Origin of the sequence: Metallibacterium scheffleri, from assembly GCF_002077135.1 — a bacterium.
Lineage (GTDB): Bacteria > Pseudomonadota > Gammaproteobacteria > Xanthomonadales > Rhodanobacteraceae > Metallibacterium > Metallibacterium scheffleri.
In genome coordinates this window covers 1,144,034-1,597,578 of record NZ_LDOS01000002.1, presented here as the reverse complement: position 1 = coordinate 1,597,578, position 453,545 = coordinate 1,144,034, and the positions used below count along the sequence as shown (strand labels likewise).

The window sequence follows — 453,545 nt, the reverse complement described above, 5'->3', positions numbered from 1 at the left end:
CGATCATCGAACTGGGTGCCGGTACCGGGGTGTTCACCGAGGCGCTGCTGGCGGCAGGCGTGGCGCCTGAGCGCCTGCTCGTGGTCGAGTTGAATCGCGGCCTGCATGGCCTGCTGCGCCAGCGTTTCCCGCAGGTGCGCGTGGAGTGCGCGGATGCCTGTTGCGTGCTGGATCTGGCCGCGCGCTGCGGCATCGCTTGCGGATCAGCCGATGCCGTCGTCAGTGGTCTGGGCTTGCTGTCGATGCCACGGCTGGCGGTGACGCAGGTGATCGAGGCCAGCAGCCGCCTGCTCGGCAGCCAGGGACGTCTGGTCCAATTCACCTACGGTCCGCTCAGCCCGGTGCCGCGCGCGTTGGCGGCACGGCTGGGATTGCGCGCGCGCCGCGCCGGTTTTGCCTGGCGCAACATGCCACCGGCCAGTGTGTACACCTACAGCAAGGATGCCGTACGCGCACCCAGCGCCTGAGAGCGCTCGTGCTTGGACGGGTCGGGTGGCGCGCTCAGTGCTTGCGCTTGGCCAACCGCAGCCAGGTATCGACCACGGTATCCGGGTTCAGTGACATCGATTCGATGCCTTGATCCATCAACCAGTCGGCCAGGTCGGGGTGATCGGACGGCCCCTGGCCGCAGATGCCGACGTACTTGCCCTTGGCGCGCGCGGTGCCGATCGCCATCGCCAGCAGCTTTTTTACCGCCGCATTGCGCTCGTCGAACAGGTGGGCAACGACGGCCGAGTCGCGATCCAGTCCCAGCGTGAGCTGGGTGAGGTCGTTGGAGCCGATCGAGAAACCATCGAAGATCTCCAGGAACTCGTCGGCGAGCAGCGCGTTCGAGGGCAGTTCGCACATCATGATGATCTTCAGCTCGTGCTTGCCGCGCTCCAGGCCGTTCTCGGCCAGCACCTCGATCACCTTGCGGCCTTCCTCCAGGGTGCGCACGAACGGGATCATCACCCAGGCGTTTTCCAGTCCCATCTCCTCGCGCACCTTGCGCATGGCGCGACATTCGAGCGCGAACGACGCGCGGAAGCTCGGATCAACGTAGCGGCTGGCACCGCGGAAGCCGATCATCGGGTTTTCCTCGTGCGGCTCGTAGGCGCTGCCACCGATCAGGTTGGCGTATTCGTTGGACTTGAAATCGCTCAGGCGCACGATCACCGGATGCGGCGCGAACGCGGCGGTGATGCTGGCGATGCCCTCGGCCAGGCGATCGACGTAGAAATCCACCGGGCTGGCGTAGCCGGCCATGCGCGCGTCGATCCTGGCCTTGGTCTCGGCATTCTGGCGCTCGTACTCGAGCAGTGCCCTGGGATGCACGCCAATGTGGCTGGCGATGATCATCTCCAGCCGCGCCAGGCCGACGCCGGCATTGGGCAGCATGGCGAAATCGAAGGCGCGCTCCGGGTTGGCCACGTTCATCATGATCTTCAGTGGCGCTGGCGGCATCGCGCCGAGGTCGGTCTCGCTGCGCTCGTAGGGCAGGATACCGGCGTAGATGAAACCGGTGTCGCCTTCGGCGCAGGACACCGTGGTCGCGGCTCCATCCTGCACGCGAAGGGTGGCATCGCCGCAGCCGACCACGGCGGGAATGCCCAGTTCGCGCGCGATGATCGCGGCGTGGCAGGTGCGGCCGCCGCGATTGGTGACGATGGCCGCGGCCTTTTTCATGATCGGTTCCCAGTCGGGATCGGTCATGTCGGTGACCAGCACATCGCCCGGCTGCACCTTGTGGATGTCGGCCACCGAGGCGACGATGCGCGCGGTGCCGGCGCCGATCCGGTGGCCGATGGCGCGTCCTTCGACCAGTACTGCGCCGCGTTGGCCGAGGTGGAAGCGCTCGATCGTGGTGTTGCGCGAGCGCACTGTTTCCGGGCGCGCCTGCAGGATATAGATGCGGCCGGTGTGGCCGTCCTTGCCCCACTCGATGTCCATCGGGCGGCCGTAGTGCGCCTCGATGGCCAGCGCCAGGCGGCCCAGTTCGGCCAGGTCCTCGCGGCTCAGGCAAAAGCGTTGACGGTCGGCCTCGGGTGTTTCCTCGATGCGCACGCGCTCGCCGGGCGTCGATGAGAACACCATGCGCTGCTGTTTGCTGCCCAACTGGCGCCGCAGCAGGGCAGGGCGCCCGGCGCGCAGGTTGGGTTTGTACAGGTAGTACTCATCGGGATTGACCGCGCCTTGCACGACCATCTCGCCCAAGCCATAACTGGCGGTGATCAGCACCACTTCGCGAAACCCGGATTCGGTATCGAGGGTGAACATCACGCCCGAGGTGGCCAGGTCCGAGCGCACCATCAATTGCACGCCGGCTGACAGGTACACCTTGTTGTGGTCGAAGCCGTGGTGCGTGCGGTAGGAAATGGCGCGGTCGTTGAACAGGGACGCGAAGACCTCATGCACTTTCTCGACCACGGTGTCTGCGCCGACAACGTTGAGGAAGGTTTCCTGCTGTCCGGCAAACGAGGCATCCGGCAGATCCTCGGCGGTAGCCGAAGAGCGCACTGCCACCGCAGCGGCCTGCTGTCCGTTGTCGAGCGAGAGCTTGCGGTAGGCATCGCGGATCGCGCCTTCCAGCGGCGCGGTCAGGGGCGTAGCCATGATCCAGGCGCGAATCTCGGCGCCGGCAGCGGCCAATGACTGGCTATCCTCGACATTCAAACCATGCAAGCGCGAGGCGATGCGCTGGTCGAGCGCATCCTGCGCCAGATACTGCGCGAACGCGGCGGCGCTGGTGGCGTAGCCCCCTGGCACCGAAACATGCGCCGCGGACAGCTCGCGGATCATCTCGCCCAGCGATGAGTTCTTGCCGCCGACCCGGTCGTGGTCGCTCATGCCGATCTCGTGCAGCCACACTACGGGTGCGTTCAAGGATGAAATTCCACAAGGATCAGCCTGCTATTTTCGGCACTCTCGGGCTATGAAACAACCGTTTGAGATGTTTCAGTATGCATGCGGGCCGCATGCAAACGGTTACGGTGCGGCATCAAGGACATTCGACCCGCGTCGCCCGTGGCATGGCTCCGGGCTGGCTACACTGCGCGCAATGCATTCACGGGCAGGGACCATGCAGCGCACGGTATTTTTCGTCTCTGATTCGACCGGCATTACCGCCGAGACCATCGGCCACAGCATCCTCACCCAGTTCGAGGGCGTGGACTTTGACACCCACCGCATGCCCTTCGTCAATGATGCCGACAAGGCGCACGCGGCGGTCACGCGCATCAAGTCGGCGTGGGCACGCACCGGGTTGCGCCCGATCGTGATCAACACCGCCGTCGATGCCACGCTCAGCGAGATTCTTGGCGGCAGTGGCGCGCTGATGCTGGATGTGTTCGCGCCCTTCATTGGTCCACTCGAGCACGAACTGGGCGTACGCCGGCACAAGCTGGTCAACCGCGCCCACGGACTGTTCGATGCCGCCAAGTACGAGGCGCGCATCGATGCCACCAATTACGCGCTGGCGCACGATGATGGACTCGATCCCAGCTACAAGGATGCCGATCTGATCCTGATCGGCGTGTCGCGTTCGGGCAAGACGCCTACTTGCCTGTACATGGCGTTGCACTTCGGCTTGCGTGCGGCCAATTATCCGCTCACGCCCGAGGATCTGGAGCTCGCCGAGCTGCCGAAACGATTGCAAGGGCAGCGCCAGCGCCTGTTCGGGCTGACCATCACTGCGGAACGTCTGGCGCAGATCCGCGCCGAGCGCCGTCCCGACAGCCGCTACGCGTCCGTCGAGCAATGCCGCTGGGAGCTGGCGCAAGCCGACAACCTGTTCCGCCGTGAAGGCATCGCAGTGCTCAACAGCACACATACCTCGATCGAGGAAATCGGCAGCAAGATCCTTGCGCAACTGGGCATCGAACGGCACCTGCTGTGACCACGTATGGCGCGTTCTGCTGCAACTGAACTTCGCTGGCACGATGCTAAGCTCGCCCCATGTACCTCACTGCACGCGAAATCTCCGCTTTGCTGCCGGGCCGCTTCAGCATGCTGATGGGCCTGCAGGCCGAGAGCTTTCACCGCCTTGAACGCCTGTTCGCGCTGCGCATGCGCGCGCCGGGTATTTACATGTCCGATGTGGGCGACGGCATGAACGTGCATCTCGATCTGCGCGAGCGACATGCGTACACGCTGGAGCTGGAACTCACCTATGCGTTCCATGATCCGGATACCGGGCGCCGTGCGCCGGAGGCGCAGATTCGCATGTATACCGACGCGCACCTGGCCGAGGCGCTGCACTGTCATCCGGGTCGCGGCCGTTGGGACGTGCTGAATCTGCGCGCGCCGCCGCCGCTGATTTTGCGGCATCGCCTGCGCATGGCCAGCTTTCTCAGCCGCTGGTTGGAGTTTCTGGACGCGCACGGCCATGCGCCACAGACCCTGGTCGCGGTGCCCGCGCACGACCCCGAGCCGCTGCGCGCCTGAGCCCAGGCCGCAATGCAAAAACCCGGATCGCTCCGGGTTTTGACGTGACCCACATATTGCTAAATGGCGCGCGTCGCGCTGCAGCGGGATCAATGCCCATGCGTGCTTGTGTGCGAAGGATACCGCGCTCCGCAAGAGCTTCAGCCATCGACACCGCGGGGAAGGGACCCAGCGATAGCGTGGTGTTGATGCCATTGCGTCGCACGTTGTAGCGCCACCATTTCGCGCCGTTTGGCAGCACGATCAGATACAGCCCGTTGCCTGGATACACCCTGTAGGGCTTGTCCCGTGGCTCGGCGGCCGACAGAGTTGCTTCGTCGATCATCTGGCGGTATCTACAGCTGCGCAGAGAGCGGACCCGCCAAAAGTACCGCCAACCTTGGCCCAAACAAGGGAAATCCAGGATGCCTTCGGGGAAGTAGGGGCAAGAAAAAGCCCGCCGGAATGCGGGCTTCAGGGTATTTCATGGATGTTGTAGTTAGTTGAAATGGCGGAGCGGACGGGACTCGAACCCGCGACCTCCGGCGTGACAGGCCAGCATTCTAACCAGCTGAACTACCGCTCCGCGCAACAGCAAACAGCAACAACACAAACGCACAATCCGCTAACAACCCGTGCCGCCACAGCGTGGCCGAATTGGCGTCCCCACGGGGATTCGAACCCCGGTCGCCACCGTGAAAGGGTGATGTCCTAGGCCTCTAGACGATGGGGACAACGGAGTTGGTGGAGCCAGACGGGATCGAACCGTCGACCTCTACAATGCCATTGTAGCGCTCTCCCAGCTGAGCTATGGCCCCACACTGGAACCCGAAATGGTACGGAGGCCATTGCAAGGCGTCAACAGTTTTCGCATCGAGTCGCGCGCGCGGCGCGCATGCATCGACAATGCCGCCGACGTCAGCGTCGCGGGTGGCCTTCAGCAGCCGGCAACCGCCGTGCATGAATCGCGGCTGCATCAGTGCTTGGGCAAGCGCGGGCACGGTTTGCCAAGGGCTTGCGGTAGCCTCACAATGCGTTCTCGCCTCGGCGCCGCAGTGGCCTGAGGTCTTGCCCATCCACTGAGGAAACCCGAATGTCCAAGATTCTGCGCCCCGCGCTGCTCGCGGCGGCACTGACAGCCACGCTGGGTGTCAGCCTGGCCCACGCGGCTCCGGCCCTGACCACCGAGAAGGCCAAGAACAGCTATCTCGTCGGCATGGACCTGGCCAGTGGCATCCCGCCGCTGGTGCGCCAGGAACTTGATCCGGCGATCGTCGCCGACGCTCTGCGCACCGTGCTTTCCGGGCAGAAGCCGGCGATAAGCGAGGCCGAAGCCAAGACCGTGCGTGCAGCTTTCATGAAGAAGCTGCAGGCCAAAGCCGAGGCCGCACGTGCCCAGGAAAGCAAGACCAACGAAATCCAGGGTGCCGCATTCCTCGCCAAGAACAAGACCGCGCCCGGCGTGAAGACGCTGCCGGACGGCTTGCAGTACGAAGTGATCAAGATGGGCACGGGCCCCAAGCCGACCGCCAGTGACACGGTGCAGATCAATTACACCGGCACCTTCATCAACGGACAGAAGTTCGACGCTTCGGCCGATCACGGTGGTCCAGCTTCGATCCCGCTGGCCAACGTGATCCCTGGCTTCCGCGAAGGCCTGACCATGTTCCCGGTGGGCAGCCACTTCAAGCTGTTCATCCCGGCCAACCTGGCTTACGGCGCCAATCCGCCCGGCCCGATGCCGCCCAATGCCACGCTGATCTTCGATATCCAGACACTGAAGATCATGCCGCCGCAGGCCGCTGACCAGGCACCGCCAGCCGCGGGTGGCAACAAGTAATTGCATGACCACTGCGTTCGCAGTGGCGATGAGGGGCGCGCCAGTCGCGCCCCGTTTTTTTTAGCGCCGCGACGGCCACGCCACGCTTCGCGCAGCGGCTAGAATCCGGCTTTTGACGACGCGAGCCCGCGCATGCGCATCACCCTGTTCGGCACCGGTTATGTAGGTCTGGTCACCGGTGCTTGCCTGGCCGAGATGGGCAACCATGTGCTGTGCGTGGACATCGACGCCGACAAGATCGCCGCGCTGAAGCAGGGTGTGGTGCCGATCTTCGAGCCCGGCCTGGCGCCGATGGTGCAGCGCAATCACGCCGCGGGCCTGCTGGATTTCACCACGGATGCCGCCGCAGGCGTCGCGCATGGAGAGGTGCTGTTCATCGCGGTCGGCACGCCTCCGGACGAGGACGGCAGCGCCGATCTGCGCCACGTTCTGGCGGTGGCCGCGAGCATCGGCGAGCACCTGCGCGATTACGCCGTTGTGGTGAACAAGTCCACGGTGCCGGTGGGCACCGCCGAGCGTGTGTGCGCGCGCATCGATCAGGCGCTTGCCGCGCGCGGTGTGCAGGTGCCGTTCGATGTCGTTTCCAACCCGGAATTTCTCAAGGAAGGCGATGCGGTCGATGACTGCATGCGCCCCGATCGCATCATCATCGGCAGCGACAGCGCGCGTGCCCTGGCCCTGCTCAAGCGCTTGTATGCGCCGTTCAACCGCAATCACGAGCGCATCGTGGCCATGGACACACGCTCGGCCGAGCTGACCAAGTACGCCGCCAACGCCATGCTGGCGACCAAGATCAGCTTCATGAACGAAATCGCCAATCTCGCCGAGCGTGTCGGTGCCGACGTGGAGCTGGTGCGCCAGGGCATTGGCGCCGATCCGCGCATCGGCTACCACTTCATCTATCCCGGCGCGGGTTACGGTGGTTCGTGTTTTCCCAAGGATGTGCAGGCACTGGTGCACACCGCCGAGACACACGGTTACGCGCCACGGTTGCTGCAGGCGGTGGAAGCGGTCAACCAGGCGCAGAAACAGCACCTGTTCGCACTGATCCAGCGCCACTTCGGCGGCGATCTGCGCGGCAAGACCATTGCCCTGTGGGGGCTGGCGTTCAAACCCAATACCGATGACATGCGCGCGGCGCCCAGCCGCACGCTGATGGAGGCGCTGTGGGGCGCCGGTGCGCACGTGCGTGCCTACGATCCGGAAGCACAGCGCGAAACCCGGCGCTTTTATGGCGAACGCGCGGATCTGACGCTGTGCGTGCAGCCCTACGAGGCGCTGCAAGGCGCGGATGCCTTGGTGCTGGTGACCGAGTGGAAAGTATTTCGCAGCCCGGACTTCGCGCGCATCCGTGCCGCGCTGGCCACGCCCGTTCTGTTTGATGGCCGCAACCTGTACGATCCCGCCGCGGTCGAGAGCGCCGGCCTGGCCTATTACGGCATCGGCCGCGGCCGCTCGGTGGATTCCCACGCATGAGCACGCCATGAGCACACTTGAAAATCGCCTGACCGAACTGGAAATCCGGCTGAGTTTTCTCGACGAAGCGCTGCACGGTCTGCTCGCCACCGATGCCGAGCGCGCCCTGCGCCTTGACCGCCTCGAGCGCATCGTCACCGAGCTGCGTCTGGAACTGGCGGGCGTGCGTACCGCGCTGGCACCGGATGTGCGCAGCGAGCCGCCACCGCCGCATTACTGATGGTCCCACGGCGTGTCTGCGCCGCGAATCACACTGCCGAGTGCCTCATGGTCGATTCCCTGCGTGATCAACTGCTGAAAGCGGGTTTGAAGCCCAGTCCGAAACCCGTCGCGCCGGCGCATGGCGAGCGCGTGGCGCAGGCACCTGCAAGCCGCGGCACGCATGACAAGTCAGGCCGGCGCGATGCAAGCCCGTCGCGCGGACCTGATGCCGCGCGTGTCGCGCAGCGCGGGCGCGGCGGCAGCCCGATACATGCCGCCGGCAAACCTTCGCCGCGTCGTGCTGATGCGAGCCAGGAAGAAATCGATCTCGCGCGCGCCTATGCCTTGCGCCATGCGCAGGAGCAACGCGAGAAGGCCGCCGCCGAGCGCATCGCCGTCGAGCGTGCGCGGCTGCGCAAGGAACAGCGTGAAAAGGCGCACGCGCTGGTGCAGGGCAAGACGCTCAATCGCGCCGATGCCGAACTGATGCGCCATTTCGAATACGGCGGCAAGATTCGTCGCGTGCACGTGGATGCTGCACAGTTGCATGCGCTCAACGCTGGCGAGCTGGGTGTGATCCAGCTCGACGGGCGCTATTGGCTGGTCGAGCGCGCGCTGGCCGAAGCGGTGCGCGAGTGCGCACCGCAACACCTGGCGTTGCTGCCTGATCCGGGCGCGGCCGATGATGCGGACGAGTTTGGCGCCATGCCCGATCCGGCTTGAGCCGCGCATTGCGTGGAGTCGGGCTAGGCAGTGTGTCGGGTGTCGCTGCGTCAGCGAATGATGCCCACCCCCAAGCCGAAGCTGACGTGTGGCTTGTCACTGCGCAACTCGGCCGCGGTCCATACGTGCGATGCATCCACGCGCACCAGCGGGAAGGTGTACGACGCGTCGCCCACGGTGCCCACGCGCACGCCCTCGATGTGGCCCGTGAGCGTGACCAGCGCGCCGGCCGGATAGTTCAGCGGCTCGACGTAGCCCCGCATGATGGCGATGAAGCGCCCGCCCACCGGGCTGTTGGGCAGCGGCCGCTGCGAGCTGTCCAGCGGATAGCCGAGGATCTGGATCTCGGTGCTGTCGGGCATGTTCTGCACCGCCACCACCTGGCCACCCCAGATCACCGCGCGCCCGGTGTAGCGCTCGGGCGCCTGCGCCACGGTCTCCGGCGGCACATTGGCGACATTCGCGCTGGGTTTGAAAATGGGCGCCGGCGCGCAGGCGGCAAGCAGCAGTGCGGCGGACAGGGATAACAATGTCAGTGACAACGATCGCGGCAGGCGGCGCATGGAAACTCCCCGTGTATTGGTGTTCGCAGCATAGCCATAGCCGGGTGCGGTAGCGTGAGCACCACCGGACTCATTCACGCTTCAGCCAGAGCAGGCGCGAATCGCCCTGGCCGTCCTCGCCCAGCAGTCGCGCCAGTGCAGGCAGGGCCGCGAACAAGGCCTGATCCAGCTTCCACGGCGGATTGAGCAGAGCCACGCCGCAGCCGTTCAAGCGCAGCGGCGAATTTTCCGCGCGCACCGCCAGTTCGGCCACCAGCACCGACTGCGCCGCGCTGCCGCGCAACCAGCGCAGCAACGGCTCGCGCGTGCGTTGCAGCTTGATCGGATACCACACCGCAAACATGCCCCCGGGCCAGCGCGACAGCGCCGTGGCCAGTGCGCGCTGGATCAGCTTGAACTCGGCTTCCTGCGCCTCGAACGGGGGGTCGATCAGCACCAGGCCGCGCTTTTCCGCCGGCGGCAGCAGCGCGGACAAGGCTTCGTAACCGTCGCGCTGGTGCACTTGCATGCGTGCATCGCCGTGGAACTGGCCGCGCAATGCGGTGGCTTCATCCGGCAGCAGTTCGCACAGCACGGCGCGATCCTGCGCGCGCAGCGCGTGCTGTGCCAGCCATGGCGAACCGGGGTAGCGCGCCAGCGGCGTGCCCGCATCACAGGCGCGCACGGCCTCGACGTAGCTGCGCAGCAACGGCGGCAGATCGCTGGCATCGAGTACGCGCAGCACGCCGGCGCGGAACTCGCCGGTCTTGCGCGCGGCCTCCGAGTCAAGCGCGTAGACGCCGCTGCCGGCGTGCGTGTCCAGATACGCGAACGGCGCCGGCTTGCGCTTGAGCGCATCGAGCACGCCCAGCAGGATCGTGTGCTTGAGGACATCGGCAAAGTTGCCGGCATGGAAGCGGTGGCGATAATTCATTGCAAGGCTCGACAGGCGGCACGGCAAGTGTACGTGGCACGGAGCGCACGGATGCCGACCGCGGAGCGCCTTCTGGGTTGCGTTGACATTACGGAGAAATTACGCTGCGGCCCATGCATCTTTCTGCCGTCCCGTTCCGCCGTCTGTTCGTGCTGGCCCTGCTGGCATGGGCGGGCATGGTGCTCACGCTGCCGCTGCCTGCCATGCAGACTGCACTGGCGATGGCGACGACCATGAAGCATGCCGCGCCGATGTCGCACGCTGGCCAGCCGGTAGCCGCGCACTGCGCCGATGCATCCGCGGCCGGGTACGATTGCTGCAGCCACGCGCAGCCTGCCTGCAGTGGTGGATATTGCTGCGGTTGTGTCAGCGTGTGTGGTGCCGCGGCTCTGCCGGTGGCTGCGCTGTCGATGCGGACGTCGCGTGCGGGGCGCGATCTGTTGCGGCTGCGCCGCCCCGCCCTCGCACCCATGATCACCGCTCCGCCGCTGCGACCGCCAGCCGCCTGAACGCGCCGCGTCGCTGCGCGCGACGCTCCTGCCTTGCCCGATTGACGCCGTGCCGTGCCGAGCGCGGCCTGTTCTCGCGTTCCGGAGTTGCCATGTCCCGCATTCTTGTTCAATCCAAGGGTCCCGCCGTGCCCGATCCGTCCCGTCGCCGCTTCATGCAGGGGCTCGCGCTGGGTGGCGCCGCGCTCGGCGTCGGCCTGCTGCCGCGCTTCGCGCTGGCCGCGCCGGCAGCCACGGCGTATCCCGCCGTGCTCAGCGGCACCGAGTTCGATCTGACCATCGGCACCATGGCGGTCGATTTCACCGGCCACGCGCGTAGCGCGATCGTGGTCAACCGCCAGTTGCCGGCGCCGATCCTGCGCTGGCGCGAGGGCGACACCGTCACCCTGCGCGTGCGCAACACGCTGCCGGTGACCAGCTCGATCCACTGGCACGGCATCCTGCTGCCGTTCCGGATGGACGGCGTGCCGGGCCTGAGCTTTCCCGGTATCGCGCCGGGCGAGACGTTCACCTACCGCTTCCCGGTGCGCCAGACCGGCACCTATTGGTACCACTCGCATTCGGGTTTCCAGGAGCAGCAGGGCCTGTACGGACCGATCGTGGTCGAGGCGCGCGACGGCGCCGGGGTCCGCGCCGATCGCGACTACGTGGTGATGCTCAGCGACTGGACCGACCAGAACCCCGACACCATCCTCGCCACGCTCAAGCGCCAGAGCGACTACTACAACTTCGGCCAGCCGACCGCGCTCGATTTCATGCGCGATGTCGAGCGCATCGGCATCCGCGCGGCGCTGGCCAGGCGGCGCATGTGGAACCGGATGCGCATGAACCCGACCGACCTCAGCGACGTGTCGGCCTACACCTATACCTACCTGCTCAACGGCACCGCGCCGGCCGGCAACTGGACCGCGTTGTTCAAGCCCGGCGAGCGCGTGCGTCTGCGCGTCATCAACGGCTCGGCGATGACCTACTTCGACCTGCGTATCCCGGGCTTGAAGATGACCGTGGTCAGCAGCGATGGCCAGGACGTCGAGCCGGTGACGGTGGACGAGTTGCGCATCGGCGTCGCCGAAACCTATGACGTGATCGTCGAGCCCGGCGACGCGGCCTACACGATCTTCGCCCAATCGATGGATCGCAGCGGCTACGCGCGCGGCACGCTGGCGCCGCGTGCCGGCATGGAAGCGCCGGTACCGCCGCTGGATCCGGTGCCGTGGCTGGGCATGACCGACATGATGGGGGCGATGGGCGGCATGGCTGGGATGGCCCACGGCGCGCACGGCGGCGGCATGCAGGGCATGAAAGACAAGAATGGCATGGCCGGGATGTCGGACATGGCGCACGCCGGCCACGCGGCGGCGTCCGCGCAGGAAGGCGCTGCGCCGTTCGCCTTCCCGCCGCCCTGGCACTGTCGCACCGGCCCCAGTGTGGACATGTGCGTGGCCGACCCGCGCACCAACCTCGAAGATCCCGGCGTCGGTCTGCGCGACAACGGCCGCCGCGTGCTGAGCTACGCCGACCTGCACACGATCGGCGGGTCGCTCGATCCGCGCGAGCCGGGGCGCACGCTGACCCTGCACCTCACCGGCAACATGCAGCGCTACGTGTGGGGCTTCGACGGCGTGAAGTTCTCCGACGCCAGGCCGATCGTGTTCCGCTACGGCGAGCGCCTGCGCATCACCCTGATCAACGACACCATGATGACCCACCCGATCCATCTGCACGGCATGTGGAGCGAGGTCGAGGCGCCGGACGGCGGCTTCCAGGTGCGCAAGCACACCGTCAGCGTGCAGCCGGCGCAGCAGATCAGCTACCTGGTCAGCGCCGACGCACCGGGGCGCTGGGCCTACCACTGCCACCTGCTCTACCACATGGAAGCGGGCATGTTCCGCGAGGTGATCGTGGCATGAGCACGCATGCGATCATTCGCCGCCGCACACGCTTGACCTCGCTGTGGGTGCTGTGCGCAACCGCGCTGACGGCGCCGGCGTTCGCGCAGCAGGTGCCCGCATCGTCGGCATCGACGGCGATGCCGGAGATGGACATGGGCTCGATGCCGGGCATGGACATCTCGCACGGTAAGCACGGCGCCCCACCCGCAAAGCCGGCGGCTCCGGCGCGTGCAACCTCGGCGCAACCGGCTGCCACTTCGTCCTCGATGGGCAGCATGTCCGGCATGGACATGGGTGCGATGTCCGGGATGGACACAGGCAGCACGTCAGGCATGCCAGGGATGAAAACATCGCACGGCCAGCGCGGCGCGCCAACTGCATCCTCCACCTCGACGCCTGCGGCGCCCGCGCTGCCACCCGGTCCGGCCGATCCCGCGGCCTATCTGGCGAAGCTCGAAGCGATGCCGATGACCGGCATGGACATGGCCGATGACCAGAGGTTCGGCAAGGTGCTGATCAACCAGCTCGAGGCGACCCGCGCCGACGGCATCACCGGCCAGGCCTGGGATGCACAGGCCTGGTACGGCGGCGACCGCAACCGTCTGTTGCTGCGCAGCGAGGGCGCGCGCAGTGCCGGGCATGTGCAAGAGGGGGACATCGAAGCGCTGTGGAGCCATGCCATCGCCACGTTCTGGGACAGCACGCTGGGCGTGCGCCACGACTTCGGCAACGGGCCGGGCCGCAACTGGGCGGCTTTCGGCGTACAAGGTCTGGCGCCCTACTGGTTCGACATCGAGGTCACCGGCTATGCGGGTTCGGGCGGGCGCACGGCGGCGCGCTTCAAGGCCGAGTACGAGTTGCTGATCACCCAGCGTCTGATCCTGCAACCGGAGTTCGAGGCCAATCTCTACGGCAAACCCGATCCGGTCTGGCGATTGGGCTCGGGTCTGTCAGACGCCAGCCTGGGCCTGCGCCTGCGCTACGAGATCCGCCGCGAGTTCGCACCGTATATCGGCCTGGTCTGGCAGCGCGTGTTCGGCGGCACCGCGGACTTGCGCCGCGCCGAGGGCAAATCCGTGTTCGACCGGCAGATCGTGGCCGGCGTGCGCATCTGGTTCTGAGGAGGGGATATGAAAAACACGCTGATTGTTCTTCTCGCGGCCGCGTTGGCGGTGGCGCTCGGCATCTTTGGCTACATGTGGCTGGGCATGTACAACATGGGCGCCGACAGCCCGCACTGGAAGGCGACGGTGGCGATGCTGACGATGATGCGCGAACGCTCGATCGAGAAGCATGCGGCTCCCATCGAGGTGCCAAACGACATCAACGATCCTGCGATCATCCTCAAGGGTGCCGGCCAGTACGCGGCAATGTGTGCTGGCTGCCATCTGGCGCCCGGCGTCACCGATTCCGAGATACGCCCCGGCCTGTATCCGCAGCCGCCCAACCTCAGTCAGGTGCGTGTCGATCCGCGCCAGGCGTTCTGGGTGATCAAGCACGGCATCAAGATGAGCGCGATGCCGGCGTGGGGCTTCAGCCATGACGACGCCACCATCTGGAGCACGGTCGCCTTCCTTCAGAGGCTGCCTGGCATGACGCCCGCCGAGTACCGGGCCATCGTCGCCAAGGCGCCGCCCGACGAGGACATGGGTCCGATGGATTCCGGCGCGATGATGCAGAGCCACGCCCACGCCGACCGGGCAAGCAGTCACACGCATGATCATTGAATTCAATGATGTTGCTTTGGCGTTGTCCGGCGAGTTTGCACTGCGTTCGCCGCACGCGTCTGCGTATCAACGGTAGTGCATAACTTGACCTTCTATGATCAAGTATTCATACTAATAATTAATTACTTGATCGGATGTTGGCATGGCCTTGGTCTACCTCGACTGCAACGCCACCACCCCGATCGCGCCGGAAGTGGTGGCGGCCATGCTGCCGTTCCTGCGCGAGCATTTCGGCAATCCGTCGTCCGCTCACGCCTACGCGGATGCGCCGCGCCGCGCCATGGCCGCGGCGCGCGAGGACACTGCCCGCCTGATCGGTGCGCGTGCGGCCGAAATCGTCTTTACCGGCAGCGCTACCGAGGCGAACAACCTCGCCATCCTCGGCGTGGCGCGGGTGTTGGGGCCTGCGCGTCGCCACGCCGTGATCTCCGCCGTCGAACACCCGGCGGTGAGCGAGCCCGCGCGTCGACTGCAGGAGCTGGGCTGGTCGGTGACGGTCGTGCCGGTGGATGAATACGGCCGAGTCGCTCCCGGCGACGTCGCCGCCGCGCTGCGATCCGATACGGGGCTGGTGTCGGTGATGCACGCCAACAACGAGGTCGGCACGATCCAGCCCATCGCCGAGATCGCCGCGATCGTTCGCGCCCATGGGGTACCGATGCACACCGATGCCGCGCAGTCCGCCGGCAAGGTCGCGCTCGATGTCGAAGCGCTGGGCGTCGACCTGCTGACCCTCGCCGGACACAAGTTCCATGCGCCCAAGGGCGTCGGCGCGTTGTACGTGCGCACCGGCACACCGATCACTGCCGTGCTCGCCGGAGCCGGCCAGGAGCAGGGCCTGCGTCCGGGCACCGAGAACATCGCGCAGATCGTCGCCCTGGGTGCCGCGGCACGCCTGGCGCGCGAACGCCTGCCGGAAGCTCACGCGCACCTGCGCGCGCTGCGCGACCGACTGCATGCCCGCCTGTCGCAGGAGGTTCCGGGGCTCGCCTTGAACGGCCACCCCGAGCAGCGCCTGTCAAACACCCTCAACGTGTCCTTTCCCGGCGTATCCGGCGTGATGCTGCTGCAGCGGGTGGCGGACCAAGTCGCCGCCGCCACCGGTTCCGCCTGCCATGCCGGGGACGCTGCGCCCAGCGGGGTGCTGGGAGCGATGGGCCTTCCCGGCGCGCGGATCGCCGGCGCCGTGCGCCTGTCCGTTGGGCGTTATACCCGTGAGGACGAAATCGACGCGGCCGCCGCGGCGTTGATCACGGCATGGCGCGAACTGACGGTCGCGGAGCACGGCTGATGGACAACCGCGCATTCAAGGATCAGATCTACGAACAGTTCGGGCGCTTGGGCAAGTCCCTGGCAAGCCCCAAGCGACTGGAAATGCTCGATGTGCTCTGCCAGGGGCCACGCACGGTGGAGTCGCTTGCCGCGGCCACCGGCCAGACCCTCGCCAACGCCTCGCAGCATCTCAAGGTGCTGCGCACGGGTCGCTTGGTGGAGGCGGAAAAACAGGGTTTGTACGTCACCTACCGGCTGGCCGGAACCGAGGTCTGCGATTTCTTTCTGGCCTTCCGCCATCTGGCCGAGTCGAGACTGGCCGAAATCGAGCGCATCACCCGGCTCTTCCTCGACGGCAAGAACGTTCTGGAAGCGGTGGATCAGGCCACCCTGCTCAAGCGCGTTCGCAGTGGCGAGGCACTGGTTCTCGACGTGCGTCCCGAGCAGGAGTACCGCAACGGACACATCCCCGGCGCGCTGTCGGTGCCGCTGGCCGAGCTGGAGCAGCGGCTCGCCGAATTGCCGCGCGACCGGCAGGTGGTGGCCTATTGCCGCGGTCCATATTGCGTGATGTCGGTCGAGGCGGTGGAGATCCTGCGCCGCCACGGCCGCAAGGCCGCGCGGCTCGAAATCGGCGTGCCCGACTGGCGGGCGCTGGGGCTGCCGCTGGAATCGCAACCGTGAATTCCATTTCATCAACGCAAGGGAGACTCCCATGAAACATCTATTCGTGCTCAACGATGCACCCTACGGCAGCGAGCGTAGCTACAACGCCCTGCGGCTCGCCCGGCAGATGCTCAAGACCGGCGGCGAGGAGGTGAAGCTGTTCCTGATCGGCGATGCGGTGGCCTGTGCCAAGGCCGGGCAGAAAGTGGCGCCGGGCTACTACAACATCGGCGACATGCTGGGCATGATCGTTCGCCACGGCGGCGAAGTCGGCGTCTGCGGCACCTGCATCGACGCCCGCGGCATCGCCGCCACGGAGCTGATCGAAGGCGCGCCGCGCAGCACGATGGAGCAGCTCGCCGCGTGGACGCAGTGGGCTGACAAAACGCTGGTGTTCTGAATGCTTGTTGCAGAAATCCACCGTCATGTCGCGATCGCTGCAACAGCCTGTGCTATTTTGCAGAAGTGATGCGTCGCCTGCACATCAATCGCCGCACGCGCCTGCGCATTGCGCTGCTGGCGCTGTGCGCGCTGCTGTTCCAGCAGTTGGCGCTGACGGCGTACGCCTGCTCGCTGCCGCAGGCCGCGGTACCCGCGCAGGCGGCGATGCAGTCGATGGCGAGCATGCCTTGCTGCGATGGCATGACGAGCATGATTCAGCATGCGCGCGCGTTGTGCGTGCAGCATTGCGCGCAGCCGGCACCGGCGCCGCAGGACGCGCGCGCGCCCATGGTGCCCGCGCTGGCGTTGCCGCCGCAGCCGCCGGTGCTGGCGATCACTCCAGCCCCGCCGTCGCCGCGTCTCGACGAGCGCGCGGCCGCTGATCTTGGCGCATCGCCACCGCCGCGCTGCTGCGTCCTGCTGATCTAGACCCTCCCTCGTGTGTCGTGACCGGCCGCGCCGAGCGCGTGCCGGATGCGTTCCGCCCGATGGAGACTTGCCATGTTCGTGTTTGATCGCCGGCGCCGCCGTGACGTCGTGCTTCACCTGCAATGTGCGACCGCGCTGCTGGCGCTGACAGCATTTCCGGCAGTAGCCACATCGCCACTGACCCTGCAACAGACGGTGACACTGGCTGTCGAGCGCGCGCCGCTGGTGCAGGCGGGCCGTGCTCGCGAGGATGCCGCCCGCGCTGACCGCAATCGCGCCGGTCGCTGGCCCGATCCGCGCCTTACCTTCGGGGTGCAGAACCTGACGGTGCAAGGGCCTGGCGCCTTCAGCACCGCCGCCGATTCCATGACCATGCGCACGGTGGGGCTCAGTCAGGAGATCCCCTCCGACACCCAGTTGGCCGCGGAACGTGTCGGTGCGCGTGCGGGCGAGGCCGCGGCCAATGCGGAAACCGAGCAGGCACGCCTGAATGCCCGACAAGCGGCGGCGGCGGCCTGGGTTTCCCTGTGGGCCGCCGAGCAGGCGCGCGACCAGATCGAGGGACTTGAGCGGCAGAACGCCCTGGCCATCGTCGCGGCGAAGGCGCGCCTGGCCGGTGGCACTGGCTCCGCGGCGGAGGCCCTGGCGACCAGGGCGGCACAGGCCGAACTGGCCAATCGGCTGGACCTCGCCAATGCCGATATCGCGTCCGCGCGCGCCGCGCTGGCGCGCTGGATTGGAAGCGAAGCGGCAAGCGCGGATCTGGCCGCGTCCCCCGACTTTGCGCGGCTCCCGGTCACCGACGCGCACCTGCTGCAGACTCCCGACCAGCAGGCACCGCTGCTCGACTGGGAATCGCGCGAAGACCGCGCGGAGGCCGCACTGCAGAGCGCCCGCGCCAGCAAGCATCCAGGCTGGAGCGTGGGCTTGGACTATGGCGCGCGAGCACCCGGCCTGCCGAATATGATTACGTTGCTGGTGGGCGTGCGTCTGCCGTTGTTCCCCGCCCATCGCGAGGACCAGGACGTCCTGGCCCGCCGCGCCGACCTCGATGCGGTACGCGCCGAGCGCGAGAACGCGCGCCGCGCGCAGGTCGAGGCGGTGCAGCGCCTGCTGGCGACATGGCAGGGCTACGGCCGCCAGGTGCGACGCGACCGCGACACGCTGCTGTCCCTGGCGGCCGATCGCAGTGCGGCGGCACTGGCCGCCTACCGCGGCGGCGCCTCGCTGCAACCCTGGTTGGAAGCGCGGCGAGACGAGATCACGACCCGTCTTGACTATGTCGATGCGTTGAAGGCCTGGGGTGACACCTGGGCCCAACTCGCTTACCTGCTACCGGAGTATGCGCAATGAGCCGTACGCCCCTTTTTGTCCTTCTGGCTACGGTTATGGGCGTTGCCGCGGCCGCCGGGTATGTCCTGGGAACGCGCGATCACGGCAGTGCCGCGCCAACGTCTGGCGCCCAGCCAGCGCGCAAAGTGCTGTACTGGTATGACCCGATGCAGCCCGGCACACACTTCAACCATCCCGGGCCATCGCCGCTGATGCCGGGTATGCAACTGGTGCCGAAGTATGCGGGCGGGTCAGGTACGAGTATGGGCTTGGTGCGCATCAGTCCGGTTGTCGAGCAGAACCTCGGCATGCGCACCAGCGTCATCCGTGTCGGCGTGTTGCACCGGGAGTTGCGTGTGCCGGGCGTTCTGGCCTGGGATCGTCGTCGCTCGGTGGTCGTCAGCGCGCGTACCGATGGCGTGCTGTCGCGGCTGTTCGTGCGCGCGCCGTTCGATCACGTGCGTGCCGGCCAACCGCTGGCGGAGCTGCTGGCGCCAGCCTGGATGTCGGCTGTCGCCGAATACCGCGCGCTCGAGCATGCGCAGTCGGCTGATGCGCGCGCGTTGCGTTCCGCCGCGCTGCAGCGTCTGTACGTACTGGGCATGAGCGCGCAAGAGATCCGCTCCGCGGATATCAGTGCCGGCGGCGGCATCATGCTGCGCGCACCTGCTTCCGGCGTGGTCAGCGCGCTGGACGTGCGCCAAGGCCAGCAGGTGGCCGCCGGCACGACGTTGTTGCGCATCGACGATCTCGCCCGGCTGTGGCTGGATGCCGCGATCCCGCAAGCCGAGGTCGCCGGTATCGGCCCGGGCACGCCGGTCGCCATCGAAGTCGACGCGTTTCCCGGGCGCATCTTCGCCGGTAACGTCGAGGCTTTGCTGCCCGAGGTGGATGCGCGCACGCGCACCGAAACCGCGCGTATCGCGCTGGACAATCCGCACGGCACGCTGGCGCCGGGCATGTACGCGACGGTGCGCCTGGCGACCGCAGGCACCACGCCGCATCCGCTGGTACCCGATGAGGCCTTGATCAGCACCGGCGTGCAGAACCGCGTGCTCCTCGATCTTGGCGATGGCCGCATGCAGCCACGCGCGGTGCGCATCGGCCGCTCGGCGGATGGCTATACCGAGGTGCTGGCAGGCCTCAAGAGTGGCGAGCGCGTGGTCACCTCGGGCCAATTCCTGATCGACTCCGAGGCCAATCTCAATGGCGCGCTGCAGCGGTTGACCACGCCGCCCGCGCCGCGCTCGTCGGTCGCGCCTGATGTGCCCGCCGTGCCTGTCATGCCTGCGTCGTCGGCGCCGACGGTGCCCGCACGCCCGAGCGTGAAGCCACCGGCACAGGACGCCATGCCCGGCATGGCCATGCCAGCGTCCACGAAAGGCCACACGCCATGATCGTCGCCATCATCCGCGCCGCCATCCGCAACCGCTTGCTGGTACTGATGGGCGCATTGCTGCTCGCCGGCTGGGGGGTATGGGCTGCGCTGCACATCCCGCTCGATGCCTTGCCCGACCTCTCCGATACGCAAGTCATCCTGAAGACGAGTTGGACCGGGCAGCCGCCACAGGTGGTCGAGGACCAGCTCACCTATCCATTGGCGACGACGATGCTCTCCGTGCCCGATGTCAAGGCCGTACGCGCGTATTCCTCGTTCGGCTATTCGCTGGTGTATGTGATTTTTCACAGCGGCACCAATCTGTATTGGGCGCGATCGCGGGTGCTGGAATATCTGAGCCAGGCGCGTGCACGGCTGCCGCAGGGCGTCGATCCGGAACTCGGGCCTGACGCCACCGGCCTGGGCTGGGTCTACGAGTACGCACTGGTCGACCGCGATGGCACGATGGATCTCGGCCAGTTGCGCGCGCTGCAGGACTGGTATCTGCGTTATCAACTCAAAACCGTGCCGGGCGTGGCCGAGGTGGCCAGCATCGGCGGCATGCGGCGCGCCTGGCAGATCGTGGTCGATCCGGTCAAGCTGGCCGCCTACGGCTTGACGTTGGCACAGGTGGAACAGGCCGTGCGCGTAGCCAATGGGGCCACCGGTGGCTCCGTGATTTCGCAGGGCGAAGCCGATCTGATGGTGCAGAGCATCGGTTATCTGCATACCCGCGAAGACTTCGACCGGATTCCGCTGACGACCGGACCGGGCGGTGTGCCGGTGCGGCTCGGTGAGGTCGCCGTGGTGCGCCGTGGGCCGACGCTGCGCAACGGCATTGCCGATCTCGATGGTCAGGGCGAGGTCGTCGGCGGCGTGGTCATCGAGCGCGAGGGCGCCAACGCGCTGAAAACGATCGAGGCGGTCAAGACACGTATCGCACAGTTGCAGCGCAGCCTGCCCAAGGGCGTCGCGATCGTGCCCACTTACGATCGCTCGCAGTTGATCCTGGAGGCCGCGCACAACCTGCGCGAGAAACTGCTGGAGGAATTCCTGGTGGTGGCGTTGGTGTGTGGACTGTTCCTCTGGCACCTGCGCTCCTCGCTGGTGGCGGTGGTCACCCTGCCGCTGGGGGTGTTGGCGGCTTTTCTGGTCATGTACTACCAGGGCGTCAGCGCCAACCTGATGTCGCTGGGCGGCATCGCCATCGCCATCGGCGCGATGGTCGATGCCGCGGTGGTGATGATCGAGAACGCGCACAAACATTTGGAGCACTGGCGTGAGGCGCAAGGTCGCGACCCCGATGGCGCCGAACGCTGGGAGGTCATCGCCGAAGCGGCCGCCGAGGTGGGGCCGGCGCTGTTCGTCAGCCTGCTGGTGATCGCACTGTCCTTCGTGCCGGTATTCGCGCTGCAGGGGCAGGAAGGCCGGCTGTTCTCGCCGCTGGCCTTCACCAAGACCTACGCGATGGCCGCGGCGGCGGCGCTGGCGGTGACGCTGGTCCCGGTACTGATGGGCTATCTGATTCGCGGCCGTATCCGCCCCGAGAACAGGAATCCGCTCAACCGCGCACTGATCCGCGGCTATCGGCCGCTGCTGCATGGTGCCTTGCGGCGCTCCTGGGCGGTACTGCTGGGTGTGGCGCTGGTGCTGGCGGCCAGCACATGGCCGCTGCTGCATCTCGGCAGCGAGTTCATGCCGCCATTGAACGAAGGCACGTTGCTGTACATGCCGACCGCGTTGCCGGGCTTGTCTTACGGCAAGGCCGCGCAACTGCTGCAGCAGACTGATCGTCTGCTCAAGACCGTGCCCGAAGTGGCGACCGTGTTCGGCAAGGCCGGCCGCGCCCACACCGCGACCGATCCCGCGCCGATCAACATGTTCGAGACCACGATCACCTTCAAGCCGCGCAGCCAATGGCCGTCGGGCATGACCATGGCCAAGGTCCAGGAGCAACTGCAGCGTGCCGTCAGCGGCATTCCTGGGCTGACACCGCTGTTCGTGCCGCCGATCGCTAACCGCGTGTCGATGCAGTCGACCGGCATCAAGAGCCCGATCGGCATCAAGGTGCTGGGTCCGGATCCCGCCGTGCTGCAGCATCTCGCGAACGCGATCGTGCGCGTCGCGCAGCGCGTGCGCGGGGTCGGCTCGGCCGCCGCCGACCAGAGCAATGGCGGGCGCTACCTCGACGTGCGCATCCGGCCCGATGCGGCCGCGCGCTATGGCCTGACCCAGGCTGACCTGCAGACCATCATCGCCACCGCGGTGGGCGGCGATCCCATTGGCGAGACGGTGCAGGGCCGCGAGCGCTTTCCGATCGTGCTGCGCTATCCGCGCGTGCAGCGACAGAGCGCCTCGGCGCTGCGCCACCTGCTGATCGTCGCGCCTGATGGCACGCAACTGCCGCTGGATGCGGTGGCGACGGTGTCCGTGATCGGCGGCCCGGCGATGCTGACTAGCGAGGATGGACAACTGGCCAACTACGTGTATATCGATAACTCGAGCAGCAATTTAGGCGGCGTGGTGGCGCGCTTGCAGGATGCGATCCACCGGCAGGTCGTGTTGCCACCGGGCTACACGCTGGAGTGGGCCGGCCAGTACGCTTTCCTCGAGCGCGCCGTGCAGCGGCTGAAGACCATCGTGCCGCTGACGCTGCTGATCATTTTCGTGCTGATCTGGAGCGTGTTCCGGCGCATTCCCGAAGCCCTGTTGATCATGTTGACACTGCCGTTCGCGCTGGTCGGCGGCGTCTGGCTGGTGTGGCTGCTGGGGCACCCGGTGTCGGTGGCGACCATGGTCGGCTTCATCGCGTTGGCGGGTGTGACCTCCGAACTGGGGGTGGTGATGCTGCTGTATCTGCGCAACGCGTGGCGGCAACGGGTGGAGGCCGGCGGCGCCGATGAGTTGGCGCTGGATGAAGCGATCGACGCCGGCGCGGTGCTGCGGGTGCGGCCGATCGCCATGACCGCGGTGGTGATCCTGGCTGGCCTGATGCCGATCATGTTTGGCCACGGCGCCGGCTCGGAGGTGATGCGCAGCATCGCCGCGCCGATGGTCGGCGGCATGATCACCGCGCCGCTGCTGTCGATGCTGGTGATCCCGGTAGGCTATCGCCTGCTCGAGCGTCGTCGCCTGCGTGTCGGCCGGCCGTTGGGCGCGGACCGCGCCGCGACCGTCGCGACGCGCCATGCAGAGCGGGCCACGTCTTGAGCACGCGCTGGTGGCCGGGCACCAGATCGCGGCTGGCGTGCGCATGTGGTATTGCGCTGGCGCTTGCTGCGCCTGCGCATGCGCGTGCCGGAAGCAACGGGCACAATGGCGGCTTACGATCTTCTCACCCTCAGGAGTGTCGCATGTCGCATCAACGGATCTCTGCCCACCTTGGACTGGCCCTGGCTGCGGTCATGATCGCCATGCCCGCGCTTGCCGCCGCGCCGCTGCGCTACCCCGTGGCGCAGCGCGACAACATCGTCAACAACTACTTTGGCGACAAGGTGCCGGCGCCGTATCAGTGGATGGAGAACCTCAATGCGCCGGGTCTGAAAAAGTGGGTCGGCGAGGAAAACGCGCTCACCCACGCCTACCTGGCCAAGGTGCCGACGCGGCCGTGGATCGAGCAGCGCCTGACGCAGTTGTGGAACTACGCCAAAGAAAGCGTTCCGGTGCAGGCCGGCAAGTATCTGTTCTTCAGCCGCAACACCGGTTTGCAGAACCAGTCGCCGGTCTACGTGCAGGACGGCGCCAGCGGCAAGCCGCGCGAGTTGATCGACCCGAACACGCTCTCGCCCAACGGCGACATCGCGCTGTTGGACTGGCAGCCGTCCGAGGATGGCCACTACCTGGCCTACGGCCTGTCGCAGGGCGGCTCCGACTGGCAGACGCTGCACGTGATGGACGTGGCCACCGGCAAGACACTCAGCGACGACGTGCAGTGGGTGAAGTTTTCCGGCATCGCATGGACGCACGACGGCAAGGGCTTTTTCTACTCGCGCTATCCGGCACCGCCCCAGGGCGAGGCGATCAGCGACCGCGTCGTCAACCAGGCGCTGTACTACCACCGCCTCGGCACGCCGCAGGCCGATGACGTGCTGGTCTACAAGCGCCCGGACTTGCCCGAGTGGATCGTCGGCGGCGCGGTAAGCCACGACGGCAAATACCTGTTCATCAGCCTGGTCAATGGCACCGCCAACCGCAACGAGCTGTTCGTCAAGGAAATTGGTGCCGGTGCGGCGCCTAGGCTGGTCGCGCCCATCAAGCCGTTGTTCACCCAAAACGATGCCGTGTATCAGCCGATCGGCACGATCGGCGACACCGTATACCTGCGGACGACGCTGGGTGCGCCGCGCGGGCGCATCGTCGCCTTCAACATCGCGCATCCCGCGCCGGCCGACTGGCGCGTGGTGGTGCCGCAGACCGCGGCGGTGATCCAGTCCGCCAGCCTCGCCGATGGCCGCGTGCTGGTGAACAAGCTCAAGGACGTGAAGAGCGAGGTCGAGTTGTACGCCAGCGATGGCAAGCACCTCGCCACGCTGCCGCTGCCTACGCTGGGCTCGGTCGGTGGCATCAGCAGCCACGTCGACAGCAGGCAGGTGTACTACGCGTTCACTTCGTTCCTGTATCCGACCACGATCTTCAACTACGACGTGAGCGACGGCAAAACCCGCATGGTATTCAAGCCTGACGTGCCGTTCGACCCCAGCCACTACGAAACGGTACAGGTGTTCTACCACTCCAAGGATGGCACGCGCGTGCCAATGTTCCTGACCTACCGCAAGGGCCTGCAGCGCAATGGCATGAACCCGACGCTGCTGTATGCCTATGGCGGCTTCAACATCAGCATCACGCCGAGCTTCTCTCCGACCCTGCCGGTATGGCTGGAGCTGGGCGGCATCTACGCCGTGGCCAACATCCGCGGCGGCGGCGAATACGGCGAGGCGTGGCACAAGGCCGGCATGCTCGGCAACAAGCAGAATGTCTTTGATGATTTCGCCTGGGCCGCCAAGTGGCTGGTCAAGAACCGCTATACCGAGGTCAGGCGCCTGGGTATCCAGGGTTACTCCAATGGCGGGCTACTGGTCGGCGCCAGCATCACCGAGAACCCGCGCCTGTTCGGTGCCGCCTATGCCGGCGCGGGCGTGATGGACATGCTGCGCTACCAGAAGTTCTCCGGCGGCGCGCTGTGGGCGCCGGAGTACGGAACCTCGGATGTGAAAAAAGACTTCGCGTGGCTGATCAAGTACTCGCCGGTGGAAAACGTGCGCAAGGGCAGCTGTTACCCGCCGACGCTGATCACCACCGCCGACCACGACGACCGCGTGGTGCCGAGCCATTCGTACAAGTTCGCCGCCGCCCTGCAGCACGACCAGGCCTGCGCCAACCCCATCTTGCTGCGCGTGGAAACCGACACCAGCCACAATTACATGCCCACCGACAAGCGCATCCGCCAGTCGGCCGACATCCTCGCGTTCATGGCCAACAACCTCGGCGTGAGCGCAGCGCCCAAGAGCAACCCGGACGCGCCGGGCGGCAAGTAGGCTGGGTTTCACGCGGGGTCGTCCATGAGGATGGCTCCGCGCTTGTTCCGTGCGCGTTGGCATGATTTTTCTGGCAAAGCTGTCGGAGCCATGACACGCGCAAGCGCCGCCGGGCACATGCCTCTGGCAAGCGTCATCGCGCGATGCTAAAACGCAAGGGCGAATCCATCGGGGACACGATCATGGCAGGCAAATTTGCAACCAGTTGGGCACTGGTCAAGGCGAGCGCTGCGGTGCTCAGGAGCGACCGCGAGTTGCTCGTGTTCCCGCTGTTGTCGGGTGTGGCCACGCTGCTGGTGGTCGCCAGTTTCGCGCTGCCATTGCTGGCCACGGGCGGACTGGCGCATCTGCACGATGTCACTGCCCGATCCGGCGGCGGGTTTGGCGTCGCCGGATATGCGCTTCTGTTCCTGTTCTACCTGTGCCAGTACACGGTGATCTTCTTTTTCAACACGGCCCTGGTGGGAGCAGCGATGATGCGTCTGGATGGTGATAACCCGACCCTCGCCGATGGCCTGCGCCTGGCGTGGAGCCGGTTGCCCGCCATACTCGGCTATGCGCTGATCGCCGCCACGGTGGGCATGCTGTTGCGCGCGCTGGAGCAACGCGCCGGATTGATCGGCCGCTGGGTCATCGGCCTGCTCGGCGTTGCCTGGACCGTGGCCACTTTTCTGGTCGTGCCGATCCTGGCAGCGACTGATCTCGGACCTGCCCAAGCGGTCAAGGAAAGCGCCAAGCTGCTACGCCGCACCTGGGGCGAAAACCTGATCGGCAATGCCGGGATCAGCATGGCCTTCGGCGTGCTGTTTGTGGCCATCGCGTTGTTGGGCGGCGCGATGTTTCTGGCGAGCGGCTCGCATTCACTCGCAGTGAACGGGGTCGTGGCGGCGGTGTTCGTGCTGGCCTTCATCCTGCTTGGACTGATCCAGAGCGCGCTGCAGGGCATCTATTCCGCCGCGCTGTACCGCTATGCCACCGTCGGCAGCGCCGGCGACGGTTTCGAGGCCACGACGCTGGCGCAGGCGTTTCGCGTCAAGGCTTGATCGCGATGCCGCCCCGCTTGCAGAGCGGGTGGTGTGACCCGCGCCTCGACGCGGCGATGGTCTGGCCCGGTTGCATCGTGTGAAATATGAACCGGGGCCGGACTGCGAGTCCAGCCCTTGGGTTGTTGATTTTTCATGAATGGTCTCGGCTGCATGGACGTCATGCATGCGCTGCGGCTGCGCAACGTGGCGTGCGTATCCCGATCGTGATGGCCATGGCGTCAACGCGCAGTGCGCGGGGTCTCGAGAACGGTTGAACTCTGCGCGTTTCATCCGGTCACATGCCACGCCCGTCGCAGACCGGCGCGGACATCGCGCCAGCGGACGGGCGCTATCGGGGCCGTTGCCGGCCTCCCACGCCGCGCACTGCGCGGCCCGCAACCAAGGACCGAGCATGGCACTGACGCGGCAAGTGATTTCCACATTGAAGGACGATGGCACCGACATCATGGGGCCGGACATCCTCGGCTTTCATTATCCCGATGCAAGCATCGTTTCCGGCAGTCTGCTGACGGTCGAAGCCAACCATTTCGCGGTGCTGAAATCGCGCGGCGCGGTGCTGGCCGTCTATGACACCGGGCAGTATCCGGTGCAGACCCCGGACAAGCCGCTACTCGGTGGTTTCGTCACCGGTTTCTTCGGCGGCAATTCACCTTGGCAGTACGAAGTTCTGTACGTCAATCGCGCCAAGTTGCTGGTACGCAATACCGGCGTGGCGACCTCGGCCGAGATGGCCGAGATGACCTACACCGTGGATTACTACATCCACGTGGACAGCAAGGATGATGCGCTCAAGCTGACCACGCACATGCCTTTCGGCGGGCACTACATCAAGGCCGAGGAAGTGGCGAGCTACGCCGGTCCGGTGGTGGAACAGGCGATCAACCAGGTGATCCAGGTGACGCCGATGGAGCACATCAACGAGCACATCCACGAGATCGTGGAACTGGTGAAGGAGCACATGAGCGCCTTTCTGGCGGTGTACGGAATCACCCTGAACGACGCCAAGGTGCTGGTGCTGCCCAAGGACGAGCGCATGCGCGAGCTGATTTCGCTGCGCGCGTTTGGTCTCAGCGAGATCGAGGCGGTGCGCTACTACACGGCCCTGAAGATGGCCGAGAAGGGCCTGGTGTCGGCGCCGAATGCGGCCTGCGGCACGCCGTTCCAGATCGGTGGCGCCACCATGGGCACCTACCCGATCCCATCGGGCGATGCTTCCGCGCCGCTGACCGGCAAACCCTGAGTTGGACGATGCGGACCGCCACATGCGCGGCGGTCCGCGCGCGGCTTCCATGGAGAGCACACCGTGACCGAGTTCAAGGCCGTCGCCAATCCCATCGACAGCGCGGGTTCGACCAAGCAGTTTCTGTCGAACCTGTTCTACGGCTGGGGCTACAACTTCTACCGCAAGGAAAACCAGCTGCGCGCAGACGATTTGCTGGTGCGCGCCAAGATCAGCGAGATGCTGGTTGCCGCGCGCGCGCATCTGGCCGACCTGGAGCGTGCATGGCGCCGCGAGCACCTGCCGGAACCGACGCGCGAGCACCCCTACGCGGATGCCGCGGCGGTGGCCAGTGTGCAGCAGATGCAACGGGCCCAGCAGTTGATCGAGGCGCTGGAACTGCGCGTGCGCACCGTCGGCGTGCCCGAGATGGATCGCATCAACCAGCGTCACCGCAACGAGCGCGACACGCTCGAGCAATTGGTCAGTGTCGATGGCGAGCTGGTGCTGGCCGCCAAGGGTTTCAGCGATGCCGCGCTGGCGCAGGGCGATGCCGCCGCGCTGGCGATGCAGATGCCGGACTTGCTCGCGCAGTCGGGCCTGGAAAGCGGCCTGGCGCAGCGTCAGCAGGTGCTCTCGGCGCTGGCCGGCTGATTTCGCCATGACTTTCTCCAGTGCTGACCGGAACATCCGCATGGCTATCTCAGGAATCGGTAGCCGCTAGTCGGCAGTTTGGTGGGCGTGGCCGGGCTCCTCGATCCGACTGCGTCGCTCCGGTGCACAGCGGGCATCCAGCGCAAATATCGAAAACGATCAGGCTGTCATCTCCGCGCAGAGCCTGCCTCCGTGAAGACTGGCGCGGAAATCCACGCTCCCCGAAGTCACTGGATCCCCGCCTGCGCGGGGATGAGTGCGCCCGTGAGGGCATCGTATCAGCGCGGTGCAAATCCGCGTCGGGGCAAGCCACAGGCCCTGTAGTTGAAGGTAACTGCGTCGCTGAGAGGCGGGGTGGAGAGCAACCGGAAGCGAACTGATGGTCCGTAGTAAAGCGAACCCGTTTCGGCGGGGTGTTGCGGCGAGCCTGCTCATTCATGGCGAAGCCTGGAACTCACCGATCACGCTGAGGTGGCTGTCAAAGCGATGATCGGGCACACCGTGTGGTTGGGGACGGAACATTGGGAAGGTGCGATGCAGTAAGCGGGGAGACCCGCGCCCGATGTGAACGGGTGCGGGAGTCAGAGCCTTCGTAGTACCGCAGGATCTTGAGTTGAGGTCCGCGAAGCGCGGCTAGCAAAACCGCGTGGAGGGAAGGGAGGCAGGAAGGTGGATTCGGGAGGTTGAGAACGATGCACGCAAACTCATCGCAAGTGCCGGTAACGGCTAAGCACGATGAAGATACCCAGACTCGCGATTGGAGTTGGGTGGAAGCCTCGGTATGGACGGACCGAATGTTGGCAGCGCTGGACAACGGCGTGAAGGGAGGAAAATGGTTCAGCCTGATGGACAAGGTGATGCGTCCGGCGACGCTGCAAGCGGCGTGGGGACGGGTGGTGCGCAATTGCGGAGCGGCCGGGGTGGATCGTCAAAGTGTGGACGCGTTCGCGGCCCATGCCGAGCGCTACCTCGACGAGCTGGCGAGGGCGCTGCGCAGTGACACGTACCGGCCCCAAGCGATCAGGCGGGTCGAGATTCCCAAAGGGCGGGGCCAAACCCGTCCACTGGGGATACCGACGGTGAAGGATCGCGTGGTGCAAACGGCGGTACGGCTGGTGATTGAGCCGATCTTCGAGTCGCTCTTTTGCGCACACAGCTACGGGTTTCGGCCCGGCCGCGGTGCCAAGCGTGCGCTGCGGGAGGTGGATGCACTGCTGCGGGCGGGGTATTGCCATGTGGTGGATGCCGACCTTGCCGGCTACTTTGACAGCATTCCGCACGCCGGTCTGATGGCGCGGGTGCGCGAGCAGATCGCGGATGGCCGCGTACTGCGCTTGCTGGAATCGTGGCTCAAGCAGGAAGTGATGGCGGGACTGGAACGCTGGATCCCCACGGGCGGTACGCCGCAGGGTGCGGTGATCAGTCCGCTGTTGTCCAATATCTACCTGCATGGGCTCGACGAGACGATGGCCGCAGGCGGCTATCGGATGGTGCGTTATGCCGATGACTTCGTGGTGCTGTGTCAGACCGCGGATGAGGCGCAACGTGCGCTGGCCGAGATTGGCACGTGGGTGGACGCCCACGAGCTGACCTTGCACCCGGACAAGACCCACGTCGGCGACTGCCGACAGGTAGGCCGCGGGTTCGAGTTTCTGGGCTATCGGTTCGAGGCCGGTCAACGCCGGGTACGCACGAAGAGCTGGAACGCGATGCTGGACAAAATTCGACAGCACACGCCGCGTACCAAGGGGCGTTCGCTGGCGAGCATCATCAGCCAGATCAACCCGATGCTGCGGGGCTGGTACCAGTACTTCAGGCATGCCCACCGGATCACTTTCAGCAAGCTCGACGGGTTTATCCGCCGGCGTCTGCGCTCTATCCTTCGTGCATACGAGGGTCGGCGTGGGCACGGTCACACCCGCGAGGACCATCAGCGCTGGCCCAATAGCTACTTCGCTCAGCAGGGGCTTTTCACGTTAACCCAAGCCCATGCCTTGGCGTGCCGATCTCGATGAAGCAACCACCCACTGGAGAGCCGTGTGCGGGAGAACCGCACGCACGGTTCGGAGGGCGGGGAGGTGATGAGCCTTCCCGACCCCTATCGAGCGAAGGGATGACGAGCCTGTAAGGATCATTCAAACTTCGAGCCGCCTGCTACTGAATCTGTTCCCGTGATTGCTGACTCCGGAGTGATTCAGCCTGCCGGGTGGTCGGCGAGCTCGAAGTCGGTGTACTGGAAGCGCTGCTCGCGCAGCAGCGTAGTGCCGCGCCGGATCGGCAAGGCTTGGGCGAACAGTGGGCCCTCGTGGCAAAGCGTGTGGAACTCGCCGTGCTCGCCACAAGGGTCGACGTTGGCGGGCAGGGCATCCAGCAGATCGGCATCGAAGGCGCGGCCACTGAAGTCGGCGTCGAGCTGGGTGGTGTCCACGCAGGTGAGCACTGCCTGGTGCCCGGCAGCAATGAAGCTGCGCGCCAGCGCCGCGGTATCCGACCCCCACAGCGGGAAGACACCCTTCCAGCCCAGGTCGGCCAGCAGTTCTTCGCGCCACGCGCGCACGTCGGCCAGAAACAGATCGCCGAAGGCGATGTGCGCCAAATCGGGCGTGGCAACGCGCGCCTGTTCGAGGCTGGCGGCGAAGGTTTGTGCGTAGCTGGTGTTGCTGGCCGGCCAGTCCAGTACCGATTCGAGCAGTGGCAGAGCCAGCGCGGCAGCCTGCGCGTGCAGCACGCTGCGGCGGATGCCATGCATGGCGACGCGATCAAACGCGCCGGTCACCGTGGTCAGCAGGCCGCACACGCGCCAGGCGGGATCGGCGCGCAGGCGCTGCAGTGCCATCAGGCAATCCTTGCCGCCGCTCCACGCCAGCAGGACAGGACGCGGCGCGCTCATCGCAAGCCGCTTGGTGCGCAACCGCATTGACGCGCGCGCATGGCGTGCCGCAGCATGTCTACCGGATTGATCCTTGGAGGACATGGCATGCGCGGCATTGGCTGGATCGTGTTGTGGCTGGCGATGATCATCGTCGGTGTATTGGCCTTCGCGCTGCCGCTGGCGGCCGGATTCATTTCCGCGCTGGTGATTGCGTGGCTGCTGGTCATCGGCGGTATGTTCCATGTCGCCGCCGCCTTCCACGCGCATCGCGCCAAGAGCCGTGCAGTGCACGTGGCGCTGGGATTGTTGTACGTGGCTGCAGGACTGTATCTGGTGTATGTGCCGGGCTTGGCGCTGGTGAGCATGACCCTGGTGCTGGCAGTCGTTTTTTTCACCGGTGGCGTGCTGCGCCTGCTGGCTTGGTATCGGCATCGGCCGGCGCAGGGCGCGCGCTGGTTGTTGATCGATGGTGTCGTCAGCATCGTGTTGGGATTGATGATCGGCCTGGGCTGGCCGGCCAGCAGCGCGTGGGCGCTGGGTACGCTGCTGGGCGCGGTGTTGATCGTCAATGGCATCAGCGGCCTGATGTTCACCCTGGCATTGCGGCGTTCGGCGCAGCGCCTGATGTAGGCGGCATCCGGGACTCTGCCAGAAGCGCCGCGATGGCATCCGGCAGCAGCGGGCGTGCGAACAGGTAGCCCTGGCCTTCTAGACAGCCTGCCGCGAGCAGGAAAGCAAGCTGCGGTTCGGTCTCGATGCCCTCGGCGATGGCTTCCAGGCCGAGACTTTGCGCCAGCGCCAGAATGGCACGCGTGATCGCGGCGTCGTTGGCGTCGTCGGGCAGACCATTGACGAAGGACTGGTCGACCTTGATGGTGCGGATCGCCGGCAGTTTGAGATAGGCCAGCGACGAGTAACCCGTGCCGAAATCGTCCACGGCCACGCCGATGCCGAGCTCGTGCAACGCCGCCAGCGTGTGCCGTGAGCGCTCGCCGATGTGCAGAATCGCGCTTTCGGTCAACTCGATCATCAGCGCCTCGGGCGGGCAGCGGTGCTGCTGCAGCGTGGTGCGCAGATCCTCGACGAACTGTAGATGACGCAGGTGGCTGGCCGAAATATTCACCGCCACGCGCAGCATCGGCAGGCCGGCATCCAGCCAGGCGCGGATCTGTCGGCAGGCCGCGTCGATCACCCATGCGCCCACCGCACGTACCATGCCCAGGCTTTCGGCGAGCGGGATGAACTCGGCCGGTGAGATTTCGCCGCGCTCGGGGTGCTGCCAGCGCAGCAATGCTTCCACCGCGATCAGCTTGCGCGTACGCAAATCGAGGCTGGGCTGGTAGACGAGATGAAACTCGCCGCGCGCGATGGCTTGACGCAATTCCCCGGCCAGAGTCAGGCGCGTGCGCGTCGACGCCTGCATGACCTTGGTATAGACGCGATAGCTGTTGCGCTCGTCGGCCTTGACCGAATACATCGCCGCATCGGCATTGGCGATCAGCGTGGCGGGATCGTCGCCATCCTCGGGGAAGCTGGAGACGCCAATGCTGGCGGACAGGAAAATCTCGTGTTCGAGCACATGAAAAGGTTCGCTGAGTAACAGCAGCAGCTTGCGCACGACGGGCAGGGCCTCGTCGCGCGAGCCGGGATCGAAGAGCAGCAAAGTGAACTCGTCGCCGCCGATGCGACCGGCGCGGTTCTGCCCGGCGATCTGGTTTTGCAGACGCTGTCCGACCTGCTGCAACAACTGATCGCCGAAGGCGTGCCCGTAGCTGTCGTTGACCGCCTTGAAGCCATCCAGATCAAGGAACAGCATAACTGCGCCACGTCCGTGGCGGCGCATATCGATCAGCAGGCGCGCGGCCTCCTGCTCGAATGCGGCGCGATTCAGCAACCCGGTCAGGGGATCGTGCAGGGCGAGGTGTTCAAGCTGGCGCTGATAGGCTTCGGATTCGGAAATGTCGTCGAACACCGCGACATAACGGTGCGGCGTGCCGTCGCTGGCACGGATCGCGCTCAGACTGAGTCGTTCCGGATACGTGCGCCCGTCCTTGCGCCGGCTCTGCACGCGGCCTTGCCAGTGACCGACATAGGCGACTTCCTGCCACAACGCGACATCCAGCGCAGCACCAGTCGACTGGCTGCGCAGCGCGTCCAGCGGCGTGCCGATCAGTTCGCTGACGCTGTATCCGGTCAGCGCCTCGGCGGCGGCGTTGCCACTGATGATGCGGCGCTCGGCATCGGCAATCAGCACGCCTTCGGCGATGTTGGCCAGCGCTTCTGCGGCGACGCGACGGTCTTCCTCCATGCGCAGGCGCTCGGTCATGTCGCGCATGATGGCCAGTTGCACGGCGCGCTCTCCCCACTGGTTGCGGCTGAGGCTGATGGCGACATGGCGCACGCGATCGCCGTTGCCGGCCAGCGCCACGTCGGCATGCGCGCTGGGTGCGGCCGCGTCGTCAAGCCTGGGCAGGCCCTCCGGGAACAGGCTGGCGAAGAGGCGGCCACTGATTTGCTGGCGGCTGCCGCCGATCATGTGCTCGGCGGCCTGGTTGATTTCGAGAATGCGGCCGCTGCCGGCATCGACCACGGCGATGGCGTCGTGCGCGCCGTCCAGCAGGGTGCGATAGCGCGATTCGGAGCCGCGTAATGCGCGCAGGGTGCGCCGCGCGAAGTACAACCAGATCGCCAGCATCAGCAGCGTGGCGCTGCACATCGACCAGAACAGGACGCGCGCCAACCAGGCTGCGCCGAGGGCGATGCTTCTAGAAAATGTATCGGCCAGCGGCGCCACGGTGGCATTGATCCGCAGGATGCGCGCGGCCTCGACGCTGGTTTCGATGGGCGAGGGATGCGGCTGCGCGTACAGCGCCTGCAGGTGCTGCGCGATGCCCGGCAATTCATCCATGGCGGGGTCGCTGGCGCGCCAGCTGCGCAACGCCGTGCTGATATACGGCGCTGCAGCGAGATGCTGCATGGCAAAGACCAGCAGCGGGATGGATTGCGGCAGGGCACCGGTACTGGCGAATGCACGTCGGGCCAGCGCGGGTTGCGGGTGCGCGCCGGCCACGGCATCGCGCCCGGCGCGATCAGCCATGACGACCCGCATGTTGTCCTGATACCCGCGCAAATTCCGAGCATCGCCATGCGTGGCGTAGGCATACAACTCGATGATGGCCTGCTTCTGCGCCTTCGACCAGATGCTCTCGCCATTGAGGAACCCGGCGACGGCAACCTGCACCTGCAGGGCAAACCAGGTCAACAGCAGCACCAGCATCACGATCGCGATCATGCTGACCAGCAACGGACGCAACTGCTGCTCCAACGGCAGCGGTCGCGGGTCCGGGTCGATCTTGCGCATGCCCATCATTCTCCACCAACGCCGCCACGGTACCCGATTGCGCCGCGGCGGAGATGATGGCAAAGCGGGAACTTAGGCCGCAACCGCCTGCACGCTGGTGTTGCGCTGCTGTGCCTGCATGCAATGTTCCAGGGCAATGCGTTTGTAGACATAGGTATTGAGTACGCAGCGTCGCAGGTGATTGGTCGTTTCCGGGCTGGGGTGCGGGCCGACCAGCGTGCTGACGATTTCCAATGCTTCCCAAGGATGGGTATCGTCATACTCGGCGTGCAACTTGAGCCAGCGCATCGCCTTGGCGCGAATGCGCGCCTCGAATCCATAGGCATAAATGTCGTCCTGGGTGACCAGCTGCGCCCATTCACCCGTGATGCCTTCCACCGCATAGTTGGTTGCGAGCATGCCGGCAGCCAGGGTGTCGCTGGCGCTGACCTGCCAGCACCAGTGGCTGAGGATGCCGGCCTCGGGCGCGGCGGCATTGTCGCCGAGCACCACTTCGCGTGGCGCACCAACGGCATCGGACCAGTCCAGCCAGTAATCGGCGTGGTTTTGCTCTACACGGATATTGCGCACCAGCCAGCGCCGCGCCATGTTTTCGCCACGGCTGCGGCCATAGCGCGCCTTGAGCAGATTCATGGCCATGTACTGCGGGAATTGCTCGATCACCGGCCAGGCGCTGAGGATGAAACGCTGCATCGCAGCGTCGGACAGGCTGCCCTCGCGCATCATGGCCCAGATCGGATGCTCGAGTACCGCACGCTTGGCCGGTTCGCAGCTTTCCATGACCTCCTGTGCCCACAGCGGATAACTGCGCAGATCCTTCAGTGCACCGGTACGCACAAATTCGTTGTTCATTGCTCGCTCCTCAGGGGTGGATGCAAGCAAGCTATAGCATGATTGTGAACGATTGTGTCAAACGCACACGCTACGATTTCATCCAGCGTGATGCACGCAACAGCGCGGGCGAGACATGAGCATGACGTACACGCCCGGCCCGTGCCGGGCATGGACGCGTGGTGCATGCGCGGTGCACAACGGCATGGCGCAATGCGATACGGTAATCGCTCAGCCCGTGCGCGAAGCGCGCTTGCGGTCATTCTCGGTGAGGTTTTTCTTGCGCAGGCGGATGCCCTTGGGCGTGACCTCGACCAGCTCATCCTCCTCGATGAATTCCAGCGCCTGTTCCAGCGACATCTTCACTGGCGGCGTGAGCGAGACATTTTCGTCCTTGCCGGCAGCGCGGATATTGGTCATCTGCTTCTCGCGCAGCGCGTTCACGGTGAGGTCGTTGTCCTTGGCGTGGATGCCCACCAGCTGGCCTTCGTAGATTTCCTCGCCGCCGCCCACCAGCAGGCGCCCGCGTTCCTGCAGCGCCATCAGCGCATAGGGCGGGGCGCGGCCGGTGCCGTTGGAGATCATCACGCCGTTGGGGCGCTTGGCGATGGCGCCATCGCCGCGCGGGCCGTAGTGATCGAACACGTGGAACAGCAGTCCAGTGCCCGCGGTGAGGGTGCGAAACTCGGTCTGGAAGCCGATCAGTCCACGCGCCGGGATGACGTAATCGATGCGCACACGGCCCTTGCCGTCCGGCACCATGTTCTTCAACTGGCCGCGACGCATGCCCAAGCGCTCCATCACGCCGCCCTGGTAGGACTCTTCGAGATCCACCACCAGTTGCTCGTAAGGTTCCATCATCTGGCCGTCGATTTCCTTGATGATGACCTCGGGACGCGATACCGCCAGCTCGTAACTTTCGCGCCGCATGTTCTCGATCAGCACCGATAGGTGCAGCTCGCCGCGGCCGGATACCTTGAACTTGTCGGCGTCCTCGGTTTCCTCCACGCGCAGCGCGACGTTGTGCAGTGTTTCGCGCGCCAGGCGCTCGCGCAACTGGCGGCTGGTGAGGTACTTGCCGCCACCGTGTTCCTTGTTGCCGGCGAACGGCGAGGTATTGACCTGGAACGTCATGCTGATGGTCGGCTCGTCCACGGTCAGCGCTGGCAGCGCCTCGGGTGCGGACGGGTCGCACACCGTATCGGAAATGCTCAGGCCCTCGAGGCCCGAGATCGCGACAATGTCACCGGCCGTGGCTTCCGGCACCTCGCGCCGATCCAGGCCGAGAAAGCCCAGTACCTGCAGCACGCGTCCGTTGCGGCGCTTGCCTTCGCGGTCGACCACCGTCACCGCGGTGTTGGTGCGTATGCGCCCGCGCTGGATGCGGCCGATGCCGATCAGGCCTACATAGCTCGAATAATCGAGCTGGCTGATGCGCATCTGGAACGGGCCTTCCGGGTCCACCTGCGGCGGCGCCACATGACGCATGATCGCTTCAAACAGCGGGGTCATGTCGCCGTCGCGCGCCTCCGGGTCATCGCTGGCGTAGCCGTGCAGCGCCGAGGCGTAGACCACCGGAAAGTCGAGTTGCTCGTTGCTCGCGCCGAGGCGGTCGAACAGATCGAACGTGGCGTTCAGTACCCAATCCGGGCGCGCGCCGGGGCGGTCGATCTTGTTGATCACCACGATCGGCTTGAAGCCCATGTTGAAGGCTTTCTGCGTGACGAAGCGCGTCTGCGGCATCGGGCCATCCATGGCATCGACCAGGATCAGTACCGAGTCGACCATCGACAGCACGCGCTCGACCTCGCCGCCGAAATCGGCATGGCCCGGGGTATCGACGATGTTGATGCGGTTTTCACGCCAGTTGATCGCGGTGTTCTTGGCCAGGATGGTGATGCCGCGCTCGCGTTCCTGATCGTTCGAGTCCATCACGCGGTCCGGCACCACGGCGCGCTCGCTGAGCGTGCCGGACTGCTTCAGCAGCTGGTCGACCAGCGTGGTCTTGCCATGATCGACGTGGGCGACGATGGCGATGTTGCGCAGATTTTCGATGGACATGCGAGAACGCCCGCGGATACGCCGCAGACCCTGCCGGTGGTGGAATAGCCGCCTAGTGTAGCCGTTCGCATCGCCATTGGGTGCGCTGCAGCATCGGCGCGCGCTTGACCGCAGTGTCCGCGGCGATCTCGGGTATCGTGTGCGCCCCGTGCCGAGCCTGGCGCGAACATCATTTCCACTTGCGAGGCCACCCATGTCACTGATCGCCACCTTCCACACCGCTCGCGGGCCGATCCGCGTCGAACTGTTCGCCGACAAGGCGCCGCTGACCGTGGCCAACTTCGTCAATCTGGTAAGGCGTGGCTATTACGACGGCTTGAATTTCCACCGCGTCATCGCTGATTTCATGATCCAGGGCGGTTGCCCCAACGGCGACGGGCGTGGTGGTCCGGGTTACCGCTTCGAGGACGAGTGCCGCAGTGACCTGCGCCATGACAGACCCGGCATCCTGTCGATGGCCAATGCGGGTCCCGGCACCAACGGCAGCCAGTTCTTCATTACCCATGTGGCCACGCCGTGGCTGGATGGCAAGCACACCGTCTTCGGCGCGGTGCTTGGTGCCGACGATCAGAAAATGGTTGATGCCATCCGCGCCGATGACAAGCTGGAACGCATCACCCTGGAAGGCGATGCCGACGCGGTGCTCGCCGCGCAGGCCGCGCGCGTGGCCGAGTGGAACAAGGTGCTCGACGCGCGTTGAGCGCGTCCGCACGCTCAGGATTGCCGCGTCAGCATCCGGTGCAGCAACAGCAGCAGCATCGCGCCGACCACCGAGGCGATGAAGCCGGCAGGCTGGCCGGGCGCGTACCAGCCCAGCGTCTGACCGGCCCAGGTGCCGACGATGGATCCGGCGATGCCGAGCAGCGCGGTGAGGATGATGCCGTGCGGGCCGCGGCCGGGCGTGAGCGCACGCGCCAGCAGGCCGATGATCAAGCCGATGATGAAGACCGCGATCCAGTGCATGGTGCCTCCACCCGATACTGGCGTCATGATGCGACAGGCAGCGGCGCGACGCACGCGGCGCGCCGTCGTGGCGGCAACGCGTGGCCGGGCGCTGCAACACGCGTGGTAGAATTGCGGCTTTGACGCGCGAGGAATTCCGATGTTGCAGCTCGCCCAGCGCATGGGTCGCGCCAAGCCCAGCGCGATCATGGTCATCGCCGAAAAGGCCAAGGCGCTCAAGGCCTCGGGCCGTGATGTGATCAGTTTTTCCATCGGCGTACCCAATTTCCTGCCGGGTCCGCACGTCTACGAGGCGGTGCGCAAGGCGCTGGAGCACGACAGCGGGCAATACGGCTCCAACCGCGGCAGCAACGAACTGCTGGATGCCTTCCTGAAGCATCTGCAGCAGGCCGGATTCAGTGGCTATGCGCGCGAGAATCTGTCCACCGGCGTGGGCGCCAAGCACGTGCTGTACAACCTGGCCGAAGCGCTGCTCGACGAAGGTGACGAGATCGCCTTTCCGACGCCCTACTGGACCAGCTACATGGACATCGCCGAGATCGTCGGCGCCAGGGTCAAGCTGCTGCCATGTCCGCCCACGCAGGGTTACAAGCTGACGCCGCAGCAGCTCGATGCCGCACTGACGCCATCCACGCGCGTGTTCCTGTTCAACAACCCGTCCAATCCCACCGGCATGGTCTACACGCGCGCCGAGATCGCCGCACTGGCCGAGGTGCTGGTGCGCAAGCCGGACACATGGATCATCACCGACGACATCTACCACCGCATGGTGTTCGACGGCCTTGGTTATCACAATTTCGTGCACCTCAGACCAGAGCTGACCGAGCGCACGATCTTCGTCGATTCACTGTCCAAAACTTACGGCATGCCGGGCTGGCGCGTGGGCTTCATGGCTGGACCCAAGGCCGTGGCCACGGCGGTGACCACGCTCAATTCCAACCACATCACCAATCTGCCGGAAATCGTCACCGCTGCCGCAGTGGCGGCGCTCACGGGTCCGCAGGACGTGACCGCGCGCGAATGCGCCGATTTCACCCGGCGTCGCGACCGCGTGCACGCTGCGCTCAGCGCGATTCCCGGTGTGTCCTGCCCGCGTCCGCAGGGCGCGTTCTATGCGTTCCCCGATATCTCGGCGTTCTTCGGCAAACGCTGCGGTGACCAGGTCATCGCCGATGACGTCGCGTTTTGCGCCGCGCTGCTCGAGCACCAGGGCGTGGCGTGCGTGCCCGGCTCGGCCTTCGGCGAACCGCGCGCGCTGCGCATCTCCTACACCTGCCCGGCGGCACAGCTTGAGCCTGGCCTCCAGCGCATCGCCGCGTTTTGCGCGGCGCTGGTCTGAGTCGGATAGCCGGTCGCTGGCCATGTCGTGTGCCGCCGTCGGTGGCCGGCACCCAAGCTTTCACAATCCCCAAGCGGAGTCTCCCTCATGAAAACCCCCGTACGTGTTGCCGTCACCGGCGCCGCCGGCCAGATCGGCTACGCCCTGTTGTTTCGCATCGCCGCTGGCGACATGCTGGGCAAGGATCAGCCCGTCATCCTGCATCTGCTCGAGATCACGCCCGCGCTGCCGGCGCTGCAGGGCGTGGTGATGGAACTCAACGACTGCGCGTTTCCGCTGCTGCACGGCATCGTCGCCACCGATGACGCCAACGTCGCTTTCAAGGACGTCGATTTCGCGCTGCTGGTCGGTTCGCGCCCGCGTGGCCCCGGCATGGAGCGCAAGGATCTGCTTGAGATCAACGGCGGCATCTTCGCGCCGCAGGGCAAGGCGCTGAACGCGCATGCCAAGCGTCACGTCAAGGTGTTGGTGGTGGGCAACCCGGCCAATACCAACGCGCTGATTGCACAGGCCAACGCGCCGGATCTCGACCCGAAGTGCTTCACCGCGATGGTGCGGCTCGACCACAACCGCGCGCTGTCACTGCTGGCCGAAAAAACCGGCACGCACACCACCGGCATCCGCAAAGTGACGGTATGGGGCAACCACAGTTCCACGCAGTATCCCGATCTGCACCACGCCAGCGTCGACGGCAAGCCGGCGCTGGCGCTGGTCGATCAGGCCTGGTACGAGAAGGACTTCATTCCCGTCGTGCAGCAGCGCGGCGCGGCCATCATCAAGGCCCGCGGCGCATCCTCTGCCGCCAGTGCCGCCAGTGCCGCGATCGACCACATGCGCACCTGGGTGATGGGCACGGCGGAAGGCGACTGGGTGTCCATGTCGATTCCTTCCGAGGGCAGCTATGGCATCGCGCCCGGCCTGATCTTCGGCTATCCAGTCACCTGCAAGGATGGCAAGTACACCATCGTGCAGGGGCTGGCGATCAACGAGTTCTCGCGTGCGCGCATCGCCGCCACCGAGAAGGAACTGCGCGAGGAGCGCGCCGGCGTCGAGCATCTGCTCGGGCGCTGAGCAGCCACGGCACGGGTCCGAGTTCAAGCGGCGGCCTGCGGGTCGCCGCTGCGTTTCAGGCATCGCCAAGATGGCTTTGCAGCATCGCCAGCGCGGCCAGTCCGGCGGTCTCGGTGCGCAGCACGCGCGGACCCAGCGCCAGACCCCTGGCGCCTGCTGCGCGCAACATCAGTAGATCGGCGGCATCGAGGCCACCCTCGGGCCCGATCACCAGTTGCGCCGCGGACAGCGCCGGCAGATCGCGTATTCGCAGCGTTGCCTGCGGATCGAGCGTGAACAGTGCCGCGTCGGGTTCGCGCGTGCGCAGCCACGCCGCCAGCGATTGCGGCAACAGCAGGTGCGGCAGGCGCGCGCGCCCGCACTGCTCGCAGGCGCTGGCGATCACACCGCGCCAGTGCGCGATGCGTTTCTCGCCGCGCTGTGCATCAAGGCGCACTTCGGTGCGCACGGTCAGCACCGGGGCGATTCCGGCCACGCCCAGCTCGGTGGCCTTCTGCAGAATCCAGTCCATCTTTTCGGCGCGCGCGATGCCCTGGACCAAGGTGAGACGCAGCGGCGATTCCGCAGCCGCGGGGGTCATGCGTTCGAGGATGCGCACGCGCGCGCCGCCGCGCGCGGCGTCGAGCAATCGTGCGGCATAGTCGTGGCCATCGCCGTTGAACAACGTCAGTGCATCGCCAGGACGCAGGCGCAGCACGCGCGTAGCGTGCTCGCTGGCGGCGATGGGCAGCGCCAGTTCGACGCCCGGCGTGAGCACTGCGTCGACATGGAGACGGATGCAGCGCATATGGATCAGCGGCACGCGACATCGATGCCGCTGGCGATGGCGTCGACGATCCGGTCGATCTCCCCGGGCGTGATGCAGTACGGTGGCATGGTGTAGATGACTTCGCCCAGCGGACGCAGCACCACGCCGTGCGTCAAGGCGTCCAGGCGCGCGCGCAGACCGCGGCGCTCGTGCGCGGGAAAGGGCGTGCGGGTGCGCTTGTCGGCGACTAGCTCGACCGCGGCGATCAGCCCGGTCTGGCGCACCTCGGCCACGTGTGGATGATCGACCAGCGGGGCCAGGCGCGCGGCCACATAGGCGGCCAGGGTACGGTTGCGCTGCAGTACCGGTTCGTCGCGGAAGATATCCAGCGTGGCCAGCGCCGCGCGGCAGGCCAGTGGATTGCCGGTGTAGCTGTGCGAATGCAGGAACGCCTTGCCGGCGCTGTATTCGGCGTAGAAGGCGTCGTACACGCGCTGCGTGGTCAACACCGCGGCCAGCGGCATGAAGCCTCCGGTCAGCCCCTTGGACAGACACATGAAATCGGGCGTGATGCCGGGGGCCGCGCCCGCATGCGGTGGCGGTGCCTGTTCGCAGGCGAACAGCGTGCCGGTGCGACCGAAGCCCACCGCGATTTCATCCGCGATCAGGTGCACGTCGAACCGATCGCACAGCGCGCGCAGTCCGCTGAGATAGCGCGGGTGGTACATGCGCATGCCGCCCGCGCACTGCACCAGCGGCTCGACGATGAGCGCGCATACCTCGTGCGCGTGGCGTTCGAGCAGCACGTGCAGATCGTCGAGTCGACGCAGCGCCACCTGCTCGGCGCTTTCACCTGGTGCGGCCTCGTAGGCATCCGGCGATGGCGCGACGATGCGCTGCATCAGCAGCGGCGCATAGGCTTCGCGATACAGACCGGTATCGCTGACCGCCAGCGCGCCCAGCGTCTCGCCGTGGTAGCCGCCGCTGAGTGCGATGAAACGCCGGCGCTCGCCATGGCCCTGATTGCGCCAGTAGTGGAAGCTCATCTTCAGCGCCACTTCCACCGCGCTGGAGCCGTTGTCGGCGTAGAACACGCGTGCCAGTCCCGGCGGCGCCAGCGCGAGCAGGCGTTCGGCCAGTTCGACGGCGGGTGCATGCGTGAAGCCGGCGAAGATCACCTGTTCCAGTGTTTGCGCCTGCGCGGCGATGGCGGCTGCGATGCGCGGCTCGGCGTGACCGAACAGATTGGTCCACCACGAGCTGATCGCGTCCAGATAGCGCTGGCCATCCATGCCGATCAACCAGGCGCCTTCGCCGCGCGCGATCGCCAGCATGGGCACGGTTTCGTGATCGTGCATTTGCGTGCAGGGATGCCAGATCGCGGCGAGATCGCGGCGGATGAAATCGTCAACAGAGTTCATCCAGGCATGATCGCGGCTGCGCGTGCGCGGCTCAAGTGCGGCGTGCGGCTCAGGCCCGGTTGCCGCGGGTACAATCACGCATCATGCCCAAGCCGCCGCGCATTCTCGCCACCCGACCCGCGCCCGCCACGTCATTCCTGCGCATCGAACAGGTCGATCTGGAATTCTCCAACGGCGTGCGCTGCACCTTCGAGCGCATGCTGCCATCCGGTCTGGGCGCGGTGATGATCGTGCCGATGCTGGATGCCGAAACCGTATTGCTGGTGCGCGAATATGCGGTGGGCGTGGAACGTTACGAGCTGGGCCTGCCCAAGGGACGCATCGAGCCGGGCGAGAGCATCGAGGCCGGTGCCGGGCGCGAGATGCAGGAAGAAGTCGGCTACGGCGCGCGGCGCCTGCTGCGGCTGACCACGCTGACCCTCTCGCCGGCCTACATGACGCATCGCACGCACGTGGTATTGGCGCAGGATCTGTACCCGCGACGCTTGCCAGGCGATGAGCCGGAGCCGCTCGAAGTGGTGCCGTGGAAGCTCGCCGAGCTGCATACCCTCCTTGGCCATGCCGAGGTCAGCGAAGGTCGTTCCATCGCGGCGCTGTTCATGGCACGCGAGCATCTGGCCGGACGCTATTCACCATGACCGATCTGGACCTGGCGCGTGCGGTTGGCGCCTGCGCGCGCGACGCGGGCAAGGCGATCCTCGAGATTTATGCCGGCAGTTTCAGCGTGCAGCACAAGGCCGACACCTCGCCGCTGACCGCCGCCGATCTGGCCGCGCAACGCATCCTTCTGCACGGCCTGGCACGGCTGGCGCCCGGTGTGCCGGTGCTCAGCGAAGAAGCGGCCGCGGCGCCATGGTCGCAGCGGCAAGCATGGTCGCGTTACTGGCTGGTCGATCCGCTGGATGGCACGCGCGAATTCGTCAAGCGCAACGGCGAATTCACCGTCAACGTGGCGCTGATCGAGGACCACCGCAGCGTGCTCGGCGTGGTGCATGCGCCGGTCAGCGGCGAGCTGGCCTGGGCGGTGGCAGGCGAGGGCGCGTGGCTGCAGGACACGCCGACGCAGATGCCGCGGCCGTTGCGCGTGCGCACCGCACCGGTGCGCCCGCTGCTGGCCTGCAGCCGCTCGCATGGCAGTGCCGAGGAACAACAGATGCTGGCGCGACTGGGGCCGCACCAGCGTCTGGAGCTGGGTTCGTCGCTGAAGTTTCTGCGCCTGGCCGACGGCAGCGCCGATGTGTACCTGCGCATCGGGCCGACCTCGGAATGGGACACCGCCGCCGCGCAATGCATACTCGAACAGGCCGGTGGCGCGGTGCTTGACCTGCGCGGGAACGCACTCGGCTACAACCGCAAGGACTCGCTGCTCAACCCCAGTTTCATCGCCGTTGCCGATCCCGCGCGCGATTGGCTGGGTCAACTTGGCCTCACGCCGGAGCGCACTGACCATGACCGATGAATCGCGCTACGACACCGATGCCCTGCTGGCGATCATGGCGCGCCTGCGCGATCCGCAGCGCGGCTGCCCATGGGACGTGCGGCAGGACTTCGATTCCATCGCGCGCTACACGCTGGAAGAGGCCCATGAGGTCGTCGATGCCATCGAGCGCCGTGACTTCGATGATATCCGCGACGAGCTTGGCGATCTGCTGTTCCAGGTGGTGTTCCACGCACGCATGGCCGAGGAGGCCGGGCATTTCGCCTACGCCGATGTGGTGCAGGCCATCGCTGGCAAGCTGGTGCGTCGCCATCCGCATGTGTTCGGTGATACACGTTATCGCGATGCCGCCGAACAGACGCGCGCCTGGGAGGCAATCAAGGCCGAGGAGCGTCGTGCGCGCGGCGATGTGCTGTCGGACAGCGTGCTCGATGGCGCCTCGCGCGGACATTCCGAATGGCAGCGTGCGCTCAAGCTGCAGGAACTCGCCGCAACGGTCGGCTTCGACTGGCCCGGACCCGGGCCGGTGCTGGACAAGCTCGACGAGGAAATGGCCGAGCTGCGCGCCGAGTTCGGCCGTGCTGTGGCGGTCCCAGCCGACGTCGCGCGCATCGAGGATGAGCTGGGCGACCTGTTGTTCGTCGCGGTCAATCTGGCACGCCACGCGCGCATCGATCCGGCGCGCGCCCTGCGCCACGCCAACGCCAAGTTCGAGCGCCGTTTCCGCGCCATGGAACGTCGCGCGCGCGAGCGTGGCCTGGACATGGCGCAGCTTGATCTTGCCGCGCAGGACGTACTGTGGGATGCGGTCAAGGCCGCGGAGCGCGGCGCGCACTGATCGCGAGCCCGGACGTGGTGGCGTTGCGGCCGCTCAGTCCGGCATGCGCAGCGCGCCCGGCGTTCACCCGTGCTCGATCCTGTCGCGCGCGAATACATGGCCTGCGCGCGCGCCGCCAGTCATTCCTGACGCAGGATGCGCAAGGGCGAACTGGACAGCAGCTTGCGCGTTCCGGCCAGGCCGAGCAGCGTGACCGCGATGACCGTGACCAGCATGGCCAGCAGCAGCGGGCGCAAGGGCACGACGAAATGCGGCAAATCCAGCACGCTGCTGGCCAGCCACTGACCGGTGGCCAGCGCGCCCAGGGCGCCGGTGAACGCGGCGATCGCGCCGAGCATGGCGAACTCGGCGACGCTGGCCAGCAGCAACTGGCGGCGATCGGCGCCGAGGGTGCGTAGCAGGGCGGCCTCGTGGCGGCGCTCACGCGCGCTGGCGGTCAGCGCGGCGACCAGTACCAGTGCGCCCGCCAACAGGCTGAAACCCAGTACCCAGCGCAGCGCAGCGCCGACCTGGGCAATGATCCCGCGTACCCGCGCCAGCAGGCTGTCGACATCGATCAGGCTGACGTTGGGCAGTGCGCGCGATGCAGCCTGCAGACGTGTCGCCTGGCCTGCTGGCAGGTAGAAGCTGGCCAGCCAGTTGTGCGGCAGGCTGTGCCCATGCAGCGGATCGAGCAACAGGAAGAAATTCACCCGGAATGAATCCCAGCGCACCTCACGCAGGCTGGTGACGCGCGCATCAAGGCGGTGCTCGCCGACCTGAAAACCCAGCGTATCGCCCAGCTTGATGCCGAAGCGTTGCGCCCAGCCGCGATCCACCGACACCTCGGCCACGCGCGGTTGCGCGCTGAACCAGTGCCCGGCCACCACGCGGTTGCCAGGCGGCGGCAGCGCCGACCAGGACAGACGCAACGTCTGCTCGGCCCAGCGGCGCGTGGCCGCATCGGCGAAGTGGCGCTGCGCGATCGGTATACCGTTGATGGTGCTCAAGTTGCCGACTATCAGCGGCAGCATGTTCAGCTCGGTGCCGCCTGCTTGCGCGACCTGCCGCGCGAAGCTTGCGCGCTGCGCGCCCTGCACATTCAACGCGAACCAGTTGGGTGTGTCAGGCGGCAGCTCGCGCTGCCACTGACCCAGCAGTGCGGGTGTGACCACGGCCAGCAGCAGCAGCGCGCTGAGCCCCAGCGATAAAGCCACGGACTGCAGCAGGCTCAGGCCACGGCGCCGCGCCAGCGAGGCCAGGCCGATGCGCAGCGCCGGATGCGCATGCGCGGCGGAATGCCGCGCCAGCGTCAGCAGCGCGGCGCTGATCAGCGCCGCGGCCGTACCGACGCCGACCAGACCCAGCCCCAGTCCGAGGCTGAGGTTGAGGCCACCGCCCTGCGCCAGGATCAGGCCCAGCGCGACCGGCAGCGGCAGCAGATACAGCAGCCGGTCGCGCCAGCGCAGCGCGCCGGAGCTGCGCCGGAACACCGCTTGCGGCGGCACCGAGGCAAGGCGCGCCAGCGGCGGCAGCGCGAAGCCCAGCAGCACCGCCACTCCGGCCAGCGCCGCGCCCAGTGCCGGCGCGATCGACAGCGGCGGCGCTGGCTGCGGCAGCAAGGCTTGCGCCAGATGCCAGGCCAGCGCCGCCAGTGCCAGCGCCAGCAATACGCCCAGCGCCAGCGCCACCAGCGCGATGCTGCCGAGGCGCGTGGCCAGCAGTCCCAGTACCTGGCGGCGCGGCGCGCCGAGGGCGCGCAGCAGTGCCACCTCGTCGATCTTGCGCAGCGCATAGCGTCGCGCCGCCAATGCGATTGCGATGCCGGACAGCAGCGCCGACAACAGCGCGATCAGTCGCAGCAACGTGCTGGCGCGATCAAATGCGAAACGCAGCCGTTGTTGAACGTCGCTCGGCGTGATCAGACGCGCGCCGCTGGGCAGGTGCGCCTTGGCCCAGCGCGCATACACGGCGATTTGCGCTGGCGTGCCGGCCAGCAACAGGCGATGGGTGGCGCGACTGCCCGCGCCCAGCAATCCGGCCGCATCGGCGTCGGCCAGATTGACCACGGCGCGCGGCGCCAGCGCGAACAGCGCGCCGCCGTCGGGCATCTGCACCAGGCGCGCGGCGATGCGCAGTTGCATGCCGCCCAATTGCAGCGTGTCGCCGACGCGCAAATGCAGCGCATCCAGCGCGCGCTGGTCCAGATACACCGCGCCGCGCGCCGGACCGTGGCCGTCGTACACGCGCCCGTTGTCCGCGGCCAGTTGCGCATGGCCGCGCAGGGGCCAGGCAGGGTCGGTGGCGAGTACATCCAGCAGCTGGCTGGAATCACCGTGGAACGCCATGCTCGGGAAACTGGCGCTGCGGTTCTGCTGCAGTCCGAGACGTGCCGCCTCGCTGCTGAAGTCGGCTGGCAGCTTGCGATAGTCGGTGGACACGCCCAGGTCGCCACCGATCATCTCGGCGGCGCGCGCCAGCAGCGCCTGCTCGACGCGCGCACCGAGACTGGCGACCGCGCCCAGCGCCGCGACCGCCAGCACCAGCGCCGCCGCCAGCGTGCGCAGCTCGGGCAGGCGCCATTCGCGGCGCAGGCCACGCCAGGCCAGCGGCAACGCTTTCATGCCTGCGTGGCGCGAATGCGCCCGTCGACCAGTTCCAGCAACGCATCGCAACGCGCCGCCAGATTGGTGTCGTGGGTCACCAGCACCAGCGTCGTGTCCTGTGCGCGATTCAACTCGAACAGCAGGTCGATGATGGCCGCGCCCGTGCGTCGGTCGAGATTGCCGGTGGGCTCATCGGCGAACAGCACGCGCGGCTGGTGCACGAAGGCGCGTGCGATCGCCACGCGCTGCTGTTCGCCGCCGGAAAGCTGCGCCGGGTAATGCCCGAGACGCTGCGCCAGACCCACCGCGCGCAGCGCATCCGTGGCCCGTGTGACCGCGTCGCGGCTACCCTCCAGTTCCAGCGGCAGCAGCACGTTTTCCAATGCGCTCAGCGCCGGCAGCAGCTGGAACGACTGGAACACGAAGCCCACCAGCCGGCGCCGCAATCGTGCGCGGCGCTCCTCATCCAGATCGGTGAGCACATGGCCATCGAGCACGATGCGTCCGCTGCTGGGCTGATCCAGCCCGGCCAGCAACCCCAGCAACGTGGTCTTGCCCGAGCCCGAAGCGCCGACAATCGCGGCGCTGGCAGCACGCGGCACGCACAAGTCCACCGCATCGAGGATTTCCAGTGCCTCGCCGTCGGGACTGCGCACGTGCTTGCTAACATCGCGGGCTTCAAGCATGCAGGAGTCGGAATCCATGGTGCGGTGGTCCTCGTGGTGCTGGCTGTTGCTGATCGGATTGTTGGCGCTGCCGACGCAGGGGGTGGCAGCGCTTGCCACCAATCGGGCTGTGACGTCGCGCCCCGTTCTGGTGCTGGGCGATTCGCTTTCGGCTGCTTACAACATCCCGCGCGCGCAAGGTTGGGTGCATCTGCTGGGCGCGCGTCTGGCCGAGATGCGGCCACCGCGCGAGGTTATCAACGCCAGCATCAGCGGCGCGACCACCGCCGATGGCCTGGCGCGCCTGCCGCGGTTGCTTGCGCGCGACAAACCCGCGTTGGTGATCATCGAACTGGGCGCCAACGACGGCCTGCGCGGGCTGCCGTTGATCGAGATCGAACGCAACCTGCAGCGCATGATCGTGCGCAGCCGTGAGGCGGGCGCGAAGGTGCTGTTGCTGGGTATCGAATTGCCGGTGAATTACGGTCCGCGCTATCGCGCCGGGTTGCAGGCGATTTATGCGCGCTTGGCGCGACGCTATAGGCTGCCGCTGGTGCCGTTCCTGCTGGCCAAAGTCGCATTACAACCGGCGCTGATGCAGGACGACGGCCTGCATCCGCGCGCGGCCGGTGAGCCGCTGGTGCTGGATACGGTGTGGCCGGCGCTGCAGCCGATGCTCAGCGGATTGCCGCGATGAACCTCAGCACCGCGTGATCTTCACGCCGGGATCACTCTTGGCAGGTGCACTCTTCACATGAGTGAAGAGTGCCGAGCCCTCCCGGAGCAAGCCCATGAATACACGTGACGAACCCGCTGGATTGATCCTGTTGATCGAGGACAACCGCGCCATCGCGGAAATGGTGGGCGAGTTTCTCGAGCGTCGCGGCTACGTCGTGGATTACGCCAGCGATGGCGTCACGGGTCTGCATCTTGCGGTCAGTCAGAGCTTCGACGTGATCGTGCTGGATCTGATGCTGCCCGGCATGGACGGCCTCGACCTGTGCCGCAAGCTGCGCCAGGACGCCAAAAAATCCACGCCGGTGCTGATGCTGACCGCGCGCGACACGCTGCAGGACAAGCTCACCGGGCTGGATGCGGGCGCGGATGATTACCTGGTCAAGCCGTTCGAGATCCGCGAGCTGGAGGCACGCGTGCGCGCGCTGATCCGCCGCGATCGGCGTCAGGTGTCCACCGAGGTGCTGCGCGTTGGCGATCTGGTGCTGGACACCGCCACGTTGCGCCTGATGCGCGCCGGACAGGATCTGCAGATCTCGCCGATCGGCCTCAAGCTGCTCGGTATCCTCATGCGTGAATCGCCGCGGGTGGTCAGCCGCCAGGACATCGAGCGCGAAATCTGGGGCGATGCACTGCCCGATTCGGATACGCTGCGCAGCCACCTCTACAATCTGCGCAAGATCATCGACAAACCCTTCCAGCGGCCGCTGCTGCACACCATTCACAGCGCGGGCTACCGGCTGGCCGATCTGGACCATGAAGTGGCTGGCGGCGCGCAGCAGATCGGCTGAGATCAACCAAGCCTCCACCGGGATACCACGCATGCGTCGTATCGATGGCATACGCCGCAAGATCTGGGCGATGTTCGTCCTGCAATTGGCGGCGATCACTTTCGCCACCATTCTGGGGGTCTACGGTGCCGCCGCGGTGCTCGAGGATGTGCTGATCAAGCGTGCCCTGGTCGAGGAAGCCGCGCACTACTGGCAGCGCATCGAGCACAATCCGGTGGCCAAGCCTCCGAACACGGCCAACCTGCGCGGGTTTCTGCAGCCATCGGGGCAGGGGGTCGCTGTACTGCCTGATTACCTGCGCAGTTTCACGCTGGGCTATCACCGGCTCAACCGGCCCAATGGGCACGACCTCGTTTATGTCAGCGACTGGCCCAATGGCCGACTGTTCCTGGTGTTCAAGCAGGAGCAGGTTGACAAGCTGGCGTTCTTCTTTGGCTTCGTGCCGCTGACCGTGGTGCTGCTGATCATCTACATCACCCTGTATTTCACCTACCGTGCATCGCGCCGTGCGCTGTCGCCGGTGATCGCGCTGGCCAGCGTGGTCCGCGAACTCGATCCACTGCATCCTGACCTCGGTCTTCTGGCGCCGGATCACCTGCCTTCCGATGCCGATGGCGATGTGCTGGTGCTGGCGGGCGCCCTGCATCGTTTCGCCAGCCGCAACGAGCAATTCATCGAGCGTGAGCGCAATTTCACGCGTGACGCCAGCCACGAGTTGCGCAGTCCGCTGACTGTGATCAAGGTCGCCGCCGATGTGCTTGAGGAGGAGGCCAGTCTGACCGCCTTCGGGCAGCGTTCGGTGCAGCGCATTCGCCGCGCGGTCCGCGATATGGAATCCCTGATCCAGGCGTTCCTGATTCTGGCGCGCGAGGGCGATGTGGGGCTTCCCGACGAAGACTTCGTGGTCAACGACGTACTGCGCGAGGAAATCGACAAAGCCCAGGATCTGGTAGCCGGCAAGCCGGTCAAGCTGGAGCTGGTGGAACAGGCCCGCCTCGGTTTGTACGCACCTGCGCGTGCTTTCGCGGTGCTGATGGCCAATCTGATCCGCAATGCCTGCCTGTATACCGAGCACGGCAGCATCCGTGTAGTGATCGCCGAAAACGGCGTGCGCGTAGTAGATACCGGCATCGGCATGAGCGCAGATGAATTGGCGCAGCTGACGACGCCGTTTTTTCGTGCGCAACGTGGGCACAGCGATGGCCATGGCATCGGACTCAATATCGTACGACGTCTGGCCGAGCGCTTCGGTTGGGAAATCGGCTTTGCCAGCAAGTTGAATGCAGGTACCACGGTCAGCGTGCGCTTTCCCAACGCGCATTTGATCAAGGATTGAGCGGCGGCTTGCCTTCCCGGTTCCCGCGTCGCGATGCGACATGTCGCGCGGCGCTGTTGTTGGCATCATGCACAGCATCGCAATTGCGCGTCGGGAGATATTGATGAACGCAAGCCTCAAGCCAACGCTGCTGATCCACGGTGGCGCTGGCGCCATTCCCGAAGCGCTGGATGACGAGGACGCGCGTGCCATCCGCGCGGCGCTGACGGATGCGCTGCGTTCGGGTCATGCGCTGCTCGAAGCGGGCGCGGCTGCGCTGGAGGCGGTGGTCGCAGCGGTCACTGTTCTCGAGGATGCGCCCTGGTTCAACGCCGGCCATGGCGCGGTGTATACGCACGACGGTCGGCACGAACTCGATGCCGCGGCAATGGACGGCGCCACGTTGCGCGCCGGCAGCGTGGCAGGGTTGCGCCATGTGCGCAATCCGGTGCAGCTGGCACGCGCGGTAATGGAACGGTCTCCCCACGTGATGCTGGCCGGCGCGGGCGCCGAGGATTTCGCCCGCGTGGTGGGCGTGGCAATGGTCGAGCCGGCCTATTTCGATACGCCGAAGCGATACCAGGAATGGCGTGATTATCTGCACGCGGCGCAGGGCCCCGGGACTGCATCCTCCACGAATTATTTTGGTACGGTCGGCGCGGTTGCGCTGGATGCCCGTGGCCAACTGGCTGCGGCGACTTCGACCGGCGGCATGACCGGCAAGCGCTGGGGACGCATCGGCGATACGCCGGTGATCGGCGCTGGTACTTATGCCGATTCATGCGCTGCGGTGTCGTGCACTGGCTGGGGCGAGTTTTATCTGCGCACCTGCGCGGCGCATGGAATATGCACGCGGATCGCGGCCGGCGCAGCGCCTGATGTCGCGGCCGATGCCGTGATCATGCAGCAGATTCCTGCGCTGGGTGGCAGTGGGGGCGCCATCGTGCTCGCGGCGGACGGTCGCTTCGCGTTGCCGTTCAATACCGCGGGCATGTATCGCGGCAGCATGGATGCCGCAGGCGTGGCGCGGATCGCGATCGGGCGCGAGGCGCCGCGGGTTTGCAATCCGCGCTGAGCGCGGCTCATCAGGCGGTGGTTTTTCCGCCACGCGCGCGGGGGGCTGGCGCGGTACTCGCGCGCGTCACCGGCTTGCCGCTGGTGGTCATGCTGCCTGCCGCTGGTTTTCTGGTTGCCGTCGCGCGTGGCGCAGGCTGGTTCGCCGCGCGCGCGCGCGCGGCGCTTTTGCCGTGGCGCAGATCGAGCCGGTGTTGGTCGTGAAATGCGGTCATGTAGTCGGCCAGTTCCTGGCGAAACGCCTTGCTGGCCATGCTGCGCGGCGTGCTGCTGCGCGTCAGTGCGCGGTCCATGCGCTGCAGCAAGTCATAGTCGTGGTAATCACGATAGGGCTTGAGGTCGAGATCATCGGGGATTTTCTTCAGGCGTTCATCGCCGATCGACTTGACGTATTTCTGCATGAAACGGTCGTAGGCGCGCCACGCGACCCGGTCCGCATGCACGGCGGCTTCTTCGGCGCGCGTCGCGATCTGGTGCGCATGCAGATAGTGCAGGTCGAGCTGGTCGATCAGGGTTTTCTCGACCTCTTCGTGCAAGATCAGATAACGATCCACTTCGATGTCACGACCGCGGTAGCGAAAACTCTTCGGCAAGTGGCGGTCGATGTAGATGGTCTTGCCATCCAGGCTGTAGCCGGCGAGATAGGGAATGTCATGGCTGCGGTCGAGCTTTTTCACGCGGCGCAGGATCGCATCCAGCGCGCGCTCCATCATGAGGCTCGACACGAACCAGTCGGGCGCATGCAGCTTGCGGTGCGGAGCGGATGGATGGCAGCTGGAAGTGGGCATCGCGATTCCCGAGGCGTGGCAGGATCCCGCGAACGATACTCGCGAAAGCCACGGATCGTGTCAGTCGATTCGTGTTGTGGCGATGACCATTGGGTGAGGCGACCAGCCGCTGCCTTGATGAATGCCGCGGCTGGTCGTGCCCATCAGCGCTGGCTGACCACGGTGATATTGCCCTTGTTGTCAACACGCACGATGTCGCCGTCGCGAATGCCGCGCGCGTCCTGCACCTGGACACGCTGGATGTTGCCATCGGCCATGCGGATGCGGATCACGTAGGCCGTGTTCTGGCCGCCTTGGCCGAGGCGGTTGCCGGCATAGCCGCCGCCGACTGCTCCTGCGACCGTGGCCAGTGTGCGGCCACGGCCACCACCGACCTGGTTGCCGAGCAGGCCGCCCACGACGCCGCCGAGTATGGTTCCAGCGACCTGATGGTTGTCACCCTGGGTGATATTGGTTTCGACCTGGATGACACGCCCGCAGTCATAGCAGCGCACGTAATAAGCGCCGTTGCGGGTAATCACGCTTTGCGCCTGCGCGGGCACCGCCATTGCCATGGCGCTGGAGATCAGGGCGATTCCGGTGAGTGCGATCAATGCCTTGTTCATGGGATTTCCCTCGGGTTGAATGACGTGGAGACAAAAAAGAATCATCGGATATGCGGTGAAGTGGATGTTGCGACCAGGAGGCTGCGATCCGAGCGACTGGACCGCCCGGATCGTCTTCGCCCTGATTCTAGTGACTCCTGCGTAATATTTCGGTGTGCCGGGCGACGACGACATTATCGTTGTGTTCAGATCGTGCGGCGATTCGGTCTGAATTCTGCTATCGTTGTCGATACTGTGTTTGCAAGGTCCTCAAGCGCGGGCCCGATGCTGGTTGATCCAAAGGTTTGTACCAACGATCCGCTCCATCGCTACGCTCCTGTTCCATGCACAACCCAGTAAGCCGGCGTTGCAGTGCGCCTCGCCTCATTTTTGTTTACCAGGAGTGTTTCAATGTCAGATCGTCAGGTCGGCACCGTCAAGTGGTTCAACGACGCCAAGGGTTTCGGCTTCATCAGCCGTGACGATGGTCCGGATGTGTTCGTGCATTTCCGCGCTATTCAGGGCAATGGTTTCAAGTCGCTCAAGGAAGGCCAGCAGGTCAGCTTCAAGGTTGTGCAGGGCCAGAAAGGCTTGCAGGCCGACGAGGTTCAGGCCGTCTGAGGCCTTTGTGCCCGGCCCGGCCGGGTTGGGTGCAACAAGGGCCGGCGCAAGCCGGCCTTTTGCATTTCAAGAGCGATTTGCACAACCGCTCCGGCACATGGACGTGCCGCCGCGACGAGCACGCAAGTGCTTGTTGCAACAAAAGTGGCGCGGCTCTGCCGCGCCCGTTTGTTTGCAAACCGCGGCAAGGATGCCCGGGTGTGCAAACTGATCTCAGGGGGCCGATGCAAGCCTGACCTTTGCATTTCAGCCTGCGGGTGCGCGTGCGGGCAAGCGCGGATCGGCTTGAACCTGATCGCGACCATTGTGTTTGGCCGCGTACATGGCCTGATCGGCGCGCTTGAGCAATTGCGGCATGGATTCACCCATCTGCGCCTCGGCTGCGCCGATGCTGATGGTCAGGCCGGGCAGATCGGCACTGATCGCCAGACGCCGGTTGCGCACTGCTTCCAGCAGGCGCTCGGCCACGCCCAATGCCTGCGAAAGGCTCTGTCCCGGCAGCAGCACCATGAATTCCTCGCCGCCGTAGCGGCCCAGCACATCGTGCTCGCGCAGTTCCAAACGCAACGTGCGCACCAAGGCCACCAATGCCTGATCACCCGCCTGATGCCCGGCGTGATCGTTGAGGCGCTTGAAGTGGTCGAGATCGACGAACAGCACGCTGAGCGGCCCGGTTTCCGTTTCCAGCATGTTCTGCAGGCGCCTCAGCAGCGCGCCGCGGTTGTAAGTGCCGGTCAGGGCATCGACCTCGGCCCGGTGCAGCGCCTGGCGATGGTCGCGACGCGCAGCCAGCGTGCGATCGGCAAGGCCGGCGATGAGCACCAGTGCTTCGAATGCCGCGGCGGCCAGACTGGCGCGCTGCAGCCAGGTCCAGGATTGCAGCAGGTTGAACGACTGCAGGCTGTCACACACCGTCAATATCACCAGCGGCGACCAGCCGAGCAGAAAGAACCCGGCGTAGCGACTACCGCGCAGCCAGGCCAGCACCAGAAGGGTCAATACGCTGGGCCCGGCCAGCACCACCACCGGGTTCTGCAGCCAGCCACCGAGTGCGCGCGCCGCCGTCCACGGCACCAGACTGAGCAGCACGATGCCGAGGAAGAGTCCCGCCAATCCTTGTGGAATATGCCGCGACCACGGCAGATAGCGTGGCAGGTCGGCAAAACGTGTAGCAAACAGGATGCTCGCCGCACCCGCCATGCCACCGGCCACGCGCGCGACCATGGCCGGGTCATCCGCCACCCAGCCCAGTTCCAATGGATGAAACGCATAACCTGTGCTGACTGCGCTCAGTAACGCATAGGCCAGCACGTACACGGCGTAGAACAGGTAGGCGCGATCGCGCAGCAGCAGTCCAAACCACAGGCCCATCAAGCTCATCACCGACAGCACGGTGAGCACGCTGGTGACAAATGCCAGCCAGCCATTGGCTTGCACTGCCCACGCTTGCGGCGAGCGCAGGGCGAAATGCATGGAGCTGCCCAGCCAGGCGTTGGCTTGGAAAAACAGCCATAGCGGCGCGTCGCCGCGCAGGTTTTCGAGGCGAAAAACCAGCTGTCCTGGCGGATGCAACACACCGCGATCGAGGTTCTCCAGAGCTTGTTGCTGTGGTGCCTGATCCGCAGCGTACAGCCTGACCACGCCCAGTCCAGGTTGATCGATGGCCAGCATCCACACCCCCGCAGGCCATGTGCCTGCGGCCGGTTGCAGGCGTACCCAGGTGCCGTTGACGCCGCGCGGCAGGTGCACGAGGCCACCCGTGTTGAATGTCTGCAACGCATGCGCCGTGGCCACGGCAGGTGGCTGTGCCGGAGTTGTCCGCTGCGCGGGTGCCATCATCCAGGCGCCACGCAGAGCCACTTGCGCCGCTCGTGCGGGCAGGGCCAGCGCGCACGACAACCCCAGTGTCATGAGCACGCCCAGCAAAATCCGGCTTGAATTGGAGTGCGGCATCAACAAAATGGAGGCTCGTTGCGCGGTGATTGGCAGCTCACCAAGCAAGTCGCATGCCGCGCGCGCCTGCTGGAAGTGCTTGCAATCAATGGATCAGGAAATCATGACGACGATCACGCTGTCCAGCGTCTCCAGGACGATCCCGGTTCAGGCTGCGGATGGCGCAACGGCGGAAATCAGCCTGGTACTGCCGGAAGGTGCGCAGTACGGCCTGCTGTGGCTTCCGGCCATGGGTGTCGCGGCGCGGCACTATGCACCCCTGGCTGCGCATTGCGCGGAGCAGGGCATTGCCTGCGCCGTGCATGAATGGCGCGGCATCGGCAGCAGTTCGTTGCGTGCCGGTCGCGGTCGGGCGCGGGATTGGGGTTACGGCGAGCTGCTGCGCGATATCGGTGCCAGCTTTGCGGCCGCACGCGCGGCCGCGCCGGGGCTGATCTGGCTGCTGGGGGGTCACAGCCTCGGCGGACAATTGGCGCTGTTGTATGTCAGCCAGGTCCGCGCGCCCATCGATGGTCTGGCGCTGATCGGCAGCGGCACGCCGTACTGGCGCAATTTTCGCTGGCCGCAGCGGTGGCCGTTGCGTGCTGCATTCGCACTGGCGCCGCTGGTCGCGGGTACATGGGGTTATTACCCCGGGCGCCGTCTCGGTTTCGGTGGCAACGAATCGCGTGGCGTGATCCGCGACTGGACGCGCAGCGCGCGCAGCGGGTGCTATCTGATCACAGGTCAGGACATGGATGCCGACGCTGCGCTGGCGGAGGTGCGTCAGCCGGTGCTGGTGTTGCATGCGCGCGATGATCGGTTGGTGCCGCAAGCGGCAGTCGACCACTTGCTGGCCAAACTGCCCAATGCATCGTGCGAGCAAATCCAGCTCGATGCTGCGGATTTTGGCACGGCCACGGTGGGTCACTTTGGCTGGATGCAGGCACCGCAACCGGTTGCGCGTGCCATCGCGGCGTGGGCCGTACGAAGGGCGTGAACGGTTCGTTTCGGCCGCGGCAATGATCGCCGCGCACGCGGCCGGACCTGGCTGCGATACTTGTCACGTGACGCGTCGGCAGACCGCTCGCACCAGCCCTTGACCAAGGAACCCGCATGCTTTTGTTCTCCACGTTCCAACAGCGCGAACTGAAACTGCGCAATCGCATCGTGGTTTCGCCGATGTGCCAGTACTCGGCGCGCGATGGTGTGCCAGACGACTGGCATTTCGTGCATCTGAGCACGCGCGCGGTAGGTGGCGCCGCGGTCGTGTTCACCGAGGCCACGGCGGTGGCGCCGCAAGGCCGCATTTCGCCAGCCGACACCGGGATCTGGAATGACACGCAGCAGCACGCATGGGCACGCATCGCGGCGTTCATCAGCGCGCAGGGCGCGATCCCGGCGATGCAACTGGCGCATGCCGGGCGCAAGGCCAGCACCGCCGCGCCATGGGACGGCGGCAAGGGTGTGGACGATGCCGCTGGCGGCTGGCAGCCGCTGGCGCCCAGTGCGCGGGCATTTCGCGCTGATTATCGTCAGCCGCGCGCACTCGATGACACCGACATCGCCGCGCTGGTGCAGCAGTTCGTGGCCGCGGCGCGACGCGCGGATGCCGCGGGCTTTGGCCTGATCGAGCTGCACGCCGCGCACGGCTACTTGCTGCACCAGTTCCTATCGCCGCTGAGCAACCAGCGCACCGACCGTTATGGCGGCAGCTTCGACAATCGCATCCGCCTGCTGCTGGAAGTGACCGCTGCGGCGCGTGCCGCGTGGCCAGCGCACAAGCCGCTGTGGGTGCGCATTTCGGCCAGCGATTGGGTTGAAGGTGGCTGGGACATCGAGCAAAGCATCGCGCTGTGCCGGCAGTTGCGTGAGCTCGGCGTGGATCTGATCGATGTGTCTTCCGGCGGGCTGGATATGCGGCAGCAGATCGAGCCGGGGCCGGGGTATCAGGTTGAATTCGCCGCGCGCATACGCAACGAGGCCGGCATCGCGACTGGCGCGGTGGGCATGATCACCGACGCGCAGCAGGCCGAAACCATCCTCGCCACGCGGCAGGCAGATGTGATCCTGCTGGCGCGCGAGTTGCTGCGCGATCCGTACTTTCCGCGCCGTGCCGCGCAGGCGCTGGGAGTCACGCTCGCTCCACCACCGCAATACGCCCGCGCCTGGTGAGTGCGCAAGCACCGTGATTGCCGGAGGAGCGCGCCGATGCAAACCACGCAACGCTGGCTGTTGAGCGGTCGCCAGCACGATCTGGGCGATGGCTTCATGGTGCGGCGCCTACTGCCGCAGGTGCAGCGGCGCATGGTCGGCCCGTTCGTGTTTTTCGATCACCTCGGACCGGTCGATTGCGCGCCGGGTCGGGGTCTCGATGTGCGCCCGCATCCGCATATCGGCCTGGCCACGGTGACCTACCTGTTCGAGGGTGTGTTGCGTCATCGCGACAGCGTGGGCAGCGTGCAGGATATCGAGCCCGGCGCGGTCAACTGGATGACCGCGGGGCGCGGCATCGTGCATTCCGAGCGCACGCCGCCGACGCAGCGCGCGGCAGGACAGCGCGTGCATGGCATCCAGACCTGGGTGGCGCTGCCTCCGGGTGCGGCCGAGTGCGAGCCTTCGTTCCAGCATCACGCTGCCGTGGCGCTGCCATCCTGGCAGCAGGATGGCGCGCAGTTGCGCCTGATCGCGGGCAGTGCCTATGGCCGCCATGCGCCGGTGCGGGTTTTCGGGGCGTTGTTCGATCTGGCCTGCGTGGCGCAGACGGGCGCCGAACTGCTGCTGCCCGCCGAACATGCCGAACGCGCGGTGTATGTGCTCGATGGGGTCGCGGAACTGGATGGCCGCCCCATCCTCGCCGGCGAGTTGGCGGTCGAGATCGGCGGCACGCCCGGGCACCTGTGTGCCCGCACGCCGCTGCTCGCGATGCTGTTCGGTGGCGCGCCTTACGGCACGCCGCCGCACCTATGGTGGAACTTCGTTGCCGGTGAGCGTGCGCGCATCGAGCAAGCCAGGCGCGACTGGTCCGCGGGACGCATGGGTAGTGTGCCCGGCGAGCACGAATTCATTCCGTTGCCGCCGAGCTGATGGCTCCCTGCGCGCGCGCCGCGCCCACGACCGATGTCGATCATGTGTTGATCGGCGCCTGGCTCAGCGTGCCCGGTAGCTGCGTGAAGGCATGGTTGAGCGCGGCGTGCACGACCTCGCCTGGGTTCACGCGCAGCGCCTTGAGGATGCCATTGGTGCAATCGTTGCTGCGTGTGGGCTTGCAGTTGGACCACTGGTGCGCGTGCGCTGGATGCCAGCGGTCGTTGCTGGCGTAGCCGATGGCGAAATAGCTGCCTGCATGCAGTCCATCGATGCGGTAGTGGTTGCTGCCGATCGGCACGCGCACGCAGCGACTCGGGCCGCTTTCGGCATTGACCGCGCAGACGCGCAGTGGATCATGTCCGCGCGCACGGATCGTGCCTTCGAGCACGCCGGTGTCGATGCTGGCGCCGGCCTTGCGTGCGCCAGGGGCCACGGGCCTCCAGTTCACGAAGGCAAGTTCACCGGCCAGGTCATTGCGCTGGCTGACCTGCAACTCGTGTTTGCCGCCGAGGTCCGCCTTCCACTGCAGGACGCCGGTGGATACCAACCCGGCATGCGGAAAGTGGGCTTGCGCGGCTCGGCGCACCGCCGCCACGCCGCTCGGCGAAACCAGCTTGAGCATGCGCTCGCCGTTGGCGTTGTGCAGCAGGTAAAACTCCTCCACATCCAGGCCGAGGACGTGCATCGGCTGGCGCGCCACGCAGTCCAGCGTGCTGCCGCCGGCGTAGTGCTCGAGTCGGCAATCCAGATTGCGGTCACCGCGCAGCGCGAGCATCAGCCGCGCGGGCGCTTGGTTGATGGCTGCCCAGTCGTGGCCGGACAGGATGGCGGGAAGACTGGCGGCGCTCGCGGTGGCGGCGGCGGCAGCCAGCGCTACGAACATCAAAGTACGTTGCATGATGGGTTCCTCGACGGCCAACGAATGCCGCTATGGACCCGTGTGTGGCGATGCGGTTCCAGTCGAGCTAGGGTGTGTTTCGCACCGATTCACACCGCCGAGGCCGCGTATGGCGCGTTTCCGCAGCTTTGCCGAGTTCTATCCGTTCTATCTGGGCGAGCATCGCCACCGCGTGTGCCGGCAACTGCATTTCGCCGGTAGTTGCATCGTGCTGTTGCTGCTGCTGACGGCGTTGTTGACACGTGATGCGTGGTGGCTGCTGCTGGTTCCATTGGTGGGCTATGGCTTTGCCTGGGTCGGGCATTTCGTGTTCGAGAAAAATCGCCCGGCGACGTTCCAGCACCCGTGGTACAGCCTGCTCGGCGACTGGCGCATGTTCGCCGATGTGTTGCGCGGCAAGGTGCGGCTGTAACCTCAACGATAAACCTCGTGGCAGGCGCTGCAGGCGGCGCCGATGCGCTGCGCCGCTAGGCGCAGCGCCGGGCAGTCGGCTGGCGCGACCGCCTGCGCGGCGGCGATGCGCGCGTCGAGCTTGCTCACGTAGGTGTCGAAGCGCAGATCGGCGGCATGCGGATTCAGCGCCGGGTTGATCTGCATGCTCATGCGCGCCACCCAGGCCAGGTTGTTCTGGTTATCTGCGGCATTGCATGTGCCCGTGTCGAGGCCGTGGCGCAGAGCGCCGTAGTGCTGCTGCATCACCGCCATCACGCCGCGCGGGTAGGCATCGCGCGCGGCCAGGATCTTGCCGACCTGGCTCATCGCCAGGGCGCCGATGGCGATGCCGAGGATCAGGACCAACGCGTAGCGCATGCAATCTTCCTTGTGTCGTGGAACCGATGCGCAAGCATAACCATCCGCACCTTGCGCCGGGCTTGCGCCGGCTGCACGGCTTTGCATGGTGCCGCGACGCTGTTAGCCTCGCCCGCCCATGCTTGCATCCGATCCACGCTTTGCCGGTGTCGTGCGCCTGTATGGCGCAGCGGCCTTGCAGCGCCTTGCCGCTGCGCGTGTCGGCGTGGTCGGCGTCGGCGGCGTCGGCTCGTGGGCGGCCGAGGCGCTGGCGCGCAGCGGCGTTGGCACGTTGCGTCTGATCGACGCCGACGAGGTGTGCATCAGCAACACGAACCGTCAGTCGCACGCGCTGGACGGCAACTACGGCAAGCCCAAGGTGGCGGTGCTGGGCGAGCGGCTGCACGCGATCAATCCCGCGCTGCACCTGCAACCTGTGGAACGGTTTCTCACCACCGAGCGTATGGATCTGCTCGCCGATTGCGATGTGGTCCTGGATGCCTGCGATGCCCTGGCGGTGAAAGTGGCGTTGATCGCGCACTGCCGCCGCAACAAACAGCCGGTGGTTACGGTGGGCTCGGCCGGTGGGCGCAGCGACGCGGTGCGCGTGCAAGTGCGTGATCTTTCGCGCACCGAGCACGATGCCTTGCTGGCGCTGGTGCGCAAACGCCTGCGCCAGCAGCATGGGTTCGCGCGCAACCCCGAGCGCTATTTCGGCATCGCCGCCGTGTACTCGATGGAAAACGTGCGGCGCGCGCCGGATGTCGATGCGGCTTGTGAACCTGGCAGCCTCGATTGCGGCGGCGGTCTGGGCTCGGTGATGCACGTCACCGCAAGTTTCGGCATGGCCGCCGCGGGCAAGACGCTGGAACTGCTGCTGCGCTAGCACAGCAGTAGGTTGCAACATACATTCACGCGCTGCGTTGATGCGGCACCGATCAGTTTTCCGCTTTGGTATCCGTTAGTGCATGCCCGCGCCAGCCGCGGCGTTGAATGGCGGTCGCGCCAGCCACACCAGCGGGATGATGACGATGAACAGCCAGCCGAACAGCCAGAACACATCGTTCACCGCCAGCGTATAGGCCTCCTTACTGACGATCAGATCGATCAGGCCGAAAGTTGGTGGTCCATGCAGTCCCAGTGCATGCACCTTGTCGATGTAAGCCACCGCGCCGGGATTGCCCAGGCTGACCTGTTCGGCGAGCACGGCGTGGTGATATTCGGCGCGGTGCTGCCATAGCGTCACTGTCACCGCCGTGGACACGCTGGAAGCCAGTGTGCGGAAAAAATTGGCCAGTCCGGAGGCCGAGGCGATCTGGTCCGGGCGCAGGCCGGCGATGATGATCTGATTCAGCGGGATGAAGAAGAATGCGATGGCGATGCCCTGCACGATGCGTGGCTCGACCAGTTGCCAGAATGTGGAGTCCGTGCTGAATCCGGCAAACCAGAACGATGTCCAGGCGAACACGATGAAGGCGAAACTTACCGCCATGCGCAAGTCCATGCGGTGCAGGTTTTTGCCTACCAGCGGCGACAGCACCACGGCCAGCAGGCCCACCGGCGCGGTGGCCAGTCCGGCCCATTCGGCGGTGTAGCCCAGTGTGGTCTGCAGCCACAGCGGATACACCACGTTGATGCCGAAAAAGCAGAACATGCCGACTGTCAGCGACAGCACGCCGATGCTGAAATTGCGCGATTTGAACAGGCGCAGATCGACCACCGGGTGTCGGTCGGTGAGTTCCCACACGATCAGGAAACTCAAGCACACCAGCGCGGTCAGGCCCAGGGTCAGGATCAGCGGCGAGGCGAACCAGTCCATGTTGTTGCCGTTGTCGAGCATGAACTGCAGCGAGCCCACGCCCGCAGCCAGCAGCACCAGTCCGACGATGTCGATCGGCACCTTGAAGGTCTTCGATTCGCGCCCGCGCATCAAGGTCAGGGTGAGCAGACCGGCGGCGAGTCCGACTGGGATATTGATCAGGAAGATCCACGACCAATGCATGTTATCGGTGATGTAGCCACCCAGCACCGGTCCGAAAATCGGCGCGATCACCACGGTCATGGCCCACAGGCCCAGCGCCACGCCCTGTTTCTCGCGCGGGTAGATGCTGAACAGCAGGGTCAGCGACAGCGGCACCATCGGCCCGGAAACCATACCCTGCATCAGGCGGAAGAACACCAGCATGGGCATGCTGGTGGACAGTCCGCATAGCCCCGAGAACACCACGAACAGCAGCACCGAGGTGGTGAAGGTGCGCACCTCGCCGAAGCGCCGCGCGATCCAGCCGGTGAGCGGCTGCATGATGGCGCTGGCCAGCGCGTAGGAGCTGATCGCCCAGGTGCCTTCCTCGGGGCTGACGCCCAGGCTGCCGGCGATGGTCGGCACCGACACGTTGACGATGGTCAGGTCGAGCACTTCCATGAACGTGGCGAAGGCGATCGCCGCCGTCATGATCACCAGTGGCGTGCCCTTCAGCGGCGTGCCGTAGGCGTTGGGCGCCGCCTCCTGCGTTGGGCTCATGGCTCGCGCGTGTTCCCGGTGGCGGCTGCGGCGGCAGCCTGGATGATGCCTGTGGCGGCGGCGTCGGCGCCCGTCAACTCATGCGCGTACACCGTGGTGATTGCTGCCGGCTGCGAGCTCGGCTGCTGCGCCAGTACCTGGCCCTTGCGGTCGCGGATATCCACATCGACATCCATCGACAGGCCCAGGCGCAGCGGATGCTTCGCCAGATCGCTCGCGTCGATCGAGATGCGCACCGGCAGACGCTGCACCACCTTGATCCAGTTGCCGGATGCATTCTGCGGTGGCAGCAGCGCGAACACCGAGCCGGTGCCGGCGCCCAGGCCCACGACCGCGCCATGGAACACCACGCCGCTGCCATAGAGGTCACTGGTCAGTGTGACCGGCTGGCCGATGCGCATGTCGGCGAGCTGGGTTTCCTTGAAGTTGGCATCCACCCACAGATGCGAGAGCGGAATCACCTGCATCAGCGGTTGGCCGGGCTGGATGCGCTGCCCGAGCTGCGCCGTGCGTTGCGCGACATAGCCTGTCACCGGCGCCAGCACCACGTGGCGTTGCAGGTTGATCCACGCTGCGCGGAAGGCGTCGCGCGCGCGCAGCACGCCGGGATTGCGCGCGATGTCGGCGCCCTGCACGGCGGCGCGCGCGGCGCGTTCCTGTTGCACGGCGGCGTGCAGCGCGGCGCGCGCGGCGATGACGGCGTTGCGCAAGCGGGTCACCTGTTCGGCGGCAACGGCACGCTGCTTGAGCAGCGGCGCACTGCGGCGCAGGGTGTCCTCGGCCTGCGCCAGCTGTGCCTGACGCGCGGCGATTTCAGCCTGCGCCTGGGCGACCTGGGCGAATTGCGCGGCCACACCACGCACGGCCTGCTGCAGCGCATGGCGGGCGCTGGCCAGGTTGAGCTCGGCATCGGTCGGATCGAGCTTGAACAGCGGCTGCCCGGCGCGCACCAGTTGGGTGTCGTCGGCCAGCACTGCGACGATGGTGCCTGGCACCGCGGCGGCCACATTGACCTGATTGCCGTGCACGTAGGCGTCGTCGGTGGTCACGCGCAGCGAGAACACGAAATACCACAACACCAGCCAGATCAGTCCAGCCAGCATGAACGCGCTGGCCAGAATCAACAGCATGGCGCGGCGTCTGGATGGCGGCGTATCTGCGCCCCGCGCGGTGGGTGCAGTCGTGGTTTGTGCGTCGCTCATGGCGTGGTGTCCGGTGCGTGGGCGGGTGCGGGTGTGGTGGCTGCGGCGGCAGGGGTCGCGGTAGCGGCGCCGTCCATGTAGCCGCCGCCCAGCGCCTGGATCAACGCGACCTCGGCGGCAAGCTGCTGGCCGTGCAGTGCAGTTAGCGTGGCGCGCAGGGTGATCAGCGAGGTCTCGCTGGCGATGGCGGGCGCGGCATCGGTGAGGCCTTGACGCAGGCGTGCGGCGGCCTGGCGCGACAACTCGACGCTGGCCGTAAGCGCCTGCTGCTGGCTGGCGCGCTGCGCATCAAGACGCTGCAAGTCCAGCACCGCCGTGCCGACTTCGCGCGCGGCATCGAGCACCGCCTGGTTGTAGCGCGCGGTGGCGCCATCGAGTTGTGCCACGCTGTAGCCGTAGCGCGCCTTGAGTGCACCGCCATCGAACAGCGGCAGGCTCAGTGCGGGGCCGACATCGAACACGCGGCTGCCCAGGGCCAGTGCCTTGCTGGTATCGATGCTGGAAAATCCGGCCATGGCGCCGAGACTGAGATTGGGCAGGAAGCTGGCGCGTGCGGCACGAACCTGTTCGCCCATGGCCTCGACCTGCCAGCGCAGCGCGACCAGGTCGGGGCGCCGCGCCAGTAATTGCAGGCGCGCATCGTCCGGCAATGCCGCGCTGACCGCCGGCAACGGGCGCGGCTGCAGCGGTGGCAATTGCGCCGGCGCCACACCGACCAGTGCCGCGAGCACGGCGCGCTGCGTCTGCGCGATGCCGGCAAGTTCTGCGCGCTGGGTATTGGCCTGCGCCCAACGCAGCCGCGCGCCGGCGTCGAGATCCTCCGGATCAAGACCCTGGCGGACGCGCGCGGCGCTGAGTTCGCGCAGTTGTCGTTGCAGCCGCACCAGCGCATTGGCGTCGCGCAGTTGCGCCTGATCGGTTTGCCAGGCGAAGTAGGCGCTTGCGATGGCCGTGGTCAAGCCCAGGCGCACAGCCTGGGCCTCGGCGCGCGCGGCACGCACGTCATCGATGCGGCTGGCGAGTTGTGCGTGTTGCTTGCCCCAGAAATCGAAGCTGTAATCGAGTTGCGCACCGAGGTCGCTTTGTGTGTACCAGGTGAAACCGAGAAAGCGCGGTGGAATCAGCCCGTTTTCGCTCAAGCGCTGGCGCGTCAGGTCGGCGCTGGCGCCGATGCGTGGGCGTTGCGCGGCGGCATCGAGTCCGGCCAGCGCCACGGCAGCACGCACGCGCGCACGCGCCGCGGCAAGACCGGGAGAACTGCTCAGCGCTTGCTGCATCAGCGCGTCGAGTTGCGCATCGTCGAAATCGCGCCACCAGTCAGCCGTCGGCCATGCCGCTTGCGTGGTGCTCGGCAAGCCGCGCAGCGGTGCATCGCCGCGCAATGCCGACGGTGGTGGCAGCGCAGGCGGTAGCCCGGCGCAGCCAGTGAGCAAGGAGAGCAATGCGATCAGGCTGACGGCGCGGATTCGGTTCATGGACGGGATTTCCCGCTGTGGGCGTCGAGCGATGTGGCCAGCCGTTGCAGCAAACGATCGAGTTGTCGTTTGTCGCTCGCACTCATGGCGGCGAGCGCGCCATGGACTTCGGCACTCAATTGCGGCAACAGGATGCGCGCCAGACGTTCGCCGCGTGCGGTGATGCGCAGGATCACGCGGCGCCGGTCGTCCGCGTCGGTCGTGCGCGTTGCCAGTCGCTTGCGCACCAGTGCATCCGCGATGCGCGTCATGTTGGTCGGGTGCTGCGCGGTCAGATTGCACAGCTCGCCGGGCGAGGCGCTCTTGCCGGGGCTGCCGAACAGTTGCATCAATGCGCTGAAGTCGGCTTCGACCAGACCATGAGGCTGCAGCAGGCGCTGCAGGCGCGCCGTCATCGCCATGCCCAGATGCTTGACTTTGCGTGCCAGCATCACGTCATCGACGGGTAGACCAACGCCACGCCCGCTGACGCGCTCGACACCTGCGCGGATCAAGGAGAATTCAGCGACCAAAGCCATTGATTCACCGGCCTAAATTTCACTGGTGAAATAATTCTCGATGTTGCATTGGCGTATCGTCAAGCGCCCATGCTCAAGGTGGGTCGCCGGACAAGCCGAACAGGCGGCAGGCATTGTCACGCGTGGCGGCTGCAACTTCATCGGGAGCCTGCCCGCGCAGCGCGGCGATTTCATCGAGGATGTGCGGCAGGCGTGCTGGCTCATTGCGTTGTCCGCGCCAAGCGCTGTCGGGTTGATCGGGGCTGTCGGTTTCCAGCAACAGGTATTGCAGCGGCATGCGCGCGACGATGCCGCGCAGGCGTTGCGCACGCGCATAAGTCACCGGGCCGCCGATTCCCAGCATGAAACCGCGATCCCACAATTGCGCCGCTTGCTGCGCGCTGCCGGAGAAACTGTGCACCACCCCGCGTAGGCCGGGGTGGCGTCGCAAGCTGGCGATCACGGCATCCAGCGCGCGGCGTGCGTGCACGATCACCGGCAGATGTCGCTGCGTGGCAATGGCGAGTTGCGCATCGAAAAAGAACTGTTGTCGCGCGCGATCGATATCCGGCATGAAATGGTCCAGTCCGCATTCTCCGATCGCCACGCAAGGCGTAGCGTGATCAAGCAGTGTCTCGAGCGCTTGCAGATGGCGTTGCTCGTGCGCGCCGAGAAACATGGGATGCAAGCCATAGGCTGCGTGCAACGATGCCTGGCTGGCGCAGAGTGAGCCGAGCGCCGGCCAGCTTGCTGCGGTGGTTGCGGGCACGATCTGCGCGATCACGCCAGCGGCGTCTGCGCGCGCCAGCACCTGCGCGCGATCAGCATCGAATGCATGGGCGTCCAGATGGCTGTGGCTGTCGATCAGCTGCTGCATGCAGTAACGATAAGGCACTTTGCGGCACCCTACTTGCCGCAACGCAGTGGATCGACGTGACAGCGACCGTCACGTGCCAGCGGGTCATCCTCTAAGCTCGGGTTCAGTCTGGCATTGCTGCAATCCGCTGCGGGAACGGCAGGCGCGCATGGCGCGCGCATGCTGTGATACCCGGGCCTGGTTCAAGGAGTCGATCATGCGTGTGCGTATGCAAACGATGGGAAGTCTGTTGCTGGTCGCCGCATTGGGGGTGGGTCTGGCTGGCTGCGCCCAGCAGCCTTACCGCAATGGGTATGGTCCGCAGCAAGGTTACGCGCGCGGGCAGGTGTGCGCGGATTGCGGCGTGGTTCAGCATGTCGAAGAGGTCTACGTCGAAAAGAATGACAGCACGCTGGGCACCGTACTGGGCGCAGTCATCGGCGGCGCGCTGGGCAACCAGTTGGGGCATGGCGGGGGGCGTGCTGCGACGACGATCGTCGGTGCCGTAGCGGGCGGCGCGGTGGGCAACGCGGTGGCCGGGCAGAACGGCAATCAGGTGCCAGCGTGGCGCATCTGGATGCGCATGAGCGACGGCCGCGACGTGAGTCTGATCCAGCATCAATACCCGGATGTGCGCCCAGGCGATGCGGTGGTCATTCGCGACGGGCGCGTGTATCCGCGCTGGCGTGGCGAGCACTGAACCACATGCAGGCGTGTCACGTACTGTGTGATCCGCTCATGTGGCAACGCTTCCGTGGCAACGCTGCGCCGGGCGCGGCGTTTCTCCAAGCGGCTCAGTTCACCGCGTAGAAGCGGTGATCGCCGATCACCGCCAGCGGTGAGCCTGTGGCCCACGACGGCGCGGGAATGTCGGCGGCATAGAAGCTCATCGCGTGCGGCACGACGTAGCGGCGGCGGTCGCGTGGCAGCGACCATTCGTGCAGCGCTCGGCCGGCGATGGTCCAGGCCAGTTGCCACGACTGCAGATTGTCCAGCTGCGTGCCCGGCGGCACCAGGCTTGGTGCGAATTGTTTTGGCGCGGTGACGACTTCGCACACGTGCTTGCCCCACAGGCCCATCTCGCGACGGCGTAGCGCAACCTCAGCTACCGCGGCCTGCCCGATTTGCGGTTCGCCACGGGCTTCCAGATAGACCGTGGTCGCCAGACAAGTCTGGCTGGCCAGATGCGGCGCAACGGGCGCCATCCAGGATGCCATCCACAACAACCAGGCGAGTTTCATCGCACGACTCCTTGGTGGGCGCCCGTGATTGCGGCGCACGCATGGGGAGAAAGCCCGCTCGTCCTGGGCTTCCGGCAACGACACCGCGTTCAGTCGCGGTGTCGCACATGGGGTACAGGCCAGCACCGGCGGGTGCGGCCGAGTGTCAGGGGCGCCTTGGGCGCCGCGCCTGACTGCCTGCATGACGCAGGCGGCTTGTCGGTGGCCTTGTGCAGGCCATGCACGCTGCGATGCGGAGCTTCCGGATCGCCGCGCGCAGGACCGCGGCGATGATGCCGCTGTCCCGGAAAGGCCGGCGCACGGTACGCATCGCGCAGGACTTGCGCAAGTGCCCGGGTGATCTCGTTCAGTTTCGAGGAATGTGCCAGACGCGCATGCCGTGCTTGTGCGCGCGGCGTGCGTCAAGCCGGATAGCGCGCGACGATCAATGCTGTCCAGGCGCTTGCGGCCGCGCTGGCGGTGTTCAAGACACCGAGCATTTCGACGCTGTCGTTGCTGCCATCGCGGTGCATGAGCAAAACCTGCAACGCCGCGGGCGTGTTACGCAGCAGGTCTTCGATGATTTGCGCGGCGCCGCGCAGGCGTACCAGTTCGCGTTTGTTGCCGCCGCGGAAATGCAGGCGCGCGGCGATTTCCTGCCCGGGGTAGCAGCCCTTGTCGAAGCGCACGGCGCCCAGATGTTCCAGTCCCAGCGCCGGCGGCAACAGCGCATCCAGCGCGGCATCGGGCAGCCACGGCCAACCGGCGCGCAGCTCGTGCAGCCAGGCCGTTGCGCGCGACGCATCCTCGATGACGTTGGATGGCTGCGCGGGGTCGGCCTGCGCATCGCTGAGCATCCAGCTGTGCGTGTCCATGCCGAGGGCAATCGCGTGGTCCTGCAACTGGACCTGGTTCATGGCGAGCACCGCGCCAGGCAACAAGCGCATCTTCTGTGCCGTCAGTTGCAGCTTGTCGCGCAGCAGGAAACGGCCGAGTGCGGCGGCCAGTGTGTGTGCGTCACCGCCGCGCAGCAGCGCAAGGAAGCGCGTGTCCGCGATGCGTGCCAGTTGCAGCAGGACGCGCACGCGGCCCTGCACATCCAGCCATGCGCTCCACTGCCAGCGCTGCAGTGGCAACGCACGCACGTCCGAGGCGAATTGCGCGTGCGCGAAACGCTCGGCATCGGCGCCGTGCAAATGCACAACCGCTGCTTCGTGAGGTGCTTCGGACAACACGTTCTGCATGCGCGGTTGGCGCGTAAATCCGCGCCTGAGCTTGAGCCATGGTGGAGTAAGGTTATATCCTTGCGAGTGAAGCATATGTCTGACCCATACCTGCCACGTCCTGCAACCGCGCCAAAGCCCGATCACCACGGCACGCCATCGCTTTCGCCGCCGCAGGTTCCATCGTCCGCCCCTCCGGCGTCGCACGCGCCGCTTGATCCCACGCGCTACGGCGATTGGGAAAAGAACGGCCGTTGCATCGATTTTTGAATCGTTCCTCAGTCAGCACCGACTCCGATCCCTCGCCAGGAACCCGCCATGGATCACACGCGACGCCCGCTTTCCCCGCACCTCGGCATTTATCGCTGGCAGGTGCAGATGGTCTCCTCGATCCTGCACCGCGCGACCGGCATCGCACTGGCCGTAGGTACGCTGCTGCTGCTGGGCGGGTTGTTGACGCTGGCGGACGGGAGCGCGGCTTTCGCGGTCTATCGATCATTTCTGGCGACGCCCCCGCTGTTGGTACTGCTGATTGGCTGGACCTGGGCTTTTGCCTATCACTTGTGCAACGGCGTGAGGCATCTGCTGCAGGACGCCGGCTTCGGCTTCGCCAAGCCGACGTTCGTGCGCAATGGCTGGGTTGTGGTGGTGCTGTCGCTGCTGCTGACGATTCTGGTCTGGGCGTGGATCGTGCTGGCCGGGGGTGCGCGATGAACGACTTGCGCAATCCGCTGCAGCGCGCGCTCGGACTGGGTTCGGCCAAGGAGGGCGTGAACCACTGGTGGCGGCAGCGCATCACCGCGGTGGCGCTGGTTTTCCTTGGGCTGTGGTTCATGGCGCTGGTGCTGATGCTGTTGCATGGCGATTACGCGTCAGCGCGCACGACGCTGGCCGATCCACTCAATGCCGTGCTGATGCTGGTGTTCATTACCGCGTTGTTCTGGCACATGCAGCTGGGGCTGCAGGTGGTGATCGAGGATTACGTGCACTCGCGCTGGCTTGGGGTCGTGCTGCAGATCGCGGTGCGCTTCTACGCCGTACTGGCCGCGGTGCTGGCGGCGCTCGCCGTGCTGCGCATTGCTTTGGGACGTTGAGACCATGGAAAGCTACAAGATCCAGCAACACAAGTTCGATGTCATCGTGGTGGGCGCGGGTGGATCGGGTCTGCGCGCCACGTTTGGCATGGCCGCCAAGGGTTTGAACACGGCCTGCATCAGCAAGGTGTTTCCCACGCGCTCGCATACCGTGGCGGCGCAGGGCGGTATCGCTTCGGCGCTGGGCAACATGGGCGAGGATGACTGGCGCTTTCATTTCTACGACACCATCAAGGGTTCGGACTGGCTGGCCGATCAGGACGCGGTGGAATACATGTGCCGCGAGGCCATTCCCGCGGTGATCGAGCTGGAACATTACGGTGTTCCGTTCTCGCGCACCGAGGACGGCAAGATCTACCAGCGCCCGTTCGGCGGCATGACCACGCATTACGGCAAGGGCACCGCGCAACGCACCTGCGCCGCCGCCGACCGCACCGGACATGCCATGCTGCATACGCTGTACCAGCAGGCGCTGAGCCATCAGGCGCAGTTTTTCGTCGAGTATTTCGCGCTGGATCTGGTATTCGACAGCGCAGGTGTATGCCGCGGCGTGCTGGCCTGGGATCTGAACGAAGGCACGCTGCATCTGTTCCGTGGCCATGCCGTGGTGCTGGCCACCGGCGGCTATGGTCGCGCCTATTTTTCCTGCACCTCGGCCCACACTTGCACCGGCGATGGTGGTGGCATGGTGCTGCGCGCGGGCCTCGCGCTGCAGGACATGGAGTTCGTGCAATTCCATCCCACCGGGATCTATGGCGCGGGCTGCCTGATCACCGAGGGCGTGCGCGGCGAGGGCGGCTATCTGACCAACAGCAAGGGCGAGCGCTTCATGGAGCGCTACGCGCCAGGCGCCAAGGATCTGGCCTCGCGTGACGTGGTCAGCCGTGCCATGACCGTGGAAATCCGCGAGGGCCGCGGCGTCGGCGATGAGCACGATCACATGTTGCTCAACCTGATGCACCTGGGCCAGGACGTGATCCACGAGCGCCTGCCGGGCATTGCCGAAACCGCGCGCATTTTCTCCGGTGTCGATGTGACCAAGCAGCCGATTCCGGTACTGCCGACGGTGCACTACAACATGGGCGGCATCCCCACCAACTTCCACGGCGAAGTCGTGCAGCGCAAGGGTGAGGACAACGACGCCGTGGTGCCGGGTCTGTTCGCCATCGGCGAGGCGGCCTGCGTGTCGGTGCATGGCGCCAACCGCCTAGGCTCGAACTCGCTGCTGGATCTGGTCGTGTTCGGCCGCGCCGCTGCCAATCGTTGCGCCGAAGAGGTCAAACCGCATACGCCACATCCCGATTTGCCGGCCAGCGTGCTGGATGCCGCGCTGGCGCGTTTCGATGGCCTGCGCCACGCCAAGGGCGGCACGCCCACGGCCAGGCTGCGCGGCGACATGCAGCGCACCATGCAACGTGACGCGGCGGTGTTCCGCACGGGCGAGACGCTCAAGGAAGGCTGCGCCAACATCAGCCGCGTGCGCGACCAGTTTGCCGATATCGGCGTCAGCGACCGCTCGCTGGTGTGGAATTCGGATCTGGTGGAGACGCTGGAGCTTGCCAATTTGCTCGGTCAGGCGGTGGCCACCATGCACTCGGCCGAGCAGCGCACCGAAAGCCGCGGCGCGCATGCGCGCGAGGATTTTCCCGATCGCGATGATGTCAATTGGCTGAAACACACTCTGGTGTGGGTGGATGACGCCGGCAAGTCGCGTTTCGACCATCGCCCGGTGCACATGGCCACGATGAGCAAAGACGTGGACGTGGTGCCGCCGAAAAAGCGCGTGTATTGAGGAATCGCAGTCATGGCTGAATTCTCGTTGCCCAGGAACTCCAAGGTGCAAAAGGGCAAGCACCACGCGGCGCCGGCCGGCGCCAAGCAGGTGCGTACATTCCGCATCTACCGCTGGACGCCGGACGATGGCGAGAACCCGCGCCTGGACACGTTCGAAGTCGACGTCTCCAGCTCGCCGATGGTTCTGGACGCGCTGCTGAAGATCAAAAACGAGATCGACGCCACGCTGACCCTGCGCCGTTCCTGCCGCGAGGGTATTTGCGGTTCGTGCGCGATGAACATCAACGGTGTCAACACGCTGGCCTGCACCACGGGTCTGGATGAGTGCAAGGGCGACATCAGCATCTACCCGCTGCCGCACATGCCGGTGGTCAAGGATCTGGTGCCCGACCTCACCCACTTCTACGCCCAGCACGCCGCAGTGCGTCCCTGGTTGCGCACCGAGAGCGCCGCGCCGGACCGCGAGCGCCTGCAATCACCGGAGGATCGCAGGAAACTCGACGGCCTGTACGAGTGCATCCTGTGCGCATGCTGCAGCACCTCATGCCCGAGCTACTGGTGGAACGGCGACCGTTACCTCGGCCCGGCGATTCTGCTGCAGGCCTATCGCTGGATCGTGGACAGCCGCGACGAGGACACGGGCACGCGTCTGGACGAACTGGAAGACCCGTTCCGCCTGTACCGCTGTCACACCATCATGAATTGCACGCGGACCTGCCCCAAGGGTCTCAACCCGGCGCTGGCCATCGCCGAGATCAAGAAACTCATCGTCGCGCGGCGCGGCTGAAATGGGCGCGGCCGCGGCGCCTGCGGATGCAGCGCAACTGGGCCGTCTGCGCTGGCGCTGCCGGCGCGGCATGCAGGAGCTCGACGTGCTGCTGGGCGGCTGGCTGGATGCGCACTGGCGCAGCGCGAGTGCGGCGCAACGCGCGGCGTTCGCCGAACTGCTCGAGCAGCAGGACCCGGATTTGTGGGCGTGGTGCACGGGCCGCAGCGCGGCACCGCGCAGCGACTGGCAGGCGCTGATCGATGACTTCCGCGCCCGCGCTGCGCATTGAACTGCGCGCATCGCCCAGCCTGCTGCTGGCGCTGATGCTGATTGCGGCACTGGCCGTGCTGTCGTTGCTGCTGGCGGATATTCCCTGGCCGCTGCGCGGCACCGGCATCGGGCTGATCGTGGTGCTGGCTGCGCTTGCCGCGAGGCATTTGCTGAGGCCGCCAATCAGCAGCTTCGAGCTGGGTCGCGAGGATGCGCGCATCTGGCGTGGCGCCGATGTCATGCCGGCGCAGTGGCGCGCCGCGCGCGTGTTCGGCCCGCTGCTGGTGCTGCGTCTCGTCTGGAGCGATGGCCCGCGCCCACATGCCGCGACGCTGTGGTTGCTGCCGGACAGCCTTGACGCCGACCAGCATCGAGCGCTGCGCATGCGACTGTCGGCGCAAGCCCACACGCGCTGAGGCCGCGCCGCGCTTGTCGGCGCCGCGGGCTTGGTGCACGCTGCGCGCCCCGCTGGCGCAATTTCCGCACCCCCCGAGATAACCCGATGAGCCGTCCATGTTCCGTCCACTGAGCCTGTTCATCGGCCTGCGCTATACGCGTGCCAAGCGCCGCAACCGTTTCATCTCGTTCATTTCCATGGTGTCGATGCTGGGCATCGCCGTGGGCGTGACCGCGTTGATCGCGGTGATCTCGGTGATGAACGGCTTCGACCACGAGCTGCGCGACCGCATCCTCGGCATGGTCGCCGAAACCACGATTTCCGGCGTCGATGGCCCGGTGCGCGACTGGCCGCACGCGGTGCGCGTGGCCGACGCGCTGCCACACGTGCTGGCCGCCGCGCCGTATGTCGAGCACGGGGCTTACGTGCAGGGCCAGCGCGCGCAAGGCGCGATCATCCGCGGCGTTGTGCCCGCCTATGAAACCAGGGTCACCAGCATTGGCCAGCACATGGTGCAGGGCAGCCTGTCCAGCCTCACGCCGGGAAGTTGGAACATCGTGCTGGAGCGCAATCTGGCCTTGAGCCTGGGCGTGACCATGGGCGATCACGTGGTGGTGTTCGTGCCCAATTTCACCGCCTCGCCGATCGGTGCGATTCCGCGCTTGCGCAGCTTCACCGTCAGCGGCTTGTTCGAAGCAGGAAATGCGGATTTTGCCAATCGCGCCGAAATCAACATGCAGGATGCAGAAAAGCTTTATCAGCAATCCGGGCCGACCGGCATCCGCCTCAAACTCGATCACCCGTTTCTCGCCTATCAGGTCGGCCGCGAATTGGTGCAGAAACTCGGCGGGCTGTACGCGGTATCGACGTGGATGGACACCCAATCCAATTTCTTCAAGGCCATTGCCATGGAGAAGAAGGTCATGTTCATCATCCTCTCGCTGATCGTCGCGGTGGCGGCGTTCAATCTGGTGTCGACGCTGGTCATGCTGGTCACCGACAAGCAGGCCGACATCGCCATCCTGCGCACCATGGGCGCCACGCCGCGCACGGTGATGGGCGTATTCGTGGTGCAGGGCATGATCAGCGGCCTGATCGGCATCGCTCTGGGCGTGCTTGGCGGCGTGCTGCTGTCGATCAATCTGCCGGCGATCGTGGATGGCATCCAGTCCCTGTTCCACGTGCAGTTTCTGTCGCCGGACGTTTACTACATCAGCAATCTGCCCTCGCGCCTGGAGTGGCGTGACGTCGGCTGGATCGCGCTGCTGGCGTTCGTGTTCTCGATGCTGGCCACGTTGTATCCGGCGTGGCGCGCCTCGCGCACGCAGCCGGCGGAGGCGCTGCGCTATGAATGAGCTCGCGCGTGACGCGGCAGCTGCCGCCAGCGTCGTCGCCACTGTGCCCGTGGTGGATGCCGTGCTGCGCGCCGAAGGTCTGACCAAGACCTACGCGGAAGGCAAGCTGCGCACCGAGGTGCTGCTGGGCATCGATCTGGCCGTGTGCCGCGGCGAGAGTGTCGCCGTGATCGGCGCCTCGGGCGCGGGCAAGAGCACGCTGCTGCACTTGCTCGGCGGACTGGACACGCCCACTGCAGGTGAGGTGGTGCTGGCCGGGCGCAGGTTTTCCGCGCTCGGCGATGCCGCGCGCGGGCGCCTGCGCAACGAAGCGCTGGGATTCATCTATCAGTTTCATCACCTGTTGCCCGAGTTCAGCGCGGTCGAGAACGTTGCGTTTCCGCTGTTGATTCGCGGCGATGCGGTCAGCGACGCGCACGATCAGGCGGCGGCGCTGCTGCAGCGCGTGGGGTTGGGGCATCGCCTGCAGCACAAGCCGGGCGAGCTGTCCGGCGGCGAGCGTCAGCGCTGCGCGGTGGCGCGCGCGCTGGTCACCAAGCCGCTGTGCGTGCTGGGCGACGAGCCCACCGGCAATCTCGACGAGCGCACCGCGCGCGGCGTGTACGAGCTGATGCTGGAGCTGAATCGCGAATCGGGCACGGCGTTGTTGCTGGCCACGCACGACAGTCGCCTCGCTGCGCGCATGGACCGCGTGCTGGAAATGACCGGCGGACGCCTCGCCGAGATGCGCGCGGGATAGCCGCCGTGCCGCAGGGAAGCGCTCGCGTCGCAGGGATCACGACGATGGTCGCCATCCGCGCGCTCGGGCGCGATGCCGGCGCGGCCTGGGCGCGCTGGGCACGGGCGCAGCGCAGCACCGGCCTTGGCGCCACGCACGCATTGGCGGCACTGGCCGGTGTGGTCGGCGCGGCGCTGTTGCCGCACCTGCCGCCGCCATGGATGGTGCTGGCCTGCGCGTTGTCGGGCTTGATCCTGTCATTGCTTTTGCGCATGTCGCGCCTGCGCCTGCTCGGCGTGCTGTTGCTGGCTTTCGCATGGACTGCCGGCATGGCCACGCTGGTCTTGCATGCGCGCCTGCCGCCGCAACTGCAAGGCCAGGACCTGCACATCGAAGGTCGCGTGGTCGGCTTGCCCGAAGCCGCTGCCGACGCGCAGCGTTTCGACCTGGCAATCGAGCATGCCAGCCGCGCTGGCCGCGCCCTGCCGTTGCATGGTCGCGTGCGGCTGAGCTGGTTTGGTGCCGCGCAGGCAGTGACGCCCTGTCAGCGCTGGCAGTTGACGGTGCGACTCAAGCGTCCGCACGGGCAGGTCAATCCCGGTGGCTACGACAGCGAGCGCCAGGCGGCCTTGAATGGGCTGATCGCCACCGGTTATGTACGCGATGCGCGCAGGGCACGCCAACTGGGCGGCGCGCCGGTGTGCGTGGACGCGATGCGCGCACGCATCGCCGCGGCCATTGCCGCCGCGCTGCCCGCGGGCGACCGCGCCACGCCGCTGCTGCAGGCGCTGGCCGTGGGCGATCAGCGTGGACTCGGCGAGGCACACTGGCGCGTGCTGCGCGCCACCGGCGTCGGTCATCTGATCGCGATCTCGGGTCTGCACGTGGGTCTGGCCGGCATCGCCGGCGCGCTGTTGGTCTATGCATTCACCTGGCTATGGCCGCGCGTATTGCTGCACTGGCCGCGGCGCGTGCTGGCCGCACCGGTGGCACTGGCCGCCGCGTGGGCCTATGGCGCGCTCGCCGGCTATGGCCTGCCCACGGTACGTACGCTGCTGATGATCGCGGTGGTGGCCTGGGCGAGCACGCGTCGGCGCGGCGTGGGCGGCATGCAGACACTGGCGCTGGCGCTGCTGGCCGTGTTGGTGTTCGATCCCCTGGCGGTGCTGGGCGCGGGCTTCTGGCTGTCCTTCGCCGGGGTGGCGCTGCTGGTGTACGCGCTGCAGCCGGGACGCGGCTGGCGCGCGTGGCTGGCCGAGTTGGGGCTGGCACAGGGGGTGATGGCGCTGGCGCTGCTGCCCTTGACCGTGCTGCTGTTCGGACAGGCCTCGCGCGTTGGCCCGCTGGCCAATCTGGTCGCGGTGCCGCTGATGGGCTTCATCATTGTGCCCATCACGCTTGTGGCCAGTCTGCTGCTGGTCAGCGGAGCGCCCGGCGGGGTCGCGCTGACGCGCTTCGCGGCTTGGCTGATGCGCGCGCAGTGGGATCTGCTGCAGCACATGGCGGCGTGGCCGTGGGCTCTGGCGTGGCTGCCATGGGCGGGCGCCGGCGCGTTCGTGCTGGCGTGCATCGGCGTGCTGTGGATGCTGGCGCCGCGTGGAGTGCCCGCGCGCGTGCTCGGATTGCCGCTGCTGCTGCCATTGTTGTGGCCATCGCTGGAGAGGCCCGCGCGCGGAGATTTCCAGGCTTGGGTGCTGGACGTGGGACAGGGCTCGGCGGTGCTGCTGCGAACACCACGGCACGCGCTGCTGTATGACGCCGGACCCCGTTATCGCTCGGGCTTCGATCTGGGTGAAGCCGCGGTGGTGCCCAGCCTGCGGGCGCTGGGTGTGCAGCGACTCGATCGACTGCTGATCGGTCATGGCGATGCCGATCATGCTGGCGGCGCACGCGCGGTGCTGGCGGCCTACCCGCACGCACTGTTGCAAGGCAGCGAGCCGGAACGCGTCGGCCTGCCGCTGCTGCCCTGTGTGCGTGGGCAACGCTGGATATGGGACGAAGTCGAGTTTAGCGTGCTGCATCCGCGCCGCGGCGGCGCGGTCAGTGGCAACGAATCCTCTTGCGTGCTGGCTGTGCGCGGGCGTGGCGGCACGCTGCTGCTGAGTGGCGACATCGGCGCGCGCAGCGAGCGCGCACTGGCGCAGGATGGGCCGATGACCGGCCACGCGTCGCAGCCGCTGGTGTTACTGCTGGCGCACCACGGCAGTCGCTTCAGCAGCACCGATGCGCTGCTGGATGCGCTGCGTCCGCGCCTGGCGCTGGTCTCGGCGGGTTACCGCAGCAGCTACGGACATCCGCATCCAGACGTGCTGGCGCGCCTGCGCGTGCGTGGCGTACCGCTGTTCAACACCGCGGATCACGGCGCCCTGCGCGTGGACATGCGCGCGGATGGGCCGCACCTCATGCTCAGCCGGGAGGATGCCCCGCGTTGGTGGCGCGAGTGAGGCGCCGGCCACGGAAGCACGCCGCGGCGCTGTTATCATCCGGCCCGCCTGTTGTCGCACGAGAATCACGCGCGTGTTCGATATCCTGATTGCCGGTGGCTGGCCGATGCTGCCGATCCTGCTGACCTCGGCGCTGGCCCTGGCCATCATCCTCGAGCGGTTCTGGACGCTGCGCCGCGGCGCCGTGCTGCCGCCGGACCTGGGCGTGCAGGTGCGCGTCTGGGCGCGCGCGGCCAAGCTCGACCCTGCGCACATCGACGCGCTGGCCGCTGGTTCGCCGCTGGGCCAGTTGCTGGCCGCCGCGGTGCGCGTGCGCGGCAGGCCGCGCGAGCTGATCAAGGAACGCCTGGAGGACACCGGGCGTCACGTCGTGCACCGCATGGGGCGTTATCTCAATACCCTCGGCACGATCGCGCTGATCGCGCCGCTGCTGGGCTTGCTGGGCACGGTCATCGGCTTGATCAGGATGTTCCTGGCGGTGATGGTCCACGGCGCCGGCGATCCGACCAAGATGGCCGGCGGTATCGGCGAGGCATTGATCTGCACCGCGACCGGCCTCGTCGTGGCGATCCCGGCGTACGTGTTTCACCGCTATTTCCGCAGTCGCATCGACGGCTACGCGGTGAGCATGGAGCAGGAGGCCGCGCGCCTGCTCGATGAGCTCGACGCGCCCGGCGCGCCGCCCGCGACCACGCCGGCATCTGCCGCCAGCAGCGCGCGCGCGCCCGCCAAGTCCGCCACGCGCGCGCGCGTTGCGCCGGCGCCGGCGGAGCGTTGAGCGATGCGCATCACCACGGCACAGCGTCACGACGACTTCGAGATCAACGTGATCTCGCTGATCGACGTGCTGCTGACCCTGCTGATGTTCTTCGTGCTGACCACGACCTTCGTGCAGCAGACGCACATGAAGGTCAGCCTGCCCACATCCAGCGCCACGCCGAGCGCGCCCAGCGCGGATGCGCTGGTGATCGTCATCGACCGCGCCGGTCGTTACGCCATCGGCAACACGCCGGTGCAGGGCGACGGCGAACGCGCGCTGCAGCAGGCCATCGTCGGGGCCGTGGGCAGCGATCGCACACGCAGCGTGATCCTGCGCGCCGACGCCGAGTCGCCCAACCAGTCGGTGGTGACCGCGATGGACGCGCTGGGTCGCCTCGGCTTCACCCATCTGGCGCTGGCCACGACGCCGCGTCAGGGCGCGCATTGATGGATGCGCATGCGGCGCGGGAAGCCAGCGCCTGGCCGACGTATCGGCGCCTGCTCGGTTACCTGCGGCCGTATCGGCCGGTGGCGGTTGCCGTGGTCATCGGCATGGCGGTCGATGCCGCGGCGCTGGGCGCATTCGCCGGACTGGTGCGGCCACTGATCGACAAGGTATTCATCACCCGCGATGCGGAAGCGATTTTCTGGCTGCCGCTCATCATCATCGCGATTTTTCTGCTGCGCGCGGTGGCCACCTTCATCACCAGCTACGGCATGGCCTATATCGGGCGTGGCGTCGTGCAGACCATGCGCGAGCAGGTATTCGGTCGCTATCTGGACTTGCCTGGCGGATTTTTCGGCCGCGAGGCCTCCGGGCATCAGGTCGCGCGCATCACCTACACCGCCGATCAGTTGGCACAGGCCACCACCGAGGCGGTGCGCGTGTCGATCATCGACAGCCTCACCATCCTGGCCATGATCGGCGTGATGCTGTGGAACAGCTGGCGCCTGACCCTGGTGCTGCTGGTCATGGTGCCGACCATCGCGGTGGTGGTGTACCTGGTCAGCCGCCGTTACCGCGCGATCAGCCGCGGCTTGCAGAACTCGATGGGCGACATCACCGGCGTGGTCGACGAGATCGTCAGTGCTTGGCGCGAGGTGCGCATCTACGCGGGGCAGAAGTATGAGGCCGCGCGCTTTCATGCGGTCGCCGATCACAATCGCGCGCTCAACGTGAAAATCAGCGCGACCAACGCGATTTCGACCGCGCTGGTGCAGTTCTTCGCCGCATCGGCGCTGGCCGGCATCGTGTTTTTTGCCACGCGTCCGGGTATCGCGGAGCACATGACGGCGGGCCGGTTCATGTCGATGATCATGGCCATGGCCGCAATCCTGCCGCCACTGAAGCGCATGACCAACGTGCAATCCATGTTGCAGCGGGGCATCACCGCGGCGCAGGATGTCTTCGTGGTGCTCGACGAGCCGCGCGAGCCGGATGCGCACGCGCGCCCGCTGCAGGAGTTGCGGCAGGGCATCGAGTTTCGCGAGGTCACCATGCGCTATGCGCCCGGCACGCCGCCGGCACTGCGCGCGGCCAGTTTCCGTTGCGCGGCCGGCAAGGTGACCGCCGTGGTGGGGCGCTCGGGCAGTGGCAAAACCACAGTGGCGCATCTGATCCCGCGCTTTTACGAGCCCGAATCCGGCAGCATTCTCGTGGATGGACATGCGCTGGGTGAATACCAGCTGGCCAGCCTGCGCGGGCAGATCAGCTGGGTCGGTCAGGACGTGGTGATCTTCAATGGCAGCGTGGCTGAGAACATCGCCTATGGCGAGATGGCCGGTGCGCGCGAGGCAGACATCATCGCCGCGGCGCGCGCGGCCAACGCCTGGGACTTCATCGCGCAGATGCCGCGGGGCTTGCACAGCCCGATCGGGCAGCGTGGCTTCATGGTCTCCGGCGGCCAGCGCCAGCGCATCGCCATCGCGCGCGCGATCTTGAAGAACGCGCCGATCCTGATCCTGGATGAAGCCACCAGCGCGCTGGATACCGAGTCCGAGCGACTGATCCATGAAGCGCTGCAACGCCTGATGCAAGACCGCACCACGCTGGTGATCGCACACCGCCTGTCCACGGTCGAGCACGCGCACCGCATCATCGTGCTCGATCAGGGGTGCGTGCTGGAGCAGGGCAGCCACGACGAACTGCTGGCGCGTCCCGACGGCGCCTACGCGCACTTGCATCGCATGCAATTCAGTGCGCCGCGCGGCGACTGAGCCATGCCGCGCGGGCAAGCCCCGGCATTCTGGTATGGCGCGCAGCCGGTGCCGCGCTGGGCGCGGTCGCTGGTGCCGCTGTATCGGCTGTTGCGGCTGATCGATCATGCGCGTTACGCGCTGGGTTTGCGCCGGATACAGCGCCTGCCGGTACCGGTGATCGTGATCGGCAATCTCGGCGTCGGCGGCAGCGGCAAGACCCCGCTGACGCTGGCGCTGATCGAGTCCTTGCACGCGGCCGGCTGGCATCCGGGTGTGGTCAGCCGCGGCTATGGCGGCATGCAGCGCACGCCGCACCTGCTTGCCGCCGCCGATACGGCAGCGCGTGTGGGTGACGAGCCGCTGCTGCTGCAGCGGCGCGGCCAGGTGCCGGTGGCGGTGGGTGCGCGGCGCGCGGACGCGGCGCGACTGCTGCTGGCGCGGGGCGTGGACGTGATCCTCAGTGACGATGGACTGCAGCACCGCGCGCTGGGGCGCGACATCGAGGTGTGCGTGATCGACGGCGTGCGCCGTTTCGGCAATGGGCGGCTGCTGCCCGCGGGCCCGCTGCGCGAACCGGCGACGCGCCTGGCCGGCGTGGATTTCGTGGTGTGCAACGGCGGCGCAGCGCAGCCGGGCGAAGTGCCGATGTCGTTGCAAGCCGGGACGCCGTATGCGCTAGCGGCCGGCGCGGCTGCGCCGCCGCCGGGCGCCGAGGTCCACGCCATTGCCGGCATCGGTGATCCGGCGCGGTTCTTTGCCACCCTGCGTGCACTGGGCTACCGCGTGCACGAGCATGCCTTCGCCGATCATCACGCTTACGTAGCGGCGGATTTTGCTTTTGATGACGGCGCCTTGCCGCTGCTGATGACCGAGAAGGACGCGGTCAAGTGCGTTGCTTTCGCGCGCCGGCACTGGTGGGCGCTGCCGGTGCGCGCGCAGTTGCCGCCCGGTTTCGTCATCGCGCTGCTGCAGCGGCTCGCGGCTGTCACCGTTCTGTCGTTGCCTCGCGTCAGCCAGCCTCGCTAGACTCCACGCGGCATGGTGGCAGAGCGCGCATTCGCGTGGAACCGGGCAGTTGCTTGAATCTCCTGTTGTTGCTCCCGCGCGCTTGAGCCGGCATCCGCCAGCCTTCCCGCGTGGGGTTGGTCTTGGCGGAGTCTGACTCCTGATGACTCCGTGGTGCGGCTGTCTTGCAGCCGGACGTTGATTGTTGCGGAGGCGGCATGGCGGCACGGTGGTCCCTGATCGGCCTGACTCCCGAGCGTGCCGGCGCGCGCAGCAAGTCCACCTCCGCGCAAAGTCAGGCGCAGGCGCGGCGCCTGCTGGGCCTGGCGCGGTTGGACGTCGATGCAGCGCTGGCCGCGGGCGACAGCAGCATCGCAGGCCTGGACGCCGGGCAGGTCGAGGCGCGTCTGCAGACTTTCGGCCGCAACGTGGTCGGTAGCGAATCCCGCGCGCCGTGGTTCGTCGAGATCGCGCGGCGCGTGGTCAATCCGCTCAACCTGCTGCTGCTGGCGCTGGCGGTGGTATCGATCCTGACCTCCGATCCGGTGGGCGCCGGCATCATGACGGTGATGGTCAGCGTGGCGGTGATCGTCGGCTATGTGCAGGAAAGCAAATCCTCGCGCGCGGTCGCGGCGCTGCGCAGCATGGTCAGCAATACCGCGCTGGTACGCCGTCCGGATCTGCCCAATGGTCGCGGCGAGCTGCCGATCGAGGATCTGGTGCCGGGCGATGTCGTGCACCTGACCGCGGGTGACATGATCCCCGCGGACTTGCGCCTGCTCGCGGCCAAGGACTTGTTCGTCAATCAGTCCAGCCTCACCGGCGAATCGATGCCGGTGGAGAAATTCGCCGCCCCCGACACGCGCTGCAGCGCGCCGCTGGAGGCACACAACCTGTGCTTCATGGGTTCGAACGTGATCAGCGGGAGTGCGTTGGGTCTGGTGGCGGCGACCGGACGCGACACCACGTTTGGTGCCCTGGCCAGCGCGCTGGCCACGCCACGCGCGCCGTCCACCAGCTTCGATCGCGGCCTGCGCCGTTTCGTCGGCCTGATGCTGCGCTTCATCGCGGTGATGGTGCCGCTGGTGTTCCTGATCAACGGCGTGCTCAAGGACGACTGGCTGGAGGCTCTGATGTTCTCGATCGCGGTCGCGGTCGGGTTGACGCCGGAGATGCTGCCGGCCATCGTCACCTTCAATCTGGCCAAGGGCGCGCTGGCGATGGCGCGCAAGGACGTCATCGTCAAGCGTCTGCCGGCGATCCAGAATTTCGGCGCCATCGACGTGCTGTGCACCGACAAGACCGGCACGCTGACCCAGGACAAGGTCATCCTGGAGCGGCATGTCGATGCCGCGGGCGGTGACGATGCGCGCGTGCTGGAACTGGCCTTCCTCAACAGCCATTACCAGACCGGCCTGCGCAACCTGCTGGACAAGGCCGTGCTGACCGCGGTGGATCCTGAGCAGACGCAGCGTCTTGCCGCCGAGTTCGCCCTGGTCGATGAGATGCCGTTCGATTTCGAGCGCCGGCGCATGTCGGTGGTGGTGCGCGACACGGCGGGCCGCCACATGCTGATCAGCAAGGGCGCGGTCGCCGAGACCTTGGCCATCTGCACGCAGGTGCAGACCGCGCAAGGTCCCGTCGCATTCGACGCCGACCGCCAGGCCGAGGTGCGCCAGGTGGCGCACGATCTCAACGCCGACGGCTTCCGCGTGATTGCCGTGGGCATGCGCGAGATGGCGCCGCCGCGCATGCAATACGCGCGCGAGGACGAGCGCGAGCTGACCCTGTTCGGCTTCATGGCATTTCTGGATCCACCCAAGGAGAGCGCCGCCGAAGCCATCGCCGCGCTGACCCGCCACGGCATCGTGGTGAAGATCCTCACCGGCGACAACGACGTGGTCGCACGCCATGTCTGCCGGCATGTAGGCATCGACCTCGAGCACGTGCTCACCGGCCCCGAGCTGGATGCCCTGGACGACGCGCAGCTCGTGGCCGCGCTGCCCGAAACGCAATTGTTCGCGCGGCTCAATCCCCAGCAGAAGGTGCGCGTGATCGAGGCGTTGCGCGCGCAGGGCCACGTGGTGGGCTTCCTCGGCGACGGCATCAATGACGGCCCGGCGCTGCGTGCCGCCGATGTCGGCATCTCGGTGGACAGCGCCGTGGACATCGCCAAGGAATCGGCCGACATCATCCTGCTGGAGAAAAGCCTGGCCGTGCTCGAGGAGGGCGTGCAGGAGGGCCGCCGCGTGTTCGGCAACATCCTCAAGTACATCAAGATGACGGCCAGTTCCAACTTCGGCAATGTGTTCAGCGTGATCGGCGCCAGCGCGCTGCTGCCGTTCCTGCCGATGGCGCCGATCCAGTTGCTGATCAACAATCTGATGTACGACTTGTCGATGACCACCATCGCCACCGACAACGTGGACGATGATTTCGTCGCCACGCCGCGGCGCTGGGAGATGGGCAACATCGCGCGCTACATGTTCGTGTTCGGGCCGGTGAGTTCCCTGTTCGACTACGTGACCTTCGGCGTGATGTGGTTCCTGCTCGGACTCTCGCATCACCCGGTGCTGTTTCAGACCGGATGGTTCGTCGAGTCGCTGCTGTCGCAGACACTGATCGTGTACGTGATCCGCACCGCGCGCGTGCCGTTCCTGCAGTCCAATCCCAGCCTGCCGTTGCTGGTCAGCACGCTGGGTTTTTGCCTGCTCGGCATTCTCTTGCCGGTTTCGCCGCTGGCTGGATTGTTCGGATTCGCGGCGCTGCCCCATCTTTATTGGCTGTATCTGATCGCCATCCTGGTGGTTTACATGCTGCTGGCGCAGGGCGTGAAAATGCTGCTGATCCGTCGCATCGGATTGAACTGAGCCGGCGCGCACCGGTTCACGCCGCTTGTACGCTGTTGCCGGCAACCTGCCGGCAATAGCCGCGAGGACAGCGCAATGGAAACGACCGCATCGATCCAGGGAGCCAGCGCGACGTGCCCCTGCGTGCGCGCATGAGCACGGCCATCGTCTGGCTGCGACGTGATTTGCGCCTCGCCGACAATCCCGCGCTGCATGCGGCTCTGGCGGCGCATGCACGGGTGCTGCCGGTCTATATCCATGCGCCCGAGGAAGAAGCGCCCTGGCAACCCGGTGCGGCCAGTCGCTGGTGGCTGCACCACAGCTTGTCTGCGCTCGATGAGTCCCTGCGTGCGTGCGGCGCGCGACTGCATATCGTGCGCGGCCCCAGTCTGCAGACGCTGCAGCGCCTGATCGAGTCCTGTGGCGCCGCGGCGGTGTACTGGAATCGCCTGTATGAACCTGCCGCGCTGGCGCGCGATCGTGATATCAAGCAAAGCCTGCGTGCGCGGGGCATCACGGCGCACAGCTGCAACGCGGCGCTGCTGTTCGAGCCATGGCAACTGGCCACGGGCGAGGGCAGTCCCTACCGCGTGTTCACGCCGTTCTGGCGTAGTGCACTGACGAGCATGGACGCGGTGGCGTGCACGCCGGCGGCGCAGCGCATCGACATGCCGCCCATGCCGACATGCACGCCGCTGGCTGCGCTGGATCTGCTGCCGCGGCTACGTTGGGATCGTGGGCTGGCCGCGCACTGGCAACCTGGCGAGAGCGGCGCGCAGGCGCTGTTGCATGCGTTCATCGAGCAGGCCGTGCACGGCTATAAAGCGCAGCGCGACTACCCCGCCGTCACCGGCACGTCGCGCTTGTCAGCGCATCTGCATTTCGGCGAGATTGGCCCGCGCCAGATCCTGGCGGCACTGCGCGAGCACGCCGGCAACGATCGCGTGGGCGCCGCCAGCAGCATCGCGCCCTACGTACGCGAACTGGGCTGGCGCGAGTTTTCGCATCACCTGCTGTACCACTTTCCGCACACCCCGACGCGCAACTTCAACCCGCGGTTCGATGTGTTTGCGTGGGCGGATGACGGCGTCCATGCCGAGGCACTGGCGCGCTGGCAGCAGGGTCGCAGCGGCATCCCCATCGTCGATGCCGGCATGCGCGAGCTATGGCACACCGGCTGGATGCACAACCGCGTGCGCATGATCGTGGCCAGCCTGCTGACCAAGAACCTGCGGCTGCACTGGCTGCACGGCGCGCGCTGGTTCTGGGACACCCTGGTCGATGCCGATCTGGCCAACAATACCCAGGGCTGGCAGTGGAGCGCCGGCACTGGCGCCGACGCCGCGCCGTACTTCCGCATCTTCAGCCCGGTCGCGCAGAGCGCGAAATTCGATGCCGCAGGAGACTACATTCGCCGCTGGCTGCCCGAACTGGCCGCCGTGCCGGCACCGCTGCTGTTTCAACCCTGGCGCGATGCCGCACTCTTGCAGCGCACGGGTTATCCGCCGCCGCTGCTGGATCTGGCTGCCTCGCGCGCGCAGGCGCTGGCGGCCTATCAGCAGCTGCGCGCGCAGGCGGCGCGTTGAGCGCGATGGCTCATGCGCGCGGCTTGCGCGGTGAACCAAAGCCGCTCTTGCGTGGCGCGGCATCGGTGCGTGCGCCGAATGGTTTGCGCGGGCGTGCGCTGTGCGCGGCCTCGTTGTCGTCGGCGCGGCGCAACTGCAGGCGCTCGCCGCCGACACGCGCCTTGGCCAGTGCGTGCAGTGTGGTCGCGGGCAAGTCAGCGGGCAGATCGACAAAGCTGTGGTCGCCCTGCAGCGCGATGGCGCCGATCTGGCTGTTGTCCAGACCGCCCTCGTTGGCGATGGCACCCACCAGATTGCCGACCTTGACGCCGTGCCGGCGGCCCACTTCGACGCGATACGTGACCAGTGATCCCGCGGCGCCACCACCGCTCGCCCGCGGGCCACGCGTGGCGCCGCCATGCGCAGTGCGTTCGTTGCGTTCCCCGCGGTCATTGCGCGCAATGTGGGCATCGGGCGCGAATTCGCGCGCGCGTGCGCTGGGCGCATCGCTGAGCAGGAGTGGCTTGTCGCCCTGCAACATGCGCGCGAGCGCGGCGGCGATCTCGATCGCGGGCACGTTCTGCTCCTGTTCGTAGCGTTCCAGCAGGCGCTGGAATTCATCATTGCCCTCGCGCGTGCGCGCCTCGGTGATGCGTTCCATGAAGCGCGCGATGCGGCGATCGTTGACCGCCTCGGCGGCGGGCAACTGCATCGGCGTGATCGGTTGCCGCGTGGCGCGCTCGATGGCGCGCAGCAGGTGACGTTCGCGCGGCGTCACGAACAGGATCGCGTCGCCGCTGCGCCCGGCGCGGCCGGTGCGACCGATGCGATGCACATAGCTCTCGGTATCGGTGGGGATGTCGTAATTGAGCACGTGGCTGACGCGCTCCACATCCAGACCGCGCGCGGCCACGTCGGTGGCCACCAGGATGTCGATCTGCGCATCCTTGAAGCGTTGCACGATGCGTTCACGCAATGCCTGGGGCACATCGCCATTGAGCGCGGCGGCGGAGAACCCGCGCGCGGAGAGCTTCTCTGCCAATTCCTCGGTGGCCTGCTTGGTACGGGCGAACACGATCATGCCATCGAAGGTTTCCACTTCGAGGATGCGCGTCAGCGCGTCGAGCTTGTGCATGCCGCTAACCAGCCAGTAGCGTTGCTGAACTTGTGCGACCGTCGTGGTCTTGCCTTTGATGGTGATCTCGACCGGCTCACGCAGATAGGTCTGCGCGATGCGCCGGATCGCCTGCGGCATGGTTGCCGAGAACAGCGCCACCTGGCGCTGCGGCGGGGTCTTCTTGAGGATGGTTTCGACATCGTCGATGAAACCCATGCGCAGCATTTCATCGGCTTCATCGAGTACCAGATGCGCCAGCGCGTCGAGTTTCAGCGTGCCGCGTTCGAGATGGTCGATCACGCGTCCTGGCGTGCCGACGATGACGTGCGCACCGCGCTTGAGCGCCTGCAACTGCGGGGCATACCCCTGGCCGCCATAGATCGGCAGCACGTGGAAGCCCGGCATCTGCGCGGCGTAGCGCGCGAACGCCTCGGCGACCTGGATGGCCAGTTCGCGCGTCGGCGCCAGCACCAGCGCCTGCGGCGCGGCGCGACTCAGGTCGATGCGCGCCAGGATCGGCAGCGCGAACGCGGCGGTCTTGCCGGTGCCGGTCTGCGCCTGACCGAGCAAATCCTTGCCGGCCAGCAGTGGCGGAATCGTGGCAGCCTGGATCGGCGACGGCGTTTCATAGCCGACCGTCTGCAGCGCGCGCAGTAGTGGCTCGGGCAAGCCCAGCGTCGAGAAGTTGGCCAGGGCCGGCTCGGCAGTTGTCAATTGGGGATCATCGTGGGACATGGAAAACCTCGGCTCGCATCAGGCTGCGGATTCCGCGGCCTGAAAAATGGAATGCGCGTGAATGCACAGGACGCACTGCTTCATGCGGCGCGCGGGGATGCAGTGGCGGCGTGAATGAGCGCCGGCGTGTCGCAAGTGCAGGGCGCATCAGGCGATAGTGTAGCCGCAGTGCAGCATCGGCGTGACCGTAGCCTCCTTCGGCGTTCAGACCGCCGTCCATGCCGCACGCCGAATGGGCCTGGGGCATGGCAGTGCGATACACCGCTGCCGAAGCGGATGCGGACGTCGGGATCAGGCCTCAGTCCGGGCTGGTCTTGCCGGGCGCGGCGGCCACGACGCGCAGGCCGATATCACCGTCCGCAAGTCGTGCATGCAAGGACTGCCCCGGCTGCACGGCGCGCACGCTGCGCACGATGTGGCCTTCGGCATCGAACACGATGGCGTAACCGCGCTCCAGCGTGGCCAACGGGCTGATCGCATGCAGCGCGCGGCGCAGCGCATCGAGCCGCGTCTGCTGTTGCAACAGCAGCGTGCGCAGCGTCTGTTGCTGGCGCGCCTGCGCTGCAGCCAGACGCATGCGTGCCGCGGCAAGCCGGTTACGCAGTGCGCTGATTTGCAGATGGCCGCGCAATTGCTGCACATGGGCGCGTAGCCGGGTCAGTTGCGTCGGCAGCAGCGAGTACATGTGCGCGCGCAGGGTTTGCAGGCGTTCGCGGGCGCGGGCCAGGCGTTGCGCCGGGTGCTGGTTGTGCAGACGTGCCTGCCAGGCATCCAGGCGCTGCGCCAGTTGCTGCAACGCCTGCGCGGCGCGGCGTTGCAACTGCGCGTGCAGGCGTGTCAGGCGGGTGTGCAACAGGATGGCGTCGGGCACCAGTAGTTCGGCCGCGGCCGATGGCGTCGGCGCGCGCAGATCGGCCGCGAAATCCACCAGGGTGAAGTCGATTTCGTGGCCGACCGCGGCGACCACCGGCACGCTGCATGCGGCGACCGCGCGCACCACGGTCTCATCGTTGAACGCGGCCAGATCTTCGTTGGCGCCACCGCCACGGGTCAGCAGCACGACGTCGTAGCGGCCGCTGCGGCAGGCGCGCTGCAGCATCGCCGCGATCGCCGCGGGCGCCTCCTTGCCCTGCACCGGCACGGGCAGCAGGTCCGCCTCGACCAGGGCAAAACGCCGGCGCAGCACACTGAGCACGTCGCGGATGGCGGCACCGCTGGCTGAAGTGATCACGCCGATGCGCCGCGGATACGCCGGCAGCGCGCGCTTGCGCGCGGCATCGAACAGGCCCTCGGCGGCCAGTCGCGCCTTGAGTTCCTCCAGCGCGCGCGCCAGCGCGCCGGCGCCGGCATCCTCCATCGACTCGACGATGAGCTGGTAGTCGCCGCGCGGCTCGTACAACGTCGCGCGCGCGCGCAGCAACACGCGCTGGCCCTCGGCGGGCGCGAAGCGCAGCGTCTGACTGCGCGGGCGAAACATGGCGCAGCGCACCTGCGCCTGCGCATCCTTGAGGGTGAAATACACGTGCCCCGAGGCCGGCCGCGCGAGGTTGGACAGCTCGCCCTCGATCCACAGCAGCGCCATGGCATCCTCCAGCAGCCCGCGCACCAGGCGGTTGAGACTGCTGGGGGTGAGCACGTTGCGTGCGCCTGCTGGCGGGGAATCCATGATCATGGTCGTTCAGACTAACAGAGCGGCACGCTGCATCCCCGGCGCGCCCAGCATGAACCGTGGCGAACCCGGCAGGCGCGCAGGCATGCGTTCTCCTGACGGCGGCGTTAGGGTTCGTCCACAGCGCCACCCCTGAGAGTCGATGCCCGATGCGCGCGCTGGCGCCCGGGCGCACCAGGCACAGAAGGAGGCTCGTCATGTTGCAACGATCATCCCGCGCCACATGGTTCATCGCCGGTCTGGCCACGCTCGCGCTGGGCGGTTGCGCCAATTACGTCACCAAGTCGGACTTCGACAGCACCGTCGCGCAGTTGCGCGCCGCTGACCAGAAGCAACAGCAGCAACTGGATCAGCAGCAACAGCAGATCGACCAGATCTCGCAGCAGATGAAATCCGCATTCAGCAAGTACGACGCGCAGATCACCGCGCTGCAGGGGCGCATTCGCGTGGATACCGTCTCGCACTTCGCCTTCAACAGCGCCACGCTGAGCGACCAGGACAAACAAATGCTGGACGGTTTTGCCCGGGTGATCCGCGAGCACCACCCGGATGTGCTGATCACGGTCGAGGGTTTCGCTGATCCAGCCGGCACGGCAGCCTACAACCAGCGCCTCGGCATGCGCCGGGCCCAAGCGGTGCGCGATTACCTGATCGCCCAAGGCATGAGCGCCGGCGAGCTGCGTGCGGTGAGCTATGGCGATGCGCGCAACCGCCTGGTCAAGCCGGGCGCATGGGGTGCGCACGGTGAAGTCAACCGTCGCGTCGCGCTGGTGGTGGATTTCGCCGCGCCCGGCACGCCGCCGGATGCACCATCCGCCAACGCTGCGGGCTGAGCGCGATCGCGGCAAGCCACGGATGGCTTGCCGTGCCGCGGGCAGGCATGCCGTGAAACCGGTACCGGATCAGGTGGACCGACTGGGCGTGTCGACATTCGCCCAGCGGCTGTCGCTTTCGAACTTGTATGCGAGGTGGCGCAGCCCGAAGCGCAGCAGCGGATTGCGCAAGTACACGGCGTGGCGGGTCATGGTGAATTGCGCGCCCAGATAGGCCTTGACCTCGGCATCGGTCCAGCCGCTGATGTAGTGCTGCAGACCGTGACGCAATGCATAGTCGATGCATTCGGCCCAACTGACGAAGAACAGGCCGTAGCGCCGCGCCTCGGGATAGGCGAAGCCCACGTATTTGTCGATCAGCTTGTCGCCGTGCACGTAACACAGTTTCCAGCCGACGATGCGTTGCTGCGCGCGGAACACGAACAGGAACCCGGGCTGCGTGGCATCGCAGAACAGCGCATCGAAAAAGCGCGCGCGGTGCTGGTCGAAGTGGATCTCGCTTTGCGCATAAACCTGCTGGTACAGCGCGTACAGCTCGGCGCGACGCGCGGGGTCCTGCAGCGGCGGCGAGCCCAGCGGCCAGTGCTCCACGCTCAGTGCGCTGCGCTGCTTGAGCTTGCGCCGGATGTCGTAGCGATGTTTGGCGGTAAACCTCTCCAGCCAGGCATCGATGCTGCTGAAATCGATCGGCAGATGCGCCAATGCCTGGCCTTGCAGCAGCACGTAGCCGGCGTCGCGCGCATTCGCGGCCAGTGTGTCGGCCGCGCGGTTGTCGGCGGCATCCAGCAGCGGCGAGTGCGAGGGAATGTCCTTGATGATGATCAGTGCGAATTCACGCCCGTACTGCGCGCGCAATTGCCGCGGCAGCGTGGCGGCCGCGGCACGGCTGGAAAGTGGCAGATATTCGCTGACCGTGCTGCCGGCGAACAGCGTGCGCGGCATCAGCAGGCGTTGCCACAGACGAAAACCGGGCACGGCGCGCACGCGTCGCTGCAGCGCAGCCTCGGTGGTGGTCAACAGATCGAAGCGCGTGGCGAACAGTGGCGTGCCGTCGGCGTGTTCCCAGGCGCTGAAGTCCAGTGGCGGATGCTGGCGAAACGCATCGACCAGCGCGGCCGGCTCCAGTGCGAAGGCGTAGCGCGACGACGGCATGCGCATGTCTGCGCCTGCCAGCAGTGCCGCATTGCCATCGCAGTCGTTCGCGCGCGTGATTGTCGACATCGCCAGCATGCATGGGGGCCGGACGCCAGCGTATCAAGCGCAATCCGGCGTGGCGCATGCCGGAAGCACCAGCGACTGCTTATTCCGGGTCGTAATCCAGCCACGATGCCAGCCAGCGTTCGGCGTCGGCCTGGGTCCAGCCCTTGCGTCGCGCATAGTCGGCGATCTGATCGCGCGCCAGGCGTCCGACCACGAAGTACTGACTGTCCGGGTGCGCGAAATACCAGCCAGAAACGGCTGCGGTCGGAACCATGGCGAAACTTTCGGTCAGCTCGATGCCGGTGTTGGCCGTGGCGTCGAGCAGGCGGAACAGCGTGGCTTTCTCGGTATGGTCGGGGCAGGCCGGGTAACCCGGCGCGGGGCGGATGCCGCGATAGCCCTCGGCGATCAGTGCGTCGTTGTCCAGTGTCTCGTTCGCCGCGTAGCCCCAGAACTCGCGGCGCACGCGCTGGTGCAGGCGCTCGGCGAAGGCCTCGGCAAGGCGGTCGGCCAGGGCTTTGAGCAGGATCGACGCATAGTCGTCGTGCTCGGCCTGAAAGCGCGCCAGGTGCGGCTCGATGCCCAGCCCGCTGGTGACCGCGAAGCCACCGATCCAATCCTGCAGGCCGCTGTCCGCGGGGGCGATGAAGTCGGCGAGACACCAATCCGGGCGTTCGGCGGGTTTCTCGGCCTGCTGGCGCAGGTGGTGCAGCGTGGCGATGGTTTCCCTTGTTCCATCGGCAGCAGGTGCCTGCTGTGCGTACACCGCAATATCGTCACCCACGCGCGCCGCGGGCCAGAACCCGATCACGCCGCGCGCGCGCAGCCAGCGCTCGCGGATCAGCGTGTCGAGCATGGTTTGCGCATCCTTGAACAGCGCACTGGCCTGCTCCCCGACGACCGCATCATCGAGAATCTGCGGGTAGTGGCCGGACAGCTCCCAGGCCTGGAAAAACGGTGTCCAGTCGATGGCAGCGCGCAGCTCGGCCAGATCGTAATCATCGAACACGGTGATGCCGGGCCGGCGCGGCTGCGGCGGCGCATAGCGGCTCCAGTCGGGTCTGAACGCCTGGCCGCGTGCATGCTCCAGCGTGACCAGCGGCTTGTTGCCGCCGCGCTGGCGATGGCGCGCACGCACCTCGGCGTAGTCGGCGCGGATCCTGGCCATGAAGGCATCGGTCAGTTCCTTGCTGACCAGTGACTGCGCCACGCCGACCGCGCGCGAGGCATCCTTCACCCACACCGTGGGCGACTGGTAGTGCGGCTCGATCTTCAGCGCGGTGTGCGCGCGCGAGGTGGTGGCGCCGCCAATCAGCAGCGGGATGTGGAAATCCTGGCGCTGCATTTCGCGCGCGACGTGGCTCATCTCCTCCAGCGACGGCGTGATCAGTCCGGATAGCCCGATGATGTCGGCGTTTTCCGCGCGCGCGGTGTCGAGGATCTTTTGCGCCGGCACCATCACGCCCAGGTCGATCACCTCGAAGTTGTTGCAGCGGAGCACGACGCCGACGATGTTCTTGCCGATATCGTGCACGTCGCCCTTGACCGTGGCCATCACGATCTTGCCGTTGGACCTGGCGGTATCGCCGCTGCGCGCCTTCTCGGCCTCGATGTAGGGCAGCAGGTGCGCCACCGCTTTTTTCATCACCCGCGCCGACTTCACCACCTGCGGCAGGAACATCTTGCCGGCACCGAACAGGTCGCCGACCACGTTCATGCCGTCCATCAGCGGGCCTTCGATCACATCCAGCGGGCGCGTGCTGAGCAGGCGCGCCTCCTCGGTGTCCGTGACCACGTACTGGTCGATGCCATGCACCAGCGCGTGGCTGAGGCGGGCGCGCACCGGTTGCTCGCGCCAGGCCAGCACATCGGCGACGATCTCGCCTTTTTTCGACTTGTAACGCTCGGCGATGTCCAGCAGACGCTCGGTGGAATCGCTGCGGCGATTGAGCACGACGTCTTCGACGCGTTCGCGCAACTCGGCGTCGAGGTCGTCGTACAGCGCCAGTGCACCGGCGTTGACGATGCCCATGTCCATGCCCGCGGCGATGGCGTGGTACAGGAACACGGCGTGGATCGCCTCGCGCATCGCGTTGTTGCCGCGGAACGAGAACGACACGTTGGATACACCGCCGGAAATGTGGCTGAGCGGGAACGCGCGCTTGAGTCCGCGCGCGGCTTCGATGAAATCCACCGCGTAGTTGGCGTGTTCCTCGATGCCGGTGGCGATGGCGAAGATGTTGGGATCGAAGATGATGTCCTCGGGTGCGTAACCGGCCTTGCGCGTGAGCAGTTCGAACGCGCGCGCGCTGATCGCCAGCTTGCGCGCCAGTGTGTCGGCCTGGCCCTGCTCGTCGAAAGCCATCACCACCACCGCGGCGCCGTAGCGGCGCACGCGCGCGGCGTGTTCGAGGAAGGTCTGCTCGCCTTCCTTGAGCGAGATCGAATTGACGATGCCCTTGCCCTGCACGCACTTGAGCCCGGCCTCGATCACGCTGAACCTCGACGAGTCGATCATCACCGGCACGCGCGCAATGTCCGGCTCGGCGGCGATCAGGTCGAGAAAGCGCGCCATCGCCGCTTCGGCGTCGAGCAGGCCCTCGTCCATGTTGATGTCGATGACCTGCGCGCCGTTCTCCACCTGCTGCCGCGCCACGATCAGCGCCTCGTCGTAGCGATCCTCCTTGATCAGCTTCTTGAACTGCGCCGAGCCGGTGACGTTGGTGCGCTCGCCGACGTTGACGAAGTTGCTCTCGGGGGTGATGACGAACGGCTCCAACCCGGCCAGACGCGTATACGGCGCCGGTTGCGCCGGCGTACGCGGGGCGAACGGCGTCACCGCCTCGCGGATCGCGCGGATGTGCGCGGGCGTGGTGCCGCAGCAGCCGCCGACGATGTTGAGCAGGCCCGCTTCGGCGAAGCCGCGCAGTGTCGCCGCCATCATCGCCGGGCTCTCGTCGTACTCGCCGAAGGCGTTGGGCAGGCCGGCGTTGGGGTGGGCGCTGACGAACACATCGGCGACCTGCGCCAGTACATCGACATGCTGGCGCATCTCGCCCGCGCCGAGCGCGCAATTGAGCCCGATCGACAGCGGCTGCGCATGCCGCAGCGAATACCAGAACGCTTCCGCCGTTTGCCCGGACAGGGTGCGTCCGGAGCGATCGGTGATGGTGCCGGAGATCATCAGCGGCAGGCGCGCGCCGCGCTGCATGAACAGATCCTCCAGCGCGTACAGCGCGGCCTTGGCGTTGAGCGTGTCGAACACGGTCTCGACCATGATGATCTCGGCGCCGCCGTCGAGGAGTCCGCGCGCGGCTTCCAGATAGGCCGCGGCCAGCGCATCGAAGCGCAGCGCGCGGTAGGCGGGGTTGTTCACGTCCGGGCTGATCGACAGGGTGCGGCTGGTCGGGCCGAGCACGCCGACGGCGAAGCGCGGCTGGTCGGGCGTGTCGTGTTCCATCACCGTGCAGGCTTCGCGCGCCAGACGCGCGCCTTCGCGGTTGAGTTCGTACGCCAGATGCTCGAGCCGGTAGTCGGCCTGCGACACCGCGGTCGCGTTGAAGGTGTTGGTTTCGATCAGGTCGGCGCCGGCCTCGAGGTAGGCGCGGTGCACGCCGCGGATGATCCGCGGCTGGGTCAGCGTGAGCAGGTCGTTGTTGCCCTTGAGATCGCAGCCGCAGCCGGCGCCGTGCGCGTGCTGCTGCGCGGTGTCGCAACCGGCGGCGAAGCGTGCGCCGCGGAACGCGTTTTCATCGAGCGCGTGCTGCTGCAGCATGGTGCCCATGGCGCCATCGAGAATGAGGATGCGCCGCGCCAGCGCATCGTGCAGGCGCTCGACGCGCGCGGGGTCGAGCCAGGGCAGGGTCGTGGTCATGCGGGTTTGCGGGCGAGCAGGCTGAGGACTTCGAAATGCGGCGCGCGGCGCTCGCGGCTGATGATCTGGCAGGATTGCACGGCCAGTCCGGCGCGGCGCGCGTAGCCGAGCAGATCCTCGCGGCGGAAGCCGAGGTTGCAGTGTCCGAATGGCGCCACGGCGGCCCGGTGTTCATGTCGCGCCAGCGTGGTCAGCAGCAGGCGGCCGCCGGGACGCAGCAAGCGTGCGGCCTCGGCCACGGCGCGCGCGGGATGCGCGCTGTAGGTCAACGCATGCAGCATCGACACCAGGTCGAAGCTGGCCGCGGGCAAATCCAGCGCGTGCATGTCGCCCTGACGCACCTCGACGTTGGCGTGGGGCTGTAACCGCGCCTGCGCGGCCGCGACCACGCGCGGGCTGACATCCACGCAGACGATGCGTTGCGCGTGCGGCGCGAGCAATTCGGCCAGCACGCCGTCGCCGGAGGCGATGTCGAGTACCGCACCGGTATCCAGCAGTTGCAGCAGTGCGCGCGCCAGGGTTTCCCAGGTGCGCCCAGGTGAGTAATGGCGCTCCATGTCGCCGGCCACGCTGTCGGCCCAGCCGCTGGTGCCGGTGCGTTCGGCCAGTACCCGCGGCAGGCGCTCGCGATCACCGGCCAGCAGGCTGTCGTCGAGCCCTTCGCGCAGGCCGGCCAGCAGCGCATCACGTTGCGGCGCGTGGCCGCTGTCGGCACGGTAATACACCGACACCCCGGCGCGACGGTCGCGCACCAGCCCGGCTTCGCGCAATTTGGCCAGGTGCGTGGATACGCGCGGTTGCGCCAGACGCAGCGCCGCGGCGATCTCGGCGACGGTCAATTCCTCTTGTTCCAGCAGCGCCAGCAGGCGCATGCGGGTGGGATCGGCGAGCAGGCGCAGCAGCAGCGAAGCGTGTTGAAGGTCCACAAATAATCCATGTATCGCGATGAAAGGATATTTCAGCATGAACGCTGGCCGCAAGCGCGACCATTGCAGGCACACCCGGCAGCATGGCTCCGGTCCGCATCACGCAGCTAGAATCGTGACTTTTGGGTGACCCCATGCGCGCTTGCTGCTGCTTGCTGCTGTGCCTGCTTGCCGTCCTGGGCACAGCGCGTGCGGCGGGCGTGACGCCGGCGGATTTCCTTGCCGCGCGCGCGCCCGGTGTATCGGGTTTGCCGTATCGCATCTATGTGCCCATGCCACTGCCGGCGCACACGCGCCTGCCGCTGATCGTGTTTCTGCACGGCTCGGATCAGGCCGGCGCTGACAACCTGGCGCAGATCAAATACGACGCCAATGGCGCGCTGGAGCTGCTCGACAACGCCATCGCCGCGCATATCCCGGTCCTGTTCGCGGCACCGCAATCGCCGACGGAAACTTGGAATCCGCGCCAGGTGATGGGTGTGATCCGCGCGATCGAGGCGCGCTGGCCGGTGGACCGCGGGCGCGTGTATCTGACCGGGTTGTCGTCCGGCGCCAGCGGCGCATGGGCCACGGCCAAGGCCTATCCGCACGCATTCGCGGCGCTGGTGCCGATGACCGGCGCCACCGAATTGAAAGGCCTGGCACGCATCGCGCGGATCCCCGAATGGATATTCGCCGCGGCCGATGACAACGACACCAATGTGGTCACCGGCTACGGCGGGGCCATGCTCGGCTCGCGCCCAGTGGTGGCGGCGTTGCGCGCGGCCGGCGGCAGGCCGTGCTACACCGAGTACCGTCACGGCCCGTGGCCGGCGCCGCACGTGATCTGGCCCGAGGCTTACGACACGCCGGCCTTGCTCGATTGGCTGCTGGCGCAGCGCCGTGGCAAGCCGTCGCCGCAGCCGTGCCCGCCTGACGCGCACTCGCGTTGAGTGGCGGCGCGGGCGCGGGGAAGCGGGCCGCCGCGCTACAATCGTGCTTTTTCAAACGCGCGTTTGCCACGCGCGGCAGCGTTTTCCGGAGGCTCCCATGGATTTCAGCTTCACCGACGACCAGCTCTCGATCCAGTCAATGGCGCGCGATTTCGCCCGCAAGCGCATCGCGCCGGTGGCCGCGGAACTGGACCAGAAAGGCGAGTTCCCGCTGGACAACATCCGCGAGATGGGCCAGCTTGGCCTGATGGGCATCGAGGTGCCCGAGCAGTATGGCGGTGCCGGCATGGATTCGATTTCCTACGTGCTGGCAATGATCGAGATCGCCGCCGCCGACTGCGCGCACTCCACCATCATGTCGGTGAACAACACGCTGTACTGCAACGGCCTGCTGAAATTCGCCAGCGAGGAACAGAAGCAGAAGTACGTGCGTCCCATCGCCAGCGGCCAAGCCATTGGCGCGTTCGCGCTGACCGAGCCGCAGTCCGGCTCCGACGCGACGGCCATGCGCTGTCGCGCGGTCAAGCAAGGCGATGGCAGCTATGTCGTCAACGGCAAGAAGAGCTGGATCACCTCGGGTCCCGTGGCCAGGTACATCCTGCTGTTCGCGATGACCGATCCCGACAAACACGCGCGCGGCATCAGCGCGTTCATGATCGACACCGCGCGCGCGGGTTTTCACCGCGGCAAGACCGAGCCCAAGCTGGGTATCCGCGCCTCGGCCACCTGCGAGATCGAGTTCGAGGATTACCACGTGCCGGCCGCTGACGTGATCGGCGAGGAAGGCCACGGTTTCAGGATCGCCATGGGCGTGCTCGACGCCGGGCGCATCGGCATCGCCTCGCAGGCGGTGGGCCTGGCGCGTGCCGCCTACGAGGCCACGCTGGATTACGCACGCGAACGCAAGGCTTTCGGCCAGGCCATCGGCAGCTTCCAGATGATCCAGGCCAAAATCGCCGACATGAAGTGCAAACTCGAGGCCGCCTACTGGCTGACGCTGCGCGCGGCTTTCGCCAAGCAGCAGGCGGAGCAGGGCGCCGCGGGCGGGCGCTTCAGCACCGAGGCCGCGGTGGCCAAGTTGACCGCATCGGAGGCGGCGATGTGGATCACCCACCAGGCCGTGCAAGTGCACGGCGGCATGGGCTACTCGAAGGAGATGCCGCTGGAGCGCTATTTCCGCGACGCCAAGATCACCGAGATCTACGAGGGCACCAGCGAGATCCAGCGCCTGGTGATCGCGCGCAACGAGACCGGACTGCGCTGAATTCGGCCGCGGCCACGCGCAGCGGACTGCCGCGCCGGCGCGTGGCGCAAGCGCAGCGGATGCTATTAGATTTGCCCCAGCGCGTGCTGCACCAGGAGGCTGCTGATCGCCACCGCGGCCCACACGCCGGTGCCCAGCAGGATGGGCCTGGCGCCGGTGGCGGCCATGCGGCGCAGATCGGCGGACAGGCCGATCGAGGTCAGCGCCATGACGATCATGAAGGTCGCCAGTTCGGCCACATAGGGCTGCCAGTCGTTGGGGATCAGCCCCGCCGTGCGCACGCCGGATGCCACCAGAAACCACACGATGAACCACGGGAAGATGCGCGCCAGGCTGAAACCCTGCGCGCCGCTCTGCTTCTGCCGCCAGGCCTCGATCACGGCCAGGACCAGGCACACCGGAATGATCAGCGTCGAGCGCGTCAGCTTGACGATGGTCGCGTAGTCCCCTGCCGCGTGCGAGTAGCTGTACGCCGCCGCGACCACCGAGGAGGTGTCGTTGATCGCCGTGCCGGCCCACATGCCGAAGCCGAAATCGGACAGATGCATCAGGTGGCCGAGGAACGGGAACAGCAGCACCGCGACCAGGTTGAACAGGAAGATCGTGGAGATGGCGAACGCGGTTTCGTGTTCGTCGGCACGCACGATCGGGGTGACCGCGGCGATCGCCGAGCCGCCGCAAATCGCGGTGCCGACACCGATCAGCGTCTTCAGATTGCCCGACACGCCCAACAGTTTGCCGAGGCCCCACGCGGTCAGAAATGCCGCGGTCATGGTGACCAGCGTGACCGACAGCGAGGCCATCCCGGTGTGCGCCACCGTGCCCAGGCTGAGGCCGAAGCCCAGCACCACCACCGACCACTGCAACACCTGGCGCGCGGCGAAGCGTATGCCGGTGTGGAACACCGCGCCCGGCGCGCGCAGGTTGCGCACGATGATGCCCAGCACGATGCCGATCACCGGGCCGCCGACCAGCGGCGCCAGATGTCCCAGCCACCAGGCGATCAGCGCCATCACCAACACCAGACCGAGGCCTGGCGCCAGCGCGACCAGCGGATGCGGCGCCAATGGCTCGGGCGCGGTGAGCTCGATGTCGTCGGCCGGGAGAATGTGCTCGATCACGTCCTCGACCGGATCGATATGCTCGGGCTGGGGGTTTGACATTACGCGGACTCCACGAATAGGGGCCACGACTGTATATAAGCAAATATCGAGCAGGCACAGTCCGGTTTGTTAATGGGTTCGATCAGCGCGAATGATCGACCGCGCCCTGATCACGCCGCTCCAGCAGAAGAACAAACGCAGTGCAGGCGCGGATCCTGGGACCGAAAGCATGCCGGAGGGCACGCTGAGCGCGTGATTGTCATGCCCGGTTTGCTGCCGATGCGAAGACGGGAGCGGCGGTGAAGCTGGTGCGTTCTGCCGCGATCGCGGGTGATCCGCGCCGCGTTGTCCGGTGCCGTGTGCAGTACAGGATGCCGCGCCTGCACTGCCCGGTGGCGGGGATCTCGAACGCCGGAATGATCGCGGTGAAATACGGGCAGACCACGGATGCCAATGCCTTGCTGCCAGTGAATCCGGGCAGGCCGCGACCCTGCCCGGAACATCACGCGCGGCTCAGTCGAATGGCCGGATCACGTCGTCGCCGGTGGATTCGGTGCCATCACTCTTGTCGCCGGTGAGGCGGCGCACGACCACGTAGAACACTGGAATCAGCAGCAGGCCGATGATGGTGGCGCCGAGCATGCCGCCGATGACGCCGGTGCCGATCGAGTGGCGGCTGTTGGCGCCGGCGCCACTGCTGATCGCCAGCGGCAGCACGCCGAGGATGAAGGCGATCGAGGTCATCAGGATCGGGCGCAAGCGCAGGCGCGCGGCCTCCTGGGTGGCTGCGATCAGGCCCATGCCCTTTTGCTGAAGCTCGTGCGCGAACTGGATGATCAGGATCGCGTTCTTGGCCGACAGGCCGATGATCGCGATCAGTCCCACCTTGAAGTAGATGTCATCGGGCAGGCCGCGCAGCCAAGTCAGCAGCAGGGATCCGAGCACGCCCATGGGCACTACCAGCAACACCGCGATGGGAATCGTCCAGCTTTCGTACAAGGCTGCCAGTGCGAGGAACACCACGATCATCGACAGGGTGTAGAGGACGGGTGCCTGTTGTCCGGACAAGACTTCCTGGTAGGACTGCCCGGTCCATTCATACCCGATGCCCTTGGGCAAATCATGGTCGACGATGTTCTGCATCGCCGTCATGGCCTGGCCCGAGCTGTAGCCGGGCGCGGCATTGCCGACGATTTCCACCGAGCCGTAGCCGTTGTAACGGGTCAGCGCAGGCGAGCCCAATTCCCACTTGGTGTGCACCACGGTGGACAGGGGCACCATGCTGCCGTTGCTGCTGGCGGTGTAGAAGTCGTTGAGGTCCTGCGGGCCCATGCGGAATGGCGCGTCGGCTTCCAGCAACACGCGCAACACGCGGCCCTGGTAGTTGAAATCGTTGACGTAAACCGGCGCCAGCATCAACTGCAGCGCGGTATAAACATCGCTGACCGAAAGTCCCATCGAGGCCGCCTGCACGCGATCCACGGTCAGCTTCAATTGCGGCGCGGGGGGCAGACCATTGGGGCGCACGCCCATCAGCGATGGCGTCTTGGCCGCCCTGGCCAGCAGCATGCCTTGCGCCTGCATCAGCTTGTCATGGCCGAGTCCGGCGCGATCTTCCAGCTCCATGTCGAAGCCGCCGAACTGGCTGAGTCCGCGGATGGTGGGCAGATTCACCACGAAGATCTGCGCGCCCTTGATACCGCTCAACGCGCGATTGGCCCAGGCCATGAAGGGGCCGATCTGTTCGTCCGCCTTGGTGCGCTCGCCCCACGGCTTGAGGCGGATGAAGCCCATGCCGGTGTTCTCGCCCGAGCCGACGAAGCTGAACCCGGCAATTTCCATCATGCCGGTTACCGCCGGACTCTTGACCACGATGTTCTTGATCTGGTTCATCACGCCGATGGTGCGATCGATGGTGGCGCCCGGCGGCAACTGCACGATGGCCAGTGCGTAGCCCTGATCCTCCTCGGGCAGGAAGCTCGATGGCAGCCGCGTGAACAGCCACGCAGCGCCGAGGATCAGCACCAGATACAGCAGCATCCAGCGCGGGGTATGCCGAATGGACTGGTGCACACGCGTGATGTAGGCGCGCTGGGTACGATCGAACAAACGGTTGAACCAGCCCAGCAAACGGTTCTCGTGCTGGTTGGGTTTGATGATGCTGGCGCACAGCGCCGGCGTGAAGCTCAGCGCCATGGTGGCGGACAGCAGCATGGCGATGGCGATGGTCAGCGAGAACTGCCGGTAGATCACGCCCACGCTGCCGCTGAGCAGGGCGGCGGGGATGAATACCGCGAACAGCACCAGGGTGATGGCGATGATCGCGCCGGTGATCTGCTCCATGGCCACGATCGTGGCCTCGCGCGGGGCAAGACCTTCCTCGGTGATATGCCGCTCGACGTTTTCCACCACCACGATGGCATCGTCCACCACCAGTCCGATGGCCAGCACCATCGCGAACAGGGTGAGGATGTTGATCGAGAAACCGGCGACATACAGCCCGGCGAAGGTGCCCAGCAGCGCCACCGGCACGACCAGCGAGGGAATCAGCGTGGCGCGCAGGTTCTGCAAAAACAGATAGATCACCAGGAACACCAGCACCATCGCCTCGAACAGCGTTTGCACCACTTCGTCGATCGAAACATTGACGAAGGTCGTGCTGTCGTAGGGCTTGAACCAGGTGACGCCGTGCGGGAAGGTCTGCTGCAGCTGCGCCATCTTGGCATCGACGGCCTTGGCCACCTGCAGCGCGTTGGCGCCGGGCAACAGCTGCAGGCCGATGCCGGCCACCGGCTTGCCGTTGTACAGGCTCAGGAAGCCGTAGCTGTAGGGCGCCAACTGCACTTTCGCGACATCCTTGAGCCGCACCGTGGTGCCGTTGCTGTTGGTGCGCAGGATGATGTTCTCGAACTGCTGTGGCGTGCTGAAGCGGCTCTCGCCGTTCACCGTCACCGTCAGCGCCTGCCCCTTCACCGCGGGAGCCGCGCCCAGCGAACCGGCGGCGGTCTGGATGTTCTGGCTGGCGACGGCATTTTGCACATCCGTCGCGGACAGGTCGTAACCCTGCAGCTTGAGCGGGTTCAGCCAGATGCGCATCGCGTATTCCGAGCCAAACTGGTTGGCGCTGCCGATGCCGGGGATGCGCTCCAGCGGATCGAGCACCTGCGAAGCCACCAGGTTGTTCAGCGCATAGGTGTCGATGTTGGGGTTGCTTGAACGCAACGCCACCACTTCGAGGAAACCGGCATTGGCCTTGTTCACCTGCACGCCCAGCGCCTGCACCTGCGTGGGCAGCTGCGGCAAGGCCACGGCCACGCGGTTTTGCACCTGCACCGCGGCGATATCGAGGTTGGTGCCGTTCTCGAACGTGACGGTGATGCTGGCACTGCCGTTGGCGCTGGAACTGGAACTGAAATACAGCAGATTGTCCAGGCCGGTGAGCTGCTGCTCGATGACCTGGGTCACCGCCTGCTGCACGACCTGCGCGCTGGCGCCCGGATAGCTGGCGCTGATCACCACGCTGGGCGGCGCGATGTCGGGGTACGCCTCGACCGGCAGGCGGTAGATCGACGCGATGCCGGCGAGGCAGATCAGGATGGCGATCACCCAGGCGAAGATCGGGCGATCGATGAAGAACTTGGGCATGGCGCAGGCTCCTCAGCGCGCCGTGCCGGGTGCAGCCCCGGCTTGCGGCGCTGCCACGATGGCGATGCCGCCCGGATGCACCTTCTGGATGCCGTTGACGATCACGCGCTCCCCGGTGGCCAAGCCGTGGGTCACCACCCAGTCGGTACCGTGCATCTCGCCCAGGGTGACCGGGCGCTGCGCGACCTTGTCGCCGGCACCCACCACGAACACGTAAGCGCCCTGCGGGTCACGCTGCACCGCCGCCTGCGGAATCAGAAACACGTTGTGCATGACCCCGGCGCTGAGCTTGACGGTCACGAACAGACCTGGCAGCAGCAGGCGTTGCGGGTTGGGGAAAATCGCGCGCAACTGCACCGCGCCGGTCTGCGGGTCGACCGCCATGTCGGTGAAATCGAGCCGACCCGTCTCGGCATAGGTACTGCCATCCGGCAGGATGATATGCACGCTGGGCGCGTCGCCAGGTGTCTTGAACGCACCGGAGGCTTCGGCCTGCTGCAAGGGCGCGACCTGCGCATAGGGGGCGCTGAACAAGGCATAGATCGGATCGAGGCGCTCGATCGTGGTCATCGGCGTGGCCGAGGTGGCGCTGACCAGCGCGCCGACGGTGACGTTGGCGATGCCGGCGCGGCCGCTGATGGGCGCGGTGACGCGGGCGTAGGACAGATTCAGTCGCGCGGCCTCGACGTTGGCTTCGGCCTGCCGCACCGCGGCGGCCGTGGTGCGTGCCGTGGCCGCGTCGGTGTCATAGGTCTGTCTGGCGATCAGGCCGCGGCCCACCAGGGTCTTGTCGCGCGCGGCGATCAACTCCGCGTTGGTGGCGCTGGCGCGCGCCTGAGCCAGCGCGGCGAGTTGCGCATCAAGCGCGGCCTTGAGCGGCGCCGGATCGATCTGGAACAGCAACTGGCCGGCCTTGACCTCGCCGCCTTCCTGGTAATCCTTGCTCAGCACATTGCCGGTCACGCGCGCGTTGACCTGGGCGGTGAGCGTGGGTGCGAGGCGCCCGACCATGGTCTGCACGACAGGCAGATCGACCGCCTTGGCGGTGATCACATCCACTTGCGGTGGCGGTGGGGTCGGGGCAGGGCCCTTGCTGCAGGCAGCAAGCAGAACGATGGCGGCCAGTGGCGCGGCAAGGCGCGCAGTGGTGAGCTTCATGCATGAACTCCTGGGCCGCGTCGGGGCAGTCGCGGCAATTGCACTGGTGAGTTTAGTTATTCGACGTGGCCGCGGTCAATCGCCACGTGTGCACTGACGCATCGGAGCAACTGTCATGCCGCGACGAAGTGCGTTGGCGGCCGTCGCTGCTGCTGTTGAGGGCGAGTCAGCGCGGCACGCGGTAACCGCCCGGCACGCCGTTGGGCGACAGCGTGAGTTGCCACAACTGGTCGCGGCGCGTGCGGAATACCGCCGCCGAAGTGCACAGATAGAAGTGCCACATGCGCTTGAAGCGCCCGTCGTAGTGCGCGGCGAGACGCGGCCACGCCGCATCGAAGTTCTGCTTCCAAGCGCACAGGGTGCGGTCGTAATCGGTGCCGAAGTTGTGCCAGTCCTCGACCACGAACAGTCCCTCCAGCGCCGTCGCCACCTGGCTCGCCGCGGGAATCATCGAATTGGGAAAGATGTATTTCTCGATCCATGGATCGGGCGTGCTGGGCGAGTCGTTGTTGCCGATGGTATGCAGCACGGACAAACCGTCGGGCTTGAGACACTCGCGCACGCTTTTGAAATAGGTGCGGTAGTTGCGCCCGCCGACATGCTCGAACATGCCGATGGAATACACCGCGTCGAAGGTCTCGCGGACTTCACGATAATCCTGCAGCCGGATCTCGATCGGCAGTCCACGACACAGGTTTTGCGCCCACTCGGCCTGTGCCTTGGACACGGTGACGCCCACGCCGCTGACGCCGTAGCGCTCGGCGGCGAACTTCAGTGCTTCGCCCCAGCCGCAGCCGATGTCGAGCACGTGCATGCCGGGTTTGAGTTGCAGCTTGCGGCAAACCAGGTCGAGCTTGGCTTCCTGCGCAGCGTCCAGATTGTCGGCTGCGGCCCAGTAGCCGCAGCTGTAGACCAGGCGCTTGCCGAGCATGGCCTCGAACAGATCGTTGCCGGTGTCGTAGTGGCGCTTGCCGATTTCCCAGGCATGGCGTCCGCGCTGCAGGTTGAGCCAGCGCGCGCGCAGGTGCGAAAGCACCGTGTCGAGGTTGTGCAGCCGGTCATCGATGTGCGCGCCAATGACGCGCGCGAGCATGCCGGTCAGATCGGCGACATCCCACCAGCCGTCCATGTAGGCCTCGCCGAAACCCAGCGAGCCATGCGCGAACACGCGCGCGTACAGGCGCTCGTCATGCACCTGCGGGTCGCAGGTGTCAGGACCGTTCAAGCGCAGTCCGGCGGATTGCAGCAAGGTTTCAGCTCGAGTCTTGAGCACGTTTGCCGAGGACACGGGGGGCTCCTTGCAGAATGGCTAGGACGGATGGTAATCGCTGAATGCACAGACGCTGAACACGATTGACAAGTTCCCCACGGCGGCATGTAATCGAAGCACAACGCAATCGCGGGCGATGGAGTTCGCCTGAAATGCCCGCAACGGGCTGATGACTCCTACGAGACCCACCACCGGGAGTGATGGCATGCCTCGCAGAAGTACGCTGCAAGCGGCGCACAAGGAACATGTTCGCCAAACCTCCGCTCCGGCATGGGGCCGTCTGGATGCGTGACGCACTGCTGCAGATCGGTCAGGTGCTCACGGTGCTGCTGGCAGCGCCGCTGTTGCAGGGTTTCATCCTGCGCTACGAGGAGCGCGTGCAGCGCGCGACCGGTCCCGGCCTGCTGCAACCCTGGCGCGATCTGATCAAGCTGTTCGGCAAGCAGACGGTGCTGCCGGATTCGGCGAGCTGGGTGTTCGTGGCGGCGCCGTTCGTGGCGTTCACCGCAATGCTCACGGTGCCGATCCTGATCCCGGTGCTCACCAACTATCCGCTGCCGCTGTCGGACATGGGCGACATCCTCGGCGGCGGCCTGATCCTCACCCTGGGTTCGTTCTTCATCAACCTGGCGGGCATGGACTCGGGCAGCAGCTACGGCGGCATGGGGTCGGCGCGCACGGTGCTGATCGGCATCCTCGCCGAACCCATCCTGATCCTGGTGTTCGTCGGCATCACGCTGATGGCGCAGGCGATGCTGCCGTTCGTGGTCAACCACGAGCTGGTGCGGCATCCCGAGGTGTACTGGAGCCCGGCGCATCTGTTCCTGGTGGCGGCGTTCTTCGTGCTGCTGCTGGTCGAGACCGATCGCCTGCCGATCCACTCCAGCACGCATATCGAGGTGTACATGATCGAGGAGGCGCGGGTGCTGGAGTATTCCGGCCCGCTGCTGGCGCTGCTGAAGTGGGCGGGGATGATGAAGCAGTTCATCCTCTACACGATTTTCGCCAACGTGTTCATCCTGCCCTGGGGCCTGTCGGCGCAAGGCAGCGCGATCGGCGTGCTGGGCACGCTGGGCGCGATCGCGCTCAAGTTCGCCATCATCGCTGGTGCGGTGATCGGCGTGGAAACCGTGCAGTCGCGCCTGCGCTTCTATCGCTACCAGGAGCCACTGGCGGCGGCCTTCGTGTTTGCCGTGTTGGCGATGGTCGCCAACCAGATCCGGTGATGCCCATGGTTGCCTTGCATCTGAGCCCGCTGTTGGCCTCGATCTTCAGTCTGATCGCGATCGGTGCGCTGGTGTTGTCGTTCGTGATGCTGGGCTCGCGCTGGCTCAAGGACTACATGCTGGCCTTCGCCGTGCAGTCGTGGCTGATCGCGATCCTCTCGGCGCTGATGGCCTGGGCCGGTGGCTATACCGAGTTGTACTTCGTCGCCGCGCTGACCGCGCTGTTCCGCGGCCTGGTGCTGCCGCTGATGCTGCTGTGGGTGCTCAAGCGCCTGCACGTCAACCGCGAACTGCACGAGATCGTGCAGCCGTCCACCGCGCTGGTACTGGGTGCCGTGCTGGTGATCTTCGGCGTGGTGGTGGCGTATCGCATCGGCCACGCGCTGGACATCGAGACGCGCGTGGTGCTGCTGGCGCTGACGGTGATGTTGTCGATCAAGCTGATCGGCTTCCTGATGCTGGCGATCCGGCGCGAGGCGGTGAGCTCGATCCTCGGCATCCTCATGCTGGAGAACGGCATTTTCCTCGGCTCGCAGATCCTGGTGCCGGGCATGCCGCTGATGATCGAGCTGGTGCTGCTGTTCGATTTGCTCGTCGCGGTGACTTGTTTCGCGGTGCTGGTGAGGTATCTGATGGCCTCGGTCGGTGCCACCGGCAGCCAGGCGCTGCAGAAGCTGGTGGGTTGAGATGAGCGCCTCCACGCTGATCATCGTGCTGCTGACGGCGCCCTTGGTGTCGGTGCTGTGGTCGCTGCTGGTGCGGCGGCTGATGCAATGGGTCAACCTGCTGGCTGCGCTGGTGTGTTTTCCGGTCAGCATCCTGTTGCTGATCGGCGCGGCCGCGCCGCGCATCTACTTCGAGCAGATGCTGTACGTGGATCGCATCGGCGCCTGGGTGCTGATGTGCGTGGCGCTGGTGTACCTGCTGGCTTCGTTCTTCGCCGTGGACTACATGCGCCAAGGCGAGGATGCCAAACGGTTGCCCAATTTCTACGCGCTGTTCGCGTTGTTCGCCTGGACCATGTTCGCCGCGTCCATGGCCAACATGATCGGCGTGTACTGGATCGGCATCGAGATGACCACCCTGGTGAGCACGTTCCTGGTCGGATACGAGCGCCGCGCCGAAAGCATGGAAGCGGCATGGAAGTACATCATCATTGTTTCCGGCGGCATCAGCATCGCGCTGCTGGGCACGGTGCTGCTGTACTGGGGCGGCACGTTCGTGCTGGGGCCGACCTATACGCTGGACTGGTCGACGCTGGATGCGATCGCGCCGAAGATGCCGGCGGTGCTGCTGCAGTTGGGTTTTCTTCTGGCGCTGGTTGGTTACGGCGTCAAGGCCGGACTCGCGCCCATGCACACTTGGCTGCCCGATGCGCACAGCGAGGGTCCGGCGCCGGTGTCGGCGATGCTCTCCGGGGCGCTGCTGAATTGCGCGATGCTGGGCATCGTGCGCTTTCTCGCGGCCACCGACATCGCCGGACACGGGATGTGGCCGCATCGCATCCTGATCGCGCTGGGCGTGGCCTCGCTGGTCGTCGGCGCGCTGTTCATCATGCGCCAGCGCGGGCTCAAACGCATGCTGGCTTATTCCAGCGTCGAGCACATGGGCGTGATCGCGCTGGGTTTCGGTTTCGGCGGTCTGCTGGGCGTGTTCGGCGCGCTATACCACATGCTCAATCACAGCATCAACAAGACGCTGATGTTCATCGGCGCGGGCAGCGCGGTGCATCGTTACGGCACGCATGACATGCAGCAGATGCGCAACCTGCCGATGGCGATGCCGGGTCTCGCCTGGCTGTGGCTGGCCGGCGCGGTGGCCATCACCGGCGCGCCGCCGTTCGGTTTGTTCCGCAGCGAACTGAGCGTGTTGATGGCGGGCTGGATGCACGGCGGCACGCGCTGGGTGGCGGTCCTGTTCCTGTTGCTGCTGATCGTGATCTTTATCGGTTTCCTCAACCACTTCCGGCAGATGTACGTGCCGACCGAGGCACCTGCGCCGAGCGGCCCGCTGCCCGGCGTGATGACCTGGATCCCGATGCTGCTGGCGGTCGCCGCACTGCTGCTATTGGGTTTGTGGTGGCCGCCGCTGTTCGCGCAGTGGTTCGCGCAGATCGCGCATCAGCTGGGGGCCACGTCGTGAGCACTGCCATGCTGACTTTGCATCTGCATGCCAGCGACATTCCCGGCAGCATCGAGCATCTGCTGGCGCAGGGCGGACGCATGCAGATGGTGTACGCGACACAGATCGATGGTCGCGACGAGGCTTGCTATCTCGCCGCGCCCGGTGCCGGCAAAGCATTCGAGCTGTGGCGCGTGGATGTGCCGCCCGGCGGTTTGCCGAGCATGGCGGCGCACGTGCCTCTGCTGGGCTGGTACGAGCGCGAAATGCAGGACCTGTCCGGCGTCGGCGTGCTCAATCACCCCGAACCATTCCCGCTGGTGATCGAACGCGGGGACGCGCCGGCGCCATTCACGCTGACGCACGGCGCCGCGCGTTTTCCGGCGCCGCACGTGCTGCCGGAAGTCACTGGCGACGACGTGCAGGAACTGGACTTCGGACCGATCCGCGCCGACGTGTTCGAGTCGGCGCAGTTCCGCTTCTTCTACATCGGCGAGCGCATCCTGCGTTATCAGCCGCGTTTGTTTCTCAAGCATCGCGGCATGGAGCAGCGCTTCCAGGGTCTCGCGCCGGACGCCGCGGTCATCCTCGCCGAGCGCGTTTCCGGCGTTGGCGCGTTGGCGCACGCGCTGGCTTTCTGCCAAGCCATCGAGGACGCCGCCGGCGTGCAGGCGCCACCGCGCGCGCGCGCGTGGCGCAGCGTGTTGGGTGAACTGGAGCGCGTGTACAACCACCTGCATTACCTCGGCGCGCTGGCGGATGCGACCACGCTCAAGGTGGGTCAGGCGGAGGGCCGTCTGCTCGAGGAACAGGCCAAGCAACTGGCCGCGCGCGCGTGCGGCCAGCGCCTGCTGATGAACGTGCTGCGCCCGGGCGGCCTGCGCCGCGATCTGGCCATGGAATCGGATTTCCTGCCGCGCCTCGACAGGCTCGAAGCGGCGAGTCTGCGCTACCTCGACCAGCTCGAACGCACGTCGACCTTTCTCGATCGCCTGCACACTACCGGACCGTTGCCGCGCGCGGCGGCCTTCGATCAGGGTGCCACCGGTCCGGTTGAACGGGCCTCCGGGCTGGACCGTGATCTGCGCCGCGACCATCCCTATGCGGCCTACGCCGAGCATCCCCCCGTCGTGACGCTGCATCAGGACGGCGATGCCTATGCGCGCTATCGCGTGCGCTGCGGCGAGTTGCGCGCAGCGTTCGTGTTGTTGCGGCGTCTGCTGCGCGATCTGCCTGCCGGCGCGGTGCATGCGCCGTGCGCCGCGCCGGCTGACGGCATCGGGCTGGGCTGGGCCGAGTCGCCGCGCGGCTCGTTGTACTACGTGGTGCATCTGGACCAGCACGCGCGCCTGGCCCGGGTGAAGATCAAATCGCCCTCGTATTCGAACTGGCGCGTGTTTCCGTACACCGTGCATGGCAGCAACATGATGGATTACGCCATCAATGAAGCCAGCTTCGGCAGCACCATCGCCGGCTGCGACCGCTGAGGACCGGATCATGGCGTTATGGACTTTCTTCGGACTCGCGCGCGGCCGCGCCACCAGCGACTGGCCCGAGGGCGATGCGCAAGCCGCCGGCCAGCACGGCGTGCAGGGCATGCCGCGCGTCACTGCGCAGGCTTGCGCCGAATCCTGCGCGGCCTGCGTGGCGGCGTGTCCCACCGACGCGCTGCATCAGGTCGAGGTGCCCGGTGGCGCCGACGCTGCGCCGCGCCATGGCATCGCGCTGGACTATGGCCGCTGCATCGCCTGCCAACGCTGCGTCGAGGTGTGTCCCGTGGGCACGCTGCAGGCGAGCCATGACTGGGCGCTGGCCGTGCGTGCGCGCGCCGACCTGCGGTTCGACCCGCAACAGGGGACGCCCGCGCGCGACACCTTGGCATTGGAACTGCAAAACGTCATCGCGCGGCGTTTCAGGCACAGCCTGCACATCCGTCATGTCGATGCCGGTTCCTGCAACGGCTGCGAGTCGGAGCTGCAGGCGCTGATGAATCCGTTCTACAACCTGCATCGGCTCGGCATTTTCTTCACTGCCTCGCCGCGCGCGGCCGACCTGCTGCTGGTCACCGGCACCGTCACCGAACCGATGCGCGAGCCGTTGCGTGCCGCCTGGGAGGCGATGCCCGAGCCGAAGTGGGTGATGGCGATGGGTGCCTGCGCGATCAGCGGCGGCATGGCGCGCGAGGGCTACGCCGGCGGCAGCGGATTGCAGGGGCTGATTCCGGTGGATGTGTATCTGCCGGGTTGCGCGCCCAATCCGGCCGCGATCATGCACGCCTTGCTGCTGCTGCTCGGGCGCAGCGAACAGCATCTGCACGGAGGACGCCGCGATGGCTGAGCTGTTCACCCTGGCAGTGCTGACGCTGCTGCTGGCGGCCACGGTCGCCATCGTGCTGCCATGGCCGGGCCTGACCCGCGTGCTGGCGGTGCTCGGTGGCATCGCCCTGATCATCGCCTGCGCGGGTGCGCTGGTCGGCGCCGAGCATCTGCGTCTGGCTGGCGTCTCCGCGACGCACTTCGCGCTCGATGGCGCGGGCTTGTGGCTGAGCCTGTTCGGCGCGATCCCGGCGACATTGGCGCTGGCATTGGGCAGTCCGGCGGCACGCCTGCGCGTGTGGTACGTGGGCGCGATCGCGGCCATCCTCGGGGCGCTGGGCGTGATGGGTGTGCACGGTGGCGTGGCGTTTCTGATCGCCTGGGAGTTGATGAGCCTGGGCGGCGCGCTGATGCTGCTGTCCGAGCGCCTGGGCATCAGCGACGACGGCGGTCATGCCACGCTGCTGATGCTGGGCTTGCTGGAAGTCGGCGCGGTTGCGCTGCTCGCGGGCTGGCTGACTTTCGCGCTGCTCGGCGGCGGCATGGCCATGGATGGATTCGCGGCGGGGCTGATCGCTCTCCCGGGCGCGGCTGTGATCGGTCTTGGCTTGCTGATGCTGATCGGTTTCGGCGCCAAGCTGGGCTTGCTGCCGTTCTACGAGTGGTTCGCCGGCGCCTATGCCAGTGGCAGCGGCGCCAGCGCCAGCCTGCTGTCGGGCATCGTGCTCAACGCCGCGTGGTTCGCGCTGGCGCGCGCGCTGCTGGTGTGGCTGCCGCCGGAGGAAATGCTCGGCATCATCACCGTGGCGGTGGCTGCGTTCAGCGCGATTTTGGCGGTGCTGTATGCGCTGCAGACCGACGACTGGCGCCAGTTGCTGGGTTTGTCATCGGCCGAGAATGCCGCCATCGCCACGCTGCTGCTCGGCGCCGCGCTGATTTTCCGCAGTGCCGGCCTGGGCGATCTGAGCATGCTGGCCTGGATCGTGGGCCTGCTGCATCTGGCTGGACACAGCCTGTCCAAGGGCGCCCTGTTGCTCGGTGCCGATGGCGCCTATCGCGCGCGTGGCACGTATCGGCTGCAGCAGTCGGGTTTGCTGCGCGCCAGCTTGTGGACCTACGGCGTCGGCATCGTTTTCGCCGGCATGAGTCTGGCCGGCATGCCGCCGCAGGCGGGCTTCGTCAGCGAGTGGTTCGCCTTCCAGACCTTGTTCCAGAACTTCCAGGTGCCGGATCTGGCCGGGCGTCTGACCTTGTCGCTGGGCGGCGTCGGTCTGGCGCTGACCGCGGCGCTGGCCTACGCCACGTTCGTCAAGATCATCGGCCTGGGCACGCAGGGCGCGCCCGCTGCGCACACCGGGCCAGTACCGCGTGGTCATGCCCTGGCCGTGGGCTTGCTGGGCGCACTGGTGTTGGCGCTGGCGGTGGGCATGCCGTGGTGGCTGTACGCGCTGGATCCGGTGGCGCAGCACTGGTTCGCGCAGTCGTCGATGCAACTGCGCAGCGGCTTGTTGCTGGTGCCGTTGAGCGCGCACTTCGCCTTCATCTCGCCGACGTTGCTGGTCATCGTGATGCCGCTGCTGGCGCTGCTGCCGATCGCGCTGGCGTTGTGGTCCAGGCGCCGCCACGGCGTGCGCCGCGCGCCGGTGTGGTTTGGCGGCAATCCGCCGTCGCCGCGCGCGGCCACCACGGCGCTGACGTTCTCGCACGCGGTGCAGGTGTTCTACAGCTTCATCTACCGGCCGCGCCTGGACATGGAGCACGAGCACGTCGAGCGCGAATATTTCGTGCGCCGGCTCAGCTTCGAGCAGCGCATCGCGCCCTTGTTCGAGTCGCGCCTGTTCCGTCCGCTCACGCGCATGGTGTGGTGGCTGTCGGATCGCATCGTCGTGCTGCAGTCGGGCGACATGAATCTCTATCTCGCACTGATCGGTATATTGCTGATCATCGTGCTCGGTGTGGGCGTGATTTGATGCGCGCGCGTGATCACCTGCCGTGCGCTCAGGCCGCGCGCGACAGATGCGCGGTGCTGTTGAGCAGGGCGATGCGATAGCCTCCGTCGGCGCGCACCTCGATCCGGTTCACCGCGGTCGGGTCCTGGCGCAGGCTGGCGTAATGGCTCAGCGGTGCCTGCAACAGATTCAGGACCAGCACGCGGATCACCGCGTCGTGGGTGACCAGCACCACGCTGCCGCCGGCGTGGCGACGCAGGATGGCGTGCACGGCGCCCGTCACGCGCACTTCGACCTGACGCAGGGTTTCGCCATCCGGCGGCGGGTTGATGCCGGGGTCGCGCTGCCACGCGCGAAACGGCTCCGGATCACGCGCCGCAGCCTCGCGATGGGTCAGGCCGGTCCAGCGGCCGTAATCGCAGTCGGTCAAGTCCATGCTGGCGCGCACCGGTTGTGCCAGCGGGCCGGCGATGGCGTTGGCGGTGTCGATGCAGCGCGACAGCGGGCTGGCATGGATCGCGGTCACCGTGAAGTGTTCACGCACCCATTCGCCCATCGCCAGCGCCTGCGCCTTGCCCAGATCGGTCAGCGCCAGATCCGTGCGGCCGCGGAAGCGCGGCGGATCGATGCCGGGCACTGCGCCGTGGCGGATCAGGATCAGTTCGAGACTCATGGCGGACTCCTTGCGACTTTGCCGCAATGCGGTCAAGCGGGTGACTGCGGTGGTGGCCGCTGGGCATGCGGCACGGTATTGCCGAATTCGACCGGCGCGCGGCTCCAGAACAACGGCGCCTTGTCCTCCTCGGCCAGCGCGATGAGCGCATCGGCCTCGTCCTTGCTCACCACGAATTCGACCAGCACGGTGAGGTTGGCCGCCATCTCGAAAAACGCCTGCTCGTGCAGTTGTCCATGACGCCCGAAGCCGGCGATGGCGCGGAACGCCGAGCCGCCATGGATGCCGCGGCGTTTGGCCTGCTCCAGCAGCCATTCGTAGACCAGCTTGCCTTGGTGCTTCTGGTTTTCATGCATGTAAAAGCGCAACGCACATCCGATCATGGAGTTTGTCTCCTCTCAGTGACGTGTCAGCAAACGGCCCAGCCCGATACCGGCCAGGCAGAACCCGATGCCGCCCAGCACATGCACGCCCATATGCGCCATGGCCCAGCCCCATTGTCCGCGCATCCACAGCGTCACCGACTCAGCGTCGAACGTGGAAAACGTGGTCAGGCCGCCAAGGAAGCCGGTAGCGAAGGCCAGGCGCAGTTCCACCGGCAGGCCCATGTAAGGCGGGAAATTGCTGATCGCGATGCCCATCAGGAAACCGCCCAGCAGATTGGCGGCGACGGTGCCCAGTGGCAGCGTGGGGAACAGCGGGTTGAGCATCAAGGCGAAGCCATAGCGCAGCCAGGCTCCGAGTACGGCGCCGATACCGATACCGGCAAGTACAGACGGGTTCATCACGCTCCTCGGCAAGGTGTTTGCTTGTTTCGACACGCCCACAACAAAACCTGCCGCGCCGAGGCGATCGGCGCAGCAGGCATCATCAACCGGAATAAGGTGGTTCGGCCGCGAGGCCGGGAGGAATGCCTTCTCCCCTGGGCATCGGATTAGTGCCGCGTGCGCGGCGAAAGTTCACGCGCCGCCGTTGCCCGTGGAACCCATCAGTGCCTTCAGCAGCGCGCTCATCTCCTCGCGCGTGCCGTTGACGCTGAGCTGGTGCTCGCGCTGGAAGTCCAGGCCGAGGTTGAAGGTCACCGCGGGGCCGAGGTCGTTGCCTTCCTCGTCCAGGCGCTGATAAGTCTCGGGCTTGCCGATCAACGCCACGCGCGCGGCATCCACGAAACGTCCATCCGGAAGCTTGATCCAGCGCTGCATTGATAGTTCTCCCCAGTGCGGACCGCTGCCCGCTGCGCGCCTTCATCATAGGCGGGCGCAGGCGACGCGCCAACTGCGCACGCGCGCAGGGCTCGCGAGACGCGTGATGAGGCCGCTGCGCGCGTTGACCGTCGCCAGCCTGCTGCGTAAACTGCGCGGCTCGCGGGCGGTTAGCTCAGCGGTAGAGCACTGCCTTCACACGGCAGGAGTCATAGGTTCGATCCCTATACCGCCCACCAGATTCGAGTGCAGTGCAGACAGCCCGGTGCCGCGGCTTGCCTGTTGCCGGGGGCCGGACTTGCACGTAACGCCCGCAATGCAGACCCCCAGCCCCCAGCCTGTCGAACGCATCGCCGCGCGCTTCGCCGGGCGCTGGCGGCAGGGTTACGTGCGCGGCAAGCTGCGCCATGATCCCGCGTTCGCGACCATCGCCGCCTTGCTGCTCCAGGCCGATGCGCGGCCGGTGCTGGATCTGGGCTGCGGCATGGGCCTGCTGGGTCAATGGCTGCGCGAATGCGGCCATCATGGCGCGTACCTCGGCATCGACAACGATCCGCGCAAACTGCGCGCCGGCCGCGCCGCTGCCGCGGCACTGCGACCGGCACTCGAATTGCGCTTCGGTGACTTGCAGGCGCTGCCCGAATTCAGCGGGCACGTGGTACTGCTGGATGCGTTGCATTATCTGGCGCGCGCGCCGCAACAGGCGCTGCTGGCGGCCTGCGCGCAACGTCTGGGCGCGGGTGATCGGCTATTGATACGCAGCGTGTTGCGTGATGCCTCGTGGCGCTACCGCATCACCCAGGCCGAGGAATTGCTGGCGGCCGCGAGCGGCTGGATGCGCACCGGGGCGCACCATATCCCGACCGGTGCCGAGTTGAGCGAGCATTGCGCCGCGCTCGGGCTGCGTGTTTCGCGCCAGCCCCTGTGGGGGCGCACGCCATTCAATAGCTGGCTGATCGTGGCGTGGCGCGCGCCGGCCTGAGAGGCTGTGAATTTTTCAGCCTCTCAGCCCGGCCATGGATGGCCGGACGCGAAGCGGTCAGGCACGTGGCTGCTTCGCGCAGGCGCGCACGGAACTGTGCCGGACGCGCCGATGAAAAATTCCGCACGACGCGGAATTTTTCACAGACTCTGAGCGCCCGGGGCGATCGCCTCCGGGCCGATCGCATGCGCTTCAGTGACCGCCGAGGATGACCTCGGCCTGACGCTTGAAATCCGCGGCCTTGTTCTCGTCGATGGTCAGGCGGATCAGGCGCACGCAGGCATCCACCGCGGGCTGCAGCGCGGCGCGGTCGTCGCTCGCGTGTTGCAGTTTGTTGAATACCGCGCCGGCGCCCGTGCCGAGCAGGGTTTCGGCCATGTGCATCAGTGCCTGACGCGGACTGCCGGGAACCTGCGCGGCTTCGGCGGCCATATCGGCGTCGCGCGTTCCCGCCGGCGCCGCGATCAGGCCGAGGGCGAGCAATTGGTCGAGCGTGGCCACCACGTCGATGGACGCGGCGTTGGCGTGCATCAGATCGGCCACGCTGCGATGGCCGTCGACCATGATCAGCAGGCGGCGCATGGCCATGCTCAGACCCAGCGCGCGTTTCTCGAGCTCCGCGACGCCGGCGGCAGTCTTGCCGAGAACCAGTTCCGGCCGCATCGGATCAGCCGGCCAGTTCGCTGATGACGCGATGGATCAGGCGTACCGTGATCAGCACGTACACCGCGCCAAACAGGAAAATCAGCGACACCAGCGGGTTGACGATCGCTTGCGGCAGCAGCGGGAAAAACGGCGTCAGCAGATAGCCGATGGTGAATAACACCACCAATCCGGTGAGCTGTTTCCAGGTGCGCCCGACGATGCCGCCGGGCACCGATTTGCCGAGGCGCAGAACCTGCGCCAGACAGACGAGCATGACCACGATCGCGGCCAGACTGATGACGGTGCTGGGCTCGAAAAAACTCATGATGACTCCCCTGTTGTCTGGTTTGCGTGGGCGGGCAGCACTCGGGATGGCGGGTGATGGCACCGGGTTGCGCAGTGCCGCGGCGGGCCGTGGCTGCGCCTGCGATGCTATGCCGCAGGCAGGGGGATTTCATGTGCGGGTGCACCATGGCCGTCTGCCGATGCCTCCATATGGCGTGTTCGCGGTCGCCACGCGCGGCGTGCTGCGGCACACTCTCGATCTTCAGTCATGGAGTCGTGCGTTGGCGAACGAGTTGTGGCGTGGCTCGCTGGAGGATCTGGCGCAGGCGATCCGCACGCGCGCGGTATCCAGCACCGAGGTGGTGCAGGCGCACTTGCAGCGCATCGACGCGGTCGACCCACGCGTCAACGCGCTGTCCGAGGTCTTGCGCGATGCGGCGCTGCAAGCGGCGGCGCAGGCTGACCGCGCGCTGGCGCAGGGCGCCCCCGTCGGGCCGCTGCATGGCGTTCCATTTACCGTGAAGCCCAATATCGATCTGGCCGGATCGGCCACCACATCCGGCGTGCCGGCGCTGCGCGAGGCCGTGCCGCTCCGCGACGCGCCGCACGTCGCGCAGCTGCGCGGCGCAGGCGCCATTCCACTGGCGCGCGGCAACATGCCCGACTTCGGTTTCCGCTGGCACACCGACAGTTCCCTGCACGGCGCCAGCATCAATCCATGGGACGCGCGGGTGACGCCGGGTGGTTCCAGCGGCGGTGAGGCCATCGCGCTGGCCACCGGCATGACACCACTGGGGCTGGGCAATGATTTCGGCGGCTCGTTGCGCTATCCGGCGCTGTGCTGCGGGGTGGCCGCGCTGCGTCCGACGCTGGGACGCGTCGCGCGCGCGGCGCCGCCGACGCCGGTGGAGCCGCCGCTGAGTTTTCAGATGTTCTCGGTGCACGGCCCCATGGCACGGCACGTGCGTGATCTGCGCCTGGCGTTCACGCTGATGAGCGCCGCGGACGCGCGCGATCCGTGGTGGGTGCCGGCGCCGCTGGCGGGGCCGCCGCCGCGCGCGCCGATCAAGGTCGCGGTGTGCGTCGATCCTGGCGCCAGCGGCGTGCATGTGCAGGTGGCCGAGGGTGTGCGCAAGGCCGCACGGTGCTTGCAGCAGGCGGGCTATGACGTCGAGGAGATCGCACCGCCGCAGGTGCAGGACATGCTCGAGACTTATATGCGCATCATCGCCGCCGATGTGCGCAGCACGCTGCTGCCGGCGGTCCACGCATTGACCTCGCCGGATACGCAGCGCTTCGTCGATGACTTCATGCAACTGGTGCCGGCGTCGACGTTGCCCGGCTACATCGAGGCGTTGGCGCGGCGCAACCAGATCGCGCGGGCCTGGGCCTTGTTCCAGCAGGATTGTCCTTTGCTGCTGGCGCCGGTGAGCACGCAGCCGCCGTTCGCGGTGGGTTTCGATCTGGCCGGCGTCGATGCCGTGCGCGCGCTGATGCAATCGATGGCGCTCAGTGTCGGTGTCAACCTGCTCGGGCTGCCCGCGGTGGCGGTGCCGGTGGGCGTGGCGCAGGGTTTGCCGCAAGGTGTGCAGTTGATCGGCGCGCGCTACCGCGAGGATTTGTGCCTGGATGCCGCCGAATGCATCGAGCGCGCCGCGGCGATGCCCACGCCCATCGATCCGCGATGTTGAGCGCGGCCATGTCCGGCGAAGAATCCGTGCCTCCCGACGACCCGCGTCCGCAGCCGCCGGCCGCGCCGGAGCCCGGCGATTGCTGTGGCGGTGGTTGCACCCTGTGCGTTTTCGATCTGCATGAACAGGCGCTCGCGCGCTACCGGCTGCAGCTCGCGGCGTGGCTGGCACGACATCCGCAGGCGCATGCGCCGGATTGAGCGGGCCCGTGCTGCGGTGTCGCACGCGGGGGCAGGCGCATTGTCACTCTGCGCATCGCGAAGGATCTCGCTCTGACTCTGGCTCGGCAAGGTTCCCTTGTTCCGTGCGGCTGCCGCCGCGCGGGTTCCTTTCTTTGGGTCGGCAAAGAAAGGAACCAAAGAAAGCCGACCCCGACCGCAGCGCCCGCTGCGCGGGTCCGCGTGCCTGCGCGGGGCGCGCCGATGGCCATCCATGGCCTGCGGCGCGTGAGCGCGTCCACGCGCTCACACTTCGTGCTCGTCCCGCGCAGTCCCGCCGCTGCCGAAGGGGGATGAAGATCAAGAACCCCAAGCCAGCGCATGCTCGCGCTGTTGCCGTTGCCGTTGCCGTTGCCGTTGCCGTTGCCGTTGCCGTTGCCGTTGCCGTTGCTGTTGCCGTTGACTTTGACTTTGACTTTGACTTTGCCAGCGTTGGCCAGCGCCGAGCAGCGCAGTCGGGCGCGAGAGCAAGGCGCGCCTGTTCGAGCCCAGGGATGGGCGAGTTCGCGCCGGCTCGCGCCCGGCGAGCAGCGCAGGGCACCCCGCGCAGCGGGGCGCAGGCCGTCGCGTGGACGGCTTTGGTTACTTTCCCCAAGAGGAAAGTAACCCGCGCGGCGGCAGCCGCACGGAACAGGACAGGCTTGCGAGGCCACGCGCAAGAACCATCGTTCACGCGCCAGCGCCAGCACCACAGCGAGATCCTTCGCGATGCTCGGGATGACAAGAGTCGGATGACAACATCCGGCTCAGGCGGTTGCGGCGCGAACCCCGGCTCAGAACTTGTAGCGCGCGCTGGCCGTGATCATGCGCGGCGGGCCGTAATAGCCGGTGATCATGCCCAGCGCGATGATGTTGTAGCCCGAGGTGCGATAGCGCTTGTTGGCCAGGTTGCTGCCTTCGAGGCTGTAGGTCCACGGCCCGCCGGTGCGCCAGATCACCCCGGCGTTGACCAGGCCATAGGCGCCCTGGGCGAGGACCGGGCTGTAGTTCTGATCGAAATACGCCAGCGTCTGATAGGTGACATTCAGGCGCGCGGCGACGTCGCCGCCAGCGCGCAGCGGGAAGTGCTTCCACAGCGTCAGCCCGCCGTTCCACTTGGGCGCGAAAGTGAACTTGCTGGTGGACGCGATGTTGACGCCGCCGCTGAGGTACTGCGTGTAGCGCGGATGCAGATACGACAGGTTGCCGCTCAGCGTCCAGCGATCGCCCATGCGCCAGGCGAATTCGTTCTCGAGGCCGTCGATGGTGGCCTTGCCGGCGTTGGTGAAATCGCCGAAGAAGCCGCGCTGGCCGTTGGGCTGCACATACGAGGTGTACACCGATAGCTGGATATCGTGGTACAGCGCATGGAACAGGGCGCTGTTGAGCATCAGGCGGCCGCCGAAAAAGCTCATCTTGGCGCCCAGCTCGTAGTTGAGCAGGGTTTCGTTCTTGATCGGCCGGCACGATGCGGGGATCGCCGTGCAATTGGCCTGGATGTTGTAACCGCCGGAATGGAAGCCGGTGCTGGCGGTGGCGTACAGGTTCACCGCAGCGCTGGCCTTCCAGCCCAGGGTGAGCTTGGGCGACAGATTGTTGGCCGCGGTGCTGCCCGCGAAGTCGGCTTGCACGCCGTTGGGCGTGGCGAAGTTCGCGTTCGGATAGGTGTCGTTCTGGATGATCGCGGTCTTGGATTCGTGCGTGTAGCGCGCGCCGGCCTCCAGGCTCCAGCGCGGCGCGAAGCGCCAGGTCGTGTCCGCGTAGGCGGCCAGGCTGCGCGTGTCCACGCTGCCGCCGCTGCCCACGTACAGCGAGTAGCCCAGTTGCTGATACGGTGGCAGCGCCAGCAGCGCGTACTTGTTGATGCCCTCGGCGTAACCGTCGAACCAGTACACGCCGACCACGCCGTGCAAGTCGCTGCCGTTGTCGTACAAGGCCTGCAGTTCCTGGCTGAACTGGTGGCTGTGGTAGACGAGGTTGTTGTCCGCGATCGATACCGGCAGCGTGTCCACGTCGATGTTCATGTTGCTGTTGCTGCTGCGATAGGCGCTGATCGACTTCAGCGTCCAGTCCTCGCCCAGCAGCCAGCGCAGGGTCAGCGCGCCGCCGCCGCTGTCGGTGGTGTTCACCGGCGCCTGGTCGGAGCGCGTGTCATAGCGGCTGGGCAGGCCCTGGGTCTGCGCCGGGTCGAACGGGATCACCGCGAGCTGCGCGCCGCCGGGCGGGGCGCTGCGATCGAACTCGCCATCCAGCGCCAATTGCGCATCGAAGCGCGCCGACGGGAAATAGCCCAGCGTCACGCGCGCGGCGTTCACATCCTGATTGCTGGTCGGGCCACCGAGATACAGATTGTGGCCGTAACCGCCGTGATGCAGGCTGGCGGCGGCGACGCGGAAGCGCCACACACCATCCTTGCTGGCGTTGCCGTAATCGACTTTCAGGTCCTTTGTGGCGTGCATGCCCAACGTCGCGGTGACCGATCCGGTCGCGTGCGTGGGCAGCGGCTTGGAGATGTAGTTGATCGCGCCGCCGACCGTGTTCTTGCCGTACAGCGTGCCCTGCGGGCCGCGCAGCACCTCGATGCGGTCCACGTCGAACACATCCAGCAGCGCGCCTTGCGGGCGCGCGATGTACACGCCATCGAAGTACAGGCCCACCTCGGGATCGAAGCCCCACAGCGGATTGTTCTGGCCGATGCCGCGCAGATACACGGTCAGCGTCGAGCTGGTGCCTTGGGTCGGGCCGATCTGCAGATTGGGCACGAGTCCCTGCAAGTCCGACAGGTTTTGCACGTTGTCGTCGGTGAGCGCGCGCGCGGTCAGGGCGGTCACCGCGATGGGCACGTCCTGCAGGGTTTCCTCGTAACGGCGCGCGGTGACCTTGACCGTTTCCAGATTGGTGACCGAGGTGGTTGCGCTCTTGCGCGCAGGATCGCGGGCGCTGGCCGCCGCGTCACCGGCGCGTGCATTCGATGCGGGCGCCGGCGCCGCGTGCGCCGTGTGCGTGGCCGCGGACAGCGCGACCGCGATGGCCATGGCGAGGTGCCGATGCGACATGCGATTCCCCTGGGTGGTGGGCAAAGGCGCGCAGCGTAATATTAGATACTGTTAAATTGTTAATGCGCCGCAGCATGACAAAACCTGCGGCAATGTGCCGCGCTGACGGGTCCAGCGTCGCGCCGACGCGTGGCGCGCGCAACATACGATCCAAGCACGGGTAAACTGTGGCGTTTGTCTGCCGTGCGCCGCGACCGCGCCCGGCTCGATGCCCCTCATCCTGCGGTGCCGCGCGCGAGCCTGCACCGCAAAACTCCGGAACCCATGAAGACTCCCCAAGGACTGCAGGCGCTGATCGACGACGGCATCATCGACGCGGTGATCCGGCCGCTGAAGAGCGGCAAGGAAGCATCGGTGTACGTGGTGCGCAGCGGTGACATGGTGCGCTGCGCGAAGGTCTACAAGGACCTGGCGCAACGCAGTTTTCAGGCGCGCGTGCAGTATCAGGAAGGGCGCAAGGTGCGCGGCAGCCGCGAGGCGCGCGCGATCGGCAAGGCCACCCGGTTCGGCCGCAAGCAGCAGGAAAACGACTGGAAAAACACCGAGGTCGATGCGCTGTACCAACTGGCCGCGGCCGGCGTGCGCGTGCCGCAACCGTACGGATTTTTCAACGGCGTGCTGGTGATGGAGCTGGTCACCGATGCCGAGGGCCGCGCGGCGCCGCGTCTGGGCGAGGTCGATCTCGAGCCGGCGCAGGCGCGCGCTTTCCACCGGTTCCTGCTGCAGCAGGTGGTACGCATGCTGTGCCTGGGCCTGATCCATGGCGACCTGTCGGAATACAACGTGCTGGTCGCGGCGGATGGCCCGGTGATCATCGATCTGCCGCAGGTAGTCAGCGCCGCCGGCAACAACGCCGCGCGCGCCATGCTGCTGCGCGATGTCGGCAACCTTGCCAACACGCTCGGACAATTCGCGCCCGAGCTGCTGCGTACGCGCTACGGCGAGGAGATGTGGGCGCTGTTCGAACAGGGGCGATTGCGCCCCGACAGCGAGTTGTCCGGCGCGTTTGCCGACGACACGCACCGCGCCGATGTCGATGACATCATGGCCGCGATCAACGATGCGCGGCAGGAAGCCATCATCCGCCAGCAAGGCCGCGAGGCGGCCAACGCCAGCGATTGATACACGGTCCGCGGCACATCCCGGGGCTGGGCAAGTGATGACGTCGGGGTGCGCGCCCAACCCATGTCGTGCGGGGCCGGTCGGCGTGGCTTGCACCGGATTGCGGGGCCTGCCTGCCCGGCGCGACACGAGCACGCGTCGTGATGCGTGCCGCGCTGCCCCGCGTGGCGGGTGGATCGTGACGCGTGCGGCGCCGCGACATTACCGCGAATTGATGCGATCGCGGGTTGTGGCGCCCGCCCGGCGGTGCCTACAGTCGGCGTGCGCGGTTCTCCAGCGCCGCGCCAATCCCTCGCCGGGAGATGCATCATGCGCTTGCAGGCCAGCCTCGCGTTCGTGTTGATCGCAATGACCGCCGCGGTCGCGCAGGCCGCGCCAGCGTGGTCGGATCGCACTCCATGGGCGCACTGGTTTTCCTACCGGTACGACACCCGGCCCAAGAACGTCGCCCTGTTGAACGACATGCCGTGCAGCGTGTTGTCGCATCCGGATGCATGGGGCGGCCTGTACATCACCAATGCGAGAGCGGGCGCGCACGGGTTCTTTATCGATGTTCCCGATTGCACTGCGCCCGCGGGCAGCGGCTGGACGATTCCCATCTTCTACCGTTCGCGGCGACGACTGCCGGACGTCCAGGTTACGCTCGGTGGGCTGTTTGCGACGCCTTTCCGGGTCGCTCCGCGGCCGGCGGCAACGACGACGACGCGTGCGTTCGCGCTCAATGGCAAGGTCGCTGGCGCCGTGGCCTGGCAGCCGCCCAGCCCACTGGCGCACTGGCGCGAGCACACGCCATCGCGGCCGGATTCCCGGCCTCGGTTCGATAGGCCGCTGGCCGCCATGCCGCGCTTCGGCGCGGCGCCGACCATGCGGCCATCGAGCATGCGCGCAGCGCCGCGACGGGATCCGTTCGCAGCGGCGACACCCGCAACGCCCCAGGCCCGGTCCGTGGCGCCGCCGCGCGCTTGCTGCGCTGTCGCGCGGCCACGCGCGCAGCCGGCGCGGCTGCACCACGGCATCCACCGCTGACACGCCGCGGCTGAGCGGGCGGCGGGATGCCGCTGCCCGCTGCGATGTGTTCGCGGGTCATGCCTATCGCTTCCGCGCGTCGCGCGAACAACGGGGCAGAAGTCCTGCATGTGGGCAATCCGCGCTCGCCGCGAGCCCGCGCGCATTTACACTTCCAGCCTGTCTGCCGGATTGACCACCACTCGTGCCACGCATGCTGATCGACGATCCCGCCGCCGCCGTGCTGGGTCTTGCCTGGGCGCAGTTACCGCCATTGCCCACGCCGGCGCCGGTGCTGTTTCTGGGCGCGCGCAGCAGTGCGTGGCTGCCGGCGGCCGCGCAACCGGCATGGCAGTACGCGCAGGACTTCAAGCCGCACGCGGATGCGCTGCAGGCACAGGGTTGCGGCGTCGCGCCGGTACCCGATGGCGCGCGCCATGCGCGCGTGCTGCTGCTGCCGCCGCGCCAGCGCCAGGCCGCGCGCGCGCTGTTGGCACGAGCCGTCGCGCACTGCGCCGAGGATGCGCAGGTGCTGCTGGCCGCGAACAACGACGAGGGCGCGCGCAGCCTGCAAAACGACCTCGCCGCGCTGGCCGGGCCGGTGTCCACGCTGAGCAAGCACCATTGCCGCGCGGTGTGGACGGCGCCGCTGCGCGCCGCGCACATCGACCATGCGCTGTGCGCCGAGTGGCGCGCGCTGGATGCGCCGCGCGACAACCCGGCGGGCTACTGCAGCCGTCCCGGCCTGTTCGCCTGGGACCGCATCGACCCCGGATCGCAACTGCTGGCGGCGCAACTGCCGGCCACGCTGCGCGGTGCCGTGGCCGATCTGGGCGCCGGCTGGGGCTATCTGTCCAGCGCCTTGCTGCGGCGCTGCGCGGGGATCGCCGAACTGGATCTGTACGAGGCCGACGCGCGCGCGCTCGAGCCGGCGCGCGTCAACCTTGCGCGCAGCGGCCATCCGGCGCACATCGCGCTGCACTGGCACGACGTCACCCATGGCCTGCCGCGCCGCTACGACGCGATCATCAGCAATCCGCCGTTTCACATCGACCGCGCCGATCGCCCGGAGCTGGGGCGGGCGTTCATCGCCGCGGCGGCCGCTGCGCTGCACGCGCCAGGACAGTTCTGGCTGGTGGCCAATCGGCATTTGCCCTACGAAGCGACGCTGACGGCGCACTTCACGCAGGTCGAGGTTGTCGCCCAAGCGCAGGGCTACAAGGTGTTGCGCGCCAGCGGACCGCGCGCATGAGCCTGCTGCGCACGTTGGCCAACCTCGGTTATGGCAGCCGCCGCGAGGTGCAGGCGCTGATCGCGGCAGGGCGTGTCACCGATGCACACGGCGCGCCGCTGGTTGCGGATACCGTCAGCGTCCACGCCGAGGTGCGCATCGATGGCCAGCCGCTCGATCCCGCGCATGGGCTGGTGCTGATGCTGCACAAACCGCGCGGCGTCACCTGCTCGCATGACGACGCCGGGCCGCTGGTCTACACGCTGTTGCCGCCGCGCTACCGCATGCGCAAGCCGCCGCTGTCGAGCGTCGGGCGGCTGGATCGCGACACCAGCGGTCTGCTGTTGCTGACCGATGATGGCGCGCTGCTGCAGCGGATCATCAGCCCGCGCCGACACGTGCCGAAGACCTATCGGGTCGAACTGGCCGAGGATCTGCGCGCGGACGCGGCGGCGCTGTTCGCCAGCGGCACGCTGCTGCTCAAGGGCGAGCGCACGCCGCTGCTGCCCGCCGCGCTGCGGGTGGCGGACCCGCGCCACGCCGTGCTGACCTTGCGCGAAGGCCGCTACCACCAGGCGCGGCGCATGTTCGCGGCGGTCGGCAACCATGTGCTGGGCCTGCATCGCGAGGGCATTGGCGCCTTGCAGTTGGGCGATCTGGCGGCCGGCGCGTGGCGGCCACTGGCAGCCGACGAGATCGCGCGCATCTTCGCTGCCGACGCGGCGCCGGATGGCGTCGCGCGCGCGTCCGTGCAGAGCCGCGCATGAACACCGCGTGGCCGCAGGACACCCACGCATGGCTGCGCAGCGCGCGTCTGGCGTTGCGGCGTTTCACGCCCGCCGACTTCGGATTTCTGCACGGCCTGTACGCCGATCCCGCCGTGGCGCGGTATCTCGGCGGGGTGAAATCGCGCGACGAATGCGAAATCATGCTGCGCGAGCGTGTCCTCGCGTATTACGACGAATATCCGGGTCTCGGCATCTGGCTGACCTGCATGCGCGACGGCGGCGCGGCGGTGGGGCTGCACCTGCTCAACCATATCCGTGGCGAGGCGCACATCCAGGTGGGCTACGCGCTGGCCAGGCCGTATTGGGGTCATGGCTATGCCACCGAGATGAGTCGGGCGCTGCTGCACTACGGTTTCAGCGTGCGCGGCCTGCGGCAGATCACCGCGATCACCGATCCCGACAACAGCGCCTCGCAGCAGGTGCTGCTGAAGTGCGGCCTGCATCGACGCGGCGAGCGCGTGCTCGCGCACCCGTCCTATGCCGGGAAGCCGCTGGCCTGGTTCGAGCTGGATGCCGCGGACTGGGCGCGCGCCGCGCCGCCGCTACGCGCCGAGATGCGCAGCGAGCTCGCCTGATGCGAATCCGCGACCAACGATCGAAAAAGATCGGTCGTCATCCCCGCGCAGGCGGGGATCCAGCATTTGCTGAAGTCACTGGATCCCCGCCTGCGCGGGGATGAGTGCGCCCGTGAGGGCATCGTATCAGCGCGGTGCAAATCCGCGTCGGGGCAAGCCACAGGCCCTGTAGTTGAAGGTAACTGCGTCGCTGAGAGGCGGGGTGGAGAGCAACCGGAAGCGAACTGATGGTCCGTAGTAAAGCGAACCCGTTTCGGCGGGGTGTTGCGGCGAGCCTGCTCATTCATGGCGAAGCCTGGAACTCACCGATCACGCTGAGGTGGCTGTCAAAGCGATGATCGGGCACACCGTGTGGTTGGGGACGGAACATTGGGAAGGTGCGATGCAGTAAGCGGGGAGACCCGCGCCCGATGTGAACGGGTGCGGGAGTCAGAGCCTTCGTAGTACCGCAGGATCTTGAGTTGAGGTCCGCGAAGCGCGGCTAGCAAAACCGCGTGGAGGGAAGGGAGGCAGGAAGGTGGATTCGGGAGGTTGAGAACGATGCACGCAAACTCATCGCAAGTGCCGGTAACGGCTAAGCACGATGAAGATACCCAGACTCGCGATTGGAGTTGGGTGGAAGCCTCGGTATGGACGGACCGAATGTTGGCAGCGCTGGACAACGGCGTGAAGGGAGGAAAATGGTTCAGCCTGATGGACAAGGTGATGCGTCCGGCGACGCTGCAAGCGGCGTGGGGACGGGTGGTGCGCAATTGCGGAGCGGCCGGGGTGGATCGTCAAAGTGTGGACGCGTTCGCGGCCCATGCCGAGCGCTACCTCGACGAGCTGGCGAGGGCGCTGCGCAGTGACACGTACCGGCCCCAAGCGATCAGGCGGGTCGAGATTCCCAAAGGGCGGGGCCAAACCCGTCCACTGGGGATACCGACGGTGAAGGATCGCGTGGTGCAAACGGCGGTACGGCTGGTGATTGAGCCGATCTTCGAGTCGATCTTTTGCGCACACAGCTACGGGTTTCGGCCCGGCCGCGGTGCCAAGCGTGCGCTGCGGGAGGTGGATGCACTGCTGCGGGCGGGGTATTGCCATGTGGTGGATGCCGACCTTGCCGGCTACTTTGACAGCATTCCGCACGCCGGTCTGATGGCGCGGGTGCGCGAGCAGATCGCGGATGGCCGCGTACTGCGCTTGCTGGAATCGTGGCTCAAGCAGGAAGTGATGGCGGGACTGGAACGCTGGATCCCCACGGGCGGTACGCCGCAGGGTGCGGTGATCAGTCCGCTGTTGTCCAATATCTACCTGCATGGGCTCGACGAGACGATGGCCGCAGGCGGCTATCGGATGGTGCGTTATGCCGATGACTTCGTGGTGCTGTGTCAGACCGCGGATGAGGCGCAACGTGCGCTGGCCGAGATTGGCACGTGGGTGGACGCCCACGAGCTGACCTTGCACCCGGACAAGACCCACGTCGGCGACTGCCGACAGGTAGGCCGCGGGTTCGAGTTTCTGGGCTATCGGTTCGAGGCCGGTCAACGCCGGGTACGCACGAAGAGCTGGAACGCGATGCTGGACAAAATTCGACAGCACACGCCGCGTACCAAGGGGCGTTCGCTGGCGAGCATCATCAGCCAGATCAACCCGATGCTGCGGGGCTGGTACCAGTACTTCAGGCATGCCCACCGGATCACTTTCAGCAAGCTCGACGGGTTTATCCGCCGGCGTCTGCGCTCTATCCTTCGTGCATACGAGGGTCGGCGTGGGCACGGTCACACCCGCGAGGACCATCAGCGCTGGCCCAATAGCTACTTCGCTCAGCAGGGGCTTTTCACGTTAACCCAAGCCCATGCCTTGGCGTGCCGATCTCGATGAAGCAACCACCCACTGGAGAGCCGTGTGCGGGAGAACCGCACGCACGGTTCGGAGGGCGGGGAGGTGATGAGCCTTCCCGACCCCTATCGAGCCGTGGGTGCGCGGGGATGACGAGCGCGGGGACGAGCGCGGGGATGACGAGCACAGGGATGCGCATGCCGGTCTGGCCGCGCACTCCGCGCGAATCGTAAACCGCGCAGCACGCGCGCTTGACGGCGGCGGTCTATGCTGGCGGCACTGCGGCCACGCGCCGCGATCCCGATGCCGAGGTGTGACATGACGTGCAAACTTTCACAGCGCATTTCCACCGTATTGCTGGTACTGGCCTTGCCCATCGCGGCGCAGGCCGCGGGCCTGGGCGGCGCGACACTGAAGCAGACCGATACCGCCATCGCCCACGCCGGCATGGCGCTGGGTGCGAAGGAACTGAAGATCGCGCACATGCATTTGCACCACGTCATCAATTGCCTGGTGGGGCCCAAGGGCAAGGGCTTCAACGCGCATTATCTCGACCCGTGCAAGGGCATGGGGCAGGGCGCCATCGTTGACGCCATGGGCAACGCGCAGGCCGAGACCGATTTGCATGGCGCGCTGCAGCAGGCCGAGATGGGCCTGAAGACCACCACGCTCGCGGCCGCCCACGCCGACGCGCAGCAGGTGATGAAAACCCTGCAGAGCGCCGCCGCCCAGTAATCCGCATTGCCACGCGATGCCGACCGCAAAACCCCGGGGTCAGGCCCCGGGGCGTTTTCGTGCGCATGCCCTGCATGACCCATGACGCCTGGCGCATGACGCGGTGCCGGCTTCGCGCCACAATCGCGGCCTTATCCACGGGAGGACGGCTCATGTTGCGTTGGCGTGTGATGGTTGCGTTGGGACTGCTGGCCGCGGTGCCGGCGGCGTGGGCGGGCGAGGGGATGTGGACGCTGGACAATCTGCCGGTGAAGACCTTGCAGGAGAAATACGGATTCACGCCCGGCGCGGCCTGGGTGCGGCATGTGCAGGGCGCGGCGCTGCGCCTGGCCGGCGGCTGTTCGGGTTCGTTCGTGTCGGCCGATGGCCTGGTGATGACCAACCACCACTGCGCCAACGAGTGCCTGGCGCAGATTTCCACGCCGCAGAAAAACTACATGGCGCAGGCGTTCATCGCGCGCAGCGAGAAGGACGAGGTGCGCTGCCCCGAAATCGAGCTGAACCAGTTGCTCGCCATCACCGACGTCACCGCGCAGGTCAACGCCGCGACGGCGGGCAAGAGCGGCGCCGATTTCATCAAGGCGCAGCGCGCGGTGATCGGCAACATCGAGAACGCCTGCGCCGGCAAGGACGCCAGGAACCTGCGCTGCGAGGTGGTCTCGCTGTACCACGGCGGCCGCTATGACCTGTACAAGTACAAGCGCTATCAGGACGTGCGCCTGGTGTTCGCCCCGCAGCAGGCCATCGCTTTCTTCGGCGGTGACCCGGATAACTTCAACTTTCCGCGCTACGACCTGGACGTCACCTTCCTGCGCGCCTACGAACACGGCCAGCCGGCGCACACGCCTGATTTCTTCAAGTTCAATCCGGCCGGCCCCAAGGCCGGCGAGCTGACCTTCGTGGTCGGCAATCCGGGCTCGACCATGCGCAACTACACCGTTGCGCAGCTCAAGTCCCTGCGTGATGACCGCCTGCTGCCGCTGTACGGGTATCTGTCGGAGATGCGCGGCGTGCTGTGGGAGTACAGCCGGCGTGGACCCGAGCAGGCGCAGCAGGCCGGGGATGAGTTGTTCGGCGTCGACAACAGCATCAAGGCCTTCACCGGGCAGTTGCAGACGCTCAACGATCCTGCGTTCTGGGCCTACAAGCAGAAGCAGGAGGACGCGCTCAAGGCCTGGGTGGATGCCGATGCCAAGCGTCGCGCCGAATACGGCGACCCGTGGGCGAGCATCGCCCGGGCCGAGCAGGTGTACGCCGGCCTGGCCACGCCCTACCGCATGCTCGAGCGCGGCCAGGGTTTCGACGCGCGCCTGTTCCAGATCGCGCGTGCACTGGTGCGCGGCGCCATCGAGCGCGCCAAGCCCAATGCCGAGCGCCTGCCGCCGTACCGCGATTCCAACCTGCCGGCGCTGGAGCAGTTCCTGTTCTCGACCGCGCCGGTGCACCCGCAGTTCGAGCGCACCACGCTGGCCTGGTCGCTGGAAAAGTTGCGCCAAGCGCTGGGCGTGGATACGCCGATCGTGCAGCAGGTGCTGGGCAAGCAGGCGCCGTCCGCGCTGGCCGCGCAACTGGTCGATGGCAGCAAGCTGGCCTCGATCGCCGAGCGCCGCAAGCTCTGGGCCGGCGGGTTGAAGGCCGTCGAGGCCTCGCACGATCCGATGATCCGGCTGGCGCTGAAGGTGGACCCGGCGGCGCGGGCGGTGCGCAAGCAGGTCGAGGACGAAGTGGACGCGCCGCTGCGCAAGGCCAGCGAGCTGATCGCCAGGGCGCAGTTCGCGCGGCTGGGCACCAGCATCTATCCCGATGCCACGTTCACGCTGCGTCTGAGCTATGGCCAGGTCAAGGGCTGGGATGAGCACGGCAAGCCCGTGCCGCCGTTCACGCATTTCTCCGGCCTGTACCAGCGTGCCACCGGCAGCGATCCGTTCAAGCTGCCCGCGGACTGGATCAACGCCAGGGGCAAGCTCGACCTGCGCACGCCGTTCGATTTCGTCACCACCAACGACATCATCGGCGGCAACTCGGGCAGCCCGGTGATCAATCGTCAGGGCGAAGTGGTGGGCCTGATCTTCGACGGCAACATCCATTCGCTGGGCGGTGCGTTCTGGTACGACGCGCGCCTCAACCGCGCCGTGGCGGTGGACAGCGCGGCGCTGATCGAGGCCATCCGCACGGTCTATGGCGACCAGAAACTGGCCGCGGAACTGGTCAACGGCAAGCGCTGACCGCGACGGGATGCCAGGCGGCGCGGCCTGCGGGCCGCGCCGCCTGGCTGACGTTGCGCGGCTGCAAGCATCGGTAAACCGGCGGACGCCTGCCGCGCACGGCCTGCGGCTATGCTTGCGCGTCATGCCGGTGTCATGGAGTCCTTCGTGCTGGTCACCCTCGTCATCATCCTGATCACCGCCGGCGTGTCGATCGCCGCGTTCAAGAACGTGCGCCTGCTGGAAAAACTCATCCTGTGGCCGCCGCCGATCCAGAAAAAAGGCGAGTGGTGGCGTTTGCTGAGTTACGGGCTGGTGCACGCCGATGGCCAGCACCTGCTGTTCAACATGATCACGCTGTTTTTCTTCGGCAGCGCCATCGCGCAGATCTTCACCGCGCGTCTGGGCCTGCTCGGCTTTCCGCTGTTCTATGCCAGCGCGCTGCTGGTCTCGATCCTGCCGAGTTACCTCAACAACCGCAACAATCCGCGCTACCGCAGTCTGGGCGCATCCGGCGCGGTCTCGGCGGTGATGTTCGCCTACATCCTGCTGGCGCCGTGGAGTTTGATCCTGGTGTTCTTCATCCCGGTGCCGGCGATCATTTACGCCATCGTCTACACGGCCTACGCGGTGATGGCGCAGCGCCAGGGCGGCAGCAACATCAACCACAACGCGCACCTCACCGGCGGCGCCTATGGCGTGCTGGTGACCATGATCCTGCTGCCGCGCGCGTTCCCGCAGTTCCTCGAGCAGCTCGCGCACCCGCATTTCCTGGGTTTGTAGCGCACGCGCGGGCGGCTGCGCCATGCCGCCGCGGGAACCCCGGCGGCATCCCGCGGTCTGCGATGGATGGCTGGTGCCATGTGGCGCCGCATCCGCGAGGCATGACATGAGTGAAACCGGCAGCAGTGTCGTCCGTGCGCCACACGCGACGCTCGGACATCGCAGCCCGATCCTGCGCGCCATCGGCATCGCCATCAGCGCGTGGCTGCTGCTGGCGGTGGTCGCCGGCGTGTGGGCCGGATTGACCGCGCCCGCATCGGGCACGGCGGCGCTGGTGCAGGGCCTGACCGTGGCCGAGGTGCTGTTCGCCGTGGCGCTGATCCTGCTGGGCAGCATCGTCGAGGGTTTCGGCTGGGGTCTGTCGCTGGGCACGCGCTGGCCGTACACGCGCAACATCCTCGTGCTGATGCTGCGTGGCGATCCCGAGGCCGCGCACCGCATGCTGGCGACCACGGTCGGGCTGATCGCGCTGGCGCTGGCGATCCTGCATCCGGGCGAGTCCAGCTTCGTCGGGCTGGGCCTGGTGATCGTCACCGCGCTGTTCGGCATGGGCACGCTGTACGTGCTGGCCGGGCGCGCGCCGGCGGTGGTGCACGGCACCCACGGGCTGCTGGCCTACCTGGTGTTCCTCGATTACCTGGTCGCGCTGCATCTGCCGGGGGTGTCGTTCCCGATCTATCTCGAAGCCACCGGCGCGCTGCACGCGGTGCTGCTGGCGCTGTTCCTGGGCGGCATGGTCACCGGCCAGCGCGGCTTCGGCAAAGCCATCGAGGCGTTCGTGCAGCCGCGGCGTCCGGCGCAGTGGATTTTCATCCTGCACGGTCTTGCCGCGTTGCTGGTGATCGGCACGCTGGGCTGGATGGAGGCGCTGTATCCGGTGGCCTTCGTGCTGGCGCTGGTGCAGGCGGCGGTGGGCTTCTTCGTGTTCCACGCGGTCAACCTGAAGCCGCGGCATCCGGGCGCGCTGGTGGTGTTCCACCAGGCCATGGTGCTGCTGATCACCTCGGCCATCGTCTTGCAGTGGCATTGATCGAGGCGCTGCATCTATGGACGCGCGCGCGCGGCGTGGGTTAGCGTGCGTGCTGACCGCAACGGCGGTCGCCAGTCGCGAGAATGCCGATGAATCCTGTTGTCCGTCTGCCTGTCCGCAGGGCCGCGCCGCGCTGGGCGCGCGGCTTCACCCTGATCGAGATCATGGTGGTGGTGGTGATCATCGCCGTGCTGGCGGCGCTGATCGTGCCCAACGTGATCGGCCGCGCCGAGGACGCGCGCGTGGCCAAGGCGCAGGCCGACATCCGCACGCTGGAGTCGGCGCTGGCCATGTACCGCCTGGATAATGGCCATTACCCGTCCACCGACCAGGGCCTCGAGGCGCTGGTGAAAAAGCCCTCGGGCGATCCGCCCGCGCCCAACTGGAAGGAGGGCGGCTACATCGCCGCGCTGCCCAACGATCCGTGGGGCAATCCCTACCAATACATGTGCCCAGGCCAGCATGGTCCGTTCGATATCTGGTCCAAGGGTCCCAGCGGGGTGACCGGCGCCAAGGACAACATCACCAGCTGGCAGCAGCCGAAGAAGCCGTAGCCGGGCCATGCGGCTCCATGTCCGCCAGGGTGGTCGTATCGCGGCGCGCGGTTTCTCGCTGGTCGAGATGCTGGTGGTGGTGCTGATCATCGGTCTGATGACCGGCGTGGCCGTGCTCAGCCTGTCGCTGGGTCAATCGCACCCGCTGCGCGACAACGCCGAGCGCCTCGCCGAGCTGGTGCGCGAGGCCGGCGAGAACGCCAGCATGCAGGGGCAGAACCTGGCACTGGGTTTCTGGCGCCACGGCTGGCGCTTTTACGTGTTGCGCGGCGGTGGCGCGTGGCAGCCGCTGACCGACGACACGCTGCTGCGCGCGCGCACGCTGCCGCGCGGGCTGTCGTTCGCGCTGGACCTGCAGGGCGAGTCGGTGACGCTGGAAAACCACGACAAGACCAAGCCGCAGGTGTTCCTGCTGTCCAGCGGCGAGATGCAGCCGTTCGTGGTCGAGATCAGCGCCCCCGGCCATGTCGCCATGCGCGTGCGCGGCAACGCCATCGGCGAGGTCAGGGTGCAGCGCGCGGGCGACGCGGAGGCGGCGCCATGAGCGCGCGCCACGCGGCTAGCCGCGCGCACGGTTTCACCCTGCTGGAAGTGGTCGTGGCGCTGCTGATCGTGGCGCTGGGCCTGGCCGCGGCGGTGGAGCTGACCACGCTGGCCGCCGGCAACGCGCTGACCCTGCAGCAGAAAACCCTGGCCGACTGGGTGGCGATGAATCGCCTGGCCACGCTGCGCACGGCCAGCGCCTTGCCCGCGGCGGGCTCGGCCACGGGCCACGCGCCGATGGGCGGCAGCACCTTTTACTGGCGCGAGGAGATCAGCGGCGGCGCGCTGCCGCAGGTGCGCAACGTGAGCATCAGCGTCAGCGCGAAGGCCGACGGTCCGGCTCTGGTCACGTTGCGCAGCAGTCTGGCCGCGGCGCTGGTGCCCGCGGCCGCCAATGCCGCCATGGGGGTGCCATGAGCGGCTGGCGCCATCCACCACGCCGCGCGCGCGGCTTCACCCTGATCGAGATGATGGTCGCGGTGGCGATCTTCGCGGTGCTGGCGGTGCTGGCCTATGCGGGTCTGGACGCGGTGCTGCGCCAGCGCAGCGAGCTGGACCAACACTACCAGCACCTGCACGTGCTGCAGCGCGCCTACGAAGTGATGCAGCGCGATTTCAGCCAGGCCGCGCCGCGCGGCGTGCGCGACGAACTGGGCGGGCCGCTGCCGGCGCTGCGCGGCGATCCCTCCGGACAGGTCGTGGCGCTGACCCGCGCCGGCTACCCCAACCCCGCCGGGGCGCGCCGCAGCCAGTTGCTGCGCGTGCGCTACGTGCTGCGTGATCACCAGTTGCTGCGTCTGCAGTTTCCGGTGCTGGATCGCGCGCCGGTCGGCCTGCCCGAGCCGGTCGTGCTGTTGCGTGGCGTGCGCAGTCTGCACCTGCGTTATCTGGATGCGTCCGGCAACTGGCAACTGAGCTGGCCGCCGGCTGGCGTCACCGCGACCACGTTGCCGCGCGCGGTGGAGGTGACCGTGCAACCCGATCGCCTGGCGGGGCCGGTGCAATGGCTGTTCGCGCTGCCATGACGCGGCCGCGTCGCCCGCATGGCCCGGCCGCGCGCCACGCGCGCGGCGTGGCGCTGCTGATCGCGCTGCTGATCGTCGCCATTCTGGCCAGCGCCAGCACCGCGCTGGCGTGGCAGCAGACCCTGGCGATCCGGCGCACCGAGGACCTGCTGCTCTCCGATCGGGCCTGGGCGCTGGCGCTGGGCGGCGAGGCGGTGGCCGCGCAAGGCCTGGCCACTAGCCTGCAGGGGGTCGGCAACGTCAACCTCACCCAGCCGTGGGCGCGGCCGCAGCAGGGCCAGGTCGGCGCCGACGCCGTCATCATCGGCTCGATCAGCGACCTGCAAGGCTTGTTCAACCTCAACGATCTGGCCCCCACCGCGACCGACAACGCGATCCAGCGCCTGCGCTTCCAGCGCCTGCTCAGCCAGGCCGGCATCGATCCCGGTCTGGTCGATGCGGTCGCCGACTGGAGCAACCCGATCGCCGTCGCCACCGGCAGCGAAGGCGCCGGCGATGCCTATTATCTGGGCCTGCAGCCGCCGTACCGCACCGGTGCCGCGCCGTTCGTCAGCGCCAGCAGCCTGCGTCTGGTGCGCGGGTTCACGCAGCCGGTGTACGCGCTCATCGCGCCGTCCGTGAGCGCACTGCCGCAGGTCACCACGATCAACGTCAACACCGCGCCGGCGCCGGTGCTGGAGGCGCTCGGGCTCAGCCCCGGGCAGGCGCAGGCGATCCTCACGCTGCGCGCGAAGACGCCGTTCACCACTTTGTCGCAGTTTCTCGGCAGCGCGCCGTTGGCCGGGCTGCAGCTCGATGGCGCCGGGCTCGACGTCGGCAGCGCCTATTTCCAGTCCGCGATCGCGGTGCACATCGGCCGCGTGCGCAGCGATCTGGACAGCGTGCTGGCGCTGGGCAACAACGGTAAAGTGACCGTGCTGCTGCGCGCGCGCAACGCCACGCCCTAGGATCATCGACGCATGGACTCCCTGCTCATCCAACTCGATGCCGATGGCCGCGCCGCCTGGCGCGCGGGCGGCCAGACCCAACGCGGCACGCTGGCCGAGGCCGCTGCCGCGGCGCATGCGCAGCGCGTGATCCTGCTGGTGCCGGGCGAGAGCGTGCTGCTGGCGCGCGTGCGCATTCCCAGCCGCAGCCGCAGCGAAATCCAGCGCGCGCTGCCGTTCGCGCTGGAGGACTGGCTGCTGCAGCCACCGGAAACCCAGCACTTCGCGTGGACGCGCGGCGACGGCGACATCGCCGCCGCGGTGGTCTCCGCGGCCCTGCTGCAAGGCTGGATCGACGCCTGTGCCGCGGCCGGCATCGAGGCCGAGGCGATCGTGCCGGACGTGCTCGCGCTGCCGTGGCAGGCCGGACAGTGGACGCTGCTGCTGAGTGGCGCACGCGCGCTGCTGCGCACGGGTCCGCTGGATGGTTTCGCCTGCACGCGCGCGCTGTTGCCGACGCTGCTCGCCGCCGCCTGGCAGCGCTGCGCGGAAGACGCGCGCCCGCGCAGCGTGCAGGTGCTGCGCGGCGATGGCGAGCTGCCGCCGCTGCCGGCCGAACTGCCACTGCACGAATCCGCGCCCGGCGTCGATGCGCTGGCGCTGCTGCAAGCCCCCGGCCTCGCGCTGAACCTGCGCAGCGGTCGCCACGCCGCGCGGCGCACGCGCGGCAGCGAGCCGTGGCGCTGGCTGGGCGCGGCCGCGGCGCTGGCGCTGCTCACCGCGCTGGCCTATTCGGGCACGCGCTACGTCATCCTCGGCCGCGAGCAGGCCTTGCTGCAGCAGGGCGTGGATACCCTGTTCCACCACGTGCTGCCCGCGCAGACGCGCATCGTCGATGCGCGCGCGCAACTGGCCGAAGCCTTGCTCGCCGCGCAACACAAGGCCGGCGGTGGTGGCGGGCTCAGTCTGCTGGCGCAGGCCGCGCTGCCGTTGACCGCGCTGCCCGGCGCGCGCGTGCAGCACCTCGACTACGCCCATGGCCAGTTGGTGCTGGCGTTCACCCTGCCGCGGCGCGCCGATTACGCCGCGCTGCGCACGCAACTGGCCCGGCAGGATCTGCGCGTGCGGTTGACCGCGCCGCCCGCGCAGCCGGCCGGCGCCTCCGCGCTGCTGCGCGTCAGCAGCGCGGGCGCGCCATGAACGCGTGGTGGCAGGCACTGGCCGAACGCGAGCGGCGCATGCTGCTGGCCGCGCTCGCGGTGGTGCTCATCGGTGTGTTCTACGCCGGCGTCTGGGCGCCGCTGCAGCGCGGCGTCGCCGCGCGCAGCGAGCGCGTCGCGGTGTTGCGCAGCGATCTGCTGTGGATGCGCGGCGCCGCGGTGCGCCTGCTCGCGTTGCGCGCGCAGGCCGCGTTGCAGCCGGCCGCCGGCGCGCCCGCCGCCGGCGCATCGACGGCCGCGACCTTGGCCGCCAGCGTCACCGCCAGCGCCCGCGCGCAAGGCTTGTACGGAGTGCTCGAGGTGCGCGCCGGCGGCGATCGGTCCACCACGCTGCAACTGAATCTCAAGCCGCTGCCCTTCGCCAGCCTGCTGCCATGGCTGGCCGCGCTGCAGGCGCAGGGCATCCACATCAGCGCCCTGCACCTGCAGGCCGCCGGCGCCGGACAGGTGCAGGGCAGCGTGAGCTTGCAGCGCCGCGATTCCGGCAGCGCGGGTTGACGCGGTGGCGACGGCCGCATGCGACGCACACCCGTGCGCGGCCGTGATCGATTAGTCTCGCGCGCAGCTCCGCAATCGGTCGGCCGCATGGACACCTGCACAAGCCTTGACGATCTTTCGACGCAGGATCGCGATCTGGTGCAGGCCGCGCTGGGCGCCGCCGCGCATGCCTATGCGCCTTACTCGGGCTATGCCGTCGGCGCGGCGTTGCGCACGCGCGGCGGCGTCGTGTACCGCGGCTGCAACGTGGAAAACGCCGCCTACGGCGTGGTGCTGTGCGCCGAGGTGGGCGCGCTGGCCGCGGCCAATGTCGATGGCGCGGGCGATGCCGTGCAGGTGATCGCGGTGACCGGGCGCCTGCTGACGACGGCTGCGCAACAGAGCGGCGTGGTGGTCACGCCCTGCGGGCGCTGCCGGCAGTTGATCTTCGAGGCATCCCAGCGTGCGCGCCACGACATCCGCGTGCTGTGCTGCAACCACGATCTGAGCCGCATCGAGATCACCAGCATCGCGGCGCTGCTGCCCTCGGGTTTCGGCCCGGCCAGCCTGGGCATGGGCTGAGCGATCGGCCGCTGCGCGCGCGATCAGGCGTCGGCGTAACCGCGCGGATTGGCCTGCTGCCAGCGCCAGGCATCGGCGCACAGCGCGGACAGGTCGCGCTGCGTGCGCCAGCCCAGGACTGCAGCCGCGCGGGTCGGATCGGCCCAGTACGCGGCGATGTCACCGGGGCGGCGCGCGACGATCTCGTGCGGCAGCGCGCGGCCGATCACGTGCTCGAACGCATGCAGCAGTTGCAGCACCGAGGTGCCGCGACCGCTGCCCAGGTTCAGCGTCAGCCGTTGCGGCGCGTGCTCGAGCAGGTGGCGCAGCGCGGCCACGTGGCCCTCGGCCAGATCCATCACGTGGATGTAGTCGCGCACGCCGCTGCCATCCGCGGTGGGCCAGTCGCCGCCGAACACGCGCAGCGCGGGCAGGCGCCCCACGGCGACCTGGGTGATGTATGGCATCAGGTTGTCGGGCACGCCGCGCGGGTCCTCGCCGATCAGTCCGCTCGGGTGCGCGCCGACCGGGTTGAAATAGCGCAGCGCGGCGATGCGCCAGCCCGGCTCGCTGGCGGCGAGATCGCCCAGCATCTGCTCGATCATCCACTTGCCGCGACCGTAGGGGTTCACCGGGTCGCAGCGCATGTCCTCGCGGAACTGCGCCACGCTCGGCTCGCCATACACCGTGGCCGATGAGGAGAAGATCAGCGTGCGCACGCCGGCGCGCTGCATGGCTTGCAGCAGCGCGACACTGCCGCCGACGTTGTTGTCGTGGTAGCGCAGCGGCGCGGCCGTGGATTCACCCACCGCCTTGAGCCCGGCGAAGTGCATCACCGCGGCGACCGGCTGCGCGGCGAACAGCGCATCCAGCGCCTGCGCATCGCGGATATCGGCCACGATCAGGCGCGGCTCGACGCCGCTGATGCGCCGCACGCGGCGCAGCGATTCGGCGCTGCTGTTGCACAGGTTGTCCAGCACCAGCGGCGTGTAGCCGGCCGCGATCAGCGCCACGCAGGCGTGCGCGCCGATATAGCCGGCGCCGCCGGTGACGAGGATGGTCGGGCTCATCGGGCGCGTTTCACGGTTCGACTCATCTCAATGCTCCGGCGCGAGCGCAGGATCGAAGGCAAGACGCAACCCAAGGCGCAGCGCAGCGGCATTCATGCGTTGGTCCAAGCCTGCGATCATTTTGGCGCCGACGTCCACCGCCACGGCCAGGTGCAGCGCATCACCCGAGCGCAAGCCATCGCGCCACGGCCGACACAAATCGGCGGCGCGCTGAAACGCATCGCGGCCGATCGGCAGCAATTGCAGGCCGCCAGCACAGAGCTCCTTGAATGCCGCGTGCGCATGCTTGGCGTGCGCCGGTCGCAGGCTGCCCATGCGCTGCTTGATGGCGATGGCGCTGGCGAATTCCACCGCGCACCAATCCGCTGACACCAGCGGCAACGATGTCGCGGCGAACCACGTGGTCACGGCGGCGGTGGCCGGTTCGTGTGTCAGCAAGGCAACAACGGTGCTGGTATCAAGGTAGATCATGCGCGCGCGCGATCAATAGCGTGCCGCATCGCGTAGCGCGTCGAGCACAGGCGCGGTCTCCGGCATGCGTGCCTGCGCCGCTCGCAGGCGATTGACGAAAGCCGACTTGTCGAACGGTCGCAGCGGCGCGATGCGGATCTCGCCGGCCGCGGTCAGACTGACCTCGACGGCGGTTCCCTCGCGCAGGCCGAGCGTGCGCACTTGCACCGCGGGCAGGCGCACGGCCAGGCTGTTGCCCCAGCGGGAAATATTCGAATGCATCATGTTCTCCTGTACGCGCCATAGTATAGACCTGTAGATACGCCACGTCGATTCGGCTGGACGGGTCCGTTTCGCGTGGTGGCACAACGTCGGTAGCGAAGGATCTCGACGCGTCGATGCGCTGACTGGCGCGCGTCCGATGCGGCATCATGCGCGATTCGCGGACGAGGACGCGCATGGACCTGCACGCATGGTGGTGGCGCATCACGGCGCTGGGCGACAGCGCGGTGCTGCTGCCGATCGCGCTGCTGCTGGCGGCGTGGCTGCTGCTGCGCGGCGGCACGCGCGCGGTGGGCTGGTGGTGGCTGGGCGTGCTGTGCGTGGATGTCGGCGTGGTGGCGCTGAGCAAGCTGCTGTACATGGGCTGGGGACTGCATCCGCACGAAGCGCCCGGCGTGCTCACCCAGGCGGCGCACGACGATCCGCGCCTGACCCGCCTCGGCGCGTTTCTGCGCCGCAGCAGCCTCGACGAGCTGCCGCAGTTCTTCAACGTGCTCAAGGGCGCCATGTCCATCGTCGGCCCGCGTCCGCACGCGGTCGAGCACAACGCGCAATACATGAACCTGATCGATCACTACGCGCTGCGCCACACGGTCAAGCCGGGCATCACCGGCTGGGCGCAGATCAATGGCTGGCGCGGCGAGACCGAGACCGTGAACAAGATGCAGGGCCGCATCGAGCACGACCTGTACTACATCGAGCACTGGTCGCTGGCCTTCGACCTGCGCATCATCGCGCTCACCTTGCTGCGCGGTTTCGTGAACAAGAATGCCTACTGAACGCGCCCAAGGTCGCGACGGAATGAGGCGCGGCACGCGCCCGATCGTGCGCCGGCCTCGTGTCCGGGGCTGTCGGTCCTTCGCGAGGCCAACCCGCGGCGATTTCCCGACACGGTCATCGCAATGATCGATCTGCACTGCCACATGCTGCCCGCGATCGACGATGGCGCGCCGGATCTGGCGGTGGCGCTGGCGATGGCGCGCATGGCCGCGCAGGACGGCATCAGCACCGTCGCCTGCACGCCGCATATCTATCCGGGGCTTTACGACAACGATCGCGCGCGCATCCTCGTCGCCGTGGAGGCATTCCGACAGGAGCTGGCGCGCGCGGCATCGACCTGACTATGTGTTGACAATGTCATATATATGTCAGTACGCTCTGAGCCGCCCCGAGCAAACGCTTGGTGGATTAGAGAAACACGAAAAGCTATTCAACATACTGATGTAATTTAATATTCTCGATGGAGACAATGAACATGACCACCACCATCCAAGTAAGAACCGAGGCCGAACTCAAGAGCAAGTCTGAACAGGTGCTCAACGAACTCGGGATGGATCTCTCGGGCGCAATCCGGGTGTTTCTCAACCAGGTTGTCCTGCGCGGTGGTTTGCCGTTTGAAGTTGTCCTGCCGCAGCCTAATGCCGCGACGCTCAAGGCAATCAGCGATTCCTACAATCGCAAGAACATCGGCCGCGCAAGCAGCGTCGCGTCGATGCTCGACGAGTTCGAGAGGAGCGCCGATTGATGGTTGAGTTTGTCGCGGGCACAAGTCGCGCTCACTCATGAGGAAATCGTATGTCAACGAAAAACAAGAGCAGTGGACTTGTGCCCCGTTCGGTGTCATGGGTCAAGCAGTTCAAGAAAGACTACAAAGCCGCCGCTAAGAAAGCGAAGGCAGATCTTGCTGCGCTACAGAAGGTGATGCAGATGATCGAACGCCGCGAAACGCTGCCACCTGAATTCCGCGACCATCCACTCACCGGGCGCTACCCACGCCGCGATGGTGACACCAACTGCCGCGAGTGCCATGTCGGCAACGACTGGTTACTCATCTACCGCTTTCCGGACGACGGCACCGTCGAATTCGTCAGGACTGGCACACATTCCGATCTGTTCGGGTGAGTGAGCACGAGCAGTCTGTTCGAGGTTCAGACTGGGCGGCTTGATCGAATTGGTTGATGGGGGTGTTGGCCAACTGGATGGAGTTCGCCGCCAACGCAGACCTGACCAAGAAGATCATGCGCGCGCGATCAATAGCGTGCCGCATCGCGTAGCGCGTCGAGCACAGGCGCGGTCTCCGGCATGCGTGCCTGCGCCGCTCGCAGGCGCTTGACGAAAGCCGACTTGTCGAACGGTCGCAGCGGCGCGATGCGGATCTCGCCGGCCGCGGTCAGACTGACCTCGACGGCGGTTCCCTCGCGCAGGCCGAGCGTGCGCACTTGCACCGCGGGCAGGCGCACGGCCAGGCTGTTGCCCCAGCGGGAAATATTCGAATGCATCATGTTCTCCTGTACGCGCCATAGTATAGACCTGTAGATACGCCACGTCGATTCGGCTGGACGGGTCCGTTTCGCGTGGTGGCACAACGTCGGTAGCGAAGGATCTCGGCGCGTCGATGCGCTGACTGGCGCGCGTCCGATGCGGCATCATGCGCGATTCGCGGACGAGGACGCGCATGGACCTGCACGCATGGTGGTGGCGCATCACGGCGCTGGGCGACAGCGCGGTGCTGCTGCCGATCGCGCTGCTGCTGGCGGCGTGGCTGCTGCTGCGCGGCGGCACGCGCGCGGTGGGCTGGTGGTGGCTGGGCGTGCTGTGCGTGGATGTCGGCGTGGTGGCGCTGAGCAAGCTGCTGTACATGGGCTGGGGACTGCATCCGCCGGGGCTGGATTTCGTCGGCCTATGCGGACACTGCGCGCTGTCGTTCCTGATCTGGCCGGTGCTGGCGGCCTTGCTGGCGGCGCGGCGATCACCGCGCGGGCGGATGCTGGCGCTGTCCGTGGGCGCGTTGCTGGCGCTGGGCGTCACCGTGTCACGCCTCACCCTGGACGCGCATTCGCCGTCCGAAGCCGTGCTCGGCACGCTGTGGGGCGCGCTACTGGCGGGCGTGTTCCTGTGGCACGAGCGCCGCCCCGGGCGCCTGCAACAGGCCGGTGGCTGGATGGCGCTGGTGCTGCTGCTGCCGCTGCTGCTCACCTACGGGCGCGTGATGCCGTCCAACCGCATCCTCGCGGTGATCGCGCGCGATGTCAGCGGGCACGCACGCATCTACACGCGCTGCGATTTGCCGCGCGCCGTACTCGGCCATGCCTGCGGCGCGTCGCCGCGGGCGCGCAAGCCGCGGCAAGAAGCTTCGCGGCGCTGAGCAGACAAGCACCGTGCTGTCGCGCGAGGCCCCTGCGGACCACGCGCGCATCGTGTCGAAAGCGTAATGAAGTGCCCTTTACAGCGCGCGCGGCCAGGCAGCAAACTCGATCGTACGGAGTGGCCGATGCGCGGCGGGACAGTCGGGTCGCGCGGTTACCGGGGCAGCACGGGATGCTCAGGAGCAACACGGCGATGGAGGAGACATGAAACGAGGGATGTTGCGAGCCTATTCGGCGGGTTTCACCGCGCTCAGTCGCGTCGCCGACGTGGTGCTGGTGATCGGCGGTGGCTTGCTGGCGTACACGCTGCGGTTTCGTCGGGTGCCGGATGCGCTGCCGCTGAGCTATGTCGCGGTGATCGTCATCGCGGCGCTGCTGGCGGCGCTGCTGTTTCCGCTGCTGGGCGTGTATCGCTCGTGGCGCGCGCGCGGTCTGCGCGCGCCGGTGGGGCAGGTGCTGCTGAGCTGGGCCGCGGTGTTCGCGCTGATCCTGCTGATGCTGGTATTGGTCAAGAAAAACGATCTGCTGTCGCGCGCCTGGATGGCGCTGTGGTTCCTGTCCACGGCCGCCGCGCTGCTGCTGCTGCGGGTCGGCTTGTACATGCTGCTGCATGCGCTGCGCGCGCGCGGCTACAACCTGCGCAAGGCGGTCATCGTCGGTTGCGGCGCGCAGGCGCAGGCGCTGCTGCAGCGCGCGCGCGATCCGCAGTGGGCCGGCTTCGAGGTGGCCGCCGTGTTCGATCCGGGCATGGATGCCTGCGAGGTCGGCGGCGTCGCGGCGCAGCCGCTCGATGGACTCGGCGCCTACGTCGCCGACAACGCCATCGACGAGGTCTGGGTCAGCCTGCCGCTGGCGCAGAGCGCCTTGCTGGAGCCGGTGCTGGCGCAACTGCGCAACAGCACCGCCAACGTGCGCTACGTGCCGGACATGCTCGGCCTGTTCCTGCTCAACCACGGCGTCACCGAGGTCCTCGACACGCCGATGCTGGACCTCACCGCCACGCCGATGCAGGGCTTCAACCGCGCGCTCAAGCGCGCCGAGGATGTGCTGCTCTCGCTGCTGATCCTGCTGCTGGTCAGCCCGCTGCTGCTGACGATCGCGCTGGCGGTCAAGCTGACTTCGCGCGGGCCGGTGCTGTTCCGGCAGAAGCGCCACGGCTGGGACGGACGCGAGATCGAGGTGTGGAAGTTCCGCAGCATGCGCCTGCATCACGAAGCGCCCGGCGTGCTCACCCAGGCGGCGCACGACGATCCGCGCCTGACCCGCCTCGGCGCGTTTCTGCGCCGCAGCAGCCTCGACGAGCTGCCGCAGTTCTTCAACGTGCTCAAGGGCGCCATGTCCATCGTCGGCCCGCGTCCGCACGCGGTCGAGCACAACGCGCAATACATGAACCTGATCGATCACTACGCGCTGCGCCACACGGTCAAGCCGGGCATCACCGGCTGGGCGCAGATCAATGGCTGGCGCGGCGAGACCGAGACCGTGAACAAGATGCAGGGCCGCATCGAGCACGACCTGTACTACATCGAGCACTGGTCGCTGGCCTTCGACCTGCGCATCATCGCGCTCACCTTGCTGCGCGGCTTCGTGAACAAGAATGCCTACTGAACGCGCCCAGGGTCGCGACGGAATGAGGCGCGGCACGCGCCCGATCGTGCGCCGGCCTCGTGTCCGGGGCTGTCGGTTCTCCGCGAGGCCAACCCGCGGCGATTTCCCGACACGGTCATCGCAATGATCGACCTGCACTGCCACATGCTGCCCGCGATCGACGATGGCGCGCCGGATCTGGCGGTGGCGCTGGCGATGGCGCGCATGGCCGCGCAGGACGGCATCAGCATCGTCGCCTGCACGCCGCACATCTATCCGGGGCTTTACGACAACGATCGCGCGCGCATCCTCGTCGCCGTGGAGGCGTTTCGACAGGAGCTGGCGCGCGCCAGCATCGACCTGACGTTGACCACGGGCGCTGATATCCACCTCGCCCCGGATCTGCTCGAGGGTCTGCGCGGCGGTCGCATTCCGACGTTGGCCGACAGCCGCTACTTCCTGTTCGAGCCACCGCACCATGTCGCGCCTCCGCGGCTCGAGGAGTCAGTGTTTCAGGTGCTGGCGGCCGGCTATGTGCCGGTGCTGACGCATCCCGAACGGCTGACCTGGATCGAGGAGCACTATCCGGTCTTCGCAAAGCTGGTGCGCGGGGGCGCCTGGATGCAGGTCACCGCCGGCAGTCTCACCGGTCGTTACGGGCGGCGTCCGCGCTATTGGGCCGAGCGCATGCTGGACGAGGGGCTGGTGCATCTGCTGGCGACCGATGCCCATCACAGCGAGCGCCGCGTGCCGTTGCTGGCCGAGGCGCGCGACGCCGCCGCCGTGCGCGTGGGCGCGGATGAAGCGCTGCATCTCGTGCTGACGCGACCGCAATGCATCCTCTACAATCGCCCGGCCCACGAGGCGCCAGCGTTGCCCGCCATGTCCGCGCGGACGCCCAAGGCAAGCTGGTGGTCGCGCTGGCGGCGCCGCGCATGAATGGTCGCGCCGTCACGCGCATGCCGGCGCGGCGCCGGTGATGGCCGCCACGTGGTGATGGTTCGCCGAATCGAACACGCGCTGCGCGGGTCGTGACCCGCATCCACTCAGGGAGTCGTAATGGGCAAGCCGATACTGAAATTCGTACTGCTTGTCTGCGGCTTGCTGCTGCTGGCCGCCTGCGCCTCCAATCCCCCCGCCGACACCGTGGTGCCGATGGTGTCGCCCGGTGCCCGCGCGTTCAATCCAGCCGCGCTGCTGGGGCCTGAGAGGGTGAGAGTTTTTCTCTGAGCCACCCAAACGGTTGTGCGGCAGGCATGATAGCGAGCATGACGACATCCACTGAGCATGACCCGGCGGCGACGCAGACAGGCCTGTTTCTGGACCTGCCCGAGCCCAGCGAAGCCCAGGTACGGGAGGCGCAGGCCAAGGCGGCGATGCAGCGAGAGCAAGGCGCGCCGCGATTGCTCGAACCCAACCGTTTGCAGGTGGAGCTGCGCGCCTCGGACCTGGAATCGTTGTTGCCCGAGGACCACCGGGCGCGACTGGTGTGGGGTTACGTCGAGCGTCAGGACCTGAGTCGGTTGATCGAGGCGGTCAAGGCGCGCGGCAGCAACGCCGGTCGTGCGGCGATCGACCCGCGCATTCTGTTCGCACTGTGGCTGTACGCCACGCTGGACGGTGTGGGCAGCGGCCGCGAAGTGGCGCGGCTGAGCCTGGAGCACGATGCGTACCGGTGGATTTGCGGCGGCGTGTCGGTGAACTATCACGCGCTCAATGATTTTCGTGCGGGCAACGAAGCGCTGATGGACGAGCTGCTCACGGATAACGTAGCCGCCCTGGCCGCGGTGGGTGCGATCACCTTGCAGCGCGTGGCGCAGGACGGCATGCGCGTTCGCGCCGCTGCGGGTGCCGCCTCGTTCCGCCGCCAAGCCAGCCTGGACGACCACCTGAGCCAGGCCCGCGAGCTGGTGCAGACGATCAAGACGCAGGCCCAGGCCGATCCGGGTCAAGCCCGGCGGCAAGCGCAGGCGGCCAAGCTGCGCGCGGCCCGGGAGCGCGAAGCGCGCATCCAGGCGGCGCTGGAGCAACTGCCTGAAGTGGCCGCTGCCAAGAAGCGCAACGGCTCCAGGGCCGAAGACGCCAGAGCGAGCACCACCGACGCCGACGCGCGGGTCATGAAGATGGGCGACGGCGGTTTCCGTCCGGCGTTCAACGTGCAGTTTGCCACCACCTGCGAAGAACAGGTCATCGTCGGCATGGACGTGGTCACCGCCGGCAGCGACATGGCGCAACTGGCGCCGATGGTCGAGCAGGTCGCGCAGCGCCTGGGGCGCAGCCCGGAGCAGTGGCTGGTCGATGGCGGCTTCCCCGCGCACGAGCAGATCGATGCGGTGGCCGGCAGGACCAAGGTCTACGCGCCGGTGCCAGAACCCAGGACGAAGCAGGACGCGCAGGGCAAGGAGGTCGCGCAGGACAAGCACCAACCCAAGCCCGATGACTCCGAGGCGGTGGCCCAGTGGCGCGTGCGCATGGCCGGCAGCGAGGCCAGGGACATCTACAAGCAGCGCGCGGCAACCGCCGAATGCGTCAACGCCCAGGCGCGTAACCGAGGCCTGCTGCGCATGCCCGTGCGTGGCTTGGCCAAGGTCCGCTCGGTGGTGGGCCTGTTCGTGCTGGCGCACAACCTGTTGCGCACCGCCGCGCTGGCACCGCAACTCATCGGTTGGGGGACAGATCCGTCCGCCATGGCGGCGCAGGCCGCATGAGAGGGCAAGAAATGGCCCCAAAGCGCTCAGCCAGCGCGAAGTTCGGGAGACCGACACCCATCACGGGCACCGTCTGCGCCATTCGACCGCACGCGCAGGCGACCACGTCCAGCATCAGCAGCCGTCGCGCCCACGCCGACAACCGAAAAACTCACAGCCTCTGAGGCGTTGCAATACCGCCTCGGCCCCGGCGATCTGCTCGAGGTCAGCGTGTTCCAGGTGAAGGACTTCAACAAGGTCAAGGTGCGCGTGGACAGCGTCGGCGACGTCGCCCTGCCGCTGGCCGGCGTGGTCAAGGTCGGCGGCCTCACCGTCAACGAGGCGCGGCAGGCGATCACGCGACAACTCGCGGCGACCTACCTGCAGGATCCGCAAGTCTCGCTGTTCGTGGACAAGTCCGCCAACGAACGCTTCACCGTGGACGGCGCCGTGCACAAGCCCGGGGTGTATCCGATGGTCGGGCAGATGAATCTGCTGCAGGCCATCGCCATGGCCGAGGGACCCACCACGCTGGCCAACGATAGTCGGGTGGTGATCTTCCGCGCCATCGATGGCAAGCCGATGGCCGCGCGTTTCGACATCGACCGGATCCGCGCCGGCACGATGATCGATCCGCCGCTGTACCCCAACGACATCATCGTGGTCGACGAGTCGGGCCTGAAGTCCACGCTGAAGGGAATCGTCGACAACCTGCGCGGGTTCCTCTACTTCCAGGCCTACAAGCTCTGACCGCAGGATCGACTCCGCGATGCCACGAATCGACATGGACCTTGCATGACCCCCAATACCCTCGACACGGAAACCGTCCCGGAATCGGGCACGCGCATGCCCGATGGCGGCATGCCGGGCGATGACGACATCGACCTGCAAGCCTATTGGCGCGCGCTGGTGGGTCGGCGCTGGCTGATCCTCGGCGCGACCGGACTGTGCGTGCTGATCGCGTTGATCCTGACCCTGCTGGCCACGCCCATCTTCCGCGCCGATACCACGCTGCAGATCAACCGCGACACGGTCAACGTCGTGCAGGTGCAAGGCTTCCAGCCGGTCGAATCGCTGAATGACCAAACCTTCTACCAGACCCAGTACGACCTGCTGAAGAGCCACTCGCTGGCGCGGCGCGTGGTGGTGGCGATGGATCTGCAGCACGACGCGGCATTCCAGAAGCTGCTGCGGCCCTCGCCGCTGGCACGCCTGCTGGGCTTTCTGCATGGCGCATCGACGCGCAAGCCCAGCCCGACCGATCAATTGCGCGCCGATGCCGATGCGCTGCTGAACATGGTCTCGGTGCAGCCGGTGCTCAACTCCAAGCTGGTGGATGTGTCCGTCGACACGCCCGATCCGCGGCTGTCCGCGCGGATCGCAAACGTCTACGCCGACCAGTTCATCCGCTCCAACCTCGACCGGCGCATGGCCGCATCGGGTTACGCCAAGCAGTACCTCGAGGATCGCCTGCAGGAGCTCAAGCTGCGCCTCGAGGATTCCGACACGGATCTGGTGGCGTTCGCGCAAAAGCACCAGATCGTCAACATCAGCGATCGACAAAGCCTGGTCGGACAGCAGCTCGAGCAGCTCAACGTCGCGCTGGCGCAGGCCGAGCAGGACCGCTACAAGGCCGAGGCCAAGTGGCGCCAACTGCAGGGCGCGCCCGCCGACCAGATCGCGCAGGTGCTGGGCGATCCGGTCATCGAGAAGCTGCAGCAGGCCTACGCCGAGGACCAGGCCAAGTACCAGGACCAGTTGCGCATCTACAAGCCGGCGTTCCCGGCCATGCTGCAATTGCACGCCAAACTGGATGAAATCCACCGCCAGATCACCGCGCGCACCGCGCTGGTGCGTGGCTCCGTGCAGAGCGCCTACGCGGCGGCCAAGGCGCGCGAGACGCTGCTGCGCCAGCGCGTGGCCGACCTGCGCCAGCAGGTGCTGAATCTCGAACAGCGCAGCATCCGTTACAACATCCTCAAGCGCGAGGTGGACACCAACCGTCAGCTCTACGACGCCATCCTGCAGCGCTACAAGGAGATCGGCGTCGCCGGCGGCGTCGGCATCAACAACATCTCGGTGGTGGACCGCGCGGAGCCGCCCATGGTGCGTTACCGGCCGCGGCTGAAGTTGAATCTGACCATCGGCCTGCTGCTGGGCCTGTTCGCCGGTATCGCAGCGGCCCTGGTGCTGGACCACCTCGACGACACCGTGCATGTGGCGACGGATGCCGAGCAGAAACTCGGCCTGGCCGTGCTCGGCATCATCCCGCTGGCGCGCACGGGCACGCCGGAGCAGGCGATGCAAGATCCGCGCTCGGCGCTGGCCGAGGCCTATCGCTCGGCGCGCACCGCGCTGCAGTTCGCCACCGCCGACGGCGTGCCGCGCTCGCTGCTGATCACCAGCACGCGCCCAGGCGAGGGCAAGAGCACCACCGCCCTGGCGCTGGCGCAGAGCTTCGCGCAGATGGGGCGGCGCGTGCTGCTGGTCGACGCCGACATGCGCAATCCGGCGCAGCACAATCTCGGCGCGGTCGACAACAGCCGTGGCCTGAGCAACGTACTGGCCGGCGCGCTCACCTGGCGCGAAGCGATCGTCAGCAGCGAACACGGCGCGGCCGTGCTCGCCTGCGGGCCGCTGCCACCCAATCCCGCCGAACTGCTGGCCGGGCCGCGCCTGGCCACCTTGCTCGCCGAGGCCCAGGCCGAGTACGACCTGGTGATCCTCGACAGCCCGCCCGTGCTGGGTCTGGCCGATGCCCCCGTGCTGGCGCACAGCGTCGCCGCCACCCTGCTGGTCATCGAGGCCGGCGGCGCGCGCATCGACGACATCCGCGACGCGCTCAAGCGTCTGCGCGCGGCGCGCGCGCGCGTGGTCGGCGCGGCACTGACCAAGCTTGACGCGCGGCACGGCGCCTACGGCTATGGCTACAGCTACGACTATGGTGGCGCCTATGGCGGCAAGACGAGTCGCCGCGACGCCTGAGTCGCGGCGCACGGCGTTCGCGCATCGAGTTACTGCGGGCGCCGGCGGCGGCGTGAGCGTGGACCGCAGCGGATGCACGGTATGCGTGGCGCGCACGCGCGTGGCGCCGTGATGACTGCGCCGCGGTGAGCCGTGCGGCCGCCATCGCCGCGCGCAGCGCCGCCGCGCTGCTGATCGCCGCGCTGCTCGGCTGGCGGCTGCTGGGTCTGACACTCTCCATGCAACGACTGCACGCCGATCCGGCCGCGGCGCATGCGTGGGCCGCGCAGTCCGCGGCCGCCGCCGCCGACTGGGCGCAGCAACGCTTCGATGCGGGCGACACGGCCGCGGCCTCGCGGCTGGCGCGCGCCGCCCTGATCGCTTCGCCGCTGAGCGCCGACGCCTATCGCGTGCTGGCCGAGGTCGCCTTGCGGCGCGGCGCCAGCGCCAGCGCCGAAGCGCGCCTGCACATCGCCGCGCGTCTCGATCCGCGCGACGCCGCCACCCAGGCCTGGCTGGCGGCGGCGGCGCTGCGCGACGGGCATCTCGAGGCCGCGCTGTGGCATCTGGACGCCATCCTGCGCGTGCACCCCACACTCGCCGCGCGCTTGTATCCGCAACTGCTGACGCTGGCCCGCGTGCCGGGCGCCGCGCTGGCCTACCGCGCGGTGTTCGCGGCGCATCCGCCCTGGGGCGGCGACTTCTTTCGCTGGGCCTGCGTACAGCCGGCCACCGCTGACGCGCCGGTGCGGGTGTTGTTCGCGGCCTTGCGCGCGGTGCCCGACGCGCTGCACGCGGCCGACTGGTCGGCCTACCTCGATCGCCTGATCGGCCAGCGGCGCTGGCTGCCCGCCTACATGGCCTGGGTCGAAAGTCTGCCGCCCGCGCAGCAACAGCACCTGGACAACATCTTCGATGGCGATTTCCAGTATCCGCCCAGCGGGCGCGGCTTCGACTGGCGCATCAGCTATGTGCCCGGCGCGGAGATCGCGGTGGTGCCGCGTGCCACGGCGAGCGGCAACGCCCTGCAAGTGCGCTTCCTCGATCAGCGCGCGCCGTTGGCGGGGCAGGTGGCGCAACTGCTGGTGCTGGCGCCCGGGCGCTACCGCGTCAGCGGACAGGCGCGGCTGCACGGCCTGCAGAACGACCGCGGCCTGCAGTGGGTGCTGAGCTGTGCCGACAACGGCGGCCAACTGGGCGCCAGCGCGCGGATGCGCGGCAGCCTGCCGTGGCACGATTTTGCTTTCGACGTGGAGGTACCGGCGCAGGGTTGCGGCGCGCAGTGGCTCAGCCTGCGTCTGGCCTGGCGCATCCCCGCCGAGCAATGGGCGGATGGCCGCGCCGAGTTCACCGATCTGCGCGCCATGCGCCTGGCTCCCGGGCGTTAGAACGAAGTTGCCGACAGCGTGTGGTCACTGCGGCTGATCCGACCTCGGCGCACGCGGACCACTCCGGGCGGTTCGCTGGGCGGCGCGCGCAGGTCGGACGATGCGCGCCGAAACGCGACCGGTCCCGGCTCGAGGCCAGTCGCAGCGGCGGTTGCACCGCCCAAGCAAGCGGCAGTAAGCTGCGCGCGAGAGCTTGGGCTGCGCCCATGCTCCACCTTCATGCAGGGAGATCGCCATGAAAGTCCACCGCATCTTGTTGGCAACCGCGCTCGCACTCGGCGTGGTCGGCGTCGCGCAGGCCAACCCCGTGGCCATGATCTACAAGGTCGAAGGCAAGGTCATGGTCAACCAGGGCCAGAAGTTCCTTCCGGCCAAGACCGGCATGCCGCTCAGCGTCGGCGATCGCGTGATGGTGATGCCGGGCTCGCAAGTCATGCTCGATTACGGCAGCGGCTGCAGCATGACGCTCGCGCCCAACAGTACCTTCACCGTGACTCCCGATTGCCAGCCCATCCTGGCGGCGGCCGGCGGATCGGACGCAGCGTCCTCCGGCACCAACTACACCCCATTGATCGCCGTCGGTGGCGTGGTGGTGCTCGCGGCCCTGGTCGCGGGCGGCGGTGGCAGCAGCAGCAATAGCAACCCCATCAGCCCCTGAGTCGGGCGCATGGTCACGATCCCCGGCCCGGCCTTGCGCCGGGCCGCGTTCGTTTCAACCACCGCGCACTCCGATCACGCCCGATCCTGGCCGCAGCGGCTGATCGCAGCCTGCGCCATGCTGGTGCTGGCCGCGGCCCTGCTGCTCGGCGGCGGCACCATGCAAGGCCTGCCCGGCGACGCCATCGTCATCGCGCTGGGTCTGTTGCTGGCGGTGCTGCTGGTGGCGGCGTGGCCCGCGCACCTGCTGCGTGACCATCGCGCCGAATGCATCCTGCTGCTGGCGGTGCTGCTGTTGCCCCTGCTGCAGTTGCTGCCGTTGCCGCCCGCTCTGTGGACCGCGTTGCCCGGTCGCGCCGCGCTGGCCGCGGACCAGGCCAGCGTCGGCATCGCGCCGCACTGGGCGCCGCTCAGCCTCGATCCGGCCGGCACCTGGCGTGCGTGGCTGGCCATGCTGCCGGCGGCGGCCCTGTTCCTGGCCGCGCTCACGCTCTCGCGGCGCGAATTGCTGCGCCTCACCCTGCTGATCCCGCTGCTGGCGCTGGCCGGCGCGCTGCTGGGTTTCGCGCAGGTGGCGGGTGGGCCGGACAGCCCGTTGCGGCTGTTCGCCTACACCCAGCGCACCAGCGCCGAGGGCTTCTTCGCCAATCGCGATCATTTCGCCGACCTGCTCAACATCGGCATGCTGCTGAGCGCCGCCTGGCTGATCGCGCTGTGGCTGCAGCCGGGTGCGCGCGCGGCGCGTCGCATGCTGGTCATGGCGGCGTGGTGGGTCACGCTGGCGACCCTGCTGGTGGCGCTGCTGCTGACGCAATCGCGCGCCGGCGTGGCGCTGGGCGCGTTGACCCTGGTCGCCATCGTGGTGCTGGCCTGGCGCGCCGGCCAGGTCAAGCCGCGGCTGGTACGGCGCATGGCGCTGGCGTTGCTGGTCATCGCCATGCTGGCGCTGCAGTGGGGCCTGTACGCGGTGCTGGCGCGCTTGCATCAGGACCCGTTCGAGGATGCGCGCTGGTGGATCATGCGCACCACCTGGATCGCCGCCCAACACTATGGCTTTCTGGGTAGCGGCATCGGCAGCTTCGTGCATGTGCTGCCGCAGTTCCAGGCGCGCGCCACGCTGATCCCGCCCTACGTCAACCACGCCCACGACGACTACCTCGAGCTGTGGCTGGAAGGTGGCATCCCCGCGCTGCTGCTGATGCTGGCCTTCGTGGGTGGATGGGCGTGGCGCAGCCTGCGTGCGTGGCGCGCGCCGATCGCTGACGATCCATCCGCTGGCAACGCCACGCTGTCCGCGCTGATCGCGCGCGCCGCGGCCGCGGGCGTGCTGGTGCTGCTGCTGCACGCCACGGTCGATTACGCGCTGCGCACGCTGGCGCTGGAGGCCACGCTGGCGATACTGTGCGCCTGGTTGGCGCGCGGCGGCAAGGTCGATCTAAGCTCCAGAGGACGGGAATCGAGGCATCGCCTGGAAACGATTGTGGGTGCCGGGCGCGGCGCAGGATCCTGGCCTCATTCCGCAGCCCATTGAACAGACCCATGCGCCTGACTCCCGAACAAGCCGCCATCATCCGCAGCGCCGCCGCCGAGGTGTTCGGCAGCGATGCGCGCGTGTGGCTGTTCGGCTCGCGCGTGGACGACGCCAAGCGCGGCGGCGACATCGACCTGCTGATCGAATGCGACCAGCCCATTGCCAACCCTGCGTTCAGCGCCGCGCGCATGGCTGCACGCGTGCAACGCGGCCTGCATGGACGCAAAGTGGATGTGTTGCTGTTAGCGCCGGATCTGCTGCGCCTGCCCATTCACGATATCGCCAGAAGCCAGGGGGTGAGCTTGTGAATACACCCGCGGATTTGCGGCAACGTTTGCAATTCCTCGCGCGTGTCGTGGCGCGCGAGGTCGCGCACGCCGAGGCCACCGATCAGCGACTGTTCGCCGTGCCCTTCACGCCCGTGCAAGCACTTGCACTACGCCAGGATGCCGACTTGGCCGAGCGCGTGGATGCCTTCGTCAGCCGTTTCGGCCGCCTGCAGGATACGGTTGGCGACAAGCTGCTGCCGGCATGGCTCGCCGCGCTCGGTGAGCCTGTCGGGCCGATGACGGACAACCTCGATCGTGCCGAACGCTGGCGCATCATCGAGTCTGCCGAGCACTGGATGGCGCTGCGCCAATTGCGCAATCGCATGGTGCACGACTACATCGAAGACCCGGCCATACTGGCCGATGCACTGCAGACGGCGCACGCGCATCTGCACATACTTGCCAGGGCCGCGCGCGCCCTGCTGGCCGATCTCACGCGTCGCGGCCTGATCGAGGAGCACTGACCCCATGCGCCTGACCCCCGAACAAGCCGCCATCATCCGCAGCGCCGCCGCCGAGGTCTTCGGCACGGACGCGCGCGTGTGGCTGTTCGGCTCGCGCGTGGACGACGCCAGGCGCGGCGGCGACATCGATCTGCTGATCGAAACCCGTGATCGGCTCGCGCCTGCCGAGCTGGTGCGGCGTCGCACACGTTATGCCGCACGCCTGTATCGCAGCCTTGGCGAGCAGCGCATCGATATGGTGATCACCGCGCAGGGCGAGCCCGATCCACGCCCCGTGGTGGCCGAGGCCCAGCGCCACGGCATCCTGATGGTGGACGCATGATCGCGCACAACCGACTTGCTGCCGCTGCCTGGGAAGCCGACCAGCACGCCCGCGTACTCACCGAGTCAGTTGCGGACTGGCGTCGCCAGCCGGCGCCCGATTTGCCGGCCCTGGAGAGTGACCGCAGCGAAGGATCTCGCTTTTCGCGTCATCGCCACGCCCCAAGGCGAGATGCTTCGGCCGTCGGCCTCAGCATGACAACTGAAAACTGCCATCCCGCGCTTTCGCCTCGTCATCCCCGCGCAGGCGGGAGGCGCTTCACCAACAGCGAAGCTGGTCATCCAGTCCGCAAGTGTCACTGGATTCCCGCCTTCGCGGGAATGAGTGCGCCCGTGAGGGCATCGTATCAGCGCGGTGCAAATCCGCGTCGGGGCAAGCCACAGGCCCTGTAGTTGAAGGTAACTGCGTCGCTGAGAGGCGGGGTGGAGAGCAACCGGAAGCGAACTGATGGTCCGTAGTAAAGCGAACCCGTTTCGGCGGGGTGTTGCGGCGAGCCTGCTCATTCATGGCGAAGCCTGGAACTCACCGATCACGCTGAGGTGGCTGTCAAAGCGATGATCGGGCACACCGTGTGGTTGGGGACGGAACATTGGGAAGGTGCGATGCAGTAAGCGGGGAGACCCGCGCCCGATGTGAACGGGTGCGGGAGTCAGAGCCTTCGTAGTACCGCAGGATCTTGAGTTGAGGTCCGCGAAGCGCGGCTAGCAAAACCGCGTGGAGGGAAGGGAGGCAGGAAGGTGGATTCGGGAGGTTGAGAACGATGCACGCAAACTCATCGCAAGTGCCGGTAACGGCTAAGCACGATGAAGATACCCAGACTCGCGATTGGAGTTGGGTGGAAGCCTCGGTATGGACGGACCGAATGTTGGCAGCGCTGGACAACGGCGTGAAGGGAGGAAAATGGTTCAGCCTGATGGACAAGGTGATGCGTCCGGCGACGCTGCAAGCGGCGTGGGGACGGGTGGTGCGCAATTGCGGAGCGGCCGGGGTGGATCGTCAAAGTGTGGACGCGTTCGCGGCCCATGCCGAGCGCTACCTCGACGAGCTGGCGAGGGCGCTGCGCAGTGACACGTACCGGCCCCAAGCGATCAGGCGGGTCGAGATTCCCAAAGGGCGGGGCCAAACCCGTCCACTGGGGATACCGACGGTGAAGGATCGCGTGGTGCAAACGGCGGTACGGCTGGTGATTGAGCCGATCTTCGAGTCGATCTTTTGCGCACACAGCTACGGGTTTCGGCCCGGCCGCGGTGCCAAGCGTGCGCTGCGGGAGGTGGATGCACTGCTGCGGGCGGGGTATTGCCATGTGGTGGATGCCGACCTTGCCGGCTACTTTGACAGCATTCCGCACGCCGGTCTGATGGCGCGGGTGCGCGAGCAGATCGCGGATGGCCGCGTACTGCGCTTGCTGGAATCGTGGCTCAAGCAGGAAGTGATGGCGGGACTGGAACGCTGGATCCCCACGGGCGGTACGCCGCAGGGTGCGGTGATCAGTCCGCTGTTGTCCAATATCTACCTGCATGGGCTCGACGAGACGATGGCCGCAGGCGGCTATCGGATGGTGCGTTATGCCGATGACTTCGTGGTGCTGTGTCAGACCGCGGATGAGGCGCAACGTGCGCTGGCCGAGATTGGCACGTGGGTGGACGCCCACGAGCTGACCTTGCACCCGGACAAGACCCACGTCGGCGACTGCCGACAGGTAGGCCGCGGGTTCGAGTTTCTGGGCTATCGGTTCGAGGCCGGTCAACGCCGGGTACGCACGAAGAGCTGGAACGCGATGCTGGACAAAATTCGACAGCACACGCCGCGTACCAAGGGGCGTTCGCTGGCGAGCATCATCAGCCAGATCAACCCGATGCTGCGGGGCTGGTACCAGTACTTCAGGCATGCCCACCGGATCACTTTCAGCAAGCTCGACGGGTTTATCCGCCGGCGTCTGCGCTCTATCCTTCGTGCATACGAGGGTCGGCGTGGGCACGGTCACACCCGCGAGGACCATCAGCGCTGGCCCAATAGCTACTTCGCTCAGCAGGGGCTTTTCACGTTAACCCAAGCCCATGCCTTGGCGTGCCGATCTCGATGAAGCAACCACCCACTGGAGAGCCGTGTGCGGGAGAACCGCACGCACGGTTCGGAGGGCGGGGAGGTGATGAGCCTTCCCGACCCCTATCGGATTCGAGTTGACATGCAGCCGCATCGCACCTCAGGTTCCCTGTCATCCTGAGCGCAACGAAGGATCCCGGTTACACGCCGCCGCCCATTGAACCAGCCCATGCGCCTGACCCCCGAACAAGCCGCCATCATCCGCAGCGCCGCCGCCGAGGTCTTCGGCAGCGACGCGCGCGTGTGGCTGTTCGGCTCGCGCGTGGACGACGCCAAGCGCGGCGGCGACATCGACCTGCTGATCGAAGCCGCGCAACTGCCCGCCGTCGAGACTTTCATGCGCAAGGTGCGCTTTCTCGGCAAGCTCGAGGAAAGCCTCGGCGAGCGCAAGATCGATGTCGTCATCCAGCACCCCGGCGACACCCGCGCCAGCGTGCGTATCGCCCATGAAACCGGGATCGAGCCGTGAACATGACCGCGCAGCCCACCCCCATCGCGCCCGAGCCGCTGGCCAGCCAACTGCGCGCCGTGCTGGCGCGGCACCCGCAGGTGAACTTCGCGATGTTGTTCGGATCGCTGGCGCGCGGCACGGCGCGGCCCGACAGCGACCTCGATCTGGCCGTGGGCGCCGATCGACCGCTGCACGCCGACGAGATCATCGCCCTGATCAGCGATCTGGCCATGGCCACCGGCCGCCCGGTGGATCTGATCGACCTGGCCGCTGCCGGCGAGCCGTTGCTCGGGCAAATCCTCAGCCACGGCGTGCGCGTGCTGGGCGACAGCACCCGGCATGGCGCGCTGCTCAGCCGCCACCTGACCGATGTGGCCGACTTCGTGCCGCTGCAGCGGCGCATCCTCGACGCGCGGAGGCGGCGATGGATCGGGCGCTGATCGAGCAGAAAGTCGAATCGCTGCGGCTATGCACGCAGCGCATCCACGACAAGTGCCCGCCACGTGCCGAGGACCTCGCGCGTGACATCGACGCGCAAGACATCGTCGCCGTGAATCTGACGCGCGCCGTGCAATTGTGCGTAGACATCGCAGCGCACTGGATTGCCGCCAGCGGACTGCCCGCGCCGCAAACCATGGGCGAAGCCTTCGCGCGCCTCGCCGACGCGGGCGTGCTCGACGCCGGGCTTGCGCAACGCCTGCGCGGCGCGGTCGGCTTCCGCAACGTGGCCGTGCACAGCTACCGCGCCATCGATTGGCAGATCGTGCACACCATCGTGCATCGGCACCTGCATGATTTCGGCGCGTTCGCGCTGGAGGCCATGCGTCATGCCCAATGACAACCTGCAAATGGTCAGTCATCCTGAGCGCAGCGAAAGACACCTGCGCTTCTCCGCGCTTCCGCCGTGTCATCCTGAGCGCAGCGCAGGATCTCAGTCTCACTCCGCAGCCCATTGAACAGCCCCATGCGCCTGACCCCCGAACAAGCCGCCATCATCCGCAGCGCCGCCGCCGAGGTCTTCGGCGCGGACGCGCGCGTGTGGCTGTTCGGCTCGCGCGTGGACGACGCCAAGCGCGGTGGTGACATCGACCTGTATTTGGAAACCGCGCAAACCAGTGCTTCGGTGGTGCAGCGGCAAGCACGGCTGTGGAGCCTGCTGCAGCAACGGCTGGGCGAGCAGCGCATCGACATCGTGGTGCGCGCGGTGGGCACCCGTCCGCAACCCATCCACGAAATCGCGCGCCTCACCGGAGTGCCGCTGGCATGAGCGCCCTGTTCGCCCAGCAGCAGGCCCTGCTGCAACAGCAACTGCAGGTGCTGACGCGCATCGAGTCGGGTTTGCGTTATTCGCTGGAGCGCCTGCCCAAGGCGCTCGCGCCCGGCGATCTCGACAATGCCGAGGTGCTCGAGCGCCTGGCATCCATCAACGACCGCTACACCAAGCTGCAGGACCAGCTCTCCGCCGCGCTGCGGCACGCCCACGCGATGATCGGCGAGCGCTATCGCGGCTTCGCGGACGTGATCGACTGGGCGGTGCGTCAGGACTTGATCGAGCAGGCCGAGGTGTGGATGGAACTGCGCGCCCTGCGCAATCGCCTCACCCACGATTACGACCTCGAAGCCGCTGCCATGCCCGAGGTGCTGCAGGCCATCCGCGAGGCCACCGAGATCCTGGCCGGTGTGATTCTGCGCCTGCGCAGTCTCGGCCGGCGGTTGGGCCTGTTGCCCGCGAATCCGCACGCGCCTTGAATCCAATCCCACCCATGCGTCTGACCCCCGAACAAGCCGCCATCATCCGCAGCACCGCCGCCGAGGTATTCGGCAGCGACGCGCGCGTGTGGCTGTTCGGCTCGCGCGTGGACGATAGCAAGCGCGGTGGTGACATCGACCTGCTGGTGCAAACCGCGCAAACCCAGCCCGACGCACTGGCCCGGGCCAGCATCGCGATGCTGGCCCGGCTGCATCGCGCACTGGGCGAACAAAAGATCGATCTGATCCTCGACGCACCGGTCCTGGGCGCCACGCGCGACATCATCACGACCGCCAAGGCCACGGGGGTGCTGCTGTGAGCGGCGACTCCCATCAACAGCGCTTGCAGGACGTGTGGCGGCAAGCCATGCGCCACCGCCACCACATGCGCCATGCGCTGGCCTCCATCGCGCCGCGCAGGCCGCTCAGCGCCGCCACGCTGGCGGATCTCGACGATGACGCCGTGCAGGACATCGATCAATTCGTGCTGCGCTTCGGCAAGCTGCAAGACGTGCTGGGCACGCGCCTGTTTCCGGCCTTGCTCGATGTGCTGCAAGAGCCCTATGAAGACCGGCCCATGCTGGACAAGCTCAACCGGCTGGAGAAACTCGGCCTGCTCGAAAGCACCGAATCATGGGAAAAACTGCGCGCCCTGCGCAACCACTTTGCCCACGAGTATCCGGACGAACCCGCATTGCGCGCCGCCTACCTCAATCAAGGCTTCGACGCGGCCGCCAGCATCGAGACGATCCTGCAACGCATCGGCCAGCGTTTCGGCCTCGGCTTGGAATAACCCATGCGCCTGACCACCGAACAAGCCGCCATCATCCGCAGCGCCGCCGCCGAGGTATTCGGCAGCGACGCGCGCGTGTGGCTGTTCGGCTCGCGCGTGGACGACAGCAAGCGCGGCGGCGATATCGATCTGCTGATCGAAGCCGCGCAACTGCCCGCAGTCGAGTCTTTCATGCGCAAGGTGCGCTTTCTCGGCAAGCTCGAGGAAAGCCTCGGCGAGCGCAAGATCGATGTCGTCATCCAGCACCCCGATGACACCCGCGCCATCGTGCGTATCGCTCATGAAACCGGGATCGAGCTGTGAACATGACCGCGCAGCCCAACCCCATCGCGCCCGAGCCGCTGGCCAGCCAACTGCGCGCCGTGCTGGCGCGGCACCCGCAGGTGAACTTCGCGATGTTGTTCGGATCGCTGGCGCGCGGCACGGCGCGGCCCGACAGCGACCTCGATCTGGCCGTGGGCGCCGATCGACCGCTGCACGCCGACGAGATCATCGCCCTGATCAGCGATCTGGCGATGGCCACCGGCCGCCCGGTGGACCTGATCGACCTGGCCGCTGCCGGCGAGCTGTTGCTCGGGCAAATCCTCAGCCACGGTGTGCGCGTGCTGGGCGACAGCACCCGGCATGGCGCGCTGCTCAGCCGTCACCTGACCGATGTGGCCGACTTCGTGCCGCTGCAGAGGCGCATCCTCGACGCGCGGAGGCAGCGATGGATCGGGCGCTGATCGAGCAGAAAGTCGAATCGCCGCGGCTATGCACGCGGCGCCCCCACGACAAGTGCCCGCCACTTGCCGAGGACCTCGCGCGTGACATCGATGCGCAAGACCATCGTCGCCGTGAATCTGACGCGCGCCGTGCAATTGTGCGTGGACATCGCAGCGCACTGGATTGCCGCCAGCGGACTGCCCGCGCCGCAAACCATGGGTGAAGCCTTCGCGCGCCTCGCCGACGCGGGCGTGCTCGACGCCGGGTTTGCGCAACGCCTGCGCGGCGCGGTCGGCTTCCGCAACGTGGCCGTGCACAGCTACCGTGCCATCGACTGGCAGATCGTGCATCGCATCGTGCATCGACATCTGGACGATTTCGGCGCGTTCGCGCTGTAGGCCATGCGTCATGCCCAATGACAACCTGCAAACCCGCTGACCCCATGCGACTGACTCCCGAACAAGCCGCCATCATCCGCAGCGCCGCCGCCGAGGTCTTCGGCAGCGATGCGCGCGTGTGGCTGTTCGGCTCGCGCGTGGATGATGCCAAGCGCGGCGGCGACATCGACTTGCTGGTGCAAACCACGCAAACCCAGCCCGACGCATTGGCCCGCGACAGCATCGCGATGCTGGCACGACTGCAACGCGCGCTTGGCGAACAAAAGATCGATCTGATCCTCGACGCACCGGTCCTGGGCGCCGCGCGCGACATCATCACGACCGCCAAGGTCACGGGGGTGCTGCTGTGAGCGGCGACTCCCATCAACAGCGCTTGCAGGACGTGTGGCGGCAAGCCCTGCGCCACCGCCACCACATGCGCCATGCGCTGGCCTCCATCGCGCCGCGCAGGCCGCTCAGCGCCGCCACGCTGGCGGATCTCGACGATGACGCCGTGCAGGACATCGATCAATTCGTGCTGCGCTTCGGCAAGCTGCAAGACGTGCTGGACACGCGTCTGTTTCCGGCGGTGCTCGATGTGCTGCAGGAGCCCTACGAAGACCGGCCCATGCTGGACAAGCTCAACCGGCTGGAGAAGCTCGGCCTGCTCGAAAGCACCGAATCATGGGAAAAACTGCGCGCCCTGCGCAACCACGTTGCCCACGAATACCCGGACGAACCCGCATTGCGCGCCGCCTACCTCAATCAAGGCTTCGACGCTGCCGCCCGCATCGAGACGATCCTGCAACACATCGGCCAGCGTTTCGGCCTCGGCTTGGAATAACCCATGTGCCTGACCCGCGAACAAGCCACCATGCTCACGCCGCGTCATCCCGTGCTTTTGTCATGTTGCTGAGCGCAGCGAAGGATCTCGCTCTTCGCGTTTCCCTCGGCGTGCGCGTGCCGGGCGACAGCGCCAGCCACGGCGCGCCTCTCAGCCGTCACCTGACCGATGCCGCCGGTTTCGTGCCGTTGCAGCCGTGCATCCTCGCGCGCGTCGTGGCGCGCGAAATCACGCGCACCGAAGCGCGATGAGCCCGCGTAATGGCATCCTGTCGTAATCGTAAGATTGCCTTGAGCCGGCACGGCTGCTTTCGCTGCGATCGGGCTTCTATACTCACGGCGCCACGGCGCGGACCTTGACGCCGAAGCACATGGCGCGCACCCGCGGCGTGCGCAGCGCTGACATGGATCGGGGGGCGGATGCCTTTTGCACATACCAGGGCCGTCGGACTGGCGCTGACGGAATTGCGCAACGCCTTGCGTGCCGTAGACGGCCAGGCAACACGAGGGCCAGCGCCTGCCTGCGGCGCAGCCACCGAGGGCCAAGCCTGACCATGGATCGCCACGTCACCCGCCGCATCCTGCATGGCCTGGGCGCCAACGCCTACGGGCAACTGGTGGCCGTCGTCATCCAGTTGGCGGGCGTGCCGATCCTGCTGCACGCCTGGGGCACGCAGCTCTATGGCGAATGGCTGATCTTGGCGGCCATCCCCACCTATCTGTTGATGGCTGATCTGGGCTTCTCGCAGTCGGCCGGCAACGACATGACCGCGCGCTCAGTACGCGAAGCCGCGCGGTGCCGCGCACGCACGATGATCGGAGAGCGCCGTCGTGGCTTCGCGGACTTAGCCCGCCAAGCGGCGCATGTTCCATTTTTGCCTCCATCATGAGGCGGGCAATTTTCTACACCAGCGGTGCCCAGATCGCGATCCAGCTCATCGGTTTGGTTACTGGGATCTTGGTCGCTCGATGGCTTGGGCCAGACGGGCGCGGCCAGTTGGCTGCGGTGATCAGTTGGGCAGCACTTTTTGCCTATCTAGGTAATGTGGGTATTCCGGTTGCATATACCTATGCATCCGCCAAAGAGCCTGCGCGGCGCCATCAATTGCTTGGCAATGGCTTAGTTGCAGCGGGTCTGCAATGGTTGGTACTGGCGGCACTCGGAATTTGGCTGTTGCCCGTGGTGCTAGCGAGTCACGGCACCGTCCTGGCACATCTGGCAGTTCTCTATCTACTGGCTTATGTGCCGCTCAATCTGCTCACGCTTTACATCAATGCCATCCAACAGGGCTCCGGGCAGTACGCAAGATTCAATGTAGTCAGGTTGAGTGTATCTGCTGGCTATGTTCTTCTGCTCGTGCTCTTTTGGGCATTTGGCCACATGAATGTGGAAAGCGTGGTATCAGCTAATCTGCTGAGCAATGTGCTGACGTTGGCCCTGGCATTGAGTTTGACCTTGCCGATGCTGGTCCGCCGAGGTCAAGAGTCCCCCCTTGGCTGGTTCGATGTGAAGACGCTCTGGGGCGACTTGCGCTACGGCTTGTCGGCGCATATCGGTACGTTACAGCCGTTCAGTGGGCTGCAAATCGACGTGCTGGCGCTGACGATGCTGGTTGGAGTACATGATCTTGGGCTGTACATGGCAGCACTGGCCGGGGCCAGTTTATTGCGGGCGCAAGGCTTCGCACTTGGTCAAGTCGTGTTGCCCGAGGTGGCAAAGTGCAGCCAGCGCCAGGAACAGATGAAGATTATCTTAAAGTTTGCAGGCATTGCAGGACTAGGTGGAACATTGGCCTTGCTCGTGGTCCTGCTCTGGGCATCTCCCTTGCTGCGTTTGGTTTACGGGAGCGCATTCTTGCCCGCATCGCCGATCCTGAAAGCCCTGACGTTCGCCGGATTACTTGGTGCGGTCTACAGAGTGTTGGCCGACGGACTTCGCGGAATGGGGCGACCTTTCGCTTCGACTATCGCCGAGTTGGTCGGTCTAGGTGTTGGCATTCCAGCGTTGGCCGTGGGCATTCCGGTCTGGGGTGTACTTGGTGCAGCGCAGGCGGTGGTAGCTGCATCTGCGGGTTCTCTGGCCGTCGCGGTTTGGTTCACATGGCGATCGTCACTGTCAAGCGGCACTTCAATTCCGGAGCGGGATATGGATTCAGCCACACTCGACGGGGCATCGCAGCCATGAGATTTCCAGATTTCATGAGACATGGGCAATGAGCCGATCTAAACGAAATTTTCTTGTGCTGGGGGAACTCGCGCTCATCGGCAGCTTGATGGCGACAGCGATCTGGCTGGCGGGAATTGGACTTCGCAGCTTGCTTCTCAACGCTGTCATTCTTGCTCTGCTCGGCCCAGTGCTGCTGCGCACCCTGCTTGGTACGCTTGATTTATTTGAGCCACTTGTGCTCGGCGTGATTGCGATGGCAATGATGTTTATTGGCCGTCCGTTGGCGGATCTTGCGACGGAGCGAACGATGCATCTTGGTTATCCCATCATGCCGACATTCAATTTGGCATTAATGGTGGTCTTGGTAGGTATTTTGGCGTTCCAATTGGGCTACCACAGCAATTTTTCGTCTCGATGGGCAAAGTATCTCCCGCACGCTTCTGCTTTTCAGCCTCGGAGAGCTGCGTCAGCAGCATGGATGTTCTTCTTACTCGGAGGGGCATTGTTCAGCATCTTTCTTGCAAAAGGCGGTGGCTTGAGCCTGTTGCTTTTTTTGCTCAAGGGGAGATCCGGTCAGGACAATGCAATCTATTTGGGTTCGACTGGATACTTTTATAATGGCATTTCGATGTGGGCGGCATCGGCGCTCATATTTTTTGCTCTGGCCATTACGGTGAAGCGCAGGAGATATTATATTGCCTTCATGGCCACGGCCTTGCCGTTGATCATTTTCTATGGGGCAAGTGGTACACGTAGCCAGTTGTTGCCTCTGGTGCTCTCGGTCCCAACCTTCTGGTATCTCTGGAAGCAGCGGCGTCCCGCCGCGCGTATACTGATCATTGGTGCGATTGTCGGGATTTCCCTCATGGGATGGCAGCGTGAAGTTAGAACCGTTGCTACCTCGGCGAATCGCGACAAGACCGAAATATTGTTCAGTGCATTGGCTGCGCCCGGCCAACAATTCAAGGAAATATTGACCGGGTCGGACAATGAAATGTTCGATTCAATAACGAATGAATTGATCGTGGTACCAAGCAAGCTGGCTTACCAGCCTGCTGGTGTGTTCACCGATTTGTTTGTTACTGCTGTACCGCGTCCACTATGGCCCAATAAGCCGCTGGTCATGAACAGTGCTGTAGTGAATGCGCTGTGGCCGGCACATTACGCTGCCTCGCGCGCATCGGCTGCGTTTTCCATCATTGGGCCGTTTTATGCTGATAGCGGTTTTATCGGTGTCGCACTCGGAATGTTTTTTACCGGCGTCGTTCTAGCTATGTCGTGGCGGTGGTTTCTGCGCTATCAGGGCCATATCAATGCACTGCTGATCTACAGCATGGGTTTGCCGTTCGTGGTAATTCTGATGCGCGGAACCCTGCCCGACACCCTGTCGCGCATGCTGTTCATGGTAGTGCCTTTGGTACTTGCGATGTGGATCACCCGTTTTCGTTGGGGCAAATCTCCCGCGTTTTCGCGCAGCCGCAGCACCATCGAATCATCGAGTCACAAATGATCCTGGTCATTAATAGTTCATTCCCGGAATTGAACCAATTGGCTGCGGGCTTGGCCGAGCAGGGAATGCTATCCCGCTATGTGCGCCCATACGCCAATATGGGGCGCGCAGGAGAGCGTATTCTTGCGAGTATCCCGGGGCTGCGTTCGGCCTATGCGCAAACCTTCGGGCGACGCGTGATGCCAGCTCGCTTGATCAGTGAACACATCCAACAAGCAGCTCTGGGCTGGGATATCGTGATGGCGGCACATTCACGGCTTACACACAGCACTATGCGGAACAGGCAAACGCGAATCCGTTTGATGCATCGCTGGGCAAAGGCGATCGCCAACGCAGGCGCACGAGCATTCCGCGATGAAAGCATGGTCGTTGCCAGTTGGGGTTGCGCAGAACCAGCGTTTCTGGCTGCCAAAACGCGTGGTGCGGTTTGTGTACTGAATTATTCGCTCGCCCATCATGCCTACACCCGTCGCTATTTGCAGGAGGAGGCCGAGCTTGAACCCAACTTTGCCGCGACACTCAACGGCCATGACCTTCCAACATGGCAGATCGCGCAGCTGGATCGCGAGATCGAGTTGGCCGATCACGTCTTGGTCGGTTCCAGCTTCGTCCGCGACACCTTCATCGCCGAGGGCGTGCCTGCTGAAAAGCTTGAAGTCATCCCTTACGGGGTGGACACGTCCCTGTTTCGCCCGGGCGAACCCAAGCCTGCGTGGGACGACAGCTTCAACATCGTCTTCGTAGGACAGCTCAGCCAGCGCAAGGGCCTTTCTTACCTGCTCAAGGCCTACGAGCAGATCCAAGACGCCAAAACCACGTTGACCCTAGTAGGGCAGATGCAGGACAACGGCACCGCGCTGAAGCCCTGGCGCCATCTGTTCCGGCATGTGCCGCATGTGCCACGCGCGCAATTGGCTGATTTGTTCCGGCAGGCGGACGTATTCGCGTTTCCGACTCTCATCGAGGGCATGGGCCTGGTGGTAATCGAGGCGATGGCCTGCGGCCTACCGGTGCTCACGACCTCGAACGGCCACGGCGATATCGTCCGCGATGGTGTGGATGGCTACCTCGTGCCGCCGCGGGATGTGGGCGTGCTCGCCAAGCGGATGCAGGAACTGAAGCAGGCGCCGGCTCTACGCAAGACGATGGCGCTGAATGCGACGACACGGGCAGGCGAGTTCACATGGGTCAACTACCGAGTGGCAGTGGCAAGGCGGTTGTCATGCTGGATGAGCGCGTCTCGATGACGGCAAAGTCATTCCTGGTCTACTGGAACAACATCCCATCGCCCTACATGGTCGAGCGCTTCAATGTGCTCGCTGATCGCGGCGCGTTCGAGTTCGAGGCATGGTTCAACGACCGCATCGAGCCGGGCCGAAGTTGGGATGTGGATGAATCCACTTGGCGCTTCAAGTTCCGGTATCTGCCGACGACTCGCATCGGCAAGCGCGTGCTGCACTGGCCTTTGCCGTCGTTTGGGCGTCGGCCTGATGTACTGGTCAGCCTCTATGCCGAGCCGGTGTTCATCCTGGGCTGGCTGGTCGCGAAGCTGCGCGGCGCGAAGACGGGCTTTTGGGCCGAAGTCACGTTCGATCGCTGGATCAAACGCCGCGCCTACAAGACCTGGATCAAGCGCTGGCTCTTCAGGAGGGTCGATGCGATCGTGACGGTCGGCGATGATGGCAGGGGCTTCGCCGAGCGCGCGGGCGCAAGTGTCGAAAAGATCTTCTATGCGCCACACGTCATCGATGTGTCGCATTACGCGAATGGCGCGCGGTTGGCCCGGCAAAATCGTGAGCAGCTGCGTACTGACCTTGGACTGCACGGCACGACCTTCATTTACGTGGGCCGCCTCTGGTGGGGGAAGGGGCTCGACTATCTGCTGGAGGCATACGAGATTGTCCAGGCACGCTTCAGTAACGAGATCAGTCTTTTACTGGTAGGCGATGGTGCGGACGAGGCCAAGCTCAGGCAGCTTTGCATCGAACGCGGCCTGCGCCATGTGGTGTTCGCGGGCTTCAAGCAAAAGCCCGAGGTGCCGCGCTACTACGCCTCAAGCGATGTCTTCGTGTTCCCTACACTTGGCGACCCCTATGGCTTGGTGGTAGACGAGGCGATGGCATGCGGTCTGCCGGTCATCAGCACCACTGCCGCCGGTGAAATTCGCGACCGCATCGAAGAAGGCGTCAACGGCTACATCGTGCCGCCGGAAGACAGTGCGGCGCTAGCCGAGCGCATGTTGACCTTGGCCCAGGATGGTGCGTTGCGCGAGCGCATGGGGAAAACCTCATCCGATAAGATCAAGGGACATACGCCAGAGCGGTGGGCCGAGGATTTCGAACGCATTGTGCATACAGTTTTCGAAAAGCCACCCACATGAAACTCACCGCCCCGTGGCGCACCTTGAATTACTACCTCAACCACCCGCTGGGGCGCCGCGATCGATTGGGAACCCTGACCCGGATCTTTCGCTGGCAGCTGGGAAGCCGTCTGCTGAAGGCGCCAGTCGCCATGCCCTTCGTTGACGGCACGCGCTTGCTGGTCCGCACGGGGATGCATGGAGCCACCGGTAACCTCTATGTTGGTCTGATGGAATTCGAGGACATGGCTTTCGCGGCCCATCTATTGCGGGATGGTGATTTGCTCGTGGATGTCGGCGCCAATGTCGGTGCTTATAGCCTGATCGCCGCCGGGCGTGGGGCGAAGGCACTGGCGCTGGAGCCAGTGCCCGATACTTATCATCAGTTATTGGACAACATCGCTGTCAACCGTTACGGCGCCATGATCCAAGCAAGAAATATCGGCGTTAGTAGCCAGCAAGGCGAACTGTCGTTCTCCACGCAGGAGGGCTCGACGAATCATGTGCTTCTTGAAGAGGGGGCTACTGGTAATGCGGTGCGCATTGCCGCCGATACCCTGGACCGTATCGCCGATGGCACCGCGCCGCTCATGATAAAGATCGATGTGGAAGGTTTCGAAACTGAGGTTTTGTCTGGTGCGCAAAAATTGCTGGCTCAAGACACATTGTGGGCCGTGCTGATCGAGCTCAACGGACTTGGCGGCCGTTATGGCTTCAACGATGCCGACATTCATTCGCAACTCCTAGGCTTCGGATTCCAGCCAATGCGTTACGAGCCCTTTGCGCGTCAACTCGCTTCACTGGAAACATACTCGAAAACAGGCAACACGTTGTACGTGCGCCCTTCCTCAGCGATACAACAGCGGCTCCAGACCGCGCGGCCGATCATGTGGAGTGGAGGGGACATCTGAGCCCTGTCCGACAGGGTAGAACGTAGGGGTACTAGGTTATTCCTTCAACGCGGGCATATCGGAAGACGGATATGTGATTCACGAGCGGTCGTGAATGATTAATGCGACGGATTTATGAGGCACAGCCTGTTATTCCACAAAAAAATTAGGGGTGCCAGAAATGCAATTACTCATCAGTACGCCATACCGCGAGAACGCTATCGTTTCTATTGCGCAGGCGGCCACTGCCCATGCGCAGCTTGAGCGCTTCTACACGACACTTTATTTGGCTCGATGGCAGCCGGGTGTGCAGCGGCTGCCATTGATCGGGCCAAAACTTGCCAAGGTGTTTTCCAGGCGCGCTTACGCTGGCATTCCCGCTGCGCAGGCGACCAACCTTGCGATACTTTCAGAACTTGCGTATATCAGTACGAGACGGCTGTTTGGTTCGCGCTTCCCGGCTTTAGCCACTAGCAGGATGTACCGGGTTAAAGCGCAATTTGATCAAGCAGTAGCGCGGCGTTTGGATATGCATCCCGCGGACGCCTTGGTGGGCATGTACGGCGCTAGTCTCGAGAGCTTTCGGATCATGCGGCAGCAGGGTGGCTTGACCGTGTTGAATTTCGTCAACAGTCATCCGGACGAGCACAATCGCTTTCTTGTGGCATTGGCAGGCTTGAAGGCTTCGCACCACGAGATGATTCCGGGCTGGATGAGTCGGCGTGTCGAGGCTGAGTTGTCCCTGGCCGATTTGGTGTTGGTGCCATCGCGCTTTGTCGCCGGACAATTGCTGGCACATGGTGTCCCGTCCGACAAGATCGCCTTGCTGCCCTATGGCGTCGACCTGCGTGCATTCCACCCAGGGCTGCAGCAAGTATCGGCGCCGGACAAGCGTCCACTGGAGTGCCTGTACGTCGGGCAGATTTCGCACCGCAAGGGCGTCCGTGTGCTGCTCGACGCTGCGCGGCGCTGCCGCGACCTGCCCGTGCGTTTTCGCCTGATTGGCCCAATGGTCAGTGCCGAGGTATTCGATGGCGGACTGCCCTCAAACGTGGTTTACGAAGGCACGATTTTGCCGGGCGGTGTGGCTGAGGCGATGCGGAGCTCAGATCTGTTTGTACTTCCAACTCTTGAGGATGCTTGTGCGCTAGTCGTGCTTGAGGCCATGGCTTCGGGCTTGCCGGTTGTGACTACCACCAACAACGGTTCGGGTGAGCTGATCGAAGATGACTGCGACGGCTTGATCGTTCCTGCAGGCGATGCGACTGTCCTGACGGAGTCCATTCGTCGATTGACGGAACAGCCGGAGTTGCGTCAGCAGTTGGGCGATGCGGCACGCAAGAAGGTGCAAGGCGCGCATTCGTGGGACGCATATGGTGCTTCGGTTCTGCAGGCGATCGATGCACGCCGCTTGCAGCTAGCGCAGCGTGGTGCGCAACTCTCATGACGCTGCCTTTATCGCAAGTCACGATGGTCGGCACCTTCCCACCGCCCATGCACGGCATGGCGACGGTGAACGCTGCGGTGCGTGGACGCCTGTTGGCCTCGGCAGCAAGTGTGGTCGTGATCAACACGGCTCCGGCCAGCCTCGATAGGGCGATGCTGGCACGGCTGGGTCGGTTGCCTCGCGTCATGCGCGGGCTGGCACGGCTGGCTGGTACCCGACATTTGCGAGGCACAGCGCTGTACATCGGTGTTTCGGGCGGGGCCGGCCAGACCTATGACCTTGCCTTTCTGCTCCTCGCGCGACTGCGAAAGATGCGGGTGTTCGTGCACCACCACAGCTTTGCCTATCTGCACGAGCGTCGGCGCCTGACCGCGATGCTGGTGCGGGCGGCGGGCCGCCGGGCCACGCACATCACGCAGTCGGCGGGGATGGCGGGGCAGTTGCGCACGCTCTATGGCGCGGCCAACGTCGCCGCGGTATCCAATGCGGTGTTTCTTGTGTCTTCATCCGAGCAGGCTCAGGTGCGGTCGCGTCACGAGCTGCGCGTGCTGGGGTTCCTGGGCAACATCGCGGCTGAAAAAGGCATCTTCGAGTTCCTGGACCTGATGGCCGCGCTGCGGCAACCCGGGGCGTCGTTGCAAGGCCGGATCGCAGGGCCGTTCCAGGACGTCGCGACCGAGACGCGCGTACGTCAACGCCTGCAGGATTTGCCGAATGTGGAGTATGTGGGTGCCAAGTACGGCGCCGAGAAAGATGCGTTTTTCGACGGGATCGATACCCTGATCTTCCCGACCCTGTATGCCAATGAGGCCGAGCCGCTGGTGGTCCACGAAGCAACGCAACATGGCGTGCCGGTGATCGCTTATGGACGTGGCTGCATCCCCGAGGTGGTGACCCCAGAGTGCGGCTGCGTGATCCCGCCCGAGGCACCTTTCGTGCCTGCGGCCTTGGTGCAGGTCGAGGCGTGGATGCGGGCGCCGGAGAGGCTCCAGGCGGCTTCGGTGGCCGCAGCGGCGAGCTTCGCGAGCTTGCAGCGGACCAGCGCGCAGCGTTGGAGGCTGCTGCAAGCGCAGATCATTGGCGGCGCGCCATGACCGCCAAGGCTGCAAAGTTGTTGCGCATTCTGCGGGTGGCCGATTGGCGCGCAGCGCTGCGACGCCATCGCGTGGTGGCGGGCGTGGAGCATGCGGTGGTTCTGCGGCAATTTAATGGTTGCCGCGCGGTGGTGGACATCGGGGCCAACCGCGGCCAGTTTGCGCTGGCGGCGCGCCACGTTTTTCCGGATGCGCGCATCGACTCGTTCGAGCCATTGCCGGCGCCGGCGGCGATTTTTAGCAAGGTGTTTGCCGGCGATGGCCGGGTGCGGTTGCATCCTTATGCGGTCGCGAGCACGTCGGGCAAGGCGCCGATCCACGTATCGGCGCGTGATGATTCCTCCTCGCTGCTGCCGATCGGTAGCGAGCAGGACCGGATTTTCCCGGGCACGGCGGAGGTCGCGATCGCCCACATCGAGATGCGCAGGCTGGAGGATGTGTTGCAGCGCGCGGATATCGCCGCGCCGGCGCTGCTCAAGCTCGACGTGCAGGGCTACGAGCTGCAAGCGCTGCGCGGCTGCGAAACCCTGCTGGATGCGTTCGCATGGGTGTACTGCGAATGCTCGTTTGTCGAGCTTTACGAAGGGCAGGCACTGGCGGATGAAGTGATCGCCTGGCTGCGCGAACGCGGGTTCGGGTTGCTGGGCGCGTACAACATGGCCTTCGACCATGCCGGCCGCGCGGTGCAGGCGGATTTCTTGTTCGGGAGGCGGGAGCAAGAGCAAGAGCGAGATTCTTTGCTTCGCTCGGAATGACAAAGGTTTTCGTTGTCACTTTTCTATTGTCATCCTGAGGGCATGGCCCGAAGGATCTCGGCGTGGTGGGTTGCCGCAGCGCGAGAATCTTCGCTGCGCTCATGACAAGGGTGGCGCGCGCGGCGACTCGTTACGCCAAGCTACAAGACGCTGTCTGACATCGAGCGCGGCTGCCGCGTGCTCAAGAGCGACATGGGAAGCCGCCTTGACGCACCATCGTGCCTGGCGGACGATCTTGTGCAACACCCCGGATGCAGCGTCTACTTCTTGTTAGTCAACTGGTTCAACGTGGTCGCAACTTTGTTGACAGCATCATTTTCTGTAGCTACAATTAGTCCATGCGGATCACCTGCCGCCCTGCAAAACGCGAATGGACGCTGCAGGAGCGCGGCTTGGACATGCGCAGAGCCAAGGAGGCCTTTGCCGGGCCGCACTTCACACGTGCAGATGATCGCCAAGACTACGGCGAGCCTCGCTTCATCACTGCGGGTTGGCTCGATTCTCGGCTTGTCGTGTTCGCATGGACGCCGCGCGGCGTCGCAAGACGCATCATCAGTATGAGGCATTGTCATGAGCGCGAAGCGAAAAAACTCCAACCCTATCTCACATGATGCGGAGATCCCGCCCGAGATCACGGACGCTTGGATTTCCGAGGCCGACTTGTATCAGGGTGAAAAGCTGGTGCGGCGCGGGCGTCCGAAGCTCGCAAATCCACGTCAGCTACTGTCCTTGCGGTTGCCTCCCAAGGTTATTGCACGCTGGAGGTCCACAGGGCCTGGCTGGCAAACTCGCATGGTCGAGGTTCTTGAAAGGTCAGCGCCCAAGTCAAGGCGGGCTGTTGGTTAACAACTCGGTCAAGCGGACGCAAGCCCGCTGCGCGGGTTGCGCCGCTTACTTCGGGCGTGTGCGACTGAACCGTGAAGGGTGACTGAGTGCCGCCGAAAATAAGAGAGCTTGTGGGCGACCTTGAGCGAGCGGGCTTCGTCGACCGCAGCAGCAAGGGAAGTCACCGAAACTTTGTCCACCCGAAGGTTGCCAAACCCATCGCAATATCTGGTGCGCTTGGCGACGACGCGAAGCACTATCAGGTACGCGCAGTGAAGCGCGCCGTTGAGGAGTCAAAATCATGAAAGATACCGCGCGATACGCGAAGATCGTCGAGTGGTCCGAGGAGGACCAGTGCTTTGTCGGGAGTTCTCCGGGGCTGATTTACGGCGGGTGCCACGGTACGGACGAAAAGGCCGTCTTTGAGCAGCTTTGTCAAGTTGTCGAGGAAGCCGTTGCGCTCTACCGCCAGGACGGGAAGGCTCTTCCACCACCGACGTCGGGCCGTGACTTTGCGAACAAGATGCAGAACGTCGCATAACCGCGCAGTGCACTCGACGCGCGCAAGAGCGCCGCGCGCGGGCGACTGAAGACCTTCTCCTTGATTTGAACAAGTGGTGGACGCGGCTTTGGGCGCGGAACTGCTGGCGTGAATCCTGGTGGAATGACAAAGGGAGTGCGCGCGACGACTCGTTCTCGCTGCTGCCGATCGGGAGCGAGCAGACGCGGATCTCCCCCGACACGCAGGAAGCCGGCCGCGCCGAGGTCGAGGTGCGTCGGTTGGAGGATGTGCTGCGGCGCGAGATTCTTCGCTGCGCTCAGAATGACAAAGGTTTTCGTTGTCACTTTTCTGTTGTCATCCTGAGGGCATTGCCCGAAGGATCTCGGCGTGGTGGTTTGCCGAAGCGCGGGATTCTTCGCTGCGCTCAGGATGACACGAAGGGATGGGGGAAGATTCTTCCGAGTCACCCGAATGCAGAGCCGCCAGGCGCCGTTGTCTAGGCCGCCAGTCGCACTTCGGGCCGCAGTCCCGCACGCCCGGCGAGTCGCACCAGCAGATCGAGGCTGAAGCGCTCGATCCTGCCGCGCTTGATGTCACTGATGCGTGCCTGGGTGGTCCCCAGCGTGGCCGCGGCCCGGGTCTGGGTGATGCCGCTTGCCGCGAGCCAAGCTTGCAGGCCGCGCAGCAGGGTGGCACGCATGGCAAGCTCCGCGGCCTGCTCCGCGGAGAACAGGTCGTAGAACACGCCGCGCGCATCGCCCTTGGTCAACCCGGCTTGCCCGGGCCGGTTCCTGGACTTGGCCTCGCCTTGCGGGCTTCGGCAGGTCGTCCCTTGGGGACTTCTCCTCTGAACTTCCTTCGGTCGTCCCGAAAAGGGACTCCCTTTGGTCGCGTTGGTCGTCCCTTGGGGACTTCCGTTGGTCGTCTTCATGGCATCACCTCTCTGAGCCGTTGCCGTGCCAGTTGCAGATCCTTGAGCGAAGTCCGCTCGGTCTTTTTCCGGAAGCAGTGGAGTACATGCAGCGCTTGGCCGATCTGTGCGACGTAGATGACGCGGAAGGCTCCGGCCACCTCACGGATGCGGATTTCCCGCACTCCAGGTCCGATGGTCGGCATCGGCTTCCAGTCGTCCGGATCTTCGCCCCGCTGCACCTTATCGAGTTGGAAACCCGACTGGCTGCGCGCGGACGCAGGAAAGCGCCGGAGATCATCCTTGCTGCTACCCACCCACACGATCGGCTTCATGGCCGAATTATGCACTTCCTGGCATAGGTTTGTGCAACGAGCGCGGCCTGGATGCAGCAGAGCGCAGTCCGGGGTCATTGCAGATGCAGGCCGGGAACCTGATTGACTGGTCGGAATGCTCGTTCGTGGCGCTGTACGCGGGCCAGGCGCTGGCGGATGAGGTGATTGCCTGGCTGCGCGAGCGTGGTCTGCGGCTGATCGGCGTGTACAACATGGCGAACGATCGCGATGGCCGCGCGGTGCAGGCGGATTTTTTGTTTGGAAGGTGAGGTGGTCGGGTGGAAGATCCTTCGCTGCGCTCAGAATGACAAAGGTTTCCGTTGCCATCCTGAGGGTGCAGCCCGAAGGATCTGTCGATCGCGGAGCCAGGATCCTCGCTGCGCTCAGCCGGATGTGCTGCGCTCGGGATCTCACGCTCGACGAACGGCGCCGATCCTGCACGCAGCAGGTCCATGGCCTTGCCGGCGCGTGATGGCCATGTCGCGACGCCCTTGGCGCCCTCAGCGCCCCAGCACGCGTTGCCGATAGGCAGCGGGTGATTCGATGTCGAAAGCCGTTTGTCCGGCCAAGCTCGACAGATCGGCATCGCCGCTGACCAGGACCGTCGCGCCGCTGCTATGCGCCAGGTCCAGAAAGGGCTGGTCGGCTGGGTCACGGCAGATGACCGGGCAGCGCCGCGGGCGGGCCACGATCTCGGCAAAGGGCAGGTAGTCGCCCAGTAGTTCGTGCTGCTCGTCCGCGCTGAGCTTGAATTTGGGGTAAGCCAGCACCCGCGTCAGTTCCGCGGCCGTGGCGGCGCTCAGCAGCGGCGTGCAGTCGCCGCTCGCCCAATGCGTGCGCAGCCACGCCAGTTGTCCATGGGTAAACAGCAGCGCCGAGACCACCGTGCCGGTGTCGAACACGACGCGCACGTCAGCGCGCCTTGCGCGCCCACTTCACCGCGGCGGGCACATCGGCCGTGCGCACGCCCAGCCTGGACAGCTTGGCGCGTACTTCGTCGGCGCGGCTGCGCCGCAGCGGCTTGAGCACGATGGCGGTGCCGTCGGTGGAGACCTCGAAGTAATCCACGCCCGCAAAGCGGCCGACGACCGCCTTGGGCAGCGTGATCTGGTTCTTGACCGTCTTCTTGGCAAGCATGGCTCGCCCTCACCAGGTAAGGAAACAAGGAGAGCTTACTGCAAGGCGCTCAGCCGTTCCGCGAAGCGGGTCAGAGCCCGTATTTAGCGCAGCGCCGCGGGCGGATCGCGATGCCCTGATCGCCGCCACCGCCCTGGTGCACGGGCTGACCGTCGTCACCCGTGAAAGCGGGTCAGCGCCCGTACTTCCTGGCCACGCCGCGCTTCTCGGCGCTCATCGGTAGACTTCACGTCAGTTGCCGATATCGATGACCAGGATGCGCAGCGCGTCGTCTTGAATGTCGCAGAGGATTCGATAATGGAATCAGGCCGATCAGACCCCGCTCGACCTGCCAGAGCCGGCCGAACAACAAACCAAGTGGTAAACTGCGACCATGAACACACGCCTTGACCCGCTGATTTCCGAGTTCGAGACCGATGAGCAAGCGACCAGCTATGACCGCTGGTTGCGTGCCCAGGTGCAAGCCGCGCTCGATGACCCGCGGCCTAGCGTGCCGCACGATGAAGCGATGGCGCGCGTCCGAGCGACCATCGAGGCGGCGAGGCGCAAGCAACAGAAGCCGGCGTAATGCTGCCCCTTCGCTGGAGTGCCAAGGCGCTCGATGAACTGGACGCGATCGCGGCCTACATTGCGCTGTTCAATCCGGCTGCCGCCGAAGAACTGCAAGCCCTCATCGAGGCGTCCGTGTTGCCGCTGTCGGAGCACCCCTATCTGTACCGCGCCGGCCGAGTCGCCGGCACGCGTGAGCTGGTCGTGCACCCGAATTACATCGTGATCTACCGGGTTCTGGCCGACCAAATCGAGATCATCGGCGTTCTGCACGCGCACCGCGAGTACCCGTGAAGCGCAAGCCGCAGCCAGCACCTGGCCCGAGCGCCGCCGCAGCCGGTCTGATTCGCGCAAGACATCCACCTTCAGCCACTTCCGTATAACCGCATTCGCGCTCGGACAATGGGCGCGAGAACACGTGCGGGATGCTTCGCTGCGCTCGGAACCCTTTGGCGCGGCGGGACTGATGCGGATGCGGTTGTCTGCGGTTGCCAGACATGGCGAATGACCGCGATGGCCGCGCGGTGCAGGCGGATTCCTTGTTTGGGAGGTGAGGTGGTCGGGTGGAAGATCCTTCGCTGCGCTCAGGATGACAAGAAGGGGCGGGGAGGTGGTCGCGGGGAAGATTCTTCGCTGCGCTCAGAATGACAAAGAGCGGGAAGGTGTGTGCGGGGAAGATGCTTCGCTGCCGCCGCCCGGTGACGACCGCAGGCCGGCAATGTGTCCGCAAGCCGGGGTGTGACAGCGAGCCGGGGCGTATCCCCCTCTACAGCACGCTGGCCCTTGCTAGAAGTAACCTACTAGGTTAAATTTCGCCATGGAGAAAGGCACACCTCACTGCAAGCTGGCCGTCGTGAAGGCCTTGGCCCGTGCAGGCCAGGTGCGCACGACAAGGGCTGCCCGCGAAGGTGGCGCGGCGTTGGGGTTCGATTTCGACGGCATGCTTGCCGTGGTTCTGGCGCTGACCACCGCCGACTTCCACAAGAGCATGACAACCCACGCGGATCATCGGGTGTGGCAGGACGTTTACCGCCCAACGACGTCGGCCGGCGAGATGTATCTCAAGCTGATGGTGATTGATGACGTGCTCATCGTGTCTTTCAAGGAGCTATGACCATGAAGTGCCCGATTTGCGGAGCGGAAAAGCTGGTGCACGACACCCGCGATGTGCCCTACACCTACAAGGGCGAGTCGACCGTGCTTACCCAAGTGACGGGCGACTTTTGTCCTGCCTGTGATGAGTCGATTCTGGATGTGGCTGAATCTCGCCGCACGATGAGCCTGATGTTGGCATTCAACAAACAGGTGAACGCCGCGATGGTCAATCCGGACTTCATCGCCAGCGTGCGCAAGAAGCTGCGCCTCGACCAGCAAGAGGCGGCCGAGATTTTCGGCGGCGGTGTCAATGCCTTCTCCCGTTATGAAAACGGCAAGACCAAGCCACCTCTGGCACTGGTGAAACTCTTGAAAGTGCTTGAGCGTCATCCGGACTTACTGGCCGAAGTGCGGGCTGCCTGAGTTGCCGCGGTGTTTCGCCGCGTGTTTGCACGTAATGCCCGCGTGACCCTGCATGCCTGCGCGGTGGGCGAGCGCGCCGGCATGGCGTCGATGCATGTGTCGGCGCGCGACGACTCGTCGTCGCTGCTGCCGATCGGCAGCGAGCAGACGCGGATCTTCCCAGGTACGCAGGAGGCCGGCCACGCCGCGGTCGAGGTGATCGCCTGGCTGCGCGAGCGCGGGTTCGGGTTGCTGGGCGCGTACAACATGGCCTTCGACCATGCCGGCCGCGCGGTGCAGGCGGATTTTTTGTTTGGGCGGTGAAGTGGTCGTGGGGAAGATTCTTCGCTGCGCCCGGAATGACAAAGAGCGGGAAGGTGTGTGCGGGGAAGATTCTTCGCTGCGCTCAGAATGACAAAGGTTTTCGTTGTCACTTTTCCGTTGTCATCCTGAGGGCATTGCCCGAAGGATCTCGGCGTTGCGGGTTGCCGCAGCGCGCACGGGCCGGTGCTTGTCCGCGCAAGCGCCGCTGGAGCACACAGCACGGATCAGTCGTGCAGCCTTGATCAGGAGCATTGCCATGAGTGAGCTACATCGGATCACCGTGAATTCCGAACAGCTCGGGGGCCGTCCGTGCATTCGTGGCTTGCGGCTGCGGGTGAAAGACGTGCTTGATCTGCTGGCCAGCGGCGCCAGCCGCGAAGAGATCCTGGCTGATTACCCCTACCTGGAGCCGGCTGACATCACGGCAGCGCTTGAGTTTGCCGCCATGCAGAGCGACCACCCCGTGCTGCGGGCTGCTTGATGCGCTTTCTGCTGGATGCACAGCTTCCGCCAGCGTTGGCGCGCCTGCTGGCGGATCGTGGCCATGTCGCGGAACATGTCGCCGATTGTGGTCTCGAACACGCATCTGATCGTGCGGTGCGGGCGCATGCAGGATGCGCACCATCGCCAGCGTGTGCTTGATCGGCGCCGCCTATGGCGCGCAGGCGAACAACCGCAGCATGTGCATGCGCACAGCATCCGCGTCGGCGGTGGCCAGCGTACCCAAGACGCCACGGACAAGCCGATGATCCAGCGTGAACAGCTTGAACCGCACCAGCGAAACCGACGGCAGGCCCGCGGCGGCCATATCGGTGATCGGGCAGTCCAGTGGCCAGGGTGGATTTGCGGCGGTGGTGATCATCGCCATCACCGAATGGCCCGCAGGGGTATTGAACGCAGCGTCATCCGAGAGCACCAGCGCCGGGCGGTTCTTGCTGGCATTGCGATCGGTGAACGGAAAGGGCACGCGCACGACGGCGTAGCGCTCAAAGCCCACGGTAGGCCTCTTCGTCCGCAGGGCTGTGCCATTCGGAGAGCGTGCCCTCGACGGCGCGCAGATAATCGATGTCCAGCGGCTGCACCCGGCGCACCGTCGCGGTGCCATCGGCGCGGACTTCCCACGCGATCAGATCGCCAGGGGCGACGTGCAGTGCGGCGCGAACGTCTTGCGGGATCGTGGTTTGACCTTTGGCGGTGATTTTGGCGATGGCGCGCATGGCGAGAGCCTCCGGTAAGGCAATCCTTACTTTCTTACTTTAAAAGTGCATCCGGGTGGGGTCAAATCCGCGCTAGCAGCCTGTCGGACTTTGATGAGATGCGCCTCGTACGTCGATGATTCTGTTGCAACACGAACACTCGAACTCAATTTGAGGCGACCCACGCCGACCATTTTGATCAATTCCTGGCCACAATTTGGCGGTTTTCTGAAAGTCCGACAGGCTCCTAGGCCAACACACCAACTCCCCAAGCAATTCGGGGTGCCGGTGTGGCCACGCCGCGTTTCTCGGCGCTCATCGGTAGACTTTACGTCGGTTGCCGATATCGATGACCAGGATGCGCGGCGCGTCGTCTTGACGACGCGCGCAGACTGGATGCAGCACGGCGCAGGTGGTGCGGGCACGAGAGCAATACCGAGATTCTTCGCCGCGCTCAGCAAGGTAGGGCTTGACCCGGTTCGAGCCATCGTTTGCACCGGTTGCTGGTCAATACAATATTTTGTATATTTGCCGCATGCCCGGCCCCAAACCTGTCGATTTCCGCGGCAGCTCCCTCGACGACTTGCGCGCCTTTCCATTGGCGGCCCGGCGCGAGGCAGGCCATCAGCTCGACCAGGTGCAACACGGTCAGGAGCCTGACGACTGGAAGCCGATGGCGAGCATTGGCAAGGGTGTGAAAGAGATTCGGATACGGGACGCCGCCGGCGCGTTCCGCATCATTTACGTGGCGAAGTGGGTCGATGTCGTCTATGTGCTGCATTGCTTCCAGAAGAAGACAGAAAAGACCCGCAAGATGGATCTGGACTTGGTCGCCAAGCGCTACCGTGAATTGCAGAAGGAGTTGGGACCATGAGCAAGCAACGACATGCCAGCGTGTGGGATGCGATCGAGGATACGCCGGCCGAGGTCGAGAATATGAAGCTGCGTTCCGCGCTGATGATGGCGCTCAAGAAGCACATCACCCGCACCGAAATGAGCCAGGCGCAGGCCGCCAGGCTGTTCGGCGTGACGCAGCCGCGCGTCTCCGACCTGATGCGCGGCAAGATCAACCTGTTCGGCCTCGATGCGCTGGTCAACATGGCGGCGGCGGCCGGTCTGCGCGTGGAAATGCGCGTACGGGAAGCAGCCTGAGCACGCCGCGCCGCGATCGAGGTGCGCCGGCTGGACGACGTGCTCAGCGCGCGGACATTGCCGCGCCGGCGCCGCTCAAGCTGGACGTGCAGAGCTACGAACTGCAGGCGCTGCGCGGTTGCGAAACCTTGCTGGACGCGTTCGCGTGGGTGTACGGCGAATGCTCGTTTGTCGAGCTGTACGCGGGCCAGGCGCTGGCGAATGAGGTGATCGCCGGGCTGCGCGCGCGCGGGTTGCGGCTGATCCGTGTGTACAACATGGCGAACGATCGCGACGGCCGCGCGGTGCAGGCGGATTTTTTGTTCGGGAGGTGAGGTGGTCGCGGGGAAGATCCTTCGCTGTGCTCAGGATGACAAGTAGGAGCGCGGGAAGGTTTGCGTGGGGAAGTTGCTTCGCTGCGTCTGGCATGCCAGGGCGGGTCAGATGGCAACGGGGCGTGCCTGGCAATCACGCCAAGCCTTGTGCTTGCGCGGTTATGCTTGCGGCTCATTGCACAGCGGAGAGTGGAATGCACGTGCTGGTTCATGACTACGGCGGTCACGCCTTCATCGCGCAACTGGCGCGTTCGCTGGCGCGGCGCGGGCACCGCGTGACGCTGCTCTACAACGCCTCCAATCCGACCACGCCCAAGGGCGGTCTGGCGCGGCGCGGCGATGATCCGGATGAGTTGCTGATCGAGGGCATCGCGCTGCCGCGGCCGGTGGACAAGCGCGCGTTCGTGCGGCGCTGGCGGCTGGAGCGCTTGTATGGGCGCTTGCTGGCACGGCGCATCGTCGCGCTGAAACCGGACGTGGTGATGTGCGCCAACGCGCCGCTGGATGCGGTGCGCGCGCTGGATGCGGCGTGCCATGCGCAGGGTATTCCCTGGGTGTTCTGGCTGCAGGATCTGGTGGCCGAGGCCACCGATCGCGTGTTGCGCAAACGCCTGCCGGTGCTGGGCGCGCTGGTGGGCGCGCACTACAAGCGCGTGGAAGCGGGACTGCTGGCGCGCAGCGCGGCGGTGGTGGGCATCACCGAGGATTTCCGCGCGCCGGTGCTGGCGGCCGGCGTGGCTGCGGCGCGCTACACCACCATCCCCAACTGGGCGCCGCTGGATGAGGTGCGTCCGCGCGCCAAGGACAACCTGTGGGCGCAGGCGGCGGGGCTGGAGCGCAAGCTGGTGTTTCTGTATTCGGGCACGCTGGGCTTCAAGCACAATCCCGATCTGCTGCTGGCGCTGGCCAAGGCCTTTGCCGATGACCACGATGTGGAAGTGGTGGTCAATTCGCAGGGCGCGCCGGCCGATTGGCTGCGCGCGCAGGCCGCGGCGGCGGGGCTGCGCAACCTGCGCGTGAATCCGTTTCAGCCCTACGAGGCGATGTCCGATGTGCTGGCCAGCGCCGATGTGCTGGTGAGCATCCTCGAACCCGATGCCGGCGTGTATTCGGTGCCGTCCAAGGTGCTGAGCTATCACTGCGCCGGGCGCGCGATGCTGCTGGCGGTGCCGGCCGATAACCTCGCCGCGCGCATCGTCCGCGACCAGGGGACCGGCCTGGTGGCCGAGCCGCGCGACGCGGCGGCCTTCATCGCCGCCGCGCGCACGCTGCGTACCGACCACGCCGCGCGCCAGGCCATGGCCGCGCGCGCGCGCGCCTACGCCGAGCGCACCTTCGATCTGGCCGCGATCACCGATCGCTTCGAAGCGGTGTTGAGCGGCTGCGTGGGGTGATGCCGGGAGACGGAGGCCGCCCGGATGACGTCGTTTTTTGCTGTCATCCCCGCGGAGGCGGGGATCCAGTGGTTGCGGCCGCGTCTCCGGCGCTGTCGAGGATGTCGGGATACAGGTTGCGCCAAGATTGTGGCGTAGATCGGGGTGGCTGCGGCTTCGCGCATTCTTCGGGGCGTGTATCTGGATCCCGGCTCGGCGCTGCGCGCCGTCCGGGATGACGTCAGGGAAGAATGGTCCGGGATAACGTCACTTTCTGCTGATAGGGGTCGGGAAGGCTCATCACCTCCCCGCCCTCCGAACCGTGCGTGCGGTTCTCCCGCACACGGCTCTCCAGTGGGTGGTTGCTTCATCGAGATCGGCACGCCAAGGCATGGGCTTGGGTTAACGTGAAAAGCCCCTGCTGAGCGAAGTAGCTATTGGGCCAGCGCTGATGGTCCTCGCGGGTGTGACCGTGCCCACGCCGACCCTCGTATGCACGAAGGATAGAGCGCAGACGCCGGCGGATAAACCCGTCGAGCTTGCTGAAAGTGATCCGGTGGGCATGCCTGAAGTACTGGTACCAGCCCCGCAGCATCGGGTTGATCTGGCTGATGATGCTCGCCAGCGAACGCCCCTTGGTACGCGGCGTGTGCTGTCGAATTTTGTCCAGCATCGCGTTCCAGCTCTTCGTGCGTACCCGGCGTTGACCGGCCTCGAACCGATAGCCCAGAAACTCGAACCCGCGGCCTACCTGTCGGCAGTCGCCGACGTGGGTCTTGTCCGGGTGCAAGGTCAGCTCGTGGGCGTCCACCCACGTGCCAATCTCGGCCAGCGCACGTTGCGCCTCATCCGCGGTCTGACACAGCACCACGAAGTCATCGGCATAACGCACCATCCGATAGCCGCCTGCGGCCATCGTCTCGTCGAGCCCATGCAGGTAGATATTGGACAACAGCGGACTGATCACCGCACCCTGCGGCGTACCGCCCGTGGGGATCCAGCGTTCCAGTCCCGCCATCACTTCCTGCTTGAGCCACGATTCCAGCAAGCGCAGTACGCGGCCATCCGCGATCTGCTCGCGCACCCGCGCCATCAGACCGGCGTGCGGAATGCTGTCAAAGTAGCCGGCAAGGTCGGCATCCACCACATGGCAATACCCCGCCCGCAGCAGTGCATCCACCTCCCGCAGCGCACGCTTGGCACCGCGGCCGGGCCGAAACCCGTAGCTGTGTGCGCAAAAGAGCGACTCGAAGATCGGCTCAATCACCAGCCGTACCGCCGTTTGCACCACGCGATCCTTCACCGTCGGTATCCCCAGTGGACGGGTTTGGCCCCGCCCTTTGGGAATCTCGACCCGCCTGATCGCTTGGGGCCGGTACGTGTCACTGCGCAGCGCCCTCGCCAGCTCGTCGAGGTAGCGCTCGGCATGGGCCGCGAAGAGCCTGTCAAAAATTTTGTGTGTGAGGCATACCATGACGAACCGGAGCATGTATGCCAAGCAAGACGAAGAAGGCGGGGAAGGCCGCAGCGGTGCTGCCGCGCATTCCCAAGGAACTGATTGACCAGTTTGTGACCGGCCCGATGAGCGCCGAGGCGGTCAACACGGCATCGATGGCGTTCAAGAAGGCGCTGATCGAGCGCGCACTGGGCGCGGAGCTCAGCCATCACTTGGGCTACGCGCGCGGGGTGGCAAAGCCGGAGCGCGCGCAGAACCATCGTAATGGTGCCAGTGGCAAGACGGTGTTGACCGGCGAGGGTCCGCTGCGCCTGGACATGCCGCGCGACCGTGAAGGCAGCTTCGAGCCGCTGCTCATTCCCAAGCACGCGCGGCGCTTCACGGGTTTCGACGACAAGGTCGTGGCTCTGTATGCGCGTGGCATGACGATGCGCGAGATCCAGGGTTTTCTGGCGGAGCAGTACGGCGTCGAGGTCTCGCCGGAGTTCATCAGCGGCGTCACCGATGCGGTCATGGCCGAGGTGAGCGCCTGGCAGTCGCGGCCGCTGGAGCCGCTGTACCCGGTGGTGTTTTTCGATGCGCTGCGGGTCAAGATCCGCGAGGATGCGGTGGTCCGCAACAAGGCCATCTATCTGGCGCTCGGGGTGCTGCCCGACGGCACGCGCGACATCCTGGGCCTGTGGATCGAGGGCACCGAGGGTGCCAAGTTCTGGATGCGGGTGTTCAACGACCTGAAGACGCGCGGGGTCAACGACATCCTGATCGCGGTGACCGATGGCCTGAAGGGCATGCCCGAGGCACTGGGCGCGGTGTTTCCGGCGACGACGCTGCAGACCTGCATCGTGCACCTGATCCGCAACAGCCTCGATTACGCCAGCTGGAAGGAGCGCAAGGCCTTGGCGGCTGCGCTCCGGCCGATCTATACGGCCGCCAGCGCAGAAGCCGCCCAGGCCGTGCTGGACGCCTTCGAGGTCGGGCCGTGGGGCCAGAAGTTTCCCACGGTGGTGGCGGCCTGGCGCCGCGCTTGGGACCGGGTCATCCCGTTCTTCGCGTTCCCGCCGGCCGTACGCAAGGTGATCTACACCACCAATGCCATCGAGAGCGTCAATGCACGGCTGCGCAAGATCATCAAGACCCGCGGCCATTTCCCCAGCGACGACGCGGCCAGCAAGCTGATCTGGCTGGCGCTACGCAACATCACCGCCGACTGGGGCCGCGCAGCCAAAGACTGGAAGGAGGCGATGAATCAGTTCGCGATACTCTACGAAGACCGCTTCACGCTGGCACGGCCCTGACCACGGCCCTGTCAGCGCAGAAGCAAAACCGCCTCACACACAAAAAACCTGACACGCCCGCCGCGAACGCGTCCACACTTTGACGATCCACCCCGGCCGCTCCGCAATTGCGCACCACCCGTCCCCACGCCGCTTGCAGCGTCGCCGGACGCATCACCTTGTCCATCAGGCTGAACCATTTTCCTCCCTTCACGCCGTTGTCCAGCGCTGCCAACATTCGGTCCGTCCATACCGAGGCTTCCACCCAACTCCAATCGCGAGTCTGGGTATCTTCATCGTGCTTAGCCGTTACCGGCACTTGCGATGAGTTTGCGTGCATCGTTCTCAACCTCCCGAATCCACCTTCCTGCCTCCCTTCCCTCCACGCGGTTTTGCTAGCCGCGCTTCGCGGACCTCAACTCAAGATCCTGCGGTACTACGAAGGCTCTGACTCCCGCACCCGTTCACATCGGGCGCGGGTCTCCCCGCTTACTGCATCGCACCTTCCCAATGTTCCGTCCCCAACCACACGGTGTGCCCGATCATCGCTTTGACAGCCACCTCAGCGTGATCGGTGAGTTCCAGGCTTCGCCATGAATGAGCAGGCTCGCCGCAACACCCCGCCGAAACGGGTTCGCTTTACTACGGACCATCAGTTCGCTTCCGGTTGCTCTCCACCCCGCCTCTCAGCGACGCAGTTACCTTCAACTACAGGGCCTGTGGCTTGCCCCGACGCGGATTTGCACCGCGCTGATACGATGCCCTCACGGGCGCACTCATCCCCGCGGAGGCGGGGATCCAGTGGTTGCGGCCGCGTCTCCGGCGCTGTCGAGGATGTCGGGATACAGGTCGCGCCAAGTGGGATTGGCGGATTCGATGAGTCGCAGTTTCCACTGCCGGCGCCAGTGCTTGATGGATTTCTCGCGTGCGATGGCGGCCGCCATGGACGTGTGCTGCTCGAACCACACCAGTGTGTGCACGCCGTGGCACTGGGTGAAACCGGTGACGAGATCGTGCTGGTGCTGCCAGATGCGTCCGGCGAGGTTGCTGGTGACGCCGACGTAGAGTGTGCCGTTGCGGCGGCTGGCGAGGATGTAGACGCAGGGGCGTTTCATGCCGGCGGCGTGTAGCGAGCGATGCGATATTGTGGGGTAGATCGGGGTGGCTGCGGCTTCGCGCATTCTTCGGGGCGTGTATCTGGATCCCGGCTCGGCGCTGCGCGCCGTCCGGGATGACGTCAGGGAAGAATGGTCCGGGATGACGTCAGGGAAGAATGGTCCGGGATGACGTCAGGGGAGAATGGTTCGGGATGACGTCAGGGAAGAATGGTTCGGGATGGCGTCAGGGGAGAATGGTTCGGGATGACGTCAGGGAAGAATGGTCCGGAATGACGTCAAAAAGAAGCATGTCGGTGGAGCGACGGCGAATAGAGGGGTGCGCCGTCCGTGATGACTTCAAGAGAAAGAGTGGTGAGTCGTCGCGGCGCGGCTGAACCCGCACGTGCTGCTGCGCGTCGGCGTGGACAGCGGTGCGGAATCGGAATCACAATGCTGGCTCGCGGATCGGAACGGGGACGCCTCATGCAAAGCAGAGACCGGATTTTCGTGGCGGGCCATCGTGGTCTGGTGGGCTCGGCGGTGGTGCGCGCGCTGCGTGCGCAGGGGTTCGACAACTTGCTGCTGCGCACCCGCGCCGAGTTGGACCTGACCGATCAGGCGGCGGTGTACCGCTTCTTCGCGACCGAGCGCCCGAATTACGTGTTTCTGGTCGCGGGCAAGGTCGGCGGCATCCTCGCCAACAGCAGCTATCCGGCGGATTTCATCCGCGACAACCTGATGATCCAGTCCAACGTGATCGATGCCGCGCACCGTCATGGCGCGCGCAAGCTGCTGGATCTGGGCTCCTCGTGCATTTATCCCAAGCACGCGCCGCAGCCGATGACCGAGGATTGCCTGTTGTCCGGTGCGCTGGAGCCGAGCAACGAGTGGTATGCGGTGGCCAAGATCGCCGGGCTGAAGATGTGCCAGGCGTATCGCCGCCAGCACGGCTTCGATGCGATCAGCTTGATGCCGACCAATCTGTATGGGCCGGGCGACAATTTCGACCTCGACAGTTCGCACGTGCTGCCGGCCATGCTGCGCAAGTTCCACGACGCCAAGGTTCGCGGCGACGATCACGTGACGCTGTGGGGCACCGGCACGCCGCGACGCGAGTTTCTGCACGTGGACGATCTGGCCCGCGCCTGCCTGTACGTGATGGAGCACTACGAGGGCGAGGCGTTTCTCAACGCCGGCGTGGGCGAGGATGTGAGCATCCGCGAACTGGCCAAGCTGGTGCAGGAGATCGTGGGCTTCGAGGGCCGCATCGACTGGGACGCCAGCAAGCCCGACGGCACGCCGCGCAAGTTGCTGGACGTGGGCAAGCTGCACGCGCTGGGCTGGCAGGCCAGCATCCCGTTGCGCGCGGGCGTGGCGGCCACGTACCAGTGGTACCTGCAGCATCTCGCCAGCGCCAAGGCGGTGGCGTAGCGCGCAGCGCGCGGCGCGGCGCGGCAAAGGTTGCGTTGTCATCCTGAGGGCATTGCCCGAAGGATCTCGGCGTGGTGGTTTGCCGAAGGGCGAGATCCTTCACTGCGCTCAGGATGACAAAGATTTTCGTTGTCACTTTTCCGTTGTCATCCTGAGGGCGTGGCCCGAAGGATCTCGGCGTTGCGGTTTGCCGCAGGGCGAGATCCTTCGCTGCGCTCAGAATGACAAAGTGGGCGTGGATGACAAGGTGGGTGCGCGCTGGCCTTGCCGCGCCTGCTGGATTGCTGCCGAGCGCACTCGACGGCGCCGATCAAGGCCCGATCAGGCTTTCCGCTGGAATGCCGAGGTTTCGGTGCAAGTTGCGGATCATGTCGATGGTGAGGCCGCGCTTGCGGTTCAGCACCTCGTAAACGCGATTGGGTCGGCCGATGGAGGACACCAGATCCTTCACGGTCAGACCGCCTTGCTCCATGCGGAACCGGATCGCTTCGATGGGGTCAGGCGCCTCGATGGGGAAGTGTTTGGCCTCGTAAGCCTCGACCAGCGTGGCAAGGATCTCGAAACGGTCGCCGTCCGCGGTACCCGGCTCCGGCTCGTGATCGAAATACACGGACAGCTCGCGCAGCGCGGCCTTGTAGTCGCTCTTGCTGCGGACAGGATGAATATTCATGGATCCTCCACGGTGGCGGCCTCGACCCGGTCGTACTGGGCGTGGGTGCCGACGAACTTGATGTAGACGGCGCCGTAGCGATAGGCAATGGCCACGATGAGCCGATAGTCGTTGCCTTTGATGTTGAAGACCACGCGGTTGTTGCCGATGAAGCTGGCGCTTGCGTAGTGCTGCTTGATGTCCTGCGGTGTGGTCCAGGAGGCGTGCTTTGCCTCGTCGTGCCAGGCCTTGAGAGGTTGCTCGGAATCCGGATGACGTTCCCAGAAGCGTCTCAGGGTGCTCACGGCGATGACCTTCATGTACACAGGGTAGTCCCATAATGGGACTCATGCAACCCGTCGACCTTGGCACGCCGCGGCGCGAGTTTCTGCGCGTGGGCAAGCTGCATGTGCTGGGCTGGCAAGTGCGTACCCTCGCCCTCGATCCCTCTCTCGGGGACTTCCGTTGGTCGGGTCGTCTCGCGGCGGGAGAGGGACGCAACGCGCTGGCCATTCGACGCCACCGTCAGGCGCGGCGGCGGCGTTGCGCCAGCAGCCACGGCAGATTCAGGCCGGCCAGTAGCAGCAGGCTGAACATGTCCAGGCCGCCGCCACCTCCGCCGGAAGCGGGCGCGGTGGGCGGGGCCGACACGGCAAAAGTGATCGCCGACGAGCTGCCGCCGCCGGGCGCCGGGGTCGACACGGTCACCGCGAAGCTGCCGCCGAGGGCGAGATCGCTGGCTGGCACGCTCGCGCTCAACTGCGTGGCCGACACATAGCTGGTGCTCAGCGCTTTGCCATTCCAGTCGATGGTCGAGGCCGGCACGAAGTTGCTGCCGGTGGCAATGATCGTCGCGCCACTGGCGCCGCCTTGCGCCGAAGTCGGCGAGATCGCGCCGAGGGCCGGTGCCGGGTAATCCACCGCGAAGCTGGCGCTGGCACTGCCGCCGCCCGGCGCCGGCGTCACCACCGACACGGTGGCGTTGCCGCCGCTGGCGAGGTCGCTGGCCGGCACGCTGGCGGTCAGCGTGTTCCCCGACACATAGCTCGTGCTCAGCGCACTGCCGTTCCACTGTACCCCGGAGACCGGCTGGAAGCCGCTGCCGTTGATGGTGAGGGTGAATGCTGTGCCGCTCATGGCAGCGGCGGCCGGTGACAGCGAGCTCACCGCGGGCGGCGGATAGGCCACGGTGAGATTGGCGCCTGCCGAGGTGCCGCCGCCGGGGATCGGGTTGCTCACCACCAGCGTGTGCGTGCCGGACACCGCCAGCGTCGCCGCCGGAATGGTCACTTGCAGTTGCGTCGCGGACTGGTAGGTGTCGGCCAGCGGCGCGCCACCCAGGCTCACGCGGCTGTTGCCGACAAAGCCGTTGCCATTGAGCGTGACCACGCTGGCGCTCGCGTCCAGGGTGAGCTGATTCGGACTGAGCGAGGTCAGCGTCGGCGTCGGGTTGTAGGCCGGCGAGCCCAGCCAGGCGCCGCGCCCGTCGGTGGCGGCCTGCAGCACGGGTTGGTCGGGGTTCGAGGTATCGAACCACGCCAGTTGATTGACCGAGATGTTGGCCGGCCCCTGGCTGCTGGCGCTCCAGCTCTGGCCGCCGTCGAGGCTAGCGTAAACTCCGGTCAGCGTGCCGACATAGAGGATTTGCGGGTAGGCCGGGTGCGTGACCAGCGAATACACCGGACCGGGCGGCAGGCCCGCGCCGATGCCGGTCCAGGTGTTGCCGCCATCGGTGCTGACGAAGACATCGTCATCGGTGCTGAGAAATCCGGCGTAGGTGACATACACCGTGTTCGGCTGCCCCGGTTGCACCCAGAAACTGTTGACCATCAAGCTGTGCGCCGAGGTATCCGGCAGCGTGCTGCTGCCGGATTGCGTCCAGATCGGGGTGGCCGCGGTGGCATTGGTGGTATGCCAGACCTGACCGTTGTCGTAGCCCACCCACAGGTTGTTGTTGCTGGAGGGGTCCACGCCGATGGCGCTGATGTAGTTGCCGCCGCTGCCCACCGGCAGGGTGACGCCGTTGAGCGCGGTCCAGGACGGGTTGGCATTCTGGATGTTGCTGCCCAGCCACAGCGAGGCGCCGCCGCCCAATATCTGCGTGGCCGCCGCGCTGCCGTTGGGTACCAGCGCCATCGGCGCGATGAAGTTGGCGTTCTGGTTGGCGGTGTCCGGCGGCTCGGTGCTGTACTGCTGCGCGCTGCCGCCGGTGCTCGTGTAAAACAGGCTCAGGTTGGTGTATTCGCCGTACAGGAAATTGCCGTTGGCCGGGTCCACCGCGGTGTGCCCGCCATCGCCGCCGAAGATCTGCTGCCAACTGTCCGGTTGCGGCGCGGCGCCGCTGACGTAGCCGGTATAAAGCTGCGTGCCGTTGTCCTGCGCGCCGGCGACGATCGGCGTGATCGGCGCGCCGTTGCTGCCGAGATGGCTGGACGCCGTCGCGCCGGCGTGCCCGGCGATGGCGTAGAACTGGGTCACGGCGAGGCCGCTGTTCTGTGCGATCCAACTGTTGGCGATGTGGCTATAAAACCCGCCATCGTTGCCGACATAGAGCGTGCTGGTGGACGGGTTCCAGGCGAAGGCGTGCTGGTCGGCGTGCAGATGGTTGCTGTTGCTGTATGCCTCGCCGGACATGGTCCAGGTGCTGCCGCCATCGGTGGAACTGAAGATGTCGATGCCGCCGACGTAGATCGTCGGCGCGGTGCCGGAGTTGTGCGGCAGCACGTCGATGACATTATCGTAGTTGCCCTGACACTCGACCGGGTTGCCGCTGAACGAGTTGTCGCACAGCGCGCCAACGGCACTGCCGCTGACCGCGTTGACGAAGGCGCTGGTGCCGGCCAGCAGGGCCCAGGTCTGGCCGCCGTTGGTCGAGTGGTAGACCTCGCCGCTGGGACTGCTGCCGTTGTTGTTGTCCACCGAGGCGTACACCGATCCGGCGACGCTGGGGTCGAAGGCCAGCGCGCTGCGCCCGCCGCCCGGCATGCCGCTGGCCGCGCTCCAGGTGGCGCCGGCGTTGGTGGAATAGACCACCGAGCCGTTGTAGCTGTCGGCCACGGCGTCATTGGGGTTGTTCGGGTCGAACACCACGTCGAAACTGGTGCCGCTGCTGCTGCCGGCGGCGGGCCACACCTGCGTCCAGGTGTTGCCGCCATCGGTGCTGCGCGCGATGCCTTGCAGGGTCGCGGCCAGCGCCACGCCGTTGCTGTTGGTGGCGATCGAGTTGATCACCGCCCAGAAGGCGTTGGCCGATGCCGGCGCGGTGCTGGAGATCGGCGTCCACGTGTTGCCGCCGTCCGTGGACATGAGCATGCCGCTGCCGGGCTGGAACTCGTTGAACGGGTCGCCGGTGCCGGCCAGCAGCGTGCCGCTGGGCAACTGCGCGATGGCGTCGACCGCGAGCGAGCCGGGAAATTCGCTGACCGCGCTCCACGAGCCGCCGCCATCGCTGCTCTGCCACAAGCCGCCGCCGGCAGCGCCGACGATCAGATGCTGGGCGTTGGACGGATCGATCCAGATGGTGTTGATGCGTCCGCCGACGTTGCCGGGGCCGATCTCGGTCCAGTTGATCTGGCCGGGCGCAGCGCTCGCCGCCGGGTTGGCGCCGGTGGGCTTGAGCGCGCTGGTCTGCATGCTGGTCCATGCACGCTGTTGCGCCAGCATCTGCGCACGCGCGCGCAGCGCATTCTGGTACAGCGCACCGTTGTAGCCGCCGTTTGGCGCGGACAGCTCGCGTCGTTGCCAGGCGGCCACGGCGCGATCGCGCGCGGAACGATTGAGTACGCCAGGCGCGGTGGCAGCGGCGGCGGTCAGGCTGGCAAGGGCAAGCATGGCCCACCATGGGATGCGTTTCATGCGGATCCTCCTGGAATGGTGATGACGGCATGCACTGGTGCGATCAAATCGGTGCCGGCGGCATCGCGCACGCGCACGCTCAGCGCATAGCGCGCCGGCGTGGCGGCGCGCAGCACGAAGCTGCACAGCGGGATGGCGGGGAGTGGAAAGCGCGCGCCCTGGGGCGGGTGCACGACGGGGGGCGCGAGCGCCTGCAACGCGCAGACCGCCGGGCTGATGGCGAGGCGCGGGTCAGCCGCGATCACGCTGACGCGCACCGCGCCCAGTGGCGCGCGCGCGAACAGATGCACGACCAGGTTGAGACTGTGCGGCGTCATCACGCGCGTGGCGATGCGCAGCGACAGCGCGGCGGCGGGCGTGGTTGCCGCCGGCGTGGCGTGGGCGGAATGGCTTGTGTCCGGCGCGGCCGTCGCGCAGCCCGCCAGCAGCAGCGTGCCGGCGGCGGCTGACAGCCCGCGTGCGATCCGTGCGCAGCAACGTTCCAAGCTCACCCCCCGGCTAGCCATATGCAGGCAGTGGAGCACGCGCACGCCGCAATGCTCCACATACGAAATCGTAATCAGGCGCTGCTGCCCGCTGCGCGCGCACCGCGCGCGGTACCCGCATCCGCGCCATGTGATCATGTCGCGCAGGCGACGATATTGCAGTTATCTGGCCATGTTGGCTATTACAGGCTATAGTGTGTCAACGCAGGATACATTCAGGGCATTTTCCATGAAAATCAACATTCTGGAATCGAAGAATCAGTTGTCGCGGTTGTTGCGGCGCGCGCAGGCGGGTGAGGACGTCATCATCGCCAATCGCGGCGTGCCGGTGGCGCGTCTGGTGCCGATCAGCGCGCAGGATGCCGCCGCAGGTGGCGACGTGCTGGTTTGGTTGCAACAGCATCCGCTGCCTGCGGCGCTGCGGCGCAGTCATGCCGAGATCGAGGCGGAGATCGGCCACGAGCGCGCGGCATGGGATTGATTTACCTCGACAGTTGTCTGGTGATATACGCGTTCGAGGACGACGCGCGGTGGGGGCAACCGGTCAAGGCCGCGATGGCTGCCGCCACGCCCTGTGAGTTCGCCATTTCGCCCCTGGTTCGCTTCGAATGTCTGCTCGGGCCGATGCGCAGCGGCAACCTGCAGTTGCAACGCCATTACGAGGAAGGCCTGCGCCAGTTCCGTCAGTTGGCGATGCCGGATGAGGTCTACGTGCTGGGCGCGACGCTGCGCGCGCGCCATGGCTTGAAGCCGCCGGATGCGCTGCATCTGGCCACCGCGCAGTGGCATCGCTGCGATGCGCTATGGACGCACGACACGCGCCTGGGCCGGGCAGCCCACGGACTGGCCACGGACATTCTCCACGCAGCCGCGTGATCGCAGGCGCCGCGCTGCGGCGGCGCACGCCTCACTGCACCAGTTGGTCGAGGCGGAAGATCGGCAGCAGGATGGCCAGCACGATGGTGAACACGATCAGGCCCATGAACACGATGGTCATCGGCTCGAACAGCGCCAGCGCGGTCGCGATCAGGCCCTGGGCCTCGCGCTCCTGCTGTTGCGCGGCGCGCTCGAGCATGGCCTCGAGCTGGCCGCCGCCTTCGCCGCTGGCGATCAGGTACACCGCCATCGGCGGGAAGTAGCCGCTGCGTTCCAGCGCGGCGGCGATGCCGGAGCCTTCGCGCACGCGCACCGTGGCCTCGGCCAGCGCGGCGCGCATGGGCAGGTTGTGCACCACCTGCTGGGCGATGCCGAGGCCCTCGAGGATGGGCACGCCGCTGGCGGTGAGGATGCTCAGGGTGCGCGCGAAGCGCGCGGTTTCCAGGCCGCGCACCAGGCGCCCGAAGAACGGCAGGCGCAGCAGGAAGCGCTGCCACGCCTGCAGCGGGCCGGGCCGGCGCAGCAGCGCGCGCACGCCCAGCACCAGCGCGATCAACGCCAGCAGCAGCAGCGGCCACCAGCCGCGCAGGAAGCCGCTGATGCCGATCAGCACGCGCGTCAGCAGCGGCAGTTGCGCGTGCATGGTGGTGAACACCTGCACGATCTTGGGCACCACGTAGCCGAGCAGGCCGGCGAGGATGCCGAAGGCCATGATCACCAGGAAGCTGGGGTAGATCAGCGCCTGCTGCACGCGCTGCTGCAGCGCCTGGCGCGATTCGGTGTAGTCGGCCAGCCGCGCCAGCACGGCATCGAGTTTGCCGGATTGCTCGCCGGCGGCCACGGTGGCGCGGAACACGTCGTCGAACACGGCGGGGAAATCGGCCATGCCCGCGGCCATGCCGCGGCCTTCGACGACGCGCGCGCGCACGCCGCTGAGCACGCGCTGCACGCGCGGCTTGCGCGCTTGGCGCAGCGCGGTGCCCAGCGCCTCGGCCAGCGGCGCGCCGGTGATCAGCAGGGTGGCGAGCTGGCGCGTGAACAGGGCCAGTTCGTCGGCCGGCAGGCGCGTGCGCCGACGCCCGCGGCGCGGAGCGCCGGCGCCCTCGGCCACGGCCTCGACGCTGAGCGGGCTGAGGCCGCTTTCGCGCAGGCTCTGCCGCACCTGGCGCGCGGTGTCGCCCTCGAGCATGCCGCGCTGGCGTTTGCCGGCGGCATCGAGGGCGACGAATTCGAAGGCGGGCATGCGCGCTAGCTGCCGGCGCGGGTGACGCGCAGCAGTTCTTCCAGCGAGGTGTCGCCGGCCAGCACGCGCTGCAGGCCGTCGCTGCGGATGCCGGGGCTGAGGCTGCGCGCGTAGCGCTCCATGTCGGCATCGGCGGCGCCGTCGTGGATCATGCGCGCCAGCGTCGCGTCGATCGGGCTGACCTCGTAGATGCCGCTGCGGCCGATGTAGCCATTGCCGTGGCAACGCTCGCAGCCGACCGGATGGCACAGCGCGGGCGGCGCCGTCGGTGCCAGGCCGAGCTGCGCGCATTCGCCGGGGGTGGCGGTGGCGCGGCGCTTGCAGTGCGGGCACAGCAGGCGCACCAGGCGCTGCGCGGCGACGCCGATCAGGCTGGTGGCCAGCAGGTAGGGTTCGACGCCCATGTCGCGCAGGCGCGTGATCGCGCCGATCGCGGTGTTGGTGTGCAACGTGGACAGCACCAGATGGCCGGTGAGGCTGGCCTGCACGGCGATCTCGGCGGTTTCCAGATCGCGGATCTCGCCGACCATCACCACGTCCGGATCCTGGCGCAGGATGGCGCGCAGGCCGCGCGCGAAGTCGAGGTCGATCTTCGGGTTGACCTGGGTCTGGCCGATGCCGTCGAGAAAATATTCGATCGGATCCTCGACGGTGAGGATGTTGCGCTTGCGGTCGTTGAGCTCGGTCAGCAGCGCGTACAGCGAGGTGGTCTTGCCCGAGCCGGTGGGGCCGGTGATCAGCAGGATGCCGTGCGGCTCGCGGATCAGCGCGGCGAAGCGTTCGCGCGTGGCCGGCGCCACGCCGAGGCCGCCCAGGTCCAGGCGTCCGGCCTGGCGGTCGAGCAGGCGCAGCACCACGCGCTCGCCGTAGCCCGAGGGCAGCGTGGACACGCGCACGTCCACCGGGCGCCCGGCGATGCGCAGGCTGATGCGGCCGTCCTGCGGCAGGCGTTTCTCGGCGATGTCGAGCCGCGCCATCACCTTGATGCGCGACACCAGCGTGCCGGCCAGCGCGCGCGGCGGCTCGAGGATCTCGCGCAGCATGCCGTCCACGCGCAGGCGCACCGACAGGCGCGTCTCGAAGGATTCCAGGTGCACGTCGGAGGCGCCCTCGCGCACCGCCTGCGCGAGGATGGCGTTGATCAGGCGGATGATCGGCGCGTCGTCCTGGCTTTCCAGCAGGTCTTCCGGTTCGGGCAGCGACGAGGCGATGGCGGCGAGGTCGAGGCCGTCGCCGAGGTCTTCCATGGTGGCCTGCGCGCCGCCGCCGGCGTTGTCGCCATAGGCCGCCGCCAGCGCGCGCGCGAACTCGGCATCGGACAGCGCTTCGAGGTGCAGCGCGCAGCCGAGCACGCGCGCCAGTTCGCTCAGCGCCTGCGGCTCGGGCGTGCCGCGATGGCGCACCAGTGCGTGCGCGCCGTCCATGCTCACCAGCATGCCGTGGCGCTTGGCCCAGGCGTAGCCGGGCAGCGCGGGTGGCGCGACCGGCAGCGCCGCCGCGGGCTGGGCGCTGGGTGTGCCGGCGCGCATGGCTCAGCCGCCGTGCGTGCTGCGCGCGCGGGTCGGGGCGCTGCTGGCGGGCGCGGGTGTGATCGCGGGCGTGTTGCGCGCGTCGACGCTGGCGGCCGGCGCAGGCGCCACGCTCGCGGCCACGGCGGGTGCCGCGCCGCTGCTGGCCGGGGCCGGCACGAACTGGCTCAGGTGCGTCGGCAGCGGTTGCTGCTGCAATGACTCACGCGAGTTTTTGGTGCGCGCCGACTGCTCGCGCAGGATGCGGTATTTCTCCGCGGTCCAGGCGTCGGCCTGGTTCTGCGTGTCCACGATCACCGGGTGCAGGAAGATCATCAGGTTCTGCTTTTGCAACTGGCGCGAGGTCGAGGTGAACAGGCGCCCGAGGATCGGGATGCTGCCCAGCAGCGGCACCTTCTGCACCGAGTCGGTGTAGCTGTCCTGGATCAGCCCGCCCAGCACCACGATCGCGCCGTTGTCGGTGATCACCACGGTCTTGACCTGGCGCGTGTTGGTGATCAGATCGACCGCGCCGGTGATCGAGGGCGCGATGCTGGACACGGTGAGGTCCAGCTTGAGGCGCACGCTGTCGCCCTCGTTGATCTGCGGCGTGACCTTGAGGGTGATGCCGACTTTCTTGCGCTCGATGGTCTGGAACGGACTGCTGACCGTGCCGCCGCCGCCCTGGTTGAGCGTGGTGCTGTAGCTGCCGGTGACGAAGGGCACGTCCTGGCCGACCACGATCTCGGCCTGCTTGTTGTCCAGCGTCATCAGGCTGGGCGTGGACAGGATGTTGGTGGCCGAGTTGGACTGCAGCGCGTTGAGCAGCAGGCCGTAGCGCGTCTGTCCGCTGCTGCTGCCGAAGCCGAGGAAAACCCCGGGCGCTGCGGCCAGCGCCTGACCGACGGCGCTGGGCCCGCCGGCGATGGTCGCCAGCGGCAGCGCGCCGTTGGTGAAATTGCTCACGGCGACCGGATAGTTCGTCGAGCCCGTGGTGGGCAGCACGGCGATCTGCGCGCCGAGTTGCCGGGACAGGTCGCCGGAGACCTCGGCGATGATCGCGTCGATGAGTACTTCCTTGGGCCGCACATCGAGCTGGCGCACGAGTTTCTGCAGGTCGCGCACGCGGTCCGGCGGGCCGGTGATGATGAGCGCGTTGTTGGTGACATCGGCCTGGATGTTGACCGGCGATTCCGGCACGGACTTGGCCTTTTCCGTGGTCTTCTCCTGGGTCTGCACGACTTGTTGCAGCAGCTTGGCCATGTCCTCGGCCTTGGCGTAGCGCAGGAAGATCACCTGCGAATTGCCGGCAGCGGGCAGCGCCACGTCGAGCTGCTGGATCAGCGCGCGCATGCGCGCCTGCGCCGCCGGATCGCCGGCGATCAGGATGCTGTTGCTGCGCGCATCGGCGACCACGCGCACCGGCGGCATGCCGCCTTCGCCGGCGGTGCCGCCCTGCAGCGCGTCCAGCGTGCGTGCCACCTGTTCGGCCGAGGCGTGCCGGAGCTGCACGATGCTGACGCCGCCGTTGGCCGGGTTGTCCAGTTGCCGCACCAATTGGACGATGCGATCGACGTTGGCGGCGCGGTCGGTGACGATCAGCACGTTGCCCGGCGGGTAGGCCGAGAGGATCGCCTGCGGCGGCAGCAGCGGGCGCAGCAGCGGCAGCAACTGCATCACCGGCACGGTGCTGACGCGGATCACGCGGGTGATCAGCGCCTCGCCGTGGCCGTGCAGTTGCAGGGTCTGGCGCGCGTTGATCGAGGGCACGATCTTGACCACCGGGCCGGACGGCACCGCGGCATAGCCGTAGACCTCCAGCACCGACAGGAACACCTGGTACAGCGCGTCGCGGTCCATTGGCGTGGACGACACCACGGTGACATCGCCGCGCACGCGCGGATCGACCACGAAGTTGATGCCGGTGGCCTTGGATACGGTGTCGATCAGGGTGCGGATATCGACGTTGCGCAGGTTGAGCGTGACCTCCTGCGCCGCGGCGGACGCGGGCATGGCAGGCATGGCGGGCATGGCGGGCGCCGCATCCTGGTGCGCGCACGCGTAGCCCGACAGCAGCAGGCCGAGCGCGCACAGCAGCAGGCGCGGCATCAGGGGCGGGGTGTGCTTCATGTCCACTCGCGATCGCAACGTGGCTGGAGCGTAGCAGGCCGGCGCGCGCCGGTCGGTGCGGCGCGCGGTTGGGTGATCGGTGTTGCGCGGGCGTTGCGCTTCATCATGGCGGGGTCAGCGTGGCCGGGTCAGCGCAGCTTGGGCTGCGGGCTGAGGTTGATCGTCTGGCCATTGCGCTCGACGACGATCTGCGCGTTGCCGCGCAGCAGCGCCTCGCGCCATTGCGCGCTGCTCAGCGCGGCATCGCCCAGCGGCTGGCCGTTGATGCTCACCAGCACGTCGCCGGGGCGCAGGCCGAGCCTGGCGAACATCGACGCGTTCGTGCCCGGGCTGAGCACGTAACCGGCGAGATGACCATCGCGCTCGATGGGCGTGCCGCGCGCGATGTCACCGATCTGCAGCGGCGCGCCACTGGCCTCCGGCAGGGGTGCGCGCGGGCCAGGTCGTTGCGGCGCGTTGGCCAGGGTGGCGGGCTCCGCGGCGGGCGCCAGCTCCGCGTCGCCCTGCGCGGCGGCGCCGGCGTGCTTGATCAGCGCCAGGCTTTGCAGGCCGGCCTCGGTGTTCAGCAGCACGCCGGTGGCCAGCACGCGCCGCAGGCTGGCGCCGTAGGGCAGCGCCGCGCCTTGCGCGTAGACCTTGGCCGGGCTGGTGTCGGCGGCGATGATGGCGTAACCGCGTCCGCTGGCGTCGGCCCACACGCCTTCCAGCTTCAGCGGCAGCGTGGTGGGCGGCGCGCTGCCGAGCACCGGCTTGCCGAACAGGTGGGCGCTCAGCAGGCGCTGCCAGGCCTGCTGCGGGCTCAGTGCCGGCATCGCGCTGAATTCGCTCATGGCCTGCGCGGCGGCGGCGCGCGTGGCGCGGATCAGCATGCCCAGACGCCACACATTCCAGCCGGCCAGCAACAGCAACAGCACGGCCAGCGCGGCAATCAGGCGCGGTTTTTGCGCGGCGAAGCGCTCGTGGTTCATCGTGCTCCCGCATGCGGCGCGGTGCGCCGGCTGTTGCAGCTCCAGCGGGCTAGCATAAAGAGTGCGGCCCCGGTTGCGCCATACAGATGCGCGATCGGCAATACCGGGCCATCCATGCCCCAGTCCTCGGCGGCCAGCGGGCCGTGCAGGTTGCTCCACGCGATCAGCGCCAGCATCCCGGCCAGCAGCAGGCCGGCGTACCACGGCCTCGCGCGCACGTTGGCCAGGCAGCCGACGGTGAACATGCCGTACAGGATCGCCGAGATGCCCACGTACCAGTGCACCGCCGGGCTGCACGCGAGCAGGCCGAGGCCGATGGCCAGGCCGTCCCACAGCAGCAGCGCGACCCAGCCGCGGGCGGACAGCGCATGGCCGAACAAGGCCCAGATCAGCCACAGCCCGACCAGGTCGTGCGCCAGGTGGCCCCAGCCCAGGTGCACGAAATTGCCGCTGAGCAGGCGCCAGTACTGGCCGTGCAGGATGGCGCCGCGCTGGTACTGCAGCAGCGGCGTCGCGTGCAGCGCCTGCAGCAGCGCGCACAGCAGGCTCAGCAGCAGCGGCAGCGCGCAGAAGCGCAGCAGGGCCGTCGCGCGTGCGTTCATGCCGCGCGCTCGAGCAGGCACAACAGCTCGTAATGCGCGGTGTGCGGAAACAGGTCCAGCACCTGCGCGCGGCGCGCGCGGAAGCCGGGCAGGGCGGCCAGATCGCGCGCCAGCGTGGCGGCGTTGCAGCTCGAATAGATCAGCCAGCGCGCGGCCGAGGCCTGCAGCGTGGCGCACAGTTCCGCGCCGAGTCCGCGCCGCGGCGGATTGACGATGACCAGCGGCGGCAACGCCGTCAGCGCCGCGGCGCCCTGCGCGGCGTCCAGCGCCGCGAACTCGATGCGCGGCAAGGCGTTGTCATGCGCCGCGCGCCGCGCCAGCGCCACCGCCGCGGCGCTGTGCTCGATGCCCAGCACGTCGCGCCGGCCATCGGCGCAGTGCAGGGCGAAGCCGCCCGCGCCGCAGTACAGATCCAGCAGTGCCGGCGGATCGAGCTCCTGCACCCAGGCGCGCGCCTGCCGGTACAGCGCAGCGGCCAGCGGCGTGTTGGTTTGCGCGAAGGCCTGCGGGCCCACCCACAGGGTCAGCCCGTTGCTGCGCAGCGGCAGCGCGGTGGCGTCGCCGAGCAGGATTTCCTCGGCGCCTTCCAGCAGCGCCTGGTGCACGGGTTGCAGATTGGCGCTGAGCACGCGCGCCTGCGGCAATTCGGCCTGCAATTGCGGCAGGTGCTGGCGCAGACGCCCCAGCGCCTCGCGCGAGCGCAGCACGAAGCGGATCATCAGCGCGCCCGAATCCTCGGCCAGCGTGACCAGCACGAATTTCAGCTCGCCGCGGCGCGCGGGCACGTCGTAGGGCGCGATGCGCGCGGCGCTGATCAGCCGCCGCAGCGGCGCGAAGGCGGCGCGCAATGCATCCGGATACAACGCGCAATCCTCGAGATCGACGCCGGCGCCGTGGGCATCCAGCAGGCCCAGCAGCGGCGCCTCGATGCTGCCGCCGACCACCATCTTGGCGCGGTTGCGGAAGCCCGCCTCGGCACTGGCCTCTGGCGCCAGCCACTGCACGCCGGGGTCATCGCCCAAGGCGTGCCGCGCGGCCTGCTGCTTGGCCGCGAGCTGTTGCGCATAGGGCAGCGGCAGCCACGTGCACGAGCGGCAGCGCGCGGTGTCGAAGTAGGCGCAGTGCATGCCGGGCGTGGCGTGTGGCGAGGGCAGGTGCGGCGCGCGGCGCCGCTCAGGCAGCGGATGCCGCGCTCGCGCTGCGCTGCGCCAGGCGCGCGCCGAGGCGATCGAGATTGACCAGTGACAGCAGGTGCGCGTAGATCCAGCCCAGCGCGCCGTTTTTCAGCAGCGCCTGCGCCTGATCGGCCGGCAGGGCCTTGAGCTTGTCCTCGTTGATCATCCACAGCCCGGTCAGCACCGGCGCCGGCTCGTCCGCGCTGGTGGCGCGCTGCAGTTGCCTGGATTCGAGCAGGCCGAGACGATTGAGCTCGCCCACGAACGCCTGCGTGGTGCGGATATGGCTCTGGTATTCCTCGAGGAATCCCAGCGTGCGCTTGAGCGATTCGCTCTCGTTGCCCTCGCTGTCGAACAGCGGATCGCCTTCCTCGGTGTTGAAACCCGGCCAAGCCTCGTCGAGCACGACCTGGAAGCGCTCGCCGTCGGCGGCCAGCGCGTAGGGATAACGGCGCACGAAGGCGGGGATGTAGCACTCGCTCCAGCGGCCTTCGGCATCGACGTGCAGGTTCTCGTCGGCGCGCAATCCGACCAGCGCCACCGGCAGCGCCTGCGCGGCGCTCGCGCCGGCGAACACGACCGGGTAATCGCGCGCGGCCAGGGCGAACTCGAAGCCGACCAGCGGCAGCGCATTCAGCGTGGCGACGTAGGTGAAATGCGCGTTGGCGCGCAGGCGCCAATGACGGTGCAGCTCGCGGTTGAGCGGTACCGGGCGGTCATAGATCAGCAGGGTTTTCATGCGCGGGCCGAGGTGGGCTTGGTGAGCGGCGATTGTAGGCGGATTTGCGCGCGCGCTGGACGCCGCGGCGAGTCTTGCGGGTACACTCGCGGGCCGCAATGTGTCCCTTGTCGACGGGGTCGGCTGACATGAAACTGGTTCCCGTATTGCTTTCCGGTGGCTCCGGCACGCGCCTGTGGCCGCTGTCGCGCGAGGCCTATCCCAAGCAGTTCCTGGCGCTGACCGGCGCGCACTCGCTGCTGCAGGAAACCTGGCTGCGGCTGGCCGGGCTGGACGTGGCGCCGGCGCTGGCGGTGGCCAACGAGGAACACCGCTTCATGGTCGCCGAGCAGTTGCGCGAGGTCGGCTGCACGCCGGCCGCGCTGCTGCTCGAGCCGGTCGGACGCAACACCGCGCCGGCGATCGCCGTGGCCGCGCTGGAGGCGCTGCGCCAGCACGGCGGCGATGCCCTGCTGCTGGTGCTGCCCACCGATCACGTCGTTGCCGACGCGGCCGGCTTCCGCGCCGCGGTGCGCAGCGCCGTGCCCGCCGCGCAGGCCGGCAAGCTGGTGACCTTCGGCGTGCTGCCGCAAACGCCGGAAACCGGCTACGGCTACATCAAGGCGGCGCCGGGCGAGGGTGTGCGCGCGGTGGCGCGTTTCGTCGAGAAACCCGACGCCGCGCGTGCCGCCGAGTATCTGGCAGCGGGTGATCATTACTGGAACAGCGGCATGTTCCTGTTCGGCGCGCAGCGCTATCTGGACGAACTGGCGCGCCAGCAGCCGGCCATGCTCGCCGCCTGTCGCGCGGCGCTGGATGCGGGCCGGCGCGACAGCGATTTCCTGCGTCTGGACGCGGCCGCGTTCCAGGCCTGCCCGGCCGATTCGATCGACTACGCGGTGATGGAAAAAACCGCCGATGCCGCGGTGCTGCCGGTGGACATCGGCTGGAGCGACGTCGGTTCGTGGTCGGCGTTGTGGCAGGTTGCCGAGCGCGACGCGCAAGGCAACGCGCGGCGCGGCGACGTGCTGGCGCTGGACTGCCGCGACACCTATGCGTGGAGCGACAAACGCCTGATCGCGCTGGTCGGGCTGGATGACGTGGTGGTGGTGGATACCGACGACGCCGTGCTGGTGGCGCGCAAGGAGCGCGTGCAGGAGGTCAAGGCGCTGGCGCAGCGGCTCAAGCAGGATGCGCGCAGCGAGGCCACCTGGCACCGCAAGGTGTACCGCCCGTGGGGTGCGTATGACTCGATCGACGCCGAGGCGCGCTTCCAGGTCAAGCGCATCACCGTCAAGCCCGGCGCCACGCTGTCGCTGCAGATGCACCACCACCGCGCCGAGCACTGGATCGTGGTCAGCGGCACCGCGCGCGTGACGCGCGGCGAGGAGGTGTTCCTGCTCGGCGAGAATCAGAGCACGTTCATTCCGCTGGGCACCGTGCACCGTCTGGAAAACCCCGGCAAGCTGCCGCTGGAATTGATCGAGGTGCAGTCCGGCGGTTATCTGGGCGAGGACGACATCGTGCGTTTCGAAGACAAGTACGGGCGCTCCGGCTGATGGATCTGCTCGATCGGCTCGAAGCCGAGTCCATCCACATCCTGCGCGAGACCGTGGCGTGTTCGCGCCAGCCGGTGCTGATGTATTCGATCGGCAAGGATTCCTCGGTGTTGCTGCACCTGGCGCGCAAGGCCTTCGCGCCGGCGCCGCTGCCCATGCCGCTGCTGCATGTGGATACCGGCTGGAAATTCCGCGAGATGATCGCGTTTCGCGACCGTGTCGCCGCCGCGCCGGATGTGCGCATGCTCGTGCACACCAACGAAGACGGCGTGCGCCAGGGCATCGGCCCGATCAGCCACGGCGCCAGCGTGCACGTGGACGTGATGAAGGTGCAGGCGCTGAAGCAGGCGCTGGAGCAGCACGGCTTCGACGCCGCGATCGGCGGCGCGCGCCGCGACGAGGAGAAATCGCGCGCCAAGGAGCGCATCTTCTCGCTGCGCAACGCGCAGCAGCGCTGGGATCCGCGCCAGCAGCGCCCGGAATTGTGGAACCTGTACAACACGCGCATCGCGCCCGGCGAGAGCCTGCGCGTGTTTCCGCTGTCCAACTGGACCGAGCTGGACGTGTGGCGCTACATCCGCCGCGAGGGCATCGAGGTGGTGCCGCTGTACTTCGCCGCGCTGCGCCCGGTGGTCGAGCGCGACGGCGCGCTGATCATGGTCGACGACGCGCGCCTGCCGCTGGCGCCGGGCGAGCAGCCCATGCGCAAGCGCGTGCGTTTTCGCTCGCTGGGCTGCTATCCGCTGACGGTCGCCAGCGAATCCGCGGCCGACACGCTCGATGCGATCATCGCCGAGATGCTGCACAGCCGCCGCTCCGAGCGCGCCGGGCGCGTGCTGGATGCGACCGCCGGCACCTCGCTGGAGCAGAAGAAACGCGAGGGGCATTTCTGATGGCCGCGGATGCATCCCCGGACCTGCTGCGCCTGATCACCTGCGGCAGCGTGGACGACGGCAAGAGCACGCTGATCGGGCGCCTGATGGCCGACACCGGCGCGGTGCCCGAGGACGTGCTCGAGCAACTGGCGCGCGACAGCCGGCGTTTCGGCACGCAGGGCGCGGCGCTGGATTACGCGCTGCTGCTCGATGGCCTCGAGGCCGAGCGCGAACAGGGCATCACCATCGACGTGGCCTACCGCTACTTCGCCACGCCGGCGCGCGCGTTCATCGTGGCGGATTGTCCCGGGCACGAGCAGTACACACGCAACATGGCCACCGGCGCGTCCACCGCCGATTTGGCCGTGGTGCTGGTGGATGCCGGCAAGGGCCTGCTGCGGCAGACGCGCCGGCACAGCTACATCTGCGCGCTGCTGGGCATCCGCCAGGTGATCCTGGCGGTCAACAAGATGGACCGCGTGGACTACGCCGCAGCACGCTTCGAGGCGATCGCGCGCGAATACGCCACGCTGGCCGTGCGCCTCGGCATCACCCGGGTCACGGCGATTCCGCTGGCGGCGGTGCACGGCGACAACCTCGTGCAGGGCAGCGCGCGCATGCCGTGGTACCACGGTCCCAGCCTGCTCGCAGCGCTGCACGCGGCGCAGCCGCAGGTCGAGGCCACCGCTGCCGCCGCGCCGCTGTGCCTGCCGGTGCAGTGGGTCAACCGCCCGCACGCGGAGTTCCGCGGCTATTGCGGCACCCTGGCCGCGGGGCGCATCGGTGTGGGCGATGCCGTCGGCGTGTGGCCGGCGGGACTGCGCGCCACGGTGGCGCGCGTGCTCGACGCCGGGCGCGACGTGGCGCAGGCCGAAGCCGGCGCCGCCGTCACCGTGACCCTGGCCGAGGACTTCGACATCGCACGCGGCGACGTGATCGCCGCCGCCGCGGCACCGCCGGAGATCGCCGACCAGTTCGCCTGCCACCTGCTGTGGATGGGCGAGGCGCCGCTGCTGCCCGGGCGTCCCTACGCGTTGCGCCTGGGCAGCGCCAGCGCGCTGGCGCAGGTCACCGAGATCCGCCACAAGATCGATGTCGACACGCAGGAGGCCGTGCCGGCGCGCACCCTGCGGCTCAACGAGGTCGGCTACTGCCAGCTCAGTCTGGATCACGCGCTGGCGTTCGCGCCGTATGCGCGCAATCGTACGCTGGGCGGTTTCGTGCTCATCGACCGCATCAGCAACGCCAGCGTCGGTGCCGGCATGATCGATTTCGCCCTGCGCCGCGCCGGCAACATCCACTGGCAGCACGTGGATGTGGACCGCGCCGCGCGCGCCGCGCAAAACGGCCAGCGACCACGCTGCCTGTGGTTCACCGGTCTGTCCGGCTCCGGCAAGTCGACGCTGGCCAATGCCGTGGAAAAACGCCTGTTCGCACTCGGCCATCGCACCTATCTGCTGGACGGCGACAACGTGCGCCACGGGCTCAACCGCGATCTGGGCTTCACCGCCGAGGATCGCGTCGAAAACATCCGCCGCGTGGCCGAGGTGGCGCGGCTGATGGTCGATGCCGGGCTGATCGTGCTGGTCGCCTTCATCTCGCCGTTCCGCGCCGAGCGGCGCATGGCGCGCGAACGTTTCGGCGCGGACGAGTTCGTCGAGGTCTTCGTCGATGCGCCGCTGGCGGTGTGCGAGGCGCGCGACGTGAAAGGCCTGTATGCCAAGGCGCGCGCCGGCGAGCTGCGCAATTTCACCGGTGTCGATTCGCCGTACGAGCCACCGGAAGCCCCCGAGCTGCACCTGCTCAGCGCCGAGGGCGTGCTGGATGTCATGGTCGAGCAGGTCGTGCGCCGCGCGCTGGCCGACTAGACGTGGCGCATTCGGTCAAACTGGCGAAATCGGATCACTCCTGGGCGCTGGCGAAGGCCCTGCTGCCCTATCTCTGGCCCAAGGGCGAACCCCGGCTGCGCGCCCAGTTCGTGTTCGCCGCCGTGTGCCTGGTCGCGGCCAAGGTGGCGACCGTCATCGTGCCGATCTACTACGCGCGCGCGGTCAATGTGCTGTCCGCGCGCAACGCGGTGTTGCTGGTGCCGGTGGCGCTGATCATCGCCTATGCCGGGTTGCGCATTCTCTCGGCGTTGTTCGAGGCGCTGCGCGATGCGCTGTTCGCCGCCACCCAGCAGCGCGCCGCGCGCGTGGTCGGGCGCGAGACGTTCGAGCACCTGCACGCGCTGTCGCTGCGTTTTCATCTGGACCGGCAGACCGGCAGCCTGTCGCGCCTGATACTGCGCGGCACCACCGGCATCCAGACCGTATTGCGCCTGGCCACCTTCAACGTGCTGCCGACGCTGCTGCAATTGCTGCTGACGGTCGGCATCCTCTGGCACCTGTTCAACTGGCGCTATGCGCTGGTCACGCTGCTGGCGGTGGCCGGCTACATGGCCTTCACCTTCGCCTTCACCGCCTGGCGGCTCAAGTTCCGGCGGCGCATGAACGAGACCGACAATACCGCGCAGACGCATGCCATCGACAGCCTGCTCAACTACGAGACGGTCAAGTATTTCGGCAACGAGGCGCACGAAAGCCGGCGCTTCGATGGCTCGCTGGCCGCTTACGAGCACGCCGCGGTGCGCTCGCAAGTGACGCTGAACATGCTCAACCTGGGCCAGGCCACGATCATCGCGGTGGGCCTGGGCGTGATCATGCTGATGGCCGCCCGCGGCGTGGCGGCCGGCAAGCTGGACGTGGGCCAGTTCGTGCTGGTCAACACCTATCTGATCCAGCTCTACCAGCCGCTGAATTTTCTCGGTTTCGTGTATCGCGAGTTCAAGCAGGCACTGGTGGACATGGAGCAGATGTTCGCGCTGCTGCGCCGGCCGCAGGAAATCGAGGACCGCCCCGGCGCGCGCGTGCTGGCGGCGCAGGGCGCGCCGCTGGCGCTGGAGTTCGCCGACGTGCATTTCGGCTACGACGCCGCGCGCGAGATCCTGCACGGGGTTTCGTTCCGCGTGGCGCCGGGGCGCAAGGTGGCGCTGGTCGGGCCGACCGGGTCGGGCAAGTCGACGATCTCGCGGCTGCTGTTCCGTTTCTACGATGTGACCTCCGGCGCGGTGCGCGTGGATGGCAGCGACGTGCGCGAGCTGACCCAGGCATCCTTGCGCGCGGCGATCGGCGTGGTGCCGCAGGACACCGTGCTGTTCAACGACAGCATTCGCTACAACATCGGCTACGGCCGCCCCGGCGCCAGCGACGCCGAGATCGAACAGGCGGCGCGGCTGGCGCAGATCCACGACTTCGTCGTGCGCCTGCCCGAGGGCTATGCCACGCGCGTGGGCGAGCGCGGGCTCAAGCTCTCCGGCGGCGAAAAGCAGCGCGTGGCCATCGCGCGCACCATCCTCAAGAATCCGCGCCTGCTGATCCTCGACGAGGCGACCAGCGCACTGGACAGCGCCACCGAGCAGGAGATCGGCATCGCCTTGCGTCTGGCGGCGCGCGATCGCACCACGCTGGTGATCGCGCACCGGCTGTCCACGGTCACCGATGCCGACGAGATCCTGGTGTTGCGCGAGGGCGTCATCGTCGAGCGCGGCACGCATGCGATGCTGCTGGCGCACGGCGGCGTCTATGCCGAGATGTGGGCGGCGCAGTCGGAAGCGGCTGCGCATGGCGCGGATTTGCACATGGCCTGAGCGGCTGTGAAAAAACGCCCGCCTGCTGCGACCGCCGCCAGACGCCCGTGCCGGCGGCGCACCTTGTCCCGAACGCCTGGCGACGCTCTCGCCACGGCGCTCGAATTTTTCACAGCCTCTGAGCGGTCCGCGGCGCCACCGCCGCGGACCGGGTGCGCACGGGCGGCACCGCTTGCGCCAACGCGGGTGCGTGGCCGCAGGTGCCCGGCGCAGCGGAGACGACCTACACTGCGGCCTTTGCAAGGGGGATCCGCACATGAAATCCTGGCGCAGTGCATGGTCGTTGCTTGGTCTGGCGTTGGCTGCAGGCGTGCCCGCGCACGCGACCGGGACGGCGACCAGGCTGGCCTTCCAGCTTGCCGACGTGCGTGACCTGGTGCGCCTGAGCCAGCCGCGGATCGCGCCGGATGGCAGGCACATCGCGCTGATCGTCACGCGCGCCGACTGGAAGACCGACAAAAACGAGCCGCGCATCGAGCTGGTCGACGTGGCCAGCGGCAAGACGCGGGTGCTGACCTGGCAGCGCAAGGGCATCGCGGCGCTGCAGTGGTCGCACGCTGGCACGCGGCTGGCCTTCCTCGCCGAAGCGCCGGCGCCGGCCGCGTCATCGGTGTCAGGCACAGCAGCGGATGCGCCGGCGGCCGGCAAGGACGCCAAGCCGATGCCGCAGATCTTCGTGATGTCCATGGAGGGTGGTGACCCGCAACAGATCACGCAGGCGCCGCGCGGCGTGGAGGGATTTGCCTGGAGCCCGCACGACGCGCGCATCGCTTACATCACCGCGGACGCCCCTGCCAACGCCAAGGCGCTGGCGCAACATGACGGCGCCTTCGAGGTGACCGACGGCAACTTTGAATTGCGCAATGCCCTGGCGCCATCGCACCTGTGGGTGGTGGCCAGCAGCGGCGGCACGGCCACGCGCCTGACCGAAGGCCGCTACAGCCTGCAGACCGACCGGCAAGGCACGCCGTATCCGGCGTGGAGCGCGGACGGCAAGCAGATCGCCTTCATCCGCTATCCCGGCCCGTACTGGGGGCCATCGTTCCATTCCGTCGTCGATGTGGTCGACGCCAGCGGCGGTGGGCCGCACACGTTGTCTGACCAGCAGGGCGCGATGACGGTGCGGTACGCGCCGGGCAGCTCCGCGCGCTATGCCTATCTGCGTCCGCGCAATGGCGACGAGAACAACGGCAACGCGGTGTACGTGGGCGAGGCCGGCCACGACCGCGACGTCAGCGCGGACCTCGCGCGCAACATCGACACCTACGCCTGGATGCCGGATGGCCGCAGCCTGCTGTTGAGCGGCGAGCTGGGCACGCGCTCGGTGCTGTGGCTGCAGCCGCTGCACGGCCAGGCGCGCGTGCTGGACCTGGGCGAAGTCAACGTCGAGGACCAGCCCAGCGTGGCGCGTGACGGCGCCATCGCCTTCATCGGCAGCACGTCCACGCATCCCGACGAGCTGTACGTGCTGCGCCACGCCGGCGCGCCGCCGCGGCGCCTGACCGACCTCAACGCCTTCGTCGGTCAGCGCCTGCTGGGCCGTACGCAAAGCATCGCCTGGAACGGCCCGGATGGCTTCCACGAGGACGGCGTGCTGGTGTATCCGGTGCACTACGCGGCGGGCCAGCGCTATCCGCTGGTGCTGGTGATCCACGGTGGGCCGGAGGGTGCCAGCACGGTGGTGTTCTCGCCGTTGACGCAGTTGCTGTCGGCCGCGGGCTTTCTGGTGTTCGAGCCCAACTACCGCGGCAGCACCAACCTGGGCGATGCCTACCAGCATGCGATCTTCCGCGACACCGGCGCGGGCCCGGGCCGGGACGTGATGGCGGGCCTGGCGGCGGTGGAAAAGCTGGGCATCGTCGACACGAACCGCATCGGCGTCAGCGGCTGGAGCTACGGCGGCTACATGACCGCCTGGCTCAGCGGCCACTACGACGTGTGGAAGGCGGCGGTGGCTGGCGCCGCGCTCACCGACTGGGTCATGGACTACACCATCTCGTACTACCAGACGGGCGATACCTATTTCTTCGGCGGCTCACCCTGGGTGGCGAAGTACCACGACATCTGGCGCGCGCAATCGCCGATCGCATATGCGCAGAACGTCAAGGCGCCGACCCTGATCATGGGCGATGTCGGCGATGGCAACGTGCCGCTGGTCAACAGCTACGAGTGGTATCACGCGCTGCGCGACAACGGCGTCAGCGTGCGCTTCTACGCCTACCCGGTGGACACCCATTTCCCCGAGGACATCGTGCAGGCCACCGACGTGTACCGGCGCTGGGTGGACTGGATGACGCAGTACCTGCACTGATCGCGCCGGGCGCGCGCTGGCTGGTATCGCCGCCAGGCGCGCTTCGCGGCGCACACCCAAGACGTGGTCGCCACCTGCCGCGTAGCTGCGCACTCAACCAGCCAACACCCATGGCGTCGCTTTGGGTGGAGGGCAGCCCCCGCATCAAACGACTATTGGAAGTACCGGGGATGCCGAGCCGTGGGAGCGCGCAGATGACGGGCCGACTCGCGCGGTGAGGATGCGCCGGAACGTCCCGACGGCTCGATCGATGAATCTCATTGCGTTGCATGCGCAGGGACAGCGGGCCTCGCGGCGGCAGCGGCTGCAAGCGTCGCACGCAGATGCCCGAGTTCGCGTGGCCAGTAGTCCTGCTCGCGCAGCACCCAGGCGTGGATCATGCCCATGCCGAGGCCTGGCGCCGGCTGCTGCGCGGCGATCCGCTGGTAGCGATCGAGCAGCGCCAGCGCGTGGCGTGGATGGCCCGCCGAGCCCAGTTGCGCGGCGACTTCGGCGGCGAAGCCGGGACGCACATCGAGGCTCAGCGCGTGCTCGAAATCGGCTTGCGCCGTGGCGACGTCAGCGCGTGCCAGCGCGATCTGCCCGTCCACGTAATAAAGGTCCTGCTGGCGCCCCGCGTTGCTGCGCAGCCGCGCATTGCCCAGGCCCGCATCGACCAGGCTTTGCAGCAAGGGCAGATCGAATCCCGGGCAGTGCCCGGCTCGCGCCACGCCCAGCGCGCGACCGAACCAGCTGGTCAGCAGCGTGCCGGGGTTGCGCATGGTGGCCATCGCGGTGCGCGCGCTGGCGGCGGCGGCCGGCGTCACGCCGCCCAGTTGACACTGCACGTTGAGCAGGTTGAAGGCGAGTTGCACCTGGTCGGGATGCGCCGCCAGCAGCGGCTGCAGGCGGCGCTCGGCATCCAGCGGCTGGCCATTGCCGGCCTCGAACTGCGCGGCGTAGGCCTGCGCGCGCGCCGAGTGCGGGTTGATCTGCGCCCACAGCATGGCCTGCTGGTCGGCGTGGCCCCACAGCGTGGCGCGCTGCAGGGTCATCAACGCCAGCAGTATCGGCAGCGCCAGGCTGAGCGTGGCCTTGAAGCCGCGCAGGCGGCGCAGATCGCTGAGCCACCACGCCAGCGGCCAGAACATCGGCAGTGCCGGCAGGTAATTGCGGTGCTCGAAGTACAGCTCCAGCGGAATCGTGGTCGATTCCATGGCCATGCCGGTGAAGTAGAACAGGATCGCCAGCGCCAGCAACGGATGCGCGATGCGCCAGCGCCAGCCGAGCACGATCAGCGCGATGATGCCGAGCAGCGCCGGCAGCGTGTCGGCCGGATGCCACAGGCTGCGCGAGACCACGAACGCGTCGTTGAACAGCCCGCTGGTGAACGGCCGCGGCAGCCACAGCAGCTTGAGGTAATCCCACAGCACGCGCGGCTCGGTGAGCAGGCGCTGCGGCTCGGTCCAGCGGCGCACCTCGGGGTGGTGGAGCGTGCCCTGCACGCCGGTCCACAGAAAATATGCCAGCAGCAGCAGTGCCGGCAGCGCGGCGAAAATCCACAGCATCACGCGCCAGTTGCGCCGCTGCGCGGTGGCCAGCGGCGCGCGCGTGTAGATCGTGGCTTCCAGCACCAGCGCCAGTGCCGGCAGCAATGCGCCGTTGGCCTTGGAGAACGTCGCCAGGAACGTGCAGCCGACCAGCCCGAGCAGCGCCCAGGCGATGCCGCGCCTGCTGTGCCCGGCCAGCATCAGGCGCCGCCCGCGCGTGTAGGCGAGCAGGCCCAGCAGCACGAAAAACGCCGCCAGCATGGCTTCGCGCTGCACCACGTACAGCGTCGCCGATACGAACAGCGGCGACAGCAGCCATAGCGCCGCGCCCAGCACCGCGGCGCGTGCCGCGCGCGTGCCCTGCGGCTCGAGCACGCGGCCGAGACGCCACAGCAGCGCCGCCAGCAGCGTGCCGTTGATCAGTTGCAGCAGCAGGTTGGTGAACTTGAATGGCCACGGCGCGGCCGGCCAGTTGCGCGCGTCGATCAGGAAACTCAGCAGGGCGAGCGGCCGTCCGGTGGGATCGCCGCCACCGGAGGTGAGGTAGCGCCAGAAGATCGGCCAGGTATGCACCGGGCCGAATTCGCCGAGCGCGGGCAGGGTGCCGAAATCATCGAACAGGAACGGCCCCTTGAGGCCAGGCCAGTAGGCCCACAGCGTGACCAGCAATACCGCGAGCAGGCCCAGCGGCGCCCACCAGCGTTCGGGCAGCAGCGGCTTTTCTGGCGGCGGGCTGGACATGGGCGCTCCTCGATGCAGGCGGTGCATGATGGCATGCGTGCGCAGGTTGCTGCTTTGCGATTCCGTCAGCACGCCGTGAGCGTTCCCCGCCTGCGCGGGGATGAGTGCGCCCGTGAGGGCATCGTATCAGCGCGGTGCAAATCCGCGTCGGGGCAAGCCACAGGCCCTGTAGTTGAAGGTAACTGCGTCGCTGAGAGGCGGGGTGGAGAGCAACCGGAAGCGAACTGATGGTCCGTAGTAAAGCGAACCCGTTTCGGCGGGGTGTTGCGGCGAGCCTGCTCATTCATGGCGAAGCCTGGAACTCACCGATCACGCTGAGGTGGCTGTCAAAGCGATGATCGGGCACACCGTGTGGTTGGGGACGGAACATTGGGAAGGTGCGATGCAGTAAGCGGGGAGACCCGCGCCCGATGTGAACGGGTGCGGGAGTCAGAGCCTTCGTAGTACCGCAGGATCTTGAGTTGAGGTCCGCGAAGCGCGGCTAGCAAAACCGCGTGGAGGGAAGGGAGGCAGGAAGGTGGATTCGGGAGGTTGAGAACGATGCACGCAAACTCATCGCAAGTGCCGGTAACGGCTAAGCACGATGAAGATACCCAGACTCGCGATTGGAGTTGGGTGGAAGCCTCGGTATGGACGGACCGAATGTTGGCAGCGCTGGACAACGGCGTGAAGGGAGGAAAATGGTTCAGCCTGATGGACAAGGTGATGCGTCCGGCGACGCTGCAAGCGGCGTGGGGACGGGTGGTGCGCAATTGCGGAGCGGCCGGGGTGGATCGTCAAAGTGTGGACGCGTTCGCGGCCCATGCCGAGCGCTACCTCGACGAGCTGGCGAGGGCGCTGCGCAGTGACACGTACCGGCCCCAAGCGATCAGGCGGGTCGAGATTCCCAAAGGGCGGGGCCAAACCCGTCCACTGGGGATACCGACGGTGAAGGATCGCGTGGTGCAAACGGCGGTACGGCTGGTGATTGAGCCGATCTTCGAGTCGCTCTTTTGCGCACACAGCTACGGGTTTCGGCCCGGCCGCGGTGCCAAGCGTGCGCTGCGGGAGGTGGATGCACTGCTGCGGGCGGGGTATTGCCATGTGGTGGATGCCGACCTTGCCGGCTACTTTGACAGCATTCCGCACGCCGGTCTGATGGCGCGGGTGCGCGAGCAGATCGCGGATGGCCGCGTACTGCGCTTGCTGGAATCGTGGCTCAAGCAGGAAGTGATGGCGGGACTGGAACGCTGGATCCCCACGGGCGGTACGCCGCAGGGTGCGGTGATCAGTCCGCTGTTGTCCAATATCTACCTGCATGGGCTCGACGAGACGATGGCCGCAGGCGGCTATCGGATGGTGCGTTATGCCGATGACTTCGTGGTGCTGTGTCAGACCGCGGATGAGGCGCAACGTGCGCTGGCCGAGATTGGCACGTGGGTGGACGCCCACGAGCTGACCTTGCACCCGGACAAGACCCACGTCGGCGACTGCCGACAGGTAGGCCGCGGGTTCGAGTTTCTGGGCTATCGGTTCGAGGCCGGTCAACGCCGGGTACGCACGAAGAGCTGGAACGCGATGCTGGACAAAATTCGACAGCACACGCCGCGTACCAAGGGGCGTTCGCTGGCGAGCATCATCAGCCAGATCAACCCGATGCTGCGGGGCTGGTACCAGTACTTCAGGCATGCCCACCGGATCACTTTCAGCAAGCTCGACGGGTTTATCCGCCGGCGTCTGCGCTCTATCCTTCGTGCATACGAGGGTCGGCGTGGGCACGGTCACACCCGCGAGGACCATCAGCGCTGGCCCAATAGCTACTTCGCTCAGCAGGGGCTTTTCACGTTAACCCAAGCCCATGCCTTGGCGTGCCGATCTCGATGAAGCAACCACCCACTGGAGAGCCGTGTGCGGGAGAACCGCACGCACGGTTCGGAGGGCGGGGAGGTGATGAGCCTTCCCGACCCCTATCGGGCCAACTCGCGCGGGGATGACGGGCCGCCCGGGGCACGGGACCGGCGTGAGTTGCGCTCAGAGCCGATGAAAAATTCCGCACGACGCGGAATTTTTCATCGGCGCGTCCGGCACAGGTCCGTACGCGCCTGCGCGAATCAGCCACGTGCGTGACCGCTTCGCGTCCGGCCATCCATGGCCGGGCTGAGAGGCTGAAAAATTCACAGCCTCTCAGTGCGTCTGCAATTGCGCGGCGGCGTTTTCGCGGATGCGCGCGAGCATCGCCGCCAGACCGTTGGCGCGGGTCGGCGACAGCGCCTTGGCCAGGCCGATGTCGCGGATGAAGCTGGGCTCGGTGTCGATGATCTCGCGTGCGCTGCGCCCGGAATACACGCGCAGCAGCAGTGCGATCAGGCCGGAGACGATGGCCGAATCGCTGATCGCGCGAATGTCCAGCTGCGCCGCGTCGCCTTCGCTCAGCATCCAGACCAGCGACTGGCAGCCGTGCACGCGGTGTTCCTCGGTCTTCAGCGCGTTTGGCAGATCCGGCAGTTTCTTGCCCAGGTCGATCAGATACTGGTAACGCTCGGACCAGTCGCTGAACAGGGCGAACTCCTCGACGATGGCCTGCGCGGCGGCAGCGGCGCTGGGTTCTTGCGGGGTGGCTTGTGGCCATGCGTTCATGGTGTGGCGACCTTCCAGCGCGTGCCGTGCGGGCCATCCTCGATGGCGATGCCGAGCGCGGCCAGCTCGCCGCGCACGGCGTCGGCACGGGCGAAGTCGCGCGTGGCGCGCGCGGCGTCGCGTTGCGCGATCAGCGCCTCGATGCGCGTCGTATCCAGCGCGTTGCCCGGCGCGGATTGCTTGAACCAGGCTTCCGGATCCTGCTGCAGGAAGCCCAGCAGACGGCCGGCAGCGAGCAGCGGAGCTTTCGCCGCGCGTCGGTGTTCGGTCGTGGCGGAGACGGCCCAACGTGCGTTGCTGACGAGGTTCGCCATGGCGACGAATGCCTCGGGCGTGTTGAGGTCGTCGCACAGCGCGGCGTAGAGGCGGGCAAGCCCGTCGTGATCCGTCCACAGCGCGTCGGCATCGCCGATCTCGGCTGCGTCCACATCTCCAAGATCGCGCAGCACGCCATACCAGCCATCCAGCGTGGCGCGCGCCTGCTGCACGGCGGCGTCGGACCAGTCCAGCGGCTGCCGGTAATGCGCCTTGAGCAGCACGAAGCGCAGGACCTCGGGTGGATGCTTTTCCAGCAGTTCGTGCAGCACCAGCACGTTGCCCAGGGACTTGGACATCTTGCGCCCGTCGAGGGTGAGCATGCCGTTGTGCAGCCAGTAGCGCGCCAAGGGCTTGCCTTTGCCGGGATGCTCCGGGTCGGGATGCGCGCAGGTGCTTTGCGCGATCTCGTTCTCGTGGTGCGGAAACTGCAGGTCGATGCCGCCGGCATGGATGTCGATGGTCTCGCCCAGGTGCGCCTCGGCCATCGCCGAGCATTCGATGTGCCAGCCCGGACGGCCACGGCCCCAGGGGCTTTCCCAGCCCGGCAGTTCGGGCGTGGACGGCTTCCACAGCACGAAATCGGCGGGGTTGCGCTTGTACGGCGCCACCTCGACGCGCGCGCCGGCGATCATCTCGTCGATGCTGCGGCCGGACAGCTTGCCGTAGTCGGCGAAGCTGTCCACGTTGAACAATACATGGCCCGCGGCGGCGTAGGCGTGGCCGCTGTCGATCAGGCGCTGGCACATGGCGAGGATCGGTGCGATATGCGCCGTGGCACAGGGCTCCACATCCGGCGCCGCCACGCCGAGGCGCGCGATGTCCTCGCGCCAGGCATCGGCGTAGCGCGCGCTGATGGTGGCGATGGGCACGCCGGCGGCCTGCGCGGCGGCGTTGATCTTGTCGTCGACATCGGTGATGTTGCGCGCGTAGATCACGTGTCCGCGCCCGTACTCGCGGCGCAGCAGTCGCGCCAGCAGGTCGAACACCACCGCCGGGCGCGCATTGCCGATGTGCACGTAGCTGTAAACGGTGGGCCCGCACAGGTACATCGTCACCCGGCCCGGATCGAGCGGAGTGAACGGTTCGCTGCGCCGGGTGAGGCTGTTGTGCAGATGCAAGGCCATGGAACAGGTAAAAGTCCGGGGTCTTCGAGTCTATCAGCCGCATTCCTTTAGGCTGCGATTCAGCCGCGTTTTGCTTAAATCCGCGTATAGAGGCCGCAGCAGTGGCCCGATGCCCCGAGCGAGGTTGTCATGCGCAAATCAATGCTTCCGGTTCTTCTGGTCAGTCTGTTGGCGACCACGGCTTTCGCCCAGGATGGTGGCTATTACCGCGACACACCGCCGCCCGAGCGTGGCAATGTGCACTACGCCTGGGCCGACGTGTTGCGCGTCGATCCGGTTTACGACGTGGTGCAAAGCAGCTACCCGCAACAGCGCTGCTACCAGCAGCAAGTGGTGGAGCGGGGCGGCGGCAGCACGGCCGGCACCTTGCTGGGTGCCGTCATCGGCGGCGCGCTGGGCCATCAGGTCGGGCAGGGACGCGGCAATACCGCGGCCACCATCGGTGGCGCGGTGGTCGGCGGTCTGGTCGGCAACAACGCCAGTTCGGGCAACCGTGTGGTCGATCAGACCCAGTGCGAGCAGGTCGGCGAGCGCGTGTCCGAGCAGCGCCGCATCGCCGGCTACAACGTCGAGTACCGCTACCACGGCGATGTGTACGTCTCGCGTCTGAACTACGATCCGGGCGATCGCCTGCGTATCCGCGTCAGCATCAATCCTGCCGAGTGAGTGCGGGCAACACGCGCGCCGCACGCGCGTGTTGCGGGGCACAATCGCGCCGTGCCATGATCCGCCGGGTCGCCACCACAAACCGCATCCCATGTCCCTGCACGCACGTACCGCCGATGTCCTGAGCAGCGCCCGCATGGCGGCTGGCATGACCTCGCGTGCGCGTCGACCGGAATCCCCACCTCCGGCCGGCTAGTGCCCGCGTTGCCCCACGACGCAAGCAGCATCAAGCCCGGCCCCGCGCCGGGCTTTTGCGTTTCAGTCTGCAGAATCCGGCACGATGCCGCATCCGCAATCCACACCGCCCGACTGCCTGCCGATCGCATCGGCACCCATGAGAGATCACCATGAGCCTGCGCCATTTTCTGAGCACCCAGGACTGGAGCCGCGAGGAACTCGATGACCTGCTGGTGCAGGCCGCGGCCTTCAAGCGCGAACGCCTGGGCCACGCGCTGCGCGGCAAGTCGATCGCGCTGCTGTTTTTCAACAACTCGATGCGTACCCGCACCAGCTTCGAGCTGGGCGCGCAGCAACTGGGCGGGCTCGCCATCGTGCTCAGTCCCGGGCGCGACGCCTGGCCGATCGAGTTCGACGTCGGCACGGTGATGGACGGCGAGGCCGAGGAGCACATCGCCGAGGTCGCGCGCGTGCTCAGCCGCTACGTGGACCTGATCGGCGTGCGCGCGTTCCCGAAGTTTCAGGATTGGAACCTGGATCGTCAGGATCGCGTGCTGCAGGGCTTCGCCAGGTACGCCACGGTGCCGGTGATCAACCTCGAGACGATCACGCATCCCTGCCAGGAACTGGCGCATGCCATGGCCATGCGCGAGCGCCTGGGCGAACTGCGCGGGCGCAAGTACGTGCTCACCTGGACTTATCACCCCAGGGCGCTGAACACCGCCGTGGCCAACTCGGCGCTGTTGATCGCCACGCGCATGGGCATGGACGTGACCCTGCTGTGCCCCACGCCCGAGTACGTGCTGGATGAACGTTACATGGAGGCCGCGCGCCAGAATGCCGCCGCGAACGGCGGTGCGCTGCAGGTGTCGCACGACATCGAATCCGCCTACCGCGGCGCGCAGGTGGTGTATGCCAAGAGCTGGGGCGCGCTGCCGTATTTCGGCCGCTGGGAGCAGGAAAAGCCGATCCGCGAAGCCAGCAAGCACTTCATCGTCGATGAGGCCAAGATGGCGCTCACCGACCACGGCCTGTTCAGCCACTGCCTGCCGCTGCGGCGCAACGTCAAGGCCACCGACGCGGTCATGGACGCGCCGTATTGCATGGCCATCGACGAAGCCGAGAACCGCCTGCACGTACAGAAAGCGGTGATGGCGACGTTGGTCGCGCAGCACTGAACGGAGCGCCGTGATGTATCTGCCGAAAGCATTTGCCGAGAATCGACGCGACGTGCTCGATGCCTTGCTGCGCGCCTACCCGTTGGCGACGGTGTTGCTGGGTGGCGCGGGCGGGATCGTGGCCAACTGGGTGCCGTTCGAGCTGGATGGCACGCAACGATTGTCGGGCCATGTCGCGCGCGGCAACGAACTGGCGCAAGCCGACGGTGCCGAGGTGCTGCTGCTGTTCCAAGGCCCGCAAGGCTACGTGAGCCCCAACTGGTACCCGAGCAAGCACGTCAGTGGGCGTGAGGTGCCGACCTGGAATTACGCCGTGGTCGAGGTGCGCGGCCGCCTGCGCGTGATCGATGACGCGACCTGGCTGCGTCGCCTGCTGGAAACCTTGACCGATCGCCATGAAGCGGGCCAGCCGCGGCCGTGGAAGATCGGCGATGCGCCGGACGACCACATCGAGAAGTCGTTGCGCGCGATCGTCGGCCTCGAAGTCTCGATCGAGCGCATCGAAGGCAAGTTCAAGCTGAGCCAGAACCATCCTGAAGCCAATCGCCTGGGCGTGATTCACGGGCTGCGCCAGCGCAATGCCGCCGGCGACGCGGAACTGGCCGCCTGGATGACCCGGCACGAGGCAGCGAACGCGTGAACCAGCGGCATCACTATCGCGTCGAGGTGGAATGGACCGGCAATCCCGGCGGCGGTACGGACGGCTATCGCAACTACAGCCGCGACCACGTGATCCGCGTTCCCGGCAAGCCGGCGCTGGCCGGTTCCGCCGATCCCGTCTTTCGCGGCGACGCCACCCGGCACAATCCCGAGGACCTGCTGGTGGCCGCGCTGTCCGCCTGCCACATGCTGTCATATCTGCACATGGCCGCCGTGGCGGGCGTCGTGGTGATGGCATACACCGATGCCGCCGAAGGCACGATGGTCACCGAAGGCGACGGCGGCCATTTCACCGAGGTGGTGCTGCGCCCCGTGGTGACGATCAGCGCCAGCAGTGATCCGGTGAAGGCTGAAACTGCGCACGAGACCGCGCACCACGCCTGCTTCATCGCCAACTCCGTGAATTTTCCGGTGCGCTGCGAGCCGCGCATCGTCGTTTCCTCCGACTGACATCTTTCCCGATCAGGATTTGCAAGCCATGAGCCAAGACATCGTCCTCGCTTTTTCCGGTGGCCTCGACACCAGTTTCTGCGTGCCCTACCTGCGCGAGCAGGGTTGGGCCGTGCATACCGTGTTCGCCGACACCGGCGGTGTCGATGCCGCCGAGCGCGCCACCATCGAGGCGCGCGCGCACGAGTTGGGCGTGGCCAGCCACGTCACCGTGGATGGTGGGCCGGCGCTCTGGGAAGGCTTCGTCAAGCCCTTCGTGTGGGCCGGCGAGGCGTACCAGGGCCAGTACCCGCTGCTGGTATCCGATCGTTACCTGATCGTCGCCGCCAGCATCCGCCGCGCGCGCGAATTGAATGCGCGCGCCATCGCCCACGGCTGCACCGGCATGGGCAACGACCAGGTGCGGTTTGATCTCACCGCCAAGGCGCTGTCCGATCTGGCCATCGTCGCGCCGATCCGCGAGATCCAGAAAGAGCACACGCAGACGCGCGCGTACGAGCAGGCCTATCTCGAACAGCGCGGTTTCGGCGTGCGCGCCAAACAAAAGCAGTACACCATCAACGAGAACCTGCTCGGCCTGACCATGTCCGGCGCCGAGATCGACCGCTGGGAAGCACCGGGCGCCGAGGCGCGCGGCTGGTGCGCGCCGCGCGCCGAATGGCCGGCCACGCCGCTGCGCGCGACGCTGCGCTTCGCGCACGGCGAGGCCCTGGCGCTGGACGGCGAGGCCATGCCGGGCCAGCAGCTGCTGGCGCGGCTCAACACACTGTTCGCGGCCTATGGCGTGGGCCGTGGCGTGTACACCGGCGACACCACCATCGGCCTCAAGGGCCGCATCGTGTTCGAGGCGCCGGGCCTGATCGCGCTGCTCGCCGCGCACCGCGCGCTGGAGGAAGCCGTGCTGAGCAAGGCGCAGAACCGCTTCAAGCCGGAGCTGGCACGCAAATGGGTGGAACTGGTGTACGAGGGCTTCTTCCACGATCCGCTGAAAACCGACCTGGAGGCGTTCCTGGCCAGCAGCCAGCGCATGGTCAACGGCGAGGTCGTGCTGGAAACCCACGGCGGCGGCGTGCAGGCGGTGGCGGTGCGCTCGCCGCACATCCTCAACGCCAAGGGCGCCACCTACGCGCAGTCGGCCGACTGGGGCGTGGCCGAAGCCGAGGGCTTCATCAAGCTGTTCGGCATGAGCTCCACGCTGTGGGCCGAGGTGAATCGTTGATGAGGTGCGACCCTGCACTGCTCGACGAAGTGCTCGCGCATCTGCGCGCGCTGGTCGCTTGCGACACGCGCAATCCGCCGCGCGCCATCGACGGCGGCGGCATCTTCGCGTATCTGCAGCAGCAACTGCCCGGCTTCGCCTGCACGCTGACCGATCACGGCGCCGGCGCCGTGAGTCTGTTGGCGGTGCGCGGCACGCCGCGGCTGTTGTTCAACGTGCATCTGGACACGGTGCCCGATGCGCCGCAGTGGAGCGCCAGTCCCTTCGCGCTGCGTGTGACCGCAGACCGCGCCATCGGCCTGGGTGCCTGCGACATCAAGGGCGCGGCGGCGGCGCTGGTGGCCGCGGCGACACACAGCGACGGCGCCTGCGCGTTCCTGTTCACCAGCGACGAAGAAGCCAACGATGCGCGCTGCGTGCCGGCGTTCCTGCGTGCGCATTCGCCTGCCCGAGTCCAGGGTCTAGTGTCCCGAATTCCTACTTTCAATGCCGTGATCGTCGCCGAGCCCACGCACGGCGAGGTGGTGCTGGCGCATCGCGGCATCAGTTCGGTGCTGCTGCGTTTCGCCGGCGTGGCGGGTCATGCGTCGGCCGTGCAGCAGGCCTCCAGCAGCGCCGTGCACCAAGCCTTGCGCTGGGGCGCGCGCGCGCTGGACTGGGTGGACACGCAAGCGCACCAGCGTTTCGCCGGGCTCACCGGGCTGCGCTTCAACATCGGCCGCATCGAAGGCGGCATCAAGGCCAACGTGATCGCACCCGGTTGCGAGCTGCGCTGCGGGTTGCGCCCGCTGCCTTCGATGGATACCGATGCCGTCCTCGCGCAGTTGCAGGCGCTGGCCGATCCCGCGCCCGCGCACTTCGAGGAAACCTTCCGTGGCCCATCACTGCCCGCGGGTGACATCGCCGAGGCCGAGGCGCGGCGCCTGGCCGCGCGCGATCTGGCCGACGAACTGGGTCTGCCGGTGGGCAACGCGGTGGACTTCTGGACCGAGGCCGCGCTGTTCTCGCAGGCGGGCTGCACCAGCTTCGTGTTCGGCCCCGGCGACATCGCCCAGGCGCACAGCGCCGATGAATGGGTGGCGCTGGATCAGCTTGCGGGTTACGCCGCGCGCGTGCATGCCATCATCGATCGGGGGCTCGCCTGAGTGGACGCCCACAAGAACCTGCGCCAGACCATCGTGCGCCTGCTCTCGAGCATGGCCAGCGCGCGCGAGATCCAGCAATACCTCAAGCGCTTCTCGGAGCTGGATGCCAAGCGCTTTGCCGTGGTCAAGGTCGGCGGTGCGATCCTGCGCGACGAGTTGCCCGAGCTGGCGTCCTCGCTGGGTTTCCTGCAGCAGGTCGGACTGACGCCGATCGTGCTGCACGGCGCCGGTCCGCAGCTCGATGAGGAACTCGCCGCCGCCGGCATCGAGAAGCAGACGATCGATGGCCTGCGCGTGACCAGCGCGCCGGCGCTGGGCATCGTGCGGCGCGTGTTCCAGCAGCAGAACCTGCGCCTGGTCGAGGCGTTGCAAGCGATGGATACGCGCGCCACCTCGGTGCTGTCCGGCGTATTCAGCGCGCGCTATCTGGATCGCGAACGCTACGGCATGGTCGGCAAGGTCGAGCGCGTGGACCTGGCGCCGATCGAGGCCAGCCTGCGCGCCGGCTCGATCCCGGTGCTGGCCAGCCTGGGCGAGACCGACGAGGGCCAGATCCTCAACGTCAATGCCGATTTCGCCGCCAACGAGCTGGTGCGCGCGCTGCAGCCCTACAAGATCATCTTCCTCACCGGCACCGGCGGGTTGCTGGACGACCACGGCAAGGTGATCGACTCGATCAACCTGTCCACCGATTACGAGCCGTTGCTGCGTCAGCCGTGGATCAACGGCGGCATGCGCGTCAAGATCGAGCAGATCGCCGACCTGCTCAATGCGCTGCCGCTGACCTCGTCGGTGTCGATCACGCGTCCGGCCGAACTGGCCAAGGAGCTGTTCACGCACAAGGGCTCCGGCACGCTCGTGCGGCGCGGCGAGAAGGTGCTGCGTTTCGATGACTGGAACGGCGTGGACCGCGCGCGGCTGCGCACGCTGATCGAGTCCAGCTTCGGCCGCGTGCTGGTGCCGGATTACTTTGAGCGCGTGCAGCCGGTTTGTGTCTACGTGAGCGAGAACTACCGCGCCGCGATGATCCTCACCCGCGAGGGCGAGATGACCTACCTCGACAAGTTCGCCGTGCTCGATGCCGCGCAGGGCGAGGGCCTGGGCCGCGCCATCTGGCAGGTGATGCGCGCCGGGCATCCGCGCCTGTTCTGGCGCTCGCGCCACGGCAATCCGGTCAATCCGTTCTATTACGCCGAGTCCGACGGCAGCTATAAACAGCCGCGCTGGAAGGTGTTCTGGTACGGCATCCACGACTTTGCCACCATCGAACGTTGCGTGGCGCACTGCGCGCAGCGTCCGGCCACGTTGGCGGATTGAGGCCATGCCGATCACCACGAGCGCACGCTGGCAGCAGGTACCGACACTGGCCGGAACACACGTGCGCCTGCAGCCGCTGGCTGCCGCGCATGCATCCGCGTTGGCCAGCGCCGTGCAGGATGGCGCGCTGTGGCAGTCGTTCTACAGCAGCGTGCCGGATCCCGCGGGCGTGCAGGCCTACGTTGCCACCGCGCTGGCCGAGCAGGCCGCCGGCCGCGCGCTGCCCTTCGTGGTGTGCGATGCCGGCGGCAGCATCGTCGGCAGCACGCGTTATTACGACCTTGCGCCGGGCGTGCCGCGGCTCAGCATCGGCTACACCTGGTACGCGCAGCGCGTGCAGCGCACCGGTCTCAACACCGAAGCCAAGTTGCTGTTGCTCGAGCACGCCTTCGGCACACTGGGCTGCATCGCCGTGGAGTTGCGCACCAGCTGGTTCAACCACGCCTCGCGCGCCGCCATCGCGCGGCTGGGCGCGAAACAGGACGGCGTGCTGCGCAACCACATGCGCCATCGCGACGGCAGCGTGCGCGATTCGGTGGTGTTCTCGATCCTCGACCACGAGTGGCCGGCGCTGCGCGCCCACCTGCGCGAGCGGCTCGACCGCCATGCGCCCGCGGAGACGGCATCGTGAGCGAGCACGTGCACACCGTCGGCATCGTCGGCGCGCGTGGCCATGCCGGCGCCGAGCTGATCCGCCTCGTCCACGCCCACCCGCATCTGCGTCTGGGCTTCGTTTCCTCGCGCGAGCTGGACGGCCAGCGCGTCAGCGACCACAACGACACTTACGAAGGCGAGCTTCGCTACGAAAGCCTCGATCCCGCCGCCGTGGCGACCAGAAGCGCCGACGTGGTGGTGCTGGCGCTGCCCAACGGCAAGGCCGCGCCCTACGTGGAGGCGATCGACACCGCCGCGCCGGACACGCTGATCGTCGACCTCTCGGCCGACTACCGTTTCGACAAGGCCTGGTATTACGGTCTGCCCGAGTTGACCCGCGCGCACTATGCTGGCCAGCGCCGCATCAGCAACCCCGGTTGCTACGCCACCGCCATGCAGCTGGCACTGGCGCCGCTGCGCGGTCTGCTGGGCGGCATGCCGGCCTGCTTTGGCGTCTCGGGCTACTCTGGCGCCGGCACCACGCCCTCGGACAAGAACGATGCGGACAAGCTGCGCGACAACCTCATGCCCTACCAGCTGACCGGGCACCTGCACGAGCGCGAGGTCACGCACCGGCTTGGCCAGCCGGTGGCGTTCATGCCGCACGTCGCAGCGTATTTTCGCGGCATCACGCTGACGGTGCACGCGCCGCTGGCGTCGCCGCTGGACGGCGTCGCGGCGCTGCGCGCGCTGTTCCGTGACGCCTATGCGCACGAACCGCTGCTGCGCGTGCGGGACGATCCGCCCTGGGTCAGCCGCATCGCCGGCCGGCATCATGCCGAGATCGGTGGCTTCGCACTGGGCGACGACGGTCGTCGCGCGGTGCTGGTGGTGACGCTGGACAACCTGCTCAAGGGCGCGGCGACGCAGGCGCTGCAAAACCTCAACCGCGCCCTGGGCCACCCCGAACTGGAGGGCATTCCGTTGGACGCCGCGGCACGACCGTGAAGCGGCATTCCGCCAACTTCACCATCGTTCGCCCCGTCCTTCAGGAGTTCCCGCCATGCGTCTTTCGCAATACCTATTGCCCACCCTCAAGGAGAATCCTGCCGAGGCGCAGATTGCCTCGCACCGGCTGATGCTGCGCGCCGGCCTGATTCGGCAGGAAGCCGCCGGCATCTATGCTTGGCTGCCGCTGGGGTTGCGCGTGCTGCGCAACGTCGAACGCGTCGTGCGCGAGGAGATGGACCGCGCCGGCGCGGTCGAGCTGCTGATGCCCACGCTGCAGCTGGCCGAACTGTGGCGCGAGAGCGGCCGTTACGACGCCTACGGCCCGGAGATGCTGCGCATCCGCGACCGTCATGAACGCGAGCTGCTATACGGGCCGACCAACGAGGAGATGGTCGCGGAGATCTTCCGTGCCTGCGTGCATTCCTGGCGCAACCTGCCGATGACTCTGTACCAGGTGCAGTGGAAGTTCCGCGACGAGCAACGCCCGCGCTTCGGCGTGATGCGCGGCCGCGAGTTCCTGATGAAGGACGCCTATTCGTTCGACCTCGACGAGGCAGCCGCGCGGCGCTCGTACCAGCGCATGTTCGTCGCCTACCTGCGCATGTTCGCGCGCATGGGCTTGCGCGCGATCCCGATGCGCGCCGAGACCGGGCCGATTGGCGGCGACCTCTCGCACGAGTTCATCGTGCTGGCGCAGACCGGTGAGTCGGCGGTGTACTGCGACAAGGCGCTGCTGCAGTTGCCGGTGCCGGGCGAGGACGTGGATTACGCGGGCGACCTATCGCCGCTGATCGCACAGTGGATCGCACCCTACGCGGCCACCGGGGATGTGCACGACGCGGCACGTTTCGAGCGCGAGGTGCCGGACGCGCAGCGCGTGCTGGCGCGCGGCATCGAAGTCGGCCAGATCTTCTACTACGGCACCAAGTATTCGCTGCCGATGAAGGCGCACGTGACCGGTCCGGACGGCGCCGAGCGGCCGATCCACGGCGGTTGCTACGGCGTGGGCGTGTCGCGCCTGCTGGGCGCGATCATCGAAGCCAGCCATGACGAGCACGGCATCGTCTGGCCCGAGGCGGTGGCGCCTTACCGCGTGGGCCTGGTCAACCTCAAGGTCGGCGACGCGCGCACCGACGCTATCTGCGCGATGCTGAAGGACCAGTTGGCCCAAGCGGGCACCGAAGTGCTGTACGACGATACCGACGAGCGCCCCGGCGCCAAGTTCGCCCGGATGGACCTGATCGGTCTGCCGTGGCAGCTGATCGTGGGGCCGCGCGGGCTGGAAACCGGCACGGTCGAACTGAAACACCGCGCCAGCAGCGAGCGCCGCGAACTCACTGCGGAGGCCGTGCTCCAGGCGCTGGCCGCGCAACATCCTTTCGATGCGGATCAGACAGGCAGGCAATCACCATGAGCGATCTTTTGTGGCAGAAGGCGGGCGTCGCGACCAACGCGCGCATCATGGCGTTCACCGCCGGCGACGACGTGATCCTCGATCGCGAGTTCTTCCTGCACGACATCGCCGCCAGCAAGGCGCACGTGCAGGGGCTGGCCAACATCGGCGTGGTCAGTGGCGACGATGCGGCTGCGCTGTTGCGCGAGCTGGATGTGCTGGCCACGGATTTCGAAAGCGGCGCCTTCGTGCTGGACGCGCGTTACGAGGACGGCCATTCCGCGATCGAGGCGCGCCTGACCGAGCGCATGGGCGATGCCGGCCGCCGCGTGCATACCGGGCGCAGCCGCAACGACCAGATCCTGGTGGCCACGCGCCTGTGGCTGAAGGACAAGCTCGACGAGCTGGAGGCGCATTGCCGCGCCATCGCCACGGTGTGTCTCGACCGCGCGGCGCAGCCGGCGTTGCCGCTGCCGGGCTACACCCACCTGCAACGCGCGGTGGTGTCCTCGACCGCGATGTGGTTCGCCGGTTTCGCCGAAGGCTACATCGACAATCTGCTGCGCGCGCGGCAGACACGCGAGTGGATCGACGCCAACCCGCTGGGCACGGCCGCGGGCTACGGCGTCAACCTGCCGCTGGACCGCGCGTACACGACCCAGGCGCTGGGTTTCGCGCGCATGCAGGTCTCGCCGGTGTACGCGCAGCTCTCGCGCGGCAAGTTCGAGATGGCCGCGATGGAAGCCCTCGGCAGCGCCATGCTCGACCTGCGTCGCCTGGCCTGGGATCTGTCGCTGTTCACCACCGCCGAGTTCGGCTTCGTCGTCTTGCCTGCGGAGTACACCACCGGCAGCTCGATCATGCCCAACAAGCGCAACCCGGACGTGGTGGAATTGCTGCGCGCCAGTTATGCGCCGGTGGCCGCCGCGCGCTGCGAGATCGAGCAGTTGCTGTCGCTGCCATCGGGCTACCAGCGCGATCTGCAGTTCTCCAAGGGCTCGCTGTACCACGGCGTGCGCCATGGGCTGATGGCGCTGGCGCTGCTGCCGGACCTGCTCGCGCGCCTGCAGTGGAACGAGGCCGCCATGCGCGCGGCCATCGAGCCGGCGATGTACGCCACCGACGTGGCCATCGAGCAGGCCGCCGCCGGCGTGCCGTTCCGCGATGCTTACCGCGCGGCGGCGAACGTAGCCACCCATGCGGGATCGGGACGCACGCCGGAGGCCAGTCTGGCGCAGCGGGTATCGCCGGGCGCGGGTCTCGACCTGCGGCTCGACGCGTTGCGCGCCCGGCTCGACGCGCTCGCTTCCTGAGGCCCGCATCATGGCCGCGACGCGCACGCCATCGCCACTGCAGCCGCAGGCGCTGCCGGCGTGGCGGCGCGCGGTGCTGAAGGTCGGCAGCAACCTGCTGGCGGCCGATGGTGGTGGGCTGACCCCGCGTCATGCGGCGGCTTTGGCCGATTTCGTGACCGCCAGCCATGCCGCGGGACGGCAGGTGGTGCTGGTCTCGTCCGGCGCGGTGGCTGCAGGTCGCGCGCTGCTGCGCGAACACGCGCCGGCCGCAGGCGACCTCGCCGCGCGGCAGGCGCTGGCGGCGCTGGGTCAGGCGCCGATGATCGCGTTGTGGCAATCGCTGAGCGCGCGCCCGGTGGCGCAGGTGCTGCTGACCCACGACGATCTGCGCAATCGCCGCCGTTATCTCAACGCGCGCGTCACACTGCGCGGCCTGCTGGCGCTGGACGTGCTGCCGGTAGTCAACGAGAACGACACCGTGGCGGTGGACGAGCTCAAGCTGGGCGACAACGACAATCTCGCCGCGATCGTCGCTGCGCTGGTCGACGCCGACCTGCTGCTGATCGCCTCGGATGTCGACGCGCTGTACAGCGCGGACCCACGCAAGGCCCCGCATGCGCAGCCACTGGCTCGCATCGATGCAATCACGCCCGCAGTCATGGCCATGGCCGGCGACAGTGGCAGCAGCGTCGGCACCGGCGGCATGCGCACCAAACTGGAGGCTGCGGCCAAGGCCGCGGCCGCCGGCATTTCCACCGCTTTGTTCAGTGGCCGTGACGCCGCCGTGTTGCAGGCGCTGGGTCGTGGACAACTGCAGGGTACGCTGGTGCAGGCGCCGGCCAGTCGCATGCAGGCGCGCAAGTACTGGCTGCGCCACGCGCCGAGTACGGGGCAGGTGTGTGTCGATGCCGGCGCCGCCAAGGCGCTGGCCGCAGGGCGTGCCTCGTTGCTGCCTGGCGGAGTGCTGGGCGCGCGCGGCGAGTTCCATCGCGGCGACCTGGTGGAAATCGTCGATGCCGAAGGCCGGCCCGTGGCGCGTGGTCTCAGCCAGTACACGGCGGTCGAGGTGGCGCGACTGGCCGGCCACCACAGCCGCGAGATCGCAGCGTTGCTGGGCTATACCTGCGGTGCGGAGATCGTGCATCGTGACGATCTGGCCGCGGTGCGCGAAGCCGACCGCGGGGGAGACACGCACGCATGAGCCGCGGATCGAGCAGCACGCTGCGCCTGCAGGCCGAGGCCTGCCATGCGGCATCGATCGCCATTGCAGCGCTCGATGCCGATGCACGGCATGCCTTGCTGGTCGCCATGGCCGACGCCTTGGCCGACGGCAGCGCGGACATTCTGGAGGCCAATGCGCGCGACATGCACGCGGCCCGAGCCGCAGGACCGCAGGGCGCGTTGCTCGATCGCCTGAAACTCGATCCTGCGCGCGTCGCTGCCATGGCCGCGGCGGTGCGCGCGGTGGCCGGGATGCCCGATCCGGTCGGCAAGGTCACACAGCGCGAGACGCGCCCCAACGGTCTCGTGGTCGAGCGCGTGCGCATCCCGCTGGGCGTGATCGCGATGATCTACGAGGCGCGTCCCAACGTCACCGCCGATGCCGCGGCGCTGTGCCTCAAGGCGGGGAATGCGGCAATCCTGCGCGGCGGTTCGGAGGCGCGGCAGTCGAATGCCGCCATCGCCGGCGTGCTGGGCGCGGCATTGCAGGCACAGGGTCTGCCGGCCGCAGCGGTGACGCTGGTGCAGGACCCCAGCCGCGAGGCCATGGTCGAGCTGCTGCAGTTCAGCGATCTGGTCGATCTGGCCATCCCGCGCGGCGGCGAGGGTCTGATCCGCTTCGTCGCCGAGCACGCGCGCGTGCCGGTGATCAAGCACTACAAGGGCGTGTGCCATCTGTTCGTGGAGCAAAGCGCCGATCCGGCGATGGCGCTGGAGCTGTTGATCGACGGCAAGACCTCGCGCCCGGGCGTGTGCAATGCCATCGAGACACTGCTGGTCGACGCCGCCATCGCGCCGCGTTTTCTGCCGCAGGCGTTGGCCGCGCTGGCCGCGCGCGGCGTGGAGCTGCGCGGCTGCGCGCGCACGCGCGCGTGGTCGGACGCGGTGCGGCCCGCCAGTGACGACGACTACGCCGCCGAGTTCCTCGACCTGATTCTTGCCGTGCGCGTGGTCGACGGCCTGGACGCGGCATTGGCGCATATCGCGCAGTACGGCTCGGACCACACCGAGGTCATCGCCACCGGCGACGCGCAGGCGGCGGAACGCTTCGTGCGCGGCACGCGCAGCGCCGCGGTGATGGTCAACGCGTCGTCGCGTTTCAACGACGGCGGCGAGCTGGGCCTGGGCGCCGAGATCGGCATTTCCACCACGCGCCTGCACGCCTACGGCCCGATGGGCGCCGAATCGCTGACCATCGAGCGCTACGTGGTGCGCGGCAACGGGCAGGTGCGTCACCCCGGCCAAGGATGATCGGCGCAGCCGGCGCCCATTGCATGCGACTCAGTCGGCGCGCAGCACCGCGCGCAGGGCCGCGTCGGTGGCCGCAAGCGGCTGCGCGTGGCTGGGTCGTGCCAGCAGCGCCGCCAGCGCCGGCGGCGTGTCGACGCCATGGCCGAAGGCGGGTTCGACCACTTCGGGAAACTTGGCCGGGTGCGCCGTGGCCACCACCGCGTAGTCGCGCGCGTCGCCCTGCAGGCGCAGTTGCTCGAGCACGTGCAGCGCCGTGGCGGTATGCGGACAGGGCTGCAGGCCGTGGCGATCTTCCGCGGCACGCAGCGTGGCCGCGATGGTCGCGTCGTCCACCGTGAACGCCGCGAAGTCCGCGCGCAGCGCGGCGTCGTCCGGATACAGCGCGCGCAGGCGCTCGAAGTTGCTGGGTGCGCCCACGTCCATGGCGTTGGCCAGCGTGCGCCGGCTGCGCTGCGCCCGGTAGGTGGCACCGGCGAAGTACCGCGGCAGGGTGTCGTTGGCATTGCAGGCCAGCACGATGCGCGCGATGGGCAGGCCCATGCGCCGTGCGAGGGCCGCTGCGGTGGCATTGCCCAGGTTGCCGGTGGGCACGATGAACGAGAGCGGGCGAGCGTGCGTGCGCCAGTGCTCGAGCGCCGCCCATGCGTAGTAGCCGGCCTGCGGCAGCAAGCGCCCCAGGCTGATGCTGTTGGCCGAGGCCAGCGCGGCTCGCGCACGCAGTTCCGGATCGGCCAGCGCGGCCTTCACCATGCGCTGGCAGTCGTCGAAGGTGCCGGCGACGCGCAGGGCCAGCACGTTGTTGGAGAACGCGCCGAGCTGGTGCGCCTGGCGCGGCGACACGCCGTGCGCGGGATACAGGATCACCACGCGGAAACCGGGGCGCAGGTGGAACGCCGCCGCCACCGCCGCGCCGGTGTCGCCAGAGGTGGCCGCGAGGATGGTCAGGGGTTGCGCAGCGGGCGTGCGCAGGTGCTGCAGGGCCGCGGCCAGAAAGCGTGCGCCGATGTCCTTGAAGGCGGCGGTGGGGCCGTGGAACAACTCCAGTACAAAGTCGGCCTCGCCATGCAAGCGACGCAGCGGCAGCGGCTGCGCAAAGGCTGACTCGCACAGCGTGGGCAGATCGGCTGCCAGCGCGCTGCCCGCGAAAAACGGACGCAACAGCACGGTGCAGACCGTGGCCGGTGTGGACGCGGCGGCCAGTGTCGCAAGATCGATGCGCGGCAGCGTTGCGGGCAGGTACAGGCCGCCATCGGGCGCCAGGCCGGCCGCCAGCGCTTGCGCCAGATCGGCATCTGGCGCGCCGCCGCGCGTGCTCAGGAACCGCATGCGATGACCTCCGCGCGCGGACCGTCGACCGGCGCCACCCAGCCGTCGCTGTCGATGCCGTGGCCGGCGAAGGCGGCGCGCATCGCGGCCAGAACCGTATGCGCCGAAGCGGCGTCCGCGCACCAGGCGAACACGCTGGGCCCGGCGCCGGACAGGCTGCCGCCCAGCGCGCCGGCATCCAGCAACGCCGCGCGCACACTGGCGAAACCTGGCACCAGCGCGGCGCGGCGCGGTTCGACCAGCACATCGTGCAGGCCCTCGCGCAGCAGTTGCACCTCGCCGCGATAGCACGCCGCCAGCAACAGTGCCAGGTACGTGCTTTGCGCGACGAACTCGTGCAAGGCATACGGCACGGCCAGCACCGCGCGTGCGGCGCGCGTCTGCAGTTCGCAATGCGGATGCACCACCGCGCAGTGCACGCCCGTGGGTACCGGCACGCGCAGCAGGCGCTCGGCGCTGGCCAGCACCAGGCCGCCGAGCAGCATCGCGCCGACGTTGTCACCGTGGCGCGCGCCGCTGGCCACGGCTTCGCCGCTGATCGCGTGAGGATAAAGCTGTTCGCGCGTCAGCGGATTGGGCAGCAATGCATTGGCAGCGACCACGGCGGCCACGCTGGAGGCCGCCGATCCGCCCAGCCCGGCGGCGTAGGCGATGCCCTTGAAGATCTCGATCTCGAAGCCAAAGTCCAGGCCCAGCGCCGTACCCAGCGTCAGCAGCGCGGCGCCGGCGGTGTTGCGCGTGGCATCGCGCGGCAGTTCGGTGGTACTGCCGTGGATCGCGCCGATGCGCACGCCCGGTGTCGGCATGCGCCGCACCAGCACTTCGTCGGCGGGTCCGGCGAAGGTGTGGCCGAGCAGGTCGAAGCCGGCGGCGACGTTGCCGACGCTGCACGGCGCGCGCGCGCGCGCCCAGGTGTTCATTGCAGTCGCTGCCTTCATGGGTTTCTCCGCAGATTGCCGGCGACGCGCAGCAGATCGGCGAACACGCCGGCGGCGGTCACCTCCGGTCCTGCGCCGGGGCCTTGCACGACCAGCGGATTGTCGCAGTAGCGGCGCGTGCTGAACTGCAGCAGATTGTCGGTGGCGCGCAGGTGTGCCGCGGCGTGCGTGTCGGCGATCTCGCGCAGTCCCACCGTGGCCGTGCCCTGCGCATCCAAGGTGGCCAGGTAGCGCAGGCGTGTGCCACGGCGCTGCGCTTGCGCGAGGCGCGCCGCCATGTCGGTGTCGAGCTCATCGAGCCGCGCCATGAACCTGTCGCGCTCGATGCGCATCAGCGCTTCTGGCACCAGGCTCTGCACCGCGACTTGTTCGATGTCCAACGCCAGCCCGGCCTCGCGCGCCAGGATCACCAGCTTGCGCGCCACGTCCATGCCGGCGAGGTCATCGCGCGGATCGGGCTCGGTGTAGCCGCGCGCATGCGCTTCGCGCAGCAACGCGGAAAACGGCCGGCTGCCATCGTAGTGATTGAACAGCCAAGACAGCGTGCCGGAGAGGACGCCATCGATCGCGCGCAACGTGTCGCCGGTGTCGATCAGGTCGCGCAGAGTCTGGATGACCGGCAGTCCGGCACCGACGCTGGCCTCGTAGCGCAACTGCGCACCACTGCTTGCGGCGGCGGTGCGGATGCTCTGCCAGCGTTCCAGTGGCCCGGATGCGGCGCGTTTGCTCGGCGTGATCACGTGGATGCCGGCCTGCAGCCAGCCGGCGTAGGCATCGGCCAGCGCGTCGCTGGCGCTGCAGTCGATGATCACGGCATGCGGCAGATGGCCGGGATGCACGTGTGCGGCGAATGCGGCGAGATCCGTGGCGGCGCCCGATTGCACGCGCGCGCGCCAGTCCGCAGGCATTTCGCTGCCGGCATCCAGCCACTGCCGGCGGCTGTCGGCGATGGCGCGCACGCGCAGGTCGATGGCGTGTTCGTGACGCAGGCGGGACTGCGCGGCGCGCAATTGTTCGAGCAGTGCGGTGCCGATCTGGCCAGGACCGATGATGCCGATGCTGAGCGTCTGCCCGGACAGCAGGAACGCCGCGTGCGCGGCGCGCAGCGCACGCGTGGTGTCGCCGGCGCCGACCGCGACCGAGATGCTGCGTTCGCTGGCGCCCTGGGCGATGGCGCGCACGCTGACTTGCGCGCGTGCGATGCCGGACAGCAGGCGCGCGGCCACGCCGGGCTGGCCGATCATGCCCTCGCCCACCGCGGCGATCACGCCGATGTCGCGCGTCAGCGTCACGCCCTGGATGCGTCCATCGCCGATCTCCGCGGCAAATGCGTGCAGCAGGGCGGCGCGCGCCTGCGCGCCATCGGCATCGCGGATGACGCAGCAGATCGAGTGCTCGGACGAACCCTGCGAGATCATGCTCACCGAAATACCCGCCGCGCGCAGCGCGCCGAACACGCGCTCGGCGGTGCCTGGCACGCCGAGCATGCCGGCGCCTTCGAGGTTGAGCAACGCCATGCCCAGCATCGCGCTGAGACCCTTGACGGCGGTCGCGCTGCTGCGGTCGTGGTCGATGCGTGTGCCGGGGTGCGCCGGATTGAAGCTGTTGCGGATGCGGATCGGCAGTGCGCGCTGCATCGCTGGGAGCAGGGTCTGCGGATGGATTACCCTGGCGCCGAAGTAGGCCAGCTCGCAAGCCTCGGTGTAGCTGAGCTGTGGCAGCGACACGGCTTCGCCGACCAGACGCGGATCAGCGCTGAGCATGCCATCGGTATCGCCCCACAGGGTGAGTTCGCGCGCGTTGGACAGCACGGCGAAGATCGCCGCCGAGTAATCGCTGCCGTTACGGCCAAGGGTAATGTCGGCGCCGCTCGCGTCACGCGCGATGAAGCCGGTGACCACGACATGTGGTTGCGGATTTTGCGCGCGCCATGCCGACCACGCGGCTTGGCTGCGCGTCCAGTCGACCTGCGCGCCCATCTCGTGTCGGTGCACGGTCAGCACATCGCGCGCATCGAGCAGGGCGCAATCGCGGCCATCGTGGCACAAGCGCGATTGCAGACAGCGCGCGCTCCAGATCTCGCCGCGACCATGGATGCGGGCGTGCAGTGCCTTGCTGCAACCCGCGCCGCGTGCCTGCGCCAGCAGCATCGCGCAGGCGTCGAAGTCGCGCTGCAGCCAGTCGCGCAACGCGGCATCGGCGCTGGCCGCGGCCAGCGCGAGGTGGCGTAGCAGCAGATCGGCGAGCATGGTGGCGGGGTCATCCGTGGCTTCGCTCAGCGCCACCAGGACGTTGGTGACGCCTTGCAGCGCGGACACCACGATGAGCTGTGCCGGTTCCCCGGCATCGCGCAGAATGCTGCTGACGCGTGCCATGCGCGCGGCGTTGGCCAGGCTGGACCCGCCGAATTTGTGTACGCAGGGGCGCTGGTCTGGCTGTGCTGAATCCGCAGGCGGCGAAGGCATGATGGATCTCCGGTGAGACCCTGCCGATGCGCCGCGGTGGGCAACCCCGCCGCGTGCATCGGCGGGGTCGGGGGCATGGATCAGTTCAACTCAAGGCATGCGCACGCGACCGCCGCGGTTCGCGGTCGTCGTAGTCGTCGTGGTGAAGCCGTTGCCGCGTGCTGCGGCAGGAAACGGCGAGCCCGCGGCATGCCTGGCACGGGTGAATGCATTCTGGCTGGCGTGCGTGATCATGGCCGCAGTCAAGCCGTGCCGGGATGTTTTGTCAAGCCGCCCGCGGATGTGGCGCCATGCTTGCGGGCGCTGATATGCGAGACGCCATTGTTCTGCGCGCACGCAGTACTCGATAATCGGCAGGTCCGGGCGCGGTGCAAGTCCAGCCTTGGGCAATTGTCCAGGACTCGTAAGCTGTCGGCAAAGCAGATGCTTTGCCGGTGCGGTCCAATCGCGTACTTTTGCCAGGCGTAGCCGATGAATCAGCGCACCCCGCGCCGCCGCGCGCAGTTTGCCTACGCCGCGCTCGGTGTGCTGGCCCTGCTCGCGCTGCGCTTGGCCTCGGCATGGTCGCTGCGGGTCGATTCCGACGAGCCGCAGCACCTGCACGTGGTGTGGGCATGGACGCAGGGCCAGTTGCCCTACGTGAACCTGTTCGACAACCACACGCCGCTGTTCCAGTGGCTGATGTCGCCGCTGCTGGCGCTGCTTGGCGCGCGTGCCGACATCGTGCCGTGCATGCGCACGGCAACCATTCCGATCTGGGCGCTGGGCCTGGCGTTCACCTGGTGGCTGGGCCGCCGCCTGTGGAACACGCGTGTGGCATGGACGGCAATGGCGCTGACCGCGCTGTTTCCGCTGACCTACCTGTCCAGCGTGCAATTCCGCACCGACGACCTGTGGTGGGTGATGTGGATGGGCGCCGTGGCCACGGGGGCCATCGGTGCGCCGCGGCGCGGCTGGCTGGCGCTGAGCGGCCTGCTCGCCGGATTGGCGTTCGCGGTGTCGATGAAAAGCTCGCCACTGCTGATCACGCAATTGCTGGCGCTGGCCATGCTGGCGTTGTTCTGGCGCTTGCAGGGTCGCGCCATCGCCTGGCGCGCGTGGTTGCGCACCGTGCCTGGCTGGTTGCTGGGTCTGATCCTGCCGCTTGGCGCGTTTGCGGTGTTCTTTGCGCTGCATGGGGCGTTGACGCGGGCTTGGTATTTCTGGGTGACCTACAACATCGTGCCCGGCCTCGGCGACTGGAGCGGCGGGCCGGCGCATTATTTTCTGTTTCCCGCGGTGCTGCTGCTGGTGGCGCTGGTCACCTGGAGGCGCTTGCGCGACAGCGCCGATCCGGTGTTGACGTTGCGGCGTCTGGTTCCGTTCGCCGGCGGCGCGTTGTATCTGGGTGCCTTGTTCAGCTTCTGGCCGCTGCTGACCTTGCAGGACCTGCTGCCGGCGATGCCGCTGATCCTGCTGGGCATCACCGGGTCGCGGCTGGGCACGCGTTCGCGCGTGACGGCCGGCTTCATCAGCGCGTTCGTCCTGGAGCTGGCGCTGATTCTCGCCGCGCGGCCGCCGTGGTGCGATCACTTGCTGCACCGTCAGGAGCGCGATCTGGCCATGGTGCTGCAACTCACGCGTCCAGGCGAGTATGTGATGAATGCCAAGGGCGAGGCGATCTTCCGCCCGCGGCCGATTTTCTGGGTGTTCGAGGACATCGCGCGCTACCGCATCGCGCATGGTCTGCTGCACCCGCAGGTGCGCGCGCACATGGTGCGCACCGGCACGCCGGTGCTGATGGATTACCGCATGCCGCACGAGGACCGCGGCTTCATCGAGCACAACTACCTGCCCGTGCGCGGCAATGTACGCGTGCTGGGCGTGCGCTTCCGGGTCGCCGCCGCCGCTCAGGCCGTGGCGCTGCCGGTGGCGGTGGGTCAGGACTACGTGCTGCTCTCGCCGCAGGGGCGCGTGCATGCGTGGCTTGATGGCAAGCCGTTTGATCGGCCCATGCATCTGGCGACCGGCTGCTATCGGTTGCGGGTGCCGCAGGCAGGCGCGTACACGCTGATGTGGGCGCCGGCGTTGACGCGGGGTCTGCGCGTGGCGCAGGTCTTCGCGCATCCGACGGCGTGGGTCGCGGCACCCTTTGGCAGTGCCGCGGCGGCCGCGCAGTGCGCCGCGCAGCACGTGTCGCCGATCCGCGCAACGCGTGCCGACTGAGAGGCCAGGAAAAAATCGTCCACCTGCTGCGACCGCCGCCGGCACGAACGCTTGGTGGCGCCCTTGCGATGGCGGTCGAATTTCCCAGGCCTCCGGCTCCTCAGCGCGTCAGCCAGCCCTGCGTACGCGCGGTGAGCAGCGCATAGGGGAAGATCCAGAACAGCGCGAACGCGGAGAAAAACGAGTAGCCGATGCCGTAGACAAAATCCCAGGAGCGCTCGCCGCGCAGGTAATACAGCATGTTGAACGCCGACACCAGCAGCAGCACCGAGCCGAAGCGCAGCAGCAGATCCGGATGGCCCGGCAGCAGGACCACGAGCAGGGTCATCACCGCCCAACCCACGGGATAGCGCAGGTTGGTGATGAGCAGATCCAGCAGCGCGATCACCCGTGCCGGCAGCGGCCGCTTCCAGACGATGTGGCGCGCGAAACGCAATTCCTCGCGCACGTAGCTGCGGTCCCAGCGCAGAAACATCTTGCATAGCTGGCGATAGCGCGTCGGCACCAGGGTATGCACGATGGCGGCGCGCTGATAGACGCAGTCGTGGCCCTGTTCGAGGATGGCGTTGGTCAGCGCGCGATCCTCGCCGAAGGTGCAGGCGCGGCCGAGAAAACGTTGCCCGACCCAGGCATCGAGCACGCGCCGCACCACCGTGGTGCGGTAGGCCGCCAGCGCGCCCGGGCAGCAGTAGACGGTGCCGTAGGTGCTTTGCACCGCGCGCAGGAAATCAAACGACAGTGCGTAGCGCACCTTGAGCATGCGCGGGATCAGGCCCTGTTCGCGGTTGTACACGCTGACCTTGCCGGCGACCGCACCGATGCGCGGATCGCGGAACGGTCCGGCCATCGCCAGCAGGGTGCCGGGCTCGATCACGCTGTCGGAATCGATCGTCACCAGCACCTCGCCGCGGGCGCGGCGGAATCCCGCTTCCAGCGCGGCGCGCTTGCCCTGGTTGCGCTCGAAACGCAGCGTGCTGACCAAACCTGGGTACTGCGCCGCGGCCTGCTCGATGTGCAGCCAGGTGTCGTCGCTGCTGCCATCATCGACGACGATGATTTCCAGACGGTCACGCGGGTAACGCGCAAGGGCCACCGAATGGATCGAGCGCGCCACCATCGGGCCTTCGTTGTACGCTGGAATGATCACGGTCAACGGTGGTGCCTGCTGCATATCCGCGCTGGGTGGTGTGTGGTAGCGATACCAGAGCAGGGTGCGGAACAGCAGCATCAGCGAGCCCATCGCAGCCCACAGCATCGCCGGGCGCACGATGAACGATGCCCAGCCATGTTCGCGCGCCATGTGGATCACGCCGTGGAATACCTGCAGGTGCCAGCTCGCGAGCAGCAGCAGGCCCAGGCCCAGCAGGATTGCCAGGCGGTAGTAGCGATCGCCAGGCAGCGCGTGATAGTCGTGCGAGTCGGCGCGCGCCAACCGGTCAACCGTGGTGGCTTGTGTGCTCATCGGGCCGCAGTGTCGGAGAGGAGCGGCCGTTATACGCATCCCGCCGCGGCGAAGCATGAATAGCGAGCGACCACCCGGCGCGATCCATGGCACCGACCCATGCAGCCATCAGCGTGCGGCCATCAGAAACTCATGAAATAGCCGCCATTCACCGGCAGGTTGGCGCCGGTGATGTAGCTGGTGTCGTCGGCGGCAAGAAACGCCACGGCGCGGCCGATGTCGTCCGGGGCGCCGAGGCGACCGACCGGGATCTGCGCGATGATCTTTTCGCGGATGACCTCCGGTACCGCCATGACCATCTCGGTCTGGCAGTAGCCCGGCGACACGGTGTTGACGGTAATGCCCTTGGCGGCGACTTCGCGCGCAAGCGCCATGGTGAAGCCATGCACGCCGGCCTTGGCTGCCGAATAGTTGGTCTGCCCGAACTGGCCGGTCTGGCCATTGACCGAGCTGATGTTGACGATGCGCCCGAAACCGCGCGCCAGCATGCCCTCGATCGCGGCGCGGCTCATGTGGAAGATGCCGTCGAGGTTCACCGCCATGAGCTGGTCCCACTGCGATTTTTCCATCTTGCGCAGGCTGGCGTCGCGGGTGATGCCGGCGACGTTGATCAGGATGTCGACGCGACCGAGGCTAGCCTCGGTCGCGGCGATGAGGCGCTTGCAGGAATCGAAATCGGTGACGTCCAGCGCGCTGAAGGAAACGCGCTCGCCGAATTCGGCCATTTCCTGGCGGAACACCCCCAGGCGTTCGCTGCGGTTGGCCAGATCGGCGGCAACCACGCGCGCGCCTTGTCGGGCCAACTGGCGGCAAATGGCGCTGCCGAGACCGCCGATACCGCCGGTGACGATGGCGATGCGTTCACTCATGACTGACTCCTGGACAAGCCGCGGGCACACACGCGCCGCGCAGGCGGTGAGAACAAGATCAAACGGAAAAAAACATTCAGCGCGAGGATTTGCCGCCGGACTTGGCACCAGCCGGAACCGGGCGTGGCGGGGCGCCGCCGTGCGCGTGGCCCGTACCGCTACCATTTCCTGCGGCGGTGCCCGCCTCGGCTGCGGGCTTGGCCGCGGGGCGCGCGTTGGCGCTTTCCACCAGACTGCGCTGCAGGTTCTGCCACAGGTCCATGTTGCGCGTGGTCAGTTCATTGAACATGGTCCACGGCGTTTGCCCGACCACGCTGGTGAGCTGTTTGCGGAATTGCTGCTGCTGTTCCAGAAAGACCTGCATGCTGCGTTCGAGGTAAGGCCCCATCAGGCCCTGCAGCGCATCGCCGTAGAAGCGGATGATCTGCGTCAGCAACGGCACCGAGAACATCGGCGCGCCCTGCTGTTCGTGCTCGGCGATGATCTGCAGCAGCACGCTGCGCGTGAGGTCGTCGTTGGTCTTGGCGTCGCGCACCTCGAAGATCTCGCCATCGAGCACCAGCTGGCGTACTTCTTCCAGCGTGATGTAACTGGAGATCTCGGTGTCGTACAGACGCCGGTTGGGATATTTCTTGATGATGCGATTGGATGTTGCCATGCGGCAAACTTAGCAGATTGTTTTGCGATGCACCACTTACGATGCTGCGCAACAATTTCGCGCGCGCTTGCCTCAAAGGGCAGGCATGCATCCCGGGGCTTGGGGCATGGCAAGCAGCCATCCATGGGACGCGGCCCGTTCGGCCTCCTGCCTCACCTGGTGATGCGCATTGAAGCTGCCACTGGCAGCTTCAGGACATGCGCATTACCAACCCATGTAGTGGCCGCCGTTGATGGCGAGGTTGGCACCGGTGATCCAGGCGGCTTCCTCGCTGAGGAAGAAGTTCACCGCATAGGCGATTTCCTCAGGTTTGCCGAGGCGTCCCGCCGGAATCTGCGCGACGATCTTGGCGCGCACGTCCTCGGGTACGGCCATCACCATGTCGGTGCCCACGTAGCCGGGCGATACGGTGTTGACGGTGATGCCGAAGCGCGCGTTCTCCTGCGCCAGCGAGATGGTGAAGCCGTGCATGCCGGCCTTGGCCGCGGCGTAGTTGGCCTGGCCATACTGGCCTTTCTGGCCGTTGATCGAGCTGATCTGCACGATGCGGCCCCATTTGCGCTCGCGCATGGATTCGATCACCGGGCGGGTGACGTTGAAGCAGGCGTTGAGATTGGTGTTGACCACGTCCATCCACTGTTGATAGGTCATCTTGTGGAAGGTGGTGTCGCGCGTGATGCCGGCGTTGTTGATCAGGATGTCGACGGGGCCGAGCGCCTTCTCGATCGCGCGCACCATGTCCGCGGCGGCCTCGGGATCGCCGACATCGCCGGGCACGAGCGTCACCGGGCAACCGGCGGCGATCATTTTCTGGCGCCACGCCTCGGCCTTGTCGGCGTCGCGGTAATTGCTGGCGACGCGATGCCCCTCACGGACCAGGCGTTGCACGATGGCGGTACCAATGCCGCCGGTTCCGCCGGTGACCAGGGCGATGCGTGCAGTCATGTTGCGCTCCTTGTGGATGGCTTGCCGGCGAGTGTACGCGTGGCCTGCGTGACCGCCGATTGCGGCGCAGCAATCGTGCGCGCGCGCGGCAGACTTCCGGATTGGTAGTGCACACACGCATGGCGCAGCAAGCATGTGACATCGTGCGCCGGATGCCTTGCGGCGGCGTGTTGGCCCAGCAGCGCCAGTGCCACGCGCAGCACGCTCAGCACATCCTCGGGCAAGGCCGTTGCGCCGGCTGATTTGGACAGCTTCCGGCCCGCTGCATCGAGCAGCAGCGGGACATGCAGGTAACGGGGTGTGGGCAATTGCAGCAAACGCTGCAGCAGGATTTGCCGTGGCGTGGAATCGAGCAGGTCGGCGCCGCGCACCACATCGGTCACGCCCTGCGCGGCGTCATCCACGACCACGGCAAGCTGGTAGGCCCATAGACCATCGGTACGGCGCAGCACGAAGTCGCCGACTGCGGCGCGCACGTCCTGCTGTTGCGGCCCCTGCAGCCGATCGTCGAATGCGATCACCCCGCGCGGCACACGCAAGCGCCATGCCTGCGCGGCGTCGGCGCGCAGCGGACGTACGCACTGCGGCGGGTGAGTGCCGGCGTATGCGTCCAGATCGGCGCGCGTGCAGGCGCAGGGATAGGCGTGTCCGGCTGCGACGAGTTGGCGCAGTGCGGCGGCATAGGCCGCCGTGCGCTGGCTCTGGCGCCAGGGTTCGGCATCGGGATCCAGTCCGAGTCGATGCAGGGCGTGCAGTTGCGCCGCGCTGGCACCGGGCACGGCGCGCGGCGGGTCGATGTCCTCGATGCGCAGCAGCCAGCGTCCGCCGGCCGCGCGTGCCTCCAGCCAGCTGGCCAGCGCCGTGAACAGCGAACCCCAATGCAGCGTGCCGGTGGGCGAGGGTGCGAAGCGTCCGACGTAGGTCATGCCTGAATCATGCCATTTGGCACTCTTGAAACGCGCCGCGCGGCCCAGAGAATCGTCCGGCGGCATGAGCCGTGCATTCCCAGGCATCCCATGAAGCGTGTCCTCCTGTTTGTTGCCACCAACCTCGCGGTCCTCGTGCTGTTCACCCTCATCGCCCGGATCTTCGGCATCGACCAGTACGTCACCGCGAACGGCTACAGCTTTCCTGGACTGCTGCTGTTCGCCGCGTTGTTCGGCATGGGCGGCGCATTCATTTCACTGGCCATGTCCAGGCGCATCGCCTTGTGGCAGACCCACGCGCAGGTGATCGGGCAGCCGCAGAACGAGACCGAGCGCTGGCTGCTCGGCACCGTCGCCGAGCACGCCCGGGCGGCCGGCATCGGCATGCCCGAGGTGGCGGTTTACCAGGGCCCCGAGATGAACGCCTTCGCCACCGGCATGAATCGCAACCACGCGCTGGTGGCGGTGAGCAGCGGCCTGCTGGAAAACATGGATCGCGAACAGGTGCGCGCCGTGCTGGGCCACGAGATCGGCCACGTTGCCAACGGCGACATGGTCACGCTCACGCTGATCCAGGGCGTGGTCAATACCTTCGTCATCGTGGCCGCGCGCATCGTCGGTGGCGTCGTCGATTCGTGGATGTCCGGCGGACGCAACCGCGAACAGGGCGGCGCGGTCGGCATCGGCTATTTCGTCACCGTGATGGTGCTGGAGGTCGTGTTCGGCCTGTTCGCCTCGATGATCGTCATGGCCTTCTCGCGCTGGCGCGAATTCCGCGCCGACGCGGCGGGCGCGCAACTGGCCGGTCGCGGCACGATAATCTCGGCGCTGCAGCGGCTTGGCGCCACCTATGGCGAATCCAGCCTGCCCAAGACCATCGCCGCCTTCGGCATCTCCGGGCACGTGGCGCACGGCCTGCGGCGCCTGCTCATGAGCCACCCGCCGCTTGAGGAGCGCATCGCGGCCTTGCGCGCGGCCGCCTGAGCCCCCATTTGCCAGTCACCTTGCATGACACCGCGCGCAAGCGCGGTTTTCTTTATTGGAGCCCGAGCATGACCGACACCAGCACCGAAACCCGCAGTTTTGAAGCCGAAGTCAGCCAGGTATTGCACCTGGTGACGCACGCGCTGTATTCGCACAAGGAAGTGTTCCTGCGCGAGCTGATCTCCAACGCCTCCGATGCCTGCGACAAGCTGCGCTTCGAGGCCATCGCCAGGCCCGAACTCATGGGCGAGGGTGGCGAGCTGGGCATCGATATCCGCTGGGACCAGGACGCGCGCACGCTGTCCATCAGCGACAACGGCATCGGCATGAGCCGCGACGAGGTGATCGAGAACATCGGCACCATCGCGCGCTCGGGCACACGCAAGTTTCTCGATGCGCTCAGCGGTGACGCGCGCGCCGATTCGCGCCTGATCGGCCAGTTCGGCGTGGGCTTCTACTCGGCCTTCGTGGTCGCGGACAAGGTCACGCTGGAAACCCGCCGCGCCGGCGCTGCGGCCACCGAGGGCGTGCGCTGGGCATCCGACGGCAGCAGCGCCTACACGCTGGAAAACATCGAGCGCGCTGCGCGCGGCACCACGCTGACGCTGCATCTGAAAGAGGGCGAGGACGAGTTCCTCGAGCCCTGGCCGCTGCGCGAACTGGTGAAGAAATACTCCGAGCACATCGGATTTCCGATCCGCATGCCCAGGCTGGTCGAGGGCAAGCCGGGCGACGAGCTGGAAACGGTCAACCACGCCAGCGCGTTGTGGACGCAGCCCAAGAGCGAATTGAAGGACGAGGACTACCAGAACTTCTACAAGACCCTCACCCACGACTTCAACGCGCCGCTGGCGTGGACGCACAATCGCGTCGAGGGCAAGCAGAGCTACACGTTGCTGTTGTACGTGCCCGAGAAGCCGCCGTTCGAGGCCATGTTCAGCGGCCGCGACGAGCGCAAGGGACTCAAGCTGTATATCCGCCGCGTGTTCATCATGGACGCCAGCGAGCAACTGCTGCCGGCCTACCTGCGCTTCGTGCGCGGCGTGGTCGACTCCGACGATCTGCCGCTGAATGTCAGCCGCGAGATCCTGCAGGAGAACCGCCTGGTCAGCCAGATCCGCGCCGCCTGCAGCAAGCGCACGCTGGACCTGCTGGACAAGCTGGCCAAGGACGAGGCGCCGCGCTACGCCGGGTTCTACCAATCCTTCGGCAACGTGCTCAAGGAAGGCATTGTCGAGGACAACGACAATCGCGAGCGCATCGCCGGGCTGCTGCGCTTCGCTTCCACGCACAACAGTGACGCCACGCAGAACGTGTCGCTGGATGACTACATCGGTCGTATGCAGGCCGGGCAGGAGTTCATTTATTACCTCACCGCCGAATCCTGGGCCGCCGCGCGACACAGCGCGCAGATCGAAGCCCTGGCCGCGCGCGGCATCGAGGTGCTGCTGATGAGCGAGCGCATCGACGAATGGATGATGGGCTATCTCAGCGAGTACCAGGGCAAGCGTTTTCAGCACGCCGGCAAGGGCGAGCTGGACCTGCCCCTGGACGCCGCCGAGAAGGAACGCCGCGAGGCCGCCGAAAAGGACGCCGCGCCGCTGCTGGACAAGCTCAAGCAGGCGCTGGGCGAGCGTGTGTCGGCGGTGCGCCTCAGCCATCGTCTGACTGAGTCGCCGGCCTGTCTGGTGCTGGAGGCGCACGACATGGCCCTGCATACGCGGCGGCTGATGGCCGAAGCGGGGCACGCCATGCCCGCCGCCAAGCCGGTGCTGGAGATCAATGCCACGCATCCGCTGCTGCAGCGCTACGCGGCGGAAACCGACAGCGCGCGCGGCACGGATCTGGCGCTGTTGCTGCTGGAGCAGGCCGAGGTCGCCGAAGGCGCGCAGCTCGACGACCCGGCGGCCTTCGTCAAGCGTGTCAACCGGCTGTTGCTGGGCGCGGCGGCGTAACAACCTGGAAGCCGCGCCGCCCGGCGTGCGTGCCGACATCTGGCTGTGGGCGGCGCGGTTCTTCAAGACCCGCGCACTGGCCAAACAGGCGCTGGCTGCCGGCAAGATCGCCTGCGGCGGCGTGGCCTGCAAACCCGCGCGCCTGTTGCGCGTGGGTGAGCGGCTGGACATCGCGCGCGGCGAGGAGCGTTTCGAGATCGAAGTGCTGGCGCTGGCCAACACGCGCGGCCCCGCCACCATGGCGCAAACACTGTATCGCGAGTCCCCGGCCAGCAGCGCCGCGCGCGCCGCGCTGCGCGAACAGCGCCGCCTGCAACAAGCCGGCACGCCGCAGCCGCCGCCCGCGCGCCCTGGCAAGCGCGACCGGCGCCGCATCCACGCGTTCAAGCAAGGTCTCTGAACTGGCTGCCGTGTCGCCCGGTCTGGCAGTCGCCGAGCGAGCGCGAGTGGCCGGTCTTGCACCGACCATCCTGCATCCACAACCCGTGGACAGGCGACCCGCTGCGGGCCGCCCATCCCCGTGGCGCCTTACTTCGCCGGGATGTAACTCAAGTCCTTGTCGTACTTGTAAATGCTCGACCACGAGTGTTCGATCGCCGCCAGGTACTGCTTGCGGTTTGCCGCCGCCGCGGCCTTGGGCGGCCTCAAACTCCAGGTGCAACACCCAAGCGGGAGTAGCTTAGGCTGTTGCGATGCGAACCTACAACGAACTGAGTTTGGATGAGCGCGTGGAGATGCAGCGACGTCTGGAAGCCGGTGACAGTCTGCGTGCGATTGCCCGCTCGCTGGGCCGTGCCGCGAGCACGATCAGCCGCGAGCGCCGGCGTGCGCCGAGTGGGGTGACCTATCTCGCGCAGGCGGCGCAAGGGCGAGCGCGCCTCTGCCGACGCAAACCGCGGGTGCCGCGCAAGCTCGACGATCCAGCGCTGCGAGAAGTGGTCCATGAGCTTCTGTTTGCGCGCTGGTCGCCGCAGCAGATCGCCGGGATACTGGCGCGGGCCTTCCCCGATCGGGCGGACTACCGGGTGTCGCACGAGACCATCTATGGCGCGATCTACGTGACCCCGCGGGGCGACTTGCGCAAGCAGCTGATTGCCTGCCTGCGGCAGGGCCGCAGCACCCGCAAGCCGCGCAGCCGCGGTCAGGATCGACGTGGCCAGATCCCGAACATGCAGAGCATCCATGTGCGCCCGCCCGAGGTCGAAGACCGGTTGGTCCCGGGCCACTGGGAGGGTGATCTGATCAAGGGCACCGGCAATCGCTCTTCGGTCGGCACGCTGGTCGAGCGCAGCAGTGGCTTCGTGGTCCTGGCCAAGATGAGCAGCGCCACCGCCGCGGACGCGCTGGTGAGCTTCAGCCAAGCCCTGCAGCGCATCCCGGCCGCCCTGCGCAAGACGCTGACCTACGATCAGGGCAAGGAGATGAGCTATCACGATGCGTTGACCTTGCGAACCGGTGTGGCGGTCTACTTCGCCGACCCGCACAGCCCCTGGCAGCGCGGCAGCAACGAAAACACCAACGGCCTGTTGCGTCAGTACCTGCCCAAGGGCACGGATCTGTCGGTGTACAGCCAAGACGAGCTCAACCAGATCGCGTTGAGCCTCAACACCCGACCTCGGCAACGGCATGGATTCCACACGCCGCTGCAGGTCTACAACGAATATCTACGACTCGCCGAGGCCACGCTCGGCACCATGCACTGATTCTGTTGCACCGGGACCTTGAAACCGCCTTGCCATAAACATGCTCCATCATGGCCTTGGCCGACGGGCTCGGATCCTCACCCATCTCGGCCCAGGACTTGTTGGGCCATATCATGTTGTAATCCTCCGCTCCACGGCCACCGCCGATGACGCTCGTGGTGTCCCAGTTGGCATCCCACTTGGTCTTGCTGGCGGCCGCGGCGAACTTGCCCAGTGCCTCCTCGAACTCCTGACCTTGGCCGGGCCTCACCTTGATACCGGTCACGTAGAAATAATCCATGCCCTTCATGGCGCCCGGATGGCTGAGTTTGGGCATGTCCTGCTCCACCCAGCTCCTGCCCTTGCTGAAGTGCGCTTCGACCGCGCTGACGAAGGTCGGCCCGCAGGCCTTGCCGGCAGGATCGTGCGAGTCCATCGCGGCCCAGGTCGTGTCGCCGCTCTCGAAGACGTAATGATCGAGATTGCCGGTGACCTGGTCGAACGCCCACATCGCATGGGTTGCCCCGTGCTGGTGCAGGCATTGCAGCCAGGTCTTCATGCCTTCCTGAAAGGCATGGTCCTGCGCCGGAGCGACGGTGATTTCGTAAAAGCGATGCACCGCCGCCGGCGCCGCGGCTTGCGCCACGAGCCCGCCACTGGCAAACACAGCCACCGCGACCACCATCACCCGAAACGTGTTCTTGTGCATGATGTGACTCCCCATCGATGGCAGCATCGCCCGCATGCCGGATTGCATCCGGATCCGGTGCTGTCATCGGCGCGCTATACGCCTGAACTACACCGTGCTCAAGGGATAACACCCACGGGATTGTTTGTAGGATGATCTGCGGTTTTGTGTCGTATTTGTGATCAGTGATCACCCGACTGGATGCGCATTCACTGCGTCAAGATATGGAATCCGTAAGGCATGGGCATGGCTCGCTGCGTGCCCCTGTGAGCAGGACTGGCGCTGCAGCCACGCGTTCAGGCGGAGACTTGCCGATCCGGACTGAGAGGCTGTGAATTTTTCAGCCTCTCGGCCCGGCCATGGATGGCCGGACGCGAAGCGGTCACGCAAGTGGCTGATTCGCGGAGGCGCGTACAGACCTGTGCCGGGCGCGCCGATGAAAAATGCCGCACGACGCGGAATTTTTCACAGACTCTGACGCCGGGATTCGACCCGGCGTCGCGTGTTTGATTCCGGATGCACGCGGCGGCGCGCCGCCCGGCCGTGCGTTTCAGCCGGCGGGGAAGTAGCTGAGTTCCTTGCTGGCGCGCCACACGCCGTCCCACTGCTCGGCGATGGCATCCATGAATTGCTGGCGGATGGCGGCGGCCTGTTCCTTGCCGTAGGACTTTTCCATCATTGCTTTCAGCGTGGGGTTGGAGTCCGCGCCGATCTCGGCCCAGGACGCATTGGGCCAGATCAGGGTGAAGTCGGACGCGCCATGCCCGCCGCCGCTGTTCTGGCGCACGAACCATTGCCCTGGCCACTTGCTGTCGCGCGCGGCGTCGGCGTATTTTTCCAATGCCTCCATCAGCGCCGGGCCCTGTCCGGGCTTGATGCGCACGCTGTACACGTAGGCGAGGGCGGGCACGCCCTTGCTGTCCTTGGCCATGTGACTGAGCTTGGGCATGCGCTCGGTGACCCAACTGGTCCAGGTGGCGGTGTGCGGCATGACGCTGGCATTGAAAACCGGGTCGCAGTCCTTGTCGGCCGGGTCCGTGATGTCGAGGCCGGCCCAGGTCTTGGCGTCCACCTCGAAGGCATAGCGGCCGACATCACCGGTCGCCGCGCTCCATGCCCACACGGTTTGCTTGAAGCCATGCTGATGCAGGCATTGCACGTAGGTCTTCATGCCTTCGCGGAAGGCCTGATCCTGCGCGGGCGTGACCTCGGCCATCCACATCCGCGACACCGTTCCGCTATCCGCGGCCTGCGCGGCACCGGCCGCCGCCGTTACCGCCAGACCCAGCATGAGCAACCATCGACACGCTGCATTGTTCTTGTTCATGGTGCGACTCCCCACATACGCGGCGCGCCCGGACGCGGAATTGCAGCCGGATCAGCCGTCGCGAGCACGCACAGCTACTCCGGGGTTGTTCAGGCCGCAAAAGAATGGGGCGAATTTCGGGCTTGTGTCGCCAAAACGAAACAATGCGCGCGCGTTGCAGTCAGGGCGGTCGCGCGGCGCTGCGCGAGGCGCGCCGCAACGTCGCTGCTGCCCGCGCTGGCCAGCATGATCGCCACGTGCGTCAAGCGTTGCATTGCGGCAAGGGCGATCGGCCATGCCTGCGATCCAGTCGCGTGCTTGGGCTGATCTTGCGGCAGGTCATCGGCTGGGCGATGCGTGATCACGCGGATACCGACTTGGTCTTGCAGGCGTTGCTCTCGGCGGCCTGGCGTCGCAAACCCAAACCGGGCGCGTTGATTCATTCGGACCATGGCTCGTCTACACCAGCCACGATTGGCGGAGGCAAAGAAGGACGACTTGATTCCGCGCATCATGAGTTCGTCTATCCCGTTCCGCGGTTAGCCTCACGGCTCCTGCTCTGACTTGCGCGAAGTGGCTCTGACCCGCTTTGATGCGCTTTGATCGGGGCTAGACCGATTCGGCCAATGCGGTGAGACAGCCACGCGCCTCCAGTTCATCGACGCTGTCCTCCCGCGCGCAGCGTCCGTGATCCATGGCTTGGGCAAGCTTGCCGGCGATCAGGCCGGTCCAGCGGTCGCGGCCGGAGGTCTTGGCGCGGTACAGCGCGGTGTCCGCCATGCGCAGGCAGAAGGCCCAGTCCCCGGTGGCCTCGGGCCATAGCGGAAACAGGCTGAAGCCCATGGAGACGGTGAGGGAAACACGGTCGCCGCGCAGGATCAGCGGCGTCTGCTGCAGTCGCTCGCGCACGCGTGCGAACAGATGCTGTGCTTCGGAGATCGGCGTGCCCGGGCACGCCCACAGGAACTCCTCGCCGCCCCAGCGCACCAGGACGTCCGACTGACGGCTGCACTCGCGCAGGATCCCCGCGAAGTGCTTCAGGGCGTGATCGCCGGCTTCATGGCCATGGCGGTCGTTCACCTTCTTGAAATGGTCGATGTCCAGCAGCATCACCAGGGCTGGCATCAGCGGACTGCCCTTGCGGCGTGCTTCCAGATGCGCGGCCGCAAGCCGCTCCAGCCAGGCCTGGCCGTAGCGGCGGTTGCGCAGGCCGGTGAGGGCGTCCTCTTCACTTTGCCGCGAGATGGTGTCGTGAAGCCGGGTCAGATCCCGATACTGGGTCTCGATCTCGGCATTCTTCATGGCCAGCGACTGGTTGAGGCACTTGCGCACGCGACTCTGGCGGATACTCAGCGCGGCCACGGCCGCGAGCAGCAGCAGCGCCGCCAGCATGGCCTCGGTGGTCAAAAGTTGCCGCTGCTCGAGCGCTTTCGCCCGGACCAGGGCGGCCTGCTGCCGATCGTGCTCGCGCTGCGCCTGGGCCAGCTCAGCATTTCTGCGCTCGAGTTCGATCACCGCTTCGAGCTTGGCCATCTGGGTGTTGGATTGCACCGTCACGTGCACGTCGTGCAGCTTTTTGTACGCGCGCATCACCGACAGGGCATCGCGGTAACGGCCCAGGGCCGCCAGGTTGTCGACCATGCGCGGGTACAGTTCCAGGCGACGCTGCACGTCGTCGGCCGCGGTGAACAGCGCCAGCGACTTCGCATAGGCCCGTTCGGCTGCCGCGTGCTGGCCCAGGCCGGCCAGGGCGGCGCCGATGTTGGAGTAGGCGGTGGCAGCCTCGCTGGTGCTGCCGGCGCGCTCGAATTCACGTGCCGCCTGCTGCAGCAGCGGCAGGGCCTGGGCCGGCTGGTTCTGCTTTTGCAGCAGATCGGCCATGTTGTTGAGCAAGCTGGGTGCCGGCAGCTGATGGGCACGGGCGATGCGCAGGGCATGCGCATAGGTGGCGCCGGCACGCGGGAAGTCGCCCAGCTCCTGGTAGGCGCCGCCGACGTTGGCGAGGATCGCCACCTGCTGCGCAGGGTCCGGCCCGGCAGCCATGGCGCGCTGGCCATACTCGATGGCCTTGGGCCAGTTCTTCGCGTACATGTACAGCGCGTTGAAGTTCAACATCAGGCTGACGCGGTCGGGCAGGCCCAGCGCCTTGCCGGCGCGATCGGCCGCCTGCAGCGCCGCGATGGCCTTGGGCAGTTCGTCGCTCTTGACGTAAACCACGGCGATAAGCTGGTTGGCCCAGTAATCGACCATGCTCGGATGCCGTGGCGCCGTGGCCAGGGCGATGCGCGCGGTGCGCAGGGCGTCGCGGGTATCGTCCAGCATCAGATACGAGCTGCTGAGCTTGCGCCAAAGTTCGGCGATGGCCTGGGCCTGGCCGGGAAGCTGGCTGCCCAGCGCCGTGATCTGCGGCTCCAGCGCCCGGACGCGCGCGAGATCCCGGGTCGCCCACATGCTCTCGCATAGATGCCAGAGCAGGCGCAGGCGCTGCGTCGGCGTCAGTGCGGCCGGCAGCAGGCGCGCCCCGATCGCCACGGCCTGCGCGGGTTGTTGCTGCGCATCCGCCGCGGCGATCAAATGCAGCCCCAGCTCGATGCGCGCGCCCTGCGGCGGACCGGCCTGCCATGCCGGCAGGCCGGCCTGCAGCGCCGCAGCGGGGTTCCTGGCCTGCAGCGCCTGGACCCGGGCCAGCACGATCGCAATCGACGTCGCATCCGCCGTGGCGGCCGAGCGCGCGGGTGCCGGTGCGGTGGAGGCCGCGGTGGCCGGGCCGGCGTACGCCGCCACGACCAGCCACGCACCCGTGATGGAGAGCGTGCGCCAACAGCGAAACATGTGGAGTTCCCGGCAAGTCGGTTCGGCTGCAAGCGACCCGGCTGGGTCTCTCGGACGGTGAGCATAACGAACACAAGCAAAAACGGGGCCGGCATCACTGGCCGGGATTCGGTGCAGTGAACCCGAGTCGTGCCAAAGCAGCAAAGCAGGGTCAGAGTGTACTTTCTCCCCAAGGTCGACTCTGACCCAGGTCTCGCATTGCCATCGAGTTGCCAGTATCTCCGCGGTACGCTTTCAAGCGCGCGGGCAGGATCAGCCATTTATGACTTTATTGACTTATTTACGACTATATTTGTCTGGAACAGCTGGTTGCAAAACCGCGGACTTATTCCACCGTCACCGATTTGGCCAGATTGCGCGGCTGATCGACATCGGTGCCGCGCAGTACCGCGACGTGGTAGGCAAGCAGTTGCAAGGGCACGGTGAGCACGGCGGGGGCGATCATTTCGCCGCCCACGTCCAGGCGCAACACGCGCGCCGGGTCTTCGCCATCCAGCGCCGAGTCGCGGTCGGCGATGAGGTACAACTCGCCGCCGCGTGCGCGCACTTCCTGCAGGTTGGACTTGAGTTTGTCCAGCAACGCGTTGTTGGGCGCCACGGCGATCACCGGCATGTCGCTGTCGACCAGCGCCAGCGGGCCGTGCTTCAGTTCGCCGGCGGGGTAGGCCTCGGCGTGGATGTAGGAGATTTCCTTGAGTTTGAGCGCACCCTCCATCGCCACCGCCTGCTGCGTGCCGCGGCCGAGGAACAGCGCGTGCTGACGCGGCACGATGCGCGCGGCCAGGGCCTCGATCTCGGCGTCGATGGCCAGCGCCTGTTCGAGCATGCGCGGCAAGTGTGCCAGCTCGGCGGCCAGTGCATCCAGGCGCGCGGTTGGCTGGCCGCGCGTGCGCGCCAGCGCCAGCGTCAGCAGCGCCAGCGCGGCGAGCTGCGTGGTGAATGCCTTGGTCGAAGCGACGCCGATCTCGGGGCCGGCGCGGGTCATCAGTTTGAGGTCGGCTTCGCGCACCAGCGAGGACTCGGGCACGTTGCACAGTGCCAGCGTGCCCAGATAGCCGCGTGCGCGGGTTTCGCGCAGGGCCGACAGCGTGTCGGCGGTTTCGCCGGATTGCGAGATCGCCACGAATAGCGTGCCGGGCGGCACCACCACGTCGCGGTAGCGGTATTCGCTGGCCACCTCGACGCTGACCGGGATATGCGCCAGCGCCTCGATCCAGATGCGCGCCACCAGTCCGGCGTGATAGCTGGTGCCGCAGGCGACGATGTGCAGGCCCGCAACGCGCGTCAGCAGCGCATCGCCGCCGGGGCCGAAGATGTTGGGCAGCGGGCCGTGCGCGCCGAGGCGGCCTTCCAGCGTGTCGGCCACGGCGCGCGGCTGTTCGTAGATTTCCTTGAGCATGAAATGGCGGAATTCGCCCTTGTCGATGGCGTCCGTGCTGAGGTCGGATTCATGCACGGCGCGCTGCACGTCAACGCCGCCGCGGTCGAACACCGCATAGCCATCTTGGCGGATCTCGGCCAGGTCGCCTTCTTCCAGATAAATCACGCGCCGCGTGACCTGGACCAGTGCCTGCATGTCCGAGCCGAGGAAATGCTCGCCGATGCCCACGCCCAGCACCAGTGGGCTGCCCAGGCGCGCGCCGATGATGCGCTCGGGGTCGTGCGCGTCCATCACCGCGATGGCGTAGGCGCCTTGCAGCCGCGCGACCGCGCGCAGAACGGCCGCGCGCAGGCCGATGCCGCGCGCCAGTTCGATATCGACCAGGTGCGCGATGACCTCGGTATCGGTTTCCGATTCGAACACGCGCCCCTGCGCCTGCAGCTCGCTGCGCAGTTCGGCGTGGTTTTCGATGATGCCGTTGTGCACCACGGTGGCGCGTCCGGACAGGTGCGGGTGCGCGTTGCTCTCGCTGGGCACGCCGTGCGTGGCCCAGCGCGTGTGCGCGATGCCGGTGCTGCCGGGGAACGGATCGGCCAGATAACGCTGCTCCATCTCGCGCACCTTGCCCTTGGCGCGCACGCGGCGCACGCCCTGCGGGGTGAGCACGGCCATGCCGGCCGAGTCGTAGCCGCGGTATTCCAGCGCTTTCAGTCCGGCGATCAGGATCGGCGCAACGTCACGTTGTGCCACGGCGGCGACGATGCCACACATGCGGCGTGCTCCAGTCAGGGGGGGCGGTGGGGGGTGATGATAAGGCGCATGGTCACTGTCGGTAGTAGTCGCGGTACCAGGCCACGAAGTGCGCGATGCCGTCCTCGATGCCGACGCGTGGCTGCCAGCCGGTGGCGGCGCGCAGTGCGGAAACATCGGCCCAGGTGGCCTCGACGTCGCCGGGTTGCATGGGCAGCAGGTTTTTCTGCACGCGCCGGCCCAGCGATTGTTCCAGCAGCTCGATGAAGTGCAGCAGCTCCACTGGCCGATCGCCGCCGATGTTGTAGATGCGGAACGGCGCATCGGAGCGGCCGGGGTGTGGGTGCAGTGCGTCGTAAGCGGGAGCGGGGGTGGCCGGCTGGTCGAGCACGGCCACGACACCGGCGACGATGTCGTCGATGTAGGTGAAATCGCGCTGGTGCCGGCCGTGGTTGAACACGTCCAGCGACTCGCCGCGGCGGATGCGCGCGGCGAACAGGTTCGGTGACATGTCCGGCCGCCCCCAAGGCCCGTACACGGTGAAGAAGCGCAGCCCGGTGGCAGGCAGCCGGTACAAATGGCTGTAGGCGTGCGCCATCAACTCGTTGGATTTCTTGGTGGCCGCGTACAGACTGAGCGGATGATCGACCGCGTCAGCCTCGCTGAAGGGCAGTTTGCGGTTGGCGCCATAGACCGAACTGGACGAGGCAAACACCAGGTGCTGCACGCTGCCGTGGCGGCAGGCTTCCAGCACGTTGCCGAAGCCGACCAGATTGCTCTGCACATAGGCCGCGGGATTCTGCAGCGAGTAGCGCACGCCGGCCTGCGCCGCCAGGTGCACCACGCGTTCGGGGCTGAAGGGTGCGAACGCCGCGTGCAGCGCCGCGCCATCGGCGATGTCGAGACGTGCATGCCGATAGCCCGGATGCGTGGCGAAACGATCCAGCCGCGCCTGTTTCAACGCCGGATCGTAGTAATCGTTGTGGTTGTCGATGCCCAGCACCTGCTCGCCGCGCGCCAGCAGGTGCTCGATCAGCGCGGCACCGATGAAGCCGGCCGCGCCAGTGACCAGAATGCGCATGGAATCAAGGCTCGTGAATTAGGCAAAGTCTAGCAGTGGCCGCGCGCGGGCCGTTGACAGGGCGGGGGCCGCTGGCTAGTTTGCCTTGCATCCGATGACTTTTCAGGTAACGCGCGGGCAACCGCCGTCGAGCGTGCGACATGAGCACTCCCCGCTGATTCCATCCGCACCGCGTCGCGCCGACCATCGGGGCGTTCGACGCCCTTTTTTGTTGCCTGCATTTTTGCCTGGCGATTGAACCCGGAAGACAGTCATGATCCAGATCACGCTCCCCGACGGCAGCCGCCGCGAATTCGAGAACGCCCCCAGTGTGCGCGAGGTGGCCATGTCCATCGGCCCCGGCTTGGGCAAAGCCGCGCTCGCTGGTCGTGTGGATGGCACGCTGGTCGATCTCGGCTGCGTCATCGAGCGCGATGCCAAACTCGAGATCATCACCGAGAAAAGCCCCGAGGCGCTGGAGATCATCCGCCATTCCACCGCGCATCTGCTGGCGCAGGCGGTGCAGCGCCTGTTCCCGGGAGCGCAGGTCACCATCGGCCCGGTGATCGACAACGGCTTCTACTATGACTTCGCCTACGAGCGGCCGTTCACGCCCGAGGATCTGCCGCGCATCGAGGACGAGATGCGCAAGATAGCGGCCGCGGCCATGCCGCTGACCCGCACGGTGAAATCGCGCGACGCCGCGGTGGCGTTTTTTCAGGGCATCGGCGAAACCTACAAGGCCGAGATCATCCGCGCCATCCCCGCGCACGAGGAACTGTCATTGTACGCGCAGGGCGAGTTCACCGACTTGTGCCGTGGGCCGCACGTTCCCGACACCGGGCGTCTGAAGGCTTTCAAGCTGCTCAAGGTGGCCGGTGCCTACTGGCGTGGCGACAGCAACAACGCCATGTTGAGCCGCATCTACGGCACCGCTTTCCTCAATGACAAGGACCTCAAGGCTTATCTGCTGCAGATCGAGGAAGCCGAGAAGCGTGATCACCGCAGGATCGGCAAGGCGCTGGACCTGTTCCATTTGCAGGAGGAAGGCCCGGGCCTGGTGTTCTGGCATCCCAGGGGCTGGTCGATCTGGCAAGTGGTCGAGCAGTACATGCGCCGCGTGTATCGCGACACCGGCTATGGCGAGGTGCGCTGTCCGCAGATCCTGGATGTGTCGCTGTGGCAGAAATCGGGCCACTGGGACAACTACAAGGAAAACATGTTCTTCACCGAGTCGGAGAAGCGCACCTACGCGGTCAAGCCGATGAACTGTCCAGGCCATGTGCAGATATTCAATCAGGGCCTGCACAGTTACCGCGACCTGCCGATCCGCTATGGCGAGTTCGGCGCCTGCCATCGCAACGAGCCTTCCGGCGCGCTGCACGGCATCCTGCGTGTGCGCGGCTTCACCCAGGACGACGGCCACATCTTCTGCACCGAGGAGCAGATCGAGTCCGAGGTGGCGGCGTTCCATCGTCAGGCGCTGAAGGTCTACGATGACTTCGGTTTCGGCGACATCCAGGTGAAGATCGCGTTGCGCCCGGACAAGCGTCTCGGCGACGACGCCACTTGGGACAAGGCCGAGCATGCGCTGCGCGCGGCGCTGCGCGGCGCCAGCGTGGAATGGCAGGAATTGCCCGGCGAGGGTGCGTTCTATGGCCCGAAGATCGAATATCACCTCAAGGACGCCATTGGCCGCACCTGGCAGCTGGGCACCATGCAGGTGGACTTCATGATGCCCGGCCGCCTGGGTGCCGAGTACGTGGACGAGCACAGCCAGCGCCGCCATCCGGTCATGCTGCACCGGGCCATTGTCGGCTCGATGGAGCGCTTCATCGGCATCCTCATCGAGCACCACGCCGGCGCGTTTCCGGCATGGCTGGCGCCGCTGCAGGCCATCGTGCTGAACATCACCGACGCACATGCAAGCTATGCTGCCGAGGTGGCGCAGACGCTGGCGCGACAAGGTTTTCGCGTCGAGGCCGATTTGCGCAACGAAAAAGTGGGCTATAAGATCCGCGAACACACGCTGCAACGCGTGCCCTATCTGCTGGTGGTCGGTGACCGCGAGAAGGAAACGGGTGCGGTCGCCGTGCGCGCTCTAAACGGCGCGGATCTGGGCAGCATGACGCAGTCCGGATTCGCCGCACGCCTGGCCTCGGAAGCACACCCTGCTTAGGGTGCCGAGCACGATGATCTCTGGAGAAACAACGATCGCTACGCCTACCGAAACCAAGTCACACCGTCGCAACAACGAAATCCGCGTGCCGCGCGTGCGCGTGATCGATGCCGAAGGCGAACAGCTCGGCATCCTGACCCGCGATGAGGCCCTGCGCGCGGCCGAGGACGTCGGCATGGATCTGGTCGAGATCCAGCCCACGGCCGATCCGCCGGTGTGCCGCATCATGGATTTCGGCAAGTTCCGCTTCGAGCAGCAGAAAAAGACTCAGGCGGCGAAGAAGAAGCAGAAACAGGTCGAGATCAAGGAACTCAAGTTCCGCCCGACCACCGACGTTGGCGACTACCAGATCAAGATGCGCAACCTGCTGCGTTTTCTCGACGAGGGCGATCGCGTCAAGGTCAACATCCGCTTCCGCGGCCGCGAGATGTCGCATCAGGAACTGGGCTACGAGCTGGCCAAGCGCATCCAGGCGGACGTGACCGAACAGGGCGTGATCGAGCAGTTTCCAAGGCTCGAGGGCCGCCAGATGATCATGATGATCGCGCCGAAGAAAAAATGACCGGCAGGGCCGCGCCCTGTTGCGCGGCGTCGCGCGACCGGCATGCGGCCCACCGCGCGGTTTTCGCGCTGGAACCCGTGCCGGTTTGCATATAAACTGTCCAATCCGATTCGCGGTCGAATCGGCATTCGCGGGTTCCGGCAGGGATGGCAAGCGCGGCAATCGCCGCCGCCGGGGTCAGTCCATAAAACCATTGGAGCACTCCATGCCCAAGATCAAGATCAAGACCAATCGGGCGGCGGCCAAGCGCTTCCGCAAGACGGCCAGCGGCAAGTTCAAGGCCGGCCACGCCTTCAGGAGTCACATCCTCACCAAGAAGTCCACCAAGCGCAAACGCAATCTGCGTGGACCCAACCATGTGCGCGCCTGCGACGCAGGCCATGTCGCGCGCATGCTGCCTTATCTCTGAGGATTGACCCATGGCACGTGTCAAACGTGGCGTCACTGCACGCCGTCGTCACAAGAAAATCATCGGCCGCGCGAAGGGCTTCTACAACGCTCGGCGCAAGGTCTTCCGCGTCGCCAAGCAGGCGGTTACGCGCGCCGAGCAATATGCGTATATCGGCCGCAAGCAGCGCAAGCGCCAGTTCCGCGCGCTGTGGATCGTGCGCATCAATGCCGCCGCGCGCATGCACGGCCTGTCCTACAGCCGCCTGATCAATGGTTTGGCCAAGGCCGGCGTCACCGTGGACCGCAAGGTGCTGGCGGATCTGGCGGTGCATGACCTCAAGGCTTTTGGCGTGATCGCCGAAAAGGCCAGGACCGCACTCGCCGCCTGAGCGCAATGGCCACCGGACTCGTGTCGGTCGGCATGACGCACTGTGGGGAGCGGGCTTGGGCTCGCTCCCCATTCGTTTTGCGGCTTGTGTTTTTTTGGGCTGCGCTGCGCGATGGCGTGTCCTGTTGGACTTACTTGCTTGAGTTGCTGGGGCATCGATGGACAGCTTGGCGGAACGCATCAATGCCGCGCGTGGCGCGATCGCCGCGGCGACCGATCTGCAGGCGCTGGAAAGCCTGCGCGTCAGCCTGCTCGGCAAGAACGGGCTGCTGACCGCGGCGTTGAAAGAACTGGGTGCGCTGGCGCCCGAGGTGCGCAAGCAGCGCGGCGCCGAACTCAACGTGTTCAAGGCGGAACTGGGTGATGCGCTGGCGGCGCGCCGCAGCGTGCTCGACACCGCCGCGACGCAAACCAGGCTGGCGCGCGAGGCCGTCGATATCAGTCTGCCCGGACGCGGCGCGATGCAGGGCAGCCTGCACCCCGTGGTCGAGACCGAGACACGCATCTGCGACATCTTCGAGCGCATGGGTTATCAGCGTGCCGAAGGTCCCGAGATCGAGGATGACTGGCACAATTTCGAGGCGCTGAATTTTCCGCCGCAACATCCGGCGCGCGCCATGCACGACACGTTTTATTTTGCTGGCGGCGAGCTGCTGCGCACACATACCTCGCCGGTGCAGATCCGCGCCATGCAGGGGCGCCAGCCGCCGCTGCGCATCATCGCGCCGGGGCGCGTATACCGCAGTGATTCGGATCAGACGCACTCGCCGATGTTCCACCAGGTCGAGGGCCTGATGGTGGGCGAGGAGGTCAGCTTTGCCGATTTGAAAGGCACGCTGGAGGCTTTTGTCGCGGCATTTTTCGGGCGCAGCTTCGCGATGCGTTTCCGGCCCAGCTACTTCCCCTTCACCGAGCCCTCGGCCGAGGTCGACATCCGCTGGGACGACGCCGCGGGCAACTCGCGTTGGCTGGAGGTGCTGGGCTGCGGCATGGTGCATCCGCGCGTGCTGGAGAACGGCGGCATCGACCCCGAGCGCTACACAGGCTTCGCCTTCGGTCTGGGCGTGGAGCGCTTCGCCATGTTGTATTACGGCGTGGATGACCTGCGCGCGTTCTTCGACAATGACGTGCGCTTTCTGGCGCAGTTCGGCTGAGGGCCACGACGATGAGATTCAGTGAACGCTGGCTGCGCGCGCTGGTGGGCGTCGCCGCCGATCGCGATGCCTTGGTCGAAGGACTGACCATGGCCGGGCTGGAAGTCGAAGCGGTGACCGCGCTCGGCGCCGGACTCGATCACGTGGTCGTCGGCGCGATCATCGAGTGCACGCCGCACCCCAACGCCGAGCGCTTGCGCGTGTGCCGCGTCGATGCAGGCCTGGCTGCGCCGCTGCAAATCGTGTGCGGTGCAGCCAACGCGCGCGCGGGTCTGAAGGCGCCGCTGGCGCTGGAAGGCGCGTTGTTGCCCGGCGCTGTGGCCATCCGCGCGACGGATCTACGCGGCGTGCGCTCGCAAGGCATGCTGTGCTCGGCGCGCGAGCTGGCGCTGGATAGTGATGCCTCCGGCCTGATGGAATTGCCCGAGGACGCCCCGCCGGGCCAGGCGCTGGCCGAGTATCTGGGCCTGCCCGACGCCAGCATCGAGTTGAAGCTCACCCCGAACCGTGCCGACTGCTTCGGCATGGTCGGGCTGGCACATGATGTCGCGGCGCTGTTCGGCGGCGTCACGCGCCTGCCGGATTGCGCGGCCGTGCCGGCGCGGACCGCGCGCGTGCGTACCGTGCAATTGCAGGCGGGCGACGCCTGTCCGCGCTACTGCGGGCGCGTGGTCGAGGATCTCGACGCGCGCGCCACCACGCCACTGTGGATGGCCGAGCGCCTGCGTCGCGCCGGGCTGCGTCCGCTCAGCGCCATCGTCGATGTCGGCAATTACGTGATGCTCGAACTGGGCCAGCCGCTGCATGCCTTCGACGATGCGCGGCTGCATGGCGACATCGCCGTGCGCACGGCGCATGCGGGCGAGCGTCTGCGTCTGCTCGACGGCAGCGAAGTCGAACTGGATGGGCAACTGGTGATCGGCGATGCGCGTGGCGCGCAGGCGCTGGCCGGTGTCATGGGTGGCGCCGACAGCGCGGTCAGCGCGGACACGCGCACGGTGTTTCTGGAAAGCGCGCATTTTGCGCCGGCCGCGATCATGGGTGTGGCGCGGCGTTTTGGTTTGCACTCCGACGCCGCGCATCGTTTCGAGCGCGGCGTCGACCCGGAGCTGCCTGCGCGCGCGCTCGAGCGCGCCACGGCGCTGCTGCTGGCCATCTGTGGCGGTCGCGCGGGGCCGCTGCAGTGCAGCGAATTGCCGGGCTGGAGCGCGCCGTGCGCGTCGATCCACCTGCGCCGCGCGCGGCTGCTGCGTGTGTTGGGTCTGGCCATCGCCGACAGCGAGGTCGAGCGCATCCTGCTGGCGCTGGATATCAAGCTCGCCCGCGAGGCCGATGGCTGGCTGGCACTGGTACCGACGCGACGCTTTGATCTGGCGCGCGAGGAGGATCTGATCGAGGAAGTCGCGCGCATCCATGGGTATGTGCGTGTGCCCAGCAGCTTGCCCAGCGCCGCAATGCCGTTGCCGCCCGCCGCCGCCACGGCGCGCCTGCCCCTGCCGCGCTTGCGTGCGGCGCTGGCGGCGCGCGATTACCACGAGGCGATCACGCTGTCGCTGGTCGGCGACGCGCTGCTGGCACCCTGGCACATGCTGGAAACCTCGTTGCCGCTGGCCAATCCGTTGTCGGCCGAGCTGGCGCGCATGCGTCCGTCGTTGCTGCCCGGGCTTCTGGCCGCGCTGCGCGCCAATCGCAACCGGCAACAGTCGCGCGTACGCTTGTTCGAGATCGGACGCAGTTTCCATCCGCTGCCCGCCGTGCCGCGCGAAGTCGAACGGCTGGCACTGGTGGCCTGTGGCACGGCGGCATTGGAGCAATGGGGGCTACCCGCGCGGGCGCTGGATTTTCACGACGTCAAGGGCGATGTCGAGGCGCTGCTGGCCTTGCGCGGTGGTGTCACCGGGGGTTTGCGCTTTGCGCCCGATGGCTTGCCGACATGGCTGCATCCGGGACGCGGCGCGCGCGTGTTGGCCGGGACCCAGGAGCTGGGTGTGATCGGCGCGTTGCATCCGCTGCTGGAGCAGGCGCTGGGGCTCGAAAGTAGCGTGTATGTGGCCGAGTTCGATCTGGATCGATTGCGCGAACAGTCCCCGCCGAAGCCGCAGGCGTTGCCGCGTTTCCCGGGCGTGCGCCGCGATCTGGCCATTGTCGTGGCCGAGGCGGTTACCTGGGCGCAGGTCGAGGCGCAGACCCGCGCCGCCGCGGGCAAGGTGCTGGCCGAACTGCGCCTGTTCGATGTCTATCGTGGTGCAGGACTCGATCCGGGGCACAAAAGCTATGCCATGGGCTTGATTTTGCAGGAACACTCGCGCACGCTAACCGATACCGACGCGGATGCTTGCGTGTCCCGGGTGCTGCAAGCACTGGCGCAAGCGTATGCGGCACGTATCAGGGGGTAATCGTGGCACTGACCAAAGCTGAAATGGCCGAGCGGCTGTTTGCCGAGGTGGGACTCAACAAACGCGAAGCCAAGGAATTCGTGGACGCGTTTTTCGAGACCATCCGCAAGGCGCTGGAAGACGGCGAGCAGATCAAGCTCTCCGGTTTCGGCAACTTCGAGTTGCGCAGCAAGAATCAGCGTCCGGGTCGCAACCCCAAGACCGGTGAGGAAATCCCCATTTCCGCGCGGCGCGTGGTCACCTTTCGCGCCGGCCAGCGCCTGAAGCAGAGGGTTGAGGCATATGCTGGACCCAGGTAGCAACAACGAGCTGCCGCCGATCCCGGCCAAACGCTACTTCACCATAGGCGAAGTGAGCGATTTGTGCGGCGTGAAGCCACACGTGCTGCGCTACTGGGAACAGGAATTCTCCGGGCTCAGTCCAGTCAAGCGCCGTGGCAACCGGCGCTATTACCAGCGCCATGACGTGCTGATGATCCGCCAGATCCGTGCGCTGCTCTACGAGCAGGGCTTCACCATCACCGGTGCGCGCCAGCGTCTTGAAGGCGGTCAGGCCAAGGTCGAGGCCAGCTATTCGGGGCAGGTTGCACGGCAGTTGCGCCAGGAGCTCGAGGAACTGCTCACGCTGTTGCGCTGAGGTGCGCCGCGCTTCTTTTTGCCGCGGCGACGCTGCTACAATCCCGCGTTCTGGAACCATGTCGGGGCGTAGCGCAGCCTGGTAGCGCACCACAATGGGGTTGTGGGGGTCGCGAGTTCGATTCTCGCCGCCCCGACCAGTTCCGGTCATCATGCGGCGCCACGGGGCGCCGCATGCATTTCGGGGGTCGAAATGTCGAGCGAGAGGTTCCGCACCATGTCCGACGCACGCCGCAGTCTTTACCCCGAGATCGAGCCCTATGGCACGGGCCAATTGCAGGTTTCCGCGCTGCATTCGCTGTACTACGAACAATGCGGCAATCCGCAGGGCAAACCCGTGGTGTTCCTGCACGGTGGCCCGGGTGGTGGCTGCAACGCGCGCTGCAGGCAGTTTTTCGACCCGGCGGCCTATCGCATCGTGCTGTTCGATCAGCGTGGCTGCGGGCGATCCACTCCGCACGCCGAATTGCGCGAAAACACCACCTGGGATCTGGTCGCCGACATCGAGCGCCTGCGCGCGCATCTGGGCATCGAGCGGTGGCAGGTATTCGGCGGCTCATGGGGTTCGACGCTGGCGCTGGCCTATGCGCAAAGCCATCCCGCGCGCGTCACCGAGCTGGTGCTGCGTGGCATCTTCCTGCTGCGCCGCTGGGAGCTCGAGTGGTTCTACCAGCAAGGGTGCGACGCGCTGTTTCCCGATGCCTGGGAGAAATATCTCGACGCCATCCCTGCGGTCGAACGAGGTGATCTGATCAGTGCCTACCACCGCCGCCTGACCGATGCGGATGCCGACGTGCGTCTGGCCGCGGCGCGCGCATGGTCGGTGTGGGAAGGCGCTACCAGCTTTCTGTATCAAGACCCCGCGCATATCGAGTCCAGCGGCGCCGACGCCTTCGCGCTGGCCTTCGCGCGCATCGAGTGCCATTACTTCATCCATGGCGGTTTTCTGCGCGCTGACGATCAGTTGCTGCAGGATGTCGGTCGCATCCGCCATATCCCGGCGACCATCGTGCAGGGGCGCTACGACGTGGTGTGCCCGCTGCGCTCGGCTTGGGATCTGCATCGCGCTTGGCCCGAGGCCAGGCTGGAGATCGTGCCCGACGCGGGCCACTCGGCGTTCGAGCCGGGCAATTCCGATGCATTGATCCGCGCCACCGATCGTTATCGCGGCTGATGGGTCAAGTCGTGGTCGTGGCGGTGGATGTGCCCGGCTGATCGATGCCGCCGCCGATGCCCGTCGGGGCAGATCCTGCATGCAGTCCTGCGCTTGTCGCCCATGGGGCGAGTGGTTGCGGCATCACAGCGCAACCCAGCCCTGCGTGCCCAGCACCTCCAGCGGGCGGAAGCGGCACTTGTAGTCCATTTTCGGGTGTCCGGCGATCCAGTAACCGAGGTACAGATGCTGCAGGCCGTGCGCGCGGCCGTAGGCGATCTGCTGCAGGATCGCCAGCGTGCCGAGGCTGCGCGCGGCCTCGGCAGGGTCGAACCACGTATACACGGCGGACAGCGCCGCGCTGCCGACATCGGTCACCGCCACGGCGAGCAGGCGCGTGCCGTCGCGCAGTTCGAGAAACCGCGTGGGGCTCCAGCTGGTCGCAAGAAACTCGCGAAAATCCTCGGCCGTGCCATCGTCCATGCCGCCGCCAGGATGCCGCAGCCGCTGATAACGCTGATACAGCGCCCAGCGTTCGGGACTGAAGCCTGGCTCGACATCATGCCAGTGCAGCGCCGCATTGCGGCTCAGACAGCGGCGTTGGCTGCGATCGGGGCGGAATGCATCCAGCGGGATGCGGCAGGCCACGCACGCCGTGCAGCGCGGGCAGTTGGGCCGGTACAAGTGCGGGCCGGCACGGCGGAAGCCGTGCGCCAGTGCCTGCGGATAGAGTGCGGCCAGGCCGTCGAGGCTGGGATCGAGCACCAGATTGACCGCGGTGCGCGCACTCCAGTATCCGCAGGCTTGCGGCAGCGTCTGGAAGAGGCGGACGCGCTCGGTTTGCATCGTGTCAGGGTTGCAGCACGCCGAGCCCGCGGCCGACGCGCGTGAATGCGTCGATGGCATGATCCAGATGCGCGCGCGTGTGCGCCGCGCTCATCTGCGTGCGGATGCGTGCCTGGCCCTGCGCCACCACCGGATAGAAAAATCCGGTGACGTAGATGCCTTCGTCCAGCAGTCGCGCGGCCATGGCCTGCGCCTTGGGCGCGTCGTAAATCATCACCGGCACGATCGGGTGAGTGCCGGGCCTGATGTCGAAGCCGGCAGTGGCCATGCGTTCGCGGAAGTAGCGCGTGTTCTCCACCAGGCGCTCGCGCAACGAGGCCGCGCTGCCCAGCATGTCGAACACCTTGATCGCCGCGGCCACCACGTGCGGCGGCAAGGAATTGGAGAACAGATACGGCCGCGAGCGCTGGCGCAGCAGCTCGATGGCCTCGCCGCGACCCGTGGTGAAGCCGCCCAGTGCCCCGCCCAGGGCCTTGCCCAGCGTGCCGGTGAACAGGTCGATCCTGTCCATCACCCCGTGCACCTCGGCCGAGCCGCGGCCGGTCGCGCCGAGAAACCCGGTGCAGTGGCACTCGTCGATATGCACCATGGCGGCATACTTTTCCGCCAGTGTGGTGATGCGGTCCAGCGGTGCGATGAAGCCATCCATCGAGAACGCGCCGTCGGAACTGATCAACTTGTTGCGCGCGCCGGCGGCGTCGGCTGCCTGCAGTTGCTTCTCCAGATCGGCCATGTCGCAGTTGGCGTAGCGGAAGCGTTTGGCCTTGCACAGGCGGATGCCGTCGATGATCGAGGCGTGGTTGAGCGCGTCGGAGATGATCGCGTCCTCCTCGCCCAGCAGCGGCTCGTAGAGGCCGCCGTTGGCATCGAAGCAGGCGGCGTAGAGGATGGTGTCGTCGGTGCCGAAGAAGCGCGCGATGCGCTTCTCCAGCTCCTTGTGCAAATCCTGCGTGCCGCAGATGAAGCGCACGCTGGCCATGCCGAAGCCGTGGGTGTCCAGCGCCGCCTTGGCCGCGGCGATCACCTCGGGATGATCAGCCAGTCCCAGGTAATTGTTGGCGCAGAAGTTCAGCACCCTGCGGCCATCGGCCAGGGTGATCTCGGCCGATTGCGGCGAGGTGATGATGCGCTCGCGCTTGAACAGGCCCTGCTGCTCGATCGCGGCGAGTTCGGCGGTGTGGCGCGCCTTGGCGGTGTAGGTCATGGCGGTGTGATTGGCGGTGATCCGATCATTGTGTCACGCCATGATTCGAGAGGTCACGGCGGAGCCATTCAGGACACGGCCACCATGCATTGGTATTGAAAGTGCAATAGTAACGTGATGCGTAACGTGCGCGCATGCACATGGAGAGGCGGCATGAACATCAGACTGGGGGTTGTGATACGAATGGTGGGCATGCGTGGATTAGGCATGTGGCCGCTTTTCGCATTACTGCTGCTGCCAGGTTGCGCGAGTGTCCCGGTAGGCGAGAGTGTTTACCCGCTGACGCGCGAAAGTGTTCCGACCGAGTTTTTCGAGATCATCGAACAAGGTGTGCCGATAGGCGATATTCACGGCACGCGCATCACGCGCAAAGATGGGGATACTTAACAGTGCGTCAGCCAATTAGGTGGCGGGCATTTTGCAGGATATCCCCGATGACAAGCCGCTTGGTACCTACCTGGCACAGACTTTGCCACATCTGCAGGTTGCGTTTTACGCCAACGGACCGACCTGCGCTGCGATTCCCGCCGCGACACTCGAGCGGGCCGTGACAGCGTTGGAACGACGCTCGCCGAGGCCGGCGACCCGGCCCCGCCCGGGATCGTCGAGATTCATCTTCTGGGTCCGGAATACGGCGTCTCGTCGGTGACGCTGGTGCGCGAGCCCGGCGATCGCGTCCATCTGAAGTACTACTTCCACTGTTTGCAGCGTTACCAGGACCTCGCCGTGATGATGGCGGTGTCCGGCACCCTGCACGAACTCTTCCACGCTGCGTTCCAGTGGCGTGGCATGACGGCAAGCGAGCAAGCGGCGTCGGGCGCGGAAATGTGCCTGCGTCAGCAGTTGCAGGTGTCGCCGCTGCGTGGCGCGGATTTCACCTATTTCCTCGAAAAGACGAATGCCAATCTGCGCCTCCTGCTTGGCAAACCGGACGACGCGGTGCTGGATGCGCGGGCGTTGTGCAGATCCTGGCAGCACAGCATGCACGCACTCGAACAACCCGCTGCGCCGTAGTGGCGACGCGGCCGCTGGCAGAGTAGGCGCCAGCGGCCGCGCGGCTCAGTTCCACGAGCACACGACCTTGCCGCAGTTGCCGGCTTCCATCAGGTCGAAGCCGCGCTGGAAATCATCGATGGCCACCTGGTGCGTGAGCGCCTTTTGCAGCGGGAAGCCGGTGAGCACCATTTGTGTCATCTTGTACCAGGTCTCGTACATGCGTCGGCCGTAGATGCCTTGCAGGGTGAGGCCCTTGAAGATCACCTTGTCCCAGTCGATGCCGGCGCCCTTGGGCAGGATGCCGAGCAGCGCGACCTTGCCGCCGTGGTACATCACCTCGAGCATGTCGTTGAAGGCGCGCGGGTTGCCGCTCATCTCCAGGCCCACGTCGAAGCCTTCCATGTGCAGGTCCTTGACCACGTCGGCCAGCGACTGGTTGGCGACATTGACCACGCGCGTGGCGCCCATGTCGGCGGCCAGCTTGAGGCGATAGTCGTTGACGTCGGTGACCACCACGTTGCGCGCGCCGACGTGTTTGGCGATGCCGGCGGCGATGATGCCGATCGGCCCGGCGCCGGTGATCAGCACGTCCTCGCCGATCAGGTCGAACTCGAGCGCGCAGTGCGCGGCGTTGCCGTAGGGATCGAAAAACGCCGCCAGCTCGGAAGGAATCTGATCCGGGATCGGCCACAGATTGCTGGCCGGCATGGCGATGTATTCGGCGAAGGCGCCGTTGCGGTTCACGCCGATGCCGATGGTGTGCGGGCACAAGTGCTGGCGGCCGGCGCGGCAGTTGCGGCACATGCCGCAGACGATGTGACCTTCGGCGCTGACGCGCTGGCCGATCTGGTAACCCTTCACGCCCGCGCCGATCTCGACGATGCGGCCGACGAATTCGTGGCCGATCACCAGGCCCGGCTTGATGGTGCGCTGCGACCACTCATCCCATTTGTAGATGTGCAGGTCGGTGCCGCAGATCGCGGTCTTCTCGAGCTTGATCAGCACCTCGTTGGGGCCGATCACGGGCAGCGGCACCTGTTCCATCCAGATGCCCTTGGCGGGCTCGCGCTTGACCAGCGCACGCATGGTTTGTGGCATGGTGGTGATACTCCGGCCTGAAAGCGCAATTATAGGCGCGCAGTTGAGTGTCGCGACGCACGCAGATTGTGCGAATGGCTCAGGTGCCGACCGGCATCCGGCGTACGTGTTCTGAAAAAGCATCGTCCAGCCACACGCGCATGAACTGATACGCGCGCTTGGCCACGGGGGCGTCGTAGACGCAATTGGGCGCGGGCTTTTGCGCGGCCTCGGTGAAGCAGTGCACGGCGCCGCCGAAATCCACCAGCGCCCAGCGCTTGACGCCGCCTTCACGCATCTCCTGCTCGAAAGCCGCACGCGCGCTGGGCGGCACGGCCTGGTCATCATTGCCGGTGAGCACCAGCACATCAGCCTTGATGTTTTTTGCCAGCGCCGGGTTGTCGGTGGACAGGATGCCGTGAAACGTCACTACAGCGGCAATCCGGGCGCCGGCACGTGCCAGGTCGAGTACTGCCGAGCCACCGAAGCAGAAACCGATCGCGGCGATGCGCGCTGGGTCGATCGGGGCATGTGCTTCCTGTGCGCGCAGTTCGCCGAGCGCCTTGAGCATGCGCGCGCGCATCAGCGCGCGGTCGGCATACAGCGGCTTGACTGCGGCCTGGGCCTGTGCGGTCGTGGTCGGACGCACATCGGCGCCATACATGTCGGTCAACAGGATCACGTAGCGGTCGCCGGCGATCATCCTGGCCTTGGCGATCGCATCGCGATTGATGCCGTACCAGTTGGGCACCATCAGTAGGCCGGCGCGCGGCGCACTGGAGGCATCGTCATAAACCAGCACGCTGTGGAAGCGCGTGCCATCCAGTGTCCAATCAATGCTGCGCGTGACCATGGCGGCACGCACGGCACAGGCTGGCATCATCAGCACGAAGATCAGGGCAAGCAGACGCTTCACGGCAATACTCCATGGGCTTGGGCAGGTTGAGCATAGTCCGGATGGCCAGCGCCAGACTGTGTGGATTGCGCTGCCGCTGGCCGGGTGCGCTGCGTCGCGATGCGGGTGGTCCAGCCAGCTGGTGCACCACATGAACTGTTCACTGCGCGGTGTCATCGCACCCGATGCGCATGCCAGCACCAGTGCCATGGCTCGTAGGCGATGCCGTGGCGGTTGCCACGCGGGTAGGACAGCGCGAAGCCGTGAATACGCGCGTGGTCTTGCAGCCAGGCAAATGCGGGCGTTTGCTCGAAAGCTTCCTCGAGCACCGCGCTGCCGGGACTGGCCAGGTCCAGCGCCCGCCCGCTGTGGTGTTCGCTATAGCCAGGCGCGGCGCTGACGGTGAGGATCGTGGCCATGTCCTGCCCGCGCTCGCATTTGCGCCGGATGATGCCGAGCTGATACTCGCATGAGCGCCACGCCGAGATGACTTGCAGTTCGATGCCATCCTGCATGGCGGCCCGCCGCATGCGCAGGAATGCCGCAGCTGCGCGCGGGCGCAACCAGGCTGGACGTTGTTGCGCGTCAAGTCCGATGGACTGCAACCGCGTCGGTTCACGCTGCGGACGCAGGCCGCGCCGGCGACCGTAATCCACCGGCACGCCCAAGGCCTCCGCGGCGCGCATGGCGCGCTCGCGCGCACCGACGCCGGAGGTCATGGGAGGAGGAACGCGTTGCATCTGCGCATGATCGCGCATCAGCGCGCGATGCGACATGAGCGGTCGTTACTGCCGGAACGGGCTTGAATCTCGATGCGCGTCCCATCATGCCGGGTGCCAAGGCACCCGGACATGGTGCCTTTCAGGTGCTCGTCGGACGCAGGAAGAAACCGGCGATCTGGCCGTGCGTGTTGCAGGCCACCTGCGCGTCGAGCGCGGTCTTGGCGAATTGCATCGGCGTGATCACCACGTCCATGCCGTTGACCTTCAGGGTGCGCGCGCTGCTTTGTGCTCTGAACTTGCCATAGTTGCTTTGCACCTCGCCCCACAGCTCGGACAGCTTGGCGGGCGGCAGCGCCGTGCGCATGTCGGTATCGAAAGCATCGGTGGCGGCCTTGCTGTCGCCTTTGAGCAGTGCACTCAGCATGTGCTGTGCCAGAACGCGGCACTGCGCCCCATCCGTGCTGTCCGCGGCGCGCGCGCCTGGCATGATCACGAGTGTCGCCGCGCAGAGCAGCAGGGCCAGTAGCGTTGAGGTCTTGCCGAAGTGCGTGAGATCGGTGCTTGCCATCGTCGTGGGCTCCCATCAGAAACCGGACACGTCATGCTGTGCACGAATGTTGCCGCCGGATGCTCTGCGACAATTCGTCGCGCGCTTGAAACTTACGCCGCGCGTATGCGGCCCGCAAGGATTTCCTGCGTTGCGCAGCAACATCATCCGTATCTGATATGCGTATCGGTGCCGACGCCACGACTCAGCCGAGTGCGGGACCCAGCGCTTCCAGCAGTGCGCGTGCAAAGGTGAAACGGGACTCCGCCGTGGCCAATTCGCGCGTGATGCGCAACTTGTCCTGCCCGTCGAGGCGATAGACCTTCGGTTCGCGCTGGAGCATGTGGATCACCTTGCGCGGATCAAGCATGGGTTGCGCGCGGAATTGCAGGCGCCCGCCAGGCTCGCCCAGTTCGAGCTTGCGCACACCCAACGCGTTGGCGGTCAGTTTCAATTCGGCCGCGGCGAACAGGTCGCGCGTCGGCTGCGGCAGCAGGCCGAAGCGATCGATCATTTCCACTTGCAGCTCGCGCAGCTCAGCTGGCGTGCCAGCGCTGGCGATGCGCTTGTACAACGTCAGGCGCGCGTGCACGTCGGGCAGGTAGTCGTCCGGAATCAGCAGCGGCGTGTGCAGCACGATCTCGGCCTCGTGCTCGGCGTTGAAGCTGTAATCGGGCACCTTGCCCTGGCGCAGCGCGCGCACCGCGCGCTCCAGCAGTTCGGTGTACAGGGTGAAACCGATCGCTTCGATCTGGCCGGACTGCTCCTCGCCCAGCAGTTCGCCGGCGCCGCGGATTTCCATGTCATGCGTGGCCAGGGTGAAGCCGGCGCCCAGTTCCTCCAGCGAGGCTAGCGCGGTCAGACGTTTTTCGGCGTCGCCGCTGAGCGCGGCGCGCTCGGGCACGATCAGATAAGCATAGGCGCGGTGATGCGAGCGCCCCACGCGGCCGCGCAACTGGTGCAATTGCGCCAAGCCGAACTTGTCGGCGCGGTTCACCAGAATCGTGTTGGCACTGGGAATATCGATGCCGGATTCGATGATGGTGGTGCACACCAGCGTGTTGAAGCGCTGGTGGTGAAAATCGATCATCACGTTTTCCAGCGCGCGCTCGGGCATCTGCCCGTGCGCGATACGGATGCGCGCCTCAGGCACCAATTCGGCCAGCTCGCGTGCGATGCGCTCGATACTGTCGACCTCGTTGTGCAGAAAATAGATCTGCCCGCCGCGCGCCAGCTCGCGCTGGAACGCTTCGCGGATCAGCGCCGTATCCCACGGCGTGATCACGGTTTTTACCGCCAGGCGTTGCGCTGGCGGCGTGGCGATGATGGACAAATCGCGCATGCCCATCATCGCCATGTTCAGCGTGCGCGGAATCGGTGTAGCGGTGAGCGTGAGCAGATCGACCTCGGCGCGCAGACGCTTGAGCTGCTCCTTGTGGCGCACGCCGAAGCGGTGTTCCTCGTCGACGATCACCAGGCCCAGGCGCGCGAATTTCACGTCGCTCTGCAAAAGCCGGTGCGTGCCGATGACGATGTCGATTTCGCCGCGCGCCAGGCGCTGCAGCGCCGCGCTGGCTTCGTTGCGCGACTGGAAACGGGTCAGCGCCTCGATGCGGATCGGCCAGTCGGCCATGCGGTCGCGGAAGTTCTGCCAGTGCTGCTGGGCGAGCAGCGTGGTCGGCACCAGCACCGCCACCTGACGCCCGGCCAGTGCGGCCACGAACGCGGCGCGCAGCGCAACCTCGGTTTTGCCGAAGCCGACATCGCCGCAGACCACGCGGTCCATGGGACTGGGCGCGGCCATGTCGGTCAGCACGGCCTCGATCGCGGTGTGTTGATCGGGCGTTTCCACGAAGCGGAAGCTGGCTGCGAATTGTGCGTACAAGGCCGGATCGGCACGCAGCTCGGCGCCGCTGCGCGCCGCGCGTTCGGCGTGCAGGCCAAGCAGCTCGGCCGCGGCATCGCGTACCTTCTCCGCTGCCTTGCGCTTGGCGCGCTCCCAGGCATCGCCGCCGAGGCTGTGTAATGGCGCCAATTCGGGCGCGGCTCCGCTATAGCGACTGATCAGTCCCAGCTGCGCCACCGGTACATAGAGCTTGTCGCCCTTGGCGTATTCCAGCGCCAGAAATTCGCCGGCACCGCCGCCGACATGCAGCGTGATCAGGCCGAGATAGCGGCCGACGCCGTGGTCGACATGCACGATGGGCGCACCGATGCTGAGTTCGGTCAGATCGCGCAAAACCGCCTCGGGATCGCGCGCCGCGCCGCGTCGGCGCGTGCGCTCCTGACGCACGCGTGCGCCGACCAGCTCCTGTTCGCAGAGTACGCAGATGCCGGCTCCGGGCAGGCTGAAGCCGGCGCTGAGCGCGGCGACGCCGAGTGCGAGTTGCGGCGCTGATTGTGCCGCAGACCGCGCGTTCCGCCAGGCCAGAAACGCAGGCCAGTCGGCCACTGTCTCGGCATCAAGCCCGGCCGTCGTCAGCAGCTCGCGCAGCATTTCGCGGCGCCCTGGCGAATCGACGGTCAGCAGCACGCTGCCGCGCAAGCCTTGCAGCAAGGTTTGCAACATTTGCGCGGGGCTGATGTGTGGCGCGGCTTGCACTTGCGGCGCCGCGGCGATGGCCAGCACCTGCGCGTGCGCGGCGCCGGCCGCGCACAGCTCGACGCGACGGCTGCGATTGAGCTGTTCGCGCAGCGCCTGTGGCGCCAGATACAGCTCGGCAGGCGGCAGGATCGGGCGCTCGATATCGTGTGCGCGCTGCGCGTAACGCGCGTCGGTCTGTTGCCAGAAGCGCTCGGCGGCATCCAGCGCCGCGTCAGTCAGCACGAACACCGCGCGCGCGGGTAGATACTCGAACAGCGTCTCGGTGGCTTCGAAAAACAGCGGCAGGTAGTACTCGATGCCGGCCGGCGTGCTGCCTTCGCGCAAGTCCCTGTAGACCGGACAGTGGCGCACGTCGATGGCAAAGCGCTCGCGCAGGCGCGCTCGAAAGCCGCGCACGGCATCCTCGGTCAGCGGAAACTCGCGCGCTGGCAACAGGTCGATGCGATCCAGCGTGTGCAGTGAACGCTGGGTTTCCGCATCGAAGCTGCGCAAGGATTCGATTTCGTCATCGAGCAGTTCGATGCGGTAAGGCAGTGGTGCGCCGCTGGGGTAGATGTCCAGTACCGAGCCGCGCACCGCGAATTCGCCCGGATCACCCACTTGCGCCACGCGCCGGTAGCCGCTGGATTGCAGACGACGCGTCTCGGTTTCCAGGTCGAACTTCTGGCCGCGTGTCAGTTGCAGACCGGATTGCGCCAGATAGCTGCGCGGCGCCAGGCGTTGCATCAGCGTGGCCGCCGGCAGTACCAGCACGCCACGCTGCAGCCCCGGCAGGCGATTGAGCGTGGCGATGCGCTGCGCGACGATCTCGCCGTGTGGCGAGAACAGCTCGTAGGGCAGGGTCTCCCAGTCGGGCAGCGCCAGGATCGGCAGTGCGTCGGCGAATACGGCCAGATCCTGCTCCAGCGTCAGCGCAGCAGCGCTGTCGGCGGTGATCGCCACCAGCGGCGCATCGCTGGCGCGCGCGGCCTCGCACAGGGCCAGCGCCAGGCCCGCGCCGGGTGGTAGTACCCAGCGCCGCCATTGGCGAGCATCAATGGGCAGCGGCGGCGTAGCCAGCAGGGGCACCGGAGGCTCGGAAGCGGTGGTCAAATCGGGCATGAGATGATGTACAAAGACCGCGATTTTAACCCGCTGCGCCGGTTCATCCCCGACACGTCATCAACGCGCGAAGCCCAGACGCTGTCCGCGCACGCTGTCGATCACGTGCGTGCCGTCGAAAGCCATCTGACCGTTGAGAAACGTGGCGGCGATCGAACTGCGCAAGGTCTCGCCCTCGAACGGCGACCAGCCGCACTTGGACAGGATTTCGGCGCGCGCGACCGCGTGCGGACGCGTCGGGTCCACCAGCACCAGATCGGCGTGGTAGCCCTCGCGCAGGAAACCGCGCTCGCGCACATCGAAGCGCAGCGCGGGCGCATGGCACGCCGCCTCGACCACGCGTTCGAGCGCGAGCTGGCCATCGAACACGCGCTCCAGCGCCACTTGCAGCGCGTACTGCACCAGTGGCAGGCCGGACGGCGCATGGTCGTAGTCCTGCGCCTTCTCGCTTTCCAGATGCGGGGCGTGATCGGTGGCCAGCACGTCGATGCGGCCCTCGGCCAGCGCGCGGATGATGGCCGCGCGGTCAGCCGCGGTCTTGATCGCCGGATTGCACTTGATGCGATTGCCCAGGCGCGCGTAATCGGCATCACAGAAGTGCAGGTAATGCACGCAGGTCTCCGCGGTGATCTGCTTGCCCTGGACCGGGCCCGGCGCGAACAGCGCCAGCTCGTCGGCGGTGGAGATGTGCAGCACATGCAGGCGCGTGCCATGGCGCCGTGCCAGCGAGATCGCCAGTGTGGTCGACTTCAGGCAGGCCTCGCGCGAGCGGATCAGCGGATGCTCGCCAAGCGGAATGTCCGTACCGTAGCGTGCATGCGCGGCGGCGAGGTTGGCCTCGATCATCGGCGTGTCCTCGCAATGCGTGATCACCGGCACCGGCGCGGCGGCGAAGATGCCATCCAGGGTGGCCGGGTCATCGACCAGCATGTTGCCGGTCGATGAGCCCATGAACACCTTCACGCCCGGCGCGCGCTGCGGATCGAGGCGCTTGATGTGCTCGAGGTTGTCGTTGCTGGCGCCCATGTAGAAACCGTAATTGGCACGGCTGACTTCGGCGGCGCGCGCGTATTTGGCCTCCAGCGCGTCGGCGGTCAGCGCCGGTGGGCGCGTGTTGGGCATGTCCATGAAACTGGTGATGCCACCGGCGATGCAGGCGCGCGATTCGTGTTCGATGTCGGCCTTGTGCGTCAGTCCGGGCTCGCGAAAATGCACCTGGTCATCGATCATGCCCGGCAGCAGCCAGCGCCCGCGCGCCTCCAGCACCTGCTCGCCGGGTTCGGCGGCAAGACTCGGTGCGATGCGCGCGATGCGTCCGTCGCGCACGCGCACATCGGCGTGCCAGCGGCGGCCCTCGTTGACCAGTTCGGCGTCACGGATCAGCCAGTGTTCGCTCATGTTCGGATTCCTTGGGATGACAGCGGGTGAGATGGAAGTGCTCGGGCACTGGATCGTGGCCGCCATGGCATAGCGGCTGGCAGCGCAGGATGCGCCAGATCGCCAGCACGCCGCCGCGCAGCGGGCCGAAGCGCGCCACCGCGATGCGCGCGTAGTCCGAGCAGCTCGGGTGGAAGCGGCAACGCTGCCCCAATAGCGGGCTGAGCAGCCGCTTGTACAGTGCCAGCAAGGCAAGAATGAGGCGGGTCACGCCGATATAGGACCAGAAACGGCGAGCGCGCGCGATGACGCGCTTATTGCCGGGGCAGAGCGACTAGGCTATAACACGCCGCCTTCGAGCCTCAACCGCCGAAGCCCGCGGCCATGAAGTCCGCATCGACCGGCGTGCGGCAGGTATCGCCCGCCTCGGGGAGGAGATGATGAAAACGCATAAGCTCGTCAGCAAGGCCAGGACCGCCACCAAGGCGGCGGCCAAGCCGGCGAAATCGGCAAAGAAACCGGTCGCGGTGAAGAAACCGCCTGCGGCGAAAAAGGCTGCGCCGGCCAGGAAAGCCACCGTCGTGCACAAGCCTGCACCCGCCAAAAAGCCTGCCGTGGCAGTCAAGCCCGTGGCTAAGAAGTCGGTGACCAGGAAGCCCGCCACCAAGAAGTCCGCGGCCCCCAAGGCAGCCCGCGCGCATCCGGTGGTCAAGAAGACACCCGCGAAGAAATTGCCAGCCGGCAAGGGCGCTGCGAAGAAGCTGCCCGCGCACAAGCCTGCCGCCAAACCGGTCAGCAGGTCGGCGGGCAAAGCTGCTGGCAAGCCCGCGCCCAAGCACGTCAAGCAGCCCGCCGGGCACGGTCACGCAATCGTCAAATCCGGCAAGGCCGGCAAGTCCACCACAGTCAAACCCATGCAATCACACGCTGCCAAGCTGCCAACTCCCGCGGCTGGCAAATCCATTGGCAAACCAAGCAGCTCCGTGAATTCAATCAAAGCCCCTCCCATCAAATCCATCGACGACGTCGCGTTCACCCGCGACGACGGTCGTTACGCATTACCCGCCTCCACGCACATCGACCTGCCCAAGGGCTACAAGCCCAAGGTCAGTGAGGAGTACATGAATCCTCGGCACCTCGCCTATTTCCGCAACAAACTGCGCGACTGGCGCGAGCAACTGGTCGAGGAATCGCGTCAGACCATGGACAACCTGCGCGAGGAAGTGCGCGATGTCGGCGACGACGCCGAGCGCGCCACGCGCGAAACCGAGAACTCGCTGGAGCTGCGCACGCGCGATCGCTACCGCAAGCTCATCGCCAAGATCGACAAGGCGCTGCGCCGCATCGAGGAAGGCCGCTACGGCTTTTGCGAGGAGACCGACGAGGACATCGGTCTGGAGCGCCTGGAAGCGCGCCCCATCGCCACGCTCAGCCTTGATGCGCAGGAGCGCCGCGAGCACCTGCGCAAGCAGATCGGCGAGTAGGCGAGCTCGTTCGCCGCGCCATCAGCCGCTGGACAATGAAGCAAACCCCGCGGATGCGGGGTTTTCATGCCTGCGCCCAATCCACGATGGCGCGCACCGCGCGCAGGCAATCGGTGTACCGGTTGTACAGCGGCACCGGCGCCAGGCGGATCACGTCCGGCTCGCGCCAGTCGCCAAGCACACCCTGCGCGACGAGGTGCGCGAACAGCCTGCACCCTGCCTCGCGCCCGGCGCGCACGCGCAGGCTGAGCTGGCAGCCGCGCCGGGACTCGTCGCCGGGGGTCAGGATCTCGATGCTGTTCGCCGCATGCGTGCGCAGCAGTTCATCGAGATGGCCGGTCAGGCGCAGTGCGCGCGCGCGCAGCGCCGGCATGCCGATGCTGGCGAACGGTGCCAGGCTGGCACGCAGCGGCGCCATCGCCAGGATCGGCGGATTGGACAATTGCCAGCCGCGCGCGCCCTGCTCGGGCACGAACTCGGCCGCCATCTGGAAACGCGTGGCCTGCGCATGGCCCCACCAACCTGCCAAGCGCGGCCGCTGCGCATGGCGCGGATGCACGAACACGCCGCCGGGCGCGCCGGGGCCGGCGTTGAGGTATTTGTAGCTGCACCATGCGGCGAAATCGACGCCGCAGTCGTGCAGGGCCAGCGGGATATTGCCCACTGCATGCGCCAGATCGAAGCCGGCGATGGCGCCATGGCGATGCGCCAGATCGGTCAACCCGGCGATGTCGAACACCTGCCCGTTGCGATATTGCACGCCAGGCAACAGCGCCAGCGCGATGCGCGCGCCATGTTGCGCGAACGCAGCAGCGAAGGCCTCGCTGCTGAAAACGCCGTGTGCATCGGGGGCGACCTCGATCAGCGCGGATTCGTCCAGGCCATGCCAGGCGAGGTGTGAAACCACCACGTGCCGGTCCGATGGAAATGCGCCGCGCTCGACCAGAATGGCGTTGCGCGCGCCTTGCGGCCGATAAAAGCTGGCCAGCAGCAATTGCAGGTTGACGCTGAGCGTGTTCATCACCACCACGTCGGCGGGCGCGGCGCCGACCAGCGGCGCCAGCATCTGCTGCAGGTCGTCCTGCACATCCATCCATGGCTGCGGGCCTTCGAAGTGGCCTTCCACCGCGCGCCGCGCCCAACTGTCCAGTTCGGCATCCAGTGCGGCGCGCACGGCGCGCGGCTGCAGGCCCAGCGAGTTGCCGCAGAAATATGCCTGCTCACCCGCGCCATGCGGTGGGATCAGAAACGCATCGCGCCATGCGCTGAGCGCATCATTCGCGTCCAGCGTCAGCGCGCGCGTCTCCTCGGCGGCCAGTGCGACCACGTTCAACCGCCTTGTTGCAAGCTCGCGGCAATCGCGTCGCAGCCCTTGTCGAAACTGGCCACCCAGGCCGCGTCGACCTCGCCGCGATTGGGGCGCAGGCAGCGCAGTTGCACGCCTTCCAGACCCTTGAGGAAATAACGCTCGCTGTAGCTCATGCGCACGCCGCTCTCCAGCGCGGTATAGCGCACCACGTTGCTGCTCGAGCCAGGCTGCGCCACCGATTCATAGCCAGGCAATTGATGGCTGTGCTGCACGCGCTGGTTGACCCACTGCTGGAACGCGGGGCCATTGAGCATCTTCACCACGGTGACGGTGACACGCGCCAGCACGCGCTGGCTGACCGGCGCTGGGTCGGGCACCTGAAATGCCATGAACTGCGGATTGCCGCTGGTCTGCATCATGATCTGCGGCCATGCGTCAGGGGCACTGAAGCGCACCCGACCATCGGCCAGCTGATAGTCGGTGGCGTGCGCGCTGAGGGTGGCGGCGGCGAGCAGCAGCGCGCTGAGCAGTACGGGAGCGGTGCGAATTCCGGGCTTGGACATGGGCGTTCCTGACATGGCGGACTCGGGAGAGATTGAAGTGTAGCGCCGCGTCGCACCGGTGCCGTGGACGTGAATCTCAATCTGTGCCGGCGCCAGCCGCCACTGCCGGCTGCAAAACATTTTGCAGCGCGCGCAGGGCGTCGGTGAGGCGCTGCAGAACCATACCCTCGCCGGGCGCAGCGGGCGGGGGCGGTAGCGCTACGTCACGCACACCATCCAGGTGGCGCGCGCAGGCGTTGACACCTTCGGCGCATTGTCGCAACCACGCCGCTGCCGCGGGCGCCGCACGTTGCTCCACGGGCAGCAGCTCCAGACTCATCGCGCTGCGCACCAGACGATTGGCGTGCGCGAATACACGCTCGGCGCGCATGCGCAGTTCCGCTGTGGCGAAGGGCTCGCCGCGCAGGCGCTCCAGCGAGGCCAGCGCGTTGACCCGCGCCAGACGCGATGCGGCGCGCATGTGCGCGAGCCGACGCGCATCGGCGCCGGTCAGGGCCGCGAGGTAATCGGCATACGCGTGCAACATCGCCGCCAGTGCCGGTTGAATGCGCGTGCGTTCCCAGGTCGGCCACAGCAGATAGCCAGCCAGCGCGGCACCGCAGGCCAGGAAGGTGGCGATCAGGCGGTCGTGCATGGACTGCGCCGCTGATTCGCCCGCCAATGCCAGCAGAATGACCACGGCCCCGGTCAGCGCGGCTACCGCCAGCAGGTAGTTGCTGTTGCCCAGCCAGCGAAACAAGAACGCCAATGCGCCCAGCAGCAGGATCGCGGCCAGGCTGCTGCTGCTGAGATTGAGCAGCAGCGTCGTCAGCAGCAAGCCCAGTACCGTGCCGAGCGCACGCTGCACGCCAAAGCTGAGCGTGGCGGCGAAATCCGCGCGCAGCACGATCGCCAGCGTCATCGGCAGCCAGTAGCCGTGTGCCAGCCCCAGGTAGCGCTCGACGGCCACGCCCAGTGCCAGCGCGACGCCCATGCGCAGCGCGTGGCGGAATGCCGCTGATTTCATGTTGAGATTGGCGCGCAATTGCACCCAGGGTGAATCGCCGCGCAGTGCGGGTGGCAAGCTGCGTTCGGCGACCGCCGCGCGCAGCTCGCCAGCGCTGCCGGCCCAGTTGGCATTGCGCACCGCGCGCGCCAGTGGCGCCAGCATGGCAGCCTGCGTCATGCCGGCCACCGCGGATTGCTGCTGCAGGCGCCGCAGCGCATTCACGGCCGCACTGCCTGGCGCGCCGGTCTGCAGTGCCGCGGCGATGGCATCGAGCACAGTGGCCGTATCGTGGCTCAGTGCCGGTGTGTGCATGGCATCGTCCGCGGCCAGCACATGCAGGCGCAATTGTTCCGCCGCGTCAAGCAGCACCAGCAGCGCTTCGCTGGCGCGTCCATGCGCATCGCGCTCGCCAAGCAGCATGGTTTGCGCATCCAGCATGCGCTCGCTCAGCGGAGGTGCGACATCATCTCCGGGACGCTGCCGTGTCAGCTGCGCCAGCTCGCGGTAGATCTGTGCCAGCAGCATGCGCTGCGGGCGGCAGCGTCCCAGCGGCCAGGCCGCCACTGCCAGCAGTGCCTGCAATAACCCGCCGGCGAGCAGCAAGAGCCCGTCCAGCGTGGCTTGCGCCAGCGGCATGGGCGAGGCGCCGGCGATCACCAGCAGGATCATGCTGGTCATGCCGATGCGCGATGCAGCCGCGCCGAACTGCACCAGCAGGCCACCGCCGAATCCGAGCAGCAGGGCCAGCGCGATCATGATTTCGCGCTGCGCGCCGAACACGAACCCCGCCCAGCCCGCCAGCGCTGCGCCCAGTGCAGCCAAGGCGATGTGCGACAGCCGCTGCCGGTATGGGCCGGGCTGATCAGAGAACATCACCACCAATGCACCCAGCGCCAGCCAGATGCCGATACCGAGCTTGCCCAAGGCCAGACCAAGCAACAGCGGCAGCACCACGCCGGCGGTGTTGCGCGTGGCCACGACCAGCGGTACGTCGGGGCGGCTGAAGCGCAGCAGCTTGCTGTCCAACGCAGCGCGCAGTGACCAGCGCGAGTTCACCGGCATGTTGCAGCGCGCGCTGAATCGCCGGGTGCACCCATTGCCATCGCCACGCGGCTCAGGCGCGACCGGCGAACTCGCCGGTCAGCGTGCTGACCAATACCTGGTCATCGACGCCGATGTAATCCGGCACCTGGATTTCCAGCCCGGTTTCCAGCCGTGCAGGTTTGGGGCGCTTGGTGGCCGAGGCGCCCTTGAGTTCCGGCGCGGTCTCGACCACGCGCAGACTCACGCTGGGCGGCAACTGCAGACCCACCGGCTGTTCGTCGATCAACTGCACGTAGCAGCCATCCAGCCCATCGATGATGTAGCCGGCGTTGTCGCCGAGCAGTTCGCCGCCGAGGATGTATTGGGTGAAATCCTCGGCGTCCATGAACACATAGCCGTCGGCATCCTTGTACGAGAAATGCGCCTGGCGGCGACTCAGTTCGACTTCGCGCAGTTCGTCGTCGGCGCGCAAAGTCAGGTCCAGACGCTGGCCGCCGGGGATGGCGTACAGCGCGAAGCGGTACGTGGTGTTGCCGCCGCGCGCGGTGGGCGAACTTTTCTCGACCTCGCGCACCTGCCAGGTCTTGCCCGCGTGTTCGACGGCATTGCCGCGCTTGATATCTGAGGCTTTCATCGGAGCACTCGCAGGAAGCTGTAAAAGGTCATTTCGGTTGCAGGCGGATCGCGCCATCGAGGCGGATCACGCTGCCGTTGAGATAGCGGTTGCCGAGGATGAAGGCCACGGTTTCGGCGAACTCCTGCGGCTGGCCCAGGCGTGGCGGGTAGGGCACCTGCGCGCACAGGCTGTCATAGACTTGCGGCGGCATGCCATCCACCATGGGCGTGTGGAACACGCCGGGCGCGATGGTCATCACGCGCACGCCGATGCGCGCGAATTCGCGCGCCATGGGCAGGGTCATGCCGACCACGCCGCCTTTCGATGCGGCGTAAGCAGCCTGGCCGATCTGCCCTTCATAGGCGGCGATCGAGGCGGTGAGCACGATCGCGCCGCGCTCGCCATCCTCACCCGCGGCGTTGTGCTGCATCAGGTTGGCGGCAGCCTTGGTCAGGTTGAAGCTGCCGATCAAATTGACGCCGATGGTGCGCGCGAAGGTGGTCAGCGGCATGGGACCGTCCTTGCCCAGCACGCGCCCGGCACCAAGGATGCCAGCACAGCTGACCGCGGCGTTGAGGCCGCCCATGGCCTCGGCTGCGCGCGCGAGATGGGCGGTGACCTCCTCCTCGCTGCCGACATCCGTGCGCAGGAACTGCGCCAGCGGTCCCAGCGCTTGCGCGGCCTGTGCGCCGCGTTCGGCATTGACATCGAGCAGGCATACGCGGGCGCCGTGCTGGATCAGATGCGTGGCCACGGCGTGGCCGAGGCCGGAAGCGCCGCCGCTGATGACGGCCTTGACTTGATCGAGCTGCATGGGAGGTTTCACTGCAATCGAAAGCGTGATTTTAACCGCGCGCGACGGCTTGCGTTTGCCGATCGCGCAGGGGCGATCGGCGTGCACCGATCCGGTGCGTCAATCCAGCCTGCGCAGGTAGTAGCGGTCACAGGCATGGTGGCCAGTGCCGCCCAGCGGTGCGTCGATGCGCGTGAAGCCCGACCGCAGATACAGCGCTTGCGCCGCGTCCATGCCGGTGAGGGTCTCGATGTAGCACTGGCGGAAGCCGAATCCGCGCGCGGCATCCAGACAGCGCGTCATCAGCGCACGGCCCGCGCCCAGCCCGCGCAGCGTCGGCAGGAAATACATCTTGCGCAGCTCGCAGGTGTCAGCGCTGCCGCCGAGCAGCGGCGCGACACCGCCACCGCCGGTGACGCAGCCATCCTGTTCGACCACGAAATAGGCGCTGCGTGGCGCGGTGTAGGCGCGGCTCAGCCAGTCCACTTCCGGGTCATGCAGGGCAAAGCCCGGGCCCATGGCGCCGAACTCGGGCATCACGATACGGATCACCGCCGCCATCGCCGCGTCGTCGGCCGCCGTGATCGGGCGAATTCGCCATGGCGCGCTCATGCCGCCGCGCCGCGCGCCTGGCCGACGCGGCTGCCGTTGCCGCGGCCAAGCTGCGTCGCCAGCCACTGCCCGGTGGCGATGAGTGCATCCAGGTCAACCCCGGTTTGCAGGCCCATGCCGTGCAGCATGTAGATCACGTCCTCGCTGGCCACGTTGCCGCTGGCGCCGCGCGCGTAGGGACAGCCGCCGGTGCCGGCCACGGCGGCATCGACCACGCGCACGCCGTCCTCCAGGCAGGCGAGGATGTTGGCCAGCGCCTGCCCGTAGGTATCGTGGAAGTGCACCGCCAGCGCGTCCATGGGCACGGCCTCGGCGACCGCGCGCAGCATCGCGCGCGCCTTGCCCGGTGTGCCGACGCCGATGGTGTCGCCCAATGAAATCTCGCCACAACCCAGTGCGTGCAGCCGCGCCGCCACGCGCACTACGTCGGTCAGCGGAACCGCGCCCTGATAGGGGCAGCCGAGGACGGTGGAGACATAGCCGCGCACGCGCACGCCATCGGCGTGCGCCTGCGTCAGCACTGGCTCGAAGCGCGCGATGGATTCATCGATCGAGGCGTTGATGTTCTTGCGGTTGAAGGCTTCGGAGGCTGCGGTGAACACCGCGATCTCGCTGGCACCGGCGGCGCGCGCACGTACATAGCCCTGCAGATTGGGCACCAGCACCGGATAGCGCACGCCGGGCTTGCGCTGCAGGCCGTGCATCACCGCTTCGGCGTCGGCCAATTGCGGAATCCACTTCGGGCTGACGAAGCTGGTGGCCTCCACGGTGTCGTAGCCGCAATCCGCCAGGCGTTCGATCAGCTCGATCTTGATCGCCGTCGGCACGCTGGCCGGCTCGTTTTGCAGGCCGTCGCGCGCACCGACCTCGACCACGCGCACCTGTTCGCTCATGCCGCATCGTCCGCGAAGCCCAGCACCACGCGGCGATTGCGCGCGCCCTTGCTTTCGATCTTGAGCACGCGCACCGCGCCGATTTCGCCGGTGCGCGTGACGTGCGTGCCGCCGCAGGGTTGCAGGTCGGTGTCCTCGATTTCGATCAGGCGGATCTGCGGCAGATGCATGGGCGGTTTGACCGAGAGTGTCTTGATCAATTCGGGCTGCGCGGCCAGTTCGGTGCCGCTGATCAAGCGCACGCGCAGCGGATGGTCTGCTTCGATCAGCCGCGTCAGCTGTGCTTGAATCGTCGCGGCATCCAGTACAACGCCCTCGGCGTCGAAGTCCAGGCGGCCGCTTTCGGCGCTGAGGTTGCCGCCGGTGACGCCGTGCCGTACCACGGCCGAAAGCAGGTGCAGGCAGGTGTGCATGCGCATGTGGCGATGGCGTCGCGCCCAGTCGATTTCGATGCGCACGGCACTGCCGGTTGGTGGAACCTCGGCGCCGGTTTCGAACTGATGCAGGATCGCGCCTGTTTCACGGTCGCGGCGCGTGTCGGTGATGCGTGTGCGTCGCCCTCCGCTGTCGATCAGCCAACCACTGTCGCCCGGCTGTCCACCGCCCAGGGGATAAAACACGGTCGCTTCAAGTTCGATGCCTGTTGCGTGCACCGCAGTAATACGTGTTTCACACTGCTGCAGGTACGGATCTTCGGCGTAGAGCATGCGACTCATGGCAGGTCTCGGGAGTAGGCGCGTGGCGCCGGTCAAGTCCGCATCGTAGCGGCGCGGGGTCTCAATCGAGGCGAATCAGCACGCTGTCAGCTTCGACGAACTCGCCGGCAGCGGCCTGAATCGCCACCACCATGCCCGCACGCGGCGCGCGCAGCGACAATTCCATCTTCATCGCCTCCATCACCAGCAACACGGCGCCGGCCTCCACCGCGCTGCCCACGCTGGCTTGCACCAATACCACGCGTCCGGGCATGGGTGCGCGCACGGCATCATCGTTGTTGGTGCTGCTGGTTGCATCGACATAGGCCGGCGCCAGCGCGAAGGCGTGGCGCGTGCCGTCACGCTGCACTTCCAGCGTGTAGCCGGCGCGGTGCACACGCAAGCGCAGTGCGCGATCATCGAGACGCAGGCTGAGCACATCGCCATCGTGCCGCGCACCCGCCACGACGAAAGCAGCAGTGTGGCCTTGGATATGCAGCGTGTAATCACCATGGTGCCCGGTCGCCAGGATGCGCAGGCGCGTTTCACCTTGCTGCAAGTACAACTCGCGCGGCGCGGCGCCTTGCATGCGCCAGGCATCGGGGGTCGCCCAAGGCGAATGATCAGCCAGGGCTGTGGCCTCGGCATGCAGCAGTACGGCCACCGCTGCCGCGAGCACCGCCGTGGCATCGAATTGCGCCGCAACGGGCAGGAACTCGTCCAGCGCACGATCGAGGTAGCCGGTGTCGATGCGCCCTTCGCGCACCGCCGGATGCGCGATCAGACGTTCGAGAAACGCGACGTTGGACTTGGGGCCTTGCACATGACAGGCGGCCAGAGCTTCGGCCATGCGCGCCAGCGCACGCGGGCGATCCTTATCCCGGACGATGATTTTGGCGATCATCGGGTCATAGAAAATGCTCACCGTATCGCCTTCGATCACGCCGCTGTCGACACGCACGCGCGGCGAGGGTGCCGGCAGCGCCAGGTGCTCGATTCGACCTGAGCCGGGCAGGAAGCCTTGCGCCGGATCTTCGGCGTACAGGCGCAACTCGATGGCATGGCCATTCTGCGCCGGCGCGCCATCCAGCAGCGCGCCGGGCAGCGGTTCACCTGCGGCGACGCGCAATTGCAGCTCGACCAGATCCAGGCCCAGGGTCCATTCGGTGATCGGATGCTCGACCTGCAGGCGTGCGTTGAGCTCCATGAAATAGAACCCGCCCTGCGGATCGACGATGAACTCCACCGTGCCGGCGTTGCAGTAATCCAGCGCCTTGCCCGCGGCGATGGCGGCGGCGCCCATGCGCGCACGCAGTTCGGGCGTGAGGAAGGGCGATGGGGTTTCCTCCATCACCTTCTGATAGCGGCGCTGCGCCGAACATTCGCGTTCGTTCAGATGGATGACGTGGCCATGGTTGTCGCCGAAAATCTGGAATTCAATGTGTCGCGGATGCTCGATGTAACGCTCGACCAGTACGCGTGCGTTGCCGAAAGCCCCTTGTGCCTCACGCTGGCATGAGGCCAGCGCCGCGGCGAATTCATCCGCGCTGCGCACGATGCGCATGCCCTTGCCGCCGCCGCCGTAGGCAGCCTTGATCATCAGCGGATAGCCGATGCGCCCGGCCTCGCGCGCGAGCAATGCGGCGTCCTGGTCTGCGCCGGTGTAGCCCGGCACCACCGGTACGCCGTGCGCGGCCATCAGCGTCTTGGCGCCGGCCTTGGAACCCATGCGCCGCGTGCTGGCGGCGCTGGGGCCGATGTAGCTAAGCCCGGCTTGCGCCACCGCCTCGGCGAAATCGGCGTTCTCCGAGAGAAACCCGTAACCCGGGTGGATCGCCTGCGCGCCACAGGCTTGCGCGGCGGCGATGATGGCATCACCGCGCAGGTAGCTGTCCTGCGGGCGCGGCCCGCCGATTGGCACGGCCATGTCGGCCAGGCGCACGTGCTGCGCATCGGCATCGGCTTCGGAATACACCGCGATGCTGCGCAGCCCGAGCCTGCGCAGCGTGCGGATGATGCGGCAGGCAATCTCGCCGCGGTTGGCGATGAGCACGCTGTCGATCGGGAAACTCACGTTCCGCTCCCGCTGATCCAGCGTGGCGGGCGCTTGTCGAGGAACGCCTGCAGGCCTTCCTGACCCTCGGGCGAAACGCGCAGGCGCGCGATCAGCGCGGCGTTGTCGAGATCGATGGCATCGCGCGCGCGCGCGGCATCGCCCGCGCCACGCCGCAGCAGCGCCTTGGCCTCGGCCTGCGCGCGTGGACCGCCCTTGCCCAGCCAGTGCAACTGGCGTTCGACAGCGGCATCCAGTGCAGCGCCGGGAACCACGGCGTGCAGCAGACCGATGCGCTGCGCCTCCGCGGCGTCGAAGATCTCGCCGCTGAGAAAAAAGCGCCGTGCCTGGCGCGCGCCGATCGCCGCCGCCACGTAAGGCGAGATTACCGCGGGGACCAAGCCGAGCTTGACCTCGCTGAGCGCGAACTTCGCTTCGGGCACGCCGATGGCGATGTCGCAGCAGGCGATCAGACCCACGCCGCCGCCATAAGCCGAGCCGTTGACGCGCGCCAGCGTCGGCTTGCCGAGTTCATCCAGAGTGCGCATCAACGTTGCCAGGCGCATCGCATCGGCGTGATTTTCGCTCTCGCCTGCGCTGGCCATGGCGCGCATCCAGTTGAGATCGGCGCCGGCAGAAAACGTGTTGCCGGAGCCGCTGAGCACCATGGCGCGCGTTCCGGCGTCGGCATCGAGCCGGCGCAGGACATCGGTCAGCTCGCTGATCAGCGTGTCGTCGAAGGCGTTGTGCACTTGCGGGCGATCGAGCGTGAGGTAAGCAACGCCGTCGTGCTGATGCTGCTGCAGGGAACTCATGGCGGTCGCCTCACATGCGGAACACGCCGAAGCGCGTGGGTTCGATGGGCGCATTGAGGCTTGCCGCCAGGGCCAGGCCGAGCACGCGGCGCGTGTCGGCCGGATCGATGATGCCGTCGTCCCACAATCGCGCCGTGGCGTAATAGGGATGGCCTTGCTGCTCGTACTGCGCGCGGATCGGCGCCTTGAACGCGGCTTCATCCTCGGTGCTCCACGACTTGCCCGCGGCCTCCAGGCCGTCGCGGCGCACCGTGGCCAGCACGCTGGCGGCCTGCTCGCCGCCCATCACGCTGATGCGAGCATTCGGCCACATCCACAAAAAGCGTCCGCCATAGGCGCGACCGCACATGGCGTAGTTGCCGGCGCCGAAGCTGCCACCAATCACCACGGTGAACTTGGGTACGTTGGCGCAGGCCACCGCGGTGACCATCTTGGCGCCGTCGCGGGCGATGCCGCCGTGCTCGTACTTCTTGCCGACCATGAAGCCGGTGATGTTCTGCAGGAAAACCAGCGGCACGCCGCGTTGCGCGCACAGCTCGATGAAATGCGCGCCCTTGAGCGCAGATTCGGAAAACAGGATGCCATTGTTGGCCACGATGCCCACCGGAAAACCGCACAGGTGCGCGAAGCCGGTGACCAGGGTCTTGCCGTAGCGCGCCTTGAACTCGTGCAAGTCGGAGTCGTCCACCAGGCGCGCGATGATCTCGCGCACGTCATAGGGTTGGCGCGTGTCCTGCGGCACGATGCCGTACAGTTCCTCGGCGGCATGGCGCGGCAGGCGCGGCGCCTGTGCCGGCTGTGGCGCGGTTGCCCGATTGAGCTGCGCGACCGCGTCACGCGCGAGTTGCAGGGCGTGACGGTCGTTCTCGGCGAAGTGGTCGGCCACGCCCGAGATCGCGGTGTGCACGTCGGCGCCGCCCAAAGTCTCGGCATCGACGACCTCGCCGGTGGCCGCCTTGACCAGCGGCGGGCCGCCCAGAAAGATCGTGCCCTGTTCGCGCACGATGATGGTCTCGTCACTCATCGCCGGCACGTAGGCGCCACCTGCCGTGCATGAGCCCATCACCACGGCGATCTGCGCGATGCCTTGCGCGCTCATGCGCGCCTGGTTGTAGAAGATGCGGCCGAAGTGCTCGCGATCGGGGAACACTTCATCTTGCAACGGCAGGAAGGCACCGCCGGAATCCACCAGGTACACGCAGGGCAGGTGGTTTTCCAGCGCGATTTCCTGCGCGCGCAGGTGTTTTTTCACCGTCATCGGGAAGTAGGTGCCGCCCTTCACCGTGGCGTCGTTGGCGATCACCAGAACCTCGCGACCGTGCACGCGGCCGATACCGGCGATCAACCCGGCGGCCGGTGCCTGGTCGTCGTACAGGCCATGCGCGGCCAGCGGCGCGATTTCGAGGAACGGGCTGCCGACATCGAGCAGCGCATTGACGCGCTCGCGTGGCAGCAATTTGCCGCGCGCACTATGTTTTTCGCGGGCTTTGGCATCGCCCCCGGCGGCAGCGCGATCAAGTTGTCGACGCAAATCCGCGACCCATTCGCGCATGCGCGCGGCATTGGCGATGAATTCGGGGGAGCGCGCATCGATGCGCGAGGTGAGGATGCCCATGCGTCCGGCCGTTTGAAGGCCTGCGCATGATAAAGCGGCGGTGGCGTTGGCGATACCCGCGCGCGCATTCCGCAGGCGAAAAAAAACCGGCCGCGACTGCGACCGGTTTTTTCGCGATCGGAATGAACCGATCAGCCGCCGTGGGCAGCGGTGCCGGCTTCAGCCGGGGCAGCCGCGGTGCCGCTGGTAGCCGGAGCCGCCGCCGTGGTGGCCGGAGCCGGCATGGCGGTGCCGGCTTCAGCCGGAGCCGCCGTGGTGGCCGGGGCCGGAGCTTCGGCCGGTGCCATGGCTGCCGAACTGGCGGCGGCCGGAGCCTGCTCGCTGGATTCCTGATGGCTGCAAGCAGCCAGCAGTGCAACCAGCGAAGCCGCAAAAATGATGCGGGTGAGCTTCATTGTGTGTCTCTCCTAAAATGCCGTGAGTGCCAAGTAATTGATGGCCGCCATATTAAAACGCGACTTTAATGCGGGCGCCAGTAGGGAGCATGCCACAACTTCACTCCCGGCCAGCAATCCGGATTGTAATCGCACTGCCGAGCCGGCGCGGGCCTGACACCGACTTGGAAAATCCACCACCGTGAAACGTTACCGCAATCAGCGCTACTTTGCAGCATCGGCCTGGGTCAGGCCAATTCGATGGCAATGGCCGTGGCCTCGCCACCGCCGATGCATAGCGACGCCACGCCACGCTTGGCCTTGCGCTGGATCATTGCATGAATCAGCGTGACGAGCAGACGTGCGCCGCTGGCGCCGATGGGGTGACCGAGCGCACAGGCACCGCCGTGCACGTTGAGGCGACCATGCTGGATGCCCAATTCGCGCATCGGCGTCATGGCCACGACGGCGAAGGCCTCGTTGACCTCGAACAGGTCGACGTCCTCGACGCGCCAGCCAGCCTTGGCCAGCACCTTCTGGATGGCGCCGACCGGGGCGGTGGTGAACCACTCCGGCTCCTGCGAATGGGTGGCGTGCGCGACGATGCGCGCCAGCGGCTTGATGCCACGACGCATGGCGTCCTCGGCGCGCAACAGCACCAGTGCCGCGGCACCGTCGGAAATGCTCGATGAAGTGGCCGCGGTGATCGTGCCGTTGTCCTTGCGGAACGCCGGCTTGAGGCTTGGTATCTTGGCGATGTCGCAACGGCCGGGCTGTTCGTCGGCGCTGAACTCGACCTCGCCCTTGCGCGTGGACACCTTCACCGGGACGATCTCGCCGGCGAAGGCGCCGCTCTGCTGCGCGGCCAACGCGCGACGCACCGACTCGGCGGCGAACGCGTCCTGCTCGGCGCGGGTGAAGTGGTACTTGTCGGCGCACAGCTCGCCGAACACGCCCATGGCCTTGCCGTCATAGGGGTTGGTCAGGCCATCCCAGGCCATGTGATCGACCAGCGTGCCCTCACCGTAACGGATGCCCACGCGCGCCTGCACCATGTGCGGTGCATTGGTCATCGATTCCATGCCGCCAGCGACCACGATATCGGCGCTGCCGGCGCGGATCAGGTCGTGCGCCAGCATCACCGCCTTCATGCCCGAGCCACAGACCTTGTTGATCGTGGTGCAGCCGGCGCTGGCCGGCAGCCCCGCGCCCAGCGCAGCCTGGCGCGCCGGTGCCTGGCCGAGATTAGCCGGCAGCACGCACCCCATGATCACCTCGGTCACCTGATCGGATGCAACGCCCGCATGCTCGAGTGCGGCACGCATCGCGCTGGCACCCAGTGTCGGCGTGGGTACGCCGGTGAACTGGCCGAGGAATGAACCAATCGCGGTGCGCTTGGCGCCGGCGATGACGATGTCGGACATGCGGGACTCCGTGCGGCATGGGGCGCCGCGAATCGAGGGAAGGCGCGATTATCGCGCTGCCTGCTGCGCTGCCGCAAACGCGCGACGTGCATGGATCAGGACTTGCCGTGGAACAATTCGCGACCGATCAGCATGCGGCGGATTTCGTTGGTGCCGGCGCCGATCGCGTACAGCTTGGCGTCGCGCAGGATGCGTCCGGCCGGATAGTCGTTGATGTAGCCGTTGCCGCCCAGCGCCTGGATGGCCTCCAGCGCCACCTGCACGGCGCTTTCGCTGGCCAGCAGCAGGCACGAGGCCGGATCGATGCGCGAGCGCTGCTTGCGATCGAATTGCTGCGCGACCATGTACGCATAGGCGCGGCTGGATTGCAGCGCGGTGTACATGTCCGCGATCTTGGCCTGCATCAGCTCGAAGGTACCGATCGGCGCGTTGAACTGCTTGCGCTCGCGCACGTAGGGCAGGGTGATATCCAGCGCCGACTGCATCAGCCCGATGGGACCGCCGGACAGCACCAGGCGCTCGCTGTCCAGTCCGCTCATCAGCACGCGCACGCCTTCATTGACCTCACCGATGCGGTTGGCATCCGGGATGACGCAGTTATCGAACACCAGCTCGCAGGTGTTGGAGCCGCGCATGCCGAGCTTGTCCAGCTTTTGCGCAGTGCTGAAGCCGGGCATGCCCTTCTCGACGATGAAGGCGGTCATGCTGCGACTGCCCGCCTCGCGCCCGCTGGTGCGCATGTACACCAGCAGCACGTCGGCGTTGGGGCCGTTCGTGATCCACATCTTGTTGCCATTGGCGATCCAGACATCGCCCTTGCGCTCGGCGCGGCAGGCCATCGAGCCGACCACGTCCGAACCCGCACCCGGTTCGCTCATGGCCAGCGCACCGATCCATTCGCCGCTGCACAGCCTGGGCAGGTAGCGCGTGCGCTGCGCGGCGCTGCCATTGAGGTAGATGTTGTTGACGCACAGGTTGCTGTGCGCGCCGTAGCTCAGGCCGACCGATCCGGAGGCGCGCGAGATTTCCTCCATCGCCAGCAGATGTGCGAGGTAACCCATGCCGCTGCCGCCAAACTCGGGCGCCACGGTGATGCCGAGCAGGCCCAGTTCGCCGAGCTTGCGCCACAGGTCCTCGGGAAACTCGTTCTCGCGGTCGATGCGGTCCGCGCGCGGTGCGATTTCCTTGTCCGCGAACGTGCGCACGCTGTCGCGCAGCAGGTCATTGTCTTCGTCGAGCGAGAAGGGGCGCATGGGAATCAGCCGGTAATCAGGAATGAGAAATCAGTAGCCGGAAACGGGAAACCCGCTGCGGAGTTCCATGCTGCTGAACGGCAAGTCGAAGCCCGCGGCCGCACGGCCAAGTCTGCGTCATCCAGTGTGACGGCTGCCGCGGCAGCACGGGTTTCATGTCCGTGTTGGTCGCGCAGCGTCACTGCCCGCGCATGCGTCCGAGGAAGCGCGGGCCATTGCCCATGGTCGGCAGCTTGATCTTGCCAATGGTGGTGATGCGCTCCTCGGCCATGCGGTCGGCGGCCTTGTAGGTGGCGATACCGTCGCGGTCGGCGATCTGGAAGATGCGCCCGACGTTGTAGTAGATCGTGCGCATCATGCGCATCGCGCGTTCGCGGTTGTAGCCATCGATCTCCAGCGATACGTTCATCACGCCGCCGGCGTTCACCGCGTAATCCGGCGCGTAGAGAATCCCGCGCTTGCTTACCTCATCGCCGATGGCGTCGGTGGCCAACTGGTTGTTGGCAGGGCCACAGATGATCTTGCACTTCAGCCGCGGCAGCGTGTGCTCGTTGATGGTGCCACCCAAAGCGGCCGGGCTGTAGACATCGGCATCGACGTCGTAGATATCGTCCAGGCCCACGGCCTCGCAGCCGAATTCATCCACGCAGCGTTGCACGGCGGCCTTGTTGATGTCGGTGACGAAGACCTTGGCGCCCTGTTCGCGCAGCAGCTTGACGAACTCCAGGCCGACATGCCCCACGCCCTGCACGGCGTAGCTGAGCTTGCCCACGTCCTCGTGGCCGTACTTGTGGTTGAGCGCGGCCATCAATCCCTGCAGCGTGCCAAAAGCGGTGAACGGCGAGGGATCGCCGGAACCGCCGTGCACCTGGTGCACGCCGGTGACGAATTCGGTTTCGCGGAATACGTACTCCATGTCGTTGACGTCGATGCCGACGTCCTCGGCAGTGATGTAGCGCCCGCCCAGCGATTGCACGAAGCGGCCGAAGGCGCGGAACAGCGCCTCGGACTTGTCCCGCGTCGGATCGCCGATGATCACCGCCTTGCCGCCACCCAGGTTCAGGCCGGCCACGGCGTTCTTGTAGGTCATGCCGCGCGACAGGCGCAGCACGTCGTTGAGCGCTTCCTGCTCGGTCTTGTAGGCCCACATGCGCAGCCCGCCCAGGGACGGCCCGAGCACGGTGTTGTGGATGGCGATGATGGCCTTGAGGCCGACATCTTTCTGATGGCAAAACACCACCTGCTCATGGCCGTAGGTGGCGAGGGTTTCGAAGATCATCGATGACTACTCCGGGAGGGTGAAACCGCCGGGACCGGCGGGAATATGCCAAGCAGGAGCCATGCTTACGCGCGCCGCGCGCAGTGGCGAATGGCCGCACAGGGCCGTGATCGGAAATGCATTTTACTCTGCCCACGCGTCGATGCCAGCTGCGGCGCAACGGTCGCGCATTACTTCAGCCCGTGAGCTTGGCCAGCAGCGTGCGCTGCGCCGAGTGCGATGGGCCATCGCCGCGCGCGACGCGCTCGTAGTGCCCATCCGGCTGCAGAATCCAGGCTTGCGCGTTGTCACTGAGGTAATTGGCCAGTGTCTCGTCGTAGACGCGCTGCGCCAGCGTGGCGTCGAGGATCGGGAAGCACACCTCGATGCGCTGCATCAGGTTGCGCTCCATCCAGTCGGCACTGGAGCAGAACAGTTCTGGCGCGCCATCGTTGGCGAACCAGTACACGCGGCTGTGTTCCAGAAAGCGCCCGACGACGGAGCGTACGCGGATGCGCTCGGAGATGCCCGGCAGACCCGGGCGCAAGGTGCAGGCGCCGCGTACGATCAAGTCGATCTCGACGCCCGCAGTGGATGCGCGATACAGCGCTTCCACGACGCTCGGCTCGTTGAGTGCGTTCATGCGCGCGATGATGCGCGCCGGCTTGCCCGCGCCAGCGTGCCTGATCTCGCGCTCGATGCGCTGCATCAGCCCCTTGTACAGCGTGAACGGCGACTGCAGCAGGCGCGTCAGTTTGATCGTCGGCCCCAGCCCGGAAAGCTGCTGGAACACCTTGTGCACGTCCTCGCCGATTTCCGCCTGCGCGGTCATCAGGCCGATGTCGGTGTACAGGCGCGAGGTGATCTGGTGGTAATTGCCGGTGGCCAGATGCACATAGCGGCGCAGCTTGCGGCCCTCGCGGCGCACCACCAGCAGCATCTTGGCGTGGGTCTTGTAACCGACCACGCCGTAGACCACCTGCACGCCGGCGCTTTGCAGGCGATTGGCCAGGCGGATGTTGGCCTCCTCGTCGAAGCGCGCGCGCAGCTCCACCACCACGGTCACGTCCTTGCCGGCGCGTGCCGCCTCGACCAGATGCTCGACCAGCGGCGAGTCGCTGCCGACACGGTACAGCGTCTGCTTGATCGCCAGCACATCGGGATCGGTCGCTGCCTGGCGCAGCATTTCCATCACCGACTGGAACGACTCGTAGGGATGATGCAGCAGCACGTCGCGCTTGCCGATCACCTCGAACACATTGGCGCCCTGCACCAACGACGGGCTGAGGCGCGGGGTGAACGGCCGGAACTTGAGATCGGCGCGATCAACCTGGTCGAAGATCGACACCACGCGGCTGAGGTTCACCGGCCCGGCGCAGCGGTACACGTCCTGCTCGGTCAGTTCAAAATTGGCCATCAGCAGATCGGTGATCGGCTTGGGGCAGTTTTCGGCAACTTCCAGGCGCACCGGGCGCGCGAAGCCGCGCTCGATCAGCTCGGCAGTCAGCGCGCTGGCGAGGTTCTCGACTTCCTCTTCCTCCACGGTCAGCTCGCTGTTGCGGGTGACGCGGAACTGATAGGAGCCCTGCACCGTGAACCCGGGAAACATCTCGGCGGCGAACTGTTGCAGCAATCCGGCCAGAAACACGAACTCGCACGGCGCATCGGAAACCTGCGCGGGCAGGCGGATCAAGCGCGGCAGTGAACGCGGCGCGCGCACCAGCGCCATGTGTCCGGCGCGGCCGAAGGCGTCGCGACCTTCCAGCACCACGGCGATATTCAGGCTTTTGTTGAGAATGCGCGGAAACGGGTGCGCCGGATCCAGCCCCAGCGGCGACAGCACCGGCAGGATCTCGTTGCGGAAGTAGCCCTGCAGCCAGCGTTTCTGGCGCGCGCTCCAGCGGTCGCGGGTGAGAAAGCGCACGCCTTCCTCGGCCAGTGCCGGCTGCAATTCCTCGGCCCACACCAGATATTGCTCGCCGACCAGCGCCAGCGCGCGCTCGCGGATGCGAGCCAGCACTTCGCCGGGGGGCAGGCCGTCCGGACCGGGGCGTGCGTCGCCGTAGCTGATGTGCTGGCGCAGCACGGCCACGCGCACTTCGAAAAACTCGTCGAGATTGCTCGATGAGATGCACATGAAGCGCATGCGTTCCAGCAGCGGCATGCGCGGATCACGCGCCTGCGCCAGTACGCGGAAATTGAATTCCAGCGCGGCCAGCTCACGGTTGAGGTAGAGCTCGTTGCGGGAAAGGTCGTTCAATGCGTCCATGGATCGGTCCGTGTGGCCCGCCAGCATCGCGCGCGCAGCGGGTTGCGGCAAGCGTGCGGCTCAGCCGCGCGGCGTGGCGTTGTCGCTTGCGCCCGGCAGCAGCATGCGCGCGGCCGGGAACAATGCGGTGAAGGTGGAGCCCTGGCCCGGTTCGCTGCGGATCTCGATGCGTGCCTGGTGCATGCTCAGCGCATGCTTGACGATCGACAGTCCCAGGCCGGTACCGCCGCTGTCGCGCGAGCGGCTGGACGATACGCGATAAAAGCGCTCGGTGAGACGGCTGATGTGGTGCGCCGGGATGCCGTAGCCGGTGTCGATCACCGAAAACGCGCCACTGCCGTCCTCAAGTTGCTGCCAGCGGATGCGGATGCTGCCGCCGCTGGGCGTGTAGCGCACCGCGTTGCTGACCAGATTCGAACAGGCGCTGTGCAGATCCTTGAGTGAACCGAACAGGTTTGCCGGAGTCTCCACCTCCAGGGTGATGCGATGCCTGCCCTGGCTGAGCGCTTCGGCTTCGCGCCGCAAGGTGGCCAGCAACGGCGCCATCGCCACCGGCTCCTCGCTGGCGCCGGATTGTGTTTCCAGACGCGACAGGGTGAGCAGATCCTCGACGATTTGCGCCATGCGCTTGGACTGCGCGCGCATGTCGCCGAGCACGCCGGCCAGTTGCGGTACGTCTTCGGGATCGAGCAATTCGAGGTAGCCGTGGATCACCGTCAGCGGCGTGCGCAACTCATGCGAAACGTTGGCCACGAAATCGCGGCGCATCTGCTCAAGTCGCGCCAGCGTGCTGATGTCGCGTGCCAGCAGCAGGCGCTGCGTTGCGCCCACAGGAATCAGCGACAGCGACAGGCGGCGTTGCGCGTCGTGTGGCGCGGGCATGTCATGCAGCGGCTCGCTGGCGCCTGCGGCCAGCCAGTCGCCGATGAGCGTGCCGCGTAGTCGTTCGCGCAGGTCGCAGCGCAGTTCCCGCGGTCGCCGCAGGCCAAGCAATGCATCGCTGGCAGGGTTGAACCACAGTGCGTGACAGTGCTCGTCGAGCAGCACCACCGCATCGGGCAGCGCCGCCACGGCATTGCGCAGCGCACGGAATTGCGCCGCCAGCCGGCGCACGCGGCGCGGATCGTGGCCAGAGGGTGTCGGCGGCGCGGAGGGCGCAAAGCCTGGCGTCGGCAGGCAACGCAATCGATGCATGGACCAGGACATCCAGATGAGTGCAAGTGCGGCGGCCAGGGCGAATCCGGCCAACGCCTGCTGCACGAGACCGGCAAGCAGGGTGACTGCCAACAGCCACGTCCCGAGCAGCAGGGCGCGGATCAGACTGTGGCGCGGCGATGCTTCACGCATCGGTGGAGAAGCGGTAACCCGCGCTGCGCACGGTCTGCACCATGGCGTCCAGACCGAAGGGTTCAAGCGTCTTGCGCAAGCGGCGGATATGGACGTCCACGGTGCGCTCCTCGACATACACGCTGCTGCCCCAGACGTGATCAAGCAATTGCGTGCGCGAGTACACGCGGTCCGGGTGGGTCATGAAGAAGTGCAGCAAGCGGTATTCGGTGGGACCAATCGGTACCGGTTGCGTCCCGGCATGCACGCGGTGCGCGGGGCCATCCAGACGCAATGCGCCGGCTTCGATCACGCCCTCGCCATCCTCGCCCTGGCTGCGGCGCAGCACCGCGCGGATGCGCGCGATCAGTTCGCGCGAAGAGAATGGCTTGACCACGTAATCGTCGACGCCGGCCTCGAGGCCGCTGACTCGATCCATTTCCTCGCCACGCGCGGTGAGCATGATGATCGGTACTTCGCGCGAGAGCTGCTCCTTGCGCAAGCGCCGCGCCAGATCCAGGCCGCTGAGCCCGGGCAGCATCCAGTCCAGCAGGATCAGGTCGGGCACTTTTTCCGCGATCGCCAGCTGCGCGGCACGCGCATCGGCGGCGTGGACCGGATCCATGTCCGCCTTGCGCAGGGCGAAGGCGACCATGTCGCGGATCGATGCCTCGTCTTCGACGATCAAGATGCGTTTGTGCATGATGCGACCCCCGGCGGTGACCGGATTATTACAGTCATCCGGTGTTGCAGCGCGATGACAAAAGCGCGCCTGAATCGAGCGTTGTCTTGCATGGCAAGGACTTGCGGCAGCTTGCGAGATCTGCATGCGTGCCGGCAGCGGCGCTGCGCCAGCGCCCGAACGTCGCCTGACAGCCCGTCGGGCTTTGCTGGTGGAGGCGAGCAGGCTGCTAGAGATCGTCGCTGCCGCCCGTGGCCCCCGAGTTGGCGCGCAGGCGCCGCTGGTCCAGCACGATGGGAGTAAGCCAGGCGATGCGCGCATCGATGCGCGCGCGCTGTGCGTAATCCAGGTCGGCGCGCTGGCTCAGGCGCGTGAGCTGATCCAGTGCCGCTGCGGCGTGGCCGGACAGGAATGTGGCATCGGCAAAGGCCTCGGCAGCGCGGATTTTCAGTCCGGCTAGTTCGGCGGCGCGGCCATAGATGCGGTACACCTCGGGGGCATCGCTGTCGTCCAGTTGCGGGCGCAACAGCGCTTCGGCCTTGGCGCCTGCGGCCTGGTCCGCGTCGAGGATCAGGGCACTGGCATAGTCCAGCGCGACGGCCTGGTTGCGCGGCCAGTCGTGGCTGATGCGCGCATAGTCCGCCAGTGCGCGCGCGCGCTGACCCGCCAGCAGTTCAGCATGCGCCATGGCCAGACGCAGCGGCAGGTTGTCGGGATCTTGCGCGAGCAAGGGGGCGAGTTGCTCGCGTGCGGCGTTGGCGTGCCCACTGCGCATCAACACCAGCGCGTAGCCGTAGTGGTTGGACGGAATGCCGAAGGCGGCATGGCGTGCGAGATTGTCGGCGTAGTAGCGCGCAAGAGCGCTGAGATCAGTGCTGCTGAGCACGCGCACGCGCTCACGCATGAGCAGATAGTCATCGTGCGCGCGCTTGCTGCCGGGTGCATCGCTGCGCTGCGCGGCGCTGAACAAATTGTCTGGCTGGCGCAGCATCGGCACCGGTATCAGGGTGGTTTCCCAGGTCGGCAAGCGTACGCTGGATGCGGGCAGCGCTTGGCGCTGCGCCATCTGCGCCTTGAGCGTGTGCGCGCGCGCCTCGGCTTCGGCGATGCGCAGCGTGGTCACCGGGTGGTCCTGCAGCAACGCCGGTACCTGGTAGCCGCCGCTGTCGGCGCGCAACAGCAGCTGCATGCGACCGAAGAATTCAGCCATGCCATCCGGATTGAAGCCCGCGTTGGCCAGCGTCTGGATGCCGACGCGATCCGCTTCGGCTTCGTCCTTGCGCGTGAAGTTGATCTGATGCTGCACCACCAGGCCCTGACTCAGCGAAGCGATGGCCATGGGTGCATTGATGTTGCTGCCGCCGACCGCTGCGGCCAGTGCCCCGAGCATGGCCAGTGCGTACAGTGGCGTGGTCTTGCTGGCATCAGCAAAGGCGCGCTGCAGATGATGCTGCTCGATGTGACTGATCTCGTGCGCCATCACCGCGGCCAGTTCGTCCTCGCTTTGCGTCACGGTGATCAGGCCCGAGTTGATGCCGACGTAGCCGCCTGGTGCGGCGAACGAGTTGATCACGTCCTCGCGCGGGATGAAAAAAGTGAAGCGGGTCTTGGGTGATTCGCTGCTGGACACCAATCGGTAACCCAGCGCGTTGATGAATTGCGTGGCCAGAGGATCATCGAGAACCAGGCCCAGCGCGCGCATCTGGCGCAGCATGGAGGCACCGTAAGCTGCGGCCTCGGCCTGGGTGAAGGCTTGATCAGCACTGCTGCCCAAATGTGGCAGGCGCACATCGTCACTGGCGCCGGCGGCGGGAATCAGCGCGACGGCGAGGCACAGTGACAGCAGCAGAGACAGCAGCAGAGGATGCAAACGCATGGTCGAGGCAAAGCCGGAAGTGTGCATTACGTTAGCCGCAGCCCGTTGCGCCCGCTAGCGTGGTACGACGATCATAAAGCCGTGCTTTGGCGAATACAGTCGCGTTTTGTGCATGCATGGCTTGATGTTTCGCGCCAGCAACCTCATGGTGCCTGACGCGCACGCGGTCCCGTCTGCGCATGCAGTACAGGATTTCCATCACCCCAATTTTCCTCGAACAGGTCCGCCTCGCAGGAGTCCGCAGTGTCGCAGCCCCCCATCCTCATCTACACCACGGCGGTATGCCCTTATTGCGTGGCCGCCAAGAACCTGCTCAAGGCGCGTGGCCTTGGTTACACCGAAATACGCGTGGACAGCGACCCCGAGGCGCGTGACACCATGCTGGCGCGCAGTGCCGGGCGGCGCACCGTGCCGCAGATCTTCATCGGCGCGCAACACATCGGCGGTTTCGATGAACTGGCCGCGGCCGACCATGACGGGCGGCTCGCTGCATGGCTGGTGGAGCAAGGCGCATGAGCGAGCGCATCCGCCAGTTCACCGAATTCCGCCAGCGCATGAACACGCGCATTCTCGAGCACGACAATCAGGTTGTGCGGCGCTTCTTCGCACTGGATACGCAGTGCTACAAGGACGGTGTGCTGGACGTGAAAACCAAGGAGATGCTGGGTCTGGTGGCGTCCCTGGTACTGCGTTGCGATGACTGCGTGAGTTACCACGTGGCGCAGTGCCGACAGGCCGGGGTCAGCCGCGATGAGATGCTGGAGATTTTTCAGGTTGGTCTGCTGGTAGGTGGGTCGATCGTGATTCCGCATCTGCGTCGCGCGGTGGATTTTCTCGATCAGATCGAGGCCATGCCGGCAGCCGGCGTGGCCCCGGCGGCGCCGGATTGAGAGTTGCAAGCGATTGACTTGGCGCCATGCGCTGCTACCATTCCGCCTTCATGTCCGCGCATCTGCCCGAGTCGGTGGACGCCTGGCGCATGGTTTCGGCGCGGCGGTCCTTTGCCGGATCCTTTCCGGTTGCCAGGCTGGCGAGGTTGCGGTCGCAGCTGGCCGGTGACTCGGGGGATGTGGATTATCAGCTCGAATTCGGTCGCGATGATCTTGGCGTGGCTTATCTCGAGTTGCAGGTTCGCGCGGTGGTCGATCTGTTGTGCCAACGCACGCTGGAGCCCTTTCGCACCACGCTGGCACTGGACCTGCGGCTCGGCCTGATCCGCGACGAGGCCGATGAATTCGCCTTGCCGCCAGGTTACGAGGCGCTGCTGGTGCAGGACTCGTTGCGGCTGCAGGATGTGGTCGAGGATGAATTGCTGCTGGCGTTGCCGCTGGTGCCGATGCGTCCCGGCAGCGAGGACGCGATCGCGCCCTGGCAAAACGAAGCGCTGGAACCCGTTGCAACGCCCCCGCATCCGTTTGCCGGATTGCACAAACTGAAACACGACTGAGAATTACCGGAGATACCCCATGGCAGTGCAAAAAAGCCGCAAGACGCCATCCCGGCGTGGCATGCGTCGCTCCCACGACGCGCTGGTGCCGGTGCAATTGGCGACCGATCCGACCAGCGGCGAAGTGCATCGTCGCCATCACGTCACCAAGGACGGTTACTACCGCGGCAAAAAGGTCATCCAGACCCAGGCCGCCGTCGTCGACGAAGATTGAGCCAGCATTCCTTCGCGCGCGCATGGCCGCTCGGAGCGACCGTGAACAACTCGAATCTTCCGGGGACAGGTCTGATGTACTCACGCATCGCCGGCACGGGCAGTTATCTGCCCAGCCACGTTGTCACCAACGCCGACCTTGAGCGCCTGGTCGAAACCAGCGACGAGTGGATTCGCTCGCGTACCGGCATACGCGAGCGACGCAAGGCCGCCGAGGGCGAAACCACCGGCGATCTGGCGTTTCATGCCGCCAACGCGGCGTTGGCCAGTGCCGGTGTCGAGGCGCGTGACCTGGACCTGATTATTGTTGGCACGACCACGCCGGATCTCATTTTCCCGTCCACCGCATGCCTGCTGCAGAATCGCCTGGGCGCCAACGGCTGCGCGGCGTTCGATGTCAACGCGGCCTGTTCTGGATTTCTCTACGCGCTGGGCGTGGCCGATAATTTCATCCGCGCCGGCAGCGCGCGCAAGGCGCTGGTGGTTGGCGCCGAGACCCTGACGCGCATGGTCGACTGGGGCGATCGCGCCACCTGCGTGCTGTTTGGTGATGGCGCTGGCGCCGTGGTGTTGGAAGCCAGTGCGGAGCCCGGCGTGCTGGCCACCAAGCAGCATGCCGACGGTGGACACAAGGATCTGCTGTACAGCCCGGTCGGTGTGTCGGTGGGTTTCCATCCTGGCGAACCCAACGCTGGCGTGTGCATCCGCATGAGTGGCAACGAAGTGTTCAAGGTCGCAGTGCGCACGCTGGATCGCATTGTGGGTGAAACGCTGGAAGCCGCGGGTGTGGATGAAGCACAGGTCGACTGGCTGATTCCGCATCAGGCCAATCTGCGCATCATCGAGGCCACCGCCAAACGCCTGCACCTGCCGATGGAGCGCGTCATCGTCACGGTTGACCGCCACGGCAACACTTCGTCCGCTTCGGTCCCCCTAGCGCTGGATGAGGCGGTGCGCTCGGGCAAGGTACAGCGTGGCCAGACCCTGCTGCTGGAAGCCTTCGGTGGCGGCTTTACCTGGGCTTCGGCGCTGATTCGCTACTGAAAAGCGGGGATTCGTGGCGCGGGATGGCGCGGGCCTGGCCGATTTCCCGCATGCATAATATCCGTTGGGCGGCGCACGTCATGAATGCAGTTTCTCCAGTCCAGAATCCGGAATCCCGAGTCCCGAACCTGGCCTTTGTGTTTCCAGGTCAGGGTTCACAGGCAGTCGGCATGCTGTCCGCACTGGCCGCGCAACATGCCGAGATCAAAACAGTGTTTGCCGAAGCCTCGGCTGCCGTGAGCCATGATTTGTGGACGCTCGCGCAGCACGGGCCCGAAGACCAGCTCAATCGCACCGAGCACACCCAGCCGGCACTGCTGGCGGCGGGCATCGCGGTCTGGCGTGTCTGGCGCAAGCTGGGCGGCGCGCTGCCCGAACTGATGGCCGGGCACAGTCTGGGCGAGTACACCGCACTGGTCGCCGCCGAGGCGCTCGAACTGGGCGAAGCCGCGGCCCTGGTGGCCGAGCGCGGGCGCTTGATGCAGGAAGCCGTACCGCAAGGTGAAGGTGCCATGGCGGCGTTGCTGGGCGGCGACGATGCCGTGATCGCCGAGGTCTGCATGCAAGCCGCCGAGGGTCAGATCGTGGCGCCGGTCAACTTCAACGCGCCCGGCCAAACCGTGATTGCCGGTCAAACTGATGCGGTGGAGCGCGCGCTGGTGCTGCTGGCCGAACGTGGCGTGCGCAAGGCTGTGCGTCTGCCGGTATCGGTACCCTCGCACTGCGAGCTGATGCGCGATGCCTCGGCGCGCTTGGCCGAGCGCATGGCCAGCATCGCCTGGCGCATGCCGGTGGTTCCGGTGATTCAAAACGTCGAGGCGCGCGCCTATGGCAGCATCGAATACATCCGCGCCGCGCTCGAACGCCAGTTGTATATGCCGGTGCGCTGGACCGATAGCATGCAGGCGCTGGCCGCGCTGGGCGTCACGCGCGTGGCGGAGTGCGGGCCGGGCAAGGTGCTGAGCGGTTTGCTCAAGCGCATCGACAAGTCCATCGACGCACGCGCGCTGGGCATGCCTGCCGATCTGGACGCGGCGTTGGGAGCGTGGCGGGTGGCGCATGACTGAGCGGCTGGATGGCGGGAATCGCGCGGCGGTGGAGAGTGGGTGGTCGGGGCTTGCCATTGCCAGCCTGATTTTATGCAGTATTTCACGCGAACATATTGATGTATTGCATTGATTTTAAAGTTTTATAAAAATAGTTCTGGCACATGAGCGTAGCGGTATTAGCCTGCAGAACCCGTTGCCCGCACGCCGCGGCAGGATGCCTGGTTTTGCCTATCGATCACTGGGAGTTTCGATGAACATTTCCCTTGCCGGTGAAATTGCACTGGTGACTGGCGCCAGTCGCGGCATCGGCGCGTCGATTGCCGATACCCTTGCAGTCGCCGGCGCACAGGTGATCGGCACGGCCACCAGCGCCGCTGGCGCTGAGGCCATCAGTCAGCGTCTGGCCGCGCACAGGGGCCAGGGGCGCATGCTCGATGTCACCGATGGGGCGGCCGTGGAGGCGCTGATCGAGTCCATCATCAAGGAACACGGCGCACTGTCGATCCTGGTCAACAATGCCGGCATCACCCGCGACCAACTGTTGATGCGCATGAAGGATGATGATTGGCAGGCGGTTCTCGATACGAACCTCAGCTCGGTGTATCGCACCAGCAAGACCGTGCTGCGCGGCATGATGAAGGCGCGCAAGGGGCGCATCATCAGCATCGCCTCGGTGGTCGGCGTCACCGGCAATCCCGGGCAAACCAACTATGCCGCCGCCAAGGCTGGCATCATCGCGTTTTCCAAATCCTTGGCGCGCGAGATCGGCTCGCGTGGCATCACCGTCAACGTGGTCGCGCCAGGCTTCATCGACACCGACATGACGCGTGCACTGGGCGAAGAGCAGCGCAAGATGCTTGAAGCCACCATCGCGCTGGGTCGCCTTGGCAAGCCCGAGGACATTGCGCAGGCGGTATTGTTTCTGGCCTCGCCGGCCGCGGCCTACATCACCGGCGAGACCCTGCACGTCAACGGTGGCATGTACATGCCCTGATCGGCTCCACGGGGCGCTGCGCACGGCGAGTAGCGACACCCTTGCTTTCACACTACAATGCGCCGGCTTTTTTACCGCGAGGCTATGCAACCCATGAGCACCATTGAAGAGCGCGTCAAGAAGATCGTTGTCGAGCAGCTGGGCGTGAAAGAGGACGATGTCACCGCCACGGCTTCGTTCGTGGACGATTTGGGTGCCGACTCGCTGGATACCGTCGAGCTGGTGATGGCCCTCGAGGAGGAGTTCGAGTGCGAAATTCCCGACGAGGAAGCCGAGAAGATCACCACCGTGCAGCAGGCGGTCGATTACATCAAGGCGCACGTCAAGGCCTGAGCCTGACGGTGCTGGCGGCCATGGCCGCGGCAAAAACATGAAAGCTGCGTCGCAAGGCGCAGCTTTCGTTTTGTATACGTCCCTGCGCGCGCGTATGGCACAGGGTGGGACTAGCAAGCAGCGGGCGCGGCCCGAGGGCAGGTAAAGCGTGAGCAAGCGACGCGTCGTGATCACCGGCATGGGCATCAAGTCGCCGGTCGGCAATGATCTGGACAGCGCCTGGCGCGCGATCCGCGAAGGTCACAGCGGCATCGGTCCACTGACCCAGTTCGACGCCTCCACGTTTCCGACGCGCATCGCCGGCGAGGTGCGCGATTTCGATCCCGCTGCCTACGTGCCGGTCAAGGACGTCAAGAAGATGGACCCGTTCATCCACTACGGCATTGCCGCCGCGGTGGATGCGCTCAAGGACGCCGGCCTGCATCCGCACGAGCATGACGCCGAGCGCATCGGCGTGGCGGTGGGTGCCGGCATCGGCGGCATCGCCACCATCGAGCGCACCAGCGTCACCTTCCACGAGGCGGGTGTGCGCAAGATCTCGCCGTTCTTCGTGCCCAGTTCGATCATCAACATGATTTCGGGCAACCTCTCGATCATGCTCGATCTGAAAGGCCCCAACATTGCCTGCGTCACCGCCTGCACCACCGCCACGCATAACCTCGGCCTGGCGATGCGCATGATCCAGTACGGCGATGCCGACGCGATGGTCGCCGGCGGCGCCGAGTACGCCACCACGGGCACCGCGGTCGGTGGATTCTGCGCGGCGCGCGCGCTGTCCACGCGCAATGACGAGCCGGCTCGGGCCAGCCGGCCCTGGGATCGCGACCGCGATGGCTTCGTGCTGTCCAATGGCGCCGGCGTGCTGGTGCTCGAAGACTACGAGCATGCACGCAAGCGTAGCGCGCGCATCTATTGCGAACTGGTCGGCTTTGGCATGAGCGGCGATGCGTACCACATCACCGCGCCCAGCGAGAGCGGCGAGGGCGGCGCGCGCTGCATGAAGAATGCGCTGCGCGATGCCGCACTCAATCCCGAGGATGTTGATTACATCAACGCGCATGGCACCTCGACGCAGGCCGGCGATCTGGCCGAGGTGCAGGGCATCAAGAGCCTGTTCGGCGCGCATGCCGGCAAGCTCATGGTGAGTTCGACCAAATCCATGACCGGGCATTTGCTCGGCGCGGCCGGCGGTGTCGAGGCGATCTTCTCGGTGCTGGCGCTGCGCGATGGCGTGGTGCCGCCGACCATCAACCTCGACCACCCGGGAGATGGCTGCGATCTGGACTTCGTGCCCAACATCGCACGCCAGGCGCCGTTGCGCGTGATCCTGTCGAACTCGTTCGGCTTCGGCGGCACTAACGGCACGCTGGTGTTTCGCGCGTTCTGAACCACGACAACGCCCGGGCGCAGCATGAATCGTGGCGCATTGGTGCGCGCATGGAATCCGGTTAGGCTTTCGTGGCGCGGCTGTTGGCGCGCCTGGAATGCCGCGCCACAGGCCATGTCCGCCGCGCGCGGCGTCACTACGGGTGTGAGGTCATGAAGAAAGCGCAAGGCTGGCGTGTGGTTGTGGTGGCGATCAGCGCGTTCGTGCTGCTGGTCCTGGTCGCGGCGGCATGGCTGTATCGCGATTACCGTCATTTCGCCGGCACGCCACTGATGCAGACCACGACGCACAGCATCGACATTCCACGCGGCGCGACATTGAAGTCGATCATCGTCATGCTGCAAGCGCGCGGCACCACCCATGCGCCCGAGCTGTACTGGCGCGCACTGGCCGCCGGCATGGGCGTGAGCGATCGCCTGCACGCCGGCGAGTACGCGCTTGATCCAGGTTTGACCCCGCGCACGCTCTTGTCGCGCATGGCCGAAGGCCGCGTAGTGCAGCACATGTTCACCCTGGTCGATGGCTGGACCTTCGCCCAGGTGCGCGCAGCGCTGGCGCAAGCGCCCAAGCTGCGCCATACGTTGCAACATCTCAGCGACGCGCAGGTGGCGCAACGCCTTGGCATTGAAGCTCCCAATCCAGAAGGCTGGTTGCTGCCGCAGACCTACGCCTACGTGCTGGGTGATTCCGACATGGACGTGTTGCGCCGCGCGCACGCGGCCATGCAGCGCACACTGGCCGCGGACTGGGCGGCACGCGCGCCGGGCCTGCCGCTGCAGACCCCGTATCAGGCGTTGATCCTGGCCTCGATCGTGGAGAAGGAATCCGCGCTGGCCAGCGAACGCCCGCGCATCGCCGGCGTGTTCGTGCGACGTTTGCAGATCGGCATGAAACTGCAGACCGATCCCAGTGTCATCTACGGTCTGGGCGTCGCCTACCACGGCGCCATCACCTACAAGGACCTGCAAACCGATACCGCGTACAACACGTACACGCGCTATGGTCTGCCGCCGACACCGATTTGCATGCCGGGTGCGCCAGCGCTATATGCCGCATTGCATCCGGCGCCGGGCAAGGCGCTGTACTTCGTCGCCCGAGGCAACGGCACGCATCAGTTTTCAGACACCTTGCAGGAGCAGAACGCGGCCGTGGCCAAATACATTCTGCACCGCCAGCCATGATGCGCGGACGTTTCATCACGCTGGAAGGTGGCGAGGGTGCTGGCAAGAGCACGCTGCTCAGTGGTCTCGAAGACTGGCTGCGCGCGCAGAGACTCGAGGTCGTGCGCACGCGTGAGCCAGGTGGCACCGCCCTGGGCGAAGCGCTGCGCATGTTGCTGCTCGATCCCGCGCAGGCCGGGCTCAGCGCCGAGGCCGAGCTGCTGCTGATGTTCGCCGCGCGTGCCGAGCTGGTGCGCAAACTCATCGAACCGGCGCTGACGGCGGGGCGGTGGGTACTCAGCGACCGCTACACCGATGCCAGCTACGCCTACCAGGGCGGCGGACGCGGCCAGCCCGTGGCGCGTATCCGCGCGCTGGAACAATGGGCTGCGCTGGATCTCAAGCCCGATCGGACGCTATTGCTTGATCTGCCCGTGGCGGCGGGGCGCGCGCGCGCCGCGGAGCGCGATCATCCTGATCGGATCGAGCGCGAGAACGATGACTTCTTCGAGCGCGTGCGCAGCGTGTATCGAGCGCGCGCCGCGGCCGAGCCATGGCGCTTCAGCCTGCTTGATGCGAATGCAATGCCCGAGGTCGTGCTCGCCGCCGCGCAAGCTGCGTTGCAGCCGCTGCTGGCGGCCCGCGCATGAGCGCCGCGCCGGCTTGGCATGTCCCGCACTGGCAGCGTTTGCAACTGGCGCTGGAGCAGGAGCGCATGCCGCACGCGCTCCTGCTGCTTGGTCCGGGTGGCTTGGGCAAGCGTGCGTTCGCCCAGCGCTGGGTTGCGCGGCTGCTGTGCCACGCGCCGCAAGCCGGCGAGGCCTGTGGCGAGTGCCATGGCTGTCGTCTGCGCATGGCAGGAACCCATCCCGATTTCTATCGCGTGGAACTCGCGCCCAACCGCGAGGGCAAGCTGCGCAGCGAGATCGTGATCGACCAAGTGCGGACGGTGTGTGAAAAACTGACCCTGGCCAGTCAGCTCGGCGGTTGGCGCATCGTGCTGATCGATCCTGCCGACGCACTCAATGCCGCCGCCGACAACGCGCTGCTGAAAACCCTGGAGGAGCCGCCCGCCGCCGCGCTGCTGATCCTGCTGGCTGATCATCCCGAGCGCCTTCCGGCCACGGTACGCAGTCGCTGCCAGCGCGTGCACTTTCAGTTGCCGGCGCGTGCCGAGGCCAAGGCATGGCTTGATGCGCAGGCTTTGCATGGTGACAGCGTGCAGGCGCTGGAGGCCGCAGAAGGCAACCCCGGACTGGCCGCGACCTATCTGCGCGAGGGTGCGCTGCCGCGACGCGAGGCGGTGCGCAGTGAGCTGGCACAATTGCTGGCGCAACGCGCCGATGCACTGGCGCTGGCGCAAAGCTGGAGCCAGGACAATCCCGCGCAGCGCCTGCAGTTCGCCGCGCAGTGGCTGGCGCGCGAGTTGCGCGCGCAGACTGCGGGTGAGCGTGGACCACTGGCCGCGGCGCGCACGCTGCTGCAGTTGGCGCAATGGTTCGAGCAGGCCAATCGCGCGCGCGAGCTGTTGCGCGGACCGCTGCGTGTTGATTTGGTATTGCTCGACTTCCTCAGCCTGCGCAATGCCTGAGGACCATCAGGCAGTATTCTTGAGCACACGCGCCGTTGCGCCGCAGCGGCAGCAAATGGGCGCTGGCATATGATGCAAGAGTATTGATGACAGCAACGATGAACCCACTCGACCAACAACTTGCGCGGCTGCTGGCCGAGCCCGGGGCCAGCGTGGTGGTCGTCGCGCCACATCCGGATGATGAAACCATCGCCAGTGGTGGCCTGCTGCAACGTGCGCAGGCGGCGGGCGCGGCGGTGTCGGTATTGTTGCTGACCGATGGCGACAACAATCCATGGCCGCAGCGCTGGCTGGAGCGGCGCCTGCGCATCGGCGCTGATGCGCGCGCCGCATGGGGGCGTCGCCGCCGCGCGGAGGCGATCGATGCGCTCGCGTGTCTTGGCCTGCCAGCCAGTTGCCTGCACGCCATGGGTTGGCCTGACCTCGGCCTCACTGCACGCATTGCCGATCAGTTGGCGGCAAGCCTCGTGGCGCTGCGCGCCGCGCTGTTGCCGTTGCGTCCGACTCTGATCGTGGCGCCGATTCTTGAAGACCGGCATCCCGATCACAGCGCTGCGCGCGTGCTCACCGAGCTGGTCCTGGCGCACTGGCCCGCGCCGCGTCCGGCACTTTGGGGTTTCGCCGTGCATGGATCCGCGACCCAGGCGCAAGCTTTCATGCTGAGTGCCGACGAGCGCGCGCGCAAGGGTCGCGCGCTCGAGGCCCATGCCAGCCAACTCGCGCTGGCGGGCGGGCGTTGGCGGCGGCGTGTCGCCCATGGCGAGTCGTATGTGCCTGCCGCCGCGCCGGTCGGTACCGGCATGCGTTTGGAGTTGCCGTGGCTTCCCGCCATGCCGCAGTTCGGTGCCTGCGCGCTGCTCGTGGTCTGCGGCGAGCAGGCATGGCAACTGCCTTGGCGCGAAGGTGCCGTTAGTGGCCCGCTGCACTTGCAACTGCATCCGCAGCCAGCACTCGGCTTTGCACAGACGCCGCGCGCACCGGTATTCGTCAAGTTGTACAGCCGGCGCCCCGGTTTGTGGATCTTCGATCACTGGGGCTGGCGCCAGGGCGGCCAGGAGCCTGCCTTGACCTTGTCCAGTGATTCCGCCAGTCTGGCTTGAATCATCCCGGATACCGTCGAGGTCATCATGGCCGCACCCGCCCAGCCCGCCGCCAGCGCGCGCCAAAGCATCCTGCCGGTCGCGATCAAGGACGAGGCCACGCTGTATCAAAGCTACATGCCTTTCATCAAGGGTGGCGGACTGTTCGTGCCCACCACCAAACGCTACAACCTTGGCGATGATTTGTTCTTGCTGGTCAACCTGCTCGAGGACAAGGAGCGCTTGCCGGTCACCGGCACCGTGGTGTGGATCACGCCGCAGGGCGCGCAAGGCAATCGTGTGGCTGGCATCGGCGTGCAATTCTCTGAATCACCCGAGGGCGAGGTCGCGCGGCAGCGCATCGAAGCACTGCTGGGCGTCCGACTGGCTTCGGAAAAACCCACCTACACCCTTTGAGTGGAACTGCGCGGAGCGGGCGCGTGGAAAGCACGCGCGAAGTGGCACTTCTGTACACGTGCGTGCCGGTGTGAGGGGGCGTCTGCTTGCCTGGAGCAACTGCAAACGAAAAGGCCCGATTTTTGGTCGGGCCTCGCGCGTAATTCATTGAAATTGGTCGGGGTGACAGGATTCGAACCTGCGACTTCTACCTCCCGAAAGTAGCGCTCTACCAGGCTGAGCTACACCCCGACGAAAGGCCGCGCATGATACAAGCGCCACCGCGCCTGCCGCAAGCCGCCACGATGCTTCGCGGCGCGGGCGCGGCGGTGCAATCCGCTAAACTGGCGCGCCATTCCACGACCGCCAGCGAACCCACGATGACGCTCACGCTTGCCCGCACCATGCCCGGTGTGCTGGAACTGCTGCCACCCGAGCAGATCGCGTTTCAGGACATGCTCGATACGATCCGTGGCAATTTTCAGCGCTTCGGATTTCTGCCGATCGAGACCCCGGCGATCGAGTTCGCCGACATCCTGCTGACCAAGCAAGGCGGCGAGACCGAGCGCCAAGTGTATTTCGTGCAGTCCACCGGTGCATTGAGTGCACTTGACAGGGACGCAGACGAAAAGCCCGAACTGGCGTTGCGCTTCGACCTCACTGTGCCGCTGGCACGCTATGTGGCCGAGCACGAACGCGACTTGAGCTTTCCATTTCGCCGCTACCAGATCCAGCGGGTGTATCGCGGCGAGCGTGCGCAGCGCGGGCGTTTTCGCGAGTTCTACCAGTGCGACATCGACGTGATCGGCAAGGATCGTCTGTCGGTGCGCTACGACGCCGAGATGCCGGCGGTGATTCACAGCGTATTCCGCGACTTGCGCATCGGGCCGTTCCAGATCCAGCTCAACAACCGCAAGCTGATGCGCGGCTACTTCGAGAGTCTGGGCGTGACCAGCGATCAGCAGATGCTGGTGCTGCGCGAGGTCGACAAGCTCGACAAGCGCGGCGCCGAAGCGGTGCGCGCCACGCTCATCGGCGCACCGCTGGGGCTGTCAGATGCGGCCGTGGCGCGCATCATGGCATTCGTCGAGGTGCGCTCGCATTCGCATGCCGATGCGCTGGCGCGGCTGGATGCGCTCGAAGGCGGTGGCGACCTGTTCGAGCAAGGTCGCAGCGAACTCAAGGAAGTGCTGCAGCTGATCCGCGCCTTTGGTGTGCCCGAATCGCACTACGCGCTGAACCTGTCCATCGCGCGCGGGCTGGATTACTACACTGGCACCGTATACGAAACGCACCTGCTGGAGCATCCGCAGATCGGCTCGATCTGCTCCGGCGGGCGTTATGACAACTTGGCCGGCAACTACACCACCTCGCACTTGCCCGGCGTGGGGATTTCCATCGGCGCCACGCGCCTGTTCTGGCAACTGCGCGAGGCAGGCTTGCTGGGCGCGGCCAGCAGCACGGTGCAGGTGCTGGTGACGATGATGGACGAGGCGCAACTGCCAGCCTATCTGGAACTGGCCACGCAACTGCGCAATGCCGGCATCGCCACCGAGGTGGTGATGGAGCCGGGCAAGCTGGCGAAACAGTTCAAGCACGCTGACCGCGCCGGCGTGCGCTTCGTCGCCGTGCTGGGGCCGGACGAGCAGGCCAAGGGCGTGGTCACGCTCAAGGACATGCGCAAGCAAGAGCAGTTCGAGGTCGCGCGCGGCGAGCTGGTCAGGACCCTGCGCGTGGAGCTGGAGCAGGCCCAGGTGATGGGCTGAGGACGACTCCTCGTGGAAATCTGTGCCGCGTGCGGTGCCCTGCTGAAAGACAAGGCTGTCGGCTGCGAGTTCGATGGGTTGGAAGCGCAGGCGCCATGGCTCGGAGACTATGACGCCATGGCACGCGGCCAGATGAGTCATTCCGATCACCGGATCGTGGTCGCTCGCTGGGTGTTCCATCACCGTGATTCCCATAGCGAACGCGTGCTGAGGCACTTCGACGAGATCGCCAGAACCGCTTGGGGCAGACCCATGGAAGTACCCCGGCTCCCCGCACAGCCGCCGAACGTTGACTCGGAGGGACACTCAGCGTGACTTCAAAGAAAGTTCTTTTGGACGGCTACGGCCTGAGCCGCGCCGGTCTGTTGGCCATCGCCCGCGACGGCGCGCAGGTGGCACTGGATGCCGCGGCGCTGCAGCGCGTACGCCGCACCGCCGATTTTCTGGCCGACAAGGTGCGTTGCGGCGAGCCGATCTACGGTGTCACCACCGGCTTCGGCAGCAACGCCGACAAACTGCTGGGCGCGCATCGCGCGCGCGACGAGCTGCCGGGCGGCAATCCGGAGACGCGCGAGGGCAGCTTGCTCGAGGAGCTGCAGCACAACCTGATCGTCACCCACGCCGTCTGCGTCGGCGAGCCGTTCGCACCCGACGTGGTGCGCGCGATGCTGGCGATCCGCATCAACACCCTGATGCGCGGGCACTCCGGCGTGCGCGTGCAAACCCTGGAGGCCCTGACCGCGATGCTCAATCGCGGCGTGGTGCCGGTGGTTCCGCAACTGGGTTCGGTCGGCGCCAGCGGTGATCTGGCGCCGCTGTCGCACTTGGCCATCGTCTTGCTGGGCGGCGGCGAGGCGTTCTTCGCGGGCGAGCGCCTGCCCGGTGCCGAGGCCCTGCGTCGCGCCGGGCTCGAACCCGTGCGGCTGTCGTACAAGGAGGGCCTCGCGCTCAACAACGGCACCGCGCAAATGCTGGCCTGCGCGGCGCTGGCGCTGGACCGGCTGCAGCAGCAGGTCGAGCTGGCGGATCTCGCCGCGGCGATGACCCTGGAGGCCTTCGCCGGCCGCAGCGGCGCGTTCCGTGAAGACGTGCACGCGCTGCGCCCGCATCCCGGCCAGGTCGAGACCGCCGCGCATCTGCGCGAGCTGCTGGCCGGCTCGACCTTGATCGACATCCCCTACCACCTGGTGCCGCATTTCGCGACATGGACGGCGCAGGCCTGGCGCGAGCCCGAGGACCAGGCCCTGCATTTCGATCTGTCTTGGGACTGGGTGCCGGTGCAGCGCCGCCACGGCCGCGAGGCGTTTTACACGCGCTTCCTGCCGTTTCGCGGCGGCAAGAAGCACCAGCCGCAGGACGCCTACAGCCTGCGCTGCATCCCGCAGGTGCATGGCGCGGTGCGCGACGCGCTGGCGCAGGCCGCGCGCGTCATCGAGATCGAACTCAACGCCGTCACCGACAACCCACTGCTGTTTCCCGATGTCGAGGGCGCGCAGGTGATCGAGGATCAGGTCGTCTCCGCCGGTCATTTTCACGGCATGCCGCTGGCGCTGGCGATGAGCTACGTCAAAGCCGCCATCCCGGTGCTGGCCTCGATCAGCGAGCGCCGCATCGCCAAGCTGGTCGATCCCGCCACCAACGACGGCCTGCCGGCTTTCCTCACCGGCAACGAGGACGCCACCGATTCCGGCTTCATGATCGTGCAGTACACCGCCGCCGCCCTGGTCAACGACCTGGCCAGCCGCGCGCATCCGGCCAGCGTGTACTCCATACCCACCAGCGCCAACGCCGAAGACCACGTGTCGATGGGCGCCAACGAGGCGCGCCACGTGCTGGCGATGTGCGAACAGCTGGGGCAGGTACTGGCGCTGGAGCTGTACACCGCCGCGCAGGCGCTGGACTACCGCCGCGACATGCTCAATGCCGCGCGGCGACTGGCGCGGCACGGCGACTGGCGCGCGCTGGCCGCCAAGATCGGCGGCGCGCCCGAGCCCGGCCACCCGCAGCATGCGCAGTTCGAGCAGGAGGCCCGCGCGCTGATGCAGGCCCTGGCCGGTGCGCCCGAGTTTCGCCCCGGTGCTGCCGTCGCCCGCGCGCTAGAGGCCATCCGTCGCGAAGTCGCCTTCATGCCGCGCGACCGCGCCATGGATGGCGACATCGCGCGGATGGTGGCGCTGGCGGGGCGGGGGTTGGGCTGAGGCGGGGCAGGTGCGCGCCCACGTCGGGCTTGGCTTCGCCTGATGCTGTCCGCCTTCGTTGACATGGTGAATTTATTGCACCATGATCAGTCATGCCAAAGCTCAGGCAGTTCGCCGATTGTCATGTCGCGATCTATCCGCGTGATCATCGACCGCCGCATGTCCACGTGGAGTTCCGCGACGGCAGCCGCTGCACGGTCGAGATCGAGTCGCTGAAGGTGTCGGGCACGATACGGCCGGCCGCCAGACTCGCATTGGCCATGGCCTGGATCGAAGCGAACCCGGCGATGCTGCTGGCAAAGTGGAAGGAGATCGTGCGATGAACAAGCCGCCCCTGATCCGTGCCGTCAAGGCGCAGCCGCCGCTGACGCTCGTCATCACATGGAGCACCGGCGAGACCCTGCCGGTGGACGTGTCGCGTCTGGTCAGGCGCTACAAGCTCTACGGGCCGCTGCGCGACCCGGCGCATTTCCGCAAGGCCAAGGCCGATGCCTGGGGTCATGCCGTGCAGTGGCCGGGCGACGTGGACATGGGCGCCGACCCGCTCTACGAGATGGCGCGGGAGCAGGCGGGCGAATGGGGCCCCGAGCGCTTTGCCGCGTGGATGGCCCGGCACGATCTATCGCTGAATACTGCCGCCGAGGCACTCGGCCTGAGCCGCCGCACGATGGCCCATTACCGCACCGGCAGTCGCCCCATTCCGCACGTCGTCGCCTTGGCGTGCGAGGCCTTGTCGGCACGCTGGGCCGCGAAAGCGGCGTAAGCGCTGGGGTGGTCGATGGCCAGATCGTCCACGATCGTGGACAAGACATTGGAGCAGAAGCTCGCAAAGCACATTCGCAGAACGCCCATTGCCTGCTAACGCACAAGCTCAGCCGCGAGCCACGAGTGCAGCAAGTGGACCGTCGACTGGAGCACCTTGTTGGGCGTCTTCAACCGTTGCCCCTTTTCCGAGGTTGCACTTGAAACAGAGCGTGCGCAGATTCTTCTCCGTATTTTGACCGCCGCGCGACCACGGATGAATGTGGTCCACATGCAGCTCAACGGCTACGTCCTTTGCAGGGGAAGCACCACATGTTACGCATCTGAACTTGTCGCGCGTCAGTACTCTGTAGCGCAGGGCGAGGCTGATAGAGCGTGGTGCGCCGCCAGCGTTCGGTTCTTGGGCTTCAACTTTTGAAGGTTTGGCCGTTTCGATTTGCTGGGGCAACTCCGGCGCCTCCTTGACGTGCCTCACAAAGGCTGCGAGTGCCGCTCGCCAGCCGCCCCAACGACGGACATAAGCTTTTGGTCCCATTACGGAGGGCGGCCGTTTGAGTTCGCCAAATATCGGTTGGCGTCCATAGTGAGTCCACAGCGTAAGGATGTTTTCAAAACACTCCTCGTCCGTATATCGGCGCCCGAGGAGCGACTGGTTCAGGCCCGCTGCTTCAAGCGCTTTTCTCCACGAGCCGAAGTGCCGGCGCACCGACGCACCTGAAATTCCTGTGTGCGCTTCAAATTCCTGAAGCGTCAGGACGCTCTTCTGAAGCTCTTGTGCCGCTCTTGCGATGGCCTTTAGAGCTTCGTCCAGGGACTTGGCGACGTTGCCGCTGTCGATTCGTTCGCTGAGGCCCGCGACTTTCAAGGCTTTTTTCCAACCGCCAAATCGCTTTTGTAGCGTGGAGCCGTGGACCTTTGCGATGGAGCTGAACTGACTGATGGTGAGCTTCGGCGTTTTAACGATGGCAGCGACGCGACGAAGCTCGGCGAGAAGCGCTTCATCGCTGTATTCCTCCAAGGTTGTGAGCTCGAACTTCACGGTCAAGACGTCCAACAAGTGTAGACCCCAGAACCGGGGTGTAGCGCAGGATGTTCATCCTTGCGCTGCATGGCGTCAATCAGGTAGTTCCATAGCTGACGCAGTCAGCGGCGCCTCGCTCGCGTTGCCCAGCAGCTGTCGGGCTTGCAGCCCGTCCCTTCCATCGGTTAGCATCACGTACTAATGCATTAGTACGTGAGAGCAACGATGAAGAGGCGCTCGCTGGAACCGCTGCAGCCGCGTGCCCTGGCCGAGGAGGGCCTGTGCCGCGCGCTGCTGGCCATGCGCGACGTGGGCGAGATGCGCGCCTTCCTGCGCGATCTGTGCACGCCGGCCGAGGTCGAGGCGCTGGTGGACCGCTGGTCGGTGGTGCCGCATCTGCTGGCGGGGACGCCGTACCGCGAGATCCACGACCTGACCGCGGTCAGCATCACCACCGTCGGCCGCGTGGCGCGCTACCTCAACCATGGCAACGGCGGCTATCTGGCGGCGGCGGCGCGCGCGCAGCAGTCGCGCCGGCCGCGCCGTGCAGCAGGCGTGAATCTTGAACCGTGCCTGTCGCGCCGTGCGGTGGACACGAGCACGAAATCCGGCAAGCCACGCCGCGCCACGGGCGCGAGCACGAAGCCGGGCAAGCCGCGCCGCGCAACCGTGGTGCCGGCATGAAGCCGCGCGAGCGCCTGCGCATCGCGGCGCAGAAGTCCGGACGGCTGGCGGAACCTTCGCAGGACCTGCTGGCGCGTTGCGGACTGAAGTTCCGGCAGAGCCGCGACAAGCTGTTCTGCTTCGGCGAGACGCTGCCGATCGATCTGCTTTTGGTACGTGACGACGACATCCCGGGCATGATCGCCGAAGGTGTGTGCGATCTCGGCGTGGTTGGCAGCAACGTGCTTGAGGAACAGCGCTTGGCCGCCATCGCCGTGCACCGCGAGCCCGGATTTCGCGCATTGCGCACGCTGGGTTTTGGCCAGTGCCGGCTGACGCTGGCGATTCCGCATGAACAGGAATGGAGTGGCGCGCGGCAGTTGCAGGATTTGCGCATCGCCACCACGTATCCGGCGCTGCTGGAGCACTGGCTGGGCGCGCAGGGCGTGCGCGCGCGCGTGGTCACGCTGTCCGGTTCGGTGGAAATCGCGCCGCGGCTGGGCACCGCCGATCTGATCTGTGATTTGCTGTACACCGCCGCGCAGGCGCTGGATTACCGCCGCGACACGCTCAACGCCGCGCGCGAGTGCGACGCCGGCTGGCGATTGTCTGCCGGGTCTGCGGCGAGTGTCAGGGATGCGCGGCCGGATTCACCTCGCGCAGCGGCACGGCATTGACCCAGTCCCATGAGTTGCCCAGGTAGATCGTGCCGCCGACGATGGTCGGATTGACGATGCCGAAGCGGCCACCGACGTGCACGCTATGCAGTTCCCGGCCGGTCTTCGGATTCAGCGCGTACAGATTCGGCCCGGTGGCCACGTACAGCGTGCCCGCATAGTACGTGGGGGCGCCGCGCCCGGCGCCAGCGGCACCGGCGTTGGGCACCGGCCAGCGCCAGTAGGGTTTGCCGGTTTTCAGATTCAGCGCGACGTAGGCCGAGGTGACCGGGCTGCCGACGTACACCACGCCGTCGTGGATCATCGGCACGCCGCCCTTGAACGCCGGCACCTTGTGACCCCGACCCATGTCGTAGGTCCACAGCACCTTGCCGGTGCTGGCGTCGAAGGCGCGCACCAGGGTTTCCAGCGTGGGTTTGCCGGCGATGTCCATGGGATTGGCCACGGCATCCTGCACCACGATGCCGTCGCTGACCGCCGGCGAGACATCGCCCATGCCGGTGTTGGCCGCGCCGGGGATGGTGCCGCGCCACAGCACCTTGCCGGTGCGCGCATCCAGCGCGTACAGGAAGGGTTTGACCGACATGGCCACATACACGCGGCCATCGGCCACCGCCGGGCTGGACATGTTGGCGATGCCACCCAGGTGGTTGCGCCAGATCAGCGCGCCGTTGGTGGCGTCGATGCACACCGCGCTACCGTTGCCGGTGGTGATGAACAGGCGTCCCGCATCGTAGGCAGGCGTCGGCATGGCGTCGCCACGCGTGGGGAAATACCAGTCCAATGCGCCGGTCTTGCGGTCCATGGCATAGATGCCGTTGTAGCTGATGTTGACGCCGCGTCCGGCGCTGGCGGGGTTGTTCTTGAAGCGCATCACGTTGGCGAAATTGAAGCCGACATTGCCGGCCGACAGGTACACCTTGTCGCCCACGACCAGCGGGTTGCCCATCAGCGTGTTGCCCACCGGGCTGCTGCGCCAGATCAGTTTGCCGGTATGCGCGTTGATGGCGTAGGCGAACATGTCGTCGCTTTCGGCGAACACCACGCCGCCGACCACCGAAACGCCCAGTGCATTGCCGTAGAACTGCGTCTGCACCGGCAGCGCTTCTTTGATGCCGTAGACCCCGGCGCCAAAGGGCTTGTCATCGCTCAGCGGCCATGCGCGCGCCTCGGGAAAGTTCCAGTGCACGCCGGCACGCGCCCACAGCGGTGCCGAGGCCGGCAGCGGGAATGCGGCATTATGCTGCGGGCTGCCGTAGGCGTGCGTCCACGCGCTGGGGCCGACGCTGGCGTCCGCGGCGCTGGGCAGGTTTTCCGGCAGGTATAGCGTGGCGAACGGACTTTGCGGATTCAAAGCATTGCCGGGTGGCAGCATGGGCACGCGCGTGCCGGCGACGGCAGCGGTGCTGCCCAGGCAGCATAAGGCGGGCAGCAACGCGCAAACCAGCGGGCGCAGGCGAGGCGAACGGTTCATGGTCGGATTCCTTGGATCGGGAAGGGATGATCGGCACCAGAAGCCGTAACGCGCCGCCGTGTCGTGGTGGTGCGGCGTATACGGAGCGTAGTTTAGAGAGTCAGCATGTGCGCGAAGTTCCCGCACACGCATCACCCGACGCTCATTGCCGGCATCGGGCGCTGCATGTACTGATCGTGCGGGTTCCGCGCAGGTGGATTCGGCGGCGTTATCAATATCGCGAAACCGTGATTCATGCATCGGTTTGACTTGCGCAGCCAGCGGGAAAGGCAGGTTAAGGCGTGTCGCCACCGGGTTTTGGGGCGGCGTTGGCTTGCCCAAGCCAGTGAATGCCGGCTTGCAAGCGGCGGGCACATGCGCGTATGATTGCGTACTAATGTGATAGTACGTGAATGCAATCATGAAACGTCGATCCATCGAACCGCGGCAGCCGCGGACGCAAACCGAGGAAAGCCTGTGCCGCGCCCTGTTGAGCATGCGTACCGTGGCCGAGATGCGGGATTTCCTGCGCGATCTGTGCACCCCGGCTGAGGTCGAAGCGCTGGTCGATCGCTGGTCGGTGGTGCCGCACCTGCTGACAGCCACGCCATACCGGGAAATCCATGAGCTGACCGCGGTGAGCATCACCACCATCGGGCGCGTGGCGCGTTATCTCAACCAGGGCAACGGTGGCTATCTGGCCGCGGTCGCGCGCGCGCAGCATGCGCGCAAGCCGCGCCGTGCAATTGGCGCGAGCAGGGAACAGGGCAATGCGCTGCGTGTCACGAACACCAGCGCGAAGCCAATTCGGCCGCGGCGTTCGCCTGAGGTGCGGGCGTGAAGCCGCGCGATCGCCTGCGCATCGCGGTGCAAAAGTCGGGGCGCCTGGCCGAGCCTTCGCAGGACCTGCTGGCGCGTTGCGGACTGAAGTTCCGGCAGAGCCGCGACAAGCTGTTCTGCTTCGGCGAGACGCTGCCGATCGATCTGCTTTTGGTACGTGACGACGACATCCCGGGCATGATCGCTGAAGGTGTGTGCGATCTCGGCGTGGTTGGCAGCAACGTGCTTGAGGAACAGCGCTTGGCCGCCATCGCCGTGCACCGCGAGCCCGGATTTCGCGCGTTGCGCACGCTGGGTTTTGGCCAGTGCCGGCTGGCGCTGGCGATTCCGCATGAACAGGAATGGAGTGGCGCGCAGCAGTTGCAGGATTTGCGCATCGCCACCACGTATCCGGCGCTGCTGGAGCACTGGCTGGGCGCGCAGGGCGTGCGCGCGCGCGTGGTCACGCTGTCCGGTTCGGTGGAAATCGCGCCGCGCCTGGGCACCGCCGACTTGATCTGCGACCTGGTGTCCAGCGGCGCCACGCTGGCCGCGAATCAGCTCAGGGAAGTGGCGGTGCTGCTGGACAGCGAGGCGGTTCTGGCGGTGCCTGCCGTGCTGCCCGCGGACGCGCGTGCCGAGATGATCGAGCTGTTGCTGCGGCGCATCGATGGTGTGATCCAGGTGCGTGAGTCCAAGCTGGTGATGCTGCATGCGCCGCGCTCGGCGCTCGATGCGATTGGGCGCATTCTGCCGCATGGCAGTGTGCCGATCCTGCTGCCGATCGAAGGACGCAAGGATCAGGTGGCGCTGCAGGCGGTGTGTCATGGCGCGATCACCTGGCAGCACCTGGAAGACATGAAGCGCGCTGGCGCCAGCTCGATGCTGGTGTTGCCGGTGGAAAAAATGCTGGCCTGACGATCGCGGAAGCCCATCCTCATGCAAAGTCTGATCTGGAACGATTTGAGCGCCGCGCAGCGCGTGCAAGCACTGCAGCGCCCGGTGCGCGCGCGCAGCGCCGCCGTGCGCGACGGCGTGGCGCGCATCATCGAACAGGTGCGCGCGGATGGCGACGCCGCGCTGCGCCTGCTCACGCGCCGTCACGATGGCGTGACACTGGATGTGCTGGAAGTCAGCGACGCCGAGTTCGACGCCGCCGAGGCCGTACTCGACACCACGCTCAAAACCGCGATCGCCGAGGCCGCCGCGCGCATCGAGCAGTTCCATGCCGCCACCGCGCCGCAACCGGCACGCGTGCAGACGGCGCCTGGCGTGGTCTGCGAGCGCATGCTGCGGCCGATCACGCGGGTTGGTCTCTATGTGCCGGCGGGCAGTGCGCCACTTCCCTCGACGGTACTGATGCTGGCCGTGCCCGCGCGGCTTGCCGGTTGTCCGGAAGTGGTGATCTGCACACCAGCGCGTGGCGACGGGCGTTGCGATGCGGCCGTATTGCATGCGGCGCGCCGCTGCGGTGTGCGGCGTGTGTTCAAGCTGGGCGGCGCGCAGGCGATCGCCGCGCTGGCGCTGGGCAGCGCCAGCGTGCCGCGTTGCGACAAGCTGTTCGGGCCGGGTAACGCCTGGGTCACCGAGGCCAAGCAGCAGGTCGCGGCCTTGCCCGGCGGCCCCGCCATCGACATGCCCGCCGGTCCATCCGAAGTATTGGTGATCGCCGACGCCGCGGCCGATGCGCGCATCGTTGCCGCCGATCTGCTGTCGCAGGCCGAGCATGGCCCCGATTCGCAGGTACTGCTGGTCGCGCCCAGTGCGGCGCTGATTGCCGCGGTACAGGCCGAGGTCATGCGCCAATGCGCGTTGCTGCCGCGCGCGGCCATCGCGCTCCAGGCGCTGGCGGCCAGCCGTGCCATCCAGGTGCAGGATCTGGCGCAGGCCGTCGCGGTGAGCAACGACTACGCACCCGAACATCTGATTCTGCAGGTGCGCGCGCCGCATGCGCTGCTGGCGGCGGTACACAGTGCCGGCTCGGTGTTTCTTGGTGCATGGTCACCCGAATCGGTGGGTGATTACTGCAGCGGCACCAATCACGTGCTGCCCACCGATGGCCATGCGCGCGCGTGGAGTGGCGTCTCGGTGGCCAGTTTCCAGAAGCAGATCACCGTGCAGGAGTTGGATCGCGAGGGCCTGCGCGGCATCGGCCCCTGCGCGATCACGCTGGCGCGCGCCGAGGGGTTGGAGGCGCACGCACGCGCGGTCAGCCTGCGTCTTGAATTGCTTGCGGACGCGGCGCCATGAGTGTGCTGGATCTGGCGCGGCCCGAGATCGTGGCGCTGGCGCCGTATTCCTCGGCGCGCATGGAGGCACAGGGCGGCGCGATTTTCCTCAATGCGAACGAGTCGCCATGGCCGCCGCCGCAGGACGCAGGGCGCGGCCTCAATCGCTATCCGGAGCCGCAGCCACGCGCGCTGATCGATGCGCTGGCGCGGCTTTACGGAGCGCGCGCCGAGCAGATTCTGGTCGGGCGCGGCAGCGACGAGGCCATCGACCTGCTCACGCGTGCTTTCTGCCGCGCGGGCGCGGATGCGGTGCTGATCTCGCCACCGACCTTCGGCATGTACGCGGTGTGTGCGCACACGCAGGATGTGGCGATCGTGGAAGTGCCGCTGCGTGCGGACTTCTCGCTCGACATCGAGGCCGTGCTGGCCGCGCTGACACCCGCGGTGAAACTGGTGTTCGTATGTTCGCCCAACAATCCCAGTGGTGGCCTGGTGGCTCCGACCGACATCGAGCGCCTGGCGGAAGCTCTCGGTGGGCGTGCGCTGCTGATCGTGGACGAGGCTTACATCGAATACGCGCAGGCGGCCAGCGTCGCGACGCTGCTGGATCGCTACGAGAATCTCGGCGTATTGCGCACCCTCTCGAAAGCCTGGGCGCTGGCTGGCGCGCGCATCGGCGCGCTGCTGGCGGCACCCGAGGTCATCGCGCTGCTACGGCGAATCATGGCGCCGTATCCGCTGCCCACGCCCAGCGTGCAAGCGGCATTAGCCGCGCTGGAGCCTGCTGCGCAGGCACAGACCGCAGCGCGCATTGCCGCGACGCGACTCGAACGCGAGCGCATCGCCGCTGCCTTGGCGTTGATACCTGGCGTGCGCAAGGTATTGCCCTCGCGCGCCAACTTCATTGCCTTCGCCATGGATGCGGCGCCTGCGGTGTGTGCGCGCCTGCTCGCGCAGGGTGTGCTGCTGCGCGATATCGGGCGCCATGCCCAGCTCGCCGGATTCCTGCGCCTGAGCATCGGCTTGTCCGAGGAGAACAATCGCGCGCTGGCCTTGCTCGCAGCGGCTGCGCGCGACGAGGCTGCGGCATGAGCGGTGCACGCAAAATCCTGTTCGTGGATCGCGATGGTTGCCTGATCGAGGAACCTGTCGACGAACAGGTCGACAGGTTCGAGAAATTCGCGCTGATGCCTGACGTCATCGTCGCGCTGCAGCGCTGCGTGGCAGCGGGTTTCGATCTGGTCATGGTCAGCAATCAGGATGGCCTCGGTACGGCCAGCTTTCCAGAATCTGATTTTGCTGGTCCGCAGGCGTTACTGCTGCAAATTTTGTCCTCGCAGGGCATCGCCTTTCGCGAAGTGCTGATCGATCGCAGTTTTCCAGGCGAAGGGCTGGATACGCGCAAACCCGGCGTCGGTATGCTGCGTCATTATCTGGCCGATGATGGCTGGAGCCGTGCCGCCTCGGCCGTGATCGGCGATCGCGAAACCGATCTGCAACTTGCCGCCAACCTCGGTGTGCGCGGTCTGCGCATGGGCGTACACGGCATGACCTGGAAGCAGGTCGCGCACCTGCTGTGCGATGCGCCACGCGTGGCATCGGTCGAGCGGCATACGCGCGAAACCCGCATCCGCGTGCGCGTGGATCTGGACTGCGAGGCAGCGCCCAGCGTGCGCACGGGGCTGGGTTATTTCGACCACATGCTCGAGCAGATCGGCAAGCACGGCGGTTTCGCGCTCGAGATCGATGCAGCCGGCGATCTGGCCGTTGACGAGCACCACACCGTCGAGGACTGCGCGCTGGCGCTGGGGCAGGCGCTGCGCCAGGCGCTGGGCGACAAGCGTGGCATCGGCCGTTACGGCGACGCCGAGGTCGCGGCCGGTGCGGACGCGGTCACGGCGCAGGCGGTGCGCGTGCGCCTGCCGATGGACGAGGCCAGTGCGACGGCGCTGCTGGATTTGTCCGGACGGCCATGGTTCGTGTTCAGCGGCAGCTTCCCGCGCGAGCATGTGGGCGACCTGCCCACCGAACTGGTACCGCACTTCTTCCGCTCGCTCTGCGACACGCTGGGAGCCACGCTGCACCTGGAAGTGCGCGGCGCGAACGCACACCACATGGTCGAGATCTGCTTCAAGGCGGTGGCGCGCGCCTTGCGCATGGCACTGCGCCGCGAGGGCGACATTCTGCCCAGTACCAAGGGCATGCTGTGAGCGCAGGGGTGCCCGATGTGGTGCTGGTCGATGCCGGCGGCAGCAATATCGGCTCGCTGCGCTACGCGCTGCAGCGACTTGGCGTGGATGCCAGGCTGAGCAGCGACGCCACGCGCATCCGCGCCGCCAGTCACGTGATCCTGCCAGGCGTCGGCGCCGCCGCGCCGGGCATGCAGCGCCTGCGCGATGCGGGACTGGTTGAGGTGCTGCGCGCGCTGCGCCAGCCGATGCTGGGTGTGTGTCTGGGCATGCAGCTCCTGTTCGAGCATTCCGCGGAAAGCGACACGCCGTGTCTTGGATTGCTGCCGGGCAGGGTGGGCCGACTTGCCGGTGATGACCATGTGCGCGTACCGCACATGGGTTGGAACGCGCTGACGCCATTGCGCGATGACCCGTTGCTTGCGGGCATGCCGCACCCGGCCTACGCCTATTTCGTGCACAGCTATGCCGCACAGCCGGGTGCATGCACGCTGGCCAGTGCGACGCATGGCGCAATGTTCAGCGCCGTGGTGCGCCAGGGCAACGTCTGCGGCATGCAGTTTCATCCCGAGCGCTCGGCCGCGGTGGGCGCGCGCCTGCTGCGGAATTTCATCAGCCTATGAATTTCACGATCATTCCCGCGATCGACCTGCGCGACGGCGGCGTGGTGCGCCTGCGCCAGGGCGACTACGCACGCGAGACGCGCTACCAGATCGCGCCGCTGGATCTGGCGCAGTCCTACCGCGATGCCGGCGCGCACTGGTTGCACGTGGTCGATCTGGACGGCGCGCGCGCGGGTGGCTTCACCCAGTTGCCGTTGCTCGAAGCGCTGGCGCGCTGCGGGCTGTCCGTGCAGGCTGGCGGCGGCGTGCGTACCGCGACGGACGTGCAGCGCCTGTTCGATGCCGGCGCCGCACGCGTGGTCATCGGTAGCATCGCCGTGCGCGATCCGCAAACGGTGCGGCGCTGGCTGCGCGACTTCGGCGCGGAGCGCCTGGTCCTGGCGCTGGATGCACGCCAAGACCAGGGCGTCTGGCAATTGCCCAGCGCGGGCTGGACACGGGCCGAAGCCGTCACGCTGGATGAACGCGCGAGCGTCTACGCCGCGGCGGGCGCGCGTCATGTGCTGTGCACCGACATCGCGCGCGATGGCATGCTTGACGGGCTCAACATCGACCTGTACCGGTATCTGGCCGAGCGTGCGCCGCAGGTGGGCGTGCAGGCATCGGGCGGCGTGCGCGATCTTGATGACATCCGTGCCGCACGCACCGCGGGTGCGGCGGCGGTGATTCTCGGGCGCGCGTTGCTTGATGGCCGCTTCAACCTGAGCGAGGCGCTGGTGTGCTGACCCGGCGCATCATTCCCTGCCTCGATGTGCGCGCTGGCCGTGTGGTCAAGGGCGTACGCTTTCGCGACCACATCGACATGGGCGACATTGTCGAGTTGGCGCGGCGGTACCGCGATGCCGGTGCCGACGAATTGGTGTTCTACGACATCACCGCCAGTCCGTCGCGGCGCCGCGCGGAGGCGGCGTGGGTCGAACGCGTGGCGCGTGAACTGGATATTCCGTTCTGCGTGGCCGGTGGCATCCGCAGTGTCGCGGATGCGCGCGTGCTGCTGCACGCGGGCGCGGACAAGATCTCGGTGAACTCGCCGGCGCTGGAGCGGCCCGAGTTGATCGATCAACTGGCCGCGGCCTTTGGCGTGCAGTGCGTGGTGGTGGGTATCGACAGCCTGCGTGACGACGACGGCGAATGGCGCGTGCGCGTCAATGCGGGCGATCCCGCGCAGACCCGCGCGCTGCCACGACGCACGCTGGACTGGATCGTCGAGGCGCAGCAGCGCGGCGCTGGTGAGATCGTGCTCAATTGCATGGGCAGCGATGGCGTGCGCAGCGGCTACGACATCGAGCAACTGCAGGCTGCGCGCGTGCTGTGCCGGGTGCCGCTGGTGGCCTCGGGTGGCGCCGGCGCTGTCGCGCATTTCATCGATGTATTTCGCACCGCCGATGTCGATGCCGCGCTCGCGGCCAGTGTGTTCCATGGCGGCGTCGTGGCGATTCCCCAACTCAAGCTGGCGCTGGCCACGGCTGGCATCGAGGTACGTCCATGAACAGTGCATTCGATCCCGGGCAACTGGACTGGAGCAAGGGCGACGGCCTACTGCCGGCCATCGTGCAGCATGCCCGCGATGGCCGCGTGCTGATGCTCGGTTACATGAACCGCGCGGCGCTGCAGGTCACGCTGGACAGCGGCAAGGTGACGTTTTACAGCCGCAGCAAGCAGCGCTTGTGGACCAAGGGCGAGACTTCGGGTCACACACTGGAGCTGCAAGCGCTGCATGCCGATTGCGACCGCGACACGCTGCTTGCATTGGCCTTGCCGCAGGGGCCGACCTGCCATCTCGGCAGCGATACGTGTTTCGCCGCCGCCGCGCCTGCGCTGGCCTTCATCGGTCAGCTCGATACGCTGATCGCCGAGCGTGAGCGCGCCCGCCCGCAGGACAGTTACACCACGCGCTTGTTCGAGGGCGGCGTGCGCCGCATCGCGCAGAAGGTGGGCGAGGAGGGCGTCGAGACCGCGCTGGCGGCGGTGGCGCAGGATGACGACGCACTGCTGGGCGAGGCGGCCGATCTGGTCTATCACCTGATCGTGCTGCTGCGCGCGCGCGGGCTGGGCCTGGATGACGTGGCCGCCACGCTGGCCCTGCGTCACGCCGGACGCTGAAATTTCAGGTCAGGCTGGTGGTGCGCTGGCCTGCATGGAAGCACGCGCTGCAGCCCAGATCTGCCATGCGGACAGGCGCATGGCGTCCTTGCGCCAGTGATATTCGGGCAAGCGAAAATCGAGGTAAGCCAGAGCCACGGCGACGCCGATGGCATCCAGCGGAAATGTCGCGCGGCTCGCGGTGAACTCGTGTTCCAGCGCTGCCACACTGCGCTGCAGACTGGCCTTGCGGCGCTCGATCAGCGCCGCGGATTGCTGTCCCGGTGTGCGTCGCCGCTCCAGCACGATCTGCACCGTCGCCTCGAGCATGCCTTGCGCGATCGCGCCATGGCGCAATGCGCTCGCATGTTCCGGCGCCGTCACCGGCAGCAGCCCGGGATTCGGATGCGTGCTCATGAGCCAGGCCAGAATCGTGTCGCTGTTGCCCAGCGCAAGGCCGGTGTCACTGACCAGGGTGGGTACTTGCGACAGCGGGTTGACAGCCGCCAGTGCGGGTGGCGTGGCCCACGGATCGACGCGGATTTCCTCGAACGGCAAATCCATTTCCAGCAGCGCGACCTTGACCTTGCGCGCGAACGGGGACGTGGGGCTGAGATAGAGCTGCATGTACTGCGTCTCGTGATGCGCCAGGCCAACTACAGCGCAATGGCGGTGAAGTCGTGCGCGCAGGGGTACCGCGACTCGGCCGCACACGCGGCGGGCGGGCGGCACAGCAGGGTGGTGTGCATGCCGGCACTGTGCGCGGCGTCGAGTTCGGCTTCGATGTCGGACAGGAACAGGACCTGCGCGGGCGCCGCATCGATGGCCGCGGCGATACGCGCATACGCTGCCGCCTCGCGTTTCGCGCCGATGCCGGTATCAAAGTAGCCGCTGAACAGGGGCGTGAGATCACCGGCCTCGCTGTGCGCGAAAAGCTGCTTCTGCGCCTCCACCGAGCCGGATGAATACACGTAGAGGCGCACACCACGCGCGCGCCAGGCACGGAGCGCCGGGGCGACATCGGGATAGACATGTGCGACGAAATCCCCGGCGGCGTAACCCTCGCGCCAGATCATGCCCTGCAGCGCCTTCAGTGCGGTCGATTTGCGATCGGCGTCGCTCCAGCCGAGCAGCAGCTCGATGATTTCCTGCAGGCTGGCCTCGATCAGACCCGCTTCGCGCGCGGCCTCGCTCAGCCAGTGCTGCACCTCGGTCAGGTCGCGATGGGTTTCGATCCATGCCGGCAGGCGCTTGCGCGCATAGGGAAACAGCACGTCGTGCACGAAGTGGATGGCGCTGGTGGTGCCTTCGATGTCGGTGAGAATCGCGCGAATCTCGCCGCGCGCGTTCATGCCGCGGCTGCCTGGCCGGCTTCGTAGCGCGGGAAACGCGCGGCGATGTCGTCACCGGTGAAACGCGCGACCCAGCCTTGCGGATTGCCGAACAGTCGGATTGCGACGAAATGCGGTGCCGGCCCCATGTCGAACCAGTGTCGCGTGCCATCGGGCACGCCGATCAGATCGCCCTGTTCGCACAGCACTTCAAGGATGCGCGTGCCGATGTGCAGGCTGAACAGACCCGAGCCGGCGACGAAGAAGCGCACCTCGTCCTCGGCATGGGTGTGCTCGTCGAGGAACTTCTTGCGCAGCGTTGCGCGGTCGGGATGGTCGGGCGCGAGGCTGATCACATCGACCGCCCGATAGCCCGCGGCGGCAATCAGGCGGTCGATGTCGGTGCGGTAGGCCGCGATGACCTCGTCCTGTGTGGCATCGGGTTGCAGCGGCTGCGCGGCCTGCCAGCGCTCGAAACGCACGCCAGCTTGCGCCAACTCGCGCGCGATGGCGGCATGTTCATGCAGGGTGAGCAGCGCTTGCTGCGGTTGAGTCTCGCTGAAAATGCGCAGGCGGCTCATGTGGGCAGTTTCCTCAGTTCGAGCTCGCAGGCGAGCATGAAATCGATGGCTTCGAGATGGCGCAGCGCCGCGGTAATGTCGCGGCCCCACGCGTACAGGCCGTGTCCGGCGATCAGATAGGCATGCAGTGGCTGTCCCTGTGCGCGCCAGACATCGACGTGGCGTTCGATTTCGGCCATGTCCTGGCTGTTGGGAAACACCGGCAGCGACAGATCCTGCTCGTGGCTGCGCAGGCCCTCGATGGCCTTGACCAGCTCGTAGCCATGCAGACGCACGACGCCCGCCGCGGCGAAATGCAGGGATGCCACGGTTTGCGTCTGCGAATGCGTGTGCAGCACCGCGCCGGTCTGCGGCAGCATGCGGTAGATCTGGGCGTGCAGGCGCGCTTCGGCGGATGGGCATTGCGCGTCCAGCGCACGCGCCTGATCGTCCATCAGCATGATGTCGGCCGGCGTCAGCCGGCCCTTGTCGCGGCCGGAAACGGTGATGGCGATACACCCGGCGTCGAGACGCGCCGAGAAGTTGCTGCTGGTGGCGGGTGTCCAGCCGCGTCGAGCAAGATCAGCGGCGGCGCGGCAGAGTTGCTGCGCCAACTGCTCGAATGCGGTGGATGGCGGGTGACTCGCGGGTGATGCAGACATCGTTTGGCCGTCCAAATCGTCAAGGACTATAGCATGCGCGGCCATTTGCTCCGGACCATGACGTTGGCTTGATAGCGGCGTACCATGCCCCGCCATGAGTCTTTCCCACGACGGAGGTTTGCCAATGTCGCAACATGAGAATGATCCATCGCGTCGCCACTTCCTGAAGATGGCCGCGGGTACTGCCGCGGCTGCCGCAGTCGTCGGCGCTTTGCCCAGACACGCGCACGCCGCCGGCTTGCCGCATCTCAGTCCCACCGATCCGGCTGCGCAGGCGCTGGGCTACGTCGAAGATACGGCACAAGTCAGCCAGGCCAAGTATCCCAACCACAAACCTTCGCAGGATTGCAGCAACTGCAATTTCTATCAGGGTGCCGCTGGTGCGCCGTGGGGTCCCTGCCAGTTGTTCCCCGGCAAGGATGTGAATGCCAAGGGCTGGTGCTCGGCACACGCCACGCGCAAATAAGTTTGCCAGCGCCGACGCACGCTGCGGGATGCCGGCCTTCAAGGCCGGCTTCTTTTTGGATTGCCTTGCAGGGCTGCGCGACTCGATCCGTGTGGTCTTGGCGACCAGTACGCGGTCGCGGCGGATTGGCGGACGCGGATTAAAAGGCGGCCCGAGGGTCAGGCGGGAGCTGATCGCCGTTCCGTTCGGGCCGCGCATCGGGGTCCACTGCCATGGAAACCACCGAGGCTTGAGCATAGCGCGGGGTTGGACAGGTGCCAATCGCGACTTGGCGCCTGCGGCGTTATGTAGACATTAAACTCCATAAAAACAATGCAATGTACTTTATTACGGCGAATGAGTCGAAGTAAAAACGATAGATACCATACCGTATGGTATTGATTTGGAGCAGGCTCTGCCGCAGTTGGCGAGGGCAACTGATGCGGTTTGAGTGGCGATCAAAACGGTCGGTGGCGCAACACGTGGTCGCCTCGCCCGCAAGACCACGCGTGACGCTTGGCGCTGAGAGCCGATGTAGTGCGCTGGCGCCGGTCAGAATGCCTGGGTGCGAGGCCAGTGCCAGATCCCAGCGCCAACGGGCCGCGCAACGCACGCGGCCCGCATGATCGGAGTAGGAGTGATCAGCGCGGCTTGCGCGCCATATCGCTGTGGCGCATGCCGTAGAGGGCGTAGATCACAAGGCCGACTGCAGCCCAAGCAAAAAAGATCAATTTTGTTCTGATGTCTAGGCTCATAAAGAGCACAACGCATCCGACCACAGCGCCAACACAAATCGGCCAAACCAGAGCATTGGGGATCCGGAAAGGGCGATGACGATCAGGCTGCGTGTATCGGAGTATCAAGACGCCAAGTGAAACCATCGCAAAGGCGAATAAGGTTCCCGCATTGGATATGTCGGCCAGAGCACCAACAGACAGCTGGGAAGCAAAGAGTGCGACAAAGGCTCCTGTGATCATCGTTATGACATGGGGCGTGCGGAAGCGTGGGTGCACTTTGGATAGGCGTTTTGGTAGTAGGCCATCACGCGACATGGTGAAGAAGATGCGGGTCTGCCCGTAGATCATCATCAGGATCACCGAAGGCAGGGCGATGCTGGCTGCCAACGCGACCATGTAACCCAGCGAGGGGAAGCCCAGGTCCCTGAGCACGAAGGACAGCGCCTCCTTGCTGCACACCAGGTTATGCACGCCCTGGCAAGCGGCGGCCATCTGCGGGCTGCCGGGTTGCAGTGCATGGCCGTTGACCATCATCGGCTGCGCGCCGTCGGCACCGATCGCGCCATAGCCCACCAGCAGGTAGTAAACGGTACATACGATCAGCGAGCCGATCAGGCCGATGGGGATGTTGCGGTTGGGATTCTTGGTTTCCTCGGCCGCGGTGGATACCGCGTCGAAGCCGACATAGGCGAAGAAGATCGAGGCCGCCGCGCCCAGCACGCCGAGTCCGCTGCCGCTGAGCGGGCTGCCCCAGCCGGTGGGCAGGAACGGGGTGAAGTTGGCGGTCTTGGCCGCCGGCACGGCGACCACGACGAACACGGTCAGCGCCGCGACCTTGAGCAGGACCAGAAAGGCATTGACCCGGGCGCTCTCGGTGGTACCCAGCACCAGCAGCGCGGTGATCAGCAGCGAGACCGCGAACGCCACTAGATTGAACGCGCCGCTACTAAAAAAACCGACACGCAAATACTCAGGCAATCTGAGTCCCATTGACTGCAGCAGCCCGTTGAAGTAGCCCGACCAACCGACTGCGACAGCAGAGGCCGACACCGCGTATTCGAGGATCAGCGCCCAACCCACCATCCAAGCAAGTGCCTCGCCCATCACCGCGTAGGTATAGGTGTAGGCGGAGCCGGACACCGGCACCATCGCCGCGAGTTCGGCATAGGCCAGCGCGGCGAGCGCACATACCGAGCCGGCGATGATGAACGAGATCATCATGCCCGGCCCGGCTTTCTGCGCGGCTTCGGCGGTCAGCACGAAAATACCCGTGCCGATAATCGCGCCGATGCCCAGCATGGTCAGTTGGAAGGCGCCCAGTTGGCGGGTGAGGCTATGCTTTTCAGCCGTGGCGATGATGTCATCGAGCGGCTTGACGCGGAACGAATTCATGCGGTCTCCGGTACATGCGCAGCGCCGCGAACGGATGCGCGAGGGATGCAGTCGCTGTCACAGGCAATGCCTGCGCGTCACGGCGCGCGACGTGAACGGCGACTGACCGCTGCCGAGCGCTCGCGTAACATACGCGAGCCTCCCCAAGCGCAGCAAGGCCCGATGCAGCAGCCAGTCCTGTCCGCCCGCGCCATGACGCCGGATCAACAGCTCGTTCTTGCCAGCCTGATGGCCTACCGCGCGGATGACGCCGAACAACGCGCGGCGCAAGCCCGCTTCGCCGCCTTCGCACGCAGCCATCCTGACTGCTGCTTGCGCAGCCATCCGCCCGGTCACTTCACCGGCTCGGCCTGGCTGGTGAGCAAGGATGGTGCGCGCGTGCTGCTCACCCATCACCGCAAGCTGGGCCGCTGGCTGCAACTGGGCGGCCATGCCGACGGCGATGCCGATCTGGCGCGCGTGGCGCTGCGCGAGGCCGAGGAGGAATCGGGCCTGTCCGGTCTGCATGTCGAAGGTGGCATCTTTGATCTGGACTGCCATGCGATTCCCGCGCGCGGCACTGATCCCGAGCATCTGCACTGGGACGTGCGCTACGTGGTGCGCGCTGGCGCGGACGAGCGCTATGCCGTCAGCGCCGAGTCGCTGGATCTGGCCTGGCGTTCCATCGCCGCGATCGCCGCTGACGAAGCCGCCGATGCCTCGCTGCGACGCATGGCGCTGAAGTGGCTGCAGGCGCGGTGAGAGGCAAGTCGGGGGGAATGTGGGGCTGCGATGCTGTCATCCTGAAGCTGAAAGCCGCAGGCTGAAGAACCCCGGCGCAGCAGCTTGCTGACCGCGTCAGGCGTGCTCTCGCCTTCGGCTCATGCCATCACCCACGTCGTTTCGAGCTGGATCGCCTGCGCACGCGCCTCCTCGGGTTTGAGGGTGCCCTGCGCCAGCGCGCGCACGAAGGCCTGGCTTTCGCGCGCGCGCAGCGCGAACAGCGCGGCGCCGACTTCGTGCGCGACATGGAACAGCAGTTCGCGCTCGTCGGCGGCGTAGTGCTCGCCGGGTCGCTGGCCCACCACGAGGGCGCCGAGCAGGCTGCCGCGCAGCATCAGCGGAAAGGCGTAGCCGTCCCGGCCGAGCTGGCTCTGGGTGTCATCCAGATCGAGCTCGGCGTTGCGCGCGCGCAGCTTGACGAAGGCGAGATCGTCCAGGGCGACCTGCGCCGGCAAGGCCGGCTCGCCGTGCTGGCGAATGCACACGTACGCGTCCGCCGTGCGCTCGTACAACGCCACCCGCGGTGCGCCGGCATGGCGGACGATCTGCGCGACGGTCAGCTCGAACAGGTTCTCGGGCTGGGTGATGTAGGCGCAGTCCTCGGCGTAGCGGCGCAGCGCGGCCTCGGCGCGGTACTGGCGACGGAAGAAAAAGCGCTCGACCACGGCATCGATGCGCCGGTGCACGGTGCTCAGCGCGGCGCCCAGCGCCAGCGGCACGGCGAACTCCAGCGCCAGGCTGGCACCGTGGCCCAGCGCACTGCGCTCGATCAGGCTCTCGAACAGGGCGAACAGGCCCAGCACCAGGCTGGTGGTGGCCGCGTACACCAGGCCGCGGTTGAGGACGAAGGCGACATCCACCACGCGGTGGCGCAGCACGGCGTACAGGAAGCCGCTCAATGAGAGCACCAGCGCGGAGTTCGTCACAACGGAAGAAACCTGGGATCCCAGTACGGCCGTATTGTTCAAAAATATGTTGACCACAAATATCACGCCGCTCCACAGCGCCCAGCGCAGACGCAGCCGCCTTGTGCCATCCGCGTAGCCATAGCTCATGATCAGCAGGGCCAGCGGGACGAGGTAACTCGCACTGAAGACCATGCCATATTGAGGCCGCAACAGTTCCGCCCAGCCGGTGGCGACGAAGAGGCCGGGTCCGCCTAGGCGCGTGACCGCCCCCGCAGCGAGCAGCAGCAGAAAGCCGCCGCGCCACAGCCAGTGTGCCCGCGGTGTGAGCGCCGGACCCAACATGGATTCGATCATGATGTAAAAACCGCAACGCGCGATTAAATAAAGGACATTGGCCCCCAGCCAAGCGCTGAGTCCCAACAGTCCACTCAGTTGGGCATGCTGCAACGCAAGACCGACCAAGAAAGCGATGGCCCACAGAGCCATGCCCGCGGCGGCCCGGTCGCGGCCGCGCCACAATACGAGCAGGGCGATCACGCCGAGCAACAAGGAAAAACTGAGTGTTGTCCACTCAAACCACCACGCGTTGTTGATTGTGCCGAGATCCACCGTGGTGACGGATACCGTGACGGGGACAGCTTGCCTATGGATCACAAATTCATAGGACTGTCCCAAGGGGAAGCTGTAATTGCTGAGGTGCATGATGCTGACCGCGATGCGCGCCGAGCGCGATAACGCTGCCAGATCAAGCCGGTCACCGGCCCGCAGCGCCGGCGGCAGCGGAATGTTCGCAACCGGTTCGACCACGGCGGTATGCGCATTCTCGATGCTGACATCAAACGGCAAACCCGCAGGCCTGAATGCCATGAAACTGGTATATGCACCGGCGAGAATGATGGCGACCGTGAGCAGACTCAAAAGCCCGTAGCGACGATGCATGGCCAGCCCCTGTCAGCGCGATATCGAAGCACACGCAAAATACACCCAAGCCGGGTCATGACGCCGCCCCGGCGCCGAGATCCTTCGCTGCGCTCGGGATGATGGAAGTGGAAAACTCCGCGCAGCGTCATGCCCGCGCCTGCGGGCATCCAGCGCCGCGCAGGGCAACGCCACTGGATCCCCGGCTCGCGCTGCGCGCGCCCGGGGATGACGAGGGATACGTGACGCGCGCTGCGGATGACGCGGGATACGTGACGCGCACTGGGGATGACGAGGAATTCCTGAGTTACGCGCGGGGATGACCAGGACGGCGTGACGCGCATGCGGAAAAGTCGGGGACGGCACGGCGTGCGCAACGCCTTGTCCCGAGTCTCGGCTTTGTTCAAACCTCCAGCGAGGCGAGGTCGCCCTTGCGCTCCAGCCAGGTCTTGCGCTCGCCGGAGCGCTTCTTGGCCAGCAGCAGGTCCATCAGGCTGGCGGTGGCGGCGGCGTCCTCGACGGTAAGCTGCACCAGACGGCGCGTGTCGGGGTGGATGGTGGACTCGCGCAACTGCCCGGGATTCATCTCGCCCAAACCCTTGAAGCGCGTCACGCTGACCGCGCCGCGCATTTTCTCGCGCTCGATGCGCTCCAGCAGCGCGCGCTTTTCGTCCTCGTCCAGGCAATAGAACATCTGCTTGCCGACATCGACGCGGAACAGCGGCGGCATGGCCACGAACACGTGGCCGCCCTGCACCAGCATCGGGAAATGCCGCACGAACAGCGCGCTCAGCAGCGTGGCGATGTGCAGGCCGTCGGAGTCGGCGTCGGCGAGCACGATGATCTTGCCGTAGCGCAGGCTTTCGATCGAATCCACGCCGGGATCGCAGCCGATGGCCACGGCCAGATCGTGCACTTCCTGACTGGCCAGCACCGCGCCGGATTCGACTTCCCAGGTGTTGAGGATCTTGCCGCGCAGCGGCAGGATCGCCTGAAACTCGCGGTCGCGCGCCTGCTTGGCCGAACCGCCGGCGGAATCGCCCTCGACCAGGAACAGCTCGGTGCGCGCCAGGTCCTGGCTCTGGCAATCGGCCAGCTTGCCGGGCAGTGCCGGGCCTTGCGTGATGCGTTTGCGCAGCACCTGCTTGCTGGCCTTCAGGCGCGCGTTGGCGCGTTCGATGGCGAGCTGCGCGATGGCCTCGCCGAGCTCGACGTGCTGGTTCAGCCACAGGCTGAAGGCATCGTGCAGCGCGCCTTCCACCAGCCCCGCGGCATCGCGCGAGGACAGGCGCTCCTTGGTCTGGCCGGCGAACTGCGGATCTTTCATGCGCAGCGACAGCACGTAGGTCACGCGCTCCCAGATGTCCTCGGGCGCCAGTTTCAAACCGCGCGGCAGCAGGTTGCGCAGCTCGCAGAATTCGCGCAGCGCGCTGGTCAGGCCACTGCGCAGGCCGTTGACGTGGGTGCCGCCCTGCGTGGTCGGGATCAGGTTGACGTAGCTCTCCTGCACTAGCTCGCCCTCGGGCAGCCAGGCCAGGGCCACATCGAGCTGGCTGTCGCTGCGCTTGATCTGCTGCTGGAACAGTTCCGGCGGCAGATGCTCGAGCCCGGCCAGCGCGCCGCGCAGGTAGTCGTTGAGTCCATCCGCGTAGCGCCACTGCTCGCGCTCGCCGCTGGCGGCATCGAGCAGGCTCACGCTCAATCCGGCGCACAGCACCGCCTTGGCGCGCAGCAGATGGCGCAGCTTGGGCAGGGCGAATTTGGGCGTATCGAAATACTTGGATTCGGGCCAGAAGCGCAGCGTGGTGCCGCTGCGCTTTTTCGGCGCGGGGCCGACGATTTCCAGCTTGCCCAGCGGCGCGCCATGCGCAAAACACATGCGGTATTCGCTGCCGTCGCGGCGGATGTTGACTTCGACGCGGCTGGACAACGCATTGACCACCGACACGCCCACGCCGTGCAGGCCGCCGGCAAAAGCGTAGTTGCGATCGGAGAATTTTCCGCCGGCGTGCAGGCGCGTCATGATCAGCTCGACGCCGGAGATGCCTTCCTCGGGGTGGATGTCCACCGGCATGCCGCGGCCATCGTCGCTGACCTCGACCGAGCCGTCGTCGTGCACGATCACATCCACCTGGCTGGCGTGGCCGGCAAGGGCTTCATCCACCGCGTTGTCGATGACTTCTTGCGCCAGGTGATTGGGACGCGTGGTGTCGGTATACATGCCCGGGCGGCGCTGCACCGGCTCCAGGCCGGTGAGCACTTCGATATCGGCGGCGTTGTAGCGGCTGCTCATGGGGTCTCGTTGCACAAGGGACGCGGCAGGGTGGAGAGATCGCGCGCCGTGGTCAAGCGGCCAACGGCGCGCAGCGGGCTTCGAGCCAGTCGCGATCGGCGCCGGACAGGCGCGGCGCGAGCCGCGTCCAAACCTGCGCATGGTAGGCATCCAGCCACTCGCGCGCGGCGGCATCGAGCAGTGCGGGTTCGAGCGGGCGCGTGTCGAAGGGGCACAGCGTCAGCGTCTCGAATTCGAGAAACGTGCCGAACTCGGATTGCGCGGCCTCGCGTGTAGCCGCGAGATTTTCGTGGCGCACGCCGTGGCGCCCCGGGCGATACAGGCCGGGCTCGATCGAGGTGACCATGCCCGGCTCCAGCGCCACCAGCGCGCCGCCAGGTACGGGTGGGCGGATGCCCTGCGGGCCTTCGTGCACGTTGAGGAAGTAGCCCACGCCGTGGCCGGTGCCGTGGCCATAATCGGCGGCGGCGGCCCACAGCGGCGCGCGCGCCAGCGCATCGAGCTGCGGCCCGCTGGCGCCGGCCGGAAAACGCGCGCGGCTGAGCGCGATCATGCCGGCCAGCACGTGGGTGAAATCCGCGCGTTCCTCGGCCGTGGTCTCGCCCAGCGCCCACACGCGGGTGATGTCGGTAGTGCCGCCAAGATACTGCCCGCCGGAATCCACCAGCAGCAGGCCGCGTGCCTGGAGCCGGGCATGGTGCGCAGGCGTGGCGCGGTAGTGCGGCAGCGCGCCGTTCGCGGCGTAACCGGCGATGGTGGCGAAGCTGGGCGCGATGAAATCCGTTTCGCGCGCGCGCTCGGCGCAGACGATCGCGTCCACGTCCAGCTCGCTCAGCGTTTCGCCGGCGCGCACGCGCGTGTCGATCTGGCGGAACGCGCGCACCAGCGCGGCGCCGTCGCGCGCCATCACTTCGCGCCAGTGCACCAGCTCGCCGGTGCTCTTGCGTGCCTTGGCCGCGGTGCTGGGGTTGCCGGCCTCGATGCAGCGCACACCCGTGGGCAGCGTCGCCAGGGTGGCCACGGCGACGCGTGCGGGATCGAGCAGCAGTGTCGCATCTTGCGGCAACGCGGCCAGCGCGGCGCCGATGCCGGCGTAATCGGCCAGCGCGATGCCGTCGGCCTGCAAGGCGGCCGCCAGTGCCGCGTCGATCTTGCCCGGCGGCACGAACAGCGTGGCGCGCTCGGTGTCGAGCAGCAGGTGCGCGAGGAATACCGGGTTGTATTCGACATCGCTGCCGCGCAGCAGGGTGAGCCAGGCGATGTCATCGAGGCTGCTGAGCAGGTGCTGCGTGGCGCCGGCCTGCTGCATCTGCGCGCGCGTGCTGGCCAGACGCGCGGCGCGCGTGGCGCAGGCAAAGGCGGGATCGTGCGCGCGGACTGGTGCCGTTGGCAGCGCCGGGCGCGTGCTCCAGATCGCGCCCGGCAAATCCTCCAGCAGCAGCTCGATACCGGCGGGATCGAGGGTCGCGCGCAACTGGCGCGCGCCGGCGAGGCTGAGCATGTCCGGCGCGATCGCTACCCTGGCGCCCGCGTTCAGGCGCGCGGCCAGCCACGCCAGATGCTCGGGTGCGTAAGCCACGCGCTGCTTCATCAAGACGATGCCGCTGCTGGCCAGCTCGCGTTCGGCCTGCTCGAAATAGCGGCTGTCGGTCCACAGTCCGGCGTGGTCGCTGGTGACGATCAGGGTGCCAGCCGAGCCAGTGAAGCCGGAGAGCCACGCGCGCGATTGCCAGCGCGCCGGCAGGTATTCGGACATGTGCGGATCGGCCGTGGGCACGATGCAGGCGGCGACGCCGCGCGCCTTCATGTGGCTGCGCAGGGGGCACAGACCGGAGTGATGGGTCATGACGATCTCCGCTCGCGGGAAAGGAGGCGAGCCGGTAAAGTATGGCTTTCCCGGCGCAGTCGCATCCATGACTCCTCTGATTTTCGTCACCGGCGGCGTGGTTTCCTCGCTTGGCAAGGGCATCGCCGCGGCGTCCTTGGCGGCCATCCTCGAGGCGCGCGGGCTCAGCGTCACGCTGATGAAACTCGACCCCTACATCAACGTCGATCCGGGCACGATGAGCCCGTTCCAGCATGGCGAGGTGTATGTCACCGATGATGGCGCGGAGACCGATCTGGACCTCGGCCACTATGAGCGTTTCGTGCGCACACGCCTCGGCGGCAAGAACTCGGTGACCACCGGCAAGATCTACGAAGCCGTCATCCGCAAGGAGCGCCGCGGCGATTATCTCGGTGCCACGGTGCAGGTGATCCCGCACATCACCGACGAGATCAAGCGCGTGATCGACGAGGCCACGCGCGGCTTCGACGTGGCGCTGGTGGAGATCGGCGGCACCGTGGGCGATATCGAGTCGCTGCCGTTTCTCGAGGCCATCCGCCAGTTGCGCGTCGAGCGCGGCCCGACGCACTGTCTGTTCATGCACCTGACCCTGGTGCCTTACATCAAGGCCGCCGGCGAGATCAAGACCAAGCCCACCCAGCACTCGGTGAAGGAACTGCGCTCGATCGGCATCCAGGCCGACGTGTTGCTGTGCCGCTCGGAGCAGCCGTTGCCCGAGGGCGAGCGGCGCAAGATCGCGCTGTTCACCAACGTGCCCGAGCGCGCGGTGATCAGCGCGGTGGATGTGGAAGTGATCTACGAGCTGCCACTGTGGCTGCAGCAGCAGGGCCTCGACGAGATCGTCGTCGAGCAACTGCACCTGCAGGCGCGTCCGGCCAATCTGGCGGAATGGGAAGCCACCGTGGCCGCGGTGCGCCACCCGCGCGACAGCGTCGATGTCGCCATCGTCGGCAAGTACGTCGAGCACAAGGACGCCTACAAGTCGCTGGGCGAGGCCTTGCGCCACGGCGGCATCCGCCAGGCCACGCGCGTCAACCTGCACTGGATCGATTCCGAGCGCGTCGAGGCCGAGGGCGCCGCGGCGCTGCTGGGCAACGTTGATGCGATCCTGGTGCCAGGCGGTTTCGGCAAGCGTGGTTTCGAGGGCAAGGTGCTGGCGGCGCGCTATGCGCGCGAGCATGGTGTTCCGTATTTCGGCATCTGTTATGGCATGCACGCGGCGGTGGTCGAGTTCGCGCGTAACGTGGCCGGTCTCGCAGGCGCCGACTCCAGCGAGAACGACACGCGCACGCCACACCCGGTGATCGCGCTGATCACCGAGTGGACCACGGCCAGCGGCAGCGTCGAGCGCCGCAGCGAGGACTCGAACCTCGGTGGCACCATGCGCCTGGGCGCGCAGGAATGCCGACTGGCACCGGGCACGCTGGTGCGCGAGATGTATGCGCAGGACGTGATCCGCGAGCGTCACCGGCACCGCTACGAGTTCAACAACACCTACCAGCAGCAGTTCGCCGATCTCGGTCTGGTGATGGCCGGCAAGAGCATGGACGGGCTGCTGGTCGAGATCATCGAGCTGCCGCCACAGCAGCATCCGTGGTTTCTCGGTTGCCAGTTCCACCCAGAGTTCACCTCCACGCCGCGCGACGGGCATCCGCTGTTCATCGGTTTCGTGCGCGCCGCGCGCGAGCACAAGCTGCTGCGTGAGGCGCCACGCCTGGCTGCGGAGCACGTGGCATGAAGCTGTGTGGATTCGATGCCGGGCTGGAGCACCCGCTGTTCCTGATCGCCGGGCCGTGCGTGATCGAGAGCCAGCAGCTGGCGCTGGACACGGCCGGCCAACTCAAGGAGATCACCGCGCGCCTGGGCGTGCCGTTCATTTACAAGTCCAGCTTCGACAAGGCCAACCGCACCTCGGTGAGCGGCCATCGCGGTCCGGGCCTGGAGGACGGGCTGCGCGTGCTGGCCGAGGTCAAACGCCAGATCGGCGTGCCGGTGCTGACCGACGTGCACGAATACACGCCGCTGGCCGAGGTGGCCAGCGTGGTCGATGTGCTGCAGACCCCGGCGTTCCTGTGCCGGCAGACCGATTTCATCCAGAACGTGGCGCGCGCCGGCAGGCCGGTGAACGTCAAGAAAGGCCAGTTCCTCGCGCCCTGGGACATGCAGCACGTGGTCGACAAGGCCCGCGCCACCGGCAACGCGCAGATCATGGTGTGCGAGCGCGGCGCCAGCTTCGGCTACAACAATCTGGTGTCGGACATGCGTGGCTTGAGCGTGATGCGCGCCACCGGTTGCCCCGTGGTGTTCGACGCCACGCACTCGGTACAGCTGCCGGGCGGACAGGGCGCGCAGTCCGGCGGGCAGCGCGAGTTCGTGCCGGTGCTGGCGCGCGCGGCCGTGGCGGCTGGCGTCGCCGGGCTGTTCGCCGAGACGCATCCCGATCCGGCGCATGCGCTCAGCGACGGTCCCAACGCCTGGCCACTGCACAAGATGGCCGCGCTGCTCGAGGTGCTGGTCGAACTCGATCGCACGGTCAAGCGTGCCGGCTTCATCGAGCACACGCTGTAACGACTCCATTCCATCGCAGAGACCGCCATGACCCGCATCCGCAGCATCCAGGCACGCGAAATTCTCGATTCACGCGGCAACCCGACGCTCGAGGCCGAAATCACGCTCGAGAGCGGCCAGGTGGGGCGTGCGGCGGTGCCCAGCGGCGCCTCCACCGGCTCGCGCGAGGCGGTGGAGTTGCGCGATGGCGACACGTCGCGCTTCGGCGGCAAGGGCGTGTTGCAGGCGGTGGGTCACGTCAATGGCGAGATCGCGCAGGCGCTGAAGGGTTTCGACGTGGCTGACCAGAGCGGCCTCGACCGCCGTTTGTGCGAGCTGGACGGCACGCCCAACAAAGGTCGCCTCGGCGCCAATGCCATCCTTGGCGTGTCGCTGGCGGCGGCGCGCGCCGCGGCGGCGGCGCGAGGCGTCGCGCTGTGGCAATACCTGGCGCAGGGTCGCGACGTGCATTTGCCGGTGCCGCAGATGAACGTGATCAACGGTGGCGTGCACGCCAGCAACAACCTCGACATGCAGGAGTTCATGATCGTGCCGGCAGGCCTGCCCAGTTTCAGCGAGGCCTTGCGCGCGGCATCGGAAACCTTCCACGCATTGAAGGCCGTGCTCAAGCAGCGCGGATTGTCCACGGCGGTGGGTGATGAGGGCGGTTTCGCCCCTGATCTGGGTTCGCACGAGGAGGCCATCGAAACCATCCTCGAGGCCATCACCGTGGCGGGTTATCGGCCCGGCAAGGATATTTTTCTCGCGCTCGACCCGGCTTCGTCCGAGTTTTTCGAGGACGGCATGTACAACCTGGCCGGCGAGGGCCGCCGGCTCAAGCCCGAGCACCTGATCGAGCTGTACGAGCTGTGGGTGGATCGCTATCCGATCATCTCGATCGAGGATCCGATGGCCGAAGGCGACGACGCCGGCTGGAAGCTGATCACCCAGCGGCTGGGCCGACGCCTGCAGATCGTCGGCGACGACAATTTCGTCACCAATCCGGCGATCTTCAGGGCCGGCATCGCCAACGGCATCGCCAACGCCATCCTGATCAAGCTCAACCAGATCGGCACGCTCAGCGAAACGCTGGAAACCATGCGCATCGCCGAGCAGGCCGGCTACGCGCAGGTCATCTCGCACCGTTCCGGCGAGACCGAGGACACCTTCATCGCCGATCTGGCGGTGTCAGGAACCGCCACCCAGATCAAGACCGGCTCGTTGTGCCGCAGTGATCGCGTCGCCAAATACAACCAGTTGCTGCGCATCGAGCAGGCGCTGGATGGCGCCGCGCGCTTCCGCGGTCTGGCTGCGTTTCCGCGTCTGCGCGTCTGATCGATCCCCATGTGGCGCTGGCTCTCGCTGATTCTGCTGGTGCTGCTGATCTTTCTGCAGTCACGGCTGTGGTGGGGGCCAGGCAGCATGCAGGAAGTGCGCGCGCTGCGCGCGCAAGTGCAGGCACAGGCCGCCGACAACGAACGTTTGCAGAAACGCAACGCGCTACTCGAGGCCGAGGTAGCCGACCTCAAGAACGGCACCCATGCCATCGAAGCGCACGCGCGTTCCGAACTGGGCCTGATCAAGCCGGGCGAGGTGTTCTACCAGGTCGTGCCGCAGAGTAACCCCGCCGGTGCCAGCAGTGCCGGACAGTGACCTCGCGCGCTGCTGGTGCGTGATCCCCGCTGCCGGGCGCGGCACGCGCATGGGCGCGGCGCTGCCGAAACAGTACCTCGATTTGGCGGGGCAGCCACTGTTGCTGCACACGCTGCAGCGCCTGGCCCGGCATCCGCGCATCGCCGGTCTATTGGTGGTGCTGGCAGCGGATGACGCGCGCTGGCCCGGCATCACGCAGCTCGCGGACAAGCCGGTGTTGACCGCGACCGGTGGCGCCGAACGCGCCGATTCGGTGCTGGCCGGATTGCGCGCCTTGCCGGATACGGTGGTTGCGCAAGAGTGCGTGCTGGTGCATGACGCCGCGCGTCCGCTGCTGCGCGCCGATGACCTCGAATGCTTGATACGGGCCGGCTGGACGCACCCTGACGGCGCGATTCTCGCCGCGCCGGTGCGCGACACGCTCAAGCGTGCCGATGCCGCCGGTTGCATCGCGGCCACGGAGCCGCGCGCTGGCCTGTGGCGCGCGTTGACGCCGCAGATGGCGCGGCGCGGCGATTTGCAGCGTGCGCTGGCCGATGCCTTGCAAGCCGGTGTCGCGGCCACCGACGAGGCCATGGCATTGGAGCGCATCGGCCTGCATCCGCGCCTGGTCGAAGGCAGCGCGGACAACCTCAAGATCACCACACCCGCCGACCTGACCTACGCCGAGTTCTGGCTGGCGCACAACGACTGAGTCCGAGCGTCGCGGATACTCCGCGCGCTCGTTCGACAATGGTTGCGCTGGCACTAAGCTATATCCCCCGGCGCGCCCTTGGCCGGGCTCTGTTCTGCGACAAGGAACCAGCGCATGGCGGGTATCCGCATTGGTCAGGGTCTGGATGTGCATGCCTTTGGCGTGGGCGATCACGTGATGTTGGGCGGCGTACGCATCGCGCATACCCGGGGTGTGATCGCGCATTCGGATGGCGACGTGGTGATCCATGCGCTGTGCGATGCGCTGCTGGGCGCGCTGGCACTGGGCGATATCGGCAAGCACTTTCCGCCGTCGGAGGCGCGTTGGCGCGATGCCGACAGCCGCGAGTTTCTGCGTGCCGTGGCCGCGATGATGCGCAAAGCCGGCTGCGCGCTGGGCAATGCCGACGTGACCGTGGTGTGCGAGCAGCCCCGGGTGGCGCCGCATGCCGCGGCCATGCGCGTGCTGTTGGCCGCCGACCTCGGCTGCGAGATGGAGCGGATCAGCATCAAGGCCACCACCAGCGAGCGCCTGGGGTTCACCGGGCGCGGCGAAGGCATCGCCGCGCAGGCCGTGGTGCTGCTGGTGACGGCATGATGTTCCGGCGCCGGCACGACGCCTGGGTGCCGGAATTGAGTTGCAGCCTGCCGATCTGTGCCTGCGCCGCAGCGCAGACTGCGGTTGGCGAAGACAGGACCTTCAGCGCACCGCCAACAGCACGAGCGTGGCGCCGCTGCCACCCTGGTTGGCGCGCGCCGAGGCAAAGGCGATCACGTCCGCGCGCCGGCGCAACAGGTGCGCCGTGAGCGCCTTCAGCACCGGACCACGCTGCCCCGAGCGCAAGCCTTTGCCGTGGATGATCTTGATGCAGCGGTAGCCGGCGCGCTGGCTGTCGGCCAGGAACGCGGCCAGCAGTTCGGTGGCTGCGACAGCGCGCAGATGATGCAGGTCGATCTCGTCCTGCACGCTGTACTCGCCGCGACGCAGGCGCTTGAGCAGGCGCGGCGAATGGCCGTCCCTGAGATACAGCAGTTCATCGCCGAGCTCGATCGCGGTGGCATCGAAGTGGCCGTGCAGCAGTTCATCCAGCACCGCGGCATCGTCGGCGGCGGGCATGTGCGCGCGCGGCGCCGGCGGCGCGCGGCGCGGCGGCGGTTCCTGCGCCGGCAGGCGGCGCAGCGGCCCGACCGCGGCGCGGAACAACTGCGCGGCATCTTCTGGCTCGGTATCGACGTGACTGCGCTTGCTCATGTCGAGTAAAAAGAGACTTCCCGCTTCCAACGGCCTCGAGGGCCATGATGGTTTTTACAACCGTCAGCAGAAGGGGAAGTCTCGATGAGCACTATAACCATGGGCGTGGATTTGGCGAAGAACCTGTTTTCCGTATGTGCGGTGGATGGCGCCGGACACGTGCAGCGGCGGCAGGATCTCGGGCGTGAAGCGTTTGCGCTGTGGCTGGCGCAGGTGCCGGCCGGCACCGTGGTGGCGATGGAGGCATGCAGTGGCGCGCACCATTGGGCGCGGCGCTGTTTGGAGGTCGGTCTGCAGCCGCGCTTGATGGCGGCGCAGTTCGTGACGCCGTTCCGCAAGAGCCGCACACTGAAGAACGACCGCAACGACGCCGAGGCGATTGCCACGGCGGCACGCCAGGGCAACATGCGCTTTGTGCCGGTCAAGTCGGTCGAGCAGCAGGCGCGGCTGGCATGGCATCGCGTGCGCGAGGGCTACAAGACCGAAGGGCTGGAGATCAGCAACCGCCTGCGCGGTCTGCTGGCCGAGTTTGGCATCGTGATGGCGCAGGGTGACCGGGCGTTGCGCATCGCCTTGGCGGATCTCGACGCAGCGGCATCGTTGCCTGCGGAGCTGAAGGAACTGCTGCGCGATCTCAGCGCGCACTGGGCGCAGGTGCGCGACCGCATCGCCGCGTGCGATGCGCGCATCGAAGCGCACGCCAAGGCGGATGAGCGCTGCGTGCGGCTGCGCGCGCTGATCGGCATTGGCCCGCTCACCGCCGATGCGATGGTGGCGAGCGTCGGCTCGGCCAAGGAGTTCAAGAACGGCCGGCAACTGGCCGCATGGCTCGGCCTGGTGCCGACCCAGCACTCCAGCGGCGGGCACACCCGCCTGGGCACGATCAGTTGCCGCGGCGATGCCTACCTGCGCACGCTGCTGATCCAGGGCGCGCGCAGCAGCCTGCAGCGCGCCAAGGTGACTGCACAGGATCGGGCCACGCCCGAGCAGATCTGGATCCGCCAACTGGCGTGTCGGATGCCGTTCGGCAAGCTGCTGGTGGCGATTGCGAACAAACACGCGCGGCAACTGTGGGCGATGCTGGCGCGCGAGGAAGCCTACGACGCCGAGGCGTGGCTGAAGCACCCGATGGTGCAGCGCCCGGCCGGCAAGCGCGCGGTGAGGATCGCCGGCATGGCATGACACGAACGCACATCCTTTCACGTCAGCGCGAAGTGGTCGACAACGGTCAGACCGACCCGGAGAGAACCTGACTAACCTGCCGGACGTCACCCCGTGTTTCGGCTGATCCCCGAACACCGACGATACCGAAAGACGAACGAGGTCTCCGGGTGCGGTTTATACCCTGGTCCGCGCCAGCATCAGCGGCGCAACAAGACCGTTTATGGAAATGCAGTCTGACATTCGTTGCATCACCACGCAGCACTGACACGCACGACGCAGCAAAGAGGACAACACGATGACCAGCCATGGCCCGAAAGCTCAAGGCAAGAACCTCAAGCGCGCGGCGTTGACGGGAAGTCTCTTATGGGCAGGTTAGCAGCGCCGCCGTGCAGGTCTCGTGGCGACACCCGCGGCTGATAGAATCGCGCGCTGCAACCGCCGCGTGTCGCGTGCGGTGATTCGGGATTCTCATGCACGTGCTGATCAGCAACGACGATGGCGTGGATGCTCCTGGCATTCATGTGCTGGCCAAGCATCTGGCCGCGCTGGGGCGCGTCAGTGTGGTCGCGCCGGATCGCGATCGCTCGGGCGCCAGCAATTCGCTGACGCTGGATCAGCCGATTCGCGCGCTGCGCATGGAGGACGGCCGCTTCCGCGTCGCCGGCACGCCCACCGATTGCGTGCATCTGGCGCTGTCCGGACTGCTCGATGACGATCCCGACATCGTCGTGTCCGGCATCAACAACGCCGGTAATCTGGGCGACGACGTGATTTATTCCGGCACGGTGTCGGCGGCGATGGAAGGACGCTTTCTGGGCTTGCCGGCGATCGCCGTATCGCTGGTCAGCGTCGATCATGTCGGCGAGCATTACGCCACCGCGGCGGAGGCGGTGCTGCGTCTGGTGCGGCGCCTGGTGGCGCAGCCGCTGCCGGCCGATACCATCCTGAATGTCAACGTGCCTGATCGACCATGGCGCGAGCTGGCTGGTTTCGAGGTGACGCGCCTCGGCCGCCGCCATCGCGCCGCGCCGTGCCTGCGCAGCGAGGATCCGCGCGGCAAGCCAGTATGGTGGATCGGCCCGGTCGGCGCCGCCGAGGATGATGGTCCTGGCACCGATTTCGATGCGGTGCGCCGCGGTTGCGTGTCGGTGACGCCGATCCAGGTCGACCTGACGCGCTTCCAGGCGCTGGAAACCGTGGCGGCGTGGATCGATGGTCTGGATGCCGAGCTGCCGCATGCGGGATCGTTGTGAGTCACTATCACGCGCCGGTGCTCGATCAGGGCGGGCAGGGCATGACCTCGCAGCGTGCGCGCGATCGCCTGGTGGCGCTGTTGCGCGAGGAAGGCATCCGTGACGCACGCGTGCTCGAGGTCATGCGCACCCTGCCGCGGCATGTGTTCATCGACGAGGCGCTGGCGCCGCGTGCCTACGAGAACACCGCGCTGCCGATCGGCTTCGGCCAGACCATCTCGCAGCCTTGGGTGGTGGCGCGCATGACCGAGGCGCTGCTCGAATTCGGTACACCGGCCAAGGTGCTCGAGATCGGCACCGGTTCGGGCTATCAGGCGGCGGTGCTGGCACGGCTGCTGCCCAATGTCTACTCCGTCGAACGCATCGACGAACTGCTGCGCCAGGCGCGGCGCCGGTTTCGCGCGCTGAAGTTCGAGAACATCCGCACGCGCCACGACGACGGCATGCTGGGCTGGCCGGCCGAGGCGCCGTTCGACGCGATCATCCTCACTGCCGCCGGCGAAGTGGTTCCGCCGGAACTGCTGGCGCAGCTGGCGCCTGGCGGCATGGTGCTGGGTCCGTTCGGACCGGCTGATCAGCAGCACCTGTTGCGTTTCCGTCGCGATGCGGCCGGCACGCTGCAGCAGGAGAACCTCGGCGCGGTCAGCTTTGTGCCATTGCTGGCGGGAACGCGCTGATGCGCCTGTTCGGCGCGATGTACCAGCGCGTGCTGGGCTGGTCGCGGCATCCGCATGCCGAGCGCTATCTTGGCGGCCTGAGTCTGGTCGAGGCGTTCGCGTTTCCGGTGGCGCCCGAGTTGCTGCTGGCGCCGATGTGTCTGGCGCAGCCGCGGCGTGCCTATCGCTATGCCGGCATCAGTCTGGCATTTTCCCTGATCGGTGCGCTGGTCGGTTATGCGTTGGGCCATTACGCTTTCGACGCCTTGCAGCCTTGGCTGCTGCAACTGGGCTGGATGGCCCCGATCGAACGTCTGGTCGCGGAGTTGCGCGTGGATGTGGCCGAGCATCCGTGGGCCGCGTTCTGGCTGCTGGTGCTGGCCGGTTTCACGCCGGTGCCGCTGAAGCTGTTCACCTGGGCAGCCGGCATCGTCGGCGTGCCATTGCTGGCTTTTCTAGCCAGCATGGCTGTCGGGCGCGGCAAGCGCGTGTATCTTCTGGCCTTCATGTTGCGCTGGTTGGGACCACGCGCCGAACTGTTTCTGGCGCGCTGGGTCGAATGGCTGGGCTGGGGTGCGATGGGTTCCCTGGTTCTGTTGGGTTTGTGGTGGTTCGGATTCAACTGAGGTTCGCATGCGCCCGTGCCCGCGCTTTCGCCTGTTGCTGATCGTCGCGCTCGTGGCGCTGCTGCTGGCGGCCTGTTCCACCCAGCCGCGCGTGGTGGCGGTGCGCCGTGCCGCCCCCTATGGCGCGCCCGCATCGCGCGTGGCCGAGCGCCCTGGCTACTACCGCGTTGTCGCTGGCGACACGCTGTACAGCATCGCTTTCCGTCACCAGATGGATTACCGCGAGTTGGCGCGCATCAACAGTATCGGGCCGCCGTACACGATTTACCCCGGGCAGGAGTTGCGTTTGCACCGTGCGCCGGGCATGGCGGGCATCGCACCGCCGCCAGTCGCAGCGGCGCCAGTGGTTGTCACGACGCCCACCGCGGTTGCCACCGTGGCGGCCACCGCGAGCAGCAGCCCGACGTCAATGAACGGCGCGGCCGCGATGAGCCCGGCGCCAGCGAGCGCGAACACCGCCGTGATCAGCGGCGGGCCGACACGCAGCGTCGATGGCATCGTCTGGCGCTGGCCGGTGGATGGTCCGGTGCTGGCTGGTTTCGAGGCCGACGAGCCGGGCCGCCAGGGTCTGGATATCGGTGGGCACATGGGTCAGCCAGTGTATGCGGCGGCCTCCGGCGTGGTGGTTTACAGCGGCAGTGGCCTGGTTGGCTACGGCGAGCTGATCATCATCAAGCACAGCGACAGCTATCTGTCGGCTTATGGCCACAACAGCGTGCGCCTGGTCAAGGAAGGCCAGAATGTCGTGGCCGGGCAGGAGATCGCGGAAATGGGCAATAGCGGTGCGCCGCGCGTCGAGTTGCATTTCGAGATCCGCAAGGACGGCAAGCCGCTCAATCCGCAGGATTTTCTGCCCAGGCGCTGAGTGTCGTGGTGCCCCGGTGTGCGCTCAGCCGGGCAGGATGAAAGCGGCGACCACGCGGCGGCCCTCGTCGGACAATACCGTGTAGGTGCGCGCGCAGGCGGCGTTGTGCATCACCTCGCAGCCGATGCCCCGTTGCAGCAGCGTGGCCAGTGTGGTCGGTTGCGGAAACCGCTGCTGCGCGCCCGTGCCCAGCAGCACGACCTCGGGTTGCAAGGCGAGTACCGCGTCCCAGTGTTCGGGCAGCAACGCGGCGACGTCGCGCACCGGCCAGTTTTCCACGGCCTGGTCGCGACACAGCAAAAAGCTCTGCCGCAGCTCGCGATCGACCACGGTGATGCTGTCAGCGCCGACATGACGCACATACAGCCAGTTGCCGGGACGTTGCAGCGACAGTTCCATCAGCGCGGCAGAGCGAGCTTTGGTTCTTCCGCGTTACGCCGGAACAAGCTGGCGATATGGCCGATGCGTTGCACCAGATCCGCGCCACTGCCGGCGAGCAGGGCATCGAGCAGTTCGGCGCGCGCGGCGCGATCGGCGCCGGTCAGGCGCACCTTGACCAGCTCGTGGCGATCCAGCGCCGCATCCAGCTCGCGCAGCAACGCGGGCGTGACGCCACGGCCGCCGAGTTGCAGTACCGGCTTGAGCGGATGCGCCATGCCGCGCAGGTAGCGAACTTGGGAAGACGTCAGGGCCATGCAGTTGATCTGCTGTGGTCGGATGGCCGCGGAAGGTATCATGTCCAGCCGCGTCGATGGTTCGGGTTTGCGTGAATCGCAGCAAAAGCAGTACGCGCTGGTTGCGCGAACACTTTGAGGATCCCTACGTCAAAAAAGCGCAGGCCGCAGGTCTGCGCTCGCGCTCTGCGTACAAACTGACCGAGCTGATCGAGCGCGATCGCCTGTTGCGGCCGCACATGAACATTGTGGATCTTGGCGCGGCGCCGGGTGGCTGGACGCAGGTGTTGCGCGAGCACCAGGCAGGACAGCGCGGTGCAGGCGGACGCCTGATCGCGGTCGACATACTGCCGATGCAGGGCATCGCCGGCGTGGATTTTCTGCAGGGGGATTTCCGCGCGCCGGATGTTCAGGCCCGCCTGGAAACACTGCTGCGGGGCGAAAAGCTCGATCTTGTGCTTTCCGACATGGCCCCCAACATGAGCGGTGTGGTCCTGTCCGATCAGGCGCGCGCCATGCAGCTGGCTGAACTGGCCAGTCAGTTTGCGCGGCAATGGCTGAAACCCGAAGGCGCGTTTCTGGTGAAATTGTTCCAAGGCGTCGGATTTGATGATTTCGTTCGCGACTTGCGTGCCGGCTTTCAGCGCGTGAGTATGCGGAAACCCAAGGCTTCGCGCGCTCGTTCGCGCGAGGTGTATGCGCTGGCGACGGGTGTGAAGCCTTGAGCGGCGGACGGAGCGGATGATGAACGATATGGCAAAAAATCTGGTGATTTGGCTGGTGATCGCGGTGGTATTGCTGGCCGTGTTCCAGAGCTTCTCGCCTTCCGGCCGCAGTACCGATGCGATGAGTTACACCAGCTTCGTGCAGCAGGTCGACAGCAACAACGTCGGTTCGGTCACGATCAGCGCCGGCATGCCGCCCACCATCACCGGCAAACTGCGCGATGGCAGCGCGTTGCGCACGGTGGCTCCGGCCTACGATTCGGATCTGGTCACACGCCTGCTCAAGCATGGTGTGCAGGTGACGCAGGTGCCCGCCGATGGCGGCAACATCCTGGTCAAGATCCTGATCGACTGGGTGCCGATCCTGCTCATTTTCGGTGTGTTGTTCTGGTTCATGCGCCAGATGCAGTCCGGTGGCGGTGGCCGCGGCGCGATGTCGTTCGGCCGTTCGCGCGCCAAGTTGCAGGGCGAGGATCAGGTCAAGGTGACCTTCGCCGACGTCGCCGGTTGCGAGGAAGCCAAGGACGAGGTGCGCGAGCTGGTCGATTTCCTCAAGGACCCGGCCAAATTCCAGAAGCTGGGCGGGCGCATCCCGCGTGGCGTGCTGCTGGCCGGCTCGCCGGGTACCGGCAAGACGCTGTTGGCCAAGGCCATTGCCGGCGAGGCCAAGGTGCCGTTCTTTTCGATCTCGGGCTCGGATTTTGTCGAGATGTTCGTCGGCGTTGGCGCCGCGCGCGTGCGCGACATGTTCGAGCAGGCCAAGAAACACGCGCCGTGCATCATTTTTATCGACGAAATCGACGCGGTCGGTCGTCATCGCGGTGCTGGCCTGGGCGGCGGTCACGACGAACGCGAACAGACGCTCAATCAGTTGCTGGTCGAGATGGACGGCTTCGAGGGCAGCGAGGGCGTGATCGTCATCGCCGCTACCAATCGCCCTGACGTGCTTGATCCGGCGCTGTTGCGCCCGGGCCGCTTCGATCGCCAGGTGTTCGTGTCCCTGCCCGACCTGCGCGGTCGCGAGCAGATCCTCAAGGTGCACATGCGCAAGGTGCCGATCGGCAGCGACGTGGATGCCATGATCATCGCGCGCAGCACGCCCGGTTTCACCGGCGCCGATCTGGCCAACCTGGTCAACGAGGCGGCGCTGTTCGCCGCGCGCGAAAACTCGCGCGAAGTGCGCATGGATCATTTCGAGCGCGCCAAGGACAAGATCCTGATGGGTGCCGAACGCCGCTCGATGATCATGACCGAGGACGAGAAGCGCCTCACCGCCTACCACGAATCCGGGCATGCCATCGTCGGCTTGAACGTGCCCGATCACGACCCGGTGCACAAGGTCACCATCATCCCGCGCGGGCGTGCGCTGGGCGTGACCATGTTCCTGCCCGAGGCCGATCGCTACAGCCACAGCCGCACGCATCTGCAGAGCCGGCTGGCCAGTCTGTTCGGCGGGCGCGTCGCCGAGGAATTGATCTTCGGTGCCGACAAGGTCACCACCGGCGCCAGCAACGACATCCAGCGCGCCACGCAACTGGCGCGCGACATGGCCACCAAGTATGGCCTCAGCGAGGAACTGGGTCCGATGACTTATGGCGAGGATGAGGACGAGGTGTTTCTCGGGCGCTCGGTCACCCAGCACAAGACCGTGTCCGAGGCCACCGCGCGGCGCATCGACGAAGTGGTGCGCACCACCATCGACACTGCATACAGCCGTGCGCGCCAGATCCTCACCGACAACATCGGCATCCTGCACGCCATGGCGGCGGCGCTGATTCAGTACGAAACCATCGACCGTGAGCAGATCGCGGCGATCATGGCCGGGCGCGAGCCGGGTCCGCCCAGCGACTGGCGCGCGCATGATGACGTTGCCGGCAGCAGCGGCACCAGCGCGGGTGACAGCACGGTCGGCGGCGGCGCCAAACCCAGCGACGGCGTCGGTCGCCCCGCGCCGCAAGCCTGAGACCCCTTGTCGCGGCAGCACGAAAAGGCCTGAGTCCGCGCTGGCCTTTTCCTTGCGTGAGTCAACCTTTTCCAGCGGAGCACTGCATGGCCAGCCTGTTTGACACCACGCCGCAACTGGATTGCGCCGGACGCCCGCTGCGCCTGGATCGTGTGCGCATCGCCGGCATCATCAATGTCACCCCGGATTCGTTTTCCGATGCGGGTCAGCATGCCGATACCGAGAGCGCCATAGCCTACGGTCTGGGTCTGGTCGAGGATGGCGCGGATCTGCTGGATATCGGTGGCGAATCCACGCGCCCCGGTGCCGAATCGGTGTCGATCGATGAGGAACTGCGGCGCGTCCTGCCGGTGATCGCGGGCCTGGCCGCGCGTTGCGGTGTGCCGCTGATGGTCGACACGCGCAAGCCCGAGGTGATGCGCGCGGCGGTGGCGGCCGGCGCCGGCTTGATCAATGACGTGTGCGCGCTGCGCGAACCCGGTGCACTGGACGCCTGTGCTGACCTGGGTGTGCCGGTGTGCCTGATGCACATGCAGGGCGAGCCGCGCAGCATGCAGCAGGCGCCGCACTACGCGGATGTGATCGACGACGTGCATCGCTTTCTCACCGAACGCGTTCTGTCATGCGAGCTGGCTGGCATTCCGCGTGGCCGCGTGCTGGTCGATCCCGGCTTCGGTTTTGGCAAGACGCTGCAACACAACCTGGCTTTATTGCAGGCCTTGCAGCGCTTCAGTGGCCTGGGCGCCGGCCTGCTGGTCGGGCTGTCGCGCAAGTCGATGATCGGTAGCGTGACCGGGCAGCGCGAGCCCGCGCAGCGCGTCATTGGCTCGGTCGCCGCGGCGCTGCTGGCGGCGCAGCGTGGCGCGCGCATCGTGCGTGTGCACGATGTCGCGGCCACGCACGAGGCGCTGGCTGTGTGGCAGGCGGTGGAGGATGCAGCGACGCCGGCGGCATCGGCGTCACATGGCGCCCGTCCACACCGGGACGATGAGGACTGAGCCCGCGCGGTGCCGATGCGCGGCGCTATGCTTGCGCGCATGTCCGCCGCAAACCCAGCCACAACAGCTTCCGCCGTGAGCGTGGCCGCGCGCCAGCATTTTGGTACCGATGGCATCCGCGGTCGCGTCGGCACATGGCCGATCAGCGCCGATTTCATGCTGCGTCTGGGTCACGCTGCGGGCGGCGTGCTGGGTCACGGCGCGCGCGGTACGGTGCTGATCGGCAAGGACACGCGCGTATCCGGCTACATGTTCGAGGCCGCGCTCGAAGCCGGCCTGGTGGCCGCCGGTTGCGACGTGCGCCTGCTCGGGCCGTTGCCGACGCCCGCGGTGGCATGGCTCACGCAATCACTCGGCGCCAGCGCCGGCATCGTGATCAGTGCCTCGCACAATCCTTTCGACGACAACGGCGTGAAGTTTTTCGGGCCGGATGGCGAGAAACTCGACGATGCCATGGAACTGGCCATCGAGGCCGCGGTGGCGCAGCCTTTCACCACCGTCGATTCCCACGCGCTGGGCAAGGCGCAGCGCGTGGCCGATGCAGCGCAACGCTACGAGGCATTTTGTCGCGGGACCGTGGCTGCAGACTTCAGCCTGCAGGGTTCACGCATCGTGATCGACTGCGCGCATGGCGCGACCTACCAGGTCGCCCCGCGCGTGTTTCAGGCCCTGGATGCGGCGCTCACGGTGATCGGTGCCACGCCCGACGGGTTCAACATCAACGCCGGCTTCGGCTCCACCCAGCCGCAGGCGCTGCAGCGAGCGGTGCTGGATGCAGGGGCTGACCTCGGCATTGCTTTCGATGGCGACGGCGATCGCGTGCAGATGGTCGATGCGCGTGGCAAGCTGGTGGATGGCGATGATCTGCTGTTCGTCCTCGCGCGTGATCTGGCGGCACGCGGTCAGCTGCATGGCAGTGTGGTCGGCACGCTGATGAGCAACGAGGCGCTGGTGCGTGCGATCACCGCACTGGGAGTGCCATTCGTGCGCGCCAATGTCGGCGACCGCCATGTGCGCCGTGCATTGCGCGAACATGGCGGGATGCTCGGCGGTGAAGCGTCCGGCCATTTGCTGTGCCTGGATCGCGCGGGCGCCGGCGACGGCATCGTCACCGCGCTGGCGGTGCTGGAGGCGCTGGCGCGCAGCGGGCAGACCTTGCAGCAGGCCTGCGCCGATCTGGACCGGTGGCCACAGCGCACCATCAATCTGCGCGTCAGCGCGCCCGCCGACGCGCTGTTGGCGACGCCTGCGGTGCGTGCCGCGCTGGTTGCCACCGAACACGCGCTGGCCGGGCAGGGACGCGTGGTTCTGCGCGCCTCGGGCACCGAGCCGCTGGTGCGCGTGACGGTCGAGGCGCGCGATGCGCGCATGGTCGATCAGCTCGCCGCGCAACTTGCCGAAACCGTAAGATTGGCCGCGGATATCATTCCTGGCGCAGAGGCTATCCCATGAAGCAGGTTCCCACCCTCGACATGCGCCGCTACGACAGCGATCGCGCAGGTTTCGTGGCCGAGATCGGTGCCGCCTACCGCGAGTTCGGCTTCTGCTGCATCAGTGGCCACGGCATCGATGCGGCGCTGGTCGCACGCGCTTACGCGGCCTTCCGGTGTTTTTTCGCCCTGCCGGCCGAGGTCAAGATGAAATACCACGTGCGCGGCGGCGGCGGTGCGCGCGGCTATACGCCGTTCGGCGTGGAAACCGCCAAGGACAGCCAGTATCCGGACCTCAAGGAGTTCTGGCATATCGGCCGCGAGATCGCGCGCGACTCGCGCGACGCCGCGGTGATGCCGCCCAACCTGTGGCCCGCCGAGGTGCCGGGGTTGCGCATCGATGGTTACGCGTTGTATCAGGCGCTGGATGATCTGGGTGCGCGCGTGCTGCGTGCGCTGGCGCTGCACATCGGCCTGCCTGAGCGCTGGTTCGACGACAAGATCGACCATGGCAATTCGATCCTGCGTCCGATTCATTACCCGCCGATCACCAGCCCCGATGTGCCCAATGTGCGCGCCGGTGCGCACGAGGACATCAACTTCATCACCCTGCTGGTCGGCGCCAGCGCCGCCGGACTGGAGGTGCTCACGCGTGAAGGTCAGTGGCTTCCGATCACCACGCACGGCGACGCCATCGTGGTCAACATCGGCGACATGCTGCAGCGCCTGAGTAACCATGTGTATCCATCGACCACACACCGTGTGGTCAACCCCGCCGGCGCGGGCGCACGCGAGCCGCGCTACTCGGTGCCGTTCTTCCTGCACCCCAATTCCGATTTCCTGATCGAAGTGCTGCCCAATTGCATCGACGCCAGGCACCCCAGCCGCTATCCGCAGCCGATCACCGCGCATGGTTATCTGCAGGAACGCCTGCGCGAAATCCGCCTGGTGTGACGCGGGTGGCGAGCGTGCAGCGCCGCCCAATACATTGCAGTGTTGCGCCATTCAGCCGCGGCTGTATGGCCGCGCGGCGATGCCGACCAGGATGCCGGCGCGCGCTCGTCTGCCGTTGCATGTCTGCGCGCCGGACCGGCGCAAAAATGCCACTTGCGTGCGCTCAATGTTCGCGCGGTGAGTGTTGATCCGCGGAGGCATCTGCGCCGACGCGGAACCGGTGCGCGCGGCGCGCGATCAGCGCCAGTGCGAAGCGGTCGGGCAGCAGCTTGAACAATGTCTTGATGCCGCGGTTGATGCGCCCGGGCACATACACCAGATCGCCACGCTCGGCTGCGGCGAGGCCCTCGCGCACAACGTGTGCGGCATCCATCCACATCCAGCGCGGCATGCGCGCGACCTGCGCGCGTGCACCGCTGACATCGTGAAACTCGGACCAGGTGAAGCCCGGGCAGAGTGCGCACACGTGCACGCCGCGGGCGCCGTTTTCCTGTCCCAGTGATTGCGAAAAGTGGATCAGGTAAGCCTTGCTGGCGCCATACAGCGTGTGCGCGGCGGTACCAGGCACGAGGCCGGCCAGGGAGGCCACATTGACGATGCGGCCCCAGCCGCGTGCACGCATGCCAGGCAGCAGGCGGTGCGCCAGTTCGGTGGGCGCGGTCATCATCACTTGGATGAAATCGGCGTGCCGTGGCCACGGGCTGGCATCGAACGTTCCGGGAACGCCATACCCGGCGTTGTTGATCAGCAGGTCGATGCCGATGCCGTGCGCGTCCAGTTGCGCGCACAAGTTCGCAGGCGCAGTGGGATCGGCCAGATCGGCAGGCAGGATTTCGCAGCGCGTGCCGTACGCTTGCCGGAGTTCCGCCGCGAGGGATTGCAGGCGCTCGCTGCGGCGCGCAGTGAGCACCAGCGCACAGCCTTGCGCCGCAAGGTCGCGCGCGAAAGCGGCACCGATGCCCGCTGAGGCGCCGGTGACCAAGGCCCAGCGCGGAGAATCGGTCATGGATTACCTCGACACGGTGCGATGACAGGCGCGTAGTGTGCGCGTTGCGCGCGCCCTTGCGCGCTGGCTATTCTGCCTGCGGGGAAACACGGATCGGGGAAGGCCATGCGCCGCAAGCTTGTTGCTGCAAACTGGAAGATGCACGGATCGAGCGCGTTGACCGCGACCCTGCTTGGCGCATTGGTGGCTGAGCCACCGCCGTGCGAGGTGGTGGTGTTTCCGCCGTTTCCGTATCTGCCGCAGGCAGTGCAATTGGCGTTTGGTGCAGTTGGCGTAGGCGCGCAGGACCTCAGCGCGCATGTGCAGGGTGCCTATACCGGCGAGGTATCCGCTGCCATGTTGCACGATGTGGGCGCGCGCTGGGTGCTGGTTGGACATTCGGAGCGTCGCCAGTACCACCACGAGAGCGAGGTGCTGATCGCGGCCAAGTTGCAACGCGCGCTGGAAAACGCTTTGACCCCGGTATTGTGCGTGGGAGAGACGCTCGACGAGCACGAGCGCGGCAACACCGAACGCGTGATCGCCAGTCAATTGCAGACACCGCTGCAGGTGCTCGGCAGTCGTTTGGCCGGCGTCGTGATCGCTTACGAACCGATCTGGGCGATCGGCACCGGGCGCACCGCCAGCGCGGCCCAGGTGCAGGCCGTGCATGCCTTCATGCGTAGCCAACTCGCCGCGCACGATGCTAAACTCTCGCGGCTGATCCGGTTGCTTTACGGCGGTAGCGTCAAGGCTGCCAACGCGCCGGAACTGTTTGCCCAACCCGATGTCGATGGTGGGTTGGTGGGTGGCGCCTCGCTGCTGGCCGAGGAATTCCTCGCGATCTGCGTGGCGGCACGCTGATCTGCTCCGGTTCAAGACATACGCATGTTCACCATTTTCTCCATTCTTTACGTGCTGATCGCCGCGAGCATGATCGTGCTCATCCTGTTGCAGCGTGGCGATGGCGCCAACGCCGGTGCCGGCTTTGGCGGTGGTGCTTCCGGCACCGTGTTCGGTGCGCGTGGCTCGTCCAGCTTCCTGTCGCGCGCCACGGCCGTGCTCGCGACACTGTTTTTCGTGGTCAGTCTCGGCATGGCGATTTATCTGAGTCGTGCCGGTACGCCCCAAGCCACTGCGCAGCAAGGTCTGGGCGTGATGGCGGGCGCCGCGCCATCCGCGGCCGCCAAGGCGCAGACGCGGCCAGCGCAGATTGCGTCACCAGTCGTGCCGACGACGAAAGCCCCCGTCGCTGCCCCTGCCGCACCTGCGCCGAAGCCAGAGGCCGCGGGCGGCAAGTGACCGCAGAGTTCGATCCACAATCACGAGCCCAGGTGGCGGAATTGGTAGACGCACTACCTTGAGGTGGTAGCGACGCGAGTCGTAGGGGTTCGAGTCCCCTCTTGGGCACCACATTGTCACTCACTGCGCTGCAGTCCCACAGGCCTGCACAGCGCCCGACGCGGAGGACGTTCGAGCCGTGCTACTTGATCAATATTGGCCGATTCTGTTGTTCATGGTCGTTGCTGCGGGACTGGGCCTGGCCTTGCTGACCATTGGCCTTCTGGTGGCGCCGAAGCGTCCCGAAGCCGAGAAATTATCGCCCTACGAGTGCGGCTTCGAGGCATTCGAGGATGCGCGCATGAAGTTCGATGTGCGCTACTACCTGCTCGCTATCCTGTTCATCATCTTCGATCTGGAAATCGCCTTCCTGTTTCCGTGGGCGGTGGTGTTCGATCGCATCGGCCTGATCGCGCTGATCGAAATGGCCTTGTTCATTGGCTTGCTGGTGGTCGGCTTTGTCTACATCTGGAAGAAAGGAGCGCTGGAATGGGAATGATCCAGAGCTTCGATCGGGTGATGCACAACCCGCAGCCACTGAACCTGGTCGATGACATTCTGCGACCGACACCGGACAACCCGGTGATGCAGCGCGGCTTCGCCACCACCAGCATCGACGCGCTGATGAACTGGGCGCGCACCGGTTCGATGTGGCCGATGACCTTCGGCCTGGCCTGCTGCGCGGTGGAGATGATGCATGCGGGTGCGGCGCGTCTGGATCTGGATCGCTACGGCGTGGTGTTCCGCCCCAGCCCGCGCCAGTCCGATGTGATGATCGTGGCCGGCACACTGGTCAACAAGATGGCGCCGGCACTGCGCAAGGTCTATGACCAGATGCCCGATCCAAAGTGGGTGATCTCGATGGGTTCCTGCGCCAACGGCGGCGGCTACTACCACTATTCCTATTCGGTGGTGCGTGGCTGCGATCGCATCGTGCCGGTGGATATCTACGTGCCGGGCTGCCCGCCAACTGCCGAAGCATTGATCCACGGCATCCTGCAGTTGCAGCAGAAGATCCGCCGCACCAGCACCATCGCGCGTTGAGGCGCACGGCATGAACGCAACCATTTCCCTTGCCCGGCGCCTGCAGGAGCGCTTCGGCGCACAGATCCAGTCCTGTGTCGAGCGTCTTGGCGAGACCACGATCGAGGTCTCGCCGGGCGATCTGTTGTTGCTGGCGCGTGCGCTACGCGACGACGCAGAATTCGGCTTCGAGGAATTGATCGATGTCTGCGGCGTGGATTACCTCGGTCATGGTCACTCGGAGTGGGAAAACTCCGAGCAGGTCACTGGTACCGGCTATTCGCGCGGCGTCGAGGGAACCTCCGGCCCCGGGCGCTTCGACTGGGACGGTCGCCCGCGCGACAGCAACATGCCGCGCCGCTTTGCAGCCGTGCTGCACCTGCTCTCGCTGCGCCACAACCGCCGCGTGCGCGTGCGCGTGTTCTGCCCGGACCATGGGTTGCCGATCGTGCCCTCGGTCACCGCGATATGGCCTGCGGCCAACTGGTTCGAGCGCGAGGCCTTCGATTTGTTCGGCATCGTTTTTGAAGGCCATCCGGACCTGCGCCGCATCCTCACCGATTACGGTTTCGTCGGTCATGCCTTCCGCAAGGATTTTCCGCTGATCGGCAATGTCGAAGTGCGCTACGACCCCGAGCAGCGCCGCGTGATCTATCAGCCGGTGAGCATCGAGCCGCGGGTGTTGGTGCCGCGCGTGGTGCGCGAAGACTCGCGTTATGCGCAAGGCGCCGCCGAAACCGCCGATCATTGGCGCCAGAACTGAGCAGCCCATGGACGAGATCCGCAATTACACGATGAATTTCGGGCCGCAGCATCCCGCCGCGCACGGCGTGCTGCGCCTGATCCTGGAGATGGATGGCGAAGTGGTGATGCGCGCCGATCCGCATATCGGCCTGCTGCACCGGGGCACCGAAAAACTGGCCGAGTCCAAGCCGTTCAACCAGTCGATCGGTTACATGGATCGCCTGGATTACGTGTCCATGATGTGCAACGAGCATGCCTATGTGCGTGCCATCGAGCGTCTTGTCGGCATCGAGGCGCCGCAGCGCGCGCAGTACATCCGCACGCTGTTCGATGAAATCACGCGCATCCTCAACCACTTGATGTGGATCGGCTCGAACGCCCTTGATCTCGGTGCCATGGCGGTGTTCTTGTACGCCTTTCGCGAGCGCGAAGAGTTGATGGATTGCTACGAGGGCGTCAGCGGCGCGCGCATGCACGCGACGTACTATCGCCCCGGCGGCGTCTATCGCGATCTGCCCGAGCGCATGCCGAACTATCATGAATCACCGTGGCACAAGGGCGCTGATCTCAAGCGCCTGAACCAGTGGCGACAGGGCTCGATGCTGGATTTCCTCGACGCCTTCAGCGAGGACTTCCCGCACAAGGTCGACGAGTACGAAGAACTGCTCACCAATAACCGCATCTGGAAGCAGCGCACGGTTGGCATCGGCGTGGTCAGCCCGGAGCAGGCGCGCGCCTGGGGCATGAGCGGGCCGATGCTGCGCGGCTCGGGCATCGCCTGGGACTTGCGCAAGAAGCAGCCCTACGCGGCCTATGCCGATGTCGATTTCGACATTCCCGTGGGTGTCAACGGCGATTGCTACGATCGTTACCTGGTGCGTGTCGCCGAGATGCGCCAATCCAACCGCATCATCCGGCAGTGCATCGAGTGGCTGCGCCGCAACCCCGGTCCGGTGCTGCTGGAAAGCCACAAGATCATCCCGCCGCATCGCGCCGACATGAAAGAAGACATGGAAGCGCTGATCCACCACTTCAAGCTGTTCACCGAAGGCTACAGCGTGCCCGCGGGCGAGGTGTACAGCGCGGTGGAAGCGCCCAAGGGCGAGTTCGGCGTGTACATGATCTCGGACGGCGCCAACAAGCCGTTTCGCGTCAAGCTGCGCGCTCCTGGCTTTGTGCATTTGTCCTCGATCGACGAAATCGTGCGTGGACACATGCTGGCCGACGTGGTGGCGATGATCGGCACCTACGACGTGGTCTTCGGCGAAATCGACCGCTGATCTGGAATCCAACGATGCGCGCAACCGGCAATTTCGAGCAGGTCAAGGATGTCGATCCCGAGGTCGTGCTCAGCGCGGACACGCGCCAGCACATCGAGCACTGGTTGGCCAAGTTTCCGCCGGACCGGCGCCGCTCGGCCACGCTGCAGGGACTGATGGCGGCGCAGGAACAGAATGGCGGTCACCTCACCGACGTGCTGATCGCGGCCGTGGCCAGATACCTGGGCATCCCGCCGGTATGGGCCTACGAAGTCGCCAGCTTCTATTCGATGTTCGCGCTGGAGCCGGTAGGCCGCAACAACGTGGCCATCTGCACCAATATTTCCTGCTGGCTCAATGGCGCCGAGGATCTGCTGCGCCATTGCGAGCAGAAGCTGGGCATCAAGGTCGGCGAGAGCACCGCGGACGGCCGCATTTTCCTCAAGCGTGAAGAGGAGTGTCTGGCTGCCTGCGCGGGCGCACCGATGATGGTGGTCAACGGTCATTACCACGAGCGCCTGGACATCATCGCGATGGACCAGATCCTCGATGCATTGAAATGAGGTAGCACATGGCAGTCGGTCCCGCCCCGCAGGAACACCAGGTCGTGCTCACGACCCTGCATTTCGATAGGCCGTGGTCGCTGGAGAGCTACCGGAAAATCGGTGGCTACGAGGCCTGGAATAAAATCCTGGCCGAGAAAACCGAGCCCGCGGCGATCATCGACGAAGTCAAGAAATCCGGGCTGCGCGGGCGTGGCGGTGCGGGCTTTCCCACCGGCCTGAAGTGGTCGTTCATGCCCAAGGGTGCGATGCAGAAGTACATCCTGTGCAATTCGGACGAGTCCGAGCCGGGCACCTGCAAGGACCGCGACATCCTGCGCTACAACCCGCATGCGGTGATCGAGGGCATGGCCATCGCCTGCTACGCCACCGGTTCGACGGTGGGCTACAACTATTTGCGCGGCGAGTTTCACCACGAGCCGTTCGAGCATTTCGAGCAGGCGCTGCGCGATGCCTACGCCGCGGGCCTGCTCGGCAAGAACATCCTTGGCTCGGGCGTCGACGTGGATATCCACGCCGCGCTGGGCGCCGGTGCGTACATCTGTGGCGAGGAAACCGCGCTGATGGAATCACTGGAAGGCAAGAAGGGCCAGCCGCGTTTCAAGCCGCCATTCCCGGCCAACTTCGGCCTGTATGGCAAGCCGACCACGATCAACAACACCGAAACCTATGCCTCGGTGCCGGCGATCCTGCGCAAGGGCGGCGAGTGGTTTCTCGGCCTCGGCAAGCCCAACAACGGCGGGCCGAAGATCTTCTCGGTTTCCGGCCATGTCAACAATCCTGGCAATTTCGAAGTCCGCCTCGGCACCTCGTTCAAGGACCTGCTGGCCTTGGCCGGCGGCGTGCGCGGTGGACGCAAACTCAAGGCGGTGATTCCGGGCGGATCGTCGATGCCGGTACTGCCCGGCGAGACCATGCTCGAGCTGACCATGGATTACGACGCCATCCAGAAAGCCGGCTCGGGCCTCGGCTCGGGCGCGGTGATCGTGATGGATGAAACCACCTGCATGGTGCGCGCCTGTCAGCGCATCAGCCGTTTTTACTACGCCGAGTCCTGCGGCCAGTGCACGCCGTGTCGCGAAGGCACCGGCTGGATGTATCGCGTGCTTACGCGCATCGTCGAGGGCAAGGGCACGGTCGATGACCTGCATCGTTTGAAAGCCATCGCCGGGCAGATCGAGGGTCACACCATCTGCGCGTTCGGCGAGGCCGCTGCCTGGCCGGTACAGGGTTTCCTGCGTCACTACTGGCACGAGTTCGAGTACTACGTCGAGCATGGTCATTCCATGGTCGAACGCGATCTGGGGGTGGCGGCATGAGCGCCCAGCCCATTGCCGGCACCGCGCCCGATCACGTCAACATCGAGATCGACGGCCGGGCGCTGCAGGTACCCAAGGGCAGCATGATCATCCAGGCTGCGGACAAGGTCGGCATTTCCATTCCGCGCTTCTGCTATCACCACAAGCTCCCGATCGCGGCCAACTGTCGCCAGTGCCTGGTCGAGGTGGAAATGGGCGGCAAGCCCATTCCGAAGCCGCAACCCGCCTGCGCCACGCCGGTGGCCGAAGGCATGAAGGTGCACACGCGTTCCGAGAAAGCCCTGCACTGGCAACGTGACGTGATGGAGTTCCTGCTGATCAATCATCCGCTCGACTGCCCGATCTGCGACCAGGGTGGCGAGTGCGAGTTGCAGGACGTGTCGCTCGGCTATGGCCGTTCGATCTCGCGCTACAGCGAACGCAAACGCGTGGTCGCCGACGAGGATCTCGGCCCGCTGGTGGCCACCGAAATGACGCGCTGCATCCAGTGCACGCGCTGCGTGCGCTTCATGAGCGAGATCGCTGGCACCTATGAACTGGGCGGCATGGCGCGCGGCGAGCATCTGGAGATCGGCACTTATATCGGCAAGACCATCGACAGCGAGCTGTCCGGCAACATCATCGACGTGTGTCCGGTCGGCGCGCTGACCAACAAGGTGTATCGCTTCCAGGCGCGCGCGTGGGAGCTGATCGCGCGCGCCTCCATCGGCTATCACGACGCGCTGGGCTCCAATCTGTGGCTGCACACGCGCCGCGGCGAGGTGCTGCGCACGGTGCCGCGCGACAACGAAGCCATCAACGAGTGCTGGTTGTCCGACCGTGACCGTTACAGTCATCAGGGCCTGTACGCGGCGGATCGGGCGCAGCGGCCGCTGCTCAAGCGCGATGGCGCATGGATCGAAACCGACTGGGATGACGCGCTGGGCGTGGCAGTGGAGCGTTTGCGCGGCGTCAGGGGCAGCGATATCGGAGTACTGGTGCAGCCGGCGACCTCGTGCGAGGAAGGCGCGCTGCTGGCGCGTCTGGCACAAGGCCTGGGCTGCGCCAACATCGACCACCGTTTGCGGACGCTGGATTTCGCCGATGCACCCGTGGCACAGCCATGGGCATGCGGCGTGCAGGCACTGCAAACCGTCGATGCGGCGCTGCTGGTCGACTGCGACCTGCGCAGCGAGCTGCCCTTGGTCAACCATCGCTTGCGCGAGGCCGCCAAGCGCGGCGCCAAGGTTTTTGCTGTCGCCGCACAGCGCCACGACACCCATTTCGCGCTGAGCGAGCAGTTCATCGCTGCGCCGCAGGCGCTGCCCGGGCTGCTGGCGCAGCTCGCGCGTGCGGTTTCCGAATTGGACGGCGCACCTGCCGTACCCGAGGCGCTGCGCGCGCTGTTGGTCGCGGCAAGCGTGGGCGAGCCGATGCGCGCAGCCGCGCACGTGCTGCGCAATGCCGGTAAGGGCAGCGTGCTGTTCGGCCTGCAGGCGCAGCGGCATGCGCAGGCATCCTGGTTGCGTGCGCTGGCGCAGTACATCGCCGCAGCCACCGGCGCGGCGTTCAATGCCGTGCCCGATGGTGCCAATGCGCTGGGCCTGGCGCGCATGGGCGCGCTGCCGCAACAAGCCGGGCTGGCGCTGGATGCGCAGTTGGCGCAACCACGCAAACTGTATGTTGTTTATGGCGCCGAGGTGCCGGAAGACTTTGCCGATGGTGGCAAGGCGCTGGCCGCGTTGCGCGCTGCCGATTGCGTGATCGCGTTTTCGGCTTTTGCCAGCGAGCGCTTGCGCGAACTGGCCGATGTGATCCTGCCGATCGGGCTCACCCCGGAGATCGACGCCACACTGATCAATCTCGATGGCACGCTGCAGGAGAGTGCCGCCGGCGCCAGGTTGCCGGGCGAAGCGCGTGCCGGTTGGAAGGTATTGCGCGCACTCGGCGGCTTGCTCGATTGCAGCGGATTCGAGTTTACCGAGCTGGCCGAACTGCGCGCTGCACTGGCGCCGCAGTTGGCGCAGCAGCCGGTGTCGGGTGCGGGTTTGTCGCCGCCGTGCGCCGTGCCGGCAGACGGATTGCAGCGCATTGCCAACGTGCCGATCTACCGCGGTGACGCTGTGTTGCGCCGTGCCGCCGCGTTGCAGGAGCACGCCTTGACGCAGCCTGTACAGGCGCTGCTGCACCCGCAAGACGCGCTGGCGCTAGGTGTGCATGCCGGCGCGCGGGTCAATGTCGAGGGCATCAGCTTGCCGGTGGTCATTGATGCCGCCATCGCGCGCGGTGTGGTACGCATCGACACGACCTATCCAGAAACCGCAGCGTTGCCGCCGCATGGCAGCACGCTGAATTTGACGAAGGCTTGAGCATGGCTGCCGATCTGCTGCTGGTGCTGTGGACGCTGATCAAGATCCTGGCCATTGTGATCCCGCTGGTCATCGCCGTGGCGATGTTCGTGTACTGGGAGCGCAAGGTACTGGGCTGGATGCACGTGCGCATGGGCCCCAACCAGGTTGGCCCGTTGGGCTTGCTGCAGGCTTTTGCCGATGTGGTCAAGTTGTTGCTCAAGGAAATCGTCGTCCCGACCAACGCCAGTCGCTTCCTGTTTTTTCTGGCGCCGATGCTGGCGCTGGTGCCGGCGCTGGCGGCCTGGGCAGTCATTCCGTTCGGCGAGGGCCTGGTGCTGTCAAACGCCAATGCCGGCATACTGTATTTGCTGGCGATGACCTCCATGGGCGTGTACGGGATCATCATCGCCGGCTGGGCATCCAACTCGCGCTACGCGATGCTGGGCGCGATGCGCTCGGCCGCACAGGTCGTGTCCTACGAACTGGCCATGGGCCTGGCGCTGGTCTGCGTGCTGGTGCTGGCCGGCAGCCTGAATCTGAGCGACATCGTGCGCGCCCAGCAGGGTGGACTGCTGCACTGGTTCTGGCTGCCGCTGCTGCCGATGGTGGTGGTGTATTTCGTGTCCGGCGTGGCCGAAACCAATCGCGCGCCGTTCGACGTGGCCGAGGGCGAGAGCGAGATCGTCGCGGGCTTCCATGTGGAATACTCCGGTGCGACGTTCGCGCTGTTTTTCCTGGCCGAATACGCCAACATGATCCTGGTGTCGTTCCTCACGCCGATTTTTTTCTTCGGCGGCTGGATGAGCCCGTTCCCCGTCAGCTGGGGCGCGATCGGCGACGGCAGTTTCTTCTGGCTGCTGGCCAAGGCGTTCCTGGTCAGCTTCCTGTTTCTGTGGTTCCGCGCCAGCTTCCCGCGCTATCGCTACGACCAGATCATGCGCCTGGGCTGGAAGGTGTTCATTCCGATCGGTCTGGTGTGGGTGCTGGTCGCCGGCCTGCTGAAGTATCTCCACATCGTCACGCCCGGGACCTGAGCCATGAGCCACGTTACGCGCTACCTGAAAAGCCTGCTGCTGTTGGAGTTGTTCCAGGGGCTGGGGCTGACCATGGGCTACTTGTTCAAGCCCAAGTACACCATGCGTTACCCCATGGAGCACATCCCCAAGTCGAACCGCTTCCGCGGGCTGCACGCGTTGCGCCGTTATCCCAACGGCGAGGAGCGCTGCATCGCCTGCAAGCTGTGCGAGGCGGTGTGTCCGGCACTGGCCATCACCATCGACTCGGCGCCGCGGGTCAGCGACGGCCAGCGCCGCACCACGCGTTACGACATCGACCTGTTCAAGTGCATCTACTGCGGCTTTTGCGAAGAGAGCTGCCCGGTGGACTCGATTGTCGAGACGCATATCCACGAATACCACTTCGAGCATCGCGGCGAGAACATCGTCAACAAGACGCAGTTGCTGGCCATTGGCGACCGCTTCGAGAACGATATCGCCGCGGCGCGCGCGCAAGACGCCGCATTCCGCTGAGCGCCGAGGACCTACCCATGAACATCCAGCTCCTGGCGTTTTATTTCTTCGCTTTTTTCGCCGTGCTCGGCGCGTTACTGGTGATCAGCTTGCGCAATCCGGTGCATGCGGTACTCAGTCTGGTGATGACATTTTTCAGCGTCGCCTGCATCTGGATGCTGCTCGACGCCGAGTTCCTGGCGCTGGCCCTGATCGTGGTGTATGTCGGTGCGGTGATGGTGCTGTTCCTGTTCGTGGTGATGATGCTGGACATCAAGGTCGCCGCGGCGCGCGATGGTTTCATCCGCTACCTGCCGGTGGGCATTGGCGTGGCGCTGATCATGCTGGCCGAGATGATCGCGCTGATCGGTGTGCGCGCCATGCAGGTCGCACCGCCACCGAATCCTGCGACCATGCACGGCGAATCCAACGTCGCCTGGATCGGGCAGGCGCTGTACACGCACTATCTGCTGCCGTTCGAGGTGGCCGCGGTGATCCTCACCGTGGGCATCGTCGCGGCCGTGGCACTGACCTTGCGCCAGCGCACGGGCGTGCGTCATCAGAGCGCGGCGCAACAGGTCGCCGTGGTGGCGCGCGATCGCGTGCGCCTGGTCAGCATGCCGGCGGAACGCAGCGATGACGGAGCGAAATCATGATCACCTTGGCGCACTACATCGTGCTTGGCGCGGTGCTGTTCTGCATCGCCGTGGCCGGCATTTTCATCAATCGCAAGAACGTGATCGTGCTGCTCATGGCGATCGAGCTGATGCTGCTGGCGGTCAATATCAACTTCATCGCCTTCTCGCGGTTTTTGGGCGATGTCTCGGGGCAGGTGTTCGTGTTTTTCATTCTCACGGTGGCGGCGGCCGAAGCGGCGATTGGTCTGGCCATCCTGACCCTGCTATTCCGCAACCGGCGCACGATCAATGTGGCCGAATTCGATGATTTGCGCGGCTGAGGACGCTTCATGATTGTTACTTCAACATTGCTCGCCATCGTCCTCGCGCCGTTGATCGGTGCACTGCTGGCGGGCTTGCTGCGCAAGCAGATCGGGCGCGTTGGCGCGCACAGCGTCACCATTCTCGGCGTGGGCATCGCTTGCGGCCTGTCGCTATGGGTGTTCTGGCAGTTGGTGTGGGGTGGGGCGGCGGTCTACAACCACAACATCTACACATGGTTCCAAGTCGGCAACATCGGTGCGTACGTCGGATTCCAGATCGACCGTCTCAGTGCGCTGATGATGGTGGTGGTCAGTTTCGTGTCGCTGATGGTGCACATCTACACCGTCGGCTACATGGCTGAGGATGACGGGTATCAGCGCTTCTTCAGCTACATCGCGCTGTTTACCTTTTTCATGCTGATGCTGGTGATGAGTAACAACTTCCTGCAGCTGTTCTTCGGCTGGGAAGGCGTGGGACTGGTCTCCTACTTGCTGATCGGGTTCTGGTACAAGAAACCCACCGCCTCGCGCGCCGGCATGAAGGCTTTTATCGTCAATCGCGTCGGTGATCTCGGTTTCGTGCTGGGCATTGCTGCGGTGCTTTATTTCCTGGGCTCGCTGAGCTACAGCCAGGTATTCGCGCACGCACCAAGCTTGGTCGGGCGCGGCATCGAGATCATCCCCGGCCACTCGTGGTCGGCGGCGACGCTGATCTGCATCCTGTTGTTCATCGGTGCCATGGGCAAGTCGGCGCAGGTTCCGCTGCACGTGTGGCTGCCGGATTCGATGGAAGGCCCGACACCGATCTCGGCGCTGATTCACGCCGCCACCATGGTGACCGCGGGTGTGTTCATGGTGGCGCGCATGTCGCCGCTGTTCGAGCTTTCGACCACGGCGCTGAGCATGGTGCTGGTCATCGGCGCCACCGGTGCGTTCTTCCTTGGATTGATCGGCATCACGCAATGGGACATCAAACGCGTGATCGCCTATTCGACGCTGTCGCAACTGGGTTACATGATGGCCGCGCTGGGCGCATCGGCCTACGCGGCGGGCATTTTCCACCTGATGACGCATGCGTTCTTCAAGGCGCTGCTGTTCCTCGGTGCCGGCTCGGTGATCATGGCCATGCACCACGAGCAGGACATGCGGTACATGGGCGGCCTGCGCCGCTACATGCCGATCACTTATTTCACCATGTGGGTCGGCGCGCTGGCGCTGTGCGGCATCCCGCCGTTTTCCGGATTTTATTCGAAGGATGCGATCATCGATGCGGTCGGCATGTCGCATATCTGGGGGTCGGGCTACGCCTACTGGTGCGTGCTGCTGGGCGTGTTCGTCACCGCGACCTACACCTTCCGCATGATGTACCTGACCTTCCATGGCCAGGAGCGTTTCCGCGTCGATCAGCATGCCGGGCATGGTCACGATGATGATGCGCACCATGAGCGCGGCGTGCTGGCGCATCCCCCGCACGAATCGCCCTGGGTGGTGACCGTGCCACTGGTTTTGTTGGCGATTCCCTCGCTGCTGGTGGGCATGTTCGCGGTGCAACCGCTGCTGTACGCCGATTTCTTCGGCAGCGCGATTTTCGTCCTGCCGGCGCACAATGTGCTGGGCGAGATGGCCACGCATTTCCATGGCGTGCTGCCACTGACGCTGCATGCGGTGTTCACCGCGCCGTTCTGGATCGCGATCGCCGGTATCGCGGTGACCAGCTACATCTATCTGTTCAACCCGGGCCTGGCAGATGTCGTCAAGCGCGCGCTGGGCCCTGTCTACCGGATCATCGACAACAAGTTCTACTTCGACGAGTTCTACGATGCGGTATTCACGCGCGGCAGTGTCGCGCTGGGCCGCACCTTGTGGAAGCGCGCCGATGATGGCGCCATCGACGGTGTCATCGTCAATGGCTCCGCTGCGCTGGTCAATCGCGTCGCGACGCGCGCACGCGCGTTGCAATCCGGTCTCCTCTACCACTATGCGTTCGCCATGATTCTCGGACTGATCCTGTTGCTGGCGGGATTCGTGTTCGTGGGTCGCGCCTGAGCGCCGCTGCCGGGAATGTCTTGCTCATGACCCATTGGCCTTTCCTCAGCCTGCTGATCTGGGTGTCGATCCTCGGCGCCGTGCCCGTGTTGCTGGCCGGCGACCGGCGGCCGCGCCTGGCGCGCTGGCTGGCACTACTGGTCGCGCTGCTGACCCTGGCGATCAACCTGGCCATGCTGCCTGGTTTCAACGATGCCACGGCGGCGATGCAATTCACCGAGTCGCACCTGTGGATCCGCGCCCTCAACGTGCACTATGCGCTGGGCGTGGATGGCATCGCCATGGCATTGATATTGCTGACCACGATTACGACGGTGCTGGTCATCATCGGCGCGTGGGAAGTGATCAAGACGCGCGTGCATCAGTACATGGCGGCCATGCTGGTCCTGCAGGGCTTCATGATCGGCGTGTTCGCAGCGACGGATGCGCTGCTGTTCTACGTGTTTTTCGAGGCGCAGCTGATCCCGATGTTCATCCTCATCGGTGTATGGGGCGGGCCGCGCCGCGTGTATGCATCGATCAAATTCTTTCTGTACACGTTCCTCGGTTCGATCTTCATGCTGGTCGGACTGATCTATCTGTATTCCAGGGCGGGCACCTTCGATATCGCCGCGCTGCAGGCCCTGCCGCTGGGCATGGATGCGCAGACGTGGCTGTTCTTCGCCTTCCTGCTGGCTTTCGCGGTGAAGATTCCGATGGTGCCGGTGCACACATGGCTGCCCGATGCGCACGTCGAGGCGCCGACCGGCGGCTCGGTGGTGCTGGCGGCGGTGATGCTCAAGATCGGCGCCTACGGGTTGATCCGCTTTGCCCTGCCGGTGGCGCCGGACGCCGCCCAGCACTACGCCTGGCTGGTGGTTGGCTTGAGTTTGATCGCGGTGATCTACATCGGCTTCGTGGCGCTGGTGCAGGAAGACATGAAAAAACTGGTGGCGTATTCGTCCATCGCGCACATGGGCTTCGTCACCCTCGGCCTGTTCATCGTGTTCATGCTGATTCGCAGCCAGCAGGGCGATGCCGCGGAGCTGGGTATGCAGGGCGCCATGGTGCAGATGATTTCGCACGGATTCGTCTCGGGCGCCTTGTTCAGTTGCATTGGCGTCATGTACGACCGCATGCACACGCGTCAGATCAAGGACTACGGTGGTCTGGCCAAGGTGATGCCGTGGTTCGCCGCGTTCATGGTGTTCTTCGCCATGGCCAACGTCGGCTTGCCGGGCACGTCGGGCTTCGTCGGTGAATTCATGGTGATACTGGCCAGCTTCGCGGCTAATCCGTGGTTGGCGCTGCTCGCGGCGTTCACCCTGGTGATCGGCGCCGGTTACACGCTATGGCTGGTCAAACGCGTGGTATGGGGCGAGCCACCCAATGCCCATGTTGCCGCGATGCCGGACATCAATGCGCGTGAAGCACTGGTGATGGCGGTGTTCGCCATATTCGTTCTGGCGATCGGTATCTGGCCCGAGCCCCTGGTGCGCATGCTGGATGCGCCCGTCGGTCAGCTCGTGCAGACGCTGGGTCACAGCAAGCTTTGAGGATGCCGTGCAATGAGCTGGAATGATGTCGTAACCCTGCTGCCGGAGTTGTACCTGACCGGCGCGATCTGCGTCCTGCTGCTGCTGGATGCCTTCTCCGGCGCGCGTCATCGCGGCGCGGTGCACTGGCTGTCGATGCTCGTGCTGGTCGTCACCGCACTGCTGGTCGTGGCGGGGCATCACACCAACCCGGTCACGGCTTTCAACGGCATGTACATCAGCGATACGCTGGCCGAGATCCTCAAGCTGTTCGCGCTGCTGTCCGTGGCACTGGTGTTCGTGTACGGCGAGTCCTACCTGTGCGCGCGCAAGGTGGCCATCGGCGAGTTCCACACGCTGATGCTTTTCGGCCTGCTCGGCATCATGCTGCTGGTGTCGGCCGGCAATCTGGTGATGGTCTACCTGGGCGTGGAACTGGTCACGCTGTCTTCCTACGCGCTGGTCGCGCTGGATCGTGATTCCCCCCGATCGACCGAAGCAGCGATGAAGTATTTCGTGCTGGGTGCGCTGGCGTCCGGCCTGTTGCTGTACGGAATGTCGATGTTGTACGGCGCCACCGGCACGCTCGATCTGACCGGTATTGCCAGCACCTTGCCGTTCACACCGCATCACACCCTGGCGGTATTCGGCCTGGTGTTCCTGATCACCGGGATCGCCTTCAAGTTTGGCGCCGCGCCGTTCCACATGTGGCTGCCCGATGTTTACGAAGGCTCACCCACGCCGGTCACCGCGTTTGTCGCCTCGGCCCCCAAGCTGGCCGCAGTCGGCATGGCGCTGCGTCTGCTTGACCTGGGCTTGATGCCGCTGGCGCCTTACTGGCGCGAGATGCTCGCGGTGCTGGCCGTGGCCTCGCTGGCGATCGGCAGCCTGGTTGCCATCGTGCAGACCAACCTCAAGCGCATGCTGGCTTACTCGACCATCGGTCACATGGGTTTTCTGTTTCTCGGTCTGTCCGCGGGCACGGCCTTCGGCAATGCCGCCGCCGTGTTTTACGCGATCGTCTACACGCTGATGTCCACAGCGGCCTTCGGCGTGATTCTGGCGTTGTCCCGCGCCGGCTTCGAGGCGGACAAGATCGACGATCTGCGTGGTCTCAACCAGCGCTCCCCCTGGTTTGCCGGGATGATGGCGCTGGTCATGTTTTCGTTCGGTGGCGTGCCGCCGCTGCTCGGATTCTTCGCCAAACTGCTGGTACTGCAGGCAGCGATCGAAGCGCACATGCTGTGGCTGGCGATCGTCGGCGCGTTGGCCGCGATCATCAGCCTGTTCTACTACCTGCGCGTGGTCAAGGTGATGTACTTCGACAAACCCGCTGACGACAGCACCTTGTCGATCAGCGGCGATGCGTCGCTGCGCTGGGTGCTTTCATTGAACGCGCTGTCCTTGCTGGTGCTGGGTGTGTTCTGGGGGCCGCTGCTGGATTGGTGCACGCGCGCCTTTGTCGGGTGATGATGGACGTACACGGAGATTGAATGCCCATGTTGCCGCCCTTGGGCATGGCGACGGGCAAGGCGCTCGCTCCGTGGCGCCTTCTTTCGTCAGCGATGTTTTCCCTGGCAACAACGCGCCGATGCTCACACTGTCTTGCCATCGCGCCACAGTCCTAGCGGCGTGTGCGCGTCATGGCTTGCAGGCGGCACGGCAGTCGTCGGGCACTTGAACCGTGCGCGTATCGTCGGCTCCGGCCGAGAGAAGGAAGCCGAACCGGGTGTCCGCGCGCACCGTGGCACCTGGGGCCAAACGGCGGGCATCAGAAGGTTTCATTGAGTGATCGCTGGCCTCGGAAATTCAGGCCAGAAATCATGCGGCTGGCGCATGAGAAGGCATCGCCGAATGGTTCAAGTCAAGGGAAGCGGATGAACCCCCGCGCACGTCACGCGGCGCTATCTCGGGCGATACAAGCGCTCACTGATGCTGATGCCGGCGCCATGCATTTTGTCATTGAATGCCGGAATGGTGGTGGTTTCCAGGGTGGTGAACCGGGATTTGACTTGCGCGAGTTGGCTCTGCAGATTGGCGATGAGCTGCAGTTGCGCGGCGGTGGGCGCGTAGTCCGAGCCGCCACCTGCCATCTCCACGCCCTGACCGACTTGGCCAGACAGCCACAGCAGGTTCATGTACACCTTGAACGGCGCGCCGAACTGCTTAGCTTCGCTGAGGCGCATCTCCGGGCTGATCAGTTCGTTCTCGACCCCCGTGATGCGCGCGTCGAGTTGCTCGAGTGCTGCGCTGGCTGATGCCGAGCGTGGCTGCGCGAGTTGATCCTGGATCTGCTTGCGCCATCGCTCCATGGCATTGACCAGATGCGAGGTCTCGCTGATCGCATCCGCGATTTGTACTTGCGCGGCGGTCGATGCCTGCAGGTCCGCGTCGCTGGATGCGATCTGCGGATTCTTCACGAGCTGGAACGCCTGGGTGTAGCGGGTGCCATCCACGCTCAGGCGTATCTGGTATTTGCCCGGCGCCGCGATTGGCGTGCCGGTATGTGAATTGATGCCCCAGTGCAGGGCCGGCCGCTCGGTCTTGCCCTGGAAGCGCGCTTCTTGCCAAATGTAGGGATCGGCCGCAGGGGTGGTCAGCAGCCGCAAGTGCGTGGGTGTGTTGTACATGAGGTTCCAGTCATAGCCGTTCAGCCCCTGGTGCGCGGTTAGCTTCTGGCTGCGGATGATCTGACCCTGCGCATCGAGTATCTCGATTTGCACCGCGTGTCGCGGTTTGCTGGCAAGGTAAAACTGGAACTGGGGACGCGCCGGCTGCATCGGCGATGGATAGCCGCCATCGGTCATCCGGAATACCCGACCGGGCTTGAAGAGCCGCGTAGGCCCGCTGCTTGGCGCGCGCGGCGAGCCTGTCTGTTCGAAGGTGGTGATGTCCGGCATGATGAAAACGCCGCGCCCGTAGGTGGAAACATCAATGTCATGCATGTGCGGCTGGATGTTGATCCAGTCCACTGGTGCCGGTGGCAGCCCCTTCTTGAACTGGGTCCAGTGCGTGCCGTTGTCGAGCGTGTAATAGAAAGCGCGGGCCGTGCCCGCGAACAACATGCCCTCACGATCAGGGTCTGCGGCCACCGAAAGCACGTAATCCAGAGGATTTCCGGACGGAATGTCGCCGTCGATGTTGCGCCAGTGCTTGCCGAAGTCCGTCGTCATGAGGAGGTACGGCGCATCGTTGTTGTGGCCGGCAAGCCTGAAATCCACGGCGATGTACACGGTGCCTGCGTGAAAGTACGAAGGCGCGATCTGGTTGATCTCGCCGCGGGGCGGCAAATGCAGATTTCGCGTGACATCAATCCACTCGGGCTCGGTCGCGGATTCGGCGCCTGTCGTGTACCAAAGCTGGCCGTCGTTGGTGCCAGCCCACAACAGGCCTTTCTGGATGGGCGAAAAAGCCAGCGACCAGATTGCCTCGCCGACCGACTGGCCGAGATTGTCCGGTGGCACCCCGATGCCGCCGACGAGATACTTTGAGTTATTCGTGGACAGGTCCGGACTGAATCGAGTCCAGGTATGGCCCGCATCACTGGTTCGCAGCACCATCTGGCAGCCGTAGTAGACGTCGTTGTGGTTGAACGGGTCGATCGCCAGCGGCGTCGTCCAGTGGCAGCGGTATCGGGTCTGGCTTGGCGGCGAATCGATGGCAATTTCCGATGGCGATACTTCGTGCACATCGTTGGAGGCCAGGTTGAAGCGCATCAACTGGTTGCCCCAGCATGAGGACCACACGATGTCTGGATTGACGGGGTCAGCTTCGGTGAAGCCCGACTCGCAGCCATTTGGAAAGTCATGGTAGGTGGGCAGCGGTGGGCTGGGTGTCTCGTAGCCGACGTGGCCCGGCGCGTTGGTGGGTTCGCCGTTGGGGCCCAGTGCCCACCCCTTGGGGATCGCGGCCTGTTTCGGGTACAGGGCCAGCAGCCGCTGGTTGACCTTGGCCTTGCCTTTGCCACCAAGCCCGAAGCGCGGTCCGCGCTCGGGCATGAACTCGCTTTTTCGCAGCAGGCCGTTGCCGCTCGGCTGCGAAATGTCACTCGACATCCACCAGGTGCCATCGTCCTGACGATTGCCGTAGATGCGGTACGGGACCCGGTCGTCGCTGGTGACGTGGTAGATCTGGCCGATGGGCAATGCCACGGCGAGTGCTGTACCGGCGCCAGTGGAAATCTCCGCGCCGCCGTCGTCGGTGAGGATGTAATGTTGCGGATTGGTCGGATCGATCCAGCCGTCGTGACAGTCGCCGCAGGATGCGGGTCCGAAGGGCTTCACGTCCTTGCCGCCCATACCCGAGAAAGTGTGGCCACCGTTGGACGAGTACTGAGCAATCGAGTTGAGGATCAATACCCCGTTGGCGTCCTTGGGATTCACCAGGACGCGATCGTAATAGCCCGCACGCGATGTGAGGTTGCGGTTCCAGCTCGCGACTTTCCAGCGTTGACCGCCGTCGTCGCTGCGCCACAGCGAACCTTGATCGAGCGTTGGTATCACGGCGTACATGCGCCGCGGGTTGGACGGCGCGATGGCGACGCTGATCTTGCCGAGTGGAGGTTTGGGCAGGCCGTTCGCGGTGGTGAGGTGCTGCCACGTGCGGCCGTTGTCATGCGAGATATAGACGCCGCTGCCGCGGCCGCCTTCCACTTCCTCCCAGGTGCGCTGCTTCACCTGCCAAGTGCCAGCGAGCAGGATGTTAGGGTTGGCGGGGTCCATGCTGAGGCCGCTGCAGCCCGTGTGCACGTTGACGAACAGCGTGCGTTTCCAGGTCTTGCCGCCGTTGGTCGTGCGAAAGACGCCGCGTGACTGCTGGGGGCCGCTGTCCATGCCCTCCGCGCACACGAACACGTTGTTGGTGTTCTCGGGATTGATCACGATGCGGGAAATGCGTCCGGTCTTGACGAGGCCCATGTGTCGCCAGGTCTTGCCGGCGTTGGTCGACTTGTACACGCCGTCGCCCACAATGTCGCTCACGCGTATCAACCAGGGCTCGCCGGTGCCGACCCATACGGTATCAGGGTCGGCCGGCGCCACGGCGATGGCACCGATGGCCGGTGCATCATCGAAAATCGGCATGAATGTGTGGCCGCCGTCCGTGGATTTCCACAGGCCGCCGGAAGCCGCGCCGAGGTAAACGATCGCAGCATCGCCGGGCACGCCGGCAGCTGCAGCAATGCGGCTGCCGGCGGGCGGGCCCATGTAGTGAAACTGCAGCGCCGGTGGCTTTGTGGTCGCCTGCCTCGCCGTGCCAGCACGTTGCGCCCGACATGCCACAGGCAGACCCAGCAAAGCGATCGCGCAAGCCAAGACCAACGCGCGCCAGGCTGAGCTCTGCCTGCCTTCGACACAGTGAGGGTCAATCATCAAGGGCGGCCATCCAACGTGCGTCAGAGCCTCGCCGTCGGTGTCAGTTCGCGGGACCCTTCGCATCGTCCTTCAGGGTGTCGCTGTAAAACCTGTCCAGCACCTGGTGCATGGCCTTGAGCGCGTCGGGATTGATGTAGATCGGGTGGCCCGAGTAGAAGTAGGCGAAGTGAATGTGTTTCTGCAGCGCCGGACTCAGCGTGATGTGGCTGAGATCAAATTCGGTGGCGTGGAATGGAGTCGCCAAGTCGAAGTAGCCGTTCTCGGACAGCACCTGCAGGTAGGGATTCTTGCGCATGGCGGCGGCCAGGTCAGCGGCCACATCCGGTAACGGCTGCTTGCGGCGGCTGTCCGGCATCCGGTGATGCCAATCCCACGTCTTGTAGGCTTCGAAATTCAGTCCCACGTAGGCGCGATTTGTTTTCCATTTCAGCACATGGAAGACGTACCACAGATAGCCCTGGTTCAGTGCCGGAGAGATCTGGTTGGATGGATCGGAGTCTGGTGTGGCGCTGATGGCATTGCCGTCTACGCCCACATAGCGGCCATCGTACCGTCCCAGCTGCTCGCGCTCGGGCAGCATCAGTTCCTTGCGGAACTCGGAGCTGGTCACCCTCAGATTGGCGCGCTCGAGGTAGCCTACCGGCAAGCCAATCAACCGGTGCAACTTTTGCGCCATGGCATCGAGCTGGTCTTTCGGTAACTGGTTGCCTGGCCGCAGTGCCTGCGCGTATGGCCCGTCCGCGAATTCGCGCACCTGCTGCACGAAAGCCGGCAAGCTGGCAGGCTTGTTGGGAAGCTTGTTGTGATACCAGGCGAGCGCCGCGAAGGTCGGCAGGGTGAATATGTATTTGTTGTCCGAGCCAGGCGTCCAGTCGAAATAATTCAGGATCGACGATTGCAGGATCACGCCATTCACGGCGATCCCCTGGTTCTGGAGGTACAGGGCGAGGCCCGCGGAGCGGGTGGTGCCGTAACTCTCGCCATACAGGAACAGCGGCGAATTCCAGCGATCATTTTGCGTCAGATAGCGCTGGATGAACTGACCGAAGGAACGCACATCCTGGTCCACGCCCCAGAACATCTTGCCCGTGCCTTTGCCGACGAGATGGCTGAAGCCGGTACCCATGGCATCCACGAACACCAGGTCGGTATCGTTGAGGATGCTCTGGTGGCTGGGGACGACCGAATACGGCGCTGGCGGAGTGGCCGCGCCGTTGACCAGCCTGACGCGATACGGGCCAAGTCCGCTCATGGTCAGCCAGTTGGACGAGGCTCCTGGCCCGCCGTTATATAGAAAGGTAACGGGGCGGTCGGCGCGGTTGCGCACTCCGTCCTCGGTATAAGCGACGTAGAACATACTGCCGATCGGCTGGTTGTCTTTTCCGCGGAGCAGGATGGTGCCGGCGGTGGCCGTGTAGTGGATCGTGCGGCCGTCGATGGTCACGCTGTGCTGTGTGCTCACCGACCGTTCTTTGGGCACCGGAGCCGGGGCGCTGGTGGCGGGTTTGGGCGGTGTCGCGAATGCAGCCACGGACACCATCAGTAAACACAGAGCCGGCAGGGCGATCGCGCGCGACATGGGTCAGTCTCCTTCGATGGAACTTAGCAACGACCCCGGATTCGAGTACAAAAGCGTCGATAAGTTCAGGTCTCGTACATCAAGCTCAGGCTGCGCGGTCAAGCTCGAGTTCGCACGGCGGCTCGGGTTGCGTTTGCCAACCATCGACTTTCCGCGACGTGATCACTTGAGCTCTTCGGTCGTATTGGTCGGCGGCATCGGCCAACGCCTGATTGAACCGCCCCGGGATTTGAGGAGGCTCCAACTCTTGAGACGATGGAGCCATGAACACAACGAAGAAGTTTTCCCCTGAGGTCCGAGAGCGATCGGTACGCATGGTGTTCGAGCAGCGCGGCGAGCATGCCTCGCAGTGGGCTGCGATCGAGTCGATTGCGCCGAAGATCGGCTATACATCGCAGACGCTGTTGAACTGGGTACGGCAGCACGAGCGGGACACCGGGCAGCGCGATGGCCTGACGACCGTGGAGCATCAGCGCATCAAGGCGCTGGAACGCGAAGTGAAGGAACTGCGCCGTGCCAACGAGATCCTGAAACTGGCCAGCGCGTTTTTCGCCCAGGCGGAGCTCGACCGCCGGCTGAAGCCATGAGGGCGTTCGTCGACGAACACCGGGAGAACTTCGGGGTCGAGCCGATCTGCAAGGTGCTGCAGGTTGTTGGCGCCGACGTCGATTTGAGCCACATGCCGATCGGCGACTGAGCCATCGCAAACGAGTTGCGCACGGCGCCAGGCTTGAATTTCTGCGCGTTCCAATCGGCTCACCGCAAACCCGGCGCATGGCTCAAATCGCCGTCGGCGCACACACTCTAGTAAGACGGAGTCCTTCAGCCGCTCCCGGATCGTCCGTGCGTCGTACTTGATCAGCTCAGCAAGCTCGTCAGTTGTAAGATACGTTTGCTTCATTTCTGACCTCCATATGCATTGCGGTGCAATCGCAATGTGATCCTAATATATCACATAGTTTACTCAAAGTAAAGTATATGATTCACTCACGATCAAGTGGGAGGGCGCGTGATCCGATTCCTGTTCAACCAACTGCTTGACGAGAAGAGCTTTCGTGAGCGTAGACGGATCACGATCAGCGATGTCTGTGAGGAGACCGGCCTGTCGCGGCCAACTGTCTCGCGAATCGCCAACGTCCCCGGCTATGTGACCAGTACCGACACCATCGAGCGATTGTGCCGTTACTTTCGATGCACGCCGGGGGCTCTACTGGTCTTGGTCGACGAGGAGCCCGACGGTCAGGCGTCAAAGTGAGTTGGGCTATGGGTGGGCTAGCGTTGGGCTACAGGTGGGCCACACCCACTCCATTGACTGCAGCGCGATTGCGAAGACGTCGGTGTTCAGGGCTGGTGCAAGCCGTGGGGTCGGTCCGCAGGCACCCGATCCATCAGGATTTCCGCGAAAAGTGTTGCGTCTGCTCGCCGCCGTCCTTACAATTACTGACTCTGTTGCGGGGTGGAGCAGTCTGGCAGCTCGTCGCTCATAATCCGAACACGGTAGTCGGCCGCATAAGGTCTACGTCGGGGAAATAAGGCGCCAGTTGTTGTAGATAAAGCATCTGCTCGGCCGATACGCCTCTCGAGTCGATATCGATCACCACCCGCTACTACCGTATAACGCCGACAAATGGCGAAACGGATTTCATGCTAGATTATGACCGTAGGGCTACGGCCTCGTTCATGCGTGCGTGTCAGGCACCTGAGCTAGTCTCCTCGCCGGTAACGGTGGTACGGCATGAAGCTGGTCGTTCCGAAATTCACTCCAAAGCCGTGGCAGGCAGACCTCGGGCTTGCCGCCTGCTTGATATCGGCGCGTGGTGAACTGCCTCGCATCAGCCTCACCCAACGGCGTGCAGTGCTGGCGGTCGCCTACCAGGTCCGGATCGCCCGGTTACATGGCGTTGATCCGCGCGATGGCGCATTTCGCACCAGATGGCCAAAAGGCAGCGTCCGTTCCGAGCGGCGCAGGATTTCCATCCGCCTGAACGGCCTCGACCTATTTGCTCCCGGCGAGTCCGTGGACCTTGCGGTCCATGAGGCGTTCGATCGCTTTGCCGCGGCCGTTTCCGCGGAGCGTGTCAAAGACCTCGTCCAGTGGGCGCCTCCCGTCGTGGCACGCGACACACGCACGGGTCGTCTGCGTGTCCATGCCAACCAACTGACCACCGCACTCGCCAGGTACCGCCTCCCACACCTTGAAGTGCCTGCCGTGGTGTGCGGCAACCCTCCGAAAAGGCAGCTGACGTTCACGCAGGCGGCCGCGCTGATGCTCAACGTGTTTGGTGACTTCATCGACGGCAACCTCGATCTGATCTGTCGCCTCTGCGGCACGGCGATGGAAGGCGGGCTGCTGATCGAGAAATCAGTCAATACCGCCGCCATGATCCGGCAACGGTTTCCCGCGCTCGAACTGTGAACCTCCATCTCTCCCGCCTGCTTGATCTTGTGAACGCGCGACGAGCGCAAGAGCAGGGTGGGGCGGGGAGGTTATCGAGGCGGGACCTCATTGACGCGTTGCGCCTGATCGCGGCGCCGTACTCGCTGGAAGGGTCAGCGCTGTACTGCGGCCGGTTCGTCGGAATGCTCGACAACAAGCCGGCCATCAAGCCCGAGAAGCTGGGCGACATCAGCAAGCAGCTGGCCATTCTTCGCGAAGTGGCGGTTGCCGGCGCGGCTGAGGCGCACTTTGCGCAGTCGCACTATCCGCGTGATTCATCCACTCCGCTGCAACCCTATACGGGCGATGGCCCGTTGTGCGATGTGCTGATGCTGGAGGCGGGCCGTGGTGCTGATCAGCCTGACTTCGAGCACATCACGGAGTGGTTTGTATGGCTGTGCCTGCGCTACCACCACCAGACCCTCACGAGCGCTTCTTACTCGAATTACCTTGACGGCGAGGAATCCTCCGGTAACCGCCTCAACCGCGAAGATGCCGGTGGGCCGATCGCAGCGGCAGGGTGCCAGATCCGGAAGCTGGCCGATCCTGACCAGCAGGGCGCGCGGGGTGCGCTGCTCAGTCTGGGTCTTGAGCTGACGGACGTTCATGGCCGCCGTCTGGCGCGGCTTGCGCATCAGGTCCATCGCATCACGACGATTGGGGCAAGCGACGTCAAGGATCTTGCGTGGCGTGCCAAGTTGAGTGAGGGCGAGGCACGCGAGCAGCTGGAGTCCATGCGGTATCGCGTCCATGGTGCGATCCGCCATGTGCTGCGGCTGGCGTGGCGGTTGACCGAGGAAAGGGATGGCGTGTCGCGCGAACGCGTGCGTGATGCGCAGCGCGACTACTCGCGACCGCGTGTGCGTCGTTATGGAGAATGGCGCGAGGAGGTTCGCGTCGATGACCCGGATGATGTCAAATCGGCTGTCACCATCGATGTCTACGGGCCCGAATCGTCCCCGACGCAGAGCCCGCGCGCCCCGCGCGGCGCCTGGGTCGATGAGGGTGAAGATCCCGATGGGTCCGATGGCGATCCGCTCTACCAGATTTATATCGGTCGTACGGGCGATGATCCGGTGGCGAGTTACTACGCGGCCAAGGGGTGGCGGTATGCAGCAGAGTATGAAAATGCGCTGCTGCCGTGGTCCAGGAACCGCCTGGGCCGGGACGCGCTGCTTGCGTTGATCCGCGCATTGCCGCTCTCCGATACCGACAAGCCAGAGGAGCGGGCGGCCAAGCTGATCGTACTGATCAGCCTGATGACCGGGCGCACCTTGGATGATGCACGCCGGGTTCGGATCCTTCGGAGCGTTGGCCGCGCACACCCGGGTGATGCCGAAATCATCGTGTCGGTCGCCGACCGCACCTTGTCCGTCCGGGCGGCGGCACCGGCGCTGAGTCGGGCGCAAAAGCGGCGCAAAAGGACCATCACGCATGCGCGGGGGGATTTTCTCACGGTCGAGCTGCCGGTCGTTGCGATCGAGCTGCTCGGCGATGCGACGTGGCTGGGGAGCAAGCAGCTCGATCTGCCGGCCTACGGAGCGACTGCCAAGGCCTGGCTTGCCAGGTTGCCAGCGCAGTTCGGGATCAAGCCCGGGTTGGTACGCGAGGCATTGGTGTTCCTGGTGCTCGAGCAGACGCGTGGCGACCTCGGCCTGGTCAAATTGATCACCGACCGGCAAGCCCTGAACTTCGCGAACATCATTCATTACGCGGCGTACCCGGTGGATCAGGCGAGTGCCGTCTGGGCAAGCGCCTTGACACAGTTGCTGGGCACCCCGGTACAGCCGGCAGGCTCGACGACTCCATGGGACACCGGGCCGCTATACGTCGGCACGCCCGATGCCATCGACAAGAATGCCTTGCGCGCGGAGCTTGGCCGGCTGCGCGAACGCCTGCGTGGTTTTCTGTTGGAGCCAGATGCGGAGGGTGGGGCGGAGCGGGCGATCCGCGCCCATAACCTGCTGACGCTATACACCCTCCTGTGGCTGAACATGGCGACCGCTGGGCGGGCTCGCGTCGCGCCGGCGCCCGTTGCCATCATCGATGGCGTGGCGGTCGTTGCCGACAAGCATCGCGATGACGGCAGCGCGGAACGACTGGTACCGCTGACGGAGGGTGTGCTGGCACAGCTGCGGGCGTACTTTGGCTATGTCTGGCACCTGGCGTTTCGCATCCCCAAGTTCCAGCCCATCGCTGACGAGTTCAGGGCTGGTGTCCTGCGGTTTCAGTTCCTGAAAGTCAGCGGGGAAGTCGCCGACTACCGGCCCAAGTGGCTGTATCAAGTGGAGCAGCTGATCCCCATGCCGGGCAACTGGGCAAGAAAGCTCGTGCGTCAGGAAATGGCCGTGATTGGCGGGCGCTACCTCGATGCGGGGATGGGGCATTGGGTTGCCGGGCGCCATCCGTATCGGGTCACCTCCAACTTCGCGTTTCGGCGGTTCCGCCAGGCCTGGTTGGCCGGCCAGGAGCAATTGCAGCGCGAGCTCGGCTTTGAGGTCATCGCCCATCCGCAGGCCATCGGTACGTGGGTTGACTGGCCGGTGGTCGCTGCGCTGAAGCCGAAAGGGCTCGCGGATTCCAGCCAGCGCGCCAAGCGCCTCCCCCCGGATGAGCCGAGCTTCGACTTTGACGCGGAGTGCCGCCTGGCGGACGAGGCACTTTATGAGGCCATCCGCGCGGCGGAGATCAAGGATCCGAAGGTAGTCACCGCCTTGGTGAGGGCGGTGGCTCAACGCTACGTCGGCGATGACGCCAAGGTGTGCGAGGTCGCGCGGGCCTGCTGTGCCGCCGCGCGCACTGCATGGAAGGTGCCGATCTTTGCCGACCGGCCGCGCATCCAGCTCCAGCGCGATTGGCTGGTGGATGAGGTGGCGCTGCACCATCTTGCGTACTTCACGAGTCGGGTCTTGCCGGCGTTGTACACGGAGCTCGAGCATCTGCCCGCGGCGGCCGACCCGGACGGTGCAGACGCGTGCGAACTTGGGCGCTTCGTGATGCTGTGCATCTGGCGGCAGGGTCTCGTGACCTGGCCGGTGCTGGATGCATTTCTGCAAAGCTACGGCAGCGTCGGCATCCTCGCGACCGGCCCGTTGCGGTACGTGCCGAGCCGGGTTCGCTGCCGGCGCAACGGCGCCCTGATGGATCGCATCCATTATCTGGAACCGTACAGCCAGATCTATTTCGTCGCCGAATTCGCCAGGCTCAAGGCTGCATTGACGCCGTTGCTTGCTCTGAATCCCCAGAAGCGGCGCGCACGCATCCAGGCGGCGCTGAGCCACTACCTGCGTGCCCTGGCGGGCGTGAATGTCGGCAACCTCTTGACGATCACGGGTGCGGCTGCGCAGCAGTACCACCTCATGCGCGGTAGCCCGGTGCTGGCCGCGTACGCATCGGCGGAGTTCGAGACGCACGACCTTGCGGATGATGAAATCCGCCACCTTGCCGGCTACGAGGCGAGAACGGCGCACCGGTCACTGCCTGAACTCGCGCTCAGCCTCGAACGGACGTCGCTTGAGCAGGTATCGCTGCCGTCTTCCGAAGTGGCAAGCAGCCAGGACCTCGTGCACCGGATCGCCTATCGACAGTCGCCGCGGGTCGAGGCGATGTGCAGGACGATCGATGACATCGAGGTGCGGTTGCCCCTGCAACAGCTGTTGAAAAAGTTCGCCGTGTGGTACCTGCAACATCAAGCCAAGATCCAGGGCGGCAAGGTCAAGCCAGCCGAGAAGCGCCGTTTTCAGCAGGTCATCGAGGTGGTGGGGTATGCGCTCGTCGGTTTTGGCGTGGCCGGGGATTCGGAGCTGACGATCGACGAGGCGTTCCTCGTCAACCTGGAGGAGCAGTTTCAGGATCTGCACCCGGGAATCGATACGTCGCTGCCGTTCGAGACGTTTCGCCGGTTTCTCCGGCAACGGGCAGCAAGATCCGTGGCGCAAAAGGCCGGCTTTACGGTCGGCGAGATCGAACCGCCAGCGCCGCGCGGTGTCCTCGCCAAGATCGTGACGACGGCGTCGATCCGTGCTGTGGCCCGATCCATCGACCGTGTGGATGAATCAGGGATTGGCAATCCGGACACCCGCGCCGTGGCGCGGCGTCATCTTGAGACCATTGCACTGTTCGGGCTGCGCCGGAGCGAGGCTGAAAAAATCCGCGAGATCGATGTGCAAGGCGATCTGATCCGGGTGCAGCCCTATGGAACGCACACGCTGAAGACGGCCTGGTCCGATCGCGTCCTGCCGAAGGCGTTGACCGATTTCGCGGACATGAAGTGGATCCAGGCCGTTCGTGCCGGATCGGAGCGCCAACTGCTGGCGCATGGCATCCCGCGTACGGTCCAAGGCGACAACTTCTTCGATGCGGTCAACAAGTTGGTGCAACGGAAAGCATCGGACCCCGCCGTCCACCTGCACACGGTGCGCCACACCGTGGCGAGCCGTCTTCTGCTGTCGGCCCTGTCGGATGCAGTCGATTACCACCGGATCGAGGTGCAGTTTCCCTGGATGGCGGATTTCCTGGTGCCGGATGCGCCAATGGACGTGCTGTTCGGCGGGGAAGGGCAGAGCGGTCACGGCCTGCAGGCGATCGCGGCGCTGCTCGGCCACTCGCATCCGCTCACGACACTGCGCCACTACATCCACACCGTCGGGATCGCCTTCTATGCGCACCTGTGCGGACAGCCGGTCCCCGATCTGATGCGCGCGTTCGAGCGGCGGCTCGGCAGCCCGCGCACCATGCAGCGGCGTAGCCAGGCGTGGCGCGAGGAGACGACGAATATGGACGCTGCGACGGCGGCGGCGTTTCTTCATCAGCACTTGCGTGCAGAAGCCGAAACGCTGTGCCCGGACGCGGTCCACGTCGAAGAGCAGATGCGCGAGGACGCGCCGGCAGGCCCGCTCGCCGGGCCACACAGTCCCGAGCCGCCTGCCTACGACCGATCAGCCATCCGCTACGAACGCTTGGCGCAGATCGAGGCCGTGCTGCGCGGCACAGCTCCCAACGAGACGGGTCTGGATATGCGCTCGATCGAGAATGCTTTGGCGCGGATTTACGAGATTCCGACGGGAAAACGGGGATCCAGCGCGAAGCGCCATCCGTGCGACAGGGTCGATGGCAGGCGCATCCCGCACCGCCTTGCGGCGAAGTCCCCGACCCAGTCGGCGGCCGCCCTGTGTCACTGGATCGAGCACCTGCGTACCCGCGATCCCGATTTGCTCGAATGGCTCCTGGATCGCTGGCTACACGCCAGTGAAAAGGAATTCGGGCGAATCCGCCTCGACGACCACGATCGAGCCCGCTGGCAGCAGTTGCCCGCGTCAGCGGACGTCACGCCGGTGATGGAGCAGAAGGTGTTCAAGCGCGAGCAGGGCAGCAGGCGCGCGGACAGGGTTCAGTCATGGGGGAGGATCCGCTGCGGCAATCCGACCGATGGCTTCATCCGTCGCGACGTGCTGGCCGTGCGCTGGGTGATGACGTGGACCTGCGCGCTACTGCCCTGATGGCCACCCATACTCCTCCACTTGTGGCCACCGACCCGCAGGCTGGAGTGCGCGTTGCGCGAGGCGCCGCCGCAGCGGCGTTTCGATCCGGTGTTGCTGGCGCTGCAAACCTTGCGGGGGGGTGCAGTTCACCGCCGCGCTGGCTGAACAAAGACCCCGTCCCATGACGCAGGCAGGCTTGCCGCGACAATGCGATTGCATTACCATCGGCCCGAACCCATCCTTGGAAGCCATCATGGCCGCCACCCTCCAGCTTGAATCCACTCTGACAGACCGCTACCAGACGACGGTGCCGGATGCCGTGCGTCGTGCCTTGAAGCTCGGCAAGCGCGACAAAATCCGGTATCTGCTGCAGCCCGATGGCGCCGTCGTGATCGCGCGCGCCAGCGATGACTCGGACGACCCGGCATTGGGTGCCTTTCTGGGGTTTCTCGCCAGTGATCTCGCCACCCATCCGCAGCGGGTCACGGCACTGGATGCGGGTCTGCGCAAGCGCCTTCAGTCCTTGGTTGGCAAGATCAAGGTGGACCTCGACGCTGCACTGCCCGACGAGACATGAAGCCGACGAAAGCGCCGGCGCCGCTGACGATCAACGGCTGGACGCTGTTTGCGCACCCGCTGTTTCTCGATCAGCTGGAAACGTTGATCGCGCAGGTCGAGAAACTGTGGGCCAAGGATCCCAAGGGCTACATCCAGAAGAACGCCAGCAAGCGGCTGGCGGCCATCGCCAAGCTGGCGTTCGAAGTGATTCCACAGGATCCAACCCGCTCGGATTACCGCCAGGGCAGCACCCTCGGCGACGAACATCGGCATTGGTTCCGTGCCAAGTTCTTTCAGCAATACCGACTGTTTTTCCGTTACCACCAGCCAAGCAAAATCATCGTCTACGCCTGGGTCAACGACGAGGACACCAAGCGCGCGTACGACCGCGGTGATGATGCCTACCGCGTATTCCGGCGCATGCTGGAAACCGGGCATCCACCCAGCGACTGGGCGGCACTGCTGACTGAAGCGAAGCAAGAGAACACGCGGCTGCAGAAAAGCGTGCGGCGCGTCGCGCGGGACTGAAGGAACCGGTTCGCAAGCGGCCTGAGCAGGCTGACGCAGCCCTCGGCATTGCTGCCAATCACTCAGACTACGACTGCCGGATGCAATCGTGCTTCAGTGCTGCCTCGCGCGCGTCGCGCAAGCCTTTGCAAGGACCATGTTGTTGGTGCGCGCTACCGGCAACGTCGCCTTACGCTCCGTCGTCGCTACTCGCCAGCTGTGCGGCAGATGCGCGTGAGAGAATGGTCGAGCCGTAGCTCCAATGCCTCACGCTGTCCGATTGCGTAATGCGACTGCCTCGGCGGTATCACCGCAAGTGATGCCCAGTGTTGGCGCCGACGTCGATTTGAGCCACATGCCGATCGGCGACTGAGCCATCGCAAACGAGTTGCGCACGGCGCCAGGCTTGAATTTCTGCGCGTTCCAACCGGCTCACCGCAAACCCGGCGCATGGCTCAAATCGGCGTCGGCGCACACAGCCCAGTATCTGTCGTCCGAGACCGCACGCCTGCTGGATCACCGGTATGGGCACCGACTGTATGGCGCGTACCTGGCGCTGCGGCATCTGGCGGTGGATGAGCCGGAGGCGCGGGAGCGGCTGGCCCTGCTGGTCGAGGTCCTGGGCGAGCCCGGCGAGGTACAGAGCCGGGAGCTGACGGTGCTGGTTCGGCTGGCCCGCCTGGCCGGCGGCGGAGCTGGTGAAGGGTTCCTGCGCCACCATGCCATTGAGAAGATGGGCATGTCCGCCGAGGCATTGAAGGAAGGCATCGCGCAGGTCAAGCGTACGGTTCCGCGTGATTTCGCCCGGCTGTTGATCGCGATCTGGGGTGCCGTGCTCGACCGTGAAGCAGGACTTCGCGTGACCTCGGGCCGAGGCGCCGGGATCCGGTCGATCAGCCGGCCGCAGATTCGTCGTGGTCAGCGCTTGACCGAGGTGCTGCTGGCCGCCGACGAAGGCGAAGTCCACTCGGGGACGGTTGTTGAATTCTTTCCGGTCGAAGAACGGCCGGCGGAGCGGCCGCGCACGGTCGACCCGGACGAAGACGATCCGGAGGAGCCGCGCGAGCAGCCGGGCCTTTCGCTGTTCCTGGCGGACGACGCGGACCTGCTCAAGGGCTACTACGCGGCCAAGGGCATCCAGAACGCGATCGAATACGACAACGCGCAGTTGCACTGGAACAAGTGGACGCTGTCGGGTTCGGCCGTGCGCGCCGTCGTCGAGCTGGTCACCGGGTCCGGTGATGCGGCAGGCGAGCCCCTGGCGCGCGAGGCGCGCCTGGCCATTGGCCTGAGCCTGCTGACGGGCCGGGCGCTGGAGGAGGTCGCGCGGCCGCCGATCGAGGACGGGGTGCCGGAGCTGGCGCGCGACGTGGCGGTGGCCATCAGCCGCAGGCAGCACCGCGTGCACGTGCGTGCCGGCCAGCCCGAGTTGCGCCGACCACCGGCGGCGCCGCCGCCGTTTTGTCGTCCACGGTCGACCACGCTGTCGTTGCCGCTGCCGCAGGCATGGCGCCCCCTGCTGGATTCCATCCAGGATCCCCGGCCGCGTTCCCCGAAAGCCGTCGTGGCGCAGGCGCACCGGTTGCTGCGAGACCTTGCCCCGGAACTGCGCGTCACCGCCAAGGGCGTGCGCAGCGCCTTGCTGCGGACGCTCAACGTGCAGACCCGGGGCGATCTGGGCGCGCTGGGTGTGGTGACGGCCGGGGCGGAAGCCAATGCGCGCAACATCATCCACTACGCCGCCTACCCGCATGCGCAGATCGAGGGCTGGTGGCGTGATGCGGCCGCGTCCCTCGTCGGCGCGCTGCCCGAGGCGTCCGCGCCGGCGGTGCCGGATGCGTGGATCGGCGCGCAACACGCGTTCGATGAGGCGGCGCTGGCTGCGTACTTCGCTGAGGTCAAGTCGCGAATGCGCGCCGCCGAGGCGCGTCGAGACTGGCCGCGCGCGTTCAACCTGATGACGCTGTACCTGTCCTACTGGCTGGGCCTGGGCCTGGCCCACCGGCGCAGCCTGGCGCCGGTCCCGCGGATCATCCTGGCCGGCGACTGGGCCCTGGTGGCCGACAAGCACCGTGCGGACCGTTCCACGGACCGGCTCGTTCCGCTGACGCGCGGCTTGCGGGGCCAGATCGAGGCGTACGTGGCGCTGGCCAGCGAGCTGGCCATCGCGGTGCCGGCGCTGGATCCGCTGGTGGTTTCGGAGCAGGGCACGGAGGTGCGCCTGCAATACATCTTTCCGAAGACCTCGGGCCGCCGACGGGATGTCGTTCCCTACCAGCCGAAGTACCAGGAGAAGGATGAGCAGCTGACGCCGCTGCCGGCCAACTGGGGCCGCAAGGTCGTGCGCTCGTGGTCGGGTCACCTGCCGGGTCGGTTCCGGGATGCCGAGCTCGGCCACTGGGTGCGGGGCCGGCACGCCTGGGATGCGACCAGCACGTTCGATTCCGGGCGCTTCCAGGCGGCCTGGCTCGAGCTGCAGGAAGCGCTCGAGCAACGTCTGGGCTTCGTGCCGATGACCCTGGCGGAGCGGGCGCGCGCGCCGCGTCCGAGGACGCTGATCCCGGCGCCGACGGCCGGTCGTGCCGCCGCCAAAGCCCCGGCGCCCGCGAAAGAGACGACGCCCGGGCTGGACGCCCGGGCGTTCCTGAGCAGCGCCGACAGCCATCGCCTCGAGGCGATGGAGCAAGACACCGCCACGGCCACGGATCGCGCACCGGCCGCCCTGGCCCTGGCGCGCGAGGTCGTCCGCGCGCAGCAATGCGAACCGGTGGAGCGGCAGCGGGCGGTGGCCGAGTCCGTGTGCCAGTACCTGCGCACGAAGTGGAAGGTGCCGATCTTCGTCGCGAGGCCCAGGCCCCTGTTCGCCAACAAGGTCCTGCTCGATGGCGATGCGCTGCAGACGCTGGCGTATCTGGAGGCGCACGTGCTCCCGGCCTTCGCGCGCGATCTCGCCGGCCTGCCGCCGCGGCCGTCCGCGCCCGGCGCCGAGAGCAAGGATGACGGGAGTCCGCTGGAGCTCGGCCGGTTGCTGATGCTGGCGATCTGGCGACTGGGCCTGACCCGGTGGGGCCTGATCGATGCCTGGCTGCGCGAGCTCAAGGCCGGCGCGCCCATCCTGGCGCACGGGCCCAACCGCGCCCTGGTGTTTCGCGTCAAGCGGGAAGGGGCGCCGGAGACCATGCAGCGCACGGTGTTCCTGGATGACTTCTCCTGCGCCTACCTGACGATCGAGCAGGAGACCATCCAGACGGTGCTGCTGCCGGCGCTGTTCAAGCGGCCGTCGGCCTCGCATCGGCGCGCCCGGGCCGAGAAATGCCTGAACGCCTATCTCGCGCGGATCGGCGCCGGGGACCACACGGTCACGCTGGCGGCGATGACCGCCGCGGCGACGCAGCACCTCATGGTGCACGGCGCGCCGATCCTTGCCGCCTATGCGCGGGGTAGTCTGGAGACCGAGGATCTCGGCGATGGCGAACTGCGCCGGCTCGCGGGCCTCGAACCCGGCCGTCGATCCGGCGCCGGTGTGGACGAAGGCCTGCCCGCCACGCGGGCGCCGGCGCTCGGCGAGGCAGACCTGCCGACGGATGTGCTGCACCGCGTGCCGGTGATGGAGGCGCTGGGCTGGCACAAGACCCCCTACCGTGGCGAGTGGCTGCGACAGGTCGGTGAATACCGGACCGGGACGCCCGCCGAGCGGCTGCTGCGCAGCTTTGCCCTGTGGCTGATCCATGCCACCACCGAACCCGCGGAGCACCGGGTCAATGCGCACCAGAAGCGCAGCGTCGTCAACCGCGTCCGCGTCATCGCCTGTGCCTTGCTGGGACTGTCCGAGCAGACGCCGGACTGGCGCGCGTTCGACCAGGACATCCTGGTCCAGTTGCAGGAGATCAGCCGCGAGCAGTTTCCGGACCGGTTGCAGCACGGCGCCTGGTTCCAGTTTCATCGATTTCTGAGCGACGAGAAGGCCGACCATGCCGGCTTCGCGATCGGCGTCCTCGGTGCCGCGCCCGAGCGCGCGGTCTCGGCCAAGATCCTCAGCGCGGAGGAGCTGCGTCACCTGCACGCGCGACTGCTGTCGGCGACCTCCGGGATCGGCAACGCCGCCCTGCGCACGAGCGCGCAACGCCATGTCGAGCTGATGGCGACCTTCGGTCTGCGCCGCGCCGAGAGTGCGCACCTGCGCGCCGTCGATGTGCAGGAGGACCTGTGCCGGGTGCAGGCGTATGGCGATCACACGCTGAAGACCGCCTGGGCGGATCGCGTGCTGCCGATCGGTTTTGCGGAGGAGGGCACCCGGGCGTGGATGCAGGTGGCCACCGAACAGCGGTATCAGAAGCTGATCGATCCGGATGCCGACACGAGCGCGGATCCCAACAATTTCTACGACGCGCTGAGCCGGCTGATCAAGGCCGTCACCCGGGACGACAGCATGGGCTCGCACCATCTGCGCCACACGCTGGTCAGCCGGCTGGTCCTGACCTTGCTGTGGCGGCCGGCGGGACTCGATGGATTGCGCGGGGCGCTGCCCTGGCTGGAGGGCCTGAAGATCGGTGAAGCGCGGATGCAGGGGCTGCTCGGACCCGAGGGTGATGCAGGGCAGGGCCTGCGTGCCGTCGCCGCGCTGGTGGGTCATTCCCATCCCAACACGACGATCCGCCATTACACCCACGTGCTGTGCGTGGCACTCCACGGGGTGCTGCACAAGCTCGATGGTCTCGACATGCGCCGCAGCTTCGAGCAGCGCCTTGGAGGCAGGGCCACGATCCATCGGTGGGTGGCAGAGATCCGGGAGGCCGATGACGCGTCGGGGGATGCGACAACTCAACGGCATCGCCTCAACCGGGCGCTCCGGGATCGGATCGAGCAGCGCCTGAACGATGCCGGCATCGACCGGGACGAGACGCCGCTGTCGCCGCTGCCGGAGATCGAGCTGCGGACCGGCGAAGGCGAGGCCCGGGACGGCATCCATTTCGAAGGCGTGGAGCTCGTGGATCGCTCCCTGCGCGACGGCCATCGCCTGGTGTCCGTCGAGGAGGAAGCCGCCTATCGTGCGGGCCTTGAACGACTCTCCTGCATCCGCTCCGGCAAGAAGGGATCGGCCATGCCGCGTCATGTGCTGGCGCTGTGTCATGGCACGAACTGGGTGCCACCGGCGCTGGCGGCCCGATCGGCGACGACCGCGGCCGTGATGCTCTGTCGATGGCTCGAGGATCTGCGGACCGGGAAGGAGGAGGACTTCCGGTGGTTGATCGGGAAGTGGATGTACACCAGTGAGCGCGAGCGCGGCCGGATGCTGCTGGTCGACGACACCGAGATCGCGCGGGCCCGTCGCCTGGGGGACTCGGCGAGCGTCCGCATCGAGGTCAGTCAAAGCACGGTGGCGCTGCGGGATCTCGGCGGTGACACGAAGCCGGTGCCGCGCATGCGCATCAAGTGCGTGGATGATCTGGGCAAGTCGATCACGCGCGACACCGTGGCGGTACGATGGGTGATGACGTATGTGGCGGCGCGGTGGGGGTTGCAGGCGGAGTGCCCGCCTTGATCGCGAAGTGCGCATGGCGATGTTCTACGAAGCGCTTGGGACAAAGAAATCCGACGGCATCCGCCTGGCAGTGATGGACATGTGGATGCAGCAAAAGGCAACCGTTGCGGCAACTTCATCGGCGCGCCGCGCCACGCGATCGGTCAGGCGGCGTGCGGCGAGTTCAAAACGGGTTTTTCAAACTGCTCTGTTGAGTGATATTTCCAATGACGAACTTCGATCGCTTTCTGGCTTCCTGGTCGGGCGTGGATGGGGGTAATCCCTTTGCGGACGTCTGGATTTGCGGCATCGAACATGGTGGATCTCTTGAGCCCGCCACTAACCTTGATCCTGAGCTAGAACCCGCGTCCTGGACGGACGACTTTAAGAAGCAGCACCCTAAGTTTCAGACATGGCAGTACAACCAGAAAGCTGCAAAGTTGCTGGTCGCTCTCAACAGTCTGCAAAGGGATCTTGGCCAACAGCCATCGCTCGAAGGCTGGAAGGCCTATATGGCCGAGAAGCTCTATGTCAGGGATGGCGAGAGCTTCAAGCTCAACCTTTTCCCGTTGGCGTCTCCGAAGGTCGATAGCGCAGAGTGGAACCTGGTGTATGCACAGCACCCAGCGTTGCGCGACAAAGGCGCGTATCGCGAACGATGCCGCCAGGTTCGTTTTCCCTTCTTCGATGACCAGCGACACCGCTACAAGCCCAAGATCATCGTCGGGACCGGCAAGACCTTTCGAGATGATTTTGCGAAGGCATTTGGCTTTCACGGCCCTGGTGAGCGTCGGCCGATTGGCGCCGGTCAGCGCCAGCGGGAATGCTTTGTCTACGAAGACCATGGAGCCACCTTGGTGGTGACTCCGTTCTTTGGGGGGCGATACGGCCTTAACGGGGATGATCACCTCATCGCACTCGCGCGCCTGATAGCAGAATACCGCCTGGCAAGCCTTTGTCGATCTACGTTTGGCCGCCCATTCCGAACCATCCCGGGAGTAGCAGCGTCTCATGCAGGATGAGCATTTCAAGAGCGCGGCCGGATGCTGCTGGTCGACGACACCGAGATCGCGCGGGCCCGTCGCCTTGGGGACTCGGCGACTGTCCGGATCGATGTCAGTCGCAGCACGGTGGCGCTGCGGGATCTCGGCGGTGACACCAAGCCGGCGCCCCGCACGCGCATCAAGTGCGTGGATGATCTGGGCAAGCCGATCACGCGCGACACCGTCTCGGTACGCTGGGTGATGACCTATGTCGTGGCGCGGTAGAGTTTGCAGGCGGAGTGCCCGTCTTGATCGCGGAGCCGCGTTGGCGCGCGTAGAAAATTAGACAACGGACAGTGAGTAATAATCGCGGCCGTAGACGACAAAGGATTCCGCGTTATGCTTCGATTTCTTCATACTGCGGACTGGCAGATTGGAAGGCAGTACAGCCAGTTTCCGGCAGACGATGCCTCGCCGCTAGCCGAAGCACGAGTTACAGCGGTCGCGAACATCGCGCGCCTGGCAACCGAGCATAAGGTCGATGCAGTGTTGGTGGCGGGCGATGTGTTCGATACGCAAACGGTGGCCGATCGGACCATCCGCAAGCTGTTCAACGCGCTTGGCGGCTATGTCGGCGCCTGGTTGATGATTCCTGGCAATCACGACGCAGCCCTTAGCGAAAGCGTCTGGACACGGGCGGATCGCCTGGGTGTCATCCCTGCCAATCTGCACTTGGCGCTTGAGTCCAAAGTATTCGACTTTGCCGCGCAGGGCTTCTCCGCGCTGATGGCGCCGCTGACCCAACGGCACACCTACAACGACTTGACGGAATGGTTCGATCACGCTGAGACCCCGTCAAAACATATGCGCATTGGTATAGCCCATGGCGCTGTGCTCGGAGTCCTCGCTGACGATATCGACTCGGCCAATCCCATCGCGTCGGATCGCGCCGTGCGCGCCAAGCTCGACTATCTGGCGCTGGGTGATTGGCACGGCTGCAAGCAGATCGATAGCCGCACCTGGTACAGCGGCACACCGGAGCCGGACCGATTCAAGGATAACGGCCCAGGCTACGTGCTACTGGTGGAAATCGATGCGCCCGGATGCGAACCGCGTGTCAAACGACTGGAGACCAGCCAGTTCAACTGGCAGAGCATGGACCAGACTGTGGCGGTGGCCAGTGATGTCGATCTTGTTATTGAACGCTTGGCTGGGGCTACCGAGCGTGAAGTGTTGAACATCCGCCTTGCTGGCCAGACCGACCTGAAAGGCCAGCAGCGCCTGCATGAGGCGCTGGGTCGTGCCGAGGCCAAGGCGCGCAGCGTACAAACCGATCTGAGTGCGTTGCGCTTGATGCCGAGTGACGGCGATCTCGCGGCTCTCCATGCCGATGGCTACCTCGGGGAGGTCATTGCCGAACTGCGTGATCGTCAATCAGCGCAAGACGGCGACACTCAAGGCGAAATCGCGGGCCATGCACTCGGCATCCTCGCCGGCATCCTCGCCGAGCACCAAGCTGTTGAGAGCGCCGCATGAGGTTGCACCGGCTCCGCGTCGAACAACTGCGGCAGTTCCGGCAACCCTACGAGATTGCCGGGTTCGAGTCGGGACTGAACCTGTTCACTGGCCCGAACGAAGCAGGTAAAACCACATTGGTCCGCGCCCTGCGCGCGGCGTTCTTCGAACGCTACCGCTCGACCAGTGTGGACGATCTCCTGCCTTGGGGCGAGCCGTCCGCAGCGCCGAGCGTCGAACTAGATTTTAGTATCGGGGATATCGACTACCGGTTGCGCAAAAGTTTCCTGCACCGCAAGCGTTGTGAACTCATGGTGGGCGCGACGGAATTCGATGGCGAAGATGCCGAACAACATCTTGCCGAGCTATTTGGATTTCGCTTTGCCGGCAAGGGTGCGAGCAAGCCCGAACACTGGGGCATTCCCGGTCTGCTGTGGATTGAGCAGGGCAGTGCGCAAGACATCGCCGAGCCGATTGGCAACGCGACTGACCTGTTGCGCCAAGCGCTTGAGCACTCCACAGGCGAAGTGGCGAGCACGCGGGGCGACGAAGTCATCAATCGCGTACGAAGCGAGCGCGAGACGTTGCTGACATCCACCGGCAAGCCGCGCGGTATCTATGCTGAGGCCATCAAAGAACAGGAGGATACGTCCCGTTGGCTTGAGGAGCTGGATAAGCGCATCGCGCAGTACCGCGAGCAGGTCGATCACCTCGGGCTGCTTCGTATCGCGCAGTCGGCGGATGACGCCGAGAAACCTTGGGAAGGGCTCCGCGCACAGGAGCGGGAAGCAGCAGACCGCCTCAAGAACATCGAGCAATTGAAAGCGCAAATTGAAGGTGATCTCACTTCCCAGAAGCAATTCCACACCAGTCTTGGTCTAGTCGAGGATCAGATTACGGGGTTTGAGAATCAGGAGCGCTCGCTGAAGCAGCGCGAGGCGGATTTAGAGGCAGCAATGCAGCAGGTCCAGATTGCCGAGTCCGCTGAGGCGCGCTGGTCGGAGACACATCGAGATGCCGAAGAGACATACCAGCAAGCCAACACAGCGCTGGAATATGCCCGGCAGCAGGATCTGCGCGCCGATCTCACGCGGCGTATCGGCGATGCACAATCCCGCATTTCAGCCTTGACCGAGGCTATCGCCAAAGCCGAAACCGAGCTGGACCAACTGAGTGCGTTGCTCAAGTTGGCAGCCGAATCCGAATTGGACGAGGCCGAGCTCGACCGTCTGCGACAACAGCATGCCAAGCTGCAGGAGCTTCGTATCCGGCAGGAAGCCACTGCCACGCAGCTGCGCTTCAATCTGCTTCCGGCGGCCCAAATCAGCCTCGACGGGCAAGCTCTTGCGGGCATGGGCGAACACCTCATCACCAAAGCCGCCGAACTCGACATCGCCAACGTTGGCCGTTTGCAAATCATTCCGGGCGGTACCGATCTGGCTGAACTCGTCCGTGAGGAAGCTGAAGTGTCTGCCGCTCATCAGGTGCTGCTCCAGCGCTTGGGTCTGCCATCTCTGGCTGAGGCGGAGACCCGGTGCGCGGTCCATCAACAGGCGTTGAAAGACATCAAGCACAGCGAAAAGACCCTGCAAACCCTTGCACCTACGGGCATCGAAGGCTTGCGCGCAGAACTAGCCGCTCACACCGAACGCAAGCGGGAATCTGAAGAGCAACAAGCCGGGCTCGACCCGTTGCCAGAACGGGGCGACGGATCGATCGAGACCTTGGTGCAGGCTGATGCACGCCAAAAAGCCGCGCGCGAGCATCTCGAGCAAGTTGAACACCAAGCCAGCGAAGCGAAGCAAAGGCTCATCACTATGCAGGTCAGCCGCGACGCAGCTCTGCGCGAGCGCGATGCACAGCAAGCGCTGGTCAACGCGCCCGATCGCGCGCAGCGCCTGCAATACGCCAACAGCGAGCTTTTGCGCTTGCGCGCCGAGATCGAGGCCTTGCAACAGCGCATCGCTGCGAAGCAAAGCCATGTGAATGCCGCGCGTCCCGATCTCCTTGGGCAGGACGTCGAACGCTTCCGCCGCAGCGCTGAGCAAGCTGAGCAGAGGCACCGCGCGCGTCAATACGAGATCACCCTGTTGCAAGGCAAGCTTGAAGAAGCAGGTGCGCAAGGGCTGGAGGAAGAACGTGCTGAGCAATGCGTTCGTGCCGAGGCTGCGCAACGTCGTTACCAGGAGCTCAAGCGACGCGCCGAGGCTCTTGATCTGCTTTTGACCTTGCTCGAGGCCAAACGCAGGGAATTGATCAAGCGCCTGCAGGCTCCGCTGCGGACACACATCAACCGCTATGTGCAGATCCTGTTTCCGCAAGCCACGCTGGATATTGGCGAGGACCTCATTCCGGGTCGTCTGACCCGTCCGAATCAAGATGTCGCAGGATCTTCCGGGCTGGTCGGCGACTTGAGTTTCGGTGCGCGTGAGCAGATGGGCGTCATCACTCGCCTTGCCTATGCCGACTTGCTCCAAGAATCGGGTCGACCAACCCTCATCATCCTCGATGACGCGCTGGTGCATAGTGATGACCAACGGCTGGAACAAATGAAGCGGGTGATTTTCGATGCTGCCCAGCGCCACCAAGTACTGCTGTTCACCTGCCATCCTGGCGTCTGGCGCGATCTGGGCGTTGCGCCGCGTTTCATCACGCGCTCATCCGCAGCAGTTGCCTGATGACGTCCCTCATGACTGATCTATTCTTCGATCGTCCAATTCTCAACTCGCCCTACGCGATTCCCATGCGACATTGGGAGCTTGACGACGTGGGCCAGCCGACGCAGCACATCACCGAGAGCCGTCGCCGGGCTGAGTTCATCACGCCCATTCCAAAGCCGAGAAAGCAGAAAGGTTCCACGAAGCAGGAGTCGCTGCTGTTCGACGAGGGTCAAGGCCTTTCCACCCAGGGCCAGCAATACGACCACACCGCCATCATCAACGGCGTGCGCGCTGAGGTGGACCGATGGCGCGCCCTGACCAATCCGAACCACTGGCGCGTGTCGCCCGAGACCGCGCGGCTGTTGCAGCACTGGCGACACCACAACTTCGGTGGCGTGCGTCCCTTCTTCTGCCAGATCGAGGCCGTGGAAACCGCCATCTGGCTGACGGAAGTGGCGCCGCAGATGGGCAAGTCCGGCGAACGCTTTCTGGAACACCTGGCCAGCGCCAACCAGGAGGCCAACCCCGGCCTGATGCGCCTGGCTCTCAAGCTCGCTACTGGCGCTGGCAAGACCACGGTCATGGCCATGCTCATCGCCTGGCAAACCGTCAACGCGGTGCGCCGCCCGCAGAGCAAACGCTACACGCGCGGCTTCCTCATCGTCGCTCCGGGCCTGACCATCAAAGACCGTCTGCGGGTGCTGCAGCCGAATGACCCCGACAGCTACTACTCCAGCCGTGAGCTGGTGCCTGCCGACATGCTCCCCGACGTGGAGCGCGCCAAGATCGTCATCACCAACTACCACGCCTTCAAGCTGCGCGAGCGCATGGAACTGTCCAAGGGCGGGCGCCTGCTGCTGCAGGGCAAAGGCGGTGACGAACTCAACACTCTGGAAACCGAAGGCCAGATGCTCCAGCGCGTGATGCCCGAGCTGATGGGCATGAAAAACATCCTCGCCATCAACGACGAGGCGCATCACTGCTACCGCGAAAAACCCGGCGCGGCGCCGGATGAAGACGACCTCAAGGGCGACGACCGCAAAGAAGCCGAGCAGAACAACGAGGCCGCTCGGTTGTGGATCTCCGGCCTTGAAGCCGTGAACCGCAAGCTCGGCCTGGCGCGTGTATTCGACCTCTCGGCCACACCGTTTTTCTTGCGCGGCTCGGGCTACGCCGAAGGCACCTTGTTCCCGTGGACGCTGAGCGATTTCTCGCTGATGGACGCCATCGAGTGCGGCATCGTCAAGCTGCCGCGGGTGCCGGTGGCCGACAACATTCCCGGCGCCGAGATGCCCATGTTCCGCAACTTGTGGGAACACATCCGCGCCAAGATGCCCAAGAAAGGCCGCGGCAAGGCCGAGGGGCTGAATCCGCTTGACCTGCCCACGCAACTGCAAACTGCGCTGCAAGCACTGTATGGCCACTACGAAAAAACGTTTGAGTTGTGGGTGCAGAAAAAAGTCTCCGTGCCGCCCTGCTTCATCGTGGTGTGCAACAACACCTCGACTTCCAAGCTGGTGTACGACTACATCGCTGGTTTCCAGCAGGCGCAGAAAGACGGCGCCAGCCAGTTGGTCGAAGGCCGTCTGCCACTGTTTCGCAACCACGACGAGCACGGCAATCCGCTGGGCCGCCCGCGCACCCTGCTGATCGACAGTGAGCAGTTGGAATCTGGCGAGGGGCTGGACGACCAGTTCCGCACCCTGGCCGCCGAGGAGATCGAGCGCTTCCGCCGCGAAATGGTCGAGCGCAGCGGCGACGCTCAAGCAGGCCAGAACCTCACCGACCAGGATCTGCTGCGCGAGGTGATGAACACCGTCGGCAAGCCCGGTCGATTGGGCGACTCGATCCGCTGCGTGGTGTCGGTGTCCATGCTCACTGAAGGCTGGGACGCCAACACCGTCACCCACGTGCTCGGCGTGCGCGCCTTCGGCACGCAGTTGCTGTGTGAGCAGGTCATCGGCCGCGCCCTGCGTCGCCAGTCCTACGACCTCAACGAGGACGGTCTGTTCAACGTCGAATACGCCGACGTACTCGGCATTCCCTTCGACTTCAACGCCAAGCCCGTGGTCGCGCCGCCGCAACCGCCGCGCGAAACCGTGCAGGTCAAGGCCGTGCGCCCGGATCGCGATGCCTTTGAAATCCGCTTTCCGCGCGTGCAGGGCTATCGCGCTGAGTTACCGGAGGACCCCTATCGCTCCGAGCAGCGCGTCGCGGTCGTTCGGGTCAAGTCTTTCGATGTGTTCGCGCACATCGGCCATCAACTTTTCGCGTTGGTGCACGGACTGCGGGTCGGTTCCGTCCAGCATCTTTTGCATCAACTCTCCGAGGGTCTGCCGTGCCACCGCATCCAGCGTCATTGGGAGCGCAGGCTTGCTCTCGCCCAACGTTGCTGCCTTCAGTTTCTGGAACCATCCCGGCGCAAGCGAATGCAGGAGGGCTGCGGTCAAGTCGTCGCAGGACCGACCCGCTGCGCGTGTGGACGCGCAGGTGCGCGCGGGCAGTTCGAATGCCTCGCGCAGGTACATCCACAACACCAGACGGAGATGTTCGGCAGGTAGGGCTGTATCTAGCCACTGCTGCGAGCGGCTCCGCACGGATTCGGCAACGTCGATGTGATCGTCCGGCGCCAGCTTGGGCGCGATCTCCCATGAGTCAGCGCTGCGTATGGCCCAGTCCTTGAATTGATCAAACAGTTCGCCGATGCGGTGCCGTAGCGAGGCGTCCTCGAACAGCGCAATGCAAGTCGCCAGAAGTTCGCGATTGGCCGCGCCAAGTCCAGCCGCAATTTCAGTTGGTTGCAGCGTGGCCTGCTGGGCCAGCACTTTGCTCTCGTCTGTCATGGACGCTGCCCCAGGTCAAGCTCGCCGGTTGCAATCGTGCAAGGCCGACGCGCGCAGTTCAAGCGTTCGATCGTTTCAAGCCAATCGCAGGCTCAGACTGCATGCGCTCTGCAGCGTGACGTACACTGGCATCGCATGCATGTGGTAGGGCCATGCGGAAGTGGTGGACAGCAATACTTGGGTACTACTGCCGGCGCTGGCTGCCGGATCGACGACGACCGCGCCGTGATGCTCTGTCAATGGATCGAGGCACTGCGCACCGGAAAGGAGGAGGACTTCCGGCGGCTGATCGGGAAATTGATTGAACAGAGCGAGCGCGAGCGCGGGCGCATGGCGTTGGCCGATGATGCCGAGATTGAGCGGGCAGGGCGACTCGGCGCGCGTGTGGGTCGAGGTCCGTCGCAGCTCGGTGGCGTTGCGGGATCACGGCGGCGACACCAAGCCGGTGCCGCGCATGCGCATCAAGTGCGTGGATGATCTGGGCAAGCCGATCACGCGCGACATCGTCGCAGTGCGCTGGGTGATGACGTATGTGGCGGCGCGGTGGGACTTGCAGGCGGAGCTGCCTTGATTGAGTTTGCCAGCCTGGTGACCAAGCCTCGCCTACCACCTTGATCCGTCTCGATGGACAACTTGACCAGTGTCGCAAGCCAGTTGACCATGCGCCTGAAGCTCGCATGTCGATCCGGCACCGACGCTGGCATTACCGCTCGAAGTCCATCAAGCCGGCAGCAGTCCAGTTCACCACACGGCCGCTCATGCAGCCATCACCGAGGCTCGCGCGATGAACCAGTACTCCTGATGGTCGGGACACCGCTACCGAGTGAGGTAGAGACTAGGCTTGAGGAAGAAGCACTTGCGTACGCCAGAGCCAACAAGACGTCGATCGCACGTCGGTTGACGGACACAGCGAGATACTTGCCAGAGTCGGATCCAGTCTCCATATTCATGGCGGGATCGCCGGGTGCTGGCAAGACAGAGGCCTCGATTGAGCTGATCGACATCTTCCCCGATCGCCCCATCATCCGCATCGATCCTGACGAATTGCGGAGCGAGTTCGCAAGCTACGTCGGCAACAACGCTTGGGTGTTCCAAAAGGCGGTCTCTGTCCTTGTCGACAAGATCCACGACCTGGCGCTTGACCAGAAGCAGAGCTTCCTCCTGGACGGAACGCTGTCGAACTTCGACCGAGCGAAGAAGAACATCGAACGCTCCCTGAAGAAGCGAAGGACCGTACAGATTCTCTATGTGTACCAGGACCCGATGCTGGCTTGGGAGTTTGTTCAGGCGCGGGAGATCGCAGAAGGACGCAGGATCCGCCCTGAGCATTTCGTGGAGCAGTACTTTGCCGCCCGTGAGGTCGTGAACCGCCTCAAGAAAGAGCTCGGCAAGTCGATCAGCGTGGATCTGTTGATGAAGAACAACGACAACAGCAACCGCTTCTACAGGGCGGGTGTAGATCAGATCGACAGTCACATTCCTGAGCGCGTGACCAAGGCAGATCTTGAGCGGCGCCTGGGGCTGGCGTAGGATGATCTGATGTTCGTGATGTTCTCAAAGCGCACGCCTTCCACTTCCAGCTCGATTTCGGAATTCATCCGGAACTCGAGCTCGCGGGAGAAGAAGCGCGTCTACACGACGGTCCTGCAGAAGGCGACCGAACGGCAGAATCGTGTCGTTGCCAAGGCTGCCGCGGGCGGCCGGTAGCCTAGGCACCCACTAGGCTTTCGCTTAACACAATCTGGCCCATCGGCACGCCGAGCACCTTGACCTCCGCCGGGTCAATGACGTTTCGTGTGGATGCAGTGAGCCCTGCATTCATGTTATGGCCGGCTGGAACGGCGAAGCCGTCAGGTCGAGTCGGGCCTTGAGCAGGTAAGACGATGGTGCGCAGATTGCGGAAAGTGCGGTAGCGGCCCCCCAACCAGCCTGCAGGTTTGCTGCGCCCTTCCGTGTTTCCGGCGTCCCCCATGCCACATCGTCCGCCCGTCACGCCGAACATCCTGTTTGCCGGTGATCCGCACGGCCATTTCGAGCATTTGTTCGCGGTCGTGCGCGCGTCGCGACCGCAGGCATTGGTCCTGCTGGGCGATATCGAGGCGCCTGCGCCGCTGCAGGAACTGATGGCACCAATCGAGGCGTGGGGCACGCAGGTATGGTTCATCCATGGCAATCACGATACCGATCGCGCGCCGACCTGGGATGCGTTGCAGGACTGGCCCGAGCGCAACCTGCATGGTCGCGTGGTCGAGGTGGCCGGCGTGCGCATCGCCGGGCTGGGCGGCGTGTTCCGCGACGAGATCTGGCGTCCTGATCGGCCCGTGGAACCAAGGTTTTCTTCGTTGTCGGCCTATCTCGCGGACCTGCGGCTGCGCACGAATCCGAAGGACTGGGCCCGTACCCTGCAAAGCCTGGGCGTGATCAGGCATCACAGCAGCCTGTTCCCCGACGATTTCGATGCGCTGGTCGGGCAGGACGCCGAAGTGCTGGTCACGCATGAGGCGCCCTCATGTCATCCGCTCGGCTTTGCCGCGATCGACGAACTTGCCCGAGCCCTGGGCGTGCACACCCTGTTTCATGGTCACCACCACGACCATCTCGATTACAGCGGCCGCACCGCGGCGCTCGGCTTTCACGCTCATGGCGTGGGACTGCGCGGTGTCAGTGCGCTCGACGGCGCCGTGCTGCGGGCAGGCGAGAAGGATGCGGCGCGTGCATCGCGGTTCGGGACGAGTCTGCCAGACGCGCCGCCGGCTGACTGAAGCGACGGCACTGCGCCGCGACCCGCCAACGTACGCGCCAGCTGCTCGGCGATGGAGCGATGGGGCTGCGCGGTGCAGGGCAATGGGCAGTGGGTGGTCGCGCGCGCGGGGTCAGTCGACGCGGAACACCTGGATGTTCTCGCACGCCGGGCAGCGGTAGGAGCGCAGTCCCTCAGGCTGGATGTCTTCCGGCACCTGGAACGATGCATCCAGCGCATCCTGGGCAAGCATCTCGATGTGCTTGCCCGTGCGCGCGCAGGACTCGCAGTGCACCGGACCGTGGGGATGACGGGAAATCGTTTTGGCCATGGGGCTGATCTCGCTGTCGATCGGGCGGATGCCCGGTTCATAGGGCAACGCTACGACCAGGCGGGTTCTTGCTGCAAGCCGCATCGGCCTGCGGATGGGGTGCGGCGAATGGTCCCGCAACGTCGCACCGGCTGCGCGTGCGGGATGGATTCTCATGTGGACATTACGATTACATGGAATTTGTAAGTTGACACGACCCCGGCGATGAGCGATTTAACTGATGACGAGCGTCGGTTTGGCGCCCGTCCATACCGGGCACAGGAGAGTCTTGGTGATGGCGCGTGCGAAGGGGGCGACGCACAGCATCGCAGGGGGCAGGTCGGGTTGTGGTGACCCGCCTTCAGGCGAACGAGCCATGCGGCGCAGCAGGCGACCCGCTTGGCCTGTGGTTCCTGCGCGTTGTTCGCACGACACGCGCGTGCCCGCAGGCGCCGTTGCAGCCGGCTCAGCGACTGGATGCCATGGCTGCTGAAGATCCGGCACCGCGCCCCAAAGAACCGCCGTGCATCCTGCTCGCCGTGGCGCGCGGGATCGCGCGCGTCAATGACCATGCCGCGATCGATCTCTCGGACCTGATGCTGGCCATCCGGCACACGGTGGACGGCACCTCCGCCAACGCCAGCGCGCGTCTGCCCGCGATGGTCCTGGCGTCCGCGCGGCGCGATTGGACACTGGCCATGGCCATGGCGATGCTCAGTGCAATGTCGGTCTATGTGAATCCGTTATCCGCCGAGGCCGCGTCGTATTTGGTCAAGCTTGGGCTACGCGTCGAGAATCTGGACAACCTGCTCGAAGAGACGTTTCGGGATCAATTCCGTGTCGAATACGCACGCATGCTCGCCGCAAGCGTCGGGTTGACCAAGGACGCTGCATCCACTGATCCCGTCAAGGAACTGCCGCCGCTGACTCGGGCACAGGTGATGGACGCCGCAAAGCGCGTTCGCAGCGACCTGGAACGGGCGTTCCTCGACCCTCGAGAGCTGGTCCCGAAGATCGCGGCGGCCTTGATGGAAACACCGGCACTGCGTTCGGCGCCCAAGAAGCCCTGGGCCACTTTCTTCTTTGTGGGTCCCACGGCCACGGGCAAGAGCTTCGCCGCAGGGATCATCGCGCAGGCGCTGGCGAGAGCATCTGAACTGCCTTCATCGACACCATCCGAGGCTTCGGCGGGGCCTCAAGACGTCTGGGCCAGCACGACCTTCGATCTGTCGGCCTACACCAGCTTCAATCAGAGTTTCGGCCTGGTCGGCTTGACCCAAGGCTATGACGATGCGAGGCCCGGTGAATTGACCCAGTGGATCCGGGAGCATCCGCGTTCGGTGATCATCCTCGATCATCTGGACAAGGCGCATCCCAACACGCAGAACGTGCTGCTGGAGCTGTTCGACACCGGATTCCTGACCGATCGCTATGGCTTCTACAAGAACAATGACTTAAAACAGGAGCGCATCGCCGAGCCCGCGGTGGACGCCAGACAGTGCATTTTCATCTTCACTGCCAGCATCGATGGCGAGCTCGCACGGAACGCGGGCTTCTTCGAGCGTTATGCGCGCCAGCCGGGCCAAGGCAAGGACACGCTGCTCGATTACCTGCGCAAGCGGCGCAGCACGAGCTATAGCAGTGACAGCATGCCCGTGTACGACCCCGGGTTGCTCAGTGCGTTGGGGTCTTCCAACCTGCTGTTGTTTGCCCCGCTGGGTGAGGCCGAACTGCGCACACTCGCCAGACAGGGTCTGGGGACGCTGAAGTCGACGTACGCTGCAACCGTGGGCATTCGGCTCCACTGGGAGGCCAACACGGAGCTGCTGGTCGAAGCCAGCCTGCTCGCCCATGGCGCCGATCTTGATGCACGCAAGGTCACTGCGCGCGCGCTGCGCGACCTGTGGCTGCCCGAGCTGGATACCTACGCGCTGCGGCAGGATTTCGCGCTGCTCGCCGGCCAGTCACTGGACATCCGTTTCACGCCGGGCACCTTGGAGAAGCTGGAGCCCATCAAGGAGCGCCTGGGCATTCCGGTGCAGCCGCAGCCGGACGGGCCGGATCTGGTGCAGTGCCTCAGGCGCCGCAATCGCACCGTGGTGTTCGAGCGCACGCTTGACACCCAGGCGAGCCCATGGACCCTGACCTTGCACGACCCGCAGGTCGCGGTGCCGCAACGCGCCGAGGACTTCACCGGCGGCGGTGCGCTGGTCGTCGAGGTGCCCAGCGTCCGCTTCGGCGACGTGCAGGGCCACGTCGTGGTCAAGCAGCGCCTGCAACAAATCGTGCACCTGCTGAAGGAACCGCGGCAACTCGAGCAATGGGCCGTGGCATCCCCCAGTGGCATGGTGCTGCATGGCCCGCCCGGTACCGGCAAGACCTTGCTGGCAAAGGCGCTGGCCGGCGAAGCGGACTTGCCGTTCCTGGCTGCCAATGGCGTGGACCTGCTTGACCCGAGGTTCACCCAATCCTTGTACGAGCGCGCGCGGCACTATGCCCCGGCGCTGGTGTTCCTCGACGAGATCGATGTGCTGGGAAACCGCCAGCAGACTGCCTACACCGCCGCCATCAATGCACTGCTGAGCGCGCTCGATGGCTTCGGTGGCGGCAGCAGTCCGGTGTTTACCGTGGCCGCCACCAATTATCTGGAGCGCCTCGATCCGGCGCTGTTGCGACCGGGGCGGCTGGGCCTGCACGTGGAAGTACCGATGCTCGACCGCGAAGCCCGGCGCGGATTCATCACACGCTACCAGGCGTTGCCCGGCGGCCAGTCCCTGGACGTGGAAGCCTTGCTCGATGCCACCACCGGTCTCAGCGGCGCGGCCCTGGAGTCGGTGCGCAATGAAGCGGCTTATGCGCTGCTGCGCGAAGGTCGCGCCGAGGTGGATACGGCATTCATGCGCGAGATCATCACCACCGAGCGCTTCGGCCCGCGCAGCAGCCGCGCGTTGAGCGCGGCGGACAAACGCCTGACCGCGCTGCACGAGGCCGGCCATGCCGAGGTTTCGAGGGCCCTGTTTCCGCAGCGCCGCATCGAGCAAGTCAGCATCGTGCCGCGTCAACACATGCTGGGCTTCACCGTGTTCGATCGCGAGGACGATGGCTTCGTCAAGCACACCCGCGCGCGCGTGCTCGACGAGCTGGCCGTGATGCTCGCCGGACGCGCGGCGCAACAGCAATTGGGCGGTGATGACGGTGCCGACCCCGACAGCGGCGCCAGCAACGACATCGAGCACGCAACGCACCTGGCGCTGCGGGCCGCGGCGCAATGGGCGCTGGACCCGAATCTGCCGCCGATCGACTACACCCAGTTCGCCGCCAACGAGCGCTGGCGCGAAGACCCCGCGGTGCGTCGAGTCGCCGAGGCGCTGCTCAGCGAAGCGCAGGCGCATGCGAAGCGCGCGGTCACTACCTACCGCCAGCCCATCGAAGCCATGGCCGAACGGCTGCAGCGCGAAGAGGTGGTTTCGGGGCTCGACATGCCCTTGGGCGCGGGGAGCATGCATGCATCCGAACAGGAACAGGCGACTTCGAGCCAAGACAACACGAGGCGATTGTGAAGACCGTGTCATCCAATCAGAAGCCATTGAGGAGATGCCCAATCGGCATAGAGCCTGGTGCCAATACTTGGTGTGATCCGAGAGGCGCGAGCTTCAGCCTCGAGGTATGTGTTGTTTGTACAGTGATAGATCTCTATCGGAGATCGACTGGATTTACAAAAGCTGCTTAAAAGTTGACCAGCGTCAAGCCGATGGGCAGCCATTTACTGCAAATGGAACCGATGGAGCTTTGGGGTAGTTCAACGGCGTATTAACTAGGTGCAAAAAAGGAGCGCATGCCATGAGCAAGAGCCAATCGCAAAATCCAAGTACTGGGAAAATTGCATTTTTTGTCGTGTTATATTTGATCATTGCGTTTGTTGGTATTGGGTGGATGGCGAATCACGACTATTTTGTCGGCGATCAATTTGAACAGGTCGGCGTGGTCGTACAAGCCACACTTGGCGTCGCAGCAATTCTTCTAGTCTCCATGCTGCTATACCGCATTGCCAAAAGTTCAGACCATACTTTTCAAAAGCAGCGCGAACTAGCTCAACAGCAACGCCGTGATGATCAGATCGATTTCATTGAAAAGCATCTTCAGGAGGCTCTCCAGCCATATACGAGAATCGTTAATGCAGTTCGATACATTCTGATTGGCATCCTGGCGGCACCGGCGCGTAGTTGCGATAATATTCAACCGTCAGATCGGCTCGATCGAATTGATTTGACATTCGACCGAATATTTGCAGGTGGGATGCAATCTCCGATAGTTGAGGCATTTCTCGCTTGGAAATCGAGCTGGCCGGCACAGGCGCTTTTATCAGGAGGAGAGCGCAAAAATCGTGCCGACAAGCTGCATCGGCTTTGCGATCAATTAATGTTAGTTGTGATGAGGTATTCAGAAATAACTGATGCATTCAGACAGCCTGATATACATGATGAACAAAGAGTGCTTTTTTTTGATCTGTTATTCAATGCACCGCAAAACGCACTCGGGCGGTTCACGCAGATTGTGGGCATGGCAGACACAGCAGCGAATACTTCAGGCGACAAATATGTTCCATTCAAGTTGAACGAATTGGATGAAATTTTGCCTAATCTTGATGACATCAGAGAATATATAAAAATTCTATTGACGGATTTTTCAGAAACGGGCGCTTCAGATATTTCTGCTGAATCATTTAATAGGTATCCGACATATATGGTCCTCGAAAAGTCATCTGAAAAAGTCGGACGTAACGGAAGAATTGATTGGTGGGGCGCCGGAAATATTCAGGATGGCCTCAAACTCACTACCTGATTAGCTACGCGAAGGTGCACTACAAGGACTTGGCGAAGAATAGTGCACGAATGACGATTCTGTTCACGCTGGTGAATCTGTGGATGGCGCGCAGGACGTTGTTGGAAGCAACGTTGGGATCATGCGTCCGCAGTGGCCCAAGGTGCCACTGCGGCGCGGAATGCTACGTGCTTGGGCAAGAATGGCATGCGTTTTGGCGCGTGATGTGCTTAATCGCGCGCAATGGTTGTAAAGGGGCGATTAATTTGATGATCCAAAGAACCGAAGGGGGATGCCTATGAAATTAAAATTCGCTGTGTTTGGACCGTCTGATATTCTGCGTACGGGCGGTCTAATCTACAACTCAGCAGCGGCAAAGGTTATCATTTCAGCAGAATTAAACTGAGGCGAGCATGAATGTCGAGTTGTTGGTGAATTCAGTTGGTCATGAACACGCTGATGTCGTGATTGATTTACTGAAAAGAGCTGATCGCATGCATTGCATGGTTGCCTTTGCAAAGAAATCAGCGCCATACATGCTGGATACGTTGAAAGATCGGCTCAAGAAGGGACTCATAGCTAGGATGGCTATCGGCCTCGATTTTCATTTGACCGAACCCAAATTGCTCCGCGAACTTTTTGAATTGGGGCTGCACTACAAAGATTTCGAATTATTCCTAAACGACACCGTTGAAACATTTCATCCGAAGATCTACGCGTTTGAGGGCAAAAAATGGAAGGTAGTTCTTATTGGCTCAGCCAATCTTACCAATGGCGGATTTTCCTTGAACTATGAGGCATCTGCTTTGATCAACGATGTGAATGGCTCTGTAACGAATTCGATAAAAGATTACTTCGATGAACTCGTTAATGAAAAGGTCCTTATCAAAGCCAAAGCTGGACGTATCGACGAGTATGAGCGCGAATACGGTGTCAATGATTTTTTAAGGAACACACAGAAACCCCGTGCCGACAAGTTGTTAAGAGACATGAAAAAGAGCCGTTATGGGCTGCTGGGCGAAATGCTGAAAGTAATGAAAGATGACGAATCCGATGAGGGGTTCCTTGCAAACCAAATTCGAAGGAATAAAGATCTATTCGATGTTGCGCAGGAGTTGAGGGGCCTGGCTTCAGGAGAAATAACAGAGAAAAATTTCTTGCAACGCTACGAAGCATTGATCCGTCACTTCCATTCCAGCGGATTGGATCGAGGAAAGACCAAAGTTGCCAATCATGCCAAACTCTTTTTGGTTGCTATTGCTGAGGTCATGGCAAAGAGAAGTTCATCTCCAATAGAGGCTTTCAATGTTCTACACAAGCATTTCCAGGAAATTCCGGGCGCCGGCATCAATCTATTAACCGAAATTCTGCATGCCATTGACAACTCAGCATTTGCCGTAATGAACCAGAATGCCGTATCCGGGATGCAGCGTGCTGGAATATACGACTACCCATCGCATCCGAGCAAAAAAAACGTCAATGGTGATGCTTATGCGCGATACTGCCAACAGGCCCATGGCATACGCAATGAGTTGGGTTTGGAGAACTTCACGGAGCTTGATGCACTCTTCAACTATGCCTATTGGAGATGAGCTGTGCCCAACCTTGAGGTCAATCCACACCAATCCTTGCGCAGGTCGCAAATTGTCGTCGGAGCCAGATGGCCAGCACGTACAGCTAGCAGGAGTTCCCACGATTTCGTGGACACTTTCGGCCAAGGTGGCGAAGCAGCAAGCATCGCGATGCTCGATTGATGCACGAGAACAATCTGCGCGCCAAGGGCGGCTATGGCCTGCGGCCCAGCATGAGCCGGCGAGGAAACTGCTGGGGCAACGCCGTGGCAGAGTCCTTGTTCTCGAGCCTGAAGAAGGAGCGCGTCAAGAAGCGCATTTACAACACGCGCAAGCAAGCCACCGACGACATCGGCGACTATATCGAGAACTTCTACAATCGGACGCGTCGGCATCAGCATCTGGCTGGCGTCTGTCCCGAGCAGTTCGAGGCAGCGGCACAGTTGTTGATATTTAGGTGTCCACGGGATCCTGGGAACTCCAATTTGCGATCCACGAAAGATAATCCGATGAGCAGCCGAGCTTCGCGATTTTGAGCATCATTGGTGTTAACGACGGATCAGTTTTCAACCAGCGCCAACATTACGGCTAAAGTCGGCCACGAGAGACAGACGACCCATGACCTCTTCGCGCAGGGCTGACTCAAAACTGGCCCGCTCGCTGAGCATGTTGGCGCACCTTCCTGCGGCGCCTCGCAAGATCACGGCGCCGGAGCTCTGCAAGCGCCTTGCTGCCGACGGGATCGAAGTCGGGCTGCGCACGGTCCAGCGCGACTTGCATCAGCTCGCGGCGACTGTCGAGATCACGTGCGATGACGCCAAGCCTGCGGGGTGGAGCTGGGCGGCCGGCAGCCGCATGCTGGAGCTGCCCGGCATGGAGGTCGAGACAGCGCTCACCCTGCAGCTGGCACGGAAGTTCCTCGCGCCCTTGCTGCCCCGCGCGGCGTTGCAGCGGCTCGAACCGCAGATGCAGCACGCCGGTCAGGTGCTCACGCGTGTTACGACCCGCGTTAATTTCGGGCCACTGACCCGACCTATCCGAAGGCGAACAAGGTGGGGTGTCCCTCGGTCATTTGAGCGGTACCCGGACCCAAGGCAATGCGGGACGCCAGGGTGCGCAACGGGTATCGAGGACGCCAGGAACAACGCTGCCAGTGGTGTGCGCTGGCGGCGTGTACGGTCGGTGAAGGGACTGGCTTCAGAAGGGTGGATCGGCTGCGGTTTCGGTGTTGTCGGGCTCGATCAAGCAGTCGCTGTACAGGTCTTCGTAGAAGCGATGGATCTGATCGCCGTAGTGGGCCTCGAAGAGGTCCAGGACGTGATGGATGAAGTCGTGGATCTGCACGACGGCATCGTCGCTGAGTCGAGGCATCGGGAAGTCGCCGGCCGTGAGGGTGTCAGGGTCGACCGCGTTGGGATTTGAGTTCATTGTGTTGGCGCCGACGTCGATTTGAGCCACATGCCGATCGGCGACTGAGCCATCGCAAACGAGTTGCGCACGGCGCCAGGCTTGAATTTCTGCGCGTTCCAACCGGCTCACCGCAAACCCGGCGCATGGCTCAAATCGGCGTCGGCGCACACACCTGTGTTGTCTACTTGTCTGCGCGGGACTTGCCACGCGCACGGCGTTTCCTGCGGGCGCGAGGACCCATCAGGCGTTCCGCGAGCAGGCCGGACCACAGGGCAACCAACGGAAAGACAAACAGGGCGACGAGGGCGATCAGATTGGTTTTCATGTGTGGACCCCTGGAATGGACGCGTGCGCCGCGTCATGAGCGATGCATCGAGCGATCACCTCGCGGCGACCGCCGCGATGAGCATGTTCGCGCGCATCCGCTACCCCGCCGCTCTGAGGGCAGGGTGCAGCGGTGCTATCGGAGCAGGGCGCCGGTGGGACGGTTCGCCGGCGTGGGCGCGACGGCTCCCTTCCAGCAGGTAGTCGAGGTCCCTTCGGTTGTGGCTGGCGGCGCTGAGCTGGTCGAGCTTCTCGACGATCTCGGCGACGACATGGCTGGGGGTCGTGCGTGTTTTTCCCGGCGCGGCCAAGTAACTGAAGAGGTGTCGCAGCGCGGTGGCGAGGGCGAGGTCGCGTTGTTCCAGCCAGCGAAGATGCGGCGCCAGCAATTCGATCGTGGCGAACTCGTGGGGGACAACCCGCGCATAGTGCGGCCGCCGCAGTTCACCCACGGTTTTGAGCTTGCCGAGGTCGTGCAGCAGATAGCCCAGCTGGGCAAGACAAGGCGACCAGGCGTCGTGTGGAATGATTCGGCGCGTGAGCTCGGCGGCCAGGTCCAGCATCTCCGTGCTGTGCATCAACAGCCCGCCGACATCGGCGTGATGATGGTTGACGCTGGCGCGGCAGCGCAGAAAGGGCAGACCGATGGCGGGATCGAGCAGCACGCTGCGCAGGAAGCCGCTGAGGGGATCGGGCAGCCCTTGCTCCATTTGACTCAACCGCTCGAGCCCGGGGAGCGCGATGTCCGGGCAGCGCCGCCGGGGCAGGAGTGCCGTGGCACTGGAAACCTGCGCCCCATCCAGCAATGCCAGCGTCCGCACCTTGAGTTGGGCATGGTTCTGGAAGACCTGCACGAGTCCCGTGACCGCGACCGGTGCGGGTGTGGCGGGGCACACAAGATGGGGCCGGGATTCCGGCCAGACAAAGCCGATGATCCGGCCCGTGGCATCCTCCAGTGTCAGCTGCAGGCACGACTGGCCGCTGTGGCCGACGTGGTCGCCCACGCCCGTCAGCAGGTACAGACCGGTGCCGGTCATACCGGCCTGGCCGGATAGCGAGACAATGGACCCCAGGGCTTCGCTCATGGGCGGATCTCCATGGACGCACGCGCCAGTCCGTCCACAGTCGAGACCGGCAAAGCGTTGGGGTGGTCGATCACGCTGGACACCAGCGAGTTGAATGCGGAGCCATCGGTACGCGTCAGGTTGGGGATGAACCGCGAGTAGGTCTTGAACAACATCGCGGTGTTGACATGCCCCAGCTGACGGGCGACCCACTCGGGGTTTTCGCCGGCGGCCAGCCAGAGCGTGGCGCAGGTGTGGCGCGTCTGGTACGGACGGCGGGCGGCGAGGCCAAGATGGCGGAGCAGGGGATACCAGACCCGGTTGGTGAAGTTGTCGTTGTCCAGCGGCGAGCCGTTGGCGGTGCAGAAGACGAAAGCCTGCTCTCCGGTGCGCTGGCGCTGGGCGAGCAGGGCCTCGTGGACCGGCTCGCTCATCGCGATCTCGCGCTGCGAGCCGTCGGTCTTGGTGTCTTCGATGTTGCCGCGCACGAAGGTCTTGCGCACGAGGATCTGGCGGCGCTCGAAGTCGACGTACCGCCACTGCAGGCCGTGGATCTCGCCGGTGCGCATGCCGGTGAGGAAGCGCACGATCATGTAGAGCCGGTAGTCGGCGCGGACCGTGTGGATGATCAGGCGGGTCTCGGCAAACGAGAAAGGCAGGATGTCGATCCGGCGCTGCTTGAGCCGCTTGATGCGCTCGGTGGGGTTGGTGAAGCCGTACTGCTCGCCGGCGTCGGCCAGGGCCTGATGGAGCAGCTGGATGATGCGGTTGATGGTTTTGGCGCTGAGGGTCTCGTTGCCGCCGCGGCCCTTGCGCTTGGCGATCTCCACACGCATCTGGAGGATGTGGGTCTTGGTGATCTCCGCGACGGGGATGTCGCCCAGATGGGGCGTGAGGTGGCAGTCGATGGTTGAGCGGACGGTGCCGGCATGGGACTTGCGCCAGCTGGGCAGCGACAGGGTGAACCAATCCTCGATGAAGGTGCGGAAGAGCGGGGTGGCTGGAGCAATCCTGGCCGCTGCTGGCAGCGCCTGAGCGACAGCCTGCGATGTTCCCTTGTCGGCGAACTTCTCGACCAGCGCGCTGCCGGGGAAGAAGTCGGCGTACTGGAACGTGCCGGTGACGATGGCCTGCTCGATCTGGTCGAGGACCTTCTGCATGCGCTTCCGGTTGGAGGGAGTGTCCCGGAGCTTGGTGTACTCGCGGCAACGTACGCCCCGGTAGCGGAAGTCGAAGAACAGAGTTCCGAGATGGTTGCGAACACTAGACATTGCAGACCCCGCCATTTGCCATGGGGATCGCCGCTTCCGGTAGGCGGCTTCCGGAAGCCATGTCCGTCTCGATCGACTCCCAGATGTACAGGATCTTCCTGCCGCCGAAGGGGCGGATATAGTGTCTGCCCTCCAGTAAGACGGAGTCCTTCAGCCGCTCCCGGATCGTCCGTGCGTCGTACTTGATCAGCTCAGCAAGCTCGTCAGTTGTAAGATACGTTTGCTTCATTTCTGACCTCCGTATGCATTGCGGTGCAATCGCAATGTGATCCGAATATATCACACAGTTTACTCAAAGTAAAGTATATGATTCACTCGCGATCAAGTGGGAGGGCGCGTGATCCGATTCCTGTTCAACCAACTGCTTGACGAGAAGAGCTTTCGTGAGCGTAGACGGATCACGATCAGCGATGTCTGTGAGGAGACCGGCCTGTCGCGGCCAACTGTCTCGCGAATCGCCAACGTCCCCGGCTATGTGACCAGTACCGACACCATCGAGCGATTGTGCCGTTACTTTCGATGCACGCCGGGGGCTCTACTGGTCTTGGTCGACGAGGAGCCCGACGGTCAGGCGTCAAAGTGAGTTGGGCTATGGGTGGGCTAGCGTTGGGCTACAGGTGGGCCACACCCACTCCATTGACTGCAGCGCGATTGCGAAGACGTCGGTGTTCAGGGCTGGTGCAAGCCGTGGGGTCGGTCCGCAGGCACCCTATCCATCAGGATTTCCGCGAAAAGTGTTGCGTCTGCTCGCCGCCGTCCTTACAATTGCTGACTCTGTTGCGGGGTGGAGCAGTCTGGCAGCTCGTCGGGCTCATAACCCGAAGGTCGCAGGTTCAAATCCTGCCCCCGCTACCAGACTTTCTGAACAAGAAAGCCTCCTCGTGAGGCTTTTTTGTTGGCCGCAGGAGTGGCGCCGTCAAGGCGGCGTCTGGGCAGGGCGGTCACGCCCTTTTTTTGTTTCTGCAGGACGGAGATTTGGACGCGCGCGCACTGGCGGAACGCATCGGGCCCATGTTGGCCGGCATCGGTCTCGAATGTCTCGGGATCGAGTGGGTGACGCATGGTCACGGTGGCACGCTGCGCGTATACATCGAGGCTGCAGATCGCGAGGTTGATGTCGACGATTGCGCCGCGGCCAGCCGCACGCTGTCCACTTGGCTTGATGTCGAGGATCCGGTTCCTGGCCAGTACACGCTCGAGGTTTCCTCGCCGGGCCTCGACCGGCCGCTGTTCACGGCCGCGCATTTCGCGCGTCTGCTCGGCGCCGAGGTGCGCGTCACGCTCAAACTGCCGCAGCATGGACGCCGTCGCCTGCGTGGGCGCGTGCAGGCGGTTGATGGCCAGCTGATCACTGTGAATGTCGACACCGTGCCATTCACCTTCACCATCGATGCTTTTGAAAGCGCGCGTCTGATCCCCGATTGGGTGGCGCTGGGTTATGCGCCGCAGCCCAAACAGGGCGTGATCGAGGGCAACAGTAAACCGGCACCGCGTGGCAAACGCGCCACACGCAAGCTTGAAACCCCTCCAGTTAGCTAATGATCCGAACGGGCACCTGCCCGCGGGAGTAGAAAAATGAGCAAAGAACTGATGCTGGTCGTCGACGCGGTTGCCAACGAGAAAGGTGTCGCGCGCGAAATCATTTTCGAGGCACTGGAAGCGGCGTTGGCCTCGGCAGCCAAGAAACGCTACCCCGATCAGGATGTCGCCATCCGTGTCAGCATCGACCGCGACAGTGGTGAGTACTCGTCCTTCCGCCGCTGGGAAGTCGTGGCCGACGATGTGGTCATGGAGTCACCCGAGCGCATGACGCGTCTGATGGATGCGATCGAGGAACGCGCCGACATCCAGGTTGGCGAATTCATCGAGGAACCCATCGACAATCCCGAGTTCGGGCGCATCGCCGCGCAGGCGGCCAAGCAGGTCATCGTGCAGCGCGTGCGCGAGGCCGAGCGCGAGTTGGTGCTGGATGCCTACCGCGATCGCGTCGGCGAGCTGCTGACGGGCGTGGTCAAGCGCGTCGAGCGCGGCAGCATTTATCTGGACCTGGGCGGCAATGTCGAGGCCTTTATCCCACGCGAACGCGCCATTCCGCGCGAAACTGTGCGCGTCGGCGATCGTTTGCGCGGCTATCTGCAGGAGATTCGCGCCGAGGTGCGCGGGCCGCAATTGTTCATCTCGCGCACCGCACCCGAATTCATGATCGCGCTGTTCAAGCTGGAAGTGCCCGAGGTGGGCCAGGGCCTGGTCGAGATCAAGGCCTGCGCGCGCGATCCTGGCGATCGCGCCAAGATTGCGGTGTTGGCCCACGACCATCGAACCGATCCCATTGGCGCCTGCATCGGCATGCGCGGTTCGCGCGTTCAGGCGGTCGCCAACGAGCTCAACGGTGAGCGTGTCGACATCGTGCTGTGGAACGACAACCCCGCGCAATTCGTGATCAACGCCATGGCGCCGGCGCAGGTCGAGTCAATCATCGTCGATGAAGACAAGCACTCGATGGATATCGCCGTACCCGAAGGCGAGTTGTCCAAGGCCATCGGTCGCGGCGGTCAGAACGTCAAGCTCGCCAGCAAGCTTACCGGCTGGCAGCTCAACGTGATGACCCAGGCGCAGGTGCAGGCCAAGAGCGAGGATGAGCAAAAAGCCGCGCTCGCTCTGTTCATGGACAAGCTCGAGGTGGACACTGAAATCGCGCAGATCCTGGTGCAGGAGGGCTTTTCAACGGTCGAGGAAATTGCGTACGTGCCGACCGCCGAGTTGCTGGCTGTGGAAGGCTTCGATGAAGATATCGTCGAGGAGTTGCGTGCGCGTGCCCGCGATGCGTTGCTGACCGAGGCACTGGTCGCTGAGGAAAGCGGCGGCGACTCCGGTGCCGAAAGCCTGGATGCCCTGGACGGCATGGACTCCGAGTTGCTTGCGGTGCTCGGCGAGCGCGGCATCAATACGCTGGAAGATCTCGGCGATCTCGCCGTGATCGATCTGATGGATATCGAAGGCATGGACGAGTCGCGCGCGGCGGCGCTGATCATGGCCGCACGTGCGCCGATGATCGAGAAAATGGAGCAGGGCGGCTGAGGCCCGGACATGTTCAGCGCACGCTCCCGCGCCTCGTCGCGCGGCTCGAAACCTGCGGAGTAGATCGACATGGCTGAAGTCACCATCAAACACCTTGCCACGATGCTGGACATTCCGGCTGACAAGCTATTGGCCCAGCTCGCCGAGGCGGGCATGCATTTCAAAGGCCCTGACCAGGCCGTCAGCAGCACCGAAAAAATGAAGTTGCTGGGCTTCCTGCGCCGCGCGCACGGCAAGGCTGAAGACGCCAGCGAGACCATCACTGCGCCCACCCACGTCACGCTGAGCCGGCGCAAGGTCAGCGAGATCAAGGTTTCCAGCGGCTCCGGACGCGCGGCAACCTCCAAGACGGTCGCCGTCGAGGTGCGCGCCAAGCGCACTTATGTCAAGCGCAGCGTCATTGCCGACGAGTCCGCGGTCGATAGTGAGCGCGAGGACGCGATTCGCAAACTGCGTGAATCGCAGCAGGAGCGCGACCAGCAGCAAGCGCAGTTGGTCGAGTCCGATCGCCGTCGTGCCGAAGAAGTGGAGCGTCAGCACGCCGAAGAGGAGGCCCGCAAGCAGGCCGAGATCGTTGCGCAGATGCAGGCACAGCAAGCAGCTCAGGATGCCGTGCGCGCCAGCGAAGGCAAGGCTGAATCGCCCCCCGCTGAAACGACTGCGGCGACAGGCGAAGCGCGCGCGCATCCGCCCCGCGAGCGTGCCAAAACTGACAAGCCCGCGCGTGCTCCGGAAGCTCCGCACCGCCATCGCATTCCCGATCGTGGCTCGCATCGCGCGCCGGCGAGTGGCGATGGTGATGCCGGGCGCTTCACTGGCGGCGGCGAACTGCATTTGACTGAAGCCGAGCGCGCACGTCGCGCTGGACGCCGCAAACCCGGCAAAAGCAAGCCCGAGGCGGGCCGCGCCGTTGCGGGCCAGCATGCGTTTTCCAAGCCCACCGCGCCGGTGGTGCGCGAAGTCGCCATCGGCGACAGCATCGTCGTCGCCGACCTGGCGCAGAAGCTGGCGGTCAAAGGCGCCGATGTGGTCAAGGCGCTGTTCAAGATGGGCGTCATGGCGACCATCAATCAGGGCATCGATCACGACACCGCGGTGCTGGTGGTCGAAGAACTCGGACACCAGGCGGTGCGTGCCACCGAGAACGACGCCGAGACCAAACTGGTGGCACAGGCCGAGGCCGTCGGCGAGCGCGTGCCGCGTCCACCCGTGGTCACCATCATGGGCCATGTCGATCACGGCAAGACGTCGCTGCTGGACTATATTCGCCGCACCAAGGTCGCAGCGGGTGAGGCGGGTGGCATCACCCAGCACATCGGCGCGTATCACGTCGAGACCGGCAAGGGCGTGGTCACCTTTCTCGACACGCCCGGCCACGCGGCCTTCACCGCGATGCGCGCGCGCGGCGCCAGGCTGACCGACATCGTGGTGCTGGTGGTGGCTGCGGATGACGGGGTGATGCCGCAGACGGTCGAAGCCGTGCAGCATGCGCGCGCCGCCAAGGTGCCGCTGATCATCGCCGTGAACAAGATGGACAAGCCGGATGCCAACCCCGACAACGTCAAACAGGGTCTGGTGCAGCACGAAGTCGTGCCCGAGGAATGGGGCGGTGACACGCAATTCGTGCCGGTGTCGGCCAAGACGGGTGAAGGCGTGGATGCGCTGCTGGATGCGATCTCGGTACAGGCCGAGGTGATGGAATTGCGTGCTGTGGCCGATGGCCGCGCCAGCGGCGTGGTGGTTGAGTCGAGCCTGGACAAGGGCCGCGGTCCCGTGGCCACGGTGCTGGTGCAGTCGGGCCTGTTGACGCGCGGTGACTACGTGGTGTGCGGCACGCAATATGGTCGTGTGCGCGCGCTGTTCGATGAGGCCGGCCTGCAGGTTGCCAGCGCCGGTCCGTCGATTCCGGTACAGATGCTGGGTCTCTCGGGCGTGCCCGAGGCGGGCGATGATCTGGCGGTCGTGGCCGATGAACGCCTGGCCAAGGACGTTGCCCAGCAACGCGAGCAGAAGCGCCGTGAGACGCGCCTGGTCCGTTCCGGCAATCGCCTCGAGGACTTGATGGCGCAGATGGGCCAGAACGAGGGCCAGCAGCAGACGCTGAATATCGTCGTCAAGACCGATGTGCAGGGCTCGGTCGAGGCGCTGCGTGACGCGCTGGGCAAGATCGGCAACGATCAGGTCAAGGTCAACGTGATTGCATCCGGCGTGGGCGGCATCACCGAGTCCGACGCCACGTTGGCCGCTGCGTCCAAGGCGCTGCTGATCGGTTTCAACGTGCGCGCCGACGCCAGTGCGCGCAAGGTCGTCGAAGCCAATGGCCTTGACCTGCGTTATTTCTCGATCATCTACGACGTCATCGACCAGGTCACCCAGGCCGCGTCCGGCCTGCTTGGCAACGAGGTGCGCGAGGAGATCATCGGCGTAGCGCAGGTGCGTGATGTGTTTCGCAGCTCGAAGTTCGGCGCCGTGGCCGGCTGCATGGTCATCGAGGGCAGCGTGCGTCGCAACAAGCCGATCCGCGTGCTGCGCGACAACACCGTGGTGTTCCAAGGCGAGCTGGAATCGCTGCGTCGCTTCAAGGAGGCCGTCGAGGAAGTGCGCAGCGGCATGGAGTGCGGCATCGCGGTCAAGCAATACAACGATGTGCGCGCAGGCGACCAAATCGAGTGCTTCGAACGCATCGAGGTCAAGCGTACCCTGTAGCAGGCGGGCGTAGACTGGCTACAGTGCGGTTTGCGCCGTCGCCAAGTGCGGTGCGGTGTCTCGCGGGCTTGCGCCCGCAGTGCTGCATGCGCCCAGATTCATGCCGCATCCCGAACCGAGCCATCATGCCGCCATCATTCACCCGCACCGATCGCGTTTCCGCCGAGCTTCGCCGCGAATTGGGCACGCTGGTGCATGCCGCGGTGCGCGATCATGCGTTGCCTTCGGTCAGTGTGTCCGATGTCGAGGTCACGCGCGATCTGGACATGGCGACGGTCTGGGTGATCTCGTTGCTGCCGGAGCAGTCAACCACGGCGGTCAAGGCGCTCAATGCCATGGCTGGCGAGCTGCGCATGCAGCTATCGCGCAGCATGCGCCTGCGCCGCGTGCCGGCGTTGCGTTTTCGTTACGACGAATCCGTGGATCGTGGCGAGCGCATCGATGCGTTGCTGCGTGCGGATAAATCGCTACGGTGAGTCGCTGCGCCGTGTGCCTGCCGCACCATTTCGATCACCATCATGCCTGCCTCCGACTTTGAGCCCGTGCACGGCGTGCTGCTGCTGGACAAGCCATTGGGCTTGAGTTCCAGCCACGCATTGCAGCGCGTGCGGCGCATGCTGGGCGCAGCCAAAGGCGGCCACACGGGCGCGCTGGATCCGCTCGCTACGGGCATGCTGCCGTTATGTTTTGGCGAGGCCACCAAACTGGCTGGAGTATTGCTGGGAGAGCGCAAGGTCTATCACGCGGTATGTCGACTCGGGCAGGTCACCCGCACCGATGATGCCGAAAGTGAAGTGATTTGCGAGCGCCCGCTGCCCGATCTCGATGATGCTTCGATTACCGCCCTGCTGCAGCAATTCGTCGGCCGCATCAGCCAGGTACCGCCGATTTATTCAGCGCTGAAACAGCAGGGCCAGCCCCTTTACCGGCGCGCGCGCCGTGGCGAGGCGGTACAGGCGCCCCAGCGTCAGGTCGAAGTGCACGCGCTGCGTTTACTGCAGCGCCACGAGGATCGTCTGATGCTGGAAGTGGAATGTGGCGCTGGCTTCTATGTGCGCGCACTGGCACGCGATCTGGGCGAGCGTCTGGGTTGCGGCGGGCATCTTGCCGCGCTGCGTCGGCTCTGGGTGGCGCCCTTCCAGGAGCAGCCGATGATCGAGCTGGACACGCTGGAACAGATACTTCGACATGATGGGCGCGAGATCTTGCGCGCGCAGCTGCGGCCGATCGAAGAGGTCATGCCGCAGTGGCCGCGCTGGATGCTGAGCGCAGCCGAGAGCCTGATGATCAGCCAGGGCCGCGCGCTGATTGCACCACGCACGGCCGCGCCCGGTCCGTGCCTGTTACTGGATCCAGGCGGGCGCGCATTGGCCATGGCCGAGGTGCTGGACGGTCGCTTCAGGGTCAGCCGCGGATTCCATTGGGGTCAAGACAAGGGCTGAAGTGCCGGCAGCGCACGGGTTGGCGCCGTGCAGCGTGGCGTAGCGCAAAAGTCGCATGCCGTAAATAACTTGTTGTTGGAGCGCTGGCGCGACTAAAATAGCTGGCTAAGTCAATTGCTTTCATCCACCGGCGGGGCTTGCGCCAGCCCAAGGCTCAACAAGGGCCGTGGTTTGGCGCAAGTCTCGCATTGTTCAAGGAATCCGCACGATGTCTCTGTCCAACGATCAAACCGCAAAAGTCATTGCCGATTATCGGCGCGCGCCCACCGATACCGGATCTCCGGAAGTGCAGGTGGCGCTGCTGTCCGCACGCATCGAGCACCTCTCGACCCATTTTCATGATCACAAGCAGGACCATCATTCGCGCCGCGGCCTGTTGAAGATGGTCAACCAGCGCCGGCGCCTGCTGGGCTATCTCAAAAACAAAGATGCGCAGCGCTATCAGGACCTGATCCAGCGTCTCGGTCTGCGTCGCTAATCTCAACGAGGACCGAAATCGTGGCGAAAGTAACCAAGTCATTCCAGTACGGTAATCACGAAGTCATTCTGGAAACGGGCGAAATCGCCCGCCAGGCATCCGGCGCGGTCATGGTGAGCATGGGCGGCACCGTGGTGCTGGTCACCGCCGTCGCCGCCAGCAAGGCGCGCGAAGGTCAGGATTTCTTTCCGCTCACCGTCGATTATCAGGAGAAGTTCTACTCCGCAGGCCGCATACCCGGTGGCTTCTTCAAGCGCGAAGGTCGTCCGACCGAAAAAGAAACGCTGACCTCGCGCCTGATCGATCGCCCGGTGCGTCCATTGTTTCCCGATGAGTTCAAGAACGAAGTTCAGGTCATCGCTCAGGTGTTGTCGCTCAACCCCGAGGTCGATGGTGATATTGCTGCGCTGCTCGGCGCCTCGGCGGCGCTCAGTCTGTCCGGCATTCCGTTCAAGGGTCCGATCGGCGCGGCACGCGTCGGTTATGTCGATGGCAAGTACGTGTTGAACCCCACGGCGACCGAGCTGAAGGAGTCTGCGTTGGATCTGGTCGTCGCCGGCACCTCCAACGCAGTGCTGATGGTCGAGTCCGAAGCCAAGTTGCTGCCCGAGGATGTGATGCTGGGCGCGGTCGTGTTCGGACACCAGCAGATGCAGGTCGCGATCCGCACCATCGCCGAGATGGCCGCCGAAGCCGCGCGCCCGTCATGGAACTGGCAGCCGCCGGCGCGCAATGACGCGCTGGCCGCTGCGCTCAAGGCCGCACTGGGTGGCAAACTCGAAGAAGCCTTCAAGGTGCGCGACAAACTGCAACGCCGCGATGCGATCAGTGCAATCAAGGCCGACGTGCTCGCTGCGCTCAAATCCGAGGCCGATGCCAAGGGCTGGGCGGCAGCCGATCTGGCCAAGGAATTCGCCGAGCTCGAATACCGCACCTTGCGCGACAGTGTGTTGAAAACCAAGGTGCGCATCGACGGGCGCCAGCTGGATGACATTCGTGCCATCAGCGTGCGCGTTGGCGTGCTGCCGCGTACCCACGGCTCGGCCCTGTTCACGCGTGGCGAAACGCAGGCGCTGGTGATCGCCACGCTGGGCACCGCGCGCGATTCGCAGATGATCGACGCGCCTGAAGGCGAATCGAAGGATCCATTCCTGTTCCACTACAACTTTCCGCCGTTTAGCGTGGGCGAGGCCGGGCGTTTTGGCGCACCAAAGCGTCGTGAAATCGGTCATGGCCGCTTGGCCAAGCGTGGCGTAATGGCGGTCAAGCCATCGATGGAGCAATTCCCCTACGTGCTGCGCGTGGTCTCCGAAATTACCGAATCGAATGGTTCGTCCTCGATGGCTTCGGTGTGCGGTTCCTCGCTGGCGATGATGGATGCCGGCGTGCCGATCAAGGCGCCGGTGGCCGGTATCGCCATGGGCCTGGTCAAGGAAGGCGATCAGTTCGTGGTGTTGTCCGACATCCTCGGTGACGAAGACCACCTCGGCGACATGGATTTCAAGGTCGCCGGTACCGCTGATGGCATCTCCGCGTTGCAGATGGACATCAAGATCGATGGCATCACCGAGGAAATCATGCGCGTGGCACTGGCCCAGGCCAGGCGCGGGCGCCTGCATATTCTCGGCGAGATGGCCAAGGCGATCAGCGCGCCGCGCGCCGAGTTGTCCGATTACGCGCCGCGTTTGCTGACCATGAAGATCCACCCGGACAAGATCCGCGAGGTCATCGGCAAGGGTGGCGCGGTGATCCGTTCGATCACCGAGGAGACGGGTACGACCATCGACATCACTGATGACGGCACCGTGATCATCGCCTCGGTCAATCGCGACGCGGCCGAAGAGGCCAAGAAGCGCATCGAAATGATCGTCTCCGACGTCGAGCCGGGCCGCATCTACGTGGGCAAGGTGGCCAAGCTGATGGATTTCGGCGCTTTCGTCACCATCCTGCCTGGCAAGGACGGTCTGGTGCACGTCTCGCAGATTTCCAACGAGCGTGTCGAGAAGGTCTCCGACAAGCTCAAGGAGGGCGACATCGTCAAGGTGAAGGTGCTCGAGGTCGACAAACAGGGTCGCATTCGCCTATCGATCAAGGCAGTGACCGAAGAAGAAGCGCAAGCCTGAGCCCATGGGCTGAGTTTGCAGTGAATGACGCCCGGGATTCCCGGGCGTTTCGCTTTACGGCACCCCGTGCTGCGTCGCACAATGCGGCAATTCATTGAGTGGAGACCAACATGACAACTGGTTTCATGCCACCCGGCAGCGAACCGTTCGCGCGCCTGATGCAGCAAGCCTGGGAGGGTTGGCAGTCAAGCCTGCGCAGCCAGACGACAGGGATGAACGAGACTGGCGAGGCGCAGATCGAGCGCACTCTGGCGGGACTCAAGAACTACTTCATGCTGCTCGAATCGATGCAGTCACAGCTTGGCGGCGCACAACCGGCAACGGCGTGGCGTGATGCGCTGGGTGGTGTTTTCGGCGCTGGCCTGCCGTTTACCGCGGCTTTTGCCGATGCTAGCCAGATCGCCGGTGGCGGGCCGCAAACCTGGATGCAGTCGTGGCAGCAGATGGCCGCGCCGGCATTGAGCGGTTTGCGTGAAACCCTGAGCGTGCCGGGGATTGGCTTGGCGCGCGAACATCAGGAGCGTGCGCAAAAGCAGGCGCGCGACGTACTCGATTATCAGCAGCAAATGCAGCGTTACAACCAGTTGCTGGCACGTGCCGGCCGTCTGGGCACGGAAAAGTTCGAGGCCAAGCTGGCCGAGCGCAGCGAGCCGGGGCGACAGGTCGAGTCACTACGTGCGCTCTATGATCTCTGGGTCGATGCCGCCGAGGAAGGCTTTCAGGAAGTCGCGCTGTCGGATGAATGGCGTGAGGTCTATGGCGCGCTGGTCGATGCGCAAATGCGTGTGCGCGCCGGCACGCAGCAGCAAGTCGAGCAGGTGTCGCGCGAGCTGGGCATGCCGACGCGCAGCGAGATCAATACGCTGGGCCAGCGCCTGCACGATCTGCGGCGGCAGGTGCGGCAGTTGGAAGCGCGCCTGAGCGCTCCGCTACCACGCGCGGAATCCGCGCAGTCGCCATCCGCGCAACCGGATGCGGGCGACCCGCCGGTGCGGGAGCCAGCCGCCCAGCCCGCTGGCAAACCTGCCCGAGCGGCCAGCAAGTCCGCGCGCAAACCAGCTGCGCCACGCCGCCGATAAATTCCGGAGAACACCATGCTCAGCCCACTGCGTATCGATCCACTCAAGGCGCTGGAAGAAGTCGATGGCTTCAAGCGCAAACTCGCCGCCGGCATGCAAAACCTGCGCAACGCCGGCGATTTCGACTTTGGCGCATCGGCCAGAGAAGCGGTGTACCGCGAGGACAAGATCACCTTGTGGCACTTCAAGCCCACCGGCAAGCCCTCCGGGCGTCGCCCCATCCTGATCAGCTACGCGCTGGTCAACACGCCATGGATGGTGGATCTGCAGGCCGACCGCTCGCTGGTCGCACGTCTGCTCGAGCTCGGCGAAGACGTGTATCTGATCGAGTGGGGCTACCCCGATCTGGCCGATCGCTGGCTCACGCTGGAGGATTACATCCTCGGTTATCTCGATCGTTGCATCGATCAGGTGCGTCAGCGTCACGGCCTGGAACGCATCAACCTGCTCGGCATTTGCGAGGGCGGCGCGTTCTCGCTGTGCTATGCCGCGCTGCGCGGGTACAAGCTGCAGAACCTCATCACCATGGTCACGCCGGTGGACTTCCACACGCCGGATAACATGCTCTCCAACTGGACACGGCAGATGGATGTCGATCTGTTCGTCGACACACTCGGCAATGTGCCGGCGGATCTGATGAACTGGTGCTACCTCACGCTCAAGCCGGTGCGTCTGAATCAGCAAAAGTACGTCGGCATGGTCGATGTGCTCGATGACCCGAAGGAAATCACCAATTTCCTGCGCATGGAGAAGTGGATCTTCGACTCACCCGACCAGGCGGGCGAGGCTTTTCGCCAGTTCATCAAGGATTTCTACCAGGCCAACAAACTGATCAAGGGCGAGGTCGAGATTGGTGGCGAGCGTGTCGATCTCGGCAGCATCCACTTGCCGGTGCTGAATATCTTCGCCGAGCAGGATCATCTGGTGCCGCCGTCCGCGGCGCGCCCGCTGCGTGGCGCCGTCGGTACCAAGGACTACACCGAGCTGAGCTTCAAGGGTGGCCACATCGGCATTTACGTGTCGGGGCGCGCGCAGCGCGAAGTGCCAGGCGCCATCCATGGCTGGCTGGACCAGCGCCGCGGCTGATTCGGGCGCGCGTGGCTCGCCCTCGCGCGGTGCAGGCTTTATCCTTGCAAGCTTGAGTGCAGCAGCCGCGCTGTTGCCAGGGAAGACTGATGTTGGCCGAACCCCGTGATCTTTCCGCGCTCGATTCAGTGCGCCCGCTGCGCTGGCAGGACGATGCGCTGGACGTGCTCGACCAGCGACGGCTGCCACATGAAACGGCATGGCTGCGCTGCCTGGATGCCGATGCCGTCTGCGCCGCGATCCGTGCATTGGCGGTGCGTGGCGCGCCTGCGATTGGCATCGCAGCGGCTTATGGCGCGGTGCTGGCCGCGCGTGCAGGTGATTTTGCCGACTCCGTGGCACGCCTGCGTGCGGCACGACCGACAGCGGTGAATTTGATGTGGGCGCTGGATCGCATGAGCGCACGCGCGGCCTGCGGCGCGGACGCTGAGCATCTGCTCGAAGAAGCGCGCGCCATCGAGGCCGAGGACCTTGCCGCCAATCACGCCATGGGCCATCTGGGTGCCGCGCTGCTGGAGCAGGGCGCGGGCGTGCTGACCCATTGCAATACCGGCGCGCTGGCCACGGCCGGATTTGGTACGGCGCTGGGCGTGATCCGCGCTGGCGTTGCCGGCGGGCGTATCGCGCGGGTTTACGCGGGCGAAACCAGGCCGTGGTTGCAGGGCGCGCGCTTGACGGCATGGGAGCTCCAGCAGGATGGGATCATCGCCACGCTCATCGCTGATTCCGCTGCGGCCGCGCTCATGCGCACGGGTGCGGTGCAGTGGGTGATCGTCGGTGCCGATCGGGTCGCGGCCAATGGCGATGTCGCCAACAAGATTGGCACTTATGCACTGGCGCTTGCCGCACGCCATCATGGTGTGCGCTTCATGGTAGTCGCGCCTGTTTCCAGCGTGGACATGGCCGCACGCAGCGGCGATGCCATCGAAATCGAACTGCGCGATGCCGATGAAGTGCTCACATGCGGCGGCAGGCGCATTGCGCCCATGGGTGCTGCGGCCTGGAATCCGGTGTTTGATATCACTCCGGCGGCACTGATCGATGTGCTGGTGACCGAGCGCGGCGTGCTGCACAAACCCGATGCAGCGGGCATGCGGCGCCAGTTCGGAGCCATGCATGCGTAGATTCGGCTTGTTCTTCATTGGCGGCATGATCGGTTTTGTCGTCGATGCCGGCGTGGTGCAGGGGCTGGTTTCGTTCTTTGGCATGGACCCTTATTTCGGCCGTTTGATTTCCTTCAGTTGCGCGGCCACGGTGACATGGCTGTGGAATCGCCACACCACCTTCGCTGATGCGCGCGGTCAGCATCGTTGGCATATCGAATGGGCGCGCTGGATGGCGGCGATGAGCGGCGGCGCGCTGGTCAATTACGGCGTGTATGCGCTGGCGGTGTACGAGTCGTCCCTGGTGCGCGCATGGCCGGCGCTGGGCGTGGCGTTGGGTTCGCTGGCCGCCGCCGCGTTCAACTACACCAGCGCGCGGCGCTGGGTATTCGGCGGTATTGGAAACACGCCGAAAAAATAACCGTAATGCATTGATTGGAAAGATTTTTATCGGGTCAATTCAGGCTCGGATGTGCTAGTATTGTGTTTTGATTTTTCACCGTCCGGGCGCAACGCTCGGGCCTGACATCACGGACCCCGGGCATGGCCGAACTCGCCAAAGAAATCATCCGCGTCAACATCGAAGACGAGATGCGCCAGAGCTATCTCGACTATGCCATGAGCGTGATCGTCGGCCGCGCGCTGCCCGATGTGCGCGACGGCCTCAAGCCGGTGCATCGGCGCGTGTTGTTCGCCATGAATGAGCTCGGCAACGCCTGGAACAAGCCCTACAAGAAATCGGCGCGCGTGGTCGGTGACGTGATCGGCAAATATCACCCGCATGGTGATCAGTCGGTCTACGACACCATCGTGCGCATGGCGCAGCCGTTCTCGTTGCGCTATTTGCTGGTGGATGGGCAGGGCAACTTCGGCTCGGTCGATGGCGACAATGCCGCGGCCATGCGCTACACCGAGGTGCGCCTGTCGCGCCTGGCTCATGAACTGATGGCTGATATCGACAAGGAAACCGTCGATTTCGGACCCAACTACGACGAAAGCGAACACGAACCGCTGGTGCTGCCCACGCGTGTACCGAACCTGCTCATCAATGGATCGGCAGGGATTGCCGTGGGCATGGCGACCAACATTCCACCGCATAATCTGGTCGAGGTGATCGATGCCACCGTCGCATTGATCAACGACCCGGCGCTGGAAGTCGACGCGCTGCTGAGCTACGTCCCCGGGCCGGACTTCCCCACTGCCGGGATCATCAATGGCTCCGCCGGCATCCACGAGGCTTACCGCACCGGCCGCGGCCGCGTACTGGTGCGCGCGCGGGCCGAAATCGAATCAGAGCCCAACGGCCGCGAAACCATCATCGTCACCGAGTTGCCTTACCAGGTGAACAAGGCGCGGCTGATCGAGAAGATCGCTGAACTGGTCAAGGAAAAAAAGCTCGAAGGCATCTCGGAGCTGCGCGACGAATCCGACAAGGATGGCATGCGCATCGTCATCGAAATCCGTCGCGACGCGATGGGCGATGTGGTGCTCAACAACCTGTATCAGCAGACGCAAATGCAGACGGTGTTCGGCATCAACATGGTCGCGCTGATCGATGGCCAGCCACGCCTGTTGAATCTCAAGCAGGTGCTCGAAGCATTCATCCGCCATCGCCGCGAAGTCGTGGTCCGGCGCACGATTTTTGATTTGCGCAAGGCGCGCGCGCGCGCGCATATTCTCGAAGGCCTCACCGTCGCGTTGGCCAACATCGACGTGATGATCGAGCTGATCAAGACTTCGGCCTCGCCACAAGAAGCGCGCGAACGCATGCTCGCGCGGGTATGGGAGCCGGGCCTGGTGCGCACGCTGCTGGGTGCGGCCGGTGCGGCACAGTCGCGCCCCGAGGATTTGCTGCCTGGCTTGGGGCTGGGCACATCCGGCTACCAGCTTTCCGAGGCGCAGGCCAAGGAAATCCTCGAGATGCGCCTGAATCGCCTGACTGGGCTGGAGCAGGACAAACTTACCGACGAGTACCGCAACCTGCTCGACACCATCGCCAGTCTGATCCTCATCCTTGAAGATCCCGAACGCCTGCTCGTGGTGATTCGCGAGGAACTGCAATCGATTCGCGAAGAATATGGCGATGAGCGCCGCACCGTCATCCAGGCTTCGCAGGATGATCTCGACATGCTTGATCTGATCGCGCCCGAGGACGTCGTGGTCACGCTCTCGCATGCGGGCTACGTCAAGCGGCAGCCGCTGACGATTTATCGCGAACAGCGTCGCGGTGGCAAGGGTCGCTCGGCCACGGCGATGAAGGAAGAGGATTTCATCGAGCAGCTGTGGGTGGTCAACACGCACGACACCTTGCTGGTGTTCACGGGTGCCGGGCGTGTGTTCTGGCTAACGGTTTATATGATCCCCGACGCCGGCCCGGGCGCGCGCGGCAAGCCCATCGTCAACCTGCTGCCCTTGGAAGCTGGCGAGAAGGTACAGGCCGTGTTGCCGGTGCATGCTTTCGACAGCGGCCAATACGTGTTCTTCGCCACGCGCCATGGCACAGTGAAAAAGACTCCATTGAGTGAATTTGCCTACCGGTTGCAGCGCGGCAAAATCGCGATCAATCTGGATGCAGGCGATGCGCTCGTCGACGTGTGCCTGACCGATGGTCGTCGCGACATCATGTTGTTCGCCAGCAATGGCAAGGCGGTGCGCTTCGACGAAGAGACGGTCCGCTCGATGGGGCGCACGGCAACGGGTGTGCGCGGCATGCGACTGGCCGAAGGCGAGCAGGTGGTCAGCCTGATCGTAGCGGCGGACGGCGATATTCTCGCCGCGACCGCGCGCGGCTACGGCAAACGCACCGCACTGGATGAGTTCCCGCGCAAGGGTCGCGGCACGCAGGGTGTGATCGCCATTCAGTGCTCGGAGCGCAACGGCGCGCTGGTCGCCGCAGTGCAGGTACAACCCGAGCAGGGTCTGGTATTGATTTCCGATCGCGGCACGCTGGTGCGCACGCGCGTGGCGGAGGTTTCGCAGTTGGGCCGCAATACGCAGGGCGTGACGCTGATCCGCCTGCCTGCGGACGAGAGTCTGGTCGGCGTGGTGCGGTTGGCGCTGGATGATGACGAGCGCGTGGATGGTCAATCCGACGCGGCGGCTGCAGACGGTGACACGGACATCATCGACACCGAAAACACCCCCGGGGTGTGAGCGGCGACTTGCGATGACCGCGACAGACACGAGTGCCTGTCGCGGTCCGCGGTTCATGCATCAATATTTCCAGCCCAGCGACAAGCCGACCGTGTTTTGCGACATGCCGATCTGCGTGCCTTGGCTGGCGCCGGTGCCGGTGATGGTCTTGTTGAAGGCGTGCACGTAGTCAAATGACAACGCAAGGTCACGACTCATGGCATACGTTGCACCCAAGGTCACGTGATCCTCGATCACGCCAGGCGCCAGTACGTTGAACAGCACGTTTTCGCTGGTGATCGGTTGACTGCTGTGATTCCAGCCGGCACGTAGTGTCCACTGCGAATCCATCGCCCAGGCCGCGCCCAGTTTGACCACGGTGACATTGCTCCAGCCGAAGCCGCTGCCGTTGGCCGTGCCCAGTCCGCAGCTCGACGGAGTGCCGCAAACCAACGAGTTGATCATCGGGTTGGCGATGGCGGGAATGCTGCCGTAATCGATGCGCTCAACGTCGCCGGCGAGGGTCAGACCGGGGCTGGCGTTCCAGGCGATGCCCACGCCGTAGTTGGCCGGGATGTCGAACTTGCCACCCTGGGCGAACAGACCGTTGTAACGCTTGAACGGACTCATGCTGATCTTGGGTTGGTAGGTCGCGCCCAAGGTCAGATCCGGCGTGATGTGCCCGGTCCAACCGATGCGGAAGCCGAATCCATCGGACTGCGCATGCTTGTTGTTGGTCAAATTGGCCGGGTTGCTGGACAAGCCCTGGAAGGCTTGAATGCCGGTGACCCCGAAGTTCTGATGCACATAGTCGAGCGCGATGCCGATCGAATTGTTGTCGTCGATGCGCCATGCCACGGTCGGTGCGACGAACAGTTGTTGCAGGTCAACGCCGACGGAACCCACGCCGAAGGCACCCAGTTGACCGGCAGGTGATGCCAGGCACTGCTGCACATTGCCGCCGAACATCTGCAGCACCTGCGGATTGGCGCACTGCGCACCGCGCGTGGCGGTATTCAATGAGCTGTAGCCGGTGTTCATGCCGCCGTTGCCGAACACGGCGATGCCGACCGCCAGCCGTGAGTTGAGCATGTGGTTGTAGCCGAACTCGGGGATATAGAACTGCTGGGTCTGATTGCCGCTGAACGAGGCTGCGCCGGCCTGTGAGGTAAAGGTCGCATTGCGATCAGGACGAAACACGCTGAGGCCAAAGTTGACCTGGTCGCCGACCCAGGCCATGCCGGCCGGATTGGTAGCAGTTGCCAGAGCATCTTGCGGGAAAGCGATGCCGACACCACCCATGCCCACGGATTGAACACTGTAGCCAGGCTGGAAATAGCCGTCGGTCGCCGAGGCGACACCCGAAGCCAGCAACATCGAAAACAACAGTGTGCGTTTGAAATTTCTGGAAATCATATTGAACCCTCCCTCAAGGGCCCTTGCGGGGCATGGTGGTCGCGCGCGCGCCAGCGAATGTCTGCGTCTGCAATGGGTCGCAGACGGCAACGATCGCGATGCCGAGCGTCGGACGGCCTGTTGTCGTAACCAACACGGGTAGTACCAGAACGCACGACCCATGCCGGATGTTGTTCTTGTCCAGGACCGGTCGGGTGCGTGCACGAGCTGGGATACCGCAGGCATGCCGCGGATCCCGTACGGAGCCCTGCGCAATCCCGCGCAGGACCACATCGGCTTGCGCCGATGCGGATGGGTGAAATGGTCTTGCGCTTGCGCGACAGCATGTTCAATCCCCCTGCGCGCAGGCGCCGCGGATCGCGCTTGCGATGTCTGCGGCATCCACACCGGGCAGATCCAGTCCGAGCGTGGTCATGTGCTGTGCGATGCGCGGAGTCATGTCGGCGCTTGCCAGATCGAGGTCGCGCAGCGCATGCGCCAGGGCCTCGACACCCGAGGCAGGAATGCAGGTGAAATCGCCGCTGATGTCCACATCGGCGATGCGCTGGTTCTGACTCAGCAGACGCACGCGCACCAAGCCGCCACGTGCCTTGTGCATGGCTTCACCGAGGTGCACGCCGCCGGTGATCTTCACGCCCTCGGCGAAGCGTCGGCGGTTGGGTTGGTAGAGCCAGTCGGGTTCCTGCAATTGCCGCTCCCATTCGTCGACGGCGCGGATTTCATCATCACGCAGCTCGTCGTGCCGTGGCTCGACTCGGAGGTGCTCGCCGACATCGAGCAGAAAGCGTGCGACCAACGTCTCGCGCGGCGGAATCGAGCCCAGCTCGCGGCGCATGGTGGTGATGTAGTCCTGCAGCGTGCCGCGCAACTTGTCGCGAAATTTCTCGGAGGGCACCTTGAGGCAGCGCGCCATGGTTTCGACATCGAAGTCGAGCATGAAACTGCCGACGAAAATCGTGGCGTCGCCGATTTGTGCCGCACCGGTGCCGCCGATCTTGCGATCATTGACGTGGATGTCGTTGATGGGGCGCAGGCGGGCATCGATGCCGAACGCCTGGTAGGTGGCCAGCACCGGCGCGACGAAATGCGTGTACAGATCGGTAACACGACGCGGCGCCTTGTTCACCGGATAGATGAAGTGGAAGAACAGCTGATTGCGATCCAGGTACACCGCGCCACCGCCGACTTGGCGGCGCAGCACGGGTAGTCCGGCATCACGGCAGTAAGCCTCGTCGACCTCGGCCACGACATCCTGATGCATGCCGATGCACACATAGGGCTGTTGTGGGCTGACCAGGGTCAGTACCGGGTCATCACCGTCATGCATCACGCTGGCAATGCCGTGGAACAAGGCCTGCGAGCGGGGCGCGGGGACCATGCCAAGATCGAGCACGCGCAGTGATTCAGACACAAAAAAACTCCCGCAGGCCCGAGCCGTGCCGGTCGGTGCGCAAGGGCCAGGCCGGAATCCTTGCAGCATCGCACGCATGCCAGCGATTCATGGTCGCGTGCGCCAAGGCATCAGGCATATGGGCAAGCTGTTTCATTCACTGCTTGCGGCGTATGCGGAAGTGGTATTCGCCGTTGGCATTGCTGGAATCGACCAGCTCGTTGCCGGTGGTGCGGCAGAACGCCTCGAAATCCTTGACCGCACCCGGATCGGTGGCCTGCACGGTCAGCACGTCACCGATGGCCATGTCCTTGAGTGCCTTTTTGGTGCGCAGGATCGGCAGCGGGCAGTTCAGGCCTTTCGCATCGAGCATTTGGTCAGCCATGGTGTTCTCCTCGTGGTTCGTGAAAGTCAGATGTACAGGTTGATGTCGCACTTGGTGGCGGTTTCGATGTACGTGGCGGCACCACCGATGGTGAGGCCGTCGATCAGGTCGGACTGCTTGTACTCGAACAAGTCCATGGTCATCTGGCAGGCGATCATGTGAACTTCCGATTCGACCGCGGCTGCGCGCAGATCCTCGATGGATGCCACGCCTTTTTTCTTGATCAGATTCTTCATCATGGAGGTGACCATTGCATCGACACCGGGGATCGCCGAGACCAGATTAGGCATCACCATGTGCGCACCCATCATTGGCATGGCCATGGCGGAATTGCCCAGGGTCGAGATGGACAGATTGAGGTCCTTCTTCAGCAGCACAAGTCCGTAAAACGTGAAAAACATGGTCACCTCGAGTCCCATCGCGGCGGCCGTGGTGGCCAGAATGAACGGCGGATAGGCCCAGTCCAGCGTGCCCTTGGTCACGATGATCGACATGTTCTTGGCGGGTTCGTTGCTGCTCATGGAGTGGTTCCTCGATGGGTGATGCGGTGTGTCATGACGATGAATTGCAAAATCAGGTTATCGGCCTGTTCTTGCGCAACCACGAACAACGGAGTTGCACGGCAAACCGGTGGGAATGACTGTGCGTGCATGCGCTGGCCATGGCGCGTGTCAATTCTGGTCTTGACTGGCGACAGGGTCGGCGCTGGCATCCTGCGCGCGCAGCGGACGCGACGAGCAGCAGAATTCGCCGAGTGCCTTGTTTTCCAGCTTGCCATCGATGAACAAGGCGAGGTGCTTGGTGACGCTGGCCGCCAGGCGCAAATGTTGCGCACGTTCGTGCGTGTCGTTGGCGGCATCGGCAACGTTGCACTGGTAAACGAGCTCGCGGCAACTCTCGCGGCAGGCATTGAACGTAGCGTCCGCGCAGGCTGCCTGGCGCTGCAATGCAAGCAGGCGAAAGCCTTCATGCCGTTCATCGGTGGGCTGCATGCCCTGTGCCTGCAGCCAACGCTCCATGATGAACTCGCCGGCATGCAGCAAGGTGCTGCGCACCGCGGCGCTGTCTGCGGCAAAGGCTGCATCAGGCATGGCTTCGATGGCCTCGGCGGTTTCCAGCAGGGTGCCCATCAGCCCAACCCCTTGGCCTTGAGCAGGTCGCGCGATTCGGAGAAGTTTTCGTTCACGCCAACCTTGCGCGCGGACAGGCCCAGCGCCATGCCCAACAGTTGCGTGAAGTACAGGATCTTGACGTTGGTCTTCTTGCCCAGCACTTTCTCGGCGCGGATCTGATGCATCTCCAACCCGGAGTGGCAGGTCGGGCACTCCGTGGCGATGACCTCGGCGCCACAGGCCTCGGCGGTGGTCAGGATGTTCAGCACCAGACGCGTCGAGGTGTCGCTGTCCGACAGCGTGTGCGCGCCACCACAACAGGCTGTCTTCAGCGGAAACTCGACATTCACCGCGCCCGCGGCGGCGAGCAGGTCGTCCATGAAATGCGGCTTGCTGGTCGACTCCGAGCCAGGGCCCTTGTCTTTTTCCGGGAAAATGTGGCGCGGGCGGGTGTACATGCAGCCGTAGTAATTGGCGATCTTCAGCCCGTTAAGCGAATTCTTGATGCGCTTGTGCAGTTCGTCGGTGCCGATCGCGTCGCGGATCCATTCCAATGCGTGAATGGTCTCGACATTGCCGGCTTCATAAGGCTGGTCGCCGGACTTGGCGGCGAGCTTGGCGACGGTTTCGCGCGAGCCGGCGTCATGGCTGAGGTCATACTCGGCCTTCTTGAGGTTGTGGTAACAGCCGTTGCAGGGCGCCATCACGGTATCGAAGCCCATGTCTTCGGCGATCTTCAGATTGCGCGCGGACAGGAAAGTCTGCAACTTGGGGTCGACATTCTTGACCTCCATCGCACCGCAGCAGTTCCAGTTCTCGAGCTCGACCAGTTCCAGGCCCAACGCCTTGCCGACTTCCTTGGTCGAGCGGTTGTAGGCATGGCCGGTACCTTCCAGTGCACAGCCTGGATAGTAGGCAACCTTGCGGTACTTCTCAGTCATGAGTGCGACTCCGTGGATTGCGCGGGCAAGCCCAGCGCGCTGCGATGCTTGGCGTTCTGCTCACCCACATACTCGTTGATGGCGTCGCGTGTGCGACCCCAGTTGCGCGTGCGCGGATGGACCATGCCGGCGAGGCCCAGTCGCATCAGCAGGGTGATGGGCAGACGCGAGACCAGGCCCCTGACCATGGCGATCAGCCAAGGTTGCGCCAGCTTCTGCTGGGTGCGCACGAAGAATTTGCGCATCAGACGGCCTTCTTCGATCTTGCCCTTGGCGAAGACCTGTCCCGAGAACACATCGTCGAAGACGACCGAAGGCTTTTCGGGGACATAACCCTTGAGTTCCAGCCAGTGCGCGGTGGCGTGCATGACCGCCTCCGGGACCACATCGCGCGGGCAGGCGTAGGTGCATTTATTGCACGACACGCACTGCCAGATGATGTCTTTGTCACGCAGCAATTCCTGTTCCATTCCAAGCCGGATCAGATAGATCCAGTAACGCGGATTGAAATCCGGATTGAGCGCATTGACCGTGCAGGAGTTGGTGCACGAGCCGCATTGCCAGCAGCGGTGGATGAATTCGCCACCAGGCAGGGCGGCGATCTCTTCCTGCAGGGATTCGTTGTAATCGGTGATCACGCGGGTCTGGATGAAGGTGCTCCAGTCGCCAGACACATCGACGCCATCGATCGCGAGCTTGTCGTTGCGAACGAGATTCTCGGGCCTGATCAGGTGCTTTTCATGGATCGGCATGCATCGTCCTCACGCGTCGAGTTGCAGCGGCGTGGCGAGCGCCACGGACATCGTTTCCGGAAGTTTCACTTTCATGCGGATGCCATCGCGCTCGTAACAATCAAGCCCGAGCAGGCGCCGCGTATGCGCCATGGCGTCTTCGGTGCCGGCAAAGTCACCCTTCAGGTAGGTGCTGCCGCGATCATTGATGTAACGCGAATAGATGTGCGCGCACAGCAGGTCCTGCATCAGGCCGAAGTCGCGATAAGTCCCGTTGTCGCGCAGGAAGGTTTCGAGTTCGCTCTTGAGCGCCAAAAAGGTGGGCAGCCGGTCGGAAATGTTGCGCGGATCGAGCTCGCGACCGTCGTCGTTGAACCAGATCTCGCGCAGGACACCGCTGCCGCTTTGCGCATCCCACATCCAGCGTGTCATCAGTGGCGTTTCGTCCGGGGCGCAGAAATGCAGGACCTCGGCCGCCAGATCGCGCGCCCAGCGGCAGGTTCGATCCGCCGGGAACGCGGCGACGAAGGCATCAAGACGGGTCTGCACCGTGGTGCCAGGCTGCATCAGCAGCAGCAACTGGCGATGCAAGTCGGCGAAGTCGTTGCTGCCGAGCCAGGCCCCCACGCGACGGCGCACCGTGGGCATGAACGTGCACAAGCCGAGGAAACGCGGCGTATCCAGCGCGGCGCTCTGCTTGCCGAGGAACCACTCGCCGAACAGCCTGGACTTGAACTGCAGCGCGGTGAGATAGACGTCGATGCCACCACCAGGCTCGGCCGCAGCAACCAGCTCTTCGAAACCGCTGCGCAAGGCGGGGCCGCTGAGGTCCAGTGTCGGCAGCAACTCCGTTGCGGATGCGCGTTGGTTCATGATGCAAGCGCCGCTCTCAGCCTGCCAGCGCCGTGGCGGGTGCACGCAGGGCAGCCAGTGCCGCCATGGCCGCGGACTGGCCTTGGGCGATGGAATCGTCGATCGTCTCCGGGCCGCACGCAGAACCCGCGACGAAGACTCCCGGGCGCGAGGTGCTGCCCATGGCGCGGTAGGTTGGCCCAGGCAACAGATAGCCATGCCGCTCCAGTTGCACGCCGAAGGTCTTGGCGATGTCGGGGTTCTCGATATTCGGGTCCATGCCGATCGCGTGAACGACCATGTCGAATGGAATGGTGATCGGGCGCTTGACCAGGGTGTCTTCTCCCTTGACGATCAGGCGTTTGCCATCCGAGGTGACCTCGGCGATACGCGCCTTGATGTACTTGACGTGGTACTCCTCCTGGCTCTGCCAGTAGTACTTGTCCTCATACAGGCCAAATGTGCGGATATCCATGTAGTAGATGTACACGGCGCATTTTGGCAGCGCCTCGCGGATTTCCATGGCGATATTGGCCGAGACCGTGCAGCACACCTTGGAGCACCATTCACGGCCGATCTGGCGGTCGCGCGAACCCACGCACAGCAGGATCGCGACGCGATCGGGCGCGCGTCCATCCGAAGGACACTTCACGCCCTTGCCCGAGGAGATCATCTGCTCGACCTGGGTGGTGGTGACCACGTCGGGATAGGTGCCGAAGCCCCATTCCGGTTTGTTGACCGAATCAAAATGGGTGAAGCCGGTACACAGGATGGCGGCGCCAACCTCACGTTGCTGTCCATTGGACAGGCCGGCGACGAATGCGCCGGGCTCGCCGTCGAAACGGGTCACGCGCGTGTCGCTGAAAATTTCCACGTTGGCGTGTTTGCGCACGCGTTCGACCATGCCGCCGATGGCATCCCTGGCCCACTCGCCCGATGGCACCAGCTTGGCGTAGCCGGACAGGATCGGCGCGCCGCCGAGACGGTCGGCCTTGTCCACCAAAATCACGCTTTGTCCCGCGCTGGCCAGCGCGTGAGCAGCCGAGAGTCCGGAAGGACCCGCACCCACTACCAATACCGGAGTCGTCATGAATTCACCTCGATCTGCGCCGGCTGCACCGGCTTCTCGTAACCAGGCCCGGATGTGATGGCGCGCTTCGGGTCGTATAGCGTTTCCACGCGACCCGCGGCGACCTCCTTGAGATACGCCTCGAACTCGGCCTTGGATTTTTCCCAGTCGATGCCGAGTTTTTCCAGCAGCCCTTCGAAGGGCGATGCGTGCCAGTGCAATTGCGCCAGCTTGTAGGGGTGCGCACCGCAGACCAGGGCAGCGAACTGGCAGTCGGCCATGACCGACAGCGGGTAGACCTTGCCCACCGCCTGGCCGATCCACTGGCTCTTGTCGAGCGTGGTGATGCAGCCGGTATCGTGGCCGATCATCACGTCGGAGTGGGCCTCCTCGACAGCGACCTTGATCTTGCGGTCGATCGCGAACGAGCGCGTGAACTCGCGCTCGCCGATGATGTGGCGGAAGCCGAAGCCGCAGCAGTCGTACCAAGTTGAATAATCGATCACCTGCGCACCGAGGGTCTGCAGCAGTCCGGTGGACACGGCGACGCGGTTGCCTTCCATCACCGTGTCGTCGTACAGCACGTCCTCCGGCACCATCTTGTGCACGTGGCAGGCCGGATGCACGGTCGCGCGGATGTTGCTGCAATCGATTACGCGATGCTCGGCGATGCGCTCGCGCATCACGTGCAGCCACTCGGAGTAGTGCACGATCTCTTCCGGGATCAGCAACTTGCCGTCCACCAGACGACCCAGCTTGCCGAGGATCTTCTTGACTTGCTCGCGCAGTTCGGCCGAGTGCAGCAAGTAACCGCGCACCTCCTTGTAATTGCCGAACGAGGTGCCGCAATGCACCAGCGGGAAGTAGTAGCCGGCAGGCAGGCCCTGCGAGATCGACGAAACATAAGCCTGATGGAAGTTGCGCAGGAATACCGCGGCCAGGCTGACGATGTTGCCGATGCCGGAGCCGTGATAATTCCACGCCGTGCACGAGGTCTGGTCGGTCTCATCCAGATACTTGATTTCCAGCATGTTCTGCAGCCACAGCAATGAACTGGGATAGCCGGGGATGTTGCCGCACTGACCGCAGGATTTGTGGTGCCAGAGCTGGTTGGTGGGGATGCGCTTGTCCCATCCATACAGGGTCTTGCCGGTCACCGGTTCGTGCTGTTCGGTGATGCGGTGCACGACGATCTCGCCGTCCTTTTCGAGCTGCCACATGATGTCGCGCACGTCCTGGACGCGATCTTTCTGCGTCAGCATTTCGCGGCGATCGATGCGCGCCTCGACCCAGGCCGTGGCGCGCTGTGCCTCGTCGGTGCTCAACTTGACCGGGCGCCACTCCGCACCGAAACCGGTGTAACCGGGCGCTGGTTTTTCGTCTTGGCTGGCCATGGGATACCTCGTTTGCTGACTTGATGAAATGGACGTGTGCTAGGCGGCTTCGTGCTCGTCAAGCCACTCCTGATATTCGTCGCGCTTCTCGTCCATGATGTCGGTGACCACATCGAACAGATTGGGGTCGATGGTCTCCAGCTGGTCGAGTACGCCGGAAGCTTCCCAGATGGTGTACAGCTCGATCGAAGTCTTGATGTTCACCACCCAGGCGGTGTCCAGCGTGTGCATGGTGGGTACCGGGATGGCCTTGCGCAGGACGTCCAGCGGTGCATTGATCTTCGCGATGCCTGGCCCCCAGTCGGCGAACGCATCCGCCGTGATCATGTTGGGGGCCAACTGGTTGCCGGTGGTGATCAGCTTCATCAGTACGCGCGTGAATGGCTTGAGCACATCTTTTGCCGACTGCATGCCGTGCTTGATCGCGGTTTCGCGCATCAGCATGATCAATCCGCCGGGCGAGTTGTGGAACGGGCAGCGTGCGGCGCAGGTGTAGCACTGGGCGCAGGCCCATATCTTTTCCTGCATCGCGTCGTAGATGCCTTCCAGATTCTCGGTCAGCAGCAGTTGCACGATTTCGCGCGGCGAGAAGTCGTAGTAATGCGCGGCCGGGCAGGTGGCGGTGCAGATACCGCAGTTGAGGCAGCCATAGAGCTCATGGTCATACAACGCATGCGATTTGATGTCGCCGAAAATCTCTTCGAGTTTTTCGCGCGTGGCGACCTCGGTGGTCGCAAACGGGTCGCCAACAGCGAGTGATGCGGTCGTCATAACGCACTCCTCCAGCCGTGCAGGCCGGATTGCGAGATCAGTAGCTGAGCACCTTCGTGTTGTCGCCTTCCATGACCTCCTCGATGACATAGGCGCCACCGACGATGCCCGAGCACTCGGGAATCAGATCCTCCTTGGTCATGTCGAACAGGTCGAGGTTGGGCGAACAGCACAGGAACTTCACACCGGCTTCGTGGGCTTCCTTGATGAAGTCGTATACGGTCTTGGGCGAACCTTCCTTGACCACGAGTTTTTCGGCCACGCCTTTTTTCATCAGCCGGCCTGCGGTCGCGGTGCAGACCACCTCGACTTCATAATCCATGGCGGCGGCCACCGAGGCCTGGAAGAACGGCGCGCCCAGTTCCTCGCCGTTGCGCGGGTCGGTGTTGACCAGCATGATCAGGAGCTTTTTTGCCAAGGTCGGGTCTCCGTTATTGGTACAGGGCGAGGCGCGACATTTGGCCTCAGGTCGGGGCTTGTTGTATCAGAGGAATCTGATGTAAACACGTGGCGCCGCAACATGAGCGTGGCGCTAATGTCAAGGTTTCGCGGCTTACGAATTCACAAGCCGTGAGCGCGAGCGTGGCTCAGCGCATCAGGCTGGTGATTTTGACCACGCCGACCATGATTTCGCTCAGGGCATCGGCAATCGCGCGCTGTTGCGCGGCCATTTGCGCAAGGGTCCGGGGGATGTTTTCGGGGACTTCGTCGAACTCCATGACCAGATCCTCGATCATCCCCGACTTGATGCCGGGATGCGCGCTGAAACCGAGGCAGTTGTCACGCACCTGGAAGATCATCGGGGCATCGCTCTCGTCGATGGCCAACACGCGTGCATCCGCGGGCAATTGCACGCGGTCGCGCATGTACATGGCGTAGGGAAAACGCTCCGGCAAGTGGCCCGCCAGGGCATCGACAGCACTGCGTCGCGCTTCGCCGATGCTGAAGCGCAGCGGGTATGCTTGCGCGCCACCACCGGCGGCGATGGCGAGGATCAGGCTGCCGACGCCAACGCCGATCACCGGCAGGCCTGCCTGCAGGAACGCATCCGTCAGGCGCAACTCGGCGTTGAGGCTGGGCAGGATCTCGCCGCTGACCACACCGCGCGGACCTGCGCCAAGCAAAACCAGCCCATCGAAACCATGCACGTCGGCTGGGATGCTGCCGCCGGCAACGAAGGGGCGCGTATAAAGAAAGCGTATCGCACGGCTCTCGAAGTGATCTTCCATCAGACCGAGGTATTCGCCCTCGGTGTGTTGCACGGCACACAGCGTCAGCATCGCGATTCTCGATCGGTTAGGGCTTGCGTTTCAGCATGGGGCACTTCGAAAGGTCCTATCGAGGTGCCCTGCGCGCCGTGCACTCAGGTCAGTTCGGCGAGCATCGCGTCAGCGCCGGAAACCTTGAACTCGCCTGGCGCCTCGATGTGCAGCACCTTGATCACGCCATCGTCGGCGTACAGGGCAAAACGCTGCGCGCGCAGGCCCATGCCGAAACCGCTGGCGTCGAGTTCCAGACCCAGCGCCCTGGTGAATGCACCGTTGCCGTCGGCCAGCATGGCGATGCTTGCCGGTGCTTTCTCGCTGGCGGCCCAGGCCTGCATCACGAAGGCGTCATTCACCGCCAGGCACAGCAGATCGACGCCACGTTTGGCAAATGCCTCAGCGCTGTCGATGTATGAAGGAAGATGCTTGAGCGAGCAGGTCGGCGTGAACGCACCGGGCACCGCGAACAGCACCACTTTGCGACCCTTGAACAGACTGCTGCTGGACACGGTTTCAGTCTTGCCGTTGCGCACGACGTTGACGCTGACTTCGGGAATGCGATCACCGGTCTTGATGGTCATGGGAGTACTCCGTTGATGGGGGATTGCGGCCACACCGCAGCCGCCATCATAGCTGCGGCGCGCGGTCGCCCTGCTTGAAAGCGGATCGCGGAATCCCTACATCGGAAACAGGCGGCAGCAGTGCCGCATGAACCCGAGGAGAACGAGCATGACCATTACCCGTTACACCCCATGGGCGGGCCAGAACGGCCTGCAGGAAGAAATGAAACAGGCGTTCGAGCGCTTTTTTGGCGGTGATGAAAGCGATCAATCCAACGTCGTCACCAGCCAGTGGATGCCGCGCGTGGACATCCGCGAGGAAGACAAGCGCTTTGTGATCCTGGCGGATATTCCAGGCGTCGACCCGAAGAACATCGAAGTGCACATGGATCGCGGCATCCTCTCGATCAAGGGCGAGCGCAGTGCCGAGCACAAGGACAAGGACGAAAAGGGCAAGTTCACGCGTATCGAGCGCTCGCACGGCATGTTTTACCGTCGCTTCGCGCTGCCGGACAGCGCCGATCCGGACAACATCAGCGCCCAGGGCAGGCACGGCGTGCTGGAGATCGTGATCCCGAAGCGTCCCGAAACGACGCCGCGCCGGATTGCTGTAGCCGAGTAATTTGCGGCGCGTGCATCGTGCGCCGGGATGCGGCCTGCGGCAGACTCAGCGCTGCCGCAGGCCTTTTTGTTCCAAGATGAGGGCATCATGGAGTTCAAGGATTACTACGACACACTCGGGGTGAAGCCCGACGCCAGCGAGGCCGAGATCAAGTCGGCCTACCGCAAGCTGGCGCGCAAATATCATCCGGATGTCAGCAAGGAAACCGGGGCCGAGGAGCGCTTCAAGTCAGTCAACGAAGCCTACGAGGTACTGCGCGACAAGGACAAGCGCGCGTCTTATGACCAAGTGCGTGCAGGCGGCTACCGTGCAGGCGAGAGCTTTCATCCACCGCCGGGTTGGGGGCAGCCTGCTGCCCAGGGGGCGGGTGATTTCGAGGGCCAGGAGGGGTTCAGCGATTTCTTCGAGAGCCTGTTTGGTGGTGCGCACGGGGGTGCCCGAGGGGCGCCACGTGCAAGGCGCGGCCACGATTTGCGCGCCATGCTCGAGGTGGATCTGGTCACGGCCTTCACGGGCGGCAAGACGCGCTTCGCCTTGCGCGATGGCAACCGTGAGCGTGTGCTCGAGGTAAAGATTCCCGCGGGCATACTCAGTGGTCAGGTGATCCGGCTCAGCGGGCAGGGGCACCCTGGCAGTGGCGGTCAGCCCGCGGGTGACGTGCTGCTGGAAGTCGTGCTGCGCGACGATCCGCGGTTTCGCCTGGAAGGCCGCGACGTGCTGGTATCGCTGCCGGTGGCCCCCTGGGAAGCGGCGCTGGGCGCAACGGTACCGGTGCCGACGCTCGCGGGTACGGTCGATCTCAAACTGCCCGCAGGGTCGCAATCCGGGCGCAGGCTGCGTTTGAAGGGCCGCGGCATGCCCGGGCAGGTGCCGGGTGATCAAATCGTCGAGCTGCTGATCCGCACGCCGCCCGCCGACGATGCCGCAGGGCGCAAGGCCTACGAGGCGTTGCAGAAGACCTTCAGCACGTTCGATCCGCGCGCTTGATGGCGCGCCAGATGTAATCGCTCAGCCGCCCAGCACTTCGCGCAGGGCTTCGCCCAGCTCGGTTTCATTGATCGGCTTGGTGACATAGGCACGCGCGCCCTGGCGCAGCCCCCAGAGGCGATCGGTGGCTTGGTCCTTGGTGGTCACCAGGATCACCGGGATGTGCGCGGTGGCCGGATCCTTGGCGATGCTGCGCGTGGCCTGGAAGCCATTGAGATTGGGCATCACCACGTCCATCAGGATCAGGTCGGGCAGCTCGCGACGTGCGGCTTCCACGCCGGTGACACCGTCCTCGGCGGTGATCACGGCATGGCCGAGTTTCTCCATGATCCGCTTCAGGCCGATCAGCTGCGAGGGGGAGTCATCGACGATGAGAACACGCGCCATGAACGTTACCGAGGGGCAGGAAGTTCCTGCAAAGCTTAACACCAGCTGCACCGCATCGAACGTGATGCGGTGCCGGTCATGTGCGATCAGTGCTTCGCTGCCAGGCACAGACCGATGCGGTGACCTTGGGCCGAAATTTTCACCAGCGCGGCGGGAATGGGCATCGGTGAACCGGTGATGCGCTGATGCACGGTGCCATCGAAACGGATCTGGCTGCCGTCATCGCTGGGCGCGATCATGAAGTCCTCATCCAACTGGGTCACCATGCCGTTGGGTTCGCTGGCGGTGCAGGCCATGGTCACGTGGTAGCCCTTGTCGCTGGTCTGCAGCGTCGGCGCCGTGCACTTGATGTTGGACGGCAGCTTGGGCATCAACGGCAACTTGGCCGGGTTGGTGTCCTTGATGCACTGCTGCGCGCTCTGGTTCATGGCCGGAACCGCGTGCCCGGCCATCTCCACCGTGGAGGTGTAGTGGAACTGCCATAAACCGGGCTGCAACCGGGTCGCGGGCGCATTGGCCCAGGCCAGCGCGGGCAGCAATGTCAGCGCGAGCAGCGCAAGCGCGGACTTCTTGTGGCGGCATTTCATGCGGGTCCTCCTGATGTATTGCAGTGGGTGATGGATGCAACGGATGCAAGCCGGCTCAGGCATCGCCGGCCACGCGCACGACGGTACGGCCGAATGCCTGACCGGCGAGGTAACCAGCGAATATGCCAGGCAATTGCGCGAAATCGATTGCGCGTGTGGCGACGGTCTCCAGCGCATGTGGACGCCAGTCGCTGGCGAGGTGTTGCCAAACGGCCATGCGCTGCGCGTGCGGCGTGTCGGTCGAGGCGATCCCAAGCAGGCTGACACCGCGCAGGATGAACGGCATCACCGTACTTTCGAGCGCGGCGCTGGCCGCGAGGCCGCAGCAGGCGACATTGCCATAGGGCGCGCAACAGGCCAGCAGCGTCGCCAGTGCAGGTCCGCCGACGGTATCGAGGGCGCCGCCGAAACGTACCGATTCCAGCGCCCTGGATTGCGCGGGCAGGGTCGTGCGTGGCAGTACCTCGGTCGCGCCGATCTGGCGCAGGAAATCGGCGTGCTCGGGTTTGCCGCTGATGGCGTGCACGACATAACCGGCGCGCGCGAAGATCGCCACCGCCAGCATGCCCACGCCGCCGCTGGCGCCGGTGATGGCCAGCGGACCGAGACCGGCATGCTGGCCGTTCTGCTGCATGCGCAACAGCGCCAGACCCGCCGTGAAACCGGCGGTGCCGAGGATCATGGTTTCGCGCAACGTCATGCCGGCGGGCAGCGCGATCACGTCATCGGCCGCCACGCGCGCGAACTCGGCGTAGCCGCCATCGCGCGTCTCGCCGAGGCCGCAGCCGGTCACGAGTACCGCGTCCCCGGATCGGTAGCGCGCATCGGAAGAGTCCACCACATGCCCGGCCAGATCGATGCCGCCGACCAGCGGGAAGCGTCGCAGGATCTTGCCCCTGCCAGTCGCGGCCAGCGCGTCCTTGTAGTTCACCGAAGACCAGGCCACGCGTACGGTGACATTGCCCGGAGTCAGGTCGTCGAGACCGATGTGCTCGAAGCCCGCGCGATAACCCGATGCATCGCTGTGGATACGAAAAGCATTGAAACGGTCGCATTGCATCGCCTTGTCATCCGGCCCGTGGTCGTCAGCAGATACGGCAGATCCCGCGGCGCCGGCCATCCATGGCCTGCGCGGGATGAAATCAGCTTTCTCATCATGGATCCCGCGGCGCCGGCCATCCATGGCCTGCGCGGGATGAAATCAGCTTTCTCATCATGGATCCCGCGGCGCCGGCCATCCATGGCCTGCGCGGGATGAAATCAGCTTTCTCATCATGGATCCCGCGGCGCCGGCCATCCATGGCCTGCGCGGGATGAAATCATCCTGATTTCAGTTGGCGCGGTGGATGGCGCGCTTGTCCACGGACATCGCCGCCTCGTGCACGGCTTCACTCAGTGTCGGGTGTGCATGGATGATGCGCGCCAAGTCTTCGGCGGAGCCCTTGAACGCCATGGCCACCACGGCCTCGGCGATCAGCTCGGAGACATTGGCGCCGACCATGTGCACGCCGAGCAGGCGATCGGTTTCGGCGTGGGCGATGACCTTGACCAGGCCGGCTGGTTCGTTCATGGCGACCGCGCGGCCCACGGCGGCGAACGGGAAACTGCCGGTCTTGTAGGGGATGCCCTCGGCCTTGACCTGTGCCTCGGTCTTGCCGGCCCAGGCGATTTCCGGCTCGGTGTAGATGACCCAGGGGATGATGTCGTAATCGACGTGTCCGGCCTTGCCGGCAATGAGCTCGGCCACGGCGATACCTTCCTCGAAGCCCTTGTGCGCCAGCATCGGGCCGCGCACGCAGTCACCGACCGCCCACACGCCCTCGACGCCCGTCCAGCAGTGTTCGTCCACAATCACGCGCCCGCGTTCGTCGAGCTTGACGTCAGTGCCCTCGCCCAGCGCGCCGGTGGTGTAGGCGCGGCGGCCCACTGCCACCAGCAGCTTGTCGACCACGATTTTTTTCTCGCCGTCCTTGCCGGTGTAGGTCAGGTGGACCTCGTTGCCCTTGACCTCGGCCTTGGACAACTTGGCGCCCATCTCGATATTGAGGCCCTGCTTGGCAAATTCACGTGCGGCGGCCTTGGCGATGTCGGCATCGGCGGCGGCGAGGAAATCCGGCAGTGCCTCGAGGATGGTCACCTCGCTGCCCAGGCGTTTCCACACGCTGCCCAGTTCCAGCCCGATCACGCCGGCGCCGATCACGCCGAGGCGCCTGGGCACGGCGGACAGTTCCAGTGCGCCCGCGTTGTCGATGATGTACTTGCCATCGAACTTCGCGAACGGCAGCTCGATCGGCACCGAGCCGGTGGCGAGGACCACATTGGTGGCTCGCAGCATTTGCTTGCCGCCGTCCGCGGCGGTGACCTCGACCTGGCGGTTTTTGAGCAGCTTGCCGGTGCCGAAATACGTGGCGATCTTGTTGGCCTTGAACAGCATGGCCACGCCGCCAGTGAACTGTTTGACGATTTTTTCCTTGCGCCCGACCATGACGGCGACATCGATTTTCGGATTGCCGGCGCTGATGCCATGTACCTCGAATCCGTGCGTGAGATTCCAGAACTGGCGGGAAGAATCCAGCAGCGCCTTGGATGGAATGCAGCCGACGTTGAGGCAGGTTCCGCCAAGCGCCTGCTTGCCGTCCTTGCCGGCCCAGGCATCGATGCAGGCGGTCTTGAGGCCGAGCTGGGCGGCGCGGATCGCAGCGTGATAGCCGGCGGGGCCGCCGCCGATGACGATGACATCGAATTGATCTGACATGGTGCGGGAGTCCTGGTGAGCGGGAAGTCAGGACTCGGCAGGGTCAAGCTCATGCCGAGCGGGGTGCCATTTCTGCTATTGCCGGGTCCCGAGTGTCGAGTCCCGGCCGTGCATCACAAGCCCAGCAGCATGCGCTGCGGATTCTCGAGCAGGTTCTTGATGTCCACCAGGAACAGCACCGCGTCCTTGCCGTCGATGATGCGGTGGTCATAGCTGATCGCCACGTACATCATCGGCGCGGCGATCACCTGGCCGTTCTCGACGATGGCGCGTTCCTTGATGGTATGCATGCCGAGGATCGCGCTTTGCGGCGGGTTGACGATAGGCGTCGAGAACAGTGATCCGAAGGTGCCGCCGTTGGTGATGGTGAAGGTGCCGCCCTGCAGATCCTCCAGCGTGAGGCCGCCCTCGCGCGCCTTCCTGGCGAAGTTGGCGATGGCTTTCTCGATGTCGGCAAAGCCCATGTGTTGCGCATCGCGCAGCACCGGCGTCACCAGGCCGCGCTCGGTGGATACCGCCACCGAGATGTCCTGGTAGCCGTGATAGATGACGTCGTTGCCATCCACCGAGGCGTTGACGATGGGACGGTGCTTGAGCGCCTCGCATGCGGCGCGCACGAAGAAACTCATGAAGCCGAGCTTGATGCCGTGGGTCTTCTCGAACGACTCGCCCAGTTCCTTGCGCAATGCGCTGACGCGCGCGAGGTTGATCTCGTTGAACGAGGTCAGCATGGCGATGGAGTTCTTCGATTGCATCAGGCGCTCGGCGATCTTGGCACGCATGCGCGTCATCGGCACGCGCTCCTCGGGACGACCGTCGGCTCCACGCGCGGCCGGCGCTGCCGCGGTGGCATCGGACGCGCTGCCGCCGCGCATGAAGTTGACCAGATCTTCCTTGGTCACGCGGCCATCGCGGCCACTGCCGCTGACCTTGGCGGGGTCGATGCGTTCTTCGCTGGCTACGCGCAGGCCGGCGGGCGAAAGCTGCGCGCTGTTCGCGACCGGAATGGCTGCTGGAGCCGTTGCGGCGGACGCGCTGGCCTTGGCTGCCGTGCTGGCGACTGCTGCAGCGGCAGGCTTGGGCACCGCTGTCGCTGCTGCGCTGCCTGCGCCTGTGACGCCCGCGCTTCCTTGTGCCATACCTTCTTCAAGCACGGCGATCAACTCCTGGCTGGTGACCGTGCTGCCGCTGTCCTTGACAATCTGCTTGAGCACGCCATCGACTGGCGAAGGCACTTCCAGCACGACTTTGTCGGTTTCCAGGTCCACCAGATTTTCGTCACGCTTGACCGCATCACCGGGCTTCTTGTGCCAGGTGGCGATGGTGGCGTCGGAAACCGACTCGGGCAGTACGGGGACTTTGATTTCGATGGCCATGGCGCGTGATTCCTTCGGGATGGCTTGCGGAATGGGAAAGGATGCTGGGTGGTGGATGGGTCAGTCGTTGGCGTCGGCGCCGACAGGGCCGCTCAGCGCGTATTCGACGAGGGCATTCTGTTCGGCCACGTGCGTGTTGTAGTGGCCGCTGGCCGGCGCCGGCGAGCGTGCGCGTCCGGCATAGCCGAGGGTGCGCTCGCCAGCGACCGCCTGCAGGTGGTGACGAATCTGGAACCAGGCACCCTGATTCATGGGCTCCTCCTGGCACCAGACCATCTCGTTGGCGGCCGGGAAACGATCCAGTTCGTGCGCCACGGCGCTGCGCGGGAACGGGTACAACTGCTCGACGCGCACCAGCGCCACATCCTGGATGCCGGCTTTTTCCGCATGCTCCAGCAGGTCGTAGTAGACCTTGCCCGCGCACAGCACCACGCGGCGCACCTTCTGCCCGGCTTGGGCGGTGGTATCCGCCAGCACGCGCTGGAAGTTGCCGCGCGTCAAATCCTCGATGCTGGAAACGGCCAGCTTGTGGCGCAGCAGCGACTTCGGCGTCATCACGATCAGCGGCTTGCGCGCCTGGCTCAGCATCTGCCGGCGGATCAGGTGAAAAACCTGAGCGGGCGTGGTGGGCACGCAAACCTGCATGTTGTGCAGCGCGCACAGTTGCAGATAGCGCTCGAGGCGTGCGGAGGAGTGTTCGGGGCCCTGGCCTTCATAACCGTGCGGCAGGAACAGCGTCAGCCCGGATAACCGGTCCCATTTGGCCTCGCCGGAGCTGATGAACTGGTCGATGACCACTTGCGCGCCGTTGGCGAAATCGCCGAACTGGGCCTCCCAGATCGGCAGTGTGCGCGGCTCGGCGCTGGCGAAACCGTATTCGTAGGCCATCACCGCCGCTTCCGACAGCGCCGAGTCGATGATCTCGACGTGCGCATCCTCGCGCACGCGCTTCAGCGGCGTGGTGGTGACGCCGGTATCCTGGTCGTGCAGCACGGCATGACGATGGAAAAAGGTGCCGCGCGCACTGTCTTGACCCACCAGGCGCAGGCCGTAGCCGTCATCCAGCAGCGTGGCGTAGGCCAGATTCTCGGCATAGCCCCAGTCCAGTGGCTGCGCGCCGGCGGCCATCTTGCGGCGGTCGTCGTAGATCTTGGCCACACGCGGATGCAGCTTGATTTGCACGGTGTCGGTGATCACGGTTTCCAGGCGCGCCAACTTGGCGCGCGCCACGCCGGTGACGACCTCGCTGTCCAGTGTGCCGTTGAGGTAGGGGCTCCAGTCGACGCGGAAGGCATCGGCCAGCGGCGTGGACAACTCGGTGACGGGTTCGCCGGCTTCCAGGCGCTTGCGATAGTCGGCCATGCGCTGTTCGGCATCGCTGCTGCTGATCACCTCGGCATCGACAAGTCGTTTGGCGTATTGCGCCAGCGTGCTCGGCAGGCTGCGGATCACCTGGTACATGCGTGGTTGCGTGGCCGCGGGTTCATCGGCCTCGTTGTGGCCGTGGCGGCGATAGCAGACCAGGTCGATCATGATGTCGCGCTTGAACGTCTGCCGATACTCGAACGCCGTGCGTGCACAAAACGCGACAGCCTCGGGATCGTCGCCATTTACGTGCAGCACGGGCGCATTGATCATCTTGATGATATCGGTGCAGTAGTGCGTGGAACGTGCATCGTCCTGGCGCGAAATGGTGAAGCCGATCTGGTTGTTGATCACCACGTGCACGGTGCCGCCAACGCCAAAGCCGCGCGTCTGCGAAAGGTTGAACAGCTCGGCATTGACGCCCTGGCCGGCAAGTGCCGCGTCGCCGTGGATCAGCACAGGCAACACTTCGCGGCGGTCGTTGTCGCCGCGCCGCGTCTGTCGCGCGCGCACCGAACCCAGCACCATCGGATTGACGATCTCCAGGTGCGAGGGATTGAATGCCAGTGCGATGTGGATCGGGCCACCCGCGGTGTGCACGTCGGCGCTGAAACCCAGGTGATACTTCACGTCGCCGGAATGCGCGGGATCGTCGGCGTGCTCGAACCTGCCTTCAAACTCATCGAACAGCAGGCGCGGCGGTTTGCCCATGGTGTTGATCAGCACATTCAGGCGCCCGCGATGCGCCATGCCGAGCACCAGTTCGCGCACGCCGTTGCGGCCGCAGTCCTCGATCAGCGTATCCAGCAGCGGGATCAGGCTCTCGCCGCCTTCGAGTGAAAATCTTTTCTGCCCGACATACTTGGTGTGCAGGTAGCGTTCCAGACCCTCGGCGGCAATCAGGCGGTCGAGCACGCGCAGGCGCTGCGCGGGCTCGCTGAGGAAGTTGCCGGCGGCCTGCTCCAGCCGCGTTTGCAGCCAGCGGCGCTGATCGTGATCGGCGATATGCATGAACTCGGCGCCGATGGTGCCCGTGTAAGTGCGCCGCAGTTTCTCGATGAAGCGCCCCAGCGGCATGCGCGTGTCACCACCGGCATAGCTGCCGGTATCGAACGATGTATTCAGATCGTCCGCATCGAGACCGTGATAAGCCGGGTCCAGATCCGGGGCCGCCGGCTTGCTGGCGCGATTCAGCGGGTCGAGGTCGGCGGCCAGATGCCCGCGCGAACGAAATGCCGTGAGCAGACGCAGCACCGCGCCCTGCTTGCGTGCGTGGCGGTCATCGCCGAGCGCCGCCGCGCGGCCGTGACCGTTGAGACGCTGCGCCTGCTGGATGCGGTCGATGACCGGACCATGCGCGCTGTCGCCGGCTTCGCGCCCATGCAGGCTTTTGAAATAACTGTCCCAATCGTTGCCGACGCTGGCTGGGTCAGCCAGCCAAGCCTCGTATTGGGCTTCGACATAAGGGGCATTGCCGCCTGCGATAGGCGACGACAGAAGGAATTCGCGGATGAGATTGGCGCTCACGGTGACACCGGGACGGGGAAGGGGGCGCCCGTGGTACTGCGACGGGCGCGATGTAGCTGGTTATCCCGGTAATTATAAGCCGCATGATGCGGCGCTGCGACAATTTGCACGCGATGCGTGCTGCGGTTCACGCGGCATCAAAGCTGCAAAGGCTGCAGTTCGCGCAGCGGCTGCGAACGTGCCCAGACCTGATCGAAATAGGCGGCGAGTTGCGCAGCGCGGCCGGGCGCGAACGTGTTGCCCATGGCTTCGTGG

At 66.0% G+C, this 453,545-nt stretch carries 428 protein-coding genes, 8 tRNA genes, 7 pseudogenes, 2 riboswitches and 1 other annotated feature (2 of these 446 running past the window's edge); of the genes and pseudogenes, 288 read left to right on the top strand and 155 right to left on the bottom strand.

What is annotated here, in order from left to right; genetic code table 11:
• Positions 1-467: the 3' portion of a class I SAM-dependent methyltransferase gene (locus tag Mschef_RS12525; protein ID WP_081128904.1), read on the top strand. Its footprint begins 166 nt before the window's first position; 467 of the gene's 633 nt are visible here — the last part of the coding sequence; its start codon lies beyond the left edge, outside the window; the stop codon is at positions 465-467.
• A 34-nt stretch (positions 468-501) separates the two neighbouring features.
• Here Mschef_RS12525 and ppsA read toward each other — a convergent pair whose 3' ends face one another.
• Positions 502-2,865 (bottom strand): phosphoenolpyruvate synthase, encoded by a 2,364-nt coding sequence (gene ppsA, locus Mschef_RS12520; RefSeq protein WP_081128903.1) that lies wholly within the window; start codon positions 2,863-2,865, stop codon positions 502-504.
• A 196-nt stretch (positions 2,866-3,061) separates the two neighbouring features.
• Between ppsA and ppsR the strand changes: the two genes are divergently transcribed.
• Positions 3,062-3,877, top strand: coding sequence for a posphoenolpyruvate synthetase regulatory kinase/phosphorylase PpsR (gene ppsR, locus Mschef_RS12515; protein WP_081128902.1), 816 nt, complete (start codon positions 3,062-3,064; stop codon positions 3,875-3,877).
• Between the two features lie 59 nt (positions 3,878-3,936).
• Entirely contained in the window at positions 3,937-4,425 is a 489-nt protein-coding gene (locus Mschef_RS12510) for a DUF1249 domain-containing protein (protein WP_081128901.1), read from the top strand.
• Here Mschef_RS12510 and Mschef_RS18465 read toward each other — a convergent pair.
• The 4 genes from Mschef_RS18465 to Mschef_RS12490 form a co-directional block, all read right to left on the bottom strand.
• Positions 4,331-4,750 (bottom strand): Arm DNA-binding domain-containing protein, encoded by a 420-nt coding sequence (locus tag Mschef_RS18465; protein WP_081128900.1) that lies wholly within the window; start codon positions 4,748-4,750, stop codon positions 4,331-4,333. The two genes, Mschef_RS12510 and Mschef_RS18465, sit on opposite strands and share 95 nt — an antisense overlap.
• A 163-nt stretch (positions 4,751-4,913) precedes the next feature.
• Positions 4,914-4,990, bottom strand: a tRNA-Asp gene (locus Mschef_RS12500).
• A gap of 72 nt (positions 4,991-5,062) precedes the next feature.
• A tRNA-Glu gene (locus Mschef_RS12495) sits at positions 5,063-5,138 on the bottom strand.
• A gap of 8 nt (positions 5,139-5,146) precedes the next feature.
• Positions 5,147-5,222 (bottom strand) — tRNA-Ala (locus Mschef_RS12490).
• Between the two features lie 275 nt (positions 5,223-5,497).
• Here Mschef_RS12490 and Mschef_RS12485 point away from each other — a divergent pair.
• The 4 genes from Mschef_RS12485 to Mschef_RS12470 all read left to right on the top strand — a co-directional run bounded on the left by Mschef_RS12485 (position 5,498) and on the right by Mschef_RS12470 (position 8,644).
• The gene (locus Mschef_RS12485) at positions 5,498-6,244 is read left to right on the top strand and encodes an FKBP-type peptidyl-prolyl cis-trans isomerase (protein WP_081128899.1); all 747 of its coding nucleotides are present in this window, start codon (positions 5,498-5,500) and stop codon (positions 6,242-6,244) included.
• A 132-nt stretch (positions 6,245-6,376) separates the two neighbouring features.
• Complete coding sequence (locus tag Mschef_RS12480) at positions 6,377-7,720, top strand: UDP-glucose dehydrogenase family protein (protein ID WP_081128898.1); 1,344 nt, start codon at positions 6,377-6,379, stop codon at positions 7,718-7,720.
• Between the two features lie 7 nt (positions 7,721-7,727).
• Positions 7,728-7,940 (top strand): SlyX family protein, encoded by a 213-nt coding sequence (locus Mschef_RS12475; protein WP_081128897.1) that lies wholly within the window; start codon positions 7,728-7,730, stop codon positions 7,938-7,940.
• 47 nt (positions 7,941-7,987) lie between these two features.
• Positions 7,988-8,644: a DUF2058 family protein gene (locus tag Mschef_RS12470; protein ID WP_081128895.1), complete on the top strand. Its 657-nt coding sequence runs from the start codon at positions 7,988-7,990 to the stop codon at positions 8,642-8,644.
• 50 nt (positions 8,645-8,694) lie between these two features.
• Here Mschef_RS12470 and Mschef_RS12465 read toward each other — a convergent pair whose 3' ends face one another.
• Complete coding sequence (locus tag Mschef_RS12465) at positions 8,695-9,207, bottom strand: Slp family lipoprotein (protein ID WP_081128893.1); 513 nt, start codon at positions 9,205-9,207, stop codon at positions 8,695-8,697.
• 70 nt (positions 9,208-9,277) lie between these two features.
• A complete protein-coding gene (locus Mschef_RS12460; protein ID WP_081128891.1) occupies positions 9,278-10,120 on the bottom strand; it encodes a 23S rRNA (adenine(2030)-N(6))-methyltransferase RlmJ in 843 nt (280 codons plus the stop codon).
• A 113-nt stretch (positions 10,121-10,233) separates the two neighbouring features.
• Between Mschef_RS12460 and Mschef_RS12455 the strand changes: the two genes are divergently transcribed.
• The 16 genes from Mschef_RS12455 (at position 10,234) to ltrA (Mschef_RS12380) (ending at position 30,234) form a co-directional block, all read left to right on the top strand.
• Positions 10,234-10,629 carry a hypothetical protein gene (locus tag Mschef_RS12455; protein WP_081128889.1) on the top strand — a complete coding sequence of 132 codons (396 nt, stop codon included), beginning with the start codon at positions 10,234-10,236 and terminating at the stop codon, positions 10,627-10,629.
• Between the two features lie 92 nt (positions 10,630-10,721).
• Positions 10,722-12,539, top strand: coding sequence for a copper resistance system multicopper oxidase (locus Mschef_RS12450; RefSeq protein WP_081128887.1), 1,818 nt, complete (start codon positions 10,722-10,724; stop codon positions 12,537-12,539).
• Positions 12,536-13,642: a copper resistance protein B gene (locus Mschef_RS12445; protein ID WP_081128885.1), complete on the top strand. Its 1,107-nt coding sequence runs from the start codon at positions 12,536-12,538 to the stop codon at positions 13,640-13,642. Before Mschef_RS12450 ends, Mschef_RS12445 begins: the two co-directional genes overlap by 4 nt.
• 9 nt (positions 13,643-13,651) lie before the next feature.
• The gene (locus Mschef_RS12440) at positions 13,652-14,248 is read left to right on the top strand and encodes a c-type cytochrome (protein WP_081128883.1); all 597 of its coding nucleotides are present in this window, start codon (positions 13,652-13,654) and stop codon (positions 14,246-14,248) included.
• A 142-nt stretch (positions 14,249-14,390) separates the two neighbouring features.
• On the top strand, positions 14,391-15,539 hold the full coding sequence (locus tag Mschef_RS12435; RefSeq protein ID WP_081128881.1) for a cysteine desulfurase family protein: 1,149 nt from the start codon (positions 14,391-14,393) through the stop codon (positions 15,537-15,539).
• On the top strand, positions 15,539-16,204 hold the full coding sequence (locus Mschef_RS12430) for an ArsR/SmtB family transcription factor (protein ID WP_081128879.1): 666 nt from the start codon (positions 15,539-15,541) through the stop codon (positions 16,202-16,204). The genes Mschef_RS12435 and Mschef_RS12430 overlap by 1 nt, the downstream gene beginning before the upstream one ends.
• A 31-nt stretch (positions 16,205-16,235) precedes the next feature.
• Positions 16,236-16,586 (top strand): DsrE/DsrF/TusD sulfur relay family protein, encoded by a 351-nt coding sequence (locus tag Mschef_RS12425; RefSeq protein ID WP_081128877.1) that lies wholly within the window; start codon positions 16,236-16,238, stop codon positions 16,584-16,586.
• Between the two features lie 68 nt (positions 16,587-16,654).
• Positions 16,655-17,056, top strand: a complete 402-nt coding sequence (locus tag Mschef_RS12420) for a hypothetical protein (RefSeq protein WP_081128874.1) — start codon at positions 16,655-16,657, stop codon at positions 17,054-17,056.
• Between the two features lie 72 nt (positions 17,057-17,128).
• A complete protein-coding gene (locus tag Mschef_RS12415; RefSeq protein ID WP_081128872.1) occupies positions 17,129-18,409 on the top strand; it encodes a TolC family protein in 1,281 nt (426 codons plus the stop codon).
• The gene (locus tag Mschef_RS12410; RefSeq protein ID WP_081128870.1) at positions 18,406-19,785 is read left to right on the top strand and encodes an efflux RND transporter periplasmic adaptor subunit; all 1,380 of its coding nucleotides are present in this window, start codon (positions 18,406-18,408) and stop codon (positions 19,783-19,785) included. The genes Mschef_RS12415 and Mschef_RS12410 overlap by 4 nt, the downstream gene beginning before the upstream one ends.
• Positions 19,782-22,976 (top strand): efflux RND transporter permease subunit, encoded by a 3,195-nt coding sequence (locus tag Mschef_RS12405; protein WP_081128868.1) that lies wholly within the window; start codon positions 19,782-19,784, stop codon positions 22,974-22,976. The genes Mschef_RS12410 and Mschef_RS12405 overlap by 4 nt, the downstream gene beginning before the upstream one ends.
• 143 nt (positions 22,977-23,119) lie before the next feature.
• Positions 23,120-25,300: a prolyl oligopeptidase family serine peptidase gene (locus Mschef_RS12400; RefSeq protein WP_081128866.1), complete on the top strand. Its 2,181-nt coding sequence runs from the start codon at positions 23,120-23,122 to the stop codon at positions 25,298-25,300.
• A 182-nt stretch (positions 25,301-25,482) separates the two neighbouring features.
• Positions 25,483-26,343 (top strand): DUF6159 family protein, encoded by an 861-nt coding sequence (locus Mschef_RS12395; protein ID WP_081130016.1) that lies wholly within the window; start codon positions 25,483-25,485, stop codon positions 26,341-26,343.
• 394 nt (positions 26,344-26,737) lie between these two features.
• Positions 26,738-27,586, top strand: a complete 849-nt coding sequence (locus Mschef_RS12390; RefSeq protein WP_081128864.1) for an SPFH domain-containing protein — start codon at positions 26,738-26,740, stop codon at positions 27,584-27,586.
• Between the two features lie 63 nt (positions 27,587-27,649).
• On the top strand, positions 27,650-28,219 hold the full coding sequence (locus tag Mschef_RS12385; RefSeq protein ID WP_081128862.1) for a hypothetical protein: 570 nt from the start codon (positions 27,650-27,652) through the stop codon (positions 28,217-28,219).
• 794 nt (positions 28,220-29,013) lie between these two features.
• Positions 29,014-30,234 (top strand): group II intron reverse transcriptase/maturase, encoded by a 1,221-nt coding sequence (gene ltrA / locus Mschef_RS12380; protein ID WP_081128531.1) that lies wholly within the window; start codon positions 29,014-29,016, stop codon positions 30,232-30,234.
• 179 nt (positions 30,235-30,413) lie between these two features.
• Here the strand turns inward: ltrA (Mschef_RS12380) and Mschef_RS12375 are convergent, their stop codons facing one another.
• A complete protein-coding gene (locus Mschef_RS12375) occupies positions 30,414-31,109 on the bottom strand; it encodes a Dph6-related ATP pyrophosphatase (RefSeq protein WP_081130015.1) in 696 nt (231 codons plus the stop codon).
• Positions 31,110-31,163: 54 nt separating this feature from the next.
• Between Mschef_RS12375 and Mschef_RS12370 the strand changes: the two genes are divergently transcribed.
• On the top strand, positions 31,164-31,721 hold the full coding sequence (locus Mschef_RS12370; RefSeq protein ID WP_168708831.1) for an HdeD family acid-resistance protein: 558 nt from the start codon (positions 31,164-31,166) through the stop codon (positions 31,719-31,721).
• Here the strand turns inward: Mschef_RS12370 and Mschef_RS12365 are convergent.
• The 3 genes from Mschef_RS12365 to typA form a co-directional block, all read right to left on the bottom strand.
• Positions 31,681-34,452 carry a putative bifunctional diguanylate cyclase/phosphodiesterase gene (locus tag Mschef_RS12365; RefSeq protein ID WP_081130014.1) on the bottom strand — a complete coding sequence of 924 codons (2,772 nt, stop codon included), beginning with the start codon at positions 34,450-34,452 and terminating at the stop codon, positions 31,681-31,683. The two genes, Mschef_RS12370 and Mschef_RS12365, sit on opposite strands and share 41 nt — an antisense overlap.
• Positions 34,453-34,524: 72 nt before the next feature.
• The gene (locus tag Mschef_RS12360) at positions 34,525-35,304 is read right to left on the bottom strand and encodes an iron-containing redox enzyme family protein (protein ID WP_081128858.1); all 780 of its coding nucleotides are present in this window, start codon (positions 35,302-35,304) and stop codon (positions 34,525-34,527) included.
• A gap of 210 nt (positions 35,305-35,514) precedes the next feature.
• Positions 35,515-37,344, bottom strand: coding sequence for a translational GTPase TypA (gene typA / locus Mschef_RS12355; RefSeq protein WP_081128856.1), 1,830 nt, complete (start codon positions 37,342-37,344; stop codon positions 35,515-35,517).
• 193 nt (positions 37,345-37,537) lie between these two features.
• Between typA and Mschef_RS12350 the strand changes: the two genes are divergently transcribed.
• The gene (locus Mschef_RS12350; RefSeq protein WP_081128854.1) at positions 37,538-38,044 is read left to right on the top strand and encodes a peptidylprolyl isomerase; all 507 of its coding nucleotides are present in this window, start codon (positions 37,538-37,540) and stop codon (positions 38,042-38,044) included.
• A 14-nt stretch (positions 38,045-38,058) separates the two neighbouring features.
• On the opposite strand, the gene Mschef_RS12345 is transcribed toward Mschef_RS12350, so the two are convergent.
• Positions 38,059-38,307, bottom strand: a complete 249-nt coding sequence (locus tag Mschef_RS12345) for a GlsB/YeaQ/YmgE family stress response membrane protein (protein ID WP_081130013.1) — start codon at positions 38,305-38,307, stop codon at positions 38,059-38,061.
• A 139-nt stretch (positions 38,308-38,446) separates the two neighbouring features.
• Between Mschef_RS12345 and Mschef_RS12340 the strand changes: the two genes are divergently transcribed.
• Positions 38,447-39,646 (top strand): pyridoxal phosphate-dependent aminotransferase, encoded by a 1,200-nt coding sequence (locus Mschef_RS12340; protein WP_081128852.1) that lies wholly within the window; start codon positions 38,447-38,449, stop codon positions 39,644-39,646.
• 87 nt (positions 39,647-39,733) lie between these two features.
• Entirely contained in the window at positions 39,734-40,717 is a 984-nt protein-coding gene (locus Mschef_RS12335; protein ID WP_081128850.1) for a malate dehydrogenase, read from the top strand.
• 55 nt (positions 40,718-40,772) lie between these two features.
• On the opposite strand, the gene Mschef_RS12330 is transcribed toward Mschef_RS12335, so the two are convergent.
• Positions 40,773-41,504, bottom strand: coding sequence for a 16S rRNA (uracil(1498)-N(3))-methyltransferase (locus Mschef_RS12330; protein WP_081128848.1), 732 nt, complete (start codon positions 41,502-41,504; stop codon positions 40,773-40,775).
• A gap of 5 nt (positions 41,505-41,509) precedes the next feature.
• On the bottom strand, positions 41,510-42,886 hold the full coding sequence (locus Mschef_RS12325) for an adenosylmethionine--8-amino-7-oxononanoate transaminase (protein WP_081130012.1): 1,377 nt from the start codon (positions 42,884-42,886) through the stop codon (positions 41,510-41,512).
• Between the two features lie 83 nt (positions 42,887-42,969).
• Between Mschef_RS12325 and nudE the strand changes: the two genes are divergently transcribed.
• From nudE to mazG, 3 genes are read left to right on the top strand one after another with little or no spacing between them, the layout of a single operon-like run.
• Positions 42,970-43,524 (top strand): ADP compounds hydrolase NudE, encoded by a 555-nt coding sequence (gene nudE, locus Mschef_RS12320; RefSeq protein ID WP_081128846.1) that lies wholly within the window; start codon positions 42,970-42,972, stop codon positions 43,522-43,524.
• On the top strand, positions 43,521-44,345 hold the full coding sequence (gene cysQ / locus Mschef_RS12315; protein WP_081128844.1) for a 3'(2'),5'-bisphosphate nucleotidase CysQ: 825 nt from the start codon (positions 43,521-43,523) through the stop codon (positions 44,343-44,345). The genes nudE and cysQ overlap by 4 nt, the downstream gene beginning before the upstream one ends.
• Entirely contained in the window at positions 44,335-45,162 is an 828-nt protein-coding gene (gene mazG / locus Mschef_RS12310) for a nucleoside triphosphate pyrophosphohydrolase (protein ID WP_081128842.1), read from the top strand. Before cysQ ends, mazG begins: the two co-directional genes overlap by 11 nt.
• Before the next feature lie 119 nt (positions 45,163-45,281).
• Here the strand turns inward: mazG and Mschef_RS12305 are convergent, their stop codons facing one another.
• Both Mschef_RS12305 and Mschef_RS12300 read right to left on the bottom strand, forming a co-directional pair.
• Positions 45,282-47,765 carry an ABC transporter permease gene (locus Mschef_RS12305; RefSeq protein ID WP_081128840.1) on the bottom strand — a complete coding sequence of 828 codons (2,484 nt, stop codon included), beginning with the start codon at positions 47,763-47,765 and terminating at the stop codon, positions 45,282-45,284.
• Positions 47,762-48,451, bottom strand: a complete 690-nt coding sequence (locus Mschef_RS12300; RefSeq protein ID WP_242426519.1) for an ABC transporter ATP-binding protein — start codon at positions 48,449-48,451, stop codon at positions 47,762-47,764. Before Mschef_RS12300 ends, Mschef_RS12305 begins: the two co-directional genes overlap by 4 nt.
• On the opposite strand from Mschef_RS12300, the gene Mschef_RS12295 reads away from it, so the two are divergent.
• The 4 genes from Mschef_RS12295 (at position 48,450) to Mschef_RS12280 (ending at position 52,328) form a co-directional block, all read left to right on the top strand.
• Complete coding sequence (locus Mschef_RS12295; RefSeq protein ID WP_081130011.1) at positions 48,450-49,109, top strand: arylesterase; 660 nt, start codon at positions 48,450-48,452, stop codon at positions 49,107-49,109. The two genes, Mschef_RS12300 and Mschef_RS12295, sit on opposite strands and share 2 nt — an antisense overlap.
• A gap of 94 nt (positions 49,110-49,203) precedes the next feature.
• Complete coding sequence (locus Mschef_RS12290) at positions 49,204-49,938, top strand: response regulator transcription factor (RefSeq protein WP_081128836.1); 735 nt, start codon at positions 49,204-49,206, stop codon at positions 49,936-49,938.
• 31 nt (positions 49,939-49,969) lie between these two features.
• On the top strand, positions 49,970-51,274 hold the full coding sequence (locus Mschef_RS12285) for a sensor histidine kinase (protein ID WP_168708832.1): 1,305 nt from the start codon (positions 49,970-49,972) through the stop codon (positions 51,272-51,274).
• Between the two features lie 103 nt (positions 51,275-51,377).
• Positions 51,378-52,328, top strand: a complete 951-nt coding sequence (locus tag Mschef_RS12280; RefSeq protein ID WP_242426518.1) for an isoaspartyl peptidase/L-asparaginase family protein — start codon at positions 51,378-51,380, stop codon at positions 52,326-52,328.
• A gap of 10 nt (positions 52,329-52,338) precedes the next feature.
• On the opposite strand, the gene Mschef_RS12275 is transcribed toward Mschef_RS12280, so the two are convergent.
• Together Mschef_RS12275 and Mschef_RS12270 are read right to left on the bottom strand one after the other, a co-directional pair.
• Positions 52,339-53,115 (bottom strand): hypothetical protein, encoded by a 777-nt coding sequence (locus Mschef_RS12275; protein ID WP_136256258.1) that lies wholly within the window; start codon positions 53,113-53,115, stop codon positions 52,339-52,341.
• Positions 53,116-53,258: 143 nt separating this feature from the next.
• The gene (locus tag Mschef_RS12270) at positions 53,259-53,720 is read right to left on the bottom strand and encodes a glycine zipper 2TM domain-containing protein (RefSeq protein WP_197686800.1); all 462 of its coding nucleotides are present in this window, start codon (positions 53,718-53,720) and stop codon (positions 53,259-53,261) included.
• 390 nt (positions 53,721-54,110) lie between these two features.
• Here Mschef_RS12270 and Mschef_RS12265 point away from each other — a divergent pair, with 390 nt between their 5' ends.
• Entirely contained in the window at positions 54,111-54,320 is a 210-nt protein-coding gene (locus tag Mschef_RS12265; protein WP_081128826.1) for a cold-shock protein, read from the top strand.
• 246 nt (positions 54,321-54,566) lie between these two features.
• Here the strand turns inward: Mschef_RS12265 and Mschef_RS12260 are convergent, their stop codons facing one another.
• The gene (locus tag Mschef_RS12260; protein WP_176212456.1) at positions 54,567-56,231 is read right to left on the bottom strand and encodes a sensor domain-containing diguanylate cyclase; all 1,665 of its coding nucleotides are present in this window, start codon (positions 56,229-56,231) and stop codon (positions 54,567-54,569) included.
• Between the two features lie 145 nt (positions 56,232-56,376).
• On the opposite strand from Mschef_RS12260, the gene Mschef_RS12255 reads away from it, so the two are divergent.
• The 3 genes from Mschef_RS12255 (at position 56,377) to Mschef_RS12245 (ending at position 59,339) form a co-directional block, all read left to right on the top strand.
• Positions 56,377-57,252 carry an alpha/beta hydrolase family protein gene (locus tag Mschef_RS12255; protein ID WP_081130010.1) on the top strand — a complete coding sequence of 292 codons (876 nt, stop codon included), beginning with the start codon at positions 56,377-56,379 and terminating at the stop codon, positions 57,250-57,252.
• A 116-nt stretch (positions 57,253-57,368) separates the two neighbouring features.
• Positions 57,369-58,427 carry an NADH:flavin oxidoreductase/NADH oxidase gene (locus Mschef_RS12250; protein ID WP_081128821.1) on the top strand — a complete coding sequence of 353 codons (1,059 nt, stop codon included), beginning with the start codon at positions 57,369-57,371 and terminating at the stop codon, positions 58,425-58,427.
• A gap of 36 nt (positions 58,428-58,463) precedes the next feature.
• Positions 58,464-59,339: a pirin family protein gene (locus tag Mschef_RS12245; protein WP_081128818.1), complete on the top strand. Its 876-nt coding sequence runs from the start codon at positions 58,464-58,466 to the stop codon at positions 59,337-59,339.
• A gap of 40 nt (positions 59,340-59,379) precedes the next feature.
• On the opposite strand, the gene Mschef_RS12240 is transcribed toward Mschef_RS12245, so the two are convergent.
• A complete protein-coding gene (locus Mschef_RS12240; protein WP_136256562.1) occupies positions 59,380-60,240 on the bottom strand; it encodes a hypothetical protein in 861 nt (286 codons plus the stop codon).
• 109 nt (positions 60,241-60,349) lie between these two features.
• On the opposite strand from Mschef_RS12240, the gene Mschef_RS12235 reads away from it, so the two are divergent.
• The gene (locus tag Mschef_RS12235; RefSeq protein WP_081128813.1) at positions 60,350-60,652 is read left to right on the top strand and encodes an Mpo1-like protein; all 303 of its coding nucleotides are present in this window, start codon (positions 60,350-60,352) and stop codon (positions 60,650-60,652) included.
• 2 nt (positions 60,653-60,654) lie between these two features.
• Here Mschef_RS12235 and Mschef_RS12230 read toward each other — a convergent pair whose 3' ends face one another.
• Positions 60,655-61,050 carry a cytochrome c gene (locus tag Mschef_RS12230; RefSeq protein ID WP_081128811.1) on the bottom strand — a complete coding sequence of 132 codons (396 nt, stop codon included), beginning with the start codon at positions 61,048-61,050 and terminating at the stop codon, positions 60,655-60,657.
• Between the two features lie 118 nt (positions 61,051-61,168).
• Between Mschef_RS12230 and Mschef_RS12225 the strand changes: the two genes are divergently transcribed.
• Complete coding sequence (locus Mschef_RS12225) at positions 61,169-61,915, top strand: tRNA threonylcarbamoyladenosine dehydratase (protein ID WP_081128809.1); 747 nt, start codon at positions 61,169-61,171, stop codon at positions 61,913-61,915.
• Positions 61,916-61,990: 75 nt separating this feature from the next.
• Here Mschef_RS12225 and Mschef_RS12220 read toward each other — a convergent pair whose 3' ends face one another.
• The 5 genes from Mschef_RS12220 to Mschef_RS12200 form a co-directional block, all read right to left on the bottom strand.
• On the bottom strand, positions 61,991-63,550 hold the full coding sequence (locus tag Mschef_RS12220) for a DHA2 family efflux MFS transporter permease subunit (protein ID WP_081128807.1): 1,560 nt from the start codon (positions 63,548-63,550) through the stop codon (positions 61,991-61,993).
• Positions 63,547-64,752 (bottom strand): HlyD/EmrA/EmrK family protein, encoded by a 1,206-nt coding sequence (locus Mschef_RS12215; RefSeq protein ID WP_081128805.1) that lies wholly within the window; start codon positions 64,750-64,752, stop codon positions 63,547-63,549. Before Mschef_RS12215 ends, Mschef_RS12220 begins: the two co-directional genes overlap by 4 nt.
• A complete protein-coding gene (locus Mschef_RS12210) occupies positions 64,749-66,227 on the bottom strand; it encodes an efflux transporter outer membrane subunit (RefSeq protein ID WP_081128803.1) in 1,479 nt (492 codons plus the stop codon). The genes Mschef_RS12215 and Mschef_RS12210 overlap by 4 nt, the downstream gene beginning before the upstream one ends.
• Entirely contained in the window at positions 66,224-66,745 is a 522-nt protein-coding gene (locus Mschef_RS12205) for a MarR family winged helix-turn-helix transcriptional regulator (protein WP_081128801.1), read from the bottom strand. Before Mschef_RS12205 ends, Mschef_RS12210 begins: the two co-directional genes overlap by 4 nt.
• A gap of 73 nt (positions 66,746-66,818) precedes the next feature.
• On the bottom strand, positions 66,819-67,601 hold the full coding sequence (locus Mschef_RS12200) for a TatD family hydrolase (protein WP_081130009.1): 783 nt from the start codon (positions 67,599-67,601) through the stop codon (positions 66,819-66,821).
• Between the two features lie 196 nt (positions 67,602-67,797).
• Here Mschef_RS12200 and Mschef_RS12195 point away from each other — a divergent pair, with 196 nt between their 5' ends.
• Positions 67,798-68,280, top strand: coding sequence for an outer membrane lipoprotein (locus tag Mschef_RS12195; protein ID WP_242426517.1), 483 nt, complete (start codon positions 67,798-67,800; stop codon positions 68,278-68,280).
• A gap of 94 nt (positions 68,281-68,374) precedes the next feature.
• Here Mschef_RS12195 and Mschef_RS12190 read toward each other — a convergent pair whose 3' ends face one another.
• Entirely contained in the window at positions 68,375-68,821 is a 447-nt protein-coding gene (locus Mschef_RS12190; RefSeq protein ID WP_081128799.1) for a cell wall hydrolase, read from the bottom strand.
• Positions 68,822-69,222: 401 nt separating this feature from the next.
• Positions 69,223-70,032, bottom strand: coding sequence for a CAF17-like 4Fe-4S cluster assembly/insertion protein YgfZ (gene ygfZ, locus Mschef_RS12185; RefSeq protein ID WP_168708964.1), 810 nt, complete (start codon positions 70,030-70,032; stop codon positions 69,223-69,225).
• On the opposite strand from ygfZ, the gene Mschef_RS18460 reads away from it, so the two are divergent.
• The 16 genes from Mschef_RS18460 (at position 69,997) to Mschef_RS12105 (ending at position 87,262) form a co-directional block, all read left to right on the top strand.
• On the top strand, positions 69,997-70,293 hold the full coding sequence (locus Mschef_RS18460; RefSeq protein WP_425480121.1) for a DUF1674 domain-containing protein: 297 nt from the start codon (positions 69,997-69,999) through the stop codon (positions 70,291-70,293). The genes ygfZ and Mschef_RS18460 overlap by 36 nt on opposite strands.
• Before the next feature lie 48 nt (positions 70,294-70,341).
• Positions 70,342-70,737 carry a succinate dehydrogenase, cytochrome b556 subunit gene (gene sdhC, locus Mschef_RS12175; RefSeq protein ID WP_081128795.1) on the top strand — a complete coding sequence of 132 codons (396 nt, stop codon included), beginning with the start codon at positions 70,342-70,344 and terminating at the stop codon, positions 70,735-70,737.
• Positions 70,734-71,117 (top strand): succinate dehydrogenase, hydrophobic membrane anchor protein, encoded by a 384-nt coding sequence (gene sdhD / locus Mschef_RS12170; protein ID WP_081128793.1) that lies wholly within the window; start codon positions 70,734-70,736, stop codon positions 71,115-71,117. Before sdhC ends, sdhD begins: the two co-directional genes overlap by 4 nt.
• 4 nt (positions 71,118-71,121) lie before the next feature.
• On the top strand, positions 71,122-72,909 hold the full coding sequence (sdhA, locus tag Mschef_RS12165; RefSeq protein ID WP_081128791.1) for a succinate dehydrogenase flavoprotein subunit: 1,788 nt from the start codon (positions 71,122-71,124) through the stop codon (positions 72,907-72,909).
• A gap of 12 nt (positions 72,910-72,921) precedes the next feature.
• Entirely contained in the window at positions 72,922-73,698 is a 777-nt protein-coding gene (locus Mschef_RS12160) for a succinate dehydrogenase iron-sulfur subunit (RefSeq protein WP_081128789.1), read from the top strand.
• A gap of 1 nt (position 73,699) precedes the next feature.
• Positions 73,700-73,969, top strand: coding sequence for an FAD assembly factor SdhE (locus Mschef_RS12155; RefSeq protein WP_081128787.1), 270 nt, complete (start codon positions 73,700-73,702; stop codon positions 73,967-73,969).
• Entirely contained in the window at positions 73,941-74,366 is a 426-nt protein-coding gene (locus Mschef_RS12150; RefSeq protein ID WP_081128784.1) for a protein YgfX, read from the top strand. Before Mschef_RS12155 ends, Mschef_RS12150 begins: the two co-directional genes overlap by 29 nt.
• Positions 74,367-74,463: 97 nt before the next feature.
• Positions 74,464-75,702: a lipoprotein-releasing ABC transporter permease subunit gene (locus tag Mschef_RS12145; protein ID WP_081128781.1), complete on the top strand. Its 1,239-nt coding sequence runs from the start codon at positions 74,464-74,466 to the stop codon at positions 75,700-75,702.
• A 61-nt stretch (positions 75,703-75,763) separates the two neighbouring features.
• Entirely contained in the window at positions 75,764-76,441 is a 678-nt protein-coding gene (gene lolD, locus Mschef_RS12140) for a lipoprotein-releasing ABC transporter ATP-binding protein LolD (protein ID WP_484502486.1), read from the top strand.
• A 44-nt stretch (positions 76,442-76,485) separates the two neighbouring features.
• Positions 76,486-78,864 (top strand): DNA internalization-related competence protein ComEC/Rec2, encoded by a 2,379-nt coding sequence (locus Mschef_RS12135; protein ID WP_081128777.1) that lies wholly within the window; start codon positions 76,486-76,488, stop codon positions 78,862-78,864.
• Positions 78,865-78,937: 73 nt separating this feature from the next.
• Complete coding sequence (locus Mschef_RS12130) at positions 78,938-79,642, top strand: MotA/TolQ/ExbB proton channel family protein (protein WP_081128775.1); 705 nt, start codon at positions 78,938-78,940, stop codon at positions 79,640-79,642.
• Between the two features lie 3 nt (positions 79,643-79,645).
• Complete coding sequence (locus Mschef_RS12125) at positions 79,646-80,071, top strand: ExbD/TolR family protein (protein ID WP_081128773.1); 426 nt, start codon at positions 79,646-79,648, stop codon at positions 80,069-80,071.
• Complete coding sequence (msbA, locus tag Mschef_RS12120) at positions 80,071-81,840, top strand: lipid A export permease/ATP-binding protein MsbA (protein ID WP_081128771.1); 1,770 nt, start codon at positions 80,071-80,073, stop codon at positions 81,838-81,840. The genes Mschef_RS12125 and msbA overlap by 1 nt, the downstream gene beginning before the upstream one ends.
• A 3-nt stretch (positions 81,841-81,843) precedes the next feature.
• Positions 81,844-82,848 (top strand): tetraacyldisaccharide 4'-kinase, encoded by a 1,005-nt coding sequence (gene lpxK, locus Mschef_RS12115; protein ID WP_081128769.1) that lies wholly within the window; start codon positions 81,844-81,846, stop codon positions 82,846-82,848.
• 197 nt (positions 82,849-83,045) lie between these two features.
• On the top strand, positions 83,046-85,697 hold the full coding sequence (gene mgtA / locus Mschef_RS12110) for a magnesium-translocating P-type ATPase (RefSeq protein ID WP_081128768.1): 2,652 nt from the start codon (positions 83,046-83,048) through the stop codon (positions 85,695-85,697).
• Between the two features lie 131 nt (positions 85,698-85,828).
• On the top strand, positions 85,829-87,262 hold the full coding sequence (locus Mschef_RS12105; RefSeq protein ID WP_081128766.1) for a cryptochrome/photolyase family protein: 1,434 nt from the start codon (positions 85,829-85,831) through the stop codon (positions 87,260-87,262).
• A gap of 10 nt (positions 87,263-87,272) precedes the next feature.
• Here the strand turns inward: Mschef_RS12105 and Mschef_RS12100 are convergent, their stop codons facing one another.
• Entirely contained in the window at positions 87,273-89,072 is a 1,800-nt protein-coding gene (locus Mschef_RS12100) for a DEAD/DEAH box helicase (protein WP_081130006.1), read from the bottom strand.
• A gap of 319 nt (positions 89,073-89,391) precedes the next feature.
• A complete protein-coding gene (gene xseA / locus Mschef_RS12095; protein ID WP_338093153.1) occupies positions 89,392-90,765 on the bottom strand; it encodes an exodeoxyribonuclease VII large subunit in 1,374 nt (457 codons plus the stop codon).
• Between the two features lie 194 nt (positions 90,766-90,959).
• On the opposite strand from xseA, the gene Mschef_RS12090 reads away from it, so the two are divergent.
• A complete protein-coding gene (locus tag Mschef_RS12090) occupies positions 90,960-91,595 on the top strand; it encodes an OmpA family protein (protein WP_081128764.1) in 636 nt (211 codons plus the stop codon).
• Between the two features lie 69 nt (positions 91,596-91,664).
• Here Mschef_RS12090 and Mschef_RS12085 read toward each other — a convergent pair whose 3' ends face one another.
• The 3 genes from Mschef_RS12085 to Mschef_RS12075 form a co-directional block, all read right to left on the bottom strand.
• Entirely contained in the window at positions 91,665-92,816 is a 1,152-nt protein-coding gene (locus Mschef_RS12085; protein ID WP_242426516.1) for a GNAT family N-acetyltransferase, read from the bottom strand.
• A 79-nt stretch (positions 92,817-92,895) separates the two neighbouring features.
• Positions 92,896-96,669 carry a methionine synthase gene (metH, locus tag Mschef_RS12080; protein WP_081128762.1) on the bottom strand — a complete coding sequence of 1,258 codons (3,774 nt, stop codon included), beginning with the start codon at positions 96,667-96,669 and terminating at the stop codon, positions 92,896-92,898.
• On the bottom strand, positions 96,666-97,595 hold the full coding sequence (locus Mschef_RS12075) for an ArsR/SmtB family transcription factor (protein ID WP_081130003.1): 930 nt from the start codon (positions 97,593-97,595) through the stop codon (positions 96,666-96,668). Before Mschef_RS12075 ends, metH begins: the two co-directional genes overlap by 4 nt.
• A 134-nt stretch (positions 97,596-97,729) precedes the next feature.
• Here Mschef_RS12075 and Mschef_RS12070 point away from each other — a divergent pair, with 134 nt between their 5' ends.
• A complete protein-coding gene (locus Mschef_RS12070) occupies positions 97,730-98,527 on the top strand; it encodes a carboxylesterase family protein (RefSeq protein WP_081128760.1) in 798 nt (265 codons plus the stop codon).
• 97 nt (positions 98,528-98,624) lie between these two features.
• Positions 98,625-99,791 (top strand): acyl-CoA dehydrogenase family protein, encoded by a 1,167-nt coding sequence (locus Mschef_RS12065; RefSeq protein WP_081128758.1) that lies wholly within the window; start codon positions 98,625-98,627, stop codon positions 99,789-99,791.
• A gap of 65 nt (positions 99,792-99,856) precedes the next feature.
• On the opposite strand, the gene Mschef_RS12060 is transcribed toward Mschef_RS12065, so the two are convergent.
• The 4 genes from Mschef_RS12060 to cfa all read right to left on the bottom strand — a co-directional run bounded on the left by Mschef_RS12060 (position 99,857) and on the right by cfa (position 106,985).
• Positions 99,857-100,954, bottom strand: a complete 1,098-nt coding sequence (locus Mschef_RS12060; RefSeq protein WP_081128756.1) for a YeiH family protein — start codon at positions 100,952-100,954, stop codon at positions 99,857-99,859.
• 453 nt (positions 100,955-101,407) lie between these two features.
• Positions 101,408-104,539, bottom strand: a complete 3,132-nt coding sequence (locus tag Mschef_RS12055) for an efflux RND transporter permease subunit (protein WP_081128754.1) — start codon at positions 104,537-104,539, stop codon at positions 101,408-101,410.
• Positions 104,540-104,551: 12 nt separating this feature from the next.
• A complete protein-coding gene (locus tag Mschef_RS12050; protein ID WP_081128752.1) occupies positions 104,552-105,697 on the bottom strand; it encodes an efflux RND transporter periplasmic adaptor subunit in 1,146 nt (381 codons plus the stop codon).
• A 166-nt stretch (positions 105,698-105,863) separates the two neighbouring features.
• A complete protein-coding gene (gene cfa, locus Mschef_RS12045; RefSeq protein ID WP_081128750.1) occupies positions 105,864-106,985 on the bottom strand; it encodes a cyclopropane fatty acyl phospholipid synthase in 1,122 nt (373 codons plus the stop codon).
• Between the two features lie 105 nt (positions 106,986-107,090).
• A riboswitch (Fluoride riboswitch) is annotated at positions 107,091-107,153 on the top strand.
• A 98-nt stretch (positions 107,154-107,251) separates the two neighbouring features.
• On the opposite strand from cfa, the gene Mschef_RS12040 reads away from it, so the two are divergent.
• Genes Mschef_RS12040 through Mschef_RS12015 form a run of 6 tightly spaced genes read left to right on the top strand, consistent with a single transcriptional unit; the run spans position 107,252 to position 114,599 of the window.
• Positions 107,252-108,193 (top strand): respiratory chain complex I subunit 1 family protein, encoded by a 942-nt coding sequence (locus Mschef_RS12040; protein WP_081130002.1) that lies wholly within the window; start codon positions 107,252-107,254, stop codon positions 108,191-108,193.
• A 5-nt stretch (positions 108,194-108,198) separates the two neighbouring features.
• Positions 108,199-108,879 carry a hydrogenase gene (locus Mschef_RS12035; RefSeq protein WP_081130001.1) on the top strand — a complete coding sequence of 227 codons (681 nt, stop codon included), beginning with the start codon at positions 108,199-108,201 and terminating at the stop codon, positions 108,877-108,879.
• 1 nt (position 108,880) lies between these two features.
• Positions 108,881-110,335 (top strand): proton-conducting transporter transmembrane domain-containing protein, encoded by a 1,455-nt coding sequence (locus Mschef_RS12030; protein ID WP_081128748.1) that lies wholly within the window; start codon positions 108,881-108,883, stop codon positions 110,333-110,335.
• Positions 110,336-110,343: 8 nt separating this feature from the next.
• Entirely contained in the window at positions 110,344-111,801 is a 1,458-nt protein-coding gene (locus tag Mschef_RS12025; RefSeq protein ID WP_081128746.1) for a hydrogenase large subunit, read from the top strand.
• A 10-nt stretch (positions 111,802-111,811) separates the two neighbouring features.
• A complete protein-coding gene (locus tag Mschef_RS12020; protein WP_081128744.1) occupies positions 111,812-112,651 on the top strand; it encodes an NADH-quinone oxidoreductase subunit B family protein in 840 nt (279 codons plus the stop codon).
• On the top strand, positions 112,644-114,599 hold the full coding sequence (locus Mschef_RS12015) for a proton-conducting transporter transmembrane domain-containing protein (RefSeq protein WP_081128742.1): 1,956 nt from the start codon (positions 112,644-112,646) through the stop codon (positions 114,597-114,599). The genes Mschef_RS12020 and Mschef_RS12015 overlap by 8 nt, the downstream gene beginning before the upstream one ends.
• Before the next feature lie 28 nt (positions 114,600-114,627).
• Here the strand turns inward: Mschef_RS12015 and Mschef_RS12010 are convergent, their stop codons facing one another.
• The 4 genes from Mschef_RS12010 to Mschef_RS11995 all read right to left on the bottom strand — a co-directional run bounded on the left by Mschef_RS12010 (position 114,628) and on the right by Mschef_RS11995 (position 116,453).
• Positions 114,628-115,251, bottom strand: a complete 624-nt coding sequence (locus tag Mschef_RS12010) for a histidine phosphatase family protein (protein WP_081128740.1) — start codon at positions 115,249-115,251, stop codon at positions 114,628-114,630.
• Between the two features lie 32 nt (positions 115,252-115,283).
• On the bottom strand, positions 115,284-115,634 hold the full coding sequence (locus tag Mschef_RS12005; RefSeq protein ID WP_081128738.1) for a DUF190 domain-containing protein: 351 nt from the start codon (positions 115,632-115,634) through the stop codon (positions 115,284-115,286).
• A gap of 15 nt (positions 115,635-115,649) precedes the next feature.
• Positions 115,650-116,036 (bottom strand): fluoride efflux transporter CrcB, encoded by a 387-nt coding sequence (gene crcB, locus Mschef_RS12000; protein ID WP_081128736.1) that lies wholly within the window; start codon positions 116,034-116,036, stop codon positions 115,650-115,652.
• 69 nt (positions 116,037-116,105) lie between these two features.
• A riboswitch (Fluoride riboswitch) is annotated at positions 116,106-116,181 on the bottom strand.
• Positions 116,182-116,210: 29 nt separating this feature from the next.
• A complete protein-coding gene (locus Mschef_RS11995) occupies positions 116,211-116,453 on the bottom strand; it encodes a hypothetical protein (protein WP_081128734.1) in 243 nt (80 codons plus the stop codon).
• Between the two features lie 164 nt (positions 116,454-116,617).
• Here Mschef_RS11995 and Mschef_RS11990 point away from each other — a divergent pair.
• Positions 116,618-116,692 (top strand) — tRNA-Val (locus tag Mschef_RS11990).
• A gap of 77 nt (positions 116,693-116,769) precedes the next feature.
• A complete protein-coding gene (locus tag Mschef_RS11985) occupies positions 116,770-117,435 on the top strand; it encodes a methyltransferase domain-containing protein (protein ID WP_081128732.1) in 666 nt (221 codons plus the stop codon).
• A 192-nt stretch (positions 117,436-117,627) separates the two neighbouring features.
• On the opposite strand, the gene Mschef_RS11980 is transcribed toward Mschef_RS11985, so the two are convergent.
• The gene (locus Mschef_RS11980; RefSeq protein ID WP_081128730.1) at positions 117,628-118,098 is read right to left on the bottom strand and encodes a hypothetical protein; all 471 of its coding nucleotides are present in this window, start codon (positions 118,096-118,098) and stop codon (positions 117,628-117,630) included.
• A 4-nt stretch (positions 118,099-118,102) separates the two neighbouring features.
• Complete coding sequence (locus Mschef_RS11975; protein ID WP_081128728.1) at positions 118,103-118,405, bottom strand: hypothetical protein; 303 nt, start codon at positions 118,403-118,405, stop codon at positions 118,103-118,105.
• A gap of 241 nt (positions 118,406-118,646) precedes the next feature.
• Here Mschef_RS11975 and Mschef_RS11970 point away from each other — a divergent pair, with 241 nt between their 5' ends.
• Both Mschef_RS11970 and Mschef_RS11965 read left to right on the top strand, forming a co-directional pair.
• Positions 118,647-120,056: an amidase gene (locus Mschef_RS11970; protein WP_197686783.1), complete on the top strand. Its 1,410-nt coding sequence runs from the start codon at positions 118,647-118,649 to the stop codon at positions 120,054-120,056.
• A gap of 8 nt (positions 120,057-120,064) precedes the next feature.
• Complete coding sequence (locus tag Mschef_RS11965) at positions 120,065-120,256, top strand: oxidoreductase-like domain-containing protein (protein ID WP_081129999.1); 192 nt, start codon at positions 120,065-120,067, stop codon at positions 120,254-120,256.
• Positions 120,257-121,047: 791 nt separating this feature from the next.
• Here the strand turns inward: Mschef_RS11965 and Mschef_RS11955 are convergent.
• The gene (locus Mschef_RS11955) at positions 121,048-123,309 is read right to left on the bottom strand and encodes a TonB-dependent receptor (RefSeq protein ID WP_081128724.1); all 2,262 of its coding nucleotides are present in this window, start codon (positions 123,307-123,309) and stop codon (positions 121,048-121,050) included.
• Positions 123,310-123,573: 264 nt separating this feature from the next.
• On the opposite strand from Mschef_RS11955, the gene Mschef_RS11950 reads away from it, so the two are divergent.
• From Mschef_RS11950 to Mschef_RS11865, 18 genes are all read left to right on the top strand, one after another.
• Positions 123,574-124,431, top strand: a complete 858-nt coding sequence (locus Mschef_RS11950; protein ID WP_081128722.1) for a PA4780 family RIO1-like protein kinase — start codon at positions 123,574-123,576, stop codon at positions 124,429-124,431.
• A gap of 309 nt (positions 124,432-124,740) precedes the next feature.
• Positions 124,741-125,457 carry a hypothetical protein gene (locus Mschef_RS11945; RefSeq protein ID WP_081128720.1) on the top strand — a complete coding sequence of 239 codons (717 nt, stop codon included), beginning with the start codon at positions 124,741-124,743 and terminating at the stop codon, positions 125,455-125,457.
• Between the two features lie 193 nt (positions 125,458-125,650).
• Positions 125,651-126,688 (top strand): class I SAM-dependent methyltransferase, encoded by a 1,038-nt coding sequence (locus tag Mschef_RS11940; RefSeq protein ID WP_081128718.1) that lies wholly within the window; start codon positions 125,651-125,653, stop codon positions 126,686-126,688.
• Complete coding sequence (locus Mschef_RS11935; protein WP_081128716.1) at positions 126,685-127,434, top strand: pseudouridine synthase; 750 nt, start codon at positions 126,685-126,687, stop codon at positions 127,432-127,434. The genes Mschef_RS11940 and Mschef_RS11935 overlap by 4 nt, the downstream gene beginning before the upstream one ends.
• A complete protein-coding gene (locus tag Mschef_RS11930) occupies positions 127,431-128,030 on the top strand; it encodes a GNAT family N-acetyltransferase (protein ID WP_081128714.1) in 600 nt (199 codons plus the stop codon). The genes Mschef_RS11935 and Mschef_RS11930 overlap by 4 nt, the downstream gene beginning before the upstream one ends.
• A gap of 642 nt (positions 128,031-128,672) precedes the next feature.
• A complete protein-coding gene (ltrA, locus tag Mschef_RS11925; protein ID WP_081128658.1) occupies positions 128,673-129,893 on the top strand; it encodes a group II intron reverse transcriptase/maturase in 1,221 nt (406 codons plus the stop codon).
• Between the two features lie 276 nt (positions 129,894-130,169).
• Complete coding sequence (locus Mschef_RS11920; RefSeq protein WP_081128712.1) at positions 130,170-130,586, top strand: hypothetical protein; 417 nt, start codon at positions 130,170-130,172, stop codon at positions 130,584-130,586.
• Between the two features lie 152 nt (positions 130,587-130,738).
• Positions 130,739-132,811, top strand: a complete 2,073-nt coding sequence (locus Mschef_RS11915; RefSeq protein WP_136256637.1) for a S46 family peptidase — start codon at positions 130,739-130,741, stop codon at positions 132,809-132,811.
• Positions 132,812-132,958: 147 nt separating this feature from the next.
• Complete coding sequence (locus Mschef_RS11910; protein WP_081129997.1) at positions 132,959-133,573, top strand: rhomboid family intramembrane serine protease; 615 nt, start codon at positions 132,959-132,961, stop codon at positions 133,571-133,573.
• 106 nt (positions 133,574-133,679) lie between these two features.
• A complete protein-coding gene (locus Mschef_RS11905) occupies positions 133,680-134,603 on the top strand; it encodes a COX15/CtaA family protein (RefSeq protein ID WP_197686782.1) in 924 nt (307 codons plus the stop codon).
• A gap of 89 nt (positions 134,604-134,692) precedes the next feature.
• Positions 134,693-135,157 (top strand): type II secretion system major pseudopilin GspG, encoded by a 465-nt coding sequence (gene gspG, locus Mschef_RS11900; RefSeq protein ID WP_136256636.1) that lies wholly within the window; start codon positions 134,693-134,695, stop codon positions 135,155-135,157.
• A gap of 7 nt (positions 135,158-135,164) precedes the next feature.
• A complete protein-coding gene (gene gspH / locus Mschef_RS11895) occupies positions 135,165-135,701 on the top strand; it encodes a type II secretion system minor pseudopilin GspH (protein WP_081128708.1) in 537 nt (178 codons plus the stop codon).
• Positions 135,698-136,117, top strand: a complete 420-nt coding sequence (gspI, locus tag Mschef_RS11890; protein WP_081128707.1) for a type II secretion system minor pseudopilin GspI — start codon at positions 135,698-135,700, stop codon at positions 136,115-136,117. Before gspH ends, gspI begins: the two co-directional genes overlap by 4 nt.
• On the top strand, positions 136,114-136,725 hold the full coding sequence (gspJ, locus tag Mschef_RS11885; RefSeq protein WP_081128706.1) for a type II secretion system minor pseudopilin GspJ: 612 nt from the start codon (positions 136,114-136,116) through the stop codon (positions 136,723-136,725). Before gspI ends, gspJ begins: the two co-directional genes overlap by 4 nt.
• Positions 136,722-137,672, top strand: a complete 951-nt coding sequence (gene gspK, locus Mschef_RS11880; RefSeq protein ID WP_168708992.1) for a type II secretion system minor pseudopilin GspK — start codon at positions 136,722-136,724, stop codon at positions 137,670-137,672. Before gspJ ends, gspK begins: the two co-directional genes overlap by 4 nt.
• 12 nt (positions 137,673-137,684) lie before the next feature.
• A complete protein-coding gene (gene gspL / locus Mschef_RS11875) occupies positions 137,685-138,851 on the top strand; it encodes a type II secretion system protein GspL (protein WP_081128699.1) in 1,167 nt (388 codons plus the stop codon).
• Entirely contained in the window at positions 138,848-139,369 is a 522-nt protein-coding gene (gspM, locus tag Mschef_RS11870; RefSeq protein WP_081128697.1) for a type II secretion system protein GspM, read from the top strand. Before gspL ends, gspM begins: the two co-directional genes overlap by 4 nt.
• 87 nt (positions 139,370-139,456) lie before the next feature.
• Complete coding sequence (locus Mschef_RS11865) at positions 139,457-139,930, top strand: cytidine deaminase (protein WP_081128695.1); 474 nt, start codon at positions 139,457-139,459, stop codon at positions 139,928-139,930.
• Between the two features lie 23 nt (positions 139,931-139,953).
• On the opposite strand, the gene galE is transcribed toward Mschef_RS11865, so the two are convergent.
• The 3 genes from galE to Mschef_RS11850 are packed head-to-tail and all read right to left on the bottom strand — an operon-like array spanning position 139,954 to position 141,711.
• Complete coding sequence (gene galE, locus Mschef_RS11860; RefSeq protein WP_081128693.1) at positions 139,954-140,979, bottom strand: UDP-glucose 4-epimerase GalE; 1,026 nt, start codon at positions 140,977-140,979, stop codon at positions 139,954-139,956.
• Positions 140,980-141,006: 27 nt separating this feature from the next.
• Positions 141,007-141,450: a type II toxin-antitoxin system VapC family toxin gene (locus Mschef_RS11855; protein WP_081128691.1), complete on the bottom strand. Its 444-nt coding sequence runs from the start codon at positions 141,448-141,450 to the stop codon at positions 141,007-141,009.
• 12 nt (positions 141,451-141,462) lie between these two features.
• Positions 141,463-141,711 (bottom strand): AbrB/MazE/SpoVT family DNA-binding domain-containing protein, encoded by a 249-nt coding sequence (locus Mschef_RS11850; protein WP_081129995.1) that lies wholly within the window; start codon positions 141,709-141,711, stop codon positions 141,463-141,465.
• A 398-nt stretch (positions 141,712-142,109) separates the two neighbouring features.
• On the opposite strand from Mschef_RS11850, the pseudogene Mschef_RS18455 reads away from it, so the two are divergent.
• From Mschef_RS18455 to Mschef_RS11830, 4 genes and pseudogenes are all read left to right on the top strand, one after another.
• A pseudogene (locus Mschef_RS18455) lies at positions 142,110-142,490 on the top strand (sugar transferase); the annotation flags it as partial.
• A gap of 123 nt (positions 142,491-142,613) precedes the next feature.
• Positions 142,614-142,832 carry a CpsB/CapC family capsule biosynthesis tyrosine phosphatase gene (locus Mschef_RS11840; protein ID WP_081128687.1) on the top strand — a complete coding sequence of 73 codons (219 nt, stop codon included), beginning with the start codon at positions 142,614-142,616 and terminating at the stop codon, positions 142,830-142,832.
• Between the two features lie 134 nt (positions 142,833-142,966).
• Positions 142,967-143,236 (top strand): type II toxin-antitoxin system RelB/DinJ family antitoxin, encoded by a 270-nt coding sequence (locus Mschef_RS11835; RefSeq protein ID WP_168708997.1) that lies wholly within the window; start codon positions 142,967-142,969, stop codon positions 143,234-143,236.
• A 50-nt stretch (positions 143,237-143,286) separates the two neighbouring features.
• Positions 143,287-143,613, top strand: coding sequence for a type II toxin-antitoxin system YafQ family toxin (locus Mschef_RS11830; protein ID WP_081128683.1), 327 nt, complete (start codon positions 143,287-143,289; stop codon positions 143,611-143,613).
• Between the two features lie 128 nt (positions 143,614-143,741).
• Here Mschef_RS11830 and Mschef_RS11825 read toward each other — a convergent pair whose 3' ends face one another.
• Positions 143,742-143,990, bottom strand: coding sequence for an AbrB/MazE/SpoVT family DNA-binding domain-containing protein (locus Mschef_RS11825; RefSeq protein ID WP_081129994.1), 249 nt, complete (start codon positions 143,988-143,990; stop codon positions 143,742-143,744).
• Positions 143,991-144,166: 176 nt separating this feature from the next.
• On the opposite strand from Mschef_RS11825, the gene Mschef_RS11820 reads away from it, so the two are divergent.
• From Mschef_RS11820 to Mschef_RS11630, 40 genes are all read left to right on the top strand, one after another.
• The gene (locus Mschef_RS11820) at positions 144,167-144,856 is read left to right on the top strand and encodes a phosphatase PAP2 family protein (RefSeq protein ID WP_176212451.1); all 690 of its coding nucleotides are present in this window, start codon (positions 144,167-144,169) and stop codon (positions 144,854-144,856) included.
• Between the two features lie 205 nt (positions 144,857-145,061).
• The gene (locus Mschef_RS11815) at positions 145,062-146,465 is read left to right on the top strand and encodes an undecaprenyl-phosphate glucose phosphotransferase (protein ID WP_081128679.1); all 1,404 of its coding nucleotides are present in this window, start codon (positions 145,062-145,064) and stop codon (positions 146,463-146,465) included.
• A gap of 123 nt (positions 146,466-146,588) precedes the next feature.
• A complete protein-coding gene (locus tag Mschef_RS11810) occupies positions 146,589-147,383 on the top strand; it encodes a tyrosine-protein phosphatase (protein WP_081128676.1) in 795 nt (264 codons plus the stop codon).
• 120 nt (positions 147,384-147,503) lie between these two features.
• Positions 147,504-147,674: a hypothetical protein gene (locus tag Mschef_RS17760; RefSeq protein ID WP_168708996.1), complete on the top strand. Its 171-nt coding sequence runs from the start codon at positions 147,504-147,506 to the stop codon at positions 147,672-147,674.
• Between the two features lie 38 nt (positions 147,675-147,712).
• The gene (locus tag Mschef_RS11805) at positions 147,713-149,152 is read left to right on the top strand and encodes an IS1182 family transposase (protein WP_081126278.1); all 1,440 of its coding nucleotides are present in this window, start codon (positions 147,713-147,715) and stop codon (positions 149,150-149,152) included.
• A gap of 168 nt (positions 149,153-149,320) precedes the next feature.
• Positions 149,321-149,881 (top strand): polysaccharide biosynthesis/export family protein, encoded by a 561-nt coding sequence (locus tag Mschef_RS11800; RefSeq protein WP_081128674.1) that lies wholly within the window; start codon positions 149,321-149,323, stop codon positions 149,879-149,881.
• 45 nt (positions 149,882-149,926) lie between these two features.
• Complete coding sequence (locus tag Mschef_RS11795) at positions 149,927-152,116, top strand: GumC family protein (RefSeq protein ID WP_081128672.1); 2,190 nt, start codon at positions 149,927-149,929, stop codon at positions 152,114-152,116.
• A 125-nt stretch (positions 152,117-152,241) separates the two neighbouring features.
• On the top strand, positions 152,242-153,483 hold the full coding sequence (locus Mschef_RS11790; RefSeq protein ID WP_081128670.1) for a tetratricopeptide repeat protein: 1,242 nt from the start codon (positions 152,242-152,244) through the stop codon (positions 153,481-153,483).
• 235 nt (positions 153,484-153,718) lie between these two features.
• Complete coding sequence (locus Mschef_RS11785) at positions 153,719-154,141, top strand: FecR family protein (RefSeq protein WP_081128668.1); 423 nt, start codon at positions 153,719-153,721, stop codon at positions 154,139-154,141.
• A gap of 9 nt (positions 154,142-154,150) precedes the next feature.
• Entirely contained in the window at positions 154,151-155,671 is a 1,521-nt protein-coding gene (locus Mschef_RS11780) for an O-antigen ligase family protein (RefSeq protein ID WP_081128666.1), read from the top strand.
• An 8-nt stretch (positions 155,672-155,679) separates the two neighbouring features.
• The gene (locus Mschef_RS11775) at positions 155,680-155,979 is read left to right on the top strand and encodes a nucleotidyltransferase domain-containing protein (protein ID WP_081128664.1); all 300 of its coding nucleotides are present in this window, start codon (positions 155,680-155,682) and stop codon (positions 155,977-155,979) included.
• On the top strand, positions 155,976-156,464 hold the full coding sequence (locus Mschef_RS11770; RefSeq protein ID WP_081128662.1) for a ribonuclease HepT family protein: 489 nt from the start codon (positions 155,976-155,978) through the stop codon (positions 156,462-156,464). Before Mschef_RS11775 ends, Mschef_RS11770 begins: the two co-directional genes overlap by 4 nt.
• Before the next feature lie 4 nt (positions 156,465-156,468).
• Complete coding sequence (locus tag Mschef_RS11765) at positions 156,469-156,786, top strand: nucleotidyltransferase domain-containing protein (protein ID WP_081128660.1); 318 nt, start codon at positions 156,469-156,471, stop codon at positions 156,784-156,786.
• 862 nt (positions 156,787-157,648) lie between these two features.
• The gene (gene ltrA, locus Mschef_RS11760) at positions 157,649-158,869 is read left to right on the top strand and encodes a group II intron reverse transcriptase/maturase (protein WP_081128658.1); all 1,221 of its coding nucleotides are present in this window, start codon (positions 157,649-157,651) and stop codon (positions 158,867-158,869) included.
• 189 nt (positions 158,870-159,058) lie between these two features.
• A complete protein-coding gene (locus Mschef_RS11755; protein ID WP_081128656.1) occupies positions 159,059-159,358 on the top strand; it encodes a nucleotidyltransferase family protein in 300 nt (99 codons plus the stop codon).
• Between the two features lie 2 nt (positions 159,359-159,360).
• Complete coding sequence (gene mntA / locus Mschef_RS11750) at positions 159,361-159,780, top strand: type VII toxin-antitoxin system MntA family adenylyltransferase antitoxin (protein ID WP_081128654.1); 420 nt, start codon at positions 159,361-159,363, stop codon at positions 159,778-159,780.
• On the top strand, positions 159,765-160,178 hold the full coding sequence (gene hepT, locus Mschef_RS11745) for a type VII toxin-antitoxin system HepT family RNase toxin (protein ID WP_081128652.1): 414 nt from the start codon (positions 159,765-159,767) through the stop codon (positions 160,176-160,178). Before mntA (Mschef_RS11750) ends, hepT (Mschef_RS11745) begins: the two co-directional genes overlap by 16 nt.
• A 126-nt stretch (positions 160,179-160,304) precedes the next feature.
• Complete coding sequence (locus Mschef_RS11740; protein WP_081128651.1) at positions 160,305-160,607, top strand: nucleotidyltransferase domain-containing protein; 303 nt, start codon at positions 160,305-160,307, stop codon at positions 160,605-160,607.
• Complete coding sequence (locus Mschef_RS11735) at positions 160,604-161,089, top strand: hypothetical protein (RefSeq protein ID WP_081128649.1); 486 nt, start codon at positions 160,604-160,606, stop codon at positions 161,087-161,089. Before Mschef_RS11740 ends, Mschef_RS11735 begins: the two co-directional genes overlap by 4 nt.
• 14 nt (positions 161,090-161,103) lie before the next feature.
• On the top strand, positions 161,104-161,409 hold the full coding sequence (locus tag Mschef_RS11730; RefSeq protein ID WP_081128647.1) for a nucleotidyltransferase domain-containing protein: 306 nt from the start codon (positions 161,104-161,106) through the stop codon (positions 161,407-161,409).
• Between the two features lie 47 nt (positions 161,410-161,456).
• Positions 161,457-161,882: a hypothetical protein gene (locus tag Mschef_RS11725; protein WP_176212450.1), complete on the top strand. Its 426-nt coding sequence runs from the start codon at positions 161,457-161,459 to the stop codon at positions 161,880-161,882.
• A gap of 3 nt (positions 161,883-161,885) precedes the next feature.
• The gene (locus Mschef_RS11720) at positions 161,886-162,185 is read left to right on the top strand and encodes a nucleotidyltransferase domain-containing protein (protein ID WP_081128645.1); all 300 of its coding nucleotides are present in this window, start codon (positions 161,886-161,888) and stop codon (positions 162,183-162,185) included.
• A 2-nt stretch (positions 162,186-162,187) separates the two neighbouring features.
• On the top strand, positions 162,188-162,607 hold the full coding sequence (gene mntA, locus Mschef_RS11715; RefSeq protein WP_081128643.1) for a type VII toxin-antitoxin system MntA family adenylyltransferase antitoxin: 420 nt from the start codon (positions 162,188-162,190) through the stop codon (positions 162,605-162,607).
• 90 nt (positions 162,608-162,697) lie between these two features.
• The gene (gene hepT, locus Mschef_RS11710) at positions 162,698-162,985 is read left to right on the top strand and encodes a type VII toxin-antitoxin system HepT family RNase toxin (protein ID WP_197686780.1); all 288 of its coding nucleotides are present in this window, start codon (positions 162,698-162,700) and stop codon (positions 162,983-162,985) included.
• A 44-nt stretch (positions 162,986-163,029) separates the two neighbouring features.
• Positions 163,030-163,335 (top strand): nucleotidyltransferase domain-containing protein, encoded by a 306-nt coding sequence (locus tag Mschef_RS11705; RefSeq protein ID WP_081128641.1) that lies wholly within the window; start codon positions 163,030-163,032, stop codon positions 163,333-163,335.
• Entirely contained in the window at positions 163,332-163,808 is a 477-nt protein-coding gene (locus Mschef_RS11700; RefSeq protein ID WP_136256484.1) for a hypothetical protein, read from the top strand. Before Mschef_RS11705 ends, Mschef_RS11700 begins: the two co-directional genes overlap by 4 nt.
• A 62-nt stretch (positions 163,809-163,870) precedes the next feature.
• Positions 163,871-164,059: a hypothetical protein gene (locus Mschef_RS11695; RefSeq protein WP_081128639.1), complete on the top strand. Its 189-nt coding sequence runs from the start codon at positions 163,871-163,873 to the stop codon at positions 164,057-164,059.
• A gap of 302 nt (positions 164,060-164,361) precedes the next feature.
• Entirely contained in the window at positions 164,362-164,697 is a 336-nt protein-coding gene (locus Mschef_RS11690) for a polysaccharide biosynthesis protein (protein WP_081128637.1), read from the top strand.
• Positions 164,694-165,992 carry a lipopolysaccharide biosynthesis protein gene (locus tag Mschef_RS11685; protein WP_081128635.1) on the top strand — a complete coding sequence of 433 codons (1,299 nt, stop codon included), beginning with the start codon at positions 164,694-164,696 and terminating at the stop codon, positions 165,990-165,992. Before Mschef_RS11690 ends, Mschef_RS11685 begins: the two co-directional genes overlap by 4 nt.
• 28 nt (positions 165,993-166,020) lie before the next feature.
• Complete coding sequence (locus Mschef_RS11680; RefSeq protein WP_081128633.1) at positions 166,021-167,484, top strand: O-antigen polymerase; 1,464 nt, start codon at positions 166,021-166,023, stop codon at positions 167,482-167,484.
• Positions 167,481-168,731 (top strand): glycosyltransferase family 4 protein, encoded by a 1,251-nt coding sequence (locus Mschef_RS11675; RefSeq protein WP_081128631.1) that lies wholly within the window; start codon positions 167,481-167,483, stop codon positions 168,729-168,731. The genes Mschef_RS11680 and Mschef_RS11675 overlap by 4 nt, the downstream gene beginning before the upstream one ends.
• On the top strand, positions 168,707-169,864 hold the full coding sequence (locus Mschef_RS11670) for a glycosyltransferase family 4 protein (protein WP_168708939.1): 1,158 nt from the start codon (positions 168,707-168,709) through the stop codon (positions 169,862-169,864). Before Mschef_RS11675 ends, Mschef_RS11670 begins: the two co-directional genes overlap by 25 nt.
• Entirely contained in the window at positions 169,861-170,754 is an 894-nt protein-coding gene (locus Mschef_RS11665; protein ID WP_081128627.1) for an FkbM family methyltransferase, read from the top strand. Before Mschef_RS11670 ends, Mschef_RS11665 begins: the two co-directional genes overlap by 4 nt.
• A 160-nt stretch (positions 170,755-170,914) precedes the next feature.
• Positions 170,915-172,180, top strand: coding sequence for a glycosyltransferase family 4 protein (locus Mschef_RS11660; RefSeq protein WP_081128625.1), 1,266 nt, complete (start codon positions 170,915-170,917; stop codon positions 172,178-172,180).
• Positions 172,177-173,274 carry a glycosyltransferase family 4 protein gene (locus Mschef_RS11655; RefSeq protein ID WP_081128623.1) on the top strand — a complete coding sequence of 366 codons (1,098 nt, stop codon included), beginning with the start codon at positions 172,177-172,179 and terminating at the stop codon, positions 173,272-173,274. The genes Mschef_RS11660 and Mschef_RS11655 overlap by 4 nt, the downstream gene beginning before the upstream one ends.
• Complete coding sequence (locus Mschef_RS18135; protein WP_081128621.1) at positions 173,271-174,029, top strand: FkbM family methyltransferase; 759 nt, start codon at positions 173,271-173,273, stop codon at positions 174,027-174,029. The genes Mschef_RS11655 and Mschef_RS18135 overlap by 4 nt, the downstream gene beginning before the upstream one ends.
• 338 nt (positions 174,030-174,367) lie before the next feature.
• Positions 174,368-174,640 carry a BrnT family toxin gene (locus Mschef_RS11645; RefSeq protein WP_081128619.1) on the top strand — a complete coding sequence of 91 codons (273 nt, stop codon included), beginning with the start codon at positions 174,368-174,370 and terminating at the stop codon, positions 174,638-174,640.
• On the top strand, positions 174,600-174,875 hold the full coding sequence (locus Mschef_RS11640) for a BrnA antitoxin family protein (RefSeq protein WP_081128617.1): 276 nt from the start codon (positions 174,600-174,602) through the stop codon (positions 174,873-174,875). Before Mschef_RS11645 ends, Mschef_RS11640 begins: the two co-directional genes overlap by 41 nt.
• 86 nt (positions 174,876-174,961) lie before the next feature.
• Positions 174,962-175,159, top strand: coding sequence for a type II toxin-antitoxin system HicA family toxin (locus Mschef_RS18450; protein ID WP_081128615.1), 198 nt, complete (start codon positions 174,962-174,964; stop codon positions 175,157-175,159).
• Positions 175,156-175,395, top strand: a complete 240-nt coding sequence (locus tag Mschef_RS11630) for a hypothetical protein (protein ID WP_081128613.1) — start codon at positions 175,156-175,158, stop codon at positions 175,393-175,395. Before Mschef_RS18450 ends, Mschef_RS11630 begins: the two co-directional genes overlap by 4 nt.
• 457 nt (positions 175,396-175,852) lie before the next feature.
• On the opposite strand, the gene Mschef_RS18130 is transcribed toward Mschef_RS11630, so the two are convergent.
• Together Mschef_RS18130 and Mschef_RS11620 are read right to left on the bottom strand one after the other, a co-directional pair.
• On the bottom strand, positions 175,853-176,125 hold the full coding sequence (locus Mschef_RS18130) for a helix-turn-helix domain-containing protein (protein WP_242426515.1): 273 nt from the start codon (positions 176,123-176,125) through the stop codon (positions 175,853-175,855).
• A gap of 158 nt (positions 176,126-176,283) precedes the next feature.
• Complete coding sequence (locus Mschef_RS11620; RefSeq protein ID WP_081128609.1) at positions 176,284-176,601, bottom strand: type II toxin-antitoxin system RelE/ParE family toxin; 318 nt, start codon at positions 176,599-176,601, stop codon at positions 176,284-176,286.
• A gap of 77 nt (positions 176,602-176,678) precedes the next feature.
• Between Mschef_RS11620 and Mschef_RS11615 the strand changes: the two genes are divergently transcribed.
• Positions 176,679-176,870, top strand: a complete 192-nt coding sequence (locus Mschef_RS11615) for a hypothetical protein (protein ID WP_176212449.1) — start codon at positions 176,679-176,681, stop codon at positions 176,868-176,870.
• A gap of 231 nt (positions 176,871-177,101) precedes the next feature.
• Here Mschef_RS11615 and Mschef_RS11610 read toward each other — a convergent pair whose 3' ends face one another.
• Together Mschef_RS11610 and Mschef_RS11605 are read right to left on the bottom strand one after the other, a co-directional pair.
• Entirely contained in the window at positions 177,102-177,512 is a 411-nt protein-coding gene (locus tag Mschef_RS11610; protein WP_081128605.1) for a putative toxin-antitoxin system toxin component, PIN family, read from the bottom strand.
• Position 177,513: 1 nt separating this feature from the next.
• The gene (locus tag Mschef_RS11605; protein ID WP_081128603.1) at positions 177,514-177,738 is read right to left on the bottom strand and encodes an AbrB family transcriptional regulator; all 225 of its coding nucleotides are present in this window, start codon (positions 177,736-177,738) and stop codon (positions 177,514-177,516) included.
• A 373-nt stretch (positions 177,739-178,111) separates the two neighbouring features.
• Between Mschef_RS11605 and relB the strand changes: the two genes are divergently transcribed.
• From relB to Mschef_RS18445, 7 genes are all read left to right on the top strand, one after another.
• Positions 178,112-178,306 (top strand): type II toxin-antitoxin system RelB family antitoxin, encoded by a 195-nt coding sequence (relB, locus tag Mschef_RS11600; protein ID WP_081128601.1) that lies wholly within the window; start codon positions 178,112-178,114, stop codon positions 178,304-178,306.
• Positions 178,306-178,581 (top strand): type II toxin-antitoxin system RelE/ParE family toxin, encoded by a 276-nt coding sequence (locus tag Mschef_RS11595; RefSeq protein ID WP_081128599.1) that lies wholly within the window; start codon positions 178,306-178,308, stop codon positions 178,579-178,581. Before relB ends, Mschef_RS11595 begins: the two co-directional genes overlap by 1 nt.
• Positions 178,582-179,104: 523 nt before the next feature.
• Positions 179,105-179,401, top strand: coding sequence for a type II toxin-antitoxin system MqsR family toxin (locus Mschef_RS11590; protein ID WP_081128597.1), 297 nt, complete (start codon positions 179,105-179,107; stop codon positions 179,399-179,401).
• A 2-nt stretch (positions 179,402-179,403) separates the two neighbouring features.
• Entirely contained in the window at positions 179,404-179,805 is a 402-nt protein-coding gene (locus Mschef_RS11585) for a type II toxin-antitoxin system MqsA family antitoxin (protein ID WP_081128595.1), read from the top strand.
• Positions 179,806-179,847: 42 nt separating this feature from the next.
• The gene (locus Mschef_RS11580; protein ID WP_081128593.1) at positions 179,848-180,108 is read left to right on the top strand and encodes a hypothetical protein; all 261 of its coding nucleotides are present in this window, start codon (positions 179,848-179,850) and stop codon (positions 180,106-180,108) included.
• 256 nt (positions 180,109-180,364) lie between these two features.
• The gene (locus Mschef_RS11575; protein ID WP_081129991.1) at positions 180,365-180,589 is read left to right on the top strand and encodes a DUF433 domain-containing protein; all 225 of its coding nucleotides are present in this window, start codon (positions 180,365-180,367) and stop codon (positions 180,587-180,589) included.
• The gene (locus Mschef_RS18445; protein WP_168708940.1) at positions 180,589-180,750 is read left to right on the top strand and encodes a DUF5615 family PIN-like protein; all 162 of its coding nucleotides are present in this window, start codon (positions 180,589-180,591) and stop codon (positions 180,748-180,750) included. Before Mschef_RS11575 ends, Mschef_RS18445 begins: the two co-directional genes overlap by 1 nt.
• 10 nt (positions 180,751-180,760) lie before the next feature.
• Here the strand turns inward: Mschef_RS18445 and Mschef_RS11570 are convergent, their stop codons facing one another.
• Both Mschef_RS11570 and Mschef_RS11565 read right to left on the bottom strand, forming a co-directional pair.
• The gene (locus Mschef_RS11570; RefSeq protein ID WP_081128591.1) at positions 180,761-181,105 is read right to left on the bottom strand and encodes a type II toxin-antitoxin system PemK/MazF family toxin; all 345 of its coding nucleotides are present in this window, start codon (positions 181,103-181,105) and stop codon (positions 180,761-180,763) included.
• Positions 181,095-181,325 carry an AbrB/MazE/SpoVT family DNA-binding domain-containing protein gene (locus Mschef_RS11565; RefSeq protein ID WP_081128589.1) on the bottom strand — a complete coding sequence of 77 codons (231 nt, stop codon included), beginning with the start codon at positions 181,323-181,325 and terminating at the stop codon, positions 181,095-181,097. The genes Mschef_RS11570 and Mschef_RS11565 overlap by 11 nt, the downstream gene beginning before the upstream one ends.
• 514 nt (positions 181,326-181,839) lie before the next feature.
• Here Mschef_RS11565 and Mschef_RS11560 point away from each other — a divergent pair.
• The 4 genes from Mschef_RS11560 (at position 181,840) to Mschef_RS11545 (ending at position 184,164) form a co-directional block, all read left to right on the top strand.
• A complete protein-coding gene (locus Mschef_RS11560; RefSeq protein ID WP_081128587.1) occupies positions 181,840-182,178 on the top strand; it encodes a type II toxin-antitoxin system RelE/ParE family toxin in 339 nt (112 codons plus the stop codon).
• A complete protein-coding gene (locus Mschef_RS11555; protein WP_081128585.1) occupies positions 182,175-182,456 on the top strand; it encodes a helix-turn-helix domain-containing protein in 282 nt (93 codons plus the stop codon). Before Mschef_RS11560 ends, Mschef_RS11555 begins: the two co-directional genes overlap by 4 nt.
• An 86-nt stretch (positions 182,457-182,542) precedes the next feature.
• A complete protein-coding gene (locus Mschef_RS11550; protein ID WP_081128583.1) occupies positions 182,543-182,770 on the top strand; it encodes a hypothetical protein in 228 nt (75 codons plus the stop codon).
• 194 nt (positions 182,771-182,964) lie between these two features.
• On the top strand, positions 182,965-184,164 hold the full coding sequence (locus Mschef_RS11545) for a glycosyltransferase family 4 protein (protein ID WP_168708941.1): 1,200 nt from the start codon (positions 182,965-182,967) through the stop codon (positions 184,162-184,164).
• 346 nt (positions 184,165-184,510) lie between these two features.
• On the opposite strand, the gene ltrA (Mschef_RS11540) is transcribed toward Mschef_RS11545, so the two are convergent.
• Positions 184,511-185,617: a group II intron reverse transcriptase/maturase gene (ltrA, locus tag Mschef_RS11540; protein WP_206780157.1), complete on the bottom strand. Its 1,107-nt coding sequence runs from the start codon at positions 185,615-185,617 to the stop codon at positions 184,511-184,513.
• Between the two features lie 17 nt (positions 185,618-185,634).
• Between ltrA (Mschef_RS11540) and Mschef_RS11535 the strand changes: the two genes are divergently transcribed.
• Complete coding sequence (locus tag Mschef_RS11535) at positions 185,635-186,894, top strand: IS256 family transposase (RefSeq protein WP_081128577.1); 1,260 nt, start codon at positions 185,635-185,637, stop codon at positions 186,892-186,894.
• On the opposite strand, the gene Mschef_RS11530 is transcribed toward Mschef_RS11535, so the two are convergent.
• On the bottom strand, positions 186,875-187,111 hold the full coding sequence (locus Mschef_RS11530) for a hypothetical protein (RefSeq protein ID WP_139789399.1): 237 nt from the start codon (positions 187,109-187,111) through the stop codon (positions 186,875-186,877). The two genes, Mschef_RS11535 and Mschef_RS11530, sit on opposite strands and share 20 nt — an antisense overlap.
• Before the next feature lie 538 nt (positions 187,112-187,649).
• On the bottom strand, positions 187,650-187,988 hold the full coding sequence (locus Mschef_RS11525) for a GIY-YIG nuclease family protein (protein WP_081128573.1): 339 nt from the start codon (positions 187,986-187,988) through the stop codon (positions 187,650-187,652).
• Positions 187,989-188,453: 465 nt separating this feature from the next.
• Here Mschef_RS11525 and fcl point away from each other — a divergent pair, with 465 nt between their 5' ends.
• The gene (fcl, locus tag Mschef_RS11520) at positions 188,454-189,401 is read left to right on the top strand and encodes a GDP-L-fucose synthase (RefSeq protein WP_081128571.1); all 948 of its coding nucleotides are present in this window, start codon (positions 188,454-188,456) and stop codon (positions 189,399-189,401) included.
• A 310-nt stretch (positions 189,402-189,711) separates the two neighbouring features.
• Here fcl and Mschef_RS11515 read toward each other — a convergent pair whose 3' ends face one another.
• The 4 genes from Mschef_RS11515 to Mschef_RS11500 form a co-directional block, all read right to left on the bottom strand.
• Positions 189,712-190,071, bottom strand: a complete 360-nt coding sequence (locus tag Mschef_RS11515) for a helix-turn-helix domain-containing protein (RefSeq protein ID WP_081128569.1) — start codon at positions 190,069-190,071, stop codon at positions 189,712-189,714.
• Complete coding sequence (locus Mschef_RS11510) at positions 190,068-190,370, bottom strand: type II toxin-antitoxin system HigB family toxin (protein WP_081128567.1); 303 nt, start codon at positions 190,368-190,370, stop codon at positions 190,068-190,070. Before Mschef_RS11510 ends, Mschef_RS11515 begins: the two co-directional genes overlap by 4 nt.
• Before the next feature lie 205 nt (positions 190,371-190,575).
• The gene (locus Mschef_RS11505) at positions 190,576-193,905 is read right to left on the bottom strand and encodes a VPS10 domain-containing protein (protein WP_081128565.1); all 3,330 of its coding nucleotides are present in this window, start codon (positions 193,903-193,905) and stop codon (positions 190,576-190,578) included.
• Positions 193,902-194,396 carry a hypothetical protein gene (locus tag Mschef_RS11500; protein ID WP_081128563.1) on the bottom strand — a complete coding sequence of 165 codons (495 nt, stop codon included), beginning with the start codon at positions 194,394-194,396 and terminating at the stop codon, positions 193,902-193,904. The genes Mschef_RS11505 and Mschef_RS11500 overlap by 4 nt, the downstream gene beginning before the upstream one ends.
• A 223-nt stretch (positions 194,397-194,619) precedes the next feature.
• Here Mschef_RS11500 and Mschef_RS11495 point away from each other — a divergent pair, with 223 nt between their 5' ends.
• Together Mschef_RS11495 and Mschef_RS11490 are read left to right on the top strand one after the other, a co-directional pair.
• The gene (locus tag Mschef_RS11495) at positions 194,620-194,871 is read left to right on the top strand and encodes a type II toxin-antitoxin system Phd/YefM family antitoxin (protein ID WP_081128561.1); all 252 of its coding nucleotides are present in this window, start codon (positions 194,620-194,622) and stop codon (positions 194,869-194,871) included.
• Positions 194,862-195,266, top strand: a complete 405-nt coding sequence (locus Mschef_RS11490) for a type II toxin-antitoxin system VapC family toxin (RefSeq protein WP_081128559.1) — start codon at positions 194,862-194,864, stop codon at positions 195,264-195,266. Before Mschef_RS11495 ends, Mschef_RS11490 begins: the two co-directional genes overlap by 10 nt.
• Positions 195,267-195,297: 31 nt before the next feature.
• On the opposite strand, the gene gspF is transcribed toward Mschef_RS11490, so the two are convergent.
• The 7 genes from gspF to Mschef_RS11455 all read right to left on the bottom strand — a co-directional run bounded on the left by gspF (position 195,298) and on the right by Mschef_RS11455 (position 203,631).
• Complete coding sequence (gspF, locus tag Mschef_RS11485) at positions 195,298-196,509, bottom strand: type II secretion system inner membrane protein GspF (RefSeq protein ID WP_081128557.1); 1,212 nt, start codon at positions 196,507-196,509, stop codon at positions 195,298-195,300.
• Between the two features lie 5 nt (positions 196,510-196,514).
• Complete coding sequence (gene gspE / locus Mschef_RS11480; protein WP_081128555.1) at positions 196,515-198,038, bottom strand: type II secretion system ATPase GspE; 1,524 nt, start codon at positions 198,036-198,038, stop codon at positions 196,515-196,517.
• Positions 198,039-198,041: 3 nt separating this feature from the next.
• Positions 198,042-200,147 (bottom strand): type II secretion system secretin GspD, encoded by a 2,106-nt coding sequence (gspD, locus tag Mschef_RS11475; RefSeq protein ID WP_081128553.1) that lies wholly within the window; start codon positions 200,145-200,147, stop codon positions 198,042-198,044.
• 128 nt (positions 200,148-200,275) lie between these two features.
• On the bottom strand, positions 200,276-201,115 hold the full coding sequence (locus Mschef_RS11470) for a type II secretion system protein N (protein WP_081128552.1): 840 nt from the start codon (positions 201,113-201,115) through the stop codon (positions 200,276-200,278).
• Positions 201,112-201,717, bottom strand: coding sequence for a rhombosortase (gene rrtA, locus Mschef_RS11465; RefSeq protein WP_081128549.1), 606 nt, complete (start codon positions 201,715-201,717; stop codon positions 201,112-201,114). Before rrtA ends, Mschef_RS11470 begins: the two co-directional genes overlap by 4 nt.
• The gene (gene rlmC / locus Mschef_RS11460) at positions 201,714-202,844 is read right to left on the bottom strand and encodes a 23S rRNA (uracil(747)-C(5))-methyltransferase RlmC (RefSeq protein ID WP_081128546.1); all 1,131 of its coding nucleotides are present in this window, start codon (positions 202,842-202,844) and stop codon (positions 201,714-201,716) included. Before rlmC ends, rrtA begins: the two co-directional genes overlap by 4 nt.
• Positions 202,845-202,890: 46 nt before the next feature.
• Positions 202,891-203,631 carry a SapC family protein gene (locus Mschef_RS11455; RefSeq protein ID WP_081128543.1) on the bottom strand — a complete coding sequence of 247 codons (741 nt, stop codon included), beginning with the start codon at positions 203,629-203,631 and terminating at the stop codon, positions 202,891-202,893.
• A gap of 128 nt (positions 203,632-203,759) precedes the next feature.
• Between Mschef_RS11455 and Mschef_RS11450 the strand changes: the two genes are divergently transcribed.
• The 5 genes from Mschef_RS11450 (at position 203,760) to Mschef_RS11430 (ending at position 212,043) form a co-directional block, all read left to right on the top strand.
• Positions 203,760-205,169, top strand: a complete 1,410-nt coding sequence (locus tag Mschef_RS11450; RefSeq protein WP_081128541.1) for a mannose-1-phosphate guanylyltransferase/mannose-6-phosphate isomerase — start codon at positions 203,760-203,762, stop codon at positions 205,167-205,169.
• Entirely contained in the window at positions 205,169-206,062 is an 894-nt protein-coding gene (cysD, locus tag Mschef_RS11445) for a sulfate adenylyltransferase subunit CysD (protein WP_081128539.1), read from the top strand. The genes Mschef_RS11450 and cysD overlap by 1 nt, the downstream gene beginning before the upstream one ends.
• Positions 206,062-207,912 carry an adenylyl-sulfate kinase gene (gene cysC, locus Mschef_RS11440; protein WP_081128537.1) on the top strand — a complete coding sequence of 617 codons (1,851 nt, stop codon included), beginning with the start codon at positions 206,062-206,064 and terminating at the stop codon, positions 207,910-207,912. Before cysD ends, cysC begins: the two co-directional genes overlap by 1 nt.
• A gap of 2 nt (positions 207,913-207,914) precedes the next feature.
• Positions 207,915-209,732, top strand: a complete 1,818-nt coding sequence (locus Mschef_RS11435) for an ABCB family ABC transporter ATP-binding protein/permease (RefSeq protein WP_081128535.1) — start codon at positions 207,915-207,917, stop codon at positions 209,730-209,732.
• A 256-nt stretch (positions 209,733-209,988) separates the two neighbouring features.
• Complete coding sequence (locus Mschef_RS11430; protein ID WP_081128533.1) at positions 209,989-212,043, top strand: S9 family peptidase; 2,055 nt, start codon at positions 209,989-209,991, stop codon at positions 212,041-212,043.
• 257 nt (positions 212,044-212,300) lie between these two features.
• Here the strand turns inward: Mschef_RS11430 and Mschef_RS11425 are convergent, their stop codons facing one another.
• Positions 212,301-214,313, bottom strand: a complete 2,013-nt coding sequence (locus Mschef_RS11425) for a hypothetical protein (RefSeq protein ID WP_081129990.1) — start codon at positions 214,311-214,313, stop codon at positions 212,301-212,303.
• 642 nt (positions 214,314-214,955) lie between these two features.
• On the opposite strand from Mschef_RS11425, the gene ltrA (Mschef_RS11420) reads away from it, so the two are divergent.
• A complete protein-coding gene (gene ltrA, locus Mschef_RS11420; protein WP_081128531.1) occupies positions 214,956-216,176 on the top strand; it encodes a group II intron reverse transcriptase/maturase in 1,221 nt (406 codons plus the stop codon).
• Between the two features lie 300 nt (positions 216,177-216,476).
• On the opposite strand, the gene Mschef_RS11415 is transcribed toward ltrA (Mschef_RS11420), so the two are convergent.
• Together Mschef_RS11415 and cysS are read right to left on the bottom strand one after the other, a co-directional pair.
• Complete coding sequence (locus Mschef_RS11415; protein ID WP_081128529.1) at positions 216,477-216,929, bottom strand: SufE family protein; 453 nt, start codon at positions 216,927-216,929, stop codon at positions 216,477-216,479.
• Positions 216,926-218,371: a cysteine--tRNA ligase gene (gene cysS / locus Mschef_RS11410; RefSeq protein WP_081128527.1), complete on the bottom strand. Its 1,446-nt coding sequence runs from the start codon at positions 218,369-218,371 to the stop codon at positions 216,926-216,928. The genes Mschef_RS11415 and cysS overlap by 4 nt, the downstream gene beginning before the upstream one ends.
• 129 nt (positions 218,372-218,500) lie before the next feature.
• Here cysS and Mschef_RS11405 point away from each other — a divergent pair, with 129 nt between their 5' ends.
• The 13 genes from Mschef_RS11405 (at position 218,501) to Mschef_RS11345 (ending at position 231,948) form a co-directional block, all read left to right on the top strand.
• Positions 218,501-219,037 carry a glycine zipper 2TM domain-containing protein gene (locus Mschef_RS11405; RefSeq protein WP_081128525.1) on the top strand — a complete coding sequence of 179 codons (537 nt, stop codon included), beginning with the start codon at positions 218,501-218,503 and terminating at the stop codon, positions 219,035-219,037.
• A gap of 347 nt (positions 219,038-219,384) precedes the next feature.
• Positions 219,385-220,392 (top strand): N-acetylornithine carbamoyltransferase, encoded by a 1,008-nt coding sequence (locus Mschef_RS11400; protein ID WP_081128523.1) that lies wholly within the window; start codon positions 219,385-219,387, stop codon positions 220,390-220,392.
• Positions 220,393-220,405: 13 nt separating this feature from the next.
• Positions 220,406-221,032, top strand: a complete 627-nt coding sequence (locus tag Mschef_RS11395) for an FMN-binding negative transcriptional regulator (RefSeq protein WP_081128521.1) — start codon at positions 220,406-220,408, stop codon at positions 221,030-221,032.
• Positions 221,029-221,502, top strand: coding sequence for an OsmC family protein (locus tag Mschef_RS11390; RefSeq protein ID WP_081128519.1), 474 nt, complete (start codon positions 221,029-221,031; stop codon positions 221,500-221,502). The genes Mschef_RS11395 and Mschef_RS11390 overlap by 4 nt, the downstream gene beginning before the upstream one ends.
• Before the next feature lie 28 nt (positions 221,503-221,530).
• Positions 221,531-222,721, top strand: a complete 1,191-nt coding sequence (locus Mschef_RS11385) for an argininosuccinate synthase (RefSeq protein WP_081128517.1) — start codon at positions 221,531-221,533, stop codon at positions 222,719-222,721.
• Complete coding sequence (locus tag Mschef_RS11380) at positions 222,721-223,866, top strand: acetylornithine deacetylase (RefSeq protein WP_176212448.1); 1,146 nt, start codon at positions 222,721-222,723, stop codon at positions 223,864-223,866. Before Mschef_RS11385 ends, Mschef_RS11380 begins: the two co-directional genes overlap by 1 nt.
• A gap of 51 nt (positions 223,867-223,917) precedes the next feature.
• Positions 223,918-225,183, top strand: a complete 1,266-nt coding sequence (locus Mschef_RS11375) for an acetylglutamate kinase (RefSeq protein WP_425480093.1) — start codon at positions 223,918-223,920, stop codon at positions 225,181-225,183.
• A 4-nt stretch (positions 225,184-225,187) separates the two neighbouring features.
• Positions 225,188-225,814 carry a GNAT family N-acetyltransferase gene (locus Mschef_RS11370; protein WP_136256406.1) on the top strand — a complete coding sequence of 209 codons (627 nt, stop codon included), beginning with the start codon at positions 225,188-225,190 and terminating at the stop codon, positions 225,812-225,814.
• Positions 225,811-226,785 carry an N-acetyl-gamma-glutamyl-phosphate reductase gene (gene argC, locus Mschef_RS11365; RefSeq protein ID WP_081128513.1) on the top strand — a complete coding sequence of 325 codons (975 nt, stop codon included), beginning with the start codon at positions 225,811-225,813 and terminating at the stop codon, positions 226,783-226,785. The genes Mschef_RS11370 and argC overlap by 4 nt, the downstream gene beginning before the upstream one ends.
• 55 nt (positions 226,786-226,840) lie before the next feature.
• Positions 226,841-228,202, top strand: coding sequence for a proline--tRNA ligase (proS, locus tag Mschef_RS11360; RefSeq protein WP_081128511.1), 1,362 nt, complete (start codon positions 226,841-226,843; stop codon positions 228,200-228,202).
• Positions 228,199-229,494 (top strand): argininosuccinate lyase, encoded by a 1,296-nt coding sequence (gene argH, locus Mschef_RS11355; RefSeq protein ID WP_081128509.1) that lies wholly within the window; start codon positions 228,199-228,201, stop codon positions 229,492-229,494. The genes proS and argH overlap by 4 nt, the downstream gene beginning before the upstream one ends.
• Positions 229,495-229,504: 10 nt before the next feature.
• Complete coding sequence (gene proB, locus Mschef_RS11350) at positions 229,505-230,677, top strand: glutamate 5-kinase (protein WP_081128507.1); 1,173 nt, start codon at positions 229,505-229,507, stop codon at positions 230,675-230,677.
• The gene (locus Mschef_RS11345; RefSeq protein WP_081128505.1) at positions 230,674-231,948 is read left to right on the top strand and encodes a glutamate-5-semialdehyde dehydrogenase; all 1,275 of its coding nucleotides are present in this window, start codon (positions 230,674-230,676) and stop codon (positions 231,946-231,948) included. The genes proB and Mschef_RS11345 overlap by 4 nt, the downstream gene beginning before the upstream one ends.
• Positions 231,949-231,978: 30 nt before the next feature.
• Here Mschef_RS11345 and thrC read toward each other — a convergent pair whose 3' ends face one another.
• Genes thrC through thrA form a run of 3 tightly spaced genes read right to left on the bottom strand, consistent with a single transcriptional unit; the run spans position 231,979 to position 236,677 of the window.
• On the bottom strand, positions 231,979-233,274 hold the full coding sequence (gene thrC, locus Mschef_RS11340; protein ID WP_081128503.1) for a threonine synthase: 1,296 nt from the start codon (positions 233,272-233,274) through the stop codon (positions 231,979-231,981).
• Positions 233,262-234,212 (bottom strand): homoserine kinase, encoded by a 951-nt coding sequence (locus Mschef_RS11335; RefSeq protein WP_081128501.1) that lies wholly within the window; start codon positions 234,210-234,212, stop codon positions 233,262-233,264. Before Mschef_RS11335 ends, thrC begins: the two co-directional genes overlap by 13 nt.
• Complete coding sequence (thrA, locus tag Mschef_RS11330; protein WP_081128499.1) at positions 234,209-236,677, bottom strand: bifunctional aspartate kinase/homoserine dehydrogenase I; 2,469 nt, start codon at positions 236,675-236,677, stop codon at positions 234,209-234,211. The genes Mschef_RS11335 and thrA overlap by 4 nt, the downstream gene beginning before the upstream one ends.
• A 471-nt stretch (positions 236,678-237,148) precedes the next feature.
• Here thrA and Mschef_RS11325 point away from each other — a divergent pair, with 471 nt between their 5' ends.
• The gene (locus Mschef_RS11325) at positions 237,149-238,882 is read left to right on the top strand and encodes a glycosyltransferase family 39 protein (RefSeq protein ID WP_081128497.1); all 1,734 of its coding nucleotides are present in this window, start codon (positions 237,149-237,151) and stop codon (positions 238,880-238,882) included.
• 100 nt (positions 238,883-238,982) lie between these two features.
• Here the strand turns inward: Mschef_RS11325 and Mschef_RS11320 are convergent, their stop codons facing one another.
• The 5 genes from Mschef_RS11320 to gluQRS all read right to left on the bottom strand — a co-directional run bounded on the left by Mschef_RS11320 (position 238,983) and on the right by gluQRS (position 243,742).
• On the bottom strand, positions 238,983-240,344 hold the full coding sequence (locus Mschef_RS11320; protein ID WP_168708912.1) for a glycosyltransferase family 2 protein: 1,362 nt from the start codon (positions 240,342-240,344) through the stop codon (positions 238,983-238,985).
• 122 nt (positions 240,345-240,466) lie between these two features.
• Entirely contained in the window at positions 240,467-241,213 is a 747-nt protein-coding gene (gene phbB, locus Mschef_RS11315; RefSeq protein ID WP_081128493.1) for an acetoacetyl-CoA reductase, read from the bottom strand.
• A 76-nt stretch (positions 241,214-241,289) separates the two neighbouring features.
• Entirely contained in the window at positions 241,290-241,871 is a 582-nt protein-coding gene (phaR, locus tag Mschef_RS11310; protein ID WP_081128491.1) for a polyhydroxyalkanoate synthesis repressor PhaR, read from the bottom strand.
• 204 nt (positions 241,872-242,075) lie between these two features.
• On the bottom strand, positions 242,076-242,816 hold the full coding sequence (phbB, locus tag Mschef_RS11305) for an acetoacetyl-CoA reductase (RefSeq protein WP_081128489.1): 741 nt from the start codon (positions 242,814-242,816) through the stop codon (positions 242,076-242,078).
• Positions 242,813-243,742, bottom strand: coding sequence for a tRNA glutamyl-Q(34) synthetase GluQRS (gluQRS, locus tag Mschef_RS11300; RefSeq protein ID WP_081129987.1), 930 nt, complete (start codon positions 243,740-243,742; stop codon positions 242,813-242,815). Before gluQRS ends, phbB (Mschef_RS11305) begins: the two co-directional genes overlap by 4 nt.
• Positions 243,743-243,832: 90 nt before the next feature.
• On the opposite strand from gluQRS, the gene htpX reads away from it, so the two are divergent.
• The 4 genes from htpX to Mschef_RS11280 all read left to right on the top strand — a co-directional run bounded on the left by htpX (position 243,833) and on the right by Mschef_RS11280 (position 248,384).
• Positions 243,833-244,726 (top strand): protease HtpX, encoded by an 894-nt coding sequence (gene htpX, locus Mschef_RS11295; protein ID WP_081128487.1) that lies wholly within the window; start codon positions 243,833-243,835, stop codon positions 244,724-244,726.
• Positions 244,727-244,794: 68 nt separating this feature from the next.
• Entirely contained in the window at positions 244,795-246,681 is a 1,887-nt protein-coding gene (gene htpG / locus Mschef_RS11290) for a molecular chaperone HtpG (protein WP_081129986.1), read from the top strand.
• A 25-nt stretch (positions 246,682-246,706) separates the two neighbouring features.
• The gene (locus tag Mschef_RS11285; protein ID WP_081129985.1) at positions 246,707-247,081 is read left to right on the top strand and encodes an RNA-binding S4 domain-containing protein; all 375 of its coding nucleotides are present in this window, start codon (positions 246,707-246,709) and stop codon (positions 247,079-247,081) included.
• 292 nt (positions 247,082-247,373) lie between these two features.
• Positions 247,374-248,384 (top strand): IS30 family transposase, encoded by a 1,011-nt coding sequence (locus Mschef_RS11280; protein ID WP_081128485.1) that lies wholly within the window; start codon positions 247,374-247,376, stop codon positions 248,382-248,384.
• Here Mschef_RS11280 and Mschef_RS11275 read toward each other — a convergent pair.
• Both Mschef_RS11275 and Mschef_RS11270 read right to left on the bottom strand, forming a co-directional pair.
• Positions 248,284-249,072: a hypothetical protein gene (locus tag Mschef_RS11275; protein ID WP_176212446.1), complete on the bottom strand. Its 789-nt coding sequence runs from the start codon at positions 249,070-249,072 to the stop codon at positions 248,284-248,286. The two genes, Mschef_RS11280 and Mschef_RS11275, sit on opposite strands and share 101 nt — an antisense overlap.
• A gap of 529 nt (positions 249,073-249,601) precedes the next feature.
• Complete coding sequence (locus tag Mschef_RS11270) at positions 249,602-250,378, bottom strand: hypothetical protein (protein ID WP_136256609.1); 777 nt, start codon at positions 250,376-250,378, stop codon at positions 249,602-249,604.
• A gap of 293 nt (positions 250,379-250,671) precedes the next feature.
• Between Mschef_RS11270 and Mschef_RS17290 the strand changes: the two are divergent.
• Positions 250,672-250,838, top strand: a pseudogene (locus Mschef_RS17290) (DDE-type integrase/transposase/recombinase); the annotation flags it as partial.
• Between the two features lie 128 nt (positions 250,839-250,966).
• Here Mschef_RS17290 and Mschef_RS11265 read toward each other — a convergent pair.
• The 3 genes from Mschef_RS11265 to Mschef_RS11255 form a co-directional block, all read right to left on the bottom strand.
• The gene (locus tag Mschef_RS11265; protein ID WP_081128479.1) at positions 250,967-253,189 is read right to left on the bottom strand and encodes a diguanylate cyclase; all 2,223 of its coding nucleotides are present in this window, start codon (positions 253,187-253,189) and stop codon (positions 250,967-250,969) included.
• 325 nt (positions 253,190-253,514) lie between these two features.
• Positions 253,515-255,341 carry a glutamine--fructose-6-phosphate transaminase (isomerizing) gene (gene glmS, locus Mschef_RS11260; RefSeq protein WP_081128477.1) on the bottom strand — a complete coding sequence of 609 codons (1,827 nt, stop codon included), beginning with the start codon at positions 255,339-255,341 and terminating at the stop codon, positions 253,515-253,517.
• 52 nt (positions 255,342-255,393) lie between these two features.
• Entirely contained in the window at positions 255,394-256,401 is a 1,008-nt protein-coding gene (locus tag Mschef_RS11255) for an NAD-dependent epimerase (RefSeq protein ID WP_081128475.1), read from the bottom strand.
• Positions 256,402-256,654: 253 nt separating this feature from the next.
• Here Mschef_RS11255 and thrS point away from each other — a divergent pair, with 253 nt between their 5' ends.
• The 10 genes from thrS to pip all read left to right on the top strand — a co-directional run bounded on the left by thrS (position 256,655) and on the right by pip (position 265,258).
• Positions 256,655-258,559 (top strand): threonine--tRNA ligase, encoded by a 1,905-nt coding sequence (gene thrS / locus Mschef_RS11250; protein ID WP_081128473.1) that lies wholly within the window; start codon positions 256,655-256,657, stop codon positions 258,557-258,559.
• A gap of 13 nt (positions 258,560-258,572) precedes the next feature.
• Entirely contained in the window at positions 258,573-259,121 is a 549-nt protein-coding gene (gene infC / locus Mschef_RS11245) for a translation initiation factor IF-3 (protein WP_081128471.1), read from the top strand.
• Between the two features lie 205 nt (positions 259,122-259,326).
• Entirely contained in the window at positions 259,327-259,530 is a 204-nt protein-coding gene (gene rpmI / locus Mschef_RS11240; RefSeq protein WP_081128469.1) for a 50S ribosomal protein L35, read from the top strand.
• 10 nt (positions 259,531-259,540) lie between these two features.
• Positions 259,541-259,900, top strand: a complete 360-nt coding sequence (rplT, locus tag Mschef_RS11235) for a 50S ribosomal protein L20 (protein ID WP_081128467.1) — start codon at positions 259,541-259,543, stop codon at positions 259,898-259,900.
• Positions 259,901-260,057: 157 nt separating this feature from the next.
• Positions 260,058-261,053: a phenylalanine--tRNA ligase subunit alpha gene (pheS, locus tag Mschef_RS11230; RefSeq protein WP_081128465.1), complete on the top strand. Its 996-nt coding sequence runs from the start codon at positions 260,058-260,060 to the stop codon at positions 261,051-261,053.
• A gap of 11 nt (positions 261,054-261,064) precedes the next feature.
• The gene (gene pheT, locus Mschef_RS11225) at positions 261,065-263,449 is read left to right on the top strand and encodes a phenylalanine--tRNA ligase subunit beta (RefSeq protein ID WP_081128463.1); all 2,385 of its coding nucleotides are present in this window, start codon (positions 261,065-261,067) and stop codon (positions 263,447-263,449) included.
• 2 nt (positions 263,450-263,451) lie between these two features.
• Positions 263,452-263,748, top strand: a complete 297-nt coding sequence (locus Mschef_RS11220; RefSeq protein WP_081128461.1) for an integration host factor subunit alpha — start codon at positions 263,452-263,454, stop codon at positions 263,746-263,748.
• Complete coding sequence (locus tag Mschef_RS11215) at positions 263,732-264,085, top strand: MerR family transcriptional regulator (RefSeq protein WP_081128459.1); 354 nt, start codon at positions 263,732-263,734, stop codon at positions 264,083-264,085. The genes Mschef_RS11220 and Mschef_RS11215 overlap by 17 nt, the downstream gene beginning before the upstream one ends.
• A 62-nt stretch (positions 264,086-264,147) precedes the next feature.
• Positions 264,148-264,224, top strand: a tRNA-Pro gene (locus tag Mschef_RS11210).
• 77 nt (positions 264,225-264,301) lie between these two features.
• A complete protein-coding gene (pip, locus tag Mschef_RS11205; protein ID WP_081128457.1) occupies positions 264,302-265,258 on the top strand; it encodes a prolyl aminopeptidase in 957 nt (318 codons plus the stop codon).
• 123 nt (positions 265,259-265,381) lie between these two features.
• Here pip and Mschef_RS11200 read toward each other — a convergent pair whose 3' ends face one another.
• On the bottom strand, positions 265,382-266,083 hold the full coding sequence (locus Mschef_RS11200; RefSeq protein ID WP_081128455.1) for an arginyltransferase: 702 nt from the start codon (positions 266,081-266,083) through the stop codon (positions 265,382-265,384).
• Between the two features lie 4 nt (positions 266,084-266,087).
• Entirely contained in the window at positions 266,088-267,287 is a 1,200-nt protein-coding gene (gene kbl, locus Mschef_RS11195; protein ID WP_081128453.1) for a glycine C-acetyltransferase, read from the bottom strand.
• A 153-nt stretch (positions 267,288-267,440) separates the two neighbouring features.
• On the opposite strand from kbl, the gene Mschef_RS11190 reads away from it, so the two are divergent.
• Positions 267,441-267,674 (top strand): hypothetical protein, encoded by a 234-nt coding sequence (locus Mschef_RS11190; RefSeq protein WP_136256187.1) that lies wholly within the window; start codon positions 267,441-267,443, stop codon positions 267,672-267,674.
• Positions 267,675-267,932: 258 nt separating this feature from the next.
• Positions 267,933-268,301: a hypothetical protein gene (locus Mschef_RS11185; RefSeq protein ID WP_081128449.1), complete on the top strand. Its 369-nt coding sequence runs from the start codon at positions 267,933-267,935 to the stop codon at positions 268,299-268,301.
• 45 nt (positions 268,302-268,346) lie between these two features.
• Here Mschef_RS11185 and tdh read toward each other — a convergent pair whose 3' ends face one another.
• The 7 genes from tdh to yidD form a co-directional block, all read right to left on the bottom strand.
• On the bottom strand, positions 268,347-269,381 hold the full coding sequence (gene tdh, locus Mschef_RS11180; RefSeq protein ID WP_176212445.1) for an L-threonine 3-dehydrogenase: 1,035 nt from the start codon (positions 269,379-269,381) through the stop codon (positions 268,347-268,349).
• Positions 269,382-269,460: 79 nt separating this feature from the next.
• A complete protein-coding gene (locus Mschef_RS11175; protein WP_338093169.1) occupies positions 269,461-270,276 on the bottom strand; it encodes a dienelactone hydrolase family protein in 816 nt (271 codons plus the stop codon).
• A 152-nt stretch (positions 270,277-270,428) separates the two neighbouring features.
• On the bottom strand, positions 270,429-270,974 hold the full coding sequence (locus tag Mschef_RS11170; RefSeq protein WP_242426514.1) for a M15 family metallopeptidase: 546 nt from the start codon (positions 270,972-270,974) through the stop codon (positions 270,429-270,431).
• A gap of 142 nt (positions 270,975-271,116) precedes the next feature.
• Complete coding sequence (locus Mschef_RS11165; RefSeq protein ID WP_081128447.1) at positions 271,117-271,545, bottom strand: DUF3887 domain-containing protein; 429 nt, start codon at positions 271,543-271,545, stop codon at positions 271,117-271,119.
• A gap of 184 nt (positions 271,546-271,729) precedes the next feature.
• On the bottom strand, positions 271,730-275,230 hold the full coding sequence (gene mfd, locus Mschef_RS11160) for a transcription-repair coupling factor (protein ID WP_081128445.1): 3,501 nt from the start codon (positions 275,228-275,230) through the stop codon (positions 271,730-271,732).
• Positions 275,231-275,290: 60 nt separating this feature from the next.
• Entirely contained in the window at positions 275,291-276,628 is a 1,338-nt protein-coding gene (locus tag Mschef_RS11155; protein ID WP_081128443.1) for a dihydroorotase, read from the bottom strand.
• Entirely contained in the window at positions 276,603-276,878 is a 276-nt protein-coding gene (gene yidD, locus Mschef_RS11150; protein WP_081128441.1) for a membrane protein insertion efficiency factor YidD, read from the bottom strand. Before yidD ends, Mschef_RS11155 begins: the two co-directional genes overlap by 26 nt.
• Positions 276,879-277,047: 169 nt before the next feature.
• On the opposite strand from yidD, the gene dksA reads away from it, so the two are divergent.
• Positions 277,048-278,091, top strand: a complete 1,044-nt coding sequence (gene dksA, locus Mschef_RS17745; protein ID WP_242426513.1) for an RNA polymerase-binding protein DksA — start codon at positions 277,048-277,050, stop codon at positions 278,089-278,091.
• Between the two features lie 64 nt (positions 278,092-278,155).
• Here the strand turns inward: dksA and kynU are convergent, their stop codons facing one another.
• The 19 genes from kynU to Mschef_RS11045 all read right to left on the bottom strand — a co-directional run bounded on the left by kynU (position 278,156) and on the right by Mschef_RS11045 (position 300,549).
• Positions 278,156-279,418 (bottom strand): kynureninase, encoded by a 1,263-nt coding sequence (gene kynU / locus Mschef_RS11135; RefSeq protein ID WP_425480062.1) that lies wholly within the window; start codon positions 279,416-279,418, stop codon positions 278,156-278,158.
• Between the two features lie 2 nt (positions 279,419-279,420).
• A complete protein-coding gene (locus tag Mschef_RS11130) occupies positions 279,421-279,963 on the bottom strand; it encodes a hypothetical protein (RefSeq protein WP_081128437.1) in 543 nt (180 codons plus the stop codon).
• A 76-nt stretch (positions 279,964-280,039) separates the two neighbouring features.
• The gene (locus Mschef_RS11125) at positions 280,040-282,013 is read right to left on the bottom strand and encodes an FUSC family protein (RefSeq protein WP_081128435.1); all 1,974 of its coding nucleotides are present in this window, start codon (positions 282,011-282,013) and stop codon (positions 280,040-280,042) included.
• 52 nt (positions 282,014-282,065) lie between these two features.
• Complete coding sequence (gene efpL / locus Mschef_RS11120) at positions 282,066-282,629, bottom strand: elongation factor P-like protein EfpL (RefSeq protein WP_081128433.1); 564 nt, start codon at positions 282,627-282,629, stop codon at positions 282,066-282,068.
• A gap of 28 nt (positions 282,630-282,657) precedes the next feature.
• Positions 282,658-283,425, bottom strand: a complete 768-nt coding sequence (locus Mschef_RS11115; protein WP_081128431.1) for an SDR family NAD(P)-dependent oxidoreductase — start codon at positions 283,423-283,425, stop codon at positions 282,658-282,660.
• 99 nt (positions 283,426-283,524) lie between these two features.
• The gene (locus Mschef_RS11110; RefSeq protein WP_081129980.1) at positions 283,525-284,016 is read right to left on the bottom strand and encodes a GNAT family N-acetyltransferase; all 492 of its coding nucleotides are present in this window, start codon (positions 284,014-284,016) and stop codon (positions 283,525-283,527) included.
• Positions 284,013-284,909, bottom strand: coding sequence for a hydroxymethylglutaryl-CoA lyase (locus tag Mschef_RS11105; RefSeq protein ID WP_081128429.1), 897 nt, complete (start codon positions 284,907-284,909; stop codon positions 284,013-284,015). The genes Mschef_RS11110 and Mschef_RS11105 overlap by 4 nt, the downstream gene beginning before the upstream one ends.
• On the bottom strand, positions 284,906-285,625 hold the full coding sequence (locus Mschef_RS11100; protein ID WP_081128427.1) for an alanyl-tRNA editing protein: 720 nt from the start codon (positions 285,623-285,625) through the stop codon (positions 284,906-284,908). Before Mschef_RS11100 ends, Mschef_RS11105 begins: the two co-directional genes overlap by 4 nt.
• Before the next feature lie 61 nt (positions 285,626-285,686).
• Positions 285,687-287,678 (bottom strand): acetyl/propionyl/methylcrotonyl-CoA carboxylase subunit alpha, encoded by a 1,992-nt coding sequence (locus tag Mschef_RS11095; RefSeq protein ID WP_193791046.1) that lies wholly within the window; start codon positions 287,676-287,678, stop codon positions 285,687-285,689.
• Entirely contained in the window at positions 287,675-288,472 is a 798-nt protein-coding gene (locus tag Mschef_RS11090; RefSeq protein WP_081128425.1) for an enoyl-CoA hydratase-related protein, read from the bottom strand. Before Mschef_RS11090 ends, Mschef_RS11095 begins: the two co-directional genes overlap by 4 nt.
• Positions 288,473-288,482: 10 nt before the next feature.
• On the bottom strand, positions 288,483-290,087 hold the full coding sequence (locus Mschef_RS11085; protein ID WP_081128422.1) for a carboxyl transferase domain-containing protein: 1,605 nt from the start codon (positions 290,085-290,087) through the stop codon (positions 288,483-288,485).
• Between the two features lie 131 nt (positions 290,088-290,218).
• Complete coding sequence (locus tag Mschef_RS11080; RefSeq protein ID WP_081128419.1) at positions 290,219-290,482, bottom strand: hypothetical protein; 264 nt, start codon at positions 290,480-290,482, stop codon at positions 290,219-290,221.
• Positions 290,483-290,709: 227 nt separating this feature from the next.
• Complete coding sequence (locus Mschef_RS11075) at positions 290,710-291,885, bottom strand: thiolase family protein (RefSeq protein WP_081128416.1); 1,176 nt, start codon at positions 291,883-291,885, stop codon at positions 290,710-290,712.
• A 95-nt stretch (positions 291,886-291,980) separates the two neighbouring features.
• Positions 291,981-293,138: an isovaleryl-CoA dehydrogenase gene (locus Mschef_RS11070; RefSeq protein ID WP_081128413.1), complete on the bottom strand. Its 1,158-nt coding sequence runs from the start codon at positions 293,136-293,138 to the stop codon at positions 291,981-291,983.
• A gap of 178 nt (positions 293,139-293,316) precedes the next feature.
• The gene (locus tag Mschef_RS11065; RefSeq protein WP_081128410.1) at positions 293,317-294,417 is read right to left on the bottom strand and encodes a Glu/Leu/Phe/Val dehydrogenase dimerization domain-containing protein; all 1,101 of its coding nucleotides are present in this window, start codon (positions 294,415-294,417) and stop codon (positions 293,317-293,319) included.
• 175 nt (positions 294,418-294,592) lie between these two features.
• Positions 294,593-296,665, bottom strand: coding sequence for a polyphosphate kinase 1 (ppk1, locus tag Mschef_RS11060; RefSeq protein ID WP_136256188.1), 2,073 nt, complete (start codon positions 296,663-296,665; stop codon positions 294,593-294,595).
• Positions 296,666-296,725: 60 nt separating this feature from the next.
• Positions 296,726-298,012, bottom strand: a complete 1,287-nt coding sequence (gene phoR, locus Mschef_RS11055; RefSeq protein WP_081128406.1) for a phosphate regulon sensor histidine kinase PhoR — start codon at positions 298,010-298,012, stop codon at positions 296,726-296,728.
• Positions 298,005-298,694, bottom strand: coding sequence for a phosphate regulon transcriptional regulator PhoB (gene phoB, locus Mschef_RS11050; RefSeq protein ID WP_081128403.1), 690 nt, complete (start codon positions 298,692-298,694; stop codon positions 298,005-298,007). Before phoB ends, phoR begins: the two co-directional genes overlap by 8 nt.
• 208 nt (positions 298,695-298,902) lie before the next feature.
• On the bottom strand, positions 298,903-300,549 hold the full coding sequence (locus Mschef_RS11045; protein WP_081128400.1) for a M48 family metalloprotease: 1,647 nt from the start codon (positions 300,547-300,549) through the stop codon (positions 298,903-298,905).
• A 243-nt stretch (positions 300,550-300,792) separates the two neighbouring features.
• On the opposite strand from Mschef_RS11045, the gene grxC reads away from it, so the two are divergent.
• The 14 genes from grxC to Mschef_RS10975 all read left to right on the top strand — a co-directional run bounded on the left by grxC (position 300,793) and on the right by Mschef_RS10975 (position 311,263).
• The gene (grxC, locus tag Mschef_RS11040) at positions 300,793-301,065 is read left to right on the top strand and encodes a glutaredoxin 3 (RefSeq protein ID WP_176212444.1); all 273 of its coding nucleotides are present in this window, start codon (positions 300,793-300,795) and stop codon (positions 301,063-301,065) included.
• Positions 301,041-301,439: a carboxymuconolactone decarboxylase family protein gene (locus Mschef_RS11035; RefSeq protein WP_081128397.1), complete on the top strand. Its 399-nt coding sequence runs from the start codon at positions 301,041-301,043 to the stop codon at positions 301,437-301,439. Before grxC ends, Mschef_RS11035 begins: the two co-directional genes overlap by 25 nt.
• A 50-nt stretch (positions 301,440-301,489) precedes the next feature.
• Positions 301,490-301,996 carry a YceD family protein gene (locus tag Mschef_RS11030; RefSeq protein WP_081129977.1) on the top strand — a complete coding sequence of 169 codons (507 nt, stop codon included), beginning with the start codon at positions 301,490-301,492 and terminating at the stop codon, positions 301,994-301,996.
• 19 nt (positions 301,997-302,015) lie between these two features.
• Complete coding sequence (rpmF, locus tag Mschef_RS11025) at positions 302,016-302,210, top strand: 50S ribosomal protein L32 (protein WP_081128394.1); 195 nt, start codon at positions 302,016-302,018, stop codon at positions 302,208-302,210.
• Positions 302,211-302,284: 74 nt separating this feature from the next.
• Positions 302,285-303,253 (top strand): beta-ketoacyl-ACP synthase III, encoded by a 969-nt coding sequence (locus Mschef_RS11020; protein ID WP_081128391.1) that lies wholly within the window; start codon positions 302,285-302,287, stop codon positions 303,251-303,253.
• A gap of 80 nt (positions 303,254-303,333) precedes the next feature.
• Positions 303,334-304,320: an ACP S-malonyltransferase gene (gene fabD, locus Mschef_RS11015; protein WP_136256190.1), complete on the top strand. Its 987-nt coding sequence runs from the start codon at positions 303,334-303,336 to the stop codon at positions 304,318-304,320.
• A 232-nt stretch (positions 304,321-304,552) separates the two neighbouring features.
• Positions 304,553-305,296 carry a 3-oxoacyl-ACP reductase FabG gene (gene fabG / locus Mschef_RS11010; protein WP_081128388.1) on the top strand — a complete coding sequence of 248 codons (744 nt, stop codon included), beginning with the start codon at positions 304,553-304,555 and terminating at the stop codon, positions 305,294-305,296.
• A 93-nt stretch (positions 305,297-305,389) separates the two neighbouring features.
• Positions 305,390-305,629, top strand: coding sequence for an acyl carrier protein (gene acpP, locus Mschef_RS11005; protein WP_081128385.1), 240 nt, complete (start codon positions 305,390-305,392; stop codon positions 305,627-305,629).
• Between the two features lie 148 nt (positions 305,630-305,777).
• Complete coding sequence (gene fabF, locus Mschef_RS11000; protein WP_081128383.1) at positions 305,778-307,016, top strand: beta-ketoacyl-ACP synthase II; 1,239 nt, start codon at positions 305,778-305,780, stop codon at positions 307,014-307,016.
• Positions 307,017-307,168: 152 nt separating this feature from the next.
• Positions 307,169-308,197 (top strand): endolytic transglycosylase MltG, encoded by a 1,029-nt coding sequence (gene mltG, locus Mschef_RS10995; RefSeq protein ID WP_081129975.1) that lies wholly within the window; start codon positions 307,169-307,171, stop codon positions 308,195-308,197.
• The gene (gene tmk, locus Mschef_RS10990; protein WP_081128380.1) at positions 308,194-308,826 is read left to right on the top strand and encodes a dTMP kinase; all 633 of its coding nucleotides are present in this window, start codon (positions 308,194-308,196) and stop codon (positions 308,824-308,826) included. The genes mltG and tmk overlap by 4 nt, the downstream gene beginning before the upstream one ends.
• Positions 308,823-309,767 carry a DNA polymerase III subunit delta' gene (gene holB, locus Mschef_RS10985; RefSeq protein WP_081128378.1) on the top strand — a complete coding sequence of 315 codons (945 nt, stop codon included), beginning with the start codon at positions 308,823-308,825 and terminating at the stop codon, positions 309,765-309,767. The genes tmk and holB overlap by 4 nt, the downstream gene beginning before the upstream one ends.
• A gap of 98 nt (positions 309,768-309,865) precedes the next feature.
• Positions 309,866-310,867, top strand: a complete 1,002-nt coding sequence (locus Mschef_RS10980) for a PIG-L deacetylase family protein (protein WP_168708790.1) — start codon at positions 309,866-309,868, stop codon at positions 310,865-310,867.
• Between the two features lie 27 nt (positions 310,868-310,894).
• Positions 310,895-311,263 (top strand): PilZ domain-containing protein, encoded by a 369-nt coding sequence (locus Mschef_RS10975; protein ID WP_081128372.1) that lies wholly within the window; start codon positions 310,895-310,897, stop codon positions 311,261-311,263.
• A 154-nt stretch (positions 311,264-311,417) separates the two neighbouring features.
• Here the strand turns inward: Mschef_RS10975 and Mschef_RS10970 are convergent.
• Positions 311,418-311,494: transfer RNA gene (locus Mschef_RS10970), tRNA-Pro, on the bottom strand.
• Positions 311,495-311,622: 128 nt separating this feature from the next.
• Between Mschef_RS10970 and hisS the strand changes: the two genes are divergently transcribed.
• The 4 genes from hisS (at position 311,623) to Mschef_RS10945 (ending at position 315,969) form a co-directional block, all read left to right on the top strand.
• Complete coding sequence (gene hisS / locus Mschef_RS10965; RefSeq protein ID WP_081129974.1) at positions 311,623-313,008, top strand: histidine--tRNA ligase; 1,386 nt, start codon at positions 311,623-311,625, stop codon at positions 313,006-313,008.
• A gap of 311 nt (positions 313,009-313,319) precedes the next feature.
• Positions 313,320-315,206 (top strand): HAL/PAL/TAL family ammonia-lyase, encoded by a 1,887-nt coding sequence (locus Mschef_RS10955; protein WP_081128367.1) that lies wholly within the window; start codon positions 313,320-313,322, stop codon positions 315,204-315,206.
• A 92-nt stretch (positions 315,207-315,298) separates the two neighbouring features.
• Positions 315,299-315,529, top strand: a complete 231-nt coding sequence (locus Mschef_RS10950; RefSeq protein WP_081128364.1) for a DUF4160 domain-containing protein — start codon at positions 315,299-315,301, stop codon at positions 315,527-315,529.
• Complete coding sequence (locus Mschef_RS10945; RefSeq protein ID WP_081128361.1) at positions 315,526-315,969, top strand: DUF2442 domain-containing protein; 444 nt, start codon at positions 315,526-315,528, stop codon at positions 315,967-315,969. The genes Mschef_RS10950 and Mschef_RS10945 overlap by 4 nt, the downstream gene beginning before the upstream one ends.
• 108 nt (positions 315,970-316,077) lie before the next feature.
• On the opposite strand, the gene Mschef_RS10940 is transcribed toward Mschef_RS10945, so the two are convergent.
• Positions 316,078-317,025, bottom strand: a complete 948-nt coding sequence (locus Mschef_RS10940) for a homing endonuclease associated repeat-containing protein (RefSeq protein WP_081128359.1) — start codon at positions 317,023-317,025, stop codon at positions 316,078-316,080.
• Positions 317,026-317,214: 189 nt separating this feature from the next.
• On the opposite strand from Mschef_RS10940, the pseudogene Mschef_RS10935 reads away from it, so the two are divergent.
• Together Mschef_RS10935 and hisG (Mschef_RS10930) are read left to right on the top strand one after the other, a co-directional pair.
• Positions 317,215-317,529: pseudogene (locus tag Mschef_RS10935) on the top strand (YerC/YecD family TrpR-related protein); the annotation flags it as partial.
• Positions 317,530-317,669: 140 nt separating this feature from the next.
• Positions 317,670-318,194: pseudogene (gene hisG / locus Mschef_RS10930) on the top strand (ATP phosphoribosyltransferase); the annotation flags it as partial.
• Between the two features lie 88 nt (positions 318,195-318,282).
• Here hisG (Mschef_RS10930) and Mschef_RS10925 read toward each other — a convergent pair.
• Positions 318,283-319,803, bottom strand: a complete 1,521-nt coding sequence (locus Mschef_RS10925; protein WP_081128350.1) for an outer membrane protein assembly factor BamB family protein — start codon at positions 319,801-319,803, stop codon at positions 318,283-318,285.
• A gap of 400 nt (positions 319,804-320,203) precedes the next feature.
• On the opposite strand from Mschef_RS10925, the gene Mschef_RS10920 reads away from it, so the two are divergent.
• Genes Mschef_RS10920 through hisIE form a run of 9 tightly spaced genes read left to right on the top strand, consistent with a single transcriptional unit; the run spans position 320,204 to position 327,747 of the window.
• Complete coding sequence (locus tag Mschef_RS10920) at positions 320,204-320,623, top strand: YerC/YecD family TrpR-related protein (RefSeq protein WP_081128347.1); 420 nt, start codon at positions 320,204-320,206, stop codon at positions 320,621-320,623.
• Positions 320,620-321,519 (top strand): ATP phosphoribosyltransferase, encoded by a 900-nt coding sequence (gene hisG / locus Mschef_RS10915; protein WP_081128344.1) that lies wholly within the window; start codon positions 320,620-320,622, stop codon positions 321,517-321,519. Before Mschef_RS10920 ends, hisG (Mschef_RS10915) begins: the two co-directional genes overlap by 4 nt.
• Positions 321,520-321,540: 21 nt before the next feature.
• Positions 321,541-322,851, top strand: a complete 1,311-nt coding sequence (gene hisD / locus Mschef_RS10910) for a histidinol dehydrogenase (protein ID WP_081128341.1) — start codon at positions 321,541-321,543, stop codon at positions 322,849-322,851.
• Positions 322,848-323,924: a histidinol-phosphate transaminase gene (gene hisC / locus Mschef_RS10905; protein ID WP_081128338.1), complete on the top strand. Its 1,077-nt coding sequence runs from the start codon at positions 322,848-322,850 to the stop codon at positions 323,922-323,924. The genes hisD and hisC overlap by 4 nt, the downstream gene beginning before the upstream one ends.
• Positions 323,921-325,042 (top strand): bifunctional histidinol-phosphatase/imidazoleglycerol-phosphate dehydratase HisB, encoded by a 1,122-nt coding sequence (hisB, locus tag Mschef_RS10900; RefSeq protein WP_081128335.1) that lies wholly within the window; start codon positions 323,921-323,923, stop codon positions 325,040-325,042. Before hisC ends, hisB begins: the two co-directional genes overlap by 4 nt.
• An 8-nt stretch (positions 325,043-325,050) precedes the next feature.
• On the top strand, positions 325,051-325,644 hold the full coding sequence (hisH, locus tag Mschef_RS10895) for an imidazole glycerol phosphate synthase subunit HisH (protein WP_081128332.1): 594 nt from the start codon (positions 325,051-325,053) through the stop codon (positions 325,642-325,644).
• Positions 325,641-326,369: a 1-(5-phosphoribosyl)-5-[(5-phosphoribosylamino)methylideneamino]imidazole-4-carboxamide isomerase gene (gene hisA, locus Mschef_RS10890; protein ID WP_081128329.1), complete on the top strand. Its 729-nt coding sequence runs from the start codon at positions 325,641-325,643 to the stop codon at positions 326,367-326,369. Before hisH ends, hisA begins: the two co-directional genes overlap by 4 nt.
• Positions 326,363-327,133, top strand: coding sequence for an imidazole glycerol phosphate synthase subunit HisF (gene hisF, locus Mschef_RS10885; protein ID WP_081128326.1), 771 nt, complete (start codon positions 326,363-326,365; stop codon positions 327,131-327,133). The genes hisA and hisF overlap by 7 nt, the downstream gene beginning before the upstream one ends.
• Entirely contained in the window at positions 327,130-327,747 is a 618-nt protein-coding gene (gene hisIE / locus Mschef_RS10880) for a bifunctional phosphoribosyl-AMP cyclohydrolase/phosphoribosyl-ATP diphosphatase HisIE (RefSeq protein ID WP_081128323.1), read from the top strand. The genes hisF and hisIE overlap by 4 nt, the downstream gene beginning before the upstream one ends.
• 9 nt (positions 327,748-327,756) lie before the next feature.
• On the opposite strand, the gene Mschef_RS10875 is transcribed toward hisIE, so the two are convergent.
• Genes Mschef_RS10875 through Mschef_RS10860 form a run of 4 tightly spaced genes read right to left on the bottom strand, consistent with a single transcriptional unit; the run spans position 327,757 to position 330,279 of the window.
• Positions 327,757-328,353, bottom strand: a complete 597-nt coding sequence (locus tag Mschef_RS10875) for a glutathione S-transferase N-terminal domain-containing protein (RefSeq protein WP_081128320.1) — start codon at positions 328,351-328,353, stop codon at positions 327,757-327,759.
• Positions 328,354-328,382: 29 nt separating this feature from the next.
• On the bottom strand, positions 328,383-329,078 hold the full coding sequence (gene mtnC / locus Mschef_RS10870) for an acireductone synthase (protein WP_081128317.1): 696 nt from the start codon (positions 329,076-329,078) through the stop codon (positions 328,383-328,385).
• On the bottom strand, positions 329,075-329,638 hold the full coding sequence (locus Mschef_RS10865) for a 1,2-dihydroxy-3-keto-5-methylthiopentene dioxygenase (RefSeq protein WP_081128315.1): 564 nt from the start codon (positions 329,636-329,638) through the stop codon (positions 329,075-329,077). Before Mschef_RS10865 ends, mtnC begins: the two co-directional genes overlap by 4 nt.
• Positions 329,635-330,279: a methylthioribulose 1-phosphate dehydratase gene (locus tag Mschef_RS10860; protein WP_081128312.1), complete on the bottom strand. Its 645-nt coding sequence runs from the start codon at positions 330,277-330,279 to the stop codon at positions 329,635-329,637. The genes Mschef_RS10865 and Mschef_RS10860 overlap by 4 nt, the downstream gene beginning before the upstream one ends.
• A gap of 124 nt (positions 330,280-330,403) precedes the next feature.
• Here Mschef_RS10860 and Mschef_RS10855 point away from each other — a divergent pair, with 124 nt between their 5' ends.
• Positions 330,404-330,745 carry a high-potential iron-sulfur protein gene (locus Mschef_RS10855; RefSeq protein WP_081128309.1) on the top strand — a complete coding sequence of 114 codons (342 nt, stop codon included), beginning with the start codon at positions 330,404-330,406 and terminating at the stop codon, positions 330,743-330,745.
• Positions 330,746-331,365: 620 nt separating this feature from the next.
• On the opposite strand, the gene Mschef_RS10850 is transcribed toward Mschef_RS10855, so the two are convergent.
• Complete coding sequence (locus Mschef_RS10850) at positions 331,366-332,853, bottom strand: amino acid permease (RefSeq protein ID WP_081128306.1); 1,488 nt, start codon at positions 332,851-332,853, stop codon at positions 331,366-331,368.
• 192 nt (positions 332,854-333,045) lie between these two features.
• On the opposite strand from Mschef_RS10850, the gene Mschef_RS10845 reads away from it, so the two are divergent.
• Positions 333,046-333,594 (top strand): NUDIX hydrolase, encoded by a 549-nt coding sequence (locus Mschef_RS10845; RefSeq protein WP_081128303.1) that lies wholly within the window; start codon positions 333,046-333,048, stop codon positions 333,592-333,594.
• A 119-nt stretch (positions 333,595-333,713) separates the two neighbouring features.
• On the opposite strand, the gene Mschef_RS10840 is transcribed toward Mschef_RS10845, so the two are convergent.
• The 3 genes from Mschef_RS10840 to Mschef_RS10830 all read right to left on the bottom strand — a co-directional run bounded on the left by Mschef_RS10840 (position 333,714) and on the right by Mschef_RS10830 (position 339,580).
• Entirely contained in the window at positions 333,714-335,462 is a 1,749-nt protein-coding gene (locus tag Mschef_RS10840; RefSeq protein WP_081128301.1) for a GAF domain-containing protein, read from the bottom strand.
• Between the two features lie 382 nt (positions 335,463-335,844).
• A complete protein-coding gene (parE, locus tag Mschef_RS10835) occupies positions 335,845-337,734 on the bottom strand; it encodes a DNA topoisomerase IV subunit B (RefSeq protein ID WP_081128299.1) in 1,890 nt (629 codons plus the stop codon).
• A 52-nt stretch (positions 337,735-337,786) separates the two neighbouring features.
• Complete coding sequence (locus Mschef_RS10830) at positions 337,787-339,580, bottom strand: aminopeptidase P family protein (protein ID WP_081128297.1); 1,794 nt, start codon at positions 339,578-339,580, stop codon at positions 337,787-337,789.
• 67 nt (positions 339,581-339,647) lie between these two features.
• Between Mschef_RS10830 and pyrG the strand changes: the two genes are divergently transcribed.
• From pyrG to ispF, 6 genes are all read left to right on the top strand, one after another.
• Entirely contained in the window at positions 339,648-341,318 is a 1,671-nt protein-coding gene (gene pyrG / locus Mschef_RS10825) for a CTP synthase (protein WP_081128294.1), read from the top strand.
• Positions 341,315-342,148 (top strand): 3-deoxy-8-phosphooctulonate synthase, encoded by an 834-nt coding sequence (gene kdsA / locus Mschef_RS10820; protein WP_081128292.1) that lies wholly within the window; start codon positions 341,315-341,317, stop codon positions 342,146-342,148. Before pyrG ends, kdsA begins: the two co-directional genes overlap by 4 nt.
• 27 nt (positions 342,149-342,175) lie before the next feature.
• Positions 342,176-343,462 carry a phosphopyruvate hydratase gene (gene eno, locus Mschef_RS10815; protein WP_081128290.1) on the top strand — a complete coding sequence of 429 codons (1,287 nt, stop codon included), beginning with the start codon at positions 342,176-342,178 and terminating at the stop codon, positions 343,460-343,462.
• 9 nt (positions 343,463-343,471) lie between these two features.
• The gene (gene ftsB / locus Mschef_RS10810; protein WP_081128288.1) at positions 343,472-343,780 is read left to right on the top strand and encodes a cell division protein FtsB; all 309 of its coding nucleotides are present in this window, start codon (positions 343,472-343,474) and stop codon (positions 343,778-343,780) included.
• The gene (gene ispD, locus Mschef_RS10805) at positions 343,767-344,474 is read left to right on the top strand and encodes a 2-C-methyl-D-erythritol 4-phosphate cytidylyltransferase (RefSeq protein ID WP_276966505.1); all 708 of its coding nucleotides are present in this window, start codon (positions 343,767-343,769) and stop codon (positions 344,472-344,474) included. Before ftsB ends, ispD begins: the two co-directional genes overlap by 14 nt.
• Positions 344,475-344,588: 114 nt before the next feature.
• Positions 344,589-345,071: a 2-C-methyl-D-erythritol 2,4-cyclodiphosphate synthase gene (ispF, locus tag Mschef_RS10800; protein WP_081128286.1), complete on the top strand. Its 483-nt coding sequence runs from the start codon at positions 344,589-344,591 to the stop codon at positions 345,069-345,071.
• A gap of 102 nt (positions 345,072-345,173) precedes the next feature.
• On the opposite strand, the gene Mschef_RS10795 is transcribed toward ispF, so the two are convergent.
• Positions 345,174-345,725 (bottom strand): Smr/MutS family protein, encoded by a 552-nt coding sequence (locus tag Mschef_RS10795; RefSeq protein WP_081128284.1) that lies wholly within the window; start codon positions 345,723-345,725, stop codon positions 345,174-345,176.
• Between the two features lie 84 nt (positions 345,726-345,809).
• Between Mschef_RS10795 and Mschef_RS10790 the strand changes: the two genes are divergently transcribed.
• The 5 genes from Mschef_RS10790 (at position 345,810) to Mschef_RS10770 (ending at position 350,289) form a co-directional block, all read left to right on the top strand.
• Positions 345,810-346,907: an IS110 family RNA-guided transposase gene (locus Mschef_RS10790; RefSeq protein ID WP_081126072.1), complete on the top strand. Its 1,098-nt coding sequence runs from the start codon at positions 345,810-345,812 to the stop codon at positions 346,905-346,907.
• Between the two features lie 452 nt (positions 346,908-347,359).
• A complete protein-coding gene (gene surE / locus Mschef_RS10785) occupies positions 347,360-348,142 on the top strand; it encodes a 5'/3'-nucleotidase SurE (protein WP_081128282.1) in 783 nt (260 codons plus the stop codon).
• A 41-nt stretch (positions 348,143-348,183) separates the two neighbouring features.
• Entirely contained in the window at positions 348,184-348,819 is a 636-nt protein-coding gene (locus tag Mschef_RS10780; RefSeq protein WP_081129972.1) for a protein-L-isoaspartate(D-aspartate) O-methyltransferase, read from the top strand.
• The gene (locus Mschef_RS10775) at positions 348,819-349,424 is read left to right on the top strand and encodes a YqaA family protein (protein WP_081128280.1); all 606 of its coding nucleotides are present in this window, start codon (positions 348,819-348,821) and stop codon (positions 349,422-349,424) included. Before Mschef_RS10780 ends, Mschef_RS10775 begins: the two co-directional genes overlap by 1 nt.
• A gap of 7 nt (positions 349,425-349,431) precedes the next feature.
• On the top strand, positions 349,432-350,289 hold the full coding sequence (locus Mschef_RS10770) for a peptidoglycan DD-metalloendopeptidase family protein (RefSeq protein ID WP_081128278.1): 858 nt from the start codon (positions 349,432-349,434) through the stop codon (positions 350,287-350,289).
• A 24-nt stretch (positions 350,290-350,313) separates the two neighbouring features.
• On the opposite strand, the gene Mschef_RS10765 is transcribed toward Mschef_RS10770, so the two are convergent.
• Entirely contained in the window at positions 350,314-350,688 is a 375-nt protein-coding gene (locus tag Mschef_RS10765; RefSeq protein ID WP_081128276.1) for an Mth938-like domain-containing protein, read from the bottom strand.
• Positions 350,688-350,984 (bottom strand): YhbY family RNA-binding protein, encoded by a 297-nt coding sequence (locus tag Mschef_RS10760; protein ID WP_081129971.1) that lies wholly within the window; start codon positions 350,982-350,984, stop codon positions 350,688-350,690. Before Mschef_RS10760 ends, Mschef_RS10765 begins: the two co-directional genes overlap by 1 nt.
• A 71-nt stretch (positions 350,985-351,055) precedes the next feature.
• Between Mschef_RS10760 and Mschef_RS10755 the strand changes: the two genes are divergently transcribed.
• The 5 genes from Mschef_RS10755 (at position 351,056) to Mschef_RS10735 (ending at position 357,033) form a co-directional block, all read left to right on the top strand.
• The gene (locus Mschef_RS10755; RefSeq protein WP_081128274.1) at positions 351,056-351,688 is read left to right on the top strand and encodes an RlmE family RNA methyltransferase; all 633 of its coding nucleotides are present in this window, start codon (positions 351,056-351,058) and stop codon (positions 351,686-351,688) included.
• Between the two features lie 19 nt (positions 351,689-351,707).
• Positions 351,708-353,651, top strand: coding sequence for an ATP-dependent zinc metalloprotease FtsH (gene ftsH / locus Mschef_RS10750; protein WP_176212443.1), 1,944 nt, complete (start codon positions 351,708-351,710; stop codon positions 353,649-353,651).
• 86 nt (positions 353,652-353,737) lie between these two features.
• A complete protein-coding gene (gene folP, locus Mschef_RS10745) occupies positions 353,738-354,649 on the top strand; it encodes a dihydropteroate synthase (protein WP_081128272.1) in 912 nt (303 codons plus the stop codon).
• A 39-nt stretch (positions 354,650-354,688) separates the two neighbouring features.
• Complete coding sequence (gene glmM / locus Mschef_RS10740) at positions 354,689-356,101, top strand: phosphoglucosamine mutase (RefSeq protein ID WP_081129969.1); 1,413 nt, start codon at positions 354,689-354,691, stop codon at positions 356,099-356,101.
• Positions 356,098-357,033: an isopenicillin N synthase family dioxygenase gene (locus Mschef_RS10735; protein WP_081128271.1), complete on the top strand. Its 936-nt coding sequence runs from the start codon at positions 356,098-356,100 to the stop codon at positions 357,031-357,033. The genes glmM and Mschef_RS10735 overlap by 4 nt, the downstream gene beginning before the upstream one ends.
• Positions 357,034-357,196: 163 nt before the next feature.
• Here Mschef_RS10735 and Mschef_RS10730 read toward each other — a convergent pair whose 3' ends face one another.
• Positions 357,197-358,039 carry an SDR family NAD(P)-dependent oxidoreductase gene (locus tag Mschef_RS10730; RefSeq protein ID WP_081128270.1) on the bottom strand — a complete coding sequence of 281 codons (843 nt, stop codon included), beginning with the start codon at positions 358,037-358,039 and terminating at the stop codon, positions 357,197-357,199.
• A gap of 105 nt (positions 358,040-358,144) precedes the next feature.
• Here Mschef_RS10730 and tpiA point away from each other — a divergent pair, with 105 nt between their 5' ends.
• The 17 genes from tpiA (at position 358,145) to nuoN (ending at position 374,075) form a co-directional block, all read left to right on the top strand.
• On the top strand, positions 358,145-358,882 hold the full coding sequence (gene tpiA, locus Mschef_RS10725) for a triose-phosphate isomerase (RefSeq protein ID WP_081128269.1): 738 nt from the start codon (positions 358,145-358,147) through the stop codon (positions 358,880-358,882).
• A 24-nt stretch (positions 358,883-358,906) separates the two neighbouring features.
• A complete protein-coding gene (secG, locus tag Mschef_RS10720; protein WP_081128268.1) occupies positions 358,907-359,320 on the top strand; it encodes a preprotein translocase subunit SecG in 414 nt (137 codons plus the stop codon).
• A gap of 26 nt (positions 359,321-359,346) precedes the next feature.
• A tRNA-Leu gene (locus tag Mschef_RS10715) sits at positions 359,347-359,431 on the top strand.
• Between the two features lie 103 nt (positions 359,432-359,534).
• Positions 359,535-359,858 (top strand): NADH-quinone oxidoreductase subunit A, encoded by a 324-nt coding sequence (locus tag Mschef_RS10710; protein ID WP_081129968.1) that lies wholly within the window; start codon positions 359,535-359,537, stop codon positions 359,856-359,858.
• Positions 359,849-360,403: a NuoB/complex I 20 kDa subunit family protein gene (locus Mschef_RS10705; protein ID WP_081128267.1), complete on the top strand. Its 555-nt coding sequence runs from the start codon at positions 359,849-359,851 to the stop codon at positions 360,401-360,403. The genes Mschef_RS10710 and Mschef_RS10705 overlap by 10 nt, the downstream gene beginning before the upstream one ends.
• A 10-nt stretch (positions 360,404-360,413) precedes the next feature.
• Complete coding sequence (locus Mschef_RS10700) at positions 360,414-361,145, top strand: NADH-quinone oxidoreductase subunit C (protein ID WP_081128266.1); 732 nt, start codon at positions 360,414-360,416, stop codon at positions 361,143-361,145.
• A gap of 7 nt (positions 361,146-361,152) precedes the next feature.
• On the top strand, positions 361,153-362,406 hold the full coding sequence (locus Mschef_RS10695) for an NADH-quinone oxidoreductase subunit D (RefSeq protein WP_081129967.1): 1,254 nt from the start codon (positions 361,153-361,155) through the stop codon (positions 362,404-362,406).
• Positions 362,407-362,420: 14 nt separating this feature from the next.
• On the top strand, positions 362,421-362,948 hold the full coding sequence (gene nuoE / locus Mschef_RS10690; RefSeq protein ID WP_081128265.1) for an NADH-quinone oxidoreductase subunit NuoE: 528 nt from the start codon (positions 362,421-362,423) through the stop codon (positions 362,946-362,948).
• A gap of 8 nt (positions 362,949-362,956) precedes the next feature.
• On the top strand, positions 362,957-364,267 hold the full coding sequence (nuoF, locus tag Mschef_RS10685; RefSeq protein ID WP_081128264.1) for an NADH-quinone oxidoreductase subunit NuoF: 1,311 nt from the start codon (positions 362,957-362,959) through the stop codon (positions 364,265-364,267).
• Positions 364,264-366,615, top strand: a complete 2,352-nt coding sequence (gene nuoG / locus Mschef_RS10680; protein ID WP_081128263.1) for an NADH-quinone oxidoreductase subunit NuoG — start codon at positions 364,264-364,266, stop codon at positions 366,613-366,615. Before nuoF ends, nuoG begins: the two co-directional genes overlap by 4 nt.
• Before the next feature lie 2 nt (positions 366,616-366,617).
• Positions 366,618-367,631, top strand: a complete 1,014-nt coding sequence (gene nuoH, locus Mschef_RS10675; RefSeq protein ID WP_081128262.1) for an NADH-quinone oxidoreductase subunit NuoH — start codon at positions 366,618-366,620, stop codon at positions 367,629-367,631.
• A 3-nt stretch (positions 367,632-367,634) separates the two neighbouring features.
• Positions 367,635-368,126 carry an NADH-quinone oxidoreductase subunit NuoI gene (gene nuoI, locus Mschef_RS10670; protein ID WP_081128261.1) on the top strand — a complete coding sequence of 164 codons (492 nt, stop codon included), beginning with the start codon at positions 367,635-367,637 and terminating at the stop codon, positions 368,124-368,126.
• 17 nt (positions 368,127-368,143) lie between these two features.
• Positions 368,144-368,761: an NADH-quinone oxidoreductase subunit J gene (locus tag Mschef_RS10665; RefSeq protein WP_081128259.1), complete on the top strand. Its 618-nt coding sequence runs from the start codon at positions 368,144-368,146 to the stop codon at positions 368,759-368,761.
• Complete coding sequence (gene nuoK, locus Mschef_RS10660) at positions 368,758-369,063, top strand: NADH-quinone oxidoreductase subunit NuoK (RefSeq protein ID WP_081128257.1); 306 nt, start codon at positions 368,758-368,760, stop codon at positions 369,061-369,063. Before Mschef_RS10665 ends, nuoK begins: the two co-directional genes overlap by 4 nt.
• 9 nt (positions 369,064-369,072) lie before the next feature.
• Complete coding sequence (gene nuoL, locus Mschef_RS10655; RefSeq protein WP_081128254.1) at positions 369,073-371,091, top strand: NADH-quinone oxidoreductase subunit L; 2,019 nt, start codon at positions 369,073-369,075, stop codon at positions 371,089-371,091.
• Positions 371,092-371,117: 26 nt separating this feature from the next.
• On the top strand, positions 371,118-372,626 hold the full coding sequence (locus tag Mschef_RS10650; RefSeq protein ID WP_081128252.1) for an NADH-quinone oxidoreductase subunit M: 1,509 nt from the start codon (positions 371,118-371,120) through the stop codon (positions 372,624-372,626).
• A 12-nt stretch (positions 372,627-372,638) separates the two neighbouring features.
• Entirely contained in the window at positions 372,639-374,075 is a 1,437-nt protein-coding gene (gene nuoN, locus Mschef_RS10645) for an NADH-quinone oxidoreductase subunit NuoN (protein WP_081128250.1), read from the top strand.
• A 434-nt stretch (positions 374,076-374,509) separates the two neighbouring features.
• Here the strand turns inward: nuoN and Mschef_RS10640 are convergent, their stop codons facing one another.
• Together Mschef_RS10640 and Mschef_RS10635 are read right to left on the bottom strand one after the other, a co-directional pair.
• On the bottom strand, positions 374,510-377,809 hold the full coding sequence (locus tag Mschef_RS10640) for a WD40/YVTN/BNR-like repeat-containing protein (RefSeq protein ID WP_081128248.1): 3,300 nt from the start codon (positions 377,807-377,809) through the stop codon (positions 374,510-374,512).
• Positions 377,810-378,017: 208 nt separating this feature from the next.
• Positions 378,018-379,556 (bottom strand): S10 family peptidase, encoded by a 1,539-nt coding sequence (locus Mschef_RS10635; protein WP_081128246.1) that lies wholly within the window; start codon positions 379,554-379,556, stop codon positions 378,018-378,020.
• Between the two features lie 263 nt (positions 379,557-379,819).
• On the opposite strand from Mschef_RS10635, the pseudogene Mschef_RS10630 reads away from it, so the two are divergent.
• From Mschef_RS10630 to Mschef_RS10560, 17 genes and pseudogenes are all read left to right on the top strand, one after another.
• Positions 379,820-380,208, top strand: a pseudogene (locus Mschef_RS10630) (transposase); the annotation flags it as partial.
• Positions 380,098-380,218 (top strand) — a sequence feature (AL1L pseudoknot). It overlaps the preceding pseudogene by 111 nt.
• A gap of 347 nt (positions 380,219-380,565) precedes the next feature.
• The gene (locus Mschef_RS10625; protein ID WP_081128200.1) at positions 380,566-380,811 is read left to right on the top strand and encodes a helix-turn-helix domain-containing protein; all 246 of its coding nucleotides are present in this window, start codon (positions 380,566-380,568) and stop codon (positions 380,809-380,811) included.
• Between the two features lie 480 nt (positions 380,812-381,291).
• Positions 381,292-381,972: a hypothetical protein gene (locus Mschef_RS10620; RefSeq protein ID WP_136256592.1), complete on the top strand. Its 681-nt coding sequence runs from the start codon at positions 381,292-381,294 to the stop codon at positions 381,970-381,972.
• 98 nt (positions 381,973-382,070) lie between these two features.
• The gene (locus Mschef_RS10615; RefSeq protein WP_081128242.1) at positions 382,071-387,491 is read left to right on the top strand and encodes a site-specific integrase; all 5,421 of its coding nucleotides are present in this window, start codon (positions 382,071-382,073) and stop codon (positions 387,489-387,491) included.
• Positions 387,492-387,714: 223 nt separating this feature from the next.
• A complete protein-coding gene (locus tag Mschef_RS10610) occupies positions 387,715-388,050 on the top strand; it encodes a type II toxin-antitoxin system PrlF family antitoxin (protein WP_197686778.1) in 336 nt (111 codons plus the stop codon).
• Positions 388,047-388,559 (top strand): type II toxin-antitoxin system YhaV family toxin, encoded by a 513-nt coding sequence (locus Mschef_RS10605; protein WP_081128239.1) that lies wholly within the window; start codon positions 388,047-388,049, stop codon positions 388,557-388,559. The genes Mschef_RS10610 and Mschef_RS10605 overlap by 4 nt, the downstream gene beginning before the upstream one ends.
• Before the next feature lie 385 nt (positions 388,560-388,944).
• On the top strand, positions 388,945-394,080 hold the full coding sequence (locus Mschef_RS10600) for a site-specific integrase (RefSeq protein WP_081128237.1): 5,136 nt from the start codon (positions 388,945-388,947) through the stop codon (positions 394,078-394,080).
• Between the two features lie 13 nt (positions 394,081-394,093).
• Positions 394,094-394,339, top strand: coding sequence for a hypothetical protein (locus Mschef_RS17740; protein WP_136256591.1), 246 nt, complete (start codon positions 394,094-394,096; stop codon positions 394,337-394,339).
• Positions 394,287-395,081, top strand: coding sequence for a hypothetical protein (locus Mschef_RS10595; protein ID WP_081128234.1), 795 nt, complete (start codon positions 394,287-394,289; stop codon positions 395,079-395,081). The genes Mschef_RS17740 and Mschef_RS10595 overlap by 53 nt, the downstream gene beginning before the upstream one ends.
• Before the next feature lie 21 nt (positions 395,082-395,102).
• Entirely contained in the window at positions 395,103-395,327 is a 225-nt protein-coding gene (locus Mschef_RS10590; RefSeq protein WP_081128231.1) for a hypothetical protein, read from the top strand.
• Between the two features lie 114 nt (positions 395,328-395,441).
• Complete coding sequence (locus tag Mschef_RS10585) at positions 395,442-396,578, top strand: metallophosphoesterase family protein (protein WP_081128228.1); 1,137 nt, start codon at positions 395,442-395,444, stop codon at positions 396,576-396,578.
• The gene (locus Mschef_RS10580; protein WP_081128225.1) at positions 396,575-399,235 is read left to right on the top strand and encodes an AAA family ATPase; all 2,661 of its coding nucleotides are present in this window, start codon (positions 396,575-396,577) and stop codon (positions 399,233-399,235) included. Before Mschef_RS10585 ends, Mschef_RS10580 begins: the two co-directional genes overlap by 4 nt.
• An 11-nt stretch (positions 399,236-399,246) precedes the next feature.
• Positions 399,247-401,406 (top strand): annotated as a pseudogene (locus Mschef_RS10575) (BPTD_3080 family restriction endonuclease); the annotation flags it as partial.
• A gap of 997 nt (positions 401,407-402,403) precedes the next feature.
• Positions 402,404-402,631: a hypothetical protein gene (locus tag Mschef_RS10570; protein ID WP_136256590.1), complete on the top strand. Its 228-nt coding sequence runs from the start codon at positions 402,404-402,406 to the stop codon at positions 402,629-402,631.
• A 53-nt stretch (positions 402,632-402,684) separates the two neighbouring features.
• Entirely contained in the window at positions 402,685-403,590 is a 906-nt protein-coding gene (locus Mschef_RS18125; protein ID WP_197686776.1) for a zeta toxin family protein, read from the top strand.
• A gap of 9 nt (positions 403,591-403,599) precedes the next feature.
• On the top strand, positions 403,600-403,767 hold the full coding sequence (locus Mschef_RS17735) for a hypothetical protein (protein WP_168708976.1): 168 nt from the start codon (positions 403,600-403,602) through the stop codon (positions 403,765-403,767).
• 263 nt (positions 403,768-404,030) lie between these two features.
• Positions 404,031-404,822, top strand: coding sequence for a metallophosphoesterase family protein (locus tag Mschef_RS10560; protein ID WP_081128216.1), 792 nt, complete (start codon positions 404,031-404,033; stop codon positions 404,820-404,822).
• A 111-nt stretch (positions 404,823-404,933) separates the two neighbouring features.
• On the opposite strand, the gene Mschef_RS10555 is transcribed toward Mschef_RS10560, so the two are convergent.
• A complete protein-coding gene (locus Mschef_RS10555) occupies positions 404,934-405,131 on the bottom strand; it encodes a hypothetical protein (protein ID WP_136256589.1) in 198 nt (65 codons plus the stop codon).
• Positions 405,132-405,592: 461 nt separating this feature from the next.
• On the opposite strand from Mschef_RS10555, the gene Mschef_RS10550 reads away from it, so the two are divergent.
• The 5 genes and pseudogenes from Mschef_RS10550 (at position 405,593) to Mschef_RS10535 (ending at position 412,924) form a co-directional block, all read left to right on the top strand.
• A complete protein-coding gene (locus Mschef_RS10550) occupies positions 405,593-408,670 on the top strand; it encodes an AAA family ATPase (protein ID WP_081128212.1) in 3,078 nt (1,025 codons plus the stop codon).
• Between the two features lie 280 nt (positions 408,671-408,950).
• Positions 408,951-409,952 (top strand): hypothetical protein, encoded by a 1,002-nt coding sequence (locus Mschef_RS17285; protein ID WP_136256588.1) that lies wholly within the window; start codon positions 408,951-408,953, stop codon positions 409,950-409,952.
• Positions 409,953-410,344: 392 nt separating this feature from the next.
• Positions 410,345-411,523, top strand: coding sequence for a phospholipase D family protein (locus Mschef_RS10545; RefSeq protein ID WP_081128210.1), 1,179 nt, complete (start codon positions 410,345-410,347; stop codon positions 411,521-411,523).
• Positions 411,524-411,723: 200 nt separating this feature from the next.
• Positions 411,724-411,942: pseudogene (locus Mschef_RS10540) on the top strand (IS3 family transposase); the annotation flags it as partial.
• 178 nt (positions 411,943-412,120) lie between these two features.
• Positions 412,121-412,924, top strand: a complete 804-nt coding sequence (locus Mschef_RS10535; RefSeq protein WP_139789398.1) for a hypothetical protein — start codon at positions 412,121-412,123, stop codon at positions 412,922-412,924.
• 169 nt (positions 412,925-413,093) lie between these two features.
• Here Mschef_RS10535 and Mschef_RS17730 read toward each other — a convergent pair whose 3' ends face one another.
• The 4 genes from Mschef_RS17730 to Mschef_RS10520 all read right to left on the bottom strand — a co-directional run bounded on the left by Mschef_RS17730 (position 413,094) and on the right by Mschef_RS10520 (position 415,800).
• Entirely contained in the window at positions 413,094-413,237 is a 144-nt protein-coding gene (locus Mschef_RS17730) for a hypothetical protein (protein ID WP_168708991.1), read from the bottom strand.
• A gap of 100 nt (positions 413,238-413,337) precedes the next feature.
• Positions 413,338-414,321: an HD domain-containing protein gene (locus tag Mschef_RS10530; RefSeq protein WP_136256632.1), complete on the bottom strand. Its 984-nt coding sequence runs from the start codon at positions 414,319-414,321 to the stop codon at positions 413,338-413,340.
• Positions 414,318-415,571, bottom strand: coding sequence for an Arm DNA-binding domain-containing protein (locus Mschef_RS10525; protein WP_081128204.1), 1,254 nt, complete (start codon positions 415,569-415,571; stop codon positions 414,318-414,320). The genes Mschef_RS10530 and Mschef_RS10525 overlap by 4 nt, the downstream gene beginning before the upstream one ends.
• On the bottom strand, positions 415,564-415,800 hold the full coding sequence (locus Mschef_RS10520) for a hypothetical protein (protein ID WP_081128202.1): 237 nt from the start codon (positions 415,798-415,800) through the stop codon (positions 415,564-415,566). The genes Mschef_RS10525 and Mschef_RS10520 overlap by 8 nt, the downstream gene beginning before the upstream one ends.
• 108 nt (positions 415,801-415,908) lie before the next feature.
• On the opposite strand from Mschef_RS10520, the gene Mschef_RS10515 reads away from it, so the two are divergent.
• The 14 genes from Mschef_RS10515 to gyrA all read left to right on the top strand — a co-directional run bounded on the left by Mschef_RS10515 (position 415,909) and on the right by gyrA (position 431,819).
• Positions 415,909-416,154 (top strand): helix-turn-helix domain-containing protein, encoded by a 246-nt coding sequence (locus Mschef_RS10515; protein ID WP_081128200.1) that lies wholly within the window; start codon positions 415,909-415,911, stop codon positions 416,152-416,154.
• Between the two features lie 195 nt (positions 416,155-416,349).
• A tRNA-Met gene (locus Mschef_RS10510) sits at positions 416,350-416,426 on the top strand.
• Between the two features lie 156 nt (positions 416,427-416,582).
• Complete coding sequence (gene rimP / locus Mschef_RS10505; RefSeq protein WP_168708965.1) at positions 416,583-417,110, top strand: ribosome maturation factor RimP; 528 nt, start codon at positions 416,583-416,585, stop codon at positions 417,108-417,110.
• A 36-nt stretch (positions 417,111-417,146) separates the two neighbouring features.
• Positions 417,147-418,649: a transcription termination factor NusA gene (gene nusA / locus Mschef_RS10500; protein ID WP_081128196.1), complete on the top strand. Its 1,503-nt coding sequence runs from the start codon at positions 417,147-417,149 to the stop codon at positions 418,647-418,649.
• 69 nt (positions 418,650-418,718) lie between these two features.
• The gene (gene infB, locus Mschef_RS10495) at positions 418,719-421,355 is read left to right on the top strand and encodes a translation initiation factor IF-2 (protein ID WP_081128195.1); all 2,637 of its coding nucleotides are present in this window, start codon (positions 418,719-418,721) and stop codon (positions 421,353-421,355) included.
• Positions 421,356-421,480: 125 nt separating this feature from the next.
• Positions 421,481-421,831 carry a 30S ribosome-binding factor RbfA gene (gene rbfA, locus Mschef_RS10490; RefSeq protein ID WP_081128194.1) on the top strand — a complete coding sequence of 117 codons (351 nt, stop codon included), beginning with the start codon at positions 421,481-421,483 and terminating at the stop codon, positions 421,829-421,831.
• A 42-nt stretch (positions 421,832-421,873) separates the two neighbouring features.
• A complete protein-coding gene (gene truB / locus Mschef_RS10485) occupies positions 421,874-422,797 on the top strand; it encodes a tRNA pseudouridine(55) synthase TruB (RefSeq protein WP_081128193.1) in 924 nt (307 codons plus the stop codon).
• Between the two features lie 208 nt (positions 422,798-423,005).
• A complete protein-coding gene (rpsO, locus tag Mschef_RS10480; protein ID WP_081128191.1) occupies positions 423,006-423,275 on the top strand; it encodes a 30S ribosomal protein S15 in 270 nt (89 codons plus the stop codon).
• A gap of 20 nt (positions 423,276-423,295) precedes the next feature.
• On the top strand, positions 423,296-425,398 hold the full coding sequence (gene pnp / locus Mschef_RS10475) for a polyribonucleotide nucleotidyltransferase (RefSeq protein WP_081128189.1): 2,103 nt from the start codon (positions 423,296-423,298) through the stop codon (positions 425,396-425,398).
• A gap of 110 nt (positions 425,399-425,508) precedes the next feature.
• Positions 425,509-426,477, top strand: a complete 969-nt coding sequence (locus Mschef_RS10470) for a poly(R)-hydroxyalkanoic acid synthase subunit PhaE (RefSeq protein ID WP_081128187.1) — start codon at positions 425,509-425,511, stop codon at positions 426,475-426,477.
• Between the two features lie 15 nt (positions 426,478-426,492).
• The gene (phaC, locus tag Mschef_RS10465) at positions 426,493-427,563 is read left to right on the top strand and encodes a class III poly(R)-hydroxyalkanoic acid synthase subunit PhaC (protein ID WP_081128185.1); all 1,071 of its coding nucleotides are present in this window, start codon (positions 426,493-426,495) and stop codon (positions 427,561-427,563) included.
• Positions 427,564-427,652: 89 nt separating this feature from the next.
• Complete coding sequence (gene mtnA, locus Mschef_RS10460) at positions 427,653-428,687, top strand: S-methyl-5-thioribose-1-phosphate isomerase (RefSeq protein ID WP_081128183.1); 1,035 nt, start codon at positions 427,653-427,655, stop codon at positions 428,685-428,687.
• Entirely contained in the window at positions 428,680-429,087 is a 408-nt protein-coding gene (locus Mschef_RS10455; protein ID WP_081128181.1) for a GtrA family protein, read from the top strand. The genes mtnA and Mschef_RS10455 overlap by 8 nt, the downstream gene beginning before the upstream one ends.
• Before the next feature lie 122 nt (positions 429,088-429,209).
• Complete coding sequence (gyrA, locus tag Mschef_RS10450; RefSeq protein ID WP_081128179.1) at positions 429,210-431,819, top strand: DNA gyrase subunit A; 2,610 nt, start codon at positions 429,210-429,212, stop codon at positions 431,817-431,819.
• Positions 431,820-431,879: 60 nt separating this feature from the next.
• Here the strand turns inward: gyrA and Mschef_RS10445 are convergent, their stop codons facing one another.
• The 14 genes from Mschef_RS10445 to Mschef_RS10380 all read right to left on the bottom strand — a co-directional run bounded on the left by Mschef_RS10445 (position 431,880) and on the right by Mschef_RS10380 (position 443,705).
• A complete protein-coding gene (locus Mschef_RS10445) occupies positions 431,880-433,214 on the bottom strand; it encodes an OmpP1/FadL family transporter (RefSeq protein WP_197686775.1) in 1,335 nt (444 codons plus the stop codon).
• Between the two features lie 328 nt (positions 433,215-433,542).
• Positions 433,543-434,625: a lipoate--protein ligase family protein gene (locus Mschef_RS10440; RefSeq protein WP_197686774.1), complete on the bottom strand. Its 1,083-nt coding sequence runs from the start codon at positions 434,623-434,625 to the stop codon at positions 433,543-433,545.
• Between the two features lie 136 nt (positions 434,626-434,761).
• Complete coding sequence (locus Mschef_RS10435) at positions 434,762-434,989, bottom strand: sulfurtransferase TusA family protein (RefSeq protein WP_081128175.1); 228 nt, start codon at positions 434,987-434,989, stop codon at positions 434,762-434,764.
• Positions 434,990-435,015: 26 nt separating this feature from the next.
• On the bottom strand, positions 435,016-435,510 hold the full coding sequence (dsrE2, locus tag Mschef_RS10430) for a sulfur carrier protein DsrE2 (protein WP_081128173.1): 495 nt from the start codon (positions 435,508-435,510) through the stop codon (positions 435,016-435,018).
• A 150-nt stretch (positions 435,511-435,660) separates the two neighbouring features.
• Complete coding sequence (locus Mschef_RS10425) at positions 435,661-436,119, bottom strand: hypothetical protein (RefSeq protein ID WP_081128171.1); 459 nt, start codon at positions 436,117-436,119, stop codon at positions 435,661-435,663.
• Positions 436,119-437,042, bottom strand: coding sequence for a CoB--CoM heterodisulfide reductase iron-sulfur subunit B family protein (locus tag Mschef_RS10420; RefSeq protein ID WP_081128169.1), 924 nt, complete (start codon positions 437,040-437,042; stop codon positions 436,119-436,121). Before Mschef_RS10420 ends, Mschef_RS10425 begins: the two co-directional genes overlap by 1 nt.
• The gene (locus tag Mschef_RS10415; RefSeq protein WP_081128167.1) at positions 437,039-437,794 is read right to left on the bottom strand and encodes a 4Fe-4S dicluster domain-containing protein; all 756 of its coding nucleotides are present in this window, start codon (positions 437,792-437,794) and stop codon (positions 437,039-437,041) included. Before Mschef_RS10415 ends, Mschef_RS10420 begins: the two co-directional genes overlap by 4 nt.
• Positions 437,795-437,803: 9 nt before the next feature.
• Complete coding sequence (locus Mschef_RS10410) at positions 437,804-438,646, bottom strand: hypothetical protein (protein WP_081128165.1); 843 nt, start codon at positions 438,644-438,646, stop codon at positions 437,804-437,806.
• A 16-nt stretch (positions 438,647-438,662) separates the two neighbouring features.
• A complete protein-coding gene (locus Mschef_RS10405) occupies positions 438,663-439,715 on the bottom strand; it encodes an FAD-dependent oxidoreductase (protein WP_081128163.1) in 1,053 nt (350 codons plus the stop codon).
• Positions 439,712-441,088, bottom strand: coding sequence for a heterodisulfide reductase-related iron-sulfur binding cluster (locus Mschef_RS10400; RefSeq protein WP_081128161.1), 1,377 nt, complete (start codon positions 441,086-441,088; stop codon positions 439,712-439,714). Before Mschef_RS10400 ends, Mschef_RS10405 begins: the two co-directional genes overlap by 4 nt.
• Positions 441,089-441,127: 39 nt before the next feature.
• Positions 441,128-441,859 carry a 4Fe-4S dicluster domain-containing protein gene (locus Mschef_RS10395; protein WP_081128159.1) on the bottom strand — a complete coding sequence of 244 codons (732 nt, stop codon included), beginning with the start codon at positions 441,857-441,859 and terminating at the stop codon, positions 441,128-441,130.
• A gap of 37 nt (positions 441,860-441,896) precedes the next feature.
• A complete protein-coding gene (locus Mschef_RS10390; RefSeq protein WP_081128157.1) occupies positions 441,897-442,277 on the bottom strand; it encodes a DsrE family protein in 381 nt (126 codons plus the stop codon).
• A gap of 169 nt (positions 442,278-442,446) precedes the next feature.
• Positions 442,447-443,139, bottom strand: a complete 693-nt coding sequence (locus tag Mschef_RS10385) for a type 1 glutamine amidotransferase family protein (protein WP_081128155.1) — start codon at positions 443,137-443,139, stop codon at positions 442,447-442,449.
• 83 nt (positions 443,140-443,222) lie between these two features.
• Positions 443,223-443,705, bottom strand: coding sequence for a peroxiredoxin (locus Mschef_RS10380; RefSeq protein ID WP_081128153.1), 483 nt, complete (start codon positions 443,703-443,705; stop codon positions 443,223-443,225).
• A 148-nt stretch (positions 443,706-443,853) separates the two neighbouring features.
• Between Mschef_RS10380 and Mschef_RS10375 the strand changes: the two genes are divergently transcribed.
• The gene (locus Mschef_RS10375; RefSeq protein ID WP_081128151.1) at positions 443,854-444,306 is read left to right on the top strand and encodes an Hsp20/alpha crystallin family protein; all 453 of its coding nucleotides are present in this window, start codon (positions 443,854-443,856) and stop codon (positions 444,304-444,306) included.
• 87 nt (positions 444,307-444,393) lie between these two features.
• Positions 444,394-445,293: a DnaJ C-terminal domain-containing protein gene (locus Mschef_RS10370; protein ID WP_081129964.1), complete on the top strand. Its 900-nt coding sequence runs from the start codon at positions 444,394-444,396 to the stop codon at positions 445,291-445,293.
• A 21-nt stretch (positions 445,294-445,314) separates the two neighbouring features.
• Here Mschef_RS10370 and pilH read toward each other — a convergent pair whose 3' ends face one another.
• The 7 genes from pilH to Mschef_RS10335 all read right to left on the bottom strand — a co-directional run.
• Complete coding sequence (gene pilH / locus Mschef_RS10365) at positions 445,315-445,680, bottom strand: twitching motility response regulator PilH (RefSeq protein ID WP_081129963.1); 366 nt, start codon at positions 445,678-445,680, stop codon at positions 445,315-445,317.
• An 86-nt stretch (positions 445,681-445,766) separates the two neighbouring features.
• Positions 445,767-446,267 carry a DUF3617 domain-containing protein gene (locus Mschef_RS10360; RefSeq protein WP_168708966.1) on the bottom strand — a complete coding sequence of 167 codons (501 nt, stop codon included), beginning with the start codon at positions 446,265-446,267 and terminating at the stop codon, positions 445,767-445,769.
• 55 nt (positions 446,268-446,322) lie between these two features.
• Positions 446,323-447,327, bottom strand: a complete 1,005-nt coding sequence (locus Mschef_RS10355) for a YhdH/YhfP family quinone oxidoreductase (RefSeq protein ID WP_081129962.1) — start codon at positions 447,325-447,327, stop codon at positions 446,323-446,325.
• A gap of 270 nt (positions 447,328-447,597) precedes the next feature.
• Positions 447,598-449,022 carry a dihydrolipoyl dehydrogenase gene (gene lpdA / locus Mschef_RS10350; protein ID WP_081128147.1) on the bottom strand — a complete coding sequence of 475 codons (1,425 nt, stop codon included), beginning with the start codon at positions 449,020-449,022 and terminating at the stop codon, positions 447,598-447,600.
• Positions 449,023-449,135: 113 nt separating this feature from the next.
• Positions 449,136-450,398, bottom strand: a complete 1,263-nt coding sequence (odhB, locus tag Mschef_RS10345; protein ID WP_081128145.1) for a 2-oxoglutarate dehydrogenase complex dihydrolipoyllysine-residue succinyltransferase — start codon at positions 450,396-450,398, stop codon at positions 449,136-449,138.
• A 60-nt stretch (positions 450,399-450,458) separates the two neighbouring features.
• Positions 450,459-453,290 (bottom strand): 2-oxoglutarate dehydrogenase E1 component, encoded by a 2,832-nt coding sequence (locus Mschef_RS10340; protein WP_081128143.1) that lies wholly within the window; start codon positions 453,288-453,290, stop codon positions 450,459-450,461.
• Positions 453,291-453,427: 137 nt separating this feature from the next.
• Positions 453,428-453,545, bottom strand: partial view of a GNAT family N-acetyltransferase gene (locus Mschef_RS10335; RefSeq protein ID WP_081128141.1) — the final stretch only. The gene runs 839 nt beyond the window's last position; only the last 118 of its 957 coding nucleotides appear in the window; the start codon falls outside the window, past its right edge; its stop codon occupies positions 453,428-453,430.

Coding starts and splice junctions, on each gene's coding strand:
- Mschef_RS12145 (WP_081128781.1), top strand. CDS start 74,464: ATGTTCCGTCCACTGAGCCTGTTCATCGGCCTGCGCTATACGCGTGCC.
- sdhD (WP_081128793.1), top strand. CDS start 70,734: ATGAACGACTTGCGCAATCCGCTGCAGCGCGCGCTCGGACTGGGTTCG.
- Mschef_RS11370 (WP_136256406.1), top strand. CDS start 225,188: ATGCCGATCACCACGAGCGCACGCTGGCAGCAGGTACCGACACTGGCC.
- Mschef_RS11605 (WP_081128603.1), bottom strand. CDS start 177,738: ATGCTTGCCAAGAAGACGGTCAAGAACCAGATCACGCTGCCCAAGGCG.
- Mschef_RS10975 (WP_081128372.1), top strand. CDS start 310,895: ATGGCCGCACCCGCCCAGCCCGCCGCCAGCGCGCGCCAAAGCATCCTG.
- Mschef_RS12340 (WP_081128852.1), top strand. CDS start 38,447: ATGTTGCAGCTCGCCCAGCGCATGGGTCGCGCCAAGCCCAGCGCGATC.
- Mschef_RS12275 (WP_136256258.1), bottom strand. CDS start 53,115: ATGCCCACTTCCAGCTGCCATCCATCCGCTCCGCACCGCAAGCTGCAT.
- Mschef_RS10650 (WP_081128252.1), top strand. CDS start 371,118: ATGACCCATTGGCCTTTCCTCAGCCTGCTGATCTGGGTGTCGATCCTC.
- nusA (WP_081128196.1), top strand. CDS start 417,147: ATGAGCAAAGAACTGATGCTGGTCGTCGACGCGGTTGCCAACGAGAAA.
- Mschef_RS11780 (WP_081128666.1), top strand. CDS start 154,151: ATGGTCACGATCCCCGGCCCGGCCTTGCGCCGGGCCGCGTTCGTTTCA.
- Mschef_RS12240 (WP_136256562.1), bottom strand. CDS start 60,240: ATGCAACGTACTTTGATGTTCGTAGCGCTGGCTGCCGCCGCCGCCACC.
- Mschef_RS12300 (WP_242426519.1), bottom strand. CDS start 48,451: ATGGATTCCGACTCCTGCATGCTTGAAGCCCGCGATGTTAGCAAGCAC.
- Mschef_RS11395 (WP_081128521.1), top strand. CDS start 220,406: ATGTATCTGCCGAAAGCATTTGCCGAGAATCGACGCGACGTGCTCGAT.
- Mschef_RS12070 (WP_081128760.1), top strand. CDS start 97,730: ATGCGCGCTTGCTGCTGCTTGCTGCTGTGCCTGCTTGCCGTCCTGGGC.
- Mschef_RS18135 (WP_081128621.1), top strand. CDS start 173,271: ATGACCGCCAAGGCTGCAAAGTTGTTGCGCATTCTGCGGGTGGCCGAT.
- infC (WP_081128471.1), top strand. CDS start 258,573: ATGATCTCTGGAGAAACAACGATCGCTACGCCTACCGAAACCAAGTCA.
- Mschef_RS18460 (WP_425480121.1), top strand. CDS start 69,997: ATGCACAACCGCTGCTTCGTGAGGTGCTTCGGACAACACGTTCTGCAT.
- Mschef_RS12195 (WP_242426517.1), top strand. CDS start 67,798: ATGCGTGTGCGTATGCAAACGATGGGAAGTCTGTTGCTGGTCGCCGCA.
- Mschef_RS10790 (WP_081126072.1), top strand. CDS start 345,810: ATGAGCACTATAACCATGGGCGTGGATTTGGCGAAGAACCTGTTTTCC.
- rplT (WP_081128467.1), top strand. CDS start 259,541: ATGGCACGTGTCAAACGTGGCGTCACTGCACGCCGTCGTCACAAGAAA.
- Mschef_RS11565 (WP_081128589.1), bottom strand. CDS start 181,325: ATGCGCGCCATCGCCAAAATCACCGCCAAAGGTCAAACCACGATCCCG.
- Mschef_RS10620 (WP_136256592.1), top strand. CDS start 381,292: ATGAAGCTGGTCGTTCCGAAATTCACTCCAAAGCCGTGGCAGGCAGAC.
- Mschef_RS11945 (WP_081128720.1), top strand. CDS start 124,741: ATGCGCTTGCAGGCCAGCCTCGCGTTCGTGTTGATCGCAATGACCGCC.
- proS (WP_081128511.1), top strand. CDS start 226,841: ATGCGTCTTTCGCAATACCTATTGCCCACCCTCAAGGAGAATCCTGCC.
- Mschef_RS11685 (WP_081128635.1), top strand. CDS start 164,694: ATGAGGCGGGCAATTTTCTACACCAGCGGTGCCCAGATCGCGATCCAG.
- gspM (WP_081128697.1), top strand. CDS start 138,848: ATGAACGCGTGGTGGCAGGCACTGGCCGAACGCGAGCGGCGCATGCTG.
- Mschef_RS11080 (WP_081128419.1), bottom strand. CDS start 290,482: ATGAAGCTCACCCGCATCATTTTTGCGGCTTCGCTGGTTGCACTGCTG.
- galE (WP_081128693.1), bottom strand. CDS start 140,979: ATGAGCCCGACCATCCTCGTCACCGGCGGCGCCGGCTATATCGGCGCG.
- Mschef_RS11785 (WP_081128668.1), top strand. CDS start 153,719: ATGAAAGTCCACCGCATCTTGTTGGCAACCGCGCTCGCACTCGGCGTG.
- Mschef_RS11270 (WP_136256609.1), bottom strand. CDS start 250,378: ATGAACAAGAACAATGCAGCGTGTCGATGGTTGCTCATGCTGGGTCTG.
- proB (WP_081128507.1), top strand. CDS start 229,505: ATGGCCGCGACGCGCACGCCATCGCCACTGCAGCCGCAGGCGCTGCCG.
- Mschef_RS12245 (WP_081128818.1), top strand. CDS start 58,464: ATGCAAACCACGCAACGCTGGCTGTTGAGCGGTCGCCAGCACGATCTG.
- Mschef_RS10850 (WP_081128306.1), bottom strand. CDS start 332,853: ATGAATTCGTTCCGCGTCAAGCCGCTCGATGACATCATCGCCACGGCT.
- Mschef_RS12470 (WP_081128895.1), top strand. CDS start 7,988: ATGGTCGATTCCCTGCGTGATCAACTGCTGAAAGCGGGTTTGAAGCCC.
- phbB (WP_081128493.1), bottom strand. CDS start 241,213: ATGAGTGAACGCATCGCCATCGTCACCGGCGGTATCGGCGGTCTCGGC.
- nuoK (WP_081128257.1), top strand. CDS start 368,758: ATGATCACCTTGGCGCACTACATCGTGCTTGGCGCGGTGCTGTTCTGC.
- Mschef_RS11720 (WP_081128645.1), top strand. CDS start 161,886: ATGCGCCTGACCACCGAACAAGCCGCCATCATCCGCAGCGCCGCCGCC.
- Mschef_RS17730 (WP_168708991.1), bottom strand. CDS start 413,237: ATGAAAACCAATCTGATCGCCCTCGTCGCCCTGTTTGTCTTTCCGTTG.
- typA (WP_081128856.1), bottom strand. CDS start 37,344: ATGTCCATCGAAAATCTGCGCAACATCGCCATCGTCGCCCACGTCGAT.
- Mschef_RS12205 (WP_081128801.1), bottom strand. CDS start 66,745: ATGGCTTTGGTCGCTGAATTCTCCTTGATCCGCGCAGGTGTCGAGCGC.
- Mschef_RS11940 (WP_081128718.1), top strand. CDS start 125,651: ATGCTGATCGACGATCCCGCCGCCGCCGTGCTGGGTCTTGCCTGGGCG.
- Mschef_RS11805 (WP_081126278.1), top strand. CDS start 147,713: ATGACGACATCCACTGAGCATGACCCGGCGGCGACGCAGACAGGCCTG.
- ppk1 (WP_136256188.1), bottom strand. CDS start 296,665: ATGGACGCATTGAACGACCTTTCCCGCAACGAGCTCTACCTCAACCGT.
- Mschef_RS11695 (WP_081128639.1), top strand. CDS start 163,871: ATGTTGCTGAGCGCAGCGAAGGATCTCGCTCTTCGCGTTTCCCTCGGC.
- ftsB (WP_081128288.1), top strand. CDS start 343,472: ATGTGGCGCTGGCTCTCGCTGATTCTGCTGGTGCTGCTGATCTTTCTG.
- Mschef_RS11510 (WP_081128567.1), bottom strand. CDS start 190,370: ATGAAGGTCATCGCCGTGAGCACCCTGAGACGCTTCTGGGAACGTCAT.
- Mschef_RS12055 (WP_081128754.1), bottom strand. CDS start 104,539: ATGCCCAAGTTCTTCATCGATCGCCCGATCTTCGCCTGGGTGATCGCC.
- Mschef_RS11930 (WP_081128714.1), top strand. CDS start 127,431: ATGAACACCGCGTGGCCGCAGGACACCCACGCATGGCTGCGCAGCGCG.
- glmS (WP_081128477.1), bottom strand. CDS start 255,341: ATGTGTGGCATCGTCGCCGCCGTGGCACAACGTGACGTTGCGCCGATC.
- Mschef_RS10435 (WP_081128175.1), bottom strand. CDS start 434,989: ATGGCTGACCAAATGCTCGATGCGAAAGGCCTGAACTGCCCGCTGCCG.
- Mschef_RS11085 (WP_081128422.1), bottom strand. CDS start 290,087: ATGGGCATCCTCACCTCGCGCATCGATGCGCGCTCCCCCGAATTCATC.
- Mschef_RS11515 (WP_081128569.1), bottom strand. CDS start 190,071: ATGAATATTCATCCTGTCCGCAGCAAGAGCGACTACAAGGCCGCGCTG.
- Mschef_RS12030 (WP_081128748.1), top strand. CDS start 108,881: ATGAGCGCCTCCACGCTGATCATCGTGCTGCTGACGGCGCCCTTGGTG.
- Mschef_RS10525 (WP_081128204.1), bottom strand. CDS start 415,571: ATGTCTAGTGTTCGCAACCATCTCGGAACTCTGTTCTTCGACTTCCGC.
- parE (WP_081128299.1), bottom strand. CDS start 337,734: ATGAGCAGCCGCTACAACGCCGCCGATATCGAAGTGCTCACCGGCCTG.
- ltrA (WP_081128531.1), top strand. CDS start 29,014: ATGTTGGCAGCGCTGGACAACGGCGTGAAGGGAGGAAAATGGTTCAGC.
- Mschef_RS12465 (WP_081128893.1), bottom strand. CDS start 9,207: ATGCGCCGCCTGCCGCGATCGTTGTCACTGACATTGTTATCCCTGTCC.
- gspF (WP_081128557.1), bottom strand. CDS start 196,509: ATGCCCGCCTTCGAATTCGTCGCCCTCGATGCCGCCGGCAAACGCCAG.
- Mschef_RS12485 (WP_081128899.1), top strand. CDS start 5,498: ATGTCCAAGATTCTGCGCCCCGCGCTGCTCGCGGCGGCACTGACAGCC.
- Mschef_RS11575 (WP_081129991.1), top strand. CDS start 180,365: ATGAGTGAGCTACATCGGATCACCGTGAATTCCGAACAGCTCGGGGGC.
- Mschef_RS11345 (WP_081128505.1), top strand. CDS start 230,674: ATGAGCCGCGGATCGAGCAGCACGCTGCGCCTGCAGGCCGAGGCCTGC.
- Mschef_RS18445 (WP_168708940.1), top strand. CDS start 180,589: ATGCGCTTTCTGCTGGATGCACAGCTTCCGCCAGCGTTGGCGCGCCTG.
- Mschef_RS11200 (WP_081128455.1), bottom strand. CDS start 266,083: ATGCAAACCGAGCGCGTCCGCCTCTTCCAGACGCTGCCGCAAGCCTGC.
- hepT (WP_081128652.1), top strand. CDS start 159,765: ATGGATCGGGCGCTGATCGAGCAGAAAGTCGAATCGCTGCGGCTATGC.
- Mschef_RS10470 (WP_081128187.1), top strand. CDS start 425,509: ATGACAACTGGTTTCATGCCACCCGGCAGCGAACCGTTCGCGCGCCTG.
- Mschef_RS11820 (WP_176212451.1), top strand. CDS start 144,167: ATGGACCTGCACGCATGGTGGTGGCGCATCACGGCGCTGGGCGACAGC.
- Mschef_RS18125 (WP_197686776.1), top strand. CDS start 402,685: ATGGACAACTTGACCAGTGTCGCAAGCCAGTTGACCATGCGCCTGAAG.
- Mschef_RS11995 (WP_081128734.1), bottom strand. CDS start 116,453: ATGCAGCGCTGGATCAAGCTTCCGGATGGACGTTTCGTGGATGCCGCG.
- Mschef_RS11130 (WP_081128437.1), bottom strand. CDS start 279,963: ATGTCCAAGCCCGGAATTCGCACCGCTCCCGTACTGCTCAGCGCGCTG.
- mfd (WP_081128445.1), bottom strand. CDS start 275,230: ATGCCCGATTTGACCACCGCTTCCGAGCCTCCGGTGCCCCTGCTGGCT.
- Mschef_RS10410 (WP_081128165.1), bottom strand. CDS start 438,646: ATGAACCAACGCGCATCCGCAACGGAGTTGCTGCCGACACTGGACCTC.
- Mschef_RS10635 (WP_081128246.1), bottom strand. CDS start 379,556: ATGTCGCGCGCGATCGCCCTGCCGGCTCTGTGTTTACTGATGGTGTCC.
- Mschef_RS11125 (WP_081128435.1), bottom strand. CDS start 282,013: ATGCCGGTGAACTCGCGCTGGTCACTGCGCGCTGCGTTGGACAGCAAG.
- Mschef_RS11645 (WP_081128619.1), top strand. CDS start 174,368: ATGCGGATCACCTGCCGCCCTGCAAAACGCGAATGGACGCTGCAGGAG.
- htpG (WP_081129986.1), top strand. CDS start 244,795: ATGACCGACACCAGCACCGAAACCCGCAGTTTTGAAGCCGAAGTCAGC.
- acpP (WP_081128385.1), top strand. CDS start 305,390: ATGAGCACCATTGAAGAGCGCGTCAAGAAGATCGTTGTCGAGCAGCTG.
- Mschef_RS11850 (WP_081129995.1), bottom strand. CDS start 141,711: ATGCATTCGAATATTTCCCGCTGGGGCAACAGCCTGGCCGTGCGCCTG.
- Mschef_RS12370 (WP_168708831.1), top strand. CDS start 31,164: ATGTCTACCGGATTGATCCTTGGAGGACATGGCATGCGCGGCATTGGC.
- Mschef_RS11045 (WP_081128400.1), bottom strand. CDS start 300,549: ATGCGTTTGCATCCTCTGCTGCTGTCTCTGCTGCTGTCACTGTGCCTC.
- Mschef_RS12040 (WP_081130002.1), top strand. CDS start 107,252: ATGCGTGACGCACTGCTGCAGATCGGTCAGGTGCTCACGGTGCTGCTG.
- Mschef_RS10445 (WP_197686775.1), bottom strand. CDS start 433,214: ATGATTTCCAGAAATTTCAAACGCACACTGTTGTTTTCGATGTTGCTG.
- Mschef_RS11215 (WP_081128459.1), top strand. CDS start 263,732: ATGCTGGACCCAGGTAGCAACAACGAGCTGCCGCCGATCCCGGCCAAA.
- Mschef_RS10360 (WP_168708966.1), bottom strand. CDS start 446,267: ATGAAATGCCGCCACAAGAAGTCCGCGCTTGCGCTGCTCGCGCTGACA.
- Mschef_RS12400 (WP_081128866.1), top strand. CDS start 23,120: ATGTCGCATCAACGGATCTCTGCCCACCTTGGACTGGCCCTGGCTGCG.
- Mschef_RS11425 (WP_081129990.1), bottom strand. CDS start 214,313: ATGTCCAGCCCGCCGCCAGAAAAGCCGCTGCTGCCCGAACGCTGGTGG.
- Mschef_RS11935 (WP_081128716.1), top strand. CDS start 126,685: ATGAGCCTGCTGCGCACGTTGGCCAACCTCGGTTATGGCAGCCGCCGC.
- xseA (WP_338093153.1), bottom strand. CDS start 90,765: ATGATCATGGATTCCCCGCCAGCAGGCGCACGCAACGTGCTCACCCCC.
- Mschef_RS10415 (WP_081128167.1), bottom strand. CDS start 437,794: ATGCCGATCCATGAAAAGCACCTGATCAGGCCCGAGAATCTCGTTCGC.
- phaC (WP_081128185.1), top strand. CDS start 426,493: ATGCTCAGCCCACTGCGTATCGATCCACTCAAGGCGCTGGAAGAAGTC.
- Mschef_RS12420 (WP_081128874.1), top strand. CDS start 16,655: ATGCGTCGCCTGCACATCAATCGCCGCACGCGCCTGCGCATTGCGCTG.
- Mschef_RS11035 (WP_081128397.1), top strand. CDS start 301,041: ATGGCTGGTGGAGCAAGGCGCATGAGCGAGCGCATCCGCCAGTTCACC.
- Mschef_RS12430 (WP_081128879.1), top strand. CDS start 15,539: ATGGACAACCGCGCATTCAAGGATCAGATCTACGAACAGTTCGGGCGC.
- Mschef_RS12280 (WP_242426518.1), top strand. CDS start 51,378: ATGAACGCAAGCCTCAAGCCAACGCTGCTGATCCACGGTGGCGCTGGC.
- phbB (WP_081128489.1), bottom strand. CDS start 242,816: ATGACTGCACGCATCGCCCTGGTCACCGGCGGAACCGGCGGCATTGGT.
- gspL (WP_081128699.1), top strand. CDS start 137,685: ATGGACTCCCTGCTCATCCAACTCGATGCCGATGGCCGCGCCGCCTGG.
- kdsA (WP_081128292.1), top strand. CDS start 341,315: ATGAAGCTGTGTGGATTCGATGCCGGGCTGGAGCACCCGCTGTTCCTG.
- Mschef_RS12060 (WP_081128756.1), bottom strand. CDS start 100,954: ATGTCAAACCCCCAGCCCGAGCATATCGATCCGGTCGAGGACGTGATC.
- Mschef_RS12215 (WP_081128805.1), bottom strand. CDS start 64,752: ATGAGCGACGCACAAACCACGACTGCACCCACCGCGCGGGGCGCAGAT.
- infB (WP_081128195.1), top strand. CDS start 418,719: ATGGCTGAAGTCACCATCAAACACCTTGCCACGATGCTGGACATTCCG.
- Mschef_RS11400 (WP_081128523.1), top strand. CDS start 219,385: ATGAGCCTGCGCCATTTTCTGAGCACCCAGGACTGGAGCCGCGAGGAA.
- sdhC (WP_081128795.1), top strand. CDS start 70,342: ATGGATCACACGCGACGCCCGCTTTCCCCGCACCTCGGCATTTATCGC.
- crcB (WP_081128736.1), bottom strand. CDS start 116,036: ATGAACCCGTCTGTACTTGCCGGTATCGGTATCGGCGCCGTACTCGGA.
- Mschef_RS12220 (WP_081128807.1), bottom strand. CDS start 63,550: ATGAGCCCAACGCAGGAGGCGGCGCCCAACGCCTACGGCACGCCGCTG.
- Mschef_RS11595 (WP_081128599.1), top strand. CDS start 178,306: ATGCTGCCCCTTCGCTGGAGTGCCAAGGCGCTCGATGAACTGGACGCG.
- lpdA (WP_081128147.1), bottom strand. CDS start 449,022: ATGTCAGATCAATTCGATGTCATCGTCATCGGCGGCGGCCCCGCCGGC.
- Mschef_RS10980 (WP_168708790.1), top strand. CDS start 309,866: ATGAACCCACTCGACCAACAACTTGCGCGGCTGCTGGCCGAGCCCGGG.
- gyrA (WP_081128179.1), top strand. CDS start 429,210: ATGGCCGAACTCGCCAAAGAAATCATCCGCGTCAACATCGAAGACGAG.
- Mschef_RS11835 (WP_168708997.1), top strand. CDS start 142,967: ATGACCACCACCATCCAAGTAAGAACCGAGGCCGAACTCAAGAGCAAG.
- mgtA (WP_081128768.1), top strand. CDS start 83,046: ATGGCGGCACGGTGGTCCCTGATCGGCCTGACTCCCGAGCGTGCCGGC.
- cysS (WP_081128527.1), bottom strand. CDS start 218,371: ATGGCCTTGCATCTGCACAACAGCCTCACCCGGCGCAGCGAACCGTTC.
- Mschef_RS11495 (WP_081128561.1), top strand. CDS start 194,620: ATGAAAATCAACATTCTGGAATCGAAGAATCAGTTGTCGCGGTTGTTG.
- Mschef_RS10375 (WP_081128151.1), top strand. CDS start 443,854: ATGACCATTACCCGTTACACCCCATGGGCGGGCCAGAACGGCCTGCAG.
- surE (WP_081128282.1), top strand. CDS start 347,360: ATGCACGTGCTGATCAGCAACGACGATGGCGTGGATGCTCCTGGCATT.
- nuoN (WP_081128250.1), top strand. CDS start 372,639: ATGAGCTGGAATGATGTCGTAACCCTGCTGCCGGAGTTGTACCTGACC.
- Mschef_RS10765 (WP_081128276.1), bottom strand. CDS start 350,688: ATGGAACTGTCGCTGCAACGTCCCGGCAACTGGCTGTATGTGCGTCAT.
- folP (WP_081128272.1), top strand. CDS start 353,738: ATGGCCAGCCTGTTTGACACCACGCCGCAACTGGATTGCGCCGGACGC.
- pip (WP_081128457.1), top strand. CDS start 264,302: ATGTCCGACGCACGCCGCAGTCTTTACCCCGAGATCGAGCCCTATGGC.
- Mschef_RS12305 (WP_081128840.1), bottom strand. CDS start 47,765: ATGAAAGCGTTGCCGCTGGCCTGGCGTGGCCTGCGCCGCGAATGGCGC.
- Mschef_RS10945 (WP_081128361.1), top strand. CDS start 315,526: ATGAACAAGCCGCCCCTGATCCGTGCCGTCAAGGCGCAGCCGCCGCTG.
- Mschef_RS12225 (WP_081128809.1), top strand. CDS start 61,169: ATGCTTGCATCCGATCCACGCTTTGCCGGTGTCGTGCGCCTGTATGGC.
- Mschef_RS11855 (WP_081128691.1), bottom strand. CDS start 141,450: ATGATCTACCTTGATACCAGCACCGTTGTTGCCTTGCTGACACACGAA.
- Mschef_RS12455 (WP_081128889.1), top strand. CDS start 10,234: ATGCATCTTTCTGCCGTCCCGTTCCGCCGTCTGTTCGTGCTGGCCCTG.
- ltrA (WP_081128531.1), top strand. CDS start 214,956: ATGTTGGCAGCGCTGGACAACGGCGTGAAGGGAGGAAAATGGTTCAGC.
- gspE (WP_081128555.1), bottom strand. CDS start 198,038: ATGCGCGCCGGCACACCCAGCGCCCAGCCCGCGGCGGCGCTGCCGGTC.
- Mschef_RS12155 (WP_081128787.1), top strand. CDS start 73,700: ATGGGCGCGGCCGCGGCGCCTGCGGATGCAGCGCAACTGGGCCGTCTG.
- Mschef_RS10570 (WP_136256590.1), top strand. CDS start 402,404: ATGATGCCGAGATTGAGCGGGCAGGGCGACTCGGCGCGCGTGTGGGTC.
- pyrG (WP_081128294.1), top strand. CDS start 339,648: ATGACTCCTCTGATTTTCGTCACCGGCGGCGTGGTTTCCTCGCTTGGC.
- hepT (WP_197686780.1), top strand. CDS start 162,698: ATGCGCAAGACCATCGTCGCCGTGAATCTGACGCGCGCCGTGCAATTG.
- Mschef_RS12450 (WP_081128887.1), top strand. CDS start 10,722: ATGTCCCGCATTCTTGTTCAATCCAAGGGTCCCGCCGTGCCCGATCCG.
- Mschef_RS11430 (WP_081128533.1), top strand. CDS start 209,989: ATGAAATCCTGGCGCAGTGCATGGTCGTTGCTTGGTCTGGCGTTGGCT.
- nudE (WP_081128846.1), top strand. CDS start 42,970: ATGCCCAAGCCGCCGCGCATTCTCGCCACCCGACCCGCGCCCGCCACG.
- Mschef_RS12435 (WP_081128881.1), top strand. CDS start 14,391: ATGGCCTTGGTCTACCTCGACTGCAACGCCACCACCCCGATCGCGCCG.
- Mschef_RS12475 (WP_081128897.1), top strand. CDS start 7,728: ATGAGCACACTTGAAAATCGCCTGACCGAACTGGAAATCCGGCTGAGT.
- mntA (WP_081128643.1), top strand. CDS start 162,188: ATGACCGCGCAGCCCAACCCCATCGCGCCCGAGCCGCTGGCCAGCCAA.
- Mschef_RS11415 (WP_081128529.1), bottom strand. CDS start 216,929: ATGAACGCATGGCCACAAGCCACCCCGCAAGAACCCAGCGCCGCTGCC.
- Mschef_RS12020 (WP_081128744.1), top strand. CDS start 111,812: ATGGCGTTATGGACTTTCTTCGGACTCGCGCGCGGCCGCGCCACCAGC.
- Mschef_RS11915 (WP_136256637.1), top strand. CDS start 130,739: ATGTTGCGTTGGCGTGTGATGGTTGCGTTGGGACTGCTGGCCGCGGTG.
- Mschef_RS12025 (WP_081128746.1), top strand. CDS start 110,344: ATGCTGACTTTGCATCTGCATGCCAGCGACATTCCCGGCAGCATCGAG.
- Mschef_RS12250 (WP_081128821.1), top strand. CDS start 57,369: ATGCTTTTGTTCTCCACGTTCCAACAGCGCGAACTGAAACTGCGCAAT.
- gluQRS (WP_081129987.1), bottom strand. CDS start 243,742: ATGACCTACGTCGGACGCTTCGCACCCTCGCCCACCGGCACGCTGCAT.
- Mschef_RS11655 (WP_081128623.1), top strand. CDS start 172,177: ATGACGCTGCCTTTATCGCAAGTCACGATGGTCGGCACCTTCCCACCG.
- Mschef_RS12290 (WP_081128836.1), top strand. CDS start 49,204: ATGAATACACGTGACGAACCCGCTGGATTGATCCTGTTGATCGAGGAC.
- Mschef_RS11530 (WP_139789399.1), bottom strand. CDS start 187,111: ATGTTGGCAGCGCTGGACAACGGCGTGAAGGGAGGAAAATGGTTCAGC.
- fabD (WP_136256190.1), top strand. CDS start 303,334: ATGAATGCAGTTTCTCCAGTCCAGAATCCGGAATCCCGAGTCCCGAAC.
- Mschef_RS10530 (WP_136256632.1), bottom strand. CDS start 414,321: ATGAGCGAAGCCCTGGGGTCCATTGTCTCGCTATCCGGCCAGGCCGGT.
- Mschef_RS17285 (WP_136256588.1), top strand. CDS start 408,951: ATGAGCAAGAGCCAATCGCAAAATCCAAGTACTGGGAAAATTGCATTT.
- phoR (WP_081128406.1), bottom strand. CDS start 298,012: ATGCGTGAAGCATCGCCGCGCCACAGTCTGATCCGCGCCCTGCTGCTC.
- Mschef_RS11455 (WP_081128543.1), bottom strand. CDS start 203,631: ATGAAAACCCTGCTGATCTATGACCGCCCGGTACCGCTCAACCGCGAG.
- Mschef_RS11335 (WP_081128501.1), bottom strand. CDS start 234,212: ATGAAGGCAGCGACTGCAATGAACACCTGGGCGCGCGCGCGCGCGCCG.
- Mschef_RS10710 (WP_081129968.1), top strand. CDS start 359,535: ATGGTCGTTGCTGCGGGACTGGGCCTGGCCTTGCTGACCATTGGCCTT.
- Mschef_RS10865 (WP_081128315.1), bottom strand. CDS start 329,638: ATGAGCCGCCTGCGCATTTTCAGCGAGACTCAACCGCAGCAAGCGCTG.
- Mschef_RS12125 (WP_081128773.1), top strand. CDS start 79,646: ATGCGCATCACCACGGCACAGCGTCACGACGACTTCGAGATCAACGTG.
- Mschef_RS11775 (WP_081128664.1), top strand. CDS start 155,680: ATGCGCCTGACTCCCGAACAAGCCGCCATCATCCGCAGCGCCGCCGCC.
- Mschef_RS11740 (WP_081128651.1), top strand. CDS start 160,305: ATGCGCCTGACCCCCGAACAAGCCGCCATCATCCGCAGCGCCGCCGCC.
- Mschef_RS12260 (WP_176212456.1), bottom strand. CDS start 56,231: ATGACACTGGGGTTGTCGTGCGCGCTGGCCCTGCCCGCACGAGCGGCG.
- relB (WP_081128601.1), top strand. CDS start 178,112: ATGAACACACGCCTTGACCCGCTGATTTCCGAGTTCGAGACCGATGAG.
- Mschef_RS12200 (WP_081130009.1), bottom strand. CDS start 67,601: ATGCAGCAGCTGATCGACAGCCACAGCCATCTGGACGCCCATGCATTC.
- cysQ (WP_081128844.1), top strand. CDS start 43,521: ATGACCGATCTGGACCTGGCGCGTGCGGTTGGCGCCTGCGCGCGCGAC.
- Mschef_RS11165 (WP_081128447.1), bottom strand. CDS start 271,545: ATGGCAAGCACCGATCTCACGCACTTCGGCAAGACCTCAACGCTACTG.
- glmM (WP_081129969.1), top strand. CDS start 354,689: ATGTCCGCCGCAAACCCAGCCACAACAGCTTCCGCCGTGAGCGTGGCC.
- Mschef_RS11505 (WP_081128565.1), bottom strand. CDS start 193,905: ATGAAACGCATCCCATGGTGGGCCATGCTTGCCCTTGCCAGCCTGACC.
- Mschef_RS12265 (WP_081128826.1), top strand. CDS start 54,111: ATGTCAGATCGTCAGGTCGGCACCGTCAAGTGGTTCAACGACGCCAAG.
- mltG (WP_081129975.1), top strand. CDS start 307,169: ATGAAGAAAGCGCAAGGCTGGCGTGTGGTTGTGGTGGCGATCAGCGCG.
- rpmI (WP_081128469.1), top strand. CDS start 259,327: ATGCCCAAGATCAAGATCAAGACCAATCGGGCGGCGGCCAAGCGCTTC.
- ltrA (WP_081128658.1), top strand. CDS start 157,649: ATGTTGGCAGCGCTGGACAACGGCGTGAAGGGAGGAAAATGGTTCAGC.
- Mschef_RS10380 (WP_081128153.1), bottom strand. CDS start 443,705: ATGACCATCAAGACCGGTGATCGCATTCCCGAAGTCAGCGTCAACGTC.
- Mschef_RS12160 (WP_081128789.1), top strand. CDS start 72,922: ATGGCTGAATTCTCGTTGCCCAGGAACTCCAAGGTGCAAAAGGGCAAG.
- Mschef_RS10855 (WP_081128309.1), top strand. CDS start 330,404: ATGTCGCAACATGAGAATGATCCATCGCGTCGCCACTTCCTGAAGATG.
- Mschef_RS11030 (WP_081129977.1), top strand. CDS start 301,490: ATGTCCGCGCATCTGCCCGAGTCGGTGGACGCCTGGCGCATGGTTTCG.
- Mschef_RS11965 (WP_081129999.1), top strand. CDS start 120,065: ATGTCCGGCGAAGAATCCGTGCCTCCCGACGACCCGCGTCCGCAGCCG.
- Mschef_RS18465 (WP_081128900.1), bottom strand. CDS start 4,750: ATGATCGACGAAGCAACTCTGTCGGCCGCCGAGCCACGGGACAAGCCC.
- Mschef_RS11560 (WP_081128587.1), top strand. CDS start 181,840: ATGCCCGGCCCCAAACCTGTCGATTTCCGCGGCAGCTCCCTCGACGAC.
- Mschef_RS11840 (WP_081128687.1), top strand. CDS start 142,614: ATGATCGATCTGCACTGCCACATGCTGCCCGCGATCGACGATGGCGCG.
- Mschef_RS11675 (WP_081128631.1), top strand. CDS start 167,481: ATGATCCTGGTCATTAATAGTTCATTCCCGGAATTGAACCAATTGGCT.
- Mschef_RS12360 (WP_081128858.1), bottom strand. CDS start 35,304: ATGAACAACGAATTTGTGCGTACCGGTGCACTGAAGGATCTGCGCAGT.
- Mschef_RS11590 (WP_081128597.1), top strand. CDS start 179,105: ATGGAGAAAGGCACACCTCACTGCAAGCTGGCCGTCGTGAAGGCCTTG.
- lpxK (WP_081128769.1), top strand. CDS start 81,844: ATGCCGCGCGGGCAAGCCCCGGCATTCTGGTATGGCGCGCAGCCGGTG.
- Mschef_RS12390 (WP_081128864.1), top strand. CDS start 26,738: ATGGCACTGACGCGGCAAGTGATTTCCACATTGAAGGACGATGGCACC.
- Mschef_RS12210 (WP_081128803.1), bottom strand. CDS start 66,227: ATGAACCGAATCCGCGCCGTCAGCCTGATCGCATTGCTCTCCTTGCTC.
- Mschef_RS11555 (WP_081128585.1), top strand. CDS start 182,175: ATGAGCAAGCAACGACATGCCAGCGTGTGGGATGCGATCGAGGATACG.
- Mschef_RS12285 (WP_168708832.1), top strand. CDS start 49,970: ATGCGTCGTATCGATGGCATACGCCGCAAGATCTGGGCGATGTTCGTC.
- Mschef_RS12325 (WP_081130012.1), bottom strand. CDS start 42,886: ATGAACTCTGTTGACGATTTCATCCGCCGCGATCTCGCCGCGATCTGG.
- Mschef_RS11190 (WP_136256187.1), top strand. CDS start 267,441: ATGAACATCAGACTGGGGGTTGTGATACGAATGGTGGGCATGCGTGGA.
- Mschef_RS10595 (WP_081128234.1), top strand. CDS start 394,287: ATGACGAACTTCGATCGCTTTCTGGCTTCCTGGTCGGGCGTGGATGGG.
- mtnA (WP_081128183.1), top strand. CDS start 427,653: ATGTTGGCCGAACCCCGTGATCTTTCCGCGCTCGATTCAGTGCGCCCG.
- Mschef_RS10950 (WP_081128364.1), top strand. CDS start 315,299: ATGCCAAAGCTCAGGCAGTTCGCCGATTGTCATGTCGCGATCTATCCG.
- Mschef_RS11280 (WP_081128485.1), top strand. CDS start 247,374: ATGCGAACCTACAACGAACTGAGTTTGGATGAGCGCGTGGAGATGCAG.
- Mschef_RS11065 (WP_081128410.1), bottom strand. CDS start 294,417: ATGATCTTCGAAACCCTCGCCACCTACGGCCATGAGCAGGTGGTGTTT.
- hisC (WP_081128338.1), top strand. CDS start 322,848: ATGAGTGTGCTGGATCTGGCGCGGCCCGAGATCGTGGCGCTGGCGCCG.
- Mschef_RS12425 (WP_081128877.1), top strand. CDS start 16,236: ATGAAACATCTATTCGTGCTCAACGATGCACCCTACGGCAGCGAGCGT.
- pheS (WP_081128465.1), top strand. CDS start 260,058: ATGGACAGCTTGGCGGAACGCATCAATGCCGCGCGTGGCGCGATCGCC.
- Mschef_RS12395 (WP_081130016.1), top strand. CDS start 25,483: ATGGCAGGCAAATTTGCAACCAGTTGGGCACTGGTCAAGGCGAGCGCT.
- Mschef_RS10860 (WP_081128312.1), bottom strand. CDS start 330,279: ATGTCTGCATCACCCGCGAGTCACCCGCCATCCACCGCATTCGAGCAG.
- Mschef_RS10555 (WP_136256589.1), bottom strand. CDS start 405,131: ATGGCCAAAACGATTTCCCGTCATCCCCACGGTCCGGTGCACTGCGAG.
- Mschef_RS12105 (WP_081128766.1), top strand. CDS start 85,829: ATGAGCACGGCCATCGTCTGGCTGCGACGTGATTTGCGCCTCGCCGAC.
- Mschef_RS12460 (WP_081128891.1), bottom strand. CDS start 10,120: ATGAATTATCGCCACCGCTTCCATGCCGGCAACTTTGCCGATGTCCTC.
- Mschef_RS11815 (WP_081128679.1), top strand. CDS start 145,062: ATGAAACGAGGGATGTTGCGAGCCTATTCGGCGGGTTTCACCGCGCTC.
- hisA (WP_081128329.1), top strand. CDS start 325,641: ATGAATTTCACGATCATTCCCGCGATCGACCTGCGCGACGGCGGCGTG.
- rpsO (WP_081128191.1), top strand. CDS start 423,006: ATGTCTCTGTCCAACGATCAAACCGCAAAAGTCATTGCCGATTATCGG.
- Mschef_RS11680 (WP_081128633.1), top strand. CDS start 166,021: ATGAGCCGATCTAAACGAAATTTTCTTGTGCTGGGGGAACTCGCGCTC.
- sdhA (WP_081128791.1), top strand. CDS start 71,122: ATGGAAAGCTACAAGATCCAGCAACACAAGTTCGATGTCATCGTGGTG.
- Mschef_RS11470 (WP_081128552.1), bottom strand. CDS start 201,115: ATGAACCACGAGCGCTTCGCCGCGCAAAAACCGCGCCTGATTGCCGCG.
- Mschef_RS10370 (WP_081129964.1), top strand. CDS start 444,394: ATGGAGTTCAAGGATTACTACGACACACTCGGGGTGAAGCCCGACGCC.
- Mschef_RS11705 (WP_081128641.1), top strand. CDS start 163,030: ATGCGACTGACTCCCGAACAAGCCGCCATCATCCGCAGCGCCGCCGCC.
- Mschef_RS10770 (WP_081128278.1), top strand. CDS start 349,432: ATGCGCCCGTGCCCGCGCTTTCGCCTGTTGCTGATCGTCGCGCTCGTG.
- truB (WP_081128193.1), top strand. CDS start 421,874: ATGCCTGCCTCCGACTTTGAGCCCGTGCACGGCGTGCTGCTGCTGGAC.
- hisIE (WP_081128323.1), top strand. CDS start 327,130: ATGAACAGTGCATTCGATCCCGGGCAACTGGACTGGAGCAAGGGCGAC.
- efpL (WP_081128433.1), bottom strand. CDS start 282,629: ATGAAAGCCTCAGATATCAAGCGCGGCAATGCCGTCGAACACGCGGGC.
- Mschef_RS11320 (WP_168708912.1), bottom strand. CDS start 240,344: ATGAGCACACAAGCCACCACGGTTGACCGGTTGGCGCGCGCCGACTCG.
- Mschef_RS12375 (WP_081130015.1), bottom strand. CDS start 31,109: ATGAGCGCGCCGCGTCCTGTCCTGCTGGCGTGGAGCGGCGGCAAGGAT.
- Mschef_RS12410 (WP_081128870.1), top strand. CDS start 18,406: ATGAGCCGTACGCCCCTTTTTGTCCTTCTGGCTACGGTTATGGGCGTT.
- Mschef_RS11090 (WP_081128425.1), bottom strand. CDS start 288,472: ATGAGTTCCCTGCAGCAGCATCAGCACGACGGCGTTGCTTACCTCACG.
- htpX (WP_081128487.1), top strand. CDS start 243,833: ATGAAGCGTGTCCTCCTGTTTGTTGCCACCAACCTCGCGGTCCTCGTG.
- dsrE2 (WP_081128173.1), bottom strand. CDS start 435,510: ATGAGCAGCAACGAACCCGCCAAGAACATGTCGATCATCGTGACCAAG.
- Mschef_RS11020 (WP_081128391.1), top strand. CDS start 302,285: ATGTACTCACGCATCGCCGGCACGGGCAGTTATCTGCCCAGCCACGTT.
- Mschef_RS11405 (WP_081128525.1), top strand. CDS start 218,501: ATGCGCAAATCAATGCTTCCGGTTCTTCTGGTCAGTCTGTTGGCGACC.
- thrC (WP_081128503.1), bottom strand. CDS start 233,274: ATGCGGTTCCTGAGCACGCGCGGCGGCGCGCCAGATGCCGATCTGGCG.
- Mschef_RS11380 (WP_176212448.1), top strand. CDS start 222,721: ATGAGGTGCGACCCTGCACTGCTCGACGAAGTGCTCGCGCATCTGCGC.
- Mschef_RS11865 (WP_081128695.1), top strand. CDS start 139,457: ATGGACACCTGCACAAGCCTTGACGATCTTTCGACGCAGGATCGCGAT.
- Mschef_RS12150 (WP_081128784.1), top strand. CDS start 73,941: ATGACTTCCGCGCCCGCGCTGCGCATTGAACTGCGCGCATCGCCCAGC.
- Mschef_RS12270 (WP_197686800.1), bottom strand. CDS start 53,720: ATGAACAAGGCATTGATCGCACTCACCGGAATCGCCCTGATCTCCAGC.
- Mschef_RS11670 (WP_168708939.1), top strand. CDS start 168,707: ATGCTGGATGAGCGCGTCTCGATGACGGCAAAGTCATTCCTGGTCTAC.
- secG (WP_081128268.1), top strand. CDS start 358,907: ATGTTCACCATTTTCTCCATTCTTTACGTGCTGATCGCCGCGAGCATG.
- Mschef_RS11735 (WP_081128649.1), top strand. CDS start 160,604: ATGAGCGCCCTGTTCGCCCAGCAGCAGGCCCTGCTGCAACAGCAACTG.
- rimP (WP_168708965.1), top strand. CDS start 416,583: ATGTTGGCCGGCATCGGTCTCGAATGTCTCGGGATCGAGTGGGTGACG.
- Mschef_RS11630 (WP_081128613.1), top strand. CDS start 175,156: ATGAAAGATACCGCGCGATACGCGAAGATCGTCGAGTGGTCCGAGGAG.
- eno (WP_081128290.1), top strand. CDS start 342,176: ATGACCCGCATCCGCAGCATCCAGGCACGCGAAATTCTCGATTCACGC.
- Mschef_RS11980 (WP_081128730.1), bottom strand. CDS start 118,098: ATGCGGCCGGAACTGGTTCTCGGCAAGACTGCCGCCGGCGTCGCGGAG.
- gspJ (WP_081128706.1), top strand. CDS start 136,114: ATGAGCGGCTGGCGCCATCCACCACGCCGCGCGCGCGGCTTCACCCTG.
- Mschef_RS12330 (WP_081128848.1), bottom strand. CDS start 41,504: ATGCGCTGCATCCGTCTCCATGTCGACGCAGTGCTCACGCCGGGCGTC.
- rrtA (WP_081128549.1), bottom strand. CDS start 201,717: ATGAACGCACGCGCGACGGCCCTGCTGCGCTTCTGCGCGCTGCCGCTG.
- Mschef_RS11640 (WP_081128617.1), top strand. CDS start 174,600: ATGAGCGCGAAGCGAAAAAACTCCAACCCTATCTCACATGATGCGGAG.
- Mschef_RS12065 (WP_081128758.1), top strand. CDS start 98,625: ATGGATTTCAGCTTCACCGACGACCAGCTCTCGATCCAGTCAATGGCG.
- Mschef_RS10730 (WP_081128270.1), bottom strand. CDS start 358,039: ATGACCGATTCTCCGCGCTGGGCCTTGGTCACCGGCGCCTCAGCGGGC.
- Mschef_RS11255 (WP_081128475.1), bottom strand. CDS start 256,401: ATGCGCATTCTGGTCACTGGCGCGGCCGGCTTCATCGGTGCCGCGCTG.
- Mschef_RS11830 (WP_081128683.1), top strand. CDS start 143,287: ATGTCAACGAAAAACAAGAGCAGTGGACTTGTGCCCCGTTCGGTGTCA.
- Mschef_RS11535 (WP_081128577.1), top strand. CDS start 185,635: ATGCCAAGCAAGACGAAGAAGGCGGGGAAGGCCGCAGCGGTGCTGCCG.
- Mschef_RS11795 (WP_081128672.1), top strand. CDS start 149,927: ATGACCCCCAATACCCTCGACACGGAAACCGTCCCGGAATCGGGCACG.
- Mschef_RS10920 (WP_081128347.1), top strand. CDS start 320,204: ATGAAACGTCGATCCATCGAACCGCGGCAGCCGCGGACGCAAACCGAG.
- Mschef_RS12010 (WP_081128740.1), bottom strand. CDS start 115,251: ATGAGTCTCGAACTGATCCTGATCCGCCACGGCGCAGTGCCCGGCATC.
- Mschef_RS10400 (WP_081128161.1), bottom strand. CDS start 441,088: ATGGCCAGCCAAGACGAAAAACCAGCGCCCGGTTACACCGGTTTCGGT.
- tdh (WP_176212445.1), bottom strand. CDS start 269,381: ATGCCACAAACCATGCGTGCGCTGGTCAAGCGCGAGCCCGCCAAGGGC.
- Mschef_RS12440 (WP_081128883.1), top strand. CDS start 13,652: ATGAAAAACACGCTGATTGTTCTTCTCGCGGCCGCGTTGGCGGTGGCG.
- hisD (WP_081128341.1), top strand. CDS start 321,541: ATGCAAAGTCTGATCTGGAACGATTTGAGCGCCGCGCAGCGCGTGCAA.
- thrS (WP_081128473.1), top strand. CDS start 256,655: ATGATCCAGATCACGCTCCCCGACGGCAGCCGCCGCGAATTCGAGAAC.
- Mschef_RS11985 (WP_081128732.1), top strand. CDS start 116,770: ATGCAGACCCCCAGCCCCCAGCCTGTCGAACGCATCGCCGCGCGCTTC.
- msbA (WP_081128771.1), top strand. CDS start 80,071: ATGGATGCGCATGCGGCGCGGGAAGCCAGCGCCTGGCCGACGTATCGG.
- nuoF (WP_081128264.1), top strand. CDS start 362,957: ATGGCAGTCGGTCCCGCCCCGCAGGAACACCAGGTCGTGCTCACGACC.
- tpiA (WP_081128269.1), top strand. CDS start 358,145: ATGCGCCGCAAGCTTGTTGCTGCAAACTGGAAGATGCACGGATCGAGC.
- Mschef_RS10455 (WP_081128181.1), top strand. CDS start 428,680: ATGCGTAGATTCGGCTTGTTCTTCATTGGCGGCATGATCGGTTTTGTC.
- Mschef_RS11525 (WP_081128573.1), bottom strand. CDS start 187,988: ATGAAACGCCCCTGCGTCTACATCCTCGCCAGCCGCCGCAACGGCACA.
- thrA (WP_081128499.1), bottom strand. CDS start 236,677: ATGCCTTCGCCGCCTGCGGATTCAGCACAGCCAGACCAGCGCCCCTGC.
- Mschef_RS12350 (WP_081128854.1), top strand. CDS start 37,538: ATGTCACTGATCGCCACCTTCCACACCGCTCGCGGGCCGATCCGCGTC.
- Mschef_RS10830 (WP_081128297.1), bottom strand. CDS start 339,580: ATGACCCATCACTCCGGTCTGTGCCCCCTGCGCAGCCACATGAAGGCG.
- Mschef_RS11955 (WP_081128724.1), bottom strand. CDS start 123,309: ATGTCGCATCGGCACCTCGCCATGGCCATCGCGGTCGCGCTGTCCGCG.
- Mschef_RS11725 (WP_176212450.1), top strand. CDS start 161,457: ATGCGCCACCGCCACCACATGCGCCATGCGCTGGCCTCCATCGCGCCG.
- ltrA (WP_206780157.1), bottom strand. CDS start 185,617: ATGGTATGCCTCACACACAAAATTTTTGACAGGCTCTTCGCGGCCCAT.
- Mschef_RS12480 (WP_081128898.1), top strand. CDS start 6,377: ATGCGCATCACCCTGTTCGGCACCGGTTATGTAGGTCTGGTCACCGGT.
- rbfA (WP_081128194.1), top strand. CDS start 421,481: ATGCCGCCATCATTCACCCGCACCGATCGCGTTTCCGCCGAGCTTCGC.
- ispF (WP_081128286.1), top strand. CDS start 344,589: ATGGCGGGTATCCGCATTGGTCAGGGTCTGGATGTGCATGCCTTTGGC.
- Mschef_RS11155 (WP_081128443.1), bottom strand. CDS start 276,628: ATGAGCGAACACTGGCTGATCCGTGACGCCGAACTGGTCAACGAGGGC.
- Mschef_RS12015 (WP_081128742.1), top strand. CDS start 112,644: ATGGCTGAGCTGTTCACCCTGGCAGTGCTGACGCTGCTGCTGGCGGCC.
- gspG (WP_136256636.1), top strand. CDS start 134,693: ATGAATCCTGTTGTCCGTCTGCCTGTCCGCAGGGCCGCGCCGCGCTGG.
- Mschef_RS12415 (WP_081128872.1), top strand. CDS start 17,129: ATGTTCGTGTTTGATCGCCGGCGCCGCCGTGACGTCGTGCTTCACCTG.
- pheT (WP_081128463.1), top strand. CDS start 261,065: ATGAGATTCAGTGAACGCTGGCTGCGCGCGCTGGTGGGCGTCGCCGCC.
- Mschef_RS12035 (WP_081130001.1), top strand. CDS start 108,199: ATGGTTGCCTTGCATCTGAGCCCGCTGTTGGCCTCGATCTTCAGTCTG.
- Mschef_RS10545 (WP_081128210.1), top strand. CDS start 410,345: ATGAATGTCGAGTTGTTGGTGAATTCAGTTGGTCATGAACACGCTGAT.
- Mschef_RS10385 (WP_081128155.1), bottom strand. CDS start 443,139: ATGCTGACGCTGTGTGCCGTGCAACACACCGAGGGCGAATACCTCGGT.
- Mschef_RS11545 (WP_168708941.1), top strand. CDS start 182,965: ATGCACGTGCTGGTTCATGACTACGGCGGTCACGCCTTCATCGCGCAA.
- Mschef_RS17735 (WP_168708976.1), top strand. CDS start 403,600: ATGTTCGTGATGTTCTCAAAGCGCACGCCTTCCACTTCCAGCTCGATT.
- Mschef_RS10585 (WP_081128228.1), top strand. CDS start 395,442: ATGCTTCGATTTCTTCATACTGCGGACTGGCAGATTGGAAGGCAGTAC.
- phoB (WP_081128403.1), bottom strand. CDS start 298,694: ATGCACAAACGCATCTTGATCGTCGAAGACGAGGCATCGATCCGCGAC.
- Mschef_RS10840 (WP_081128301.1), bottom strand. CDS start 335,462: ATGCATCGTCGCTACGGGCTTTTGAGTCTGCTCACGGTCGCCATCATT.
- Mschef_RS10695 (WP_081129967.1), top strand. CDS start 361,153: ATGGACGAGATCCGCAATTACACGATGAATTTCGGGCCGCAGCATCCC.
- Mschef_RS11375 (WP_425480093.1), top strand. CDS start 223,918: ATGGCCAGCGCGCGCGAGATCCAGCAATACCTCAAGCGCTTCTCGGAG.
- gspD (WP_081128553.1), bottom strand. CDS start 200,147: ATGAAGCACACCCCGCCCCTGATGCCGCGCCTGCTGCTGTGCGCGCTC.
- Mschef_RS12295 (WP_081130011.1), top strand. CDS start 48,450: ATGGTGCGGTGGTCCTCGTGGTGCTGGCTGTTGCTGATCGGATTGTTG.
- Mschef_RS11755 (WP_081128656.1), top strand. CDS start 159,059: ATGCGCCTGACCCCCGAACAAGCCGCCATCATCCGCAGCGCCGCCGCC.
- ppsR (WP_081128902.1), top strand. CDS start 3,062: ATGCAGCGCACGGTATTTTTCGTCTCTGATTCGACCGGCATTACCGCC.
- Mschef_RS12085 (WP_242426516.1), bottom strand. CDS start 92,816: ATGTCGACAATCACGCGCGCGAACGACTGCGATGGCAATGCGGCACTG.
- Mschef_RS10355 (WP_081129962.1), bottom strand. CDS start 447,327: ATGCAATGCGACCGTTTCAATGCTTTTCGTATCCACAGCGATGCATCG.
- dksA (WP_242426513.1), top strand. CDS start 277,048: ATGAAAACGCATAAGCTCGTCAGCAAGGCCAGGACCGCCACCAAGGCG.
- Mschef_RS11730 (WP_081128647.1), top strand. CDS start 161,104: ATGCGTCTGACCCCCGAACAAGCCGCCATCATCCGCAGCACCGCCGCC.
- Mschef_RS11100 (WP_081128427.1), bottom strand. CDS start 285,625: ATGAGTCGCATGCTCTACGCCGAAGATCCGTACCTGCAGCAGTGTGAA.
- kbl (WP_081128453.1), bottom strand. CDS start 267,287: ATGACCTACACCGCCAAGGCGCGCCACACCGCCGAACTCGCCGCGATC.
- Mschef_RS12090 (WP_081128764.1), top strand. CDS start 90,960: ATGTTGCAACGATCATCCCGCGCCACATGGTTCATCGCCGGTCTGGCC.
- Mschef_RS12005 (WP_081128738.1), bottom strand. CDS start 115,634: ATGATCGGATGTGCGTTGCGCTTTTACATGCATGAAAACCAGAAGCAC.
- hisS (WP_081129974.1), top strand. CDS start 311,623: ATGACGCTCACGCTTGCCCGCACCATGCCCGGTGTGCTGGAACTGCTG.
- Mschef_RS11385 (WP_081128517.1), top strand. CDS start 221,531: ATGAGCCAAGACATCGTCCTCGCTTTTTCCGGTGGCCTCGACACCAGT.
- ltrA (WP_081128658.1), top strand. CDS start 128,673: ATGTTGGCAGCGCTGGACAACGGCGTGAAGGGAGGAAAATGGTTCAGC.
- Mschef_RS10560 (WP_081128216.1), top strand. CDS start 404,031: ATGCCACATCGTCCGCCCGTCACGCCGAACATCCTGTTTGCCGGTGAT.
- mtnC (WP_081128317.1), bottom strand. CDS start 329,078: ATGAACGCGCGCGGCGAGATTCGCGCGATTCTCACCGACATCGAAGGC.
- Mschef_RS10925 (WP_081128350.1), bottom strand. CDS start 319,803: ATGAACCGTTCGCCTCGCCTGCGCCCGCTGGTTTGCGCGTTGCTGCCC.
- hisB (WP_081128335.1), top strand. CDS start 323,921: ATGAGCGGTGCACGCAAAATCCTGTTCGTGGATCGCGATGGTTGCCTG.
- Mschef_RS11265 (WP_081128479.1), bottom strand. CDS start 253,189: ATGTTTCGCTGTTGGCGCACGCTCTCCATCACGGGTGCGTGGCTGGTC.
- Mschef_RS11275 (WP_176212446.1), bottom strand. CDS start 249,072: ATGCACAAGAACACGTTTCGGGTGATGGTGGTCGCGGTGGCTGTGTTT.
- Mschef_RS10590 (WP_081128231.1), top strand. CDS start 395,103: ATGCTGCTGGTCGACGACACCGAGATCGCGCGGGCCCGTCGCCTTGGG.
- Mschef_RS11170 (WP_242426514.1), bottom strand. CDS start 270,974: ATGACCTCCGGCGTCGGTGCGCGCGAGCGCGCCATGCGCGCCGCGGAG.
- Mschef_RS12335 (WP_081128850.1), top strand. CDS start 39,734: ATGAAAACCCCCGTACGTGTTGCCGTCACCGGCGCCGCCGGCCAGATC.
- Mschef_RS11070 (WP_081128413.1), bottom strand. CDS start 293,138: ATGCGCCCCTTCTCGCTCGACGAAGACAATGACCTGCTGCGCGACAGC.
- Mschef_RS10735 (WP_081128271.1), top strand. CDS start 356,098: ATGAAGCAGGTTCCCACCCTCGACATGCGCCGCTACGACAGCGATCGC.
- nuoE (WP_081128265.1), top strand. CDS start 362,421: ATGCGCGCAACCGGCAATTTCGAGCAGGTCAAGGATGTCGATCCCGAG.
- Mschef_RS11450 (WP_081128541.1), top strand. CDS start 203,760: ATGAAACTGGTTCCCGTATTGCTTTCCGGTGGCTCCGGCACGCGCCTG.
- Mschef_RS10425 (WP_081128171.1), bottom strand. CDS start 436,119: ATGGGCACCCTGCTGGAAACCGCCGAGGCCATCGAAGCCATGCCTGAT.
- ftsH (WP_176212443.1), top strand. CDS start 351,708: ATGAACGATATGGCAAAAAATCTGGTGATTTGGCTGGTGATCGCGGTG.
- Mschef_RS10705 (WP_081128267.1), top strand. CDS start 359,849: ATGGGAATGATCCAGAGCTTCGATCGGGTGATGCACAACCCGCAGCCA.
- Mschef_RS12405 (WP_081128868.1), top strand. CDS start 19,782: ATGATCGTCGCCATCATCCGCGCCGCCATCCGCAACCGCTTGCTGGTA.
- Mschef_RS11620 (WP_081128609.1), bottom strand. CDS start 176,601: ATGAAGCCGATCGTGTGGGTGGGTAGCAGCAAGGATGATCTCCGGCGC.
- nuoG (WP_081128263.1), top strand. CDS start 364,264: ATGAGCGCCCAGCCCATTGCCGGCACCGCGCCCGATCACGTCAACATC.
- metH (WP_081128762.1), bottom strand. CDS start 96,669: ATGACCACGACCCTGCCCTGGCTCGACCCCGCGCGCGTCGAGCGCCTG.
- Mschef_RS12190 (WP_081128799.1), bottom strand. CDS start 68,821: ATGAAACTCGCCTGGTTGTTGTGGATGGCATCCTGGATGGCGCCCGTT.
- Mschef_RS12510 (WP_081128901.1), top strand. CDS start 3,937: ATGTACCTCACTGCACGCGAAATCTCCGCTTTGCTGCCGGGCCGCTTC.
- Mschef_RS17740 (WP_136256591.1), top strand. CDS start 394,094: ATGGCGATGTTCTACGAAGCGCTTGGGACAAAGAAATCCGACGGCATC.
- Mschef_RS10520 (WP_081128202.1), bottom strand. CDS start 415,800: ATGAAGCAAACGTATCTTACAACTGACGAGCTTGCTGAGCTGATCAAG.
- Mschef_RS12230 (WP_081128811.1), bottom strand. CDS start 61,050: ATGCGCTACGCGTTGGTCCTGATCCTCGGCATCGCCATCGGCGCCCTG.
- Mschef_RS10665 (WP_081128259.1), top strand. CDS start 368,144: ATGAACATCCAGCTCCTGGCGTTTTATTTCTTCGCTTTTTTCGCCGTG.
- fabG (WP_081128388.1), top strand. CDS start 304,553: ATGAACATTTCCCTTGCCGGTGAAATTGCACTGGTGACTGGCGCCAGT.
- Mschef_RS11765 (WP_081128660.1), top strand. CDS start 156,469: ATGCGCCTGACCCCCGAACAAGCCGCCATCATCCGCAGCGCCGCCGCC.
- pilH (WP_081129963.1), bottom strand. CDS start 445,680: ATGGCGCGTGTTCTCATCGTCGATGACTCCCCCTCGCAGCTGATCGGC.
- argH (WP_081128509.1), top strand. CDS start 228,199: ATGAGCGATCTTTTGTGGCAGAAGGCGGGCGTCGCGACCAACGCGCGC.
- rpmF (WP_081128394.1), top strand. CDS start 302,016: ATGGCAGTGCAAAAAAGCCGCAAGACGCCATCCCGGCGTGGCATGCGT.
- Mschef_RS12050 (WP_081128752.1), bottom strand. CDS start 105,697: ATGAAGCTCACCACTGCGCGCCTTGCCGCGCCACTGGCCGCCATCGTT.
- Mschef_RS17760 (WP_168708996.1), top strand. CDS start 147,504: ATGGGCAAGCCGATACTGAAATTCGTACTGCTTGTCTGCGGCTTGCTG.
- Mschef_RS10395 (WP_081128159.1), bottom strand. CDS start 441,859: ATGACGACCGCATCACTCGCTGTTGGCGACCCGTTTGCGACCACCGAG.
- gspH (WP_081128708.1), top strand. CDS start 135,165: ATGCGGCTCCATGTCCGCCAGGGTGGTCGTATCGCGGCGCGCGGTTTC.
- Mschef_RS12235 (WP_081128813.1), top strand. CDS start 60,350: ATGGCGCGTTTCCGCAGCTTTGCCGAGTTCTATCCGTTCTATCTGGGC.
- Mschef_RS10640 (WP_081128248.1), bottom strand. CDS start 377,809: ATGGGCCCGCCCGCCGGCAGCCGCATTGCTGCAGCTGCCGGCGTGCCC.
- Mschef_RS12365 (WP_081130014.1), bottom strand. CDS start 34,452: ATGCGCAAGATCGACCCGGACCCGCGACCGCTGCCGTTGGAGCAGCAG.
- nuoH (WP_081128262.1), top strand. CDS start 366,618: ATGGCTGCCGATCTGCTGCTGGTGCTGTGGACGCTGATCAAGATCCTG.
- Mschef_RS11110 (WP_081129980.1), bottom strand. CDS start 284,016: ATGAGCGCGCCATGGCGAATTCGCCCGATCACGGCGGCCGACGACGCG.
- gspK (WP_168708992.1), top strand. CDS start 136,722: ATGACGCGGCCGCGTCGCCCGCATGGCCCGGCCGCGCGCCACGCGCGC.
- gspI (WP_081128707.1), top strand. CDS start 135,698: ATGAGCGCGCGCCACGCGGCTAGCCGCGCGCACGGTTTCACCCTGCTG.
- Mschef_RS10535 (WP_139789398.1), top strand. CDS start 412,121: ATGACCTCTTCGCGCAGGGCTGACTCAAAACTGGCCCGCTCGCTGAGC.
- cysC (WP_081128537.1), top strand. CDS start 206,062: ATGGCCGCGGATGCATCCCCGGACCTGCTGCGCCTGATCACCTGCGGC.
- Mschef_RS11075 (WP_081128416.1), bottom strand. CDS start 291,885: ATGTCCGACATCGTCATCGCCGGCGCCAAGCGCACCGCGATTGGTTCA.
- Mschef_RS11115 (WP_081128431.1), bottom strand. CDS start 283,425: ATGCAGCTCGATCAAGTCAAGGCCGTCATCAGCGGCGGCGCTTCCGGC.
- mazG (WP_081128842.1), top strand. CDS start 44,335: ATGACCGATGAATCGCGCTACGACACCGATGCCCTGCTGGCGATCATG.
- Mschef_RS11975 (WP_081128728.1), bottom strand. CDS start 118,405: ATGAGTTTTTTCGAGCCCAGCACCGTCATCAGTCTGGCCGCGATCGTG.
- Mschef_RS11690 (WP_081128637.1), top strand. CDS start 164,362: ATGGATCGCCACGTCACCCGCCGCATCCTGCATGGCCTGGGCGCCAAC.
- Mschef_RS11920 (WP_081128712.1), top strand. CDS start 130,170: ATGACGTGCAAACTTTCACAGCGCATTTCCACCGTATTGCTGGTACTG.
- Mschef_RS11325 (WP_081128497.1), top strand. CDS start 237,149: ATGAATCAGCGCACCCCGCGCCGCCGCGCGCAGTTTGCCTACGCCGCG.
- Mschef_RS11950 (WP_081128722.1), top strand. CDS start 123,574: ATGAAGACTCCCCAAGGACTGCAGGCGCTGATCGACGACGGCATCATC.
- fcl (WP_081128571.1), top strand. CDS start 188,454: ATGCAAAGCAGAGACCGGATTTTCGTGGCGGGCCATCGTGGTCTGGTG.
- Mschef_RS11810 (WP_081128676.1), top strand. CDS start 146,589: ATGATCGACCTGCACTGCCACATGCTGCCCGCGATCGACGATGGCGCG.
- phaR (WP_081128491.1), bottom strand. CDS start 241,871: ATGGCAACATCCAATCGCATCATCAAGAAATATCCCAACCGGCGTCTG.
- Mschef_RS10700 (WP_081128266.1), top strand. CDS start 360,414: ATGAACGCAACCATTTCCCTTGCCCGGCGCCTGCAGGAGCGCTTCGGC.
- Mschef_RS10580 (WP_081128225.1), top strand. CDS start 396,575: ATGAGGTTGCACCGGCTCCGCGTCGAACAACTGCGGCAGTTCCGGCAA.
- Mschef_RS12135 (WP_081128777.1), top strand. CDS start 76,486: ATGGTCGCCATCCGCGCGCTCGGGCGCGATGCCGGCGCGGCCTGGGCG.
- Mschef_RS10795 (WP_081128284.1), bottom strand. CDS start 345,725: ATGAGCAAGCGCAGTCACGTCGATACCGAGCCAGAAGATGCCGCGCAG.
- Mschef_RS11660 (WP_081128625.1), top strand. CDS start 170,915: ATGCAATTACTCATCAGTACGCCATACCGCGAGAACGCTATCGTTTCT.
- Mschef_RS10405 (WP_081128163.1), bottom strand. CDS start 439,715: ATGACGACTCCGGTATTGGTAGTGGGTGCGGGTCCTTCCGGACTCTCG.
- Mschef_RS10845 (WP_081128303.1), top strand. CDS start 333,046: ATGACGCCGGATCAACAGCTCGTTCTTGCCAGCCTGATGGCCTACCGC.
- Mschef_RS10775 (WP_081128280.1), top strand. CDS start 348,819: ATGCGCCTGTTCGGCGCGATGTACCAGCGCGTGCTGGGCTGGTCGCGG.
- cysD (WP_081128539.1), top strand. CDS start 205,169: ATGGATCTGCTCGATCGGCTCGAAGCCGAGTCCATCCACATCCTGCGC.
- Mschef_RS12345 (WP_081130013.1), bottom strand. CDS start 38,307: ATGCACTGGATCGCGGTCTTCATCATCGGCTTGATCATCGGCCTGCTG.
- Mschef_RS11825 (WP_081129994.1), bottom strand. CDS start 143,990: ATGCATTCGAATATTTCCCGCTGGGGCAACAGCCTGGCCGTGCGCCTG.
- holB (WP_081128378.1), top strand. CDS start 308,823: ATGAGCGCCGCGCCGGCTTGGCATGTCCCGCACTGGCAGCGTTTGCAA.
- Mschef_RS10875 (WP_081128320.1), bottom strand. CDS start 328,353: ATGCAGCTCTATCTCAGCCCCACGTCCCCGTTCGCGCGCAAGGTCAAG.
- nuoI (WP_081128261.1), top strand. CDS start 367,635: ATGAGCCACGTTACGCGCTACCTGAAAAGCCTGCTGCTGTTGGAGTTG.
- mntA (WP_081128654.1), top strand. CDS start 159,361: ATGACCGCGCAGCCCACCCCCATCGCGCCCGAGCCGCTGGCCAGCCAA.
- Mschef_RS11585 (WP_081128595.1), top strand. CDS start 179,404: ATGAAGTGCCCGATTTGCGGAGCGGAAAAGCTGGTGCACGACACCCGC.
- Mschef_RS12445 (WP_081128885.1), top strand. CDS start 12,536: ATGAGCACGCATGCGATCATTCGCCGCCGCACACGCTTGACCTCGCTG.
- Mschef_RS12255 (WP_081130010.1), top strand. CDS start 56,377: ATGACGACGATCACGCTGTCCAGCGTCTCCAGGACGATCCCGGTTCAG.
- rlmC (WP_081128546.1), bottom strand. CDS start 202,844: ATGCACTGCGCCTACTTCGACACCGCGCGCTGCCGCTCGTGCACGTGG.
- Mschef_RS10605 (WP_081128239.1), top strand. CDS start 388,047: ATGAAGCCGACGAAAGCGCCGGCGCCGCTGACGATCAACGGCTGGACG.
- Mschef_RS10780 (WP_081129972.1), top strand. CDS start 348,184: ATGACCTCGCAGCGTGCGCGCGATCGCCTGGTGGCGCTGTTGCGCGAG.
- Mschef_RS10420 (WP_081128169.1), bottom strand. CDS start 437,042: ATGACTGAGAAGTACCGCAAGGTTGCCTACTATCCAGGCTGTGCACTG.
- Mschef_RS10760 (WP_081129971.1), bottom strand. CDS start 350,984: ATGGCCCTGACGTCTTCCCAAGTTCGCTACCTGCGCGGCATGGCGCAT.
- odhB (WP_081128145.1), bottom strand. CDS start 450,398: ATGGCCATCGAAATCAAAGTCCCCGTACTGCCCGAGTCGGTTTCCGAC.
- Mschef_RS11490 (WP_081128559.1), top strand. CDS start 194,862: ATGGGATTGATTTACCTCGACAGTTGTCTGGTGATATACGCGTTCGAG.
- Mschef_RS11665 (WP_081128627.1), top strand. CDS start 169,861: ATGAAACTCACCGCCCCGTGGCGCACCTTGAATTACTACCTCAACCAC.
- Mschef_RS10550 (WP_081128212.1), top strand. CDS start 405,593: ATGGCTGCTGAAGATCCGGCACCGCGCCCCAAAGAACCGCCGTGCATC.
- Mschef_RS11905 (WP_197686782.1), top strand. CDS start 133,680: ATGAGTGAAACCGGCAGCAGTGTCGTCCGTGCGCCACACGCGACGCTC.
- tmk (WP_081128380.1), top strand. CDS start 308,194: ATGATGCGCGGACGTTTCATCACGCTGGAAGGTGGCGAGGGTGCTGGC.
- Mschef_RS11105 (WP_081128429.1), bottom strand. CDS start 284,909: ATGAGCGAACAGGTGCGCGTGGTCGAGGTCGGTGCGCGCGACGGCCTG.
- nuoL (WP_081128254.1), top strand. CDS start 369,073: ATGATTGTTACTTCAACATTGCTCGCCATCGTCCTCGCGCCGTTGATC.